The 337,245-nt window shown below is 64.2% G+C and carries 313 protein-coding genes, 1 rRNA gene and 7 pseudogenes; 183 read left to right on the top strand and 138 right to left on the bottom strand.

Annotated elements, in window-relative coordinates; all coding sequences use genetic code 11:
• Window positions 1–3: 3 nt before the first annotated feature.
• Window positions 4–116, top strand: a 5S ribosomal RNA gene (gene rrf / locus QZM67_RS13380).
• A gap of 98 nt (window positions 117–214) precedes the next feature.
• Here the strand turns inward: rrf and QZM67_RS13375 are convergent.
• The 5 genes from QZM67_RS13375 to QZM67_RS13355 form a co-directional block, all read right to left on the bottom strand.
• Window positions 215–616: an ankyrin repeat domain-containing protein gene (locus QZM67_RS13375; RefSeq protein ID WP_175025388.1), complete on the bottom strand. Its 402-nt coding sequence runs from the start codon at window positions 614–616 to the stop codon at window positions 215–217.
• A 76-nt stretch (window positions 617–692) separates the two neighbouring features.
• Window positions 693–1,139, bottom strand: a complete 447-nt coding sequence (locus QZM67_RS13370) for a DUF6714 family protein (protein ID WP_301803751.1) — start codon at window positions 1,137–1,139, stop codon at window positions 693–695.
• A gap of 73 nt (window positions 1,140–1,212) precedes the next feature.
• The gene (locus QZM67_RS13365; protein ID WP_043185451.1) at window positions 1,213–1,677 is read right to left on the bottom strand and encodes a GNAT family N-acetyltransferase; all 465 of its coding nucleotides are present in this window, start codon (window positions 1,675–1,677) and stop codon (window positions 1,213–1,215) included.
• A 107-nt stretch (window positions 1,678–1,784) separates the two neighbouring features.
• Window positions 1,785–2,156, bottom strand: coding sequence for a nuclear transport factor 2 family protein (locus QZM67_RS13360; protein WP_301803807.1), 372 nt, complete (start codon window positions 2,154–2,156; stop codon window positions 1,785–1,787).
• Window positions 2,157–2,245: 89 nt separating this feature from the next.
• The gene (locus tag QZM67_RS13355; protein WP_301803749.1) at window positions 2,246–2,845 is read right to left on the bottom strand and encodes a hypothetical protein; all 600 of its coding nucleotides are present in this window, start codon (window positions 2,843–2,845) and stop codon (window positions 2,246–2,248) included.
• A gap of 10 nt (window positions 2,846–2,855) precedes the next feature.
• Between QZM67_RS13355 and QZM67_RS13350 the strand changes: the two genes are divergently transcribed.
• The 4 genes from QZM67_RS13350 (at window position 2,856) to QZM67_RS13335 (ending at window position 7,922) form a co-directional block, all read left to right on the top strand.
• Window positions 2,856–3,233: a hypothetical protein gene (locus QZM67_RS13350; protein WP_301803747.1), complete on the top strand. Its 378-nt coding sequence runs from the start codon at window positions 2,856–2,858 to the stop codon at window positions 3,231–3,233.
• The gene (locus tag QZM67_RS13345; protein WP_301803742.1) at window positions 3,230–4,735 is read left to right on the top strand and encodes an aldehyde dehydrogenase; all 1,506 of its coding nucleotides are present in this window, start codon (window positions 3,230–3,232) and stop codon (window positions 4,733–4,735) included. The genes QZM67_RS13350 and QZM67_RS13345 overlap by 4 nt, the downstream gene beginning before the upstream one ends.
• Before the next feature lie 81 nt (window positions 4,736–4,816).
• Complete coding sequence (locus tag QZM67_RS13340) at window positions 4,817–6,208, top strand: aspartate aminotransferase family protein (protein ID WP_043185465.1); 1,392 nt, start codon at window positions 4,817–4,819, stop codon at window positions 6,206–6,208.
• A 304-nt stretch (window positions 6,209–6,512) separates the two neighbouring features.
• Window positions 6,513–7,922 (top strand): cytosine permease, encoded by a 1,410-nt coding sequence (locus QZM67_RS13335; RefSeq protein WP_301803738.1) that lies wholly within the window; start codon window positions 6,513–6,515, stop codon window positions 7,920–7,922.
• 12 nt (window positions 7,923–7,934) lie between these two features.
• On the opposite strand, the gene QZM67_RS13330 is transcribed toward QZM67_RS13335, so the two are convergent.
• Both QZM67_RS13330 and QZM67_RS13325 read right to left on the bottom strand, forming a co-directional pair.
• Window positions 7,935–9,188 carry an SMI1/KNR4 family protein gene (locus QZM67_RS13330; RefSeq protein ID WP_301803736.1) on the bottom strand — a complete coding sequence of 418 codons (1,254 nt, stop codon included), beginning with the start codon at window positions 9,186–9,188 and terminating at the stop codon, window positions 7,935–7,937.
• A gap of 140 nt (window positions 9,189–9,328) precedes the next feature.
• On the bottom strand, window positions 9,329–10,348 hold the full coding sequence (locus tag QZM67_RS13325) for an AraC family transcriptional regulator (protein WP_301803733.1): 1,020 nt from the start codon (window positions 10,346–10,348) through the stop codon (window positions 9,329–9,331).
• Window positions 10,349–10,492: 144 nt separating this feature from the next.
• Here QZM67_RS13325 and QZM67_RS13320 point away from each other — a divergent pair, with 144 nt between their 5' ends.
• The 3 genes from QZM67_RS13320 to QZM67_RS13310 are packed head-to-tail and all read left to right on the top strand — an operon-like array spanning window position 10,493 to window position 14,150.
• The gene (locus QZM67_RS13320) at window positions 10,493–12,151 is read left to right on the top strand and encodes an acyl-CoA synthetase (RefSeq protein WP_301803731.1); all 1,659 of its coding nucleotides are present in this window, start codon (window positions 10,493–10,495) and stop codon (window positions 12,149–12,151) included.
• Window positions 12,152–12,173: 22 nt separating this feature from the next.
• Window positions 12,174–12,941 carry a 3-hydroxyacyl-CoA dehydrogenase gene (locus tag QZM67_RS13315; RefSeq protein ID WP_175025397.1) on the top strand — a complete coding sequence of 256 codons (768 nt, stop codon included), beginning with the start codon at window positions 12,174–12,176 and terminating at the stop codon, window positions 12,939–12,941.
• An 18-nt stretch (window positions 12,942–12,959) separates the two neighbouring features.
• Complete coding sequence (locus QZM67_RS13310) at window positions 12,960–14,150, top strand: acetyl-CoA C-acetyltransferase (protein ID WP_301803727.1); 1,191 nt, start codon at window positions 12,960–12,962, stop codon at window positions 14,148–14,150.
• A gap of 101 nt (window positions 14,151–14,251) precedes the next feature.
• Here the strand turns inward: QZM67_RS13310 and QZM67_RS13305 are convergent, their stop codons facing one another.
• A complete protein-coding gene (locus tag QZM67_RS13305) occupies window positions 14,252–14,944 on the bottom strand; it encodes a TetR/AcrR family transcriptional regulator (RefSeq protein WP_301803724.1) in 693 nt (230 codons plus the stop codon).
• Between the two features lie 356 nt (window positions 14,945–15,300).
• Between QZM67_RS13305 and QZM67_RS13300 the strand changes: the two genes are divergently transcribed.
• The 8 genes from QZM67_RS13300 (at window position 15,301) to QZM67_RS13265 (ending at window position 26,003) form a co-directional block, all read left to right on the top strand.
• A complete protein-coding gene (locus tag QZM67_RS13300; protein WP_301803722.1) occupies window positions 15,301–16,581 on the top strand; it encodes a Zn-dependent hydrolase in 1,281 nt (426 codons plus the stop codon).
• A gap of 95 nt (window positions 16,582–16,676) precedes the next feature.
• Window positions 16,677–18,014, top strand: a complete 1,338-nt coding sequence (locus tag QZM67_RS13295; protein ID WP_301803718.1) for an NAD(P)-dependent oxidoreductase — start codon at window positions 16,677–16,679, stop codon at window positions 18,012–18,014.
• A gap of 64 nt (window positions 18,015–18,078) precedes the next feature.
• Entirely contained in the window at window positions 18,079–19,398 is a 1,320-nt protein-coding gene (gene preA / locus QZM67_RS13290; protein ID WP_175025402.1) for an NAD-dependent dihydropyrimidine dehydrogenase subunit PreA, read from the top strand.
• A 102-nt stretch (window positions 19,399–19,500) separates the two neighbouring features.
• The gene (locus QZM67_RS13285; protein ID WP_301803716.1) at window positions 19,501–21,009 is read left to right on the top strand and encodes an NCS1 family nucleobase:cation symporter-1; all 1,509 of its coding nucleotides are present in this window, start codon (window positions 19,501–19,503) and stop codon (window positions 21,007–21,009) included.
• Window positions 21,010–21,061: 52 nt separating this feature from the next.
• Window positions 21,062–22,519 carry a dihydropyrimidinase gene (gene hydA, locus QZM67_RS13280; protein WP_175025404.1) on the top strand — a complete coding sequence of 486 codons (1,458 nt, stop codon included), beginning with the start codon at window positions 21,062–21,064 and terminating at the stop codon, window positions 22,517–22,519.
• A gap of 355 nt (window positions 22,520–22,874) precedes the next feature.
• Window positions 22,875–24,149, top strand: a complete 1,275-nt coding sequence (locus QZM67_RS13275; protein WP_175025405.1) for a NupC/NupG family nucleoside CNT transporter — start codon at window positions 22,875–22,877, stop codon at window positions 24,147–24,149.
• 39 nt (window positions 24,150–24,188) lie between these two features.
• Entirely contained in the window at window positions 24,189–25,505 is a 1,317-nt protein-coding gene (gene deoA, locus QZM67_RS13270; RefSeq protein WP_301803708.1) for a thymidine phosphorylase, read from the top strand.
• 108 nt (window positions 25,506–25,613) lie between these two features.
• A complete protein-coding gene (locus QZM67_RS13265) occupies window positions 25,614–26,003 on the top strand; it encodes a cytidine deaminase (RefSeq protein ID WP_235996241.1) in 390 nt (129 codons plus the stop codon).
• A gap of 34 nt (window positions 26,004–26,037) precedes the next feature.
• On the opposite strand, the gene QZM67_RS13260 is transcribed toward QZM67_RS13265, so the two are convergent.
• From QZM67_RS13260 to msrB, 4 genes are all read right to left on the bottom strand, one after another.
• Complete coding sequence (locus QZM67_RS13260; RefSeq protein ID WP_301803705.1) at window positions 26,038–27,153, bottom strand: aromatic ring-hydroxylating dioxygenase subunit alpha; 1,116 nt, start codon at window positions 27,151–27,153, stop codon at window positions 26,038–26,040.
• 239 nt (window positions 27,154–27,392) lie between these two features.
• Window positions 27,393–28,136 carry a peptide-methionine (S)-S-oxide reductase MsrA gene (gene msrA / locus QZM67_RS13255; RefSeq protein ID WP_301803704.1) on the bottom strand — a complete coding sequence of 248 codons (744 nt, stop codon included), beginning with the start codon at window positions 28,134–28,136 and terminating at the stop codon, window positions 27,393–27,395.
• 57 nt (window positions 28,137–28,193) lie between these two features.
• Window positions 28,194–30,065 (bottom strand): cytochrome c biogenesis protein DipZ, encoded by a 1,872-nt coding sequence (locus QZM67_RS13250; RefSeq protein ID WP_301803702.1) that lies wholly within the window; start codon window positions 30,063–30,065, stop codon window positions 28,194–28,196.
• 36 nt (window positions 30,066–30,101) lie between these two features.
• On the bottom strand, window positions 30,102–30,632 hold the full coding sequence (gene msrB, locus QZM67_RS13245) for a peptide-methionine (R)-S-oxide reductase MsrB (RefSeq protein ID WP_122950303.1): 531 nt from the start codon (window positions 30,630–30,632) through the stop codon (window positions 30,102–30,104).
• A gap of 976 nt (window positions 30,633–31,608) precedes the next feature.
• On the opposite strand from msrB, the gene QZM67_RS13240 reads away from it, so the two are divergent.
• Window positions 31,609–32,643: a YhcG family protein gene (locus QZM67_RS13240; protein ID WP_301803700.1), complete on the top strand. Its 1,035-nt coding sequence runs from the start codon at window positions 31,609–31,611 to the stop codon at window positions 32,641–32,643.
• A gap of 16 nt (window positions 32,644–32,659) precedes the next feature.
• Here the strand turns inward: QZM67_RS13240 and QZM67_RS13235 are convergent, their stop codons facing one another.
• The 5 genes from QZM67_RS13235 to QZM67_RS13215 form a co-directional block, all read right to left on the bottom strand.
• On the bottom strand, window positions 32,660–33,058 hold the full coding sequence (locus QZM67_RS13235; protein ID WP_301803697.1) for a hypothetical protein: 399 nt from the start codon (window positions 33,056–33,058) through the stop codon (window positions 32,660–32,662).
• Window positions 33,059–33,101: 43 nt separating this feature from the next.
• Window positions 33,102–34,274 (bottom strand): HEPN-associated N-terminal domain-containing protein, encoded by a 1,173-nt coding sequence (locus QZM67_RS13230; RefSeq protein ID WP_301803694.1) that lies wholly within the window; start codon window positions 34,272–34,274, stop codon window positions 33,102–33,104.
• A 334-nt stretch (window positions 34,275–34,608) separates the two neighbouring features.
• Complete coding sequence (locus QZM67_RS13225) at window positions 34,609–36,612, bottom strand: UvrD-helicase domain-containing protein (RefSeq protein WP_301803692.1); 2,004 nt, start codon at window positions 36,610–36,612, stop codon at window positions 34,609–34,611.
• Between the two features lie 3 nt (window positions 36,613–36,615).
• Window positions 36,616–38,673, bottom strand: coding sequence for an ATP-dependent endonuclease (locus QZM67_RS13220; RefSeq protein WP_301803689.1), 2,058 nt, complete (start codon window positions 38,671–38,673; stop codon window positions 36,616–36,618).
• Window positions 38,674–39,054: 381 nt separating this feature from the next.
• Window positions 39,055–39,345, bottom strand: a complete 291-nt coding sequence (locus QZM67_RS13215) for a hypothetical protein (protein ID WP_301803686.1) — start codon at window positions 39,343–39,345, stop codon at window positions 39,055–39,057.
• Between the two features lie 629 nt (window positions 39,346–39,974).
• On the opposite strand from QZM67_RS13215, the gene QZM67_RS13210 reads away from it, so the two are divergent.
• From QZM67_RS13210 to QZM67_RS13200, 3 genes are all read left to right on the top strand, one after another.
• Entirely contained in the window at window positions 39,975–42,194 is a 2,220-nt protein-coding gene (locus tag QZM67_RS13210) for a tetratricopeptide repeat protein (RefSeq protein ID WP_301803682.1), read from the top strand.
• A 152-nt stretch (window positions 42,195–42,346) separates the two neighbouring features.
• Window positions 42,347–42,949: a hypothetical protein gene (locus QZM67_RS13205; RefSeq protein WP_301803679.1), complete on the top strand. Its 603-nt coding sequence runs from the start codon at window positions 42,347–42,349 to the stop codon at window positions 42,947–42,949.
• Window positions 42,936–43,907, top strand: coding sequence for a sialidase family protein (locus QZM67_RS13200; RefSeq protein ID WP_301803675.1), 972 nt, complete (start codon window positions 42,936–42,938; stop codon window positions 43,905–43,907). The genes QZM67_RS13205 and QZM67_RS13200 overlap by 14 nt, the downstream gene beginning before the upstream one ends.
• A gap of 113 nt (window positions 43,908–44,020) precedes the next feature.
• On the opposite strand, the pseudogene QZM67_RS13195 reads toward QZM67_RS13200, so the two are convergent.
• Window positions 44,021–44,245, bottom strand: a pseudogene (locus QZM67_RS13195) (hypothetical protein); the annotation flags it as partial.
• A 470-nt stretch (window positions 44,246–44,715) separates the two neighbouring features.
• On the opposite strand from QZM67_RS13195, the gene QZM67_RS13190 reads away from it, so the two are divergent.
• From QZM67_RS13190 to QZM67_RS13090, 21 genes are all read left to right on the top strand, one after another.
• Window positions 44,716–46,083 carry a site-specific integrase gene (locus QZM67_RS13190; protein ID WP_301803672.1) on the top strand — a complete coding sequence of 456 codons (1,368 nt, stop codon included), beginning with the start codon at window positions 44,716–44,718 and terminating at the stop codon, window positions 46,081–46,083.
• 270 nt (window positions 46,084–46,353) lie between these two features.
• A complete protein-coding gene (locus tag QZM67_RS13185) occupies window positions 46,354–46,632 on the top strand; it encodes an HU family DNA-binding protein (RefSeq protein ID WP_059706252.1) in 279 nt (92 codons plus the stop codon).
• Window positions 46,633–46,996: 364 nt separating this feature from the next.
• Window positions 46,997–47,989, top strand: coding sequence for a nucleotide-binding protein (locus QZM67_RS13180; RefSeq protein WP_301803667.1), 993 nt, complete (start codon window positions 46,997–46,999; stop codon window positions 47,987–47,989).
• 188 nt (window positions 47,990–48,177) lie between these two features.
• Window positions 48,178–48,669: a hypothetical protein gene (locus QZM67_RS13175; protein WP_301803666.1), complete on the top strand. Its 492-nt coding sequence runs from the start codon at window positions 48,178–48,180 to the stop codon at window positions 48,667–48,669.
• A 137-nt stretch (window positions 48,670–48,806) separates the two neighbouring features.
• Window positions 48,807–49,040, top strand: a complete 234-nt coding sequence (locus tag QZM67_RS13170; RefSeq protein WP_301803663.1) for a hypothetical protein — start codon at window positions 48,807–48,809, stop codon at window positions 49,038–49,040.
• Window positions 49,041–49,493: 453 nt separating this feature from the next.
• Window positions 49,494–49,841: a hypothetical protein gene (locus QZM67_RS13165; RefSeq protein ID WP_301803661.1), complete on the top strand. Its 348-nt coding sequence runs from the start codon at window positions 49,494–49,496 to the stop codon at window positions 49,839–49,841.
• A 72-nt stretch (window positions 49,842–49,913) separates the two neighbouring features.
• A complete protein-coding gene (locus QZM67_RS13160; protein WP_301803658.1) occupies window positions 49,914–50,471 on the top strand; it encodes a hypothetical protein in 558 nt (185 codons plus the stop codon).
• 182 nt (window positions 50,472–50,653) lie between these two features.
• Window positions 50,654–51,025: a hypothetical protein gene (locus tag QZM67_RS13155; RefSeq protein WP_301803656.1), complete on the top strand. Its 372-nt coding sequence runs from the start codon at window positions 50,654–50,656 to the stop codon at window positions 51,023–51,025.
• 51 nt (window positions 51,026–51,076) lie between these two features.
• Complete coding sequence (locus QZM67_RS13150) at window positions 51,077–51,403, top strand: hypothetical protein (protein WP_301803653.1); 327 nt, start codon at window positions 51,077–51,079, stop codon at window positions 51,401–51,403.
• Window positions 51,404–51,413: 10 nt separating this feature from the next.
• Window positions 51,414–51,743, top strand: coding sequence for a hypothetical protein (locus tag QZM67_RS13145; protein ID WP_301803650.1), 330 nt, complete (start codon window positions 51,414–51,416; stop codon window positions 51,741–51,743).
• A gap of 13 nt (window positions 51,744–51,756) precedes the next feature.
• The gene (locus QZM67_RS13140) at window positions 51,757–51,972 is read left to right on the top strand and encodes a hypothetical protein (protein ID WP_301803647.1); all 216 of its coding nucleotides are present in this window, start codon (window positions 51,757–51,759) and stop codon (window positions 51,970–51,972) included.
• Between the two features lie 843 nt (window positions 51,973–52,815).
• Entirely contained in the window at window positions 52,816–53,118 is a 303-nt protein-coding gene (locus QZM67_RS13135; protein ID WP_301803643.1) for a helix-turn-helix domain-containing protein, read from the top strand.
• 38 nt (window positions 53,119–53,156) lie between these two features.
• A complete protein-coding gene (locus tag QZM67_RS13130; RefSeq protein WP_301803640.1) occupies window positions 53,157–54,182 on the top strand; it encodes an AAA family ATPase in 1,026 nt (341 codons plus the stop codon).
• Window positions 54,183–54,369: 187 nt separating this feature from the next.
• Window positions 54,370–56,646 (top strand): S8 family peptidase, encoded by a 2,277-nt coding sequence (locus QZM67_RS13125; protein ID WP_301803637.1) that lies wholly within the window; start codon window positions 54,370–54,372, stop codon window positions 56,644–56,646.
• A gap of 738 nt (window positions 56,647–57,384) precedes the next feature.
• The gene (locus QZM67_RS13120; protein ID WP_301803634.1) at window positions 57,385–58,605 is read left to right on the top strand and encodes a helix-turn-helix domain-containing protein; all 1,221 of its coding nucleotides are present in this window, start codon (window positions 57,385–57,387) and stop codon (window positions 58,603–58,605) included.
• A 63-nt stretch (window positions 58,606–58,668) separates the two neighbouring features.
• Window positions 58,669–58,950 (top strand): hypothetical protein, encoded by a 282-nt coding sequence (locus QZM67_RS13115; RefSeq protein ID WP_301803630.1) that lies wholly within the window; start codon window positions 58,669–58,671, stop codon window positions 58,948–58,950.
• A 14-nt stretch (window positions 58,951–58,964) separates the two neighbouring features.
• Window positions 58,965–59,276: a hypothetical protein gene (locus QZM67_RS13110; protein ID WP_301803628.1), complete on the top strand. Its 312-nt coding sequence runs from the start codon at window positions 58,965–58,967 to the stop codon at window positions 59,274–59,276.
• Between the two features lie 23 nt (window positions 59,277–59,299).
• A complete protein-coding gene (locus QZM67_RS13105; RefSeq protein WP_301803626.1) occupies window positions 59,300–60,577 on the top strand; it encodes a hypothetical protein in 1,278 nt (425 codons plus the stop codon).
• A 561-nt stretch (window positions 60,578–61,138) separates the two neighbouring features.
• A complete protein-coding gene (locus QZM67_RS13100) occupies window positions 61,139–61,573 on the top strand; it encodes a hypothetical protein (protein WP_301803623.1) in 435 nt (144 codons plus the stop codon).
• A gap of 42 nt (window positions 61,574–61,615) precedes the next feature.
• Window positions 61,616–61,804, top strand: coding sequence for a hypothetical protein (locus tag QZM67_RS13095; RefSeq protein ID WP_301803621.1), 189 nt, complete (start codon window positions 61,616–61,618; stop codon window positions 61,802–61,804).
• 460 nt (window positions 61,805–62,264) lie between these two features.
• On the top strand, window positions 62,265–64,358 hold the full coding sequence (locus QZM67_RS13090) for an AAA family ATPase (RefSeq protein ID WP_301803618.1): 2,094 nt from the start codon (window positions 62,265–62,267) through the stop codon (window positions 64,356–64,358).
• A 301-nt stretch (window positions 64,359–64,659) separates the two neighbouring features.
• Here the strand turns inward: QZM67_RS13090 and QZM67_RS13085 are convergent, their stop codons facing one another.
• Entirely contained in the window at window positions 64,660–65,748 is a 1,089-nt protein-coding gene (locus QZM67_RS13085) for an aldose epimerase family protein (RefSeq protein WP_301803615.1), read from the bottom strand.
• Between the two features lie 25 nt (window positions 65,749–65,773).
• The gene (locus tag QZM67_RS13080; RefSeq protein WP_301803612.1) at window positions 65,774–66,967 is read right to left on the bottom strand and encodes a DNA-binding transcriptional regulator; all 1,194 of its coding nucleotides are present in this window, start codon (window positions 66,965–66,967) and stop codon (window positions 65,774–65,776) included.
• Between the two features lie 267 nt (window positions 66,968–67,234).
• Here QZM67_RS13080 and xylA point away from each other — a divergent pair, with 267 nt between their 5' ends.
• From xylA to QZM67_RS13005, 15 genes are all read left to right on the top strand, one after another.
• Entirely contained in the window at window positions 67,235–68,557 is a 1,323-nt protein-coding gene (gene xylA / locus QZM67_RS13075; RefSeq protein ID WP_301803609.1) for a xylose isomerase, read from the top strand.
• Between the two features lie 2 nt (window positions 68,558–68,559).
• Window positions 68,560–70,038, top strand: a complete 1,479-nt coding sequence (gene xylB, locus QZM67_RS13070) for a xylulokinase (protein WP_301803606.1) — start codon at window positions 68,560–68,562, stop codon at window positions 70,036–70,038.
• Window positions 70,039–70,125: 87 nt separating this feature from the next.
• Window positions 70,126–71,154 carry a D-xylose ABC transporter substrate-binding protein gene (xylF, locus tag QZM67_RS13065; RefSeq protein WP_301803603.1) on the top strand — a complete coding sequence of 343 codons (1,029 nt, stop codon included), beginning with the start codon at window positions 70,126–70,128 and terminating at the stop codon, window positions 71,152–71,154.
• Window positions 71,155–71,212: 58 nt separating this feature from the next.
• Entirely contained in the window at window positions 71,213–72,772 is a 1,560-nt protein-coding gene (gene xylG / locus QZM67_RS13060) for a D-xylose ABC transporter ATP-binding protein (RefSeq protein ID WP_301803600.1), read from the top strand.
• Window positions 72,769–73,968 (top strand): sugar ABC transporter permease, encoded by a 1,200-nt coding sequence (locus QZM67_RS13055; RefSeq protein WP_301803597.1) that lies wholly within the window; start codon window positions 72,769–72,771, stop codon window positions 73,966–73,968. Before xylG ends, QZM67_RS13055 begins: the two co-directional genes overlap by 4 nt.
• Before the next feature lie 50 nt (window positions 73,969–74,018).
• Window positions 74,019–74,303 carry a hypothetical protein gene (locus QZM67_RS13050; protein WP_301803595.1) on the top strand — a complete coding sequence of 95 codons (285 nt, stop codon included), beginning with the start codon at window positions 74,019–74,021 and terminating at the stop codon, window positions 74,301–74,303.
• A gap of 307 nt (window positions 74,304–74,610) precedes the next feature.
• Complete coding sequence (locus QZM67_RS13045; RefSeq protein WP_301803593.1) at window positions 74,611–75,288, top strand: GntR family transcriptional regulator; 678 nt, start codon at window positions 74,611–74,613, stop codon at window positions 75,286–75,288.
• Between the two features lie 141 nt (window positions 75,289–75,429).
• Entirely contained in the window at window positions 75,430–76,215 is a 786-nt protein-coding gene (locus QZM67_RS13040; protein ID WP_301803589.1) for an ABC transporter substrate-binding protein, read from the top strand.
• 74 nt (window positions 76,216–76,289) lie between these two features.
• Entirely contained in the window at window positions 76,290–76,988 is a 699-nt protein-coding gene (locus QZM67_RS13035; RefSeq protein ID WP_301803586.1) for an ABC transporter permease, read from the top strand.
• A complete protein-coding gene (locus tag QZM67_RS13030; RefSeq protein ID WP_301803583.1) occupies window positions 76,985–77,722 on the top strand; it encodes an ABC transporter permease in 738 nt (245 codons plus the stop codon). The genes QZM67_RS13035 and QZM67_RS13030 overlap by 4 nt, the downstream gene beginning before the upstream one ends.
• The gene (locus QZM67_RS13025) at window positions 77,719–78,483 is read left to right on the top strand and encodes an ABC transporter ATP-binding protein (RefSeq protein ID WP_301803580.1); all 765 of its coding nucleotides are present in this window, start codon (window positions 77,719–77,721) and stop codon (window positions 78,481–78,483) included. The genes QZM67_RS13030 and QZM67_RS13025 overlap by 4 nt, the downstream gene beginning before the upstream one ends.
• 89 nt (window positions 78,484–78,572) lie before the next feature.
• Entirely contained in the window at window positions 78,573–79,943 is a 1,371-nt protein-coding gene (locus QZM67_RS13020) for an aspartate aminotransferase family protein (protein WP_301803577.1), read from the top strand.
• Between the two features lie 14 nt (window positions 79,944–79,957).
• Entirely contained in the window at window positions 79,958–81,547 is a 1,590-nt protein-coding gene (locus QZM67_RS13015) for a gamma-glutamyltransferase family protein (protein ID WP_301803575.1), read from the top strand.
• Window positions 81,548–81,593: 46 nt separating this feature from the next.
• On the top strand, window positions 81,594–82,562 hold the full coding sequence (gene speB / locus QZM67_RS13010) for an agmatinase (protein ID WP_301803572.1): 969 nt from the start codon (window positions 81,594–81,596) through the stop codon (window positions 82,560–82,562).
• Between the two features lie 133 nt (window positions 82,563–82,695).
• Window positions 82,696–83,817: a porin gene (locus tag QZM67_RS13005; RefSeq protein WP_301803570.1), complete on the top strand. Its 1,122-nt coding sequence runs from the start codon at window positions 82,696–82,698 to the stop codon at window positions 83,815–83,817.
• Between the two features lie 16 nt (window positions 83,818–83,833).
• Here QZM67_RS13005 and QZM67_RS13000 read toward each other — a convergent pair whose 3' ends face one another.
• On the bottom strand, window positions 83,834–84,790 hold the full coding sequence (locus tag QZM67_RS13000; protein ID WP_301803568.1) for a mannuronate-specific alginate lyase: 957 nt from the start codon (window positions 84,788–84,790) through the stop codon (window positions 83,834–83,836).
• 197 nt (window positions 84,791–84,987) lie between these two features.
• Between QZM67_RS13000 and QZM67_RS12995 the strand changes: the two genes are divergently transcribed.
• From QZM67_RS12995 to QZM67_RS12970, 6 genes are all read left to right on the top strand, one after another.
• The gene (locus tag QZM67_RS12995; RefSeq protein ID WP_301803567.1) at window positions 84,988–86,475 is read left to right on the top strand and encodes a PAS domain-containing sensor histidine kinase; all 1,488 of its coding nucleotides are present in this window, start codon (window positions 84,988–84,990) and stop codon (window positions 86,473–86,475) included.
• Window positions 86,457–87,833: a sigma-54 dependent transcriptional regulator gene (locus QZM67_RS12990; protein ID WP_301803566.1), complete on the top strand. Its 1,377-nt coding sequence runs from the start codon at window positions 86,457–86,459 to the stop codon at window positions 87,831–87,833. Before QZM67_RS12995 ends, QZM67_RS12990 begins: the two co-directional genes overlap by 19 nt.
• Before the next feature lie 168 nt (window positions 87,834–88,001).
• A complete protein-coding gene (locus QZM67_RS12985) occupies window positions 88,002–88,778 on the top strand; it encodes a hypothetical protein (RefSeq protein ID WP_301803565.1) in 777 nt (258 codons plus the stop codon).
• Window positions 88,779–88,836: 58 nt separating this feature from the next.
• On the top strand, window positions 88,837–89,388 hold the full coding sequence (locus QZM67_RS12980; protein WP_301803561.1) for a hypothetical protein: 552 nt from the start codon (window positions 88,837–88,839) through the stop codon (window positions 89,386–89,388).
• A gap of 13 nt (window positions 89,389–89,401) precedes the next feature.
• Complete coding sequence (locus QZM67_RS12975) at window positions 89,402–90,682, top strand: MFS transporter (RefSeq protein WP_301803804.1); 1,281 nt, start codon at window positions 89,402–89,404, stop codon at window positions 90,680–90,682.
• 37 nt (window positions 90,683–90,719) lie between these two features.
• Window positions 90,720–91,973, top strand: coding sequence for an arsenic transporter (locus tag QZM67_RS12970; protein ID WP_301803558.1), 1,254 nt, complete (start codon window positions 90,720–90,722; stop codon window positions 91,971–91,973).
• A gap of 31 nt (window positions 91,974–92,004) precedes the next feature.
• Here QZM67_RS12970 and QZM67_RS12965 read toward each other — a convergent pair whose 3' ends face one another.
• From QZM67_RS12965 to QZM67_RS12935, 7 genes are all read right to left on the bottom strand, one after another.
• Window positions 92,005–94,110: a TonB-dependent siderophore receptor gene (locus tag QZM67_RS12965; RefSeq protein ID WP_301803554.1), complete on the bottom strand. Its 2,106-nt coding sequence runs from the start codon at window positions 94,108–94,110 to the stop codon at window positions 92,005–92,007.
• A gap of 540 nt (window positions 94,111–94,650) precedes the next feature.
• Window positions 94,651–96,612: a phosphatase PAP2 family protein gene (locus tag QZM67_RS12960; RefSeq protein ID WP_301803551.1), complete on the bottom strand. Its 1,962-nt coding sequence runs from the start codon at window positions 96,610–96,612 to the stop codon at window positions 94,651–94,653.
• A 188-nt stretch (window positions 96,613–96,800) separates the two neighbouring features.
• Window positions 96,801–98,387 (bottom strand): methyl-accepting chemotaxis protein, encoded by a 1,587-nt coding sequence (locus QZM67_RS12955; RefSeq protein ID WP_301803548.1) that lies wholly within the window; start codon window positions 98,385–98,387, stop codon window positions 96,801–96,803.
• 137 nt (window positions 98,388–98,524) lie between these two features.
• A complete protein-coding gene (locus QZM67_RS12950; RefSeq protein WP_301803545.1) occupies window positions 98,525–100,045 on the bottom strand; it encodes a diguanylate cyclase in 1,521 nt (506 codons plus the stop codon).
• Between the two features lie 203 nt (window positions 100,046–100,248).
• Window positions 100,249–101,430 carry a fumarylacetoacetate hydrolase family protein gene (locus QZM67_RS12945; protein WP_301803542.1) on the bottom strand — a complete coding sequence of 394 codons (1,182 nt, stop codon included), beginning with the start codon at window positions 101,428–101,430 and terminating at the stop codon, window positions 100,249–100,251.
• 34 nt (window positions 101,431–101,464) lie between these two features.
• Window positions 101,465–103,246, bottom strand: a complete 1,782-nt coding sequence (locus QZM67_RS12940; RefSeq protein WP_301803507.1) for an IlvD/Edd family dehydratase — start codon at window positions 103,244–103,246, stop codon at window positions 101,465–101,467.
• A gap of 191 nt (window positions 103,247–103,437) precedes the next feature.
• Window positions 103,438–104,475: a LacI family DNA-binding transcriptional regulator gene (locus QZM67_RS12935; RefSeq protein WP_301803504.1), complete on the bottom strand. Its 1,038-nt coding sequence runs from the start codon at window positions 104,473–104,475 to the stop codon at window positions 103,438–103,440.
• Between the two features lie 285 nt (window positions 104,476–104,760).
• On the opposite strand from QZM67_RS12935, the gene QZM67_RS12930 reads away from it, so the two are divergent.
• Entirely contained in the window at window positions 104,761–106,107 is a 1,347-nt protein-coding gene (locus QZM67_RS12930) for an MFS transporter (RefSeq protein ID WP_301803501.1), read from the top strand.
• 63 nt (window positions 106,108–106,170) lie between these two features.
• Here the strand turns inward: QZM67_RS12930 and QZM67_RS12925 are convergent, their stop codons facing one another.
• The 5 genes from QZM67_RS12925 to QZM67_RS12905 all read right to left on the bottom strand — a co-directional run bounded on the left by QZM67_RS12925 (window position 106,171) and on the right by QZM67_RS12905 (window position 111,692).
• Window positions 106,171–107,643, bottom strand: a complete 1,473-nt coding sequence (locus tag QZM67_RS12925) for an NAD-dependent succinate-semialdehyde dehydrogenase (protein WP_301803498.1) — start codon at window positions 107,641–107,643, stop codon at window positions 106,171–106,173.
• Window positions 107,644–107,753: 110 nt separating this feature from the next.
• On the bottom strand, window positions 107,754–108,245 hold the full coding sequence (locus QZM67_RS12920; protein ID WP_006749694.1) for an Lrp/AsnC family transcriptional regulator: 492 nt from the start codon (window positions 108,243–108,245) through the stop codon (window positions 107,754–107,756).
• 85 nt (window positions 108,246–108,330) lie between these two features.
• Window positions 108,331–109,731 (bottom strand): aspartate aminotransferase family protein, encoded by a 1,401-nt coding sequence (locus QZM67_RS12915; protein WP_301803496.1) that lies wholly within the window; start codon window positions 109,729–109,731, stop codon window positions 108,331–108,333.
• Window positions 109,732–109,892: 161 nt separating this feature from the next.
• Window positions 109,893–110,819 (bottom strand): glyoxylate/hydroxypyruvate reductase A, encoded by a 927-nt coding sequence (locus tag QZM67_RS12910; RefSeq protein ID WP_301803493.1) that lies wholly within the window; start codon window positions 110,817–110,819, stop codon window positions 109,893–109,895.
• Window positions 110,820–110,831: 12 nt separating this feature from the next.
• On the bottom strand, window positions 110,832–111,692 hold the full coding sequence (locus QZM67_RS12905; protein WP_301803492.1) for a GNAT family N-acetyltransferase: 861 nt from the start codon (window positions 111,690–111,692) through the stop codon (window positions 110,832–110,834).
• A 467-nt stretch (window positions 111,693–112,159) separates the two neighbouring features.
• Between QZM67_RS12905 and QZM67_RS12900 the strand changes: the two genes are divergently transcribed.
• Window positions 112,160–112,828, top strand: a complete 669-nt coding sequence (locus QZM67_RS12900; protein WP_301803491.1) for a haloacid dehalogenase type II — start codon at window positions 112,160–112,162, stop codon at window positions 112,826–112,828.
• Window positions 112,829–113,006: 178 nt separating this feature from the next.
• Window positions 113,007–114,545 carry a methyl-accepting chemotaxis protein gene (locus tag QZM67_RS12895; RefSeq protein WP_301803490.1) on the top strand — a complete coding sequence of 513 codons (1,539 nt, stop codon included), beginning with the start codon at window positions 113,007–113,009 and terminating at the stop codon, window positions 114,543–114,545.
• 170 nt (window positions 114,546–114,715) lie between these two features.
• Here QZM67_RS12895 and QZM67_RS12890 read toward each other — a convergent pair whose 3' ends face one another.
• A complete protein-coding gene (locus tag QZM67_RS12890; RefSeq protein WP_301803487.1) occupies window positions 114,716–114,973 on the bottom strand; it encodes a hypothetical protein in 258 nt (85 codons plus the stop codon).
• Window positions 114,974–115,238: 265 nt separating this feature from the next.
• On the opposite strand from QZM67_RS12890, the gene QZM67_RS12885 reads away from it, so the two are divergent.
• From QZM67_RS12885 to QZM67_RS12830, 12 genes are all read left to right on the top strand, one after another.
• A complete protein-coding gene (locus QZM67_RS12885; protein WP_301803484.1) occupies window positions 115,239–116,822 on the top strand; it encodes an ABC transporter substrate-binding protein in 1,584 nt (527 codons plus the stop codon).
• 79 nt (window positions 116,823–116,901) lie between these two features.
• Window positions 116,902–117,855, top strand: a complete 954-nt coding sequence (locus QZM67_RS12880; protein WP_301803481.1) for an ABC transporter permease — start codon at window positions 116,902–116,904, stop codon at window positions 117,853–117,855.
• 30 nt (window positions 117,856–117,885) lie between these two features.
• Window positions 117,886–118,842 (top strand): ABC transporter permease, encoded by a 957-nt coding sequence (locus tag QZM67_RS12875; RefSeq protein ID WP_301803476.1) that lies wholly within the window; start codon window positions 117,886–117,888, stop codon window positions 118,840–118,842.
• Complete coding sequence (locus QZM67_RS12870) at window positions 118,842–120,713, top strand: ABC transporter ATP-binding protein (protein WP_301803472.1); 1,872 nt, start codon at window positions 118,842–118,844, stop codon at window positions 120,711–120,713. The genes QZM67_RS12875 and QZM67_RS12870 overlap by 1 nt, the downstream gene beginning before the upstream one ends.
• 139 nt (window positions 120,714–120,852) lie before the next feature.
• Window positions 120,853–122,187 carry an FAD-binding oxidoreductase gene (locus QZM67_RS12865; protein WP_301803469.1) on the top strand — a complete coding sequence of 445 codons (1,335 nt, stop codon included), beginning with the start codon at window positions 120,853–120,855 and terminating at the stop codon, window positions 122,185–122,187.
• Between the two features lie 23 nt (window positions 122,188–122,210).
• Window positions 122,211–122,642, top strand: coding sequence for a helix-turn-helix domain-containing protein (locus tag QZM67_RS12860; RefSeq protein ID WP_301803465.1), 432 nt, complete (start codon window positions 122,211–122,213; stop codon window positions 122,640–122,642).
• A 119-nt stretch (window positions 122,643–122,761) separates the two neighbouring features.
• Window positions 122,762–123,496 carry a cupin domain-containing protein gene (locus QZM67_RS12855; RefSeq protein WP_301803463.1) on the top strand — a complete coding sequence of 245 codons (735 nt, stop codon included), beginning with the start codon at window positions 122,762–122,764 and terminating at the stop codon, window positions 123,494–123,496.
• Window positions 123,497–123,498: 2 nt separating this feature from the next.
• On the top strand, window positions 123,499–124,824 hold the full coding sequence (locus QZM67_RS12850) for an FAD-binding oxidoreductase (RefSeq protein WP_301803462.1): 1,326 nt from the start codon (window positions 123,499–123,501) through the stop codon (window positions 124,822–124,824).
• Between the two features lie 142 nt (window positions 124,825–124,966).
• On the top strand, window positions 124,967–126,244 hold the full coding sequence (locus QZM67_RS12845) for an FAD-binding oxidoreductase (RefSeq protein ID WP_301803461.1): 1,278 nt from the start codon (window positions 124,967–124,969) through the stop codon (window positions 126,242–126,244).
• The gene (locus QZM67_RS12840) at window positions 126,241–127,698 is read left to right on the top strand and encodes an aldehyde dehydrogenase family protein (protein ID WP_301803459.1); all 1,458 of its coding nucleotides are present in this window, start codon (window positions 126,241–126,243) and stop codon (window positions 127,696–127,698) included. The genes QZM67_RS12845 and QZM67_RS12840 overlap by 4 nt, the downstream gene beginning before the upstream one ends.
• Before the next feature lie 65 nt (window positions 127,699–127,763).
• On the top strand, window positions 127,764–128,951 hold the full coding sequence (locus QZM67_RS12835) for a M20 aminoacylase family protein (RefSeq protein ID WP_301803458.1): 1,188 nt from the start codon (window positions 127,764–127,766) through the stop codon (window positions 128,949–128,951).
• A gap of 179 nt (window positions 128,952–129,130) precedes the next feature.
• On the top strand, window positions 129,131–130,033 hold the full coding sequence (locus QZM67_RS12830) for a GNAT family N-acetyltransferase (RefSeq protein WP_301803457.1): 903 nt from the start codon (window positions 129,131–129,133) through the stop codon (window positions 130,031–130,033).
• A 134-nt stretch (window positions 130,034–130,167) separates the two neighbouring features.
• On the opposite strand, the gene QZM67_RS12825 is transcribed toward QZM67_RS12830, so the two are convergent.
• Window positions 130,168–131,031, bottom strand: coding sequence for an SDR family oxidoreductase (locus QZM67_RS12825; protein ID WP_301803455.1), 864 nt, complete (start codon window positions 131,029–131,031; stop codon window positions 130,168–130,170).
• 110 nt (window positions 131,032–131,141) lie between these two features.
• Between QZM67_RS12825 and QZM67_RS12820 the strand changes: the two genes are divergently transcribed.
• From QZM67_RS12820 to QZM67_RS12810, 3 genes are all read left to right on the top strand, one after another.
• Window positions 131,142–132,041 (top strand): LysR family transcriptional regulator, encoded by a 900-nt coding sequence (locus QZM67_RS12820; RefSeq protein WP_301803454.1) that lies wholly within the window; start codon window positions 131,142–131,144, stop codon window positions 132,039–132,041.
• A gap of 369 nt (window positions 132,042–132,410) precedes the next feature.
• Window positions 132,411–133,706, top strand: coding sequence for an MFS transporter (locus QZM67_RS12815; RefSeq protein ID WP_301803453.1), 1,296 nt, complete (start codon window positions 132,411–132,413; stop codon window positions 133,704–133,706).
• A gap of 55 nt (window positions 133,707–133,761) precedes the next feature.
• Window positions 133,762–134,544, top strand: a complete 783-nt coding sequence (locus tag QZM67_RS12810) for a substrate-binding domain-containing protein (protein WP_301803452.1) — start codon at window positions 133,762–133,764, stop codon at window positions 134,542–134,544.
• A 24-nt stretch (window positions 134,545–134,568) separates the two neighbouring features.
• Here the strand turns inward: QZM67_RS12810 and dctA are convergent, their stop codons facing one another.
• From dctA to QZM67_RS12795, 3 genes are all read right to left on the bottom strand, one after another.
• Window positions 134,569–135,897: a C4-dicarboxylate transporter DctA gene (gene dctA, locus QZM67_RS12805; protein WP_301803450.1), complete on the bottom strand. Its 1,329-nt coding sequence runs from the start codon at window positions 135,895–135,897 to the stop codon at window positions 134,569–134,571.
• A 33-nt stretch (window positions 135,898–135,930) separates the two neighbouring features.
• Window positions 135,931–136,836, bottom strand: a complete 906-nt coding sequence (locus QZM67_RS12800; RefSeq protein ID WP_301803449.1) for a LysR family transcriptional regulator — start codon at window positions 136,834–136,836, stop codon at window positions 135,931–135,933.
• Between the two features lie 79 nt (window positions 136,837–136,915).
• Window positions 136,916–137,926 (bottom strand): GlxA family transcriptional regulator, encoded by a 1,011-nt coding sequence (locus QZM67_RS12795; protein ID WP_301803802.1) that lies wholly within the window; start codon window positions 137,924–137,926, stop codon window positions 136,916–136,918.
• Window positions 137,927–138,047: 121 nt separating this feature from the next.
• Here QZM67_RS12795 and QZM67_RS12790 point away from each other — a divergent pair, with 121 nt between their 5' ends.
• The gene (locus QZM67_RS12790) at window positions 138,048–139,160 is read left to right on the top strand and encodes a DJ-1/PfpI family protein (protein WP_301803447.1); all 1,113 of its coding nucleotides are present in this window, start codon (window positions 138,048–138,050) and stop codon (window positions 139,158–139,160) included.
• A gap of 309 nt (window positions 139,161–139,469) precedes the next feature.
• Here QZM67_RS12790 and QZM67_RS12785 read toward each other — a convergent pair whose 3' ends face one another.
• The 8 genes from QZM67_RS12785 to QZM67_RS12750 all read right to left on the bottom strand — a co-directional run bounded on the left by QZM67_RS12785 (window position 139,470) and on the right by QZM67_RS12750 (window position 146,768).
• Window positions 139,470–140,672, bottom strand: coding sequence for an MFS transporter (locus QZM67_RS12785; protein ID WP_301803799.1), 1,203 nt, complete (start codon window positions 140,670–140,672; stop codon window positions 139,470–139,472).
• 144 nt (window positions 140,673–140,816) lie between these two features.
• Window positions 140,817–142,244 (bottom strand): MFS transporter, encoded by a 1,428-nt coding sequence (locus QZM67_RS12780; RefSeq protein WP_301803446.1) that lies wholly within the window; start codon window positions 142,242–142,244, stop codon window positions 140,817–140,819.
• 207 nt (window positions 142,245–142,451) lie between these two features.
• Window positions 142,452–142,895, bottom strand: coding sequence for a type II 3-dehydroquinate dehydratase (gene aroQ, locus QZM67_RS12775; protein ID WP_301803444.1), 444 nt, complete (start codon window positions 142,893–142,895; stop codon window positions 142,452–142,454).
• Between the two features lie 19 nt (window positions 142,896–142,914).
• Window positions 142,915–143,748, bottom strand: coding sequence for a shikimate dehydrogenase (aroE, locus tag QZM67_RS12770; RefSeq protein ID WP_301803442.1), 834 nt, complete (start codon window positions 143,746–143,748; stop codon window positions 142,915–142,917).
• Window positions 143,748–144,968 carry a CaiB/BaiF CoA-transferase family protein gene (locus QZM67_RS12765; RefSeq protein WP_301803439.1) on the bottom strand — a complete coding sequence of 407 codons (1,221 nt, stop codon included), beginning with the start codon at window positions 144,966–144,968 and terminating at the stop codon, window positions 143,748–143,750. The genes aroE and QZM67_RS12765 overlap by 1 nt, the downstream gene beginning before the upstream one ends.
• The gene (locus QZM67_RS12760) at window positions 144,968–145,426 is read right to left on the bottom strand and encodes a MaoC family dehydratase (RefSeq protein ID WP_301803436.1); all 459 of its coding nucleotides are present in this window, start codon (window positions 145,424–145,426) and stop codon (window positions 144,968–144,970) included. The genes QZM67_RS12765 and QZM67_RS12760 overlap by 1 nt, the downstream gene beginning before the upstream one ends.
• A 2-nt stretch (window positions 145,427–145,428) precedes the next feature.
• Complete coding sequence (locus tag QZM67_RS12755; RefSeq protein WP_301803433.1) at window positions 145,429–145,821, bottom strand: VOC family protein; 393 nt, start codon at window positions 145,819–145,821, stop codon at window positions 145,429–145,431.
• A complete protein-coding gene (locus QZM67_RS12750; protein ID WP_301803429.1) occupies window positions 145,818–146,768 on the bottom strand; it encodes a ketopantoate reductase family protein in 951 nt (316 codons plus the stop codon). Before QZM67_RS12750 ends, QZM67_RS12755 begins: the two co-directional genes overlap by 4 nt.
• 81 nt (window positions 146,769–146,849) lie before the next feature.
• Here QZM67_RS12750 and QZM67_RS12745 point away from each other — a divergent pair, with 81 nt between their 5' ends.
• Entirely contained in the window at window positions 146,850–147,770 is a 921-nt protein-coding gene (locus QZM67_RS12745; RefSeq protein ID WP_301803426.1) for a LysR family transcriptional regulator, read from the top strand.
• A 137-nt stretch (window positions 147,771–147,907) separates the two neighbouring features.
• On the opposite strand, the pseudogene QZM67_RS12740 reads toward QZM67_RS12745, so the two are convergent.
• Window positions 147,908–148,327, bottom strand: a pseudogene (locus tag QZM67_RS12740) (IS3 family transposase); the annotation flags it as partial.
• Window positions 148,328–148,413: 86 nt separating this feature from the next.
• On the opposite strand from QZM67_RS12740, the pseudogene QZM67_RS12735 reads away from it, so the two are divergent.
• From QZM67_RS12735 to QZM67_RS12715, 5 genes and pseudogenes are all read left to right on the top strand, one after another.
• Window positions 148,414–149,538, top strand: a pseudogene (locus QZM67_RS12735) (IS3 family transposase).
• Window positions 149,539–149,646: 108 nt separating this feature from the next.
• Window positions 149,647–150,464 (top strand): IS5 family transposase gene (locus QZM67_RS12730; protein ID WP_301803424.1). Its coding sequence is split into 2 segments (ribosomal slippage): window positions 149,647–149,995 and window positions 149,995–150,464, totalling 819 coding nucleotides; the frame shifts between segments, so codons are not numbered across the junction.
• Window positions 150,465–150,484: 20 nt separating this feature from the next.
• Window positions 150,485–151,189, top strand: a complete 705-nt coding sequence (locus tag QZM67_RS12725; RefSeq protein ID WP_301803422.1) for a polysaccharide deacetylase family protein — start codon at window positions 150,485–150,487, stop codon at window positions 151,187–151,189.
• Entirely contained in the window at window positions 151,182–152,264 is a 1,083-nt protein-coding gene (locus tag QZM67_RS12720; protein WP_301803420.1) for a putative glycoside hydrolase, read from the top strand. The genes QZM67_RS12725 and QZM67_RS12720 overlap by 8 nt, the downstream gene beginning before the upstream one ends.
• Window positions 152,258–153,577, top strand: a pseudogene (locus QZM67_RS12715) (exo-beta-N-acetylmuramidase NamZ domain-containing protein); the annotation flags it as partial. The gene QZM67_RS12720 and the pseudogene QZM67_RS12715, both read left to right, overlap by 7 nt.
• Window positions 153,578–153,970: 393 nt before the next feature.
• Here the strand turns inward: QZM67_RS12715 and QZM67_RS12710 are convergent.
• Window positions 153,971–154,283, bottom strand: a pseudogene (locus tag QZM67_RS12710) (hypothetical protein); the annotation flags it as partial.
• A 177-nt stretch (window positions 154,284–154,460) separates the two neighbouring features.
• Here QZM67_RS12710 and QZM67_RS12705 point away from each other — a divergent pair.
• Window positions 154,461–155,714, top strand: a complete 1,254-nt coding sequence (locus QZM67_RS12705; RefSeq protein ID WP_301803418.1) for a site-specific integrase — start codon at window positions 154,461–154,463, stop codon at window positions 155,712–155,714.
• Window positions 155,715–156,062: 348 nt separating this feature from the next.
• Here QZM67_RS12705 and QZM67_RS12700 read toward each other — a convergent pair whose 3' ends face one another.
• Window positions 156,063–156,356 (bottom strand): H-NS histone family protein, encoded by a 294-nt coding sequence (locus QZM67_RS12700; RefSeq protein WP_301803415.1) that lies wholly within the window; start codon window positions 156,354–156,356, stop codon window positions 156,063–156,065.
• Between the two features lie 685 nt (window positions 156,357–157,041).
• On the opposite strand from QZM67_RS12700, the gene QZM67_RS12695 reads away from it, so the two are divergent.
• The gene (locus QZM67_RS12695; protein WP_301803412.1) at window positions 157,042–157,608 is read left to right on the top strand and encodes a hypothetical protein; all 567 of its coding nucleotides are present in this window, start codon (window positions 157,042–157,044) and stop codon (window positions 157,606–157,608) included.
• Between the two features lie 65 nt (window positions 157,609–157,673).
• On the opposite strand, the gene QZM67_RS12690 is transcribed toward QZM67_RS12695, so the two are convergent.
• The 12 genes from QZM67_RS12690 to QZM67_RS12635 all read right to left on the bottom strand — a co-directional run bounded on the left by QZM67_RS12690 (window position 157,674) and on the right by QZM67_RS12635 (window position 169,791).
• On the bottom strand, window positions 157,674–158,327 hold the full coding sequence (locus tag QZM67_RS12690) for an acyl-homoserine-lactone synthase (RefSeq protein WP_301803409.1): 654 nt from the start codon (window positions 158,325–158,327) through the stop codon (window positions 157,674–157,676).
• Window positions 158,328–158,564: 237 nt separating this feature from the next.
• The gene (locus QZM67_RS12685; protein ID WP_301803408.1) at window positions 158,565–159,347 is read right to left on the bottom strand and encodes an autoinducer binding domain-containing protein; all 783 of its coding nucleotides are present in this window, start codon (window positions 159,345–159,347) and stop codon (window positions 158,565–158,567) included.
• Window positions 159,348–159,691: 344 nt separating this feature from the next.
• Complete coding sequence (locus QZM67_RS12680) at window positions 159,692–160,618, bottom strand: 3-oxoacyl-ACP synthase (protein ID WP_301803406.1); 927 nt, start codon at window positions 160,616–160,618, stop codon at window positions 159,692–159,694.
• Window positions 160,615–161,334 carry a hypothetical protein gene (locus QZM67_RS12675; RefSeq protein ID WP_301803404.1) on the bottom strand — a complete coding sequence of 240 codons (720 nt, stop codon included), beginning with the start codon at window positions 161,332–161,334 and terminating at the stop codon, window positions 160,615–160,617. Before QZM67_RS12675 ends, QZM67_RS12680 begins: the two co-directional genes overlap by 4 nt.
• Window positions 161,335–161,651: 317 nt before the next feature.
• Entirely contained in the window at window positions 161,652–162,245 is a 594-nt protein-coding gene (locus QZM67_RS12670) for a GNAT family N-acetyltransferase (protein WP_301803400.1), read from the bottom strand.
• Window positions 162,242–163,351, bottom strand: a complete 1,110-nt coding sequence (locus tag QZM67_RS12665; protein WP_301803397.1) for an acyl-CoA dehydrogenase family protein — start codon at window positions 163,349–163,351, stop codon at window positions 162,242–162,244. The genes QZM67_RS12670 and QZM67_RS12665 overlap by 4 nt, the downstream gene beginning before the upstream one ends.
• 28 nt (window positions 163,352–163,379) lie before the next feature.
• Window positions 163,380–164,588: a pyridoxal-dependent decarboxylase, exosortase A system-associated gene (locus QZM67_RS12660; RefSeq protein WP_301803395.1), complete on the bottom strand. Its 1,209-nt coding sequence runs from the start codon at window positions 164,586–164,588 to the stop codon at window positions 163,380–163,382.
• Window positions 164,585–166,204 carry an acyl-CoA ligase (AMP-forming), exosortase A system-associated gene (locus QZM67_RS12655; RefSeq protein WP_301803393.1) on the bottom strand — a complete coding sequence of 540 codons (1,620 nt, stop codon included), beginning with the start codon at window positions 166,202–166,204 and terminating at the stop codon, window positions 164,585–164,587. The genes QZM67_RS12660 and QZM67_RS12655 overlap by 4 nt, the downstream gene beginning before the upstream one ends.
• A 51-nt stretch (window positions 166,205–166,255) precedes the next feature.
• Window positions 166,256–167,203, bottom strand: coding sequence for a 3-oxoacyl-[acyl-carrier-protein] synthase III C-terminal domain-containing protein (locus QZM67_RS12650; protein ID WP_301803390.1), 948 nt, complete (start codon window positions 167,201–167,203; stop codon window positions 166,256–166,258).
• The gene (locus QZM67_RS12645; protein ID WP_301803387.1) at window positions 167,200–168,099 is read right to left on the bottom strand and encodes a 3-oxoacyl-[acyl-carrier-protein] synthase III C-terminal domain-containing protein; all 900 of its coding nucleotides are present in this window, start codon (window positions 168,097–168,099) and stop codon (window positions 167,200–167,202) included. Before QZM67_RS12645 ends, QZM67_RS12650 begins: the two co-directional genes overlap by 4 nt.
• 121 nt (window positions 168,100–168,220) lie before the next feature.
• Window positions 168,221–168,499: an acyl carrier protein gene (locus QZM67_RS12640; protein WP_301803380.1), complete on the bottom strand. Its 279-nt coding sequence runs from the start codon at window positions 168,497–168,499 to the stop codon at window positions 168,221–168,223.
• Between the two features lie 32 nt (window positions 168,500–168,531).
• Entirely contained in the window at window positions 168,532–169,791 is a 1,260-nt protein-coding gene (locus QZM67_RS12635) for an acyl-CoA dehydrogenase family protein (RefSeq protein ID WP_301803377.1), read from the bottom strand.
• Between the two features lie 231 nt (window positions 169,792–170,022).
• Here QZM67_RS12635 and QZM67_RS12630 point away from each other — a divergent pair, with 231 nt between their 5' ends.
• Window positions 170,023–170,859 carry a FadR/GntR family transcriptional regulator gene (locus QZM67_RS12630; protein ID WP_301803796.1) on the top strand — a complete coding sequence of 279 codons (837 nt, stop codon included), beginning with the start codon at window positions 170,023–170,025 and terminating at the stop codon, window positions 170,857–170,859.
• A 41-nt stretch (window positions 170,860–170,900) separates the two neighbouring features.
• Here the strand turns inward: QZM67_RS12630 and QZM67_RS12625 are convergent, their stop codons facing one another.
• The 3 genes from QZM67_RS12625 to QZM67_RS12615 all read right to left on the bottom strand — a co-directional run bounded on the left by QZM67_RS12625 (window position 170,901) and on the right by QZM67_RS12615 (window position 173,425).
• The gene (locus QZM67_RS12625; protein WP_301803376.1) at window positions 170,901–172,325 is read right to left on the bottom strand and encodes an amidase family protein; all 1,425 of its coding nucleotides are present in this window, start codon (window positions 172,323–172,325) and stop codon (window positions 170,901–170,903) included.
• A 358-nt stretch (window positions 172,326–172,683) separates the two neighbouring features.
• Entirely contained in the window at window positions 172,684–173,010 is a 327-nt protein-coding gene (locus QZM67_RS12620; RefSeq protein WP_301803373.1) for a helix-turn-helix transcriptional regulator, read from the bottom strand.
• A 64-nt stretch (window positions 173,011–173,074) separates the two neighbouring features.
• Window positions 173,075–173,425, bottom strand: a complete 351-nt coding sequence (locus QZM67_RS12615) for a helix-turn-helix domain-containing protein (RefSeq protein WP_301803371.1) — start codon at window positions 173,423–173,425, stop codon at window positions 173,075–173,077.
• 180 nt (window positions 173,426–173,605) lie between these two features.
• On the opposite strand from QZM67_RS12615, the gene urtB reads away from it, so the two are divergent.
• The 28 genes and pseudogenes from urtB (at window position 173,606) to QZM67_RS12475 (ending at window position 201,347) form a co-directional block, all read left to right on the top strand.
• A complete protein-coding gene (urtB, locus tag QZM67_RS12610; protein ID WP_301803368.1) occupies window positions 173,606–174,481 on the top strand; it encodes an urea ABC transporter permease subunit UrtB in 876 nt (291 codons plus the stop codon).
• Between the two features lie 3 nt (window positions 174,482–174,484).
• Complete coding sequence (locus QZM67_RS12605) at window positions 174,485–175,558, top strand: branched-chain amino acid ABC transporter permease (RefSeq protein WP_301803366.1); 1,074 nt, start codon at window positions 174,485–174,487, stop codon at window positions 175,556–175,558.
• Window positions 175,558–176,292 carry an ABC transporter ATP-binding protein gene (locus tag QZM67_RS12600; protein WP_059708329.1) on the top strand — a complete coding sequence of 245 codons (735 nt, stop codon included), beginning with the start codon at window positions 175,558–175,560 and terminating at the stop codon, window positions 176,290–176,292. The genes QZM67_RS12605 and QZM67_RS12600 overlap by 1 nt, the downstream gene beginning before the upstream one ends.
• Window positions 176,279–177,049 carry an ABC transporter ATP-binding protein gene (locus QZM67_RS12595; RefSeq protein WP_301803794.1) on the top strand — a complete coding sequence of 257 codons (771 nt, stop codon included), beginning with the start codon at window positions 176,279–176,281 and terminating at the stop codon, window positions 177,047–177,049. The genes QZM67_RS12600 and QZM67_RS12595 overlap by 14 nt, the downstream gene beginning before the upstream one ends.
• 8 nt (window positions 177,050–177,057) lie before the next feature.
• A complete protein-coding gene (locus QZM67_RS12590; RefSeq protein ID WP_301803791.1) occupies window positions 177,058–178,236 on the top strand; it encodes an ABC transporter substrate-binding protein in 1,179 nt (392 codons plus the stop codon).
• A 52-nt stretch (window positions 178,237–178,288) separates the two neighbouring features.
• Window positions 178,289–179,701, top strand: coding sequence for an amidase family protein (locus QZM67_RS12585; RefSeq protein WP_301803364.1), 1,413 nt, complete (start codon window positions 178,289–178,291; stop codon window positions 179,699–179,701).
• The gene (locus QZM67_RS12580) at window positions 179,698–180,252 is read left to right on the top strand and encodes an amino acid synthesis family protein (protein WP_301803362.1); all 555 of its coding nucleotides are present in this window, start codon (window positions 179,698–179,700) and stop codon (window positions 180,250–180,252) included. The genes QZM67_RS12585 and QZM67_RS12580 overlap by 4 nt, the downstream gene beginning before the upstream one ends.
• A 115-nt stretch (window positions 180,253–180,367) precedes the next feature.
• Window positions 180,368–181,351 (top strand): porin, encoded by a 984-nt coding sequence (locus QZM67_RS12575; protein ID WP_301803787.1) that lies wholly within the window; start codon window positions 180,368–180,370, stop codon window positions 181,349–181,351.
• A gap of 151 nt (window positions 181,352–181,502) precedes the next feature.
• A complete protein-coding gene (locus QZM67_RS12570) occupies window positions 181,503–181,961 on the top strand; it encodes a hypothetical protein (RefSeq protein ID WP_301803360.1) in 459 nt (152 codons plus the stop codon).
• A 279-nt stretch (window positions 181,962–182,240) separates the two neighbouring features.
• Window positions 182,241–182,492 (top strand): AlpA family transcriptional regulator, encoded by a 252-nt coding sequence (locus QZM67_RS12565; protein ID WP_301803358.1) that lies wholly within the window; start codon window positions 182,241–182,243, stop codon window positions 182,490–182,492.
• Window positions 182,479–182,772, top strand: a complete 294-nt coding sequence (locus QZM67_RS12560; RefSeq protein ID WP_301803356.1) for a hypothetical protein — start codon at window positions 182,479–182,481, stop codon at window positions 182,770–182,772. Before QZM67_RS12565 ends, QZM67_RS12560 begins: the two co-directional genes overlap by 14 nt.
• A 474-nt stretch (window positions 182,773–183,246) precedes the next feature.
• Window positions 183,247–184,092 (top strand): ParA family protein, encoded by an 846-nt coding sequence (locus QZM67_RS12555; protein ID WP_301803354.1) that lies wholly within the window; start codon window positions 183,247–183,249, stop codon window positions 184,090–184,092.
• A 357-nt stretch (window positions 184,093–184,449) separates the two neighbouring features.
• Window positions 184,450–185,127, top strand: a complete 678-nt coding sequence (locus QZM67_RS12550; RefSeq protein ID WP_301803351.1) for a lytic transglycosylase domain-containing protein — start codon at window positions 184,450–184,452, stop codon at window positions 185,125–185,127.
• 104 nt (window positions 185,128–185,231) lie between these two features.
• Window positions 185,232–185,516, top strand: a complete 285-nt coding sequence (locus QZM67_RS12545; RefSeq protein ID WP_301803349.1) for a TrbC/VirB2 family protein — start codon at window positions 185,232–185,234, stop codon at window positions 185,514–185,516.
• 16 nt (window positions 185,517–185,532) lie between these two features.
• Window positions 185,533–185,853, top strand: a complete 321-nt coding sequence (locus tag QZM67_RS12540; RefSeq protein WP_301803347.1) for a type IV secretion system protein VirB3 — start codon at window positions 185,533–185,535, stop codon at window positions 185,851–185,853.
• 1 nt (window position 185,854) lies between these two features.
• Window positions 185,855–188,323, top strand: coding sequence for a VirB4 family type IV secretion/conjugal transfer ATPase (locus QZM67_RS12535; protein ID WP_301803345.1), 2,469 nt, complete (start codon window positions 185,855–185,857; stop codon window positions 188,321–188,323).
• Complete coding sequence (locus QZM67_RS12530) at window positions 188,320–189,483, top strand: type IV secretion system protein (protein WP_301803343.1); 1,164 nt, start codon at window positions 188,320–188,322, stop codon at window positions 189,481–189,483. The genes QZM67_RS12535 and QZM67_RS12530 overlap by 4 nt, the downstream gene beginning before the upstream one ends.
• A gap of 16 nt (window positions 189,484–189,499) precedes the next feature.
• A complete protein-coding gene (gene virB5, locus QZM67_RS12525) occupies window positions 189,500–190,195 on the top strand; it encodes a P-type DNA transfer protein VirB5 (protein WP_301803342.1) in 696 nt (231 codons plus the stop codon).
• Between the two features lie 209 nt (window positions 190,196–190,404).
• On the top strand, window positions 190,405–191,100 hold the full coding sequence (locus QZM67_RS12520; RefSeq protein WP_301803340.1) for a virB8 family protein: 696 nt from the start codon (window positions 190,405–190,407) through the stop codon (window positions 191,098–191,100).
• Window positions 191,097–191,921, top strand: coding sequence for a TrbG/VirB9 family P-type conjugative transfer protein (locus QZM67_RS12515; protein ID WP_301803339.1), 825 nt, complete (start codon window positions 191,097–191,099; stop codon window positions 191,919–191,921). The genes QZM67_RS12520 and QZM67_RS12515 overlap by 4 nt, the downstream gene beginning before the upstream one ends.
• A pseudogene (gene virB10 / locus QZM67_RS12510) lies at window positions 191,914–193,140 on the top strand (type IV secretion system protein VirB10). Before QZM67_RS12515 ends, virB10 begins: the two are co-directional and overlap by 8 nt.
• Complete coding sequence (gene virB11, locus QZM67_RS12505) at window positions 193,137–194,255, top strand: P-type DNA transfer ATPase VirB11 (RefSeq protein ID WP_301803338.1); 1,119 nt, start codon at window positions 193,137–193,139, stop codon at window positions 194,253–194,255. The pseudogene virB10 and the gene virB11 overlap by 4 nt, the downstream one beginning before the upstream one ends.
• A 9-nt stretch (window positions 194,256–194,264) precedes the next feature.
• The gene (locus QZM67_RS12500) at window positions 194,265–194,639 is read left to right on the top strand and encodes a hypothetical protein (RefSeq protein ID WP_301803334.1); all 375 of its coding nucleotides are present in this window, start codon (window positions 194,265–194,267) and stop codon (window positions 194,637–194,639) included.
• The gene (locus QZM67_RS12495; RefSeq protein ID WP_301803330.1) at window positions 194,636–196,354 is read left to right on the top strand and encodes a type IV secretory system conjugative DNA transfer family protein; all 1,719 of its coding nucleotides are present in this window, start codon (window positions 194,636–194,638) and stop codon (window positions 196,352–196,354) included. The genes QZM67_RS12500 and QZM67_RS12495 overlap by 4 nt, the downstream gene beginning before the upstream one ends.
• The gene (locus QZM67_RS12490) at window positions 196,351–198,207 is read left to right on the top strand and encodes a PriCT-2 domain-containing protein (RefSeq protein ID WP_301803327.1); all 1,857 of its coding nucleotides are present in this window, start codon (window positions 196,351–196,353) and stop codon (window positions 198,205–198,207) included. The genes QZM67_RS12495 and QZM67_RS12490 overlap by 4 nt, the downstream gene beginning before the upstream one ends.
• Before the next feature lie 56 nt (window positions 198,208–198,263).
• The gene (locus QZM67_RS12485) at window positions 198,264–199,787 is read left to right on the top strand and encodes an LPD7 domain-containing protein (protein WP_301803324.1); all 1,524 of its coding nucleotides are present in this window, start codon (window positions 198,264–198,266) and stop codon (window positions 199,785–199,787) included.
• A 14-nt stretch (window positions 199,788–199,801) separates the two neighbouring features.
• On the top strand, window positions 199,802–200,332 hold the full coding sequence (locus tag QZM67_RS12480) for a plasmid stabilization protein (protein ID WP_367620444.1): 531 nt from the start codon (window positions 199,802–199,804) through the stop codon (window positions 200,330–200,332).
• Between the two features lies 1 nt (window position 200,333).
• On the top strand, window positions 200,334–201,347 hold the full coding sequence (locus tag QZM67_RS12475; protein WP_301803319.1) for a relaxase/mobilization nuclease domain-containing protein: 1,014 nt from the start codon (window positions 200,334–200,336) through the stop codon (window positions 201,345–201,347).
• Between the two features lie 17 nt (window positions 201,348–201,364).
• On the opposite strand, the gene QZM67_RS12470 is transcribed toward QZM67_RS12475, so the two are convergent.
• Window positions 201,365–201,796 carry a hypothetical protein gene (locus QZM67_RS12470; RefSeq protein ID WP_301803317.1) on the bottom strand — a complete coding sequence of 144 codons (432 nt, stop codon included), beginning with the start codon at window positions 201,794–201,796 and terminating at the stop codon, window positions 201,365–201,367.
• Between the two features lie 960 nt (window positions 201,797–202,756).
• Between QZM67_RS12470 and QZM67_RS12465 the strand changes: the two genes are divergently transcribed.
• The 3 genes from QZM67_RS12465 to QZM67_RS12455 all read left to right on the top strand — a co-directional run bounded on the left by QZM67_RS12465 (window position 202,757) and on the right by QZM67_RS12455 (window position 204,659).
• A complete protein-coding gene (locus QZM67_RS12465; protein WP_301803316.1) occupies window positions 202,757–203,221 on the top strand; it encodes a hypothetical protein in 465 nt (154 codons plus the stop codon).
• Window positions 203,222–203,230: 9 nt separating this feature from the next.
• A complete protein-coding gene (locus QZM67_RS12460; RefSeq protein ID WP_301803314.1) occupies window positions 203,231–203,938 on the top strand; it encodes a P-loop NTPase in 708 nt (235 codons plus the stop codon).
• A 76-nt stretch (window positions 203,939–204,014) separates the two neighbouring features.
• The gene (locus QZM67_RS12455) at window positions 204,015–204,659 is read left to right on the top strand and encodes a hypothetical protein (protein ID WP_367620443.1); all 645 of its coding nucleotides are present in this window, start codon (window positions 204,015–204,017) and stop codon (window positions 204,657–204,659) included.
• Between the two features lie 47 nt (window positions 204,660–204,706).
• Here the strand turns inward: QZM67_RS12455 and QZM67_RS12450 are convergent, their stop codons facing one another.
• The 6 genes from QZM67_RS12450 to QZM67_RS12425 all read right to left on the bottom strand — a co-directional run bounded on the left by QZM67_RS12450 (window position 204,707) and on the right by QZM67_RS12425 (window position 212,154).
• Window positions 204,707–206,902: a ParB/Srx family N-terminal domain-containing protein gene (locus QZM67_RS12450; protein ID WP_301803309.1), complete on the bottom strand. Its 2,196-nt coding sequence runs from the start codon at window positions 206,900–206,902 to the stop codon at window positions 204,707–204,709.
• 129 nt (window positions 206,903–207,031) lie between these two features.
• Entirely contained in the window at window positions 207,032–207,865 is an 834-nt protein-coding gene (locus tag QZM67_RS12445; RefSeq protein WP_301803308.1) for a DUF932 domain-containing protein, read from the bottom strand.
• Window positions 207,866–208,456: 591 nt separating this feature from the next.
• Window positions 208,457–209,092: a hypothetical protein gene (locus QZM67_RS12440; protein WP_301803307.1), complete on the bottom strand. Its 636-nt coding sequence runs from the start codon at window positions 209,090–209,092 to the stop codon at window positions 208,457–208,459.
• Window positions 209,067–210,239: an XRE family transcriptional regulator gene (locus tag QZM67_RS12435; protein ID WP_301803304.1), complete on the bottom strand. Its 1,173-nt coding sequence runs from the start codon at window positions 210,237–210,239 to the stop codon at window positions 209,067–209,069. Before QZM67_RS12435 ends, QZM67_RS12440 begins: the two co-directional genes overlap by 26 nt.
• The gene (locus tag QZM67_RS12430; RefSeq protein WP_301803298.1) at window positions 210,236–211,594 is read right to left on the bottom strand and encodes a 7-cyano-7-deazaguanine synthase; all 1,359 of its coding nucleotides are present in this window, start codon (window positions 211,592–211,594) and stop codon (window positions 210,236–210,238) included. Before QZM67_RS12430 ends, QZM67_RS12435 begins: the two co-directional genes overlap by 4 nt.
• A gap of 20 nt (window positions 211,595–211,614) precedes the next feature.
• Window positions 211,615–212,154 (bottom strand): hypothetical protein, encoded by a 540-nt coding sequence (locus QZM67_RS12425; RefSeq protein ID WP_301803295.1) that lies wholly within the window; start codon window positions 212,152–212,154, stop codon window positions 211,615–211,617.
• A gap of 255 nt (window positions 212,155–212,409) precedes the next feature.
• Here QZM67_RS12425 and QZM67_RS12420 point away from each other — a divergent pair, with 255 nt between their 5' ends.
• From QZM67_RS12420 to QZM67_RS12375, 10 genes are all read left to right on the top strand, one after another.
• Window positions 212,410–212,775: a hypothetical protein gene (locus tag QZM67_RS12420; protein ID WP_301803293.1), complete on the top strand. Its 366-nt coding sequence runs from the start codon at window positions 212,410–212,412 to the stop codon at window positions 212,773–212,775.
• Window positions 212,776–212,798: 23 nt separating this feature from the next.
• Window positions 212,799–213,293 carry an arsenate reductase ArsC gene (locus QZM67_RS12415; protein ID WP_301803291.1) on the top strand — a complete coding sequence of 165 codons (495 nt, stop codon included), beginning with the start codon at window positions 212,799–212,801 and terminating at the stop codon, window positions 213,291–213,293.
• A gap of 64 nt (window positions 213,294–213,357) precedes the next feature.
• Entirely contained in the window at window positions 213,358–214,431 is a 1,074-nt protein-coding gene (arsB, locus tag QZM67_RS12410; RefSeq protein WP_301803289.1) for an ACR3 family arsenite efflux transporter, read from the top strand.
• A 21-nt stretch (window positions 214,432–214,452) separates the two neighbouring features.
• Window positions 214,453–214,875 carry an arsenate reductase (glutaredoxin) gene (gene arsC, locus QZM67_RS12405; protein WP_301803287.1) on the top strand — a complete coding sequence of 141 codons (423 nt, stop codon included), beginning with the start codon at window positions 214,453–214,455 and terminating at the stop codon, window positions 214,873–214,875.
• Window positions 214,853–215,590: an arsenical resistance protein ArsH gene (gene arsH, locus QZM67_RS12400; protein ID WP_301803284.1), complete on the top strand. Its 738-nt coding sequence runs from the start codon at window positions 214,853–214,855 to the stop codon at window positions 215,588–215,590. Before arsC ends, arsH begins: the two co-directional genes overlap by 23 nt.
• A gap of 22 nt (window positions 215,591–215,612) precedes the next feature.
• Window positions 215,613–216,041, top strand: coding sequence for an arsenic resistance N-acetyltransferase ArsN2 (gene arsN2, locus QZM67_RS12395; protein WP_301803282.1), 429 nt, complete (start codon window positions 215,613–215,615; stop codon window positions 216,039–216,041).
• A gap of 549 nt (window positions 216,042–216,590) precedes the next feature.
• The gene (locus QZM67_RS12390; protein WP_046549513.1) at window positions 216,591–217,016 is read left to right on the top strand and encodes a MarR family winged helix-turn-helix transcriptional regulator; all 426 of its coding nucleotides are present in this window, start codon (window positions 216,591–216,593) and stop codon (window positions 217,014–217,016) included.
• A 44-nt stretch (window positions 217,017–217,060) separates the two neighbouring features.
• Entirely contained in the window at window positions 217,061–218,743 is a 1,683-nt protein-coding gene (locus tag QZM67_RS12385) for an APC family permease (RefSeq protein WP_301803274.1), read from the top strand.
• 31 nt (window positions 218,744–218,774) lie between these two features.
• Entirely contained in the window at window positions 218,775–220,754 is a 1,980-nt protein-coding gene (locus QZM67_RS12380; RefSeq protein WP_301803271.1) for a chloride channel protein, read from the top strand.
• Window positions 220,738–220,992 carry a hypothetical protein gene (locus tag QZM67_RS12375; protein WP_175947877.1) on the top strand — a complete coding sequence of 85 codons (255 nt, stop codon included), beginning with the start codon at window positions 220,738–220,740 and terminating at the stop codon, window positions 220,990–220,992. Before QZM67_RS12380 ends, QZM67_RS12375 begins: the two co-directional genes overlap by 17 nt.
• Window positions 220,993–221,063: 71 nt before the next feature.
• On the opposite strand, the gene pal is transcribed toward QZM67_RS12375, so the two are convergent.
• Entirely contained in the window at window positions 221,064–221,567 is a 504-nt protein-coding gene (gene pal, locus QZM67_RS12370) for a peptidoglycan-associated lipoprotein Pal (RefSeq protein ID WP_301803263.1), read from the bottom strand.
• Window positions 221,568–221,972: 405 nt separating this feature from the next.
• Between pal and QZM67_RS12365 the strand changes: the two genes are divergently transcribed.
• Window positions 221,973–223,160, top strand: coding sequence for an MFS transporter (locus QZM67_RS12365; protein WP_367620442.1), 1,188 nt, complete (start codon window positions 221,973–221,975; stop codon window positions 223,158–223,160).
• A 57-nt stretch (window positions 223,161–223,217) separates the two neighbouring features.
• Window positions 223,218–224,537 carry a chloride channel protein gene (locus tag QZM67_RS12360; protein WP_301803261.1) on the top strand — a complete coding sequence of 440 codons (1,320 nt, stop codon included), beginning with the start codon at window positions 223,218–223,220 and terminating at the stop codon, window positions 224,535–224,537.
• Between the two features lie 207 nt (window positions 224,538–224,744).
• On the opposite strand, the gene QZM67_RS12355 is transcribed toward QZM67_RS12360, so the two are convergent.
• From QZM67_RS12355 to atpD, 14 genes are all read right to left on the bottom strand, one after another.
• Window positions 224,745–225,137, bottom strand: coding sequence for a hypothetical protein (locus tag QZM67_RS12355; RefSeq protein ID WP_301803259.1), 393 nt, complete (start codon window positions 225,135–225,137; stop codon window positions 224,745–224,747).
• A 222-nt stretch (window positions 225,138–225,359) separates the two neighbouring features.
• Entirely contained in the window at window positions 225,360–225,986 is a 627-nt protein-coding gene (gene petA, locus QZM67_RS12350) for a ubiquinol-cytochrome c reductase iron-sulfur subunit (protein ID WP_301803258.1), read from the bottom strand.
• 96 nt (window positions 225,987–226,082) lie between these two features.
• A complete protein-coding gene (locus QZM67_RS12345; RefSeq protein WP_301803256.1) occupies window positions 226,083–226,517 on the bottom strand; it encodes a carboxypeptidase regulatory-like domain-containing protein in 435 nt (144 codons plus the stop codon).
• Window positions 226,518–226,566: 49 nt separating this feature from the next.
• Window positions 226,567–228,033, bottom strand: a complete 1,467-nt coding sequence (locus QZM67_RS12340; protein ID WP_301803254.1) for a PDZ domain-containing protein — start codon at window positions 228,031–228,033, stop codon at window positions 226,567–226,569.
• A gap of 278 nt (window positions 228,034–228,311) precedes the next feature.
• Window positions 228,312–229,754, bottom strand: coding sequence for a diguanylate cyclase (locus tag QZM67_RS12335; protein WP_301803251.1), 1,443 nt, complete (start codon window positions 229,752–229,754; stop codon window positions 228,312–228,314).
• 393 nt (window positions 229,755–230,147) lie between these two features.
• Window positions 230,148–231,005, bottom strand: coding sequence for a F0F1 ATP synthase subunit gamma (locus tag QZM67_RS12330; protein WP_301803248.1), 858 nt, complete (start codon window positions 231,003–231,005; stop codon window positions 230,148–230,150).
• Window positions 231,002–232,549, bottom strand: a complete 1,548-nt coding sequence (locus QZM67_RS12325; RefSeq protein ID WP_301803245.1) for a F0F1 ATP synthase subunit alpha — start codon at window positions 232,547–232,549, stop codon at window positions 231,002–231,004. Before QZM67_RS12325 ends, QZM67_RS12330 begins: the two co-directional genes overlap by 4 nt.
• Window positions 232,527–233,279 carry a F0F1 ATP synthase subunit B gene (locus QZM67_RS12320; RefSeq protein ID WP_301803242.1) on the bottom strand — a complete coding sequence of 251 codons (753 nt, stop codon included), beginning with the start codon at window positions 233,277–233,279 and terminating at the stop codon, window positions 232,527–232,529. Before QZM67_RS12320 ends, QZM67_RS12325 begins: the two co-directional genes overlap by 23 nt.
• A gap of 9 nt (window positions 233,280–233,288) precedes the next feature.
• Window positions 233,289–233,537: a F0F1 ATP synthase subunit C gene (locus tag QZM67_RS12315; RefSeq protein ID WP_124619152.1), complete on the bottom strand. Its 249-nt coding sequence runs from the start codon at window positions 233,535–233,537 to the stop codon at window positions 233,289–233,291.
• Window positions 233,534–234,232 (bottom strand): F0F1 ATP synthase subunit A, encoded by a 699-nt coding sequence (locus QZM67_RS12310; protein WP_301803239.1) that lies wholly within the window; start codon window positions 234,230–234,232, stop codon window positions 233,534–233,536. The genes QZM67_RS12315 and QZM67_RS12310 overlap by 4 nt, the downstream gene beginning before the upstream one ends.
• A complete protein-coding gene (locus QZM67_RS12305; RefSeq protein WP_301803237.1) occupies window positions 234,229–234,513 on the bottom strand; it encodes an ATP synthase subunit I in 285 nt (94 codons plus the stop codon). Before QZM67_RS12305 ends, QZM67_RS12310 begins: the two co-directional genes overlap by 4 nt.
• Before the next feature lie 3 nt (window positions 234,514–234,516).
• The gene (locus tag QZM67_RS12300; RefSeq protein ID WP_175221189.1) at window positions 234,517–234,861 is read right to left on the bottom strand and encodes an AtpZ/AtpI family protein; all 345 of its coding nucleotides are present in this window, start codon (window positions 234,859–234,861) and stop codon (window positions 234,517–234,519) included.
• On the bottom strand, window positions 234,851–235,315 hold the full coding sequence (locus QZM67_RS12295; RefSeq protein ID WP_301767216.1) for a F0F1 ATP synthase subunit epsilon: 465 nt from the start codon (window positions 235,313–235,315) through the stop codon (window positions 234,851–234,853). The genes QZM67_RS12300 and QZM67_RS12295 overlap by 11 nt, the downstream gene beginning before the upstream one ends.
• Entirely contained in the window at window positions 235,312–236,742 is a 1,431-nt protein-coding gene (atpD, locus tag QZM67_RS12290; protein WP_301803225.1) for a F0F1 ATP synthase subunit beta, read from the bottom strand. Before atpD ends, QZM67_RS12295 begins: the two co-directional genes overlap by 4 nt.
• Before the next feature lie 324 nt (window positions 236,743–237,066).
• Here atpD and QZM67_RS12285 point away from each other — a divergent pair, with 324 nt between their 5' ends.
• Together QZM67_RS12285 and QZM67_RS12280 are read left to right on the top strand one after the other, a co-directional pair.
• Complete coding sequence (locus tag QZM67_RS12285) at window positions 237,067–237,756, top strand: CBS domain-containing protein (RefSeq protein WP_301803224.1); 690 nt, start codon at window positions 237,067–237,069, stop codon at window positions 237,754–237,756.
• A 106-nt stretch (window positions 237,757–237,862) separates the two neighbouring features.
• Complete coding sequence (locus QZM67_RS12280; RefSeq protein WP_301803221.1) at window positions 237,863–238,594, top strand: hypothetical protein; 732 nt, start codon at window positions 237,863–237,865, stop codon at window positions 238,592–238,594.
• Window positions 238,595–238,875: 281 nt separating this feature from the next.
• On the opposite strand, the gene QZM67_RS12275 is transcribed toward QZM67_RS12280, so the two are convergent.
• Both QZM67_RS12275 and QZM67_RS12270 read right to left on the bottom strand, forming a co-directional pair.
• Window positions 238,876–239,604 (bottom strand): energy transducer TonB, encoded by a 729-nt coding sequence (locus tag QZM67_RS12275; protein ID WP_301803220.1) that lies wholly within the window; start codon window positions 239,602–239,604, stop codon window positions 238,876–238,878.
• Window positions 239,605–239,970: 366 nt separating this feature from the next.
• Window positions 239,971–240,180, bottom strand: coding sequence for a hypothetical protein (locus tag QZM67_RS12270; RefSeq protein WP_301803218.1), 210 nt, complete (start codon window positions 240,178–240,180; stop codon window positions 239,971–239,973).
• 147 nt (window positions 240,181–240,327) lie between these two features.
• Here QZM67_RS12270 and QZM67_RS12265 point away from each other — a divergent pair, with 147 nt between their 5' ends.
• Together QZM67_RS12265 and QZM67_RS12260 are read left to right on the top strand one after the other, a co-directional pair.
• Entirely contained in the window at window positions 240,328–240,912 is a 585-nt protein-coding gene (locus tag QZM67_RS12265; RefSeq protein ID WP_301803217.1) for a hemerythrin domain-containing protein, read from the top strand.
• 96 nt (window positions 240,913–241,008) lie between these two features.
• Window positions 241,009–241,356, top strand: coding sequence for a hypothetical protein (locus tag QZM67_RS12260; RefSeq protein WP_301803214.1), 348 nt, complete (start codon window positions 241,009–241,011; stop codon window positions 241,354–241,356).
• Window positions 241,357–241,410: 54 nt separating this feature from the next.
• Here QZM67_RS12260 and QZM67_RS12255 read toward each other — a convergent pair whose 3' ends face one another.
• The 3 genes from QZM67_RS12255 to QZM67_RS12245 all read right to left on the bottom strand — a co-directional run bounded on the left by QZM67_RS12255 (window position 241,411) and on the right by QZM67_RS12245 (window position 244,415).
• Window positions 241,411–242,067 (bottom strand): cytochrome c, encoded by a 657-nt coding sequence (locus QZM67_RS12255; protein WP_301803211.1) that lies wholly within the window; start codon window positions 242,065–242,067, stop codon window positions 241,411–241,413.
• Between the two features lie 15 nt (window positions 242,068–242,082).
• Window positions 242,083–243,345, bottom strand: coding sequence for a cytochrome C (locus QZM67_RS12250; protein WP_301803778.1), 1,263 nt, complete (start codon window positions 243,343–243,345; stop codon window positions 242,083–242,085).
• 677 nt (window positions 243,346–244,022) lie between these two features.
• Window positions 244,023–244,415, bottom strand: coding sequence for a hypothetical protein (locus tag QZM67_RS12245; RefSeq protein WP_301803208.1), 393 nt, complete (start codon window positions 244,413–244,415; stop codon window positions 244,023–244,025).
• 211 nt (window positions 244,416–244,626) lie between these two features.
• Here QZM67_RS12245 and QZM67_RS12240 point away from each other — a divergent pair, with 211 nt between their 5' ends.
• Together QZM67_RS12240 and QZM67_RS12235 are read left to right on the top strand one after the other, a co-directional pair.
• Window positions 244,627–244,974 carry a carboxymuconolactone decarboxylase family protein gene (locus QZM67_RS12240; RefSeq protein WP_034202910.1) on the top strand — a complete coding sequence of 116 codons (348 nt, stop codon included), beginning with the start codon at window positions 244,627–244,629 and terminating at the stop codon, window positions 244,972–244,974.
• A 99-nt stretch (window positions 244,975–245,073) separates the two neighbouring features.
• Window positions 245,074–246,027 (top strand): cation diffusion facilitator family transporter, encoded by a 954-nt coding sequence (locus QZM67_RS12235; RefSeq protein WP_301803204.1) that lies wholly within the window; start codon window positions 245,074–245,076, stop codon window positions 246,025–246,027.
• Window positions 246,028–246,078: 51 nt separating this feature from the next.
• Here QZM67_RS12235 and QZM67_RS12230 read toward each other — a convergent pair whose 3' ends face one another.
• Window positions 246,079–246,696: a hypothetical protein gene (locus QZM67_RS12230; RefSeq protein WP_301803203.1), complete on the bottom strand. Its 618-nt coding sequence runs from the start codon at window positions 246,694–246,696 to the stop codon at window positions 246,079–246,081.
• Between the two features lie 228 nt (window positions 246,697–246,924).
• Here QZM67_RS12230 and QZM67_RS12225 point away from each other — a divergent pair, with 228 nt between their 5' ends.
• A complete protein-coding gene (locus QZM67_RS12225) occupies window positions 246,925–249,216 on the top strand; it encodes a heavy metal translocating P-type ATPase (RefSeq protein ID WP_301803776.1) in 2,292 nt (763 codons plus the stop codon).
• 12 nt (window positions 249,217–249,228) lie between these two features.
• Here QZM67_RS12225 and QZM67_RS12220 read toward each other — a convergent pair whose 3' ends face one another.
• From QZM67_RS12220 to QZM67_RS12205, 4 genes are all read right to left on the bottom strand, one after another.
• Complete coding sequence (locus QZM67_RS12220) at window positions 249,229–250,179, bottom strand: universal stress protein (protein WP_301803201.1); 951 nt, start codon at window positions 250,177–250,179, stop codon at window positions 249,229–249,231.
• Between the two features lie 198 nt (window positions 250,180–250,377).
• On the bottom strand, window positions 250,378–250,803 hold the full coding sequence (locus tag QZM67_RS12215; protein WP_301803774.1) for an NUDIX hydrolase: 426 nt from the start codon (window positions 250,801–250,803) through the stop codon (window positions 250,378–250,380).
• A gap of 209 nt (window positions 250,804–251,012) precedes the next feature.
• On the bottom strand, window positions 251,013–251,579 hold the full coding sequence (locus tag QZM67_RS12210; RefSeq protein ID WP_301803198.1) for a cytochrome b: 567 nt from the start codon (window positions 251,577–251,579) through the stop codon (window positions 251,013–251,015).
• A 41-nt stretch (window positions 251,580–251,620) separates the two neighbouring features.
• A complete protein-coding gene (locus tag QZM67_RS12205; RefSeq protein WP_301803195.1) occupies window positions 251,621–251,887 on the bottom strand; it encodes a cytochrome b562 in 267 nt (88 codons plus the stop codon).
• Between the two features lie 271 nt (window positions 251,888–252,158).
• Between QZM67_RS12205 and QZM67_RS12200 the strand changes: the two genes are divergently transcribed.
• The 4 genes from QZM67_RS12200 to pstS all read left to right on the top strand — a co-directional run bounded on the left by QZM67_RS12200 (window position 252,159) and on the right by pstS (window position 256,601).
• The gene (locus QZM67_RS12200; RefSeq protein ID WP_301803771.1) at window positions 252,159–252,821 is read left to right on the top strand and encodes a response regulator transcription factor; all 663 of its coding nucleotides are present in this window, start codon (window positions 252,159–252,161) and stop codon (window positions 252,819–252,821) included.
• Entirely contained in the window at window positions 252,821–254,170 is a 1,350-nt protein-coding gene (locus tag QZM67_RS12195; protein ID WP_301803192.1) for an ATP-binding protein, read from the top strand. The genes QZM67_RS12200 and QZM67_RS12195 overlap by 1 nt, the downstream gene beginning before the upstream one ends.
• A gap of 686 nt (window positions 254,171–254,856) precedes the next feature.
• Complete coding sequence (locus QZM67_RS12190; RefSeq protein ID WP_301803189.1) at window positions 254,857–255,300, top strand: hypothetical protein; 444 nt, start codon at window positions 254,857–254,859, stop codon at window positions 255,298–255,300.
• Window positions 255,301–255,572: 272 nt separating this feature from the next.
• Entirely contained in the window at window positions 255,573–256,601 is a 1,029-nt protein-coding gene (pstS, locus tag QZM67_RS12185; RefSeq protein ID WP_301803769.1) for a phosphate ABC transporter substrate-binding protein PstS, read from the top strand.
• 93 nt (window positions 256,602–256,694) lie between these two features.
• Here pstS and QZM67_RS12180 read toward each other — a convergent pair whose 3' ends face one another.
• From QZM67_RS12180 to QZM67_RS12165, 4 genes are all read right to left on the bottom strand, one after another.
• On the bottom strand, window positions 256,695–258,026 hold the full coding sequence (locus QZM67_RS12180; RefSeq protein WP_301803186.1) for an ATP-binding protein: 1,332 nt from the start codon (window positions 258,024–258,026) through the stop codon (window positions 256,695–256,697).
• On the bottom strand, window positions 258,023–258,685 hold the full coding sequence (locus QZM67_RS12175) for a response regulator (protein ID WP_301803183.1): 663 nt from the start codon (window positions 258,683–258,685) through the stop codon (window positions 258,023–258,025). Before QZM67_RS12175 ends, QZM67_RS12180 begins: the two co-directional genes overlap by 4 nt.
• On the bottom strand, window positions 258,667–259,017 hold the full coding sequence (locus QZM67_RS12170; protein ID WP_080467007.1) for a DUF4148 domain-containing protein: 351 nt from the start codon (window positions 259,015–259,017) through the stop codon (window positions 258,667–258,669). The genes QZM67_RS12175 and QZM67_RS12170 overlap by 19 nt, the downstream gene beginning before the upstream one ends.
• 971 nt (window positions 259,018–259,988) lie before the next feature.
• Entirely contained in the window at window positions 259,989–260,294 is a 306-nt protein-coding gene (locus QZM67_RS12165; protein ID WP_009693052.1) for a DUF4148 domain-containing protein, read from the bottom strand.
• 305 nt (window positions 260,295–260,599) lie between these two features.
• On the opposite strand from QZM67_RS12165, the gene QZM67_RS12160 reads away from it, so the two are divergent.
• The 5 genes from QZM67_RS12160 to QZM67_RS12140 all read left to right on the top strand — a co-directional run bounded on the left by QZM67_RS12160 (window position 260,600) and on the right by QZM67_RS12140 (window position 267,562).
• Window positions 260,600–260,932, top strand: a complete 333-nt coding sequence (locus QZM67_RS12160; RefSeq protein ID WP_059889787.1) for a PepSY domain-containing protein — start codon at window positions 260,600–260,602, stop codon at window positions 260,930–260,932.
• Window positions 260,933–260,982: 50 nt separating this feature from the next.
• The gene (locus QZM67_RS12155; RefSeq protein WP_301803179.1) at window positions 260,983–262,497 is read left to right on the top strand and encodes a TolC family protein; all 1,515 of its coding nucleotides are present in this window, start codon (window positions 260,983–260,985) and stop codon (window positions 262,495–262,497) included.
• Window positions 262,498–262,564: 67 nt separating this feature from the next.
• Entirely contained in the window at window positions 262,565–263,596 is a 1,032-nt protein-coding gene (locus tag QZM67_RS12150) for an efflux RND transporter periplasmic adaptor subunit (protein WP_301803177.1), read from the top strand.
• Window positions 263,593–266,661 carry an efflux RND transporter permease subunit gene (locus tag QZM67_RS12145; RefSeq protein ID WP_301803174.1) on the top strand — a complete coding sequence of 1,023 codons (3,069 nt, stop codon included), beginning with the start codon at window positions 263,593–263,595 and terminating at the stop codon, window positions 266,659–266,661. The genes QZM67_RS12150 and QZM67_RS12145 overlap by 4 nt, the downstream gene beginning before the upstream one ends.
• A gap of 91 nt (window positions 266,662–266,752) precedes the next feature.
• The gene (locus QZM67_RS12140) at window positions 266,753–267,562 is read left to right on the top strand and encodes a response regulator (protein WP_367620441.1); all 810 of its coding nucleotides are present in this window, start codon (window positions 266,753–266,755) and stop codon (window positions 267,560–267,562) included.
• Between the two features lie 142 nt (window positions 267,563–267,704).
• Here QZM67_RS12140 and QZM67_RS12135 read toward each other — a convergent pair whose 3' ends face one another.
• From QZM67_RS12135 to QZM67_RS12115, 5 genes are all read right to left on the bottom strand, one after another.
• Complete coding sequence (locus tag QZM67_RS12135) at window positions 267,705–268,016, bottom strand: DUF4148 domain-containing protein (protein WP_301803171.1); 312 nt, start codon at window positions 268,014–268,016, stop codon at window positions 267,705–267,707.
• Between the two features lie 429 nt (window positions 268,017–268,445).
• Window positions 268,446–269,279 (bottom strand): HAD-IC family P-type ATPase, encoded by an 834-nt coding sequence (locus QZM67_RS12130; RefSeq protein WP_301803168.1) that lies wholly within the window; start codon window positions 269,277–269,279, stop codon window positions 268,446–268,448.
• Window positions 269,280–269,712: 433 nt separating this feature from the next.
• The gene (locus tag QZM67_RS12125) at window positions 269,713–269,925 is read right to left on the bottom strand and encodes a DUF1289 domain-containing protein (protein WP_301767232.1); all 213 of its coding nucleotides are present in this window, start codon (window positions 269,923–269,925) and stop codon (window positions 269,713–269,715) included.
• 3 nt (window positions 269,926–269,928) lie between these two features.
• Entirely contained in the window at window positions 269,929–271,200 is a 1,272-nt protein-coding gene (dmeF, locus tag QZM67_RS12120; protein WP_301803165.1) for a CDF family Co(II)/Ni(II) efflux transporter DmeF, read from the bottom strand.
• An 8-nt stretch (window positions 271,201–271,208) separates the two neighbouring features.
• Window positions 271,209–271,481 (bottom strand): metal/formaldehyde-sensitive transcriptional repressor, encoded by a 273-nt coding sequence (locus QZM67_RS12115; RefSeq protein ID WP_301803162.1) that lies wholly within the window; start codon window positions 271,479–271,481, stop codon window positions 271,209–271,211.
• Window positions 271,482–271,574: 93 nt separating this feature from the next.
• Between QZM67_RS12115 and QZM67_RS12110 the strand changes: the two are divergent.
• Window positions 271,575–271,958: pseudogene (locus tag QZM67_RS12110) on the top strand (putative PEP-binding protein); the annotation flags it as partial.
• Window positions 271,959–271,966: 8 nt separating this feature from the next.
• On the opposite strand, the gene phaZ reads toward QZM67_RS12110, so the two are convergent.
• Window positions 271,967–273,181, bottom strand: a complete 1,215-nt coding sequence (gene phaZ, locus QZM67_RS12105; protein WP_301803158.1) for a polyhydroxyalkanoate depolymerase — start codon at window positions 273,179–273,181, stop codon at window positions 271,967–271,969.
• Window positions 273,182–273,326: 145 nt separating this feature from the next.
• Between phaZ and QZM67_RS12100 the strand changes: the two genes are divergently transcribed.
• Window positions 273,327–273,860, top strand: coding sequence for a flavodoxin (locus QZM67_RS12100; RefSeq protein ID WP_301803155.1), 534 nt, complete (start codon window positions 273,327–273,329; stop codon window positions 273,858–273,860).
• Between the two features lie 247 nt (window positions 273,861–274,107).
• Here QZM67_RS12100 and QZM67_RS12095 read toward each other — a convergent pair whose 3' ends face one another.
• On the bottom strand, window positions 274,108–274,527 hold the full coding sequence (locus tag QZM67_RS12095) for a hypothetical protein (RefSeq protein ID WP_301803153.1): 420 nt from the start codon (window positions 274,525–274,527) through the stop codon (window positions 274,108–274,110).
• Window positions 274,528–274,710: 183 nt separating this feature from the next.
• On the opposite strand from QZM67_RS12095, the gene QZM67_RS12090 reads away from it, so the two are divergent.
• From QZM67_RS12090 to QZM67_RS12075, 4 genes are all read left to right on the top strand, one after another.
• Window positions 274,711–275,082: a hypothetical protein gene (locus QZM67_RS12090; RefSeq protein WP_301803150.1), complete on the top strand. Its 372-nt coding sequence runs from the start codon at window positions 274,711–274,713 to the stop codon at window positions 275,080–275,082.
• Window positions 275,083–275,182: 100 nt separating this feature from the next.
• Window positions 275,183–275,827, top strand: coding sequence for a hypothetical protein (locus tag QZM67_RS12085; protein ID WP_301803147.1), 645 nt, complete (start codon window positions 275,183–275,185; stop codon window positions 275,825–275,827).
• A 238-nt stretch (window positions 275,828–276,065) separates the two neighbouring features.
• Window positions 276,066–276,500 (top strand): CBS domain-containing protein, encoded by a 435-nt coding sequence (locus tag QZM67_RS12080; protein ID WP_301803144.1) that lies wholly within the window; start codon window positions 276,066–276,068, stop codon window positions 276,498–276,500.
• Window positions 276,493–276,648, top strand: a complete 156-nt coding sequence (locus QZM67_RS12075; RefSeq protein WP_301803142.1) for a hypothetical protein — start codon at window positions 276,493–276,495, stop codon at window positions 276,646–276,648. Before QZM67_RS12080 ends, QZM67_RS12075 begins: the two co-directional genes overlap by 8 nt.
• 33 nt (window positions 276,649–276,681) lie before the next feature.
• On the opposite strand, the gene QZM67_RS12070 is transcribed toward QZM67_RS12075, so the two are convergent.
• Entirely contained in the window at window positions 276,682–277,275 is a 594-nt protein-coding gene (locus QZM67_RS12070; RefSeq protein WP_301803139.1) for a rhomboid family intramembrane serine protease, read from the bottom strand.
• 314 nt (window positions 277,276–277,589) lie between these two features.
• Here QZM67_RS12070 and QZM67_RS12065 point away from each other — a divergent pair, with 314 nt between their 5' ends.
• A complete protein-coding gene (locus tag QZM67_RS12065) occupies window positions 277,590–278,039 on the top strand; it encodes a CBS domain-containing protein (RefSeq protein WP_301803766.1) in 450 nt (149 codons plus the stop codon).
• Window positions 278,040–278,108: 69 nt separating this feature from the next.
• On the opposite strand, the gene QZM67_RS12060 is transcribed toward QZM67_RS12065, so the two are convergent.
• Window positions 278,109–279,713, bottom strand: a complete 1,605-nt coding sequence (locus tag QZM67_RS12060; protein WP_301803136.1) for a bifunctional aminoglycoside phosphotransferase/ATP-binding protein — start codon at window positions 279,711–279,713, stop codon at window positions 278,109–278,111.
• A gap of 635 nt (window positions 279,714–280,348) precedes the next feature.
• Here QZM67_RS12060 and QZM67_RS12055 point away from each other — a divergent pair.
• Window positions 280,349–281,098 (top strand): energy transducer TonB, encoded by a 750-nt coding sequence (locus QZM67_RS12055; protein ID WP_301803133.1) that lies wholly within the window; start codon window positions 280,349–280,351, stop codon window positions 281,096–281,098.
• A 67-nt stretch (window positions 281,099–281,165) separates the two neighbouring features.
• On the opposite strand, the gene QZM67_RS12050 is transcribed toward QZM67_RS12055, so the two are convergent.
• Complete coding sequence (locus QZM67_RS12050) at window positions 281,166–283,502, bottom strand: HAD-IC family P-type ATPase (RefSeq protein WP_301803130.1); 2,337 nt, start codon at window positions 283,500–283,502, stop codon at window positions 281,166–281,168.
• Between the two features lie 239 nt (window positions 283,503–283,741).
• Window positions 283,742–284,041, bottom strand: a complete 300-nt coding sequence (locus tag QZM67_RS12045) for a hypothetical protein (RefSeq protein ID WP_301803128.1) — start codon at window positions 284,039–284,041, stop codon at window positions 283,742–283,744.
• 570 nt (window positions 284,042–284,611) lie between these two features.
• Here QZM67_RS12045 and QZM67_RS12040 point away from each other — a divergent pair.
• The 4 genes from QZM67_RS12040 (at window position 284,612) to QZM67_RS12025 (ending at window position 286,651) form a co-directional block, all read left to right on the top strand.
• The gene (locus QZM67_RS12040) at window positions 284,612–285,085 is read left to right on the top strand and encodes a hypothetical protein (RefSeq protein ID WP_301803762.1); all 474 of its coding nucleotides are present in this window, start codon (window positions 284,612–284,614) and stop codon (window positions 285,083–285,085) included.
• A gap of 143 nt (window positions 285,086–285,228) precedes the next feature.
• Window positions 285,229–285,696: a universal stress protein gene (locus tag QZM67_RS12035; protein ID WP_301803125.1), complete on the top strand. Its 468-nt coding sequence runs from the start codon at window positions 285,229–285,231 to the stop codon at window positions 285,694–285,696.
• A gap of 64 nt (window positions 285,697–285,760) precedes the next feature.
• Window positions 285,761–286,036 (top strand): DUF1488 domain-containing protein, encoded by a 276-nt coding sequence (locus QZM67_RS12030; protein ID WP_301803122.1) that lies wholly within the window; start codon window positions 285,761–285,763, stop codon window positions 286,034–286,036.
• A gap of 180 nt (window positions 286,037–286,216) precedes the next feature.
• The gene (locus QZM67_RS12025; protein WP_301803119.1) at window positions 286,217–286,651 is read left to right on the top strand and encodes an Hsp20/alpha crystallin family protein; all 435 of its coding nucleotides are present in this window, start codon (window positions 286,217–286,219) and stop codon (window positions 286,649–286,651) included.
• Window positions 286,652–286,756: 105 nt separating this feature from the next.
• Here QZM67_RS12025 and QZM67_RS12020 read toward each other — a convergent pair whose 3' ends face one another.
• The gene (locus tag QZM67_RS12020) at window positions 286,757–287,422 is read right to left on the bottom strand and encodes a nitroreductase family protein (RefSeq protein WP_301803116.1); all 666 of its coding nucleotides are present in this window, start codon (window positions 287,420–287,422) and stop codon (window positions 286,757–286,759) included.
• A gap of 230 nt (window positions 287,423–287,652) precedes the next feature.
• Between QZM67_RS12020 and QZM67_RS12015 the strand changes: the two genes are divergently transcribed.
• Together QZM67_RS12015 and QZM67_RS12010 are read left to right on the top strand one after the other, a co-directional pair.
• Window positions 287,653–288,303, top strand: a complete 651-nt coding sequence (locus QZM67_RS12015; protein ID WP_301803113.1) for a BON domain-containing protein — start codon at window positions 287,653–287,655, stop codon at window positions 288,301–288,303.
• A gap of 52 nt (window positions 288,304–288,355) precedes the next feature.
• Window positions 288,356–288,595, top strand: a complete 240-nt coding sequence (locus QZM67_RS12010; protein WP_301803111.1) for a hypothetical protein — start codon at window positions 288,356–288,358, stop codon at window positions 288,593–288,595.
• Window positions 288,596–288,687: 92 nt separating this feature from the next.
• Here QZM67_RS12010 and QZM67_RS12005 read toward each other — a convergent pair whose 3' ends face one another.
• From QZM67_RS12005 to QZM67_RS11985, 5 genes are all read right to left on the bottom strand, one after another.
• Window positions 288,688–290,454 (bottom strand): SulP family inorganic anion transporter, encoded by a 1,767-nt coding sequence (locus QZM67_RS12005; RefSeq protein ID WP_301803107.1) that lies wholly within the window; start codon window positions 290,452–290,454, stop codon window positions 288,688–288,690.
• Window positions 290,455–290,617: 163 nt separating this feature from the next.
• Window positions 290,618–290,842 carry a hypothetical protein gene (locus tag QZM67_RS12000; protein ID WP_301803105.1) on the bottom strand — a complete coding sequence of 75 codons (225 nt, stop codon included), beginning with the start codon at window positions 290,840–290,842 and terminating at the stop codon, window positions 290,618–290,620.
• A gap of 139 nt (window positions 290,843–290,981) precedes the next feature.
• Window positions 290,982–292,019, bottom strand: a complete 1,038-nt coding sequence (locus QZM67_RS11995; protein ID WP_301803102.1) for an LOG family protein — start codon at window positions 292,017–292,019, stop codon at window positions 290,982–290,984.
• A 22-nt stretch (window positions 292,020–292,041) separates the two neighbouring features.
• The gene (locus QZM67_RS11990) at window positions 292,042–292,377 is read right to left on the bottom strand and encodes a c-type cytochrome (RefSeq protein WP_301803099.1); all 336 of its coding nucleotides are present in this window, start codon (window positions 292,375–292,377) and stop codon (window positions 292,042–292,044) included.
• Between the two features lie 45 nt (window positions 292,378–292,422).
• The gene (locus tag QZM67_RS11985) at window positions 292,423–293,424 is read right to left on the bottom strand and encodes a nitroreductase family protein (RefSeq protein WP_301803096.1); all 1,002 of its coding nucleotides are present in this window, start codon (window positions 293,422–293,424) and stop codon (window positions 292,423–292,425) included.
• Between the two features lie 174 nt (window positions 293,425–293,598).
• Here QZM67_RS11985 and QZM67_RS11980 point away from each other — a divergent pair, with 174 nt between their 5' ends.
• Window positions 293,599–294,588, top strand: a complete 990-nt coding sequence (locus QZM67_RS11980; protein ID WP_301803093.1) for a zinc-dependent alcohol dehydrogenase family protein — start codon at window positions 293,599–293,601, stop codon at window positions 294,586–294,588.
• A 25-nt stretch (window positions 294,589–294,613) separates the two neighbouring features.
• Here QZM67_RS11980 and fnr read toward each other — a convergent pair whose 3' ends face one another.
• Window positions 294,614–295,387 (bottom strand): fumarate/nitrate reduction transcriptional regulator Fnr, encoded by a 774-nt coding sequence (gene fnr, locus QZM67_RS11975; RefSeq protein WP_301803091.1) that lies wholly within the window; start codon window positions 295,385–295,387, stop codon window positions 294,614–294,616.
• 524 nt (window positions 295,388–295,911) lie between these two features.
• Here fnr and QZM67_RS11970 point away from each other — a divergent pair.
• The gene (locus QZM67_RS11970; RefSeq protein ID WP_301803088.1) at window positions 295,912–296,394 is read left to right on the top strand and encodes an OsmC family protein; all 483 of its coding nucleotides are present in this window, start codon (window positions 295,912–295,914) and stop codon (window positions 296,392–296,394) included.
• Window positions 296,395–296,448: 54 nt separating this feature from the next.
• Here QZM67_RS11970 and QZM67_RS11965 read toward each other — a convergent pair whose 3' ends face one another.
• Complete coding sequence (locus QZM67_RS11965; protein WP_301803084.1) at window positions 296,449–297,096, bottom strand: response regulator transcription factor; 648 nt, start codon at window positions 297,094–297,096, stop codon at window positions 296,449–296,451.
• Window positions 297,093–299,087, bottom strand: coding sequence for a PAS domain S-box protein (locus tag QZM67_RS11960; protein ID WP_301803081.1), 1,995 nt, complete (start codon window positions 299,085–299,087; stop codon window positions 297,093–297,095). The genes QZM67_RS11965 and QZM67_RS11960 overlap by 4 nt, the downstream gene beginning before the upstream one ends.
• A gap of 248 nt (window positions 299,088–299,335) precedes the next feature.
• Here QZM67_RS11960 and QZM67_RS11955 point away from each other — a divergent pair, with 248 nt between their 5' ends.
• On the top strand, window positions 299,336–299,806 hold the full coding sequence (locus QZM67_RS11955) for a universal stress protein (protein WP_301803078.1): 471 nt from the start codon (window positions 299,336–299,338) through the stop codon (window positions 299,804–299,806).
• 48 nt (window positions 299,807–299,854) lie between these two features.
• On the opposite strand, the gene QZM67_RS11950 is transcribed toward QZM67_RS11955, so the two are convergent.
• The 4 genes from QZM67_RS11950 to QZM67_RS11935 form a co-directional block, all read right to left on the bottom strand.
• Entirely contained in the window at window positions 299,855–300,688 is an 834-nt protein-coding gene (locus QZM67_RS11950) for a universal stress protein (protein ID WP_301803074.1), read from the bottom strand.
• Window positions 300,685–301,188: a universal stress protein gene (locus QZM67_RS11945; protein ID WP_301803072.1), complete on the bottom strand. Its 504-nt coding sequence runs from the start codon at window positions 301,186–301,188 to the stop codon at window positions 300,685–300,687. The genes QZM67_RS11950 and QZM67_RS11945 overlap by 4 nt, the downstream gene beginning before the upstream one ends.
• 69 nt (window positions 301,189–301,257) lie before the next feature.
• Window positions 301,258–302,457: an acetate/propionate family kinase gene (locus QZM67_RS11940; RefSeq protein WP_301803071.1), complete on the bottom strand. Its 1,200-nt coding sequence runs from the start codon at window positions 302,455–302,457 to the stop codon at window positions 301,258–301,260.
• Window positions 302,458–302,465: 8 nt separating this feature from the next.
• A complete protein-coding gene (locus tag QZM67_RS11935; RefSeq protein ID WP_301803070.1) occupies window positions 302,466–303,305 on the bottom strand; it encodes a universal stress protein in 840 nt (279 codons plus the stop codon).
• A 153-nt stretch (window positions 303,306–303,458) separates the two neighbouring features.
• Between QZM67_RS11935 and QZM67_RS11930 the strand changes: the two genes are divergently transcribed.
• The 5 genes from QZM67_RS11930 to QZM67_RS11910 are packed head-to-tail and all read left to right on the top strand — an operon-like array spanning window position 303,459 to window position 308,613.
• Window positions 303,459–303,995: a hypothetical protein gene (locus tag QZM67_RS11930; protein ID WP_301803068.1), complete on the top strand. Its 537-nt coding sequence runs from the start codon at window positions 303,459–303,461 to the stop codon at window positions 303,993–303,995.
• On the top strand, window positions 303,985–304,731 hold the full coding sequence (locus QZM67_RS11925) for a beta-ketoacyl-ACP reductase (RefSeq protein ID WP_301803061.1): 747 nt from the start codon (window positions 303,985–303,987) through the stop codon (window positions 304,729–304,731). Before QZM67_RS11930 ends, QZM67_RS11925 begins: the two co-directional genes overlap by 11 nt.
• Window positions 304,728–306,542 carry an alpha/beta hydrolase gene (locus QZM67_RS11920; RefSeq protein WP_301803058.1) on the top strand — a complete coding sequence of 605 codons (1,815 nt, stop codon included), beginning with the start codon at window positions 304,728–304,730 and terminating at the stop codon, window positions 306,540–306,542. The genes QZM67_RS11925 and QZM67_RS11920 overlap by 4 nt, the downstream gene beginning before the upstream one ends.
• Entirely contained in the window at window positions 306,539–307,531 is a 993-nt protein-coding gene (locus tag QZM67_RS11915) for a bifunctional enoyl-CoA hydratase/phosphate acetyltransferase (protein ID WP_301803055.1), read from the top strand. The genes QZM67_RS11920 and QZM67_RS11915 overlap by 4 nt, the downstream gene beginning before the upstream one ends.
• A gap of 41 nt (window positions 307,532–307,572) precedes the next feature.
• Window positions 307,573–308,613, top strand: a complete 1,041-nt coding sequence (locus tag QZM67_RS11910) for a zinc-dependent alcohol dehydrogenase family protein (protein ID WP_301803052.1) — start codon at window positions 307,573–307,575, stop codon at window positions 308,611–308,613.
• 70 nt (window positions 308,614–308,683) lie between these two features.
• On the opposite strand, the gene QZM67_RS11905 is transcribed toward QZM67_RS11910, so the two are convergent.
• On the bottom strand, window positions 308,684–310,087 hold the full coding sequence (locus QZM67_RS11905; RefSeq protein WP_301803050.1) for an MBL fold metallo-hydrolase RNA specificity domain-containing protein: 1,404 nt from the start codon (window positions 310,085–310,087) through the stop codon (window positions 308,684–308,686).
• A 292-nt stretch (window positions 310,088–310,379) separates the two neighbouring features.
• Here QZM67_RS11905 and QZM67_RS11900 point away from each other — a divergent pair, with 292 nt between their 5' ends.
• Window positions 310,380–310,835 (top strand): hypothetical protein, encoded by a 456-nt coding sequence (locus QZM67_RS11900; protein WP_301803047.1) that lies wholly within the window; start codon window positions 310,380–310,382, stop codon window positions 310,833–310,835.
• 25 nt (window positions 310,836–310,860) lie between these two features.
• Here the strand turns inward: QZM67_RS11900 and QZM67_RS11895 are convergent, their stop codons facing one another.
• The 10 genes from QZM67_RS11895 to QZM67_RS11850 all read right to left on the bottom strand — a co-directional run bounded on the left by QZM67_RS11895 (window position 310,861) and on the right by QZM67_RS11850 (window position 322,910).
• Window positions 310,861–312,336, bottom strand: coding sequence for an efflux transporter outer membrane subunit (locus QZM67_RS11895; RefSeq protein WP_301803045.1), 1,476 nt, complete (start codon window positions 312,334–312,336; stop codon window positions 310,861–310,863).
• Window positions 312,314–313,399: an HlyD family secretion protein gene (locus tag QZM67_RS11890; protein WP_301803042.1), complete on the bottom strand. Its 1,086-nt coding sequence runs from the start codon at window positions 313,397–313,399 to the stop codon at window positions 312,314–312,316. Before QZM67_RS11890 ends, QZM67_RS11895 begins: the two co-directional genes overlap by 23 nt.
• Entirely contained in the window at window positions 313,396–314,100 is a 705-nt protein-coding gene (locus QZM67_RS11885; protein WP_301803759.1) for an ABC transporter ATP-binding protein, read from the bottom strand. The genes QZM67_RS11890 and QZM67_RS11885 overlap by 4 nt, the downstream gene beginning before the upstream one ends.
• Complete coding sequence (locus tag QZM67_RS11880; RefSeq protein ID WP_301803039.1) at window positions 314,097–315,233, bottom strand: ABC transporter permease; 1,137 nt, start codon at window positions 315,231–315,233, stop codon at window positions 314,097–314,099. Before QZM67_RS11880 ends, QZM67_RS11885 begins: the two co-directional genes overlap by 4 nt.
• A 28-nt stretch (window positions 315,234–315,261) precedes the next feature.
• Window positions 315,262–315,450 carry a DUF2964 family protein gene (locus tag QZM67_RS11875; RefSeq protein ID WP_301803038.1) on the bottom strand — a complete coding sequence of 63 codons (189 nt, stop codon included), beginning with the start codon at window positions 315,448–315,450 and terminating at the stop codon, window positions 315,262–315,264.
• 182 nt (window positions 315,451–315,632) lie between these two features.
• Window positions 315,633–316,757, bottom strand: a complete 1,125-nt coding sequence (locus QZM67_RS11870; RefSeq protein WP_301803033.1) for an ABC transporter permease — start codon at window positions 316,755–316,757, stop codon at window positions 315,633–315,635.
• 2 nt (window positions 316,758–316,759) lie between these two features.
• A complete protein-coding gene (gene rbbA / locus QZM67_RS11865) occupies window positions 316,760–319,576 on the bottom strand; it encodes a ribosome-associated ATPase/putative transporter RbbA (protein ID WP_301803030.1) in 2,817 nt (938 codons plus the stop codon).
• On the bottom strand, window positions 319,573–320,646 hold the full coding sequence (locus QZM67_RS11860) for an HlyD family secretion protein (protein WP_301803027.1): 1,074 nt from the start codon (window positions 320,644–320,646) through the stop codon (window positions 319,573–319,575). Before QZM67_RS11860 ends, rbbA begins: the two co-directional genes overlap by 4 nt.
• On the bottom strand, window positions 320,643–322,139 hold the full coding sequence (locus tag QZM67_RS11855; protein WP_301803024.1) for an efflux transporter outer membrane subunit: 1,497 nt from the start codon (window positions 322,137–322,139) through the stop codon (window positions 320,643–320,645). The genes QZM67_RS11860 and QZM67_RS11855 overlap by 4 nt, the downstream gene beginning before the upstream one ends.
• Window positions 322,140–322,304: 165 nt before the next feature.
• Window positions 322,305–322,910 carry a LemA family protein gene (locus QZM67_RS11850; protein WP_301803021.1) on the bottom strand — a complete coding sequence of 202 codons (606 nt, stop codon included), beginning with the start codon at window positions 322,908–322,910 and terminating at the stop codon, window positions 322,305–322,307.
• 318 nt (window positions 322,911–323,228) lie between these two features.
• Between QZM67_RS11850 and QZM67_RS11845 the strand changes: the two genes are divergently transcribed.
• The 5 genes from QZM67_RS11845 to QZM67_RS11825 all read left to right on the top strand — a co-directional run bounded on the left by QZM67_RS11845 (window position 323,229) and on the right by QZM67_RS11825 (window position 328,660).
• The gene (locus QZM67_RS11845) at window positions 323,229–323,453 is read left to right on the top strand and encodes a hypothetical protein (protein WP_301803018.1); all 225 of its coding nucleotides are present in this window, start codon (window positions 323,229–323,231) and stop codon (window positions 323,451–323,453) included.
• A 206-nt stretch (window positions 323,454–323,659) separates the two neighbouring features.
• Window positions 323,660–325,330, top strand: coding sequence for a basic amino acid/polyamine antiporter (locus tag QZM67_RS11840; RefSeq protein WP_301803016.1), 1,671 nt, complete (start codon window positions 323,660–323,662; stop codon window positions 325,328–325,330).
• A 101-nt stretch (window positions 325,331–325,431) separates the two neighbouring features.
• On the top strand, window positions 325,432–326,655 hold the full coding sequence (locus QZM67_RS11835) for an arginine deiminase (RefSeq protein WP_301803014.1): 1,224 nt from the start codon (window positions 325,432–325,434) through the stop codon (window positions 326,653–326,655).
• Between the two features lie 39 nt (window positions 326,656–326,694).
• On the top strand, window positions 326,695–327,699 hold the full coding sequence (locus QZM67_RS11830) for an ornithine carbamoyltransferase (protein ID WP_301803757.1): 1,005 nt from the start codon (window positions 326,695–326,697) through the stop codon (window positions 327,697–327,699).
• 13 nt (window positions 327,700–327,712) lie between these two features.
• Entirely contained in the window at window positions 327,713–328,660 is a 948-nt protein-coding gene (locus tag QZM67_RS11825; RefSeq protein ID WP_301803012.1) for a carbamate kinase, read from the top strand.
• An 88-nt stretch (window positions 328,661–328,748) separates the two neighbouring features.
• Here the strand turns inward: QZM67_RS11825 and QZM67_RS11820 are convergent, their stop codons facing one another.
• Window positions 328,749–328,937 carry a DUF2964 family protein gene (locus QZM67_RS11820; protein ID WP_301767283.1) on the bottom strand — a complete coding sequence of 63 codons (189 nt, stop codon included), beginning with the start codon at window positions 328,935–328,937 and terminating at the stop codon, window positions 328,749–328,751.
• 279 nt (window positions 328,938–329,216) lie between these two features.
• Between QZM67_RS11820 and QZM67_RS11815 the strand changes: the two genes are divergently transcribed.
• The 3 genes from QZM67_RS11815 to ftsH are packed head-to-tail and all read left to right on the top strand — an operon-like array spanning window position 329,217 to window position 332,359.
• Window positions 329,217–329,864 carry a BON domain-containing protein gene (locus tag QZM67_RS11815; protein WP_301767284.1) on the top strand — a complete coding sequence of 216 codons (648 nt, stop codon included), beginning with the start codon at window positions 329,217–329,219 and terminating at the stop codon, window positions 329,862–329,864.
• A gap of 38 nt (window positions 329,865–329,902) precedes the next feature.
• On the top strand, window positions 329,903–330,412 hold the full coding sequence (locus QZM67_RS11810) for a BCAM0308 family protein (RefSeq protein ID WP_301803009.1): 510 nt from the start codon (window positions 329,903–329,905) through the stop codon (window positions 330,410–330,412).
• Between the two features lie 33 nt (window positions 330,413–330,445).
• Window positions 330,446–332,359 (top strand): ATP-dependent zinc metalloprotease FtsH, encoded by a 1,914-nt coding sequence (ftsH, locus tag QZM67_RS11805; RefSeq protein ID WP_301803006.1) that lies wholly within the window; start codon window positions 330,446–330,448, stop codon window positions 332,357–332,359.
• Between the two features lie 30 nt (window positions 332,360–332,389).
• On the opposite strand, the gene QZM67_RS11800 is transcribed toward ftsH, so the two are convergent.
• Window positions 332,390–334,183, bottom strand: coding sequence for an adenosylcobalamin-dependent ribonucleoside-diphosphate reductase (locus QZM67_RS11800; protein WP_301803004.1), 1,794 nt, complete (start codon window positions 334,181–334,183; stop codon window positions 332,390–332,392).
• A gap of 236 nt (window positions 334,184–334,419) precedes the next feature.
• Between QZM67_RS11800 and QZM67_RS11795 the strand changes: the two genes are divergently transcribed.
• The 3 genes from QZM67_RS11795 (at window position 334,420) to QZM67_RS11785 (ending at window position 336,524) form a co-directional block, all read left to right on the top strand.
• The gene (locus tag QZM67_RS11795; RefSeq protein ID WP_301803002.1) at window positions 334,420–335,382 is read left to right on the top strand and encodes a 1-phosphofructokinase family hexose kinase; all 963 of its coding nucleotides are present in this window, start codon (window positions 334,420–334,422) and stop codon (window positions 335,380–335,382) included.
• Entirely contained in the window at window positions 335,379–336,170 is a 792-nt protein-coding gene (locus QZM67_RS11790) for a polysaccharide deacetylase family protein (protein ID WP_301802999.1), read from the top strand. The genes QZM67_RS11795 and QZM67_RS11790 overlap by 4 nt, the downstream gene beginning before the upstream one ends.
• Before the next feature lie 165 nt (window positions 336,171–336,335).
• Window positions 336,336–336,524, top strand: a complete 189-nt coding sequence (locus tag QZM67_RS11785) for a hypothetical protein (protein WP_301802996.1) — start codon at window positions 336,336–336,338, stop codon at window positions 336,522–336,524.
• Window positions 336,525–336,533: 9 nt separating this feature from the next.
• Here the strand turns inward: QZM67_RS11785 and QZM67_RS11780 are convergent, their stop codons facing one another.
• Window positions 336,534–337,046, bottom strand: a complete 513-nt coding sequence (locus QZM67_RS11780; protein WP_301802994.1) for a lecithin retinol acyltransferase family protein — start codon at window positions 337,044–337,046, stop codon at window positions 336,534–336,536.
• Between the last annotated feature and the right edge of the window lie 199 nt (window positions 337,047–337,245).

Below are 337,245 nucleotides of genomic sequence, written 5' to 3'. Positions count from 1 at the left end.
TTGCCTGATGACCATAGCGAGTCGGTCCCACCCCTTCCCATCCCGAACAGGACCGTGAAACGACTCTACGCCGATGATAGTGCGGATTCCCGTGTGAAAGTAGGTAATCGTCAGGCTCCCTAAGCCAGAAACCCCCGCCCGAAAGGCGGGGGTTTTTGCATTGGCGCGACGGAAACGCGTGCGGGCTGGGAATGGCCCGATTCAGGAATAGTCTTCAGCGACGAGTCTTGAGAAGCCGGATTATTTTGGCATTCTCGTTAAGCTCAGCAACGTCGAGCGGCGTCTGATCGAATTCATTTTTCAGATGCGTCTTGGCCCCACATTTCAAGAGAAATTCGACCGAAGCGAATTGATCGATCATGGCGGCTTGATGCAGTGGGGTATTGCCGAGATCTCCGGCGATGTTTACATCGGCACCCGCATCGATGAGGACCTTCATGTCTTCAATCGCACCTGTTCGAGCCGTGAGATGTAAAACGGTGTCACCAACCGCGCCACGCTGATTGGGATCGATCAACGCAAGTCCCAGGAATTCGGGGTGAGTTGCGTATTTTTCGAATATTGCTTTCAGACGCTCCTCGGATGCCAGCTCTGAACCGTCGTTTCTTTTGCTCACCACGACACCTTGATCCTCTTCACAACGACCAGAATGGGACTTCGAGTTGATTGAGAATCGAATCGAAGAGCGTTGATCAAAACATTTCACGCAATAGACGGGCAGTATCGGCCGCCAAGTCAGGATCTTGATACCGCCACTCGATTCGACTCAACTCGTCAAGAAAATCAATGATGCTATCTCGTTGATCTTTTGAGTATGCCTTCAATATTTCTTCGAGCCAGTCGTTCGCTTCACCCGTTGCCATTCGGTGCAGCTTGTACACGAGAGAGTCTGGGATGTTGTCAGACTGGTCATACTCGTGGGTCGCTATCTTCATGAACAACGGAAGAAAGAACGCAAATGCCCCCGGCTCCATAAAAGCGAGGCACGCGGATTCATCGCACGCGTAGTCTTCTCGCAATTCCTTGAGCGTTCTGTCGAAGCGCCTCTTTCCTCGAAAGAAGTCATCGACGGCACACGACTCGATTCCCGATCTGTTGGTGATCGGCTCCCCATTGGGGAAGGGATCGTTCGGGAACAATGAAAAGTCCAAACTCATTCTAGGCCGTTTGCATGCACGGTTGACGTCGTCCTGGAGTCTGCGATGTCAGACATCAGATCGCAATCCGCAAGATCGGAAAGAACCTGCCCGGGACGACGCTCGATTCCTTTTCGCCGATCTTTTCAGCCCCGAGCGCCAGATAGAACGGAACCGCATTGGGATCGGCTTCGATCACAAAGCTTCGGATCCCTCTCGCGGCGCTTTCCCTGCGGACCTCTTCCCACAGTGCACGGGCGACACCGCGACCCATGTGGTCGGGATGAACGAACAGCCATCCGGGCGTCGGACGATCCGATTCCGATGACGCCCTGACCCAGAACCCGATGATTGCCTCTCCGGATTCCGCGACGTAACCGATCGACCCATCGATCGTCTCCGGCGCAATCGTGAGGTCGCTCTGCCACAAGTCGAGCCAGTCCTTCGGATAGCCCCAGTGAGCCTTCGAAATGCGAGCCAGTCGCGTGAGCTCGTCCGCGTCCGTGGTACGGGCAGCGCGGACGGTAAATGGTTTGTGCATCTCGTCTCCTGTCATGGTCGACACCTTCGGCGAGGTATCGTCCGGCTCGCATCGACTCCCCTCCGGAGGCGCGACTTGCCGACTCGAAGGGGGCGAGCTCGACGCGGCTACCTGACCTGCGATGCGTGCCCGGCGACGACGCGCCAGCCAGCATGCGATCGGCGCCACAGCCGAGTATAGGCAAACTCGCCTTCGAACGCCGTGCCACCGAAATGGCCGGCGAGTATTGCCTTCGTCGTGGTCAGGATCATCTCGCCGATCGCGCATGCGTGCGTTTCCTGCACATCGAGTCTGTCGAGACGCAGCAGCTTCGCGCGATGCGCGGCCAGGTCGTCTTCTTTCGAAATGACCTGGCCGGTTGGGACGGTGAACACCAGATCGTCGTCCAGCAGCGTATCGAGCGCTTCGATATCGTTGGCCAGCATCGCGGCACGAAGCGCGGCTTCGCTGGGTTCGATGGCTGTACGGATTGCGTCCATTTCAGGGCCTCGTATCGTCTCTGATGGTTTGTGGTTCCACTCATACCGGCGAGCAACAGCAAGCAACATACCGCACCGACGGAGATTGTCTAGCGCGCGTTCGACAGCGACTGACGCCGGACAAGCATCACCACGCAGATGCCGATCGACGCGAGGACGTTGACGGCCGGGTAGAACGCGGCCGCGACACTCCACGTGCTCAGCGCCAGCAACGCCAGCGCGTACTTGAGCACGCACAGCGCGAAATACGCGAGGCTCTCGCTCCATGGATCGCGGATCGTCTTGCGGACGGTCGGGCCGAGGCCGGCAAGCTCGATCAGCGTGACCAGGCAAATCGAAATCGTCGGATCGTCGGTCAGCATCCACAGTGGAATGGCTGACAGGGCCGCGCCCAGGAACAGCCAGTCGAGTCGTGTCCAGCCGCGTTCGCCTCGAAAGATGCTGGCCACCAGCGTCAGGAAGCAGGTGACGGCGATCGCCGCCGTGCACCACGCGGACGGCCCCGCACCCGCGACGAACTGGCCGGTAGCCGCGATGGCCGTGACGACCGACCACACGAGCCATGTGAACAGATGCGGACGAACCCTGCGCCGGTAGATCGCGAGCGCATACGGAATCGCCGCCAGCAAGGACACGGTCATTCCGATCACGCCAAAGATCGAAGCGGCGCCCTGATCGACATTCACCATCGACGCATCCTTGTTCGCGCAGGCCGACCAGTATGTGGTCGGATGGGCCGGGGCGCAATGTCGCGCTGGCCAGGCGTCGCAGCGGGTGTCACGTCGCACCGCACCGGAAAGCCGATGCGATCGCACACAAACAAACGGCACCGGGATCGTGACGTGGCAGGAAAACCCACTGCGCGACACCCGGATGTATAGAAATAACCTCTTCAATGAGAAGAAAAACTGTTCTTTCAAATCTCTTTTTGATGACCGACAGTTTGCCAACCGGACGACTGCGGCGATTCTCGGCGGTCATGGGCCTCGGTCGCGCCCGCTGGCGTCTTTCGTCGGGTCGAATGCAGGCAGAGAACAACGCACAAATGCCTGGTCGTCAAAATGGAGTCTTGAATGAACCCAACTTCAGCAGAAAACCATCAGCACGCAGACTGGAGACGTCTTGCGGCGCAAGTTGCCCCGAGAACGCTCGCGCATATCGGCGGCCGCAGCGTGCCGGCCCGCAGCGGCCGGACGTTTGCCGCGATCAATCCGGCCACCGAGGCCGTCATCGCAGAAGTCGCGTCGTGCGATGCCGCGGACGTCGACGACGCAGTGCGTGCCGCGCGCTACGCGTTCGAATCCGGCACGTGGTCGCGCTGTGCGCCGGCAGAACGCAAGCGTGTGCTTTGCCGGCTCGGTGAACTCATCGCATCACACGGCGCGGAGCTCGCGCTGCTCGACTCGCTCAACATGGGCAAGCGCGTCGCGGATGCGTTCAGCATCGACGTGCCCGCCGCGGGCGGTCTGTTCAGCTGGTACGGCGAAGCCGTCGACAAGCTGCATGGCGAAGTCGCGTCGACCGACCCCGGCAACCTCGCGGTCGTCACGCGCGAACCGCTAGGTGTCGTCGGCGCCGTGGTGCCGTGGAATTTTCCGCTCGACATGGTCGCGTGGAAGGTGGCGCCGGCGCTGGCGGCAGGCAACAGCGTCGTGCTGAAGCCGGCGGAACAATCGCCGCTGTCCGCCTTGCGTCTCGCGGAGCTGGCACTCGAGGCCGGCCTGCCGCCGGGTGTGCTGAACGTCGTGCCGGGTTATGGCGAGACCGCGGGGCGCGCGCTCGGGCTGCATCCCGATGTGGACGTGCTCGCATTTACGGGGTCGACGGTCGTCGGCAAGAAATTTCTCGAGTATGCCGCGCAGTCGAACATGAAGCAGGTGTGGCTCGAATGTGGCGGCAAGAGCCCGAACCTGGTCTTCGACGATACCGACGATCTCGACCTGGCCGCACGCAAGGCGTGCTTCGGCATTTTCTTCAACCAGGGCGAGGTGTGTTCCGCCAACTCGCGGCTGCTGGTTCAGCGTTCGATTCACGATGCGTTCGTCGACCGGCTGATTGCGCATGCTGCCGCGTTCATGCCGGGCGATCCGCTCGATCCGTCGAGCGGGATGGGCGCCATCGTCGACGAGCAGCAGCATCGGCGCGTGCGTGAATGGATCGCACGCGGTCGCGATAGCGCGACGCTCGCGATCGGCGGAGGCGCGCCGCGTGTCGACGGCAAGGGCTACTTCATCGAGCCGACGATCTTCATCGACGTGAAGCACGACGACGCCATCGCACGCGAGGAGATCTTCGGGCCGGTGCTGTCGGTGATGGCGTTCGATACCGAGGACGAGGCAGTCCGGCTCGCGAATGATTCGATCTATGGCCTTGCCGCGTCGGTCTGGACCGGCAGCCTGTCGCGCGCGCACCGTGTGTCGGGGCGGCTGCGCGCCGGCACGGTGTCCGTCAACACGGTCGATGCGCTGAGCGCGCAGACGCCGTTCGGCGGGTTCCGCCAGTCGGGCTTCGGCCGCGATCTTTCGCTGCACGCGATCGACAAGTACACGGGCCTCAAGACGACCTGGATCAGTTACTGATTCGGTGCGGCGGGCCGTAAGCGGTTGCGCCGCACAACACGACAACACTTTTTGTTCACAAAACTAACCGGAGACTCGCCTATGAATGCGCCCCATTTTCCGCATCGTACGACGCAGGACTATCAACGCAGCGACGCCGCACATCACCTGCATGCGTTCGTCGACCAGAAGGCGCTGAACGAGGAAGGCGCACGCGTGATGGTGCGCGGCGAAGGTGTCCATCTATGGGACAACGACGGCAACCGCTACCTGGACGGCATGTCGGGGCTGTGGTGCACCAACGTCGGCTATGGCCGGCCGGAGCTGGTCGAAGCCGCCGCGCGGCAGATGAAGGAACTGTCCTACTACAACATGTTCTTTCATACGACGCACCCGTCGGTGATCGAACTGTCGGAGCGCCTGTTCGCGCTGCTCGGCAATCGTTTCAGTCACGTGGTGTATACCAATTCGGGATCCGAATCGAATGAAGTGCTGATTCGCACCGTGCGGCGCTTCTGGGACGTGATGGGCAAGCCTGAGAAGAAGGTGCTGATCGGTCGCGTGAATGGCTATCACGGGTCGACGGTGGGCAGCGCGTCGCTGGGCGGCATGGCGTTCATGCATGAAATGGGCGACCTGCCGATTCCGAACATCACGCACGTGGACGAACCGTACTGGTACGCGAATGGCGGTGATCTGAGCCCCGAGGCATTCGGCAAGCAGGCGGCGCTGTCGCTCGAGCGCAAGATCCTCGAGATCGGTGCGGAGCGCGTCGCCGCGTTCGTCGCGGAGCCGTTCCAGGGGGCGGGCGGGATGATCTTTCCGCCGGATGGCTACTGGCAGGAGATCGAGCGCATCTGCCGTCAGTACGACGTGCTGCTCTGCGCGGACGAAGTGATCGGCGGTTTCGGCCGTACCGGCGAGTGGTTCGCGCACCGTCACTTCGGCTTCGAACCGGACCTGATCTGCATGGCCAAGGGGCTGACCTCGGGCTACGTGCCGATGGGCGGCCTGATCATGAGCCGGCGCGTCGGCGATGCGCTGGTCGACAAGGGCGGCGTCTATGCGCACGGGCTGACCTATTCGGGGCACCCGGTCGCAGCTGCCGTCGCGCTGGCCAACCTTGACGTGCTCGAGCGCGAAGGCCTCGTCGAGCGGACGAAGACGGATACCGGGCCGTACCTGCAGAAGGCGCTGCGTGATGCGTTCGACGGTCACCCGCTCGTCGGCGAGATCCAGGGCGTGGGCGCGGTCGGCGCGATCCAGTTCGCGAAGAACAAGGCGACGCGCGAGCGCTTTGCGAACGAGGCCGACCTGACCTGGCACAGCCGGACGGTCGGGTTCGAACTCGGCGCGATCGTGCGTTCGACCAATGGCCGCCTGATCGTTGCGCCGCCGCTGGTGATCGATCACGCGCAAATCGACGAACTGGTCGGCACGATGCGCAAGGCCGTGGATGCCACCGCGCGCGAAGTGCTCGGGATCGACTGCTGACCGGTTGAGCGACGCGCTTCCGTCCGGCGACAGACAGACGGGCGGGAGCGCACCGAACCACGGGTTTCGCTGCGGCGACGGGCCGGCTGCGTTCAGCCACCGGAGCGGCAATCCGGCAGGTTGAAGATTGGTCGTGGTGGGCGGTAGTCCGGTAAAGCGATGTGCTGCCGACTGTCTATTGATCAGGAATGCAAACAATAAGACTGGTTGATTGCAGGACGAACGCTTCGCGCAGACCAGGCATTCCGCTTCACCCGTCAGCCCCCCGAACCCGCGAACATCACAACAGAAACAAGGAGACGAAATGAGTCAGGGCGAGTCCGTTGCTCATCTCGAGGAAAGTACCATCCAGCCGATTCCGCTGACCGAGCGGCACGGCAGCGCGAAGGACCTGTTCACGATCTGGTTCGGGTCGAACATCATGATGCTGACGATCGTCACCGGATCGCTCGCGACCACGGTATTCAAGCAGCCGTTCTGGTGGGCGGCGCTCGCCACGCTCGTCGGCAGCCTGATCGGCGCGGTCTTCATGGCGCTGCATTCTGCACAGGGGCCGCAGCTTGGCGTGCCGCAGATGATCCAGACCCGCGGGCAGTTCGGGTCGTTCGGCGCGCTGCTCGTGGTCGCGCTGGTCGTCGTGATGTATGTCGGCTTCTTCGCGTCGAACTGCGTGTTCGGCGGGCAGGCGCTGCACAGCCTGAGCGCCGAGATTCCGCTCGATGCGGGCGTCGTGGTGATCGGCCTGATCAGCCTGCTCGGATCGATCTACGGCTACAAGCTGATCCACGCGTATGCGCGACTGCTGAGCTGGTGCTCGGGCAGCGTACTCGTGCTGGCGTTCGTGTGGATCATTTTCGTGCACGGACTGCCCGCCGATACGTTCTCGAAGCATTCGCTGAACCTGTCCGGTTTTCTGGGCGCGATGTCGGTCGCCGCGCTGTGGCAGATCGCCTATGCGCCTTACGTGTCGGACTATTCGCGCTACCTGCCGCCCGATACCGGGCCGCGCACCGCGTTCTGGTCGAGTTACTGGGGCTGCGTGCTCGGCTCGTTCTTCCCGATGCTGCTCGGCTGCCTGGTGGGTCTCGCGACACCGGACGGCAATGTCGTGAGCGGCCTCACGGGCCTCACGCAAGGGATCAGCGTGCTTGTGATCGTCGTGCTGTCGTTCGGCATTGCGGCCAGCAACGCGATGGAGCTGTATTGCGGTGCGCTGTCGGCCATTACCGTGCTGCAAACGCTCTTTCCGTCGTGGTCGGGCAAGGCGCGTGCGCGGGCGATCACCGCGATCGTCCTGTGCGGCATCGCGCTCGCGATCGCGCTGTTCGGGCAGAACAACTTCCTCGCCGGCTACACGAACTTCATCCTGCTGCTGCTGTACGTGCTGGTGCCGTGGACCGCGATCAACCTCGTCGACTACTACCTCGTCTGTCACGGCGAGTACGACGTCGATTCGTTCTTCCGTCAGGACGGCGGCATCTACGGACGCTTCAATACGATTGCCGTCGGCTCGTACTTCATCGGCATCGTCGCGCAGGCGCCGTTCATGGCGACCGATCTCTATACGGGAGAACTCGCGAGCCGGCTCGGCGGCGCGGACGTGTCGTGGATCGTCGGTCTCTCGCTGACGTCGCTCGTCTACTACGTGGGTTGCAAGCTGTTCTCGCGGCCGATGCAGGGTGTCGCCGCGAGCGTCGACGGGGTGTCCCGCTGAGTCCGTGTCACGTTACAGCACGAATGTCCGCAGGCGTTCAACGTGGGCTTCGAGTCCGTCGAGGCCGAGATAGTGGCTGAGCTTGCCGGAACGGACCCGGGCGATGTCGGTCGTGAGCTTGAGCAGCAATGCCTCGCTCGCCGCGCGACAGGCGGCGGCTGCATCGATGCCGCGTGCCGACAGTGCCGCACCGATCAGGCGCGCGCTGTCGGCACCGCCGCCGGCGATACAGCGCGCCATCGCGTCGGCATCCGGCTGCACGCCAGCGTCGAGCAGCGCACGCGTCAGCGCTGGCGGTATGTCGCCGGATACGGACACCAGCGAATCGGGCTCGACCGGTGCGCCTGATTCGAGCAACGCGGCCGCCGCTGCAAATTTCTGACGTCGCAGCGCGTAGTCGGCCGGAATCGAGCTGCCGGCGAGCGCGGTGCGGAGATCCGCGAAGATCGTCGCGAGTTGCGCGGTGAGTGCCGCGTCGTCGCGGTCGATCGCATGTTGCAGTGCGTGACGCGCGAGCACGGGCTGCGCGGCGAGCGTGCCGTCGGCGAGCGGCGTGCGCCAGTCGATCAGGGCTTCGCGATAGAACGCGATCAGCTTGTCCGCCAGCGGTGCCGACAGGCCATGATCGGTGCGGCGTTCATCGACGTATTCGAGCAACATGCTGCCGGTACCGCCTTCGCTACCGGGTTCCAGCGGATCGGCGTTGAGTTGCAGCGTACCAAAGGCCGCATGCAGATCGGGCGCGACCGTCGCGAGGCCGTCTTCATGCATCGCGCCGCGCCATGCGGGCGGCAGCCCCTGTTTCCACGCGAGCACGTGGCCGTGGTCCTTGGCATCGGGTTCCGTCACGATGTAGATCCGATCGCAATACTCGCATCCGCCGAACGGCAGCGCATCGATTTTGCCGCTCCACGGCCGCGCGTTCGCTTCGGCGGATTCCTCGGCCAGTTCGAGTTCGTGGTCGATCCAGCCCCGCAGGTCGCGGTAACCGTCGCTGTCGTTGTAGAACAGCTCGCTCCAGCCGATCGCTTCGACGTGACCGTTCATCTCGAGCGTCAGGTCGTAGTCGAGACTGCCACCGGCCGTCATGCGCCACAGCTCGAGCAGCGCAGGCGGAATGTCGCCGTGACAGCAGACCTGGACGGCCGAGATCTGGTCGGCTGGCATCGGCGGCTGCGCGTCGTAGATCACGCGGCCGGCAAACAGCACGATGCCGTGCGCGCGCAGGTCGGCCAGTTCAGCATCGGAAAAGACGGTTGCTTGCATCGGAGCGGGAGTGTTGGTGATGGATTGGGTGTTTGCCGTCGTTCATGAATAACGAACGGCAGCGGTAGGTCGCATCGTATCAGCGTCGCGTGAGCGTTTCCGTGTCGGCGGTGCGCGCCTGTTGGCGACCGCCTGCCGCATCATCCACTTGCCAGCCCGGGCTCCCCCTCCGCCGCATGCACGTCCCGCCGGAACGCGCCGGGGCTCGTGCCCGTCCATTTCCGGAACGCGCGATGAAACGCGCTCGGCTCGGTGAAGCCGAGCTCGGTTGCGATCTCCGCAACGCTGAGCGCGTGCCCGCGCAGCAGCGACTGCGCCAGCGCGCCGCGCAACTCGTCCTTGATGGCCGCGAAACTTTGACCTTCGCTGCGCAGACGCCGCCGCAGCGTCGCGGGCGTCGTGCCGAGGCGCACGGCCAGCGTATCGAAGTCGGGCCACTCGGCGGCCGGTAGCGTTTTCAGCTGCGCGCGCGTCTTCGCGACCCAGCCCGTATCGTGCCGGTAGCGGACGAGCAGGTTGCCGGGTGCGCCGCGCAGGAAGGTCTTCAGCGCCTGCTCGGAGCGGATCGTCGGCAGCGCGAGGTACGCGGCATTGAACGCGAGCCGGCTGTCGGGGCGGTCGAAATGCACGGGTACGCCGAAGAACTGGTGATAGTCGCTGCGCTGGTCGGGGCTCGGGCACGCGAAGTCGATGCGTTGCAGCGGGATGCGCCGGCCGATCAGCCAGCATGCGACACCGAGCAGGATCAACCAGAACGTCCGGTACGCGAACGCCGGGTAGGGGGCGCCCGTCTGCGTCAGCACGATCTGCGCCTGCCCGTCGGCCACGACGAGCTCGCCGTGCGGCTCGTCCAGCACCACGCGCAGGAATTTCAGCGCCCGCCGCAGCGCCTTGTCGAGCGTGCCCGCGTGCAGCACCGCGTGGCACAGCAGCGTGAAGCTGCCGCGCCGCATCGGGCGCGCGGCGAGGCCGAAGAACTCGTCGTCGAGCGCACCGGCGATCGCGAGCCACAGCCGACCGTACTGCTGCGGTGTGACGGGCTCGCGCACGGCGGCCGGCAGGCCGGCGGCGCGCAGCACGGGCTCCGTCGGAAGGCCTTGCCGGCGCAGGCACGCGAGCGCGTCGTCGACGAAATCCGGCGAAATCATCTGCGGCCCCATTTTCCTGCATCCTCCCGACATGGCAAAAGCGATCACGATTCTAGATTCTGTTTGTCATTGATTGCAATGTACGGGCTGTCTACTATCGAACTATCCCCGGCGCGCTCCTGGCTCGCCGGCGGCCATAACGCACAGGAGACACGCATGCCTGATGGAGCTACCGCCCGGGCGGTGCCGGCCTACGCCGACGCCGTGGCCCGGTTCAGTATCGAGACCGCCGCGAAGCAACTGCACGGCGACCTGGAGCGCGGCCTGAACGCGTGCGTGGAATGCTGCGACCGGCACGCATCCGCGGACGCGATCGCGCTCGACTGGATCGACGCGGGTGGGCAGCATCACCGCTACACGTTTGCGCAGATGAGGGCGCTGTCGGCACGCGTCGCGAACCTGCTGGTCGCGCAGGGCGTGAAGCCGGGCGACGTGGTGGCGGGCCTGTTGCCGCGCACGCCCGAGCTCGTCGCGACGATCCTCGGCACGTGGCGCGCGGGCGCCGTCTACCAGCCGCTGTTCACCGCGTTCGGCCCGAAAGCGATCGAGCACCGGCTGCGCATGAGCGACGCGCGCCTGGTCGTGACCAACGTCGCGAATCGCGCGAAGCTCGACGAGATCGCCGATTGCCCGCTCGTCGCGACGGTGCGCGAGCCCGGCGAGACGCTGCCGGTGCGCGACATCGATTTCCGTGCGGTGCTCGAGGTGCAGTCCGACGCGTTCGAACCGGTGCTGCGCAAGGGGACGGACCTGTTCATGATGATGTCGACGTCGGGCACGACGGGTTTGCCGAAGGGCGTGCCGGTGCCGCTGCTCGCGTTCGGCGCGTACATGCGCGAAGCGGTCGACCTGCGTGCCGGCGACCGGTTCTGGAACATCGCCGATCCGGGCTGGGCGTACGGCCTCTATTACGCGATCACGGGCCCGCTGCTGCTGGGCCACGCGACCACGCTCTACGAGGGCAGTTTCACGGTCGACAGCACGTACGACGTGATCGAACGGCTCGGGATCACGAGCCTCGCCGGCTCGCCGACTGCCTACCGGATGCTGATGGCGGCCGGGACGGAAGCGGCGGCGCGGCTGAAGGGCAAGCTGCGCGTGGTCAGCAGCGCGGGCGAACCGCTGAATCCGGAAGTCGTGCGCTGGTTCGACGCGGCGCTTGGCGCGCCGATCTACGATCACTACGGCCAGACCGAACTCGGGATGGTTGTGAACAATCACCACGGCCTCGCGCATGCCGTCCACGCCGGTTCGGCCGGCTTCGCGATGCCGGGCTACCGTGTCGCGGTGCTCGATGAAGCGAGCCGCGAGCTCGGCCCCGGCGAGCCCGGCAACCTCGCGATCGACATCGCTCGCTCGCCGCTGCTGTGGTTCCACGGCTACTGGCAACAGGACACGCCGGCGATCGCGGGCGGCTATTACCGGACCGGCGACAACGTCGAGCTGGAGCCGGACGGCACCGTGAGCTTCATCGGCCGCGCGGACGACGTGATCACGTCGTCCGGCTACCGGATCGGCCCGTTCGATGTGGAAAGCGCGCTGATCGAGCATCCTGCGGTGAGCGAGGCCGCCGTCATCGGCGTGCCCGATGCGGAGCGCACGGAGATCGTCAAGGCGTTCGTCGTGCTGTCGAAAGACTTCGACGGCACGCCGGCGCTGGCCGAGGAACTGAGCCTGCACGTGAAGCGGCGGCTGTCCGCTCACGCCTATCCGCGCGCGATCGACTTCGTCGACGCGCTGCCGAAAACCCCGAGCGGCAAGATCCAGCGCTTCGTGTTGCGCAAGATGGAAGCCGAGAAGGCCGCTCAACCCTGAACATAACCTGTACGGACTGCGAATGGATATCAAGGATCACGTTTTTCTGATCACGGGCGCCGGTTCGGGCCTCGGCGCCGCGGTGGCGCGCATGGTCGTCGCGGATGGCGGCAAGGCCGTGCTGCTGGACGTCAACGAAGAGGCCGGCGCGGGCCTCGCGCATGAGCTCGGCGCGGCCGCGCGCTTCGTGAAGACCGATGTGACGAGCGAAGCCGACGGCCAGGCGGCCGTCGCCGCCGCGCGTGACGCGTTCGGCCGCATCGACGCGCTCGTCAACTGCGCGGGCGTCGCGCCGGGCGAGAAGGTGGTCGGCCGCGATGGCCCGCACTCGCTCGACCGCTTTGCGCGGGCGGTGTCGATCAATCTGGTCGGCACGTTCAACATGATCCGGCTGGCCGCCGAAGCGATGTCGAAGCAGGACGCCAATGCGGAAGGCGAGCGCGGCGTGATCGTCAACACCGCGTCGGTTGCGGCGTTCGACGGGCAGATCGGGCAGGCCGCGTATGCGGCGTCGAAGAGCGGCGTGGTGGGCATGACGCTGCCGATCGCGCGCGAACTCGCGCGGTTCGGCATTCGCGTGGTGACGGTCGCGCCGGGCATCTTCGCGACGCCGATGATGGCCGGCATGCCGCAGGACGTGCAGGACGCGCTCGGCAAGAGCGTGCCGTTCCCGCCGCGGCTGGGCCGCCCGGAAGAATTTGCGGCGCTGGTGCGCCACATCGCCGAGAACACGATGCTGAACGGCGAAGTCATCCGTCTCGATGGCGCGTTGCGCATGGCACCGCGCTGACACTGGAGGAAGCGAATCATGACGACTCAGGATCCGATCGTAATCGTTGGTACGGCGCGTACGCCGATGGGTGGTTTTCAGGGCGACCTCGCGGCAGCCAGCGCGAGCGACCTTGGCGCGGTAGCGATTCGCGCGGCGCTGGAGCGCGCGAACGTGCCGGCCGAGCGTATCGATGAAATCGTGTTCGGCTGCGTGCTGCCGGCGGGCCAGGGCCAGGCGCCGGCGCGGCAGGCCGCGCTGAAGGCCGGGCTGCCGCTCGCGGCGGGCGCGACCACGGTCAACAAGATGTGCGGCTCGGGGATGAAGGCCGCGATGTTCGTGCATGACCTGCTGCTGGCGGGTTCGGCGGATGTGGCCGTCGCGGGCGGGATGGAGAGCATGACGAATGCGCCGTACCTGCTGCCGAAGGCGCGCGCGGGGATGCGCATGGGTCACGGGCAGGTGCTCGACCACATGTTCCTCGACGGACTGGAAGACGCGTACGACAAGGGCCGGTTGATGGGCACGTTCGCGGAGGATTGCGCGCAGTCCTATCAGTTCACGCGTGAAGCGCAAGATGCGTTCGCGATCGAATCGCTGATGCGCGCGCAACGTGCGATCGCGGAAGGGCGCTTCGTGTCGGAGATCGCGCCGGTGACCGTGAAGGCCGGCAAGGCCGAAGCGGTCGTGTCGATCGACGAGCAGCCGGGCAAGGCGAAGCTCGACAAGATTCCGACGCTCAAGCCGGCGTTCCGCGAAGGCGGCACGGTGACGGCCGCCAACTCGTCGTCGATTTCCGACGGCGCGGCGGCGCTGGTGATGATGCGTCGCTCGGAAGCCGATCGGCTCGGCCTCGCACCGAAGGCCGTGATCGTCGGGCATTCGACGTACGCGAACAAGCCGGGCCTGTTCGCGACGGCGCCGATCGGCGCGATTCGCAAGCTGTCGGAGAAGACCGGCTGGAATCTGCGCGATGTCGATCTGTTCGAGATCAACGAGGCATTCGCGGTGGTCGCGATGGCCGCGATGCGCGATCTCGACTTGCCGCACGACAAGGTCAACGTGCACGGCGGCGCGTGCGCGCTCGGCCATCCGATCGGCGCATCGGGCGCGCGCGTGATGGTGACGCTGCTGGCCGCGCTGGAAAACTACGGCCTCAAGCGCGGGGTGGCGTCGCTGTGTATCGGCGGCGGCGAGGCGACGGCGATTGCGATCGAGCGCGTCGCCTGACGCACGACGCATAGTACGCACGCTGCAACGCGGGCGACGGGTATCGCGCGGGAATCTTCCGCGCGATACCCGTTTTTCTTTTGGCAGATCGCGTTGTCGCGCTATGTCTTCGCGCGCGGCGACACCGCCCCGCACGCGCGAATCACAAGCTGCACGACCTTTTCGGTCTTCTCGTCGAACGCTTTCTGCGTGAACGTCCGCTTGCCGCTCAGCGCGCGGATCTGCGCATCGAAATCCGCATAGTGCTGCGTGGTGGCCCAGATCAGGTACATCAGCGCATGCGCGTCGATCGGCGCGAGCAGCCCGCGCGCGATCCAGCCATCGATGACCTTCACGCGCGTATCGAACCACGGCTTCACGCGTTCCGACAGGATGTCCTGCATGTGCTCCGCACCGTGGATGATCTCGTTGGCCCAGACCTTCGAGCCGAGCGGCCGCCGCCGCGACAGCGCCATCTTCGCGCGCACGTAGGCGCCGATCGCTTCGACGGGATCGTCGTCGGCCTCGAATGTGCCGGCCGCGCGATGCCAGTCCTCGAACAGGTCGTCGAGCACGCGGCGGTACAACGCGAGCTTCGTCGGGAAGTAGTAATGCAGGTTCGCTTTCGGCAGGCCGGCGCGCTCCGCGATCATCGCGGTGCTCGCGCCGTCGAGCCCGCGTTCCGCGAACACGGCCTCCGCACAGGCGAGCAGATGCGCTTCGTTGGACTCGCGGATGTGCGCCTTGCGTCGCCGCAAAGGCGCGGGCGTTTCGTCGCTGTCGGTGGCTTCGGTTGCCGCCTCGTCATGTCTCATCGTTGCCCTCGCGCGGCGGGCGTGCCGCGTTGGGCTTCATTCTAGCCGCTGATCCGCATCGAGCGCACGTGTGCGGACATCGCGCATTCATCGCCATGCTGCATTGCGATGGCACGGTTCTCGCTCCATTCATTCACGCAAGAAAGTCATTGATTTGGTCATTTTGATCGTCTAAAACCTGTCCAATCGGACAGGATTCGATGAACGGCGGAAACCGTTCGGTCCGATTCGTCGGACGATCTTTGCAAGCGACGCAGGCATGCACCACGCAAGCGCAGGTGTGCGCCGAAACAGGCATGACATGCACCGGCACAGACCGGGCTGACGACATCACCGACCCCACAGGAGCGATACGAATGAACGCGGTATCGGAAACAGTGAAGCGGGCAGCTTTCGACACGTCGATCAAGGTCGACGGCAAGCGGTTGTGGGACAGCCTGATGGAAGTCGCGAAGATCGGCGCCACGCCGAAGGGCGGCGTGTGCCGCCTCGCGCTGACCGATCTCGACAAGGCCGGCCGCGACCTGATCGTCGGCTGGGCGAAGGCCGCCGGCTGCGCGGTGACGGTCGATACGATGGGCAACGTGTTCATGCGCCGCGCGGGTCGCGTGGCCGATGCGGCGCCGGTCGTCACGGGCTCGCACGCGGATTCGCAGCCGACGGGCGGCCGCTTCGACGGTATCTACGGCGTACTCGGCGGCCTCGAGGTGATCCGCAGTCTCAACGATCACGGCATCGAGACCGAGCATCCGGTCGAGGTCGTGATCTGGACCAATGAAGAAGGCTCGCGCTTCGCGCCCGCGATGGTCGCATCCGGCGTATTCGCGGGCGTGTTTTCGCTCGAATACGGACTGTCGCGCAAGGATGTGGACGGCAAGACGATCGGCGAGGAGCTGGCGCGGATCGGCTACGCGGGTGACGTGCCATGCGGCGGGCGCAAGCTGCATGCGGCATTCGAACTGCATATCGAGCAGGGGCCGATTCTCGAAGCGGAGTGCAAGACGATCGGTGTGGTGACCGATGCGCAGGGGCAGCGCTGGTACGAGATTACGTTCACCGGCCAGGAAGCGCACGCGGGGCCGACGCCGATGCCGCGCCGGCGCGACGCGCTGCTCGGTGCGTCGCGCGTGGTCGATCTCGTCAACCGGATCGGCCTCGATCATGCGCCATTCGGCTGCGCGACGGTCGGCATGATGCAGGTACACCCGAACTCGCGCAACGTAATTCCGGGCCGTGTGTTCTTCACCGTCGATTTCCGTCATCCGGACGACGCCGTGCTCGCGAAGATGGATGCTGCGTTGCGGGATGGTGTGGCGCGCATCGCGGGCGAGATCGGGCTCGAGACCGATCTCGAGCAGATTTTCTATTACAAGCCTGTCGCGTTCGATCCTGCTTGCGTGGAAGCGGTGCGCGGCGCGGCCGACCGCTTCGGCTTCTCGCATCGCGATATCGTGTCGGGTGCTGGCCACGATGCGTGCTATCTCGCGCAGGTCGCGCCGACGTCGATGGTGTTCGTGCCGTGTGTCGACGGCATCAGCCATAACGAGATCGAGGACGCGACGCCCGCATGGATCGAGGCCGGCGCGAACGTGCTGCTGCACGCGATGCTGTCGCGCGCGTGCGAGCCGGCTTCATGACGCAGAGACCGTAGCATTCCTAAGAACGACCGCCCCGACTGTGCATATACAGCCGGCGGGGACGGCTTTGTCTCCACCCAGTCGAAGGAACGCGTATGAGCACCCAGCCAACCGGCGATATCGCCGCGCATCGCCTGTCGTCCACGCAACTCTCGTGCGAATTCACCGATATCGCGCCGCTGCTCGATCCGACTGCCGCAGCGGCCGCTGCCAGCCGCTGCCACTACTGCTACGACGCGCCGTGCGTGCAGGCCTGCCCGACGCAGATCGACATCCCGAGCTTCATCCGCAAGATCGGCAACGGCAACCTGAAGGGCGCCGCCACCGACATCCTGTCGGCGAATCCGCTCGGCGGGATGTGCGCTCGCGTGTGTCCGACCGAGATCCTGTGCGAAGGCGCATGCGTGCGCAACCATCAGGATGCGCAGCCCGTTGCGATCGGCGCGCTGCAGCGGCATGCGACCGACTGGGCAATGGAGACCGGCGCGGTGCGCTTCACGCGCGCGCCCGACACGGGCCGCCATGTCGCAGTGATCGGCGCGGGCCCGGCCGGGCTCGCGTGCGCGCACCGGCTCGCGCTCGCCGGGCACCGCGTCACGCTGTTCGACGCGCGCCCGAAGGCCGGCGGCCTCAACGAATACGGGATCGCCGCGTACAAGACCGTCGACGATTTCGCGCAGCGTGAGGTCGAGTGGCTGCTGTCGGTGGGCGGCATCACGCTGAAAACCGGCGTCGCGCTTGGCCGCGACATGACGCTCGACGCGCTGCGCGAGCAGCACGATGCGGTGTTTCTCGCGATGGGCCTCGGCGGCGTGCGTGCGCTTTCGATCGACGGCGAGCAACTGGCCGGTGTGATGAACGCGGTCGACTTCATCGAGCAGGTGCGGCAGGCCGATGCGCTGGAGAACGTGCCGGTCGGGCGGCGCGTGGTCGTGATCGGCGGCGGCAATACGGCCATCGATGCGGCGGTACAGAGCCGCAAGCTCGGCGCCGAGCGCGTGACGATGGTGTACCGGCGCGGGGTGGATGCGATGAGCGCGACGTGGGCCGAGCGCGAGTTTGCGCAGAAAAGCGGCGTCACACTCGTCACGTACGCGAAACCGGTGCGCATGGCGGGTGCGGACGGGCAGGTGACGGGTGTCGAGTTCGAGGCGGTATCGGGCGAGCGTTTCATCGTGGACGCGGACATGGTGCTGAAGGCGATCGGCCAGACGTTGACGCCCGACGGCGTCGACGCCGCGTTGCTGACGGCGGACGGCGCGCGCATCGCGGTGGACGCGGACGGGCGCACCGCCTGGCCCGATGTGTGGGCCGGCGGCGACTGCGCGGCGACGGGCGGTGTCGACCTCACGGTGCAGGCCGTGCAGGACGGCAAGCGCGCGGCTGCGTCGATCGACGCGGCGCTCGCGGAACGCGACGCGAAGGCTGCGTGACCGCATCACGCACCACGAGCACTACGAGCACAACGAACACGACCCCACTCTCACGGAGCCGAACATGGCCGACCTTCGCTGCACCATCGCGGGCATCACTTCGCCGAATCCCTTCTGGCTTGCCTCCGCGCCGCCGACCGACAAGGCCTACAACGTGAACCGCGCGTTCGAGGCGGGCTGGGGCGGCGTCGTCTGGAAGACGCTCGGGCTCGATCCGCACGTCGTCAACGTCAGTTCGCGCTACGGTGCGGTGCAGTGGAACGGTCAGCGCATCGCGGGGCTGAACAACATCGAGCTGATTACCGACCGTCCGCTCGACGTGAACCTGAGAGAGATCGCGCAGGTGAAGCGCGACTGGCCGGACCGCGCGCTGATCGTGTCGCTGATGGTGCCGTGCAACGAACGCGACTGGAAATGGATCCTGCCGCTCGTCGAGGATACGGGTGCCGACGCGGTCGAACTGAACTTCGGCTGCCCGCACGGGATGAGCGAGCGTGGAATGGGCGCGGCGGTCGGGCAGGTACCCGAATATGTGGAGATGGTCACGCGCTGGGTGAAGGAGGGCACGAAGCTGCCTTGCCTCGTGAAGCTCACGCCGAACATCAGCGACATCCGGATGGGGTCGCGCGCCGCGTACAAGGGCGGCGCGGACGGCGTGTCGCTGATCAACACGATCAACTCGATCGTCGCGGTCGATCTCGACCACATGGCGCCGATGCCGACCGTGGACGGCAAGGGCACGCACGGCGGCTATTGCGGCCCGGCGGTCAAGCCGATCGCGTTGAACATGGTCGCGGAGATCGCGCGTGACCCGGAAACGCCGAACCTGCCGATCTCGGGCATCGGCGGCATCTCGAACTGGCGCGACGCGGCCGAGTTCATGGTGCTCGGCGCAGGCAGCGTGCAGGTGTGCACCGCGGCGATGCATTACGGCTTCCGGATCGTGTCGGATCTGGCCGACGGGCTATCGAACTGGATGGACGAGAAGGGCTACGCGACGCTCGACGACATCCGCGGCCGCGCGGTGCCGAACGTGACCGACTGGAAATACCTGAACCTGAAGTACGACATCAAGGCGCGCATCGATCAGGACCGCTGCATCCAGTGCGGGCTGTGCCATATCGCATGCGAGGACACGTCGCACCAGGCGATCACGGCGACGAAGGACGGTGTGCGCCACTTCGAAGTGGTCGATTCGGAATGCGTCGGGTGCAATCTTTGCATGCATGTGTGTCCGGTCGAGCAATGCATCACGATGGAGCGCGTCGATTCGGGCGACTATGCGAACTGGACCACGCATCCGAACAATCCGGCGAGCGCGGAGGCGGGTGCGAGTGCAGGCGCGGCGGCGGCACCCGAGAAGCACGCGAAGAAGGCTGCCTGACCGGCGTCCGGTGGCGCGGGACATCCTGCGCCGCCGTTTTTCGTTCCACCGGGGCCGGCATCGGATGATGCCGGCGCTGACGTTTCTCGTGGAGTGCGCTAGATGAATCACGCAGCGAATCCCGCCGATCCCGACAGCGCCGCGGCGCCGGGCGGCAGCCTGTACAACGACGACCTCGCGCCGACGACGCCGGCGCAACGCACGTGGAAGTGGTATCACTTCGCGGCGCTATGGGTCGGGATGGTGATGAACATCGCGTCGTACATGCTCGCGGCCGGGCTGATCCAGGAAGGCATGTCGCCGTGGCAGGCCGTGATGACCGTGTTGCTCGGCAACCTGATCGTGCTCGTGCCGATGCTGCTGATCGGCCATGCAGGCGCGAAGCACGGAATTCCGTACGCGGTGCTTGTGCGCGCGTCGTTCGGCACGCAGGGCGCGAAGCTGCCGGCGCTATTGCGGGCGATCGTCGCATGCGGCTGGTACGGGATCCAGACCTGGCTCGGCGGCAGTGCGATCTATACGCTGCTGAACATCCTGACCGGCAACGCGCTGCACGGCGCGGCGTTGCCGATCGTCGGCATCGGGGTCGGGCAGCTCGCGTGCTTCCTGGTGTTCTGGGCGCTGCAGCTCTACTTCATTTGGCACGGCACCGATTCGATCCGCTGGCTCGAAAGCTGGTCCGCGCCGATCAAGGTGGTGATGTGCGTGGCGCTGGTGTGGTGGGCAACGTCGAAGGCGGGCGGCTTCGGCACGATGCTTGCGGCGCCGTCGCAGTTCGCGGCGGGCGGCAAGAAGGCCGGGCTGTTCTGGGCGACCTTCTGGCCGGGCCTGACCGCGATGGTCGGCTTCTGGGCGACGCTCGCGCTGAACATTCCCGACTTCACGCGCTTCGCGCATTCGCAGCGCGACCAGGTGATCGGGCAGTCGATCGGGCTGCCGTTGCCGATGGCGTTGCTGTCGGTGGTATCGGTCGTCGTGACGTCGGCGACCGTCGTGATCTACGGCAACGCGATCTGGGACCCGATCGACCTGACGAGCCGGATGACGGGCATCGGCGTGGGCATCGCGCTCGTGATCCTCACGCTCGATACGATGTGCTGCAACCTCGCCGCGAATCTCGTCGGCCCGGCCTATGACTTCTCGAGCCTGTGGCCGAAGGCGATCTCGTATCGCACGGGCGGGATGATCACCGCGACGATCGCGATCGTGATGATGCCGTGGAAGATCCTCGCGACGACGGACGGCTACATCTTCACCTGGCTCGTCGGCTATTCGGCGCTGCTCGGGCCCGTGGCAGGGATCCTGATGGTCGATTACTTCCTGATTCGCGGCACGCGGCTCGACACGCGCGCGCTGTTCGACGAGCGCGGCGGCTTCAGCTACGCGCGCGGCTGGAATCCGGCTGCGCTGGCCGCGCTCGCGATCGGCGTGCTGCCGAACCTGCCTGGCTTCCTGCACACGGCCTTTCCGGCATCGTTTCCGAACGTGCCGGCGTTCTTCAACACGCTTTATACGTACGCGTGGTTCGTCGGCCTCGTGCTGGCGTCATGCGTGTACGGCACCTGGATGAAGTGGCGCGCCGGACAGCACGCGCAGATCGCGAGCGCATGACGCACGCGATGCGCTTGATGCGGCACCCGACAGTCAACGAGGAGGCAACCCAATGGCAATCCTGATTCGCGGCGGCACCGTGGTCGATGCGGACCGCTCCTATCGCGCGGACGTGCTCTGCGCAGCCCCGGAGGACGGCGGCACGATCCTGCAGATCGCCGAGCAGATCGACGCGCCGGCCGGCGCAACCGTCGTCGATGCGCACGACCAGTACGTGATGCCGGGCGGCATCGATCCGCATACGCACATGGAACTGCCGTTCATGGGCACGACCGCGAGCGACGATTTCTACTCGGGGACGGCCGCCGGGCTCGCGGGCGGCACGACGAGCATCATCGACTTCGTGATCCCGAGCCCGAAGCAGCCGCTGATGGACGCGTTCCACGCATGGCGCGGCTGGGCCGAGAAGGCGGCGGCCGACTACGGCTTCCACGTGGCCGTGACGTGGTGGGACGACAGCGTGCACCGCGACATGGGCACGCTCGTGCGCGAGCATGGCGTGTCGAGCTTCAAGCACTTCATGGCGTACAAGAACGCGATCATGGCCGACGACGAGGTGCTCGTGAACAGCTTCTCGCGTTCGCTCGAGCTCGGCGCGCTGCCGACCGTGCACGCGGAAAACGGCGAGCTCGTGTTCCAGCTGCAGAAGGCGCTGCTCGCGCGCGGGATGACGGGGCCGGAGGCACATCCACTGTCGCGGCCGCCGGAGGTCGAGGGCGAGGCGGCGAACCGCGCGATCCGCATCGCGCAGGTGCTCGGCGTGCCCGTGTATATCGTGCATGTCTCCGCGAAGGATGCGGTCGATGCGATCGCGCGTGCGCGCAGCGAAGGGCTGCGCGTGTTCGGCGAAGTGCTGCCGGGCCATCTGGTGATCGACGAGGCCGTCTATCGCGATCCGGACTGGACGCGCGCGGCCGCGCACGTGATGAGCCCGCCGTTCCGCTCGGCCGAGCATCGCGAGGCGCTGTGGCGGGGGCTGCAGGCGGGGCAATTGCATACGACGGCGACCGACCACTGCGTGTTCTGCGCATCGCAGAAGGCGATGGGGCGCGACGATTTCACAAAGATCCCGAACGGCTGCGGCGGGGTCGAGGATCGCATGTCGGTGCTGTGGCATCACGGCGTGAATCACGGCCGCATCACGCCGAACGAGTTCGTGCGGATCACGTCGACGAACGCCGCGCAGATCTTCAACCTGTATCCGCGCAAGGGCGCCGTGCAGGTGGGCGCCGATGCCGACCTCGTCGTGTGGGATCCGGCCGCGACGAAGACGATCTCGGTGAAGACCCATCACCAGCAGGTCGACTTCAACGTGTTCGAGGGCATGACGGTGCGGGGCGTCGCGACCCACACGCTGACGCGCGGCGCGCTCGCGTGGGCCGACGGCGATTTGCGCGCCGTGCGCGGCGCGGGCCGCTATCTGAAGCGCCCGCCCGCGGCCAGTTACTACGAGGCCGCGCGGATCGCGAACCGGCTGCGCGAACCGCATCCGGTCGAGCGCGCCGGCTGAACGGCGCATCTCGCGCGGGGCGTGTCGGTGCGAACGTCACGCCCTGCATTTGAATTTGAACCTGCTTTTCCATTCGGGCCGGCACCGCTCCGGCCCGAACCTGCTTCCTCTCCGCATCCCGTCAATTCTCTCAATATCTGGGACGAATCGAGCGTGATCTCGTCTTGCCGGTCTCCCGGTACATAGAAGAACTGAGCAAGTCGACACAACACGCGACGCCGCGCAAACGCGGCCATTTTGTTTGCGTTGTCGGCATGCATGCCGGCGAGTAATATCCACCGACGGCGTTGCGCAGGCGTGCCGGGCCGGGCCGCCCGCCGAACAGTCCAACAACATCGAGAGCAAGGAGTACGAGGTGGATATTCTGCGCAGTCTCCTGGGTATGCTGTTCCTGCTGCTGGTCGCCTATCTGCTGTCGAACAACCGGCGCGCGGTGAGCGGCCGGACCATGATCGCCGCGCTGTGCACCCAGCTTGCGATCGGCGCGCTGGTGCTGTTCGTGCCGTCGGGGCGCGCGGTGCTGGCGGCGGCCGCAAGCGGCGTCAATCGCGTGCTCGACATGGGCAATCACGGCATCGCGTTCGTGTTCGGCGGGCTGGTCGACAGCCGGATGTTCCAGCTGTTCGGCGACGGCGGGTTTGTCTTCGGCCTGCGCGTGCTGCCGATGATCATCTTCGTGACCGCGCTGATCGCGGTGTTGTACTACATCGGCGTAATGAAGTGGATCGTTGCGATTCTTGGTGCGGCGCTGTCGAAATTGCTCGGCGTGAGCCGCATCGAGGCGTGCTCGGCGGTGGCGACGATCTTTCTCGGGCAAAGCGAGATGCCCGCGCTCGTGAAGCCGTTCGTGCGGAACATGACGAGTGCCGAGATCTTCACGGTGATGGCAAGCGGCATGGCGTCGGTCGCAGGTTCGGTGCTGGTCGGCTACGCCGGCCTCGGCGTGAGGATGGAATACCTGCTCGCCGCGTCGTTCATGGCGGTACCCGGCGGGCTGCTGTTCGGCAAGCTGCTGTATCCGACGGTCGAGCCGAGCCGCGTCGTGGTCGACGGGCTCGACTTCGACGACAAGCGGGCCGCCAACGTGATCGAGGCGGCGGCGTCCGGTGCGTCGGTCGGGCTGCGGATCGCGATCAACGTCGGCGCGATGCTGATCGCGTTCGTGGGGCTCATCGCGCTGATGAACCTCATCGTCGGCGGCGTGGCCGCGTTCGCGGGCTTTCCGCAGATCACGCTGGTCGGTATCATCGGCCACCTGTTCGCGCCGCTCGCGTGGATCATCGGCGTGCCGTGGCACGACGCGACGCTGGCCGGCAACTTCATCGGCGAGAAACTGATCTTCAACGAGTTCGTCGCGTATGGCGACCTGTCGCCGTACCTGAAGGGCGGCGCGCACGTCGCGGCGGCCGGCCTGCAGGTGCTCGACCCGAAGACGCTCGCGATCGTGTCGTTCGCGCTGTGCGGCTTCGCGAATTTCTCGTCGATCGCGATTCTCGCGGGCGGCTTCAGCGCGGTCGCGCCCGAGCGCCGCTCGGAAGTCGCGCGGCACGGCCTGCGCGCGCTGACGGCCGCGACGCTGTCGAACCTGATGAGCGCCGCGATCGCCGGCCTGTTCTTCTCGCTGCATTGAACCGCGCAGCAGACTCCGACCGACCGAGGAGAGGCAACGATGTTTTTACCGCAGGAATTCATTCGCCGGAAGCGCGACGGGCAGCCGCTCGATCGTGACGGGATTGCCGCGTTCGTCCGCGGCGTGACCGACGGCAGCGTGACCGAGGGCCAGGTGGCCGCGTTTGCGATGGCCGTGTTCTTCAACGACCTGAGCACCGACGAGCGCGTCGCGCTGACGCTCGCGCAGCGCGACTCGGGCGACGTGCTCGACTGGCGCGCGCTTGATCTCGACGGGCCGGTGATCGACAAGCATTCGACCGGCGGCGTCGGCGATGTCGTGTCGCTGATGCTCGGGCCGATGGTGGCCGCGTGCGGCGGCTACGTGCCGATGATCTCGGGGCGGGGGCTCGGCCATACCGGCGGCACGCTCGACAAGCTGAGCGCGATACCCGGCTACGACGTGACGCCCGATACGGACGCGTTTCGCCGCACGGTGCGCGACGTCGGCGTCGCGATCATCGGGCAGACCGCGCGGCTGGCGCCGGCCGACATGCGCATCTACGCGATTCGCGACGTGACGGCGACCGTCGAGTCGGTCGCGATGATCACCGCGTCGATCTTGTCGAAGAAACTCGCGGCCGGACTCGACGGGCTCGTGATGGACGTCAAGGTCGGCTCCGGCGCATTCATGCCGACTGCAGAGCAGTCGGCGGAACTGGCCCGCAGCATCGTCGACGTCGGCAACGGCGCCGGCATGAAGACGACCGCGATCCTCACCGACATGAACCAGTCGCTCGCACCGTGCGCCGGCAACGCGCTCGAAGTGGCGTGCGCGATCGACTACCTGACGGGCAAGTCGCGACCGGCGCGCCTGCATGATGTCACGATGGCGCTTTCCGCAGAGTTGCTCGTCACCGGCGGGCTGGCACGCGATGTCGCGGAAGCGCGCGCGAAGTTGCAGCACGTGCTCGATTCGGGCGCGGCGGCGGAACGCTTCGCGCGCATGGTCGCGGCGCTCGGCGGCCCCGCGGACCTGCTCGATGCGCCCGCGCGTCATCTTGCGCGGGCGGACGTGATCGTACCGGTTCCGTCGTGCGCGAGCGGCGTGGTGCAGCGGGTCGATTGCCGCGCGCTCGGGCTGGCGGTCGTCGCGCTCGGCGGTGGCCGCACGCGCGCGGCGGATGCGATCGACTACCGCGTCGGCCTGACGGCGCTCGCGGAGATCGGGCAACGTGTCGAAGCCGGCCAGCCGCTCGGTTACGTGCATGCCCGCGATGCCGCTGCCGCGGCACACGCGGTGGACGCTATCCAGCGCAGCTACGTGCTGGGCGAGACGGGTGACGCGCCGCCAACCCTCTATCAGCGGATCGGCTGACCGAGCGCCGGGGCAGACACAGGGATCGCTTCGCGTCACGGGCGTATCGTGACGGCCGGGATGCGGCTGCGCCGAACCATCCCGGCACACAATCGGAGACATGACGAGATGGAACGACACGAACTGATCGAAGCGGCGAAGGCGGCGCGCGAACGCGCGTATGCGCCGTATTCGCGCTTCAAGGTCGGCGCGGCGCTGCAGGCGCGCGACGGGACGATTTTTCATGGCTGCAATGTCGAGAACGCGTCCTACGGGCTCTGCAACTGCGCGGAGCGCACGGCGATGTTTTCGGCCATCGCCGCCGGTTATCGTCCGGGGGATTTCACGCGGCTCGCGGTCGTCGGCGACACGGATGGCCCGATCGCGCCGTGTGGCGCGTGCCGTCAGGTGATGATCGAGATCGGCACGCCCGACATCGAAGTGATCCTGGCCAACCTGAAAGGGGCCGTCGAGGTCACGACGGCCCACGCATTGCTGCCGGGCGCGTTCCGGTTGTAACGGCGCGCGTGCCTCACGTCACGCGCCGCACGCATCACGCGCCGTCGCGCGCGTCGCGGATCGGGATTACCGTGCGTGCGCCGCACTGGCGCAGCAGGTCGCGCAACTCGTTGATGACCGGAAACACCTCGTGGTTCCAGTCGGCACCCTGGCGATCGTGCGCTTCCTGCTCGCGCTCGACGATCCAGCGATCCTCGCGGAAGATGCGCTCGGTGAACCAGACGAGCAGCGGCCACGCGAGATCGAGTGCGAACGGGATGCCGGGCTTGTGGATCGACAGCACGCCGAACGTGCGGTTGGTGCGCTGTTCGGCGTCGAGCGGCACGTAGACGATCCACAGGTCCATGACGAGCGTGCCTTCGGTCGAGCGGATCTGCAGCGTCTGGTACGGATAGCCGGTGCGCACCGTCATCACGCTCTTGTCGGACTGCTCGGCCGTCTTCTTGCTGGCGCCGAACACGAGCGCCTCGCCGACCGGCTGCTTGCCTTCCAGCCGTGCGAATGTGTAGTCGACCTCGACCCAGTCGTCGCCGCGCCGGCGGCCGAGCGCGCGCGCGCGCATCTGCCCCATCTGCTTGCGGTGCAGGAACTGATGGTTCATGTCCATCAGGTTCTCGTGCATGAACGAGTAGTGGCACTTGACCTCGCGGCCGAAGCGGCGCGTCTTGTATGCGGGGTTGTCCGCCGAATCGAGCGCGGGGAACGGCTGCGAGTCGGCGAGCGTCGCGTCGCCCGGGAACACGAAGATCAGCCCGTGCGCTTCGCGGCACGGATAGGCGCGCACGCCGTTGGGCAGGCGCTCGCGGCCGAGGTACGGCACGTCGACGCAGCGGCCGCTGTCGCACGCGTAGGTCCAGCCGTGATAGCAGCAGCGCAGCGTCTCGCCGCTCACGACGCCCGCGTGCAGTGGCACCTGGCGGTGCGCGCAACGATCCTCGAGCGCGTACACGGCGCCGGATTCGGTGCGCACGAGCACGATCGGATCGCCGGCGAAGCGCACGCCGAGCGTCTTGCCGCGTTTCAGCTCGCGCGACCACGCGAGCGGGTACCAGTGATCGGGATGAATCGGCACGCGGCGCAGGTCGCGCACGGCCGCGCCGGAAGAGGGTTCTCCAAGGGTGCCGCTGTCGGGGAAGGGCACTGCACGCATGCGTGACGTCTCCAGGCTGGACTGGGATTCCGGGCGCCGCATGACGCGGCGGGGATCTGGAGAAGTCTACGCGAAGTTGCCTGTCGCGGCGGACGCGATGCGGGTTTGCCCCGGCACGGCAGCCGCGGGTTCGTTGATGCAGCGCAACCCGGGCCGAAGGCGGCGCTGGGTGGCCGTGCGTGGCCGTACGGGCCTCGGCCGCGCGGCGGGCGTCACCCCGTCACGCGGCCGCGTGACGGTCACGAGCGCGCATCGCGCCACAGTACCGCGTCGGTGCGGTACAGCGCCGGGAAGTATTGCTTCAGCCCGGCGATCTTCGGCATGTCGTTGTACGCGATGTACGGCGCGTCGGGATGCAGTTCGAGGTAGTTCTGGTGATAGGCCTCGGCCGGGTAGAACCCTTTGTAGTCCTCGACGCGCGTGACGACGGGCGCCGGAAACACGTGCGCGGTGCCGAGCTGCGCGATGTAGGCGGTCGCGACCGCGCGCTGCTGCGCGGTGGTCGGGAAGATCGCCGACCGGTATTGCGACCCTTCGTCGGGGCCCTGCCGGTTGAGCTCGGTCGGATCGTGCGCGACCGAGAAGAACACCTGCAGCAGCCGGCCGTACGTGATCCGGGTCGGGTCGTAGACGATGCGAACCGATTCCGCGTGCCCGGTCAGCCCCGAGCCGACGAGCGCGTAGTGCGCGGTTTCGGACGCGCCGCCCGCATAGCCGGCCGTGACCTGCTTCACACCCTTCACGTGCTCGAACACGCCTTGCACGCCCCAGAAGCAGCCGCCGGCGAGCACGGCCGTCTCGTCGTGCGATGCGCCGGGCGTTTCGTCGAGCGTCGGCGCGGGCACGGTGCGCATCGGCTCGGCGGAATGGACGATGCGCTGGTAGCCGAACACGGCAGCGGCCGCGACGGCGATGGCGCCGATGCGGCGCAGCATCGCCGTGCGCCGTTGCGGCGCGGAACCGCGTGGGGAGATCGGGATCATCTTTTGCTCCTGTTGAATGGGGCGGGGAACACGGCGGCCGGGTGGCGGCGCACGCGATCAACCGAAAGTGAATGCATACGCATCGACACCGGGATCGAGAAACTCGATCGCGAACGTGCGGTCGGCGATCGCGCCGGGTTGCCGGACCAACTGGTACAGGCGCTGCCCGGTGACGGTGCCGTAGCCCTGCGCGTCGACGTCGGCGCCGTGCGCGGCACCGGGCGCCGCGCCGTCGAGCGTCACGCGAAAGCGCACGGGCTGGCCGTTTGCGCCCGGGCCGAGCACGAGGTGCAGGTCGCGGGCGTGGAAGCGGTAGACGATCCGGCCGTCGGGGGCGGTGAGCGACGCACGCTCGGCGCCGACATTCCAGGTGCCCGCGAGGCCCCAGTCGTTGAGGTCCGGCCGGGCCGGCGCGTCGTAGCGGTGTGCCGCATCGCGCACGGCGCCGCCCGGCGACGTGAAGCTCTCGGCCCGCGCGTAGCCGACATAGGTTTCGGGCGAGCGCACGTCCGCGCTGTCGGCTGCCGCGAGCGCGCCCTTCGCGGGCGCCCCGGCCAGCCCGATCGGCACGTTCAGCGCTTCCGGATGACCGGCTTCCGCGAGCAGCGACTGGATCGCGCGTTCCGACTGTGCGTATTCGCCTTCGCCGAAGTGGTGATGGCGGATGCGCCCTTGCGCGTCGATGAAGTAGTGCGCGGGCCAGTATTCGTTGCCGAACGCGCGCCAGATCGAGTAACCGTTGTCGATCGCGACCGGGTAGTCGATGCCGAGGTCGTGCACGGCCTTCTTCACGTTGCCGATGTCGCGCTCGAACGCGAACTCCGGAGCGTGCACGCCGATTACGACGAGCCCGTAAGGCGCGTACTTGCGCGCCCATGCGGTCGTGTACGGCAGCGTGCGCAGGCAGTTGATGCACGAGTAGGTCCAGAAATCGACCAGCACGACCTTGCCACGCAGGCCGGCCGCCGTCAGCGGCGGCGAGTTCAGCCACTGCACCGCACCGTCGAGCGACGGCAGCTTGCCTTCGACGGGCAGCGCGGCCGGCGCATGCGTCGCGTCCACCGCGCGCATCATCGCGCCGCCGGCCTGCGCGGCATCGGCTGTCGCGGCCATCATCGCGCCACCTGAACCGTTCGCGGCGCCATTCGCCGAGTTGTTCGCCGGGTTGCCCGTCGCGGCCATCGCCGCCGGTGCGCCGTTCGACCGCCCGCCGAGCCGGTCGACGAGTTTCGTCTCGAGCCCGCCCGTCGTGACGGTGGACAGTTGGGCGAGCGCGCCCGTATCGAGGCCGAGCGCGATCGCGCCGACGCCGGCCAGCAGCGCTACGCCGATCCCGCGCTTGATCCATTCGCCGGCGCCGAGCGAGCGCTTCATCGCGGCGAACACCTTGCCGCCGATCACGAGCGCGACGCCGAGCGACGTCGCCGCGCCGGCCGCATACGCGACCAGCAGCAGCGTCGTGCCGACGCTGGCACCGCGCAATGCGGCGCCGGTCAGCACGAGCCCGAGAATCGGGCCCGCGCACGGTGCCCACAGCAGGCCGGTCGCCACGCCGAGCAGCAGCGACGACGCGGGGCCGGCGGGGCGGCCGTCGCGTTGCGCGAAGCCGGTGAGCCGGTTGCCGGCGGCGACGAGCGGGCGCGTCAGGTGTTCGGCGAGGCGCGGCATCAGCAGGGTCAGGCCGAATACCGCGAGCAGCACGATGGCGACCCAGCGGCCGGCCTGATTGGCCTGCGCGACCCAACCGCCGCCGACGGCGGCGAGCGTCGCGACGACGGCGAACGTGAGCGCCATGCCGGCGAGCAGCGGCAGGCCGGTGCGTACGAATGGCTGGTCGGCGCGCGCGAACACGAACGGCAGCACGGGCAGGATGCACGGGCTCAGGATCGTGAGCACGCCGCCGAGGTAGGCAAGGACGATGAGCAGCATGGTGCGGTCTCCAGTCGGTCGGGAGTGGGGGCCGGATCAGGCGGCCGCCGGGTGGAAGGCGAGTGCGAGGCCGTTCATGCAGTAGCGCAGGCCGGTCGGCTGCGGGCCGTCGTCGAACACGTGGCCGAGATGGCCGCCGCAGCGGCGGCAGTGCACTTCGGTGCGGATCATCCCGAACGACGCATCGGTGGTGGTGGCGACCGCGTGGTCGAGCGGCTTCCAGAAGCTCGGCCAGCCCGTATGGCTGTCGAACTTGGTGGCCGACGAGAACAGCGCGAGGTTGCAGCCGGCGCACGCGAACGTGCCTTGCCGGTGCTCGTCGTTCAGCGGGCTGGTGTAGGGCCGCTCGGTGCCGGCTTCGCGCAGGATCGTGTACTGGGCGGGCGTGAGCCGACGATGCCATTCGGCGTCGCTGAGGGTGACCTCAAACGGGGCGGCCGTCTGCGGGGTGGCCGGCGGCGCGGCGAACGCGCGGCCGACCAGCGCGCGGCGGCCGACGGACGACAGGGTCGCGAGCACGGCGAGGCCGGTGGCGCCGGCGAACAGCAGATGTCTGCGGGTGGGCATGATGGGCTCCTGGCGGCAGGTACCGAAAACATGCGCCCATCGTAGTCAGCGGCGGGTGTCGAAGTCCTCACGGAAAGTTAAATGATTTGTGATGTCTGCGGTGTTCCGTCGAGGTGCGCTGGAATCCGTCGAAGCTTCGGCTGGCAAGGGTCTTCGAGCGGGTGAGCCGCCGATGTTTACCGAGCACCTGTTCGCGCCGCGATTTTTAGTGTCTTTTTAGTGTTCGTCGAGAGGCGCGGCGAATCCGGACTTTGGCTTGCCGGTCGAATCGGACAGGGACACGAGCGTTGTTTGACTGCGGTCGCGCATCACGCCGAGCGTGTGATGCGCGTTGATTGACGGATGAGTTTGCAAGCTAGCGCGACCGACGTGTGGTGCGCGTGTGGACGCGGAAGTTTGACAGTTTTTTTCGTAGAAACTTCAGGGGGCGAGTTAGGACGTGCGCGGTTGGGTAGTGAAAGAGGGGCGCGATGCGCTCCGCCGAAGTGGTCCATTTCGAGGCAGGATCCGGCGGAATGAAGGGGAACATAGTAAGGGCTATGTTGCCCTTCATTTCGGGGCATAGGCGAAGACTCCGGGAGCGCGGCACTCACCCCAGGGAATTGCGCGCTCCCACCGTGGCGGGCGAAAAGCGGTGCCATCACCGTTTCGGCGCCCCTGTATTTCTGGCGCGGGCGACGACGTGCCGGTGGGCGGGTTCATTTGCCATTGCGTCACACGCGGGCCTGGAGGTTCTTCGATCCGGGCGGGGCTGTTGGCGAGGCGACTTCGTCTCAGGCGGTGCTGAAGCTCAATTGCGAGCGCCCATATTTTGCTTGGTGGCAGGGCAGGGCCTCGGCGGGCCGGGGGGCTGAATTCTCTCCGCGGTGCGGAGAGAATTGGGGAGCGCCCAGCAGGGTTCCGCCGTGGCTGAGATTCCGGTAACGTGGCCCCTATTGGCGCGCGCCGGCCCGCCGAGTCCTCCATTCAAGACCAGATGACCGAACTCGTCCCCGCATCCCTATTGACCGACATCCGCCGCATGATTGATTCGGCGCGCGCCCGAGCGGCGGCGGCCGTCAATGCTGAACTGACCCTACTTTATTGGCAGGTTGGTTGTCGCATTCGAGATGATGTGCTGGGCGGTGAGCGCGCGGGCTATGGACAACAGATCCTCCCTGCGCTCGCCCGGCAACTGAGAGCCGAATACGGCCGGGGATGGAGCGAGCAGCAATTGCGCCACTGCATCCGCGCGGCGGAGGTGTTTTCGGACGAGTCAATTCTCTCCGCACTGCGGAGAGAATTGAGCTGGACCCATCTGAAGATGTTGATGTACGTCGAAGACCCGCTCAAGCGCGACTTCTACATTGAACTCTGTCGCCTGGAGCGCTGGTCGTCGCGGCAGTTGCAGGAGCGGATGCAGTCGATGTTGTTCGAGCGCAGCGCGCTATCGCGCCAGCCCGACGAAGTGATCCGGCGCGAAGTGGCGCACCTGCGTGACGCGCAGCAGATGACGCCCGATCTCGTGCTGAAAGATCCGTACATCCTCGACTTTCTCGGCCTCAACGATCACTACCTCGAGCGCGATCTCGAAGATGCGATTCTGCGCGAGATGGAACAGTTTCTCTTGGAGCTCGGCGCCGGCTTTACATTCGTCGCGCGCCAGAAGCGGCTGCCGATCGACGACGACGACTTCTATCTTGATCTGCTGTTCTACAACCGCAAGCTCAAACGCCTTGTCGCGATCGAACTGAAGCTCGGTTCCTTCAAGGCTGAGTACAAGAGTCAGATGGAGTTGTACTTGCGCTGGCTCGCGAAGCACGAGCAGGAACCGGATGAAGCGCCGCCGATCGGCATCATCTTGTGTGCGGGAAAAAAGCAAGAGCAGATCGAATTGCTTGAACTTGGCAAAAGCGGGATCCACGTCGCAGAGTACCTCACGGTGCTCCCGCCACGCGAGACCCTGCAGGCGAAGCTGCACCAATCAATCGCGGCGGCACGGGCACGGCTCGACGAAAAGCAGGAGTCGTGATGACAGGCCGACATCATCAGAACGAATGTCTGGGCTCGTGAGATTGCACTATCGAGCGACTTTCCTGGGGATACCGTTTCGCCCAGTCCATGAAATTTTCCGGATCGCCTTCGATGGAAAAGAACGCCAAGCCGCGGAGTTCCGCGCTCTTCAGCGTGACATCGACTAAACCTGCCGCTGTCCTGACGACGGAGTGCGGCATAACCCAGACTACGGTCCATTCGTCGGGATGCAGCATGAGGAACCCGCGTACGACCTGACCTCCGTGCTGGATAACGTAGGCATCCGCGTTCGCGTGGCATTGGGCAGACTCCGCCTGCGTAAAGGCTTTTGCCGCGAGAGGTTCGCCTTTGCGATCGAGCAGCCAGCGGGCAACTGCGCCATCCACCGCAGTGAGGTATTCGGATTCTGTCATGTCAGTGCTTGCTGCAAATATGCGGCAGAGTGTGTGCGCATGGTCAGCGGCCGGCCCGGACATACCGCACTCCATGATAGGTAGCCAGGTAACGATCCTCCGGAAACACGACGAGATTTTTGCCACCTGCTTTGACGGCACTGGGGTAGATCAAGCCAGCCAACCTGGTGTCTTTGCCAGCGTCAAACACTTGGGCGAGGTACTCGCAGACCACCTGCGAGGGAACATAGTCGATGTGCTCGCGCCCGTCCTTGGTGACGGGGACACTGATGGTCTCGACAAATTCGTGTATGAACAAGGCCTTCTCGCGCGCATCCTTCCGTTCTAGGTCGAACACCGACGGCATAGAGGGTAACGCAGTCAGATCGATGACTGTGAGGTTTCTTGTCAAGGTAAATGCGGCCGTAAAGACGGTCCGGCTCGATCGCTCCGGGACACCGATCTCACGCCGGGCGGTGGCCTTGTCAAACGATATATAGAGATAGGGGATGCCGGCAGGATTCATGCGTCCTGCGGTCGTAAATGCCTTCGGTGGTGGGCCCATCTGTTCGGCGGTTGGCTCCCACGTCTGGCCACGATGACGTATGCGGGCGCGGTACGCTTCCGTCCCTGCCGTGAGCGTGCGAATGGCTGGGCGCAGATGCTCAGCAATCGCCGGGAGCACATCGGCGATGTCAATGTCATAAGGCGATTCCGCTTCAGGTGGGGTATTGGAAAAATGAAAGCGCGTCTCGTGCTTGACCGTGTAACAGAACAATTTCCAGGCACTGGAAAGCATTTCGTGCAGGTGACTGCCGGCCCAGTGACCGTCAGCAGCGGGGACAAAATAGTCACCGTTTGCCTCAGCCTCGATTACAGCATCCTCGAAATCAGGATGACCGCTGAAATCAAGCTGATCCAATACGTCATCGACACTGATCGATGGAATGATGAAACCGCCGTCGTACGGTACTCCTCCCGAGGCGGGTTCGCAGTAGTAAGTGTGTATCGTGTCGAATATCGCCTTCATCACCACCTCAGCCTCGGCAGCAATGTACTCAGTGCCGTGACGCTCGCAGTAATCGCAGGTTTTAGAACTGACGTTGTCTTGAATCAGCGCTTTGAGATAGGCGTCGTCCACGCAGTCAGCACACACGTAGGTATCGGGTGCCGACCAGCCGCGCTCCTGTGCCTCCATCCATGCAGTCTTGGCCAAACCCATATCGCCTCCTTTCATGATTATCGTCCGGTGGACGTGCCGCCGGGCGTCGCCAGCGTTGACTACCTGGGTTGCGTCGTCATAGTAGAACGCGGATGGTGAGATCTTCCATCATGCCGACATGCGTCAGCGGACGATTGCAAAAACGAAGACTTTATCGCGTTCCACTTTTATATTTTTCGATCAAGCCGAGCTGACCCTGACCTGAGCAGGTGCACGCAACATCACGTAGGATGACCGGTAGTGTCCCCGCGATGACGGGTCAGATGAACCGGGAGAGGGCGGTCTCCTTCTCGCTCTGGTACGGATGCGGTGCGGTCTTTTAAGAGACGGTGGAGAACGTGATGAGGGACTAGACCTGTACCTGCGCATCTGAGCAGCAATCAATGACAGTCCAACCTCGCCCCATGAGCATGTCGAGTTCCCCACGCCCAAACGCATCCTTCCGCATCGCCAAGCACAGCAGATGGGTCGGGCGAGTCATGGCGACGTAATGGAGCCTGAGCCGCCCGAGCATTCGCGTGCCTTCAGGGACCTGCCGGCCCCTGGCGTTTGTCGAAAAGCCGCCCGACTTCGTGCCCAGCAACCATGGCTTGAGTTCGCTTAGATGGTGCGCGTGGTAGAAACTGTCGAGGACGAGCGTCGCCGTGTGCGTTTCGCCCTTCACCGCATGGATCGAGCTCAGCCGAATGTGTACCTGTGGTGCGTCGGGCGGATAAGCAAACAAATTATCGGTGCGCGCGGCGATTGCGGCTTCGGCCTCAGCTACGGCCTGAGCCTGCGGCGGTGCTAAGAAGGTGGCAACATCCTCGCCAAGCACCTCTGCGCCGCTCAGTTGCCGGAGCACCGCCTCGATATGGGCTTGTGCTGCCGCTGCACAGAGCGCCGGGGTGATATCGCCTTGGTGCGTCAGGATGATCTCTTGCAATGCGAGATATTCGCCTCTTGCATCGCTGTCGCCAAGCATCTCGACCACCCGGCGATGAGGCGATTTCCGTGCGCTCGCCCCATATGGGGCGCCGGCAAGCTCGCTTGCAGCGAGGAGCGCCGCCGCCACGGCGTTGATAAGCCTGTCCGTGTTTCCGCTGCCAGCCATCTCAAAACGAGCCCGCGCAAGGTATTGTGCGAAGCTGTTCGGCGTGGACTCCTTCCGAACGCATGCCGGGTCGTAACTGGGCACATAGTGTCCCATCGCTCGCGGGATGCGATCGTCGTCCCCGGGCTCGTGAACCCCGGCCACTGCAGTGAACACTCCGCTTTTCAGCACGGTTGCGTCGAAGCTATCCAGCAGATGCTGGCCGTAGCGCTCCAGCACTTTCTGGACCGACCCGTCATCGAAAAGGAAGATTACCGACGCCTTAGGATCGGCGCTGAGGTGATCCGGTGGACCGGCGCCGATTAGCGCATGCGGCGTGACCCCCAGTCCCTTTACTTGATCTGCAAGATTCTGACCAAAACGATAGCTGCGTGGCATCGGATGTACAACGGCGCCTGGAAACTGGTCCGTCGTGGCGCCGCTCTGGCCGGCGCTTCCGTAGATGGCCTGGTTGGAGTCGCCGAAACGTTGACGGCGCGACGGCGCGTCGCCGCTGCAAAAGATGCGGTGCAGCAGCGCCGATTGTGCCTCACTGTTGTCCTGCGCCTCGTCGATGAATACCAGCGGAAAGCGCCGACGTAGCATTGGAATCGTCTCAGGATGCCGGTCAAGCAATTCGCAGGCCCATACGAACATTTCGTCGAAACAGAAATATCCCAGTTCGCTCGACCGGCGACGCGCATCGATGATCGCTTGATATGTAGGCGTCTGCGGTCCGAAACGGCCTGTCATTCCCCCGCCAAAATCAGTCTGGTCGTAAATCAGGCAGGTCTCGCTCAGATTTGCCTGCTGCAAAGCCCAACGCCGATTCGCGGGTAACAGGCTCCACCGCTTCGCGACCGCAATCCTCGTATCGATGCAGCGCACTTCGATTCCTTTCGACCGGAGCCAAGGCAGCGCAAGATACTCGTTCACAAACGCGTGGATCGTGCCGACGAAGTGCGGATAGCGTGTCAAAGAGACGCCCGCCGCGGAACTGCTGAGCTTCGCGCTGATCTCGTTGCGCGCCGCGTTAGTATGCGACAGCACGCAGATGCCCTGCTGTCGGCTTGGCCAGCGCATCGCCAGCACTGCGAGTTTTGCGACCAGCAAAGTCGTCTTGCCACTTCCCGGGCATGCCTCGAAGTCGATTGTGTCGAGTCGCAGCATTGCTCGGAGTCGGCTGTCATCACCCTCGACAGCCGCAAATCCCGCCGGGCCAAGCCCCATCAATACTGCTGCCCAGGTAACGTCTTCCTCGCGGATTAAATCGTCGTACATCACTCAGGCCCCCGGTGCCGGCGCCATTACCGGCGCGCCCGGCTCTCCGGCCGCGCCGCCTGCGAGCGGCGCTGCGAACGACCCGGTGACATGCTCGATAGCCGCAACGATGTAGGGCGGCAGCAATGCGCGCAAGCTATTGGCATTGAGGTTATTGTCCGCGACCTCCTTTTCCAACAGTTCGGCAAGATATTGCGCGCCGATCGCCTTTGATGCTCCATCAGCCTCAAACAGCGCATAGACGTGTGAAGCGAGCGTCGATGGATCATGGCCCGCGTCGATCAGCGCTTGATAGGCTCCATCAGCGGCGGCGAGGATGACGGCTTGCTCGGCAGTGCCGGCAGTGAGGCGGTCATTGGCTAGCGACAGCGTCCCTGCGCGGTAGACGTGCTTGCTGAGACCACGGAATGCGAGATCAAATTCAAGCGTCCATTCGTCAGCGACGAACGTCTCCACCTTTTGGCCTGAGGCCTTCTCCCGGCGTTCGGCTCGCCGCTGTTCGAGCTGTTCGCCCGGAAAATCGTCCCTAATCCGCCATTGCCGCTTTGAGGGAGGTCTTAGAGGGATCGGTTGTCCGATCTCCAGCTTGCCGACAATCCAAGGTGCATTGTTGGGCATCACGTCCATGTCGGTGATGCAGGCGACGGGAATGTTAACGACCCCATCCTTCTCGACGTCTTCGCGCATGAATACGCGTGCATATCGGCCGAGCCCAACACCGCCGACATTAACCACGGAGACACCGTGATGGTGGAAATCGCGGTCAAGTAACCTCGCTATGACGGGTAGGAGGATGTTTTCTGCATCCCCCTCGACGATCATCACTGCGCGCGCGAAGAACAAGTTTGCCTTGGTCACGTCGAGGAAGCGCTCGAGAAATCGATAGTCTGATGCGCTGAGCTTGGTTTTTCCCTCACACAGAGGGAAAGCCCGTCCGCCTTCAATCAATACGAGCCTGTCGAGTTGTAGGTCCGAAGCGAGATTGGCACTGTGCGTTGTAACGATGATTTGGATGCGCTGTCCGTCGGCACGCGTCTTCTTTGCCTGTGTCTGCAGGAACGACATAAGTTGCAACTGCCGCTGCGGATGGAGATGTGCCTCGGGCTCCTCGATCAGCAGCAACGGGAATCCGTCGCTTTCAGTAGCGAGAAGCAGAAGCTCGCATGCCATGAACAGCAGGTTGTTTGAGCCGAGTCCGCGACTGTGCCCGCTTTCGGCGTCAGGCGACGCGGTCAGTACGAGCTCAAGCTTCTCAAGTAACTGCCGCAATCTGAGGCTGTCCTCCTGCGCGCCTGCTACGCCGATCCGTGCATTCAGCATATCGTTGGCGAACGAGAGGGGCTTCAGGTACTCATCATTGAGCCGCTTTCGAGCCTGCCTAATGCCTTCGCTCTCTCCAAGCAGATGAGTCGCATAGTCACCGAGGCCCAAAACACTCAACGTCGTCGGGTCGGGTAGCGGATCGGCAAGCTTGTCGAAAGGGTTTCCTGTATCGCGGATTTCAGTGGTGTGCTGGAGGATCTGGGATAGTCGCGATCCTCGCCCAGAGCTCATTGCCCGCTCGGCGTCGCGCAACGGCCGCAGATACGTCGCCGTCAGCAGCGATCGTGCCCCCAGATCGAGCAATGGGCCGTCTCCCTTGGCACCTGTGCGCCACTCAGGCGGAAGCACCCGGCGGGAGCTGCCTTCCTTGGTGTTGCGTTTCGCAACCCAGGTCACGATCAGCGCGGTATTGGTTACCTCGGCTACCGTCTCATACGTGAGGAACTCGGCAAACGCGCCTCGATCAGCGGTGGTGAGGCCTCTGAAAGTCAGACGGATGATAATTTCGTCGGCACTTGGACCATCGGGGGTGGGCCGATGAAAATCAAGTGGATCCACTCGCAGCACGTCCTGGTCACGCGTGCCGACCACCAAACGTAGCGCGTCGATGACCGCTGTCTTGCCAGCATCGTTCTCGCCGACCAGTGCGGTAAGTCCCGGGGACAGTGGTAGCACGAGCGCGTTGTTATTGGCACCAAACAGCCGGAAGTTCTCGATTCGAATTTCTGCGATATACACAGTGGCGTCCCTGCCGCGTAGAGTCCTACCGATAGGCTAATCCAATGACACATCCGAGAGACTGAAAATTACCCGGAAATTCTAACCGATCATTGGGGCTGCAATAGGCCGAAATAGAATTTCAGGTGTGTCTAGCAAACGGGAATCCTTCGCTTTTGACGCGAGTCGAAAGTCGCGTTTCTGTTGCGGCCATGAGCCCCTGTTTCGGCGCCGTGGCGGCCAGACCCATGTTAGAGCGCTCGTGATTGTATTGCCACGTCCATTCGGTTGCGACGTGTTCAACATGCACGGTCGTCCGATTCGTATTGCGACACATATCCAACATGCTTGGAGAGTAGAGGGCGGGACGACGTTTTCGTCACACATGCTGATTTCATCGACTCAGATGACCAGAGAAATCATGCGACTGAAGAGATCAGCGCGCTGCTGGTCGTGTCTGGTCCCGTAACCGTGGACGATGTGCAGGCGAATGCGTCTGGCAATGCGTTGCTTACTTTTTCCAAGCGCTTGCGCATCGTCGTCAAGCCGGATGGCATTGCCCGCGAGGCGGTCACCAAACCCGCGTCCGAATGGCTGCTTTGTATGGGTGCCGACCGGTTGAATCCGCCGTCGTTCACTGTCGATCGCATCGCTGCGGAACCGCCATTCACTGTTGCGTGCAGCTTCTGGCATCGGTATCGACGCGCCAGCGAGATAGGGAGCCTTATCACTACGCTCCGATTGCTCGCTAAAACTCAGGTTTCGCAAAAATTTGCATTTATCTTTCTAAATTGATCTTGACGCCGTCGGGGTCTGTGCATCGAGTATGGTGGGGGTGAGCCATATCGACAGCTTGATCGATCCACCCTGTCAGGGTAAGACGGCTCGATCGATCGGTCAGTCAGTATGTTGAACGTCGTCATATTGCGCCGGCTGTAAGGTGCTAATGAAGCCGCCTCGTATTGGTGATCGCATATAGCGCGAACCACGACGCTACAGTCGAGACCGAAGCACCTGCCATTGCGAAATCCTTGCGACTCCTTGTTTCTAGCCACCGAGACCGTCTCGCATGAAAATGGAAATTTCGTAATCGCAAGCCGGGACCGCGACGACATCTGACATGATTAACCCGTTAAACTACCGTTACTTAGGGACAGTTGAGAGGCGGAAAAATTCGCCACTTTACAAGTCTCCATTTGGGGCACTGGACACGTACGTCGAAGATCATTCGAGGTAGCGGCACTCCGGCATGGAGCAATATATAAACGATACGTGGGTTGGATCGGGGTATGAAGTGACCGCGTTCAAGAGTGAGGAAGACCATGGTTGGTATCGAGAAGAACGATGAAAGGCTCGTGCAAGATCGCGCCGAGGCAGGCGACGCACAAGCGCAGTACGCGGTCGGCTGCGCGCTCCTCGATCGACCGGAGTCCGATGAGAGCAGAAGAGATGCGTATCAATGGTTCCAGCGGGCGGCCAGTCATGGCCATGCCGCGGCACTTGGGCAGCTCGCGCGTTGTTGCATGAATGGCTGGGGCGGGCCGGTGAATGAAATTGAGGGCGTGCGATTGGGGCACCTTGCAGCGGAAGCCGGAGATGCGCTCGGTGAGCGCGTCTTGGGGAATGCTTGCGAATACGGCAGAGGAGGAATCCCCCAATCCTTATACGACGCAGTTAACTGGTATACAAAAGCCGCCGATAGAGGAGATCCTGCCGCGCAGACCAAAATTGGTGAGCTTTATGCGGACGGAAAAGGGGTTCCTCAGTCAGACGACGAATCTGTGCGTTGGTATCGGAAAGCCGCCGACCAAGGATTCGCGCGCGCTGCGATGCTGTTGGGCGCGCGATATGAAAACGGGCGAGGCGTCGAGCAATCGTGGCCGGAAGCCGCAGCGTGGTACCACAAAGCAGCTGAGAAAGGTAACGTCGAGGCTCAGGAAAAGCTGGGATGGTGCTATGCGAGCGGCAAGGGTGTTTCGCCGTCGTGGGTTGAGGCTGCTGTTTGGTGGCGCAAAGCCGCAGAACGAGGGGCCGAGGTGTCCCAGTACAATCTGGGACTGATTTCGGAGCGAGGTGACGGTGTTCCTCAATCTTGGGATGACGCGATTCACTGGTATCGCTTGTCGGCCGAACAGGGGTATGCATCAGCTCAAGCGAGTCTCGGGCGATGCTATCAGTCGGGTGCCGGTGTCGCACCATCCTACGCGAATGCAATCCGATGGTTGACGATGGCAGCGGAACAGGGAAACGAGAATGCACAACACTACCTTCGGCTTGGTTTCGGAATCAAGGCGCAATTTGGGGATACCTTAGTAGATCTTATCGTTACGCCTATCAAATTTGAGGGAGCGCGCATGTCGGTCAGCGCTTCCACTGATACGAGGCAGGAAACCACGACCGAATTCAAGTCGGTCGGCGGAGGAGTCGCGACAACATCCGGTCAGTTCGTAGCGACGGGTTCGGGTGGGGCGGTGTATGTTCCAGGTCAGACCATTTTGCTTCCGACCGAAACGATTGCTATTCCTACGACACAGACACGTACGACAACGACGACGAGTTGCACGCTGGAATTCACCGCTGTTATTGGTAACGTGCGAACGCACTACGGATGGCGAGTTAACGCGCACGAGAGGGAGGAACTCGAGGGTCACCTTTCGGCGCTCGATGCGCTCGGCAGCAGTGCGACGTACCTTGTTGCGCTGGGTGGATCCGGATTCGCGGCAAGCGCGATCCTTGGCGTCGCAAAGAAAACCGAGGGCGGCCGTGTCGAACTTCTGGACGTCAGTGCCTGGTCGGGGGCAGCGTCACTTCTTTCGTTGTCGGCTGAGGACGCGTCGTTGCTCGAAGAAGCACGCGCTCGCGAGAAGACGATCAAGGTCCGTCTCGGGAAGGCCGTTGACGAAATGCATGCGCATGATCTCAGCTATGGGCGAAACAAGCGTGTCCTCGTTACTGAAGGTGTGCGAGGAGTGGGTATTTCTGTGCCTCCTCGTGACAAAACCGAACCCACCGAAACGAATCCTGAGAAGCGTGCTCTCGTCACGACTTTATGGATCTTGATTATGCTATCGATGTCCTTTTGGTTCCTGGGTAGGGGCGCAGTTTCCATCATTGGTTTCTTTGGGGTGGTTGCTTTTGCGGTCCTGACTATGTACTTGGGGCGGAAATTCAGACCAAGGAAGGAGTACTTCGAGGTACTGCCTCGTATTGGGCCAGTAGTTTCGGAATTTGTCGAAAGGGTGCGTCGAATTGTAGATGAGGATTTTGCCGGTTCGTCTACTTACTGGGTAGGTGTTCGCGGTGAAGCCGAGCAGGCGATCTTGAAAATGGAGAGACATTGCAACGAGATTGTCGGTTTGATTGGAAAGAGCGACAGAACAGATGCGAGGGTTAGTGAGATCAGAGCTCAACTACAGGGCATATCTTGGACGATGCTTCATTTCCCGCCTCGGGATTACGAAATTTCACGAATGATTCATCGAATCGAACGAGAGGGGTTCATGGACCGAATCAAGCAGGCTTTGTCCAAGCAACCCTTGTGAACTGAGATTGAGATATTGCGGTTCCTCGGATCGGAATTCAAGCTCGTTGCATACGGTGAAGCCTTCTTTTCATGACAGTGCGATTGCCCGCTCAAACTCGGGTGTCGCGCAACGCGTGACAAGGAGCTGCCGATGCTGCAGGGGAGTTGACAATGGTCTTCGCAAGGCCGCGGCCGGTGACAACTTTAATTCGCAATGCGCAACCTCAAGAATTGAGGCTAGCCCAATGGATCGCTGAGCAAGAAACGTTCAAGATCGCCAACAGTCCTCCGCGTACGGCAAATCTGACGTTCTCTGGGGCAGACCTGAATTACCTGGCCCGGGTGTTGTATGCGGAGTCGAGCGGAGCAGGGATACTGCCCGATGAAAGCGATCGCCGGATCGAGAAAGAGGCTCTGCTGAACGTTTTCTATTTCAGGTTGAATCGCAAGGGCTATCCAAGAAACGATTACATTGCCAAGACGTTTTCCATGGTTTGCAATGCTGCTGGTCAATTTGACTCGTTGCAGCCGAAGCCGAGGCCGAAATTCATTAATTCTGGAAATCCGAAGTACAAGGCGTTGGGAAAGAGCGAATGTTCTGATTTGCAGGAATCAATCGATGCAGTGAAGGCTTTCATTGCGGGTGGACCGAACTCGAAATATATATACGATAACTTCAGATCCCGCTCGGCGCGTCATAGTGGCACGATTGTCGGAAACTCAAAGTTTTGGCTTTCGGCATTTGGCAAGGAAGAATCCGATGCAGTGCGCTAAATGGATCAAGACTACGCTTGCTGCAGCCTTGATTGCATTCGGGGGCGCGGCAAGCGTCGCTGATGCGGCGAACTCAGGCGCAGACAATCCGGTACACAAGCTGGAGATCGGTCGGCTGACGATTTTCCAGAAGTACTCGGAGTACCTGCGGTTCGTCTTGGCTGATGAGCGGCAAATCGCCGTGACCGATACGGCGGGTTTCTATTGGCCATTGGTGAGCGCCGACACGCAGGGGCGCTTCTACATCGGCAACAGGACCATCGATAGCGCCAACGGTCGTGTGGTAAAAACCGACGCAGATCGACGAGCCATCGTCCTCGGCGCTCATTACACAGTGTCTGCTGACGATGTTCGCCATTCGGTGAAGGTCCGGCGTGGTGGGCACGTGTGCGAAGTCAATGTCAGGAAACTGGGCCTTGATCCGGCAGACGGAAGTGCCAGCGAGTTCCTGCGCGGTGTCATCCGCTTCGTCGATGCGGACGGGCCGCTGGTCGGCCTGGTGACGTTGGGCGGCAATCAGGCCAGCGATACCCGTTATCTTGCCGTTAGTATTTCGCCCGAGACATGCACCGTAAAGTCGACCGATCTCGGCAACCCGGATTATCTGTTTGAACTGGGTTGGACACCGAACGGACATTGGTGGATAACGGGCACGACCGAGGGAACGCTGATCCGCTCCGACGATGGCATGACGTGGGTCACGACCCAATTGCCCGATACGATTTCCCAGGCTGTCAGTGCGTACGTTGCCGATCCGAACCATATCTGGCTCGCAGCCAATTATGCGCATATGGCAGACAAGGACAATCCCGAGATCGTGTATTCGGAGGATGGTGGCAAGACATGGACGCCGCTCACGTGGCAGAGCAGCTTGATGTCCCGTATCCCGCCATACTGGCTGGAAGGGCAAATGCGTTCTAGAAGCAAGCCTGTCATGAACGAGTCCAAGACTCGCTGACACAAGTCATCGAGCGACGATGCGGGCGGACGGTCGACGTGCTCGCCGCGGTCTGCGAGTGCCCGCACCGCTCCGGCGCCTGAGCCCCCGAGCCGGCGGCGGGCAGCGGGCGTTCAGAACGCGAGCTGAATCGCGAGGTCGATCGCGAGCAGCGCGATCGAACAGCCGATGCCGAGGACCACGTTCGGTAGCCGGTGCTCGAAATCGCGGTCCTTGCGCATCGCCGCGCCGAGCAGGTACATCGCTTCGATGACGATCTGCAGGCCGACGAACAGCAGCATCAGCAGGTATTCGTAGCCCATCCTCTTGAAGCCGGCGAAGTCCATCCCGTGATCGCGGGCCTGTCGGACAAAAGCTGGCTCTCCGCCCGCTCGACTCAGTTTCCTGCCATTGGGAGCCTAAACCCACGAACGTCCGGATTGGTCGTTCAGAGTCGTTCGCGTCGACCCAGAACCGCCATTCGCTGTCGTGTGCCGATCCCATCGTCGGGATGAACGCGCCAGCAAGATATGGAACGTTTCGTTTGAGGGGCCGCAGCGGAAAGCTTTACGGGCATTGGCTGACAGCACAGCCACGATCCAAAGTTAAATGAATCGTGATTGTTTTTTGGGGAATCCGGCCAGGTCCGTCGAAATCCGTCAAAGCCCCGTCTGACAAGGGTTTGCGGGGAGGTTTTGGTCCGCCAAGTTCCGCGGAAATCCTCCACGAGCCGCAACTTTTTAGTGTTTTTTTAGTGTTCGCGATGTGGGGTAGGCTCTGCTTAGAGATGCACGAGCCGACCTGGTTGCGATATCAAAGGAGGGCGATCATGGGTGCTCTGACGGTTAGGCAAATCGACGCCGCAAAGGCGATCGGGAAACTGTATTTCCTCTCTGATGGGCGCGGGCTGTTCCTGCGCATCGGCCCGGATGGCTCGAAAACCTGGCTTGTTCGCGTCAGCATCAATGGCAAGCAACGGAACAAGCCGCTCGGCAAGGCGTGGGGGCGCACGATGACTGAAGGGCAGTTGTCGCTGGAGGATGCACGCGCAGCCGCGGCGACGATTCGTTCACAAGCGCGCGACGGTGTGGACTATCTCGATGCGAAGAAGCGTGAACGCCAGGCCAAGGTTGAAAAGGCGGCGACAGCGGAACTCACGTTCGGCGATTTGTTCGATGCGTGGTTCGCGACCGTCAACAAGAAGCGCGGCAAGAAAGGACGCAAGGATGGCGGTAGGATGCTTCGAGGTGCGATGGAAAAACATGTGCTGCCGGCCCTCCGTACACACAGGATTACAGGCGTGTTTGCCTCGAACGTTCTGCCGCTGCTTACCGCGATTTCCGACGCGGGATACAACCGGCGCGCAGTCGAGGTGTTGGGGGCCGTCCAGCAAATGATTCGATGGGGCGAGCGCAACCAGCCGTGGAAACGCTTGCTGATCGATTGTGATGTGCTCGCGCTCGCAAAAGAGGATGTCGTTGCAGGTGATTACGACCCGGTACGTGACAACGAACGCCATCGCACGCTGTCGGACGACGAAATTTGCGCGCTGGGTGAACTTATGCCGGCTGCACGGCTTCCGCGTTCCATTGAGTCAGCGGTATGGGTGATGCTTGCTTGCGGAACGCGTGTTGGTGAAACACTTGTGACTCGATGGGCTGATCTTGATTTCAAGGCGCGGACGTGGACGATTCCAAAGGAACGCACGAAGTCGAGCACGGCGATTACGATTCATCTCTCCGATTTCGTCCTTGCACAGTTTGCCGCACAGCAGATTGTGCGCGCTGGATTGCCTGAGGACGACGTGCGTCGCGAATACGTATTTCCGTCGCAACAGGGTAAGATTCCGCACGTCACTATCCATACAACGTGCAAGGCAATCCGTGACCGGCAACGCGGGAAGGGTGCATCGACCGAAGGTCGCACGACAGCAACGGATACGCTTATTGTCTCGGGTGGTCAATGGAAATGCCATGACCTGCGTCGTACCTGCGGAACGATGATGCAGTCGCTTGGTATTGCTGAGAGCATCGTGCATCGATGTCTGAACCACGCGCGTAACGATCCGCTTGATCGAATCTATCTGCAGTTCAACTACGACGAGCAGATGCGCGACGCATGGCGGCTATGGGGCGACCGCCTGGCCGGATTGCTCGGCGAGGATACGGGAAACGTGCGCTTCCTGTTCAAGTCGTGATCCGTCGCAGCAAACGATCAGGTACTGTTATGTTGCCGGTGACTGTCCTACCATCCAACGGTTGCACACCGGACATCGACAAGTGCATAACCGGAATGCGTTTGTACGGTAAATCGCTTACTGATATCGCAGTGTGCCTGACGGGCGGGTGACTCGGCAAGACAGGTATGAGTCGCATCCACCTCATCTTCACGGATTCGTAAGGAAGCGGTAACTTGGGTCGCTCAATGCAGTAGAGCGGATATCCGATATATCGAACGAGGCCGACTCATGAACAAGCAGGAACTCATTGATGCTGTCGCAGCCGATACCGGTCTTAGCAAAACTGCCGCCGGCGAGGCAATTCAGGCCGTAATGGATGTGATTGCGCGTGCCGTCAGCGAAGGGGACAGCGTGCAACTCGTAGGCTTTGGCTCGTTCTCGCAAGGGCAGCGTGCCGCTCGGACCGGTAGAAATCCGACGACGGGCGCAGAGATAGTAATCGCAGCTGCGAAGACGGTGAAGTTTAGTGCCGGCAAGGCGTTCAAAGATGCAGTGAACGCACCTTGAGTTGTAGCCGCGTCGGCGAGCCAGACGGGTAGAGCGAATTGCACGGAAGAAAGTGCAGGCGTCTGCACAATCGACCGGTCGCTCGGCTATTAGTTGGATGCTTTGGCCTCGTGCATGGGCCAATCAACTCGGAGCGGTGACAGGTCTGCTGGAGCGTATAACACCTTGTCGGCGTCGCGGCACTCAATCGCGAGAGCTGAAGGGGAACATAGTAAGGGCTATGTTACCCTTCATTTCAGGACATATTGAACATCTACGCGAGGCGATATTCTGAGCGCCCGTGTGTACTTCGCCCGCCATGCGAGAATCGATGGGTTAGCCGTTGCGTGCCGCGACGGCCATCTTGCGTGGAGAGCCAGCCCTCATGCGGCCGAACGACTACTACAACCTGATCGTGTCCGGAGAGGACGGCCACTGGGACCGGGGCGAGGGCACGACGCCGAAGGGCCGCTTCCACTACCGATCGGTCGAGATGATCGCGGCGCGATTCCCAATGAACGATGCAGTTGAAATGAGCCTCAAGCAGTTCCCAGCGGTGTTCGCCTGCGAAGGGAAGGGGGACTCACAGATTCCTGCCATCGTTGGTCGTATCTCGAAGGTCGAGCATCGGAGTGATGCCTACTACATGCACTTCGAACGGGATCCCAACGTGCCGCCGATTCCGCAGGGGACGTTGCTTGAGCTTGCCGACGCACTGGATATCAGTACACGCGGCTTCGGTGACCTCGGCTGCACCCATTGGTCCGTCAAGCAGGTCGATCTGTACAGTGTGCTGGAGCGTCACAACTTGATCGTGAGGACGCCGGATGCGGCCGGACCGCGGGTCGGCAGCGGACAGCATTCACCTAGTCCGCGGAGCGCCTATCTCGATCGACTCAACGCTGAGGTGCAGCGGGAGAATCAGCCCGCAGCCGCCCGAGTGTTCATCGTCCATGGTCACGATGAAGCTGCGAAGTTTGCGGTGCAGGCGCTGCTTGGGCAGCTTGGCCTGGTCGGTGTGATTCTAGATGAACAAACAGGGCGAGGTGCCACGATCATCGAGAAGTTTGAGCGAGAGGCAGACACGGCCTCGTACGCCGTGGTGCTGCTCACCCCAGATGACAAGGGCGGAGTGGCGGCGGCTACTGTCGATCAGCTCAAGCCGCGTGCGCGCCAGAACGTGATCCTCGAACTCGGCTATTTCGCGGCAAAGCTCGGGCGCGGGCACGTCTGTGCATTGCGTCGAGGGAACGTTGAAATCCCGTCTGATTTCAATGGCGTGCAGTATCTCGACTTCGACGCGGGGGGCGCCTGGAAAGTCGTCCTCGCCAAGGAGATGCGGGCAGCAGGCTTGCCGATTGACCTGAATCGCCTCTGACGGGATGCGATAAGCCGTATGTATGACCGCTAACTTGCACCAGTAGTTGAATCAGCAGAACCCGGCTTCGGCCGGGTTATTTTTTCGGCGCCGACGCGGGTTGCTTCCATTATAGATTGCTATTTTGACATCGTATTAGATATCAAATATGATGCAATCTCTTTTGCAACCTCCTCCGGAGAAAACCCATGATGACTCTGCGCCTCCCCGACGAGGTTGAAGCGGAGCTCGAGATTTACTGCAAGCGGAATGGAACGACCAAGAATGCGGCAGTGACCGAGGCAACCAAGCGCCTTCTGGCTACGCCGGACATCGCCAAGTTGGAGTTGGCGGAGCCGCTGAACGAGCCGGAGGGTGCCGAAGCACGATACGAACGCCGTCGCGCCCGGCTCGAGCGGCAGTACGAAATTGAGGTTGTGATCGCCGGTTGGATCGCCGAAAAGGTAGTCTGGACCAAGAAGCATGATCCGTCCGGCTCGGTCCGACCCGGTGTCCACGGCCGCAATACCGTGGTCGGTTTCTGCGACACCATGTGGCGCGAGGACGGCACGATCGAAGAGGGGGTCTTCGTGATCGCGGAGCACCACGCGGGGCGCCCGTCCGGGATCCAAGCCTACCATCGGTACATCATGCCTTACGAGACTTGGTGCGAATACATGCGCATCGTGCCGAGGGCATGAGGCCTCGCGGCGGCAGCGCAACCCAGCTTAGGCTTTTTTTCGTCTAGAGGCCGGCGACTTGATTCAGGCCAGCGATGACGGCGATAGGAAGCCGCTAGATGAGCAGGCCAACATTTGAACCAGAAAAGGGGAAACACGTGTCTCAGTCCAACATCGCCCTGCGCAGTGTCCTGGAAATTGAAGCGCTAACTGATCTATCCGTCCAGAAGGACGACAACAAGGTTGTGCGGGTTTTTACCCGCGGCAAGAAATACAAGGTCTTGCAATCGCTGGATGACCTTCACGTGATCGACGATACGGGAACGGATAATCTCGTCGGTGGCGAGTACTTGCATACAAATTTCATTCTTCATCAAATTGTTGGCCGGTAACTCGGAAAACGTCGGCGTGGCTGGCGCAGGAGGAAAGACCTGATGGATGCCCGTCAAGAACAAATACGCGCGGCGGTGGCTCGGGCGCATTTGCGCCGCTTGTGGAGAGGAGCGGGAGCATCCCGGTAACACTCGCCGCAACGCGTTTCGCTAGCAAGATTACGAGCATTCGGCTGAGGCAGTCTTGGTCGAACTGTGGGCCGCCGAAATGGGTGAGCCAGGGCGTAGCGCGGTATCACACCTGGCGAATGTCATCGCGCGATCGGGCGATGGCGGCCCTGAACTGGCGTGGAGGCACGAACGTGCGGCCGGCGACGCGCTGCGTGCCTACCCGGTCGAGAGCATAGCTGTGATCCGCGCGGTTCAGATACGCACGGAAGAGACCTAAACAACCGCGGTCACGATGCCCACTGGAGGTGACGGCCGCAAACGGCGGGGCACGTGGAGCGGGTCATGATCCACGACAGAAGTGTGGGCAAGCGCCGACCTCGCCGGCACTGGAAAACGCCGGCGTTGCCGGAACAGCTCAATCTTTCAAGGAAACAAAGCATGCCAACGTCTTTCAGCCTGACCTACGAACAGATCACCGCCTGCGCCGAACGACAGATGGCCCTCTACTCGGAGACGGCAGCGGTGCTCACGGCGGCCGTGCCGCAGGCCGCTGGCGTCGACATCGCGATTGCCAAGACCGAGCGGGCAACCGTGTACTTGGTGTGGGAGCAGCTGGTCCTTGAGATGGGAGCCGCTACCCATCCTGCCTATGAGGCCGACAAGGTGCGATTTCTTGCCCTGTTCCGATAGCCAAGCTGGCGAGTAGACACAACGGAAAAATTCGCTGGCCTGACCGGCACTGGAAAACGGGAAAAGCGACCAATGGATCACGCAGCGGCTGAGGGGGCAACGGCCTGGGCTACGATCGCGACGGCGATCGCCAGTTGGTTATTGGCCGGCGTTACCATGTGGATGGTCCGAGTTCAGATTGGTGAAGCCAAGCGCGCCACGGGGCTTCAGCTTTTCTCGCAAATTGTGCGCGATTTTCAGGAGCCCGGCATGCGCAGTCTACGGCGTGCCTTTGCTACTGAGCTCTTAGCGGCGCGCTTGCACGAACCGACGCGCAACCCGCTGACCGATGAATCTGTATTAGAGTTCTTCGAGAATCTTGCGTACCTGACGCGGGATCGAGTGCTGGATAGAAGAATCGTCTGGAACTACTTTTCGATTGCCGTTGAAGGATACTGGCATGCATGCAGAGATTTCGTCTTCGCGCTTCGAACAGCCGAGCTCGACGAGGATCTCTACAGTGACCTCGAATGGCTCGCCACAGAGATGGCGTCCATCACTTTGGAGCACGCTCGGAGACAGGCCCTCCAGTCTCACACGCCGGAGCGGGTGAACGAATACCTGCGCTCCGAACAGGCGTTAACAACATAGGGCGTGAAAGCGAGTTGCTAGAAATGAGCGCGGAGCTTACGGAAGGAATTGACCAGAACATCGCAGCGGACGTACGCGCGGTGCTTGTGTCGATCTACGAGGAAATCATGTGGCTCGCCTCACGCCCGAATGTCACGGCCGGTCGGGCTTGAGCGTGGTATACGCACATTATGGCGGAGAGCGTGAAGCGCCGCATTCGGCAATTCACGGGATTGGTGTCCATCGCGGCCATTGCGGGAGACGGCACGGGCTTGCGTCTCGAACACTACAAACGCATTCAGACGACGCTAACAGAATTGGTCTCCCGTCATCTTAGAGAACGACTCGACGATGCTGGCGATTTTGTTCGCACGCTTGTTGAGTTCGAGTCCGTCCATATCGTCACGGTCGAGGAGAATTATGCGGCGATGAGGGCGAAAGAGGATTACGAAAAAGCAGGCATTGTTCTCCTCTCTTGGGATCAGATTCCTGCTGAGCGCCGCGCAGTGTTGTGGGCCTCGATGCTGCGCGGAAAAGTGGCGAATGCCAATCGCTTTCGCGAAGCCTTTCTTTGACCACGGAAAACAGCGGTGCGATTTTTGCGTCCGCGAAACGGGAGGTAGTAGATGGGCCAAGCAAAGCAGCGCGGTACGAAAGAGCAACGGATTGCGCAAGCACAAGCGAAGATTGAAGCGCTGCGGCCAGAGAAACTGGTGTGTGGCGCGTGCGAGACGGCATTCAACGATTTCAATGCACTGGACACGCGGAACATGGCGGGTATTCATGTAGCCTTCGGGGGAATCTGTCCGTCGTGTGGGGAAACTGTTCTCGCGTTCAGCGGCGATCAAGGTGCCGTTGCAGCCGCGATGATCGCGTGGCAGGACGCAACGGGGAGTGACGGCAAGCTCGGGATGCAGTCGCGCGTCGGTGAGCATATCCCCTTCAAAGACTAGGAAAGCTCAAATGGAAACTAACCAACTGTCATTCATCAGCGAACCCGGGGTCATTCTGGATCGAATCCTCACGGTTTTTGCTCACCAAGGCCGTGATGTGGCTATGGACGCGTTGGCAAAGGCGGTGCGCCAAGACGTTCAAGAGAACGGTCGCGGCAGCGGCTATACACCCCGGACGCTCCTTTGGTATGTGGTAGGTGCACGCGTGAGCGGTGATCCGTCGTTCTACGTCCAACCCGCGTTTGTAAAAGCGCTTGCGCTCAGCGAGCACGAGGCCGCGATCTTTCGAGTCCACATTTCGGGTATCGAACTGTTTCGGTCTCAAGTCGGTGAATTTTGAATCGGAAAGCCGTATGGAAGCCACTCAGGACATGGACGCCCTAGCTCGTGAATTGTTCAACGAGGCGCTGGGCACCTGTGACCCGCGGACGTTCGGCGAGGCGCGGCCACAAGACGCGATCGTCCTTGCGACCCGGGGTACGCGAACGATCTACATCGAGGAAAGCTGGGGCCCGGCGATTCCCTATCACGCCATTCAGCATGAAGACGGTACCCGAAATCACGGCTAGGGTAACAAGGGCAAGCGGCTATGCGATACGAGGTGCTTAGCGGTGGGCCAGCTAAGACCGCTATCGAAACTGTGAAAGTGCTCCACGAGAGTTCAATGAAGCTCTAAAGGCAGCGGCCACCGTCGCCGGTGGCGTTAGAGTCGTTCACGGACGGGCTCCGGGTTTCTTGGGCAGGTTGGCGTATGAAGCCTTCCAAGCATTGCGGCACCAGAGCTAAAATTAACCAATCGGCACAGAAAATATCTATGGCGCGGCTATGAGCACGCCGTCCACCATCCATCTCGAAGGAGTGACGGGCGCATGGGGGGGCTCGCCGCAGAGGCGCGCCCTCAGCACCTTGTGACGACGCCCAATCTGCTGGCCTTGAAAGTGGGCAATCGCGGACTGTGTGTCCGGGATCGATATCTTGATTCGCTCGAGCACGGCCTGATTCAGCCAATAATTAAGCTAAACCGGGACGCCGATCCGTGGACGGCTACTGCGCGCTCCCCGAATCATATACGGCGTTGAGTCGCAGCACGGCTGCTGCAGAGTGTGACCTCGACCAATCTGGATAACGTCATCCTGGCCGTTTCAACGCCCTCGAGGAAGCAACAATGTTTGACGCACTATGAGCGCTAGTCGGTAGTGGTATTGCCCGGCGAATCTCATCGAAGCGATGTCCCTTAGAGGCCTAGATGCTTGCGCACCGCGCGCAAGCATCCTGAGAGTTCAGATTGCACGGGGGACCCTGAGGTATCGCGCCGCGGCCTTCGAAAGAGTCCCCGATTGATTTGACTACTGGTAAAATGGTGAAGTCAGGATGGTTTGAGGCGAGTCAGGTGGTCGCCGTCGGGGATCAATATGAACGTAGGACGAGCGATTCGCTGGTTTCGCCAGCATAGAGGCATCTCTCAGGGCGATGTGGCCCGCCGTGCCGCATGTTCCGTCTCTTACTTGTCGCTTCTAGAGAACAACAAGCGCGACCCTACGCTTTCTACGGTCGCGAAAATTGCAGACGCCTTGCATGTGCCCGTCGGGACATTGTTTCTGGTGGCTGCCGAGCCTTCTGACCTGGGGCGCATCGACGAACGTCTGGTTGATGAATTGCGGCGCGCGGTGGTGTCATCGGCGCCCGCTGATGAGAATGAGGTTGCGCATGGCTGATTCGTGGCTTGCAACGATTCGTAGGGAGGTAGCCCATCATGGCCAGCGCTGATCAACTCAGAGCGCTCGTTAAGTCACATATCAACCGTGACGATGGTCAGTTCTACTCTGTGGCGATGCAGGTGGCAGCGCATGAGGCCAAGGTCGGCCACGGCAAGTTGGCTGAAGACCTGCGTGACATGATCGACGTCGCGAGGTCCCGCGGGCTCAACGCAGAGCCAGGCAAGCTCGTGCCGCTTGCCAAACCACGCGGCGAACTTGCCAACCTGCTGCATGTGACCTATCCCAAGAGTCGGCTGATCGACATGGTCCTAGATGCAGGCGTCGTCGAACAGATCCAGCGTATCCTGAAGGAGCAGCGCTTGAACGCGCGCATACGCGAGCACGGGCTATCGCCGAGACGCAAGCTGCTGCTCGTAGGACCTCCCGGCACGGGAAAGACGATGACCGCCTCGGTGCTGGCCGGCGAACTAGGCGTGCCGCTCTTTCTGGTGCGCCTCGATGCGCTGATCACCAAATTCATGGGCGAAACTGCGGCAAAGCTACGCCAGGTGTTCGACGCCATCGGCGAAGTGCGCGGAGTGTACTTTTTCGACGAGTTCGATGCCATTGGATCTCAGCGTGGGCTGGCCCACGATGTGGGAGAAATACGGCGCGTGCTCAACAGCTTCCTGCAGATGATCGAGCACGACCAGTCGCATAGCCTGATCGTCGCCGCGACCAACCATCCCGAGATCCTCGACTACGCGCTCTTTCGACGATTTGATGATGTCCTGGAGTACCACCTACCCAGCGCTCAGCAAGCGGGAGAGCTGATCCGCAGTCGACTCGCGCGATTTGCGCCGAAGCCGCTCGCATTGAAACCCCTGGCGGCCAAAGCGGAAGGTCTTAGCTATGCAGAGATCCGGCGTGCGGTGGACGAAGCCATCAAGGAAACTGTGATGCACGAAGGCGAACAGGTTTCAGCGCAGATGCTTGTTCGGGCATTGGAGGAGCGACGCCGCCTGAGTGCACGACTCGAAAATAACAACAAACCATCTAGAGATGCCACCAGAGGCCGATAAGCGTCCCCACCTCGTACTTCCCAACACGTCTGAGGCCGTTGCCTTTACAGCACACAGCCCGGGTGGCGGTTCGTCACCGCCACTACCAGTGAGGGATCGACAGACACATGGCCAGGTGCTTCAGGCACAGCTGCAAGCTCTCAGACCATTGATGGCGCAGGCAACACAGGCCCAGCGAGAAAGCGGCATGGAAAGCGGCGTCGGCCTTCAGGTCGAATTCGAGGGCCAGCCCGACGTTGAACTGGCTTTCCAGAGCCTCGGAAACGAGACGAAGCGCATCGAGCTGCTCAGCGTCCGCAAGGCGGGCGACGTGACCTTTGCGAACGTGTTCGTTCCCGATGGCAAGCTGGAGCACTTCGAGACCTACGTCGCGGAGTACCTGGCTGACCGCAAGGGTGCATCTGGTCAATCGCTCGACCACAAGCCACTGTTGAACACCATCGCGTCTATCCGTCGGGCGGAGCTACGCGCACTGTGGACCGACGACCCGGCGCTCCTACCCGACGACGCTGGCACAGCGTTCTGGTGGGAAGTGTGGCTGCCGGTACGAGAAGATCGGCAGGTGGTTGTTGAAGATTTTCGGAAACTTGCGCAATCTGCGGGTTGCGCAGTCAACGAGCACCAGGCGAATTTTCCCGAGCGAACGGTCATCACGATGTTCGGATCTGAAGCGCAGTTGAGCCGGTCGGTGCTGCTACTCAACTGCGTTGCCGAACTTCGCAAGGCAAAGGACACGGCTGAGTTCTTCGATGGGATGGGGGTTGAAGAGCAAGGCCCGTGGATGGATGACATGCTGGAGCATGCCGTTTGGCCTGCTGCCGGCGCGCCGCATATCTGCCTCATCGACTCCGGGGCCAATCGTGGTCATCCGATGCTGGCGCCGCTGCTGGACGGGCCCGATCAGCACACTGTCAACCCCGCCTGGGGAGTCGATGACACCGCCAATCACGGGACGGGCCTAGCTGGTCTAGCTGCCTACGGCGAACTCACCGCGGCCGTTGGAGAGGCCGCGCCTGTCACCGTGACGCATCGGCTCGAGTCCGTGAAGCTCGTTTCTGAAGAGGGTGACAACGCGGGTGACGCCAGGCATCATGCCTTTCTGTTCGCCGAGGCGGTCAGTCGACCCGAGATTACCCAGCCCGACCGTGCGCGGGTTTTCGCGACGGCGGTTACCGCATCCGACTACCGTGATCGCGGTCGCCCCTCCTCGTGGTCGGCGATGCTCGACCGCCTTGCATCAGATGTCGACGGCGGCGGCGAAACCCCGCGACTGTTCGTTCTGGCAGCCGGCAACACCCGCAGTCACGACGCCTGGATGACGTATCCCGATAGCTTGGCGACGAATCTCGTGCACGACCCGGGGCAGACCTGGAATGCACTGACCGTCGGCGCCTGTACCCACAAGATCGACACTGAGATCGCGGGCCTGGCGGCGATTGCTGCAGAAGGCGGCCTCAGCCCCTACACCACGACATCGCGTACTTGGGACAGCGCGTGGCCCTTAAAACCCGACGTGGTTTTCGAAGGGGGCAATGTCGGCAAGGACGAGCTGGGTGCTTCTGGAGTTCCCGCCCTCAATCTGCTCACTACGCACAATGTACCGAATGAGCGTCTGTTCACGACCACCAATGCGACGAGTGCGGCATCGGCGCTCTGCGCGAGGATGGCAGCGCAGATCATGGCGGCGTACCCTCAATTCCGGCCGGAAACCGTACGGGCCCTGATCGTTCACGCCGCTGAGTGGACGCCAGCGATGCGACAAATGTTCCTGCCTGCAGCTGGACAACCCAGTAAGCAAGACTACGTGAACCTGATTCGCCATTGCGGCTGGGGGATGCCGGACCTCGAGCTCGCCCTGTGGAGCGCGGGCAACTCTTTGTCTTTGGTCATCGAGGATGCAGTCCACCCTTACACCAAGGAGAGGGGGCGCGGCGTGGTCAGCCGCGACATGAATCTGCATGCGCTGCCATGGCCGAAGGAGGAGCTTGAGGCCCTGCAGGACGTCCGGGTGGAGATGCGGGTGACGCTGTCTTACTTTGTGGAGCCCAATCCTTCTGCCCGCGGTGCAGCCTCGAAATTCCACTATCCGTCGCATCGCCTGCGGTTTGACCTCAAGCGGCCCCTTGAGGCATCAGTCGAGGATTTCGTCGCTCGGATCAACGCGGCCGCGCAGCAGGAAGGCGATGGCTCTGCGCCCAACCCTAGCGACACCGGGTGGCACTTAGGCGATCGACAGCGGCACCGAGGCTCGCTTCATCAGGATGTCTGGGAAGGCACCGCCGCGGAGTTGGCCAGCCGCGGTTTTCTCGCGGTCTATCCGGCCGCAGGCTGGTGGCGTACGCGCCCTGGTCTCGAGCGCTACGCCTTGCCGGCTCGCTATAGCCTCATCGTTTCGTTGCGGACGGAGCAGACGGACATAGACCTGTACAGCGTGATCGCGAACAAGATTGCGATCGAGGTCTGATAGTCGGCTCGAACGCCGCAAAGCGCTCACCTCCGTATGCGCAAATGACGCCGCAAGCAATCTGGACAAGGTCATCATTGCCGTTTCCAATTCAGTCAGAGATCAGAGCGTTCGGAAGCCCCGCTTGAGGATGCTTTGAACGGGGCGAGCGGCCCAATTACTCGCCCAACTGGAGGTGGCTACGACCGCGGCCGACGCCGCGCGGCGGGGATCTGCGTACTGTTCCGTCTGATTTCGACGCTAGCGGCAGGTTAGCGCTGAGGCCGACGGCCGCAGCCGGCGCCGATGCCCGGCAAGCGGAGCGCGTAGGCCACGGATCGTGGAGCCGGGCCGAAGGGGGCAGAGATGGAAGCCGGCCGGTCGAGATGCCCTAGGCGGCTCGATGCGCAGCACGAGAGCCCCATCCTTCCTCACCTCGTGAGGCAGAGGAGAGGGACCCCGGAACCAGCTGGGGTCCCCCTGCGTGGGAAGGCGTGCAATTCACCGGCCTGGATGTGCGTGCCACCCGTCGATCGATTACCGACGTCGCGAATGGCAGGGCGCACAGGTCGGTCGTGCATCGGTTGTTTCCGATGCAACCGATAGTGGTGCATGGGGCCAAGCGGGTCAGGCTTGCGCGGGCAGCTATTCCGTTACACTTTTGGAAAACGCCACCCGCTGTCTGATTGATTCGATACACGGGGTTCAGGGGGGCATTCTTTTCACACGCATACCGATATCCACCAAGGGGACCGACGGATGATTCCGCGTATACGGCTCGAAGAAGTCACCGAGGCTGACATCCAGCAGTTGATCGACCACGGCGTACGCGAGGGGCGTACGCTCGACTTCAAACGTGCGTGGGTGCTCACGCCGGACGGAAAGCTCACCCCTGAGGAAAAAAGCAGGCTTGCCGAGGACGTTTGCGCCTTTGCCAATGCATTTGGTGGCGACCTCATCATCGGCCTGGAGCCGTTCCAGAAGACGGAGGGCGATTCAGCCGTCGCCAAGGCGATCGTCCCTGTGCAAGTGTCGAATCTCGATGCCATTTTGCTCGATATCGTCGGTAGCCTGCGGGATACACTCGAGCCGAAACTCGCGACACTACATGCGCGGCCGGTGCCCGTCGCCGCAGGGGGCCATGTGATCGTGATGCGAGTGGGGCCTAGCCCGAGCGCGCCGCACCGCGTGACCCGGAAAGGGGGCGGACACTTCTTTCTGCGTAATTCGGTCGGTAAGGAGCCCATGGATATTCACGCGATTCGTACCGCTTTCGCCCATGCCGAGGGGTTGCCCAAGCGCGCGCTGGCTTTTCGGGAGGCACGCCTGGCCGCGTTGCGGGAGCAGCGTGGTCCCGTACCTGTTCGGTCCGGCCCGTTACTGGTCGTCCACCTCGTCCCCGTGCTGTCACTGACCCGCGCGGATGAGCATGCCATCCCGGAGTTAAAGGTCGCGGCCCAGCACCTGGCCCGCGCGCAGCCGGGCAACAATTTTCTCGGGGGGATCACGACCAACTTCGAAGGCGTGATCTGCACAAGTAATCGGGACCGCGAGGGGCAGTATTACGCCTTTGCCCAGGTGTTTCGGGGCGGGTGTATCGAACTGGTTGGCACGGTATTGAGTGTCGAGCAAGGGGAGCCTGCGAAACCGACGGTCTTTCCCCAGCAATATGAGCTCTCGCTGGTGCAGCACGATTTACCGGTCGCCCTGCAGGTGCTGGAGACACTGGGTATTCCGGCACCGGCTTACTTGTGCGTGAGTTTGTTGAACATCCATCAGCAACAGATCGGGGTCAAAACGGCATACGGAATGGGCTACCGGACCCTGCCGCCGCACCTACCGGACATCGTCGCGGCGCCGGTCTACCTTGAAACCTTTGAGGCCGCGCCAGCGAACATGGCGGGCCCAGCCCTTGATGCGGTGTGGAATGCAGTCGGTATCGATCAGAGCGAGACACCATTGCCCGGACGCACACGATAACGCCTGACCCGGACAATGGAGATTGATCCGGGTGCTCAAGAATGGAAGCGGCGGATAATAAAAATGACACAGCGCAGATTCATGTTCAAGCGACGCCTCGTGCGGTGGTTCGTTGACTGGACCGATAGCTGGAATCGGGAATTCCACGAAGCGATCGAGGTGAAGGTCCATGCCGAATTTCGTCGGCAATTCCACGATGGCGCGAAAGATACGGAAGCGATGATCGAGAAGATGCGCAATTTCTACTATGCGCGCATGACCAACACATCGACATTGCTGGTGGCGATCACGGCCGTGGTCATTGCGGTATTGGGTGTGACGGTGTCGTTGGTCGTGGCACTGTGAGGTGAGACCGATCGATGGACGAGCTGCCGATGTCATCTCTGCCGTTTCGAGCGGCACCTTGGGTCGGGCAATTGATCTATGCCCAGCGGACCAAGCTCGCCCATGCCTGGCGCATGGAAGCCGATGATCATTACGATGATCTCTACCGCCCCGTTATCGATGCGTTCGATGTGCTGTTGGCACACGTCGCGAATGAAGCCGATGACAATGCGTGGCAACGGGGCGTGGCGCATTTCTGGGCGCAGTGGACGGCAGCGATACTTGGCGATTGCGATCGATGTGATCTGTTCATCGAGATGGGGCACGCGTTGAGAATGGATCGATAAACAAGCAACTGACAGGGGCACCTATGGCTGCGACCATCTTCTTCTCGTGGCAACTCGATCGTGCGACCCGGACGGGGCGCAACTTGCTGGAGCGTGCACTCGAGGCGGCGCTCGGTCGCTTGGGGGGAGACACCGATCTGCAGGAAGCCGATCGCAACGAACTCGTGCTCGATCGTGATACCAAGAACACGCCTGGCTTTCCGCCTATTGCGCAGACCATCTTCCAGAAAATCGACGCTGCTGCGGTATTCGTGCCGGATTTTACTTTCGTGGGCGAGCGGGCTGACGGCCGACCGACACCGAATCCGAATGTCCTGATTGAGTATGGATGGGCGCTGAAGGCGCTGGGGCACGGCCGGATTGTGCCCGTGATGAACACCGCTTTTGGCGAGCCGTCGGATGCGACTTTGCCGTTCGATTTGCGCCATCAGCGGCATCCCATCACGTATCACTGCCCGGAAGATGCGGACGAGGCGACACGCAAAGCCGTTCGTGAAAAGCTGACGAAGGACCTGGAAAAGGCTATTCGCCTGGTGATCACGAGCGAGGACTACATCAGCGCGTTACCGCAACCACCTGTACCCGAGCCGTTTGAGCAGCTGCCGGAAGTGGCGCCTGGCCGGCTTCGGCCGCTGACGGATCCAGTGGGGATAAGTGCACATATTCTCGAACAGGACAAAGAGGTTCTGCTCGCGGACCGTTCGCTCATGTGGCTGCGCGTGATGCCCGAGCACGCTACCCATCGGTTGTGGACAACGGATGAGATTCGTGCCGCGCTCAGAGCGTCTCCCGATCCCGTGCGGCTGCTTTGGGACGGATATGGCGGACATGGTGAACTACGGCATGCCGATGGATTCGGGATATTTGCGCGTCGTCCGGGTGAAGAAGAAGCTTCAGGACTGGCGTTTGCGTTCAAGGCCGGGGAGGTTTGGACGGTCGACGCACTTTATCTTGACTGTGTCGCGCACAAAGGCGTGACCTCGATTCCCGATGCTGAGATGATGTATGCGCTTGCGCTGAAAACCCTCGGTACATTTGAAGCGCGCTTGGGTATCCCACCGCCATACCGATGGATCGCGGGCATGAGTGGTCTTCGTGGCCGCGGGATGGAGGTACCTCACGCACCCGGTCGCGCATCACTGCCGGGTCCGCGGGGAAGTTGTCTACAAGACGTCGTGATAGTCACGGGAACGTACGCGGCGCAGACGAGCCCGGTACTTGCGTTGAAACCATTTTGGGAGGCGATTTACGAGAGCTGTGGACTGTCGCGCCCCCAGTGGCTCGACAGTCGAACGCTCTGATGCGGGGGCCGGTCTCGCTTGTAAGCGCAATGGCCTGGACTGTGCGGCTAGCGACTTGAGCGGGGCGGCCTCTCTCGCGCGTCGAAATCCACGACTGTTAGGGGCGCACGCCGGTGGCGTTATTGCTCGATCGGATTCGCAGTGACGGACGGCGGCGTGCCTTGGCCTTGTGCATCATGCTTGGCTTGTAGTTCTTGTCCCGTGGCTGCGCGTCCTGTCAGCGGAAAGCTTCATCGATCGATCGCGTGTCCGCGGCGGCCTACCAGTTGCCGCATGGCCCGTCGGGGCACCACGCCGTGTCATGCCGCGCAAACGGATGAAGCAGCGTGTGCGCGTGAATCCGAGTGCGTGGGGCGACCACAAGGCACGGCGTGACGAGAACGCGAAGTTGGTCGAGCAGCGTGCGCCCGCGCAGCTCAACGCGGCTCGATTCTCGAAGCGTTCGCAAAACAGGCCGTTGGCTATGCCGATGCGCGCGCCGCACTGACCACGGAATTGGTACGGGTCCATGACCCGGACCAAGACGACGAGCCAGCGAGCCAGTCGGTTGAGTGGAGACCGTTGTCCTTCGACGGGGCGCTCGCGAAGGAGTGGACTGCGCTCCCGATCGAAATCTACACGCAGTGTCGTGAACTGCCCTTATCGCTCGCGGAGAGCGACAAGCGGACCTATGACATGGCCGCGCAGGAATGGGTCGGCCCCGCCGATGCGTATGAGCTGGACCGTCAACGCGCAATCCTCTACGGGCTGTTTGCCGGAGAACTGGCCACACAGATTCGATCCGCGATCGCAGTACCGGCGTCAGCACTGGCGACCGATTGCTTCGAGCGCCTGCAGCGCGAGTTCGACGAGTTGAAGCAAGCCTACGTTCGATCGACAGGGGCGATCGACCTGATTCCCGACCTCCGGACCCGGATGCAGCGCGAATGTCCGGATGTCCCTGAGCCGTTTCCGCCTATCCCCCCGACGGCGCAGGCGGTCGATGATGTCGCGTGAGCGCGCGCGTGCCGCCGGACTATCGCTCGCCGAGCCCCGCGCTTGCGCCACTGCGTGCAGCGGTACCGCGGCACGCTGCCGGCCGACGTCGAGAAGGCACTGCTCGACGCTGCGTGCGAGCTCGAGGCGAGCGAGGAGGCGTTCGCGGTCGACCGGAAGGACGCGCTGCAGTGCCGGCTGGCGCAGACCGAATCGAACCTGTGCGCGGCGCGCGCGTTCCCCTCCGCGTAGAGCAAAGCAAAGATGTCACATCCGAGATGTCCGTCGCAGGTGGCGCCTCGCGCCCGCATTGACGACTTTATGGACAATCTCACCGAAAGAATTTCGTCACTTCGTGTATGCCCGAAGCTAAGTCGCCAATTCGCCTCGGGCAATTGGCCCGAAGGACCGGAAAGTCACGATTTCTATGTGATTCCGGTATACCCATCGTTCAGGTGCGACGCTGGGTACCGGGCGTCGTGGAGAACTGTCTGGGCGATGGCGGCCCGGTTGACGGTCTCCGGCCCAAGACGGGACCTTCATCCGGTCCGCTGCCGTGACATTGGGGGCATTTCCACCGCACACGCTGTAAGTCAGTTGGTGCTGGCGGCTGCGAGCGACGACACTCTGTCGAGATGTCCTATTATCATGGTTCATATCCGGCGCGTAGAAGCCGGTTGTGCTGCCATATAACTACCTCAACGGGGGCAGGATGAAGTTGATCAAGTATCGGGTAACGAATTTCCGCTCGGTGAAGGATAGCGGCGATATTGAAGCCGGCGACGTTGCCGCGCTGATCGGTGTCAACGAATCGGGAAAGACAAATTTGCTGCTTCCGCTTTGGAAGCTCAATCCTGCTCGCGAAGGCGAGATTCAACCGACATCGGATTACCCGAAGACGATGTTCGCGGATGTGCGTGCCAACCCGGGGGGATTTCGATTCATCAGTGCCGATTTTGATGCCAGCTCTCTCAGAGACAAGCTGGTTACTCTCACGAAGCTGGATGCTGCGCAACTGGAGGTTGTGCGTGTTGACCGGTACTTCGATGGGAAACATGCAGTCTCGTTTCCACAGTTTGCACCCAAGACAACGGTCGCTGCCTCGGACATCAAGGGCGAGTTGACGACCTTAGCCACGGCAGTTGAGCGAACAGATCCGCTTAAGAGCGAAGAGCCTCTTAAGGCTGCGATCGTTGACGCTGTTCACGCACTGGCCGAACCCATCATGCAAGACTGGACTGCGGATGACCTCGATGCCGCCATTGAAGCGCTGAAGAAGTTGTTACCAGACCAGCCAGCCAAGACGTCGACAATCGTTCCTCGTGTGCAGCAGTCAATCGATGTCCTGACCGAATGGACGTCCCATATCAGGTCGCCTGCCCCCGAAGACATCGAAGGTGTTCGAGAGATTGTCTTGAAAGCGCTCCCCACGTTCGTGTATTACTCGAACTATGGAAATCTGGACTCGGAAATTTATCTCCCTCATGTGGTCCAGAATCTTGAGAGAAAAGATCTGGGAGCCAAGGAGGCGGCGAAAGCCCGGACCCTCCGCGTGTTGTTCAGCTTTGTTCGCCTCCAACCGACGGAGATCCTTGAACTTGGTCGCGACTTCAAAGATCCGAATAATCAGAATCGGCAACCCACCGAAGACGAGATCGCAAGGATCGCTGAGCGCAAGCGAGAGCGCTCCATCCTGCTACAGTCTGCGGGCACCACCTTGACCAAGGAGTTCAAGTCTTGGTGGAAACAAGGCGACTACCGTTTCCGATTCGAAGCGGATGGCGATCACTTTCGCATCTGGGTATCAGATGATCGGCGTCCTGAAGAAGTCGAGCTTGAAAATCGCAGTACGGGGCTGCAATGGTTTCTGAGCTTCTACCTCGTGTTCTTGGTCGAAAGCCAGGGTGACCACGAAGACGCCATTCTTCTGCTCGATGAGCCAGGCCTATCGCTTCATCCACTCGCCCAGCGCGATCTATCGGCCTTCTTCGATGGATTGACCAAGACCAACCAGATCCTCTATACGACGCATTCGCCTTTCCTTGTCGATCCCGACCGGCTGGATCGAGTGCGAAAAGTCTATGTCGCTACGGATGGCTCGACCGAGTCTTCGCCGAATCTGCGTCAGTCGGGTGCGGACCCGGCGCATGCCGGCGCAGCGTACGCCGTATACTCGGCATTGAACCTGAACGTCGCTGAAAGCCTGCTACTGGGCTGCCGCCCGATAGTTGTTGAGGGAGCTTCCGATCAGCACTATCTGACGATGATTAAGGCGCTTCTTATCGGTGCGGGGAAGATCACACCTCGCCGAGAGCTGGTATTCCCGCCTGCAGGTGGAACCAAAACGCTAAGGATCACCGCTGGAATTTTGACTGGCCGAGACGAGACGCTGCCGGTTGTTTTGCTGGATGGCGATCAAATGGGCAGCAGGATGGCGGCAGAGCTGAGCAGCGGCCTCTATAACGGTGAGGAGGGGAAGGTCCTATCAACAGACGAATTCGTTGGCTTCAAAGGTTCAGAGTTAGAGGATTTGGTTCCCCATCAACGTTTCGTAGAGGCTGTAGACCGAATTTTTCGCGCTCCAGAGCAGCAGTTTTCGGAAGTCGCGTCGATGGGCAAGCCCATCGTGCCGCAGGTGGAGGCGTGGGCTAAGTGTGAAGGCATCGAACTCACGCCTGGCTGGAAGGTGGAAGTTGCGAAGCGCGTGAAGGCCACCTTGCTGGCCAAGAGGATCAACGATGTTGACAATGATCTCGTTGGGCGATGGGTACGGCTCTTCGCTCGATTTGAACCATCTGACAATTGAAGTTCGATTCGCTCACAGCGGCCGGCATTCGAACGCTGACGCGTCGCACAATGGCCGCAGAACGGCGGTTGAATCCGCACTAGAAAGCCGCCTTTGGGCTAGGCGAACGTTTCGGATTGCGAAGTGATTTTTGAACGGCTCCGTAACGTCTAATCAATGTTGTGCGGAGTTGTTTTCAGACGCCGGCGAACGGCATGAAAGGGAACCTTACCACTACGGCACGGTCGCCCGTTCAAACTCAGGTTTCGCACAACGCGTGGCGTCGATGCCACCTGCATGCCGACGATGCGGCTCGTGCGTACTACGCGTGGACGGCCACCCGATACCGGGTAGTCTGTCGATAGGCAGCGCCCGGATACAGGAGCACGTCGTCGCGCAGGCCAGCCATGTTGACCTGATTCGGAAAGCTGCCGGCTTCGACGCACAGCGCCGCATGTCGCGTGCACGGAGTGCCGCCACTCACGCGTACGCCGTCGAGATAGTTTCCCGTATAGAGCTGCAGGCCCCGCTGATCGGTCGACACGAGCAACTCGCGTCCGCTTTCCGGATCGTAGACCCGCGCGACAGGCCGAACCGCGTGGCCGCCGTCGCCTAGTACGAAGCAATGGTCGAAGCCGCGCGCCCGCGCCAGTTGCGAGTGAGGCCAGTCGAGGCGCGCGCCGATCGGGGCGCTCTGGCGGAAATCGAACGCCGTGCCAGTCACGTCGGCCATGCCGATCGGGATCAGCGCGTCGTCCACTTCGAGGAACGCATCGGCGTCGATGCGCAGCAGATGTCCGCGTACGTCGCTGCCGGGGCGCCCGTTCAGGTTGAAGTAGCTGTGATTCGTCAGGTTCAGCGGCGTCGGCGCGTCGGTCCACGCCGCATAGTCGATCGTGAATGTGCCGTCGTCGTCGAGCGTGTAGCGAACCTGCACGCTCACGTTGCCGGGGAATCCGGCGTCGCCTTCCGGTGAGTCGAGCCGCAACGTCAGTCCGCCGCAATCGTCGATCACGTCCCAGCACGCGCGATGAAAGCCGTTCACCCCGCCATGCAGCAGGTTGCCGTTGTCGTTGCGGTCGAGCAGGTAGTCGACGCCGTCGAGCGCGAAGCGCGCGCCGGCGATCCGGTTCGCCCATCGGCCGATCGTCGCGCCGAGGTAGACACCGGATTCGAGGTACTCACCCGGCGTGTCGTGGGCGAGCACGATATCGGCAAAGCGCCCCGCGCGGTCGGGGGCTAGCCACGACACGACGGTCGCGCCGAAGTCGCTGACTCCGACGCGTATCCCGTGCGCGTTGCGCAGCGTGTAGCGCCGCACGGGCTCGCCGTCGGGCAACGTGCCCCACGGCTCGGATTGCACGCGTGCCACGCCGGGTGTCAGGTGTGAGGAGTCGGTATCGAGGTGCATGGATGGATGTCAGATGGGCGGGGCGTCAGTTCGTGGCAGCCGCGCGTTCCTGATATTCGCGCGGAGTGCAGCCTAGTTCGCGGCGGAACACTGCGTACATGTATTGCAACGACGTGAAGCCGCAGCGGATCGCGACTTCTGCGCTCGACACATGGCGGCCCGCGAGCAGCGCCTGTGCGGCTTCGAGCTTGTGGCGCAGGATTTCCTGGTGCACGGTGTGCTGCAGTTCGCGACGGAAGTGCTCCTCGAGCAGCGAGCGCGATACGCCGACATAGTCGGCAACCTGTTCGGTCTTGATCCCCTGGCACGCGTACTGGCGGATGAAATGCCGCGCGCGCATCACGTGCTGGCTCGCAAGCGGCTGGTGGCGCGTCGATTCGAGTACGTTGATGCCGACCGGCGGCACGAGAATGCGCTGCCCGGGAAAACGCGCGCCGCGCAGCATCCGGTGCAGCAGGTGCGCAGCGGTGCGGCCCATTTCCTCGGTGCCCTGGATCACCGACGACAGCGGAATGCGCGTCAGCGTGCGCGTGAGCGGATCGTTGTCGATGCCGATGATCGCGACCTGTTCCGGCACCGCGATGCCGGCGATCAGGCAGGCCTGCAGCAGATGCCGCGCACGCGCATCGGTCACGGCAATCACCCCGATGGGTTTCGGCAGTGCATGCAGCCAGGTGATCAACTGCTCGATCGCGTGATTCCACCCCGATGCGCTCGTCGACAGCCCGCGGTAGATCGGCGCGTCGAGCCCGTCCGCGCGCGCCAACCGGTCGAACGCGAGCTCGCGCTGCTGCGCCCAGCGGTTTTCCTGGGCGATCGGCAGGCTGTACATCGCGAAACGGGCGAGTCCGGCGCCGATCAGGTGCGAATAGGCGAGCGACACGAGCTTCGAGTTGTCGGTCGCAATATATGGGACACCGTTCGGGTACTGCGCCAGATCCTCGTACGACGAGCCGACCGCGACGATCGGCAGCGGCGAGCAGGCGAGTGCGTTGGCGACGGCAGGATCGTCGAAGTCCGCGATTATGCCATCGCCGTCGAAACGCTCGATGCCGGTGAGCCGGCAGCGGAAGTCGTCTTCGAGGAACAGGTCCCACACCACCCGGGTAGTGTGCAGGTACTGGCCGATGCCGCTGATGATCTCGCGGTCGTAGACCTTATTCGCATTGAACAGCAGCGCGATGCGATGCGGTGTCTGGGCGGAAGGGGCGCGTGTCATCTCGGTTTCGGGGCAAACGCATCGGGGGCGTAGTGCCGTTGTCTCCGGGGCGCGCTCGCGGAGGCGGCGCGCGGTGGGTTGGTGTACGGCGATTGTAGGACGGAATGCGCGCCGCACGAGGGCGGCTGGCAAGAAACATCAAGCGTGCTGTGCAATTTCGCAATTGCCGGGCAGCAGGCACGCGGGCACGATCCAGCCAACCGAATTCGGCCATGTGTGTCGTCGAGACGCGCGTTGCGCCGCAACAAGAACCTGCACGGAGACACCATGTCGTATTTCGAACACATTCCTGCAATTCGCTATGAAGGCCCGCAGTCGGACAACCCGCTCGCCTATCACCATTACGACCCCGAGAAGCGTGTGCTCGGCAAGACGCTCGCCGAGCATCTGCGGATCGCGGTCTGCTACTGGCACACGTTCGTGTGGCCGGGGCACGACATCTTCGGGCAGGGCGCGTTCCGGCGGCCCTGGCAGCAGCCGGGCGACGCACTCGAGCGCGCGCGGCAGAAGGCGGATGCGGCGTTCGAGTTCTTCACGAAACTCGGCACACCTTTCTATACGTTCCACGACACGGACGTCGCGCCGGAAGGCGACAGCCTGCGCGAATACGCGGCCAATTTCGCGCGGATGGTCGACTATCTCGGCGAGCGCCAGCAGGCGAGCGGCGTGCGGCTCCTGTGGGGCACTGCCAACCTGTTCTCGCACCCGCGCTTCGCGGCCGGCGCCGCGACGAACCCGAACCCCGACGTGTTCGCGTGGGCCGCGACCCAGGTGTGCCATGCGCTCGATGCGACCCACCGGCTCGGCGGCGAGAACTATGTGCTGTGGGGCGGGCGGGAAGGGTACGAGACGCTGCTCAATACCGACCTGAAGCGCGAACGCGAGCAGTTCGCCCGCTTCCTGTCGATGGTCGTCGAACACAAGCACAGGATCGGCTTCAAGGGCGCGCTGCTGATCGAACCGAAGCCGCAGGAGCCGACCAAGCACCAGTACGACTACGACGTCGCGACGGTGCACGGCTTCCTCGTGCAGTATGGATTGCAGAACGAGATTCGCGTGAACATCGAGGCGAATCATGCAACGCTCGCGGGCCATTCGTTCCATCACGAGATCGCGAACGCCTTCGCGCTCGGCGTGTTCGGCAGCGTCGACGCGAACCGCGGCGATCCGCAGAACGGCTGGGACACCGACCAGTTTCCGAACAGCGTCGAGGAACTGACGCTCGCGTTCTACGAGATCCTGCGCCACGGCGGCTTCACGACCGGCGGGATGAATTTCGACGCGAAGGTGCGGCGCCAGAGCGTCGACCCGGAAGACCTGTTCTACGGCCACGTCGGCGCGATCGACGTGCTCGCGCTTGCGATCGAACGCGCGGCGGTGCTGGTCGAGAACGACCGGCTCGACGCGCTGCGCCGGCAGCGCTACGCGCAGTGGGACGATGCGTTCGGTCGCCAGATCCTGTCGGGCGGCTACACGCTGGAATCGCTCGCGGCCGATGCGCTCGCGCGGGGTGTCAACCCTCGTCACGCGAGCGGCGCGCAGGAGCGGCTCGAGAACATCGTGAACCAGGCGATCTACGGGCTGCGCTGAAGATGTACATCGGACTCGACCTCGGCACGTCGGGCGTGAAGGCGGTGCTGCTCGACCGCGCTGGCGCGGTGCGCGCGAGCGCGAGCCGCCCGCTGACGGTGAGCCGGCCGCAACCGCGCTGGTCCGAGCAGGCGCCGCGCGACTGGTGGGACGCCGCATGCGGCGCGCTCGCGGCACTCGTGTCGGATGGGCGCGCGGCCGGCATCGATTCGCGCGACATCGACGCACTCGGGCTGACCGGGCAGATGCACGGCGCGACGCTGCTCGATGCCCGCGGCGACGTGCTGCGCCCCGCGATCTTGTGGAACGACGGCCGGGCGGATGCGGAGTGCGAAGAACTCGAACGGCTCGCGCCCGCGCTGCGGACGGTTGCCGGCAACGTCGCGATGCCGGGCTTCACCGCGCCCAAGGTGCTGTGGGTGCGTCGGCACGAACCCGACGTGTTCGCCCGCATCGCGCACGTGCTGCTGCCGAAGGATTATCTGCGCTATCGGTTGACCGGTGCGTTCGCGACCGATCCGTCGGATGCCGCCGGCACGCTGTGGCTCGACGTTGCGAAGCGCGATTACGACAACACGCTGCTCGCGGCCTGCGGGCTGTCGCGCACGCAGATGCCGACCGTATTCGAAGGCAACCGCATTACCGGCACGCTGCTGCCGGCCGTCGCACGAGCGCTCGGCCTGCGCGAGATCCCGGTGGTGGCCGGCGGCGGCGACAACGCGGCCGGTGCGGTGGGTGTCGGGATCGTGCGGCCCGGCGATGCGCTGCTGTCGCTCGGCACGTCGGGCGTGTACTTCGCGGTGTCGGACGGGTTTCGCGCGAATCCCGAATCGGCGGTGCACAGCTTCTGCCATGCGCTGCCGGATACGTGGCACCTGATGTCGGTGATGCTGAACGCGGCCGGCTGCATCGACTTCACCGCGCAACTCGCCGGCTACGACGGTGTCGCGGCGCTGCTCGACGATGCCGAGACGAATGCACGCGCGAGCCGACCGTGGTTCCTGCCGTACCTGAGCGGCGAGCGCACGCCGCACAACGACGTGAACGCGAAGGGCGTGTTCTACGGGCTCACGCCCGACACGCGGCGCGCGGATCTCGCGAACGCGACGCTCGAAGGTGTCGGCTTCGCGCTGCTCGACGGCATCGATGCGCTGCATGCGGCCGGGCTCGCACCCGGCAGCATCACGGTGATCGGCGGCGGCTCGCGCAGCGCGTACTGGACGCAGATGCTCGCCGACCTGAGCGGCCGCGCACTGACGCTGCGCGAGGGCGGAGAAGTGGGGCCGGCGCTCGGCGCCGCGCGCCTCGCGCATCTCGCACTCGAACCGGATGCGCGGCTCGGCGACGTGTGCCCGCAGCCGCCCGTCGTCGCGGTGCGCGAGCCCGATCCGGCGCGGCACGCGTGGTACCGCGACGTGCGGCGGCCGACATTTCGCGCGCTGTACCGTGCGCTCGAACCGGTGTTTGCAACAGGCGCGTGACGCATGTTGCAGTGACTCGATGCGGGCGGTGCCATCCGGCGGCCGCCCGCGGTTCGTGAGGTGTTCCATAACAAGGAGTTTGGAGACATGAAATCCGTGACGCGTCGTACCGTATTGAGTTCGCTTGCCGGCGCCGCCGCGCTGGCGATCCTCGCGCTGGGCTCGCCGCTCGCGCATGCGAGCAAGGACAAGCCCGAAATCGGCTTCTGCATCGACGATTTGCGCGTCGAGCGCTGGTCGCGCGATCGCGACTATTTCGTCGCGGCGGCGACGAAGCTCGGCGCGAAGGTGTCGGTGCAGTCGGCCGATGCGAGCGAGGAACGGCAGATTTCCCAGATCGAGAACCTGATCTCGCGCGGCGTAGACGTGATCGTGATCGTGCCGTTCAACTCGAAGACGCTCGGCAACGTCGTCGCCGAGGCGAAGAAGGCCGGTATCAAGGTCGTGTCGTACGACCGCCTGATCCTCGACGCGGACGTCGACGCGTACATCTCGTTCGACAACGAGAAGGTCGGCGAACTGCAGGCGCAGGGCGTGTTCGACGCGAAGCCGAAGGGCAACTACTTCCTGCTGGGCGGCGCGCCGACCGACAACAACGCGAAGATGCTGCGCGAAGGACAACTGAAGGTGCTGAAGCCGGCGATCGACCGCGGCGACGTCAAGGTCGTCGGCCAGCAGTGGGTGCCCGAATGGAGCGCGTCGACCGCGCTGCGGATCGTCGAGGATGCGCTGACCGCGAACAACAACAAGATCGACGCGATCGTCGCGTCGAACGACGGCACGGCCGGCGGCGCGATCCAGGCGCTCGCCGCGCAGCATCTGGCCGGCAAGGTACCGGTGTCCGGACAGGATGCGGATCTGGCCGCGGTCAAGCGCGTGATCGCCGGCACGCAGACGATGACCGTCTACAAGCCGCTGAAGCTGATCGCGAGCGAAGCCGCGAAGCTGGCCGTGGATCTTGCGAAGGGCACGAAGCCCGCATTCAACGCGCAATACGACAACGGCAGGAAGAAGGTCGACACGGTGCTGCTGCAGCCGACACTGCTCACGAAGCGCAACGTCGACGTCGTCGTGAAGGACGGCTTCTATACCCAGGCCCAGCTGGCGAGCCAGTAACGGCGCGAAGCGCGGGCCTCAACGGCAGGCCCGCGCGCATCCTGCGAGGCATGAACGAATGACGGAACCCTTGCTGACGATGCGCGGCATCGTCAAGGCATTCGACGGCGTGAAGGCGCTCGACGGCATCGACCTGACCGTGCGCCCCGGCGAATGCGTCGGGCTGTGCGGCGAGAACGGCGCCGGCAAGTCGACGCTGATGAAGGTGCTGTCGAGCGTGTACCCGCACGGCACGTGGGACGGCGAGATCCGCTGGGAAGGCGCGCCGCTCGTCGCGTCCGGCGTGCGCGACACCGAGCGCGCGGGCATCGTGATCATCCACCAGGAGCTGATGCTCGTGCCCGAGTTGTCGGTCGCCGAGAACATCTTCCTCGGCAACGAAATCACGCTGCCCGGCGGGCGCATGCACTATGCGGAGATGGCGCGGCGCTCGGAAGCGCTGCTGCGCGAACTGCGGATCGACGCGATCAATGTCGCGCAGCCGGTGATGAACTACGGCGGCGGCCACCAGCAGCTGATCGAGATCGCGAAGGCGCTGAACAAGCGCGCGAAGCTGCTGATTCTCGACGAGCCGTCGTCGTCGTTGAGCGCGTCGGAGACGCGGATCCTGCTCGACATCGTGCGCGACCTGAAGCGCCGCGGCGTCGCGTGCGTGTATATCTCGCACAAGCTCGACGAGATCGACGCGGTGTGCGACACCGTGACCGTGATCCGCGACGGCCGCCACGTCGCGACCGAGCCGATGCGCACGCTCACCACCGACCGCATCATCGCGACGATGGTCGGGCGCGAGATCGGCAATCTCTATCCGCGCGAGCCTCACGAGATCGGCGACGTCGTGCTCGAGGCGCATCACGTGACCTGCCGCGACGTGACGAACCCGCGCCGCAAGCGCGTCGACGACGTGTCGTTCGGCGTGCGGCGCGGCGAGATTCTCGGCGTCGCCGGGCTGGTCGGCGCGGGCCGCACCGAGTTGATGCAGGCGATTTTCGGTGCGTATCCGGGCGAGAGCACGGCGACGGTTCGGATGAATGGCCGCCCGCTCGCGATCCGCTCGCCGGCCGATGCGATCCGTGCGGGTATCGCGATGGTGCCGGAGGACCGCAAGCGCCACGGGATCGTGCCGCAGCTCGGCGTCGGCTACAACATCACGCTGACGGTACTGCGCCGTTTCGCCGCGCGCGGCCGAATCGACGCGGCCGCCGAACTCGACGCGATCCGCACCGAGATGCAGCGGCTGTCGGTGCGCGCCGCGCATCCGTTCCTGCCGATCGCGAGCCTGTCCGGCGGCAACCAGCAGAAGGCGGTGCTGGCCAGGATGCTGCTGGCGGACCCGCAGGTGCTGATCCTCGACGAACCGACCCGCGGCGTCGACGTCGGTGCGAAGGCGGAGATCTATCGGCTGATCTTCGCGCTCGCGAAGCGCGGCGTCGCGCTGATCGTCGTGTCGTCGGAGCTGCCGGAAGTGCTCGGGCTGGCCGATCGCGTGCTCGTGATCGGCGAGGGCGAGCTGCGCGGCGATTTCGTCAACGACGGTCTCACGCAGGAACGGATTCTCGGCGCCGCGCTGAAGCCCGCGCGGCGTCCGGCCGACCCCATTGCAGCGAGTGTGACATGAACACCGAACTTTCGTCTTCCCGGCCCGTATCGGCGGATCCCGACACGCGCACCGCGCACGGCCATCCGCTGCGCCGCATCTTCGTGCGCTACAAGGTGCTCGCGCTGCTGTTCGCGGTGGTCGCGATCTGGGCGTTCTTCTCGGTGCTGACGGACGGCGCGTTCGTCACGCCGCGCAACGTATCGAACCTGCTGCGGCAGATGTCGATCACCGGCATGCTCGCGTGCGGCATGGTGTTCGTCATCATCGCGGGCGAGATCGACCTGTCGGTCGGCTCGCTGCTCGGGCTGCTCGGCGGCGTCGCCGCGACCCTCGACGTCAACCGCCACTGGCCGGTCGCGGCAACGGTCCCGGCCGTGCTGGCGCTCGGCGTGCTGATCGGGCTGTTCAACGGCTGGTGGTCGACCTATCGGCGCGTGCCGTCGTTCATCGTCGGTCTGGGCGGGATGCTCGCCTTCCGCGGCATCCTGCTCGGCGTGACGGGTGGCTCGACGATCGCGCCGGTGTCCGACGGCTTCGTGTTCATCGGGCAGGGCTACCTGCCGCGCATGGCGGGCGATGGCCTCGCGATCCTGCTATTTGCGCTCGTGACTCTGCTGGTGGTACGGCAGCGCGGCACGCGCCGGCGCTACCGGCTGGCGGTTGCCTCGCCGTGGCAGGACGTCGCGAAAATCGTCGGCGCCGGTGCGGTGCTGTTCGCCTTCGTCGCGACGCTGGACCGTTACGGCGGCATCCCGGTGCCTGTACTGTTGCTGCTCGCGTTGCTCGGCGTGTTCTCGTGGATCGCGACGCAGACCGTGTTCGGACGGCGCATCTATGCGGTGGGTTCCAACCTGGAGGCGACGCGGTTGTCGGGCGTAGACACCGATCGCGTGAAGCTCGCGATCTTCGCGCTGATGGGTCTGATGTGCGCGTTTGCCGGCCTCGTGAACACGGCGCGGCTGGCGGCTGGGTCGCCGTCCGCCGGCACGATGGGCGAGCTCGATGCGATCGCCGCGTGCTTCATCGGCGGCACGTCGATGCGCGGCGGGTCGGGCACGGTCTACGGCGCGCTGATCGGCGCGCTCGTGATGGCGAGCCTCGACAACGGGATGTCGATGCTCGACGTCGATGCGTACTGGCAGATGATCGTCAAGGGCACGGTGCTGGTGCTGGCCGTGTGGATCGACGTGGTGTCGCGATCGAACCGGCGGTGACGGGCCGTCGCTCGCAAGTCGGCGGGAGGACTTCCATGGATATGAACACGATGCACGTGCCGAACGTCTCCGCACTGGAGGCGGGCCCGCTCATGACGCCGGATGTCGGCTCGGCGCTCGGCCTCCGTGACCCGCGCGACCGCCGGGTCGTCGCGGATGCGCTCAGGGCGTTGCTGCGGGAGCGTTCCGAAGCGCTCGCGTTCGCGATGCGCGTCGCCGACGAACGCGGCCGGCCGCGGCCCGATGCAGCCGATTTCGCGCTGACCGACATCATTCGGCTTGCGCGTATCGTCGAGCGGATCGAGCGGGACGGCGCGCCGACCAGGGTGCGCTGACGGCGGCGCAAGTCGCCGCGCTGGCTCGATAGACGCACCGTACGCCGTGATCGATGGAGACGCCCGACACCGGATTTCCGGCGTCGGGCTTTTTTGCGTGCGGGTGCGCGGCAGCGTGTTTCTAATGTAAGGGTTAACCCATATTCGACATTATTTATGGCGACGTATAGTGCGTTCGTAGATACAAATATCCACTATTACTAATACATTTCATTTGCGACAAGACAAGTGTCCGCGAGCCTGTTCCGCGCCTTCGGCGTGCGAGGACTGCGTGGCCACGCCGAGGGTCCGCGAAAGAGGTCATTGCATGAACATGGACACACGTACGCCATCGCTGCATCCGCAATTTCCCGCCACGGCCGAGGAAGAGGCCTATGCGTATGTGCTCTATCGCATCCGGATGGGGACGTACAAGGCAGGCGATCGCCTGATTCCCGAGGACATCGCCGCCGAGATCAATACGAGCCGCATGCCGGTGAGGGAAGCGTTCCGTCGGCTCGCGAGCGAAGGGCTGGTTGTGATCCGTCCAAATCGCGGCGCGGTCGTGCGGGGGCTCGACGTCGACGAGATGGAGGTGGTGTTCGGCATGCGCGGCGTGCTGGAAGGGCTGGCGGCGCGCATGGCGCTGCCGAACATCACGCCGCAGCATATCGACGAACTGACGCGCCTGATCGATGCGATGGAGCGCGCCGAAACCGACGGCCAGCAATGGGTCACCGCGCATCGCAGCTTTCACGAATATCTGTGCCGGCTGAGCGGGCGCCAGCGCCTGATCACCCAGATCGCCGGGTTGCACACGGTGGTGGAACCGCACATGCGTCTGTGGCTCGAGCGCGCCTACAAGCCGAAGACATCGCGCGACGACCACATGGGGCTGATCGACGCGATCCGGTGTGGCGATCCTGCCGCGCTCGAGGCAGCGGTGCGTGAGCATATCGAAGCGACCGTCCCGGCAGTGCGCGACTGGATGACGGGCGGCCACTGACGGAAACAGGGCGAGGCGGTTGTTGGCGCCTCGTCCATGTCAATAAGTTATCCGAATCAATCATCGTACAAAAGCCCTGTAACACGACCACGCAGTCATTTCCACCGAAACCAGTCACGGAGTATCGACATGAAACGACACATGATGAGATTCCTGGTGCTCGCCACCGTCATGCTGGCGGCCGCGCAGGCCCAGGCGAAAGAGTGGAAGGACATCCGGATCGGCTACGAAGGCGCGTATCCGCCGTTTTCGGCGATGCAGCCGGACGGCACGCCGGTGGGCTTCGACATCGACGTCATCCATGCACTGTGCGCGCAGATGCACGCCAGCTGCACGCTGGTGCAGATCGGCTGGGACGGCCTGCTTCCCGCGCTGATGGCCGACAAGGTCGACGCGATCGTCGCGTCGGTCGCGATCACCGCCGAGCGCAAGCAGAAGGTCGCGTTCACCGACAAGTACTACAACACGCCGCGCCGGCTGGTCGTCGCGAAAAACAGCCCCATCAAGGACGCGACGCCGGCGGACCTCAAGGGCAAGCGCGTCGGCGTTCAGCGCGGCACGCTAGCCGACAAGTACGCGAGCGCGTACTGGGTGCAGAACGGCGTGCAACTGGTGCGCTACCCGACCCAGGACGAGGTCTACCTCGACCTGCGCTCGGGCCGCATCGACGCCGCGCTGCAGGACGCGACCGCCGCGTATTCGGCGTTCCTGACGAAACCGGAAGGCGCGAACTTCAAGTTCGTCGGCACGCCGATCGTCGGTACGACGCCCGAGCAGAAGGCGCTGCTGGGCGAGGGCTACGGCATTCCGGTGCGCAAGACCGACGACGATCTCCGGCAGCAACTGAACCAGGCGATCACGGCCATTCGCGCCAACGGCGTGTATCAGTCCATCGAGAAGAAGTACTTCGATTTCGACATCTACTGACCGAGGCCACGCCGGCGCGCGAGCATGCGCCGGCGCAGCCTGAACGCATCCCGAGAGCGCGGGAAAGGAGCGTCATGTCCGAATTGCAGCAATACCTGCCGGCCCTGTTGCGCGGCGCCGAGGTGACGATCGTGCTCGCCGTGCTGTCCGTCGCGCTCGCCGTATGCATCGGCATGGCGGGCGCGATGGCCAAGCTGTCGGGCTCGCGTGTGCTGGTGTCCGTCGCCACCGCGTATACCACGCTGATTCGCGGCGTGCCGGAGTTCGTGATGATGCTGCTGGTGTTCTACGGCGGCCAGATCCTGCTGAACCGGCTGTCGGCCACGTTCGGCCTGCATGCGCCCGACGTAGACGCATTCGCCACCGCGGTGCTGACGATCGGCTTCATTTTCGGTGCGTACTACACGGAGACGTTCCGCGGCGCGATGCTCGGCGTGCCGCGCGGCCAGATGGAGGCGGCGCGCGCATACGGATTCTCGGGATGGCTCGCCTTTCGCCGCATCCTGTTTCCGCAGATGGCGCGGCTCGCATTGCCCGCCGCCGTGAACAACTGGCTGGTGCTGCTCAAGACCACGGCGATCGCGTCGCTGATCGGCCTGCACGACGTGATGTTCATCTCCGACCAGGCCGGCCGCACGACCCAAGCGCCGATGACGTTCTACCTGGCCGCCTGCGCGGTCTATCTGCTGGTGACGTCGGGATCGACGGCGTGCCTGGCACGTGCCCGCGTGCGCCTGAATCGCGGCATGCGCGAGGGGAGGCTGCACGGATGAGCCATGAACAATGGATCTCGCTGCTCGGCGAGTATGCCGGCGGGCTGCGGGTCACGGTGGAGTTGACCGTGGGCTCGCTGGCCCTCGGGTTGCTGCTCGCGATTCCGCTGGCCGTGTTGCGCGTGTCGCCGAACCGCTTCGTGCATGGTCCGGTGGCGGTCTACACGTGGTTCATGCGCGGTACACCCCTGCTCGCGCAACTGATGATCGTCTATTACGGATTCGGCCAGTTCCAGTGGGTTCAGGACGCGTGGCAGCGCGGCAATCCGTTGTTGCTGCTGCGCGATCCGTTCGGCTGCGCGATGATCGCGCTGACGGCGAACACCTGTGCATATACCGTCGAAATCCTGGCCGGGGCGATCCGCGCCACCGCGTACGGCGAAGTCGAAGCGGCGCAGGCCTACGGGATGTCGCGTGCGACCGCATGGCGCCGCATCGTGCTGCCGTCGGCGCTGCGCCGGTTCCTGCCTGCCTACAGCAACGAAATCATCCTGATGCTGCACGGTACGTCGCTCGTCAGCGCGATCACGCTGATCGACCTGACGGGCGCCGCGCGGGATGTCTACGCGAACTACTACGCGCCGTTCGAGGCGTTCATTTCCGTCGGCACCGTCTATTTCGCGTTGACCGGGCTCGTCGCGCTGCTGATCCGGGCAACCGAGCGACGCTGGCTCGTCCACCTGCGGCCGCTGCCGCCTTCCACGCTTGCGCAATCGCGGAGCAACCCCACATGAATGCACTGTCTGTCGAAAATCTCCACAAGCGCTACGGTGACAACGAAGTCCTGAAAGGTGTCTCGCTGGCAGCCAACCCGGGCGACGTGATCAGCGTGATCGGTTCGTCGGGATCGGGCAAGAGCACGCTGCTTCGATGCATCAATTTTCTGGAGTCGCCTTCGTCGGGCCGCGTATCGCTCGGCGGCGGCGAGGTGCGGACCTCGGTCGACCGCAGCGGCCGGATCCGCATTTCGGACCCCGCCCAGTTGCGCAGGATGCGCACGCGGCTCGCGATGGTGTTCCAGCATTTCAATCTGTGGGCGCACATGACGGTGCTGCAGAACGTCGTCGAGGCGCCGCTGCATGTGTTGAAGCTCGGCCGCGCGGAGGCGCGCGAGCGGGCGGCGCGCTATCTCGAGCAGGTGGGCATGACGCGATTCGCCGATGCGTATCCGGCCCATCTGTCCGGCGGCCAGCAGCAGCGTGTCGCGATCGCGCGGGCGCTCGCGATGGAGCCCGATGCGCTGCTGTTCGACGAACCGACGTCGGCGCTCGATCCGGAGCTGGTCGGCGACGTGCTCAAGGTGATGCGCGATCTCGCGCGCGAAGGCCGCACGATGATCGTCGTCACGCACGAGATGGGCTTCGCGCGCGAGGTGTCGAACCACGTGATGTTCCTGCACCAGGGCGTGGTGGAGGAGGAAGGCCATCCGCGCAACATATTGAAGACGCCGAGAAGCAGCCGGTTGCAGAAGTTCCTGTCCGGCGGGCTCAAGTAGTGCGATGCGGCGGCCGGTTCGGGCCGATCCGGGCCGGTTCCGCACACGGAAGACACGACCATGGAAGAGACTCAACCAGGAAGGTACTCATGCACACGCTGAAGCAGAACGACATCGACCACGTCCTTCATCCGTATACGAACCTGAGTCGCCACCGAGACGTCGGGCCGATGGTGATCGAGCGCGGCGAGGGCGTCTACGTGTACGACACGGAAGGCAACCGCTACATCGAAGCGCTGAGCGGCCTGTTCTGCGCGTCGCTGGGGTTCAGCGAACCGCGGCTGGCCGACGCCGCCGACCGCCAGATGCGCAAGCTGCCGTTTTATCACGCGTTCGGTCATAAGTCATCCGAACCGTCGATCCTGCTGGCCGAGAAACTGATCGCGCTGGCGCCCGTGCCGATGTCGAAGGTGTTCTTCGCGAACTCCGGTTCGGAAGCCAACGACACGGCGGTGAAACTGATCTGGTATTACAACAACGCGCTCGGCCGGCCGCTGAAGAAGAAGATCATCGCGCGCACACGGGCATACCACGGCGTGACGATTGCCTCCGCGAGCCTGACCGGCCTGCCGAACAACCATCGCGACTTCGACCTGCCGATCGATCGCATCCTGCATACGGACTGCCCGCACTACTATCGTCACGGGCTGCCCGGCGAATCGGAGGAGCAGTTCGCGACGCGCTGCGCCGATTCGCTCGAGCAACTGATCCTGCGCGAAGGGCCCGAGACGATCGCCGCGTTCTTTGCCGAGCCGGTCATGGCATCGGGCGGCGTGATCGTCCCGCCGGCCACCTATATGGACAAGATCCAGCGCGTGCTGAAGCGGTACGACGTCCTGCTCGTGGCCGACGAGGTCATCTGCGGTTTCGGTCGAACCGGCAACATGTTCGGCTCGGAAACCTTCGGCATGCAACCCGACATGATCGTCGTCGCCAAGCAGCTGTCGGCCGGCTATCTCCCGATCTCGGCGCTGATGGTCAGCGATGCGATCTATCGCGGGCTCGTGGCCGAAAGCGAGAAGATCGGCACCTTCGGCCACGGCTTCACGTACAGCGGCCATCCCGTTTGCGCGGCCGTCGCGCTCGAGACGCTGCGGATCTACGACGAAGACCGCGTGCTCGACCACGTGCGCGACGTGATCCCGCATTTCCGGCAGCGCGTGGCCGATCTCGCCGCGCATCCGCTCGTGGGCGAGGCACGCGGCGCCGGGCTGCTGGCGGCCGTCGAACTGGTCGCCGACAAGGCGACCAAAGAGCCGTTCGCGCTCTCCGAGGGCGTGGCGATCCACGCCGGAGAGCGGGCGCTGACGCACGGTGTGATCACGCGGGCGTTGGGCGATACGTTCAATTTCTGTCCGCCGTTGATCATCACGCACGATGAAATCGATCAGTTGTTCGATGCGTCGAAACGAGCGCTCGACGACACGCTCGCGTGGCGCCGGTCGTTGGCCGCACGCTGAGTCGGGAGAACACCATGAGGAATTTCGAACAACCCGGCCGCTCGCTCGTGATGTCGACCGAAGCGATGGCCGCGACGTCGCATCCCGCATCGACGCTGGCTGCCGTCCGGATCCTGGAATTGGGCGGCAACGCGATGGACGCCGCGATTGCCGCGTGCGCCGTGCAATGCGTTGTCGAGCCCGGCTCGACCGGCATCGGCGGCGACTGCTTCGCGCTCTATTCGCGCGGCGGCGGCGACGACATCGTCGGCTTCAACGGGTCGGGCTGGGCGCCGGCCGCCGCCAGCGTCGAGCGGCTGAGCGCGCTCGGCGTTGCGTCGATCGAGCGCCACTCGCCGCACGCGGTGACGGTGCCCGGCGCGGTCGATGCATGGGCGACGCTCGCGCGCGACCACGGCTCGCTGCCGCTTTCCGCGTTGCTTGCGCCGGCGATCCGGCTGGCGCGCGACGGCTATGCGGTCGCACCGCGTGCGGCGGCGGACTGGGCGCATCAGGCGCAGTTGCTGTCGCTGGACGATACGAGCCGCGCGCAGATGCTGGTTGCCGGCCACGCGCCCCGCGCGGGCAGCGTGCATCGGCAGCCGCTGCTCGCGCGCACCCTCGAGACGATCGCGCAAGCGGGCCCGCGCGTGTTCTACGAAGGGATGATCGCGGAGGATATCGTGGCCCGCCTGCGGGGCATGGGTGGCCTGCACACGATGGACGACTTCGCGGCGTTCCGTGGCGAATACGTGACGCCGATCACCGCGCGCTTTCGCGGATATGACGTGCACGAATGCCCGCCGAACGGGCAGGGCGTCATCGCGCTGCTGCTGCTGAAGCTGCTCGAGGGATTCGACGCGAACGACGATCCGCTCGGCGCCGAGCGCCTGCACCGGGAGATCGACGCCGCGCGCGTCGCGTATGCGCTGCGCGACGTGCTGCTGGCGGATCCGCGCAATCGGCCGATGGACGTCGAGACGCTGTTGTCGGATGCGTCCGTCGAGTCGCTGCGTACGCGCATCGCGGCGCTGTATACCCTCGGCGCGCCGGTCGCGGCGCCGGCGGAGCACAAGGATACGGTCTACATCTGCGTGGTCGACAAGGATCGCAATTGCGCGAGCTTCATCAATTCGCTGTTTCATCCGTTCGGCAGCGGCATCATGTCCGCGCAAACGGGCGTGATGCTGCACAACCGCGGCCAGAGCTTCACGCTCGAAGCGGGCCACCCGAATGCGATCGCACCGCACGCGAGGCCGATGCATTCGATCATTCCGGGCATGGTGACCCGCGATGGCAAGGTGCAGATCACGTTCGGCGTGATGGGCGGTCACTATCAGGCGATGGGGCATGCGCACTTCCTGTCGAAGGTGCTCGACTACGACCTGGATCTGCAAACGGCGATCGACCTGCCGCGCATCTTTCCGCGGCCGGGCACCGATCAGGTGGAGGTCGAATGCACGATGCCCGCGCCGGCGCGCGAAGCGCTCGCGCGGCGCGGCTTCAATCTCGTGGCGCCGAACTGGGCGATCGGCGGCGCGCAGGCGATCCGGATCGACTGGGAGGCCGGCACGCTGATCGGGGCGTCCGACCATCGCAAGGACGGCTGCGCGCTCGGTATCTGACTCGGGCGTCCGCATTGCAGGCACACGAAAACAGGGGGGACGCATCATGCAGAAGCAGTTGGTTGTACGCGGCGACGGTGCGATCCGCCGCGAATCGCCATACGGATCGTCGAAGGAGAATACCTACGCGGGCGTGATCTCGTTCATGCGGCGGCTGTATACGAAGGAGCTGGCCGGTGTCGATCTCGCGGTGACCGGCGTGCCGCTCGATATCGCGACGACCAATCGTCCTGGCGCGCGGCTCGGCCCGCGCGCGATCCGCGCGGCGAGCAGCCAGCTCGGCGTGCTGCTGCCGTATCCGTGGGGGATCAATCCGTTCGACGACTATGCGGTGATCGACTACGGCGACTGCTGGCTCGACGTGCACAACCCGTCGACCGTCAAGGAGGCGATCGTCGCGCATGCGCGCACGATACTCGATGCCGGTGCGAGGATGCTGACGCTCGGCGGCGATCACTACATCAGCTATCCGCTGCTCGTGGCCCATGCGGAAAAATACAGCAGGCCGCTTTCGCTGATCCATTTCGATGCGCACTGCGACACCTGGCCCGACGATCAGCCGGACAGCCTCAATCACGGGTCGATGTTCTACAAGGCGATCAAGGACGGGCTGATCGACCCTGCCCACTCGGTGCAGATCGGCATTCGGACCTGGAACGACGATTTCATGGGCGTGTCGGTGCTCGATGCGACGTGGGTGCATGAGCACGGCGTGAACGCGGCCATAGCACGCATCGTCGAGATCGTCGCCGCGCGGCCGACCTATTTCACCTTCGACGTCGACGGGCTGGATCCGGCGTTCGCACCTGGCACCGGTACGCCCGTGCCGGGCGGCTTGTCGAGTGCGCAGGCGCTGTCGATCATCCGCGGGCTCACGTCGGTCGACCTGGTCGGCGCGGACGTGGTCGAGGTCGCGCCGGCCTACGATCACGCGGACATTACCGCGCTTGCCGCCGCGCACGTGGCGAGCGAGCTGGTCTGCTTGTTCAGGCATCGCGCTCGCATGGCGCGGTAGGGCCCCGGTAAAAAAGGTGGCATCGATATCGCACATATCAATTCGGTATCCGAATCGAATGACGAATGAAGAAAGACGCAGGAAAGCACGTCACCCAGACGAATCAACCACGCAACGACAGGAGAGCACGGCAATGAAATGGATCGCACCGACCACACTCGCATGCGCGGCCGGCATGTGCGGCAATGCATGTGCGCAAAGCTCGGTCACGCTTTACGGCGTCATCGACGAATCGATTCAGTACACGCACAACACCGGCGGCGCCAGCAACCAGGTCAAGCTGCAATCGGGGCAGATGTCCGTCAGCCAGTGGGGGCTGAAGGGCACGGAGGATCTCGGCGGCGGCCTGAGCGCGCTGTTCAACCTGCAGAACGGCTTCAACGTGAACAGCGGCAAGATGAGCGGGGGCCTGCTGTTCGGACGCAAGGCGTTCGTCGGTCTGTCGGGCGGATTCGGCACGGTGACGGCCGGGCGTCAGCAGGATACGTTGCAGGATCTGGTGTTGCCGGTACAGGGGAACAATTTTCTCGAGTACTTCACGGCGCCCGGGGACGTCGACAACGCCGACGGCTCGGTCCGCAACAGCAATGCGGTCAAATGGGTGAGCCCGTCGTGGGGCGGGCTGCAGGTGGCCGCGATGTACGGATTCGGCGGCGTGGCGGGCTCGGTCGGCTCGGGCCAGGCGTACAACGCGGCGATGTCGTACACGGCCGGGCCCTTGACCGTCGCGGCCGGCTACGCTCATCTGGACAACGGCAACGCAGTGCTGTCGACGCGTGGCGCAAGCAGCGCCGATACGATCTTCCTGTCGCCGGTCAATGACGCCTACGCGACGGCGAGTGCGGTGAATATCGCGCGCGCCGGCGTGAGCTACGTGCTCGGTGCGTTCACGCTCGGTGGCCATTACAGCTATGCGGAGTATTTGCGCGACGGCAATTCGACGTTCGGGGCGGCGGAGCGCTTCAACAACGGATCGATGTTCGTCGCGTGGCAGGCGTCGCCGGCGCTGTTGTTCGAGACGGGTTACAACTACCTGAAATCGCACGGCGATTCGTCGGCCACGTACCAGCAGGTCACGCTCGCGGCCGACTACGCGCTCAGCAAGCGCACCGATCTCTACGCGACGGCGAGCTACGGGCACGCATCGGGCAGCAACGGCGCGCGCTCGGCTCAGGCGGTGATTGCGGACGCGTATGTCGATGGCGGCAAGGCGACCCAGGAGCTGGCGATCGTCGGGATTCGCCACCGCTTCTGATCGCACGCGGCGCGCGTCACGGCAGCGGCGCGCCCCACGCCGCCGTCACGTCGCCGCCGAGCCGCCATTCGCTGAACGGGCGGCGCGGCGCGATGATCGCCGGCAGGCGGCGATCGTGAAAGCGCGCGTAGTACGGTTCGACCCAGCTCAGCTCGTCGCGAAACGTCCACGGAAACAGGTCCTGCTTGATCGGCGTGATCTTCTTGAAGCTCGCAGGATCCTCCACCGTGTCGATCACGAGGTTCGCGAGGCGGCCGATCGCACCGTCGTTTTCGCGGTAGAGATCGATGTTGCGCCGCTGCACGAGCTCGGCCGCGAATACGAGCGGCAGCAGCGCAAAGGTGTGATAGTGGAGTGCGCGGTCGCCGCGCTTCACCTCGCGCTCGAGCGACCCGTCCGGGCGGATGTCGCGAATGCCTTCGCGTACCCGCAGCAAGCCGGAATCGATCAGGCTTGCATTGTCGGTGACGGTGCCGATCGCGATCAGGTTGAGCCCGGCCCAATAGACGAGATTGTTGTGCAGGTGGTTGATCGCTTCGGCATTGCGCGTCGCGATCGCGATACGTTCGAGCCATGGGTCGATCGCGTTGAACGGCGCGCGGTTCGCTTCACGCATCCCGTGCGGCATGCGCAGGATCACCATCGCGAAATCGGTGCCGGCCCACGAGCGTTCGTAGTAGCCCTGATAACCGGAGATATGACCCATCAACGCATCCGATTGCGCCCAAGTGTCGAGCAGCGTCAATGCGCACGACCAGTCGCCGTGATCCGCCGCGGTGTTCAGCTTCGCGACGAAGTCACGCATCGGCTTCACGTCGCGCGCATAACCGGTGGGGTCGTCGTAGTAGCCGGGCGGATCGATCGTCCGCACGGGGGCGGGCACTTCGCACGCGCGGCTGGCGGAGGCCGTGCCGACGAGTGTGCCGACGGCGAACAGGACAGCGAACAAGGCTCGAACGGAAACGGTGCGCATAGGGTGCTCGACGAGGACGTTTCGGGTTGGACGCGGGACCGGGTGCAGTCTAGCGTCCGAGGCTTTCGCCCGGCTTTCCGGTATGAACTGCTGCCGTTCCGGTCCGGCGGGCCGCCGGTGCGACGCATGGCGGTCGCAGCGGCTTCACATGAGATGCAATACGTTATTCTGTCGTCCTCAACCGCCAGCCCGATTCGATGAAGCGTCCGTCGTTTTCCACCCAACTCGTCATGCTCTGGGCACTCGTCGCGGCGCTGTGCGCGACGCTGGTCGCGGTCGTCTGGGTCACGGCGAGCTCCGCCGAGAGTCAGCAGGTGGCCAGCGCCAAGGCCGCCGGCTCGTCGGCGTGCGAAGCGGTCGCGTCGCGTTACGGCGCCTCTACCGCGTCGGCGGGCGCCGGGCCCGCCCCGGAGCTGATGCACGCGATCCTCGACATCGTGCTCTCGCGTGCCCCGGACATGGAGGGCGGGTTCTGGATGTCCGGCGCCGCCGCCGCGAACGGCTTTCTCGCGTATTCCTTTCCCACTTATCAGGGCAGTGGCGTCAAACGCGACGTTCCGGAAGCGGAAACCCCGCTGATCCTGCGCACGCTGCGTGCCGCGGCCGCGACGCATGTCGCGACGGCGAACGTCGTCGAAGGCGCGCAGGACGCCGTGATCGCGGCGTCCTGTCCAGTACGCGGGGGATCGGGCCTGTACGTCTGGATGCTGACCCGTGCGCGCCCGCCGCTGGGCCGGCACGGGGAAATGCTGGCCACGGGCCTCGCTGCCGTGCTCGCCGGGATTCTGGCGATCGCGGCGGCGCTGGCCGTGGCGCTGCGCCGCTGGAAACGCAATCTCGCCCGGATCGAGAGCGGGCTGGGGCCCGACGGTCGCGCGCATCTTCTGCCGTACGTCGGCGAACCCGATCTCGACCGCGTCATCGATGCGTTCAACGAGCGGGCGCGACGGGCCGACCGGCTGCAACAGCAGGCCGACGAACTGCGCACGCGCCTGGCGCAGGCCGAGCGCTTCGGCATGCTGGGCAAGCTGGCCGCGCAGGTCGCGCACGAGATTCGCAATCCGATGGGGGCGATGCGGCTGAAGGCGGAAAACGCGCTGGCCGGCGATGGCCGGCGGCAGCAGGACGCACTGCGCGTGATCCTCGCGCAGATCGAGCGCATCGATGCGCAGTTGTCGAGCCTGCTCGCGCTGACGCAGCCGGTGCGCCCGCACGCGACACGCGTCGACGTCGACGCATGGCTCGCGCAGGTCGTCGACGCGCATCGCGAACTGGCGCAGCGGCAGGCGATCGACTTGACGGTGTCGCTCGCGGGGCAGGGCGAACGGCTCGCGTGGCCGTCGGATTTTCCCGCCTTCGATCCCGACCAGATGCGGCGGGCGCTCGACAATCTGCTGCTCAACGCGCTGCACCACGCGGGCGACGGCGGAGCGGTCACGCTGGCCGCCGAGCGGCGCGCGTTCGCCGGGCGCGACTGGCTGCGCATCACCGTGTCGGACAGCGGCCCCGGTGTGCCGGCCGCGCAGCGCGAGCGGATTTTCGAACCTTTCGTGACCGGGCGCGCGGACGGCACGGGTCTCGGTCTTGCGGTCGTCCGCGAAGTGGCGGCGGCGCACGGCGGGCAGGCGCGCCTCGACGAGGGCGCCGCATTCGTGATTGAAATTCCATGGCAAACATCCTCGTAGTCGACGACGACGCGGCATTTCGCGACGGCCTGGCGGAAACGCTCGCCGATCTCGGTCATCGGGCCGTCGAGGCCGCATCCGGGGGGGCCGCGCTGAGCGCGTTGCGCGACGGCGGCGGCATCGCATGCATCTTCCTGGATTTCCGCCTGCCGGATCTGGACGGGCTGGCCGTGCTCGCGCAACTGCGCGACGATCCGGCACTGGCCGCGGTTCCGGTCGTGATGCTGACGGCCCACGCGACCAGCGACAACACGATCGAGGCGATGCGGCTCGGCGCATTCGATCACCTGACGAAGCCGATCGGGCGGCGGGACATCGCGCAACTGCTCGAACGCATCGTATCGGCGAATCAGCCGCCCGCGCGCGCGCCGGACGACGGCGGTTTCGCGGGCGAGCCGTCGGCGGACCGACCGCGACTGCTGGGCGTGAGCGCCGCGATGCGCGACGTGCAGAAGCAGGTCGGCCGCGCCGCGATGACCGATGCGACTGTGCTCGTGACCGGCGAGACGGGCACGGGCAAGGAGGTGGCGGCCCGCGTGCTGCATGCGGCATCGGCCCGGCATGCGGGGCCGTTCGTCGCCGTCAACTGCGCGGCCATCCCGGCCGATCTGCTCGAGAGCGAGTTGTTCGGGCATCGCCGCGGCGCGTTCACCGGCGCGCATGCCGATCGCGCGGGGCGCCTCGTCGAGGCCGACGGCGGGACGCTCTTTCTCGACGAGATCGGCGACATGCCGGCCGCGATGCAGGCCAAGCTGCTGCGAGCGCTGCAGGAGCGCGAGGTGACGCCGCTCGGCGCGGATCGCGCCACGGCCATCGACATTCGCGTCGTGGCCGCGACGCACCGCGACCTCGCCGCCGCCGTCGCGAACGGCACGTTCCGCGAGGATCTGTTCTATCGCCTGAACGTCATTCCGCTGCACCTGCCGCCGCTCGCGGATCGCGTGGCCGACATCCTGCCGCTGGCCGCGCATTTCCTGGGCAGCGCGGCGGGTACGCGGCCGTTGCATCTGACCAACGACGCTCAGCGGGCGCTGCTCGATCATCGCTGGCCGGGCAACGTGCGGGAACTGCGCAACGTGATGGAGCGCGCGGCCGCGCTCGCCCCCGGGCCGGCCGTCGGCGCGGCCGATCTCGGCCTGGCCGTCGCGCCGGCGCGCCAGTCGGGCGCCGACACGGTTCCGGCACACCTGCTCGACATGCCGCTGCCCGACGCGCTGGCGACGGTCGAACGCGCGGCGATCCTGCATGCGCTCGAACGCGCGAACGGCAATCGCGCGGAGGCGGCGAGGCAGCTCGGCATCGGCCGCCAGTCGCTCTATGCGCGGATGGCGAATCTCGGGATCGAGCGCGACGACTAGTCGCGCCGTTTCGGCTGTCGGGATGGCCGACAGCCCGTGAAGCAACGTGTCGGGAAATCCGACATGTTTGGCACGCATCATCGTTCGGCCCCTGATCACACGGGGCGTCGCGGCTTGGCACGGGTATTGCAGATATCGATGCATCGCAACCCGTCGCCGGAGCCCGTCATGAAGCGCTACCTGCCTGTCGTTCGATCGCGGCCGCGTTGCCGCGCCGCCGTTCGCCGGTCGTATCGCACGCTCTGCGCCGCCGCGCTCGTTGCCATCGCAACGGTCAGCGTGGCGCAGGTGCCGCCGGCGCCGCGCGCGGAAGACCCGGCCGGTGCCATGCCGCCCCCTCCGCCCCCTCGGCCGCGCGCGCGTTTGCCTGCCGGTGCCGGCAACGACACCGCATCGGATGCGCTGGTTTCCGGCACGCTGTCGCGCCTGACGATTAATCCGGAAGGGACCGTCGACGGCTTCGTGCTGACCGACGGCACGCTTGTCCGTCTGCCGCCGCATCTCGGTTCGCAACTGGCTGCGCTCGTGCGGTCGGGCGAGCGTGTCACGGTAGCCGGCGAACGGCGCGGCGACGATGAAATCCAGGCACGCGTGGTGCGCAACGACAGCACCGGGGCATCGCTGTCCGACCAGCCGCCCGCGCCGGTGGCGCCCGTTCCTCCCGTGCTGCGCGGCGTCAACCTCGCCCGCCTGAGCGTGTCCGGCGTCGTGCGCCGCGTGACGCGCGCGCCGCGCGGCGAGCCGGACGGCGTGATGCTCGACAGTGGTGCGATCGTCAAGCTGACCGTACCGGCCGCCCAGCAATTCGGCGCGCTGCTCGCACCCGGCGAGCGCGTGGCCGCGGTTGGCTACGGCACGCGCAACGCCTACGGCGAAGCGCTGCAGGCGACGGCGTTCGGCGCACCGGGCCATGTCGTGAATCTCTATGACGATGTCGCGCGCTGATCGCGCGGTGCCGTTCCGCAATCCATCGAAGCATCAATCCATCGAAAGGAGTCCTGTCATGCATTGGATCGATCCCGCCTGCCTGCCCGAAACGCGCGGCCGCGTCACGCAGTTCCTGCTCAATCCGCGCGGAGACGTCGACGGCCTGATCCTGAACGGCGACCTGCAGGTTCACGTGCCGCCGCACCTGGGCCGCGAACTGGTGCGCCATGTCGCGGTCGGCGACCGCATCCGCGTGCGGGGCGTCAAGCCGCGTGGCGCGGAGATGGTCGCGGCCGTGCAACTGACCGTGCGCGACGGCGTCGACATCGTCGACGACGGTCCCCCGCCGCCGCACGCGGCCCCGAAGCCGCCGCAACCGGATCGGGAGCCGATGGACCTGAGCGGCGAAATCGCGTTTGCGCTGCACGGCCCGAAGGGCGAGCTGAACGGCGCGCTGCTGACGAGCGGCGTCGCGCTGCGGCTACCGCCGCACGCGGCGGAAGCCTTGCACGACTACCTGCAGCCTGGTGTCCATGTGCAGGCGTGGGGGCACGGCGTCGTCACGCCGCACGGCACGACGCTCGACGTGAGCGAGATCGCCGAGCTCGTCGATGCGGATGCCGACTGAGCGTGCGGCGACCATGAGGCCCGCACGCGCGCTCGAAGCGCTCAACTTCTTCCTGGCCGACGTGCAGGCCGGCATCGGCCCGTTCGTCGGCGTCATCCTGCTGTCGCGCGGCTGGGGCGCCGATGCGATCGGCACGGTCATGACGCTGGCCGGGCTCGCCGCGATGGCCGCGACGCCGCTGGCCGGCGCGCTCGTCGATGCGGTGCGCGCGAAGCGGGCGCTGATCGTCGTCGCGGCCGCCGCGACGGCGCTGGCCTCGCTGGCGCTGATGTTCGTCCACAGCTATCCGGCGGTGGCGGCGACGCAGATCCTGGCGGCCGTCAGCGGCGCGGCGCTCGCACCGGCCGTCGCGGGCGTGACGCTCGGCATCGTGCGCCGGCAGGGCTTCGATCGGCAGTTCGGACGCAACCAGGTGGCGAACCACGCCGGCAACGTCGCCGGCGCGGCGCTCGCGGGATGGCTCGGCTGGCATGCCGGATTCGATGCGGTGTTCGCGCTCGTCGGCGCGTTCACGGTCCTGGCCATCGTCAGCGCGTTGGCGATTCCCGGGCAGGCGATCGATCATGCGTGCGCGCGTGGTCTCGATCATGACGGTGCCGCGCCGGGAACGGAGGCTGCGCCTCCCGATGCGTTCGATACGGCGTCGGCGTCGGCGGTGGCGACGTCGCACGTCGGCGGCCTGCGCACGCTGGCCGGAAACCGGCCGCTGGTGCTGCTCGGCGCGTCGCTCGCGCTGTTTCATCTCGGCAACGCCGCGATGCTGCCGCTCTACGGAATGGGCGTCGTCGTCACGCATCGCAGCAACGCGAGCGCGTTTACCGCGCAGACCATCGTCATCGCGCAGTTCGTGATGATCGCGGCGGCCTGGCTCGCGCCGCGGCTGATTCGCGCGCACGGTTACTGGCGGGTGTTGCTGTTCTCGTACCTCGTGCTGCCGGTACGCGGAGCGGTTGCCGCGGCGTGGATGAGCGAAGCGGGCGTCTGGCCGGTGCAGGTGCTCGACGGCATCGGCGCTGGCCTGCAAAGCGTGGTCGTGCCCGCGCTCGTCGTTCGCCTGCTGCACGGCTCCGGCCGCGTGAATGCCGGGCAGGGCGCCGTCGCGACCGCGCAGGGTATCGGCGCGGCGCTCAGTCCCGTGCTGGGCGGCATGCTTGCCCAGCACTTCGGCTATCCGGCCGCGTTCGTCGTACTCGGTGCCGTGTCGACCGGCTCGCTCGCGCTGTGGCTCGGTCATGCGCGCGCGTTGAGCAGCGTGTGCGGCAAGCCGGCCGACCTGTCGGCGACCTCGTCGTGAAAGCGATTTCGATTCTCTTGTCTCTGTCGACCTGCCCATGAATCCTGTTTCGTTCGCATGGCTGATTTCCGCGCTTGCCACCGCCGGCGTCATCGCGCGCCCCTTCGGCTGGCCCGAGGCCACCTGGGCCGTGGGCGGCGCGCTGCTGCTCGTCGTGTTCGGCCTGCTGCCCGTCGCACAGGCGCTGGACGCCGTCGCGAAAGGCGGCGACGTGTACCTGTTTCTGACGGGGATGATGCTGCTGTCCGAGGTGGCCCGTCGCGAGGGGCTGTTCGACTGGCTCGCGACGCACGTCGTCAATCTCGCGCAGGGTTCGCCCCGCCGGTTGTTCGCGTGGGTCTATCTGGTCGGGGTCGCGACCACGGTCTTCCTGTCGAACGATGCGACCGCCGTCGTGCTGACGCCTGCCGTCTTCGCGGCCGCGCGCCGCGCGAAGGCCGATCCGATGCCGCTGCTGTACAGCTGTGCATTCGTCGCCAATGCCGCGAGTTTCGTGCTGCCGATCTCGAATCCGGCGAACCTGGTGCTGTACGGCGCGCACATGCCGTCGCTCGGCGCATGGCTCGCGCACTTCGCGGCGCCGTCCGTCGCGTCGGTCGCGTGCACGTTCGTCATGCTGCGGATCGTGCAGCGACGTGCGCTTGCCGGCCGTTGCGAATCCGGGCTGCCGGTGCAGCCGCTGACGCGCGGCGGGCGCATCGCGCTGGCGGGCATCGCCACAACGGCTGTCGTACTGATGGTGGTGTCGGTTCTGGATCGCCCGCTCGGGTTGCCCACCGCGCTGGCGGGTGGCGTCACGCTCGCGTGCGTGCTGATGCGGGATCGCGTGGCGGGCGTGTCGATCGTCCGCTCGATTTCATGGAGCGTGCTGCCGCTCGTCGCGGGCCTGTTCGTCGTCGTCGAGACGCTCGACCGGACCGGCGCGGTGCGCGTGCTGGCGGGGCTGCTGCACGCGCTGATGCAAAGCGGCGAGCACGTCGCCGCGGCCGTGGCCGGCGTCGCGGTCGCGCTGGTGTCGAACGGGGTCAACAACCTGCCTGCCGGGCTGATCGCGAACTCGACGATCCAAGCCGCGCACAGCCCGCAAACGATGGTCGATGCGATTCTGATCGGCGTCGATCTCGGCCCGAACCTGTCGATCACCGGATCGCTCGCGACGATTCTGTGGCTTGCGGCGATCCGGCGCGAAGGGCTGCAGGTCGGTTTCCGCGAATTTCTCGCGGTCGGCGCGTGCGTGATGCCGCCGGCGCTGCTGCTCGCACTGGCCGCGCGGTTCGTGTTCGGCGGCTGACGCGCGAAGCCGGTCTGTCGTCCCGGCCATCCTAGAACGAGTAGGCGAGCGAAGCGAACAGGCTGCGCGGCGCGCCCGGCGTGATCCACAGGCTGTTGTACGAGCTGACGTAGGTGGTGCGATTGAACAGGTTGTTCAGGACAACCGACGCACGCAGGTGTTTGTTGACCTGCAGGTAGCCGTTGAGCTGCACGGTCGCGTAGGCCGGTAGCTCGAAGCCGTCCTGCGTGTTGGCCGTGTTGCCGGCCCGGCGCCCGACGTAGATCACGCCCGCACCGGCGCCGGCCTTGTCCGCGAACGGCAGGGTCGTCTCGTACATCAGCAGCGCGCTGCCGCTCAGCCGCGGGATGTCGACGAGGCGTGAGCCGGGTGCCAGCACGGTATCGCGCGTGACCTCGGCGTCGACGTACGCGAAGTTGGCGATGCCGCGCAGGCCGTGGCCGAGGTCGCCGCTCCATTCGAATTCGACGCCGCGGCTGCGTACTTCGCCGGCCGCGCGCGAGAAGCCGGCATTCGCCGGATCGGCGGTGAGGACGTTGCGCTTGGTCACGTAGAACGCCGACACGGTCGTGAGCCAGCGCGCGCCGGCCCACTTCGCGCCGGCTTCGTAGCCGTGGCCCTTTTCGGGATCGAACGCGTTGCCGCCGACGTCGGCGCCGTTGTTCGGCCGGAACGAATACGCGGTGTTCGCATACAGCGACAACGCGGGGCTCATTTCATACACGACGCCGATACGCGGGCTCACGGCGGTTTGCGACTGGCTGGTCGTCACGCCCTTCAGGCGGTTGTCGATCGACTGGTGGAAGCGATCCCAGCGCAGCCCGGCCAGGATTTTCCAGTGCGGCCCGAACGCGAGCGTGTCCTGCGCGTAGACGCCTTGACCGTTGTCGCGTTCGAGCAGGTTGGTCGCCGTGCGCGGCGTCGGCGCGGGCTGGCCGTAGACCGGATCGAAGATGTCGATCGCATACGGCGCCGCGGCGGTCGGCGTGGAGCGCGTGACGAACTGGTCGTAGTTGAAGCGATACGCATCGACGCCCATCACGAGCGTATGGCCGATGCCGCCCGTGCGGAACGTGCCGGTCGTCTCGACGCGGCCTTGCAGGTCGTTCGAGTGAAACGCGACTTGCCGGTAGCGGCGCCACAGCGTGCGGCCGTCCGGCTGCAATGCGAAGGCCTCGGACGAGCGCCCCGACAGGTCGGTGTTGCGCTGCGCGACGCCGGCGTTGATCGACCAGCTTGAATCGATGCGATGCTCGAGCGTGAACTGGTGGCCCGTGTTGCGCACGTCGTAGTCGCCGTCGCGCGGCTCGCCGAGGAAGCGCGACGCGGGGATCACGCCGAGCTGCCCGTTGACCGCCAGCACGCCGCGATCGAGCGGCGCACGTTGACGCGCGCTCTCGAACTCGTAGTGGAGCGTCGTGTCCGCGCCGATGTCCCACGTGAACGACGGCGAGAACAGGTAGCGCTTGCTCGATACCGTGTCGCGAAAGCTGCCGTTGTTCTCGTTCATCGCGACGAAGCGGTACGCCAGCGATTTCGTGACGGGGCCGGTCGAATCGAGTGTCTGGCGCAATGCGCCGTAGCTGCCGGCCGACACGCCGATGGTGTTCGCGCGGGCGAATTGCGGCTGCTTCGTCGTGTAGCTGATGATTCCGCCCGGATCGCCGCGGCCGTACAGCGCGGACGCCGGCCCCTTGAGCACTTCCATGCGCTCGAGGTTGACGGTGTCGCGCGGTACGCTCATGCCGCGATTCCACGAAAAGCCGTTGACCAGGTAGTCGGTGCCGGACGTGTTGCCGTCGCCGGCGAAGCCGCGCACCGCGTAGTTGTCCCACAGGCCGCCGAAGTTGTTCTGGCGCGAGACGCCCGCGACCCAGTCGTAAAGATCGTCGCCGCGCGTCGCGGCCACGGTCTGGATCAGCTTCGTATCGACGCTGCTGACCGCGAACGGAATCTCCATCACGTCCGCCTCGCTGCGCGTCGCACTCGTCGATTCGCGCGTGCGAAACGGCGCCGTCGCGCGTTGCGCGGAGACCTCGATGGCGGGCAGCGCCGTTTCCTGCGCGTCGGCGGCGCCCATGCCGGCCGTGCCGACGACGATGGCCATCGGTGCGGCCGCCCAGTTCCTCCTGCTCATACCCCTCCCTTTTTGTGTGGTTTGCGTTCGGGCACGGCGGGCGGCCTGGCGCCGGCATCTGTGTTCCAAACAGTACATTTGCGCGGCAATTTAATGCAAATGAGAGGCATTTGCAATCGTAATTTTGAGAATTGATGCGGGAAGTGAAACGGTGGGGCGCGTGGATGCGATCGAGGGGAAGGGCGGGTTTCTTGAAATGCCGAATGGCGGGAAACAGGTCGTGTCGGGGAGATGACCGGATAGACCCTTCGCCACGCTCACGCGAGAATCATTCGAGAAATTGCGAATGTGCGGTGCCGCGCGATGCATGGCACCGCGTTCGCCAATGCGTACCGGCGCCTGCGCGCGGTCTATCCGGGTCGGCTTTCAGCCCGCCGTCGATCCGGCGAGCTTCGGACGCGCGAAGACGCGCGCGAGGGCTGGAACGCTGTGTCGAGGTCAGCCTGCGTTTCAACCTGCCCACGATCATCGAGCTGCAACGGCGCTTTGGTACGCGGTCCCGCCCGTGGGCGCCGCTGCAGGATCGATCTTCGGTGCCGGTTACGCTGCCGACAGCGTGATCGACACGCCCGTCGCGGTATAGACGGGCGTGGCCTTGAACCCGTCGACCGTCACCGTCGCGAACTTCGCGACACCCGCTGCGCCGTCGATCAGCGCGAGGGTGTCGCCGGCCTTCGGCGCGTAGCCGTTCACGAACTTCACGTGCAGCGTGCCGCCCGCGACGGTGAGCGGGCCGCCCACGCGCAGGCGTCCGCCGCCGTTGCCGTCGATGTCGAGTTCCAGCGTCGTGTTGTCGAGCTGCGTGTAGCGGGCCGCGATCGTCACGGGCGCGCCGGCCGCGATTCGCACGCTGCCGCCCGAGCCGACGTACACGTCGCCTGTGCCGAACGCCGTCGTCGACGCGGCCGCCAGCGTGCCGCCGCTTACCTGCGTGCCGCCCGTGTAGCCGTTGTTGCCTGCCAGCGTCAGCGTGCCGGTGCCCTGCAGCGTCAGCTTGCCGGCGCCCGCGACATCGTTGCGCCACAGGTCGGCCGCATTGAGGCCGCCCTGCGATGCATCCATCGACACGATCACGTTGCCGTTGAATGCGCCGTAGCCGTCGGCCGCCGCGAACAGGTTCAGGCGCCCCCAGCCTTCGGCGTCGTCCATGACCGGATAGCCGGACGGCAGTTCGGTCGTCTTCAGCACGACGCGCCGCTGGTCGGCGCTCAGGTACGGGAAACGCGTCTGCAGCAGGATTTCCGCGCCCTTCGGCACGACCGGCGGCGCGTTCGTCGATTCGATCGCGCCGAAGCCGAACGTCATGCGGCGCAGGAACGCCGCCTTGTTCGTCGGATAGTCGGCGAACCGGTCGGTTGCCGTCGTGCCGGTGTGCGCGAACGCGGCGAACGTCGTGGCGCTCGTGCCCGTCAGTTGCTGCAGCGTCTGATGGGCTTGGGCGTAGGCAGCCTGTGCGTCGCCGGCGTAGGCGGTCAGGTTCGCCGCGCTGACGGCCAGCGCAAGCATGCGGCCGCCGATCACGTCGAGCGGCGCGTGCATGCTGGCGAGGATCCGGTTCTCGCCGAGTTCGAGGCCGCGGCTGATCATTTCCTGGAAGCGTTCCGGCACGAGCCAGGCCATCGTCGTCGCATCGCGCACCGCTTCGGCCGTGTGGCCGCTGATGAAGCCGCCGTCGGTCGCGGGCGTCGTGCTTTCGGCCGGCACGAGCGTCGGCGCGACCACCACGCCCGTGCTCCAGCGGTACGGGCGCGCGTATTTGTAGAATCGTTTGGACGGCTCGGTCGACGCGTTGTTGCCCATTTCGTTGAGCAGGTCGACGACTTTCCCGAAGCTGGCGTTGCCGCTGCTGCTGCCGACGCCGACGTTGTTGCCGGAGTCGTTGTACAGCACGGTCGTGGCGTCGGCGGGCACGCTGGTGATGCTGGTCGTCTGCTGGGCCGCGGTGCGCCAGGCGGCGGTGAGCGGGCCCATGCCGTCGGTCACGCTGTATCCCTTGCCGCGGCGGTCGTCGTAGTACGCGGCATCGGCCTGCTGCGGCGTACGGGCCGTCGTCGCGTCGATCACGTACTGCACGTTGGCCGACAGCACCGTATCGTTCAGGATCGTGCCGCACGACACGCCGCTGTTCGGCAGTCCGGAGCAGGGCGACGGCGAGATGGCCGGGAACGCGCCATTGGCCGGCGCGCTCACGCCCGCGTCGACCAGCATCGTCGCCGGCTGCCAGAGATCGAGGAAGCGGCTCGTCACGCGCACCGCGGCGTTGGTCGACAGCGTCGCATAGCGCGCGTCGCCGCGCTGGTTGGTCGCGACGTTGTCGACGAACGCGGGCACGCTCGGGAGCGGTGCGCTGTCGACGAAGCCGGGGTCGGCGGGCGGCGCCGGCACGGCGGCCGCCGTGGTGCCGGTCGACGCGACGTCGTCGCCGCCGCCGCAGGCAGCCAGTACGATCGCACTCGTCAATGCCGCGACATGCAGCGGGAAACGGCTTCGTGACGCAAACATGCAAGACTCCATCCTGAGGGGCGAAGAGGGAGGATTGTGATGAGCGATCGTTACGCGGCCGTTACGGAATTGTTGCGCGTCGCATCCGGCACGCGCGAATTCCCACTATCTGGTTAATTTCCGGTACTGAACATGACGGGCGCCGGTTCGATGCGCCCGTCGCGGAGATCCGGCTGCGCGTCGAATCGCTACGCGCCGGCCGTGCGCGTGTCGAGCCGGAACTGCGATACGGCCTCGGCAAGCCGGTTTCCCTGTTCTTCGAGCGATTTCGACGCGGCGGCAGCCTGTTCGACGAGCGCCGCGTTCTGCTGGGTGACTTCGTCCATCTGCGTGATGGCGAGATTGACCTGCTCGATGCCGCGGCTCTGTTCGTTCGACGCGGCGGCGATCTCTCCCATGATGTCGGTCACGCGCGAGATCGCGTGCGTGACCTGGTTCATCGTATCGCCTGCGTTGCTCGCGATATGCGAGCCATCCTGGATTTTCCGGACCGATTGCGAGATCAGCTCGCGAATGTCCTTCGCGGCGCTCGACGAACGCTGCGCGAGACTTCTGACTTCGCTGGCGACCACCGCGAAGCCGCGCCCCTGTTCGCCGGCGCGGGCGGCCTCCACGGCCGCGTTGAGCGCGAGGATGTTGGTCTGGAACGCGATCCCTTCGATGATCGCGGTGATCTCGGCGATCTTGGCGGAGCTGGTGCTGATGTCGGTCATCGTGTCGACCATCAGCCCGACCGCCACGCTGCCGCGCTGGGCGACCTCCGATGCGTTGTCGGCCAGCCCGCTTGCCTGCTGCGCATTGTCGGCGTTCAGGCGCACGGTGGAGGTCAACTGCTCCATGCTCGACGCAGTCTCCTGCAGCGATGCGGCCTGCTCCTCCGTGCGGGACGACAGATCCTGGTTGCCGGCCGCGATCTCGGCGGCCCCAGTCGCGACGTTGCCCGATGCGGTGCGCATTGCCGAGATCAGGCGGACCAGGTTGGCCTGCATCTCCCGCATGGAAGCCAGTACGCTGCCGGCCGGCGCGGCACCGGTCGCGGCTTCGGTGCCGAGATCGCCGGCGGCGATGCGGCCTGCGATGTCGCTGAGCGCGGCGGGCTCCGTACCCAGCGAGCGCAGCAGGCCGCGGGTGATGAAGAGGCCCGAGATCGCGGCCGCGGCGACGGCGGCGATGCAGATGGCGATCAGCATCAGTCGCCGCGACGTATATCGGTCGTTCGATTCCTGCACCAGTTGGGCGGCCTGCGAGCGCGAGTACGTTGCATACGCATCGGTGGCCGCGACAAGCTGGGCCAGCAGCGGCCGGCACTGTTCGTTGATCATCGTGACGGCCTGATCGCGCCGGTTGTTCGCCGCCGCTTCGACGATGGCCCGCGCCACGGGGCCGTACTGCGCTTCGATCGCCCCGATTTGCCGAACCAGTTCGCGCGCTTTGTCGGTCGCGCCGCTCCCCTCGCGGACCGCATTCGTCAGTTCGCCCAGCAGCGCGCCGACTTCGCGGTCGGCCTGCAGTGCCGCTTCCTTCTCGTTGTCCGCATCGCGTGGACCGGTCGCCAGAACCTGGTTGCGGGCGGCGATCGCGCGCCGGTCGACCGCGACGCGAACCCGGTCTACCAGGTTCGCGCGGGCGTTGGTGCCGTTGACGTAATTCTCGAATGCCGCGTTAGCGTTGCCGAGCGATACGATGCCGAGCAGGGAGACGAGCACAACCATGCACGTAAGAAGTCCGAAAGCCATGATCAGCCTCGTGCGAACCGTTAGCCGTCGATCATTCATGGGGACAGTCCAGTCGTAGTTATCAAATAGCACTCCTTATTATCGGAACGGTGAATGATCGATTTAGGACAGCGGCCCCGGGCAATCGTTTGCGTGCGGCCCGCCGTCAAAAAAATCCGGGCCGCGCGCCGTGCTCGTCATGCCGAGCGGGCGAACGGCTCCGTTTCCGCGCAACACACGCGGTTTCTGCCTTCGCGCTTCGCGCGATAAAGCGCCATGTCCGCCTGATGCGACAGCGCGTGTACGGAGGCGGGGCGTGCACGATGGCCGGTCGCGCAGCCGATGCTGACGGTGAAGGGCGGCACGGTTTCCGCGAACCCGTCGAACCGGTTGCGCTCGACTTCGCGACGGATCGCCTCCGCAACCTGCGCGGCGCCGCCTTCGTCCGTATCGGGCAACACCGCGACGAACTCCTCGCCGCCGTAGCGCGCGGCGAGGTCGCCGCGCCGCCGCGTGTGTGCGCGGATGCATTCGGCGAGCAAGCGCAGCGCCGTGTCGCCCTTGGCGTGGCCGTGCAGGTCGTTGTACTGCTTGAAGTGGTCGGCATCGACGAACAGGATCGACAGGCTGCCGTGGCTGCCCCGTTGCAGCCGCTCCCATTCGTCGGCCAGCGCGATATCGAGCGCGCGGCGGTTGCACAGGCCCGTCAGCGGATCGGTCCGCGTGAGGTCCGTGAGCAGCGTCTGCTTGCGCTGGTTGTCCCGCAGCGCAAACGCAAGCAGCCAGACCACCGCGCAGAACAGCGTGCTGATCACGGTCGCCGAGACGCCGACCGTCCACGACAGGCGTGTAATGCCCGCCAGCACGTCGCGCTCGGCGGGCGCGACGACGGCGATCAGCGGCGTGCCCGGTATCCGCTGGTAGGTATACAGCCGCATGATCCCGTCGATGCTCGAACGCGCGGGATAGAAGCCCGATTCGCTGTTCACCATCCGTTCGAACGATTTCGAGCGACGCAAGCGGTTCATCTGGCCGTCGTTCAACGACGGGTTTCTCGCGAGGATCCTGCCGTCCGCGCGCAGGATCGCGCTGACGCCGTTCGGGCCGACATCGAGGCGGGACAGGAGCTGCTCGAAGTAGGCGAGATCGATGGCGACCACCGCGATCCCGTTGAACGTATGATCCGGCCGGTCGATGCGCCGCGACAGCGCGATGGATTCCTTGTCGCCGCGCGAACGCGCGCGATACGCCTCGGACACGTAGAGGCCGACATTGTCCGCGTCGCGATGGACCTTGAAGTAGTCGCGATCGCTGAAGTCCCAGCGATGGGTCGTGCCGCAGCATCCGTCGATCAATCGGCCGCGCTTGTCGGTCACGCCCATGCCGGTGAGATACTGGGCTGCGGTGCGCTCGAACAGCAGATCGTGCCGCAACCCGGCCTCCATGCGCTGTACGGCCGGCTTGCCGAGATCGGCAGCCAGCGCCACCAGCGCGTTGTTCGACGTTTCGACCGTCCTCGCGATCTGGCTTGCGAGCACGGCTGCGACGTTGCGCGACGTCTCATGCGCATGCTCGACGACTTCGCTCCGTGCGGCCCACAGTGTCGCCGCGCTGATCCCGAGCGCGGCAAGCGACATCAGTGTGCCCAACGCGCCGACGGCAAGAGGGTTGCGTCCGGCCCAGTCGGCAATTTTCTCGATCGAAGTGAATGCGGGCATGCTGCGTGCTCGTTGGGGAAGCCGGCTGCCATCGCATCGGCTCGGGTCAAACCCGGGTTAACGGCACGGTTAACCGAAAATCGAGGCCGGCTCGCGAAACCGACGACATACGCGAGCGCGCTCCGCGACGCAAACGTGTGCGACCGATGCGGCTTGCGGCCTTGAAATGCACTCTGATGGCGCGCGCGACCCGTCTCCGCTGTTCACGTACCGAGCAGCCCGCGCGCGGCCAGGTTCGCATACAGCGCGCGCACGCCGAAGGTCCACGGTGCAATCTCCGTGCACAGCCGCACGGTGTTGACGAGTGCGCCGAGCGCGGGCGTGGAGATCGTGACGCGGTCGCCCAGGTGATGCGTGAATCCGCCGCCGGGCGCGTCGCGATCCTGGATCGGCGAGAACATCGTGCCGAGGAACAGCATGAAGCCGTCCGGATACTGGTGATGCGCGCCGCAGGTCTGCGCGACGAGATCGGCCGGGTCGCGGCTGATCTCGCGCATGTGGCTGATGCCGTCGAGGACGAAGTCGTCGTCCGCGCCTTCGACGCGCAGCGACACGCTGCATTCCCGCACACTGTCCAGCGTGAAGCCGTCGTCGAACAGCCGCACGAACGGGCCGATCGCGCACGAACCGTTGTTGTCCTTGCATTTGCCGAGCAGCAGCGCCGAGCGGCCTTCGATGTCGCGCAGGTTCACGTCATTGCCGAGCGTGGCGCCGACCGGCCTGCCGTCGCCGGCAACGGCCAGCACGATTTCCGGTTCCGGGTTGTTCCATACCGACACGGGCAACAGCCCCACGTCCGCGCCGAAGCCGACCGCGGACATCGGCTGCGCCTTGGAGAACACCTCGGCATCGGGGCCGATGCCGACTTCCATGTATTGCGACCACGCGCCGCGGCGCTCGAGTTCCGCCTTCAGGCGTAGCGCGGCTTCCGAACCGGGCACGATCTTCGACAGATTGGTGCCGATGGTCGCGGCGATGGTATCGCGTACCTCCATCGCCTTGGCCGGATCACCGCCTGCCTGTTCCTCGATCACGCGCTCGATGAGGCTGACCGCAAACGTGACGCCGCACGCCTTGACGGCCTGCACGTCGCACGGCGCGAGTAGGCGCGTGGCGCCGGGCGCGCCGTCCAGTGTCGCCTGCAGCAGCGGCTCGACACGGCCGAGCGATTCGCCGGAAGCGGTGCGCGCGACGGCGACCGCATCGGGGCGGTCGAACAGGTCGGCGGTGGTCGGCACGGTGCGCGTGATATCGAACACTTCGCCGCCGCGCACGGCGACGACGCTCGGGCCCGCGTGGGCACCGTCGTGCCGCCAGACGCGGCCGATCAGCAGCGCGTGGGCGAGGTCGTGCGGCAGGCAGTCGGAAACGGAAGGTGTACGCATGGTCAGCTCGGCAAGAGTCGGAGAGGCGGTCGGATCAGTGCGAATGGCGCGGGTTGCCGCGCTGCTCGATGACCTTCAGGTACAGCGTGGCCGGTTCGAGACAGCCGCCGGTGGACAACTGGCCGACGAACCGTCGATACAGTTCCTGCCAGGGCGTTTGCGTCTGCGGCACGGTGAAGCTTGCGGTCTCGCGGCGGCGCGCGAGTTCGTCTTCGTCGACGAGCACGTCGACGCTGCGGCGATTCAGGTCCACGCGGATGCGGTCGTTCGTGCGCAGCAGGGCCAGGCCGCCGCCGACCGCCGCCTCCGGCGACACGTTTAGGATCGACGGGCTGGCCGAGGTACCGCTCTGGCGGCCGTCTCCCAGGCACGGCAGCGACGTCACGCCGCGCTTCACCAGATCGGCGGGCGGCGCCATGTTGACGACTTCCGAGCTGCCCGGATAGCCGACCGTGCCGCAGCCGCGGATCACCAGGATGCAGCGTTCGTCGATGTTCAGCGCGGGATCGTTGATGCGGGCGTGGTAGTCCTCGGGGCCGTCGAACACGATCGCGCGCGCCTCGAACGTATTCTCCGCGCCCGGCTCGGCCAGGTAGGTCCGGCGGAAGGCGTCGCCCACCACCGACATCTTCATGATGGCGCTGTCGAAGAAGTTGCCCGACAGCACCACGAAGCCGGCGCCGTGCTTGAGCGGCGCGTCGGGCGTCCGGATCACGTCGCGGTCGGCGTCCTGCGCGGTGTCGGCGATCTCGCCGGTCGCGCGGCCCGACACGGTCAGGCAGTCGCGCCGCAGCAGGCCGGCCGTATCGAGCTGGCGCAGCACGGCGGGCACGCCGCCGGCGCGGTGGAAGCTCTCCCCGAGGTATGCGCCGGCCGGCATGCAGTTGACGAGCAGCGGCACGGCTTCACCGAAGCGCTGCCAGTCGTCCAGGCTCAGCTCGACGCCCATGTGGCGCGCAATCGCGATCAGGTGCGGCGGGCAGTTGGTCGACGCGCCCAGCGCGGCGGCGACGACGATCGCATTCTCGAACGCCGCGCGCGTCATGATCTTCGACGGGCGCAGGTCTTCGCGCACCAGCTCGACCGCGCGCTTGCCGGTCGCGTAAGCCATCTGGCCGCGCTCGCGGTAGGCCGCGGGAATGCTCGCGCATCCCGGCAGCGACATGCCCAGCGCTTCCGCCAGACTGTTCATCGACAGCGCGGTGCCCATCGTATTGCAATGGCCGATCGACGGAGACGAAGCGGTGGTCAGCTGCATGAAGCCTTCGTAGTCGATCTCGCCGGCCGCGAGCAGGTTGCGGGCATGCCAGATCACAGTGCCCGAGCCGACCCGCTTGCCTTCGTGCCAGCCGTCGAGCATTGGCCCGCCCGACAGCACGATGGCGGGCAGGTCGACGGTAGCGGCCGCCATCAGGCAGGCCGGTGTGGTCTTGTCGCAGCCGGTCGTCAGCACCACCCCGTCGAGCGGAAAGCCGTGCAGCACTTCCACCAGTCCGAGATAGGCCAGATTGCGGTCGAGCGCAGCCGTGGGACGGCGGCTCTGCTCGGCCAGCGGATGCACGGGGAACTCCATCGGAATGCCGCCCGCGTCGCGAATGCCCGCCCTGGTGCGCTCGGCCAGCTCGATGTGATGGCGGTTGCACGGCGCGAGGTCGCTGCCCGTCTGCGCGATACCGATGACGGGGCGGCCCGACTGCAGTTCCTCGCGCGTCAACCCGTAGTTCATGAAGCGCTCGACATAAAGCGCGGTCATGTCGGCGTGCGCTGGGTCGTCGAACCATTCCTGGCTGCGCAGACGACGAGGGGTCTGTGACATGGCGGGCTGTCTCCGAAGGGGGCTCTGTGATCTTTTTCGTGCTGGATAGTTACCGGTAACATCGATTGGATGTTAGCACGGTGTATTTGCGATGCGGAAGGGATTTTGTGCGCGCGTGGCGGAGGCGAGCGCGCGGGAGCGGTACCAGGCCGCACACGTCGCGCCTGGGGACATGCGCGGCCGTCGCCTCGTCAGGCGCTTTCCCGCGCGATGATCGCGTAGTCGATACGGATGCTGCGCGACTCGGCCGGCGCGCCGTCGTCACGCGCTTGCAGCGCCGCCAGCAATGCTTCGCCCGTGCGTAGCCCGATACCGTACGCGTCGACCGACACCGTCGTGATGGTCGGATGGCAGCAAGTCGCCACTTCGAAGTTGCCGAAGCCGGCCACGGCGATGTCGGCGGGCACGGCGAGCCCGCGCCGGTGGCATTCCATGATCGCGCCGAATGCCGACATGTCGCTCACGCACATCACCGCATCGGTATCCGGCCATCGCTCCAGCAGCGCGGCCATTGCAGGGCCGCCGTGGCTCATCGTGATCGGCGATTCGCCCAGCCGCACGACGCGCGGTTCGCCCAGATTCAGCGCCTTGATCTCCGCCTGGTATCCCTTGAGCCGGTCCAGGCCGCGGCGGTCCAGTTCGCTGGCGCCGACGAGAAAGCCGATGCGCCGGTAACCGCGCTCGGCCAGGTGGCACACCATCGCACGGGCGGCACGCACGTTCGAGAAGCCGACGGCGGTATCGATGGGGCGCGTGGGCAGATCCCACATCTCTACCACGGGAATCGCCGAACGCTCGAGCACCTTGCGCGTCGCATCGGTGTGCTGCGCACCCGTCAGCGCAATGCAGCGCGGTTGGTGTCGCAGCATCGAGCGTACCAGCCGTTCTTCACGTTCCAGGTCGTAGTCGGTATCGCCGAGCAGCAGCTGGAGGCCATGCGGCTCGACCGCATCGGTCAGGCCGCGTACGGTGTCCGAGAAGTTGGAACTCGACAGCGACGGCACCAGCACCGCGACGAATTCCGACCGCCCCGACGACAGCGCTCCGGCAGCAGCGTCGGCCACGTAGCCGAGCCGATCGATGGCCTCGCAGACCCGCGCGCGCGTCTCCGCGGCCACGCTATGGCCGGCGAGCACACGCGACACCGTCATCTTCGATACGCCGGCGAGGCGCGCTACGTCGGACATGCGGGGCGGCCCGGCAGGCCGGGCGGCGGTGGGACTGGGCATCGGAAGGGCGATCGGGAGAAAGCTGGAAAGGCTACATCATACCGGTGCGGCATACCGTGCAGGCCGGTTGATGCGCGCCCGTCGCAGCGTAGGGAAACCACGCGTTTGGCGAGGCTTGTACACGCCTGTCGCTGCATGCTACCTTCGATTTTGTTACCGGTATCAGCGCGCCGTTCGCTCCCGTCGCCTCGACGACTTTTTTTGCCACGAAATGTTATCGGCAACATAAATACATCAACGGACTCGCCGGTACGAAGAAGACCTACACAAACAGGAGACAGACCGATGCCATCCATCACGCAGGCCGAAGCCGCACCGGCCGCAGCCGATTCGTCCGAAGACGCCCTCTATCGCAAGGTCATGCGGCGCATCCTGCCATTGCTGCTGCTCTTCTACGTCGTGGCGTACCTGGACCGCGTCAACGTCGGCTTCGCGAAGCTGCAGATGTTCGACGACCTAAGCCTGAGCGACGGCGTCTATGCGCTCGGCGCCAGCATCTTCTTCTGGGGCTACTTCCTGTTCGAGATGCCCAGCAACCTGCTGCTGCACCGCTACGGCGCACGCTTCTGGATCGCGCGGATCATGATCACCTGGGGCATCGTGTCGTCGTCGATGGCGTTCATCGTGCCGCTCGCGCAGTTCTTCCACGTGCAGACGTCCACCATGTTCTACACGCTGCGCTTCCTGCTGGGGGTGTGCGAGGCCGGTTTTTTCCCGGGCGTCATCCTGTACATGAACTACCGGTTCCCGGCGCCACGCCAGAGCGTGGCCATGTCGGGCTTCTTGGTGGCGATTCCGCTGAGCCTCACGCTGGGCAGCGTGGTTTCGGGCTGGCTGATGGAGCAGACGCACGGCCTGTCTGGCATGAGCGGCTGGCAATGGATGCTGTTGCTCGAAGGGCTGCCGTCGATCGTGGTGGCGTTCATCGTGCTGGCCTGCATGGGCGACGGCCCGCAGTCGGCGAAGTGGCTGTCCGCCGACGAAAAGGCAGTGCTGTCGCGCAACCTCGAATCCGAGTCTGCGCACAAGTCGCACAGCGTCGGCGCCGCGTTGCGCAGCCCGCGCGTCTGGCTGCTCACCTTCATCCTGCTCACGTTCAACACAGGCTTCTACGGGCTGGCCTTCTGGCTGCCGTCGATCATCCGCGCGTCGGGCGTGCAAAGTCCGGTGCATATCGGTTTGCTGACGGCCATTCCGTACCTGACCGCGATCTTCGCGATGGTGTGGAACGCATCGCACTCGCGCAAGACCGGCGAACGCCGCCTGCATGCGGCGATTCCGGCACTGATCGGCGGCGTCTGCCTGATCGCGAGCGCGGCGTGCGCGCAGAACGTGACGCTGTCGATCGTATTCCTGACCCTCGCCACCTGCGGCATCCTCGCGCTGATGCCGATCTACTGGACCTTTCCGGGGCAGATCCTGTCCGGCACGGCTGCGGCTGCCGGCATTGCGCTGATCAACTCGGTGGGCAACCTGTCCGGGTTCACGGGCTCGATGATCACCGGGATGGCCAAGCAAATGACCGGCAACATCAACAACGGTACCTATGCACTGGGCGCCTGCCTGCTGGTCAGCTGCGTGCTGATCGCGTCGATTCCGCGCGATATCCTGCGGCCGCCCGCAGGGCGGTAGGGTCTTCACAGTCCGTCGTGTCGCGGGGCCTGCGCATCGTGTCGCCGGCCCGGACTCGCCGAATCAATCAAGCCCGCCCTGGCACAGGTACTTGATCGACAGGTAGTCGTCGAGGCCGTAGCGCGAGCCTTCACGGCCGTAGCCCGATTCCTTCACGCCGCCGAACGGCGCGGCCTCGCTCGCGAGTGCACCTTCGTTGATGCCGACGATGCCCGTTTCGAGCTGCGCCGACACGCGCGCGATGCGCCGCACGTCCTGCGTATAGAAATACGCGGCGAGCCCGAACGGCGTGTCGTTTGCGGCGTCGACGGCTTCTTGCTCGGTATCGAACCGGAACAGCGCGGCGACCGGGCCGAAGGTTTCCTCGCAGGTGAGCTGCATGTCGGCGGTGGCGTCGCCGAGTACCGTCGGCGCGTAGAAGTTCGCGCCGAGCTCCGTCAGGCGCTTGCCGCCCGTAAGCACGCGCGCGCCGCGTTCGACGGCATCGCCGACGTGACGCGCGATTTTGTCCACCGCACGCGCGTTGATCATCGGGCCGATCTGCGCGGCGGGGTCGGTGGCCGGCGCGACCTTCAGCGCGGCGACACGCGCCGCGAGCTTCGCGGCGAAGGCGTCGTAGACGCCGGCCTGCACGTACACGCGATTCGGCGACACGCAGGTCTGTCCACCGTTGCGGAACTTCGCGGCCATCAGTCCGTCGACCGCGGCGTCGAGTTCGGCATCGTCGAACACGATGAACGGCGCGTTGCCGCCCAGCTCCAGCGACAGCTTCTTCAACGTCGCCGCGGACTCGCGTGCGAGCAGCTTGCCGACGGGCGTCGATCCCGTGAACGTGATCTTGCGCACGCGGCGGTCGGCGAGCCAGTCGCCCACCGCCTCGATGCCGCGCTCGCGCGACGCGGCAATCAGGTTCAGCACGCCGGGCGGCACGCCGGCTTCCTGCGCGAGGAAGGCGAGCGCGAGTGCGGTCAGCGGCGTGTCCTCCGCAGGCTTCGCGACGACCGTGCAGCCGGCCGCGAGTGCGGGTGCGATCTTGCGCGCGATCATCGCGAGCGGGAAATTCCACGGCGTGATCGCGGCGACGATGCCGATCGGTTCCTTCACCGCACTGAGCCGCTTGCCGCGCTGCTGCTGCGGAATCAGGTCGCCGTAGGTCCGCGTCGCTTCTTCGGCGAACCACAGCACGTATGACGCGCCGTACGCGACTTCGCCGCGCGCTTCGGCGAGCGGCTTGCCCTGTTCGCGCGACATCAGTTTCGCCAGATCGTCGGTGTGCGCGACGATCGCCGCGTGCCATGCACGCAGGATGGCGGCGCGTTCGCGCGCCGGCGTCGCGCGCCATGCGGGCAGCGCGCGTGCCGCGGCGTCGGTCGCGGCGCGTGCGTCGGCGGCACCGCTGTCGGGTGCGTGGGCAACGGTCTCGGGCGTTGCCGGATCGGTGACGTCGAAGCGGCGGCCGTCGAGCGCGTCGCGCCAGGTGCCGTCGATCAGGTTGGCGGTGCGAACGAGTTCGGGTCGGGACAGCGTAAGCGGCATGACAGGTCCTTGGAGGATGGAGCGGTTCGATTGCGGCGGCGCGGCGCGAGCGCGCGGCTACCCCGCGCGGACAGCGGGCTGCCGCGTTCCAGGGTGCCGCACGGCGCGCGTCAGTGGCGTTCGCCGAACAGCGATTCGAGCGGGTAGTGCCGTTTGACGAACGGCGACTTGATGATCACGTAACTGAAATACTTCTCGATGCCGATGTTCTGCTCGAGCAGCCCCTCGACGATCGTCTGGTAGTGGCTCACGCTGCGCGTGATGAACTTCAGCAGATAGTCGTAGCCGCCGCTCGCGAGGTGGCATTCGACAATCTCGTCGACATTGCGGATCGCCGCGACGAAGCGGTCGAAGTCCTCGCGGCGGTGGTCGGCCAGTGTGACCTCGGTGAACACGACCTGCACGTCGCCGAGCTTCTCGAGCTGAATGTGTGCGCCGTAGCCGCCGATGTAGCCGGCCTTCTCGAGCCGCTTCACGCGGATCAGGCATGGACTGGGCGACAGCCCGACCGCATCGGCCAGCTCGACGTTGGTCATGCGGCCGCGCTTCTGCAACTGGGAGAGGATGCGCAGGTCGATGCGATCCAGTTTGCTGTCCGTCATGTTCACGTGAGAAGGCAAAAATGGAATGTCCGGTTACTTTAGAGTCGAACGATGGCCGCCACAAGCCCGGCTTTCCCTTGGCCGGTCAGGCCGGCTGCGCGTGCGCGGCGTCCAACGCGCGCTGCACGCCCGCGTCGGCCAGCACGTCGTCGAGCGTCTTGCGTACGCGTTCGAACATCAGATCGAACTCGCCCGCGGTGAAGCTCAGCGCCGGCGCGAAACCGAGCACGCCGTCGCCGAATGCGCGAAACACCACGCCGTTCGCGTACGCGGCCGCCGCGATCTTGTCCGGCACGTTCAGCGCCGGGTCGAAGCGCGTCTTACGTGCCTTGTCGGCCACCAGTTCGAGCGCGCCGAGCAGGCCGACCGAACGCGCGTCGCCGACGAGCGGGTGCGCGCGCAGCGCGTCGAGGCCCGCGGCGAAGCGCGGCGCCATCGCCTGGCCGTTCGCGAGCAGCCCGCCTTCGTGATAGAGCTTCAGCACCTCGAGGCCGATCGCCGCGCTGACCGGGTGCGCGGAATACGTATAGCCATGACCGACCGCGGCCGACTCCGTGCGGCTGCCTGCGATGCCTTCGTAGATTTCGTCGGACATCAGCACGGCGCCCATCGGCGCATAGCCGGCGGTCAGACCCTTCGCGATGGTCATCAGGTCCGGATCGACCTGCTCCGTCTCGCATGCGAACAGCGGGCCCGTGCGGCCGAAACCGGTGATTACCTCGTCCGCGACGAACAGGATGCCCAGGCGCCGGCACGCGTCGCGCATTGCCTTCAGCCAGCCGGTTGGTGGCACGATCACGCCGCCGGAGCCCTGCACGGGCTCGCAGAAGAACGCGGCGACGTTGTCCGCGCCGAGTTCCGCGACTTTCGCGTCGAGCGCGGCGACCGACGCGGCGATCAGCGCCTGCGGATCGTCGCCGAGCGCGTGGCGATACGGGTAGGGCGACGGGATGTGATGCTGGTCCGCGCGCGGCAGATCGAAGTGCCGGTGAAACACGGGCAGTGCGGTCAGGCCGGCACCGAACGACGACGAGCCGTGATAGCCGCGCTCTAGCGCGATCATCTGCTTTTTCGACGGGCGGCCGGTCGCGTTGAAAAAGTGCGTGATGAAACGCACCGCGGAATCGACCGCGTCCGAGCCGCCCAGCGTGAAGTACACGCGGTTCAGCGACGGCGGCGCGAGCGCGGCGAGCCGTTCGGCCAGCTCGATCGCCGGCTGCGAGCCGAAATGGAAATAGCCGGTCGCGTAGGGCAGCTTCACCATCTGGTCGGCAGCGGCTTTCACGATGCTGTCGCGGCCGTAGCCGACATTCACGCACCACAGGCCCGAGAACGCATCGAGCAGCGTATGGCCGCCGGTGTCCCGCAGGAATACGCCGTCCGCGGATTCGAGCACGGTGACGCCGCGCGCCTCGTGCGCACGATAGTTGACGACGGGGTGGATCAGGTGTTGACGATCGGCTTCGATCAGCGCGGCGTGATTCATGGGAGGGCGGGACTCTCGTCAGGTGTCAGCGATGGGTTCATGCTAACGGGTGAGAAAGTCGCGTGCGTCTTCAATTTGCGATCCGAAACGTATGCATGCGGCGTTTGCACGGGGCGCTGCGGCATTTTCTGCTGCGCGCCCCGCCGGGCCGGATACGCGCGTCAGTAGCCGCGCGCGCGATCGACCACGCCGATCATCGGCTGTCCCGCGCGATGGCGCGCGAGGTTTGCGAGCACCGCGTCGACCGCGGTGTCGGGCCGTGTCGCGCTCGCGATGTGCGGTGTGATGCGAATGCGCGGGTGCGTCCAGAACGGATGGCCGGCCGGCAGCGGCTCGGGATCCGTCACGTCGAGGATCGCGCTGTCGAGGCGGCCGCTCGCGAGCGCCGCGAGCAGCGCCGCCGAATCCAGCTGCGGGCCGCGCCCGGCCTGCACCAGCGACGCGCCGGCCGGCAGCGCATCGAACACGCGCGCCCCCAGCAGGCCGCGCGTGCTGTCGGTCAGCGGCAGCAGGCAGATCAGGATGTCGGTGCGGGCGAGAAATGCATCGAGCGTCGCGTCGCCCGCGTAGCAGTCGACGCCGTCGAGCATGCGCGGCGTGCGGCTCCAGCCGGCACACGGGAAACCGAAGCGCCGCAACGCGTCGAGCACGGCCTGGCCGAGCGTGCCGAGCCCGAGCGCGCCGACGCGCCGCGACGCGGCCGCCCGCACCGGTTTCTCGCGCCACACGTGCTCGCGCTGCTGCGCCGCGTAGTCGAACAGGTCGCGATGGATCGTCAGTACGGCCTGCGTCACGTATTCGACCATCCCTTCGACGATGCCCGGTTCGATCATCCGCACGACGGGGATGTGCGAAGGCACACGCGACAGGTCGAACTGGTCGATGCCGGCGCCGACCGAGAACACGACCTCGAGATTCGGCAGGAGCGCGACCGGGTCGTCCGGCGGCTGCCAAGCGGCGAGATAGCGCACGGCGCTGGCGTCGCCGAGGTCCGGCCAGATCCGGAACGGCAGATCGGGCGCCTGTTGCGCGAAGCGCGCCGCCCATTGCGCGCCGCGCACCGGGTCGGCCTTGTAGAGAAAGCTCATCGTGAGTCCCGTTCAACCGAGCGCCTGATTCACGATCGCGTACGCGCGCAGCGCCGGGTCGCGCACCGGCGTCGCGCCGCGCGCCATCGCGACCACAGTGTCGACGCGCGGCAGCCCGAGCCCCTGCAGCCAGTCGGACAGCCCGCTATCGCCCGGCACGTCCAGCCGCACGAACATGCCTTCGTGCAGCGCGAGCCAGTGGCTGATCAGCGCTTGCGCGCGCAGCGCATCCGGTGCGATCACCGGGCCGATCACATGGCCGCGGCCAAAACGCCGGAACAGCGCGAAGCCGAGCAACTCGCCGTCGCGGTCGAGCGCGATGCCGTTCGCGACGTCGAGCAGCGCATCGATCACCGCACCGCGTTCGTACCCGGCCGCGCGCGACGCGAGCGCGGCGAGGCGCGGCCCGTCGTTGGTGCCGAGCGGGCGCAGGCGCTCGCCCGGCGGCAGCGAGATCAGCGGCGGCTGGAAGGCCGCGCCCTGGTGCTGATCGACCGTATCGATCACATCGAAGCCGAATTTCGCGTACAGCGGTTCGCCGGCCGGCGTCGCATGCAGAAAAATGGTGCGCGTGCCGAGGCTGTCGACGACGCGGGTCATCAGTTCGCGCCCGATGCCGCGGCCCTGGCGCTCGGGAGACACGATGACCATGCCGAGCGACGCGTGCGATTCGCCGAAGGGCCAGCCCAGCGCGGTGCCGACGATGCCGGTTTCGTCTTCGGCGACGAAGCCGCTGCCGAGCTGGAACACGAAGCGCCAGTCGTCGAGCCGGTGCGGCCACTTGACCGTCTCCGACAGTCGATGCGCGGCGGGCAGGTCTGCTTCGGCGAACGGGCGATACGTGAGCGTGCGGGAAGGATTGAGGTCGGACACGCCGGACTCCGGATGGGTGGAAATGACCCGTTCACTCTGCCAGCGCGGTTGCTGTACGGATAGGACGATTCGCCTGTTTTCGGGCCACGGCGGCCGCGCGCGCACGATCGATGCAAACCCGCTCGATTGGCGCGAGCAAACGCGCGGATCGTGCCGGCGCGGCTGGTCATTCCGACCACGCCTGCTGTGGGAATGCCTCTAGGATGAATGCACGGCGGCGCTGCGGCCTGCCGAAGGGCCGCACCGGCAGGCGAGCCCGCTGCGGTGGCACGGCGCCCACCGGCCGCCGTTGCTGCGCCACGCCCGATCGCGCCGCAGATCGTGCTGCATGTGCCGGGAAACACGCGGCGATTCTGCGCTTTGAGCGGCGTCGAACGATGCGCGAACGACTTTTTGCCCTGATTCAATTTCGTACAACCCAGCCCGTCCCCGGCGCCGCCGGGGCTTCACACCGACAGGACATCACCATGATCCAGTTTGAACCGAAGTTCATCACCTTCGACTGCTACGGCACGCTGACCCGTTTCCGGATGGCCGAGATGGCCCGCGAAGTCTATGCGGACCGGCTGACGCCGGTCGCGATGGAGGAATTCGTGCGTGCGTTCGCCGCCTATCGGCTCGACGAAGTGCTCGGCGCCTGGAAGCCGTACCGGGACGTCGTCGTCAACGCGATCCGTCGCACCTGTGCGCGGGTCGGCGTGACGTTCGACGAAGCCGAGGCCGAGCGTTTCTATCATGCGGTGCCGACGTGGGGCCCGCATCCGGACGTGCCGGCCGGGCTGTCGCGGCTGGCGACGAAGTACAAGCTGGTGATCCTGTCGAACGCCATGGACGACCAGATCATGAGCAACGTCGACAAGCTCGGCGCACCGTTCCATGCGGTGTTCACCGCGCAGCAGGCACAGTCGTACAAGCCGCGGATGCAGGGCTTCGAATACATGTTCGACAAGCTCGGCTGCAAGCCCGAGGACGTGCTGCACGTATCGTCGAGCCTGCGCTACGACCTGATGACGGCCGAGGATCTCGGGATTAAGCACAAGGCGTTCGTGAACCGTGGCCACGAGCCGGGTACACCGTTCTACAACTATTACGAAGTGTCGGACATCGGCCATCTCGCGACGCAGCTCGGGCTGTAAGCCGCTTGCGGCGGCAGATTCACTGATCGTCGCGACGGGGCGCGGCCGCGATGTCGTCGCGTCCCGTCGCGCGTTCGATCAGCGCACGAAATACGGGTAATGACCTATATTGAGTCGTTCAAGGCCGGGCCGCCGGGGCCGATATATGTACCGAACGGTTAATATCGAGAGGCCCCGCATGAAGTTGTCCACGAAACTGCTGATGCTCGTCGCCGCGGCGTTGCTCGGTATCGTCTTGCTCGCCGCGTTGTCGCTGCACACGCTGCGCGACGCGCTGATCGACAGCCGCCGCGAAGAGCTCGTCATTCTGCTGACCAAGGCCGAGCATCTGGTCGATTCGTATCGCGCGATGCAGACGAACGGCCCGCTTACGCGGGAGCAGGCGCAGCAGCAGGCCAAGGCCGCGCTGTCGGCGCTCAACGCGAATTCGAAGAGCTACTTCTGGGTCACGACGTCCGACGGCGTCAACCTCGTGCATCCGAACGCGAAGTTCATCGGCACGCGCGCGAAGGGCAACCGCACGACCAGCGGCCTGACCGACAGCGAGGCGTACCGCGCGGGAATGGCGCAGGCGCATTTCGCGCTCGTCGACGTGCTGATCAAGCGCAGCCCCGACGCGGACGTGGAGCCGAAGCTTCAGGGCGTGGTCGCGATTCCGGACTGGGACTGGTGGATTGGCACGGGATTCTTCTACGACGACATCAATGCGGCGTTTACCCGGCTCGCGGTGGTGCTGGGCTCCATCACGCTCGTCATCGCCGCGGCGCTCGCGGCCATCGCATGGGGTGTGCTGCGCAGCGTCAGCCGCACGCTGGGTGGCGAGCCCGCGCATGCGGCGCGAATTGCGGCCCGCATCGCCGCCGGTGAACTGGACGTCCAGTTCGATACGGCGCAAGCGGCCCCGGGCAGCCTGCTCGTGGCGCTCGGCGACATGAAGGCGCGGCTGACCGAGACCATCGCCGAGATCCAGACCACGACGCATTCGATTGCCGTGGGCACCGGCGAGATCGCACAAGGCAATCTGGATCTGTCGCAGCGCACGGAGCAGCAGGCCGCGTCGCTGCAGGAAACGGCCGCCAGCATGGAGCAGATCACGTCCACGGTCAAACAGAACGCCGACAACGCACGCCAGGCGAATGCGCTCGTGACCCAGGCGAAGGATGCGACCGAACTCGGCGGCGCCGCGGTGCAGGCGGTCGTCGAAACGATGCGGCAGATTTCGGACGGATCGGTGCGGATCGCCGACATTACCGTCGTCATCGAAAGCATCGCATTCCAGACCAACATCCTGGCGCTCAACGCCGCGGTGGAAGCCGCGCGGGCCGGCGAGGAGGGGCGCGGGTTCGCCGTCGTCGCGTCGGAAGTCCGCTCGCTCGCGCAACGCAGCGCCGCGGCCGCGAAGGACATCAAGGGATTGATCGACGCGTCGGTCGAGCGGGCCGGCAGCGGCAGCCGGCTCGTCGAGACGGCCGGCGCGCGCATGACGGAGATCGTCCGGTCGATCGATCGCGTAGCCGGCATCATGGGCGAGATTTCGGCCGCATCGGCCGAGCAGAGCACCGGCATCGAACAGATCGGGCTGGCGGTCGCGCAAATGGACGAAGTCACCCAGCAGAATGCCGCGCTCGTCGAGCAGGCTGCCGCTGCCGCGTCCTCGCTCGATGAGCAGGCGGCACGCCTGCGGGCCGCCGTATCGGTGTTCCGGCTCGCTGCGTGACGGCGTCGTGCCGTGCGCAGGCAGCCTGCGCATCATCCCGCTTCCTTCGCGCCGCGCCGGCGCACGCCCGGCATACGCGCCGGCAGGCCGGCGACGCACGCATCGCCGCACCGAATCAGGGTTCCTGACGGCTGCACGGCTCGCGTGCGCCCGGTTTCCGGGCCGTCCCGTCACCTTCCTTCCTGCTCGCAAAGCCGCTGCGACGGAGCGGCATTCTTCTGACCTTTCATGCGCGCCGTGCCGTCGCGACCGGCGCCCGCATCGGCCCGCGCGCGCCGCGACGTGCCGCTCGCTTGGGCCGTCGCCGGCATGCGGGCACGCATTCGACACAAACGTGCGGTTTGCCTGAGCCAAACGCGCGCCGGATGCCGAACGGGCAATTTTGTCGGCGCAATCTGCGGCGGGTGCGGCTTTACGATTTCCTTCATCTACACGGGTTCGGCCGCCGTTGCGACGTGCCGCCCGGCAAACGGCGACGCGTGCGTGTACGCAGCAATTCATGCTGCGCGGGCGGCGCAAAACGGTCGAATCGTGTCGTGCAGCCGCCCCGAATCGCGACAACCCGCATTTTGGCGATGCTTAAATGAATTGCATGTGCACGACGTCGCGGCTGCCACCAGCAAGCGGGCGCGGCGGGATTGAACAACGACGCTGGACCCCAGGACCCACTTTCCACAGTCAGGAGCAGTTCGGATGAGCGACGATATCGACAACGGCGGCAAGGGTGGCTTCACGCGCCGCGACATGATGAAGGTCATGGCGGCGAGCGGCATGATGGCCGCCGGCGCCGGCGGACTGCTGGTGCATCCCGGGACTGCCTTTGCCGCGCCCGCGCCGAAGCGCGGCGGCAAGATCCGGGTCGCGAACGAATCCAGCTCGACGGCCGACACGTTGGACCCGGCCAAGGGCTCGACGGGCGCGGACTACATCCGCTTCTTCATGTTCTACAGCGGCCTGACGCAGCTGGATCAAAGCCTCACCCCGCAGATGAACCTCGCCGAGTCGCTGCACACGACCGACGCGAAGACCTGGGTCATCAAGCTGCGCAAGGGCGTCACGTTCCACGACGGCAAGCCGGTCGGCCCGGCCGACGTCGTGTACTCGCTGATGCGTCACAAGAACGCGGCCACCGCGTCGAAGGTCAAGACGATCGCCGACCAGTTCACCGACGTGAAGGCGAGCGGTCCCGACGAAGTCACGTTGACGCTCGCGAGTGCGAACGCGGACCTGCCGGTCGTGCTGGCGACGCCGCAGCTCGTGATCGTCAAGGACGGCACGACCGACTTCAGCACCGGTATCGGCTGCGGCCCGTACAAGCTGAAGTCGTTCAAGCCGGGCGTGTCGACCGTCGGCGTGCGCAACGACAGCTACTTCAAGTCGGGCAAGCCGTATCTCGACGAGATCGAGCTGATCGGCATCAGCGACAGCGCCGCGCGCCTGAACGCGCTGCTGTCGGGCGACGTACACCTGATCAACGCGATCGATCCGCGCTCGACGCAGCGGGTTTCGTCGACGCCGGGCTACGCGCTGAAGGAAACCAAGTCGGGCCTCTATACCGACCTTATCATGCGTAGCGACAACCCGATCGTCTCGAGTCCCGATTTCGTCGAGGGGATGAAGTACCTGTTCGATCGCGAGCAGCTCCGCTCGGCGGTGTTCCGCGGCTACTCGGTGATCGGCAACGACCAGCCGATTCCGCCGGGGCATCGCTACTTCAACGCGTCGCTGCCGCAGCGGCCGCACGATCCGGACAAGGCGAAGTTCCTGTTCCAGAAGGCGGGCGCGCTGGGCGTCACGCTGCCGCCGATCTATGCGACGTCCGACGCGAACGGGTCGATCGAAATGGCCGTGCTGCTGCAGCAGGCCGGCCAGAAGATCGGATTGAACCTGCAGGTCAACCGCGCGTCGCCCGACGGCTACTGGTCGAACCACTGGATGAAGCATCCGCTCACGTTCGGCAACATCAACCCGCGCTCGAGCGCCGACGTGCTGTTCACGCAGTTCTTCAAGTCGGATGCGCCGTGGAACGAGTCGGGCTGGAAGAACGCGAAGTTCGACCAGCTGCTGCTCGCCGCCCGTTCGGAAACCGACGACGCGAAGCGCAAGCAGATGTACGGCGAGATGCAGGCGATCGTCGCGCAGCAGGGCCGGGTCGGCATTCCGGCGTTCATCAGCTTCCTCGACGGGTACGACAAGCGGCTCGCGGGCCTCGGTTCGATCCCGACCGGCGGGATGATGGGCTTCATGTTCGCCGAGAACGTGTGGTGGAACGCATGACGTCGTCGCTGGCCGCCGTCGCGCGGCCGGCGCGGGCCACCGCACCGGCCAAGCGCGGCTTTTTCGGGAGTGCCGCTCCATGAACCGAATGCTCATCGGGCTGATCGGCCGGCGTATCGCGGTCACCGCGCTGACGCTGCTGATCGTGTCCGCGATCATCTTCACGATCACGAACCTGCTGCCGGGCGATGCCGCGCAGGCCGCGCTCGGCCAGTCGGCGACGCCGGAGACGGTCGCCGCGCTGCGCCAGCAGTTCGGCCTCGACATGCCGGCGCACGTGCGTTACGTGCACTGGCTCGCCGGGCTGCTGCACGGCGATTTCGGCCGGTCGCTGTCCGGCGACATGCCGGTGTCGGAGCTGATCGGCGGGCGCCTGCCGAAGTCGCTCACGCTGGCGGCGATCACGACCGCCGTGTCGGTGCCGATCGCGCTGCTGCTCGGGATCCTCGCGGCGGTCAAGCGCGAGTCGGTGATCGATCGCGTGATCAGCCTCGGCACGCTGTCGCTCGTCGCGACGCCGGAATTCCTGATCGCGACGGTCGCCGTGCTCGTGCTGGCCGTGAAGCTGCACTGGCTGTCCGCGCTGTCGTACAGCGGCCCGATCGAAAGCGTGCACGATTTCCTGCGTGCGTATGCGATGCCGGTGCTGACGCTGTGCGCCGTCGTGATCGCGCAGATGGCACGCATGACGCGCGCCGCGGTGATCGAGCAGTTGAGCGCGTCGTATGTCGAGATGGCCATGCTGAAGGGCGCGAGCCCCGCGCGCGTCGTGCTGCGCCATGCGCTGCCGAACGCGATCGGGCCGATCGCCAATGCGATCGCGCTGAGCCTGTCGTATCTGCTCGGCGGCGTGATCGTCGTCGAGACGATCTTCAACTATCCGGGCCTCGCGAGCCTGATGGTCGACGCCGTCAGCAATCGCGATTTCCCGTTGGTCCAGGCGTGCACGCTGATCTTCTGCGTCGCTTACCTGACGCTCGTGTTGTTCGCCGACCTGTGCTCGATCGTGTCGAACCCGCGACTGCGCACCTGAGTGTTTCGTTTTCCTTCCGAGATGCCGCCCATGCAACCGATCGAACCCGTACAACGCAGCAGCGCGCTGCCGCCATCCGGCGACCCGCCCCTGGGGCGGGGTAGCATGCCGCCTGCCGCGCCTGCTCCCGACCGGCCGCGCAAGCGCCGCACCGCGCGCATCGCATTGACGACCGGCGGCCGCGTCGGCCTGTCGATGGTCGGCCTGATGCTGTTCGTCGCCGTGTTCGCGCCGCTGATCGCGCCGCATGACGTCGGGTCGATCGTCACGCCCGACGTGTTCGCGCCGTTCAGCGCGAAGCTGCCGTTCGGCTCCGACTTCCTCGGCCGCGACATGCTGAGCCGGATCCTGTTCGGCACGCGGCTGACCGTGCTGCTCGCGCTGGCCGCGGTGCTGCTCGCTGCGCTGACCGGCACGACGCTCGGGCTGCTCGCGACCGTGTCGGGCCGTGCGGTCGACGAGACGATGAGCCGGCTGCTCGACGCGCTCACGTCGATTCCGTCGAAGATGTTCGCGCTGATGCTCGTCGCCGCGTTCGGCTCGTCGCTGCCGCTGCTGGTTCTCACCGCGGCGGTCAGCTACATGCCTGGCTCGTACCGGATCGCGCGCGCGCTGGCCGTCAACATCAGCACGCTCGAGTTCGTGCAGGTCGCGCGTGCTCGCGGCGAAAGCGCGCTGTATATCGCATGCGTCGAGATGCTGCCGAACATGATTCATCCGATGCTGGCGGACACCGGGCTGCGCTTCACGTTCGTGGTGCTGCTGCTGAGCGGCCTGAGCTTTCTCGGGCTCGGCGTGCAGCCGCCGTATGCGGATCTCGGCTCGCTCGTGCGCGAGAACATCGCGAGCCTCGGCGACGGCTCGGCCGTCGCGATCATGCCCGCGGTCGCGATCGCGATCCTGACGGTGGGCGTCAACCTGCTGATCGACGGTCTGCCGCATCGCGGCCGCCGCAAGGGCGCGGCTGCCGCCGCCGGAGAACACTGATGCGAGATCAATCGACTCCGCTCGTCGAGGTGCGCGGGCTGCGCGTCGTCGGCGGCCGCCCGGGCGGCGAGGAAACGACGATCGTCCACGGCGTCGACTTCGATATCGGGCGCGGCGAGGTGCTCGCGCTGATCGGCGAATCGGGCTCCGGCAAGACGACGATCGCACTGTCGCTGATGGGCCACGCGCGCACCGGCTGCCGGATCGCCGCCGGCTCGGTGAAGCTCGGCGGCACGGATGTCTGCACGCTGTCCGCGCAAGCGCTGACCGCGCTGCGCGGCCGCAAGGTCGCGTATATCGCGCAGAGCGCCGCCGCCGCGTTCAATCCGTCGCGTACGATTCTCGACCAGGTGATCGAGAGCGCGCTGATCCACAGGACGATGACGAAGCGCGATGCGCAGGCGAAGGCGATCGAGCTGTTTCGCGCACTCGCGCTGCCGGAGCCGGAGGCGATCGGCAAGCGCTATCCGCACCAGGTATCGGGCGGACAACTGCAGCGGTTGATGGCCGCAATGGCGCTGATCACCGATCCGGAGCTGGTGATCCTCGACGAGCCGACTACCGCGCTCGACGTGACCACGCAGATCGACGTGCTGCAGGCGTTCAGGAGCGTGATCCGGCGCTACGGAATGAGCGCGGTGTACGTGTCGCACGACCTGGCCGTGGTCGCGCAGATGGCCGACCGGATCGTCGTGCTCAGCGACGGCGTGATCCGCGAGGCCGGCGATACCGAACAGATCCTGCATGCGCCGACGCATCCGTACACGCAGAGCCTGATCGCGGCGGTCACGCCGAACGATGCCGAACGCGATGCAAAAGCGGCGAGCGCCGCACCGGCGCCGCTGCTCGACGTGCGCGGCGCGATCGCCGGCTACGGCGGCCGTACTGCGAAGGGCTGGCCCGCGAAGGTGATCCTGCATGAGGTGGACCTGCGCATCGGGCGCGGGCAGACCGTCGGCGTGATCGGCGAATCGGGCTCCGGCAAGACGACGCTCGCGAAGGTGATCGCGGGCCTCGTGCCGGCAACGGGCGGCGAGATCCTGCTCGACGGCGAGCCGCTCGCGCGCGATATCGGCAAACGGACGAAAGAGCAGCATCGCCGCGTGCAGATCGTGTTCCAGAACGCCGATACCGCACTCAATCCGGTGCATACCGTCGAGCGCACGCTCGCGCGACCGCTCGCGTTCTATCACGGGATCAAGGGCGCGCGTGCACGCCAGCGCGTCGCGGAGCTGCTCGAGCTCGTGCGGCTACCGCCGGCGGTGGCTGCGCGGCGTACCGGAGAATTGTCCGGCGGACAGAAGCAGCGCGTGAACCTCGCGCGCGCACTCGCGGCAGAGCCCGACCTGATCCTGTGCGACGAGGTCACGTCGGCGCTCGACACGGTCGTCGGCGCCGCGATCATCGAGCTGTTGCGCGACCTGCAGGCGAAGCTCGGCGTGTCGTACGTGTTCATCACGCACGACATCGCGAAGGTGCGCGCGATCAGCGACGACATCGTCGTGCTGTATGCGGGCCGTCGCGTCGAGACGGGCAGCCGCGACGCGCTGTGCGCGCCGCCTTATCACCCGTATTCGCACTTGCTGGTGTCGTCCGCGCCGGAACTGCGCGCGGGCTGGCTCGACGATGCGGCCGAGCGCTGCCACGGGCCGCTGGTGCCGATCGGCGAGCGCGAGAACGAGAACGAGGCCGAGCTGTGTCCGTTCCTGTCGCGCTGCGCGATGCGCGTGGACGGCGTGTGCAACCGGACGGCCCCGTCTCTGCGCACGCTCGGGAACGGCGCGCAGGTGCTGTGCCATCGCAGCGAAGAAGATCTCGCGCGCTTCCAGGCGGAGCCGGTGCAGGCCGGCGTCACGCCGGTGCGGCTGTAGTGTGCGACGTGCGAACCGTTCATCGCGCGGCGCGGTGGACGGCACGCCGCATAGTGTGCTGCGGCAGTCGCGCAAAACGGCGATTTGTGCGCGTGCCGCGCGCGAATACGCGACAACTGCGGTTTTTGACGATGCTTAAATGATTCTCATTGAACGGTCGCCGATCGTTGTTGCCGGAATGCTCGAGAAGGATCCAATGAAACTGGAATCGTACTGGCTGGATACCCGCCCCGCGTTTCGTGCCGGTTGCGAGGGGCCCGTCGAAGGGCGTGCCGACGTGGCCGTGATCGGCGGCGGCTTCACCGGCTTGTCGGCGGCCCTCGCGCTCGCGCAGCGCGGCGTCTCGGTGGTCGTGCTCGAAGCCGCGCAAATCGCCGGCGAAGCGTCCGGCCGCAACGGCGGCCAGTGCAATACCGGCGTCGCGCAGGACTATGCGTCGCTGGCCGCGCGAATCGGCGCCGAGCCGGCGAAGCAGTTCTATCGCGCGTACGAAAGCGCGGTGAAGAGCGTCGAGACGATCGTGACCGAACAGGCGATCGACTGCGACTTCCGGCGGGCGGGCAAGCTGAAACTCGCCGCGAAGCCGCAACATTTCGCGGGGCTCGAAAAGACCTTCAACGCGTTGCGGCGCGATGTCGATCCCGACATCGAACTGATCGAGCCGTCGCGGATCCGCGACGAAATCGCGTCCGACGGTTTTTACGGCGGACTCCTGCAGCGCAACGGCGCGCAGATGCACATGGGCAAGTTCGGCGTCGGGCTCGCGCAAGCGGCCGTGCGCGCCGGCGCACGCGTGTACGAGCACGCGGCCGTCACGCAGCTCGACCGGCTCGACGGCGAGCGCCACCGGATCACCTGCGCCCGCGGCACGCTCGTCGCCGATCGCGTGCTGGTCGCGACCGGCGCGTCGCAGCACGGGCCGTTCGCGTGGTTCCGGCGACGCATCGCACCGGTCGGCAGCTTCATCGTCGTGACCGAGCCGCTGCCCGATGCGCAGCTGAACCGGCTGTTTCCGCACCGCCGTGCGTACGTGACGTCGCGCCAGATCGGCAACTACTTCCGCGTGACGCCCGACAACCGGCTGCTGTTCGGCGGCCGTGCGCGTTTCGCGATGTCGAGCCCGCGCTCCGACGCGAAGAGCGGTGACATCCTGCGCGCCGGCATGGCGGGTTATTTCCCGGAACTGGCCAACGTGCGGCTCGACTACTGCTGGGGCGGGCTGGTGGACATCACCGCCGACCGGCTGCCGCGCGCGGGCCAGCACGACGGGCTCTATTACTCGATGGGCTACAGCGGTCACGGTGTGCAGATGTCGGTGCACATGGGCCGCGTGATGGCCGATGTGCTGTATGGCGCGGCCGCGTCGAATCCGTGGCGCGAACTCGAGTGGCCGGCGATACCGGGCCATTTCGGGCATGCGTGGTTCCTGCCGCTCGTCGGCGCGTATTACCGGATGCAGGATTTCCTGCACTGAAGCGAGCGCCGGGAGAATTCGATATGACAGTGCAATTCGTTGGCTCGCCACGTGTCGCGCCGGCCATCTCGCCGGCGATCGGCGACGTGCTGCGCACGATCGACGCGTCGTTCGCGCAGCCGCTGAACCTCGACACGCTCGCGGCGGTGGCCGGGTTGAGCGTGTCCCGTTTCACCGCGCGCTTTCGCAGCGAAACCGGGCTGTCGCCGCACCGGTATCTGTGCCTCGTGCGGGTACGGCGGGCGCAGGACCTGCTGCGCGCAGGCCTCGCGCCTTCGGTCGTCGCGACCGACGTCGGCTTCTTCGATCAGAGCCATCTGTGCCGGCATTTTCGGCGCGTGCTCGGGATCACGCCGCGCGATTACGTGGTTGCGCGAGCCGGCCGCGCGCCGGAGCGGGCGTTGTCGATCCGCACGCGCGACGAGCGCCGCGAAGCGTCGTGTCACGCGGCGTAAGCGCACGCATGGACGACATGCCCCGCTGAGGAGGTCCGGCAGGAGCGCCGGCGAACGACGATTTCCGATATCGCGCGATGGCTTTGAACCCGGCCGCCGCGCACCGCACAGGAGCAGAAATGACCGCAGTTTTCGTGTTGCACCGGGCCGACGGCGCGCCGTCTTCCACCGCATTCCGCAAGCAGGCGTTCGGCGCGAACGATCCTTTCGCGTCGCATCGCGAGATGGCTTGGGAAGGTTCCGACGCGATGGCCGCGGGGCGGATCGTTTTCGTCGGCGAACTGGACGTGCCGAGCTTTCCGCACGTCGAAACCGTCGTCGTCGTCCAGGGCGAGCTGACGCTCGAAGCGGCCGGGGCCGCCCCGCTGGTGCTCGGCCCGGGGCAAGGCGCCGTCATCGGCGGCGGCACCGCACTGCGCATCGCCGCGCAATCGCCGGTACTGCTGATGTTCTGTGCGGCAGCGTGCGCGCAACCGACGAAACGCGGCCTCTTCGCGCTGCGCGCCGACGCGGACTTCAAACCGTCCGCCACGCTGCCGGCCGAGGTGCTGCTCGGCCCCGCGCCGCAATGCCGCAGCGACAACGTGTTCACCGACGACGGCGCCGAATATTGCGCGGGCACGTGGGACTCGACACCGTATCACCGGATCGTCCGGCCGCATCGCGCGAACGAGTTCATGTTCCTGCTGGACGGCGGCGTGCGGTTCGCGGCGGCCGACGGCAGCGTGCTGTCGCTCGGTGCTGGCGATGCGCTGTTCGTGCCGCGCGGCGCGTCGATCGGATGGGAAAGCAGCGAACGCGTGGCGAAGTTCTACGTGATGCAGAACGTCAAACCCTCCACCGAACGAGACTGAGCATGTCCCCTCCGCTGCGCCATATCGAAACCTTGTCCACGCCGCCGGCCGCGGCCGACGTCGTCGTGATCGGCGGCGGCATCATTGGCGTCTTCACCGCCTACTATCTGGCCCGGCGCGGGCTGTCGGTCGCGCTCGTCGAGAAGGGCCGCATCGGCGCCGAACAGTCGAGCCGCAACTGGGGCTGGTGCCGGCAGCAGAACCGCGACGCGCGCGAGCTGCCGATGGCGAGCAAGAGCATCGATCTGTGGGAACGATTCTCTGCCGAATCGGGAGAGGACACGGGCTTTCATCGCTGCGGGCTGCTGTATCTCAGCAATGACGAGGCCGAGCTGTCCCGCTGGGCCAGCTGGGGCGAATTCGCGAAGACCGCGGGCGTGACCACATACATGCTCGATAGCAAGCAGGCCGCCGAGCGCGGCCGGGCGACCGGGCGGCAGTGGAAGGGCGGTGTCTTCTCGCCGACCGACGGTACGGCCGATCCGGCGAAGGCCGCGCCGGCCGTGGCCGCCGCGCTGATGAAGCTGGGCGGCAGTGTCCACCAGCACTGCGCGGCGCGCGGCATCGAGCTCGAGGGCGGCCGTGTCGCCGCCGTCGTTACCGAGGCGGGCGTCATCAAGACCCGAACGGTCGTGATGGCCGGCGGCGCATGGGCATCGTCGTTCTGCCGCCAGCTCGGCATCCGGTTTCCGCAGGCATCGATCCGTCAGTCGATCCTGAGCGTATCGCCCGTCGCGCAGCCGCTGCCGGAAGCGATGTACACGTCCGGCGTGTCCGTGACGCGCCGCAGCGACGGACGCTACGCATTGGCGATCAGCGGCCGCGCGCGCGTGGACCTCACGCCGCAGTTCCTGCGCTTCGCGCCGCAATTTGTGCCGATGTTCGCGAAGCGCTGGCGCAATCTGCTGCCGGGCGGCCTCGAAGGCGTGCGCGGCGGGCATGAAACGTTGAAGCGCTGGCGCCTCGATGCGCCGACGCCGATGGAAGCGGTGCGCATTCTCGATCCGAAGCCCGACATGCCGACGGTCGCCGAAACGTACCGCCGCGCGGCCGAACTGTTGCCCGAACTGCGCGAAGCGAAGATCACACACGCATGGGCCGGCTTCGTCGACAGCACGCCGGACGGCGTGCCGGGCATCGGCGAAGTGCCGGGCGTGCCGGGGCTGATCCTCGCGGCGGGCTTCTCGGGGCATGGCTTCGGGATCGGGCCGGGCGCCGGGTATCTGATCGCCGATCTCGCGTCCGGTGCGGAACCGTTCGTGGATCCGGCGCCTTACCGGCCCGGCCGTTTCAGCGAATCCGCGTGGGGCAAGGTCGCGGATTTCTAGTGCAAGGCCGTCACGGGGACAAGGGAGCCGCCTCCGGAAGAGGCGCTTCGATCTGGGCCGCACGCGCGGCGGGATCGGGATGGCGAATGTTCGCCGGCCATGCAGTGCGGTGCAGTGCAGCGCGGCAACTTGGGAGTGCCTGATGCGTTTCAGTTCCTACTGGCTCGATACGTCGGAGCCATTCGCGAGCAGTTCGTCGGCGTTGCAGGACGGCAGTTGCGACGTGGTGGTGGTGGGCGGCGGAATCACGGGTTCGGCGGCCGCGCTGGCGCTGGCCAAGAAAGGCGCGCGCGTGATCGTCTGCGAAGCCGGCACCGTCGGGCAGGCGGCGTCGGGGCGCAACGGCGGCATGTGCAACAACGGCTTCGCGCAGGATTATGCGTCGCTGTCGCAGCGCATAGGCACGGAACTGGCTAACCGGCTCTATCGCGCGTTCGACGCGGGCGTCGACACGGTCGAGCGGCTGGTCAGGGAGGAGTCGATCGATTGCGACTTCGTGCGCCGCGGCAAGCTGAAGCTTGCGGCGAAGCCCGAGCACTACGACAAGCTCGTGCGCAGCCAGGCGCTGCTCGCGGCGAGCGTGGACCCCGACACGCGCATGGTCACGAAGGCGGAGCTGCGCGACGAGATCGGCTCGGACCGTTATCACGGCGGCCTGCTGTTTGGCAAGAGTGCGGGGATGCATGTCGGCCGCTATGTGCGCGGGCTGGCGAGCGCCGCACAAACCCGCGGCGCGCAGATTCTCGAGCACGCGCCGGTGCTCGGACTGAAGCGGCAAGCGGGCGGCGCCTACGCGGTGCGTACGCCGCTCGGCGAAATCCGTGCGCGCCAGGTGCTGCTCGCGAGCGGCATTTCGCAGGTTGGGCCGTTCGGCTGGGTGCGTCGCAGGATCGTGCCGGTCGGCGCGTTCATCATCGTCACCGAGCCGTTGCCGCGCGAGTGGCTCGACCGCTTGCTGCCGACGCGCCGGATGGTCACCGACACGAAGAACTTCGTCAATTTCTTTCGCGTCACGCCCGACAACCGGATGCTGTTCGGCGGGCGTGCGCGTTTTGCCGCGTCGAATCCCCGTTCCGACGAAAAGAGCGGGGCGATCCTGCGGCAGCAGATGGCCGCCGTGTTTCCCGAGCTGGCCGCCGTGCGCATCGACTACTGCTGGGGCGGAATGGTCGACATGACGGCCAACCGGCTGCCGCGCGCGGGCGAGCGCGACGGCGTTTACTACTCGATGGGCTATAGCGGCCACGGCACGCACATGGCCACGCTGATGGGCACGCTGATGGCGGAGATCATGGACGGACGCGCGGACCTCAACCCGTGGCAAGCCTTCGACTGGCCGGCCATTCCCGGGCACTTCGGCAAACCCTGGTTTCTGCCGTTCGTCGGTGCGTGGTATCGACTCAAGGACACGTTGCAATGAATTCACCGGTAGTTCACCTGATGCAAGCCGGCAGGCTCGAACGCTTCTTCATCGACGGCGACTGGGTGCCGCCCGCCGGCAGCGACCGGTTCGCGGTCGTCAGCCCGTCCACTGAAGACGCACTGTGCGAGATCCCGCTCGGCAGCGCGCGCGACGCCGACCGCGCGGTGCAGGCCGCGCGCCGCGCGTTCGAACGCTGGGCCGCGACTCCACCGCATGAGCGCGCGGCGTTGCTCGATCGCATCCATGCGTTGATCCTGGCGCGCGCCGAGCTGTTCGCCACCGCGCTTGCGCTGGAGATGGGCGCGCCGATCGGCTACGCACGCGGCGCCCATGTGCCGCTCGCGGCCGAACATATCCGCGTCGCACGCGACAACCTCGCGCGCTACCCGTTCGTCGAGCGGCGCGGGACGACCGCGATCGTGCGCGAGCCGATCGGCGTGTGCGCGCTGATCACGCCGTGGAACTGGCCGATCTACCAGATCACCGCGAAGGTCGGGCCGGCGCTCGCGGCAGGCTGTACGGTGGTGCTGAAGCCGAGCGAGCTGTCGCCGCTCAGCGCGCTGCTGTTCGCGGAAGTGGTCGCCGACGCGGGCGCGCCCGCCGGCGTATTCAACTTCGTGAGCGGCAGCGGTGAAACGGTGGGCGCGGCGCTGTCGTCGCATCCGGAGGTCGACATGGTGTCGATCACCGGCTCGACGCGGGCCGGCGTGCTCGTTGCGCAGGCGGCCGCGCCGACCGTCAAGCGCGTCGCGCAGGAGCTGGGCGGCAAGTCGCCGAACCTCGTGTTGCCGGACGCGGACCTGCAGCGTGCGATCCCGCCGGGCGTGGCCGCCGCGTTCCGCAACATGGGGCAATCGTGCAGCGCGCCGACCCGCATGATCGTGCCGCGCACCATGCTCGGCGCGGTCGAGGAACTGGCCGTCGCGACCGTGCACACGCTCGTGGTCGGCGATCCGTTCGACGAGGCGACGACGCATGGGCCGCTCGCCAATCGCGCGCAGTTCGGGCGGGTCGCGCAGATGATCGACGTGGGCGTCGACGAACGTGCGAAGCTGATCGCCGGTGGCCCCGGCCGGCCCGTGGGGCGCGACCGCGGCTTTTATGCGCGGCCGACGATTTTCTCCGAGGTGCGCACCGACATGGCGATCGCGCAGCAGGAGATCTTCGGCCCGGTGCTCGCGATCCTGCCTTACGACACCGTGGAAGAAGCGGTCGCCATCGCGAACGACACGGTCTACGGGCTCGGCGCGCACGTGCAGGGCACCGACATGGAGCGCGTACGCGCGGTGGCCGCCCGCATCCGCTCGGGCCAGGTGCATCTGAACTACCCCGCATGGGACCCTCAGGCACCGTTCGGTGGCTACAAGCAGTCGGGCAACGGCCGCGAGTACGGGATCGAAGGGATGGAGGAGTACATGGAGGTCAAGTCTGTCCTGGGCTTTTACGCTTGATGCGGCCGCTGCGCGCGATGCGGCAGTCGTGATTTGAACCGGTTGGCTTTGCAAGGATGCCGAGATTGGAACACGCCATCATCCCCGACACGTCGCTGCACGCGCATCACGCGTACTGGGCGAAACTGCGCCGCGACCTGCATGCGCATCCCGAGTTGCGATTCGAAGAACACCGGACGTCCGACGTCGTCGCCCGCGAGCTCGAATCGCTCGGCTATGCGGTGTCGCGCGGGCTGGGCGGCACGGGCGTGGTCGCGAGCCTGCCCGGCGCGGATCCCGGTCGCGGCATCGTGCTGCGCGCGGATCTCGACGCATTGCCGATTCGCGAAGCCAACGACTTCGCGCATGCATCGTGCACGCACGGGATCATGCACGCGTGCGGCCATGACGGCCACACCGTGATGCTGCTCGGCGCCGCGCGCGTACTGAAAGCGTTGCCGCAGTTGGCCGGCACCGTCCATTTCGTGTTTCAGCCGGGCGAAGAGGGCGGCGCGGGCGCGCGCCGGATGATCGACGACGGACTGTTCGAGCAATACCCGACGGAAGCGGTATTCGGCATGCACAACTGGCCCGGGTTGCCGGCCGGTCATTTCGGGTTGCGCACGGGCCCGATCATGGCCGCGGGCTCGCGCTTCAGGATCACGGTGACGGGCAAGGGCGCGCATGCGGCGCAGCCGCATCTGGGCATCGATCCGGTGCCGCTCGCGTGCTCGATGGTGCTGCAGTGCCAGACGATCGCCGCGCGGCACAAGGATCCGGTGGATCCCGCCGTCATTTCCGTGTGCATGTTCCATGCGGGTACGACGGACAACGTGATTCCCGATACCGCCGAGCTGCGCGGCACGATCCGCACGCTGTCGTCGTCATTGCAGCAGAAGCTGCAGCGAGACGTCCGGCTCGCTTGCGAGGGATTGGCAAGCGCTTATGGCGCACAGGTCGACGTGGAATTCTTTCGGTACTACCCGGCGACGGTCAACACGCCGGCCGAGACGGCCCTGTGCGAAGCGGCGATTCGCGACACGTTCGGCGACCCACGTCTGTTTCGCGACGTGCCGCCGAACATGACGTCCGAAGACTTCGGCTTCATGCTGGAAGAGCGGCCGGGCGCTTACGTGCTGATCGGCAATGCGCGGGACGGCGCGAGCGCACCGGCGCTGCATCATCCGAAATACGACTTCAACGACGACATCATTCCGGCCGGAGTCCGGTATTGGGTCGCGTTGGCGCAACGTTACTTCACGCGATCGCCGTGATGCGTCGGGGCGGCTTGGAAACCGGCCGGCGTCAGGCCCGGGGCAGGCGTGCTTCCGGATCGTCATGCGCCCATGCCAGCCGGCGATAACCGTGCAATCTATCGCCGCTTCGATGTGATCGCCGCCTATTTTTCTGACGTGCCGTGCCGCGCGACCGCACCCTTTGAAAGGACTGCTTGATGAATGAGGAACATGAAGTGAACGAGCGCGATACGACGTCCGCGCTTCGCTACCGGCGATTCACCGCGGCGGACGTTCCCGCCGCGCATGCCCTTTCCATGGCGCTGCGCTGGCCGTTCAGGGCGGAAGACTGGCAGTTTTCCGCCGACACGTCGATCGCGTTCGCGGCCGAGGAAAACGGGGTGGTCATCGGCACCGCGATGGGCTGGAAGTACGGTGCGGATCGCGCGGCAATCGGGCATGTGATCGTGTCCGACGCGCATCAGGGCCGCGGAATCGGCCGCAAGCTGATGGAGACGCTCCTCGGCGAACTGGGGCCGCGCGTCACGTTTTTGCACGCGACGCCGGCCGGTCGGCCCCTCTACGAGAAACTGGGGTTCAACGTGTGCGGCTCGCTGGGCCAATATCAGGGGAACGTCGATCGGCCCGCCGCGGTTGTCGTGCCGGCCGGCGAGCGGTTGCGTGCCGGTTCGCCGGCCGACTGGCCGCGCCTGGTCGAACTCGACGCGCGAGCGTCCGGCCTCGAACGCGAAGCGCTATTGTCCGCGTTGCAGATGCGCCGAGAAAGCGTCGTGCTCGAACGTGATGGCGAGGTCGTCGGGTTTTCGGTGCTGCGGCGATTTGGCCGCGGTTACGTGATCGGCCCGGTGGTCGCGCCGCGCTCAAGCGATGATGCGCATGCGAAGGTGCTGATCGGCTATTGGCTGACGAAACGCGACGGCGAATTCGTTCGTGTCGATGTGCCTGACGGGAGCAGTTTGCCGGACTGGCTGAGCGAACAGGGGCTGAAACAGGTGGATACCTGCTCGAAGATGGTTCGCAACGCGCCGGCCGCGGCGCACGAGGGCACGGCCGACCCCGCCTTTGGACTGTACGGGCTGGTCAGTCAGTCCATGTTGTAGACCTCGGCCCCGCCCGGGGCAGACGAATTCGGCGGCCCTCCCAACTGCTCGTCGATCGTACGGGGCAGCGGCGACCGGTTCCCCCCGACGACTGCCCGCACCGCCGCGCTGCGCATGAAGACGCGGCATCGCGCTCAGCGGACGAGCGCTGCCGCGAAGTCGCGATACGTCCGCAGCGGGCGGCCCAGGATCGCGGTCAGCCGCTCGACGTCGCCGGCCTCCGGCACCATGCCGTCGCTGACGTAGCGCTCGGCCATCAGCCGCATTTCATACGCCATCCATTTCGGCATGAATTTCGCGAAATTGGCTTCGAACGGCGTGGGATCGTCGCCGCCATAGGCAACCGGGCGCCCGAGCGTGTCCGACCAGATGGACGCCAGCTGCGTGCCGGTCAGCGTGTCGGGCCCGACCAGGTTGATCGTGTCGACCCGCAGCGTGGCTGGCGCATCGTTGCGCCGGATCAGCTCGATCGCCGCGACTTCCGCGAGGTCGCGCACGTCCACCATCGCGACGCCCTTGCCGCCGATCGGTATCGGATAGACGCCGTGCCCGACGATCACGTCCTTGATCATCGCTTCGTTATCCATGAAATACGCGGCCCGCAGGATCGTCGAGCTGAAGCCCATCTGCTCGATCATCCGTTCGGCGCCGGATTTTACTGCGAAGTGCGGCACGTTCACGAAGCGGTCGGCATGGAGGACCGACAGATAGACGACGCGCTCGATACCCGCTTCTCGGGCGAGATTCAGCGCGATCAGCGCCTGCGTGAATTCGTCGCCGGCCACGCCGTTGAGCAGGAACAGCGTGCGGACGCCGGAGAACGCGGTGCGAAGGGCGTCGACGTCGAGCATGTCGCCCTGCGCGACGGACACTGCCGCCGGAAAGTCGGCCTTGGACGGATCGCGCACCAGTACGCGCACGTCGGCGCCGCGATCGACGAGTTGACGGACGAGCTGGCGGCCTACACGGCCGGTGGCGCCGGTAACGAGAATGGTCATGATGTTCACTCCTGAGGTAACGATGGGATTGACTGCCCACGTAAGTTAAGTGATCCGCATGCGATCCGGAAGGTGTGGTAAATAGACATACCGTCTCACTGGTGGAACACATGGACTTGCTCGCTCTTGCCGATTTCAACCTCGTCGCCCGGCATGGCAGCTTCGGGGAAGCCGCACGCGCGGCCGATCGCCCGAAGGCGACGCTGTCGCGCCGCGTCGCGGAACTGGAGAACAGCCTGTCGCTGCGCCTGTTCGAGCGCGGCTCGCGTGGCGTGACGCTCACGCAGGAAGGGCGTGCGCTCTACGAGCGCACGGGCGTGCTGCTCGCGGAGCTTGCCGACAGCGCGTCGGCGATTGCGGCGAGGAGCGAGCGGCCGCGCGGCCGGTTGCGCATCAGTGCGCCGATGCTCTTTTCTCAGTTCGCGATGGGGAGGCTGGTGGCGACGTTCGCGCTGAAATACCCGGACGTCAGGCTGGAGGTGACGACGGAAGACCGGCCCGTCGACATGGTCGAGGAAGGGGTAGACCTCGTGATCCGCGTGAACCCGGACCCTGACGAAAGCCTGATCGGGCGCGTGTTCCTGCGCGACCGGCTGGTCGTCGTCGCGAAGCCCGGGCTGGCGCGGCCGAGCGGCGACACGCCCGCGCCGGCCGTCGTTCGCGGGGCGACCGAAGGTCGCGCGGCATGGGAGGTCTCGCACCCGGCCGGGACGTCGCACATCCCGATCGAACCGGTGGCACGGCTGTCGTCGCTGATCATGGTGCGCGATACGGTCCGTCTCGGCCTGGGCGCCGCATGTCTGCCGGTGTCGCTCGTGAGCCGCGACCTGGCCGCCGGCACGCTCGTCAGCTGGGGCGACGTGCCGGGGCCCGATATCGAATTGTGGGCGCTGTATCCGTCCAGGCGGTTGTTGAGCGCGCGCGTTTCCGCGTTTCTCGATCACCTGGCCGACGCGTTTCCGTCCGGAAAGCCGGAAGAACTGGCTGCGTATGTCGAACCCGGAGCGTGAAGCGGCTTCGGTCGCGGCGGCGCACGTGTGTCGCGCTCGCGATCGCCGTGATGTCCTGAAGGGGGTGCGTCACGATCCGCAGGGGCGCGCGCCGGCGCCCAGCCGATGCCGACGGTAAAAGCCGGAACGGTTTCCACCAACCCGTCGAGCCGGTTGCGTTTCACCTCGCGGCGAATCGCGAGCAACGCGAGACGCGGCGGCGCCTCCGGTCATCCCGGGGTCGGTGGAGAGTCCGTCGATTGATAACCGGAGTGCATCAATCATTCCGAAAATCGCACTTATCGTTTGGTCGATACCGCGCCAACATGCCGGAAAACGACAATCAATCAGCCCCACCCGCGTATTCCAGGATTTTCAGGAGACACCCCGATGCACCCCTCGTCCAGCCTTCCGGCCGAACGTTCGAAGGCCGCCGCGATCTTTCGCGTCACGGCCGGCAATTTTCTCGAGCAATTCGACTTCTTCCTGTTCGGTTTCTACGCCACGCAGATCGCCAACGTCTTCTTCCCCGCGCAGAGCGAGTTCGCGTCGTTGATGATGACCTTCGCCGTGTTCGGCGCCGGCTTCCTGATGCGCCCGCTGGGCGCCATCGTGCTGGGCGCGTACATCGACGAGGTCGGCCGCCGCAAGGGTCTGATCGTCACGCTGTCCATCATGGCGAGCGGCACCATCCTGATTGCGTTCGTGCCGGGCTACGCGACGATCGGGCTGCTGGCGCCCGTGCTCGTGCTGATCGGGCGGTTGCTGCAGGGCTTCTCCGCAGGTGCCGAACTGGGCGGCGTATCGGTCTATCTCGCCGAACTGGCGACGCCCGGCCGCAAGGGTTTCTTCACGAGCTGGCAATCGGCCAGCCAGCAGGTGGCGATTGTCATCGCGGCGGGCCTCGGCTTTGCGCTCAATCAGTGGCTGAGCGCATCACAGATCGCCGCCTGGGGATGGCGCGTGCCGTTCTTCGTCGGCTGCATGATCGTGCCGTTCATCTTCATGCTGCGCCGCAACCTGGAGGAAACCCAGGAATTCAAGGCGCGCAAGCATCGCCCGGGCATGAAGGAAGTATTCGGTACGCTGGTCCAGAACTGGGGCGTCGTGGTTGCCGGCATGATGCTGGTCGCGATGACCACCACGAGCTTCTATCTGATCACGGTCTATGCGCCGACCTTCGGCAAGACGGTGCTGCATCTGAGCACCGCCGACAGCCTGCTCGTGACGCTCTGCGTCGGCGTGTCGAACTTCGTGTGGCTGCCGATCGGCGGCGCGCTGTCCGACCGGATCGGCCGTCGGCCGCTGCTGGTCGGCATGACGATGCTGACCGTCGTGACCGCCTATCCGGCGCTGTCGTTCCTCGCGCACGCGCCGTCGTTCGCCAACATGCTGCTCGTCCTGCTCTGGCTCTCGTTCATGTACGGCATCTATAACGGTGCGATGGTCGTCGCGCTCACCGAAGTGATGCCGGTGCAGGTGCGTGTCGCGGGCTTCTCGCTCGCCTACAGTCTCGCGACGGCCGTGTTCGGCGGCTTCACGCCGGCCATCTCGACCGGGCTCATTCACATGACGGGCGACAAGGCCGCACCCGGCTACTGGATGAGCTTCGCCGCTGTGTGCGCGCTGCTGGCGACGTTCGCACTCTATCGCCACCGCACGGCGACGTTGACGCCGGCGCATTGAGGTCCGGCCTGTCCGTCACGTTCATCCCCACCCACGAATCTGCACGACCATGACGATGAAAAATCCGCTCCTGAAATTTTGCGCAACCGCGCTCGTCGCCACCGCGGCGCTTGCGGCCAATGTGCAGGCTGCCGAACTGCACGTGATGAGCTCGGGCGGCTTCACTGCCGCCTACAAGGTGCTCGGCCCCCGGTTCGCGGCCGCGACGGGCAATACGCTCGCCACCGCGCTCGGCCCGTCGATGGGAAAGTCGCCCGAAGCGATTCCGAACCGGCTCGCGCGCGGCGAGCCCGCCGACGCCGTCATCATGGTCGGCTACGCGCTGGACGATCTGATCAAGCAAGGCAAGGTCATCCCCGCATCGCGGGTCGAGCTGGCCGACTCGCGCATCGGCATGGTCGTGCGCGACGGCGCGGCCAAGCCCGATATCAGCACCGCCGAAGGTCTCAAGCAGGTGCTGCTGCACGCGAAGTCGATCGCCTACTCGGACAGCGCGAGCGGCGTGTATGTCGAACGCGAGCTGTTCAGGAAGCTCGGCATCGAGGAGCAGGTGAAGTCGAAGGCGAAGATGATTCCGCGGATTCCGGTGGCATCGGTCGTCGCGAACGGCGACTACGAAATCGGCTTCCAGCAGGTCAGCGAACTGCTGCCCGTCCACGGTGCGACCTTCGTCGGCAAGATTCCGGAATCGCTGCAGTCCGTCACGCGCTTCGCCGCCGGCATCCCCGTCGGCGCGCAGCATCCGCAGGAAGCGAAGGCGCTGCTCGACTATCTTGCGTCGCCCGACGTGCAGGCCGACGTGAAATCGACCGGGCTGGATTCCGTTCCCGCGCATTGAGCCCGATCGACGGGAAGGCGTGTGTCAGTCCGCCTTCCCATTGCCGCCGCCGTCTCCCGCGACACGGTTTTTATCGGCCCCGTTCGGCAAGGCCGGCCCGCCCGCCGCGAGCCTTTGCGCAAGACGCGTACGATCGCACGCACCTTCCCACGACGATACGAAAATCACCGCGCACGCATTGCTGATCACGCTGGTCAGCGCGCGCGCCTCCGACATGAAGCGATCGATGCCGACCAGCAGCGCCACCCCGGCGACCGGCAGGTCGGGCATGACGGCGAGTGTCGCGACCAGCGCAACCAGGCCGCTGCCCGACACGCCGGCCGCCCCCTTGGACGTGACCAGCATGATGGCGAGCATCGTCGCGATCTGCGACGCGGAAAGCGGGATGCCGCACGCCTGCGCGATGAACAATACCGTGAGCGTCAGATAGATCGCGGTACCGTCCAGATTGAAGGAATAGCCCGCCGGCAGCACGAGTCCCACGATGCCCTTGTCGCAGCCGAGTGCCTCCAGCTTGACGATCAGGCGCGGCAGAACGGGCTCCGTGGACGACGTCGCGAGGACGATGAGCAATTCTTCGCGCAGGTAGCGCAGGAGCCGCCACAGCGCGAAACCGTGCAGTCGCGCGAGCGGTGTGAGCACCAGCGTGACGAACAGCACGCAGGCCACATAGAAGGACGCCATCAGCTTCGCAAGCGAGCCGACCGAACCGATGCCGAAACGGCCCACCGTGAACGCCATCGCGCCGAATGCGCCGAGCGGCGCGAGCCGCATGATCATCGCGAGCACGCGAAAGACGACCTGGGCGACACCGTCGATCAACGCCAGAACGGGCCGGCCGGCCCGCGGATGCGCATTCAACGAGAAGCCGAACAACAGCGACAGCAGCAGCACCGGCAACACTTCGCCTCCGGCGAATGCGCCGAGCATCGTATCCGGAATCACGCTCAGCCCGAACGCCACCAGCCCGCGCGGTTCCCCATGCTTCGCATATGGAGCGAGGATGCTTGCATCCAGATGGCCGACATCGACGTGCATGCCGGCGCCGGGTTGCAGCACATAGGCAGTGACGAGTCCGAGCGCGAGCGCGGCGGCAGTCAATAGATAGAAGAGCGCCAGTGCCCGCACGATCGTGCGGCCGATGGTCTTGCCGTTCGCCAGCGACGTGATGCCCGAGACGATCGTGCAAAAGACGATCGGGGCGATGGTCATCTTCACCAGGCCGACGAATGCATCGCTCAGGGGCTTGAGCATCGCACCCGCCGCCGGCCATGCGTGACCGATGCCCATGCCGAGCATCATCGCGAGCAGAACCTGCACGTAAAGCGATCCAAGCAGCCTGGTCAACCTCACTGTCCGGTTTTCCTTCGTGTCTCTCTACCGTCGTTACGCCGATGCGTCGCGCCTAGCCTCGACGACCATCCGGTGAAACGCCTCGGCGGCCGGGGTGAGCGGTCGTCCGCGCCGCTTCACGATGCCCACGCGTCGCTTGACGACAGGTTCGACGAGCGGCACGCTCGTGAGAACAGGGTGGTCATGCCCGGGCATCGCCATCGAGGGGACCGCGGCGACGCCGAGCCCCGCTTCGATCAATCCGAGCAGGGTCGTCACGTGGCGTGTCTCGCAGACGCTCGGCGCGCGCGGCGCGACGGCAGCCAGCGCCTGGTCGAGCAGCAGACGGTTGCCGGACGTCTTGTCGACCGACACATAATCGTGCTCGTAAAGTTCATTCCAGGTCACGCGCTTCTTGCGTGCAAGCGGGTGGTCGCGGCGACAGGCGGCAACGAACCGTTCCTGGAGCAACACCCTGAACTCGATCTCCGCCTCCTGGCTGCCGATGAAACTCACGCCGAAATCCGCCTCGCCGCTGATGACGGCGCCGAGTACCTCGTTGGCGCTTGCGTCGAGCAGTTTCACCCTGATGCGCGGAAAACGCTGATGATATCGCGCGATGACGGCAGGCAGGAAATAGTAGGCGACCGACGGCACGCATGCGATCGTCACATGGCCCAGGCGGCTCGACGAAACGTCGCGAATGCCGAGCAGCGCGGCATCGAGATCGTCGAGCAGTTGCTCGGCGCTTTGGGCGAACACGCGACCGACGGTGGTGAGCGCGACGCTGCGCGTGGTGCGCTCGATGAGCCGCACGCCGAGCGCTTCCTCGAGCTTGTCGATCCGGCGGCTCAAGGCCGGTTGGGACAGGTTGACTGCTTCGGCGGCCTTGCGGAAGCTTCCCGTTTCCACCACGGCGCGAAATGCCTGCAAGTCGGTTAAATCGAAGTTGATCCCCACGGGCAAATCTCCGCGACTCAGATGCCGAGCATTTTGCATGATTCCGCATGGTGCCATGCGCGTTGCGTTGCCTGAAACCCTATGTTTTCGGGTTTGCCCGGCACGGGTGCCCGAACCGCGCACGATAGTCTCGCGGTGATGCGCCGACGCATTTTGCAAACGCGCGCTGCAACGCGTCCACGCTTCCGAATCCCGATCGTTCGGCGATCCGTTCGAGCGGCCAGTCGGCCCGCTCCAGCAGCGCCTTCGCCCGCTCGACCCTTGCAGCCAGCACGTAACGGGCCGGCGAGAGCCCGGTCTCCTTGAGGAAACTGCGCGCAAACGTCCGTTCGCTCACGTGCATGCGGGCCGCCAGCGCCGCGACGCTGAGGTCGCCCGTCGGATCGTCGGCAATGTCGGCGAGCAGGGCGCGCAGGCGCGGCGTCGCGGTTGCCTGGAGATTCAGGCCGACACTGAACTGCGCTTGCCCGCCAGGGCGGTGCATGAACAGCACGAGTTCGCGGGCGACTGCGAGTGCGGTCGGCGCGCCGCAGTCGGCCTCGACGAGCGCCAGACACAGGTCGATGCCGGCCGACACGCCGGCCGATGTATGGAACGGCGGGTCGTTCACGTAAAGTGCATCCGGCTCGACCCGAACCTCGGGACACAGGTCCTGCAGCGTCGCGCATTGATTCCAGTGCGTCGTTGCACGTTTGCCGTTCAGCCATCCGCCGGCGGCGAGCACGAATGCGCCGGTGCAAATGCTGGCGATGCGCCGCGTATGCGCGATGCGCGTGCGCAGCCACGGCAGCACGCCGGCCTCCGACGCGGCGTGACGCAACGCCGCTTCATGTCCGCCCGCGATGACGATCGTGTCGATCTGTTCGGGTAATTCGGCGAGCGCGGCCGGACCGGCCAGCCGCAGCCCCGCATGCGTGACGATGTCATCCCCATACTGAGAAGCCAGCATGAGCCGGTAGGGCGTCGCGTCGGCCGGCAGGTAGCGGTTCGCGACCGCTAACACTTCCATCGGCCCCGTGATGTCGAGGGACTGGACGCCTTCGAAACCGACAACAACGATATGGCGCGCTGGACGGGCTGACTGGGACATGGCTGAAAGTGCGGTGGAGTTGTCCTTGTGACGGCACGCATGATCCTTGTAATTTTCGGGACGTGCAATAGATCGATTCGGGTGGACGATGCAAAGAGGGAAGCGTGCGGTAACGCGCATCATGGTCATCATGCTGTTCGCGTACATGTTGCCGGGCGCTTGCGCCTGGGGCGCGACGCAAGCGGTGGCGCAAGGCAGGCTGCCGGAGACACGGGCGCTGACCGTGACGGCACCGAAGGAAGGGCGCACTCGGCCGCTCGTGGCGATCATCGCCGACAACGCGGGAACCGAGACGACCGATTTCATCGTCCCGTATTCGATCCTCAAGGCGTCCGGCGCGGTCGACGTGGTCGCCGTATCCGTCGACGCCGGGGCCGTCGAACTGATGCCCGCGTTGCGCATGCTGGCCGATACGACAATCGACCAATTCGATGCGGCGATACCCGCTGGGGCAGACGTCGTGGTCGTGCCCGCGATGCATCGCGCCGACCGTCCGGCGGTGCTGGCGTGGTTGAAGAAACAGGCCGCCGCGGGCGCGACGATGGTGGCGATCTGCGACGGTGCGGTGGTGCTGGCCAACGCCGGTCTGCTGCGGCAACACACCGCAACGTCGCACTGGTATTCACGCGACGGGTTGCGCCGCCGCTTTACCGATACGAACTGGGTCGGGGATCGCCGCTACGTGATGGACGGCAACGTGATGACGACGGCCGGCGTATCCGCGTCCATTCCGGCTTCGATCGCGCTGGTCGGTGCATTGGCCGGCCCGGCCGCGGCGAGCGAAACCGCACGACGCATCGGCGTGCAGACCTGGAGCGACGCTCACGACAGCGGGCGGTTTGGACTGACCGCGCGTAGGGTGTCGACGGCGCTCGTCAACCGTATCGTGTTCTGGAAGCACGAGACGTTTGCGCTGCCGCTCGAGAACGGGTTCGACGAGATATCGGTCGCGTTGACCGCCGACGCCTGGGCACGGACGTGGCGCAGCGACGTCATCGCTACGGCCGACGCGCCTGAGGTTGTATCGACGCACGGCTTGCGGCTGCTGACACAGCCGGCAAGTGTCGGGCGCGAACGCGTCGCGGTCCCTGACGGGAAGCACGTCGACGCGGTGCTTCCTGGCGTGCTGGCCGATGTGGCGGCACGCTACGGTGCAGCCACGTCGAACTGGGTAGCACTGCAGCTCGAATATGCCACGGGTTGCGCCGTGAAAACATGCATGGACGGGAGATGAAGGAACCGACTGCCGTGTGCCCCGGCCGCGCAAGATGACCGTCGACGAGAAGATCGAGGCCGAGCGCAGACAGGCGGCGTTCGAAGCAGAGACCGAGGTTGGCTTGCCGTCGCGAGAGGGTCAGCCAAGAGGGGGCCGGGCGGGGCATGTCGAGCCGGCCGGCGTATGAGGTAGCGGGGATCCGCCACGGCTGTTAGTGGGTCCGACATCGTGACCGCCCGGACATTGCCCCCGACAAATCCATGCCGCACCGGCGGTTGGCCATCGCCGCTTGGTCTCTACTTCCGAACATCGCGGAAAGCGGCGGAATCACCTGGCGGCCAAAGTCGCGTGGTTGATTCTTGGCAGCCACGCATACGCAATCGTTACCAGCGCCGCGCCGACGACCAGCATCGGCGCCACCATGGGCCACGCGCCTAGCTGATAGCGCGGATCGGTGAAGCCCGCTGCTGCCTGTCCTACGCAGAAAGCAAAGAGCATCATGATGAAGCCGGACCAGGATACGGCGCGGCCTGCCAGATGAGGCAGGCCGCTGACCGCGCCTGCCTGCCCGCATGGCTGATGGATTCCGTGGCCGAGGCAATACACGCCATGCCCCACGAGCAGCGGCCAGATGCTGTCGGGCAGCAGCGCACACCCCAACGCCTGGATCACCGCGCCGGACAGGCTCAACGTTGCGCCTTGTCGAACCGTTCGCAGCATGCTCTGACGGCGCAGCAACACACGGCAGCCATACGTACTCAGCACATAGACGAGCGTACCGCCCGCCGGTATCCAGCCATACTGCCGGGGCGATATGCCGAGATGCCCGATGTAGATTGCCGGGGAAAGCAGCAGAAAGCAGAACATGCCGGTGTATGTCGACGCGGCCAGCAGCGTCCATACCCTGAACGTGGCATTGCCGAGTATCTCGCGCACATCTCGGCTCGAGCCCCGCCTCGGCGCGATTCGGGCGAGGCTTTCCTCGAAGCCGTACCAGCACATGACGAGCAACCCGAATGCATACAGGCCCATCCCCGCGAGCACCCATCGCCATCCCGCTTGCTGTGTGACATACGCACCGAGAAGCGGGGCAAGGAACGCCATCATCCCCATCCCCATGAACCCGCGCGCCATCACGAACGGGCCGTCGCCTGCCGAATACCGGTCGCGCACCGTCGCGCGGGCGCATACCAGTATCGCGGCCATGGCCAGGCCCTGCATCGCACGAGCAGCCACCAGCATCGCTGCGGTTGAAGCCAGCGATGCTGCCAGCGCGGTCAGCGCATAGAGCGCAAGGCCGGACAGCAAGACGGGACGGCGGCCGAATCGGTCGGACAGGCTGCCCATCGGCAGTTGTCCGATACCGAATATCAATGCGAAAACCGTGAGGCTGACGCTGGCGGAGCCCAGCGTCGTGGCGATTTCAGGCAGCGCCGGCAGGTAACTGTCGGTCGCCACCGGCTGGGCCGCAAGCAGAAGCGGCAACATGAGCGCGAAGCTCAGGCGAGCGGGTCGCGTGGTGTCCGGCATGACGGTTTTGGGCGCGGTATCGGGCATCAGGCATCGGGTAAAGGCAACGTCAACGCTAGGTCGCTCGTCCGGCGAGGGCGGCAGCGGCGAGCAGGAAAGGCCGGGCGCAAGGGGCGCCGAACACGACGCCCCGTCGAGCGCTGGCTAGCCACCCACGGATCCCGGCACGTGTTCGCGCACGAGGCGATTGCGAGACAGCGCCTCGGCGCGCAGCCGGTCGTATTCTGCCTTGTCGACCGGTTGAGCGTTCACACGCCCCAGGTCGTTCATAGGGACACGATAGGTCTCGCGTGCGCTCGAGGCCGCGAGCGCCGCAATCGCGGTGATGCCGAACGCGATCGCACCGACGATCAGCCAGACGTGGTGTGCGCCCGGCGGCGCAACCGCCGTGAACAGGGCGGGCAGCATCGCGGTGGCCGCGGTACCGAGGTTTTGCGCGATTGCCATCGCCGAGACGCGCGTGCGGGTCGGGAAGAGTTCCGGGTAAAAGGCGGGAAAGACCGCGTTGTAGCCCTGGTACACCACGCCCCACATGAGCATCGACATCGCGAATGCGAGCGGCACGTTCCGGATGCTGATCGCATACAGGTAGGCGAACGAGAGCAGCCCGGCGGCCAGCGAGCCGACGATGAGCGGCGGCCGGCGGCCGACCCGGTCGGACAGGTTGCCGACGAACGGAATCACGATCATCGCAACGATATTGCCCACCACGGTGATCCAGAGATAGATATCTTTCTGGAACCCGATGCCATACGCCGGCTGGACCGCATAGGCTGCGCCGAAGATCGTGGCGACGACCGGAATCACGTTCATCATCGACATGCAGGCAACGCGCGCCATGTCGGGCAAGTGGTGCCTGAAAGCGTCGGCAACGGGCGAGCCGGCTTGCGGCCGGTTGCGTACGGCCTCATCGAAGGCCGGCGACTCGTCGACCTCGCGGCGAATGATCAAACCCGCGACGATCACCAGCGCACTCAGCAGGAACGGAATGCGCCAGCCCCAGCTATCGAATTGCGCGGACGGCATGTAGTAGGCGAGCGGCAGGAACACGGCGGCGGCCAGCACCTGTCCGGCCTGCACGCCCTGTAGCGTGAAGCTGACGAAGTAGCCGCGTCGACCGAACGGCGCGTGCTCCAGGATCATCGAGCTCGCGCCGGTAATCTCGCCGGCCACGGCGAAGCCTTGCAGCAGGCGAAGCGTCACCAGCAATGCCGGCGCGATCAGCCCGGCTTGCTGATAGGTCGGCAGGAGGCCGACGCCAACGGTCGAGATGCCCATCAGGAACATGCAGAAAAGCAGGACGGTTTTCCGTCCGCGTGTGTCGCCGAGATGGCCCAGTACGAACGCGCCGATCGGGCGGGACACATAGCCGACACCGTAAGTGGCCAGCGACGCGATGATGGCCGTCGTGGGGCTCCCGTGCGGAAAGAATATCTGCGGGAAGATCAGCGCCGATGCCGTGGCGTAGATGAAGAAATCGTAGTATTCGAGCACCGATCCGATCCAGCCGCTAACGGCGGCTTTTCTCGATTGGTGCCTGCCCCTGGGCTCGTCCCGCAAGGTCGTGGTCATCGTCGTCTCCAGATATTGATATGCGTGGCCGGGCAAGGCGGGTGATGCGGGGAGTCGTCACTGCCCGATGTGTCGCCCCCGTTGTGCAATCTGATCGTGGCCCATCGATACGACGCGCGGCGAACCACCGCGGTGCGCAACGCAGCGTCCTGGCAACGGCGGCGCATGTGCGTGGTTCCCGCATCGGCGGCCGATGCGGGAATCGGCTTATTCCCCGCCGAGCGCCGAAACCGCAGCCCTCAGCGCGAGCAGATAGCTTTGGACGCCGAAACCGCAAATCTGCCCGCTGACGATCTCGGCCAGGACGGAGTGATGCCGAAACGGCTCGCGCGCATGAATGTTGGACATGTGCAGCTCGACGATCGGACACGTGAGGATGGCAAGGGCGTCGCGTATGCCGTAGCTGTAGTGCGTCCACGCCCCCGCGTTGATCAGCACCGCGTCCTGGCGTTCCTCGAAAGCGCGATGAATGCGCTCGCACATCGCGCCTTCGCTGTTTGTCTGGAACGATTCCACGTGCGCACCCAGTTCCGTTGCCAACCCTTGCAGTCGCGCATCGATCTGCGCGAGCGTGATCGTCCCGTATTGCGCCGGATCGCGCTTGCCGAACATGTTGTGATTGATGCCATGCAGCATCAGAATCTTCTTCATGCGAATCTCCATCGTGTGTTCAATCAAAGGGCACGGCCAGCCGATCGATCACCGAACCGGTCTCGGGGCGTACGCCGCGCCACCACGCGAATGCTTCGGCCGCCTGCTCGACCAGCATGCCGACGCCATCCGCGATGCCGTGAACGCCAGCGTTTTTCGCGAGCCTGAGAAACGGTGTCAGGCGCTTGCCGTAGGCCAGTTCGTAGGCCGTGCCGGCCGGACTGAACACGCTCGGCGGGACCGGCGGCAGGTCGCCGGTCAGGCTGGCCGACGTGGCATTGACGACTAGGTCGAAACGCCCCATCCGTGCGAGGTCCGCGTAGCCGCCGGCGACGAGCGGACCGCGTCCGGCAACCTGCGCGGCCAGTGCGCGCGCCTTGTCGACATCGCGATTCGCGATGACCAGTTCGGCCGGTCCCGCTTCGAGGAACGGCAACAGCGCGCCGCGTGCCGCGCCGCCTGCACCGAGCACCAGTACGCGCTTGCCGGCCATCGGCAGATGGAGGTTCGCTTCGATGTCGCGAACCAGTCCGATGCCGTCGAAGTTGTCGGCCAGGATGCGGCCGCCGTCGAGCTTGAGCGCGTTGGCCGCCCCCGCGAGCTGCGCACGCTCGCTGCGTTCGTCCGACATCGCGAACGCGTCGAGCTTGAACGGCGCGGTGACGTTGAGACCCTTGCCGCCGTCCTCGAAAAACGCGCGAACCGCGGCCGCGAAAGCGCCTGCCGGCGCGACGGGCCCCTCGATGGCCGTATAGCGAATGTCCTGCCGCGTCTCCTGCGCGAAGAGACCGTGAATCAGTGGGGATTTCGTATGTCCGATCGGATTGCCGATCACCGCGTATCGGTCGGTCATCATTGGCTCGCTTTTGAATAGAGGACGCCATCGGCCTGCATCGCGTCGATTTCCGCCGAATCGAACCCGAGGGAGCGCGCGATGTCCGCGTTGTGCTGCCCGAGATCGGGCGCGACGTCGCGAATCGTCGTATCGCAATCGGAAAACCGGAACGGCAGGTTGGGCAGGCGCAGCGTCCCGTAGCGCGGATGCTGTTGCTCGACGACCATGCCTCTGGCCTGGATCTGCGGATCGTTCAATACCTCGTCGATGCGCTGCACCTTCGCGCACGGAACGTCGATGCCGTCCAGCAGTTCGAGCACCGACGCGACGGAACGTGCGGCTACCCACGGCTCGACCACCGACAGAATCTCCTCACGGTGCGCGTTGCGTCCGGTGCTGCCGTGAAACCGGGTGTCGGTGCCGAAGCCGGCCGGGCCACCGTGCGTGGCGATCAGTTCGGCGAAGCGCTTCCACGCGTCGTCGACCTGTGCGGCGATCACGAGATCGCCGTCCGCGGCGCGGAATACGCCATAGAGCGTCGAGGTCGGCATGTCGTGCCCGGTCTGCTCGGGCAGCACGCCCTGCAACGTGTAGCACTGCACCGCATATTCGTGCATCGATACCAGCGTGTCGTACAGCGCCATGTCGATGTGCTGCCCGCGACCGCTCTTCACGCGCCCCAGCAACGCGGCGTTGATGGCCGCGACCGCGTGAATGCCGGTGTACATGTCGCCGAGCGAGATGCGCAGCAGCGGCGGCCGCTCGCCTGGCGTGCCGACCATCTGCATGATCCCGCTCTTGGCTTCGGCGATCAGCCCGAAGCCCGCACGATGCGCATCGGGACCGGTATGCCCGTATGCCGAAATCGAACAGTAGACGAGGCCCGGATTGCGTGCCGACAATTCGGCGTAGCCGAGCCCGAGCTTGTCCAGCGCGCCCGGCCGATAGTTCTCGATGAACACGTCGGCGGAGTCGCACAGCCGCTGCATGAACGCCTTGCCGCGCGCGTCTTTCATGTTGACGCTCACGCCGCGCTTGCCCATGTTGAGCTGCAGGAAATAGCCGCTTTGCTGGTCGTCGAGCACGGTCGCGTGCTGCCGTCCGGCGTCGCCCGACCCGGGGCGCTCGACCTTGATGACTTCGGCGCCGAGCGCCGCGAGACAGCGCCCGACATACGGCCCGGCAAGGAAGTGGCTGTAGTCGACGACGCGCATGCCTTCGAGTGGACGAGCCTGCATTACCGTGCCTCCGGGCGGCGCGGCACCATCAGGCGATGCTCGCCGCGTTGAACGACCTGACCATCCTGATTGATCAGTTCCGACGGCAGCACGACGATGCCCCAATCCGGTCGACTCTTGCTGGCCCGCATCGAGCCGACGCGGAACTCGACATGAAGCACGTAGCCGACCTTGATCGGCAGCAGGAAGTCCCAGGTCCAGCCGAGCGACATGCCCGGCAGGAAGCGATAGTCGCTCTGCGTCTTCAGGCCATCGGCGATGGACAAGCCGAACAGCCCGTGCGCGACGAGACACCCGAAATGGCTCGCGTTCGCGTATTCCTCGTCCACGTGGACGGGCGTATGGTCGCCGGTGAGCTCGGCGTACGCGAGAATGCGCTCCTTGGTCACGATGTAGCTCGGGCTCGTGCATACGTCGCCCTCGCGGGCGTCGTCCCAGTATTTCTCGACGATCGTCATGATCACGCCTCCGCGCGCGGGTTGATGGCCAGCGCCTGCGCGACGCAAGAAGCCGGTCTGGCCTGGATCAGTTCGACGGCCAGCCCGTCGGGCAGGCGAAGCCAGTTCCGCCCTTGCGGCATTTCCGTTATGCCGAATCGTTGGGCCGCGGCCAGCGCGGCCTCGAGGTCCTCGCACATCACGCCGAGATGGGCGAGCCGGCCTTCCGGGCCTTCGTGTTCCGGCGCGTGGATGAACTGCAGGCCGCCGAGCGTCCAGTACTGGCGTGGTGCGTCGAGCGTGCCGTCCACTTCGCGCAAGGTCATGCCGAGCACGTCCTCGAAGAAGCGGATGTGCCAGCGAATGTCCTTCACCCAGATCGCAACGTGTTCGAGATAGGCTTTCGGGATGCTCATGCGGCGGCCTCCTTCCGTTGGCGATCGGCCATCGCGCGTTCCAGCCCCTTGATGCAGGCGACGAGCGTTGCATTGACCGGGGTCGGCACGCCGTAACGCAGCCCCCAGCGCACGACCGACCCGTTGATGAAGTCGATCTCTGTGATCGAGCCTTTCTCCAGGCTCTGCAGCATCGACGTCTTGAACGTCGCGGGCAGACCCTCGGCGGCGAGCGTCCATGCCTGTTCGGGATCGGTCATCGAAAGCTTCACCCCAGCTGCCTGCGCCGCCGCGATCGCCTCGGCCACGGCCGCGAGCGACGTCGCCTTCAACAGCGGCTCGTCGTAAAGCTGCCCGTAGGTGAGGCCGGTCAGGCCCGTCAGCGCGCCCGTCGCGACATTCACCAGCAGCTTGTCCCACATCGTGCCGACGATGTTGTCGCTGATCGTCGTGGCAAGGCCGGCGGCGTTGAACGCTGCGGCGATTGCCTGCACGCGGGGTGTGATGCGGCCGTCGAGTTCGCCGATATAGGTGTATTTGCCGATCACGCCGGATTCGATATGACCCGCGCCGCGCAGCACGCCGCCAACGTAGGTCTTGCCTGCGAGGACGCGCTCGCGGCCGACGACGTCGATCAGGATGTCCTCGTGTCCGAGGCCGTTCTGCAGCGACAGCATGACGGTATCCGGCCCCACCAGCGACTGGGCGCCGCGGATGGCCGCGTCGGTGTGGAACGACTTGACCAGCACGACGACGAGGTCGGCCGTGCCGACATCGGCCGCCCGGGTCGTCGCGTGGACGCGTACGTGCCGGGTGCCGCCGGCAGCGTCGACGCGCAGGCCGTCACGGCGCATCGCATCGACGTGCGTGGGCGAGCGGTCGATCAGCCAGGTTTCGTGGCCGCCTTGGGTGAGGGTGGCGCCGATCGCACAGCCCAGTGCGCCAGCGCCCAGAATGGCTATTTTCAATGACTTCTCCTTGACGTATGGCGTCACGATAGGAGCCGCCGCTCATGCCGACAATGCAATGGATACAATGACGTCATTGCCATGGACAATAATGCGACGATGCCCGCCGATCTGCCCGACCTGAAGCTGCTGCAGCTATTCGATCTTCTGTACGATGTGCGCAGCGTCACGCGAGTTGCCGAGCAACTGGGCCAGAGCCAGCCCACCGTCAGCATCTGGCTCGGGCACTTGCGGGAACACCTGCACGATCCGCTCTTCATCCGAACGCCAGGGGGGATGGCGCCGACGCCTCAAGCCGACGCATTGATCGGGCCTTGCCGGGAGATTCTCGAATCCCTGCGGCGCTTCACCGCGTGGGAGATCGCGTTCGATCCAGCGACGGCCCAGCGGCGCTTTCGCATCTGCATGACCGACGCGAGCCACATCACGCTGCTTCCGCGGCTGCTGGCCCATGTCCGGGCGCAGGCGCCCGGCGTCCGGCTGGAAGTGGCGCGGATCGACGGCAATACGGAGCGCGCGCTCGAATCGGGCCAAGCCGACCTCGCGATCGGTTATGTGCCCTGGCTTGGCGGCGGCATCTATCAGCAGAAGCTGTACGACCAGGACTGGGTCTGCCTGGCCAACCGGCATCACCCGAGGGTTCGCGGTCGCCTCGGGGCAAAGCAGTATCGTTCCGAAGGACATGTCGCCATTACGGGGGGAACAGGGGCGCAACTCCTCGAGCAGGCGTTGCGACAGGCGTGCATCGAGCGAGACGTCGTGCTGGAACTGCCGGGTTTTCTGGGTTTGGGTGCGATCGTCCAGACGACCGATCTGATCACGACGCTACCCCGTCATATCGGCCAGACACTGGCTCAAGCGAGCGATCTGGCGGTTCATGCGTGCCCGATCCCGGTCGAAGGCTTCGCGGTAAGGCAGCATTGGCACGCGCGGTATCACCATGAGGCAGGCAGCCGGTGGCTGCGCGGGGTGGTGATTCGATTGTTCGGCGTATCGCAATGATCGACGACGTTTGGGAAAACGGTGTGTTTCGTCGAGGTGGAAGGTGACCCGGTCGGCGATGTTGTGCTCTGTCAACGATAACGAGAGGTAGGCATCGTTGCCCCAGCATGGAAGTACAAAACGGGGGCGCTTCACGCCGCTGCCAGATTCTTATGGCGTTTCATGGATGCCGGAGCCTCACGATCGAGTAGCTTATTTTTCCAGTTGTATAGCGTCGGCCTGCTCAAGCCTATCTTTTCTGCGATCACACGTGCACCTCCGTTTGTGGTGCACAGCTCAATGACCGCTGTCTGCTTCAACACTGGGGACGACGGTACATTCGGAGCATTGCTGACAAGACGCTTCCGAATATCGGGGCGCAGCTCGTAGACCCACGCGGCCAGCACTGCGCGACACGGATACCCCAGTGCTATAGTGGTCCCAGCAAAATTGCGGCCATGACTCAAATAACGCTCGACCGCGATCTGCTTCTGTTCGGTGGAGTATCGTGGCCTGGAGCGGCGATAGCCCGCCGGCAAATCGCCAACCTCAATGAACGCACGGTACCATCGTGCCAAGAGGTGGCCGCGCAAATTCGGACAGTCGGGTAAGTGGAATGCCCGGGGCCTGAGCCCGCGATAATGCAGGCAAAGGAACCGAAAAGATGACGAAGAGAACCCGACGGACGCACTCAGCGGCGTTCAAAGCGAAAGTGGCCCTGGCGGCGGTCAAGGGCGAGCGCACGCTGGCCGAATTGGCGCAGCAGTTCGATGTGCACCCGAACCAGATTACGGAGTGGAAGCGGCAACTGCAGGAGCGTGCGGTGGATGTGTTCGGCGCCGCCGGTCCACCGTCGAACGAGCCGCCGGTGGACGTGAAACGCTGCACGCGAAGATCGGACAGTTGACGCTGGAGAACGATTTTTTGTCAGGAGCGCTCGGCAAAGCCGGACTGCTGAGCGCAAAGCGATGATTGACCGTACGCATGCGCTGCCGGTTTCGCGACAGACGCGACTGGTTGGTATCGCGAGATCGAGCGCATATTACCGGGCACAGCCAGTGAGTGAGGTAGATCAGTTGCTGATGCGGCGAATCGACGAGTTGCACATGGAGTTTCCATTTGCCGGGGCACGGATGCTGGTGCGCCTGCTGCGCCGGGAAGGTCATGGGGTGGGTCGCCGTTGCGTACGCACACTGATGAAGCGCATGGGTGTCGAGGCGCTGTACTGCAAGCCGAACACGAGCCGGCGCAACGCACAGCACAAGATTTGGCCGTACCTGCTGCGCGGCATGAAGATCGACCGTGCCAATCAGGTGTTCGCCCTCGACACGACGCATATTCCGATGGCGCGCGGCTTCGTGTACCTGACGGCGGTGGTGGACTGGGCGAGTCGCAAGATTCTCGCGCACCGGATCGCCATCACGCTGGAAGCCACGCACGCCGTCGAGACGCTGGAAGAGGCGTTCGCCCGCTACGGACTGCCGGACATCGTGAACACCGATCAGGGCAGCCAGGGCACGTTCACTGAGGCCGTGCTGAGCCGGGGCGTGCGGCTGTCGATGGACGGCAAGGGGCGTGGCGCGACCACGTGTTCGTCGAATGCGTGTGGCGCAGCGTCAAGTACGAAGAGATTTACCTGCGAGCTTACGAGTCGGTCAGCCATGCCCGGCGCTCCATCGGCGACTACATCGAGCTGTACAACCGGAAACGGCCCCATTCGAGCCTGGCGGATCGGACGCCGGATGAGGCATACTTCGCGACGCTGCCTGCGATCAAACCGGCAGCATGATTGCCTCGGACGTTCCACTTAGAGACGGTTTCAAAAAGAGCCCGTGGGCCTGTTAACTTTCGCGGCGAGCTGTTAACCTCAGGCATCGGAACAACCGAGGCCGAGGAGATGGGCAAGCCGATCATCGACGACGAATTGTGGACACTGATCGAGCCGTTACTGCCGCCATCCAAGCCGCGGCGCGAGAAGAACCCGGGCCGCCTGCCTGTTTCGAATCGCGCCGCGCTGACCGGCATCTTGTTCGTTCTCAAGACCGGACTACGCTGGCGCGACCTGCCTGCCGAGATGGGTTGCGGCTCGGGCGTGACATGTTGGCGGCGGCTGCGCGACTGGCAGGCGGCCGGCGTGTGGGACCGCTTGCACGAGCTGCTGCTCGCGAAGCTGCGAGCAGCAGACCAGATCGACTTCTCGCGAGCCGCTGTCGATTCGTCATCGATTCGCGCCGTTGGGGCAGGCCAAAAACTGGGCCAAACCCTACCGATCGCGCTCGCCCCGGTTCGAAGCACCACATCGTCACCGATGCCAACGGCACGCCGCTTGCCGCGATCCTGACCGGCGCGAACGTCAACGACGTCACGCAATTGCTGCCGCTGATCGACGCGATTCCACCGATTCGCGGATTGCGCGGCCACCCACTGCAGAGACCGCGTGTGGTCTACGCCGACCCCGGATACGACTCCGAGCGACATCGAAAAGCGTTGCGCAATCGTGGTATCGAACCGGTGATTGCCAAGCGTCGTACCGAACACGGCAGCGGCCTTGGAAAATATCGCTGGGTCGTTGAACGCACGCATGCTTGGCTGCATCACTTCCGTCGCCTCCGTATTCGTTTCGAACGCCGTGCCGACATTCACGGCGCGTTCCTCAAACTCGGTTGCTGCCTGATCTGCTGGAATACGCTCCGGCGCGCCGAGCAGTCTTTATGAAACCGTCTCTAAGAGATTGAATGGGCGGCAGTGGCTCAGAGCCTGGAGCCGCCATCCACGCGCAGCGTGTCGCCGGTGATCCAGCGTGCCTGGTCCTGGTCTACCACCGGTTCGCCGCCGCGCGTCTCGATTCGATGACGGTGCGCATCGACACGTTTGGCAGCCACCTGCAGGCGATCGAGGCCAACGGCTATCGCATCGTGCCGCTCGCCGACGTCGTACGCTGGCACGAGGGCCAGCGCGATGCCGTGCCGGCGCGCGCGGTCGCGATCACGGTCGATGACGGCCACCGCTCCGTCTATGAGGTGCTGCGTCCGTTGCTGGCAGCGCATCCGGTGCCGGTCACGCTGTTCATTTATCCATCGGCCCTCTCCAATGCCCGCTACGCGATGACGTGGGACCAACTTCGCACGCTCGGGCAGGCCAGCGGATTCGACATCGAGTCGCATACGGTCTGGCATCCGAGTTTCCGCACCGAGCGCGCCCGGCTCGAGGCCGAAACCAGCCAGCCGGTCAGGCTGCTGGCCTGGCCGTTCGGCATCCACGATGCGCTGACCGATGAGCTCGCCGTTCGCGAAGGCTACGTCGCGGCGTTCACGCTCGATGCGCGTCCCGTTCGTGTCACCGACCCGGCCATGGCGCTGCCGCGCTATCTGATGACGGACGCGTGCGATAGACGATGCATGAACGAATTGCTGAGAACCGCCGAAGGAAGCCGTGATTAAGCGTCTGTTCGTCTGCCTGCTCGTGTCGCTTGCCGGTTTCGCCGCCGAGGCGGCGCCGGTCGCGATCATGGTCGTCGATGCGACGAGCGGGCGCCCGCTGGCCGGTGCGATCGGCCATGCGGCGGGCGTGAGCCGGACCGCGGATCGCGATGGTGCGCTTTCACTGGAGCTCGATGCGGGCGGTACACGCGTCAGCGTGCGTGCAGCGGGTTACGCGCGAACGGAAGTCACGCTGACGCCGGCCGCGGTCGCGCACACGATCCGCATGACGCCGATGCGCCCGAAGGCCGTCTACCTGTCCGCTTACGGTGTTGCGGATCGCGCGCTGCGCGACGCGGCGCTGGCCCTCCAGAACAAGACGGCGATCAATGCGCTCGTCATCGACGTGAAGGGTGACAGCGGCGTGACGCCTTATCGCAGTCAGGCACGCGAAATTGTCGGCGCCGCGAACAATGTATCCGGCGCGATCGTTCGTCCGCCCGATCTGCCGAATCTGCTGCGGACGTTCCACGCACGCGGCCTTTACCTGATCGCGCGCATCGTCGTGTTCAAGGACGATCCGCTCGCGCGCGCTCATCCAGAGTGGGCCGTGCGCGATGCAGCCGGCGAGATCTGGCAGGACCGCGAGCATCAGCGCTGGATCGACCCGACGTCGCGCGCGGCCTGGCAACACAATTACGATGTTGCCGAAGAGGCGGCCCGCATGGGTTTCGACGAAATCCAGTTCGACTACCTGCGGTTTCCCGACGCCAACGGCCCGCGGTTCGCCGAGCCGAATACCGAGGCCAACCGGGTCGCCGCGCTCAGCGGATTCCTGACCGGCGCACGCGCGCGGCTGCAGCCGTACAACCTCTACCTGTCGGCCGATATTTTCGGGTACGTCTGCTGGAACGCGGACGATACGGCAATCGGACAGCGGCTCGATGCGCTCGTGCGGGTGGTGGACTACGTGTCGCCGATGCTGTATCCGTCCGGCTTCACATGGGGCCTGCCCGGTTGCCGGAAACCGACCGAGCATCCGGGCGAGATCGTTTCGCGGTCGCTGGAGGAGGCGAAGCGCCGCACCGGGTTGTGACACGCCGCTTCGCGATCGTGCTGACGAGCCGGTTATATCCCGACGAAACCGGCACGGCGATGCCACTGCGCGCGCTCGTGCTCGGCATCACATCGAGCGAGACCGCGCCGGTGACGTCGTCGCGGATTGCGACGCGCGTGCCCGAGATGGCGGCGGCCGTCGCGCGAGCCGCCCGCTTGCCGATATCGCGCGGGCCGGTATAGACCGGTATCGACGTACTGGCGGCGAGCGGGTTCGCGGCCGTGGCGGGCAAGCACATTGCGCTCGTCACGAATCGCTGCGGGTTTGACCGGCTTGGCCGGCGCACGGTCGACCTGCTCGCGCAGGCGCGGGACGCGCGGCTCGTCGCGCTGTTCGCGCCCGAGCACGGGCTCGGCACCGACGTCGACGAAACGTTCAGCGACACGCTCGACGGCGCGACCGGTCTGGTCGTTCACAGCCTCTATGGCGAGCGCCGCAGGATCGCGCCGGCGCTGCTCGCCGATGCCGACGTGCTGGTGATCGACCTGCAGGATGCGGGCGTACGCTTCTTCACGTACCTGGCCACACTCGGTTACGCGCTCGAAGCCGCCGCCGCCGCGCATCGCCCGGTGCTCGTGCTCGATCGGCCGGACCCGCTGGGCGGCGATGTATTCGGCGGCCCCGTGGCCGATGCCGGGCCAACGACGTTCACCGGTTATTACCCGTTGCCGCTGCAGCCCGGCATGACGCTCGGCGAACTGGCACGGCTGTTCAACGACCGCCTGCATATCGGCACCGCGCTGACCGTGGTGCCGATGGCGAACTACGTACGCACGATGCGCTTCGACGATACCGGGCTCGGCCGTGTGCCGCCATCGCCGAACCTGCGCGACGGCGCCGCGCTGTCGCTGTACCCGGAGACCGGCCTCATCGAGGGGGCGGCGATCAGTGTCGGCCGCGGCACGGCGACGCCGTTCAGCGTGGTGGGCGCGCCGTGGATCGATGCGCGTCGCCTCGCGGACGATCTTCGCGCGATGCGGCTCGATGCAACGTTCTCGCCGGTCAGATTCGTGCCGACGGAAGGGCCGTATCGGGGCAGCGTGTGCGAAGGCGTGCGCATCGAACGGTCGCCCGGCGCTGCACGGCCGGGCAAGCTCGGGCTGGCGCTCGCACTGGCGCTGCGCCGGCGTTATCCGGCGCAGTTCAGCATCGACGCGATACGGGCATCGGTCGGCTCGCGCGAGGTGGCGGACATGCTCGAAGCGGGGCGGCCGCTCGACGAGATCGAGCGGGCGGTCGATGCTCAGGATACGGCGTTCGCCGGTGAGCGGGCCGCGTTTCTGCTGTACTGAGCGCGTGGCGAACGGACGGAGGACGTGACGCCTGTAGGCGCGCGGCGGCGTCTGCGCAATATCGAACGCGCTGCCTGCAACAGTTCGGTGCGGGAGCTATCTGCCGAGACAAGGCGAATGCGCCGGGCGCCGGTTCCGATTCAGAATGCGGCGATCTGCATTGCAAACACGAACAACATCAGCGTGAATTCGTGGCCGGCCTGCGACAGTTGCGCGAAATGCCAGCCATGCTGGTTCACCCAATAGCCGATCCGGTCAACCTCATAGCCGGCCGATGAAACGGCGGCGGCCAGCTAGTCGGTCGTCGACGCGGACGAACAGACTGTGCGACGAGCGGCAACGGTCCGCCGACGCGGCTGACGCAGGCGATCGGCACGGCGCACATGCGGGATGTCATTCCGCGCCGTGCGGAGGATGGCCGCGCCGGAACGTCAACCGGCGTTCGTTGAGGAGCGCGTGCCAATCGAGCTTCATCAACGCGAACACGACGCCGAGCAACACCAGTTGCGTGACGACGAAGTATCCGCCGAGGTAACTGCCTTCGAATCCCAGACTCCACGTCCGGCCGCGTCGACGCGAAGCGGCCGAGGTGCGCCCAGATCGCAAAGGTCGTGGCACGGCCGACGAAGAACGCCGCGGCGATGATCCTGAGCGGCAGTCCGGAAAGGCCGTATGCGATGAACAGATAGTTCGACGGAAGCGGGCTTCCGCCAGTCAAGGCTTCCCGCGCATTCCGGTGGCTTCCGTAAACGTGTCGTAGATCGCTGATTTTAAAGCGATTTGTGGGTAGCCGCATGCTTGCGGCTTCCCCTCGCGTCCCGCACAATTTCCGCACGAAGTATGGGTAGCGGCGTGGGTTTTGTGGGTAGGAAAGGAGGGCGATATGGCGGGACGACAATTGCATCGACTCAGCGCGCTGCGCGCTGCGAAGGCGGTGAATCCCGGGCATTACTCGGACGGTGGCGGCCTCTACATGCAGATTGCAGACAGCGGCGCGCGCTCATGGGTGTTTCGCTTCAAGCTCGATGGTCGCGTGCGCGAAATGGGCCTTGGACCGCTGTCGCGAGTCTCGCTTGGGGAAGCCCGGAAACTGGCCATCGGATATCGCGAGATGGTCGGTAACCAGATCGATCCCATCCTCGCCCGGCGCGAAGAGCAGCGTCGGCGACAGCTTGATATCTCGGTCGACGCCAATGTGACGTTCCGTGAGGCGGCTGAAGCGTTCATCCGCGCACGTGAACCGGAATGGCGAAACCGCAAGCATGTCCAGCAATGGGGCAATACACTGGAGACCTACGCCTATCCCGTTATCGGCGATGCGCGCGTGCGCGACATCGACATCGCGATGATTGTGCGTATCCTGCAGCCGATCTGGACCAAAAAGGCAGAAACGGCACGCCGGGTGCGCGGTCGCATCAAGGCGATCCTCGACGCGGAGACCGTGATGGGGCACCGCACCGGCGGCAACCCTGCTCGGTACGTTGACCATCTCCAACTGGTGTTGCCGCGCTCGAAGAAACGCTCGCAGATAAAGCATCATCCTGCGCTGCCTTGGGAAGACCTGCCGACGTTCGTCCGTGAACTGGAACTCCGTCCCCGGCGCGCGGCACGGGTACTGCACCTGCTTATTCTCACGGCGACTCGCACGAACGAGGCACGGTTTGCACGGGTCGACGAATTTGATCTCGACAGTCGCGTCTGGAGCATCTCGGGCGATCGCACGAAAAGCGGTCGGCCGCTTCGCGTGCCGCTTTGTGAGCGAGCCGTCGAAGTTGTCCGTGCTGCGCTACCCAAGGCTAAATATGGTTATCTGTTTCCCGGTTGCACGGAAGGACGCCCGTTGTCGAACATGGCAATGCTGGCCCTGTTGAAACGCATGTCGTACTCTGGGATCACTGTGCACGGTTTCCGGTCGACATTTCGTGACTGGGTCGCCGAATGCACCGACTATCCGGACTCTTTGGCAGAAGAAGCCTTGGCGCACATCATTACTTCGCAGACGATAGCGGCTTATCGGCGTCGCGATCAACTCGAAAGACGGCGGCTCATGATGGAAGACTGGGGGGCGTATTGTTCAGGCGGACGCACGCTTGAAGCGTCAATGGCATCGGTCATGCCGCAAACGTTCGCTGCCTAAATCGACGCTGCCTTTGTTCCGGAAACGGTGCTGCGAGCCGGGCGGGTTCGCACTTGCCCGATATCGCGAGTGCGAGGCAGTGTCGTCGGCATGTCGCCTGATCCTGATGCAATGCAGGCCGCATTAATCGACATCTGGTGGTATCGCTGCTATGTGTGAAATAGAGTCGCCGCCGAGACGAACGGCATGGATTCCGAAGGACCGCAGGGAGTCTTCACCGTTGGTCAGCTAAGGCGGATCTGAATCGGTTGGGCCGGCACGGCTTGATACAGATCAACCGGACCCGCAGTATGAAGCTGCGGGCCCCAAAGCGGGTCGGTAGGACGACCGATCGCTACGCTGCCGTGATCATTCAGCGATCAAGAAGCGATCGCGTTTCTTACCCTTGATCCATGACGGTTCGCGGCCACGCCCGCTCCACGTCTTGCCCGTTTTCGGATCCTGATACTTCGGCGTTGCAGGTTGGCTGCCATTCGCGCTACGTACGCGCTTACGGCCGAAGATCTGGTCCGGCGTGAGTCCGTACTCTTGAACCCGCGCGCGAACTTCTTCAAGCACGGTCGCTAGTTCGGCCTGCCGAGCTTCTTCCGCTTGCACGAGCAGTGCTTCAGCCTTGGCTTTCAACTCTTGATAGGTGGCCATTCTTCACTCCACGTGGTTAAAAGAAACAGTATTGAAATGGTCGTTTCGAAGAGCCCAATTCAGCGCGACGCATCGGGTCTGCAACATATCATTGCCGGCAGCGCAATTGGAACGATTGCGCGATTCTCTCATCGTTTGGACCAGGAGTCGATCATTTATCGTCTCCGAGACTGCGAATTTGGTGGGACATCGAAGCCGTACATTGGACTATTGCAGTTGGGTATGCAAATTGCCGACGATCATCAGCAAACAGTTGTGCGACCGTACGTCGCCCACCGATGTACGGTCAACCGCTCTGATCCGGCAGGGGGCGGCGGCCCTCTCTATTGGATTACGTCCCAGGCACAATGAGGAGAGCTATTTTTGTATTCGCCAGGCCGTGCCAAAGAGTAAAACGTCAGACAAACCACGTTATTTTTCTGGACGTGCGTGATCTCGTGCACCTGACAGCCCCGACTCTACACCAATGTTTTGATTGGACGTTCCGTTTTTTCATATCGTTCAACTTCGCAGACGCGCTGATCGGTGCCCCCCAATCTTCACAGTTGACACTGTTGCGAGAAGGAACGAAAAAAGATGAACTGATTTGTGCCGGTGCGATGAGTCCGGCCAGGTCGGTGCATCATCGGTCCGATTTCTCGCGGTGTGTGGAGTACATATCGCCACGTTCGAGGCGAGGCCTGCTATGGAGCAACGCGATAATGTTTGGCGATCGAGTGATACAAGCGCATGCTCGGCACCGGCCTGCGATTGCGCGACCTTACAGATTCGGTTGCGAAGGGCCGAAACGCAGATTCGTCGTCTCACAAGATGCGTTCAACTGAAAGACGAGAAGCTGTGCGAGCTTGGCAAGGTCCTAGCGAACTCGGCGACCGCGCACTACTGCGTTGAAGAGCGATTGCAGCGTGAACTTGACGCGCTGCGGATAGATCTGCCGGCCGACGTACCAAGCGATCACGACGGTCATGTTGATGGCAATTCGATGAGAGGCGGTGTAGTCGTTCGCCTGCCTTACCTGACCGCGATCCTCTCAGTGTTGTTCGAAGCGATGCATGTGTTCTGGGCGGACTGCGGTGACGGCCGCCTGCCAAAATCTTCGACTGTCGCTCGTGCGATTGATGAACGTCTCGGACTGAGGGCACAGGCAAGCGGCGAAGGTTCACGGACCGGTCAGGCCTACGCCTCCGCCATCCGGCCGGATTGGGTAAAGGATGCGGATAACCGGCATCACCACCGGCGATCCACATCCTAGTTGTAGTCGTGGAAGTCGAGCGCACTAATTTCGGCGAAGCGCGACGGTCGCCGACGGGACGGGATCTATTGCACGTCTGCCGCGCAACGAGCAGCGCGTGGTACCGTCCCCACCACCGAGCCACGAACATTCGGCGTGAGCGGACCATGCCACGTGATTGAAGATCGGAGACTATCGAGATCGGATCCAAGTTTGGCGAACGCGGCGGGCGTGAGATCAATGGCACAAACGACGAACGGAGAGCTAGCGGTCTCCGGATGAGGTCCCACATACTGAAGATCGAGGCCAAAGCGGCGATACAGTCGTGCGATGGCCTGGGTGACGACACCAATGATGCAGGTCGCGCCGAGGGATACGGCGACGGCCATAACATAGGGAAAGAGTTGCATGCCCGAGCCGGCGAACCGCGATAGCTCCCATACGGTGGGTGACGAGGGAAAATCGAGGCTCGACGAGCGAGGAAGTAGTTCTCGGAGCAGGTACGGGGCGGTAGTTGGCATCAGACGTGCGCAACCACATATCTGCCCTTCGGAAGTGAGTTCAACAACCTGAATGGTGTTTTCGCCATCGAAGTGATCCCATTCTATGGTTTCATTTTCCTTAACATCGGGTAGCGGCCAGCCGAGGCGGCGCACGAACACGTCGTACCGGAACGCACCGAGTCCATCACGAAGTTCAAGCGGCAAGTCGCACAACCTACCCGCGATAATGAGTGGCATTTGCGTTCTCCATCGTTTATCGATGGGCGCCACCGTATCAAGTCGAGGCAACAACAGGAACTAGTTAGGTAGGGAGGAGGTGAAAATGAATATTGACCGCACATTATCCGTGCGAGATTGAATATCTCTGGCTGATCCAGAATTATTCAATATATGGGATTCGAGGGGGCGGGGGCATGGTTAAATCATGTCAGCGACACGCTTACACGCGGGCAACTTTGACTGAAAATAAGATGGCTAATCAAGGAGGCCGTAATTGGAGGCAATGACGGCGGCTGCTATCCTGCTATTCACGTTCAGGACCCTCATTGCTTCAGTGATATGATATTCGACAGTATGGCGTGATATTTCGAGAATCATGCAGATATCCGACGATGTTTTTCCTTGTGCGACCCATGAAAGACATTGGCGCTGACGCGGGGAAAGCTGAATGAATTCCTTCGAGTGGGGAGGGGCGAGCCGATCCAGCTCCAAACGAAATAGATTGCTGATTACGCTCGCGAGCTGCCGGCTCGTCTCTGCATTGATACGGGATGACGACCCAGACAGATTGATGAGCAAAACACTGCCCCCGACCTCACGAATTGGAATGCTCAGCCCGTTTTTGAGTCCGGCGTCGCATGCTTCCACAAGCACATGTCGCTCATCGTGGTTCAAGTCGGTAATATCACCCCAGCGATAAGGTCCGGAGGAGGTAAAAGCCGCTCGATGTACGGGATCGACGAGGCCATAGTTGTGCTGTAGATAGTGCTGCACCCAGTTGTTGGGATAATGCGAGCAGATTGCCTCCATTGACATGCTGGGTCTAGAGCGGATGCATGTCAGGGCGATCCGCGTGACGGCGTAACATGGAAAACCCAATGGAAGCACCGCATTGCCAAGCAAGTCGGAAAGTGAAGAAATATCCTTTGCATCGGTAAAGAGAGACAGGATTGGCGCCATTCGGGTGGCTAATGTGACATTCCACGGTGGCGGCTTGGACGCTTTTTTGCTTGTGCGATGCCGAAATCGCGTTCTCATGACTTCTACCTCACTTATTGCCTAGTGGTATTCAAGAGAAATGCTGGAGCAGGGCGCCAGCAATGTGGCAACGACTCCGGCAAACGGTATAGTAGTGGGGTACTGAATACCCGCGTACCCGCTAAGCGATGGCCGACGTCGGAGGTCACATCGAGATGGACGTTGGGTGCGTAGCTAGTGTGGAGTCTAATGGTTAGAATAGGAACGTCATCCAATAGATTGTAATAATTTAATACGCGATTTTATTTTTAAAAGTCACCGTCTCGGAACGAGAACGATATTGCAACGTATTTAGCGACCACGTGCCGCGCCATCAGCGAAATTTCCTGAATTCAACGATCCTGTTAGCGAACGAAGAGTGCTGCCGCGGAAAATCCTCCCACTCCGCGGGCGCATAGCAGGAAAGGCTTACCGGGAACCAGATCATCGCAGTCGGCGAGATTGATGAATGGATCGCTGACCGTCACATGCGCGACGCGGGCAAAGTTGTCAGTAAACAGGCATCTTGCTGGAAGGCCAAGCGATGCGACAGTTCGGCGCCAGGTTGGCAGATCAAGATGGGAAGGCAAGATGCGCTGAATCTCGGTTGGGGGCACATTTGCTTCGGCGCTCGTTTGCGTCGCGAGTCGACGCGCCGCAAAGAAGTACTGAGCCGCGAAACGCGATTCATCTTCTCCCAGTGTGCCTCGCCAACCTTCTCCACTCGCGTGAAAGGCCAGCGCGACCAATCGATTGATCGAGGCATTGCGTTCGACGAGCACAGCACATGCGCCGTCGCTGAGCAATCCGGCCCCGGCTATTGACCGGTCGCTTGCGAGGGGCATGACGTCTGCGCCGACCAGCAGGCCGCGGTTGATGGCGGGACGGGCGGTAAACATCGCGCGAATGATTCGTAGCGCGCCCAGTGATGAGGCGCAATGCTGCTGTGCAAACGAAAATGCCTCCGCTTGCTTGAAACCAAAGTGTTCGCATAGCAGGCGTGGCAGGGATAGCGGCGGAGGGGCGACGCTGCCCTGAAGCGTATGAACGTAGACGAGAAAGTCGATCGTGTCGGGTCCAAGCTGGGTCGCACGAACGAGCGATTTGATGGCGTTCGTGGCTAGCGAAAGCGCAGTCTGTCCCCGAGCGTCATAGAACGAGCGCACCCCCGCTTTTTCGAGGCGTTTGACGGTCTCGGCAGACTGCTTCGTTCGTTGGGCCCAGCTGCGGACATCCTCGGCCGGCTCAGGCAGATAGTAAGCGGTATGGGCGATCCCGATAGAAGCGCTCATGGCGGATTGAGATATAAGAGCGGCCTGCCATGCGATTCGAACAGTGCGCAACCGACGAAGCCGCCCAGGCCGATGCCCCACGTCAGGATTCGATCGCACACTGACAGATCGTGAGATTCGAGTGCATCGGCGAGCTGCACGATAGGTTCGGCTGCACCCAAATGGGCGCGGCGGCGGTCGGAAAACTCAATGACACGGCGATTGAGATGTCGGCAAATACCTTCATCAAGTTGCGGATCTATCCCTGCTCCTACGACGGTGCCAATGTCGTTCGGTTGAAGCGCGTGCCGGCGTAGTATCGCGTCGATCGTTGATCGCAGCGCCGGAACCCAATCTGTGCGGATATCTAGGCTTGAGAGCGGGGCGGGTGTCGCGAACCGGTGGAGGCGGCTGGCGCGTGCGTCGATCACCACCAGTCCGCAAGACGCGGGTCTGGAGCGTTCCACCAGGATGGCACCGGCTGCGTCGCCCTGCACGATTCCCTGATCTGTCCATCGTGAGAATGGCGGACACCACTTTTCTGCAGCGACGATCAAGATGGCGTGGATTTCTGGCTCCGCAATCAGCAGATCACTCGCCAGCTGGAGCGCTGTGAATGTGGAGACCCCCTGCTGTTGGGAGACGGAGAATGGGAAGCAGGGCGTGCCGATTACTGCGCGCAAGCGTCCGGCGGTCGTTGTGGACACATGCTCGTTGAGGCTACTGTGACTGAACATGGCAATATCGATCGGCGCTGCATTGGCTGGCCGTGCAGCACATATTGTCTGCGCCACTTTCGCGGCGAGTCCGGATAGATCCGTATCGCGCTCAACGGGGACACAACGACATTCGTACGGCGCTGCGCTGATTGCAGCGCTTCTGGTTGAAGCTGCCTTCCTTGTGGGGTGGGGGGCGTAATCCGCTTGCCACGACGCGACCCAAACGTGCCAACCGGACCGTATCGGAGCACCGAGCGTTGGCTCGATTCCGCACTCACGATGTACAGCGACTGTGCGCGGCACATAGCTGGCAAGTGCCGTGATCACGGGTGCATTCATGGCGCGCGTGGTAGCACGAGGTCCTCGGGCAGCAGGTCGTAAAGGAGCCGCCCGACGCGAGTACCATCGACGAGATGACAGTCTCGTTGCAGTCCGATCAGACGAAAACCCAAACGCGCGAGCAGACGTTGCGACGGAACATTGCAGTCGACAGCCCATGCGGTGATGCACCGCAGCCGATCACGGACGAACGCTTCATGAAGGAGGTACGTGGCGGCGTTGTAAGCCATATTGACGCAGGCTGGCCGCAACCGGTCGCGAAGGATCCAGAATGAGCCTGTCGCGAAGCGATGGGTGACATCACTGACGGCGACCACACCGCTCGATACCGGATAGCCAGCCGAACCGAACACGCGTATTCGATGCTGTCTGCTATGGACCATCGCTTGTACCGCCAATGCGGGCAGGGCTTGGCGGCCGAGCCCGAAGTCGAACCATCGACTGATGGTCGGCTGCGCGAGCCACGCGACGATGTCGTCGATGTCATTCGACTCTGGTTCGCGTAACCAGCACGTGGAGGACGTTACATGCGTTGCAGCATTGTCCACCGAGGGCTGAAGCGTGCCGTCCGTAGGGGCGCAACCACTCATCCGTCGACCTCCTTATTCGCGACCCGCGGCTCCGCGAGCCAGCCGAGCGCTGTGTCGATGCGCTGTAGCAGGAAGGCAAACCAGTGGCCCGTCTGGAAGCGGGCTGCCGGCGGGAGGCCTTCAACATAACCGTGACCGCCGCAAAGCTGCACGAATTCACGACTGACGTTGACCGACTCGGCCGCGACGTGTCGCAGTAACTGACGAATCAGCAAGACCGGCGCCGACGGGCGGGTCGCACTGACCGCTTGTAGAAAAAGATGGGTGCCATGGGCGGCGATCAGCATATCGGATAATCGCGCCGCGACGAGTTGATGGTTTGACAACGGCTTTCGGAACGCTTGCCGAGTTGCCGCGTAATCGAACGCGAATCGGACGCTATGTTGCATGGCGCCCGTCAAGAGCGCAGCGAGATAGAGGCCGATTTCCGTCATGTACGTTTGCGCGGGAGGAACGCTATCGCTGTCGGCCCGCGCAATCACGGCGAGCGGCGTTTCGGCCGCGGCCTCGTCATAATGCAATTGCTCCAATACAAGGGCGCCGAGCGTGGCGATGCCTGTCGATCTCGAAGATCGCCGATCATGTGGGCGCTCGGTGAGGAGGAGGCGCCGCTTGTCATCTAACCGCATGGTGAGGGTCACCGCGCCGCCCAGTGGACCAAGTTGCCATATTGTTGCGTTTTGGATGCCCGGCACGGACAACGCGATCGCTGTTGTGCCATCGAAATACGCCTGAACAGGCCGAGCCAGAACCGGACCGAGCGCATTGTGCGTCCGGAGTACCATGAGCGCGGGTGCTGTCAGCGTCAATTCCAACGCACGCTCGAGCGGTCCAGCGGCGAGCGCTTCGACAACAAGTGCCAGACCGTGTCGATCGATTCCCAGGCCGCCGGCTTCCTCGGGTAAAACCATTGCACCAAGATCAAGTGTTGCGGCAGCGAGTCTGACGGTTTCTTGCCACGCTGCTACGCTGGGTGAACCGGCAAGCAAGGGTTCCAGTCGGTCGCGCGCGAACCGTTGGCTCGCGATATAGAGGTTGCGTTGATCAGCGGTCAGTGCCCACGGTGCCGGAGCTGGCCCCGGCGGGAAGGAATCAGGGGAGAACATCACAATCCTCCACAAAGAACGAGGGTGGTCAGACGAGCATCTCGATCGCGTCAGGGTGGCCGAGAAAGTCCCTAGGGCTGGCCGAGCGTCCATACGCACCCGATTGGAAGACGACCACAAAGTCTCCAATGCGCGCTTCGGGAAGCAGCACGTCGTCGGCGATCCGGTCGAGCGGCGTGCACAGGCATCCGACGATGTGGCAACGCTCCGTAGGGGCTTGTGTCTGGCGATTCCCGATGGCGACTGGAAAATTGCGGCGCAGGATCTGCCCGAAGTTTCCGGATGCAGCCAGGTGGTGGTGCAGGCCACCATCGGTGATCAGGAACGTTCGGTTTCGGGAAACCTTGCGATCGATGACGCGGCACACGTAGATGCCGGCTTCCCCGACCAGATATCGTCCAAATTCCAGGACCGTGCGTGTGTCCGGTAAGCGACCGCGGAATACGCCGAGCCAATCGTGCATGGCGTCGGTGACCGCGGCGAGGTCAAGTGGTGTTTCCCCGGCGAAATAGGGGATGCCGAAACCGCCTCCGAAGTTCACGTATTGCGGAGCGAGCGACAGGCCAGCGGCCAATCTCACGGCGAGATCCGCGCTTTTCCGTTGAGCCTTGATGACGGTCGGGGCGTGCAGACACTGGGATCCCCAAAAAATGTGAAAACCGGTCAACGCCACTTCTCTCGCATCGAGCTCGCGCAGTAGCTCGGGCACCTGCTCGGCATCGAGCCCAAAAGGAGTGCCCCCCCCACCCATGCGCATGCCGCTGTGATCGACGTGAAAGTCCGGGTTGACTCGAATGGCGACCTTGGGCTGAACGCCGAGCTCCCAGCCAAGGGCTGTCACGAGGTGCAGCTGAGTAACCGATTCGAGGTGAATGTTGACCCCGCTTGCGACGGCGCGACGCAAGTCGTCGCGACTCTTTCCGGGGCCGGCGAAGCCAATCAGTTCTGCGGGCATGCCCGCATTCAGCGCAAGTTCCATCTCGTTGGCCGATGCCACGTCGAATCCGTCCATCTGTGGCGCGAGGTGATGGACGACCGCGGGCATTGGGTTGGCCTTGATCGAGTAATGCAGGTCGATACCGGCTGGCAGCGTATCGCGCAGCGTGCATACATGTTCGTCGAGCGTTGCGCGATCATAGGCGAAGAATGGTGTGCGCCCTGCGCGATCCGCCAGGCGATTGATCTCGACGCCGCCGACGGTGAGGACGCCTTCACGCTCGCCAAACAGCGCGTTCATGATTGCCTCACTTCGGAGGTGGCGTCAGGACTGGCGAAGGCGGCGCGCAATGCGGCTCGATCGAATTTCCCATTGGGGTTGCGTGGAACCGTCTCGCGAACCACGATGCGATGCGGCACCATGTAGCGCGGCAGATGTTCCACACACCAGGCCTGAAGCGTTTGAGCATCGAAGCCAGTGGCGGCCGGCACGACCAACAGGACGATAGCTTCGCCGAGTTCATCGTCAGCGATGCCGAAGGCAACCGCTTCCGTGACTAGACCGCTGTCGTGAACGACTTCTTCGATCTCTTCCGGGCTGATGCGATAACCAGAACTCTTGATTTGGGCGTCGTTGCGTGCGACGAAGTACAGGAATCCTTCCGCATCTCGCCGTACCAGATCACCTGACCAGACAGCACGATCTCGCGGCGCGCCACCGGGTTTCAGCTCGGGCGAAGGTCGATAGCGCTGGGCTGTGCGTGCCGCGTCATTCCAATAACCGAGCGTGACGCAGGCTCCGACATGGACGAGTTCTCCGGTTTCGTCCGGTCCGCAAGGTGAGCCGTCATCGCGAACGACCAGAATTCGGGCGTTAGGTACGGCTTTCCCGATGGAATCGGGGCGACTATCGACCTCTGAGGGGTCGAGAAACGTGGAGCGAAATGCCTCGGTCAGGCCATACATTAGATAGGGTTTTGCCTGCGGAAACAATGCCCGGAGTTGCTGCAAGACGGGCGTCGGCAGCCTGCCGCCGGTATTCGCGAAGTAGCGCAGCTTCCGGCGTGCCGTTTCGGGCCAGGCCGCACGGGCCAGTTGCATCCACAAGGGCGGTACGCCCGTGATCGCCGTAATGCGTTCGCTCGCGCAGGCATCGATGACGTCTTGCGGTGCCAGATAGTTGATGAGCACGGCGGTGGCTCCCGCCGCCCAGGTAGATGTGAGCTGACTCAGGCCAGCATCGAAACTGAGCGGCAGGGCGGCGAGGATTCGATCGGATGAGACGTTGTTCAGATAGTGAGCAACGCTCCAGGCACCTTCGAGCAGGTTGCGGTGGCTCAGCATCACGCCTTTCGGCACTCCAGTCGAGCCTGATGTGTAGAGAATGGCGGCCAGATCCGTGTCGACATTAGCCGACGCCGGTGATTGTGGTGGATTTTCACTATCGCGCTCCGTGCGATTTCCGCTTGCGGACTCGGGCCAGCTTTGAATGTGCGTTGTTGTTCGGAGATGTCGGCTTGCGGAGTCAGCATCGTCCACGATGATTGTGTTGGAAATGCCGGTAAGACCGTGTTCGTCAAGGACCCGCGCGCGTAGCGCGCTGGTAATCAGGCAATCGGCACCGGAGTCGAGCAGGATGTGAGCGACCTGCTGGGGTTTGAGGAGCGGATTGATAGGAACGAACACGCATTGCGCGGCAGCGGCACCAAGCATCGACACGACGGTTTCGACACGCTTGTCCAGATAGATCGCAATGCGCGCGCCGGCCGTGAATCCACGCGCGTAGAGCGCATTGCCCAGGCCTCGCGCACGGTGAACCAAGTCCTGATAGGTTACGCGAGCGGAGCCGCAGACGAGAGCTTCCGCGTCAGGTGTGCGGTTTGCAGCGGCTTGCACGAGGTCGAGGACGTTTCTCATGATGGTATCCGGATCGAATGTCGAGCGTTGAAAGGGAAATCGTTCGAGTGATCAGTGGCGGACCACCATGGCACCGAAACAGCCAGCGAGGCCACACGAGAACAGCAGCGACCAGCCACCCGGTTCCCGGTTCGAACATGTCTGGAAGTTAATGAAGGGGTCCGCGCCAAAGACGTGACCGATTGGCGCAAAGTTCGCCGTGAAAAGTCGCTCACGAGGAATGGAAAGCATTGTCATCAGCCTGAACCAGCCCGGAAGATTGGCGTGATGAGGCAGTACATGGGTAATCTCGCGTGTAGTGATGCCGGCTTGTTGAATGGCGGCCCGCATGGTCGTGAATGCAGACCAGTAGTACCGGTCGTCGGGAACCGGCTGCAGATCCTCGTCGGTGCCGCGGAAGGATCGTCCGTCTGTGTACACGTGCAGGCCCGCAATGGCGTTTCGATGAGCGCCTCGTTCGAGCAATAGCGCACAAGCACCGTCGCTATGGAGGGCAAGATCCTGGATTGCTCGCAGTCGGTCGCAGTGGGATCCGATCACATCGGCGCAGACCACAATTGCGCGCCGGATGGAGGGCCGTCGCATGGTGAGCGCCTGCAACACACGGATCGCGGCCATTGGCGAGACGCAGTGCTGCTGCGTGACTGAAAATGCCAGCGCACGGTTCAGATCCGTTTGGGACTGAATCTGTTGGGCGGTACTTGCTGGTGGCGCGATAACGCTGGTCTGAATCGTGTGCGTATACACGAACGCATCGATCGTTTCAGGCGCTATTCTGGTGTCGCGCAGCAGGGACGATATAGCGTCGACGGCAAGTGTCACGGGCGATTCGCCAGCCGCGTCGTGGAACTGCGTTACGCCGTTTTCGATCAGCGCACGCGCGCGAGTCGACGGCTGACCACAGCGCTGGGCCCAGCGATGTGCATCCACAGTCCGATCTGGCAGGCTGAACGCGATGCCAGACAGCGCAAGGGAGCTATCTTGTTGCGAGGCAATCATGATCCACCTCGACGAAATTCAAGGAGAGCGCAACCGGCCTGCCCTTGAAAACCGGCAGACCAAACGAGGGCATGTTGCCCCTCGTTAGGGTTGATCGATTGCAGCAGCGCGTCGAGTCGCGCGGGCGTGTCGGCTGCGCAGAAATGGCCGGGCGCGTCCATGCGTATGTGGCAGGCACGTTCGGGCCGCAATCCACAGCGCGTGTGGATTGCGCGAGCCAGATGAGTGTCGATTGGTGCCGGAAGTATCCAGTCGACATTGGCAGGTTGCAAACCCGCGCTTGCGCACGTCTCGCTAATGACGTCCGTGAGCGTTGATGTGTAGACGGGTTCGCGCTCACTAGCGAGAGGCGGGATTCGGGGCGTCCGTACGGTGAGCCCGCTCACGCGCCATCCCGGGCCGGGGTGTCTCGCGATCAGTACGGCAGCGGCCCCGTCACCCATGTCGATCAGTGCACCGATCCGACGTGAGAACGGTCGGCGCCAGCGTTCTGCAGCGACAATCACGACGGTATTTAGCCGGATGTCAGCGGCCATCATCGCCACGGCAATTTCCAACGCCATCAGGAACGATACGCCCTGAAGCTGACCGACCGCGAGCGGGGCGTGGCTTGATCCGAGTTCGCTGTGGAGACGGCAGGCACACGATAATGCTAGATCATGCTCGAAGCTCGTTGTGCATACGATGAACTGATCGAGCGGGCACGTAATGTTCTGAGGCGATGAATCAAGCAGCGCTCGCACCGTGGCAAGTGCCATGTCGGACAATGTCAGGTCAGATTCCACTGCGACCCGGTTATCCGTAGCCAGGGATGCTTGCGGCAATGGAATACCGGCTACGCCGAATGGGGCACCGCTGTCGCGCCACCGCAGCGTATCGGCATACACGGCTTGCATCACGTCCTCACGTGCGGACCCACCTGAAACCAGGAACGGTTCGAGATGTGCATCGGACGAGACACTTGGCGATGGGATATATCGTGCCGTGGCGACAATGCGCGGCTCGACGCCAGTGAAATTAGCCGAAGGACGCATGGGATTCGACGAACGCGACGAGATTGCCGAAACGCAGGAACAAATCGGCGGATAGATCCTCGGGGGCCAGCGTGAAGCCGAAGCGCTGTTCGAGTTGCAGCAGCAAGTCCGTCATATTCATTGAATCCACGCCGACGTCGAAGAGGTTGGTGTCGTCTACGATGAGATCGGTGCTTAGGGTGCTGCCAAGTACCGATAGCAAGCAGGTTTTTACTGTCTCGGACACGCTGGCGGAACTGGGGGAAGCGGGACGGGTTGCCATGAACGATCTCCAGTGCGAAATTTCGAACGGGTTCAGGAATGGGGCGCTTCTGTAGAGCGGTGCGACGCGGCAGAGATGGCCTCCCAGGGAAGAGATGTCGAGCGGAGCGCGGAGCGAGCAATCATGAGTCGCTGTAGGTCCCCGGTGCCTTCCATGATGTCGAACGCCTTTGCATCACGATAGCTTTGCTCGAGCGACGGAAAGGCAGCGGTACCATCAAGGCCGGCGAGATCGATCGCTGTCCTGGTGATGCGGGCGGCTACTTGTGATGCATATGCCTTGGCCATTGACGAGTCCATGGAAGTCGCGATTCCTTGATCGGTTTTCCACGCCGCGTGTCGGCAGAGCAACTGGGCCGTAGTGATTTGCCGATCGATGTCGAGCAGGGCCTCGTTCACATTGATAGAGCGCTGGCGTTGATTCACTGGATGCCCGCCGGCTTCGAAGTAGGCCGCGAGATCGTCGCGTACTCGTCGACATGCGCCGACCATGACCGCGGAAAGTAGGGGGCGGAAGTAGTCCCATGCGTGTTGTGCGCCCGAAAACGCGTCGTTGAGGGGCTTTTCGTCACCGCGTCTGAGAAGCGCGTCGTCAGGTACCTCGCAATCGGTGTAAGAGAGAACCGCAAGCTGACTCGCGCGCAGGCCGACCATTTTCTCGATGCGATCGACAGAGAAGCCCGGGATATTGCGATCGACGTGGAACGCTCGAACGCCGAAACGACCAGCGTGCCGATTCATGGTGGCGAACGTGATCACGTCGTCCGCGCGTGCGCCGTTGGTGATGAAGCACTTGGTACCGTTCAGCACCCAGCCGCGTGCCGTCTTGCGAGCGGTGGTCCGCATCGCGGTCGCATCCGAGCCGCAGTCGGGCTCCGTAATGGCAAACGCACCCCAGCGCGGTGTGTCGCTGCGAAATCGTTTGAAGAAGCGGGTCTGTTGCTCGCCGCTGCCGAGTGCGAGGACGGGCGGCATTGCAAGGCCAGGGCCGGGCAGCGCAAGCGCTAGCGCCGCGTCGGCGTACCCGAGATATTCCATGAGTGTGGTGCGCGACATCAGTGATTGCACGTCTATGCAACCGCCGTACGCGGCCGGAACGAGATTCAAGTTCAGCGCAGTTACGTCCGAGGGTGCACAAACTGCATCTGGAATCTGCCGTGTCCGGTCGGCTTCGGGGCCGTGCAAACGCATGCGCGCAGCAAGCTGATCCAGTTCCAGCCCGTCGGCCGAGAGCTTGGCCCGGATGGTCGCAAGCGTGGATTGCATCTGAGACGACTTCACCGACTGTGACATGAGGGATTTCTCCTGATGGCAACCGACATCGAGTGACCGACATGCAGGGAAATGATGGGTACTCGGCGTATGGTGTTCGGATTGCAGCGTAGGTCCTGGTCACCATCCCGGCTACTCCTAACGTTGGGAGGGAGCCTTGTATGGAGCTGGAAATCTGGCCGTGTCGGGCGCGGATGCCTGATAATGACGCCGGGATACAGCAGTGAATGGCCAACGACGGACGTGACCGATATGGCAGGGCGAAAACCGACAACCGAAAAGAAGATGTCGCCGGCGCAGCCGGATAAACGAGGTTCGCGCGCAATCAAGCGCGGCGACCAAGTGGCCGAGCAGATCAAGCGTTGGATTAACGACGGGCAGGCACGGCCAGGAAAGCGCTTGAACAAGGAGGCCGAGCTTCAGCAGATGTTCAACGTCAGCCGGGGTTCGATGCGCGATGCGCTCAAGGCGCTGGAGATGCAAGGGCTCGTGAGACTGAGTACCGGGCCGGATGGCGGCGCGACGATTACGCGCGTACCACTGGCCCGAGCATTCCAGTCGCTGCAGAACTATCTGTTTTTCGAGAGCGTCACGCTCGAGGACATTTATGCGGTACGCCGCACGCTGGAACCCATGGTGGCGGCGGGTGCGGTTCCTCATCTGAGCGACGCGGATTTCGAAGCGCTCGAGCGCAGTGTGTCCGTTTGCGAGCCGTTCGAAGCACGTCACGCCGAGGCGCTCGACCAGCGCCATGAGGATATCCATTTCCACGATGTACTGGCTGCAGCACATCCGAATGCGTTTCTGCGTAGCCTATGCCAGATCATCAACCAGATGCTGCACACGCTCGTGATCGTGGCGGGGAACGTGACGCAGCAGGACTACCAGGCATTCGGGCGGCACACGGTTGCCGCGCACCGCGCGATACTGGACGCCGCGCGACGTCGGGATGCCGACGCAGTCGCGCAACTCATGACGGCGCACATGGACGAAGCGCATTCGCAGTTGCGCACAGTGCACGCTGCGCTGCAGCAGAAGCTGGTGCTGGATTCAGAGTTGGACCTGGATTCCGATCGTGATGCCGGCTAAAGCATTCAGACCGGATCCGGTCGACTTCTGCTCTTAGCTCATTAGGCAGGGGTTGCGCCGGCCGCGGAGGCGAAGAGCTCGCGTGTCAGCTCGGCGAACGGGGCGCGCCCAAATGCGCGTTCGAGCATATGACTCGCCCACAACACCAACGCATCGGCATGGCGACTGCCTACAATCTGGATGCCGACGGGCAGGCGCGTGGCAGTCATCCCGGCATAGAGGCTTGCCGCCGGCAGTCCCAGCTGATTGCACCATGCCGTGAAATGCGGAAACAAGGCTGTGCTTGAACTCACTTCGGCAAGTGACGGGGCCACGTCGGGATATACCGGGCAGATGAGGAGATCGTGCCGCTCGAAAAACGCATTGACGGCGGCGCCCAACTCTCCCCGTTCGATCAGCGCGCCCAATAGCTCCCCCCGCGAGATGCCGTTGCCGGCTTGCGCGTATGCCTGCAGCGACGGGTCGAGTTCGGCCCACCTGTCGGTCATGCCGTCCGTGAGCTGACGGCAGCATGCACGCCAAAGTGTTGTGTGGACCGCATTGCACTGCGCGACGCCAGGCGGATCGGCGATGTGAACGAGTGCTCCAAGTTCGCGAAACATCGCTGCAGTTCGTACCACGGCATCGTGGATTTCAGCCTCGGCGATGACAGGCAATCCGAGCGTGGGACTGCACGCAATACGAATACCGCCCGGAACGGGAAGGCATGACAGCCCGCGCGCATAGTCTGCTCCCTCGAACGGTAAAGCGTACCAGTCGCGGCTGTCCGGGCGGGTGATGATCGTTAGGATCTGCGCGGCATCCTCGACGCAACGTGTCATCGGGCCGACATGACTGAGCAGACCGAAGGGACCGCGAGGTGCGTGGGGTACTCGCCCAAAACTGGGCTTGAATCCGAAGACGCCGGTGAAGGAGGCTGGGATGCGAATGGATCCGCCGCCGTCCGTGCCGATGGCCACCGGGCCCATTCCGAGCGCAACGGCGACGGCCGCACCTCCGCTGCTGCCACCCGGCGTACGCGAGCGGTCCCATGGATTGCGCGTGGTGCCGGTGAGGGGACTGTCGGTGACGATCTTGTGTGCGAAATCCGGCATGGTCGTTTTGCCAAAGCAGATTGCCCCCGCTTCACGTAGGCGCGCCACGCTGGGACTGTCCGATGCGGCGGCTTCAGGCATCGTTGCCCGCGACCCGTATCGCGTGGGGAGTCCGGCAACGGCGATGTTGTCCTTGATGCTGACCGGGACGCCGTCGAGTTGGCTGAGGGGCGCGCCACGTTGCCAGCGCGCCTCGGACGCCCGCGCCAATTCGAGAGCCTCATCGGCGACTTGGCAGAATGCGTTGACCGTCGAATCCAATGACTGGATCCGTTCCAAGATGGTCTTCATCACATCGACGGGCGACATCCGTCCGTTCGCATACAGCCCGCTAAGTTCCCACGCAGTCAGTTCACACAGGTCGATTCCCATGCCATCCTCCAATTAATTATAATAAACTAACGGTAAGTGTGACCGGCCGCGTTTGTCAAGCTGCGGGGCATCACGCTAGAAGGAGATTTGCCGGGTAAACGCTTGGATAGGGCACGTTGACGAGTGACCGTGACGAGCGTAGATTTAATGATAATAAATAGGTAGTGCGCCAAGCGTGATCCGCAGCGGAGACGCAGAATTCGTGACATGCCGCGTATTTCGGGGCGCAAGGTGTCCAGTCACCGAAATCGGCGACGCGTCGTTTGCTCGAGAGAACTGGGGGCGTTGAGAGGGTATGTGGTGTCGTTGCCGACACCGAGGGTGCTGTGATGCGCCCGGTGAGGAGCGACTTTGAGCGCTATTCCTGCGCGAGTGCTTCCGCGCTCGCAATGAGTGCTCTTTTCTTTTCCTTGCTCAGTCGGCCGGCGATGGCAAGAAGGTTTGCGAGCAGGTCGTCGTCCTCATAGAGGAAGCTGGTGGGAACGAGCATCGCGCGCGCCAGACGTTGGCTGGTTTGAAGCGTGGGCGTATGTTTGCCCTTTTCGTACTGATTGACGCGGGCGCTGGCGGAAAATTCGTCGATGCCCGCCTGAATGCCGAGCTGTTCCTGTGTAAGGCCCGAGCGTAATCGAGCCTGTTTCAGGCGCTTGGGAAACACGGAGGGAGAGGTGGCATCGCTGGACATTCACGGAGTGTCCGGGAAAGGCGTGCCGTTTTTACTAAGTAACTCTTAGTCTGCAGGCTAAAAACTACTTGGTATTGGAGGTCAGGCCGATAGTCTGCGTCAACGCTTCAGCGCTCTTGAGGAGGGCCTTTCTCTTTTCGCGAGGTAACCTTGCAGCAGTTGCGAGAAGGCTTGCGAGCAGGTCGTCTTCTTCGTATAGGTAACTGGTCGGAACCTGCAGTGCACTGGCCAGCCGTTGCCCCATCTGCAGCTTGGGTGTGTGCTTTCCGCTTTCGTATTGGTTCACGCGCGCGCTTGCGGAGAATTCGTCGATACCCGCTGCGATCCCAAGTTGCTCCTGGGTGAGGCGCGAGTGCAGACGGGCCTGTTTCAGGCGCTTGGGGAAAGCAGAGGATGTCGATGAGGGCCGAGGCATCCTAAGAGTTTCTTTAGTTATTGCAGGATTTTTACTAAGTATCTCTTAGCCTAAAAACTAAGAATGTCTTAGTCTGATGGCGGCGAAGTGATGACTTTTCCGCTTGGTGAAACGAGCCTCCGCAGCTTCTCGAGTTGGACAGGATTGGAATGGCGGACATGACATGACGGACTTTTGACGATGGCGACAATCTTGAACATCCTCAGCTACGTGAGCATCCTCGCGCTAGTCGCGCTGGGTCTCGCGATCATCTTTGGTTTGATGGACATCGTGAACCTCGCACACGCGGAATGGGTGACGATTGGGGCCTACACGTTGGCAGTGGCGCAATCGTTGGGCGGCACACATGCGTTCTGGCTCGCGGTGTTTGTGGCGCCGGTGGTTGGTGCAGTGCTCGGGTGGTTCCTTGAGCGCCTCGTGATCCGACTGCTCTACGACCGTCCGCTCGACACATTGCTCGCGACGTACGCGATCAGCTTGATCGTCCAGAAAGCCCTCGAACTGATTTTCGGCACACATCCGATGTTGGTGTACGCGCCCATAGATGGGGCGATTCCCGTGCCGGGGGGCAGCTATCCGGCGTATCGGCTGTTCGTGATTGGCGTTGCAGCGGTGGTGACGACCGGTTGCTGGCTGCTATTTGCCTATACGCGCTTCGGAACTCAGCTGCGTGCGGTGATCCAGCATCCAGCGATGGCAGAGGCAGTCGGTATCGACACGCGACGGCTGAACCGGCTGGCGTTCTGTGGCGGTGCCGCACTCGCATCGCTGGCCGGCGTACTTGTCGCGCCGATGATATCGGTGGAGTCCCACCTTGGCGTCGCCTATCTGGCCAAGGCGTTCTTCGTGATCGTGTTGGGCGGTATCGGTTCGATCGCCGGCAGTCTGCTGGGTAGCGCCTTCGTCGGCACGGCTGAAACGCTGCTCAGCTATCGCGTGGATCCGTCACTCGCCTCGGCGATCGTGCTGGTCCTGTCCATCGTTCTGATCCGTTTCCGGCCACAAGGCCTGTTGCCCGGTTTCAGCGCCGCTCATCAGCTCCACGGTAAAGGTTGAATCATGCTCCGACAACTTCTTGCGAGTGCGCGCCGCTGGCTGTTTCAGCCAGCGATCGGTATCGAAGACATCTCTCCGATGGCAATCGGCGCCGCGATTGTTGCGGCCGCATTGGTCTTGCCGTTTTGCCTGGGGAGCTATTTGCTTTCGACCGTGCGGGATGCGCTGATCATGGGACTGCTGGCACTGAGCTACGACCTGTTGTGGGGCAGGGCCGGTGTGCTCACGCTCGGACACACGACTTTCTTCGGGCTCGGCGCTTACGGTTTCGCAATCGCTACCGTGCAATATGGACAGACGTCCGCCGTCGGCGTGATCGTGGGACTGGTCTGTGCCGTGGTCGTCGCGGCCGTGTTGGGATATTTCCTGTTGTTCGCCGGTGTGCGGTTGCACTTTTTCGCCATCATCAGCATGGCCGTGCTGATTGTCGTCCAGCAACTGGCGACAAGCTGGCAGTCGGTCACGGGCGGTGACACGGGCCTGCTCGGCATTCCGGGATTGTCCTTCTCACCGGTCGGGCGGACGCTCGATTTGAGCGGACCGCGCGGGTCCTGGTATGCGGTCGTGACCGTGCTTGCCGTGCTGCTCGTCGCGACCTGGCTCGTATGCCGCAGCCGGTACGGCAAAGTCTTGGCCGCGATCGCGACGAACGAATGGCGCGCAAAGGCGTGCGGCTATCACACGTCCGGGCACCTTTTGCTGGTGTTCGTTGCATCGGCCGGACTTGCCGCTATCGCAGGAACGCTGATGGCCGCTTGTTCGGGGGTAGTGGCGCCCGATGTGTTTTCGCCGGTGCTGGCGACCGAAGTCATTCTATGGGGGGCGATCGGCGGTAAAGGCACGCTCGGTGGTCCGGTGCTCGCCGCCGTTGGGTTGACGCTGCTCAAGCAAACGGTATCGAGCGCAACTACTGACGGATGGCCGCTTCTGCTCGGCGCATTGTTTCTCTGCTGCGTGCTGTTCTTGCCCAACGGCGTACGACTCGGGGGCTTGATCGCCGGGGCACGTCGGATCGATCGAATTCGACGGGGACGTAGCCACTTACATCGTGCCGAACGCGTTGAAGGAGGCCGGTAATGGATACGCCGCTGATAAAGGGTGAAGGGTTGCAGCGCGCGTTCGGCGGCATTCATGCGGTCGACAACGTCGATGTGTCGATTGGCTCGCGCGACCTGCTGTGCGTGATTGGCCCGAACGGCGCTGGCAAGAGCACTTTGGTCGGGCTGTTGTCCGGTGCGATCACGCCGGGGGCCGGAGAGTTGTATTTAGCCGGCGTGCGCATGACGGGGCGGCCGATGCACCAATTCTGCCGACGCGGCGTGGTTCGCAAGTTCCAAGGCACGAACACATTTCTTTCAATGAGCGTGCGCGAGAACCTCGTCGTCGCAGGCCTCGGTGTTGCGTCGTACCGGGACACGCCGATGCCGAACCCGGACGCCGTTCTGGACGAGATAGGACTGTCGGATCAGGCCAACTTATGTGCGATGACCCTGCCGCATGGTGAACGCCAATGGCTGGAGATCGGTATGGCGATGATGTGCCAACCCGCGTTGCTCTTGCTCGATGAGCCGGCCGCCGGCCTGTCGGCCGCCGATGCGCAACGGCTCGTACGCTTGATTCACCGTCTGCGCGAGCGCTGCGCGGTACTCGCGATTGAGCACGACCTGAGCTTTGTCGAGGCGCTGCAGTGCGAGACCTGGGTCATGCATCGCGGCCAGATCGTTCGGCGAGGCTCCTATGCGGACATCGCGCGCGATGAAGAAATCCGGCGCATCTATCTCGGTCAGGGAGCGGGTCATGCTACACATTGAGAATCTGTCTGTCGGATATGGCGACGTCGCGGTGCTGCATCAACTCGACCTCGACGTCGGGCCAAACGAAGTTGTTGGCGTGCTCGGCTGTAATGGTGCGGGCAAGACGACCCTGGTCAAAGCGATCATGGGCTTGCTGCCACGCGTGACGGGCGACGTGCGGTTTCAGGGGCAATCCATCAACGGTTTGCGGACCCATGCGATCGCCCGACGCGGCATCGGATTGGTTCCTCAGGGGCGCTGGATTTTTCCCAAGCTGACCGTGCGCGAGAACCTCATGATGGGCACTCAGGCTGCGGGTGGTGGGGCGATTCTCGATGAGGTGTTCGAATATTTCCCTATTCTTAAGTCCAGACTCTCGCAGCATGGAGGCACGCTGTCCGGCGGTGAGCAACAGGTGCTCGCGATTGCCCGCGCGCTGTGCGGTCGGCCGAAACTGCTGGTGCTGGACGAGCCGTCCGACGGTGTGCAGCCGAATCTGGTCGAGCTGATCGGCGAGGTCATCCCAACGTTGTGCCGCCGATCGCAGCTCGCCGTGCTCCTAGTCGAGCAGAACCTCGATCTCGTGCTGCGCAGCGCACAGCGCTGCATCGTGCTCAAGAACGGGCGACTTGCCCATGCCGGCCGCATCGAGCCGCGAAGCGGTTCCGCGGGGGCTCATCCGTTGGCGCAATACCTGTCGCCGGCCGCCGAGTCTGACACGTCCTCAATCTCTTCACCACGTTCGACGCATCCCAACCTGAACTCCACCCAATGAAGAACATGATAAACCGCCGTGCCTTTACCCGAACCGCCTTATTCAGTGCCGTCGGCGCACTCACCACTTCCGCTATGCCATCGTTGGTACGGGCCACCACGCCGCTCAAGATTGGCTTGCTTGCACCGCTGAGCGGTCCGCTCACCCGCGTGGGTGAGACCAACCGCAACTGCGCGCAGTTGGCCGTCGACGAAATCAACGCCGCCGGTGGATTGCTGGGACGCCCGTTGCAACTGAGCGTCGAGGATACCCAGATGTCCACTGCTGTGACGCTGCAGAAGGCCAGGCAACTGTTGATGCGCGATGAGGTCGCGGTCCTGACCGGCATGGTGCTACCGTCCGAGCGCGAAGCAGCGTTGCAGGCCGCCAAGTCCGCTGGGCGGCTCGTGATCTACCCGAACTTCGACGAGGGGCGCTGCGATCCGAATCTGTTTACTACGGGCCTGACTGTCAACCAACGCATCGATCCACTGATCGATTGGCTGATGCGCAAGGGTGGTCGCACGGTGTGCGCGGTGGTCTCGGACATCGGCAGCAACCGCAAGGTGCTGGTGCCCAGACTGCAGGCAGCGGTGAAGCGTTACGGCGGGCAGTTTCTCAACGTGTATTGGTTGCCGTTCGGTACGCGCGATTATGGTGCGGTGCTGCAGCAGATCGCCAGCCAGCGCCCACAGATCGTCTGGCACAGCATCGGCGACGACCCGGTCACCTTCGTCAAACAGTACCGCTCGTTCGGCATGAAACCGCTACTGGTGACTGACATCGCGCACGAGTCGCTGTCGATTGCAACCACCGGCGCGTCGACCGGAATCATCGGCGTGTCCTCGTATTTCGTGAGCGTCGACAACCCGGAGAACCTGGACTTTCTCGCGCGCTACACGGCGCATGAAGCTGGGCCACACGACCCTCGGTTAGGGCAGTTGGCCGTGGTGCTACCGCACGGTGAGTGCACGTATGCCGGACTTCGCCTATTTGCCGCGGCTGTCAAGGCGGCCGGCAGCGTCGACGTGGCACGCGTGAAAGCCGCGTTGCCTGGCGTGTCGTTGAATCTGCCGCGTGGGACGGCGGGTGTGAGCCGGGACGGGGATCATGTGTTATGCCAAACCCGCATCGGTCGGGCACTGGCGGACAACAGTTTCGCGGTGTTGGATTCGGCCGGACCGATTCCACCGCAGTGCGAGGGATAGGCATGAGGTAATTAAGCACGTTTTAATTTTTCTCAATTATTAAGGATTACATATGAATGACGTGCTGGAAATGAATGCCGAGCAGCTAATGGTCGGCTACCGGCGTCGCGCGTTCTCGCCCGTCGAGGTTATCTGCGCGGTGCTGGACCGGGTTGCGCACTTCAATCCCTTTGTCAACGGCGTGTGCAGCCTCGATGAGGACAGCGTGCTGGCCGCCGCTCGCGAGTCGGAGCGACGCTGGATGCGCGGGGAGCCATGTGGATTGCTGGATGGCGTGCCGGTCTCGGTCAAGGACCTCGTCGCCGTGCGCGGACTGCCCACTCGATACGGATCGCTCACGTCACCCAGTGCGCCGGAGGCCGACGATGCCCCGGCGGTCGCACGGCTGCGGCAGGCCGGCGCGCTGCTGTTCGGCAAGACCACGACCTCGGAGTTTGGCAACAAGATCGTCACGGACAGCCCGCTCACAGGTATTACCCGTAACCCGTGGGACCGGCGTTTCTCGTCTGGCGGGAGCAGCGGCGGATCAGCTGTAGCGGTTGCGCTGGGCATGGGACCGTTGTCGCTGGCCACAGACGGCGGCGGCTCGATCCGCGTCCCAGCCTGCTGGAGCGGGGTGGTCGGAATGAAACCGTCGTTCAACCGGGTGCCAGCCGGCGCGGCGGTGAGTTGGACGCACCTATCGACGCTTGGCCCGATCGCGCGCTGCGTAAGCGACGCGGCGCTGATGCTGACCGTGATGGCCCACCGAAGCGATGCGCGAAGTCCTGCTTCTGCTTGTCCCGATCTGCGCGTCGGGCTGGACGATGGCATCGCCGGTTTGCGCATCGCCTACTGCCCAGCACCTGCGGGCGTACAGGTTGAGCCCGACATCGCCCTGAGCGTCCGTCAGGCGGTCGGCCTGTTCGAGGCACTCGGGGCACAGGTCGAGGAAACGGACGTGAAGCCGCTTGACGGCTATCTGGAGAGCCGCATACACGCCATTCAGTGGGCCGTGTTCTTTGCACAAAGGGTCCGGCAGCTTCATCCCGCTGCGCGGCCGCAGCTCGATCCGGATGTGTGCGCGCTGGCTGAGGCGGGCGATAGCGTCCTCACTTCGACCTTTGTCGATGCGCTTCAGGCGCGCCACGCGCTCACGGTCGCGATGGCTGCGTTCTTTGAAGACTACGACCTGCTGGTCACGCCGACATTCCACTGCGCCCCACCGCTCGCGGAGGGGCGGCGCGAGCAATCGCGTATGGCGCCGCCATTGACGTCATGGTGTAACCAGACTGGTTTGCCTGCGGCGAGTGTTCCGTGTGGTTTGCCAGGTGGATTGCCGACGGGCCTACAGATCATCGGGCCACCGGGCGGCGATGCGCTGGTGTTGCGTGTGGCACGTGCGTACGAATCCGCACGCGGTCCGTTTCCGGTTCCGACAGAAGCAATGCAGGGCCAGACGGAGGGCGCGGAGGTGCGGACATGAATCTTCCCATTACCAAAATCGTCGTCCAACTCCTCGAACGGCGCGCCGAACTGCACGTACCGGTCGACCCGCCACATCGGCAGGTCGTGGTGGCGGCAGTGCTCCAATTCGACGACTGGCGCGCGGACCCTCCACGCGCGGCGCTCGAGCCGCTCTATGAACTCGGCGCTGAGCTGGGCACGTTGCTGACCGGACGGGCGCGATGGGCGCTGGATGTCGCGCCGTCGGCAATTCAGGCCTACGGCAAGGCCGCGCTCGTAGGCAGCGCGGTACCGCTCGAGTGTGCCGCGGCGCTTTTGCATCCCCGCATGGGCAAGGCCATGCGCGAGAGCTTGCCTGGCGCCACGTCGTTGATCCCGTCGGTGACTAAGCGCGGTGCGCCAGGCACATGCATAGACATTCCCTTGCACTGCACCACCGACATGTGGAGCTTCGACCACTTCGACGCGGTATCGCTCACGCTCGCCGATGCGCCAGCGTCGAACGAGATCGTGGTGGCAATCGCGCTGGCCGACAGCGGTCGGCCGCTCGCGCGGGTACGTCCGGTTTGAACAAGGGCGACGCCACGACACCCCGACACGCACAGACAATCACAAAGACGAAGGAGACATCATGCAGTTAAGGAAATTTCAGGGTAACGCAGGGAAGTGGGTTGTGGTGTTAGGCATGTCAGCCTGTGCGGGGATCGCACATGCGCAATCATCGGTCTCGCTCTATGGGTTGGCCGACGCATTCGTTGGCGAAGTGCATCCTGCCGGTGCAGCCGGCAACGCGTGGCAAGTCGGTTCCGGTGGGATGACGACTTCGTATTGGGGGATGTCCGGTACGGAGGATTTGGGCGGCGGCATGAAGACCATCTTCACGCTCGAGAGCTTTTATCGTATCAACGGCGGTCAGGCCGGTTCGTTTCCTGGACAGTCATTTTTCGGGCGAAATGCCTTCGTTGGTCTGAGCGGCCATTTCGGTGAGTTGACGCTGGGGCGCAATACTGCACCGCTGTTCGTGTCGACGCTGCTGTTCAATCCGTTCGGCAATTCGTTCGTCTTCTCGCCGATCGTCGTGCACAGTTTCCTGGGCTCGGCCATGGGTGCTGCGTCACTCCAGAGCGATACGGCGATCGACAATTCGCTTCTTTATCAGACGCCCGAGGTGGGTGGTCTGTCGGGGAGCCTGCTTTACAGTAACGCCGGCGTTGCCGGCCATGCAGGGCAGGCCAACTATAGCGCGAACGTGTTGTACTTCGCGGGCCCGTTTTCCGCGACGGCCGCCGTGCAGAGTCTGCACACGGCATCGCTGTTTCTCAACGGCGCAACCGCGCAGACCGCCTGGATGGCCGGTGGCGCGTATCGGTTGCGTGCGGTTAAGCTGTTCGCACAGTACGAACGTGTGGACAACAACAATCACGTCGCGGACGATACGGTACAGCTCGGGGCAAGTGTTCGGATAGGGTTAGGAAGCGTACTGATGTCGTGGGCGGGAACGCGGCGGCGACCGTCGGTAGGCGATCATATCCGTTGGTCAACGGTCGCGTTGGGTTACGACTACCCGCTGTCGAAGCGGACCGATGTGTATGCCGCTTGGCGTTATGACGCGATCACAGGCGTGTCGACAGGCAATAGCGTAGGTGCCGGGATGCGGGTCAAATTCTGAGCAGCACGACCTCGTTAGGGTAGAACACGGCCGGATCGGGTATCCGGCACTTCATTGCAGCGCTTGCTTGGGTTCGAGACCAGGATGCATTCGGCTGGATGTGAGGCGCGCGGTATCATGTCCCAACATCATCGCGAGTACTTCACGCCTCATGGTTTTTCCGAAAGTCCGACGCCCGGGTCGCAAGCCGCTTACGAAAGGTGACCTCTTGCCATTGCCGACCGCGAAGGTCCGTGCGCTGTCCCTCGAAAATCATATGGCGCTGGCCGCTGTGCGGGCCGGTCATGGGGGAGAAGAGCAAATCAGTTGTCTGTTACGAGTCGTCTACCTCGCGTTCTATATGCGCAGCGAGACCGACACAGGCGCGGATTTGAGTATGTACCGGCAAGCCGAAGCCGCTTTGGAAGCATGCATTGCACGCGCGGAGCAGGGCGCGGCTTGGCTGTTGCTCGATCGCGAGCAGTCCATGATCGAGCAGATCTTGGTCGTTCATGACGATCAGTTGGCGGCCGTGCCGATGCACCGGTACTGCGCAGCCTGGGAAAACCTCCAACGATTGATGACGGGACAGATCGCGTCACCCATTGCAACGCTGAGCGTGGCGTCGTGAAACCAACAAGTCTCCCGTAAAAGCACCCCGAGATCTTCCTCTCTACCTATAGGGGAGTTGCGACGTCGGTCACTGCAGGAACGTTGCATCAATGCGCGATGGCTTGGCACTCGCCTCGAGCACGCGTGCCTCGACCATGTCATATGTGAGTTCCGCGGAGATGCCGCTCTGAACCGACGGGATGTCCCGTCGATAAGACGGGTTTGGCCCTTCGTCGTGTTCGCTGCTTGAATGCCTTTCAGTTCCGGCCACGTTCGTGCCGGGTATGGAGGGCGAATTATGTCTTGGAATGATGACGGAACGCGGACAATCTTGCGCCGACGACAGGTCGAGCAGTGCACCGGTCTATCGAGGTCGACGATCTACAAACGCATGCAAGACGGAACATTTCCTCGTGCCATTGCGCTTGGCGGGCGAATGGTAGGGTGGCGGGCGGCCGATATCGAACAGTTCTTGGCAGATCCTGCGCGATATCGCGCTTCGCAGGCGCGCGAACCTGTAGAGCAGGACGGTAGCGGTGAAAAACGATAAGCCGCCGCCGTCGCTCGATGAGCGTCTTCGCAACTGGGGGCAGTCGAATCGTGGTGCCCATGATCCCGTTGATGCCGAATATGTGACCCGAGCATGGCGAACACTGCCGCCCCGAAATCGGGACCTTCTGCGCATGGTCTATCTCTGGCATGCGAGTCGAGAAGTCGTGTGTCGACGGCTGAAGATTGCCCGTCATCCGCGTCAACATTTCGACCTGGAGCTCCATGCGGCACGGTCCGCGCTTGCCCGCGCCCTTGCAGAAGGCGAGACCCAACAGTGACAGTCGCGGGACGAATGTTCGGTGACCTCCATAGTACGGGAGCTCGTGCGACATGAGTCGCACTCGACTCGTGCAGGTCCGCCGTGGACACGATCGAGTTCACCTCGAACACGAAATAAATATAGGAACAGCGAGGAGCTTCACGGCACGATAGGAATATCGTCTCATCTCGTCGACGCATGTCGGCCCTTGAATCGACGTGGCAGCTGACCTACAGTGAAGCCAACAATCTGATCCGGTCAACGTGCACAGCACGACCGAGTACGCGTTAGCGGCCCCGCAGCATTGACGTCTGTGTGATGGCGTAGTGTGCCGTAGCGTTCGTGAGAAAGCCTGCAATCGCAGGCTTTTCTGTTTTATGACGTGCTCTCAAGAATGCACGTTGAACTCGTCGCGACCCTTCCTTGTGCCGAGACTCTCTTACTTTCATGAAAAGACGTCGCTGCTCGGAGCCCCATCCGAGGAATGACGACCATGAAATCGCTTCTGGTGGCTTCGGCCCATGGTGGTACAGGCAGAACGACAGTGGTGTGTCAGTTCGCCCATTATCTTCGTCTCGTACGTGGATATCGGGTGTTGGTGCTTGATCTGGCCGAGCCGGCGTGTAGTGCCATTTCGCTTACGCGTGGCGCCCGTGCACGCTCGATGAAGCGCGCGGCGCCCGATATTCGCTCCGGCCGACCATCTGATACGGCTGGACCGTGCATTTGCGTGCTTGCGGCGGACGCCATTGCCGGCGTTGCGTATCGAGCTGATCCGGCTGGCGTTCGTTGCTACGCCAACTTGAGACACCTGTTGACCCAGGTCGCTCCCTTGTTCGACGTCTGTTTGATCGATAGCCCGCCGTGGCCTGACTCACGTGCCATTTGTGCGGCTGCGCTCGCCGACGCGCTGGTCAGTCCCGTTCTGTTGTCGCCGGACACGCTTGAGCAGGTCGCCGATTTCGTCAATGGCAGCAATGGGGTGCGCAATGTCCGAGCCAGGCTCAATCCGTCGCTGTGCTTTATCGGCATCGTGCCCAACTGCGTCGAGATGACTCCGCGGCAGCAGGCCCGATTCAAGCCGTTCGAGGCGTGCATGGCCACCTGGCTGGTTCCGCATGATCAGAGCCCAAGCGGCCATTTATTGCTCCCTCGGATTGACGCCATTTCGCAGGCGCAGGAGAGTGGGATCTCGATCATGAATCTCGTCCCGGCCGACCTGGCGGCCAATCGCGAATGGCAGGCCATGAGCGCGTGTTTCGACGTGCTCGCTCGGCGACTCGATTCTGCAAATGAAGCGGCATTGCCTTCTGAAATGGCCGAGGCATGCCATGCGTAATTCCGCGTTGATTCCGGATGTGCGGCAAAACGTGTGGCGTGGCGTGGTGTCGCTTGCGGTCGTGCTTGGAACTTCGATGGCGTGGCCCGATGTTGCACGAGCGGACGATTGGGGTTGTCAGGTGATGTTGTGTCTGTCTAACCCCGGTGGCCCGGAGCAGTACGCCGAATGCGTACCGCCAATCGAGAGACTATGGGCCACGCTGCGAGACGGCGATCCTTTTCCAACCTGTGATCTTGCTACGGTTGGCACGCTGAACGGAGCAGAACGCAACAATACACATTCCGCCCATTATCCCGCGACGTCGGCAGTGCATCTCCTGCAGCAGGTCGTTCGCCCGGGGGAGGGGGATCGATAATGCCGCTCGATTTCTTGTCGCTCGCGCACGACTGCGCGCCGCAGATCGCCCCGGCCACGATGGCGGCGATCGTGCGCACCGAATCAGGATTCAATCCCTACGCGATCGGCGTCGTTCGCGGGCGGCTGCGTCGACAGCCATCGAATGTGGCCGAAGCGATCGCGACGGTACGCGCGCTGGAGGCAGGCGGCTGGAATTTCAGTGTCGGGCTCGCGCAGGTGAATCGCGCGAACTGGCTGGCCTATGGCCTGACCGCCGAGAACGCATTCGAGCCATGTCGCAACCTAGCTGCTGGTGCTGAGATTCTCCACCGCTGCTTTACCGCGGCGGTGACGACCGGAAAGTTCTACGCAGTGACCGACTATCAGGCTGATGTACAGGCCGCACTACGCGCGAGCCTGTCCTGCTATGCGAGCGGCAATTTCACGACCGGCTACCAGACGGGCTACGTCCAGCGTGTCGTGGAGAGCGCAGCGGTGCAAGCTTCCTCGAATTCGTCCGTTCCGGCCATTGCACCCATTCCGGTTGTACCGATTGGTTCTGCAGTGCCGATTCGAGCTCCTCGCTATGAACCTGCGGTTCACCGGCTATTGCGGCGGGATCGTGATGGGATGAACGCCGCTTCGCCCGTGACAGAGGAGCGTCACAAACCGGACAGTAGCGCAGTGGTGTTCTAACTCGACATTGTAAAATCAGATAGAGATATATCGGAAGGGAGTCGATCATGTGCTTAGGAATACGACATAAATCATCGATATTCGTCGAACGGGCGATGCGATTTATGTCTGACCGAAAGACGGCACTGGCGATCATTCTTGCCACTTCGTCCCTGATGTTCACGGCTCCGGCCTGCGCGCAACTCTCACAGGTCAATGCGCTGCTCAACACGATCCAGACGACGTTGTTGAGCGTCGGGGGCGTGATTTGTTCGATTTCCATCATCTGGGCGGGCTTTCGGATGATGTTTCAGCACGCCCGGTTCGGTGATATCGCGAACGTGTTTATCGGCGGCCTGTTCGTCGGTTGCGCGACCGTCATCGCCGGCATGCTGATTCCTTCGAGCTGATCCGGGGGGCCGAACCATGGATTCTCTCAAGGATCCCGTCTTCAAAGGTTGCACACGTCCCGCCATGCTTTGGGGGGTGCCGCTGGTGCCATTCCTGATGGTCGGCGGCGGCATGCTGATCCCCGCGATCTGGGCACTGCTGGCCAGCCCTGCGCTGGGTGTCGCGATCCTCTTTTTGATGATTCCGGTGTTCGTCGCGATGCGGGTGTTGACGCGTCATGACGACCAACGGCTTGCGCAGCACGCGCGACGCGTTCGCATGGCGTTGCGTCAGGGCAATCGCCGCTTTTGGGATGCACATGCCTATGTGCCGGTGCGCCTGAAGAGGAGGGCATGACATGCCGCGCAAATCGCACGTCGAATCCATCGCGAGCCGGGAAGTGCCGCTTGCCGGCTATATCCCGTACTCGACGCATGTGACCGACCACGTCATCAAGACGCGAGAAGGCGACTACCTGCAAATCTGGAAGATCGCCGGCATTGCGTTCGAGGCAGCCGATCCCGCTGACATCCTTGCGCGCCATGAAGGGTTCAACCAATTTGTGCGTGGACTGGCGGGCGGCCATGTGGCGCTGTGGTCGCATCGTCTGCGCCGACGGGTGTCGGACCGATTCTCGACGCAGTACGACAATCGTTTCTGCGAGGAACTGGCGACGCGCTACTACGCGAGTTTTGCCGGCTACCGGATGATGGCCAACGAGTTGTTTCTGACGGTGGTCTACCGGCCAAACCGCACCCGCCTCGGACGTGTCTTCAGCCGTGCGGCCCGCCGCACGCGCGACGATATCCGGCGCGATCAACTCGACGCACTGAAGATGATGTCGGAGCTCGCGGCTCAGGTCGAATCGAGCCTGAAACCCTATGAACCGGTCGCGCTCGGTGTCTATCGCCGGCCGAGTCCCATCGTGGCCACTTCGCGCCGCTATTCGTCAGCGCTGGAACTGCTCGGCTATTTGGTCAACGGAGTCTGGGAACCTGAGCCCGTGCCAGCCGGCGCGATTCGCGAGGCGCTGCCGATTTCGCGGCTCTTTGTTGGCGCCGAGAAAATCGAGATTCGCATGCCGACTGCAACGCGGTTCGCGGCGATGCTGGACCTCAAGGATTATCCGGAAGACACCGAACCTGGCATGCTCAATGGCCTGCTGTACGGAGACTTCGAGTATATCGAGACGCAGAGCTTCACGATTCTGGATAAACCCACGGCGAAGGAGGCGTTGGAGCGGCAGCGCAATCAGCTTATCGCCGGTGAGGACGTCGCCCTGTCCCAGGTCGACGCGATCGACCGCGCGCTCGATGATCTGATCAACGGAAATTTTGTTCTTGGCGAGTATCACTACTCGCTGGCGGTGCTCGGCGACTCGCTGAATGAAGTGTCTCGAAGCATCGCGAAGGCACGAACGCAACTGGCCGATGCCGGGTTCCAGACAGCATTGATCGATCTCGTGGCTGATGCGGCCTGGTTTGCGCAACTACCGGCCAACTGGTGCTACCGACCGCGCGAAGCGAAGCTCACGTCGCGCAATTTTTGCGGTCTGGCAAGCCTGCACAACTTCGCGACTGGCAAGCGCGAGGGCAATCCGTGGGGCGAGGCAATCACAATCGTCAAGACACCCAGCGGTCAGCCGCTCTATCTGAACTTCCACGCGACACCGGATAAGCACGACTCACTCGACGAGAAGGCACTCGCCAACACGCAGATCATCGGCCGGGCGGGAGCGGGCAAGACGGTGCTCGAGCTGTTCTTGCTCGCGATGGCGACCAAGTATGACCTTACGGCGGTGCTGTTCGACAAGGATCGCGGCACGGAGATCGCGATTCGTGCGATGGGCGGTACCTATACTGTGTTCCTCCGCGGCGAGCCCACCGGTCTGAATCCGCTCCAGATGGCACCGGATGAGCCGGTGATCGATTTCTGGGAGCGCCTCGTGCGCAAACTCGTCGACGTTGGCGAGGCGTTGTCTGCAAAGGACGAACTCGACATCTCACGTGCCGTGCGAGAGGTCGCGCGTATGGACAAGCCACTGCGCCGTCTGTCGATGGTGCGGCAGCTTCTACCGAACGTGGGCGAAAACAGCCTGCATGCACGGTTGGCCAAATGGTGCGCGGGCGGACGTCTGGGGTGGGTACTCGATAATCCGGCGGATCGTATCGATCTGGCGCACGCGAAACTGTTTGGTTTCGACGACACCGAGCTGCTGGACGATCACGAGGTGTCGACACCCGTGACAATGTACCTGCTGCATCGGACCGAAAACCTGATCGACGGCCGACGCTTCATCTATGTGATGACCGAGTTCTGGAAGCGGCTCGGTGACCCAGTTTTCACGGATTTTGCGAAGAACAAGCAGAAGACAATCCGGAAGCAGAACGGGCTGGGGATTTTTGATACCCAGTCGCCGGCCGACGTATTGCGAAGCGAAATCGCCAGTGCGCTGATCGAGCAGAGCGCGACGTTTTTCTTCCTGCCGAATCCGCGTGCCGACTACGACGATTACGTGCATGGCTTCAAGCTGACCGAAGCCGAATTCAATATCGTGCGCAACCTGGGCGAAAGCAGCCGCTTGTTCCTGGTCAAGCAGGGCCATCGCTCAGCGATCGGCCGACTCGATCTCGCAGGGCTTGGCGATGTGCTCGATGTCCTGTCCGGTACGACCGATAACGTCGAGTTGCTCGATGCAATCCGTGCCGAAGTCGGAGATATGCCCAAAGACTGGCTGCCCGTTTTTCATGAGCGACTAGCGATGCGCCGGACGGCTCAGGCGAGCTCGCGCTTGTCTCCGACGCCCGAGCCGCGAGGTGCCCAATGAGCGGCCTCTTTACCGCCGTGGGCGGCACCCTGGAAAACGGCATGTCGACCTACGTGACGACCGTATCGTCGGCGCTTTCCGGAGCACTCGTGCCGGTCGTGACCACGGGCATCACGATCTGGGTGCTGGCCTATGGTCTCGCGGTGGTGCGCGGCGAAGCCCACGAGGCGGTGCCGGCCTTTGCCTGGCGAGGGCTGAAAGTGTCGATCACGCTGGCGTTCGCGCTGAGCGCCGGGATCTACCAGCAGCAGGTTGTCACCGCCGTCAACGGCGCGACGGCCGGGCTGGCCCAGACCATCCAGAACGCGGCGAACACGACCGGCGGGGGCAACCCGGGATGCGGGTCGGCCAACGGCAGCACCGTGACAGGGCAGGGCGCCGCGACCAGCATTTACCAGACACTCGACTGCTACGACCAACAGGTCGACCTCGTGATGGACGCCTACTTCAACAAGGCGACGCATGAGGGAATCAGTCCGAGCGGTCTGGCCGCCGCGATTGGGGATTTCCTCTGCGGTCTCATTGCTGCGCTCGGCGGGTCCATCTTTTTGATCGTGCTGGCCTTCGAGGTCGTGATGGCGAGGATGCTGCTCGATCTCGTGCTCGGACTAGGCCCGATCTTCATCGCGTGCGCCGCGTTTGCGCCGACTGCGCGATTTTTCGAAGCGTGGACCGCGAAGGTTGCCAATTATGCGTTGTTACAGGTTCTGGTTGCTGCCTTCCTTGGCATGGCGCTCACAGCGTTCTCGGCCGATCTCACTTCGTTCCACGCGACTGGCGGTTCACCCGGTGACGATTCGTCAGCCCTGATGCAAGCCGTTTCCGCCTCCCTAGACGATGCCGCCGCCGCAGCTGCTGCGATTGGGCTCTTTGCGACCGGGGTGTTCCTCGCAATGGTCGGTTGGCAGTTGCCTTCGGTTGCAGCGGGCTTGTCTGGCGGCGCCACTCTGTCGGGTTTCGGCGCGTTTGTGGCCGGCATGGCATCGCGAAGCCTCGTCACGGCGCTCGGGCGGGCGTTTAGCCGTAACGGACGAGGCCCGCCCTCCGGTGGCGAAATGCGCGACCGGACGGGTTCGGGTGGGATATCTGGGTCGAGCGGCGGCGGGACCCCAGCTTACCAGCGCGCTGCGCGCGCGAATTTGGGCCAGCAGGACAGCTGACCAGGAGGTAACGATCATGAACGGGCGAAGCAAATGGATCACTGCCGCATTTGCGTGTGCGGGGCAGTGCGCCGGCGCTCACGCGCAAGGGATCCCGGTTTACGACGCGCAGAGCGTTGTGCAGGCCGTCGCCACCGTGGGCCAACTCAAGCAGCAAGTGCAGCAAGAAATGCAGATCTACCAGTCCACGATCGGCACACGCGGTTTCGGCGCGCTTCTGAGCAATCCAGTCGTCGCCAACTCGTTGCCGTCGAACTGGCAGAGCGTCTATACCGCGATCCAGAACGGCGGCTACGCGGGCCTGACGGGCAGTGCGCAGGCATTGCGCTCGGCCAACCGGATCTACGACTGCGAGGACCAGACCGGGGTGGATCAGCAGGTGTGTCGGCGCACGCTCAACAAGCCCTACCAGGACAAGGCGTTCGGCCTGCAGGCATACCAGACCGAGCTGCAGGAGCTGGACCAGATCCAGAGTCTCGCGCAACAGATCAACGCGACGCAGGACCCGAAGGGCGTCGCGGAGTTGCAAGCGCGTATTCAGACCGAATCCACGGCGGTCGGCAACGAGATGACCAAACTGCAGCTCTTTCGCATGCTGGCCGAGACGGAAGACAAGCTCGTGACCGAGCAGCAGAGTGAACTGGTGCTGAGCCGAGCGGGTAAGACCAAACGGCTCCAGGACCAGATGGTGCCCGCGTCATTCGGCAACTGAGGCGACACCATGTCCATACTGAGTTCGTTGACGGTCGCCGGGTGCGTCGCCTGGAGTCTTGCCGCCTGCAGCAGTGGGCCACCCAAGCCGGTATTGCCGGACGGCCTGCACCGCGTGCCAGTCAATCGTGTACCGCCCGTGCCTGAGGTGCCAACGACCGTGCCGGCTGCTCCGGACCAACCCGCGTTGCCGGATGCTGGAGATCACTCATGAGTTCGCACGGTTATTGCCGCGTGCTCGACATTGAGGCGTCGCTGACGCACCTGCAGGAGTGCTCCGAGCGGCGTGCATGGCACGTCGCTTACGCTGCAGTTGGTATTGCCGTGCTGAGCACGGTAGCACTCGCAGTGATGGTGCCGTTCTATCGCGTGGTGCCTCTGCCCATCGAGGTCGATCGCCTGACGGGCGAATCCCAGGTGATCAACGTGCTCGACGCCCGCCACGTGCATACGAAGGAAATCCAGGACAAGCACTGGGTCGAGACTTATGTGCGCGCACGCGAGCGCTATGACTGGGGACTGCTGCAGATGGACTACGACAGCGTGCTCACGATGAGCGATGACGTCGTTGCTCGCGATTACCGTGGCATCTACAGCGGTCCCGATGCACTGGATCGGCAGTTGGGGGCTGGTGTCGAGCGGCGCATCCGGATTCTCTCAGTCACGCTGTCGCCCGACGAACCCGGTCGTGCAGTCGTGCACGTCGAACGGACGTCGTTCAAGAATGGCGAAGCCCATGCCGAGCAAACCCAGCGTTTCGTGATCACGCTGGCTTATACCTACCGGCCGCCCGTGTTCACGCGTGAGAGCGTGGCGATCGCCAATCCATTCGGCTTCAAAGTCACAGCCTATAGCCGGGATGCGGAATATACGCCGTCGGCGTCGGCAGTCGGAGGTACACCATGAGAGTGCTTCCGTTTGGCATCGCGCTGGCGAGTCTGCTGCTCGTGGGGGGCGCGAGGGCGGTTGATCTGCCGGGTTGGAACGGCGACTCGCGCGTTCGCCAGGTGATCTACCGGGCCGATGAGGTGGTGCGCGTGGAGGCTCAACGCGGCTTTGCGACGCACATCGCGCTGGGTTCCCACGAGCACATTCAGGTAGTCGCGCCTGGAGATCGAGACGGCTGGCAGGTGGTGGCGAACAAGGGCGATCACGATGTGTACCTGAAACCGCAGCTTGCCGCCCACGATTCGAATCTCGAAATTCGCACCGACCGGCACAGCTACAGCTTTGATCTCGTGGTGCTTCCGCTGAAGTCGAAGTTCGGCAATGACCGCGTGATGTATCGCGTGACTTTCGTCTATCCGGACGAGTTGGCGAAGCGGGCATCGAGGGAATCGGACGTCGAGTTGGTCGCGAAGCGCCTGGCGCAACCGGCGGTCGTGCGTAACGCACGGTATTCGATGCAAGTGATGCCGAGCTCCGACGACATCGCGCCGAACGCAGCATGGGACGACGGACGTTTTACGTATCTGCGTATCCCGAACAATAGACGCATGCCGGCGATTTTCCGGGTGGCCGACGACGGCACGGAAAGCGTGGTCGACAAGCACATCGACGGTGACACGATCGTCATACACGAGGTGGCGAAGCGATTCGTGCTACGGCTCGCACGAGAGGTCGTTGGAATTTGGAATGACGCTTACGACATCGACGGCGTGCCGGCTCATGACGGCACGACGGTCAACGGGGTGAAGCGCATTCTGCGGAGCCATCGCGATGAATGACGATACCCTGCACAACGTGATCGGGCACGACGATGGCTCGGACCGTCAGTCTGAAGGCGGCCAGAACGCGGGCGCATCAAATGCTTCCGCGGATCGCGGTATGCCAGCGTTGGGGCAATACCGTGATGCACGCCCGCGCGCCTGGTGGCTGACGCCTGTCGTGATCGTGCTGATCGTCGGGGTGGGCGCCGTCTGGACCGTGCACGGCTTTCTCGCGCGGCACGATGCCGAAGCAAAGGCGCGGCGCGATTCGATGGCAGGTACGTCTTCCCAGGGGCGCATGTTCAACGATCTGCCCGCGTCGGCGGTCGGTAGTGCAGCCTCGGCCACGGTACCAGCAAACGCGGTTGCGGTGCGTCCCGCATCGACTTCGGGTGTGGTCACGCCTTCTCGTATCGCACACGCTGCGACACCTCGCAGCTACTACGATGCGCCGCTGCTTTCAACGGGCGGTGGGTAGGAACTCGTGGGTGTGGCGCCAGGCGTGCCGGGGTCGGGTGGCGTGTCTTTCCCGCTTACCGACGGTGTAAACGGCGGTGCAGGCGCGTCAGCCCAAGGTTCGGGGCCGATGGGGGGCGGGCTCGCCCAGGCGCTGATGCCGACCGTGACACCGCGTGTTCAGGCCGGGACGCTCGGCAATCGGAGCCTGGTGCTTGCACAGGGCGCCAAGATCGACTGCGCGGGCGATACGGCGTTTGATTCGACCGAGGCTGGCTTGTCGACCTGCACGGTGACCAAGAACGTGTATTCCGACGATGGCAACGTCGTGCTGATTGAACGGGGTTCGCAGATCAACAGCCAGTATCGCTCGAACATGTCTCCGGGACAGAAGCGGGTATTCGTGCTGTCGGCCCGTATCAAGACACCCAACGGTGTCACGGTCGAAATCGATTCGCCGGCAGCGGACGCGCTCGGCCGTATGGGCATCGACGGCTACGTGGACAACCACTGGAGTCAGCGCATTGGCGCAGCAATGCTGCTTGGCGTTACCCAGGACGCGATCGGCTATCTGTCGACGCGCGGCGGCAACACCAACGGATCGGTGGTGTTCCAGAGCACACAACAGCAGGGCAACGACATGGCCACGCGCGTGCTCGACAGTACGATTGGTATTCCACCGACGCTCACCCAGAACCAGGGCGCGGAGTTCACGATCGTGATTGCGCGCGATCTCGACTTCGGATCGGTGTATGCCCTGCAGCCGGAGGGCACGCGATGATGATTCACGCGCCCCAGTTAAATGCGTCGCGCGACTCGGTGCTCGCTCGGTTACCCGACGACGCATCCGTGCGCGAACTGATGCGACCGTTCGCGCCGCTGCTCGACGATCCCGACGTGACTGAACTGGTGATCAATCGGCCGCAGCGCGTTTTGACCGAGAACTCGGTCGGTTGGCACGGCCACGACTACGCGGATCTCGATTTCGACCGGCTGATGTCATTCGCGGTGTCGGTAGCCACCCTGACCAACCAGGAAGTATCGTCGCAGCATCCGATTTTGTCGGCGCTGTTGCCGGACGACGCGCGTATCCAGATCGTGGTCCCGCCGGTCGTGCCGGCGCGAACGGTGTCGGTCACGATTCGCCGTCCGTCCCCAGACGAAAAGACGCTCGACGCATGTCGCGACGAGGGATTGTTCGACGATACGGTATGGCGCAGGCCGGACGGACTCGATTCAGCGCTGCCGTCCTTGCGCGCCGAAGACCGGAAGCTCGTCCAGTGCCTGGAAGAGCATGATTGGGGCGCATTCTTCGAGCGCGCTGTCACGGGCAGGCTCAATATCGCAGTGGTTGGCAATACAGGGTCAGGCAAGACCAGCTTCATGAAGACCTTGTGCCTCTCAATTCCGGCGACCGAGCGAATCGTGACGATCGAGGACGTTCGGGAACTGTTCATCCGGCACATCGAGAACTGCGTGCATTTGCAGTACAGCAAGGGAGGGCATGGCCAAGCACAGGTGACGCCCGCGGACCTGATCGCGAGTGCGATGCGCATGCGCCCGGACCGTGTGCTGCTGCCTGAATTGCGCGGTGCCGAAGCCTACGATTTCCTGAAGCTTCTGACAACAGGACATGCAGGCTCAATCACGAGCTATCACGCACCTAATGCGACCGTCGCGATCGAGCGATTCGCGCTGATGGCAAAGGAACATCCGGAGGCCGCCGCCTGGGACGATGCCGCACTCAAGAGATTGCTGTTCCTAACAGTCGATGTCGTCGCGCACATGGAATCACGCCCAGTGTTCGACGCAGAGGGTAAGCAGACAGGCAAGCGCTGGGGCATGACCGAAGTCTGGTTCGATCCGGGGCGCAAGGCGCGCACTGCGTTTGTATAGGGGGCGGCCATGGATCATCCGTCATCGCCTTTGCGCCAGCATATTCGGACAGCTGTAGTGACGTTGGTCGCGCTAGCTTGCTTGATGGCCGGACTGGCGGCGTCGCTCTGGCTTGCGTCATTCCTCCTCTATGCCAGCTTGCGCGTTAATCCGCTGCATGCGGGAATGTGGGGTTGGTTCGATGCGGTGCTCATGTGGCGAGACGGAATGATGCCGAACGTCGGGCGCAAACTGGTGGGGGCGGCGCTGTTTGGCGTACTCGTGTCCTTGGGTGGTCCTGTATTCGGCGTCCATGCGCTATGGGTGAACTCGCATCGACGTCATCTCTATGGCAGTGCGCGCTTTGCGAACGAGTCGGAAATCCGGCAGGCGGGGCTGCTATGACGATGCACGCCCACCTCAATACGCCACCCGCGATTGTCGTGGGAGTATGGCGCCGCCGCTACTTGCGATTTGCTGGTCAGCAGTTCGTGTTACTTGCTGCACCTGCTCGCTCCGGCAAGGGTGTCGGCGTGGTGATCCCGAATCTTCTCACCTTTCCCGATTCGGTGGTGGTGCTCGACATCAAGCAGGAAAACTATGCAGCCACAGCCGGCTTCCGTCGCGCGAATGGGCAGGATGTCTATCTGTTCAATCCGTTTGCCGAAGATGGCCGGACACACCGTTACAACCCGCTGTCGGCGATCTCCGATGGCTTGTTCCGGGTGGGCGACATTCTCGCGATTGGCTATGCACTGTATCCACCAGGCGGCCACGACGATTTCTGGAAAGATCAGGCGCGAAATCTGTTCCTCGGCATCGTGCTTCTGTTGTGCGAATGGCGTGATGCGCACCGGGCTGGCAAGGATGCGTCAACTCCTGATTTTCCCGTCACGATGGGAGAAGTGCTGCGGCAGTCGTCGGGCAATGGCATGCCGGTCAAAACCTATTTGCAGCGAGCGCTGGTCCGGTATCGAGGCTTGCTCTCGGGACAGTGCGTGGATGCGTTGAATCGCTTTCTGTCCAATGACGACAAGGTGCTGGCGAGCGTGTTGGCGACCTTCAATGCGCCGCTGACGAGCTGGGCCAATCCGATTGTCGATGCAGCAACGAGCACGAACGATTTTGATCTGCGTGATCTGCGGCGGCGGCGTATTTCCATCTATATCGGTGTTACACCCGATCATCTGTCGGAAGCGGCCTTGATCGTGAACCTGCTCTTTTCGCAGATTATCAACTTGAACACGAAGCAGCTGCCCGAAGCCGATCCTACGCTCAGGTTCCAGTGCCTGCTTTTGTTCGATGAGATGACGGCAATCGGAAAGATCCACATTCTTCCGCGCGCTATTGCTTATATGCCGGGCTTCAACCTGCGCGTGCTGTCGATCGTGCAATCGATCGCGCAATTCGAATCCGTGTACGGGCGATCCGATGCCCGTACCATCATCACGAACCACGCGATGCAGATCCTCTATGCGCCGCGCGAGCAGAAGGACGCGAACGACTACTCGGAAATGCTCGGTACGTTCACCGACCAGTCGCGCAGTGTGAGCCGCCCCAATGCATTCTTTGGCGGCCGGGGTGGCTCAAGCGAAAGTGTATCCGAACAGCGCCGGCCGTTGCTGTTGCCGCAGGAGTTGAAGGAACTGGAGCGAGATAAGGAAATCATCTTGCTCGAAAACACCAAGCCGATTTTGGCCGACAAGATTTGCTATTGGCGCGATCCTGAATTTGCCTCCCGTGTCGTTCCCGCGCCGCCCGTGCCTGCCCTGAACATGGCGCATTTCTCTGCGGTAGTCGAGCGCCGATTGCGCGACCTGCATCCTGATGAGCTCGACCCGGAGGGGGCGGGGCTCATCCATCTTCCGCACGAATACCTGGAAGTATTGCAGGCGTGGAATCCGCGTGATCTGCCGCCGAACCTCGCAGACATCAGCGAGGAGGAGGCTGTGGCCTACGTGGAGCGGCATTTCATGCTGCTGGGCATGCCGGTCAGTAAGGTTGAGCAGGCGAGACGTTGCCTGAGCGTGAACGATCTTGATGTGGCTGAGCTCGATTTTGTTGAACCTGCGCGTCAGGCAGCCGTGAGCGGTCGGCCCGTCGTGGAAGCCCGGCAATGACGACACCCTATGTGCATGATGCGGACCGTGCACGTGCAGCGCTTGCCGTGATTCCGGCCGATGACTACGAGACCTGGGTCGATATGGCGTTCGCGCTCAAGCAGGGCTTCGGTGACGAAGGCTTTGAAATCTGGGACGCGTGGAGCCGGACGGCAGCCAACTACAACGAGCGTGCGGCGCGGACCACATGGCGCTCGGCCAGTGCATCGGGTGGCAAGACGCTCGCTACGCTTTTCTGGCAGGCGCGTCAGCACGGCTTCGATCTGAAGCGGGCGAATTATCCGGATCGCATGACCGCCGTATTGGCGGCGTCCCCCAAGGTGTTGGCTCAGCGCGCACGGGAGGAGGCTCAACTGCAAGCACGTCACGCAGTTGTTGCTCATGAGGCGACATCGATCTGGCAGTGGGCCAGGCCAGTCGGTCCGGAGCATCCCTATCTTGTGCGTAAGCAACTTGAACCTGCATACACACTGCGCGAGCTCGATGCACTTGAACTGCGTGCGCTGCTTGGCTACCTGCCGGCCAGCGAGGAAGTACCGCTGAATGGCCGTGTTTTGATCGTGCCTGTCTGGAACGGATCGATCTCGACGCTCGAACTGATCGACGAACATGGGCACAAATCGTCCCTGGCTGGCGGCGCGAAGAGAGGGGGCTACTGGACGACGGAGCCGATATGGGTTCCCGCTAGCGCACCCTCGCGGGTTCTGATCGCGGAGGGGATGGCGACAGCATTGGCGGCTTCGAGAGCCACAGGCTGGTTCGCAACGGCGGCACTGTCCAGCGGGAACCTTGGGCTGGCGGCGCAGAGGTTGCGTGAACAGTATCCCGCCGCGGACCTGATCGTGCTAGGTGAACTGGGTAGTGGCGAGGCGCAGGCTCGGTGTGCGGCGGAAGATGCGAGGGCGCATCTGGTTTGGCCACGATTCGCCGCAGATGCGCGCATCCACGGCATGGTGCCGAACGACTTCAGCGACATGGTGGTGCTGAGCGGATTTGAAGCGGTCGGCGAATACCTGCGCGCCAAGGTCCGTTCTGTTGTAAGGGCAGATGGTCAATCGGAAATCTGCCCCGAACTCGGTGTGACCTTGGTTGATGTCAATGAGTATGAGGAGGGCGGAAAAGTGAGCAACGTCAAGGAAAAGCTGTTGGCAGAAGATGACGGCACGTCGCGTCGCCGGCCCTCAAAGCGCGGTGCGCCGAAACAGGCCACACCGGATGTGGCGGCAGCGGATAGTGCATCCGGCTTGGCATCACCCTCAGTGGATTCTCCGCCCAACGTTTTGCCGGTTGCGGCGCCATTGGCTGGCGATCCGCCTCGATTTGCGTCGACGCGTCCGTCAATCGGCGAACCGTTGTTTGGCGTGGGTGACGTTCCGAACGAGGTCAAGGCGCTTGCGGAACACCGGTTTGGCTCACCGCTCAGGCTGGCCACGCCGCGTGAAAACGGTGGTCCCTATCGGGGGGAGGTGTTCAACACGGAACACTATCTGATCCAGCAGGTCGCGACACGCAGTGTCGTGTTCCACCGCAAAGATCGGATGACGTTTGTGTCCGACCGTCTGAAATGGATGGATGAAAAGGCCCGGCTGAACGGATCCGAGTTGCAAGTGGGTTATGACGGCGATCAGGCGAAAGTCTATCCGTGGGACCGAGCGCGCGATCTGCTGGACCGTATGGTGGGGTCGCTGAAGAAGTCGGCACGCGAGTTGAATTACAGCCCCAATCTGGAGGCGATGCTCGATCAGTTGCAGGCGAGATCCTGGACGCGCATCCGCGAAGCGCGTGCGGCCGCACTGGAAAAATCGCGGGAACAGGACGCGTCTCGCGAAGCCGGGTCAATGCCTGACCGATAAGGCACACCAGCATAGCGCCGACATTCAACGCCGATCTCTAGAATGCGAGGTGCCACATGGCCCTGAGAAATTTCGCGAACGAAGTCGATCCGGTTATCAACGTGATCGAACAGGATTTTCCGGTCAACAGTGGCGGACTGGCTGCGTCGGACGATCGTCGAGGCAGGCTGGAATCGGCTGCAATAGCTGCCGTATCGGCTCGGCGCCGCCGTGAGTTCGATGTCGCTCGGGCGAGATTGCGGGAGCAGGCAATTCGTGACGATGCGGCCACGCTCCAGAAGGTCGAGACTCGCTCGCCGAGCGCGACGCCGGCCGACATGGATTTGACGAGTGTGCCACTCGACCAACCGCCCGAACGCGTACGCAAGCGTTACTTGCGCGCGGGCAACCAGTATTTCCTGAAGGACGCGCCGTATCAGCTCGCGTTCGAAGATCTAGGGCCATATCTCGTCACCGAGCACAACCGACCCGACGTGGTCGAATCGATGATTGACATGGTGCACGCGAAATCGTGGCGGCGCATTCGTGTGTCGGGCCACGAAATGTTTCGTAACGAGGCGTGGTTGCAGGGCACGCTGCTCGGCATTGAAGTGAGCGGCTACCAGCCGAAAGCGGAGGATCTGGCGCGTCTGACCGATGCGCGGCATGCGAGGTTGGACAATCGCATCGCGGTGGTCGCGCAAGTCGGGGCGCCAACTGCCGCGAGCGCGCCGGCTCGCGCAGATAATCCGGCTATGGTTTCAAGCGCGCCCCGAGTCGACGTAGGCACGAATGGCGACCCAAACTCTCCATCCACATCGGTCCGTGAGTTGGCATCGGAACCGCCTATTCCTGAAGGCAGCCAGAGCGCTGCAAACGACGAAGCCGATCTGCCGCGGCGATACGTTGGAGAACTGTGTGAGCATGGTGGCGCCCCGTATCAGCACAATCCAGCGCGCAGCGACTCGTACTACGTCGTGTTTCGCGATGAGGCGGGCGTTGAGCAGGTCGTGTGGGGTGTGGATCTCGAACGAGCGGTGCGCGAGGCGAATGCCCAGATCGGGCAGCAGGTGACACTCGAAAATCTTGGCAAACGGCTTGTCACCGTGCGAATGCCGATCCTGAATGACGAAGGAAGGGTAATTGGCGAAGACGAAAAGGTCGTGCATCGCAATACCTGGCAGGTAGGGATCGTGCAGCGGGGCCATGACGTTGTAGCTCCGCAGAAGGCGGACTATTCGCAGAATGGCCAAACCCGATCTACAGATTCACTCGGTGCTAGAGTCGACGAGACAGCGCTGTACGGCAGTCACGATGCGCGCCATTTGGGCAGTGAACGGGCATTGCATGTGGCCGTGCTGACGGCCGCCATGCGCGAACAGGGTTTCAGCGAGCGCTCCGTTACCCGTGTGCGGCAGCACGCTGAACGCATGCTGGCGGCGTTCCAGCGCGAAGGCATTCCGGTCCCGGCACCGAAGGTATTCGATCCGAGCGCGCCATCGGGCCGGAATCGTCGCAAGCATCAGGCTCCCGAACGCACGCCTGCCCGCGAACTCGAGCTCACGCCAGATGAGCCGTCGCGATCATCACCCTCTCGCTGAGGTGAATCGTGGTCGTGCGCGAGCGTTTGTGCGTCGAACTCGGGGTAATCCGGGTACGCTGGGACGACTGGTGTGCCCGCCGCGGTGTGACGGCGGGCGAGGGCGTGCGTCAGTTGATCGCAACGGCTATCCGCGACGATGCGGACGGCGAATCCGGCACGACCATATGTCGCTTACCTCTACCGATCGTTGGGGAGCCGCGTCATCGCATCGAAATCCGACTGACCAGCGCGGAGCTGAACGCGGTCGAGCGGTGCGCCGCAGCAATGGGTCTGCGCAGTAATCGCTGGATAGTCTCGCTGGTTCGGGCGCAATTGAGCCGGGAACCGCAATTGGGCGAGCCAGAATTGAGTGCGCTGTCCGTATCAAACCAGCGACTTGCTGAGATTGGCCGTTTGTTGGGACAACTTGCACGTGCCGACGAAACCGAGCTTGTGCGTCGAGATTTGATGTCTGAATGGGCGGAATTGCGAAAGCGCGTTGACGAACACCTGCGTACGGCGGCCGCGATTATGCGCGCGAACCTCGATCGCTGGAGCCGCTGACATGCCATACCCGAAAATCTACATCGACGCGATGCTCGTGAACTGGGGCGATCGCCTGTTTCAGGATCCGCTACGACATGCGCAAGCGTCGCGACTCTCACATGTGGATATTCGCAACGCTGCAGCTCGCATGCGTGCGCAGGTCGCTCGCACGCTCAGGCGCACGCCGGAAGTCATGGTCAAGATCACCAACAAGGCGGCGAGTGCGCAGGGCATGGGAGCCGTACGTCGACATCTGCGCTATATCTCTCGTAACGGCAGGATCGAACTGGAAGATCAGAACGGTGACCGTATTGAAGGCAAGGATGCGCTGAATGATCTCGCGAAGGCCTGGCAACTCGGTGGGTGGGGTATCCCCGAGAACAGCACGCGCCGGGAGACTTTCAACATCCTGCTGTCGATGCCACCAGGAACGGATCGGAAAGCGGTGCGCGATGCGGCGCGAGATTTCGCGGCACTTGAGTTCGGCGACGGCAGGGCATACGTTTTCTCCGCGCACAATGACGAAGCGCATCCGCATGTGCATCTGAGCGTACAGGTACGGGGTCCGGACGGCCATCGTCTGAATCCCCGACATAAGGATCTTCAGCGATGGCGTGAGCGTTTTGCGGAGACGCTGCGTGAGCACGGTGTCGAGGCGAATGCGACGCCTCGGCGTGTGCGCGGCGTGACGCAGCGCTACCCGAAGCAGTCTGTCGTCCATATGGTCGCGCGTGGAGAAACGCCGAGGTACTGGAAATCAATGCCGACAGATGCTCAGCGCGATGCAGTATGGGTCGCGCAAGGTGGCATATTTACCGCCTGGCGAGAAATGGCCTACGCAATGGCGAGGTCGGGTGTGCGAGAGGATCGCGCGATGGCCGTTGATATGACGTACTTCGTCGGGTCCATGCCGGTGCAACGAAATCGACCAATGGTAGGGCGTGAGCCGGATGATAGAGGCGAGAAGCCGGATCGGCAGGTGCCAGATACCGTGGAGCGTTCAGACGGCGCCAGGCAGGATGTGGAGCGTTGACGGTCACAGCGTTGGGGTCATTCCCGATCGGAAAACCACGTTGGTCCGGCCTTGAATGTCACGACGAGCAGAAACAGGAACGTGATCGCGAGAAGCGGGATGCCGTAGACTGCCACCGGAAAAAACAGCATAAGCTGCAGGATCGATCCGGGAACACCGTACATCAGCGCCGTGTTTCTGACGTTTTCGTAGATCAACCGGATGACTGCCGCAAGCCCCATTGCCATGAGGACGAGACCCGCCCACATCGATTCGTGATGCAGTAGTGCGGTTCCCCATCCGATGTATCCCCACCATATGAGATTGATACCAACTGCCGCAAGCCAAAACCCACGTGCCGTGAAGAAACTGTAACCGTATCGGCGTCGCGAGTGACGACGAAAAAGCTGAATGCTCTTTGCAATCGCGATGACGGTACCAAGGATGATCGCGAGTTTGAGAAATTCCACGGAACATTCCTCCAGACTGTCGCGCCGATCAGAGCGCCTCCTTTGCCGACATGAAGGGCTCCACATGTGTCGACTGCCCCTCGTTCCAATATAGACGGCCAGGCCGTGAACGAACAACCTGGACTTCGAAAATTTCAGAGGTCGTTGTTCAGCGAATCTCCGCATGCTGAAGCGCTCAAGTCTCGCTATGAGCGAAGCCATGGACGAATGTGAACAACGTTGGAGTGCTTGGTAGCGCGCGCTGCAGGCGTTGATTCAGAAAACACTTGCGACTTCGAACCGGCCTTGGTTTTCGAGAAGCGCCACAATGGCGCCCAAAACCGGCGCAAGCCTATCCTGCCGTCCCTTGTCTTCTCTTCTTTCATCTCGCCGTTCGTCAATGACCACGCAAGATGTGGTGTGGTCATGCAGAAAGATGGTGCCGTGGCTGCAAGAAGGCACGTTCACAGTGCGTGGAAAGGGTGCACGTCTCGCGCAACAGGACGATCCGCAAGTAGTCGAAAGCAGCGGACGACACGGGTTGCGTCATGTCAATCCTTTGGTCAGGTGATGTAGGAAAACGAAGCGTTGTGAACGACATGAGCGATCGAGGCCGTCATACACAGTGCAACAAAAACGACTGATTGAAAACGTGACCGCATCAGCGCGAGTACGAACTCAACCAGTAGGCGGCAACGCTGATGCGGAGTAAGTCGTATCGGTTGAATGCAGAGGTTTGCTCCTCGAGCGTCGCTCACGTGATCAGATTCGTCCGATTCCAATCGTCGTTTGCAACTTAAGGCGATGGTCGATCTCGAGTTGGTGTTGCCTCAGCGCGACGACGAAAAATATTTCGCGATGCCGTTCAATTCCGGGCCGTTCCCATGCGGTTCGATGCGCGAAGTTCGGCTTGTTTTCGGGCATTGACGACCATCATTGCCATCAGCAAGATGGTATTAAGGCAGTGTGTCGAGGCGGATTATGCCGGTCGTAAAGCACTTTACCCAAGCGCAATGGGACGCGGTCGCTCGCCGTCTCGACGCGCTGCCACCAAAGCCTGCGCACGAGCATCACGTCACGGTGCGTGAGGCGGTGAACGCAATGCGGTCGCAGATCAACGACGCGCAACAGAAGGGCTACACATTCGAAGAAATCGTTCAGCAACTGGCGGAAGAGGGCGTGTGCATCAGCGCCAGCACTTTGCGCTACGCGATGCAACGCGTAGCGAAAGATCACAAGGCCGGGCGTTTGGAAAGAGCCGCCCCATCGGGTCAGGCTACTGCGCCACTGCGAATCAAGAAGCCGAAGCAAAGAAGATCGCCGTCTCTCGATCAAGTAGAGAATCGAGACCGAAAGGATAGTCGAAGGGCGACGACCAATTCGGGGGCCATGGTGATTCAGGATGCGTTCTCGTTCGAGATTGTGCCGGACACCGAGAACCTGTAGAGGAAGTGTATGACGACGACTTACCCAATCTATCTGGTGGGCGGCAGCAAGGGAGGTGTGGGCAAGAGCTTTGTCTCGCTCGCGCTGGCCGACTACCTCCAGCGCCGTGATTTTCCTGTCGCACTGGTCGAAACCGATACGTCCAATCCCGACGTGATGAAAGCGATTCAGGACGAGGTACCGTGCGTCGCCTACAGCTTGGACGAAGCCGAAGGCTGGATCGGCCTGGTCAACTTCTGTGACGAACGCCGGGACGCAGCCATTGTTGTCAACACGGCGGCGCGCAGCCAAACGGGTATTACCCGTTTTGGCGCGACACTTGCCAGTACGCTCAGCGAACTGCGGCGCGAACTCATCGTGCTGTGGGTAATCAACCGGCAGCGCGACAGTCTGGAATTGCTGCGCGCGTTCAGTCCGACATTTCCCGAGGCGATGATCCATGTCGTGCGCAACGGTCATTTCGGTACGCCGGACAAGTTCACGCTGTATCAGGCGTCGCAATTACGCAAAGCGATCGAAGCACGGGGGCGCACACTCGACTTCCCGGATCTGGCGGATCGTGTCGCCGACGAACTGCGTAGTCAGCGGATGTCGATTCGCGTCGCGTCGGAGACGATGCACATTGGAGAGCGAGCGGAACTGCTGCGCTGGCGGTCGCTGTGCGACACGATCTTCTCGACCGTGATCGATAACGCCGGGACCGATGATGAGCCGTAGGCGGCCAGTCGAGCCACTGATCCGCCTGTTTCAGGAGGTATCCGGTGAGGTCCCGGACGACACGAGTCTGGCCCGGATGCGCCGAGTATCGAGCGTCCTGAATCTGCACGACAACGACGCGCTATGGTCCATCATCGCGGTGCTCGAATACTACGCGCGCCTGTACGAGGCGATGCCGGAGCGCATTCGATGGGCGAGCGAGGGCAGTCTCGAAGCGGCTCGGCGGGAAATCGGTGGCGCGAACGATGCGTTGATGCAACAACACCGCAGCGCGCTTGAACGGTGCAAGGCGACGATCACGGTAGCGGAGAACCTGATTCAGGAACATGAGGCGCGGTACCGGGAAGCGTTGGCGAATCTCAATGAGGCGACACTGACGGCGCTCAGCGTACGGCTGACCAGTCAGATTGTCCGCTCGGCGGGCAATCGAATGATCGGTGCGGCGGCAATTTCGGGGCGCGAACAGCGTGAGCGGCTGGATGAGACGATCGATCGGTTTGGGAAAGCGGTGGACGTGGCGGCGGCGCGGATGGACGCGATGGTGATAGCGATGGAACGACGTTTTGCACGTGCGATCCGGCGTCTATGGCTGACGAGCGCAACGGTCCTCTGCTTGATGCTGCTGGTTGTGGGTGTTTGGGTGGACGGGCGGTCAGGGCACCACCCGTCGGGTACGGTTAGCCAAGCGGCGCAGGGCAGGTCAGCAGACGGCAGGCCCTGAAGTGCGCTGCCGTTTGCTGTGTTGCGTCGTTGGATGAGGATCAACAGTTACACGACGTCCGGGTCAGTTTGTGCAGCGGTTACCGATTCGGTGGTCGGGAAAGGCCACGGCGGCTGTTCAGCGGTTCCGGTGGACGGCTCGGCGTCGTGAGACGTGTGGTTGACGGGGTTGTCGTCATTTCCGCCGTTCTCGTCTGCATCGACGTCCTCGCCATCGTCGTCATCCTCGTCGTCGCCGTGGATAGCCCATGAGGGCGATGCCGGAATTTCCCGATCGATGAGGATTTCCGGGAGCCATGCGACCTTCGCGAGGCGCAGTTCCGCTGCGGCTGCAGCATCGCCCTTTTTCATCTTCGCGAGGTCTGCCGCGACCTTGGGAGAAACCGCACCGGACACGACCTCCGCGACGCGCGCCTTGCTGACATGGTCGAAGTACGCGGTGCGCGTTGGTGTCCAGTACCGGGCCATATCGAGACTCAGGGCATCGGCCAGCGCATTGATCGCGTGTGGCTCTTCTGATGTCGCAATACCGTCGAGCAGGTTGCCTGTGCAAAACGCGAGTAGGTCGAGCAAGGTCGTGTACGCGTCCTGCCTGAGCAACCACGGCAGCAGATCGGCTTGGCTTGCTGGTAGTTCCGCGATCCAGCGTGTGCGCTGCGTCTCGATAGTGTTCCAGGCCGGACTGACGGGGAGGTCGTCCGCCGCGCGCAGAAGACTATCGCGATTGTTGTTTCCGGAGAGTGCCAAATAACGCGTTGCGCTGGCGTGGCCGTAGTGCTCGGGCACTGCTTGCGGAATCAAGTGTTGCAGCAGGGCGGCGATCGCCACGGTGGGCTGTGCAATCAGTTCCGCATGGACGGCGGCGGTGCGATGCGCGGTTAGCCGTTGGCAGAGTGTTGCGCTATGGATGGGTTTGACCTTGGCCGGCGCGTCTGCCGTGTCCGGCGCTTCGGCTATGGGCGTGCCGGTTACGGTTCCGCCTGCCGCGTCAAGTGTCGCGCTGCCCTCGCGCCGTACGAGACCGCGTTCGATGACCAGTTCGCCCTGTGGGCCGACGATCACGGACGCCCCGGCCTCAGCCATTTGCGATGCATCCCACACGATAGTGCTGGTTTCAAGGGCGCGGATCGCGGCTTCGACCTGTCCGATCTCGGTGTCCAGACGTTCGGCTGCGTCATAGGCATCGTCGTCGTCTTCCGTCAATGCATCGAGATTGTTGCTCAGTTCGGTCTGCTGCGCGGTCAGCGCGTCGAGTTCGCGTTGCTCCTCGTCGCTGTAGGGACGGTGGACAGGGCGCAGTCTGCCGTAACGGTTCAGTTCCAGCATGTCGCGTTCGACACGCGTTTCCGTCCAACCCCAGCCTTCGGCACGCAGCGTTTCGGCCGCCGCGTCGAGTTTTTGCGCGGCAAGGTTTTGCAGCAGGTCGGCGTCCGCAATGTAGCCCGCATGCTCGTCGTCGCTAAAGAGGTCCCGGCGCACATAGCCGCCCGCTGCCTCATAGGCGACGAGGCCGACGAAGCGCACGAGGCGGCTGCGGCTCGCATCGATCTCGGCGCGGGTGATGGCCTGCCGCAGATAGTGCGGCTGACGTTGCCACTCGTTGGCCTGGAACCACAGATGTTCCTGCGTGTCATGATCGTCGGCGAGCGCGAGCGCGGCAAGCTGGTCGAGCGTGATTGCGTCCTCGCGCAGCAGCGCCAGTAGCTTGGGCGACACGTTGGCGAGCTTCATGCGCCGTTTGACGGTAATGGACGACGCTGAAAAGAGCGCGGCGATGTAATCGACACTGCGGCCTTCGTCGGCCAGCATCCGATACGCGCGCAGCACGTCGAACGGGTCGAGTCCTTCCCGCTCGCTGTTCTCGATCAGTGATATGGCGAGCGCTTCACCTTCGCTGACGATCCGCACCGGTACCGGATAGTCGGCGGCGATGTGCTTCTGCTCGAACAGCAGGTCGAGCGCGGCTTCGCGCCGCTGGCCCGCGCACACGCCGTATTTGCGGTGCCTGCCGCGTACCCCTTTGATCTCGTGGACTACGAGGTTTTGCAGTAATCCTTTGGCGCGGACGTTGGCCGCTAGTCCGGCGATGCCGGATGGCGGCTTCGTGCGCACGTTCAAGGGTGAGCGTTGCAGGCTGGAATACGGCACCGTTACGACCGGCTGCTCATTGCCGAAGTTCGTTTCGAGCGCGGCGGCCGATTCGGCGGCGGCAGACGTGACGGTTTCAACAGATTGGGCTTGCATGATCGACTCCCGATAGTAGAAAGGAAGATGCCGGGCCAGTAAGGTGCGATTGCGTCAGGACGTGACCCGACGGGCGTCATGGCGCAAAACTGAATAGGAGGGCGACGCGGATGCGCCGCCCGTCAGTCGTTACGCCTTCATCTGGCGCATGGCGTCCGCGAGCATCCACAGCGCGCGGTTGAGCTTCACGTTCTGGTTGATACCGGTAATGGGGCGCGTAGACATCGCGCGGCCCGAGTGGGAGCGGCCATGCAGGCCACCCTTGGTCAGGTTTTCCTGCACCCGATTAAAGACAGTCCAGAGATCGTCGCGGCGATCCTCGAAACGGCGCGGGGCAAGTAACTGGCTTTCGCAGATGGGCGCCGGGGCTTCGGCGTCGGTCGGGTCGTACCGCAGCGCGAGCGCGGAGCGGGCGAATGCGTGCTGTTCGTCACGGTCTAGTGTTACCGAGCGCATGCCGTCTTTCTGCTCTCGGATCAGTTCGAACCCGTCGAGCACGTCGAACGCACCGTTGATCACGTTCTGCACCACGTTGCCTTTGTGCGGCACGCGGATATCGGAGATGTTCTCGCCCGCGACCATGCCGTTCTGGCAGACAAAGCGGAATGTGCCGGCGAGCATCTGATAACTGCTGGTGCCGTCGTGCGAGTTCAGCAGCACGATTTCATCGGCTTCCTCGCCGGTGATCTGGTCGGCATGGCGCAGCCGGAGCATGTGCTTGGTGAATTCGCGCTTGCCAGAGTCACGTACGCGGGTCTGACAGATCATGAACGGCTGAAAGCCTTCGTTGCGCAGGCCGCGCAGCACATCGATGGTGGGAATGTAGGTATAGCGCTCTGATCGGCTTTCGTGCTTGCCGTCCGCGAAGATGGACGGGGCAACGCGGCGAATCTGATCGTCCGACAGGGGGGCATCCGCGCGCAGCATCGGGGCGCTGTAATGGAATGAGGATGCGAGTTGCATGGCGTTCTCCGCAGTCAAGGTTGAGGACCTGAAGCGGGCGAGGAGGTGCGCCTTGCCGTTGCGGCTGGATACCTCCCGGTGGAACTCGGGGTTGGCTTTGCTGCCGCCAGGCTCCCGGGTTCCCGCCCGTGCGACTGAAGGAGTCGATAGCGGGCAAGCGTCAAGGAAAAAGGCGAGGGAGGGGTGCGGGCAACACGGTCCCGCGCCCCTTGATGCATGCCCGCTATCGGCTACGGTCGCGGGTCAAGGGCGGGAAGCTAGGAGGCGGGTGCATGCCCATGCCGCGAGTTGACCGGATCTTGGGGGAGCTGCGCGAACCGGCGGAGTCCACTAAATTTCGAATGGTGTACTAGGCGCGATAAGGTCACGAGTCGCTGGCTTATGCATGAGCCAATGCCAGAGTATCGATCAAATAGGCCCAGTTCTGCGACAACTCACGACGCTCGTCTAATAGCAGCGCAAGGCTGTAGACCCGAAAGATGATTTGCCTTGGTAGGCAGGTCAATCTGAACTTGACGATGTCGAGTACACCTCAGCGCGTGCAATCACACTTCCCGAAATGACAGTCTCTATGTGCAGATTTGTGTACGTTCACACTAACGGCCCGCGTACGGCGAGCTTGCGTTTTGCATGTCGCCTCAACGTTGAGCAAGCTTGAACATTCTCTTGTCCGATGAGCTGAGAGACCCAATCGAACTGGCGCTCTTGAACCTGCATTCTTGCGAAGCGAAGCGCGCGAAACATCGCTTCAGCCAATGCCTGAGTCCCCAACCGTGTTTGCACGGGGGCATAGGCGAGAATGTCAACGGTCGTGACAAGACGTAGTGACGCGAAACGCTCAGTGGCAATTCGTGTCGCTTTTTTCTCGTCGATCGCAGCAGTAAAACCGTTACATTGCGCAAAGGCGAGGGTCGCGGCTTCGCCGTCGTCGAGCGAGTCTGATACCGACCCGCCAACCAGTTCAAAGAAACTTTCCGACACCGGTCCCTCTAGTTTTTCAACGCGTAGATGCCGATCGAGTATCAGTAGTTCCAGCTGCGCAGCTTCTGGTCGACCATCTATGGATCCTTTCTGGATTTCCTGGACGACATTGTCGGTTACCACGATTGGGGTGCCGAGCGCATGCAGGATTGAGCTGGAGTGGCCTGTCGCCAGCAAGTTGATGACCACACTGGCGTCCAGCACGAGCTCCGAATCTTTGTTAGTGATGCAACTTGAAAAGATCATCCGCCTCGTCCTCTTCCGCCGCAGCCTCGTCGAGCAACTCTCGAACGCGTTGCCGATCAAGTTTCAGCATTTCCGCCATTTGACCTTCGCTAATCAAATCCTTCTTCCAGGCGTCTATCGCCAACAAATAGAGCCTGGATGATTGTGGGTTGTCAACGTTGGTATCGTACTCGGTTGCCCCGAGGACTTGCCGGACCTGTTCATCGGTAATGCCACCATTATCCTTGAACCAATCCCACGTTCCCTTCTTGGTCAGGCCTAGTTCTTCTAGTCTGATGACAATAGCTTGCCGAGATACTCCGAAGTAGTTAGCGAGGAGAATCACATGTCGACGCGTAAGGTGAGTTGCCCCCGTAGTCAATTCCTTAAATTTTTCCATCACTGCCCGCGTTGGCGTGAGGAATGCTCGTCCGAAAGCATTTGCGTAGCGCTCTTCGCGCGAATTATCGTGGATTTCATCCTGGTAGACCTCCGGTCGCCGGCGAGTCGCTATGAAGTGTCCCAATTCGTGTCCGCCCGTTTGCGTCTGGCGGTCCCGCCGATGGTTCGCATTAATCAGCATGCATGCTCCGACGGCATCGTCATAAGCAAATAAGCCCGATACTGATGATGCAAGCTTTCGACTATAAATTCGGATGCCGAGCTGAAGCTCCATAAGTGCGAACAAGTTTTGGATCGGTCCTTCTCCTAGACCCAGCCAATTTCTTAGGATTTGCGCATCGTGTTCTGCTTGGGCCCGGACGTCTCCAGGCATTATCGTTTTTTCTACAGGATAATTTCGCTGGCGTTGAATGCCGAGAACGCTTTCAAGCTCGACTTCGGACCGTACAAGATCGTTTAAGGTGCGTGCGGCCTGCTCGATTCCCTCGCTTGCCGTCTCGGGAAGCGACCGAAAACGAGGAATGAGATCAACGTGGACGGCTTCGCGCCGAAGTAGCGAATTTACCGATATGCCGTAATGGCGACAAAGCGCCTGTAGCTCGTCAATTCGAGCAGTACGTTGACCTTTTTCGATAGCTACAAGAGTAGTGCGAGCAAAGCCAGCGGCTTTCGCTCCAGCATCTTGGGTAAGATTCGCGGTTTCCCGTGCTATTTTGAGTCTTTCACCAAGTTCCACTGGGCTTAGTTCTTGAGTTGACTTGGTCATGATGCTATATCCATCCATTTCCTGACGAACGACTGGGGTCCGAGATCGTTCGTGAATGCCGACCACTCCTTTGCATGCTGTTCCAGAAGTCGGTCCAGCTTCTGGGAAACGCTTTCCAGAGATTCACAGAGCGACCCGGATAGGTCGCTCACTGCTCTACGTCTGACCAAATCGTAACTTGCCGAATCTCGAATTGCTGCGAGGTGATCGAAATGAAGAGTCCCAGCTATCGCATACTCGCGAAGAGCCTTAGTAATGTGATTAAACCCTGCTGCCGCGCCCGCTTCGAACGTAGGAGCTTTGAGGTTCTCCCACACGTAGTTGTCTGCAGGTTCAGACAGGTTGGCAGCGTGAACACTTAGCCGGCGTAACAGGCAGGCTGCGCAAATTCCACATTGCCGCCTCGACTTTGAGACAGACACCTGTCTGGCGTTTTGCCAGCAAGAGCGAGTTTCAAGCCAGTTCGCAGAGTCGCCGTACGCATCGACGAATTCGCGCAGCGTCTCTCCTTTGGTCTTCCAGATTCTAGGAAAGTGATAGTGGAGTCGATGCTCGAACAGCGCGTAAACAAACTTCTCCATTAGTACAGTAAAGGCAGGGTAGTTCCGGTAATCGGCGTAGCCTTGTCCAACCGGTAACATTGCCGGGGCGAGGGCTCCTTGACCACTTTCCGGAACGATCGCTGTAGGCGCATCTATAAGATATGCTGCAATAGCGGCGATCAGGCTAAACTTGAAGCCACGAGTTCTCGCGCTGTTTTCAGCATTGTCATTGTCCAACTTGACTTCATACGGCAACGCCGCAAACGGTGCTATCAGTCGTTTCTTCTTGGGTACATCATGCCACTTGGTACCGACGCGAACGCGAACCAGCCGATTACCAAGCCGTTGATGTTCCAATCCATACACGGCGCGTGAATCCATTCCTTCGCTGTAAGCAATGACGGCCTCGGAATTAGACGGAAACTCCAATCGATTTTGAGCTGGAAGAACTGCCTTCGCCTTGCGGACGCGAAAATGAAAATGCCAATCATCGCCGGTGAGAAAATTTAGGGCATTGGTGAGTGCACCAGACGCGGAGCGATCCAACCACCTCGCGGGGTCGTGAACAGGAATGTGCACGTGAAAGCGTCGGCCCCAGTTCATGCTGCTGCGAGCAAGGCTGCGGTCACAAAACTCGACTGCTGCCGCAACCACGAGCGCATCATAGACTACAGGCTGCCAGTTCGTGGATGAAAAAGTCTCCAGAACTCCGGTGTCAAAGCTGATGTTCGTTTCCAGCCTGCAGGCAAGCGCTCCTCTGCGTGGCCGTGCGCCTATTTCGACGACGTCGACAGCTAGTTCCTTGAGTTCCATGAATTGCGGCTTCTTGCTCATCACAATGGTACCCCGTCGCCCAGCTCGGACCGCTTCCTCAGCGTGGACTTGTGGGCCGTCTCTGGTGCCACGAGGGCCAAGCCTAGCTGCTTTTCTGACATCCCTGAAATCGCGGTGTACAGCCGCACTCCCAGATCGTTGGCGCGCCGCATATTGGATTTTCTGAGGTAGTGCTCCTCAATCTGACGCGTGTTTGCGATACCTCGCTCCTTGGCAGCAAAGCCTATCGCCTCAAGGAACGCGTCCTCGTCCAGACGGCCGCTGTTCACAACATAAACGCCCCAAGCAACTGCGTTTAGTCCAAATACGGACCCGGCCGCCAAGGTTCTTGCTTCTTCAAGTTGCCGAAGCGCGATTTCTGGTAGGCCCAAGGAATTGGCGCGCCCCGTGAAGACGTCCTTGAGGGCTTTGATCACTGAGTAATCGACTTCTTTTCTGAAGTCACGCGCGAGCGCGTGCTTGGCGGCGTCCGTTACCTGTTCCAGGTCGTAGGTCGACTGATCTCCGCGCTTGGCAAGTTCCTTCCAGGCCTTTCGCATAGGCAGACTTCTATGTGGTCCGTCGCTCATCGCACGCCTCCAAGTTTGTCAGAATTAAATTACAAAAATCCGACATTGTCAATATTCTGTGGTGAGCGTATGCTTGTAGCACTGCAGTGCAACGAAGGAACGCAAGAATGCCCGAAACTGGTGCGCACTTTGGGGCCGACGGAACATACCCCGCGGCGCTCACGGCTTCGGCAACGAGGCAAAGTTTTTACTCCTTTTGGATACCGTGAAATCGGACCTTAAGCTATGCCAGAAGTTACCCTGCATCACTTTCAACGTGCCGCCGCAGACATTGGCGAGCGAGGCGACAACGACACGTTACCGTTCGATGTCGACACCCGTTTTGTAAAGGCAAGGCAAGATCAACTGGCGTCGGCCGCTTGTGCCTTCTGGAACCAACTGGAGAGTGATGGCCCCACAAACAGCGATAAGAAGGTCGACGCTTTAACGGTGTTTCATGAGCGGCTCCTTACTCCCGCGGGTTCCTCGGGGTTTCGTATCACCACAAAGATCCATCCGTTCTGGAGCGTGTACCTCACGGAGAACTGCTGCGGTGGCAATCCGTGCTCGCCGGTGTCCGCATGCCCGACGTCGGGCACCCGCCAATCCTGATCCGCATTCGCATGCCTCCGCCCATGACGACGAACATCCTGATCCTCTGCACCCACAACTCTGCGCGCAGCGTGCTTGCCGAGGGCATGCTCAATCATTGGGCTGCGATGCTCGGCAAGGACGTACGTGCCTACAGCGCCGGAAGTGCGCCGAGCGGTCGCCTCAATCCGTTCGCGCTGGAAGCGTTGACGAACGCTGGCATCGAAGTCGACGGATACCGCAGCAAGAGCTGGGACGCGTTCGTGGGCGACGGCGCGCCTGAAATGCGTGTCGTCATCACGGTGTGCGACAGCGCAGCGGCAGAGACATGCCCGTACTGGCCCGGCAGTCCCGTCAAAGTGCATTGGGGCTACGCCGATCCGTCGAACGCGGCAGGCGCAGACGATGGCAAGCGCCTCGCTTTCGAACTCACGCGCCAGGCAATCGGCTATCGCATGCTGCAGTTGCTGGCACTGCCGCTGGATCGAATGAACGACGCCGAACTCCAGACGGCGCTGATCGAGATCTCGCAAAACTGATCATTCGCATGGCGGTCTGCCGAACCGAGCGGTCGCCCACGACTTCACGATCGAACACCGTCCTATGAACACGTCCAACGTCGCCCCGCCGGGAAAGGCCGTCGCAAAGCCTTCCATCAATTTCTTCGAGCGCTACCTGACGGTGTGGGTCGCGCTGTGCATCGTCGCCGGCATCGCGCTCGGCCAGGTGCTGCCCGGCCTGTTCCAGCAGATCGGCCGGATCGAGTACGCGCAGGTCAACCTGCCCGTCGGGCTGCTGATCTGGGTGATGATCATCCCGATGCTGGTCAAGGTCGACTTCGGCGCGTTGCATGAAGTGCGTCGGCACGTCAAAGGCATCGGCGTCACGCTTGTCGTGAACTGGCTCGTCAACCCATTCTCGATGGCGTTCCTCGGCTGGCTGTTCATCCGCCATCTGTTTGCGCCGATGCTGCCGGCGGACCAGCTCGACAGCTACATCGCAGGACTGATCCTGCTGGCCGCCGCACCTTGCACGGCGATGGTGTTCGTCTGGAGCCGGCTGACCGGCGGCGATCCGCTGTTCACGCTGTCGCAGGTCGCGTTGAACGACAGCATCATGGTGATCGCGTTCGCGCCGCTGGTGGGCCTGCTGTTGGGGATGTCGGCGATCACTGTGCCGTGGGCGACGCTGCTCACGTCGGTCGTGCTCTACATCGTCATCCCGGTGATCCTCGCGCAGATCTGGCGCAAGGTGTTGCTGGCGAGGGGGCAGGCGGCGTTCGATGCGGCCATGGCGAAGATCGGCCCGTGGTCGATCGCAGCGCTGCTGGCCACGCTCGTGCTGCTATTCGCGTTCCAGGGAGAAGCGATCCTGACGCAGCCGCTGGTGATCGCGCTGCTCGCCGTGCCGATCCTGATCCAGGTGTTCTTCAATTCGGCGCTCGCGTACTGGCTCAATCGTGCGGTCGGCGAGAAACACGATATCGCATGTCCATCGGCGCTGATCGGTGCGTCGAACTTCTTCGAGCTGGCGGTCGCGGCCGCGATCAGCCTGTTCGGCTTCCACTCCGGTGCGGCGCTTGCGACCGTCGTGGGCGTGCTCATCGAAGTGCCGGTCATGCTGCTCGTCGTGCGCATCGTCAACCAGTCGAAGGGCTGGTACGAGTGCCGCACTTGATACGAACGGAGGAATCTCGACATGACTACCATCACGATCTATCACAACCCCGACTGCGGCACGTCGCGCAACACGCTGGCCTTGATCCGCAACAGCGGCGAGGAACCCGCCGTTATCGAATACCTCGAGACACCGCCGCCGCGCGAAACGTTGGCCAAGCTGTTGGCCGACGCGGGCCTGACCGTACGCAAGGTGCTGCGTGAGAAGGGCACGCCGTATGCGGAACTTGGCCTTGGCGATCCGAAGTGGACCGATGGGCAGTTGCTCGACTTCATCGAGCAGTACCCGATTCTGATGAATCGGCCCATCGTGGTCACACCGATCGGCACGAAGCTGTGTCGGCCGTCGGAAGCCGTCCTGGACATCTTGCCGAACCCGCAGAAAGGACCGTTCACCAAGGAAGACGGCGAGGTCGTGATCCATGCGGAGGGCGAGCGTGTCTGAGCAACTGAAAGACCTGCCGCAGCTCGACGCAGCGCTGTTCCGCGTGCCGGATGCCGCTCGACTGCGGCCTGCATCGCCGTCGACACACCCACCTCGGCTCCTGCTGCTGTACGGCTCGCTGCGCGAGCGTTCGTTCAGCCGCCTGCTGGTCGAGGAAGCCGGCCGGCTGCTCACGGCGATGGGTGCAGAGGTACGCGTGTTCAATCCGAGTGGCCTGCCACTGCCCGATGACGCGCCAGAGCATCACCCGAAGGTGGTCGAGCTTCGCGAACTGGTGATGTGGTCTGAAGGGATGGCGTGGTGCTCGCCGGAGCGGCACGGCGCGATGACCGGGATCATGAAGTCGCAGATCGACTGGATTCCGCTGTCGGTTGGCGCGGTCCGGCTCACGCAAGGCAAGACGCTGGCGGTGATGCAGGTGAGCGGCGGGTCGCAGTCGTTCAACGCCGTGAACCAGATGCGCGTGCTGGGGCGCTGGATGCGCATGCTGACCATCCCTAACCAGTCGTCGGTCGCCAAGGCGTTCGCCGAATTCGACGAAGCCGGGCGAATGAAACCGTCGTCCTATTACGATCGCGTTGTCGACGTCATGGAAGAGTTGGTGAAGTTCACTTTGCTGACCCGAGACATCGGCCCGTACCTGGTCGACCGATACAGCGAGCGGAAGGAAAGCGCCGAGGCGCTGTCGAATCGCGTGAATCAGCGGAGCATCTAGATCCCGGTCAAAGGAGTGACACATGGAGATCCGTCCCGCCACGGTCGACGACCTGGCGTCGATTGAAGCCCTGCTGCATCGATGCGGTCTGCCCGTCATCGGTGTGAGCGATCATTTGCAGGATTTTGTGGTCGCGATGGACGGTTCGACGATGTGCGGGTGCGGTGGCATCGAGCGCTACGACGACGCTGCGCTTTTGCGCTCCATCGCGGTGGCGGAGCATGCCCGGGATGCTGGATTGGGGCAGCGTATCGTGTCGCAGCTGGTCGCCGCGTGTCATTTGCTGCAAGTCCGGTCGCTGGTGCTCCTCACAACGACGGCAGAAGACTATTTCGCCCGTCTTGGTTTTGTGTGCGTCGCGCGCGATGACGTACCGCACCTGGTGCGAACATCGAGCCAATTCCAGGGGGTATGTCCGGGCTCGGCCGTTTCGATGCTGCGCGTTCTGTAGTCTTCGAGGCAGGCGCCAGCCGATTGACGCGACGCTTCAGAGGGATTGAATGGCCCCGCACCGCGTGGCGAAGGCCGCGCGCCTTGCCGCGGCGAGCGGACCCAGGCGTCGATCGATCACCACCTGAACCGACCGCCCGCCAACCTGGAGTGTGCGCCCCAACCGTCGGGGTGATACGTCACGCTAGGGATATAGACCGGGGTGGACGTCGGATTGCTTGCCACCGGACGACTGACGTTGGGTGTGAGGCTTGGCCACGCCCAAGGGTTGCCCACATGCAGTATATTCCGCGCCGGGACAACGACGTGGCTGGCCGTTCCCGCACGTGAGCTTATCGAATGACCGGGCTGCACGACGACCAGGGCGGCCAGCAGCGGTATCGAAATGCCGTCCACTTCTCCTCACCGATTCAGATTGATGGGGTCAATCCACGCAGCGACCGGAGCAGCGACCGATGAAAGCACTTTGCACTACCCGTCACGCGCGCCTATATTTTAGGTCACGTGATGACATGATTCCAGAAAACTCCCGGTGTTCACGGAGTTCGTGATGGCAGCAAGCAATCGAAAGGCCGGCGCAAGCGCCACGAAACACGACCTCGAGCAGCTGTCCGAATTTCGCTACCGGCTGCGGCGTTTCCTGCGTTTCTCGGAGGAAATCCTGCGGGCCGAGGGGCTGACGCCGTTGCAATACATGCTGATGTTGCACACCTGTGCGTTTCCGGACCGCTCGTGGGCGACAGTCGGCGAGATAGCCGAACGGCTGCAGGCGTCCTCGCATGGCACGGTGGCGCTCATCACACGCTGCGAAGCAGCAGGGCTCGTCCGGCGCCAAACGAGCGAGCAGGATCGGAGGCAAGCGGAGATCCATCTGACGGAAAAAGGGGCGGAATGCTTGCGCAAGGTTGCGGCCTTGCACAAATCGGAAATTCAGTCGTTCGGCTGGGCTTTTCAGGACGTCACCGATATCAACTGACCGCGCGACAGCAACGTGCGCGGATTCGCCGGGACGGCCGATATTTGTCGGTCGTCGCGGCAACGGGCAGGGCGGGAGAACGAACACACACGCAGCAGGGGGAGGTCGTTTGCAAGGAGCGGCATATGAGCACGACCTCAAGCCTCAATCTGGAAGGCAAACTCCGGCGTGACGCCGGAATCATCGGGCTGCTGTTCGCCAGCACGACCAGCATGGTCGGTTCCGGCTGGTTGTTCGGCGCCTATCACGCATCGCGCATCGCCGGCCCGCTGAGCATCGGCAGCTGGGTGCTCGGCGCGATCATCATCATGCTGATCGCACTGTGTTTCGCCGAGCTCGCGGCGATGTTTCCGCGCAGCGGCGCACTGGTGCACATGAGCCATGCGAGTCATGGCGTGGGGCTGGGCCGCATCTGGTGCGGCCTCCTGTTTCTGGCGTACGTGCCGGTTCCGGCGGTCGAGGCGGAGGCGATCGTCACGTACGCGAACAACTATCTCCCCTGGTTCATCCAGCCCGGAAGCGCGGGTTTGCTGACGGCTTTCGGCTTCATCGCATGTGCCGGCCTGCTCGGCGTCATGGCATTGCTGAACATGATGGTGATCCGCTGGCTGCTGGGCGTGAACTCGACCATTACGTGGTGGAAGATACTCGTGCCGCTGCTGACGATTGCCGGCTTGCTGGGTGCGAGCACGCATTGGGGCGTCATGCAGGCGGCGCCCGGCAGCTACCACTTGTCCGGCATGTTCACCGCGCTGCCGGCCGCCGGCATTGTCTTCAGCTATCTGGGTTTTCGAACGGCGATCGACCTGGGCGGCGAAAGCGCCAATCCGCATCGAAACATTCCGCTGGCCGTGATCGGCGCGGTCCTTCTGGCGGCCGTCATCTACATCCTGCTGCAGGTCGCGTTCATCTACGCGCTTGCGCCGGCCGATCTTGCCGCCGGTTGGAACAACCTCAGCTTCAAGGGCGAAATGGGGCCGTTCGCCGGGCTCGCGACGACCCTCGGCATGGGATGGATGGCCACGCTGCTTTACATCGACGCCTACGTCTCGCCAGGGGGCACCGGCCTGATGTACGTCACCGGCGGCTCGCGCATCCTGTTCGCAGCCGGAGAGCTGGACGCTGGCCCACGCATGCTGACGCGGTTGAATGCCAACAGGATTCCCTGGGTTGCCGTACTGATCATGTGGGCGGTCGGTGTGCTGTTCCTGATGCCGTTCCCGGCGTGGCAGCAGATGGTGAGCTATATCACGTCGATCACCGTGCTCACGTATGGGCTGGGGCCGATCGCGCTGCTCGTCCTGCGACGTAATGTACCGGAGCTGCAGCGGCCGTTCCGCATGAGCGGGGCCGGGTTGATCGCGCCGCTCGCATTCGTGTGCAGCAACCTCGTCATTTACTGGACCGGCTTCAAGACCAACAACTTCCTGTTCTCGCTGGTGGCGATCGGCTTCGTCCTCTACGCGCTTCACCATCACGTCGTGTTGCGCCGTAGTGCACGCGAATTCGGCTGGAAGCACATCGCGTGGTTGCTCCCGTGGTTCGGCGGGCTGTGGCTGTTGTCGTGGATGGGCGGTATCGGCGGCGGCCTGGGCGTCATCGGATTCGGCTGGGACATTCTGCTGGTCGCCGCCTGGAGCGTGGTGGTGCTCGTGCTGGCCATGCGAAGTGCGCTCGATGCCGGCGAGACGTCGGAGATGATGGGGCGCATGAACGAGACCAGTTGACGGATCGACACACTCGACACAGGCGGGCGTCATGACATCGGGATCGACAGGAGGAGAGGACAGCGCGGCCGGCGAACTCGCATCGCTTCGCGTGGAGACCGGTCGCGTCCAGCGTTCGTCGCAAACGGAAGACGAATCGTCGCCGATCGACATGTATCGACTGAGTTGCCTCGGGATCGTGGTCGGCGTCGTCACAGGAATCGGCGCCGTGGCATTTCGCGGCTTGATCGGTTTCGTGCACAACGCTTTTTTCCTCGGCCGGTTTTCGGCCTCGTACAACGCGAGCGAGTTCACGCCCACTTCCGTATGGGGGGCGTTCGTCATACTCGTGCCGGTTGTCGGTGGCCTGGTTGTGACGTGGCTCGTCTGCACCTTTGCGCCGGAGGCGAAGGGGCACGGCGTACCCGAGGTGATGGACGCGATCTACTTCAAGCGCGGCGTGATTCGCCCGGTGGTCGCGATCGTGAAATCGCTGGCGTCCGCGTTCGCAATCGGCACCGGCGCGGCGGTCGGTAGGGAGGGGCCAATCATCCAGATCGGCTCGGCGTTGGGCTCGACGCTGGGGCAAGCGGTCAGGATGACTGCCGGCCAGCGCATCACGCTCGTGGCGGCAGGCGCGGGCGCCGGGATCGCCGCGACGTTCAATACGCCGATCGGCGGTGTCCTGTTCGCGACCGAGCTGATGATGCCGGAGATCAGCGTCAACACGTTCCTGCCCGTCGCGCTGGCGACCGGGACTGCGACTTTCGTTGGACGGTTGTTCTTCGGCAGTGCGCCAGCGTTTCTGGTACCCGCCCAGTTGGGTGCGATTCCTGATCGACCCGGCAGCGTGCTGACGCTCGTGCTGTATGCCGCGCTCGGCATCTTGACGGGCGCGGGCGCGGCGCTACTGACCCACGGGCTTCATTTTGCGGAGGATGCCTTCGAGCGCATTCCGGGCCGCTATGCGCGTCACGCGCTGGGGATGTTGCTCGTCGGGGTGACGATCTACCTGCTGATGCGCTTCGCCGGGCACTACTACGTAGAAGGCGTGGGATATGCAACGATTCAGGCGCTGCTTTACGGACAGCTCGGCGGTTGCCTGTTCCTGATCGTGCTTGCGCTTTGCAAGACCCTCGCTACATCGATCAGCCTGGGCTCGGGATCTTCAGGTGGTGTCTTTTCGCCGTCACTGTTCATTGGCGCGGCATTGGGTGCGGCGTTCGCTGCATTCGTCCAGGCAGTACTGCCCGCGGCACCCGTCAGTGCACCCGCGTTCGCCATGGTCGGCATGGGGGCGATGGTGGGAGGCGGAACCGGTGCGGCAATGACGGCGGTCGCGATGATCTTCGAGATGACCCGCGACTACGACATCGTGCTGCCCATGATCATCGCCGTTGCGGTCAGCCTTGCGACCCGGCGCCTGCTTTGCCGCGAAAGCATCTATACGCTCAAGCTCGTGCGGCGCGGTCACGTGATTCCGAACGCGTTGCATGCCAACATGTTCCTCGTCCAGAACGCGGCGCAAGTGATGGAGACGGACGTGCTCGTGCAGGACGCCGAGGTACTGTTCCGCGACATTCTGGGCAATCTGGACGGCCCGCCGTTCCGCCACGTGGTCGTCACGCGATCGGGCCGGATCGAGGGGGTGCTTCGCATCAACACCGGGTTGCGACGAGCCATCTCGCACGATCATCCGTCCGTGACGCTCGGTGCGCTCGCTCAACGCAATTTCATCGTGGTCGGGCCAAGCGAAGCGGCGTTCGATGTGATCAGCAAGCTGCGTCAGAAGCACGCGACCATGGCGGTGGTCGTGACCCGGCCCGAAGAAGAGGGCGCGATGGAAGTCGTCGGTGTCATTGCGAAGGAACACATTGCAGACGCAGTGGCGAGCAGTATCAGGATCTTTCCCGAGAACCGGCGCGGAACGGAGCGCAGCCTGCGGTCAGGGAAGCAGCACGGTGACAGCCACGCGTCGACGCGGGCCGAAGCGCATGTCGGCAAGGAGCGGCAGCATGAAACTCAGCGTTGAGCTGGCCGTTCTGCGCCGGCGCCTTGCGGTGGCCCTGCATCTCGATGACTGGAAGGAAGTGTTGGCCGGCAACCTGCAAGACGAGGCGAGTGACGACCGCGAGTGGGTCATCGTCTACCGAACGGCGAATGGATATTGTTGTCTTTACCGCGGGAAGCCGGTCGAGTTCGATGAACTCTCCGATGTGCAGTCGTGGTCCGCCGAGATGGATGTCCGGACCTACTTCATGGGCTTGTGACCGCGATATCGGTGCCGAACCGTTCTGTCGGTCAATGCGTGGCGCGAGCGGGCTCCCGCCACGCTGGCGCTTCATCGATAAACGATATCCGCGCGACGATTCTGTGCCCACGACGCTTCGTCGTGGCCCAATGCAACCGGCTTCTCCTTGCCGAAGCTGACTGCCTCGATCTGTGAATCGGGTACGCCGAGCGTTTCCAGTGTGCGAAGCACGGCCTGCGATCGGCGCTCGCCCAACGCGAGGTTGTACTCACTGGTGCCACGTTCGTCGGTATTCCCCTGAATCAAGATGTGCCGGCCTGGATGAAGGCGCAGATAGTCGGCATGCGCCTGCAGGAGCGACTGGTACTCGGGCTTCACTTCATAGCTGTCGAAATCGAAATAGATGCTGCGTTTCGCGAGCGGACTGTTGGGGTTGTTCAATTCGTCGGCCATGGTCGACGGCGTCCCGATCGCCTGACCATTTGCGGTTCCCTGATTCATCATGCCGGCAGTACTGGGCGTCTTTGTCGCGGAATGGCAGCCACCGAACAGCACAAGGGTCAACAGCACCGCATATCGCATCAAGCTTTTCATCACGGGTCTCCTGAAGGGCGCGTTCGATCGAACGGCATGGGTCGCAGATCAACGGAACGGGGCGCGGCATCACTGCCGGAAGCACAGTGAACCGAGCTGCTCCTGTTTGACGGGCGACGGTGTTTTGTAAATGAATTGAAGGGTGATCCGAAAGACTTTCTTGGTCACATGGTGGGTGAATACAGCCCCGTTAACCAGATTAGGAGAAATGTCACATCGTGACTAGTTGCCATGTTACGATGCGGAAATTCTGCGAAATCGTGAGTTCAGATGTACTCCCTCAGCTCGCGTCACTCGACGTCCGGTCGTCCCGATACGAAAGGCCGGGGCGAGCTTCTTGAACCCGGCTACCCAGCTGGGTTTTTTTTGTCCGTTGTTGGATCCGTTCGGTAAATCGCGTCAACGATGTCCCAGTCGTCCACCGTGTCTTCCCGCATGACCGCGCCCGAATTGCGCGCGACCACGTCGCTCGCGGCGATTTTCGCGCTGCGCATGCTCGGCCTGTTCATGATCATGCCGGTGTTCTCGGTCTATGCGAAAACCATCCCGGGCGGCGACAACGTGCTGCTCGTCGGTATCGCGCTCGGGGCCTACGGCGTCACGCAGTCGCTGCTGTACATCTTCTACGGCTGGGCGTCCGACAAGTTCGGCCGCAAGCCCGTGATTGCCACCGGCCTGCTGATCTTCGCGCTTGGCAGCTTCGTCGCCGCGTTCGCGCACGACATCACGTGGATCATCGTCGGCCGCGTGATCCAGGGGATGGGCGCAGTGTCGTCCGCGGTGCTCGCGTTCATCGCCGACCTGACCTCCGAGCAGAACCGCACGAAGGCGATGGCGATGGTCGGCGGGTCGATCGGCGTGTCGTTCGCGGTCGCGATCGTCGGCGCGCCGATCGTATTTCACTGGGTCGGGATGAGCGGGCTGTTCGCGATCGTCGGCGTGCTGTCGATCCTCGCGATCGGCGTCGTGGTGTGGATCGTGCCCGATGCGGCGAAGCCCGTGCACGTGCCTGCGCCGTTCGCCGAGGTGCTGCACAACGTCGAGCTGCTGCGCCTGAACTTCGGCGTGCTGGTGCTGCACGCGACGCAGACGGCGCTGTTCCTCGTCGTGCCGCGCCTGCTGGTCGACGGCGGCCTGCCGGTCGCCGCGCACTGGAAGGTCTACCTGCCGGTGATGGGGCTCGCGTTCGTGATGATGGTCCCGGCGATCATCGTCGCGGAAAGACGGGGCAAGATGAAGCCGGTGCTGCTCGGCGGCATCCTGGCTATCCTGATCGGCCAATTGTTGTTGGGCAGCGCGCCGCATACCATCCTGATTGTGGCGGCAGTTCTTTTCGTCTACTTCCTCGGCTTCAACATCCTGGAAGCGTCGCAGCCGTCGCTCGTGTCGAAGCTCGCGCCCGGTTCGCGCAAGGGCGCGGCCACGGGCGTCTACAACACCACACAGTCGATCGGGCTCGCGCTCGGCGGCATCGTGGGCGGCTGGCTGCTCAAGCAGGGCGGCCCGAACATGGTGTTTCTGATGTGTGCCGGCATGGTTGCAGTATGGTTGGCGATCGCATTCGGTATGACGCCGCCGCCGCGGCGAACCTGAACGATCCGGACAGCGTTTGAAAATGAACAAGACTGACGAGTGGGTAGGGGGAGACCGATGATCCGCATTTCCGCGCTCGCAGATCGACGCGCGTTGCTGCATGCGCGGCGTCTGTGGCTTCACTATGGCGTGTTCTGGCTGGGTGCGGTGGCTGTCGGCCTCGTCGCGGTGCTTTACGCGAAGCTGATCGATTTCGGCTACGCGGTGTTTCTGGGTTATGCCGCCCAACATGCATGGTTGCCGCTGGTCGTCACGCCGCTGATCGGTGCGGTGACGGTCTGGCTGACGCGGAGATTCTTCGATGGTGCGGAGGGGAGCGGCATTCCACAGGTGATTGCCATGCTGCATGCGCCGGGAAACACGGGTGCGCGGCTGCTCAAGATCCGGATCCTGATCGGGAAGATACTCGTCTCGTTCCTGGCCATTCTCGGCGGGTTCACGATCGGCCGCGAAGGCCCGACGATTCACGTCGGGGCCGCACTCATGTTCAATCTGCGGCAGTTTTATCCTCAGCGGTTTCGTGCGATTCGCCCGGGCGTGCTCGAGCACCGGCTGGCCCTCGCGGGCGCGGCGGCAGGCCTTTCCGCCGCGTTCAATGCACCGCTTGCCGGTGTCGTATTTGCGATCGAGGAACTGACGCGCAGTTTCGAACAACGGACGAGTGGCGTGCTGATCACGGCGATCATCTTCGCCGGTATCGTGTCGCTCGGCATTCAGGGGAACTACGTTTATTTCGGCACGATCGACGTAGGGGCGCACCTGCCTCAGTCGCTGGCGCTTGCGGTCGTCCTCATCGGTGTGATCGCGGGCGTCATGGGCGGAATCTTCGGCTGGTTGTTGCTCAACACGCGACGCTGGATGCCGCGACGGCTTCAGGATTTTCGTGCCGGCCAGCCCGTGCTGTTCGGCGCGGCGTGCGGGCTGGTCGTCGCGGTCGTCGGTGTGTCGACGCACGGCCATACGTTCGGCAGCGGATACGCGGAAGCCCGGAGTATGCTCGAAAGCCACACGAACGTGAGCGTGCTGTACCCGGTGTTCAAGATGGTTTCGATGATCGGCTCGTACCTGCCCGGCGCGCCGGGCGGGTTGTTTGCACCGTCGCTCGCGATCGGTGCCGGGATCGGCAACACGCTGCATACCCTGTTCTCGGGCATGCAGCTGCAGATGCTGATCGCGCTTGGCATGGTCGGCTATCTTGCGGCGGTCACGCAGAGCCCGATCACTGCGTTCGTGATCGTCATCGAAATGATCAACGGCCACGCACTCGTCATCTCGTTGATGGCCACGGCGCTGATCGCCAGCCGCGTGTCGCGATTCTTTGCTCCGCCGCTGTACGAAGCGTTGTCGACACGCTATTTTCCCGCCGACCACCGATGACCTTCCGGGGCATTGTTCCCGGGCGTCGAAGATCATTGACTGCGTTCGTCTATCCTGAGCTGCAGCCACTACCCGGGTATTCGCGAGCGGTGATGTATAGACGCCACAATCCTGCGGGATGACGATGAGGGTCGCGTGTGGTGGCCGGTGCGTTGACGCGTGACCCTCGCCAACATCGGCGGATCTGCGCGGCCAGGTTGGGCGCGCTCATGATTGCGGTACGGCCGGCGTGCTTGCCGCACCATGGATCACGCGGGGATGGAGACAGCCCCGCACCATCGACAAATAGAGCCCGTCGGCACGGCGCAGACGGAAATACTCGATGCTTGAATGATGCCCGTCCGGCACGATACGCAGCCCGACCGGCACCCCTCTGAAGAACGATTCGGCGCGCAACGTAATCGTTCCGGCGCGCTCGCCGAGATGCAACTGCCGCGTGCTCTGCTTCCACCGACGAGCGACGCAATCCGCGACTTCTGTGGCGGATATGTTGGACGTTGCGGAGAACACGGGTGACTGCCCCAATACACCCTCGCGACGAGAGCACGCGATGAGGAGCACGCAGATTCCCGCGGCAATTGTCATGTGCCAGATGTTCAACGGTGTCCTCTCGATGCCACGCGGCAAAAGCCGAATCCATCGGCCAAGTTGCGTCACAGTGTGACATAAAAGATGCGTGGCAGCGGTGGATTGATGACTGGATCGCTCGCATGACAAGAAGCGCCAGACGCTTCAGATGCACCTGACGGGAAATGAACCACCTGTACGCTTCAACCGTGGTCGTTGCGCGCGGGAATGAGCAACTCCGCGGGTTTGTCGACGCTATGCTGCGCCATGTTCGTCCTGACCGATCAGCAATTCGGTTGGTGACAGGAACATGTAGCGAGGAACGTCGAGGTTCTGCGGGGCCGGCTTGTCGCGGAATACACACCCTGCCAGATCGTAGGTTGACCCGTGGCATGGACACAGGAAACCGCCTGGCCAGTTGTCGGGCAGGTTTGGCTGGGGCCCGGATTGAAACCTGGGGGTCGGCGTACAACCGAGATGCGTGCAAACGCCGACGACGACGAGAATGTTCCGATGGTCGGGCCGCGAGCGAAACGGGTTTTTGCAATAGTTCGGCAGCGGCATCGAGAACGCGTGAAGCGAGTCGGGATCCGCGACCAGTGGGGTCGCCTTGGTGACGCTTGCGAGCATGGCAGGCGACCGGTTGACGATGAACACCGGTTTGCCTCGCCATGCAGCCGTCAACATCCCGCCCTCCGACAACTGACTGATGTCGACCTTGACCGGGGCGCCTGCCGCGAGTGCGCTGGCGGGCGGGGTCAGCGAATCGACAAAGGGTATTGCCGCTGCTATCGAGCCGACGCCGCTCGCGACGGTTGTCGCGATGAGCCAACGACGGCGATTGACGTCGGGTCCCGGAGACGCGATTGGCTTCTCGTCCATGTCCACTCCTTCGAGACAAAAGGCGCTCGTGCTGTCACGGCTGCTGCTGTGACTGAAACGGTGGCCGAACGGGGTAGCCCGGCGCCTCGTGTCGATTCACATGGTCCAGACGAACACCGCGTGCGCATGCGACGACGCCTGTATTGCGACGCTCCGACGCATGACTTTTCCGTGATATGTGGCCGTTACGGCATAGTGCCCGGCCGGCATCGATACGAGCAGAAAAGGTCCGGCAGTCACCGTCGAGAGCACGGTCTTGCCATGTGCGTCGACGATCTGCACCGGGATATCTGCCAAATATTCGTTCCCGCTGCTCGTGTGCCCCGCGAACTCAAGCGCGAGCGAATATTTGGCCATCTCCTGTTTGATCGCGGCCGATTGATCGCTCCCGATTCCGCCGGACAGGTAAGTAACCTGGCCTGAATGCTCGAGTGACGGAAGCGACGTCAGCTCTGCGGCCAACCCGCTTCGGGCGAACACGGCAATCGCTGCTGTCGCGACGCCGAGCGCCATTCTGGATGAGGACTTCATGATTGCCTCCTGCTGTGCTCCGTGTCGACGTGTTTGCTCCGAAACGTCTTCAGCTCACCTCTATGGTGACGAACATTCGCGAGCCGCTCCGGTCGACCAGGAGCGCTACGTTATGAGCGGAACGCGCGATATTCTTGAAGAACTGAGCCGTACTCGTCACGGGGGTGCTGTTGATCCGCAGAATGATGTCGCCCGGTTCGATTCCGGCGAGCGCAGCGGGCCCGCTGCTTTGTTCGACGCGTACGCCGCCCTGGACACCTGCAGCCCGTTCTTCGTCACCCGTCAGATTGCGTACCCGCAGTCCGTATGCGCCGGAGGACGCGCGATTCATCGTGTTGACGGGAAGGTCGTGGGAGTCCATCGACGACAGAACCACTGTCGCGTGATGGACAGCGTGATTTCGCCAGTAGCCGAGATCGATCGTGGCGCCAGGGCTCAGATCGGCCACAGTCGCCGGTAAATGTGTCGAATCCGAAACTGCCGTGCCGTTGATCCCAACGATGACGTCGCCTGCCCGCAAGCCTGCCTTTGCTGCAGGACCACCTGAGTCGATCGACGCGACGAGCGCGCCATTCGGCCGCGCCATCCCGAACGATCGGGCGAGCGGATCCGTCAAGTCTTGCACTGCGACACCGATGCGCCCATGGGTGGCCTTGCCGTGCAACTTCAACTGGCGCTCAACCTTCATGGCTTCGTCGATCGGTATCGCGAAGGCCAGACCCTGGTACGCGTGGCCGTCGTCCAGAAGCGGCGTTTCGATACCGACGACTTCGCCCTTGAGGTTCAGGAGCGGACCACCGCCATCGCCGGCGTTCTCCGTGAGATCGGTCTGGATCAATGGCGCGTACGATTGGTCTGGAAGCAGACGAGAGGTATTGCTTACGATGCCCCTCACGATCGAGTTCCCGAGCCCGTATGGGGAACCCATCGATGCGACCCATTCGCCGGCTTTGAGCGCCGTGGGCGATCCGATTCTGGCAACCGGCAACCCTTTCGCGGGAATTTGAAGCAGCGCGACGCCGCTTGCCGGGTCGCTACCGATTACTTTGGCGGGATAGGTTCGCCCGTCAGCGAGGGAGACGGTGATTCTAGAGGCACCGGCAATGTCGCTGGCATCCGTGAGGATGTCCCCGTTCGGCGAGATGATGAAGCCGCTGGCGTGTTGTCGTGCGAGGATACCGCGATCGTCGCCAGGTGCGGGAGAGAATTCCCTGAAGAAGCGAAGGAACGGATCGTTTCCAACGCCTGGCGGAGGCCATAGTTGCTTCAAACCTGATGCTGTGTCGAGTGGAGATGCGTTGACCGCTACGACAGCGAGGCCGTCTACCCTCGCCATGTTCTCGAAGTCAGACACGATTCCCGGATAGGCCGCCGTGTCTGATGTTGCGGAGAGCGCGAGTTGAGGCGCCCGCGTTGCCTGCGCCGGGGCAAGCGATTCCTTCGACATGCAACTTGCCGACAACGCTGCAATGGCGACACTGGCGACCGCGATACGGTTGAATCCGATGCTTGCCATGACTACGCTCCTGTCGCGCGGAAGCAAACGCACCGGGCATAAAAATCACGGGTACGGCTCTACCATGCGGCGACAGTTTCACCGTAGGTCGCGAGAATTAAATTGCGCTTAAAAGACCGGGATCAAGTCGTCACATCGCCTTCGTGGATTGATGACTATCCACGCATCACGCCCAGCTCGTCATTCGTGATGGTGTCGTCCGGCAGGTCCATCGAGGGTGACGACAGGATGACGCGTGTCGATGCAGCGCGGCATGTGGCCAGCCGCCACGTCGTCATCTATTCGTTGAATACGACGATCCGGTTACGGCCTCGGGCTTTCGCACGGTAGACGGCGGAATCGGCAGCGTGAAGTAAAGCGGCGAGGTCGTCGCCCCGATCCGGTCGCCACGTCACGATGCCGATACTGACGGTCACGCAACCCGGTTCGTTGAGCGCGTGCGCGAGGTTCTGGTTTTCGACGGCAGTTCGAATCCGCTCGGCCACGTCGTACGCGTGCCGTTCGGTTGCATTCGGAAGTACGACCACGAATTCCTCTCCGCCATATCGACACGCATGGTCGCCGGGTTGTCGAAGGTTCTCGACAATGCATCGCGCCACGGCTGCAAGTGCGGCGTCGCCTGCCACGTGGCCATACGTGTCGTTGTAACCCTTGAATCTGTCCAGGTCGATGAACAGCAACGAAATCGGCGTTCGCGCGTGGATTGCCTCATGACATTCGGCCTTGAGGATCCTGTCCAGCAGCCGGCGATTGCTCAGGCCGGTCAGCGCGTCGGTTTCCGCCAGCAATTGCAACTCGGCTTCGATCTGCGCCCGTCGTCGTAGTTGTCCGCCAAGAAGATAGGACAAGACGACGATCAGCGCGCCGAGCGACAACACCAGTATCCCGACGGTCGCTGCACGCTTTCCCCAGGCGCGGTAGATATCGTCATGGGCGGCAGCCACCATGATGATCCATGGCAGGCGCCCCATCTGGGCGAACCAGTAAAGGCGACGTACCCCATCAAGACTGGCCGTCTCGCTGAATGATCCTTCATCCGAGGCCATGAAGCGCTTGAAGGTGGAGGCGCCACTGATATTTCGTCCGATGACAGTCGCCTGGTATGGCACGCGCATCACCATCAGCCCGTCTTTTCCGATCAGCGACGCAGAGCCGCCCGGGCCGAGAGAAAGCACCGACAACAGTTGCCGGAAATAGTCGAGACTGATCATCATGACGACGACGCCGCCAAATTTTCCGGACGGCGCGGGGATCCGCAAGCTCAGCGCGACACATAAATCGCCGTGCCGAGCCCTGGAGTGAAAAGGCGGGCTGAGAAAGAACCCCAGCGCCGGGTGATTACGCTGTGCCGTGAAGTAGATTTGATCGGACAAGTTATTTGCGTGGAGCGTAGCGTCTTCGGAATCAAGTATCACGCGTCCCGACGGGTCAATGGCAAGGATGGAGCCCAGCGTATTCGAGTTCGCCAGGCCGTCGAGCAAGAACTGGCGACGAAGCGTTGGCGGCATGCGCATGATTCGGGTATTTCCCAGCCGGCCGGCGAGCGTTTGCAGCGAACTCTCGTAGAGTTCAAAGTTTCGCTCGATGTCCCGTTGCGCAACGAGCGCGATATTTCTGAGATTCTCACGGGTATACGCGGTAGCGTCACGCCGACTCTGATACAACGAGAGCGCACATATACCCGTCATGAGCATCGCGATGAGCAGGCCGACATAGGGCACGCAACTGGACAACCGTACAGCATGTGTGTGCCGCGGCCAGTGACCCCGCATGGTTTTTCGTTCAAGCATCGAATTTTTGTCGAGTCACACGCGTTGCAGGAGAAAAGGCATCCTGAATCGCGATGCAACCGCTTCGTTGGTTCGTTTGCAAAAATCCCCGTACGCTTAGCTAAGGTAGTCGATTGAGAGAAAACGTAAAGGTCTCGATGCCGGGAGGGCCTTATCGTGAGGGCAGTCGCTCGGCATGGATTCTTGCGATGATGCGTCTGGTGGTAAATCGGTGTTTCGTACATGCAACTCGCCGACAGGGCGACTCCCGATCGTGACGGTGTCGTCGTTGCTTTCCAGTGGTCGACGGCGAGCTCGAACAGGCCATCGCAATTCCGTCGCGAGTCATGACGAGAAGCCCCCGTCAACGGTCGATAGTTCAACGATTTCGGCAGTGATCTGCTCCTGCCTCAAGCGGTGATAGTCCCGGTTCAGGCGTTGCGCGGTGTCGTCGATATTGCGTTTCGCCGCGATCATCGCGCGCATGCGCGCTTCGTTCTCCGCAGCGAACGACAGGATGATGGCCTCGCAAACCTGCGTATAGACATATTCCTCGGCGAGTCTTTCCTGCAGTTGCCGTATCGGGAGCGTGACGACCGGCGGAAAGGCGCGCGTGACCGGTTCGAATCGCCGGAAATCGAAGGGCAACAGCGAAGTCGTCAGGATGGCCGCTTCGCTGATCGCCTGCGGTACACCGTGCACGAGCGTGACATGCGACGCGTTGCCGTGACGCAGGCGACGATACAGCGCATCGATGATCTTCGCCGCGAGATCGGACACGGCATCGGCGTGAACGATCATTTCCGACGACCAGGTCACCGTGAGGCCAAACTCCTCGGCCGCACGCCGTACGCGATCGCCCACGACGAAATACTCGACGGCGCCTGCCGCCGGCCGGCGGATTGCCTGAAGCACACGTTGATTGTAGGTGCCGACGAAACCGTGTTCCGCGCCGATGACGATATAGACATGGGTGTCGCCCGGAAGCGGCGACCCCGGGTTCTCCAGCGGTCGTAGTACGGCAATGCTCATCGCGTCGGCAATCGCAAGGCCGATCAGGTCGGCGCATGCCCGGATTCCCGGCAGGCGCGCGAGTGCTTCTCGCGTGCGTGTCGCGGCGATGCCGCGCATCGCGCTCACCACGGATTCCAGTTCGCGTACCGTACCCAGTCGGTTCTGGACGTCGACGAGCCGATTGCTCATCGCTCGCTCCGGATTTCCGCAGACTGCGGCACGAGATCGCGGACGATGCGAACGAGCTCGGCGCGATCATCGGATGACACTTGGTCGCCGGCAATGAGCACGGCACCGAGCTTGGTCGCAATACCGGTCGAATCGAGGGAGGCGGGAAGTGCGACTCGCACCGCAGCGATCGCCGACGGCGCGCATCCATCGAATACACCGTCGGCCAGCGCAAACAGCAATGCGATCTCGCCTACGGGGCGTAGCGGCGCGAAGCGCGGCTGCGCAATCAATGCGCGAATGCGTTCCCCACGATCGATTTGCGCCTTGATTCGGGTATCGCTGAGCCCGCCGAAGCGCGTGAACATTTCGAGCTCGAGAAACTGCGCGTAATCGAGCCGCAATCGTCCCGACGCAGCTCTCAGCGCCGGGAGCTGGGCCTTGCCGCCGACCCGGCTGATGCTGAGCCCGACATCGATGGCGGGGCGCTGGTTGGCCGCGAACAGGTGGGCGTCGAGCACGATCTGCCCGTCGGTAATCGAGATCAGGTTGGTTGGAATGTAGGCCGCGAGATTCCCGGCATCGGTTTCCGCAATGGGCAGCGCGGTCAACGAACCGCCGCCGCGCTCCGCGGAAAGCTTGGCGGCACGTTCGAGCAAGCGCGCATGCAGGTAGAAGATGTCGCCCGGATAGGCTTCCCGCCCGGGAGGATCTCGCGCCAGCAACGCCAGCTCGCGATGGGTGGCGGCGTGCTTGGTCAGATCGTCGATGACCACGAGCGCGTGCTGACCCCGATCCCGGAAGTATTCCGCGATGCTGAACGCGGCGAACGGTGCGATCCATTGCAGACCGGGCGGATCGGCCGCCGACGCGACGACGAAGATGCAGCGCTCGGGTGCGCCGTGCTGCCGAACCGCGTCGATCACGCGTTCGACCGCGGTGGCCCGCTGGCCGATCGCCACGTACACGCAGATCACGTCGGAATGCTTCTGGTTGACGATCGTGTCGACCGCGACGGACGTCTTGCCCGTTGCACGATCGCCGATGATCAGCTCACGCTGCCCGCGGCCGATCGCGAACAGCGCATCGATCAGGAGGATGCCTGTCTCGACCGGCTGAGAGACCGGTGCGCGTTCGATGATCGACGGCGCGACGCGTTCGATCGGAAGGGACGACGACCATTTCGGCGGCTGGCCGCGATCGAGCGGCCTCCCGAGCGGATCGACGACGCGCCCGAGCAGGTTCGGGCCAACCGGTACTTCGACGACGCGGCCGGTGCCCGATACGCGCGTGCCGGCCGCAATGCCGCGGCCGTCGTCGAGCAACACGCAACTGAGCGTGTCGACGTCCAGCTTGAGCGCGAAACCGAACTGTCCTCCGTCGAACCGCAGCAACTCGTTCAGGCGAACATGCGCAAGGCCGCTCACCCGTGCAATACCGTCAGCGATGTGCTCGACGCGCCCGACCGATTCCGCCTGCGGGGCGAGATTCAGCGCCGCCAGCACGGTTCTGCCGTCGGTCAGCCATGCATCGTCGGTGCCGTCACGGGTGTCGTTCGTCGCCATGGGAAATGAGGTCGCTTGTCAGGGATTCCAGACTATGTCGAAAGCTGTTTCGCACGATGACGTGCGGCGCGACGAGTTCGAGCCCCGCGATCAAGGTCGGATCGACGTCGGCCTGCATCGGCACGTCGTGACCCAGCGCCGTTGCGAGCATCGCGCGACAGCGGGCCAGCTCGTCGTCGCGTAACGTACGCGGGGCGATCAGGCGCAGCATTTCGCCGTCGCGGCCGAGGCCAGTGCGGTCCTCCGCAGGCAATGCCCGGACGGCTTCGGCGAGTGGCTCGATGAAGCCTTCCACCAGCGTGCCGGCCGGGAGTGTCGTGAGCAACCGGGCCGCGATGTCGATCGCAAACTGGCTGGCCCGTGCCGCGTTGGCACGCAGTGCGTCTTTCTTCATCACTTCGACTTCAACCTCGGCGGCTTTTCTTAGCGCATCGGCCTCGGCACGTGCGTCCGCGAGCAGCGACGCTTTAAGGTGCTCAACCTCGGTAGCGGCCGCACTCATTCGTTCCACGCGCATGGCCTCTTGTGCGGCAATGTCTTTGGCCGCCTCGTCGCGATCCCGCTGCGCGGCATCGCGGGCGGCCGCGGCATCCTGCATCAGGCGCGCAGCGGCTTGCTGACGATCCGCCATGATCCCGGCAACCGGCTTGAATAGAAAGCGCGACAGCAGCCAAATCAGGACGAGGACGTTGATCGTCTGGAAGCCGAGTGTCCACCAGTCGATTCGCATGGCCAATGCTTACTTGGTAAACGGATTGGCGAACAGAACGAGCAGGGCGACCACGAGACAGTAGATCGCCATGGTTTCGATCATGGCCAGGCCGACAAACAACGTTCGCGAAATCGTACCGGCCGATTCCGGTTGGCGCGCCAATGCATCCATCGCGGCAGCGACGGCGCGGCCCTCGGCCAGTGCCGGGCCGATTGCGCCGAAGGAAACGGCGATCGCGGCCGCGATGATGCTTGCCAGTTGAATCCAGTTGTTCATGATGTTCCTTGCGGTGGATGCGACGCGGGCGCGCCTTCGCTGCCGAGCGCGGCGCCGATGAAGACTGCCGCGAGTACCGTGAAGATGTACGCCTGAACCGCGCCTGTCAGCAGGTCGAGCGCCATGAGCGGAATCGGAACCAGCAGGCCAGCGAGCGACAGTACGATGCCGATCATGAACACGCCGCTCATGACGTTGCCGAACAGGCGCACGATCAGTGAAAAGGTACGGGTTATCTGCTCGACCAGATTGAGCGGAATCATGATCCAGGTCGGTTGTGCGAACGACGCAAGATACCGGGCGAGCCCGCGCTCGCGGATGCCGTAAAGTACCGTCGACACGAAGACGACGCCGGCAAGGGCGGCGTCGGTTTCCAGATGGGCGGTAGGCGGCTCGACACCCGGGATCACGCCGGACCAGTTGCACGTCAGGATGAACAGGAACAACGTTCCGAGCAACGCCCTGCAACGCGCGGGTTCAACTTGCATCGTGTCCTGCAACTGGCTGTCGAGTGTCGAGACGAACAACTCGGCCGCCGTCTGGAGTTTGCCCGGCGTCAGCGACAGTCGCCGACGCATCGCGACCGCGGCGACGCCAATGAGCGCCATCAGCACCCAGGTGGTTGCCACCGGCGTCGAGACGGGCACCTCCCCGATGCGAAACAGCGGTTCGGTCATGAGCGGTGAATGCATCATGACGAACCTCCCGGCAACCGGATCATCACGCGGCGAGCGAGCATGATGCCGACGAGGCCGCTCAGCAACGCACCGTATCCGATTTGCGCGAGGCCAAACAGCACCAGGGCGAGCGTGCCGAAGCGAACGAGATGCACGATGACGGCGATGCCGATGGCTTCCCTTGCATACCAGCGCACGTTGGCGAGTAGCGACGCGAAATAGGCAAGGCCGACGATCCCGCCGGTTATTCCGCCGGCGGCAGTCTGGAGGGGAAGGGACAACGTCTGGATCGGTATCATGTTTCAGCTCCCTGGACCCTGGCGATGCATCCAGCGCCATGCGGACCACAGACCGAACGCCGCGCCCAGCATCAGCAGCGGTGCGGAGAAGAACACGCCGGTATGAAAATGCCGGTCGAGCCAATGCCCCAGCCATAACGCCAGCAAGGCCGGAATCACGATCATCCAGCCAAGCATGCCGATCTGTCCGAGTCGGGAGCCCAGTGTCGGCTCCGGCACGTCACGCGCCTGCCTGTCGCGCTGGACGGCGCGTTGAGCGGTCTGCTCGAGTACCGGTGCGCCGGGCTCGCGGGTTTTCGCCTCCGGGCCGGATCGGGCAGGCGCGTCCTTTCGGGGTTCACCGCTCATGTCCGGCGCCCTCGTTGGTACCGTCAGCGCGGGCTGCCATGTCCGGCGCACCGGGACGCAGATACTTCAGTATCTGCCGAATGGCTTGGGCATTGAGGCGTGTTTGCTCGACGCGCACTCTGCGCGCCGCATCGAGACGCGATTCGCGGGTTTCCCGCACGCGGGCTTGCAGTGTCTCGAGCGCATCGCCGAGTTCGCCGTCACGGCACGCGATACTGATGTCCGTGCCGTTGACGACCCGCAACACGCCGCTGCTTACCGCGCAAAACCGGCGCGTGCCGTCCGCAGTCCGCCAACGGATGACACAGGGTGACAGCACGGTCAGAAAATCGGTATGCCCGGGCAGAACACCGAAACTGCCGGTCGCATCCTCCGCACGGAAGGCAACGACATCCGGTGTATCGACCAGCATTCCGGCGGGCGTCGCGATGGTCAGGTGGAGCGCGGTGCTCATGATGTTTCCCGTTCCCGCTTGCGGGCTTCGTCAAGCGTCCCGATCATGTACAGCGATTGTTCCCGCCACGCGTCGCATTCGCCGTCGAGAATGGCGCGGCATCCGGCAATGGTGTCGTCGACCGCGACGGAGCGGCCCGGCACACCCGTGAACGCTTCGGTGACGGCGAACGGCTGGGTCAGAAACCGCTGCAGACGGCGGGCCCGGCCGACGATCCGGCGGTCGTCCGCGCCCAGTTCCTCGATGCCTAGCAGCGAAATGACATCCTGAAGCTCGCGGTAATGCTCGATCGTGCGCCGCACGTCGGTTGCGACCTGAACGTGTTCGGCGCCGACCACCAGCGGATCGAGCAGGATCGACGACGACGTGATCGGATCGATCGCCGGATACATGCCTTCGGCGGCCATCGTGCGCGACAGGACGACCATGCTGTCGACGTGCGCGGCGATGGTCGTGACGGCAGGGTCCGTGAAATCGTCCGCCGGAACGTAAACCGCCTCGATCGCCGTGATCGAGACGCCGCCGACGGACACGATGCGCTCCTGCAACGCCGCCACTTCGCTCGCCAGCGTCGGCTGATAGCCGACGCGTGACGGGAGCCGCCCGAGCAAACCCGACACTTCGGCGCCGGCCTGGACGAAGCGGAACACGTTGTCCATCAGGAGCAGCACGTTCTGGTGCTGTTCGTCGCGGAAATATTCCGCGACGGTCAGGGCGGTCAGCGGAACCCGCCAGCGCGCGCCTGGCGGCTCGTTCATCTGGCCGTATACGAGCACGGTCTTGGGCAGCACACCGGAATGCTGCATGTCCACCAGCAGTTCATGGCCTTCTCGCGAGCGCTCCCCGACGCCGGCGAACACCGATATTCCCTTGTAGCGCTCGACCATCGCATGAATCAGCTCCATGACGAGGACGGTCTTGCCCACGCCGGCGCCGCCGAACATCGCTGCCTTGCCGCCCCGGGCGAGCGGGGCGAGGAGATCGACGACCTTGATGCCGGTCGCGAAGATGCCGGTTGCGCTGTCCTGGGAGGACAACGCCGGTGGCGATTGATGAATGGGACGGCGCTGGACGTCGATCGGAAGCGGCTCGCCCTGGTCGCCCGGCGTACCCATCACGTCGATCAGGCGCCCGAGGACGGCGTTGCCAACCGGAACCGCGATCGGCTGACAGGACGCTTGCGCCGACGCGCCTCTCGGCAATCCGCTGGTCGACTGCATCGCCAGTGCGCGGACGGTCCGCTCGTCGAGGTGCGCTTGCACTTCCGCAACGATCGAGCTGCCGCCTTCGATTTCGACCGAGATCGCAGTGTTCACTGGCGGCAGTACGCCTGCCGTGAATGCGAGATCGACGACCGCGCCGCGAACGGCGACGACGCGTCCGGGAAGCTGCGGGCTGGAAACACTGGCGATCGATGCGTTGTTCATCGGTATTCGTCGCGATTGGGGGCGCACGGGCACGGGTCCGTGCAGTACGGAGCCGAGCCGCGGGCAAAAGCCATGGCCAATATGTACTGCGACGCTTCCTGCCGACGATTGATCGTGATCAAGGAGCTTGCGGGCGGGGCGGCTGAGAGGCGAGGGTATGGACGTTCACGTCAAATTGGCGGTGATACCCGGCAATCCGCACTGTGACGACCAGATTGATGCACATCAACGAGCCGGTGCAATCGTCGCCTAACCTCGATATCGGAAACGTTGGCAAGCGCCGGCTGTCGGGCGCGAGACTGAAACAGCTACGAGGAGCCGACAATGCACGCCATTGACGTCATGACACCCACAATCATTTCCGTGAAACCGGACATGACGGTTCAACAAACGGCAGCGCTGCTCGTCGAGAACGGAATAAGCGGTGCGCCCGTGATCGACGCGAATGGACGTCTGGTCGGAATGATCAGCGAGTCGGATCTGGTGCGCCGCGTGGAAATCGATACAGACAGGCCGCATCGCGCCTGGTGGCTCGAGCTGCTGACTGCCCGTCGCGACGATGCAGCCGACTATGTGAAAACGCATGCGCATCTCGTGAAAGATGTCATGACGAAGCACGTCGTTACCGTCCAGGAAATGACGCCGATCGACGAGCTGGCTCACATCCTCGAGAAGGCGCACATCAGGCGGGTTCCCGTCGTGCGCGGAAACGAGGTCGTTGGAATCGTGAGCCGGGCGAATCTGGTTCAGGCGCTTGCGATTTCGCCGTCGACGCCGAACCAGCAGCAGATTTTGAGCGATCGCGAGATTCGAGGCATGCTGTTGGCCGAGATCGCAGGCCGCAAATGGAGCTTTCCCGGTCGAAACGTGATCGTCAAGAACGGGATCGTCCATCTTTGGGGCTACTACGCGTGGGCACCGAACGAGGTGCAGGCGATGCGCGTCGCGGCCGAGGGAATTCCGGGCGTCAAGGGGGGTGAAGATCATACGGGCACGTCGCATTCAGGCGTGTAGAACGTCATGACCGTGACTGCGCGGCGCTCGACGTTCTCGACACGCGCCATACACACGGCGTAATCGATGCAGGCGAGTACAAGGAGCGGCGCGCCGATCTGAAGCGTTGAAGTTCCCGCGCGCGGAACTGGTCCTTGCCTGGCGGGAGGACATGATGTCCAGTAACTTTCGAATTCGTGTGCTGGCCGTGGCTGCGGCGGTCACATTGCTCAGAGTCGCCACGCCGGTGTCGGCACAAGCCTCTTCGGGCGACTCGGACCTGCCGGGCATGATGGGCGGCTACGGCATGGGCCATGGCATGATGGGTGGGTTCGCCAATGGCGCGGCCGGTAGCGATTGGACGCGTGGCTCAATGACATACGACCAGGTCCAAGCCTTCATCCGCGACGGCGACCGTCAAGGCAGGGTCGATATCAAAACCAATACGATAACTTTCGATGCGCAAGAAGTCACGATCGACATGGTCGCCGGTCAACCGGGACATGATGACGAGACGTTCGAAGTTCGCGGCTTGACAAACCCCACGCTGATCGTGCCCGCCAAGGCAGTGGTTCACCTCAATCTGGTGAATATGGATTTCGGAGCCAACATGGAACACGGCTTGATCTTGACGCCCGAGCCGCCGCCCTATCCGTACATGGCGATGATGGCGACCGGCCCGGGGCTCGCTCGGATCATGCCGTTGCTGCCGTGGCGCAGCAAGAAGACGCTGGCGCAGGCCACGTACGCAAAGCTGTCGACTACGTTCGTAGCTGATGAAGCCGGCACATTTTGGTATGTGTGTCCGACGCCGCAGCATGCCAAAGAAGGCATGTTCGGCAAGTTCGTCGTGCGTTGAGTGCTGAGAGGGAGACATTCGCGGTGGGGACTGTGGCTGCTGCTGTCGTCCGCCATTGATATTGCAATCGTCTCGGTGCTCGTACTGTCAGGTACGCTAATGGACACGTTGCCGTGGTCGCTCGTGGGAGCGGTTACAACGACTGTGATCTGGTTTGCGCTGATTCTGGATCAACTGAAGATACCGGTCGAAGCGGCGCTACGGCTTGGCTAGACCAAGCGAACCCGGCGTGGCGAGAAGCGGCCGGCGCTGACATCCGACCGACCGCCTGCGGGTGTCCTTCAGCCCTTCGGTTGAAGCGTAAGAACGATGCTCACCGGCGTCGCGCCGTCGATATCCCGTGGCATCGGGTCTGATTTCTCGACGGCGGCCAGCACGGCACGGTCCCACTGCGGATTGCCGCTGGGCGTGCACGTGACAGCGATGACAGCAGATGGATTGCCTGGAATCTGGAATGGCGCGATGACGTTGGCGCGCACCAGGCGGGCTACCGTCTTTGCATAGTCCTGAGAGGCAGCAACGTCAATCTTCGGCGGACGCACGCCGGCGATGTCCTGCAGTGCCGCGAGCCGCGCGGTACGTTCGCGCTCAATTTCACCGTCTGCTTGCGCAGCAATGGTCGTGGCGATCGGCAACCGAGGCCGGCGTGCTGCAATGACGCTAATCCTCAAGGCTGGCGCCTTCAAACGCTGGGGGTTGGTGGTGATCCTGTGATGATCGCGCACAACGGGCACCAGCACGTTCACGGTCCCGGGGTGGGTAGACGGAGTCCAAACGCGTGATGCCGACGCCGGGTTGGCCGTAGGCTGGGCCGACGTGTTCAACAGCAACGGCTTGCCGGGCGCGTGAATCACCGTGCCCGAGCGCGTGGGAGCGTGATGGTGCGACAGGCCTGCGCTGAAAATCACCATCGCCGCCAGCAAGACGTGTAGAGCCACCGCCAGTCCAATCGCTCGCCCCGTGCCGTCCTCGCGAGGCGGCCAAACTGGCAAGTTGAATTTCGTGCTCATGGCTGCTTAGCGCCGGCCTGCGCCCCCGTGAGCGCGCCTCGAGCCGGTGCTCCGTTCGCGACTCATTTCAGTTTAGTCGCTGCACGGAAGTAACGCACAATGGGTGCCTGCCGGCGGACTTCCGGCGACCATTCGATTTCATTTGGTACTCCATTGCAAAAACGTGAGAACGGTGGCCACCGGCGTTACCCTGTTTTTCCATCATTGGCACACGTTGGCGAGTCGACGAACGGCCGTTGTACTCTGCGGGAGTTGCCGCGAATTTTGTGCGGGACCGAATGGTGCTTCAGGGTGGCAGATTCAACCGGCCACCACCGGCAGCTGCCGGCCATGAAGTAGCATTCATCGGTACCCGTATCCGGACGCTCAGGCTCCAAATCCGTGCTGCAAGCGGCCATTCGATTCGCGACGACGAATGGCGCGCCATGCGACGCTATAAACAGATGACGCATCCGACACAAGCCAGACAAATGCCAAGGAATCGTTCTTCGCTATTTGCCCAATCGTCGGTTGAAAGGGGCGCAGATCGCCATCGGAACGCATCTTCGTGACGAGGCCAACACGGATCGTTGACATTCATCAACGCCGTGGTGTTGGTGCACTTAGAAATCGGGCGGCGGATGACCAATATTAAAGTATCGAAACTGGCTTTCGCGCTTGCTGTCGGGGTGAGGCGGTAGGCCGAATCGCAAATGAATTTCACTTTCCGGTGCGGAGATTGAGATGCCGTTGCTCGGGCCGCGTAGTGCCATAACCGTCATCCTTCATGAGCACGACCAGTTATCCACCGTGATCGAGGGCATGCGGCGCTTTGTCCACCTGCTTGTTGCAGGTGCCCCCGCCCCGGGCTCCATAGTGTTTCGGGCAATGCTTTACTACGTCCGAGAATACCCGCAGCAGGTACATCATCCTACCGAGGATCGCTACCTGTTCAGGCCTTTGCGCGATCGAACCGATGAGTTCGACAGCGTCCTTAATGAATTGGAGTCTCAGCACGATCGAGGCGACATGAAGTTGAGAAATCTGGAGCACGCGCTGACCCGGTACGAGTTGAAAGGCGCGTCTGCGCTTCGTACGCTCGGCGCGCTGATGGATGATTATGCGGAGTTCTATGCGGATCACCGGTGTCTGGAAGAGACACTGATTTTGCCAGCCGCCAAACGTCTGTTGACAATGGATGACTGGGCAGGGATCGACGCCGCCTTTGGAGCCAATCGCGATCCGTTCGATGGGTCAAAGCTTGAAGATGATTTGGGGAAATTGTTCTCGATGATCGTCAATGCCGTCCCGGATCACGAAGCTAGCTGATCGGTTGCATCGATCGACGGACAGCCAGGTAGCAGGATCTGTCAGCATGCATTTCGATTAGGATTTTTGAGTACCAGATTCGATGCAGGAGGGCATATGCAAGCCACTCACCATTTTCATTTGGAACTGCGGCACGCAAGTGTGCCCACCTATGTCGCCAGTTACGCCTTTCCGATCCTGTTGTTGGCATATGAAGTTCTCAGGGTGGGCAGGTGGATCGCCGAATTCGGAATGAACTTCTCGAACTTCCGGTTCATGGGCTATGAGTTCCTGCTGATGCTCGTGTTCGTTGCGCTTCAGGTCGTCTTTGAAGGCGTTTTCCTGATTGGAGCCTGGATCAGCCGAAATCACGATTTCGAACATCGTGTCGGAAATCTCATGGCCGGCCTCGGCTGCTCGCTGGTCGTAATCGGTTTCGACCTGGCATTGCAATACGCGGTATAGCGCAAGTGCTGCAGGCCAGTTGTCGGCTGGCCGAAATCGCGAGCATCTTGACGGCTAACGTGACTCCAGCCACTCTGCGACGGCCTTCGCTTGATCGGTGTTCAGCGTGTGCGCGACGGCAGTCATGACCGGCGCATTTGCACGTGTTCCATTCCTGAAGACTTCAATCTGGCGAAGCAGATAATCCGTGTGCTGGCCAGCAAGCCGCGGGAACTGGCCAACTCCCTGGCCCTCTGCGCCGTGGCATGAGGCGCACGCGGGGGTTCCGCGATCGGGCACGCCATGTTCGAAGATTTCCTGTCCCTTCGACATCGTTGTCGGGTCGCCCGGTGCACCGCGCACCGGCTCCTGGTGCGAGTAATAGTCGGCCAGCGATGCGATCGTCGCGTCGTCGAGTTGCGACGCGATTGCCCACATGTACGAACGGGCATCCGTCTCGCCGCGCGCATGTTCACGGAATCCTTTGAGCTGCGCAGTCAGATACTCTGACGTCTGAGCGCTCAGCCGCGGAAATATCGGCGATTCGCTGTGTCCATGTACGCCATGGCAAGCAGCGCAAAGCTGGGCCGCGAGTCGCGCGCCGTCTTCGGCGCGAGCGATGGAGGGTGCCCCGACAAGGATCGCGACGACGCCGAGGGCCGGTGCCAGTGTCATGGGCAAACGAAGCCAGTTTGCCGGAACGGCAACGAGCCGACAGAAAATCATGCGCATGAGTTACCTCGCAGGTCAGAAGACAAGCCAGGCGAGCAGATACAACGTGTTGTTGTCGCTGGCGTTCCGTCCGCTTCCGTCATAGTTGAAGCGTGCACCATTGAACTTGAGGAACCACGTGTATTGCACGGACAGCTTCACTTGCGGCATCGGCAGGTAGTCGAGTTCGAGAATGATGCCCCGTGTATCGGGCAGGCCATTTGCACTCCCCGTCACTGGAACGGCGCCATACAGCCCCGCATCCGCATTTCCTGTCGTCGTGAAGTACCCAAGCGACGCTCCGTACTTGCGCTGGTAGTAATACGATGCCTTGAGCTTGAGGGTATTCAGGTGGTCCGTCGGATTGGTGGGCGTCGGTCCTGCACCGATCCCGCCGCTCGGGAAACTTGCGCTCCAGTCTTGCTTTTCGTGAATGAATGCGATCTGGGTCGTGAATGCATGTGACAGCGTGAGGTACTGATACTGAGCGTCCAGGCCGACATCGGTGAAGCGATCGGTTGGGGTCGTCGGGAGGGTGTTGTCCGGATAGACGTCAGCGACCATGCCGAAGGTGCCCACCTCGAGAGAATGCGGCCCGAACTCGCGGTTGTAAGCAAGCCGCCAGTACGGGTTTGCGCCCTTCAGTCTCTTGACGCCACCGGGCGTAGCAGTGTCCTGGCCAGTCCGGAACACGGAAAACATCTGGTCAGCCGTACGATAAAAGCCGAACTCCGCATAGACGGTGCGGTTCCAGAAAGCGTAGGCGGAAATGCCGACAACCTGTTGTGCGAGACCACCATCGATAAGCGTACTCGCGGTCGGTGTCAGAGAAATGCTGCTCGACGCATACGGAAAACCAAATGCAGGGGTGGTATTCCAGACATCTGAGACTGTTGGGTTATTGTTGACGGTTACGCCATAAATGAAATCAATATCGTCGCGGGTGAAATGGCCGGCAGCGCGAATATCGGTATTGTCGATTCCGCTATGGTGAGCAATGCCGTCGTACGTCCACTGTGCGAACGCACCGACTGGGCCAGCTATGCGTCCACCGTAGAAGAGACTCGCCTGCTGTAACACGACGTCTTGGTTGCGAGCGAAATCGTAGTTGGTATTGTTGATGCTGCGGGTGTTTGTTTGAGATACCTGCACCATCCCTGCGAGTGGGATCGTCCACTTGTTCGACAGCGTGTAGGCGGTCAACTTGAAGAAACGGCCGAAGGGTGTCAACTCAGGGAAGCTGACATGACACGCGACGCAGGCGAGCCCGGTCTGTCGCGCGAACGCCGGCACTGCCATGGCATCGGGGGAAAACGGCAGCGTCGCAACAGCCAGCAGAAACAAGGCAACGAAATACCTTCTGATCCGATTGGCCATAGCGTCCTCTTCGTCGTTCTTCTCGATGGTCCCGCATCCGAATTCGTTTGCAACGAAGCCGGTATGTTGCCGTCGGCGCATTTTCTTGGAGTGTTTTTTAGGATAGAAGGAAATGCCGCTTCGTCAACTCGAAAGATGCAGCGTATACGTCGGTCGAATAAGGGCCCGCGTCAGCCTCTGTATCGGTCTATGAGCGTTACCGCGGTCTTAACGCTGAGCGCACCGCACACGACCCAAATGTAGGGGCAGCGAGTCGAGGAAATCTGATCGAAGTCAAGAAAGCTTCAACCCTTGGTGTAATCACGGTGCATGGCGTCTGGAGCGCCGCACGTTGAAAGGGTGTGCTGGCAGACGATGTGGATGGTGTCGTGAGAGAACAGCAGCTGGCGTTCCGGTGGAAACGAATGGCCGGTAGGGATGGTGGATTCAACCGGTCGCGTCGCCTCGGAACGGCCGTTTTCGGTCGTGTGCAGATCCTGACGTCGGGATCTGTACGCGACCGTGAGATAAGCCAATTCCGCCGCATGGTGGGTGCGCGCAAGAACGGCTGGAGGCGAATGGTTCGGCGCGCTCGTTGCCAGATGCGCCGAACCGGACGATCACTGCCCGACAGCGCCGCTCGCGGGACCGCCGGACCAGCCGTGCATGTAGCCGGGCCCCATGCCCATCCCCATTCCTTTCCCGCGATGCATGCCGCGCATGGGCGGGCCGTCAGGGAGCTTGATTCCGCGCGCCTTCGCTCGCTTCTGCATCTCGGCATGATGTTCCGTGCGGATTTTCTCGCGCTCGGCATCCGATGCTGCCGCGAGCATCCGCGTACGGTATTCGGTCCGCTCGGCCGGCGTCATCAGCTGACTGCCATAAATCATGCCTCCCGACTCGACACCAGGGCCTGGAGCAGGCTGGCGAGGCTGGGCGTTGGCAAGGCAAGCCGTCATCGCAATCGCGACGCCGACCAGGAACGAAACGGTGAACCTGTTTGCTCTGGACATGATGGTCTCCAAGTCGTTTGCATGATTCCAACGGTACGCAAAACGGGCGGGCGGTCCTTTGTCGCAGGTCAAGTCTGTCCGAGCGCCCATCAATACCATTGAATACATGCCGGAGATCACGCCGTTGTCAAACGCGCGCTGCATCATCGCACGTCGCAGAGTCGATACGTCGTGAGCCGTCCAGATTCTCTCGCCTCGGAGTGGCCCAGCCATGTCGAACTCGTTGCGTTACCGTGAAAGAACCGCCGAAGTCGCCGAGCAGATGCGCAAGCTTCGGCAGTCACAGCCAGAACTCCTGTCCGCCTTCGGCGCGTTGGGCGCGGCCGGTACCAAAGATGGCGCACTGACAAAAAAGACACGCGAGCTCATCGCGCTGGGCATCGCGATCTCGTGCCGCTGCGACGACTGCATCGGCTTCCATATGCAATCGTTGATCAAGCTGAAGGCGACGCGTGAGGAGGTCGAGGAGGTTGCTGGTGTCGCCGTCTACATGGGGGGCGGCCCATCGATGATGTATGCGGCACATGCGCTGGTGGCGTTCGACGAGCTTTCGACCTGAATACAGGCGATCCTGGCTGCCGGAGACGCGTGCATGAGCCTTCGTGTCCGCTTGCAACTATCCGGCTTTGCTCAACCTTGGAACGTGACCTGAATCGTGATGTCAAAAAATCCCGACGTTGTTTCGGGAGCCGTCGCTGAAGCGACGCCCGCGATGGCTGCCGCGGCCACGCGAAGTACCTGGGTGAGCGTTGCGGTCAACCTTGTGCTGAGCATCGGACAAGTGACGGTCGGCATCCTGTCACGATCCCAGGGCCTGGTGGCGGACGGGATTCACTCATTGTCCGATCTCGTCGCGGATTTTGTCGTGCTGCTGGCCGGTCACCATAGCCGCAAGCCCGTCGACGAAAAGCATCCTTACGGCCATCAGCGCTTCGAAACCGGCGCGTCGCTCGCACTCGCGGCGATCCTGCTGCTGGTCGGGGGCGGGATGCTGTGGTCCGCCATCCAGAAGCTCGAGCATCCGGAAGCGATCGCGCGCGTCCACGTCACGGCGCTCTGGGTGGCGCTCGTCGCGCTCGCTGCGAAGGAAAGCCTGTTCCGTTACATGCTCGCGATCGCAACACGGGTGAAGTCGAGCATGCTGGTCGCCAACGCATGGCATGCGCGTTCGGATGCTGCATCTTCGCTGGTGGTGGCGTGCGGCATCGTCGGTAACCTGCTTGGCTTTCCGCTGCTCGACCCGGTCGCAGCGCTGATTGTCGGCGGGATGATCGTGAAAATGGGCGCCATGTTCGGTTGGGATGCCCTGCATGACCTGATGGACCGGGCGGCCGATGCTGAAGATGTGCAGGCGATCCGCGCAACGCTGGTTGCAACACGGGGCGTGCTTGACGTGCACGACCTGCGCACGCGCAAGACCGGCGATTTGATCCTCGTCGACGTGCATCTCGACATCGACGCCGATCTCACCGTCGCGCAGGGTCACGACATTGCGGTGGACGCGCGTGCGCGCGTGATGAAACATCACCGTGTCCTGAATGTCATGACGCACGTCGATCCAAGGAAGCACGAGAACCTCCCCGAGGTCGCATCCGGGATGCGCGTCCGGTAGCTTGGAGCGACTGGCCTATGTACCCGATCGAAAGATCGCGTGCGCGGCGTGTCACTCGGAACCGCGCGGATGATGGCTGCGTCTGAACGTCAAGCGACGTTCATTGACGAGCGCACGCCAATCGAGCTTCATCAGCGCGAAGACGAGGCCGAGCAGAGCCAGTTGCGTGACGATGAAGTAGCCGCCGAGATACGTGCCTTCGAGTTCCGATTCCACGTCTAGCCGGGTCGATGCAAAGCGGCCGAGATGCGCCCAGATTGCATAGGTCGTTGCGCGGCCGACGAAGAACGCCGCCGCGATGATTCTGAGCGGCAACCCGGAAAGCCCGTATGCAATGAAGAGGTAGTTCGACGGCAGCGGGCTCAAGGCGTAGAAGAAGAACGCGCCGGCGGTGAGCGTCCGGTGCTGTCGCAGCCAGCGCGTGGCGACGTTGATATTCTCACGGTCGGATTCCCGCATCCAGCGGGAGCGGACGAGCGATCTCGCGTAGGTTGCCAGAATGACACGGCCGGTCGTCGCCGCGCCGGCCGCCACAACGGCAAAGATGAACGGATTGCCGTCGGGCAGGTTGAACCCGACCCACGACATCGCCATCCACGTGGGCGGGGCGAACGCCGGCATGAGATTCAGCAGAAGAATCAGCACGAAGAGTACAGCCAGCGTCTGCACGATATCGACTCCAGGCGATCCGATGTCACGGCTCGAGTTTGCTGAGGAAAGGGGCCGATGGCTTGACTCACGTCAAGCAACGCGGCGTGCCGGTCGTTCACGGGAGGCCCTCGGTCCTGACCCATGTCAACAGTCGAAGCGCGGCGCTTCCTAGACTGGTACCACGTCGTCCCCAACCGGAACCGGATGCGGCGAACACCGCCATGCACGGCGATCGGAGCAATGGTCATGTCCCGAGTCTCCTGGTCGATCGATCTCGTGTTGCTGATCCTGGCGGCCGCCACGCTCGCCGGCGGCGGCGTATGCGTGGCGTTCGGCCAGCCGTCTCTCGCGCGATTCGCCTGGCTGCTGGGTACGCTGCCGGTCCTGCTCGCGTTGACGGTCTCGCTGTTCAAGGCCGTGATTAGGCGGCAGGCGGGCATCGACGTGCTCGCCTGGCTCGCGATCGCGCTGGCGATCGCGCTCGACGAGACGCTTGCGGCGGCCGTGATTGCGTTGATGCTGGCGAGCGGGCGGACGCTGGAGCGGTATGCGCAGGACCGCGCGCAACGCGAGATGAGCGCATTGCTCGGACGCGCCCCCCGGCAGGCGACCCGTTTCGAGAACGGAGAATGGCACTCGGTTGCGCCGGACACCCTTGTCCCCGGTGACAGGCTGCTCGTGCGGAGCGGCGAGTTCGTGCCCGTCGACGGTACGTTGACCGGCGACGCGGAACTGGACGAAGCCATGCTGACGGGCGAATCGTCCATCCAGCGGCGCCGTTCCGGAGAAAACGCATGCAGCGGCGTGGTCAACGCCGGCGCGCCGTTCGAGATGGTTGCCCGCACGACGGCGGGCAACAGCACGTTTGCCGGTATCGTCCGCATGGTCGAGCGCGCGCAACGCGAGCGCGGCCCGTCCGTGCGTCTCGCGGATCGCTACGCCGCGTTCTTCGTGCTCGCATCGCTGCTCGTCGCGGGCATCGCATGGCTGTTGACCGGCGACGTCGCACGTGCGCTTGCCGTGCTCGTCGTGGCCTCGCCGTGTCCGTTGATCCTCGCCGTGCCGGTCGCCATTGTGTCCGGCATGTCGCGTTGTTCGAAACGCGGCATTCTGGTCAAAGGCGGGGGGGCGCTGGAGCGTCTTGCGCAAGCGACGACTCTGTTCTTCGACAAGACCGGAACGCTGACGGGAGGACGGGCACGTATCGTTGCGATCGAGTGCGGCGCGGACGTCGCAGCGGACGATGTGCTGCGTTTTGCTGCGTCGTTGGCCCAAGCGTCGGGCCACGTCATTTCGGACGCGCTGACGGTCGCGGCGCGCGAACGTTGCATCGACCTGTCGTTGCCGTCGGCTGTCATCGAAACGGCCGGCGAAGGCGTGACGGGTAGGGTCGACAACCGGACCGTTGCGATCGGCAAGTTCGAATACGTGTCGGCACGCGCGACGAATGCACCGTGGAGCGACGCATTCCTGGCGCGCGTCGTCAGCGAGGGCGGGGCTGCGGTATTCGTCGGCGTGGATAGCGTCATGATCGGTGCGATTCAAATGGCCGACCAGGTGCGACTGGAAACACCGCGAGCATTGCGGCTGCTCAAGCGCGAAGGCGTCGAGCGTCTCGTCATGCTGACCGGCGATCGGCACGACATTGCGCAGGCCGTCGGCGAACTGCTGGGCGTCACCGATGTACGCGCGGAGCAGACGCCGGCGGACAAGCTTGCCGCTATCCAGGCTGCCCGCCAGGAGGGCGTGACGATCATGGTCGGTGACGGTGTGAACGACGCGCCGGCGCTGGCCGCGGCCGACGTCGGCATCGCGATGGGTGCGCGGGGAGCGGCCGCGTCATCCGAAGCCGCCGACGTGGTCTTGCTGGTCGATCGGCTGGATCGACTCGTGGATGCGATGCGCATCGCACGTCGATCCCGCCGGATCGCGCTCGAGAGCGTGGTGATCGGGATGTCCTTGTCGGTCGTCGCGATGACGATCGCGGCGGCGGGATTCCTGCCGCCGATTGCCGGTGCAGTGATTCAGGAAGTCGTCGACGTCGTCGTCATCGTCAATGCGCTACGCGTGTTGCTGGTGCGTGCGAGGCCGACGGGAGCCGGGTTGGCGGATATCGACGTCGAGCAACTCAGGCGCGAGCACACGGCATTGTTGCCGTTGCTGGACCAGATCAGGGATTTCGCGGATCGCTTGCCGAAACTGTCTGGGGGCGCCATCGCTGGCGAACTGGCTGGCATCATCGATGCGCTCGACGAACGGCTGCTGCCGCACGAACGCGCCGACGATCTGGAGGTCTATGCGCGTCTTGCCCCGCTGCTCGGCGGCGAGGATCCACTGGCGGCGATGAGCGGCGCACACCGGGAGATCTTCAAGATGGTCCGCTCGCTCAGGCAGACGGTTGCGGACCTGCCGCGCGACGGAACGAACGCCATGCAGGTGCAGGCGATACAACGCTTGCTGTACGGGCTCGAAGCGATCGTGCGCCTGCATTGCGCCCTGGAGGAGGAGCTGTTCCACGCTGTGGGTGCGGATGCGTGACGACGAAGCGCGTCACGCACGCGACGCATGGACGAGCAGGACCGGCGTTTTGGTGATGCGCGCAACGCGTCCGGCCACGCTGCCAACGAGCCAGCCCGTCACGCCTCGCCGCCCGTGAGTGCCCATGACGATCATGTCCGCATTCCATTCGAGCGCGTCGCGCACGATCAGATGGGAAACGTCCGCGCCGGTTCGATCTGCGTCAATAAGTTGCGACTGCGCATGTCTGGCCATGCCTTCGAGTATGGCCGTGGCACCCTCAAGCACATGATTTCCTTCGCCGATCAATGCTTCTTCCAGTGCCCCGCCAAGGACGAAGTCGCCCAACATTGGGGGGCGATCAACCACGTATATCGCACGGAATTCGGTGTATGCCCGCGAGAATGTCAACCCTGTCCGCAATGCGTCGAGTGCAACCGCGCTTCCGTCGACGGCGAACAGCATCCGCCGTGGCAGGTGCTCGGCAACCGACGCGAAACCTTCCGGAACGATGAGCAGCGGGCATCCGATGAGTTTGCCGAGCGGGCCGGAAACTGTCCCTTCGACCCATCCGAGCAAGCCATGATGCTGACGTGCGCCGACGATCAGGAGTTCGGCTCGCCAGGTTTGCGCGCTGTCGGCCAGTGCATTCACGACATCCCCGCCACGTGTGGCGAGGTCGATGACTTCCGTGTCGATGATGAGATCGTCGCGATCCATTGCGGCTTTGGCGCGCGACACCGCATCGGATGCATCCCTGAGCAACTCGACGCGCGCGGATTCGAGGAACGCCATGGTTTTCGATCCGAGCGGGACGAGTGTTCTCGGATTTTCGGCAACGCTAATGATGTGCACCGCTGCATTCGAAGGGAGGAGCGCTTTGGCATAGGCGAGTGCATGAGCGGATGCGCTCGAACCGTCGACCGCGATCAGCACTCGCAGCGGAGCGGGGACGGCCTGGACGGGTGAAGTGGTGGTGCTCATGAATGTCTCCCGGTGGCAACCGACGGTCTTGTACACGGCAATTTTTCGCGCGGACAGCTCTTACCTGGTTGACCTTCGTCAAGCACGTTCGCCGTAGCAGTGCCGACATGGTTCACGTTCGACTGAATTACGAGCACACGTTCTGAATGCGTTTGGTGACCTGCTATCGGACGAATTCGTCTGGTGATGAATTCCGGGTTAAACGCCGATTGCAAGCGAATCGGTCACGTTCGCGCAAGAATGGTTATAGAGACGGTCGACAATCTTTGGCGTGGGCGTGCTGGTTGGAAGTGACTGGACATCGACATACCGGAACCACTGACACAAATTGATTTCTTTGCCTGGCCGCAGATCGGATTGGGTGGGAACGTCGGTGACGAAGACATGATGAAGCTTCGACGACCCAACGAACTGAAAAGCGTAGGTCAGCTTCAACCCGATCAAGCCGGTTTCTTCCTTGAGTTCACGACTCGCCGCCTCCACAGGGGATTCGTCTGACTTGATGATGCCGCCCGGCAGCGTCCATCGTGATGCCGTTCGTGCTACTAGCAGTACGCTTTCCTGGGAGCGACAAATAATGGTGGCACGTTCCGTGACGCCAGCGGAGTTCAATCGGGGACACATTAAATCAGTAACGTCGGCCAGTATGAATGTAAGAGGGATGGTCGAGAGTATCGCAGGTTCTGGGAAGATTTCGCGTGAATGGCTCACCTTTTGCAAAGCCGGTGCAAATATCGACTATCGACACGGCCGCATGCGGTCCACAACGCACATGGCAATGATGTCGCTTGCTACGGCATGCGTGAGCATTCCCTGACCGCTGTGCATGTCGTTCAGTTGCGATCGCCAGAAGAAGAGGCGCGTTGGGCGACGCGCGTGGGCAAGGGCAGAATGCGCGGCAACACGTTCTCGGACTTGAAAAGCTTGTGTGCTAGCGCGCCGAGGACGTGCAAGCCGACCAGCGCGGCGAGGCCGTATGCCGCCAATGCGTGCAGTTCTCCCAGCCAGTGCGACAGTTCTCGATTCCGTTGCACGAGATCGGGCAGCGAGAAGAGCCCGAAGCAGTTGGCGGTGTGGCCGGCCGCATTTGTTTTCATCCACCCTAGCACGGGAATGGTCAGCATCAGCACATAAAGCAACCCGTGAACGCTGCGTTCCGCGAAATGTTTTAGCGTGCCGGCCGAGTTGATCGACGGCGGCAACTGGCGACGCATGCGTAGGCGATTAGCGACACGGATTGCAACGAGGCCGAGAATGGCGATGCCGATCGACTTGTGCAGGCTGACGAGATCTTCATTGTCGTCCAGCAGCAGACCGACGATCAAATTACCGATCAGCGCGACAGCCAGCAGCCAGTGCAGCAGGCTGATCGACAGCGGGTAGCGGGTGACTGTTTTCATGGCGAGAAAACCTCTTTCGTGGCGAAAGCGTCCGGTCGACGTTATCCGAGCAGGTCGTGATAGTGCTTCTTCGTGCCGTTGATCCGTCGCAACGCCTGCTTGGCAGCCGACAGATCGTTCGCCTCGATCGCACGGTCAACGTCAGCCAGCTCGCCCTGCAGCGTGCGCATACCTTCGTCGTAGGTCGACTGGTCGTTGCGATAGCGCTGTCGGCTGGCTTGTTGCGCATCGCTTTCGAGCCGGGTCACATAGCCTTTCATTTCAGGGATCGTCCGGCTGTTCACGGCCCCCTGCATCGTGTGCTTCATGTCCCGCATCAGCGTCTTGATCTCGCCGGCGCAGGCCGGCGCGGCAGCCACGGAAAGCAGCACGGCCAGCGCTGCGCAGAATCGGAGTCGGAACGACGGGCTGTTCATGGTCATCATTCGGTTGCGGATATTGGTGACGCGACCTTATGGTGCAGACGTTAACGAATTCTTAAGGACCGGATTTTTCCGCGCGTGGCTTGATGGCTGCCCGTGCCTGCGGGTATCGTGCGGCAAGGGACGGCATGTCCGGAACCAACAGGAACGCGACGCCATGCGGGTGTTACTCGTCGAAGACGACAAACTGATTGGAAGCGGGGTGGAAGACGGCCTGATCGAAGCCGGCATGACGGTCGACTGGGCGCACGACGGTAGGCATGCGCAGCTCGCGCTCGAAACCACGCCATACGACCTCGTCGTGCTCGATCTCGGCCTGCCTCGCCTATCCGGGGTGGAATTGCTGGACTGGCTTCGCAAGCGGCGCGATCATACGCCGGTCTTGGTGATGACCGCGCGCGACACGGTGGCCGACCGCGTGAGCGGCTTGAGCGCTGGCGCCGACGACTACCTGGGCAAGCCGTTCGACCTGACCGAGCTGATCGCCCGCTGCAGGGCGCTCGTGCGGCGCTCGCAGGGCCGCGGCACCGACACGATCGAATACGGCGACTTGTCGGTCGATCCCGCGCTGATGACGGCCACGCGCGGCACCGAGCGGATCGCACTGACGTCGCGAGAATGCGCGTTGCTGGTCGAGTTGCTGGCGAACCAGGGCCGTCCGCTCTCTCGCGCACAGCTCCAGGATTGTCTCTATGGCTGGAACGAAGAAATCGAAAGCAATGCGATCGAGGTGCACGTGTCGAACCTGCGCAAGAAGCTGGGGGCCGACCTGATCCGGACGATCCGCGGCGTCGGGTACGTGGTGGAGAAGGCATTGTGATGCGCTCGATTCGCCAACGGCTCACCTTTCTCGTGCTGTCGGGTGTCGTGGTGGTCTGGGCGTACTCGCTGGTGTCGAGCTACCGTCAGGCGATTCACGAGGCGGAGGAGTGGGACGATGCCCGCATCGAGCAGATCGCCAGGGCGTTCGCCGCGCTCGATGCATCAGATCTCTCGGTCTTTGCGGACATCGCACTCGGTTCGTCCGAGGACGACGACGGCGACAACGATGCCTCGCCGCGGATGCTGTATCAGGTCAGCGATGTCGGCGGACGCATCCTGGCCGCGAGTCCCGGGCTTGCCTCGCTCGATCTGCCGGTGTTTCCCGCAGCAACATCGAGCCCGATCCGGCTCGGCAATCCGAAGTGGCATGCCTACGTGCTGACCGATGCCGCGCGCGGCCGTACGGTGCGCATCTTCGAGCAACGCACGCATCGTTCGGATCTGTCCGCGGAGGTCGCGCGTCGCGTCGCACGGCCGCTCGCATTCGCGTTACCCGTGCTAGCCGTACTGATCTGGCTGGCCATTGGCCGCAGCCTGACGCCGCTGCGCACGTTGTCCGAGGCAATCGACGCACGTTCGCCCGACAGCCTCGACGCCATCGGCGCGAGAGGCATTCCCGACGAGGTGCGGCCGCTGGTCGCCGCGCTTAACACGTTGTTGCAACGCCTGCGCGACTCGCTTGATCGAGAACGCGCGTTCACCAGCGACGCTGCACACGAGCTCAAGACGCCGCTCGCGGCGCTCAAGGTCCAGGCGCAAGTCGCCCTCACGGCACGCGATCCGGACCGTCAGCGGCGCGCAATGCAACGGGTCGTCGAGGGCGTCGACCGCAGCACGCATCTGGCGGACCAGTTGCTCGCCCTGGCACGACTCGACGAGACCGTTCAGTTGCCCGGCGAGGACGTCGATCTCGCGCGTGTCGTGCAAACCTGCATCAGCGACTACCAGGCCCGTGCGGACCGCAAGCAGATCTCGCTGATATCGCGCGTCGACGGTCCGGTCGTCGCGCATGCACCGTCCACGCTGGTCCGCGTCTTGCTCGATAACCTCGTCGACAATGCGATCAAGTACGGTCGCGAACAGGGCAACATCGAAATCGCGTCTTGGCAGAGTACTGGCTCGGTCAGCCTTCAGATCCGGGACGACGGCCCCGGCGTCCCGGACGAAGATCTGTGCCGCTTGCAAGATCGCTTCTTTCGCGGCGCGAATCATGATGAAAGCGGCAGCGGCCTGGGCTTGTCCATCGTTGCGCGTATCGTTGCGAAGCTTGACGGGCGTCTCGCTTACGTCGACGGGATGAACGGAGCTGGATTCGGCGTCCGCATCACGCTTCCCGTGTCGGTGTGACGCCGCATCCTCACGAATTCAGGCCAGCCCTCCATCTGCGATTCAATGAGCGGACGCGAATAGGCGCGATCTGCTACCTCAATGAAAGATCGATCGCATATTTATAAGACCGGCGGCCACCGGTCACCTCCCGGCGAATTACCGGGCACTGTTGATTCGAATACTCATCATCATCGACGCAATTCGTGCAATCAGGCCTGAGATAAGAAAGCCTTAAGGTGAGGATTCTATGCTGGTGACCTCAGCCGGACACCCGGCTCGTGCTGTGCGGCGGGCAATCCGGATGAACGTAGGAAGAAGCGCTTTCTGGAGGGTTTGCTATGAAATCCTTACTCCTGGTCGCCAGCGTGCTCGCAACCACGTTGCCACCCTTCGCGTCAGCAACGCCCCCCGCCATCCACGGTGCCCACTTTGGGGTGGAGACCCAGCGGGAGTCGGCCGACCAACATGGGGTGCTGCCTCAGTCGCAGGGCGACTCTAAGCGGCTAGACAGACGTTCCGTCGCCAAAGCCGGGCACGACACCTCAGGCTATGGCGGAATGATGGACGGGGCCCGGCAAACCGGCCGCATGTCGTTGACCAAGTCGGAACGCGCCTTGTACGCACATCACTAGGGTCCTCGGCTTCGCGTCGTGTTTGCGCGCGCTTTCTACCGAATCAAAGCCTTGAAATTGAAGAGGTGACTCATGCTGCAGAAATCTCGTTTTCTTGCACTCGGCGTCGTCGGACTCACGATATTCTCTTCGGTCACACGGGCTGTCGAGCCGGCCTCGGTTAGGGTGACGCTTTCAGACGGGAAAAATGGAAGCATGTCACTGACGCTAACTCCATCGAAAGTCGCGGCGGGACCCGTCGAGTTCACGATAGCGAACGCGTCTCACACAATGAAGCACGAATTTCTGATCCTGCCATGGTCCGGCTCCGACGCTGCATTACCCTACTCTGCGAAAACACAGCAGGTGGCGGAAGACCAGCTGAAAGGGCTGCAGGGTGTCGAAGACCTGAGTCCGCGCGAGACCGTAACGGCACGATTTTCGCTGAAGGCGGGCAGATACCTCGTGTTTTGCAACGAACCAGGTCACTATCGCGCCGCAATGCATACAGATCTTTTGGTTGGCATAGCGAACTAAAAAATCGTCATCGACACTCGTCAGCTTGCTTCGCATCCCGGTCGCGGACAGCGGTTGCCTCGAGTCGTCGAGGCCGTGTGTGGTTGGCGGAAGAAGATTCGATCGGCAGCGTGGGGGCAGGTTCCGTCTTGACGGCAGCGATGCAGGCCTCGGTTGCGACCGGCCGTACGGTTGTTGGCGAAGCCGGTGCGCCTTTGCTCAGGGTTGCCTTCCCGAAACTGTCACATATCATCGATATCGTCCCGCGCTTACCACACTCAGAAGGAATGGCAATGAAATTGAAAGCGATCTCGGTTCTGATGCTTACGATGCTCTCGTCCTCGCTTGTTCATGCGACGGACATCACCGGTGCGGGCAGCACGTTCGCTGCACCGATCTACGCCAAATGGGCAGACGCTTATCACAAGTCTGGTGGAGGGAAGATCAACTACCAGGGGATTGGTTCGTCGGGTGGAATCAAGCAGATTCTGGCCAAGACCGTCGATTTCGCTGGCTCGGACGCTCCGCTCAAGGATGAAGAACTCGCCAAGGACGGGTTGTTCCAGTTCCCGACCGTCGTCGGCGGCGTCGTGGCGGCGATCAATGTGCCGGGGGTGAAGGCCGGTGAAATCACGTTGTCCGGCCCGGTGCTCGGCGACATCTATCTCGGGAAAATCAAGAAGTGGAACGATCCGGCCATCGTTGCGCTGAACCCCAAGGTCAAGCTGCCTGACCTCGACATCGCCGTAGTCCGCCGCGCCGACGGTTCGGGTACGAGCTTCATCTGGACGAACTACCTGTCGAAGGTCAACCCGGAGTGGAAGAGCAAGGTTGGAGAAGGTACGACCGTGGCGTGGCCGACCGGTTCGGGGGGCAAGGGTAACGACGGCGTTGCGGCGTTCGTGCAACGCCTGCCGGGCGCGATCGGTTACGTCGAGTGGGCGTACGCCAAGCAAAACCGGATGATCTACACTGCGATGAAGAACGAGTCGGGCGCGGTGATCGAGCCCACGACCGAAACCTTCAAAGCCGCGGCTGCCGGTGCAGACTGGAAGAAATCGTTCTATCAGATTCTGACGAACGAGCCTGGCAAGGATGCATGGCCGGTGGTTGGCGCGACGTTCGTGCTGTTGCATACGGTACAGGACAAGCCGGAGCAGGCGAAGGAAACGCTCAAGTTCTTCGAGTGGTCATTCAAGAACGGCACGTCGGCCGCCGATAGCCTCGACTACATTTCGCTGCCGCAATCGGTGGTCGGCGAGATCGAGAGTCAATGGAAAGTCAAGGTCAAGGACGCGACCGGCAAACCCGTCGCACCGTAATCGCGATGGGTGTCCCCTGAAGCGCGCGAGGGCGTTTCAGGGGAAGACGGGCATGTACCGGAGCGACGTTGCGGGGCGTTCGGACGTTTCCCGTCAGCTTGTGCGGCGAGGAAAGATCACTCGAACACTGAGCCCCCGCGTGTCGCTCCGGTTGGTCATCTCCAGCTCCGCCTGATGGTGCTCCGCGATACGTTGCACGATCGAGAGACCCAGGCCCGTTCCCGATGCGTTTTGACCCGCGCCGCGATAAAAGCGCTCCCAGACTCGCGTGAGCTCGTTATCGGGAATTCCTGGACCGGTATCCCGAACTTCCAGTACCGGGCGATTTCCGTCTTCCCCGACAACGACATCGATGCATGCGCCCGCGCCCGCGTACCGGATCGCGTTGTCGACCAGATTGTTGAGCAGAATCCGGAGTTCCTCCCGATTTCCCCGAACGATCACGGCATCCGCCGCAACGAGCCCCAGGTCGACACGATGAGCTTGTGCAACACGTTCCCGGTCGCTCACGACGGAGAGCGCGATCGTTGCGATATCGAGCGGCTCGAACGGGGCTTCCGGAGCCTGCGGCGCGAGGCGCGCCAGCGTCAGCAACTGCTCCGCCAGATGGGCGAGCCTGGACGTACCGATGCGAATCTGCGTGACGATCGCGTCCCGTTCCTGTTCGTCCCGGGCACGGGGGAGCAGCTCGGCCTGAATGCCGAGTCCCATGATCGGCGTGCGTAGCTCATGGGCGGCGTCTGCGATGAAGCGTCGCTGCACGGAAAACGACTGGTCGAGTCGAAGCAGGAGGTCGTTGATGGCGTCGGTCAGCGGAGCGACTTCGCTGGGCATCGCGGCCGTGTCGATCGACTGCATGTTGTCAGCGTCGCGCCGTCTGAGCGTCGAAGCGATCTCCCGGAGCGGGCGCAATCCGTAGCCGATCCCGAACCATAGAAAGAGCGCGAGAACGGGGAGTAACGATAGAACCGGCCACAGCAGATGCATCGCTATTTCGGCGACGGCCTCCCAGTGCGCACGTTGTGCCTGGGCGACACGAATCAGGGTGTCACCGCTACGGTACACGTAGGTATGCCATAGCTGCCCATGAACGGAGATGTCCGCAAGCCCTGGGCCATGCGGAGGTGGAAGCGACGAGTCGGGGTCGGTGCTGAAAAGGACCCCCGATCCACGCCAGACTTCCAGCAATACGCCATGCGATTGCTGGCCTGACAGTCGATCGTCGTCACCCTGCTTGAAGCCGGTCAGTGACAGACGCCCGTTGGCATCGACTACCACGTGCCGGGCAACCGCCTTCAGTTGATCGCTCAGAAGCTCGTCGATTTCGGTCAATGCGCCCCAGTACGTGGCCGCGCTGGCGATTACGCCGATCAACAACGTCGTGGGCACGAGCCACAGCAGGAGTCTGCGCCGGAGCGATTTCATCCGGGCTCTCCGATCCGGTATCCGATACCCCGTACGGTCACGATGGCGTCCGTACCGAGCTTCTGGCGGAGATGATGTATGTGCACCTGGACCGTGTTGCTCTCGACCTCCTCGTTCCATCCGTAGAGGCACTCTTCGAGCTGCTCCCGTGTAACGATTCCCTTCGGACGGCGGATCAGTTCTTCCAGGATGGCAAACTCCCGCGCCGTCACCGGCACTTCCTCGGTCCCGAGCCAGACGCGGTGCTGCGCAGGATCGAGCCGCAGCGTGCCGGACTGGAACACCGTTTGCACGCTTCCCGTTTGCCTTCGGGAGACGACACGGATTCGTGCGAGCAGTTCTTCCAGCGCGAAAGGTTTGACAAGGTAGTCATCCGCGCCGGCATCCAGGCCGGCCACGCGATCGCCAATGGTATCGCGGGCAGTGACGATGATGACCGGGGTCGGGTCGTTTCGCTGCCGCAACCTGGCGAGCACGGTGGAGCCATCCTGCTTGGGGAGTCCGAGGTCGAGCAGAATCAGACCGTACTGGGTCGAGCGCAATGCGGTCGATGCGGCTTCACCGTCCCGAACCCAGTCGACGGCGAAACCCGACTGGCGCAACCCGCGCTGCACGCCGCTGCCAATCTGCTCATCGTCTTCTACCAGCAAAATGCGCATGCCGGCTCCATTTCGTTTGATCGCCACGATGCAAGCGAGGCATCGTTCCCGGACAGCGCATACGAAGGCGAATGGAACAACGGCGCGGGACCGGTCGCCGCCTGCCGGGCAAGGTTCCCGGAGAATTCGCACGAGACTGTTGCCGCTGCGGCCTGGATCGGCGCCGGATACATGTTGTCCTTTCTCGATGGGTAGTAACCGGCGTCCTCAAACTGGATCAGTTGATTGCGGACCTGTACCCGGGTGAGCGGAGCGCGCGACGTTTGAGAAAGCGCCAGTGCCGGCACGAGCATGATCGCAGCCAGCGCCGTGAATTTCACTGCTGAACCCATTGCCTTAGCCTCCTGAAAGTCCCGGATCGCCGCCCGTGCTGAATCTCATGGCGCGATCATGACGGTGAAGGCTTAAGGAATGGTTAACAGGTTCCGGCCCGGTCGGGCGCCGGCCGTGGCGGTATGTCGCCATGCACCTGAATTGCAGGCGAGACCGTGACGCGGAAAGGCAAGCCGGGCCGCGCCCTAAGCTTTCCCTAAGTTTGTCGAGCTAGGATGAGAGCAGTGGCTGTTCTGTCCACGATTGGCGCGAGACGGCCCGATACTTGGCCCCGCCAAGTCAAACGTGGAAGGAATGGACGACAGGGACGCATTCTAGATGTCGAACGAAGCGGCCGGTGTCGTCGAACCGACAGCACGCACTTGAATTCCGTAACAATGTGAAGGGCTGGAGCCGAGATCTCGGAACAACACGATGAAACTCCATATCAGTGCTTTGCTGGCGTTAGCACTCGCCATGGTTCCAGCGTTCGCGTCCGCAAAGGTTCAGGGTACCGGTATCGCGATCGCGGACGTTACACTCGAGCGCATCAGGGTGGCACGTGAGGATCGTGCGATTGACGACGCGCGAAACCTAGCGCAGCGACATGTGCCGACGACGACGCCGAGAAGAGCAGGGGACCAGATGCGTGACGCTGAAAGAGCGTTGCCGCGGTAGTGCGTGGACAGCGAGTTTTCCGGCTGGCAGATCAAAAACGAATGCAGGTCCCTCACGCATACATGCGCGGTTCAACCGCGCATCGCATGGACCGCGCCTGACGCGAGAACCTTGGGGTCCGCGTCACTCCACTCGGTCCGGGCATCTGGCGGAGCCGTCGAATGTCGCTCGACGGTTCGAATCCCTGCGTCTCGCACTGCTGGACATACCGGAGCGACAGGATTTCCGGAATGGCTTGCCGAGCCATTCCGGCGTACTCGTACGTGACCCGCCATTCCCGAAGCGGTGTGATTAAGCTGCGCGGCATTCTGAATCAGTGATGCCGGTACAACTGGCCCACGGCATTCTTCCACACATGCTGTCCCGATGCGGCCTGATTTGCAGGCTCGCTTCCAACACCGCTCCCTGTACGTTCAAGCGAGATACGCCGCTCGGCGGCCAGAAGAGAGTCGGGGTAGTTGGGATCCTTGCGCTGCGGGAAATATCCGGCTTTTTCGATCTGAATCAGTTGCGCCCGCACCTGCGCGCGTGTAAGCGGGACGTTGTCGGATTGGGCGAACGATGCCACAGGAGAAAGCACGGCCAGTGATAGGGCGAGCAGCTTGAGTTTAAGGTTCATGATCGGTCTCTCTATGAAGTTACGCATTTCCGGTACGAACACACGAGATTCGCAACCGGCATGACAAGCTTGACAGTTCAACCTTAAGATGCGGTTAACTATAAATATAGGAAACCTATATATTTGATTGACATTGCGGTTATGAAGATAAATTCAGGACGGAATTCTGAAGCATGTTCGCGTTGCGCAGCATTCGCCATGCCGGCGGTTTTTCATGCAGAAAAATTGCATAGCTGAGGTAAAGCTAAGTCTCTCTTCGTACGCTTCGACTTGCGCAAGTTCCTGCGCTTCTTCGGAGAGAAATCATGAATCGCTACATCAAACTTTCTGTTCTTGCCGCTTTGGTTGCTACGAGCGCCGCAGCAGCTTATGCCGCGAATGGCAACGGGGAAAATGACGCCATGTCGGTCGTGCACGCACCCGTAACCCTCGCACAGGCGGTGACTGCTGCCGAGCGGCATGTGCACGGCAAGGCTGCCCGAGCAGAGTATGAAAATTCAAAGCAAGGCTGGGTGTATGACGTCGAGGTGGTCAGCGACGGCAAGGCATACGACGTTCGTGTCGATTCGAACAACGGAACGATCCTCACGTCCAGCATCGACAGTTCCGACCACGACGGCCATGACGCGCTCGACTAAGGGTTGGTCCCGTGCATTGCAGGATGCATTGACGCGATGCACGGGATTCGTTGCATGGTCGGCGCATTGTTAACGCGCACTTAAGGTGGGCGGCGGGAGAATTTGCCCGTACGTTGCAATGCAAGGCTATCGATTGCATTTCGCTTTCAAGTCTTCATACGTTGGTGTCAACAATGATTGTTAACACTCTGTCGAGCAGATGGAAATCGGCATCACTGTGCGTTGTGTTATGCGGCCTCATCACCGGCTGCACGACCTATCACGAAAAGCCGCTTTCTCAAGTGTCGACCGCGTTTTCGAAAAACGATCTGGCTCGTTTCGAAATCGATTCCGGGAACATGCCGCTGCCGGAACTCGCGGCACATCGTTTCGACCCGTCCGACGGACTCGACATCGAAGATGTGGCGATGCTGGCCGTTGCGAACAACCCGGACCTGAAGCTCGCGCGCGACGACCTCGGCATTGCGCAGGCCCAGGCTTTCGCGGCGGGCCTCCTACCCGATCCGCAGCTGTCGGTATCGAGCGATTTTCCCGGCGCCGCGGGGCTCGAGCGCGCGTTCAACTACGGGTTGAGCATGGACGTCATGGCGATCGTCTCGCGAGGCGCCAACAAGCGGTCCGCGATCGCGACTGCGCGCAAGACCGATCTGGGACTGCTCTGGCAGGAGTGGCAAGTCGTCGCGCAAGCCAAACAGCTCTATACGAAGGCGCGTTACCAGGATGCCGTGCTGCCGCTGCTCGAGCAGGCTCGAGATCTCGACCTGACGCGCTACGTACGGATCGAGCATGCACGGCACGCCGGTAACATGACCGACGACGCCGTGAGTGTTGCGTTGACGACATACGGTGACGCGCGCAAGCAATACGACGATATAGTCCGGGCCCGCGAGCAGACGCATCACGACTTGAACCTGTTGCTGGGGCTCGCGCCGGACGTCGGCCTGAAGCTCGTCGGCTCGAGCCGGCCGGCCGCACTATCGCGCCCCGCGCTGGACGCCGCACTGGCCGCGCTGCCGAAGCGACGCCCGGATCTGATTGCGCTGCAGGCCGGTTACGAAGCGCAGGAACAGAAATACCGCGCGGCGATCCTGAACCAGTTTCCGAGCCTGACGGTCGGATTTGATCGCGCACGCGATACATCCGGCATCTATACAACCGGCTTCCAGATCGCGCTTAGCTTGCCGATCTTCAACCGCAACCGCGGCAATGTGGCGATCGAACAGGCGACCCGACAGCGCCTTGGCGACGAATATCAGGCCCGGCTGAATGCTGCGTACGCAGACATCGCGCATCTACGCAGCGATTCGCACCTCGCAGCCGCGCAGCTCGCGCAGGACGAGGCCGCGCTGCCGGCGCTAGTGCGGGCGGCCGGGCGTGCACGGAACGCGTTCGCGGTGCACGACATCGCGCTTGGACAATACACCGATGCGCAGCTCGCCGCGCTGACGAGACAGATCGATGCGCAAACGCAACGCGATGCGCTCGCGGAACAGCGTATCGGCCTACAAGCGTTGCTCGGCAGCGCGATCCCGGACGCATTTTTTACCGATTCCACACAGCGTTGATCTCATGCCATTCGCTCCGAATTGCTCTCTCTGCCGCCGCGCGACCGCCCTGGCCGCTGCGCTTGCCGTGCTTGCCCCATGCGCCGGCCCGGTGCGTGCCGACGAACCCGTCACCGCGACGGTCGATGCCGTGACCGTGCGCCGCGAGCCGATCTCGCAACAGGTGCGCGCGTACGGCACCGTCGCGGCATCATCGTCGAGCGTAGTCTCGATCAACCTGCCGTATGCCGTGCGCATTCGAAAAGTGCTTGTGCTGCCCGGCCAGACGGTGGCGAACGGCGCGCCGCTCGTCGTCGTGCGAGCCGATCCTGCTGCGGTATTGGCCGCATCGCAGGCCGCGAGCGCGCTGACGCTCGCGCATGGCGAACTCAAGCGTACGCGCTCGCTGTTCTCCGCCGGCCTCGCAACGCAGTCCCAGCTTGCAGCGGCGCAGAAGGCGCTGAGCGACGCACGGCAGGGAATGGCAGCCGAGCATCAACTGGGGGTGCACGGCGGAGACGTGACGATCGCCGCACCGTTCACCGGCGTCGTATCGCAGCTGGCCGTACTCCCGGGTGACCAGATCCAGGCCGGCATGATGATCACTCAGCTCGCGACGGCCGCGAATGCATCGAGCGGGCAGGCGAATGTGACGCTCGGTGTCGACCCGTCGGCCGCGGCGTCGATTCACGCGGGAGATGCAGTAGTGCTGCACGGGCTGTCGACCGCGCTCGAGCACGCGAATCCGGCGGGGCGCGTCGTCGTGGCGGGTGCGGCAATCGATCCGCAGAGCCAGCTCGTGAATGTCGGTGCGAACGTGCCGCTCGGCCGCACCGCGTTTATTCCGGGAACGCGCGTGAGCGCCGAGATTGCCACGCAGACCGGAACGTGGTGGGTGGTGCCGCGGGCCGCGGTGTTGCGCGACGCGAAGGGCGCTTACGTGTTCCAGGTGACGCCGAAACGCACCGCGCAGCGCGTCGACGTTACGGTGCGCGTGGAAAGCGACGACCGCTACGGTGTCGACGGGCCGCTTGTCGCGGCGGAACCGCTGGTCGTCAGCGGCAACTACGAACTGCAGGACGGGATGGCGGTGCGCCTGGTCGGAGGCGCACGCCAATGAATTTCGGGCAATGGATGCAGATGCATCGACGATCGCTGCTGTTTGTCGTGGCACTGCTAGCGGCCGCCGGCGCGCTGACGGCCTTTCGGCTGCCGATCTCGCTGTTTCCAAACGTGTCGTTCCCGCGCGCGGTCGTATCGCTTGACGCGGGTGACCGGCCGGCCGAGCAGATGGCGACACTTGTCACGATGCCGGTCGAGGAAGCGCTGCGGCGCGTACCGAACGTGCGCGACGTCGAGTCGAGGACCAGCAGGGGCTCGGCCGAGATCTCGCTGAACTTCGGCTGGGGCACCGACATGGCGCAGGCGACGCTGCAGGCGCAGTCGGCCATCGCCGAGATCCTGCCGTCGCTGCCGCCCGGCACGAAGATGCAGGTGAAGCGGATGGACCCTACTGTGTTCCCGGTGCTTGCCTACAGCCTCACGTCGTCTCGACAGTCGCTTGCACAGCTGCGCGACCTTGCGCAGTTCCAGTTGCGGCCGCTTCTGTCGTCGGTCGACGGCGTCGCGCGCGTCGAAGTGACCGGCGGTGCTCAGGACGAGTTGCAAGTCGCCATCGATCCGGCCCGGCTCGCCGCGTACAAGCTGTCGGTCGAGGACGTATCGAAGGCGATCGGCGCGGGCAACGTGCTGATGGCGACCGGGCGGATCGAGGATCATTACAAGCTGTATCTGGTTGTCGCGGATACCACGATTACGTCACTCGATACGCTTCGCAACGCAGTCGTGTCGTCTGCGGGTGGCAATCAGGTACGCGTCGGCGACATCGCGACGGTGTCGCGCGGCACGGTGCCGCAGTGGATACGCGTCACCGCGGACGGGCAGGACGCGGTACTGGTGAACGTGTTCCAGCAGCCGGGCGCGAACAGCGTCGCGATGGCCGCAGCGATCCGCACGAAGCTGGCCGCTTTCGAGAAGCAGATGCCACCGGGTGTGCATCTGGCGAATTGGTATGACCAGAGTCAGCTGGTGATCGCGTCCGCGTCGAGTGTGCGCGACGCGATCCTGATCGGCGTGGTACTGGCCGCATTCACGCTGTTCGTGTTCCTGCGCAACTGGAAAATCACGGCGATTGCCGTTGCGCTGGTGCCGGTCGTGATGAGCGCGACGATCCTGCTGCTCGACGTATTCGGAATGGGCTTCAACATCATGACGCTCGGCGGGATGGCCGCGGCGGTCGGGCTCGTGATCGACGACGCGATCGTGATGATCGAGCACATCGCGCGCCGCATGCGCGAGGCCGGCGCTCATGCATTTCACGGGCGCGTGATGAGCGCGGCGCTCGAGTTCACGCGACCGCTTGCCGGATCGTCGGCCGCGACACTGATCATCTTTGTGCCGCTTGCGTTCCTGTCGGGCGTGACGGGCGCGTTTTTCAAGGCACTGTCGATCACGATGGCAAGCGCGCTGTTCATCTCATTCGTTGTGAGCTGGCTTGCCATCCCGATCCTGTGCGATCACTGGCTGACACCCGCCGATGCGGAAGAGCACCGCGAGTCGCGGCTGTCGCATTGGATGAACACCCGTTATGCGGCGCTGATCGAGCGCGTCAGCCGCAAGCCGGTTCTCGCCCTGGCCGGCGTGGCGCCGCTGCTGATCGTGGCCGCAGTGGCATTCACGCGGGTGGGCAGCGGGTTCATGCCGTCGATGGACGAGGGCGGATTCGTACTCGACTACCACACGGCACCTGGAACCTCGGTCACCGAAACCGATCGCCTGATGCGGGAAGTCGAGACGATCATCCGCGAGAATTCCAACGTCGCGACTTATTCGAGACGCACCGGCGCAGGCCTTGGCGGCGATCTCAACGAGCCCAACAAGGGCGACTTCTTCGTGCGGTTGAAGTCCGGTTCCCGCGAGCCGATCGATACCGTGATGGAAGAGATCCGGTCGAAGATCGAAGCGAATGTACCGGGTGTGAACGTCGAACTCGCGCAACTGATGGAGGACCTCATTGGCGACCTGACCGCCGTGCCGCAGCCGGTGCAGATCAAGATCTATTCCGACGATCCTCGCGTGCTGGAATCAACGGCACGGCGAGTCGCGGCCCGGATCGCAAAAATCCAGGGCATCGTCGACGTCGACGACGGGATCAACCCGGCAGGCGATGCACTCGACCTTCACGTCCGGCCCGATGCTTCAGCGGCCGAGGGCATGGACCCGCAAGCGATCGCGCAGCAGGTCTCGGATCTGCTCGAGGGAAACGTCGCGACGCAATTCCAGCAGGGATCGAAGACGGTCGGGGTGCGCGTGTGGGTCGCGAACGCGACAAGCATGAACGGCACGGGGCTCGGCGAACTGCAGATCCGCGCACCTGACGGGCACCTGTTTCCGCTCAAGCGGGTGACAGATCGCATCACGGTCAGCGGTCAGCCGGAGATCAGCCGCGACAACCTGAAGCGGATGGTGGCGGTTACCGCGCGAATCGACGGACGCGATCTGGGCTCGACGATCGCGGACGTGCAGCGTGCGCTCGGCGAGGCCAATCTGCTGCCGTCGGGCGTCTATTACGAGCTCGGTGGGCTGTATCAGCAACAACAGATCGCTTTCCGCGGGCTTCTTGCGGTGTTCGGTGCGGCCGTGGCGCTGGTTTTTGGGCTGCTGCTGTTCCTCTACGAGCGGTTTCGCGTCGCGCTCGCCGTGATGGCGATGCCGCTGTGCGCCACCGGTGCGGTTTTCATCGGACTGTGGGTGACGGGCATCGAGCTGAACATCTCGGCGATGATGGGGATGACGATGATCGTCGGGATCGTGACTGAGGTCGCGATCTTCTATGTATCGGAGTTTCAGGCGCTCGTGCGCGATGAAGCAATGGCGCCGGACGTCGCGCTGCTCGCTGCGGGCCGCAACCGGTTGCGGCCGATTGCGATGACGACGATCGCTGCGATCCTTGCATTGCTGCCGCTTGCGTTCGCGCTCGGTCAGGGTTCGGCGATGCAGCAACCACTGGCGGTGGCAATCATTTCGGGGCTCATCGTACAGCTTCCACTGGTTTTGTTGGTGCTGCCGGTTCTGTTGCGGGTACTGGTTGCACGACCCGGGGCCGAAGGACTGTCGGGCAATTGAACGATTTTCCGCGATTGCCGGCACGGTAGCCCCCCGATGGCATGCGGCGCAATCGGCGTGCCGAATCGGCTCGCGAAGACGAGGCAGTCGAATGCGGGCACTTCTAATCGAAGACGATCCGACGATCGGCGAAGCGGTCCAGGATGCATTGAAGAACGAGACCTACGCGGTCGACTGGGCCAGGACCGGCACGTCGGCTTCCACGGCGCCGGAGGCCCGGCATGACGATCTCGTGGTGCTCGACCTGGGGCTGCCGGGCAGGGACGGGCTCGACCTGCCGACCGACATTCGCGCGACGGGAAATTCTGTTCCGGTCGTGGTCGTCACCGCCCGCGATGCGCTCGACGACAGGCTGCGAGGGCTAGGCGGCGGTGCCGGCGATTACGTCCTGAGGCCATTCGAGATGTCGGAATTGCTGGCACGTTTGCGTGCGGTGCTTCGACGCAAAAAGCGGCGGGGCGGCCCGACACTGGGCAACGGTGCCGTATCGCTCGATCCTGCAACCCGCAAAGCATCGGTTCATGGCGCCCCGCCACTCCAGCTGACCAACCGTGAGTTCGCGCTGCTGCGCGCGTTGCTCATGCGTCCGGGGGGCATCCTGTCACGCAACGATCTGGAGGATCGTATTTATGGATGGGGCGAGGAGGTCGAAAGCAGCGCTGTCGAGTATCGGATTTATTCGCTTCGGCGCAAACTCGGTGGTGAGATCATCGGAGACGTCAGGGGGATGGATGGTTTGAAAGAACGCCTGAATACATCGATTCAGTTCAAGCCGTCCTTTACTTTGTCGGTAGTGATCGTCGGAAAGCGCGAAAACTGCCTTGAACCCAAAGGCTCACGTCGAATATCAGGTGAAGTTTCTTTTCGTGGAGCAATGCGCTCATGCGGATCACACTCGTAGACTCATATTCTGTCGTTGTTTCGTTGACGCGGACGAGCAGACGACGATGACGATTCGCCAGGCATGCTGACGGTGGGGAACAGTATCGTCCGAACGGCGATGGATTGCCGGCCGGACGATAAACGATGCCGTGAACAGGTCGTCAGTGGTGAAGATAAATCGAGCGAGACGGGGCATGTGTCGTGAGGGCATGTCCCGAGTTGCTACCTGCAGATTGTGCGGAACCGTAACCTGTTGTGTCTGCCTGGTCAGTCGACTCGGACGAGTGCAGGCGCGCTTCTGCCTGCTGAATGGATTGCGGATAGTGAATGTCTTTGCGGGCCGGGTTGTATCCGGCGTGCTCGATCTGAACGAGTTGTGCACGAACCTCGGCCCGAGTAAGACCTTGTCCCGCGAATGCAAGTGCAGGAACAACCGCAAGTGCCAGCATGACGGTTCGAATGGCGAGTTTCATGGTCGTGACCTCCAGTGAGTTGGGAAGAGCAGTCACACGATGTGCGATGCCGTAGAAACAGCATGCGCCTTCCGAACTGAAGATAATGTTAACGATGACGTTGATGAGCCGAATCGAAGGTGCAATGCGAATGTGCGGTCCGCGGGTCCATGTGGGTGTTTCGCGCCGGCCCATCGCTGCAGGAAAGATGTCGGAGCAAAAAAAGACCCGGACTCGCACCGGGTCGAACGAGCGCAGCGAACGACAAGCAACGAATTTAATGAATCGATCGTTGCTTGGTACGTTTGCCGTCACTCTGCGTGGACGAACGAAACAAGAGCCGCACGGTATCGAACCGGCGCGGCATATGCACGTTGCCATGCCATGCTTAAGTTATCCTTAAGCTGCAAGGAATCGGGTAAAGCTGAAACTGACCTCTTAGTGTGAGGGTCAGCGAGCGATACAGTGCCCGAAACCAGGCACTCGACTGGCGAGAATCTTGACTTGATCGAGGACAAGCGCGAAGCCTGCGGCCGCGATGCCAACGCCGAGCGCCCACGGAAGGGGAAGGGCGGTCACGAGCACACCCGAAAGCACGAGGCCGCAGACAATAGTGGTATCGACAACCGACGAGAAGACCAGCCAGCGACTCGGTTTTGAATCCCATAGATGGCTCTGCGCTCGGAGCACATGGATCATCGATTGATTGCCGAACGCGATGGCAAGAAAGCCCAATGTCTGTACGGCGTGCGGCGGCAGTTGGCTACCGACTGCGACGATCGCTGCCGAAAACGCAAGCCTGCATCCGCCGAAGAACGCCGCCATAAAGACGATCTGCTTCATGTTCCAGTTCTGAGGCTCGCGTTGCGGCTCAACGTGATCGGTGGTCAGCGACATCGTCAGAAAATCGTTGGTGACGAGCAGGATGATCATGATCATCGAGGTGATCACCGGTTGATGTCGCGCGATGAGACCATACGCGATCAGCAGCACGACCTCGATTTTCTTCACGAGCATGTTCAAGGTGTAGGTGAGCAACCGGCGGAATGCCATTCGCCCCTCGGTGCTGGCTGCAACGACCCCGGATGGCCCGGGCTCGGCAAGCACGATCGCAGCGGCTGCCTTTGCTGCATCACTGGCGCTCGCCACTGCTATGCCGACTTGTGCCTGACGCAGCGCAGGCGCATCGTTGACGCCGTCGCCGCACATGCCGACGACGTGACCGCTTGCCTGAAATGCCTGTACGAGGTGATATTTGTCTTCGGGCAACACGCGCGCGAACACATCGAAGCGCGATAGTGCGGCACGGTTGGATCCATCAACGTGCGGACCCGGCTCGGGGCGCAGCGCAGGCCGACGGCTCGCGCAATAGCGGTCGCCGTCGCGGCCGAGTCGCCTACGGCGTAGCCGAGCGCGGCCAGTGTGACGACTCCGTTAATTGCGCCCAGGTTCCGGACTGTTATGTTTCCCTTCATTTAGGGACATCGTGCGAAAGTCCCATGCTTGCTGGTGCTCACACAACCAAAGTCGTGGTCGACGTGCCCGCCCGGCGGCTGCGTGGTTCGGCGGCCCTCAGCCACCCCGTGGGACCGGCCGCTGACGCGCGTACCCCGGGGATCGAAGCTCGGCCTGCGCTGGGTCGGTCGGCATCGAGCCCTCGCCGTCGGGGGGCGGACCTGCCCGCGCGCCCTCATCAAGAATCGAGCCTTTGCCTCCGTCAGTCCACTCCGGTCGGCTTTGCTCCACGATCGCGGGCATTACCCGACAACTTTGCCTGCCGGCGGGACCGATCGTTCAGGATCTGGTGCCGCCGGTGGTCGGTCATCTTCTGCCAGCCGCGACTTTCCTCGCGCGTGCGCAGACAGCCCAGACAGAAGCCCGTCCGGCCGTCGAAGGCGCACATGTCGATGCAGGGCGATTTGGCCGCCATGGCTCAAGCCGCCGCGGGGTTCGGATTTACCTCGACCGTCACGTGCGACAGCCCCCTGAAGCGCTTAAGTGCCGCGTGATAGAAGCTCGCGTTGCGTCGGGCTTCGCCGGTCGACACCGAGACCACCGCGCTCATGTGCCCCGGCCCAACCCGCCACACATGCAGGTCGAGCACCTGATCACCCTGACTCTCGATAACCTGCCGCACGTTGTCCGCCATGTGGCGATCCACGCTCATGTCGAGCAGGATTCCGCCGGTGTCGCGCATCAACCCCCACGACCAGTTGGCGATCACCAGCGCGCCGATCACACCCGCCAGCGGGTCCATCCATAGCCAGCCAAACGCTCGAGCGAGCAGCAGACCGATAATGGCCAGCACCGACACCGCTGCGTCAGCGATCACGTGGACATACGCGGACCGGATGTTGTGATCGCGGGCTGCCGCGGTATGCGCGTCATCGTGGCCGTGCTCATGCTCGACAAATTCGATTTCGTGGCGACCGTCGGGTAACTGGATCGTCGCCGTGAACGCGTGTGGCTCCGGGATCTCTTCCCGGGATTCCAGGTAGCCGCCCCGCGCGATGAAGGTGAACGACTGGCGGACCCCGTCGGGCCGGACGGTCGTGACCGAGACATCGTCGGGAGCGAGCTGTGAGTGTTCAGTCTCGGGCGTCACTCGGAACACCGGAGGTACGCCGTCTTCAAAGACGGAAACGGCAAACACGCCGGCCGGCGTGAAGATCTGCTGCGCCTCGTCGTCGTGCGGATGTTCGTGTCCATGCCCATGACTGTGTCCATGGCTATGGCCGTGATGGTCGCCGCTCAGCAGCCAGACGCTCGCGAGGTTGACCAGCAGGCCGACCACCGCGATTGGGATCGCCTCACCGAAGTGGATCGGCACCGGCGAAAAGAAGCGCGAGATCGCCTCGTAGCCAATCAGGATGGCGATCATCGCCAACACGATGGCGCTGGTGAAGCCAGCCAGGTCCCCCAGCTTGCCTGTACCGAACACAAACCGGGAATCGGTCGCATGCCGGCGTGCGTACGTATAGGCCAGCGCCGCAATCAGCATGGCGCCCGCATGGGTGGACATGTGCAGGCCGTCGGCGACGAGCGCCAGCGAGCCGAACAGGCTGCCCCCGACGATCTCGGCCACCATCATGGCACTGCACAGTGCGATCACCGCCCAGGTGCGGCGCTCGTTCTGCTCGTGGGAGGCACCCAGAAAAATGTGATCATGTCCCGCGCCGAACGCGGCATCTCTGAAATCGCTCATGCTTCCCTCTATTTGAAGTAGCTGCGGACCACTTCGATCAACTGTTCGGTGCCGCTGCCGTGTTCGCCATCCGCCTCGGCATCGATGAGATGCGTGCGGATATGGTCCTCGAGCACGACCGCCAGCAGTCCGTTCATCGCGCCGCGGCAACTGGTGATGAGTTGCAGCACGTCGTTGCAGCCGCGCTCGTCCTCGAGTGCGCGCTCGACCGCCTCGATCTGCCCCTTGATGCGGCGCACCCGGTTCAGCAGCTTCTGTTTGTCGCGAATGGTATGACTCATGACTTCCCTCCAATGCGGGAGGGGAGTATAGCGTCATATAGGATAGGGGGGTATACGTTTATTTGGCTGTATCCGAGTGTCTTTGGCGGGATCGACGGGTTTTCGATCGGCAGCAACGACCTGACCCAGCTCACGCTCGGGGTCGACCGTGACTCGGCCGAGCTGGCCGGCCTGTTCGACGAACGGAACGACGCGGTGAAGTGGATGATTGCCCCCGTGATCGCCACCGCGCACGACGTCGGAGCGAAGGTGGGCCTCTGAGGCCATGCGCCGAGCGATCATCCGGAATTCGCCGATTTCCTCGTTGCCTGCGGTATCGACTCGGTGTCGGCCAGCCCCGACAGTTTCATTGCGGTCAAGCGTCGCGTGGCGGCGGAACAGAGGGCGTCGCCACGCGAACACGCCGAAGGCATGAGCGGCGCGGCAGTGCCGGTGCGCCAGAGGGCCGGACCGCGCGATCGTGTCCGGTCGACTTGACGACGGCGTCACGCCGCGCGCGGGCGCCGCCGGCCGCTTTCGGCCCGGGCAAATGCGGCCTGCAAGGCGGGATGAACGTCGGTTCGCCAGTGCTCATCCGTGAATAGCCCGTAGTGATCGCAATCGTCGATGTCGACGCTCTCTCGCGCATCCGCCGCGAGGCCGCTGCACATGGCCAGTGCGGCATGGGTCTGCCCGGCACCGGTGATCGCATCGCGCCCGCCTTCGACGGTCATCAGCACGGTGGCGCGCAGCGCGGCGGGGTCGACACGCTGGCCGCAAACGTCCCAGGTGCCGGTTGCGAGGCAGGCGCGCTGGAATACGATGTCGACCGTGTCGAGGAAGTACTCGGCGGGCATGTCGAGGAGCGTCAGGTATTCGCGCAATGCCCGGCACGCTTGCGCGAGTGTGTCGGCATCGCTGCACGTCACCGCGCGTCGGTAGCGATCGAGCAGCGTCATGTAGCGTTGCGGGTACGCGATCGAGATCTCGGCGCGCTGCAGATAGGCCGGAAAAACCTGCCGCCCGTGTCCGGCGTAGCCGGGCGGTACCGTGTCGATCAACGTGGAGCGGCACCATGCGAGCGAATGCGAGCTGGCTGCGATCCCGAGCGCGCTCGGATTGATGCGGACATCGAGCGGACCGCCGATCAGCGTCAGGCTCGCCGGCACGACGGCCCCGCGTTGCGCGCGCAGCGCGAATGCGCCGAGCGATGGAACCGTCGCCTGGCAGATGGCGACCACGTGCACGGGCCGCGCGTCGGCCACCAGCGCATCGATGAAGCCGTCGAGCATCGCCACGTATTCGTCGAGACCGAATCGACCCGCGTCAGGCGGCACGTCACGCGCATCGATCCAGTCGGTGATGCACACGTCACCATCGGCCAGCAGCGTCTCGACCGTCTCGCGCATCATCACGGCCGCATGGCCGGCCAGCGGCACGCACAGCAGGATTACTCGCGGCGCACCGGGGCGCGTGAAACGGCGCAGCGCGCAAAACGGGGTATGCGTGGCGATCGTTTCGTCGACGTCGAATCGTCGTCCGTCCGAGGCGATCGCGTCGATCGCGAACCGTGGCGCGCCGGCATGCAGGTCGAGCAGGGGCTCGAGCAGATCGGCGTAGCACGCGGCCGCCGCACCGGGCCAGAGACCGCGCGCGAATCGTGCCGCCGCGTCCCATGTACGCAACCATTGCCGTTGCCGTTCGATCAGGTCATACCACATGGCGCGTCGGCAAGAAGCCGCCGGGAATTCGGACAGGTCTACTGTCGCCTGATTGCGCGGCGGCGGGTTGACCTGAATCAGCGTCGGCTCACCCGAGCCTGCATAAGCTGATCTTCGGATCCTGGACGGAAGCACGGAGCAGATCATGGACGCTTCTCGACGCATGCTTGTCGTTTTCTACTCGCGCAGCGAAACGACGGCGGGGCAGGCGCGCCGGCTGGCCGCCGAGCTCGGCGCGGATTGCGTACGGCTGCGGGAGCACGACGATCGACGGCGCGCAGGGGCCATCGGCTATCTGCGTTCGCTCGCCGACGTGATTCGCCAGCGCGACGCGGACCTGCGGCCGACCGCCTGTTCGCCATCGGCTTACGACGTGGTCGTGCTCGGCACGCCGATATGGGCCGGGCGCGCATCGACGCCAATGTCGACCTGGCTGGCCCGTCACGGGCACGAACTGCGCGCGACCGCGTTCTTCTGCACGATGGGCCTGCGTGGCGACCTGACGGCGTTCGCACAGATGCAGGCGCTGGCACGGCAAAAGCCGGTCGCGACGTGCGCGATTTCCGCGCGCGATATCGGTCGCGGCGTTGCCTCCCGGAAGCTCGCCCGTTTCGCCCGGTCGATCGATCGGCGGCTGACCGTCCGCGAGCATCGCGCGAGTGTGGAGCGGGCAACGTGATGGCCCGCACGGCGGGCGAGCGCGACTTCGATCATGTGCAGATCGGCGGCGCGTGCAATGCGGCACGAAGAGGCTGATGAGCACTTGCGTGCCGGTAGTGTGTCCAGGATCGTCCCGGACGATCCTGCCGCAACCCGGTAGGGCTGCGTGTGCGATTTCGAGTTTTCCGATGCTTCGATCCCGGCGTTGTGCGAACCGGGCTGCGACGCGGCGCTTGACGTGCTCGCACGCCACGCGTGAACGGTAATCACTCGACCGGTGCTGCCCGAACCGAACGCCGGCTGGACGACGGCGACGGCGCGAGGCCCTGGCCGAACCACGGGACTCCGGCGCCGAGCGATGCGACGTAGCGCGCCCAGCCTCCCGGGTTGCCGGCGAACAGCCACGCGCACACAGGGCCGGCAAGTGCGTCGCGGTCGAGCGGATCGTCGAGTAAATGCTGGGGCCACAGGCAGTAGGCGTGGAGAACCGCGTGCGTGAATTCGCGCACGGTCATGTGCGCGAACACGTGATTCAGAAGCGGCACGTCGGCGAGCATCGGCTGGGCCGCCAGCAGCGAGTCGATCGTCCTGTCGTCCGGCTCGTATTCGAGCACGCAACTGAGGGTTCTCAAGATTCTGCCAAGATGCATGAGCAACGCGTGGCGCGCTTCGGTTTCGTTCGGCATGGTCGGCTTCCGGATTCGCGGAGCGAATCGTTCCGCGTGCTTCCTTGCAATCTATGAGCGATGCAGCGACGAAGCGTTGATGGAGGTCAAGCGCGGTTGCACGGGCCGATCCGAATGCGATCGAGCGCGCCGATCGGGAAGGCTTCGATGGATGGATCGAGGCATGCCGCCCGTTCCAGGTTCATGTCGCCCGAATCGTCCGATCGGCGCGCATCGGGAATGCAAGCGGGCGGCGCGAACAAATCAGAATCGTTCGAGGAGCGCGAGGATTTCGGCGGTGCGGCGCAACAGCGTCTTGTTCTGCTCGGCCGTCACCCTGACGGCGTGCAGTCTTGCGCGCCAGTACGCGGGATCGCTGATCGACGTCTTCGTATGGAAGTCGTGTCGTGTCTGTTCGAGCAGGCGAATGGATCCTTCGATATGGGCGAGTTCACGTTCGACTTCGTAATATCAGTTCATGTACGGACCTCTGCAGGATGGTGGTGCATGGTGGATTCCCGCTGTCCGTTGCGCATTGACCTCACGCAAGCCATACACGACATCCTCTTCATCTGAGAAAACAAGATGATTCGGAGTGCTTCGTTGATGAGATGAAGGCGGGAGCGAAGACCCGAAAAGCCTACGTGAAGATGCGTATAGCATCGCGGTGTTTCGCTTGGGCGACGAAAGGCTAAACGATCAACTTGACGGGTTCCTGACAGGCTCGCGAATCGAGGCTTCGGATGGCATTGCGTCAGACGAATCGCCGGTAGTTTCGGGGGCATGCGTGTGCTTGCTGACCTGCATCAAGACCGCTCGCGCTGCAAGCGCGATGATCGAGGTTCGCGCGTGTCGATCACGATCGAGGACCGACACGCACCGTGCCGTCTGCGTTTTCACGTTCATGATTCGGATCTCCGTCATGCCTTCACTGTTCGCGCACACGTCGAATCTTCAGATCATCACGCTGCCCGGCGAGGCGACGCCGAAGGTAACGCCCGCCGCACCGTACCGGAATCGTCCGGTCGACACCGACGGCGACCGCCTGTTGAGTCCCCACGAAATCGCGATCCTGATGGTGCTCGCCAGCGAACCGCGACGTCAGCAGGGCGACCCGGCCGATCTTCATTGTCTTGCGGACCGGGGCCTCGTCCGGCTGGATGCTGGGCCGCTCGCGGAGGCGCACGTGCGCCTGTCGGATCGGGGGCGGCAGATGGTGTCGCGGCTCGCCGAGCGCGATCAGCCGCGATGCAGCCGCCATGCCGATTTCACGATGGCGGGCCGGACCTCGAGCGAGACGCCTCAGCGCGCGCCCCGCTGACCTGCATCAAGCGCCGGCGATGCTGCCGGATTTACGGTTGTCGTCATGGGATACGGGCAGCAGTCCGTGACCATGAAAAACGGCGGCGAACTGAAGAAGGACGTCGCGCGGGCGCTCGGGCGGGATCCATCGATCGATGCCATGCACGACGGGGTCGATCGAATGGCCGTTGCGTGAATCGTCGGGCGGCGGCGGGCGTCGACCGACGATCCGTGTCGCCCGGACAGGGAGAGGGAACATGAATGCCGAGATGTTTTGCACCCGCGAAGTCGCCATGTGTTCCGCGCAGACGACCGTCGTCGAGGCGGCCGCGATGATGCGCGATGCACACGCCGGCGACCTGGTCGTCGTACGTGAAAGGGAAGGACGATGCGAGCCGGTCGGCATGCTGACCGACCGGGACATCGTGCTTGCCGTCGTCGGCCCCGACGCACCGGCCGGTTCGCTGTTCGTCGGCGACATCATGTCGGCCCCCGTTGCCGTCGCGGACATCGACGACGATCTCTGGCTACTCGCGAAGCGGATGCGCCAGCTGCCGGTGGTTGGCGACGTCGGTGAGCTGGTCGGCATCGTGTCGCTCGACGACTTGCTGCGCGCGGCCGCGGCGCTGCTCGACGAACTACGCCTTGTAGCAGCACGCCAGCCGTATTTCGAGGAGAAGCAGCGTGGATGATGCGGTGCGCGACCGGATCACGTGCGCTGCCGGTCGTGCCGCGGACATGCTGTTGATCGCGGTCAACGCCGCGCCGCGTGAGCGTTTCGAACTGGAACTCGAGGATCGTCTCGATCCGCGCAGTGCGGATCAGACGCTGCGCATCTAGGAGGCCGGTTTCCGCCAATGGCGGGAGCCGGTGCTACGCGCGCACGTCCCCGCGCTTTCTCCAGACGGCGAGACAAACGAGCGCGCTGAGCATGCCGCCCAGGTGGGCGAAGTGCGCGACGCCGCTCGTGTCGCCGCCGAGACCGGCCAGCAGCTCGGTCAATGCATAGCTGGTGGCGAAGAGCCATGCCGGCATCGGCACCGGCGGAAACAGCAGCACGACGCGCCGTTTCGGAAATAGCACGCCATAGGCGATCAGCGCGCCGAACACCCCCGCCGACGCGCCGACGGTCGGCGCGCCGCTGGGTGGCAGCATCTGCACGACCGCAAGCTGCGTGACGCCGCCGGCCAGCACGCTCGCCAGATAGAGCGCGAGAAAGCGTGCGCGTCCGAGCGCGCGTTCGACGTCGCGTCCGAACATGTAGAGACCGAACATGTTGAACGCGATGTGCGCGAGACTGGCGTGCAGCATGCTGTAGGTCAGCAACTGCCAGACGTGGAAATCCGGTGTGACGGGCGCACCCGGCCGCGCGGGCGGCCACAGCGCGAACAGGTCGACGAGGAGCGACCCGCCGCTTGCTTCGGCGATGAATACGGCGAGGTTCACCAGAATCAATGCGTAAGTCATGGGGCAACGGCATCCACGGGATCAACGCAACGTTGCGCGGCAGCGGCGCGGCCGTCATCGAGCGTCGTGACATACCGTCAAGTTAGCCGCGCGCCGTGCACGGTCGTTGCGGCAAGTCATGGAAGGCGGTCGACTGGAACCTGCCGCGGCGACCTCCGGCGTGCCGGGCCTCGTCAGTCGCAAGGGCGTGCGGCACGTTGACGTGCGTCAAGCCTGCCCGGGCCACCCCCCTTACCCTGAACCCGGGATGCATGCGCCGCCGCCGGGCGGGTCGCGTGCGTGGCCTTCACCGAAAGCACGACAGGAGCCTCATCATGCACATCGGAAGAATCAGCACCCGGCCGGTCGAATCCTGCACCGTCGAATGCAGTGCGCTCGAACTGGCGGATCGCATGCGGCACGCGCATGTCGGCGATATCGTCGTCATCGAGTATCGCGAGGGCGATGCCATCCCGATCGGCGTCGTCACCGACCGCGACCTGGTGATCGAGGTGATGGCCCGCGGCGATGATCCCGGCGCCGTGACGGCCGGCCAGATCATGTCGCGGGGCCTGGTCGTCGTGTCCGACACCGACGAAATCGGCGTCGCGCTCGAGGAGATGCGCCGGTCGGGCATTCGGCGCTTGCCGGTGGTCGACGATGAGGGCCGTCTCGCCGGCATCGTGACGCTCGACGATATCGTCGAGCATCTTGCGGGGCTGCTCGGCGGTGTCGCGGAAGTCGGCAAGCTGCAGCAGATCGAGGAGCAGCGTTTCCGCGCGTAACGACGTGTTGCCGGCCCTGCGCCCGTCGTGGGTGTGGGCGCCGTTCCCCGGGCGCCACGCACCGCGCGGCTATGTGCGTAGCACGGCGAACAACGGCGCCCAGAATGCACGGTCACCGTATGCCGCGACGTCGCAGTCGGTCTCGAACCGGATCGCGATCGCGGCCTCGGATCCGGCCAGCGGCTCGGCATGCCCGATCTGGCGGGCCAGTACGGCTGTGTCGGCGTCGGACGCATTGCGCCCGAGCGCGGCCCGGGCCGCGACACGCGCGGCGAGCGTTGCCCGGTTCGCGGTGAAATCGAGAATCGCGACGCGCACGCCGAGTTGCGTGGCGAGCGAGGTGAAGGCCGCCCGGTTGTGCCGGCGCAGGAACGTCGCGTCGACGATCACCGTGTAGCCGCTGGCGAGGACCACGCCGGCCTGCTCACGGAGTCTGTCGTAGGTCGCGTCGACTGCCGTGTCCGAGTACGCGGCGGCGGACAGCCGGGTGTGCTCCGGCGCACAGGCGTCGCGTTTGCGCTCGACATCGCTGGACAGCCGGATCGCGCCGATCTGTTCCGCCAGCGCGCGGCTGGCAACCGATTTGCCCGAGCCGGATACGCCATGACACAGCAGCAAGGCCGGTTGCGTATCGCGCCGCGTTCGCGCCATGTCCGACGCAATCCGCAGATAGCGGCCGCGCGCTGCTTCGTCGCCGCGCAGCCGCGCGGTCATCGCCCGCACCAGCGCGCGATAGACGAAGTAGCACGGCAGCACGCCCAGCGCCGCATGGTCGCCCGTGCGGGCGAGCCATGCGGACAGGAGGCGGTGGGCGCAGTCGGCTCGCCCGCGGGCGGAATAATCCATCAGCGCAAATGCGAGATCGCTCGCCACGTCGATCCAGCGCAGCGTGTCGTCGAACTCGATGCAGTCGAACATCAGGATGCGGTTGCGCCAGCGGACGACGTTGTCGAGATGCAGGTCGCCGTGGCACGCGCGTACGAAGCCGTGCGCATGCCGCTCGGAAAGCTGCAGTGCAATGCGTGCCAGCTCGGCCTCGTACCAGCGGCGCAGCGCGGCTTCCCCGGGCACGGTGACGTCGAGCGTGTCGCACAACGGCCGGCATTGCGCCGCGACACTGGCCGCGCTGCCAGGGTGGCCGTGTGGCGCACGGCGGGGCGCGTGAAGGTGATGCCGGGCCAGTGTATCCGCGAGTGCGTCCGCATCCGCCAGCCCCGCGTCGTGCGATGCACTGCGCACCGACAGCATCGCCTCCGCATCGAACCGGCGCATGTGCACCACGTACTCGTCCGGTACCGCGGCGCGTCGTTGCCGGCGCGCGGCGGTCGGCACGGGCGGGCCGAAGACACTGCGCCGGCCATGCGCGACGAGCGGCCAGACGCCCAGGTACAACGGGCCGGCGAACGGCCGGTTGAGCGTGCACTCCGCAAGTGCGCAGCGGCGCCGCTGCGCGGGGCGCACGAGGTCGACGAATGCGAAGCGGACGGGCTTGATGCGCTTGTACGCGTAACGCCCTGCCAGATACACGACGGACAGGTGCGTTTCGATCCGTTCGATCCGGCCGGCGGGATGGGGATAGGTGGTGGTCCGACGCAATGCGCGATCGAATTGCAGGGTCTCGCGTCGTGCGGCTCCGCGGCTTGACTTGAAGGGCAGGCGTGGCGTTCGGGACATGGTGAGCGGATCGATGGGCAGGGCGCCTGCATGTCGCCGCGCTGGCGGGTGGGTGTCGAACGGAAACGGTACGTTCCCGTCTGCTCGATGTCGCGGGTTCGGGCCGGCAGGCCCGCAGTGACGTGTGCGACGCCCCCTATTGCAGCCGACCGGCGCCCGTTCCGGCTTGATGCGCGTCAAGCCGGTCGCGGTCGCGCGCGCCGGACGGTGTTTCGCGGGCCGGTGCCTGCGCGGTATCGACGCAACGCCGCCTGCATTCAAGTCTTGTCCTCCCCTTGATTCTCGTACGACTTACAGGGGTGGCCAGATCCAGGTGCGAAAGGGTTTTCGGTCCGGACCCAATAGAAGTTTCAATTCATTCAATAGTTTCCTGGCTGGCCTCTTTGATGCCTCCTGCTTGCCACTCCCCGCGACCAGCCAACGTGGGGCAATGATGGAAAAACGGGGCAACGTCGGTGGGCATCGTTCCTACGTTCTTGCAAGAGGGCGTCAAACGCTGTCGCACGGTCGCCGGAAGTCTGCCAGCGGTCACCCCTTGTGAATTACTTGCGTGTCCCGACTAGACTGGAATTGGTAGAGAACGGAGCACCGGTTCGAGGCGCACCCACGGGAGTGCAGGCCGGCGCTGAGCAGCCATGAGCACGAAATCGGACTTGCCTGTTTGGCCGCCGCGCGAGCGCGGCACGGGGCGAGCGTGTGGACTGGCGGTTGCTCTGCACGTCCTGCTCGCGGCGATGGTGATTTTCAGCGCGGGCCTGCGGCAGCACCACACTCCCACTGGCGCGAACACGGTGATTGACGAGCCCGGCGTGCCATTGCGGTTGACCACTTCCGCGCAGGCGCGGGCATTACGCGTTCCGACTCCATCTACCGAGCTCGGCGCTTCGAACGCGCTGGTGCCCGTTGTCCGCCATCATCCCAGGATCAACATCGAACCCCAGCATCTAAAGGCGCCAGCCTTGCGGATCAGCACGATCGCAGCACGCCGGATCCCGTTATCGAACGCCACCACCGTTGCTACGCAAGCAGATAGTGAAATGGAGCAGGAGCGCGCCGCGCGGCTCGTCGCGCTGGAGGACATCGCCGGCAAGCCTATGCGGAATAGTGGCGTTGCTGCGTCGCGGGGCTACGCAGAGACGGTAGCTCTTCAGGTGCGGGCCAACTTCGTCGCGCCGTTCGAGACTCCGGGCAATCCATCTGCCGTCATCGCTGTCACGTGCGCGCCCAGCGGGGCGCTACTCAGTGTCAGGGTGCAACGTTCCAGCGGTAACCCTCGGTGGGACCGTGCCGTCCTCGCCGCCGTCGAGAGGACGGATCCGATGCCACGGGATATCGATGGCGCGACGCCTGCGAGCATCGTTCTTACGTTTCAACCGAAGGGCTGAGGGATACGCGCAGGCGATCGGTCGGATATCTGCCCACCTCCTTATCGCCAAGCCTGGTTCGCTCGGCCTAGCCGAGCCGCAGCACCGCTTCGACCGGTATCTTCAGCTGATCCAGAAGCAGCGCGAACCCGATCGCGGTCATTGTAACCGCTCCCACTAGTGACAATGGCAGCGCGGCCATCAGCGTACCTGACAGTACGAGCACCGAGACGATCGTGATGTCGATCACAGACGACAGCAGCAGCCATCGGCTCGGCAGTGAATGCCAGAGATGGCCGCGCTCGCGTAATACATAAAGAACCGCCTGATTGCCGAAGGCGATCGCAAGGAAGCTCAGACTTTGCAATTCGCTGATCGGCAATCGAATGTACAACACACCGGCGGTCACGATGATGCCGGAAAAGAGCAGCTTGCAGCTCCCGAAAATTGTGGCTGCGGTGACGATGCGGCGCATGTGCCAAATAGATGGCGCCGGCGCCGGTCTTGCCCGATCTGTCGTCAAAGACATCGTCAGGAAGTCGTTTGTGACGAGCAGCAGTACCATCATCATCGGGGTGAGTAACGCGCGATGGACAGCCACAAGACCATAGGCCAACAGCAAAACGACCTCGATCTTCTTCACCAGCATGTTTAATGCATAGGCCAGAAGACGCCGGAACGCGGAGCGACCTTCCTGGATCGTCGAGAGAATACCTGCCAACCCCGGTTCCGTCAGAACGACCGCGGCGGCGGCCTTCGCCGCATCCGTGGCGGACGAAACTGCGATCCCGACCTGCGCCTGACTTAATGCGGGCGCATCATTGGCTCCATCTCCGCACATACCGACAACGTGTCCGCTATCTTGTAGCTCCGCCACGAGGCGGTACTTCTCCTCTGGCAGTACACGGGCGTAGACGTCGAATTGTTGGAGATCGGTGTGATGGTATGAGGCTGCGGCAGGATACGGTGTCGACCGAAGGCCCACTTTCCCGGCAATGGCGGAGGCTGTGGCGGCTGAATCCCCCGTAACCATGATTGTACGAACGCCGAGCCTCTTGAGCGCTCCGATAAGTTCGGCTGAATCAGTACGTGGGGGATCGCTCAGTGCGATCAGTCCTGCCAGATGCATCGAACTGCCCATTGCTCCCACCGCCACCGCAATGATGCGGTGACCTTGATGGGCAAGCTCGTCGGACTTCGCACGTGCGCCTGGCGCTACGTCAGCAATCTGCTCGACCGCCTGTAGCGCGCCCTTTACGACACGCATTGGCTCATGGCCGTCATGTGACAGATAGGCTTCCGCTATTTTCGTCTCCGGATCGAACGGGACGAAGCGCGTCGGTTCTTGATCGGGTCGTTCGGCAATCAACGAGGCTGCAGCTAGCTGAACGGCTGCATCGAGCGGATCGTCACCGCTACGAGAACTGGCCATTGCGGCTAGACACAGCAGCCGCTCGCGATCGAAGCCCGGCATTGGCGAGATTTCCGCGACTTCGAGTGCATTCTGAGTGAGCGTGCCAGTCTTGTCGGAGCAGAGCACGTCCATGGCTGCTGCCTCGTGCACCGCAGACAAACGCGTGAGCAATGCACCGCGACGGCTCAGCGCGAGTGCACTGAGTGCGGCGGAAAGCGTGAAGGTCGCCGGCAGCGCCACCGGTACCGTTGCCAGCAAAGCCGTGAGCGCAAGTCGTATCAGTTCGGCACCTGGAAACCCGAGAAGATACGCATATCCCACCGACACGAGCGCGATGATGCCGTTGACGAGTCCGAGGCCCTTTACTGCGGCGAGCACCGCGTGCTGTTCGGAACTCGGTGCGTGTGCGATCCGAACGAGTTCGACGGTGCGACCAAAGTAAGTGCGTGCGCCCGTCGCCGTGACCACGCCCGTCGCCTGGCCGCGCCTGACGAGCGAGCCGGCATAGACCGTCCCGCCAAGCGGAACCTCAACGGGAACTGACTCTCCGGTCAACATCGATTGATCCGCCATCACTGCGCCCTTTGTCACGCGCACGTCTGCAGGCACCACGCCCCCAAGCGCGAGCTGCACTGCGTCACCAGGCACGAGATCCGCGGCAGACACGCGTGTCCATTGGCCGTCGCGACAAACGAGTGCGGTCGGTTCGAGTCTTTGTTTGAGTGCCGCGAGCGCGACGCCGGCTCTGTGCTCCTGAACGATGCCGAGTACAGCGTTAAATACGAGCAGTGCGCCGACAACAGCCGCCTCGACGTAAGCGCCCACGCCAATCTGCAACACGATGGACACTTCCAGTAGCCAGGGCACCGGTGCCCAGAACTTGGGCAACAGCACACGCCAGTATGGCGTCGGCTGTTCGTGGATCGTGTTCGGTCCGAATTCGTTCGCGCGCTCGCGCGCTTCGGTAGTCGACAGGCCGGTAGTCGATTCCGGCGTCAAAGTCTCTTCCATGGACGAGGCACCTTCGATACCGGGCTACCCTGGGTCAGACTGCGGAGGGGGCACGGTGACATGCGGCATGCGGTAGTCGCTTCTCTGTAGAACCGGCATTACCGCCAGTTCGGCTAAAACGCTTCGACGATGGCAATTCGTGTCTCCATAAGACACGCCGCAACCGGGTGATCGGTTCAATCACGGCGGCTTGATCGACAGCCTACGGGACGGGATTGACTTGCTTCGGCGGTGTGGCGTCAGTAGGGCACCCCCTCTTCAACAGGAAGCGTGCTCGTGACAGCTATCGTGTGATCGGCGGATTTGCGACGCTTGATACACGTCAACCGAATGGGCCGATCGCTGAATGGATTCTTGCCGGGAAGGCTGTTGAGGGGGGCGCATAGCCATGCCGCCCGGCGCACCGTGCTACCGATCGAATACGGTGGCACGACCATCGACGACGATCTGCGCAGATGGTGCGAACGGTCCTTTCTTTCGGCCGGTACGCGGCCGGCGAATTGCAGCGGCGCATGAGGCCGGCGTTCGGTGGACTGCATCTGGGGTTTTCGCGGCCGGCTGACGACGAAATCGATGCAACCACGCCGAGCTACACGATCATTGGCCGGTGGCACCGATTGCAGGGCCAACAGGCTTGCCGTGCATGTAGCCCGGCCCCATACCCATTCCTTGCCCGCGATGCATGCCGCGCATGGGGGGCGTCAGGGAGCGTGATTCCGCGCGCTTTAGCTCGCTTCTGTATCTCGGAATGACGCCGACCAGGAACGAAACGGTGAACCTGTTTGCTCTGGACATGACGGTTTCCAGGTCGTTTGCATGTGTCCAACGGTACGCAGAACGGGGGGCGGTCAAAAAACGCATGGGAATCAAAAGCCCCCCGTCTTCGACACCCTTCCGGCTCGTGCTTTCCGCCCCGCACCGGCAGGCGATTGACCCAGGTCAACCGCATTTCCCATGACGGTCATACAGTCGATTCGGGCGTTCGGGCGATGCGTCACGTGACCGCGTGCTGAATGCGGCCGGTCAGCCATCGCACGGCCGGATGGTTGTCGAGCGGATTCATGCCGCCCGAATGCGAGCGGAAATCGATGCGTTGCTGGGCAGTGACGATGAATAAACGGGTGTGGGTGATCGGCGTGCTGCTTGCGTTGGCCGCGTGCGCGGAGGCGGAACGGAGCGCGTCCTTCCGGTCGACGGAAACGCAATTGTTCGCGACGCGTCAGGCCGCGGCGCTACAGTGTTCGACACCCGCCGAGTGCGACCGTGCATGGCGCCTTGCGCGCCGCTATGTTGAAGCGCATTCGTCGACCCGGATCACGCGCGCCGGGGCGGACACGATCGAAACGGCGCCTCCGTTTCTGGCGGGGGAAGTCTATCTGTGGGCTTCCCGCACGGCCTCGGGCGGCGGGGCTTCGGTGATCCGGCTCAAGGCGATGTGCAAAGGCATGTACGACAGCGATGGCGGCCCGGGCTGGCGGTATGACGCGTGCGCGACGAGGATCCTCGACATCGAGCGAGGCTTCGGGGCCTATGTGAACCCGGCGCGTTCGTCGGATGCGCCGGCGTTGGCCGCGCCGCGATGATCCGGCATTTCGTGCCCGGGCGCCTGCCGGTTTTCGTGTGATTTCGAACCGTTGACCTCCGTCAACGCCCGCGTGCGGCGAACGCCGATGATGAAAACCAATCCGAACGCCGCCGGCGCGTCGGTTCATCCAGCGAGGTCGGTATGTACACGAACATCATGGTCGCCGTGGACGGCAGCCCTTCATCGCAACGGGCGCTCGACGAGGGCCTGAAGGTGGCGCGATCGTGCGGTGCTCGCCTGTTCGCCGTTTTCGTCGTCGACAAGTCGCTGCTGATCACGTTCGGCGGACGCATGGACCCGGATGCATTGCTCGCCGAGATCCGGCGCGATGGCGCGTCGGTCCTGCGACGCGAGGAACGGACCATCGCGCACGCGGCAGTTAACGGCGAGACGGAACTCATCGAGACCGAGATCGGCGAGAGTGTCGCCGAACGGCTGCAGCGCTACGTCGCCGAGCGGTCGATCGATCTCGCCGTGGTTGGTACCCACGGGCGACGCGGGGTCCAGCGGCTGTTCCTCGGCAGCGTCGCCGAACGTTTCCTGCGCGGATCGAGCTGCCCGGTCCTGCTCGTGCGCGGCAGCGACGCCGCACCGGCCGCGGCGGCGTAGGGCCGCATGCTCGGTGCGCCGCCAGCCGGCGCCCGCCCGCGCGCAACCTGTCGAGGTGACCATCATGCAGATCTCCTTTCCTTCCGAACATCCGACGTATTGCGGCATGGATCCGGCACTGACCTTTCCGGCGCTGGTCGAAGGCCGCCGCGTGCACTGCGCGATTACCGCGGCAGCGCTGGAGGATCACTTCCGCGCGGCGTCGCCGCGCGAGCAGGATCTCGTGGATGCGTTTGCCCGCCACCGTCCCGCGATCGAGCGCGCCGCGCGCTGCCTGCTCGAGGAGATGGACGGTCGGCCGATCCTGCTCCACAGCGGCTATTTCCGGTTCTGCACGTGAGCGCCCGCAGTCGTTGACGCGCATCAAGCGCGTGCCGATGTGGGAAGTTACGCTGGAATCCTGATGATCGTTCGTCCGTTGCATGGCACACGGTGCCGAGCCAATCCGGTCTTCATCATGGCGTCGCGCGGGCGGGACGAACGCGCGGGTCGCCTGTCTATCGTTCAAGGAGTACGAACCATGAGCAATGTCACGCGTTACGATCCGTTTTCGATCGAACCCGTCGCCGACCTGTTTCAGGGGCTGTTCAGGCCGCTGCGCGGGATGACGCTGACGGACGAGCCCGATCTGGCCTCGATGAAGATCGACGTGACGGAAAGCGACGATGCGTACAAGGTCAACGCGGAACTGCCGGGCGTCGCCAAGGACGACATCGACGTCCAGGTGACGGGAAGCACCGTATCGATCAACGCGAAGATCGAGCGCAACAAGGAGCAGAAGGATGGCGAGCGCGTGATCCGGCGCGAGCGCTACAGCGGCGCGATCAGCCGTTCGTTCTCGCTGTCGGGCGAGATCGACGACGCGAACGCAACGGCGACGTACCAGGACGGCGTGCTGTCGCTGACGCTGCCGAAGAAGGCGCCGGTCGCGCAGAAGAAACTGGCCATCAGCTGATCGGACGGCAGACTGTGGGCGATGCGGGCACGCGTCGTCCGAAGGGAGGTAACGGCGCGTGGAGCGATCCGCGCGCCGTCTTTATTGAAGCGGTCGCGCGAACGCTCATGCATGCGATGCCGTGCCGCCCGACCGGTAGCCCACCGTCTGCGCGAGGATCGGGAGCTCGTCCTCGTTCAGCCGCAGCGCGTCGGCAAGCGCACGGTGGTTGATCCAGCCACGTACGACCGTGCCGAGCCCGGCGGCCGCGCAATAGAGCGACACGTTCTGCGCGATGGCGCCGGCCGCGATTGCAGAGAACACGTCGCGTTGCTGCGGCGGCATGTCGAGGATCGCCGAGGTGCGCACGACGTAGACGAGATCCAGCGGCGCGCGGCCGACGAAGTCCTGGTAACCCGTGAGGTTGCGGGCATCCACCGCGTGTTTCAGCACGAGCCGGTGCGCGGGCGCGTCGTAGCGATAGACGCCGCATGGCAGCGCGACGTACACGTCGATTTCGTTGAACGCATGCGCGGACGGGGCGGTGCGGCCGCCGCCGGCAGGCCGGTTGACGCCGTCCGCGGCCCACAGCATCGCGCCGAGCGTCGCGGGCGGCAGCGGCGTGGCGGCGAATTCGCGGGCGCTCATTCTGGCGGCGAGTGCCGTCATCAAGGGCGGCCCGCTGTCGAGGTCCGGATGCGGCAGGTCGATGAGGGCCGGGGATTCGCCCTGTGGCGATACCGGCCGTGCCGGTGGCGCCGGCGAATAGGCCAACAGTTGCTGTTCCGTCATGTGAGTCTCCTTGGAGCATCGCCGTGCTTGCCTGGGACGTCGCGCATCGGCGATCTCACGATAAGTCGGCCGGGCCGCGTCGGCTTGACCTTCGTCAAGCGATGCCACGGCTGGCTGCGATGTGCGTCGAGCGGCGTCCGTTGACCTGCATCAGCGATCCCTGGCCGCGCGTGTGCAAATCTGGAGATATGCGGCGGACTGGCGCGCCGCGGCTCACGGGAGTGCAGGCGATGAAGACCGACAAGCAGTTGAAGCAGGACGTTCAGGACGAACTGGAGTCCGACCCGGCGATCGACGCGACACGTATCGGTGTCGAGGTCGTCAACCGAATCGTGACGCTTTCGGGCCACCCGCCGAGCTATGCGGAGAAACTGGCGATCGAGCGGGCGGCGAACCGCGTGGCCGGCGTCAAGGCGCTCGTCGTCGATATGACCGTGCATCTGCCGGACGACGACGTCCGCACCGACGAGGACATCGCGAACGCGGTGCGTTCGGTGCTGCACTGGACGGTCGGGCTGCATGACGACACGGTGAAGGTACAGGTCGAACATGGCTGGATCACGCTGTCCGGTCGGGTCGAATGGGCGTACCAGAGCCATCTGGCCGTGCGGGCGATCTCGCAGATGCGCAGCGTGACCGGCGTGACCGATCATATCGCGGTGCAGGGGACGATCGGCTCGGCCGACATCGGCGGCAACATCAAGCGCGCGATCATGCGCCATGCGGAGCGCGAGGCGAAGCACATCGCGATCGAGGTGCGCGACGGCACCGTGCGGCTGTCGGGCAAGGTCGGCTCGTTCTCCGAGCGCAAGGCCGTGCGCGGGGCGGCATGGTCGGCGCGCGGCGTGCGCGCCGTCGTCGACGACCTGGTCGTCGAGTAACGCCGGCAAGCGGCAGCCGGATGCGCAGTCCGCGCGGACGAGGGGAAGTCAAATGACACTGTCAGGCGAGGTACACGACGCGGACTGGTCGGTGGCGATCGAGACGATCGCCACCGGAACGTGCGGCTACCGTTGCAGGATCCACGTGACGCTGATGTCGCCGGATGGCGAGTGCGAGCGCACGTTCGCGCACAGCCGGACCCACGACACCGAGCGCGAAGCCGCGATCGACGGGCTGCGCGCCGGGATGACGTGGGTCGAGATGAGGAAGTCGAACATGTTCACGGTTTGAGGTCGCGGCACCCGTGCGCGTGTCGCACGGGTGCCGGTGTTCCGTTCGCCACGCGATGCAATCGAGGCCGCATCGCGTGTGCATCGACGTACCTAGCCGTCCGGCCGATCACGGGTGGCAAGCGGCGGCGCGGCGCGCGAGACCGGTTCGTCGTCGCGCGCATGTCTGCGTTGCCGCCCGACATGATGCGCGACGGCGTCGGTCACGGTCGGAAAGAAGCAGGCGGGGCCGAATACGTCGAACAGCCCGTAGGCGCGCAGGCGATCCTTCACCGGGCCCTTCATTTCCGCGAAGTCGAGCGCGATCCTCTGCTCCCGGAGCTCCTCGCACAGCGCGACGAGCCGGTCCGCGGCGCTGACGTCGATATCGGTGACGGGCTCGGCCGCGATGACGACGCGCGTCACCGGGGACGCCGATTTCGCGATGGCCGCGCGCAGATGCTCGCAGAAAATCTCGACGTTCGCGTAGAAGAGCGGTGCATCCCAGCGGAACAGCAGGAGCCCCGGCGTCAGCACGGCGTCCGGATGGCGCGCGACGTCGTGATAGCCGCGCACGCCGGCCAGCCGGCCCAGCACCGCGTCGTACGGATGCCACGCGCGCCACACGAACGACAGCAGCGACAGCGCGCTGGCGAGCAGGATGCCGGGTACGACGCCCATGCCGATCACGCCGGCGAAGCACAGCACCGAAATCAGGCATTCGCCGCGACGCATCCGGTACAGCCGCACGACGTTGCGGACGTCCGCGATGCCGAACGCCGCGTACATCACGACGGCGGCCAGCGCCGCGCGCGGGACCAGGGTCAGCAGCGACGGCGCGGCAACGAGCAGGATCGCGATGCACGCGGCCGCGACGAGATTCGTGACCTGGCTTTGCGCGCCGGCGGCAATCGCGACGGGCGTACGCGATGCGCTGCTGCTGACCGCGCAGCCCTGCATCACGCCGGCCAGCAGATTGGCGGCGCCCAGTGCGACCAGTTCCTGGTTGCGGTTCGGCGTATCGCCCGCGCGCGTGGACAGCGCGCGGGACAGCATGCTGATGTCGGCGAACGACACCAGCGCGACGGCGACCGCGGCGGATGCAAGCGCGGTCAGGTCGGCGAGGGAGACGACCGGCAGGTGCGGCACGGGCACGCCGGGCGGCAGTGCGCCGACCGTTGCCACGCCGTGCAGCGGCGACATTTGCGCGACGACGGTCGCCGCCAGCACCGCGATCAATACGCCGGGTGCATGCGGCATCATGCGTTTCATCAGGAAAATGGTTGCGAGCGCACCGATACCGAGCGCAGCGGCAGCGCCGGAGAACCGGTGTTCGGCGAGAGCCTGCACGATGCGCGACACGCTGGCGAACACGTCGCCGCCCGTTACCGGCATGCCCAGCAGTTCCGGCAACCGGCCGATCGCGAGCGCAATGGCGATGCCGTTCAGGTAGCCGTACTGGATCGGGCGCGACAGCAGATCGGTGACGAAGCCGAGGCGGAGCGCGCCGAGCAGGATGCAGATCGTGCCGGCCGACAACGCCAGCACGCCGGCGAGCGCGATGGCGCGCTGCGGATCGTGACCGGCGAGCGGGGCGATGGCGCCGGCAATCAGCGCGGCCAGTGCCGAATCGGGGCCGAGGACGAGGATCCGGCTCGGGCCGAGCAGCGCATACGCAAGCAACGCGGCGATCGACGCATAGAGCCCCGTGATGGCGGACAGGCCGGCCGCCTGGGCATAGCTCATGCCGACGGGCACCAGCACGGCCGACAGCGCGATGCCCGCATAGAGATCGCGCGAGAACCATGCGCGCCGGTAGTTCGCGAGCAGCGCGATGCCGGGCAACAGATGGGCGACGCGTCCGGAAAGGGGCCGGTTCATTGCGGCTTCATCGGAGAGATGTTCGGGCGAACGGGATGACCGGAGCCGGCTGGCGCATGGTTATCGGGATGTGGCCAACCCGGGCAGGCGGACGAAACGGCTGGGCGACAGGGGCCATTGCGTCGGACGATGTGGCCGGTGCCGCGGCACGGCCGTGCGTGCTTCAAGCGGCCTTGAGTGCCGACAGTTGCAGCGCCTGCGCGAAGCGCGCCAACGTGGCGATCGATCCCGTCACGCTTTCGTACCGCTCGCGCCCGATCTGGCCGTCGAGGATCACGAGCATGCCGGCGTCGCGTGCGAGGGCGACGAGCGCCTGCGTGTCGAGCGCGGGTGCGTCGGATTGGCCGGCCTGATCGCCCGGATCGGGAAGATGGGTAGCGTGTGACATGACGACTCTCCTGATGGTCCGGAATCCGGATGCCGCACAGCCGTGATCCGTGAATCCAGTATCGTTGCCGCGCCGGCGCGATTCAATCGGCGTGCCCCGAAGCTGCAGTAGGAATCGTGCGGCGGGCGTCGGCGGATTCCTACACGGCACGCGGCGTTGGCTTCGGCTTTGGCGTCGTGCGGCGTCGCACCGGTCGCACCGGTCGCGCCGCGCGCCGCCGCGCATACCAGCCGCCGATCGCGCGCCAGATGTCGGGGGCGGATTCGCAGTACGTGAACAGGTCGAGATCGCTGCGATCGATCATCCCTTCGTCCGCGAGGAAGGCCAGGTCCACCGCGCGGCGCCAGTACGCTTCGCCGACGAGGATGACCGGCAGCGGCGGGATCTTGCGCGTTTGCAGCAGCGTCAGGACTTCGAACAGCTCGTCGAACGTGCCGTAGCCGCCGGGGAAGAATACTGCCGCCTTCGCGCGTTCGAGCAGGTGCAGCTTGCGGATCGCGAAATAGTGAAACCGGAAGCAGAGATCGGGCGTGATGTACGGATTCGGCGCCTGTTCGCGCGGCAGCTCGATGTTGAAGCCGATGCTCGGCGCGCCGCGCTCGTACGCGCCGCGATTCGCGGCCTCCATGATGCCGGGTCCACCACCGGTGACGATGGCAAGTCGCGCGGCTCGCGTGCAGCGGTCGGCGTGGCCGACGATGCGCCCGAATTCGCGCGCGACGCGGTAATACACGCTGTGCTCGACGAGCCGGCTCGCCGCCGCGACAGAGTGACGCCGGACTGCGTCGTGCGGACGCGCCGCGAGCAGGCGATTGGCTTCGTTCAGCCGCGCGTTCGCAACGGCAGGGGCAACGATGCGCGTGCTGCCGTAGATGACGACGGCATGGCTGATGCGTTCGGTCTGCAGGCGTTCCTCGGCCTTCCAGTAGTCGAGTTGCAGCCGGATGCCGCGCATGCCTGCGCGTTGCAGGATGGTGGCGTCGTCGTCGGCGGGCGTGCGGTTCGGGCAGTTGGCGAGACGCGGGATGCGCCGGACGCGGTCGTTGCCGACGATCGCATCGGGCCGCGTGCGTGCGCGTTTGCCGCGCGTGTCCGCCAGCATCGGGCCGGCCGCGGCACGGCGACCGGCGTCGCCTCGTGCGGTACCGACGGGAACGCGTTTGACAGCGGTCGACATGAGCGGCGGGCCGGCGGGCCGGTTATTGGCTGAGCACCCACTGCACGAGCTGGTGCGCGTCGTCGGCGGACAGCGGGCCGCCGCGATCCTCGGCGGACGGCATCGGCGTGTCGCCCCAGTGCACGCGGCCGCCGACGCGCAGCTTGCGCTCCAGTTCCGGCGCGGCCGTCGGATCGCCGCGGTAGCGCTGCGCGATGTCGTGGAACGACGGCCCGAGGAACGTCATGTCGGACGTATGGCAGAACATGCAGTGCTGCGCATTGACGAGATCGGTCGGCTCGGGCACGGTCGCCTGCGCGGCGGCCAGGTTAGCCGCCGTGACGGTCACGCAGAAGGCGGCGCAACGCAAAAATTTCATGATTTTTCCTCGTCCGGATCAGAAAGGCCGCGCCGCCGGGCGCGATCACGAAACGACTTCGTCGAGCGGGCGGCGCGGCGAGTGCGGCGTATGCGGGCCGCGCCCGACACGCAGCAGCAACTGCGGTTCTCCGTGCAGCCCGAGCATGTGACGCAGGTGGGCGCGCAGCTCGGTCGTCTCGATCGGCTGGTTCAGGTACGACGCGGTATAGCCTGCGCGCGTCGCGGCGAGCAGGACGTGCTCCAGCGCCTGGCCCGCAGCGAGCCACGCGTCGCGATCGTCGCGTACGGTCGAGATGCATACGACCAACGGCGACGCGCCGACGAGCTGGTGATGGAGCGCGGCCAGTCCGTTGCCGAGATCGAACGTCCGTACCGCCATCGTCACGACGGGCGCCGCGAAATCCAGCAGCGTTGGCACGCCCGCCGCGAAAGCCGGCATGCCGTCGGTGTGCCGACGCGGATCGATCCAGCTCGCCAGTTCGCGCCTGAAGCGCGGGTCTGCGAACTGCTCCTGATCGGCCTCTGCAACCAGCTCGGCCACCCTCGCGCGATGCGCGATCGAGTCGACGCAGGTGATCTCGGCGCCTTCCGCGACACCGGCCGCGATCAGCTCGCGCTGCAGCGTGTCCGGAACAGCCGTAGATTCGAACGGCGCGCGCGTCGTGACGCGCTCCGGAATTGCATCGAAGAGCGCGCCGAGCGACGCGTCGGAATAGCCGTCGTCGCACACCCGGACCATCGCGAGCAGATCGGGATCGATGTCGGAAGGAAACGTGCTGATCGTGTGAGCGAGCCCGGCGTGATCGAGCGCGACGCGCAGGTTGAGCAGGGCTGCACCGCAGCTGATGATCAACTCGCGATCGAACGGATCGATGACGGGCAACGCGCGTACACGGTCCGCGCAGACGGCGATCGTGGGGCCGTCGACGATGAACCGCCACGGCTGCGAGTTGTGGCTGGACGGGGCCAGCACCGCGTAGGCCAGCAGCGACCTCAGGTGTGCCTCGGGGTGGGCGCTTGCGGCGAGTGGGGGAATGGATATCATTCGATCATCTCCTGGTCGCCACACGGGGGGCGTCATGTCACTTCATCGTGTCAGCAACCGTCCGTCCGCCGTTGACCCACATCAAGCGCGCGTCACCGGGCCATGCGTTCGCGACGCGGAGCGACTAGCGTGGAGATGTGAAGCGTACGAACCGGCGTGCGCGGGGAGGCGAGCATGCTTGCGATGATGTTTGACGGCACGACACCGCATTTGCGCGAGGCGCGCGTGCCGGACCCGCTGCCGGCGGCGGGCCAGTTGCTGATCGACGTACACGCATGCGGCGTGTGCCGGACGGATCTCCACGTCGTCGACGGCGAGCTCGCGCATCCGAAACTGCCGCTGATCCCGGGGCACGAAATCGTCGGCACGGTGCGCGCGCTCGGTGCGGGCGTGACGGGCTTCGCCGTGGGCGACCGCGTCGGTGTGCCGTGGCTCGGCTCGACGTGCGGCCATTGCGCGTATTGCGCGACGGGCCGTGAGAATCTGTGCGATACCCCGGGATTCACCGGCTATACGATCGACGGCGGCTATGCGGAGCGCACCGTCGCCGACCACCGGTATTGCGTGCATCTGCCACGGCGCTACACCGATCTCGAAGCCGCGCCGCTGCTGTGTGCCGGCCTGATCGGATATCGAACCTTGCGCATGGCGGGCGATGCGCGGCGCATCGGCATCTACGGCTTCGGCGCGGCGGCTCATCTCGTCGCGCAGGTCGCGCATGTCGAGGGGCGGAAGGTGTTTGCGCTGACGAAGCCCGGCGATACCGTGGCGCAGCAGCTGGCACGTTCACTCGGTGCCGCGTGGGCGGGCGGCAGCGACGAAGCGCCTCCCGAGGCGCTCGACGCCGCGCTGATCTTCGCGCCGGTGGGTGCGCTGGTGCCGGCCGCGCTTCGCGCCGTCGACAAAGGCGGGATCGTCGTGTGCGGCGGCATCCACATGAGCGATATACCGAGCTTTCCGTACGCGTGGCTGTGGGGCGAGCGCCGCATCGTGTCGGTCGCCAACCTGACGCGTGCGGACGCAGTCGAATTCATGCGGATCGCCGCTACGATGCCGTTGCGGGTCGAGGCCGTGCGCTATGCGTTGACCGACGTGAACCGCGCGCTCGACGACTTGCGCACGGGGCGTTTGTCCGGGGCGGCGGTGCTCGCCATACGCGGCTGATGCGCTCGCCGCGCACGCAGCGAGGTCAGATTCGCCCGAGGCCTTCCGAATCGACGATGCGAATCTGCTTGCCTTGCGCCGCGACGAGCCCCTTGTGCTGGAACTTCGACATCATCCGGCTGACCGTTTCGAGCTTCATCCCGAGATATTCGCCGATCTCGTCGCGTGTCATCCGCAGCACGAATTCGGCGGCCGAGTACCCGCGCGCCTTGAAGCGGGTGGAAAGGTTCAGCAGGAACGCGGCCACGCGCTGTTCGGCGGTCATCGTGCCGAGCAGCAGCATCAGCGCGGATTCGCGAACGATTTCGCCGCTCATCATCTGGTACACGTGATGCTGCATCGGCCGTACTTCGCGACACATCTGCTCGAGTTGCCCAAACGGAATGATGCAGACCGTGCTGTCCTCGAGCGCGATCGCATCGCCGTTGTGGTGCCCGGTGTGCACGCCGTCGAGCCCGAGCGATTCGCCGACGATCTGGAAGCCGGTGATCTGCTCGTCGCCGTCGCGATGCATCACGATGGTCTTGAACGACCCCGTCCTCACCGCATAGATGCTGTTGAATGCGTCACCCGCGCGAAACAGCGTTTCGCCGCGTCTGACGTGCCGCGTCGTGCAGATCATCGCGTCGACACGCGCGAAATCGTCAGGTGAAAGGTCAGGCGGCAGGCAGACGGTACGCAACGCGCACGTAGAGCAACGGGACGCGGTGCGCTTCGGTTGGTCCACCCGTTCGACGGGATGCAACGGGATGAACGGGCGTAACGGGATGGTCGGCGAAACATCGGCATTGCTTTGCATGATCGGCTCCAATTCCTGGGGCGGCGGCGAATCGCAGTCATGCGGGTTCGCGCTGGCCGTCGTACCGGCGGCCTTGACGTCTGCCGCCTTCCTGATGGGGAACCACGCCGGACGGGCCTGGGGACCGGTACGCCGGTCTCGATGGTGATGCTGCCTTTGCTCCGGGAGGCACGCTTGCTTGTTTTTCTTGATACGCAGTATGGATGGCATGCGGCACGACGGAAATCAGCCGCAATTGAAGATGCGGTAGGACACGAGGAAGGGTTGTAGGACGTTTCCTACAGGGGCGCGGCATCTTGTCGCGATCGTCGCTGTAGCGGCGAGCGCGTTTCGCCTGGCTGAATCCGTCAACAGGCGGGCAGCCACTCAGCCGCAACGGGCGACGATTCCGTTGACCTGACTCAATGCCGGTGGCGATGTCGAACACTATCTTCGATATCACGCGACGCAGCGTTGAGGTATCGGACACAGTGACTGCGGGTGCCTGTCGCGCAATCGATTCCGGCCGTGGGAGGAAACCGAAAATGGACGAAGAGCGTGTTTTCGTCGATGTGATTCAGGTCGAGCGGTTTCGCTTCCGCGTCGAATTTCCGGACACGGCTGCACCGACCCTTGTGACCGACGAACTCCAGCCGCTCGGCGACGGCCGTGCGCCGAATCCGGTCCGACTGCTGGGTGCAGCGGTCGCGAACTGCCTTGCCGCCAGTCTGCTTTATTCGTTGCAGAAATATCGAAATGATCCACATCCGGTTACCGCGCACATCGAAGTCGCGTTGATTCGCGATACGGCAGACCGGTTGCGAGTCGGAAGCATGGCCGTCGAGCTGAAGGCCGGAAAGAAGTGGGAGGAACTGGCGCACGCCGCTCGCGCACTCGCGCGATTCCAGGAATTTTGTACCGTGACGGAAAGCGTTCGTCACGGCATTCCGGTGACGGTGAACGTCACCGATATCGATGGCGAGCAGTTTGGCGCAGTTCGGTCCACACGCGCGGTGGCGAGCCGTTGATGCGGCCGGGGCAGCGTGTTCGCCGGAGCAGGCCAACCGACCGCGGTGCCGTCATCAGAGTTCGTCCGGGTCGTCGAACAGCTTGTGGCGCATCGCATAGCGCACGAGCGCCGTGTCGTTCGGCATTTGCATCTTCTCTAGAATCCGCGTCTTGTACGTGCTGACTGTCTTGACGCTGACACAGAGCGCTTCCGCGATTTCGGAGATCGACTCGCCGGTGGTGACGCGCCGGAACACGTCGAATTCGCGGTCGGACAGACGCTGGTGCGGCAGCAGATCGGTCGGCTCGTTGAGACTCTGGGCGAACTGTTCGGCCATGGTCAGGCTGACGTAGACGCCACCGGCCGCGATCTTGGTCAGCGCCGCGACGAGTTCGGCGCTCGCGCTCTCCTTGGTCATGTAGCCGGACGCGCCGGCGCGGAATGCGCGCACCGCGTATTGCTGCTCGGCGTGCATCGTCAGCACGAGGATATGCAAGGCCGGCTTCTCGTCCTTGATCTGTTTGATGAGCTCGACGCCGTTCCGGCCGGGCATCGACAGGTCGAGCACCAGGACATTCGCGGCCGTGTCACGCACGAGCGCGATCGTGGACGCACTGTCGCGCGCTTCGCCCGCGACTTCGAACCCGCTTGCGCTCTGCAGGATGTGCCGCAGGCCGTCCCTGACGAGGGCGTGGTCGTCGGCGATGAGTACCCTGATCATGACAGTACGTCTCCCTGCTGGATGGTGTGAAGCGGTAGCGCCACGGTGATCGTGAAACCCGTTCCCGGCCGGTTGTCGATCGTCACCGTGCCGTCGAGCATGTGCGCACGCTCACGGATGCCGATCAGCCCGAACGACGGACGATCGCGCTCGTCGTGCGCGTTCTCCGGGGCGCCGTGACCGTTGTCGGCGATGCGCAGCATGCAGTAGCCGTCTTCCACTTTCAATGCAATCGTCACCTGCGTCGCATCGGCGTGCCGCGCGACGTTGGTGAGCGCTTCCTGCACGATGCGAAACAGCGTCGTGGCACCGGCGCCGGTGAACGCGGTATCGACGGGGGCGATGTCCCGTTCGACCGTGATCCGGTAGCGATGCGTGAAATCGTTGACCAGCCACTCGATCGCCGGAATGAGACCCAGGTCGTCGAGCATCACCGGCCGCAGATCGGCCGCAATGCGCCGAACCGACGCCACGGTCGAATCGATCAGGCGATGCATGCCGCCCAACTGCTCGCGCACGCCGGTGTGGGGGGCAACGACGCCCGCGAGTCCCAGTTCGACGGCGGAGAGATCCATCTTGAGCGCCGTGAGTTGCTGGCCGAGGTCGTCGTGCAGTTCGCGCGCAATCCGCGTCTTTTCTTCCTCGCGCACGTTCTGCAGGTTGGCGGACAGGTCGCGCAGTTCCTCGCGTGACTGCTTGAGGGCGTTTTCCGCCCGGACGCGCTCGGTGACGTCGCGCAACATGACCGTGTACAGCTTGGCCGTGCCGTCGCGAATCTGCGATATCGACGCCTCGATCGGAAACTCCGAGCCGTCGCCGCGCAGGCCGAACAGCACGCGCTGTTGTCCCATCTGACGCTCGGTCACGCCCGTCACGCCGAATTGTTCGACGTGCCGCGTGTGCGCGGCACGGAAGCGCTCGGGGATGAACCGGGCGAGCGGCGCGCCGATCGCCTCCATCGCGGAGACGCCGAACACGCGTTCCGCGGCCGGATTGAAGATCACGATCGTCTGACCTTCATCGACGGTAATGATCGCTTCCATCGATGACCGGATGATGCCCATCATCCTGGCTTCGGTCGGCTGGCCGTCGCCGACGGGTATGGCTCCCGACATTTGCCTGACGGCGACTTGCCGCACGAGGGCGGCCAGTATCACCGACAGCGCGATTCCGGCCGCCAGCACGGCCGTCGCGGATCCGGACGTGTCGGCGGGCGGCGCACTGTAGCGCAGCGAGAGCGGTGTGCCGCCGAACGTCAACGCATCCGTTCGCGTGAGCATGTCGCGGGCGGCGGTGGCGTCGTCGCCGCCGAACCCGCCGGAATAGATGGGGGCCGCCGGGTTGTCGGCCGTGATTTCCATGTGCAGACGATCGAGGACGGATGGATCGACAAGACGCTCCGGATCGAGCGCCGCATAAACGTATCCGGTCGCGCGCGCATGCTGCGGCCCGGAAGAAGCCCCGTCTTCAGCGTTCGCATAAATCGGCAGATACAGCGTCAGCGCCGTGCGGGCGATCGTCGTGTCCGCGCTGTCCTGGATCGCGTTCGCGGCCAGCGCGGTCTTGCCGGTTTCTGCCGTGCGCTGCAGCGCACGCTGGGTCGCCTGATTGTCGTCGTCGGCGCTCGGCCCGATTCTTCCAAGGCTGCGGACGGGCGACTGCAAACCGTCCAGATTGAGACTGGCGAGGTAGCGGCGCCATGCGTCGCCGGATTGAGGCACGGCCAGCGTCGATGCGAAGCCGCGCGCGCCACGCAATATGGTGGCGGCGCCGAGGAGGTTGCGCCGGAGGTCGGCCGTCGCAAGCGTCGCCGATTGCACGAAGCGTGCCTGGGCGGCTTCCTGCCCCCGGTTGTGCAGATGCCGGGCGCAGGCGAATGACGCAGCCAGGCCGAGCGCCAGCGTCAGCAGCGCGGCCAGGGTCGCGTATCGCGCGGGCCGAATCCTGCGCGGATCCGGCCCGGCCTTGAAGGAGGGCGCATTGACTGTCATGGCCGTTCATCCTGACGGATTTCTCCGGCGGCTGGCGGGCGGCTGGCCGGGCGTGGGGCACGAAACGCGGGGCGGGCCGAAACGGTGATGTCGCCCGAAATTGTGCGCGTTTTGTCTGAATTCGCCAATCGGGACCGATGCGTATGCCGGCTGCCGTGCCGGCTTGACCGGCGTCAACCGGATGACGCGCATCGGGCTCAGACTGGTTTGGCGTTCCAATCAAAACCCGACGGCACCAGGGAGGCATCATGTATGCAAGGATCTTCGCGGCACTCGACGGCAGCCGCAGTTCGCGGCTGGCGCTCGACGAGGCGATCGCGCTCGCTCGCGATTCGGGCGGCCTGATCGTCGCCGTGTGCGTGGTATCGGACGCGCCACGACTGACGGACGTCGACAGCGGTTATATCGAGCAGCGCGATCCGGCGGGCCTGGATGTGGACAGGGCCGCGATCGCGGTGGCGGACGCCGAGACCGCGTTTCGGCTGTGCGGTGTGCGTGGCACCGCCCGCACGATCGACGCGTGCGGCGAGAACGTGTCGTCCGTGCTGGCGCGAGCCGCCGCCGAATGCGAGGCGGACCTGATCGTGATGGGCACGCACGGGCGTCGCGGCGTGCGTCGCGCGTTGCTTGGCAGCGTTGCCGAATCGCTGGTGCGCACCGCAGACCGGCCGGTGCTGGTCGTGCGGGAGGGGCGGGGCGCGTGTGCGGCCGTGTTGTGACGGACGAGGGCAGCCGCGGGCGGCTGCCCCGTCGTCATGGGTGCGGCATCAGTGCGACAGCAGTACCGGCACCGTCATCGTCTCGAGGACGGTGCGCGTCGCACCGCCCAGCACGCGCTCGTGCATGCGCGCATGGCTGTACAGGCCCATCACGAGCAGATCCGCATGCAGGTCGGTTACCCGGTTCAGCAGCGTCGCGCCGACGCCGACCGACCGGTCGCGCGGCGTCGTCGAGAACGACGCGCGCACGCCGTGCCGCTCGAGATACGCGGCGACGTCGACGCCCGCCGGCGTCTTGTCCGGATCGGGCTGCCCGCGCACGACCGTCTCGACGTTGACGAAGCGCGCGCGGGCCAGCAGCGGCAGCGCATCGGCCATCACGCGGGCGGCTTCGCGCCCGCCGTCCCAGCCGATCAGCACGTTCTCGCCGATCGTTCGCACGTCGCCCGCGTAGGGCACGACGATCGCCGGACGGCCGCTGCCCATCACGAGATCCTCGACGAAATGACGCGCAACGTAGGTCATGCGATCGTCGGGGTCTTCCTGGCCGAGTATCAGCAGGTCGGCGTGGCGCGCGTGCAGAATGGCGGCAGTGGTCGCGTCGCCGGTCGGCGCCTGCCATTCGACGCTGCGCCCTGCGCGCTCGGCGGCCATCAGGAATCGCTCTTCGGCCTCCTTGCGCCGCTGGTCGCACAGCCGCTCGTAGACGGCCAGCTTCAGTGGTTCGTCGGGCCGCCGCAATGGTTCGAAGAGATCCTGGCAGACCACGTAGAGGCCGATCAGATGCGCATTCCAGCGTCCCGCCAGGTCGAGTGCGAGGTCGACGCGCGCTGCGCAGCGCGCGCTGTCGTCGAGGTGGACGAGCAGGGTCTTGTAGCTCATGACGGCTCCTTTTCGGTGGATGCGGCCGCGGTCTCGGCAGGTTTTCCGGACGGGCAGCCCGCGGGAATCATCAGCACCGGGCACGTGGCCAGGCGCAGCACGCGCTCGGCCACGCTGCCGAGGAAGAGGCGCTGAACACCGCGCCGGCCGTGCGTGCCCATGATGATCAGGTCGGCCTCGATTTCGCTGGCAAGACTGACGATCCGGTGCGGGATGTCTTCACCCGCTGGCGCGACGTTGGAAATCTGCGGCGTGCCGGCGACGTCGCGCGCTTTCAGGCGTCGTGCCGCGTCCTCGGTGACACGCAGCCCTTCTTCACGGAAGGCGTCGATCAGGATCGACGGGTCGTAGCCGTACATGTCGTAGGCCGGCACCAGGAAATCGACGACGTAGACGGGAGTCAGCCGCGCACCCGTCTCCGACGCGATGGCCAGCGCGGCGTCGAGTGCGCGGGACGACGTGTCGCTGCCGTCGAGCGCAACCAGAATGTTCGAGTACATGGCGTTTCCCTTGAACGGATGTGGATGAGATCATCATCGGCGCGTGCGCGCCGGTCGCGCTGATCTGGATCAAGCGTCGCGGTTGGCGCGAAGCACCCCGACCGCGGCGCGCGCGGCGATCCACGCTTCGTTGGTCGGCTCGACGACAACCGTTACCGCGCTTGGCGCGGACGATACGACCTGCGCATGGTCCGCGTTCGCGTCCGCATCGATGTCGATGCCGAGCCAGCCGAGCGCCGCGCAGATCCGCTCGCGCAACACGGCCGAGTGCTCGCCGATACCGGCGGTGAAGACCAGCATGTCGAGGCCGCCGAGCAGCGCGACGAGCGCACCGGCTTCGCGGACGATGCGATGGACGTAAAGTGTCAGCGCATCGCGGGCCAATGCGTCACCGGCGGCTTCGCACGCCAGCAGCACACGCGGATCGCCGGAGGCGCCCGACACGCCCTTGAGGCCCGACTCGTGATACAGCATGTGGCCCAGCGCATCGCCGGACAGTTTGCCGATCTCGAGCAGGTGCAGGACGACACCGGGATCGAGTGTTCCGCAGCGCGTGCTCATCATCAGCCCGTCGAGCGCCGAGAAGCCCATCGTCGTCGCGACGCTGCGGCAGTCGCGCATCGCGCACAGGCTGGCGCCGCTGCCGAGATGGGCGGCGATCACGCGGCCGTGCGCACGTGCGCCGAACCGCTCGTCGAGCGCGACGGCCAGGTATTCGTATGACAGGCCGTGAAAGCCGTAGCGGCGCACGCCCTGGTCGAACCATGCATGCGGTAACGGCAGCAATTGTTCGACGCGCGGCAGTGTGCGATGAAACGCGGTATCGAACACGGCGACCTGCGGCACGTCGGGAAACGCGTCGCGCAGCACGTCGATCGCATCGAGGTTGTGCGGTTGATGCAACGGCGCGAGCGGCGTCAGCGTGCGAAGCGCGTCGAGCACCGCGTCGTCGACGACTACCGGGTCGACGTACCGGGCACCGCCGTGCACGACACGATGTGCAATTGCGCCCAGCGCGATGTGCGGCAGTTGCACGCGGATCCACATCGCGATCTGCGCGAGCACGGCGCGGTACGGATCGCCAGCACGCAGCGGCAGCGTGCCGCCCGGGGCGGCGTCGAAGCGGACCGATACGCTATTGCCGGTTGCGACCGCTTCACCCTCATGCAGTGGCCGCCGCGCGGGATCACCGTGCGGCGGATAGGCAAAGACCGCGAACTTCACGCTCGACGAACCGGCATTGATGACGAGGAGCGCGAGCGTGCGCATCGGCCGGCTCAGTGCGACATCAGTACCGGGAGCGTCATCGACGCGAGCACCGTGCGCGTCGCGCCGCCCATGACCAGCTCGCGCCAGCGCGGATGCCCGTAGGCACCCATGACCAGCAGGTCGGAACCCGTTTCATAAGCACGCGACAGCAGCGTGTCGCCGACCGACTCGCCCGTGCCGGTATCGATGTCGAGCACGTTCACGTCGTGCGCGTGGCGTGCCAGCATCAGCGCGGCATCGGCGGCCGGAATGCGGGTGGTCGCCGCTTCCGAATCGCCGTCGACCACGGCGGCGACCGTCGTGCGCTTCGCATGCTCGAGAAACGGGAGCGCGTCGTGCGCGGCGCGGGCGGCTTCGCGGCTGCCGTCCCAGGCGACGAATACCCGTTCGCCGATCGACGGGAATTCGCCGGTGTATGGCCAGAACAGCACCGGGCGACCGGCGGACAACACGAGGTTCTCCGGAAACTGGTCGTCGATGTAGGTTTCGGGATCGTTCGGGTCGCTCTGGCCCGCAATCACGAGGTCGGCAAGACGCGCGGCGCGCGGCACGGCCACATTCGCACGCTCATCCGCGCGAACCCAGGTGGCCGGCACTTTTGCACGCGCGGCTTCCGCATGGAACAGGCGCTCCAGTGCGGCGAGCCGCTCGTCGCGCTGCTCGCGGTGCGCGCGGAAATAGTCTGCGGAACCAGCCATCACGTAGAACGAATGTGGCTCCGGCGTGTAGACCGCGAACAGCCCGGTGAGATGCGCGCCAAAGCGCCGGGCAAGACGCAACGCCAACTCGAGACGCGAATGCGCGCGGGCGCTCGTATCGAGGTGCACGACTAGGCTTTTGTAGCTCATCGGAATCGCTCCATCGACGGGTGATCCGCCAGTGCAATCCAGTCTACGAAGCAGGGTTTCCGCGAGCTTGACTCAGATCAACGGGTGCCATGCGCCACGGTCGCACAGTGAAGTGGACGCCAATTCATCGACCGGAACGAAGGAGGGAATACGATGAGCCGCCAAGCTTTGACCACACCGAACGACGCTTACCTCGCGGGTTGCGATCTCGCGTTGCGCATGGCCGCGCTGACGCGTGACTGGCAGCATGAATGGCATGCGCTGGCAGGGCGGCGCATCGAGCGGGACCGCGACGCGGTGCGCTGCCTGCAGCAGGCACTCGCGGTGACGACCGAGTGGAGCGCTTTCGGCGAAGCGGCCCGGCAGGTGATGCGCGACTATACGATCGCGACCGTCGCGATCTGGCAGGACGCCACCGAGCTGTGCATGCGCGGGCAGTTCGAGAGCGCGAGTGCGTGGCGCACGTGGTTGCGTGATTACGGCACCGGCGCGCTGTCGCGCTACCAGACCGACTGGTGGCCCGATCTCGGGCGGCTGGCCGTGGTCAACGAGGCGAGCATGCCGTGGCGCGACTGGATGGCCGCGTTCGAGCTCGGCATCACGGAGGCCGTCGAGGCGGGTGACGAGGCTGCGAACGTCCGACGTCTCGACGGCAGCCATGCTGCGCAGGAGCACGATCATGCGCGCTGAACGTGTCGCATTCGTTACCGGCGGGATGGGTGGCCTCGGCGCTGCGATCAGCCGCCGCCTGCACGAGGCCGGCATGACGGTGGCGGTGTCGCACACCGAACGCAACGACCACGTCGCGACGTGGCTCACGCACGAACGCGAGGCGGGCCGCACGTTTCATGCGTACGAGGTTGACGTGGCCGACTACGACTCGTGCCAGCATTGCGCGGCACGCGTGCTGGCCGAATTCGGGCGCGTCGACGTGCTCGTCAACAACGCGGGCATCACGCACGATGCCACCTTCGTGAAGATGACCAAGAGCATGTGGGATGCGGTGCTGCGCACCAATCTCGACGGCCTGTTCAACATGACGAAGCCGTTCGTGCCCGGCATGATCGACGCCGGCTTCGGGCGGATCGTGAACATCGGGTCCGTGAACGGCGAGCGAGGCGCGTACGGGCAGGCGAACTACGCGGCCGCGAAAGCCGGCATCCACGGCTTCACGAAATCGCTGGCGCTCGAACTCGCGCGGCACGGCACCACGGTCAACACGGTGGCTCCCGGCTACCTGGCCACCGCGATGCTCGAGTCGGTACCGAAGGAAGTGCTCGACACGAAGATCCTGCCGCAGATTCCGGCCGGTCGCCTTGGCGACCCCGACGAGATCGCCGCGCTCGTCGCCTTCCTGTGTTCCGATGCGGGGGCGTTTGCGACTGGCGCCGAATTCGACGTCAACGGCGGCATGTACATGCGATGAAAGCGTCCGTCATCCGTGCGCCGCTTCCGCGCGAATCGAGGCAGTCGCCGGATCGGAACGAGCAGAAGCCGGACCGGTCCGAATGCACCGCCGCCGAGGCTACACCCGCCGAACAATGGAACCGTGCCGCGCATGCGAACGTCGCCGCGATGACTTTCGGGCTGTCGCCCGTGTCGCTGGCGCTGGCCCTGCTCGACTGGGGCGCGCACCTCGCGGTGTCGCCGGGCAAGTGCTTCGAACTCGCGACGCAGGCGTGGCTGACGGCCGCGCCCGCGGTGGTGGAGAAAGGCGCGGCGGACGACGCCGACACGGACGGCCTGGCCGTGCATGCGGGACGCGCCGATCCCCGTTTCGCCGCGCCGGCATGGTCGGGCTGGCCGTTTCGCGCGTATCGCGACGGCTTCCTGTCGGTCCAGCACTGGTGGCGCGAAGCGACGCGTGGCGTGCCGGGTGTCGAACGGCACCATGAGGAGCTGGTCGGTTTCGTCGCGCGTCAATGGCTCGACGCGTGCTCGCCCGGCAACTTCCTGGCGACCAATCCGGTCGCGCTCGACGCGACGCTGCGCAGCGGCGGCGCGAACCTCGCTGCGGGCGCGCGGCACTGGCTCGACGATGCGAACGCGTGGCTCGATCGCGCCGGCGGCACGCGCGGCCGCGACGCGCGTGCGTACCTGCCGGGGCGCGACGTGGCGATGACGCCGGGCCGGGTCGTGTGGCGCAACGCCTTGTGCGAGCTGCTGCAATACGACCCGACGACCCCGCGCGTCGCGCGCGAGCCGATCCTGATCGTGCCGTCGTGGATCATGAAGTACTACATCCTCGATCTGCAGCCGCACGATTCGCTGATCCGTTTCCTGGTCGATGCCGGCTACACCGTGTTTGCGGTGTCGTGGCGCAACCCGGGCGCGGAAGCGCGCGATCTCGGGCTCGACGATTACCTGCGCGACGGGTGCCTGGCCGCGCTCGAGGTCGTCCGGTCGATCTGCGGCGAGGCGGTCCACGCGGCCGGCTATTGCCTCGGCGGCACGTTGCTGGCAATTGGCGCGGCGGCGCTTGCACGCGACGGGCGGCAACACGAAGCCCTTCGATCCGTCACGTTGCTCGCGGCCGAGACCGATTTCAGCGAACCCGGCGAACTCGGCCTGTTCATCGACGCAAGCGAACTGTCCGCACTCGACGCGCTGATGTGGCGGCAGGGCTACCTCGACGGCGCGCAGATGTCCGCCGCATTCGAACTGTTGAATGCGCGCGACCTGATCTGGTCGCGGATGATGAGCGAATACCTGCTCGGCAGGCGCACGAAGCCGAACGACCTGATGTCGTGGAATGCGGACACCACGCGCATGCCGTACCGGATGCATTCGGAATACCTGACCCGGCTGTTCCTCGACAACGATCTGGCGGCGGGCCGCTACTGCGTCGACGGGCGGCCGGTCGCGCTGTCGGATCTCGACGTGCCGACCTTCGTGGTCGGCACCGAGCGCGATCACGTATCGCCGTGGCGCTCCGTCTACAAGCTCCATCTGCTGACGCATCATGCATTGACCTTCGTGCTGACGGCGGGCGGCCACAACGCGGGCATCGTGTCGGAACCCGGTCATCCGGGGCGCCACTACCGCTGCGCGACCCGCGAACCGGGTGCGCCGTATCGCAGCCCGCGCGCATTCGTGCACGACACGCCTGCGGTGGACGGATCGTGGTGGACCTGCTGGCGCGACTGGCTGCATGCGCGCTCGTCGGGCGACGTGCCGGCCCGCACGCCGGCCGCCGGGTTTGCCGCGGCGCCCGGCGCCTACGTCCTCGAGACATGAACGGGCACCGGCATCCGGATGCGTGCGGCGGCGCGTGCCTGCCCGGCCTGCTGCCGCGTGCGGACGGCGCACTGCCCGGGCTGATCGCGCGGGCCCGCAACGCACCGCCGCTCGTCGTTGCCATCGTGCATCCGTGCGATGCAACCAGTCTCGTCGCGCTGGCCGAACTCGGCGGTTCGCCGCTGGCGGCCGCGATCGAGCCGCTGATCGTTGCGCCGCGCGACAAGGTGCTGCGTGTCGCGCAGGATGCGGGCGTCGATCTTTCGCCGTGGACGATCGAGGACGTGCCGCACAGCCATGCGGCAGCAGCCCGCGCGGTCGAACTCGCGGCGGCCGGCTGTGCCGGCGCGCTGATGAAGGGCAGCCTGCATACGGACGAGCTGATGGGGGCGGTCGTCGCTGCCGAATCGGGACTGCGCACCGACAAACGGATGTCCCACTGTTTCCTGATCGAGACGCTGGCGTATCCGCGGCCGTTCATCCTGACCGATGCGGCGGTGAACATTGCGCCGGATCTCGCGCAGAAGGCGGCCATTACGCAAAACGCGATCGACGTCGCGCATGCGCTGGGCGTGGCGTGCCCGCGCGTGGCCGTGCTGTGCGCGGTCGAGACCGTCAATCCGGCGATGCGCTCGACGCTCGACGCGGCGGCGCTCGCGAAGATGGCCGAACGCGGCCAGCTCACGGGCGCGATCGTCGACGGCCCGCTCGCGTTCGACAACGCGATCTCGCTGCGGGCGGCGCACGACAAGGGGATCGATTCACCGGTCGCCGGCCGCGCCGACATCCTGGTCGTGCCCGATATCGAAGCGGGCAACCTGCTCGCGAAGCAACTCGAATACCTCGGCGGCGCCGTCAGCGCAGGCATCGTCGTGGGCGCGCGCGTGCCGATCGTGCTGACGAGCCGCGCCGACGGCGCTGCCGTCCGGGTCGCGTCCTGCGCACTCGCGATGGTGCTGGCACAGGTGCGGCATGCGTCGCAATCCTGATGAATGAACCTGCAACCCCTTCTTTCGATGGAGGAACCACGATGAAAGCACTCGTCTACCACGGCCCCGGGCGCAAGGCGCTCGAGGAGCGACCCATGCCGGAACTGCAGTCGCCCACCGACGCGCTCGTGCGCGTAACGCGCACGACGATCTGCGGTACCGACCTGCACATCCTCAAGGGGGACGTGCCCACCTGCGAACCCGGCCGCATTCTCGGCCACGAAGGCGTTGGCATCGTCGAGCAGGTCGGCGCTGCCGTCGACGCGCTGAAGCCGGGCGATCACGTGCTGATCTCCTGCATCTCGTCGTGCGGCTGCTGCGAATATTGCCGGCGTGGCCTGTATTCGCATTGCACTACCGGCGGCTGGATCCTCGGGAACCGGATCGACGGCACGCAGGCCGAGTACGTGCGCATCCCGCATGCGCAGACGAGCCTTTACCGGATTCCGCCGGGCGCGGACGAGGAGGCGCTCGTGATGCTGTCCGACATCCTGCCGACCGGGTTCGAATGCGGCGTGCTGAACGGCAAGGTGCAGCCGGGCTGCTCGGTCGCGATCGTCGGCGCGGGCCCGATCGGGCTGGCGGCGCTGCTGACCGCACAGTTCTACTCGCCCGCGCAGATCATCATGATCGATCCGGACAGCAACCGGCTGGAGGTGGCGCGGCGCTTCGGTGCGACGGATTGCTTCGACGGCCGCACCGCGGACCCGGTGGCGGAAGTGATGAAGCTGACCGACGGCGTCGGCGTGGATTGCGCGATCGAGGCGGTTGGCATTCCGGCGACCTTCGAGATGTGCACGTCCCTGGTGGCGCCGGGCGGCGTGGTTGCGAACGTCGGCGTGCACGGGGTCAAGGCGGACTTGCACCTCGAGAAGCTGTGGGATCGCAACATCTCGATCACGACCCGGCTCGTCGACACGGTCAGCACGCCGATGCTGCTGAAGACCGTGCGCGCCGGGCGCCTCGATCCGAAACACCTGATCACGCACCGGTTCTCGCTCGACGACGTCGAGCGCGCGTACGACACGTTCGGCAGTGCGGCGCAAACCCATGCGCTGAAGGTCATCATCGAAGTCGGCTGATGGCCGGGTAGTGCGCGGCGGGAACCGGCAGGCGACACCCGGTTCCCGCCCCGTCCGGTGGGTCACGCCGTCAGGACGAAAGCGCGGCAGGCTCGCGTGTGTCGCCGGATTCGACCGCATCGAGATCGACGCACTGCGCGTACACCGGCACCTCGCATGCCCAGTGCAACCGCTCCGCGATGCGCCGCCGCATCGCATCGGCCGCGGCCGGTTCGCCGTGCGTGACGAAGGTCCGCACGGGCGCGCGCTGCATCGTGCCGAGCCACCGCAGAATCTCTTCGTAGTCGGCATGCGCGGAGAGTGTCGTGATCGACTCGACCTGCGCGCGCACGCGTACGTATTCGCCGTGGATCTTCAGTGTCGGCTCGTGCGCGGCCAGCGCCGCGCCGCGCGTACCGGCCGCCTGGTAGCCGACCAGCGCGATCGTGTTGCGCGCATCGGGCGCGTAGCGGCTCAGGTGGTGCAGCACGCGGCCACCTGTGGCCATCCCGCTGCCGGCGATGATGACCATCGGGCCCTGATGGTCGGCGATCGCCTTCGACTGCTCGACCGACCGGATCATCGTGGCCGCGTGGCCGAGCGCGTTCGCTTCGGAAGGTGTCAACCGGTGTTCGAGAATATGGTGACGATAGATCTCGGTCACGTCGGTGGCCATCGGGCTGTCGACGAACACCGGGACGCGCGCCATCCGGCCCGACGCCTTCAGGCGCGCGATGTAGTGCAGGATTTCCTGCGCGCGGCCGACGGTGAAGCACGGCATCACGACCACGCCGCCGCGCGCGAAGGTCTTGTCGAACAGCGCGGCCAGTTCGCTCTCGGGGTCCGATTGCGGATGCAGCCGGTCGCCGTACGTCGATTCGACGACCAGGTAGTCCGCATGCGCGGGCGCCAGCGGCGGCTGCATGATCGGGTCGTGATAGCGGCCGAGGTCGCCCGAGAATGCGAGCACCTTGTGATCCCAGTGCATCACGACGCTCGCCGCGCCGAGAATGTGGCCGGCCGGCAGCAGGCGGAACGCCAGCCCGCCGCCCAGCGCCGTGCATTCGTCGAACGCGACGGGCTTCAGCAGGTGCAGCGCGCGCTGCGCATCGTCCAGCGTGTAGAGCGGTTGCGCCGGATGATGCTTCGAGTAGCCGTGGCGGTTCGCGAACTCGGCTTCTTCCTCCTGCAGCCTCGCGCTGTCGCGCAGCATGATGTCGCAGAGTTCGGCGGTGGCCGCCGTGCAGTACACCGGCCCGCGAAACCCTTCGCGCGCCAGTACCGGAAGATAGCCGGTATGGTCGATATGCGCGTGCGTGAGCACGACCGCGTCGAGCGTGTCGGGCGGGACCGGCAATGGGCTCCAGTTGCGCAGCCGCAGATTCTTGGTGCCCTGGAACAGGCCGCAATCGACCAGCACGCGGCGGTTGCCGTGCTCGACCAGGTATTTCGAGCCGGTCACGGTTTCGGTCGCGCCGAGAAAAGTCAGTTTCATGGATCGCCTCACGGGAATGGACGGAGCAGTGAGTCGATTACAGCGCGGATGCGCGCGAAGCCATTGATGGAAATCAGGGATTGCCGTGTCCGTGTCCGTGTCCGGCTCGGGCGAGGTTCGTCCTCCAGCCGTTGCGGCTCCGGGTTGACGTCAATCAACGCCGGGGCCGGACGGCGGCACGATAGTGATCGCATGCGCGCAGGCGATGTCGTGATTCCGCCGTCCGCGCCGGCCGCGTACACGCCGTACGCAATGCGCAGCGAGATTTCGACGCTATAGGGACGAATCCATCATGACGCTGATCGCCAATCTGGACGGCGCGCGGACCGGCTACCGGCTGTGCTTCGTCCGTGCCCCCTGGGCGTGGTTCACCTGCCTGCCGCTCGATCTGCAATGCGGCCAAAGCTGGGCCGACGTGCCCTACCAGGACGTTGCGCAACCGCCTTACAGCGATTCGCGCGCGCAGTTGCTACGCGTGGCGTTCGACGCGCCGCGCCTGCTGCCGCCCGAAGCCGGCCGGCACGGGCACGACTGGAGCGTCGAGCAGATCAACGGCGGCGCGGTGCCGTGGCTGCGCAGCGAGGAATTCGTCGACGCGATGAAGCTGGCCGTGCCGGCGGGGGCCACACTCGCCGAATTCGTCGAGACGATCGAGGCTGCTGGCGGTACCGTCTATGGCCCGCTCGGCTGGGCCGAGTTGCCGCCCTGGCAGCGTCCCGACGTCGTGGCGCACACGCAAACGGGCTGACTCCGGTCGCACGCACCGCCTCGTTTCAGCCCGCGTCACCCCAGCCGCCGCCGAGCGCGACGTAGAACGCGACCGTGTCCTGCAGTCGCTGAGCGACCGCCTGCAGCCACGCCAGGCGTGCCTGATGGTATTGCACGTCGGCGACCAGCAACTGCACATAGCCCGAAATCCCCGCGTCATAGCCGGCCTGCGTGAGCGTCAGTGCATCGCGGGCCGCGGCCATTGCGCGGGCCTGCGCGTCGAGCGCCGTCGCATCGTTCGCGAGCGCGCGCAGCGTGTCGGCGACCTGCGAGAACGCCGACAGCACCACTTGCCGGTAGGTCGCATCGGCTTCGTCATACGCATCCTGTGCCGCGCGCCGCTGGTTCAGCAGTGTCCCGCCGTGAAAGAGCGGTGCGGTGAGCCCGGCGCCGACGCTCCACGCACGGCCGGCCGGCGCGAACAGCTGGCCGGCGACGATGCTGTCGAAGCCACCCGACGCGGACAGCGTGAGATTCGGATAAAGCGCGGCCGTCGCGACGCCGACCTGCGCACTGGCCACGTGCAATTGCGCTTCCGCCTGCAGGATGTCCGGCCGGCGGCGCACCAGCGACGACGGCGCCGTATCCGGCAGGCTCGCCGGCAGCGCGATGCGCTCGAGCGACAGGTCGGGCGTGTGCCAGTCGACGGGGTAGCGGCCGGCCAGCAGCGCGAGCAGATCGTCGGCCTGCGCGCGTTTCTGGTCGAGCGCGGGCAGCGTCGCCTCGAGCGACGCGCGCTGCGATTCCAGCGTGAGCACGGCGACGTAGGCCGCCGCGCCGGCCGTCACCTGCGCACGCGTCAGGCGGATCTGCTCGTCGAGCAGGCCGATCATTTCGCGTGTGGCCGCGGCCTGGTCGCGATACGCGGCACGCGCGATCATCGTGTTGACGACGTTTGCGGTCAGCATCAGGTACGCGCCTGCCAGCGCCTGGCGCTGCGCGTCGACACCGGCCGCCAGCGCCTCGACCTGGCGTCGCTCGCCGCCCCACAGGTCGAGCGTGTAGCTGACCGTCGCCGACAGCGTGTACAGGTTGAAGATCGATGCCGGCAGTGCCTGCCCGGTGCGCAGCGGCGTGTCACGCTGGCGCGCCGCGCCGGCCTGCGCATCGGCCTGCGGAAAGAAGACGCCTTCGCCGGCCCGCAGCGCATGTTCGCTGCGCCGCAGCGTCGCCTCGGCGAGATCGAGCGTCGGGCTGCCGGTCAGTGCCTCGCCGACGGTCGAGTCGATCGCTCGGCTGCCGAAGCGGGTCCACCAGTCGCGCGTGAGCGGCTCGCTCGCCGACAGCGCCTGTGTCTGCCCGCCTGCCGTCCACGCGCCGGCGGCGGTGTCCGCCGCGACGAAACGCGATACACGCGGAGCGGGCGGACGCGTGAAGTCGGGCCCGACCATGCATCCGGCCAGCGACGCGACGGCCGCGAGCACGGCCGCCGCGCGCGGCATCCGGTGGACGAGGCGATTACTTGCCGGCCACGTACACATCGACGATCTGCCCGGGGAACAACCGGACAGCCTTGTTCGGGACGATACGGAAAATGACCGGCAGCACGCGCACGTCGACACGTTCGGTGCGCTGGTCGGACAATTCGATCTTCGGCGTCACGTACGGTTGCACGCGGACGAACTGGAGGTCGGCCTCGACCGACGTGCCGCGCACGAACATGTGCGCCTTCAGTGCGTGCAGGTCGGGCAACTGGTGGATCAGGATTTCGTCGATGTAGCAGCGCACCTGCAGGCGGTCGACCGGCGTGCCGAGCACCGCGACGGGCGCGTTGCCCTGCGTGTAGGTGTCGTACAGCCCCTGCGACGTCAGGTACGAGCCGACCGCCGCGTTCATCGCGAGCACGGTGCCGTCGGCCGGCGCGCGCAGCGTGTAGCGGGCGAGCAGCGCGGCGGCCGCGTCGGCCGCGCGTCGCAGCGCGACGGATTGCGCTTCCTGGTTGCGCACGTCGTAGCTCCACGCGCCGGCTTTCGTCAGGCGATACTGCCGCGTCACGACGTCGAGGTTGGCCGTCGCGACGCGTACTGCGTTCGCGGCCGTATCGAGCGCGTCGCGGCTGACGGCCTTCGGGTCGATGTCGTACGCGTGCCGCTGCTTGTCGTACTGATCCTGCGCGAGCTTCAGGCTGGCCTGTGCGGCCGTCGTTTGCGCACTCGCCACGTCGAGCACCTCGCGTCGCGGCTGGGCCTTCAGCTCGTCGAGCAGCGCGGCGGCCGCGTCGGCCTGCGCCGTGAGCTGCGCGGCGGTGGCGCGCTGCACCGAGTCGTCGATCGTCAGCAGCGCATCGCCGGCCTTCACGGGATCGCCGTCGTGCACGAGGATGCGTGTCACCGCGCCCGTCACGTCCGGGTAGACGTTCACGTTCGCGCCGGCCGGCTGCTCGCTTTCGACGATCCCGTTCGCATAGACGCCGCGCGCATACGGGTTGGCGGCCGGTTTGAACACTGGCGGCTGCGGCGGCTCCTGGCGGCTGTACACCCATGCGGCGACGAGGCTTGCTAGGAAACCGAGCAGCGCCGCCACGAACACGAGCCGGTGTTTCATCGCGCACCTCCGCGGTCGATGCCGTTCAGCTTGCCGTCCTCCATCCGCAGGATGCGGTCCGCGTATTCGAAGATCCGCGCGTCGTGCGTGACGATCACGATGCAACGCGTGTCGTTCAGCACCTGGTGCTTGACGAAGTCGATGATCATGCGGCCCGTGTCGCCGTCGAGCGATGCGGTCGGTTCATCGAGGATCAGCAGGTCGGGCTGGCTGACGATCGCGCGTGCGATCGCCACGCGCTGCTGTTCGCCGCCGGACAGCTTGACGGGCGGCAGTTGCGCGCGGTTCGCGAGCCCGACGACGTCGAGATAGCCGAGTGCTTCGTGCAGCGCTTCGTCCCACGGCCGGCGTTTCAGGATCAGCGGGATCGCGACGTTCTCCGCGGTCGTGAGCCGAGGGAACAGGTGATAGTCCTGAAAGACGAAGCCGATCCGGTTCAGCCGGAAATCCGCAATCGCGTCGTTCGGCTGCGCCCACAGGTCGACGCCGTCGATCGACACCGAGCCCGATTCCGGCCGCAGGATCCCCGAGATCACGCTGAGCAGCGTCGTCTTGCCGCTGCCGGACGGTCCGACGATCAGCAGCATCTCGCCGAAGTGCGCCTGCATCGATACCTCGCACAAGGCCTGCGTGCGCGCGTCGCCTTCGCCGAACCATTTGCTGACGCCGCGCGCGTCGATCGCGATCTTCGTCATCGTCAGCCCCGGAAGATGTCGAACGGTTCGATGCGCAGCACACGCCGCACGCCGAGATAGCTCGAGATCGTCGCGATCACCACCACCATCCCGAATGCGAGCGCCAGATTGCCGAACGTGACGAGCGCCGCGTAATCCGGAATCTGCAGCTTCGCGAGGCTGATCATCAGCACGCACAGGCCGACGCCGATGCCGTAGCCTGTCAGCGCGGTGAAGGTCGCCTGGAACAGGATCATCGCGACCAGCTCGCGGCTTTTCGCGCCGATCGCCTTCAGCGCGCCGAACTTGTCGAGGTTCTCGAGGATGAACGCATAGAACGTCTGGCCCGAGATCGACAGGCCGATGATGAAGCTGATGATCGTCATCAGCATGATGTTGGTGCCGAGCCCCGTCTCGTACTTGTAGAAGCGCGCGATCTGCGCGATGAATTCGTCACGCGTGTACGCGCGATAGCCGAGCGACGTCACGACGGCCTTGATGTGCGCGATGTCCGCCTCCGACTTCGGCTCGACGAGGATGTACGACGTGGTGAAGCGCGGCGACGGAATGTACTGGATCGCACGGGCATACGTGGTGTAGAGCGTGGGCGTGCCGAACAGGCCGCTGGCCGCCACCTTCGCGATGCCGACGATCACGCCGCGGTGGTCGTTCAGCTCGAAATCGGTGCCGACCGACGGATTCTCGAGCTTCGGAAACTCGGGATCCTGGATCGCGATGAAGCCGTTTTCCGCGTAGATGTCCTCGATCCGGCCCTGCAGCATCGTCGGGCGGCCGAGCAGGCTTGCGTCGTCGAGGCCGACGACCGTCACGGCCTGATAGGTGCCGGAGCGCAGCTTGACGAGCGCTGCGCCGGAATAGAGCGGCACCGCATACTTGACGCCGTCGATGCTGCGCACTGCATCGAGGACGTAGTCGGGCATGCCGATGCTGTTCGCGATCGTCTTCACGGCCGGGTCCATCACCCACACCTTCGCGCCGATGTTGATCACGGACGCCGACGACTTGTTCAGGATGCCGGCGAACAGCGACGTCATCTCGATCATCAGCAGCACCGAGAACGTGATGCCGACGGTCAGCGCGGTGAACTTCGCGCTGTCGTTCACGAGCAGCTTGAACGCGAGGCGGAGGATGCCGTTCATGATGGGGAAGGCACGGGATGCGGGCGCATCACGAATGCTCGCCGACCGCCGGATTCGACTGCGCGACGAAGGCGGCGATGCCCGAAACGAGCGCGACAATCGCGTAAGGGAGGACATGCACCCCGACCAGCATCGCATGCACGACGCCCAGCAGCGACGCGAGTGCGACGAAAACACCGAGCGTGGCCAGAACGATCCGGTAGGGCAGGCGCATCATGACGTTCTCCCGGGGGCGGCCGCCGGCCGCCCGTGATCGCGCGGCCGCGCTGCCGCAATCGCGGTCGCTACGGTTTGCGCAAGACGTGACGTCATGATCGCGTGCAGGGTTCCGGCACGGTTGATCTGTATCAACGGACGAATCCGGGCGCCGCGAGGGTATCCGGCCGCTTACCCGGTCGCTTACGCCATTTGCGTGATGGTCTTGCGGAAGCGCATCAGCGACAGCAGGAACAGCACGCATCCGATCGCGAACAGCACCGCGAACTGGATCCAGACCGCATCGAGGCCGGCGCCCCGGTACAGGATGCGTTGCGCGAGTTCGACGAAATGCGTGGTCGGCGCGGCCAGCATGATGTCCTGCACTGCCACCGGCATGCTCTCGCGCGGCGTCAGCCCGCCCGACAGCAACTGCAACGGCAGCAGCACGAGCACCAGCAGCATCCCGAACTGCGGCATGCTGCGCACGAGCGTCGCGAGAAAGATGCCCATCGACGTCGTCGCGAACAGGTGCAGCGCCATCCCGGCCACGAACAGCGGGATGGAGCCCGGAATCGGCACGTGCAGCGCCCCGCCCACGACCAGCGTCAGCGACGCGACGGCTGCCACCGTGACGACGAGGCCCATCGACCAGACCTTCGCGAGCATGATCTCTGCCGCCGTCACCGGCATCACGAGCAGATGCTCGATCGTGCCGTGCTCGCGCTCGCGGATCAGCGCGGCCCCGGTGAGGATCATCGACAGCATCGTCACGTTGTTGATCAGCTCCATCAACGCGCCGAACCACACCTCGTCGAGATTCGGGTTGAAGCGCATGCGCATCGCGAGATCGACGGGCGGTAACGGCGCGCCGCGATAGCGGCGCACGAACGCGTCGATCTCGCCCGACACGATCTGCTGCACGTAGCCGCCGCCGGTAAACGCCTGCGTCATGCGGGTCGCGTCGACGTTGAGCTGGATCGTCGCAGGGCGGCCGGCGAGCACGTCGCGCTGGAAATCAGGCGGAATGTCGAGCGAGAACGTGTAGTCGCCATTGTCGAGACCGCGGTCGGCCGCAGCCGCGTCGACGATCGGGGGCGGTGCGAACTGCGGCGGGAAGAACGCAGCGGCGATGCGCGCCGACAGCGGCGACGCGTCTTCGTCGACGATCGCGATCGGCACCTTGTGCAGCGTTTCCGGGCGCGCGGTGGCGGCGACGTAAATCGACGCGCTGAACGTGTAGACGATCAGCACGAGCAGGATCGGATCGCGGGCGAGGCTCCAGAGCTCCTTGACCCCGAGCCGGAAAATGACGAGCAGGCGCGACATGGTCAGCGCTCCTGTTTGCGCAGCAGCACGGCGGTCATGACGAGGATGGCGGGCGCCGCCGCGAGCAGCGGCCAGAACTGCGACGACAGGTCGGCCAGGCCGAGTGCCTTGTTGAACACGCCGCGGCTGATCGCGAGCATGTAGGTGGCCGGGTAGACCGTCCCGATCCATTTGCCGGCGCCTTCCAGCGACGACAGCGGCGTGAGCAGCCCCGAGAACTGCACGACGGGAATCAGCGTGCCGACGATCGTCATGAAGATCGCGGCGATCTGGCTGCGCGTGAACGTCGACGCGAACAGGCCGATGCCCGTGGCCACCACGTTGAAGACCAGCACCGCGGCCGCGAGCGTGAAGAAGCTGCCCTTGATCCGCACGCCGAACGCGAGGTCGGCCAGCACGACCATCAGCAGGAAATTCAGCATGGCCAGCATCACGTAGGGCGCCTGCTTGCCGAGCAGGAATTCGGCGCGTGTGACGGGCGTCACGTACAGGTTGACGATCGACCCGAGCTCCCGTTCGCGGACGACGGCCAGCGCCGTCAGCATCGCGGGCAGCATCAGCAGCAGCATCGGCATGATGGCCGGGATCATCGCCGGCAGGCTCCTGACGTCCGGGTTGTAGCGATAGCGGACGGCGATCTCGACGGCCGGCGCGAGCGACACGCCGAGCCGGCGCTTGGCCTTGTCGCGCAGCCAGTTTTCATGCATGCCGGCGACGTAGCCGCGGATCGTCTCCGCGCGCATCGGCATCGCGCCGTCGATCCACACGCCGATCTCGACGCGCCGGCCGTGCGCGATGTCGCGGGCGAAGCCGGGCGGAATCTCGATCGCGAGCGACAACTGGCCGTTGCGCATGCGGCGATCGATGTCGCGATCGTCCACGAGCGGTGCGCGCGGCACGAAGTAGCGGGAGCCGGCGAGGTTCTGCGCATAGTCCTGACTCAGCATCGACTGGTCGTGGTCGAGCACCGCGAACGTCAGGTTGTCGACGTCGAGGCTGATGCCGATGCTGATCACGCACATCAGCACGAGCGATCCGAACAGCGCCAGCGTCGCACGGAGCGGGTCGCGGCGCAGCTCCAGCACTTCGCGCCACAGGTAGCTGCCGGCGCGTGCGGGGCTGAACCATGCGGTTGCGCGGCCGGCACCGGCACGAGTGTCGGCCGCGTCGGCGGCGTCGGGCGGCGCGCTCAGCCAGCCCGCGTCGGACGACTGGTCCATCGGTGCGCTGTCCACGCGCTGCGCATCGGTCAGGTAGGCGATGAACGCCTCTTCGAGCGTGGCAGCGCCGCGCGTGCGCACGAGTTCCCCGGGGGCGGCGCTGGCGAGCACCCGGCCCGCGTGCATCAGCGAGATGCGATCGCAGCGCTCGGCTTCGTTCATGAAGTGCGTCGAGATGAAGATCGTGACGCGATCGTGCCGTGCCAGCTCGATCATCAGCCGCCAGAAGTCGTCGCGCGCGACAGGGTCCACGCCGGACGTCGGTTCGTCGAGGATCAGCAACTCGGGCTTGTGCACCATCGCCACCGCGAGGGACAGCCGTTGCCGCATGCCGAGCGGCAGGCTTTCGGGCAGCGTGTCGAGCGAGCCGGCCAGCCCGAAGCGCTCGACCATTTCGGCGACCCGCCCTGGCACGTCCGTCTCCGGCACGCCGAACAGGCGCGCATGCAGCACGAGGTTCTGCCGCACGGTCAGCTCGCCGTACAGCGAAAACCCCTGCGACATGTAGCCGACCCGCCGGCGCGTGTCGATGTCGTCGGCGGCGACCGGCTGGCCGAACAGCGTCGCCGTGCCGTCGGACGCGGGGAGCAGCCCCGTGAGCATCTTCATCGTCGTCGACTTGCCGCAGCCGTTGGAGCCGAGGAAGCCGAAGATCTCGCCGCGACGGATCTGCAGGCTGACGTGATCGACCGCGACGAAATCGCCGAACCGCATCGTCAGTCCGTCGGCCTCGATCGCGTAGCCGGCGGCGGCATCGGGCTGGAACGGCGCGATCCGGATCGGCTGGTGCCCGCGCCGCTGTGCGTCCGGGAGCAACGCGACGAACGCGTCCTCGAGCGTGCCGCATCCGGTGCGGGCCAGCAGTTCGTCCGGGCTGCCGGTCGCCAGCACGCGCCCGGCATCCATCGCGATCAGCCGGTCGAACCGCCGGGCCTCGTCCATGTACGCGGTGGCCACCAGCACGCTCATCGCCGGACGGGCGGCGCGAATGCGCCCGATCAGCTCCCAGAACTGCGCGCGCGACAGCGGATCGACGCCGGTCGTCGGTTCGTCGAGGATCAGCAGGTCCGGATCGTGGATCAGCGCGCAGCACAGGCCGAGCTTCTGCTTCATGCCGCCGGACAGTTTGCCGGCGGGCCGATCCAGGAACGGGTGCAGGCCGGTGCTGTGCGTGAGTGCATCGATGCGGCGGCGCCGCTCCGCCGCGTCGTGGCCGAAGAGCCGCGCGAAGAACTGCAGGTTTTCCTCGACGGACAGCGTCGCATACAGGTTCCGGCCCAGGCCTTGCGGCATGTAGGCGACGCGCCGGCAGACGCGCGCGCGATGACGGCGTGACGACAGGTCGCCGCCGAGGGTCCAGACGCGCCCCTGCTGGATCGCCCGTGCGCCGGACACGAGCGCGAGCAGGCTCGACTTGCCGACGCCGTCCGGCCCGATCAGGCCGATCATGCGGCCGGCCGGAATGTCGAGCGTCACGTCGTCGAGCGCGGCCTTGTCGCCGTAACGCAGCGAAACGCCGGACAGGCGTGCGACCGGCGCAGGAACCGGCGGGCCTTCGGTCGCGCCTGCGGCGGGTTCGGCCAGGAGCGTCGACTTCATTGGGGGACCTTGACCGCGAGGCGCGCGGGCCACGCGGCATTCGGATCGGCCTTCAGCCACGCGACGCCCGGCAGACCGGTCTTGACGAGCTTCAGATGGCGCTGCAGCAGGTCGCGATCGATGCGCGCCTTCACGCGGAACATCAGCTTCTGCCGTTCGGTGGCCGTCTCGACCGTCTTCGGCGTGAACTGCGCGGTGCTCGACACGTACGACACGCGGGCCGGAATCACGTACTCCGGCGCCGCATCGAGCACGATTCGCACGTCGGCGCCGAGCGGCACCCGTCCGACGACCGTCTCGGGCAGGAAGAAGGTCATGTAGACATCCGACAAGTCGACCACGTTGAGCACCTTGCCGCCGGCCGGCAGCACTTCGCCCGATTCGGCCACCCGATACTGCACGCGCCCGTCGCGCGGCGATGTCAGGTCGCTATCCGAGATGTCGGCCTGCACGCGCGCGACCGTCGCCTGCGCAGCCGTCACGGCGGAGTTAGCGGCGACGAGCTGGGCGCGGGTCGCGTCGATCGCGGCCTGCGCGGCCTGCACCTGTGCGCGTGCCGCATTCACGGTCGCCCGCAGGCTGCCGGCGCGGGCGCGGTCGTCGTCGAGCTCCTGCATCGACGACGCGCCGTCGCGCGACAGCGTCTCGGAGCGCGCGAGCCGCCGCGTCGCCGCATCCAGTTCGCTGTCCCGCTGGACGACGACAGCCTCGGCCGCTGCCTTGTCGCTGCGCCGCTGCGCGACCTGCGCGTCGATGCTCACCGCCGTGTTCACCGCCTGCTGCTCCCGGGCTCGCGCTTCGTCGAGCTGCGCCTGCAGGACGACGACGTCCATGCGCGCGAGCGGCTGGCCTGCCTTCACGAAGTCGCCTTCGTCGACGAGCATCGCGGTGACACGCCCCGGCAGCTTGGTCGCGACGTCGATCTCGGTCGCTTCGATACGGCCGTTGCCGCTCACGAGGCCGGCATCGGCCTGACCGTCATGCCAGCGCGTCCATCCGTAATACGTCATGCCGATCACGAGCACGGCGACGCCTGCCCCGATCAGAAGAGGGCGCTTGAGGGTTTTCATCGTAGGGAATCCGGATTCGTCGATTCGTTGGTCGTTGGCGCGGCGGCAGCGTCGCTGTCGCGCGTGGCGCCGCCGAGCGCGCCATAGAGCGCGACGCGGCTGGACAGCAGCGCCCGGCGCGTCATCACCCATTGCTGCTCCGCGTTCATCAGGTCGCGCTGCGCGTCGAGCACCTCGAGGAACCGGGTCGCGCCGCTGTCGTAGCGCAGCTTCGCGAGGCGGGCCCGTTCGGCCTGCGAATCCAGCGTGGCGCGCTCGATGCGCACCTCGTCGGCCAGCCAGTAGCGGGATGCAAGTGCGTCGGAGACGTCGCGAAACGCGCCCTGGATCGTCCGCTCGTAGCGCGCGAGCGCTTCGTTGCGCTGCGCGTGCGCAAGCGCGAGATTCGAGCGATTGCGGCCGCCGTCGATCAGCGGCAGCGTCACGCTCGGGATCACCGACCAGACGCCGGTGCTGGACGTCAGGAGGTCATGCAGCGCGCTGCTGCCCGAGCCGATCGAGCTCGTCAGCGCGATGCGCGGAAAGAACGCGGCGCGCGCCGCGCCGATGTTCGCGCGGGTTGCCTGCAGTTCGTGCTCGGCCGCAATCACGTCCGGCCGCCGGGCGAGCAGCGACGAGGGCAGGCCGGGGGCGAGCGACGGCGCGACGGCACCGTCGTCGAGCGCGAGCGGCGTGCCGGCCAGATTCGGCGGTGCCCCGACCAGCAAGGCCAGTGCATCGGCCGCCGACGCGCGCGCCTGCTGCAGCTGGGCGCCGAGGGACTCCGCCTGCTGGAGCAGGATCTCGGCCTGCGTCAGGTCGAGGCGGGAGATTGCGCCGGCTGCGTGGCGAAGCCGGAAAATCCGCAGCGACTCGCGGCGCGTGTCGATCGTCGCGCGGGTCAGCGCGATGCGCTCGTCGTATTCACACAGCGCCAGATACGCGTTGGCGACCGACGTGATCACGCTCAGCGTGGCGGCACGCCGGGCCGCGTCGCTCGCGAGATAGCGTTGCAGTGCCGCGTCCTTCAGGTTGCGGACACGGCCCCAGAAATCGAGTTCCCACTGCGTTTCGGCCAGCTGGACCTCGTAGACCTGACCGATGAACGGGGCGGGCGTGAGGAACCCGCCCGGTGCGCGAAACCGCGCATAGGCCGCGCCGGCGCCGATCGTCGGCCACTGGTCCGCGCGGCGGATGCCGTAGGCGGCGCGTGCCTGTTCGACGCGTGCAACGGCCGCGCGCAGGTCGCGATTGTTGGCCAGCGCCTGCGCGATCAGCGCACGAAGGCGCGTATCAACGAAGTAGTCCTGCCACGCGGGCACCTGGGTTGCCACAGGCGTGTTGCCGGCTGCCGGATCCAGAAAGGCGGCGGGAACCGGCGCGGCCGGAGGTTCGTCACTCGGTGCGAGCGACAGGCATCCGGAAATCAGGCCGATACCAGTTGCGAGCGCAACTAAATGCACGTATCGGACGGCCGTGATGCGGAAGACGGAGGGAAGCGCGATGGCGCGCATGGAAAGCCTCGGCGAATACGGGAACGCAGGGTGGCGCCGCCTCGTGACGTCGCCGCTTCGGGTTCACTTATATCCGACGATTGACGCTCCTCCCCTTGATCTGCATCACTTCGGCGGGAATGCGTTTCGAGCGGTGCTTCGGTTGACAGACGAGCCACAACGATCTCACGCCCACGGATTGCGTCGGGCACCGGGGCCGAGCAAGCCGCGCGGCAACGGTGAGTGGGAGTCAAGATCGGCAAACGTTCGGCCTTCACGGAAACCGAACAGCCGGGCCGTGACGCTTGTCGGGAACGTATGCAATCTGGCGTTATAGAGTGCGACAGCATTGTCGTATTGCTCGCGGGCGATACCGATCCGCAGCTCGACGGCTCGAAGACGCACTTTGACCACGCTGTAGTGCGGGTCGGTGAACATCGCGCGATCGGAATCCGACTCGGCCAGCAAACGGGACACGGCGACTTCGAATTTGAGTTGGACGCTGTCGTAGTTGGGGAGAGCGTCGGCCCGCCGCAGCACGTCGACGGTGACGGACGTGGCGGCGAGGGCCGCGCAGGCATCGCGCGTCGCGCTCAGCTGTGCACGCCGGGCCGCGGATTCCCGGGACGCCGTCTGCAGAAGGTCGGCGACGATCGCGGCGCGTTCGCTGTAGGTGCTGACGACCCCGTTCAGCGCCAGGGCGACCCGATTGTCGTCGTCCCGCAGTCGCGCGAGGCTGCCGCTGGCCGGCACCAGTGCAAAGACGACAAGCGCCACCGAAAGCATCTTCATGTCGGATTCCGTTGTACCGCCGTGCCGGTTGCCGGACAGCCTGGGGTCAATTCTCGATACCGGATCCGGATTGCCGATTGACGTCGGTCAACCAGGACGCCTGTGTCGTGCACGGCAGAACCTGGCTCGCAGGGCTTGTCGGCCACGGGACCTGCGCGACGTGCAGTCTTCGCCGCCCACACAATGGCGAAAAGACGAGTCAGGCCCACTTTTTGCGTGAGGGATTGCCGTTACGTATATCGTGTCAAGCGAGGAATCGATGATGCTGGCCGACCCGAGTCAGAACCCGGAGGGTTCCAACAGGAAGGCGCATGGCGCGTGGAAACGATCGCGCAGTTCTTTGCTGCGTCAGGCCTTGTTCCGTATGGTTTTCGTCTTCAGCGGTCTCCCGGGCTGATCTGGTCGTACGTGGTCGCCGACGCAATCATCACGCATTCCTGCCATTCGAACCCCGTCGCGCCGTGGGTATTCGCGCGTCGTCGCACGGATCTGCCTTTCATCGGGATGCCGCTGGCCACGGTCGAGGTCGGCGATCCGGACTGAGTACACCCGCCGGTACGCTCGTATTGACCGGGATGACGTCTCCCCGCTACCTGGTCCCTTTCAGATTGCGGTGGTTTCTCTGCTCCTCCCCCCCGCCTGCATTCTTCCCGCCACGCCCGGACCCGCACCGTTGACCTGAATCAAGCGGGTTCCGGTGGTTCGGCATCTACTATGGTCTTGGTTGCTCCGCCGCGGAATTTTCGGCCTTGTCGACGCATTGTTTCGCCGCTTCCGGTTTCCTTCCGGAATCGACGAATATCAAATACATAGTAATCCGAATTCTATTTTCATTTATCAGAGACCTGATCATGGTTGCCGTTTGTCATGCGGCGAGTCGTATGACCAGGAGAAGTCACCGTGTGTGGAGAACTGACATGAGTCAACCTGTCGTGGAGAAGCCCTCCGTCGAGGGCGGCCGGACGTCGTCCGTGCCGAAGGCGGTCGCTGGCGGTCCCGATACACGCAAGCTCGGCTTGCTGCTGCTGAGCGGCATCGTCGTCGGCTCGATGATCGGCGGCGGGGCGTTCAACCTCCCGCAGAACATGGCCGCGGGCGCCGGCCTCGGCGCCATCGCGATCGCATGGATCATCACGCTCGTCGGCATGTTCTTTCTGGCAAACGCGTTTCGGACGCTGGCGGACCAGTGCCCCGAACTCACTGCTGGCATCTACTCGTATGCGCGAGAAGGCTTCGGCAAGTTCGCGGGTTTCGAGATGGCCTGGGGATACTGGCTCAGCTCCGCGTTCGGCAACGTCGCGTTCGCGGTGCTGATCATGCAGACGCTCGGCTATTTTTTCCCCGCGTTCGATGGCAAGAACTGGCAGTCGATTGCAGGCGGATCGCTGCTGATCTGGGCCTTGCACTTCATGGTGCTTTCCGGCGTGAAGCGCGCGGCGATCCTCAACACGATAACGAGCGTGGTCAATGTCGTGACGCTGTCCGTCGCCATTGTCGTCATGGCGCTGTTTTTCCAGAAGGGACATTTTTCGTTCGATGTGTGGGGACAGCAGCAGCATCTCGGCGGCACGCTTGCACAGGTCAAGAGCACGATGCTGGTCACGCTCTGGGTGTTCATCGGCATCGAGGGCGCCGTCGTCGTGTCCGACCGGGCGCGCGATCAGCACGCGGTGGGCACCGCGACGTTCATCGGGCTCGCAGTCTGCACGACGCTCTATTTCCTGCTTTCCGCGCTGCCGTTCGGCGTGATGTCCCAGCATCAGCTGGCGGGCCTGCAGAATCCGTCCACGGCCTATGTCATCGAACAGCTCGTCGGGCACTGGGGGGCGGTCTTCGTCGTCGTCGCGCTGCTGTTCTCGGTGCTGAGCTGCTGGCTGGCGTGGACGGTCCTCGTTGCCGAGTTGCCGTATGCAGCCGCCAAGGACAATATTTTTCCGCGGTTCCTGTCGCATGAGAATCGCCATCATGCGGCTGCGCCGTCGCTTTGGATTTCGAGTGGCGTGATGCAGGCCATGATGTTCGTCGTGCTGTTTGCGCACGACGCGTGGATGTGGCTCATCAGCGTGGCCGGCGTGATGATCCTGCCGCCGTATCTCGCAAGCACCGGCTTCCTGTGGAAATGCGCGACGCAGAAGAGCTTCCGCGAGCAGGCGGGCGAGGGCAAACGCGCGTCGATGTGGACCGGCATTCTGGGCACCGCATACGCTGCATGGCTGCTCTACGCAGCCGGTCCTACCTATCTGCTGATGTCGACGATCTTCTTCGTGATCGGCATCCCCGTGTTCTGGTATGCGCAGCGCGAGAAGAATCCAGACTCACCCGCGTTTACCGGACTCGAGCGCACGGCCGCAGTCGTCTTGCTCGCCGTCGCGGTGACTGCATGCGTGCTGTTCGCGAAGGGCGTCGTGTCGATTGGCTGACGGGTATCGAATACGCGATCGACAGGGCCGATGACGAACAGGCCACGCCATCGCGGCGGCGTGTCCACTCAAAAATGCTGCGGAACTTCCGGAATCCGATCATGACTCTTGGCGTTCATTCCGAGACCGGCAAACTGCGAACCGTGATGGTTTGCGCGCCTGGCCTCGCTCATCGCCGGCTGACGCCGGCCAACTGCGGAGCCTTGCTCTTCGACGACGTGATCTGGGTCGACAAGGCCATCGAGGATCATCAGGCGTTCGTGCGCGTCCTGCGCGAACGAGACGTGGAGGTGCTGGAGTTTCAGCATCTACTGGCCGAAGTCTGCCTCGATACCGGCGCGCGCGACTGGATACTCGATCGCCGCATCACGGAGGAGGAGGTCGGAACAGGCATGCTTCGCGAGTTGCGGCTATGGCTCGAATCGATGCCCGCGCAGCAGCTTGCCGAGGTGCTGATCGGCGGCGTCGCGAAATCGGAACTGCCGTTCGATGCACGCGGTTTGTTTGGCGGATATCTGGAGCGATCGGACTTCGTGATTCCGCCGCTCGTGAACCTGATTTTTCAGCGCGACCCGAGTGCATGGATCTACGGCGGGGTGACGTTGCATCCGATGTTCTGGCCCGCGCGCAGGAAAGAAACACTGCTGCTCGCGGCCGTCTACGCGTTTCATCCTCGCTTCGCGGGCAAGGTCAGAACGTGGTGGGGCGACCCCGACGTCGATCACGGCACGCAGACGCTCGAAGGCGGCGACGTGATGGCCATCGGCAACGGCGTCGTGCTGATCGGCATGGGCGAGCGATCGAGCCCGCAAGCCGTCACGCAGGTCGCGCGCGCACTGTTCGCCGGCAACGGTGCGAAGCGCGTGATTGCATGCCAGTTTCCGAAGTCACGCGCGTCGATGCATCTCGACACGGTCTTTTCGTTCCTCGACGTCGATTTCGTCAGCATTTATCCGGACGTGGCCGACGAGATCCGCTGCACGAGCCTGTATGCCGGAGACGCGCTCGGGCAGATTCGCTACGAGCGTCATGACGAGAAGTTCCTGCAGGTCGTGGCGAGCGCGCTCGGTGTCGGCTCGCTGCGCGTGCTGACGACGGGCGGGGACCGCTACGAAAGCGAGCGCGAGCAATGGGACGACGGCAACAACGTGCTCGCGCTCGACCGTCGCGTCGTGCTCGCGTACGACCGCAACACCCACACGAACCGCAAGATGCGCCAGGCCGGTGTCGATGTGATCGAGCTGCCCGGCGGCGAGCTAGGCCGCGGGCGTGGCGGCAGTCACTGCCTGAGCTGCCCGGTCGCGCGCGATCCGGTCGCGCTCTGAACCGCGCCATTCCATGCCGACCTCGAGAGAAGAAAACTCATCATGTTCAACGTACGCAATCGAAGCTATCTGACGCTCATGGACTACACGCCGCGCCAGATTCGTTATCTGCTAGACCTGTCGCGCGACCTCAAGCGCGCGAAATACGCGGGCACCGAGGTACCGCGCCTGACCGGCAGGAACATCGCGCTGATCTTCGAGAAGACGTCGACCCGCACGCGATGCGCGTTCGAGGTTGCCGCCCATGACCAAGGCGCGCACGTCACGTACATCGATCCGACGGGGTCGCAGATCGGTCACAAGGAATCGATGAAGGACACGGCCCGAGTGCTTGGCCGGATGTACGACGCGATCGAGTATCGCGGTTTCGGCCAGGAGATCGTCGAGGAACTCGCGCAGTACGCCGGCGTACCCGTGTACAACGGGCTGACCGACGAATTCCATCCTACCCAGATGCTGGCCGATGTGCTGACCATGCACGAACACAGCGACAAGCCGGTACACGAAATCGCGTATTGCTACATCGGCGACGCGCACAACAATACGGGCAATTCGTTGATGATCGTCGGCGCGAAGCTCGGCATGGACGTTCGCCTTTGTGCGCCGAGGCATCTATGGCCGAATGACGAGCTGATCGCGCAATGCCGGGACATCGCCGCGAAGACGGGCGCACGGCTCATGCTGACCGAACAGCCCGGCGAAGCGGTGAAGGACGTGGACTTCATCTACACGGACGTATGGGTCTCGATGGGGGAGCCGGAGGAGCGATGGGGCGAGCGCATCAGTACGTTGCTGCCCTATCAGGTGAACGCGAAACTTCTGTCGGAAACCGGTAACCCGCGCGTGAAGTTCATGCATTGCCTGCCGGCATTTCACGACGCGCATACAGTGGTCGGCAAGCAGATTTCCGATCACTACGGGCTGACCGATGGTGTCGAGGTCACCGACGAGGTATTCGAGTCCGACGCGTCCATCGTCTTCGAGCAGGCCGAGAACCGGCTTCATACGATCAAGGCGGTGCTGGTTGCAACGCTGGCCGGCTAGGGGAGGGCAGGCGATGCGTATCGTGGTCGCACTCGGCGGCAATGCACTTCTGCGGCGCGGGGAGGCGATGAGCGCCGCCGCGCAACTGCAGAACGTGAGACTGGCCGCGGCACAGTTGGCGAGCATCGCGCACGGGAACGAACTGGTGATCGTGCATGGCAACGGCCCGCAGGTCGGCATGCTCGCGACGCTCTCCCGGCAGGCGCCGCCTGCCGAACGTTTTCCGCTCGATGTGCTCGACGCCGAGACCGAAGGCATGATCGGCTACCTGATCGAACTGGAACTGCGCAACCGGCTGCCGGCATCGCGTCCATGCGCGACACTGCTGACGATGGTCGAGGTGAGCGCCACGGATCCTGCCCTCCATCATCCTGACAAACCGGTCGGTCCGATCCTCACGCAAGCAGCGGCAACGGAGATGGTCGACGCCAATGGCTGGAAAGTCGTCGCGGACGGTGGCGGGTACCGACGGGTCGTGCCGAGTCCGCGGCCGCTGCGGTTTCTGGAAATGGAGCCGGTACGGGCGCTGCTCGCCTGCCGTGCGATCGTGATTTGCGCAGGAGGAGGCGGCATCCCCGTGGTCGAAGCGGAAGGCGGCCGGCACCAGGGGATCGAGGCGGTGGTCGACAAGGATCGCAGCGCGGCGCTGCTCGCACGTGAAATCGATGCGGACCTGTTCGTGATCGCAACGGACGTGGCAGGCGTGTACGTCGACTGGGGCACCGCCGACGCGCGACTGGTTCGCCGTACGTCGCCGGAGGCGCTTGCCGGGCTGGCTTTCGCAGCGGGCTCCATGGGACCGAAAGTCGAGGCCGCCGGTGACTTCGCTCGAACGTCGGGCCGGCGCGCGACTATCGGCTCGCTCGCGGATATTGCGCGCTTAGTCGACGACACCGCCGGCACCTCGGTGCTGGCCGGGCACGATTGCGCGTTCGGCGGGACGACGGATCCGGCGCGGTGACGGCGCGACTTCGGCGACGTACGGCATGAATGGCGGCCGGACGCGGCCGCTCGTTACGTCAGGTTCGAAGGCGTTGGCGCCGCGCGGGTCACGGGCGGTCGCCCGGGGCGAGGTTCAGCAGGACGACGAACGAGAGGATGCTCAGGATCAGTGTGACGATCGAATACCTGAAAACCCGCTCGTCGAACAGCATCCCGTGGACGATGCCGGCCAGCGATGCAAGCGCGATGAACACGCTGAGCGTCGCGAGCGCGATTCGGTATTGCCTGCGGTTCATGACGGTCTCCTGGAGAGCGGCGGTCGTACGAATGCGAAACGCGTGGGTTGTCACGGATTTCGTGGCGTCTGGCGTCATGATCGCGTTGCGCTCCGCCGCACGGTTGATCTGTATCAACGGACGAATCCGGCATGCGCGCGCCCGATGGCCATTTCCACCAGCACGCCGTTGATTGATCCTCGTCAACCCGCCGGCGCCGCCGTGCGCGATGCTGAATCCGGTGCGGCCCCATCGCCGATCGCGAATGTCGCGACCGGCACGGCCCGACAGGAGACGGAAATGAAGTCCGATGCAGCACTCAAGCAGGATGTCGAGCAGGCGCTGTTCTGGAATCCGGCGATCGATGCACGGCGGATCGACGTCGACGTACGCGACCGGATCGTGACGTTGCGCGGCACGGTCGACAGCTGGGCCCAGAAACTCGAGGCGCAGAAAACGGCGCTGCATGTCGAGGATGCGCGCGCGCTCGTGCTCGAACTGAACGTCACGCCGCCGGAGAACGCGTGCGCGGATCAGGAACTGGCGATCGCGATCACGTTCGCGCTCGGCTGGCAGGAGGCGCTGCGCGATCACAAGATTCGCGTCGAGGTCGATCACGGTTGCGTGACGCTCGACGGTGAAGTCGATCATGCATACCAGAGTCGGGCGGCGGAAAAGATGGTCAGCCGGATGATCGGCGTCGTCGGCGTCGCGAACCGGATCCAGGTGCGAACGGACCACACGGTGCCGGACGTCGGCACGCGGATCGCGGAAGCGCTTGCGCGTCGCGCGCAGCGCGAATCCGCGGGCATTGCGATCGACGCGGTCGACGGCGTCATCACGCTGACGGGCAAGGTCGCGTCACTCGCCGAAAGGCGCGCCGCGTGCGGTGCTGCCGGGTCGGTCAGAGGTGTCCGGGAGGTCGTCGACCGGCTCACCGTCGGCTGACGGCCAGCCCGTGCTGTCTACTGCGAGGAGAAGCAGTCATGAACCGTTCGAATTCCGGCCCCGGCCGAAACCATCTGCGCCGCGACAAGCGCATGCAGCCGCATACGAAGGACAGTTTCCGCGATCCGAAGCGGCCCAAAGGCGACCGGATCTGCGAAGGCTGCGGCGCCGTCTGCGACGCGGGCCGCTGGACGTGGTATGCGACGCCGCTCGACCGGCGACAGCTCGAATGCCCGGCCTGCAAGCGCATGCGAGAAAACCTGCCGGCGGGCGAACTGGTGTTGCACGGCGCGTACCTGCGCGCGCACCGGGCGACGATTCTCGATCTGCTCGAGCGCCAGGCCGATCTGGAGACGAGCGAGCACGCACTCGAACGCATCATGGAAATCGAGAAATCCGCCGATACGCTCGTCGTCCGCACGACGGGCGTGCACATGGTGCGACGGCTGGGAGAAGCGTTGCTGCATGCGCATCACGGCGATCTCGCGCTCAACTATCGCGATGGCGAGGACATGCTGCGCGTGCAATGGACGCGCGACGATGCATGAACGGCGGTGTGTCCGGCGAGCGGGCCTGATGCGATGAAAAAATCATTCGACTACTCCGGACTGCTGATCCCGTTGGTTTTTGCCGCGCTGGTGGCGTATCAGCTACTGATGGCCCAGCCGGCAACGACGTCGATCTCGTACAGCGACTTTCACCGCCTGGTCGACGCGCGGCTCGTCGACGATCTGGACATCGGCCAATCGTCGATTTCGGGCGTGCTGCGCATGCCTGAGGCCGGTGCGGACCTGCCGGCCTCCGACGCGGCCGCCGTGAAGAAGGCGGGGCCGCCGTGGCGCTTCGCGACCAACCGGGTCGCCGACGATCGTCTCGTCACCGAACTCACGGCCGCCGGCATCCGCTATCGCGGCGTGCCGGATTCGGGCTGGCTCGAGACGCTTGCCGGATGGATACTGCCGGTGATCGTCCTCGTGACGTTCTGGAGCTTCATGATGCGCAGGCCGGGCGGGGTCCGGGACCTGAGCGGCATGGGCAAAAGCCAGGCACGCGTGTACGTGCAGCAGGAAACCGGCATCACGTTCGACGACATCGCCGGCATCGACGAGGCGAAGGCCGAGCTGCAGCAGATCGTCGCGTTCCTGCGCAACCCCGAACGCTACCAGCGGCTCGGCGGCAAGATCCCGAAGGGCGTACTGATCGTCGGTGCGCCCGGCACCGGCAAGACGCTGCTCGCGCGCGCCGTGGCCGGCGAGGCGGCCGTACCGTTCTTCACGATCAGCGGCTCGGCGTTCGTCGAGATGTTCGTCGGCGTCGGCGCGGCACGCGTGCGCGACCTGTTCGAACAGGCGCAGCAGAAGGCGCCGTGCATCGTGTTCATCGACGAACTCGATGCGCTCGGCAAGGCGCGCGGCGTCGGCCTGATGTCCGGCAATGACGAGCGCGAGCAGACGCTCAACCAGTTGCTCGTCGAGATGGACGGCTTCCAGGCCAATTCGGGCGTGATCATCATGGCCGCGACGAACCGGCCCGAGATCCTCGATCCCGCGTTGCTGCGGCCCGGGCGCTTCGACCGCCACATCGCGATCGACCGGCCCGACCTGACCGGACGCAAGCAGATCCTGGCCGTGCACACGAAGCGCGTGAAGCTGGCCCCGGAAATTGACCTTGCCGAGCTGGCGCAGCGCACGCCGGGCTTCGTCGGCGCTGATCTCGCGAACGTCGTCAACGAGGCTGCGTTGCACGCGGCCGAGCTCGGCAAGCCGGCGATCGGCATGGCCGACTTCGATGAAGCGATCGACCGCGCGATGACGGGCATGGAGCGCAAGAGCCGCGTGATGAACGACGAGGAAAAGCGGACCATCGCGTACCACGAAGCGGGACACGCGCTCGTCGCACAAAGCCGCGTGCACTGCGATCCGGTGAAGAAGGTGTCGATCATCCCGCGCGGCATCGCGGCGCTCGGCTATACGCAGCAGGTGCCGACCGAGGATCGCTACGTGCTGCGCAAGAGCGAGCTGCTCGACCGGCTCGACGTGCTGCTCGGCGGCCGGGTGGCCGAGGAGATCGCGTTCGGCGACGTGTCGACCGGCGCGCAGAACGATCTGGAGCGCGCAACTGCGCTGGCGCGGCACATGGTCATGCAGTACGGGATGAGCGCGAAGCTCGGCCTGGCGACGCTCGACGATGCGACGCCGCAGGGCGGTTCGCCCGGCGTGTGGACGCCGGGCGACGGCCGGTGCAGCGAACACACCGCGCAGTTGATCGACGAGGAGGTGCGCGCGCTGCTCGAAGACGCGCACGTGCGGGTCGCGGCGACACTCGGCGAGTATCGTGACGCGCTCGAACGGATCGCGCGGTGCCTGCTGCAGCACGAGTCGATCGATCACGACACGCTGGTGGCGCTCATTACGCCGCCGCATGATCTCGGCGCGGCGCCCGAACCGGCGCGAGCCGATGCGGAGCCGGTAACGGCAACGGACACGTCACCCTGACCCGCTACCGGCTACCGACGATCGGGCCGCTCAACAGCCGATGCACACCGCGCCGTCGCGCAGTTGCGCGGTATCGTCGACGACGACCGACGCGAGCTGCGGATCGGGCCGGAACACCGTGATCCCCTTGAGCCGGTCGCGCCACGCCGCGAAGAACAACGCGTCGACCTGGGCCAGCGAACACTGGCTGTTCATCGTCACCGTCTTCGAGATGCCGGCGTCGACGCAGGGCTGGAGCGCCGCGAGCATCGCGACGTGATCGATCGACGCGATCTCGGCCGCGGTAGCGAAATAGTCCGGCAGCGCCACGCCGTCGTCATGCAGGGCGCGAAACAGCCGGTAAGCGTGGTTGTGCACGCGGAACGCGCGCACCTGTCCGTCGGCCGTGCGGACCATCCGGCGCTGGGTCCAGCCGACGGCCGGCTCGATGCCGTTCGAGCAGTTGTCGCAGAACGCGAGACTCACGCTGCCGGCCGGCGCGAACGACAGCAGATGGCTGTTGCGCAGCCCGTGCCGTTTGATCGCGTGATGTACCTTCAGCGGCAGCCGCATGCGGTAGGCGGGGCCGGACAGGTAAGCGTCTGGATCGTAAGCGGGAAACGCACCGCGCTCGGCGGCCAGCGCCGCCGATGCCGCAAACGCGTGCTCGCGCATCGTCAGCGCGATGGTGCGCGCACATGCGCGCGCCTCGATGCTGTCGTAGCGCAGCCGCAGCATCGTCAGCGCGTCGGCCAGGCCCGTCACACCGACACCGATGCGCCGCGTCCGGTGCGCTTCGCGGGCATGCGCGGCGAGCGGCCACGCGGTGAGGTCGAGCACATCGTCGAGCAGGCGGACCTGCACGTGCACCGCGTCGGCGAGCGCCGCGAAATCGACGCGCGGCTCGCCGTCGATGCCGAACGGATGGTGCACGAACCGCGACAGGTCGATCGGCCCGAGCACGCAGCTGCCGTAGGGCGGCAGCGGCTGTTCGCCGCACGGGTTCGTCGCGTCGATCCGCTCGTGCTCGCGCAGCGGATTCGCGTCGTGGATCGTGTCGAGGAACAGCAGCCCGGGTTCGGCACTGTCGCGTGCGGCGTTGACGATCGCCTGCCACAACTTGCGGGCGGGAACCGTCGCATGAAGGTAGCGCCCGTCCTGCCGCCGGGGCGTCGCAACGTCGGCTGCATGGCGCGGCGCTTGATGGACGAGCGCCCAGGGCAGATCGTGCGCGACCGCATCCATGAACGCGTCCGTGATGCCGACCGACAGGTTGAAGGTCGGCCAGCGCGATCGCCCGCGCTTGGCCGTGACGAACGCCAGCAGGTCCGGATGATCGCAGCGCAGGACGCCCATCTGGGCGCCGCGGCGCGGGCCGGTGAACGGCAATGCGCGGCACATCGCATCGAATCGGTCGATCGCCGCGCATACACCGCGTTCGGGCGACTGACGGCGTTCGTACGCGCCGACGGGCGGTACCGGCGAGAAGTCGTAGCCGATTCCGCCGCCCATCAGCAGCGTGAGCCGGGCGTCGTCGAGCGCCTGCGCGAGCGCTGCATCGACGCCTTGCAGCGGCATGTCCACCGGAACCGCGAGCGGGTGGACGAAGCAGTTGATCATCGTCCCGCCTGTCCCCGAGCCGGCATTCGCCATGATGCGACCGGCGCCGATCGCGCCGCGCTGCAGGTTCAGGAAGAACGTGCGCTCGGCCCGGGCACGCAGTGCGGGCGGCTCGGCGAGCGACAGTGCGCGGGCGACACGCTGGAAGACGGCCGCGCGCGACGTTTCGCCGGGCTGCGCATAGCGTTCGGCGAACACGGTGGTGCAAAGCGGCTGTTCGTCCATGACGGAGCTCGGCGACGACGGATGACCTACTGTAAGGGCCTGCCCGCCCGCGTCGTTGATCGAGCGCAATCCGGCGCTGTTGCGGCATGGCTTGACGGTCGTCAATGCCGCGGGAAAGCACGCACGTAAGGTGGTGCCAGGGCCGGACCGCGCCGGTGGCTGCCACCCGGCACCCGCCGTGGCCGCACGCGAGCGGCGTGCAAGCCTGCGAATCGCTCTTTTACCGACTACGCGCCATGACCGAGATCGTTACCGTCACGTTGAATCCGGCCGTCGATGTCTCGACGTCGGTCGAGCACATCGTCGAGACGCACAAGCTGCGCTGCGCGCGGCCACGGCGGGATCCCGGCGGCGGCGGGATCAACGTCGCGCGGACCGTTCACCGGCTCGGCGGCGACTGCGTCGCGCTGTACCTGGCGGGCGGCCCGACCGGCGACGTGCTGACGCTGCTGCTCGAAGCCGAACGGGTGCCGGCCGTGCGCTTGCGGATCGCCGGCGAGACGCGCGAGAACGTCTGCGTAACCGAAACGGCGACGGGGCGCGAATACCGCTTCCTGATGCCGGGGCCGTCAGTCACGGCAGCCGAGTGGCGCGACTGCGCGGCGCGCATCGCGGCCCTGCAACCTGCGCCGCGCTATCTGGTGCTGAGCGGCAGCCTGCCGCCCGGCGCACCGGATGACCTGTATGCGACGCTCGCGCGGACGGCCGCCGCAAACGGCAGCCGCGTGGTCGTCGATGCGGCGGGCCCGGCGCTGCGCGCGGCCCTCGACGCCGGGGTGCATCTCGTGAAGCCGAGCCTCGACGAACTGAGCGCGCTGGCCGGCGAGCCGCTCGACGAAGCGTCGGCATGCAGGAACGCGGGCGAACTCGTCGCGCAGGGGCGGGCGGACATCGTTGCATTGACACTCGGCGCGCGCGGCGCATGGATCGTCACGCGCGAGCGCACACTGCGCCTGCCGGGCAGACGCGCGACGGTGTGCAGCACGGTCGGTGCCGGCGACAGCTTCGTCGGCGGGATGGTCTGGGCGCTCGCGCGCGGCGTGCCGTTCCACGATGCGTGTCGCTATGCGTTGGCGGCATCGGTGGCTTCGGTCGAGCATCCCGGCACGGCGCTGTGCACGCGCGCCGACGTCGAGCGGATTCATGCGGAACTGGTTGCGCAGGCAAGCGGCACGGCCGTCGTGCGTGGTGCGGCATGAGCGTCCGCGCGATTGTCTGCCTGCTGCTGCTGTCATGCTGGCCGCAGGTATCGTTTTCCGGCACGGGGACGGGTGAGCCGGTGCCGCAACGCGTGCTGATCCTCGTCTATCACCGGTTTGCGGCGCAACGCCTGGATTCGATGACGGTGCGCACCGGGACCTTCCTCGATCAACTGCATGCGATCGAGGCGAACGGCTACCGCGTCGTGCGGCTCGCCGACATCGTGCGCTGGCACGCGGGCCAGGCGGACGCGCTGCCGGCGCGGGCGGTCGCGATCACGGTGGACGACGGTCACCGCTCCGTCTACGACGTGCTGCGCCCGTTGCTGGCAGCGCATCCGGTACCGGTCACGTTGTTCATCTATCCATCGGCGATCTCGAACGCCAGCTACGCGATGACTTGGGGTCAGCTACGCGTGCTCGGGCAATCCGGCGAATACGATATCGAATCGCATACCTACTGGCATCCGAATTTCCACACCGAGCACGCACGGCGGTCCGAGGAGGATTACCAACGATTCGTGTCGTTCCAGTTGAGCCGTTCCCGCGAACGGCTCGAGTCGGAAACCGGTCGTCCGGTCCGGTTGCTGGCCTGGCCGTTCGGCGTCCATGACGCGCAGACCGATCAGGCGGCCGCTCGTGAAGGCTATGTCGCGGCGTTCACGATCGATGCGCGCCCCGTTCGGCTCACGGATCCCTCCATGGCGTTGCCGCGCTACTTGATGACTGATGCGTGCGATACGCGATGCATGAACGGATTGCTGCAATCCGTCCGGGAGAAACCGTGACCGATCGCGTGATCGCGGGTTTGCCGCCGTCGTTCGCGGATACCGTGTCCGTTCGGATTCACGCTCGGCGGGGCGTCGTGAGACGTCCGCAATCATCGCGATCCTGCCGCGTGACGCGTCGACCCGTGCCTCGGGATCGGCGCATCGGGGCGAGCAGGATTGACCATGCCTTGGGATGACGAACGCTATCCGCCGTCGATGCGGAACCTGCCGCCGCCGGTGCGCGGCAAGGCGATCGAGATAGCCAACGCGCTGCTGCGGCAAGGGCGCGCCGAGGGCAGTGCGATCCGCATCGCGATCGCGCAGGCGAAGCGCTGGGGGCAGGCGCATGCCGCCTGCAGCAGACGCGGGTGAGCGGCGGCACTAGGCCCCGCACTGAACCGGGCAGGTGCGGGCGTCCGGCGCGCGTTCGACGGATGCCGCCTGCAGCCGCGCGGCCAGCACGCAGGCAAGCAGCATGACGACGACCGCGATGCCGTGAACCGGGTTGCGCAGGCACGACGCAACCTGATCGCTCCTTGCAACGCCGAACAGGCACCACAGGCAGAAATGCTCGCAGTTGTTGGTGAGCAACCGGTAACGGCATTCGCCGAGTCGCGAGGCCGCGCGCCGTGCCGCTTCCGTGCCGTCGTACAGGGGCCGCGCGTGCCGGACGACCGCGAGTTCGAAACCGGCGCAGAAGTCGCCGAGGGAGACGATTTCGACCGGGCCGCCGCTCAGGCTGTGCGCCAGGCCCGCGTAGTGGATCACGTTGCCGTCGCCGATATAGATCCCGTGATGCACGTAGCCTTGGCGCCGTGTCACGAGGTGGGCGCCGACCGGAAGGTCGCGATCCGGCATGGCGTCATCGGCTTGTGCTGCGGTCGGGTGAGTCATGGTCAGCTCCTGGATCCTGCAGCGGCCGAGCGGAAGACCTGCCCGCCAGCCGCGGAATGCGTTGCGTCCTGTCACGTCTCCAGTATTGGCGGCGGACCCGAGCCGGACAATCAGCGCGGCCTGAGCTTGCTGTCCGATGTCGGGGCGTCGTGTCGGATATTTCCGACGCGCCGTGCAATATCGGCTGACAGCCGGAACG

Source organism: Burkholderia sp. AU45251, from assembly GCF_030482905.1.
In the GTDB taxonomy this organism is placed as follows: Bacteria; Pseudomonadota; Gammaproteobacteria; order Burkholderiales; family Burkholderiaceae; genus Burkholderia; species Burkholderia aenigmatica.
This window is presented reverse-complemented; position numbering and strand designations above follow the sequence as displayed.

What these genes read in the sequence shown, in the direction of transcription:
- QZM67_RS13365 (WP_043185451.1), bottom strand. Translation starts at nt 1,677, where the DNA reads ATGCACAAACCATTTACCGTCCGCGCTGCCCGTACCACGGACGCGGAC.
- QZM67_RS13360 (WP_301803807.1), bottom strand. Translation starts at nt 2,156, where the DNA reads ATGGACGCAATCCGTACAGCCATCGAACCCAGCGAAGCCGCGCTTCGT.
- QZM67_RS13355 (WP_301803749.1), bottom strand. Translation starts at nt 2,845, where the DNA reads ATGGTGAATGTCGATCAGGGCGCCGCTTCGATCTTTGGCGTGATCGGA.
- QZM67_RS13345 (WP_301803742.1), top strand. Translation starts at nt 3,230, where the DNA reads ATGAACCCAACTTCAGCAGAAAACCATCAGCACGCAGACTGGAGACGT.
- QZM67_RS13340 (WP_043185465.1), top strand. Translation starts at nt 4,817, where the DNA reads ATGAATGCGCCCCATTTTCCGCATCGTACGACGCAGGACTATCAACGC.
- QZM67_RS13335 (WP_301803738.1), top strand. Translation starts at nt 6,513, where the DNA reads ATGAGTCAGGGCGAGTCCGTTGCTCATCTCGAGGAAAGTACCATCCAG.
- QZM67_RS13330 (WP_301803736.1), bottom strand. Translation starts at nt 9,188, where the DNA reads ATGCAAGCAACCGTCTTTTCCGATGCTGAACTGGCCGACCTGCGCGCG.
- QZM67_RS13325 (WP_301803733.1), bottom strand. Translation starts at nt 10,348, where the DNA reads ATGGGGCCGCAGATGATTTCGCCGGATTTCGTCGACGACGCGCTCGCG.
- QZM67_RS13320 (WP_301803731.1), top strand. Translation starts at nt 10,493, where the DNA reads ATGCCTGATGGAGCTACCGCCCGGGCGGTGCCGGCCTACGCCGACGCC.
- QZM67_RS13315 (WP_175025397.1), top strand. Translation starts at nt 12,174, where the DNA reads ATGGATATCAAGGATCACGTTTTTCTGATCACGGGCGCCGGTTCGGGC.
- QZM67_RS13310 (WP_301803727.1), top strand. Translation starts at nt 12,960, where the DNA reads ATGACGACTCAGGATCCGATCGTAATCGTTGGTACGGCGCGTACGCCG.
- QZM67_RS13305 (WP_301803724.1), bottom strand. Translation starts at nt 14,944, where the DNA reads ATGAGACATGACGAGGCGGCAACCGAAGCCACCGACAGCGACGAAACG.
- QZM67_RS13300 (WP_301803722.1), top strand. Translation starts at nt 15,301, where the DNA reads ATGAACGCGGTATCGGAAACAGTGAAGCGGGCAGCTTTCGACACGTCG.
- QZM67_RS13295 (WP_301803718.1), top strand. Translation starts at nt 16,677, where the DNA reads ATGAGCACCCAGCCAACCGGCGATATCGCCGCGCATCGCCTGTCGTCC.
- preA (WP_175025402.1), top strand. Translation starts at nt 18,079, where the DNA reads ATGGCCGACCTTCGCTGCACCATCGCGGGCATCACTTCGCCGAATCCC.
- QZM67_RS13285 (WP_301803716.1), top strand. Translation starts at nt 19,501, where the DNA reads ATGAATCACGCAGCGAATCCCGCCGATCCCGACAGCGCCGCGGCGCCG.
- hydA (WP_175025404.1), top strand. Translation starts at nt 21,062, where the DNA reads ATGGCAATCCTGATTCGCGGCGGCACCGTGGTCGATGCGGACCGCTCC.
- deoA (WP_301803708.1), top strand. Translation starts at nt 24,189, where the DNA reads ATGTTTTTACCGCAGGAATTCATTCGCCGGAAGCGCGACGGGCAGCCG.
- QZM67_RS13265 (WP_235996241.1), top strand. Translation starts at nt 25,614, where the DNA reads ATGGAACGACACGAACTGATCGAAGCGGCGAAGGCGGCGCGCGAACGC.
- QZM67_RS13260 (WP_301803705.1), bottom strand. Translation starts at nt 27,153, where the DNA reads ATGCGTGCAGTGCCCTTCCCCGACAGCGGCACCCTTGGAGAACCCTCT.
- msrA (WP_301803704.1), bottom strand. Translation starts at nt 28,136, where the DNA reads ATGATCCCGATCTCCCCACGCGGTTCCGCGCCGCAACGGCGCACGGCG.
- QZM67_RS13250 (WP_301803702.1), bottom strand. Translation starts at nt 30,065, where the DNA reads ATGCTGCTCATCGTCCTTGCCTACCTCGGCGGCGTGCTCACGATCCTG.
- msrB (WP_122950303.1), bottom strand. Translation starts at nt 30,632, where the DNA reads ATGCCCACCCGCAGACATCTGCTGTTCGCCGGCGCCACCGGCCTCGCC.
- QZM67_RS13240 (WP_301803700.1), top strand. Translation starts at nt 31,609, where the DNA reads ATGACCGAACTCGTCCCCGCATCCCTATTGACCGACATCCGCCGCATG.
- QZM67_RS13235 (WP_301803697.1), bottom strand. Translation starts at nt 33,058, where the DNA reads ATGACAGAATCCGAATACCTCACTGCGGTGGATGGCGCAGTTGCCCGC.
- QZM67_RS13230 (WP_301803694.1), bottom strand. Translation starts at nt 34,274, where the DNA reads ATGAAAGGAGGCGATATGGGTTTGGCCAAGACTGCATGGATGGAGGCA.
- QZM67_RS13225 (WP_301803692.1), bottom strand. Translation starts at nt 36,612, where the DNA reads ATGTACGACGATTTAATCCGCGAGGAAGACGTTACCTGGGCAGCAGTA.
- QZM67_RS13215 (WP_301803686.1), bottom strand. Translation starts at nt 39,345, where the DNA reads ATGCCAGAAGCTGCACGCAACAGTGAATGGCGGTTCCGCAGCGATGCG.
- QZM67_RS13210 (WP_301803682.1), top strand. Translation starts at nt 39,975, where the DNA reads ATGGTTGGTATCGAGAAGAACGATGAAAGGCTCGTGCAAGATCGCGCC.
- QZM67_RS13205 (WP_301803679.1), top strand. Translation starts at nt 42,347, where the DNA reads ATGGTCTTCGCAAGGCCGCGGCCGGTGACAACTTTAATTCGCAATGCG.
- QZM67_RS13200 (WP_301803675.1), top strand. Translation starts at nt 42,936, where the DNA reads ATGCAGTGCGCTAAATGGATCAAGACTACGCTTGCTGCAGCCTTGATT.
- QZM67_RS13190 (WP_301803672.1), top strand. Translation starts at nt 44,716, where the DNA reads ATGGGTGCTCTGACGGTTAGGCAAATCGACGCCGCAAAGGCGATCGGG.
- QZM67_RS13185 (WP_059706252.1), top strand. Translation starts at nt 46,354, where the DNA reads ATGAACAAGCAGGAACTCATTGATGCTGTCGCAGCCGATACCGGTCTT.
- QZM67_RS13180 (WP_301803667.1), top strand. Translation starts at nt 46,997, where the DNA reads ATGCGGCCGAACGACTACTACAACCTGATCGTGTCCGGAGAGGACGGC.
- QZM67_RS13175 (WP_301803666.1), top strand. Translation starts at nt 48,178, where the DNA reads ATGATGACTCTGCGCCTCCCCGACGAGGTTGAAGCGGAGCTCGAGATT.
- QZM67_RS13165 (WP_301803661.1), top strand. Translation starts at nt 49,494, where the DNA reads ATGATCCACGACAGAAGTGTGGGCAAGCGCCGACCTCGCCGGCACTGG.
- QZM67_RS13160 (WP_301803658.1), top strand. Translation starts at nt 49,914, where the DNA reads ATGGATCACGCAGCGGCTGAGGGGGCAACGGCCTGGGCTACGATCGCG.
- QZM67_RS13150 (WP_301803653.1), top strand. Translation starts at nt 51,077, where the DNA reads ATGGGCCAAGCAAAGCAGCGCGGTACGAAAGAGCAACGGATTGCGCAA.
- QZM67_RS13145 (WP_301803650.1), top strand. Translation starts at nt 51,414, where the DNA reads ATGGAAACTAACCAACTGTCATTCATCAGCGAACCCGGGGTCATTCTG.
- QZM67_RS13140 (WP_301803647.1), top strand. Translation starts at nt 51,757, where the DNA reads ATGGAAGCCACTCAGGACATGGACGCCCTAGCTCGTGAATTGTTCAAC.
- QZM67_RS13135 (WP_301803643.1), top strand. Translation starts at nt 52,816, where the DNA reads ATGAACGTAGGACGAGCGATTCGCTGGTTTCGCCAGCATAGAGGCATC.
- QZM67_RS13130 (WP_301803640.1), top strand. Translation starts at nt 53,157, where the DNA reads ATGGCCAGCGCTGATCAACTCAGAGCGCTCGTTAAGTCACATATCAAC.
- QZM67_RS13125 (WP_301803637.1), top strand. Translation starts at nt 54,370, where the DNA reads ATGGAAAGCGGCGTCGGCCTTCAGGTCGAATTCGAGGGCCAGCCCGAC.
- QZM67_RS13120 (WP_301803634.1), top strand. Translation starts at nt 57,385, where the DNA reads ATGATTCCGCGTATACGGCTCGAAGAAGTCACCGAGGCTGACATCCAG.
- QZM67_RS13115 (WP_301803630.1), top strand. Translation starts at nt 58,669, where the DNA reads ATGACACAGCGCAGATTCATGTTCAAGCGACGCCTCGTGCGGTGGTTC.
- QZM67_RS13110 (WP_301803628.1), top strand. Translation starts at nt 58,965, where the DNA reads ATGGACGAGCTGCCGATGTCATCTCTGCCGTTTCGAGCGGCACCTTGG.
- QZM67_RS13105 (WP_301803626.1), top strand. Translation starts at nt 59,300, where the DNA reads ATGGCTGCGACCATCTTCTTCTCGTGGCAACTCGATCGTGCGACCCGG.
- QZM67_RS13090 (WP_301803618.1), top strand. Translation starts at nt 62,265, where the DNA reads ATGAAGTTGATCAAGTATCGGGTAACGAATTTCCGCTCGGTGAAGGAT.
- QZM67_RS13085 (WP_301803615.1), bottom strand. Translation starts at nt 65,748, where the DNA reads ATGCACCTCGATACCGACTCCTCACACCTGACACCCGGCGTGGCACGC.
- QZM67_RS13080 (WP_301803612.1), bottom strand. Translation starts at nt 66,967, where the DNA reads ATGACACGCGCCCCTTCCGCCCAGACACCGCATCGCATCGCGCTGCTG.
- xylA (WP_301803609.1), top strand. Translation starts at nt 67,235, where the DNA reads ATGTCGTATTTCGAACACATTCCTGCAATTCGCTATGAAGGCCCGCAG.
- xylB (WP_301803606.1), top strand. Translation starts at nt 68,560, where the DNA reads ATGTACATCGGACTCGACCTCGGCACGTCGGGCGTGAAGGCGGTGCTG.
- xylF (WP_301803603.1), top strand. Translation starts at nt 70,126, where the DNA reads ATGAAATCCGTGACGCGTCGTACCGTATTGAGTTCGCTTGCCGGCGCC.
- xylG (WP_301803600.1), top strand. Translation starts at nt 71,213, where the DNA reads ATGACGGAACCCTTGCTGACGATGCGCGGCATCGTCAAGGCATTCGAC.
- QZM67_RS13055 (WP_301803597.1), top strand. Translation starts at nt 72,769, where the DNA reads ATGAACACCGAACTTTCGTCTTCCCGGCCCGTATCGGCGGATCCCGAC.
- QZM67_RS13050 (WP_301803595.1), top strand. Translation starts at nt 74,019, where the DNA reads ATGCACGTGCCGAACGTCTCCGCACTGGAGGCGGGCCCGCTCATGACG.
- QZM67_RS13045 (WP_301803593.1), top strand. Translation starts at nt 74,611, where the DNA reads ATGAACATGGACACACGTACGCCATCGCTGCATCCGCAATTTCCCGCC.
- QZM67_RS13040 (WP_301803589.1), top strand. Translation starts at nt 75,430, where the DNA reads ATGATGAGATTCCTGGTGCTCGCCACCGTCATGCTGGCGGCCGCGCAG.
- QZM67_RS13035 (WP_301803586.1), top strand. Translation starts at nt 76,290, where the DNA reads ATGTCCGAATTGCAGCAATACCTGCCGGCCCTGTTGCGCGGCGCCGAG.
- QZM67_RS13030 (WP_301803583.1), top strand. Translation starts at nt 76,985, where the DNA reads ATGAGCCATGAACAATGGATCTCGCTGCTCGGCGAGTATGCCGGCGGG.
- QZM67_RS13025 (WP_301803580.1), top strand. Translation starts at nt 77,719, where the DNA reads ATGAATGCACTGTCTGTCGAAAATCTCCACAAGCGCTACGGTGACAAC.
- QZM67_RS13020 (WP_301803577.1), top strand. Translation starts at nt 78,573, where the DNA reads ATGCACACGCTGAAGCAGAACGACATCGACCACGTCCTTCATCCGTAT.
- QZM67_RS13015 (WP_301803575.1), top strand. Translation starts at nt 79,958, where the DNA reads ATGAGGAATTTCGAACAACCCGGCCGCTCGCTCGTGATGTCGACCGAA.
- speB (WP_301803572.1), top strand. Translation starts at nt 81,594, where the DNA reads ATGCAGAAGCAGTTGGTTGTACGCGGCGACGGTGCGATCCGCCGCGAA.
- QZM67_RS13005 (WP_301803570.1), top strand. Translation starts at nt 82,696, where the DNA reads ATGAAATGGATCGCACCGACCACACTCGCATGCGCGGCCGGCATGTGC.
- QZM67_RS13000 (WP_301803568.1), bottom strand. Translation starts at nt 84,790, where the DNA reads ATGCGCACCGTTTCCGTTCGAGCCTTGTTCGCTGTCCTGTTCGCCGTC.
- QZM67_RS12995 (WP_301803567.1), top strand. Translation starts at nt 84,988, where the DNA reads ATGAAGCGTCCGTCGTTTTCCACCCAACTCGTCATGCTCTGGGCACTC.
- QZM67_RS12990 (WP_301803566.1), top strand. Translation starts at nt 86,457, where the DNA reads ATGGCAAACATCCTCGTAGTCGACGACGACGCGGCATTTCGCGACGGC.
- QZM67_RS12985 (WP_301803565.1), top strand. Translation starts at nt 88,002, where the DNA reads ATGAAGCGCTACCTGCCTGTCGTTCGATCGCGGCCGCGTTGCCGCGCC.
- QZM67_RS12980 (WP_301803561.1), top strand. Translation starts at nt 88,837, where the DNA reads ATGCATTGGATCGATCCCGCCTGCCTGCCCGAAACGCGCGGCCGCGTC.
- QZM67_RS12975 (WP_301803804.1), top strand. Translation starts at nt 89,402, where the DNA reads ATGAGGCCCGCACGCGCGCTCGAAGCGCTCAACTTCTTCCTGGCCGAC.
- QZM67_RS12970 (WP_301803558.1), top strand. Translation starts at nt 90,720, where the DNA reads ATGAATCCTGTTTCGTTCGCATGGCTGATTTCCGCGCTTGCCACCGCC.
- QZM67_RS12965 (WP_301803554.1), bottom strand. Translation starts at nt 94,110, where the DNA reads ATGAGCAGGAGGAACTGGGCGGCCGCACCGATGGCCATCGTCGTCGGC.
- QZM67_RS12960 (WP_301803551.1), bottom strand. Translation starts at nt 96,612, where the DNA reads ATGTTTGCGTCACGAAGCCGTTTCCCGCTGCATGTCGCGGCATTGACG.
- QZM67_RS12955 (WP_301803548.1), bottom strand. Translation starts at nt 98,387, where the DNA reads ATGAATGATCGACGGCTAACGGTTCGCACGAGGCTGATCATGGCTTTC.
- QZM67_RS12950 (WP_301803545.1), bottom strand. Translation starts at nt 100,045, where the DNA reads ATGCCCGCATTCACTTCGATCGAGAAAATTGCCGACTGGGCCGGACGC.
- QZM67_RS12945 (WP_301803542.1), bottom strand. Translation starts at nt 101,430, where the DNA reads ATGCGTACACCTTCCGTTTCCGACTGCCTGCCGCACGACCTCGCCCAC.
- QZM67_RS12940 (WP_301803507.1), bottom strand. Translation starts at nt 103,246, where the DNA reads ATGTCACAGACCCCTCGTCGTCTGCGCAGCCAGGAATGGTTCGACGAC.
- QZM67_RS12935 (WP_301803504.1), bottom strand. Translation starts at nt 104,475, where the DNA reads ATGCCCAGTCCCACCGCCGCCCGGCCTGCCGGGCCGCCCCGCATGTCC.
- QZM67_RS12930 (WP_301803501.1), top strand. Translation starts at nt 104,761, where the DNA reads ATGCCATCCATCACGCAGGCCGAAGCCGCACCGGCCGCAGCCGATTCG.
- QZM67_RS12925 (WP_301803498.1), bottom strand. Translation starts at nt 107,643, where the DNA reads ATGCCGCTTACGCTGTCCCGACCCGAACTCGTTCGCACCGCCAACCTG.
- QZM67_RS12920 (WP_006749694.1), bottom strand. Translation starts at nt 108,245, where the DNA reads ATGACGGACAGCAAACTGGATCGCATCGACCTGCGCATCCTCTCCCAG.
- QZM67_RS12915 (WP_301803496.1), bottom strand. Translation starts at nt 109,731, where the DNA reads ATGAATCACGCCGCGCTGATCGAAGCCGATCGTCAACACCTGATCCAC.
- QZM67_RS12910 (WP_301803493.1), bottom strand. Translation starts at nt 110,819, where the DNA reads ATGAGCTTTCTCTACAAGGCCGACCCGGTGCGCGGCGCGCAATGGGCG.
- QZM67_RS12900 (WP_301803491.1), top strand. Translation starts at nt 112,160, where the DNA reads ATGATCCAGTTTGAACCGAAGTTCATCACCTTCGACTGCTACGGCACG.
- QZM67_RS12895 (WP_301803490.1), top strand. Translation starts at nt 113,007, where the DNA reads ATGAAGTTGTCCACGAAACTGCTGATGCTCGTCGCCGCGGCGTTGCTC.
- QZM67_RS12890 (WP_301803487.1), bottom strand. Translation starts at nt 114,973, where the DNA reads ATGAAGGAAATCGTAAAGCCGCACCCGCCGCAGATTGCGCCGACAAAA.
- QZM67_RS12885 (WP_301803484.1), top strand. Translation starts at nt 115,239, where the DNA reads ATGAGCGACGATATCGACAACGGCGGCAAGGGTGGCTTCACGCGCCGC.
- QZM67_RS12880 (WP_301803481.1), top strand. Translation starts at nt 116,902, where the DNA reads ATGAACCGAATGCTCATCGGGCTGATCGGCCGGCGTATCGCGGTCACC.
- QZM67_RS12875 (WP_301803476.1), top strand. Translation starts at nt 117,886, where the DNA reads ATGCAACCGATCGAACCCGTACAACGCAGCAGCGCGCTGCCGCCATCC.
- QZM67_RS12870 (WP_301803472.1), top strand. Translation starts at nt 118,842, where the DNA reads ATGCGAGATCAATCGACTCCGCTCGTCGAGGTGCGCGGGCTGCGCGTC.
- QZM67_RS12865 (WP_301803469.1), top strand. Translation starts at nt 120,853, where the DNA reads ATGATTCTCATTGAACGGTCGCCGATCGTTGTTGCCGGAATGCTCGAG.
- QZM67_RS12860 (WP_301803465.1), top strand. Translation starts at nt 122,211, where the DNA reads ATGACAGTGCAATTCGTTGGCTCGCCACGTGTCGCGCCGGCCATCTCG.
- QZM67_RS12855 (WP_301803463.1), top strand. Translation starts at nt 122,762, where the DNA reads ATGACCGCAGTTTTCGTGTTGCACCGGGCCGACGGCGCGCCGTCTTCC.
- QZM67_RS12850 (WP_301803462.1), top strand. Translation starts at nt 123,499, where the DNA reads ATGTCCCCTCCGCTGCGCCATATCGAAACCTTGTCCACGCCGCCGGCC.
- QZM67_RS12845 (WP_301803461.1), top strand. Translation starts at nt 124,967, where the DNA reads ATGCGTTTCAGTTCCTACTGGCTCGATACGTCGGAGCCATTCGCGAGC.
- QZM67_RS12840 (WP_301803459.1), top strand. Translation starts at nt 126,241, where the DNA reads ATGAATTCACCGGTAGTTCACCTGATGCAAGCCGGCAGGCTCGAACGC.
- QZM67_RS12830 (WP_301803457.1), top strand. Translation starts at nt 129,131, where the DNA reads ATGAATGAGGAACATGAAGTGAACGAGCGCGATACGACGTCCGCGCTT.
- QZM67_RS12825 (WP_301803455.1), bottom strand. Translation starts at nt 131,031, where the DNA reads ATGACCATTCTCGTTACCGGCGCCACCGGCCGTGTAGGCCGCCAGCTC.
- QZM67_RS12820 (WP_301803454.1), top strand. Translation starts at nt 131,142, where the DNA reads ATGGACTTGCTCGCTCTTGCCGATTTCAACCTCGTCGCCCGGCATGGC.
- QZM67_RS12815 (WP_301803453.1), top strand. Translation starts at nt 132,411, where the DNA reads ATGCACCCCTCGTCCAGCCTTCCGGCCGAACGTTCGAAGGCCGCCGCG.
- QZM67_RS12810 (WP_301803452.1), top strand. Translation starts at nt 133,762, where the DNA reads ATGAAAAATCCGCTCCTGAAATTTTGCGCAACCGCGCTCGTCGCCACC.
- QZM67_RS12795 (WP_301803802.1), bottom strand. Translation starts at nt 137,926, where the DNA reads ATGTCCCAGTCAGCCCGTCCAGCGCGCCATATCGTTGTTGTCGGTTTC.
- QZM67_RS12790 (WP_301803447.1), top strand. Translation starts at nt 138,048, where the DNA reads ATGGTCATCATGCTGTTCGCGTACATGTTGCCGGGCGCTTGCGCCTGG.
- QZM67_RS12785 (WP_301803799.1), bottom strand. Translation starts at nt 140,672, where the DNA reads ATGCCGGACACCACGCGACCCGCTCGCCTGAGCTTCGCGCTCATGTTG.
- QZM67_RS12780 (WP_301803446.1), bottom strand. Translation starts at nt 142,244, where the DNA reads ATGACCACGACCTTGCGGGACGAGCCCAGGGGCAGGCACCAATCGAGA.
- aroQ (WP_301803444.1), bottom strand. Translation starts at nt 142,895, where the DNA reads ATGAAGAAGATTCTGATGCTGCATGGCATCAATCACAACATGTTCGGC.
- aroE (WP_301803442.1), bottom strand. Translation starts at nt 143,748, where the DNA reads ATGACCGACCGATACGCGGTGATCGGCAATCCGATCGGACATACGAAA.
- QZM67_RS12765 (WP_301803439.1), bottom strand. Translation starts at nt 144,968, where the DNA reads ATGCAGGCTCGTCCACTCGAAGGCATGCGCGTCGTCGACTACAGCCAC.
- QZM67_RS12760 (WP_301803436.1), bottom strand. Translation starts at nt 145,426, where the DNA reads ATGACGATCGTCGAGAAATACTGGGACGACGCCCGCGAGGGCGACGTA.
- QZM67_RS12755 (WP_301803433.1), bottom strand. Translation starts at nt 145,821, where the DNA reads ATGAGCATCCCGAAAGCCTATCTCGAACACGTTGCGATCTGGGTGAAG.
- QZM67_RS12745 (WP_301803426.1), top strand. Translation starts at nt 146,850, where the DNA reads ATGGACAATAATGCGACGATGCCCGCCGATCTGCCCGACCTGAAGCTG.
- QZM67_RS12725 (WP_301803422.1), top strand. Translation starts at nt 150,485, where the DNA reads ATGGGCGGCAGTGGCTCAGAGCCTGGAGCCGCCATCCACGCGCAGCGT.
- QZM67_RS12705 (WP_301803418.1), top strand. Translation starts at nt 154,461, where the DNA reads ATGGCGGGACGACAATTGCATCGACTCAGCGCGCTGCGCGCTGCGAAG.
- QZM67_RS12700 (WP_301803415.1), bottom strand. Translation starts at nt 156,356, where the DNA reads ATGGCCACCTATCAAGAGTTGAAAGCCAAGGCTGAAGCACTGCTCGTG.
- QZM67_RS12695 (WP_301803412.1), top strand. Translation starts at nt 157,042, where the DNA reads ATGGAGCAACGCGATAATGTTTGGCGATCGAGTGATACAAGCGCATGC.
- QZM67_RS12690 (WP_301803409.1), bottom strand. Translation starts at nt 158,327, where the DNA reads ATGCCACTCATTATCGCGGGTAGGTTGTGCGACTTGCCGCTTGAACTT.
- QZM67_RS12685 (WP_301803408.1), bottom strand. Translation starts at nt 159,347, where the DNA reads ATGAGAACGCGATTTCGGCATCGCACAAGCAAAAAAGCGTCCAAGCCG.
- QZM67_RS12680 (WP_301803406.1), bottom strand. Translation starts at nt 160,618, where the DNA reads ATGAGCGCTTCTATCGGGATCGCCCATACCGCTTACTATCTGCCTGAG.
- QZM67_RS12675 (WP_301803404.1), bottom strand. Translation starts at nt 161,334, where the DNA reads ATGTTCAGTCACAGTAGCCTCAACGAGCATGTGTCCACAACGACCGCC.
- QZM67_RS12670 (WP_301803400.1), bottom strand. Translation starts at nt 162,245, where the DNA reads ATGAGTGGTTGCGCCCCTACGGACGGCACGCTTCAGCCCTCGGTGGAC.
- QZM67_RS12665 (WP_301803397.1), bottom strand. Translation starts at nt 163,351, where the DNA reads ATGTTCTCCCCTGATTCCTTCCCGCCGGGGCCAGCTCCGGCACCGTGG.
- QZM67_RS12660 (WP_301803395.1), bottom strand. Translation starts at nt 164,588, where the DNA reads ATGAACGCGCTGTTTGGCGAGCGTGAAGGCGTCCTCACCGTCGGCGGC.
- QZM67_RS12655 (WP_301803393.1), bottom strand. Translation starts at nt 166,204, where the DNA reads ATGAGAAACGTCCTCGACCTCGTGCAAGCCGCTGCAAACCGCACACCT.
- QZM67_RS12650 (WP_301803390.1), bottom strand. Translation starts at nt 167,203, where the DNA reads ATGATTGCCTCGCAACAAGATAGCTCCCTTGCGCTGTCTGGCATCGCG.
- QZM67_RS12645 (WP_301803387.1), bottom strand. Translation starts at nt 168,099, where the DNA reads ATGCAAGCCGTGTATGCCGATACGCTGCGGTGGCGCGACAGCGGTGCC.
- QZM67_RS12640 (WP_301803380.1), bottom strand. Translation starts at nt 168,499, where the DNA reads ATGGCAACCCGTCCCGCTTCCCCCAGTTCCGCCAGCGTGTCCGAGACA.
- QZM67_RS12635 (WP_301803377.1), bottom strand. Translation starts at nt 169,791, where the DNA reads ATGTCACAGTCGGTGAAGTCGTCTCAGATGCAATCCACGCTTGCGACC.
- QZM67_RS12630 (WP_301803796.1), top strand. Translation starts at nt 170,023, where the DNA reads ATGGCAGGGCGAAAACCGACAACCGAAAAGAAGATGTCGCCGGCGCAG.
- QZM67_RS12625 (WP_301803376.1), bottom strand. Translation starts at nt 172,325, where the DNA reads ATGGGAATCGACCTGTGTGAACTGACTGCGTGGGAACTTAGCGGGCTG.
- QZM67_RS12620 (WP_301803373.1), bottom strand. Translation starts at nt 173,010, where the DNA reads ATGTCCAGCGATGCCACCTCTCCCTCCGTGTTTCCCAAGCGCCTGAAA.
- QZM67_RS12615 (WP_301803371.1), bottom strand. Translation starts at nt 173,425, where the DNA reads ATGCCTCGGCCCTCATCGACATCCTCTGCTTTCCCCAAGCGCCTGAAA.
- urtB (WP_301803368.1), top strand. Translation starts at nt 173,606, where the DNA reads ATGGCGACAATCTTGAACATCCTCAGCTACGTGAGCATCCTCGCGCTA.
- QZM67_RS12605 (WP_301803366.1), top strand. Translation starts at nt 174,485, where the DNA reads ATGCTCCGACAACTTCTTGCGAGTGCGCGCCGCTGGCTGTTTCAGCCA.
- QZM67_RS12600 (WP_059708329.1), top strand. Translation starts at nt 175,558, where the DNA reads ATGGATACGCCGCTGATAAAGGGTGAAGGGTTGCAGCGCGCGTTCGGC.
- QZM67_RS12595 (WP_301803794.1), top strand. Translation starts at nt 176,279, where the DNA reads ATGCTACACATTGAGAATCTGTCTGTCGGATATGGCGACGTCGCGGTG.
- QZM67_RS12585 (WP_301803364.1), top strand. Translation starts at nt 178,289, where the DNA reads ATGAATGACGTGCTGGAAATGAATGCCGAGCAGCTAATGGTCGGCTAC.
- QZM67_RS12580 (WP_301803362.1), top strand. Translation starts at nt 179,698, where the DNA reads ATGAATCTTCCCATTACCAAAATCGTCGTCCAACTCCTCGAACGGCGC.
- QZM67_RS12575 (WP_301803787.1), top strand. Translation starts at nt 180,368, where the DNA reads ATGTCAGCCTGTGCGGGGATCGCACATGCGCAATCATCGGTCTCGCTC.
- QZM67_RS12570 (WP_301803360.1), top strand. Translation starts at nt 181,503, where the DNA reads ATGGTTTTTCCGAAAGTCCGACGCCCGGGTCGCAAGCCGCTTACGAAA.
- QZM67_RS12565 (WP_301803358.1), top strand. Translation starts at nt 182,241, where the DNA reads ATGTCTTGGAATGATGACGGAACGCGGACAATCTTGCGCCGACGACAG.
- QZM67_RS12555 (WP_301803354.1), top strand. Translation starts at nt 183,247, where the DNA reads ATGAAATCGCTTCTGGTGGCTTCGGCCCATGGTGGTACAGGCAGAACG.
- QZM67_RS12550 (WP_301803351.1), top strand. Translation starts at nt 184,450, where the DNA reads ATGCCGCTCGATTTCTTGTCGCTCGCGCACGACTGCGCGCCGCAGATC.
- QZM67_RS12545 (WP_301803349.1), top strand. Translation starts at nt 185,232, where the DNA reads ATGTCTGACCGAAAGACGGCACTGGCGATCATTCTTGCCACTTCGTCC.
- QZM67_RS12540 (WP_301803347.1), top strand. Translation starts at nt 185,533, where the DNA reads ATGGATTCTCTCAAGGATCCCGTCTTCAAAGGTTGCACACGTCCCGCC.
- QZM67_RS12535 (WP_301803345.1), top strand. Translation starts at nt 185,855, where the DNA reads ATGCCGCGCAAATCGCACGTCGAATCCATCGCGAGCCGGGAAGTGCCG.
- QZM67_RS12530 (WP_301803343.1), top strand. Translation starts at nt 188,320, where the DNA reads ATGAGCGGCCTCTTTACCGCCGTGGGCGGCACCCTGGAAAACGGCATG.
- virB5 (WP_301803342.1), top strand. Translation starts at nt 189,500, where the DNA reads ATGAACGGGCGAAGCAAATGGATCACTGCCGCATTTGCGTGTGCGGGG.
- QZM67_RS12520 (WP_301803340.1), top strand. Translation starts at nt 190,405, where the DNA reads ATGAGTTCGCACGGTTATTGCCGCGTGCTCGACATTGAGGCGTCGCTG.
- QZM67_RS12515 (WP_301803339.1), top strand. Translation starts at nt 191,097, where the DNA reads ATGAGAGTGCTTCCGTTTGGCATCGCGCTGGCGAGTCTGCTGCTCGTG.
- virB11 (WP_301803338.1), top strand. Translation starts at nt 193,137, where the DNA reads ATGATGATTCACGCGCCCCAGTTAAATGCGTCGCGCGACTCGGTGCTC.
- QZM67_RS12500 (WP_301803334.1), top strand. Translation starts at nt 194,265, where the DNA reads ATGGATCATCCGTCATCGCCTTTGCGCCAGCATATTCGGACAGCTGTA.
- QZM67_RS12495 (WP_301803330.1), top strand. Translation starts at nt 194,636, where the DNA reads ATGACGATGCACGCCCACCTCAATACGCCACCCGCGATTGTCGTGGGA.
- QZM67_RS12490 (WP_301803327.1), top strand. Translation starts at nt 196,351, where the DNA reads ATGACGACACCCTATGTGCATGATGCGGACCGTGCACGTGCAGCGCTT.
- QZM67_RS12485 (WP_301803324.1), top strand. Translation starts at nt 198,264, where the DNA reads ATGGCCCTGAGAAATTTCGCGAACGAAGTCGATCCGGTTATCAACGTG.
- QZM67_RS12475 (WP_301803319.1), top strand. Translation starts at nt 200,334, where the DNA reads ATGCCATACCCGAAAATCTACATCGACGCGATGCTCGTGAACTGGGGC.
- QZM67_RS12465 (WP_301803316.1), top strand. Translation starts at nt 202,757, where the DNA reads ATGCCGGTCGTAAAGCACTTTACCCAAGCGCAATGGGACGCGGTCGCT.
- QZM67_RS12460 (WP_301803314.1), top strand. Translation starts at nt 203,231, where the DNA reads ATGACGACGACTTACCCAATCTATCTGGTGGGCGGCAGCAAGGGAGGT.
- QZM67_RS12455 (WP_367620443.1), top strand. Translation starts at nt 204,015, where the DNA reads ATGCGCCGAGTATCGAGCGTCCTGAATCTGCACGACAACGACGCGCTA.
- QZM67_RS12450 (WP_301803309.1), bottom strand. Translation starts at nt 206,902, where the DNA reads ATGCAAGCCCAATCTGTTGAAACCGTCACGTCTGCCGCCGCCGAATCG.
- QZM67_RS12445 (WP_301803308.1), bottom strand. Translation starts at nt 207,865, where the DNA reads ATGCAACTCGCATCCTCATTCCATTACAGCGCCCCGATGCTGCGCGCG.
- QZM67_RS12440 (WP_301803307.1), bottom strand. Translation starts at nt 209,092, where the DNA reads ATGATCTTTTCAAGTTGCATCACTAACAAAGATTCGGAGCTCGTGCTG.
- QZM67_RS12435 (WP_301803304.1), bottom strand. Translation starts at nt 210,239, where the DNA reads ATGACCAAGTCAACTCAAGAACTAAGCCCAGTGGAACTTGGTGAAAGA.
- QZM67_RS12430 (WP_301803298.1), bottom strand. Translation starts at nt 211,594, where the DNA reads ATGGAACTCAAGGAACTAGCTGTCGACGTCGTCGAAATAGGCGCACGG.
- QZM67_RS12425 (WP_301803295.1), bottom strand. Translation starts at nt 212,154, where the DNA reads ATGCGAAAGGCCTGGAAGGAACTTGCCAAGCGCGGAGATCAGTCGACC.
- QZM67_RS12420 (WP_301803293.1), top strand. Translation starts at nt 212,410, where the DNA reads ATGCCAGAAGTTACCCTGCATCACTTTCAACGTGCCGCCGCAGACATT.
- QZM67_RS12415 (WP_301803291.1), top strand. Translation starts at nt 212,799, where the DNA reads ATGACGACGAACATCCTGATCCTCTGCACCCACAACTCTGCGCGCAGC.
- arsB (WP_301803289.1), top strand. Translation starts at nt 213,358, where the DNA reads ATGAACACGTCCAACGTCGCCCCGCCGGGAAAGGCCGTCGCAAAGCCT.
- arsC (WP_301803287.1), top strand. Translation starts at nt 214,453, where the DNA reads ATGACTACCATCACGATCTATCACAACCCCGACTGCGGCACGTCGCGC.
- arsH (WP_301803284.1), top strand. Translation starts at nt 214,853, where the DNA reads ATGCGGAGGGCGAGCGTGTCTGAGCAACTGAAAGACCTGCCGCAGCTC.
- arsN2 (WP_301803282.1), top strand. Translation starts at nt 215,613, where the DNA reads ATGGAGATCCGTCCCGCCACGGTCGACGACCTGGCGTCGATTGAAGCC.
- QZM67_RS12390 (WP_046549513.1), top strand. Translation starts at nt 216,591, where the DNA reads ATGGCAGCAAGCAATCGAAAGGCCGGCGCAAGCGCCACGAAACACGAC.
- QZM67_RS12380 (WP_301803271.1), top strand. Translation starts at nt 218,775, where the DNA reads ATGACATCGGGATCGACAGGAGGAGAGGACAGCGCGGCCGGCGAACTC.
- QZM67_RS12375 (WP_175947877.1), top strand. Translation starts at nt 220,738, where the DNA reads ATGAAACTCAGCGTTGAGCTGGCCGTTCTGCGCCGGCGCCTTGCGGTG.
- pal (WP_301803263.1), bottom strand. Translation starts at nt 221,567, where the DNA reads ATGAAAAGCTTGATGCGATATGCGGTGCTGTTGACCCTTGTGCTGTTC.
- QZM67_RS12365 (WP_367620442.1), top strand. Translation starts at nt 221,973, where the DNA reads ATGTCCCAGTCGTCCACCGTGTCTTCCCGCATGACCGCGCCCGAATTG.
- QZM67_RS12360 (WP_301803261.1), top strand. Translation starts at nt 223,218, where the DNA reads ATGATCCGCATTTCCGCGCTCGCAGATCGACGCGCGTTGCTGCATGCG.
- petA (WP_301803258.1), bottom strand. Translation starts at nt 225,986, where the DNA reads ATGGACGAGAAGCCAATCGCGTCTCCGGGACCCGACGTCAATCGCCGT.
- QZM67_RS12345 (WP_301803256.1), bottom strand. Translation starts at nt 226,517, where the DNA reads ATGAAGTCCTCATCCAGAATGGCGCTCGGCGTCGCGACAGCAGCGATT.
- QZM67_RS12340 (WP_301803254.1), bottom strand. Translation starts at nt 228,033, where the DNA reads ATGGCAAGCATCGGATTCAACCGTATCGCGGTCGCCAGTGTCGCCATT.
- QZM67_RS12330 (WP_301803248.1), bottom strand. Translation starts at nt 231,005, where the DNA reads ATGAGCAATCGGCTCGTCGACGTCCAGAACCGACTGGGTACGGTACGC.
- QZM67_RS12325 (WP_301803245.1), bottom strand. Translation starts at nt 232,549, where the DNA reads ATGGCGACGAACGACACCCGTGACGGCACCGACGATGCATGGCTGACC.
- QZM67_RS12320 (WP_301803242.1), bottom strand. Translation starts at nt 233,279, where the DNA reads ATGCGAATCGACTGGTGGACACTCGGCTTCCAGACGATCAACGTCCTC.
- QZM67_RS12315 (WP_124619152.1), bottom strand. Translation starts at nt 233,537, where the DNA reads ATGAACAACTGGATTCAACTGGCAAGCATCATCGCGGCCGCGATCGCC.
- QZM67_RS12310 (WP_301803239.1), bottom strand. Translation starts at nt 234,232, where the DNA reads ATGATGCATTCACCGCTCATGACCGAACCGCTGTTTCGCATCGGGGAG.
- QZM67_RS12305 (WP_301803237.1), bottom strand. Translation starts at nt 234,513, where the DNA reads ATGATACCGATCCAGACGTTGTCCCTTCCCCTCCAGACTGCCGCCGGC.
- QZM67_RS12300 (WP_175221189.1), bottom strand. Translation starts at nt 234,861, where the DNA reads ATGAGCGGTGAACCCCGAAAGGACGCGCCTGCCCGATCCGGCCCGGAG.
- QZM67_RS12295 (WP_301767216.1), bottom strand. Translation starts at nt 235,315, where the DNA reads ATGAGCACCGCGCTCCACCTGACCATCGCGACGCCCGCCGGAATGCTG.
- atpD (WP_301803225.1), bottom strand. Translation starts at nt 236,742, where the DNA reads ATGAACAACGCATCGATCGCCAGTGTTTCCAGCCCGCAGCTTCCCGGA.
- QZM67_RS12285 (WP_301803224.1), top strand. Translation starts at nt 237,067, where the DNA reads ATGCACGCCATTGACGTCATGACACCCACAATCATTTCCGTGAAACCG.
- QZM67_RS12275 (WP_301803220.1), bottom strand. Translation starts at nt 239,604, where the DNA reads ATGAGCACGAAATTCAACTTGCCAGTTTGGCCGCCTCGCGAGGACGGC.
- QZM67_RS12270 (WP_301803218.1), bottom strand. Translation starts at nt 240,180, where the DNA reads ATGTCAACGATCCGTGTTGGCCTCGTCACGAAGATGCGTTCCGATGGC.
- QZM67_RS12265 (WP_301803217.1), top strand. Translation starts at nt 240,328, where the DNA reads ATGCCGTTGCTCGGGCCGCGTAGTGCCATAACCGTCATCCTTCATGAG.
- QZM67_RS12260 (WP_301803214.1), top strand. Translation starts at nt 241,009, where the DNA reads ATGCAAGCCACTCACCATTTTCATTTGGAACTGCGGCACGCAAGTGTG.
- QZM67_RS12255 (WP_301803211.1), bottom strand. Translation starts at nt 242,067, where the DNA reads ATGCGCATGATTTTCTGTCGGCTCGTTGCCGTTCCGGCAAACTGGCTT.
- QZM67_RS12250 (WP_301803778.1), bottom strand. Translation starts at nt 243,345, where the DNA reads ATGGCAGTGCCGGCGTTCGCGCGACAGACCGGGCTCGCCTGCGTCGCG.
- QZM67_RS12245 (WP_301803208.1), bottom strand. Translation starts at nt 244,415, where the DNA reads ATGTCCAGAGCAAACAGGTTCACCGTTTCGTTCCTGGTCGGCGTCGCG.
- QZM67_RS12240 (WP_034202910.1), top strand. Translation starts at nt 244,627, where the DNA reads ATGTCGAACTCGTTGCGTTACCGTGAAAGAACCGCCGAAGTCGCCGAG.
- QZM67_RS12235 (WP_301803204.1), top strand. Translation starts at nt 245,074, where the DNA reads ATGTCAAAAAATCCCGACGTTGTTTCGGGAGCCGTCGCTGAAGCGACG.
- QZM67_RS12225 (WP_301803776.1), top strand. Translation starts at nt 246,925, where the DNA reads ATGTCCCGAGTCTCCTGGTCGATCGATCTCGTGTTGCTGATCCTGGCG.
- QZM67_RS12220 (WP_301803201.1), bottom strand. Translation starts at nt 250,179, where the DNA reads ATGAGCACCACCACTTCACCCGTCCAGGCCGTCCCCGCTCCGCTGCGA.
- QZM67_RS12215 (WP_301803774.1), bottom strand. Translation starts at nt 250,803, where the DNA reads ATGTGTCCCCGATTGAACTCCGCTGGCGTCACGGAACGTGCCACCATT.
- QZM67_RS12210 (WP_301803198.1), bottom strand. Translation starts at nt 251,579, where the DNA reads ATGAAAACAGTCACCCGCTACCCGCTGTCGATCAGCCTGCTGCACTGG.
- QZM67_RS12205 (WP_301803195.1), bottom strand. Translation starts at nt 251,887, where the DNA reads ATGAAGCACACGATGCAGGGGGCCGTGAACAGCCGGACGATCCCTGAA.
- QZM67_RS12200 (WP_301803771.1), top strand. Translation starts at nt 252,159, where the DNA reads ATGCGGGTGTTACTCGTCGAAGACGACAAACTGATTGGAAGCGGGGTG.
- QZM67_RS12195 (WP_301803192.1), top strand. Translation starts at nt 252,821, where the DNA reads ATGCGCTCGATTCGCCAACGGCTCACCTTTCTCGTGCTGTCGGGTGTC.
- QZM67_RS12190 (WP_301803189.1), top strand. Translation starts at nt 254,857, where the DNA reads ATGCTGCAGAAATCTCGTTTTCTTGCACTCGGCGTCGTCGGACTCACG.
- pstS (WP_301803769.1), top strand. Translation starts at nt 255,573, where the DNA reads ATGAAATTGAAAGCGATCTCGGTTCTGATGCTTACGATGCTCTCGTCC.
- QZM67_RS12180 (WP_301803186.1), bottom strand. Translation starts at nt 258,026, where the DNA reads ATGAAATCGCTCCGGCGCAGACTCCTGCTGTGGCTCGTGCCCACGACG.
- QZM67_RS12175 (WP_301803183.1), bottom strand. Translation starts at nt 258,685, where the DNA reads ATGCGCATTTTGCTGGTAGAAGACGATGAGCAGATTGGCAGCGGCGTG.
- QZM67_RS12170 (WP_080467007.1), bottom strand. Translation starts at nt 259,017, where the DNA reads ATGGGTTCAGCAGTGAAATTCACGGCGCTGGCTGCGATCATGCTCGTG.
- QZM67_RS12165 (WP_009693052.1), bottom strand. Translation starts at nt 260,294, where the DNA reads ATGAACCTTAAACTCAAGCTGCTCGCCCTATCACTGGCCGTGCTTTCT.
- QZM67_RS12160 (WP_059889787.1), top strand. Translation starts at nt 260,600, where the DNA reads ATGAATCGCTACATCAAACTTTCTGTTCTTGCCGCTTTGGTTGCTACG.
- QZM67_RS12145 (WP_301803174.1), top strand. Translation starts at nt 263,593, where the DNA reads ATGAATTTCGGGCAATGGATGCAGATGCATCGACGATCGCTGCTGTTT.
- QZM67_RS12140 (WP_367620441.1), top strand. Translation starts at nt 266,753, where the DNA reads ATGCGGGCACTTCTAATCGAAGACGATCCGACGATCGGCGAAGCGGTC.
- QZM67_RS12135 (WP_301803171.1), bottom strand. Translation starts at nt 268,016, where the DNA reads ATGAAACTCGCCATTCGAACCGTCATGCTGGCACTTGCGGTTGTTCCT.
- QZM67_RS12125 (WP_301767232.1), bottom strand. Translation starts at nt 269,925, where the DNA reads ATGGCGGCCAAATCGCCCTGCATCGACATGTGCGCCTTCGACGGCCGG.
- dmeF (WP_301803165.1), bottom strand. Translation starts at nt 271,200, where the DNA reads ATGAGCGATTTCAGAGATGCCGCGTTCGGCGCGGGACATGATCACATT.
- QZM67_RS12115 (WP_301803162.1), bottom strand. Translation starts at nt 271,481, where the DNA reads ATGAGTCATACCATTCGCGACAAACAGAAGCTGCTGAACCGGGTGCGC.
- phaZ (WP_301803158.1), bottom strand. Translation starts at nt 273,181, where the DNA reads ATGTGGTATGACCTGATCGAACGGCAACGGCAATGGTTGCGTACATGG.
- QZM67_RS12100 (WP_301803155.1), top strand. Translation starts at nt 273,327, where the DNA reads ATGGACGCTTCTCGACGCATGCTTGTCGTTTTCTACTCGCGCAGCGAA.
- QZM67_RS12095 (WP_301803153.1), bottom strand. Translation starts at nt 274,527, where the DNA reads ATGCCGAACGAAACCGAAGCGCGCCACGCGTTGCTCATGCATCTTGGC.
- QZM67_RS12090 (WP_301803150.1), top strand. Translation starts at nt 274,711, where the DNA reads ATGTCGCCCGAATCGTCCGATCGGCGCGCATCGGGAATGCAAGCGGGC.
- QZM67_RS12080 (WP_301803144.1), top strand. Translation starts at nt 276,066, where the DNA reads ATGAATGCCGAGATGTTTTGCACCCGCGAAGTCGCCATGTGTTCCGCG.
- QZM67_RS12070 (WP_301803139.1), bottom strand. Translation starts at nt 277,275, where the DNA reads ATGACTTACGCATTGATTCTGGTGAACCTCGCCGTATTCATCGCCGAA.
- QZM67_RS12065 (WP_301803766.1), top strand. Translation starts at nt 277,590, where the DNA reads ATGCACATCGGAAGAATCAGCACCCGGCCGGTCGAATCCTGCACCGTC.
- QZM67_RS12060 (WP_301803136.1), bottom strand. Translation starts at nt 279,713, where the DNA reads ATGTCCCGAACGCCACGCCTGCCCTTCAAGTCAAGCCGCGGAGCCGCA.
- QZM67_RS12055 (WP_301803133.1), top strand. Translation starts at nt 280,349, where the DNA reads ATGAGCACGAAATCGGACTTGCCTGTTTGGCCGCCGCGCGAGCGCGGC.
- QZM67_RS12050 (WP_301803130.1), bottom strand. Translation starts at nt 283,502, where the DNA reads ATGGAAGAGACTTTGACGCCGGAATCGACTACCGGCCTGTCGACTACC.
- QZM67_RS12045 (WP_301803128.1), bottom strand. Translation starts at nt 284,041, where the DNA reads ATGCAGTCCACCGAACGCCGGCCTCATGCGCCGCTGCAATTCGCCGGC.
- QZM67_RS12040 (WP_301803762.1), top strand. Translation starts at nt 284,612, where the DNA reads ATGAATAAACGGGTGTGGGTGATCGGCGTGCTGCTTGCGTTGGCCGCG.
- QZM67_RS12035 (WP_301803125.1), top strand. Translation starts at nt 285,229, where the DNA reads ATGTACACGAACATCATGGTCGCCGTGGACGGCAGCCCTTCATCGCAA.
- QZM67_RS12030 (WP_301803122.1), top strand. Translation starts at nt 285,761, where the DNA reads ATGCAGATCTCCTTTCCTTCCGAACATCCGACGTATTGCGGCATGGAT.
- QZM67_RS12025 (WP_301803119.1), top strand. Translation starts at nt 286,217, where the DNA reads ATGAGCAATGTCACGCGTTACGATCCGTTTTCGATCGAACCCGTCGCC.
- QZM67_RS12020 (WP_301803116.1), bottom strand. Translation starts at nt 287,422, where the DNA reads ATGACGGAACAGCAACTGTTGGCCTATTCGCCGGCGCCACCGGCACGG.
- QZM67_RS12015 (WP_301803113.1), top strand. Translation starts at nt 287,653, where the DNA reads ATGAAGACCGACAAGCAGTTGAAGCAGGACGTTCAGGACGAACTGGAG.
- QZM67_RS12010 (WP_301803111.1), top strand. Translation starts at nt 288,356, where the DNA reads ATGACACTGTCAGGCGAGGTACACGACGCGGACTGGTCGGTGGCGATC.
- QZM67_RS12005 (WP_301803107.1), bottom strand. Translation starts at nt 290,454, where the DNA reads ATGAACCGGCCCCTTTCCGGACGCGTCGCCCATCTGTTGCCCGGCATC.
- QZM67_RS12000 (WP_301803105.1), bottom strand. Translation starts at nt 290,842, where the DNA reads ATGTCACACGCTACCCATCTTCCCGATCCGGGCGATCAGGCCGGCCAA.
- QZM67_RS11995 (WP_301803102.1), bottom strand. Translation starts at nt 292,019, where the DNA reads ATGTCGACCGCTGTCAAACGCGTTCCCGTCGGTACCGCACGAGGCGAC.
- QZM67_RS11990 (WP_301803099.1), bottom strand. Translation starts at nt 292,377, where the DNA reads ATGAAATTTTTGCGTTGCGCCGCCTTCTGCGTGACCGTCACGGCGGCT.
- QZM67_RS11985 (WP_301803096.1), bottom strand. Translation starts at nt 293,424, where the DNA reads ATGATATCCATTCCCCCACTCGCCGCAAGCGCCCACCCCGAGGCACAC.
- QZM67_RS11980 (WP_301803093.1), top strand. Translation starts at nt 293,599, where the DNA reads ATGCTTGCGATGATGTTTGACGGCACGACACCGCATTTGCGCGAGGCG.
- fnr (WP_301803091.1), bottom strand. Translation starts at nt 295,387, where the DNA reads ATGCAAAGCAATGCCGATGTTTCGCCGACCATCCCGTTACGCCCGTTC.
- QZM67_RS11970 (WP_301803088.1), top strand. Translation starts at nt 295,912, where the DNA reads ATGGACGAAGAGCGTGTTTTCGTCGATGTGATTCAGGTCGAGCGGTTT.
- QZM67_RS11965 (WP_301803084.1), bottom strand. Translation starts at nt 297,096, where the DNA reads ATGATCAGGGTACTCATCGCCGACGACCACGCCCTCGTCAGGGACGGC.
- QZM67_RS11960 (WP_301803081.1), bottom strand. Translation starts at nt 299,087, where the DNA reads ATGACAGTCAATGCGCCCTCCTTCAAGGCCGGGCCGGATCCGCGCAGG.
- QZM67_RS11955 (WP_301803078.1), top strand. Translation starts at nt 299,336, where the DNA reads ATGTATGCAAGGATCTTCGCGGCACTCGACGGCAGCCGCAGTTCGCGG.
- QZM67_RS11950 (WP_301803074.1), bottom strand. Translation starts at nt 300,688, where the DNA reads ATGAGCTACAAGACCCTGCTCGTCCACCTCGACGACAGCGCGCGCTGC.
- QZM67_RS11945 (WP_301803072.1), bottom strand. Translation starts at nt 301,188, where the DNA reads ATGTACTCGAACATTCTGGTTGCGCTCGACGGCAGCGACACGTCGTCC.
- QZM67_RS11940 (WP_301803071.1), bottom strand. Translation starts at nt 302,457, where the DNA reads ATGCGCACGCTCGCGCTCCTCGTCATCAATGCCGGTTCGTCGAGCGTG.
- QZM67_RS11935 (WP_301803070.1), bottom strand. Translation starts at nt 303,305, where the DNA reads ATGAGCTACAAAAGCCTAGTCGTGCACCTCGATACGAGCGCCCGCGCG.
- QZM67_RS11930 (WP_301803068.1), top strand. Translation starts at nt 303,459, where the DNA reads ATGAGCCGCCAAGCTTTGACCACACCGAACGACGCTTACCTCGCGGGT.
- QZM67_RS11925 (WP_301803061.1), top strand. Translation starts at nt 303,985, where the DNA reads ATGCGCGCTGAACGTGTCGCATTCGTTACCGGCGGGATGGGTGGCCTC.
- QZM67_RS11920 (WP_301803058.1), top strand. Translation starts at nt 304,728, where the DNA reads ATGAAAGCGTCCGTCATCCGTGCGCCGCTTCCGCGCGAATCGAGGCAG.
- QZM67_RS11915 (WP_301803055.1), top strand. Translation starts at nt 306,539, where the DNA reads ATGAACGGGCACCGGCATCCGGATGCGTGCGGCGGCGCGTGCCTGCCC.
- QZM67_RS11910 (WP_301803052.1), top strand. Translation starts at nt 307,573, where the DNA reads ATGAAAGCACTCGTCTACCACGGCCCCGGGCGCAAGGCGCTCGAGGAG.
- QZM67_RS11905 (WP_301803050.1), bottom strand. Translation starts at nt 310,087, where the DNA reads ATGAAACTGACTTTTCTCGGCGCGACCGAAACCGTGACCGGCTCGAAA.
- QZM67_RS11900 (WP_301803047.1), top strand. Translation starts at nt 310,380, where the DNA reads ATGACGCTGATCGCCAATCTGGACGGCGCGCGGACCGGCTACCGGCTG.
- QZM67_RS11895 (WP_301803045.1), bottom strand. Translation starts at nt 312,336, where the DNA reads ATGTGTACGTGGCCGGCAAGTAATCGCCTCGTCCACCGGATGCCGCGC.
- QZM67_RS11890 (WP_301803042.1), bottom strand. Translation starts at nt 313,399, where the DNA reads ATGAAACACCGGCTCGTGTTCGTGGCGGCGCTGCTCGGTTTCCTAGCA.
- QZM67_RS11880 (WP_301803039.1), bottom strand. Translation starts at nt 315,233, where the DNA reads ATGAACGGCATCCTCCGCCTCGCGTTCAAGCTGCTCGTGAACGACAGC.
- QZM67_RS11875 (WP_301803038.1), bottom strand. Translation starts at nt 315,450, where the DNA reads ATGATGCGCCTGCCCTACCGGATCGTTCTGGCCACGCTCGGTGTTTTC.
- QZM67_RS11870 (WP_301803033.1), bottom strand. Translation starts at nt 316,757, where the DNA reads ATGTCGCGCCTGCTCGTCATTTTCCGGCTCGGGGTCAAGGAGCTCTGG.
- rbbA (WP_301803030.1), bottom strand. Translation starts at nt 319,576, where the DNA reads ATGAAGTCGACGCTCCTGGCCGAACCCGCCGCAGGCGCGACCGAAGGC.
- QZM67_RS11860 (WP_301803027.1), bottom strand. Translation starts at nt 320,646, where the DNA reads ATGAAAACCCTCAAGCGCCCTCTTCTGATCGGGGCAGGCGTCGCCGTG.
- QZM67_RS11855 (WP_301803024.1), bottom strand. Translation starts at nt 322,139, where the DNA reads ATGCGCGCCATCGCGCTTCCCTCCGTCTTCCGCATCACGGCCGTCCGA.
- QZM67_RS11850 (WP_301803021.1), bottom strand. Translation starts at nt 322,910, where the DNA reads ATGAAGATGCTTTCGGTGGCGCTTGTCGTCTTTGCACTGGTGCCGGCC.
- QZM67_RS11835 (WP_301803014.1), top strand. Translation starts at nt 325,432, where the DNA reads ATGACTCTTGGCGTTCATTCCGAGACCGGCAAACTGCGAACCGTGATG.
- QZM67_RS11825 (WP_301803012.1), top strand. Translation starts at nt 327,713, where the DNA reads ATGCGTATCGTGGTCGCACTCGGCGGCAATGCACTTCTGCGGCGCGGG.
- QZM67_RS11820 (WP_301767283.1), bottom strand. Translation starts at nt 328,937, where the DNA reads ATGAACCGCAGGCAATACCGAATCGCGCTCGCGACGCTCAGCGTGTTC.
- QZM67_RS11815 (WP_301767284.1), top strand. Translation starts at nt 329,217, where the DNA reads ATGAAGTCCGATGCAGCACTCAAGCAGGATGTCGAGCAGGCGCTGTTC.
- QZM67_RS11810 (WP_301803009.1), top strand. Translation starts at nt 329,903, where the DNA reads ATGAACCGTTCGAATTCCGGCCCCGGCCGAAACCATCTGCGCCGCGAC.
- ftsH (WP_301803006.1), top strand. Translation starts at nt 330,446, where the DNA reads ATGAAAAAATCATTCGACTACTCCGGACTGCTGATCCCGTTGGTTTTT.
- QZM67_RS11800 (WP_301803004.1), bottom strand. Translation starts at nt 334,183, where the DNA reads ATGGACGAACAGCCGCTTTGCACCACCGTGTTCGCCGAACGCTATGCG.
- QZM67_RS11795 (WP_301803002.1), top strand. Translation starts at nt 334,420, where the DNA reads ATGACCGAGATCGTTACCGTCACGTTGAATCCGGCCGTCGATGTCTCG.
- QZM67_RS11790 (WP_301802999.1), top strand. Translation starts at nt 335,379, where the DNA reads ATGAGCGTCCGCGCGATTGTCTGCCTGCTGCTGCTGTCATGCTGGCCG.
- QZM67_RS11785 (WP_301802996.1), top strand. Translation starts at nt 336,336, where the DNA reads ATGCCTTGGGATGACGAACGCTATCCGCCGTCGATGCGGAACCTGCCG.
- QZM67_RS11780 (WP_301802994.1), bottom strand. Translation starts at nt 337,046, where the DNA reads ATGACTCACCCGACCGCAGCACAAGCCGATGACGCCATGCCGGATCGC.